The organism is Sphingomonas sp. (assembly GCF_965248875.1).
GTDB lineage: Bacteria > Pseudomonadota > Alphaproteobacteria > Sphingomonadales > Sphingomonadaceae > Sphingomonas.
Genome location: NZ_CBDFKR010000011.1, coordinates 1060101 through 1503245, shown reverse-complemented (window position 1 = coordinate 1503245; position 443145 = coordinate 1060101). Strand labels below are relative to the sequence as shown.

Genomic DNA, 443145 nt, shown 5'->3' with positions numbered 1-443145 from the left:
CGTTCTGCGCATGGTGCCCGGCGATCGGCAGCGTGATCGCGACGGGCGAATGGTTGGCGCCGCACAGCAGCATCACCGCGCCGCGCTCGGCGAGGCGGACGGCGAGGTTGGTCGTCCAGGTACAGCCGTGCGCGTGGACGATCACCGCGCCGACATCGTCGAGCGGGATGCGCCCGACCTCCTCATGCCCTTCGGCGACGATCAGGAAGCCGCGATGCGCGGACAGGTGCCGGCCGTCGGTGCTGATGTCGATGATGCGCTGCACGCGGTGCTCCCCACCCGACGAGGTAGGCGAGCTCGAGCGTCGAGTCAGGCCAGCCGATCGATCAGATTGCTCCCCGATGGAGGTATCCGGCTACTCGGTTGGCGCGCTCTTGGGGCGGGTCCGCCGCACGGCCGAGCGCATCGGAAACCCGGGATCGCGGACGCGTCCGATCTCGTCGACGTCGACCTTGCGCGCGCGCCAGTTCTTCAGCGTGCCGGGCGAGGGGTAGATGTACTTGAACGGATCGCCCTTGTCGGCATCGCGCGCCTTGAGCGACCCGGCCTCTTGAGGCGCCGCTACCGCGAACTGCTTCTCGGAGAACTTCACGATCCGCACCAGCTCGCGTTCGCCGACGGCGCGCTCGATCGCGAGCATGTCGTCGCGGAACAGGCTCATGATCCGCTTGGCGGCCGGATGAGGACGCTCCTGGCCGCCGGGCTGGTGCGCCTCGAACATGGAGACGACCTGCGCGCGCCACTTGCCGTCGGGCATCTCCCAAACATCGTAACGATAGTTGGAGTCTCCCTTGTATGCTTTGTAAGCGCGGCCCTGCCGGTCACGGATGGGGATCACCGACAGCGGTTCCGTCACACGGACGCGGCGTGTTTTTCGGAACTGCTTCGGTCCGAGCGTTGCCACGCTTGGCATCGGCTTGCCCGCCTCGATCGTTCGGTAAAAGGCGGCGCGCAGGTCCGGATCGCGCACGCAGTGGATGTCGACCGGCGTCAGCGCATCCAGCGGTTTGCGGCGGACGACGATCGGCGTGCCTTTGGCGTCGGTCAGCCCAGTCAGGCCGTATGCCGTATCGTTGTGCAGTCGCCCGGCGGTGGACCCGGTACCGTGGTCGGCAGTGCCGTGATCGGCACGATGGCTGACGGTGATCGCGCGGACGGTGGTCGCCACGTCATCGCGGAAGCGTACGCCGTCCAAATCTCCCCAGGGCGGCGGCACCTTGATCCGCTCGCGCCCCTCATCGCCTTGCTGCCCGGAAATGCGCGCGATCTGCTGCAGCATCGAACGGTCGACGATCGCGATCACGATCGCATCGATGGCATGATGGCGGTGGTCGAGGCGGTTCTTCGGCTGATTGGCGCCGCCAGCGAAATTGTGGTCGGGCAGCAGGTCGTTCAGTCCTAGCTTGCGCCGCACCATCTCGGTCAGCTTGCCCGGTGAGACCCAGACGTGGCTGCTTCCCTCGCCTTCGTCAGGGTAGAGCGCGGACAGGTATTCGCGCGCGAGCCGCGCAAGATATTGCGTGTCCACGAGCTGACGGGCGAGGAATCCGCCTTCCTCCTTCGCGCGATCCATCGCGTCGGGCTCGAACCGCCAACGCTTGTTGCGCGGGAGCCGTGACGCCCGCTCGGCGATCGCTTCCCATTCCGATGTCTCGCCCCAGCGTTGGAAGGGCGACATCTTGCGCTTGAAACGGTTCGCCTCGCGAAGGCAGACGATCTTGTTGGCGTTGCTGTCGTCCAGCGTGGCCGCGAAGGGCAGAATGTGATCCATTTCCGCCCGGCCGTCGAACAGCATGGACGGCGAAATGACTTGGCCGGTATAGACGCACTGTCGACCGATGGCGTTGCCGTCCAGCTCCTCCCAAAGCTTGAGAATCGCCCGGTTCGCACCGGTATCGTCCGCCAGCTTGTCGCCTTCGGGCTCGCCGTCACGGTTCAGCCCGAGCAGCTTGCGGGTGCGCTGCTCCGCCGCCAGCCGGTTCTCGTTGTTCTCGCGATTGCGCTTCTTCTTCTCCTCGTCCGTCAGCTTCAGTTCGCGCGCCAGCTCGATCGCGATTTCCCTAGGCGGCCCGTGCCGCGCGATCAGCATGTTCACCGTGCGGCGAAGCTGGTTGAGACCGATGTGGACGGTCGGGTTGGTCAGTCGTCCGACGCGCTTGATCTCATCTATTTCGGATGCATCTCCGCTGCCGGGCATGATGTGCCGGTCGAGGACCTCGCCGTAATAGGGAAGGGCGTCTAGGATTTCGCCCGTGCGGAAGTTGCTGTGATCCAGATCTAGCGCCCTGACGGCTTCGCTGTAAACGATGACCCGACCCGGCTCGATCGGCGCCGCGTCGGCCTTGCGGCCCGTCGGGGTGCGCTCGTGAAGCAAGGTGTCGATTAGGCCGCTAGTCACGCTTAAACCGAACCGGCCAAAGCCCGCTGGCAGCCGCGCGCGCGCAACGGCGGCCGCGCGTTCCGGCGAGAAGCCATAGCGTTCGGCCGCCCAGTCGCAGAAGATCGCCAGCTCGGCGTCGGTCTGCACCGCCTCGAGCTTCTTCACCACCGCCCACTGCTCGTCGGCGTCCATAGCCGCCCAGCGTGAGTCGAAACGGCTCTTGGCGCCCATTATCGCGGCGACCTCGTCACCCTTGAGATCGGTCCGGTTTTCGCTCTCCTTGTTGAAGCGCGCCTCCGGCTCGAGTCTGAGCGCCTTACGCATCGACGCGAAGCTCATCTTGGCGCTGCCCTTCAGCTTCGACAGCAGCAGGTCGCGCTGCTCAGGCGTCAGCCGCTCGGCGACGCGACCGGCGCGCACGACCATGAGCGCGTTCAGTTCTTCGAGTAGACGTCGGCGTTGAAACAGCGGGTGCGCCTTGGGGAGTCGCTGCTCTCCATTGCCGAAGGTGCAGGTGCCGATCTGCGGCTGCTTGAGCGGACGTTGATGAAACACGATCTCGAAGAGGCGCGCGTGTACCGCAGGCGTCAGCACGTCTGGACGGTAAGGAGCTTGAGCCTCCCAGATCGCCTCGAACTCCTCTTCCAGCAACTCACGGCCCGGATAGAAGTCGTAGCCGGTCCCCTTGGCATCGGTGCCCTGCTCGGGCCTGAGCCGCGTGCGGACGGAAAGACCGTCCGGGTGCTCGGGCGTACGATCCGTCCGCCGCTTGTGAAGCCACTCGCCAAAGGTCTCCGCGTCGGCCTCGTCCATCTTGGTCCTGAGCCGACTGACGCCGAGCTTGATCTTGCCGGTGTCGTCGTCGGGCTTGTCGGTCTTGCGGTTCGACTTGAACCCGCGCCGCTGGTTTAGGTGCCAGATCGCACGCCCGAGCTCCGGTAACGTCAGGGGTTCGTGCAGGGCGCGAGCGCGCAGCTCGTACGGGTCGAGCACTTCCAGCCTTTTCCGTTCGGCCGCATCGGCGGGGAACAGCCCGTCGGCGATGAGGTACTTCATCAGCGCGCGCTGGCGCTGCTGGAACCGGTCACGCCGACGCCGCATGGCGCGCGCCTCACGCCGGTCTACCGCGAGCGACGCGCCGGACTTAGGGTCGCGCCCGTCACTGAAGATGCGAGCGCCAGCCGCGATGATGCCGTCGGGTGCCCACCCGTCGCCGCTCCGCACCAGGTGCAGCGCCGCCCACCCGAGCGAGTTCGTTCCCAGGTCGATACCAAGCCGCCAGTCTGCCACGCGCCCTCCCGATCGTCGCAATGAAGCGGGCTAATGGGAACGGGTCAACCGTCCGTCGACCCGCTCCCACCGGATCGGCGCAGGTTGCGCCGACAGGCTCCACCAGCCGAGCATGAGATCGGCAGGCACGTGTTGGCGGCCTGCAACCGGCGAGTCAATGCCTTCTCAAGCCTTATTGTTCTGACTTGCAAATGTGGATAGGGGTGGGATAGGAGCAGCGGCATGCAAGGCTAGAGAGTTGCCGATGGGCCGTCCTCCGGTACCACTTGACCATCCTCTCTGATCAGGTATCTACGCCTTCTCAGAGATCGCGGTCTGGCGGTTAACAAGCGTCAGTACGCACCAGATAAGGGCAGCGCCACGGCGCTGCCCTTTTTCGGTTGGGGAGGGTGGCGGATGATCGCGGACGCTTCTCCGGATGCCGATCCCTCGCTTCGCCGCCGCCACCGGTCGACCCACCTCTACCTCCAGGTCCTCGTCGCGATCGCGCTCGGCGCATTGCTCGGCGCGCTCGCGCCCGGCTGGGGCGAGGCGTTGAAGCCGCTGGGGGACGCCTTCATCAAGCTCGTCCGGATGGTGATCGCGCCCGTGATCTTCCTGACGCTGACGACCGGCATCGCCGGGGTGGCGGAGCTGCGCGGACTGGGGCGGGTGGCGGCCAAGGCGCTCGCCTATTTCCTGTTCTTCTCGACGCTCGCGCTCCTGCTCGGGCTGGTCGTCGGCAACGTCGTGCGGCCCGGCGCGGGGGTGGGCGCGACGCCCGCATCGCTCGATGCCGGCGCGGTGCAGACCTATGTCCAGCAGGCGCACGAGACGGGCGTGGTGCCGTTCCTGCTCGCGATCATTCCCGACAGCCTGGTCGGCGCGTTCACGGGCCAGAACATCCTGCCCGTGCTGCTGATCGCGGGGCTGTTCGGCGTCTCGCTGAGCCTGGTCGGCGCGCCCGCGCGGCCGGTGACCGAGCTGCTCGAAAGCCTCTCGCTGGTAGTGTTCCGCCTGGTGGCGCTGGTGATGCGCGCGGCGCCGCTCGGCGCGTTCGGCGCGATCGCCTTTACCGTCGGCAAGTTCGGGCTCGGCACGCTCGTGCATCTGGGTGGGTTGGTCGCGTGCTTCTACGTCACCGCCGCGCTGTTCGTGCTGGTGGTGCTGGGCGCGGTGGCGCGGGCGGCGGGCTTCTCGATCCTGAAGCTCATCCGCTATCTGCGCACCGAACTGCTGCTGGTGCTCGGCACGTCCTCCTCAGAGGCGGCGCTGCCCGCGCTGATCGGGAAGCTGGAGGCGGCGGGATGCGCCAAGCCCGTCGTCGGGCTGGTGGTGCCGGCCGGCTATTCGTTCAACCTCGACGGCACCAACATCTATATGACGCTCAGCGTTCTGTTCATCGCGCAGGCGACGGGGACGACGCTGAGCTGGGGACAGGAACTGGCGCTGCTCGGCGTCGCGATGCTGTCGTCGAAGGGCGCGGCGGGAGTGACGGGGGCGGGGTTCATCACGCTTGCCGCGACGCTGTCGGTGCTGCCGACGGTGCCGCTTGCGGGCATGGCGCTGATCCTCGGCATCGACCGCTTCATGTCGGAATGCCGCAGCCTGACCAACTTCATCGGCAACGCCGTCGCGACGATCGTCGTGGCGCGGTGGGAGGGGGCGCTCGATCGCGAGCGGCTGGCGGCGGCGCTAGGCTAGTTGCAATCAGCAACCCGATCTGCTTTGCGCTGTGCGTCAGCAGGGTGCGGGGCAGGGGAGACGGCGATGGCGGGCACGGTGTTGGTCACGGGCGGCAGCGGCTATATCGCCGGCTTCACGATCCGCCAGCTGATCGCCGAGGGCTGGACGGTCCGGACCACGATCCGCAGCCTGTCACGCGAGGCGGAGGTGCGCGGCTGGCTGGGCGTCGACAACGACCGGCTGAGCTTCTTCGCCGCCGACCTGATCAGCGATGACGGCTGGGCGGAGGCCTCTACGGGGTGCAGTCATGTCGCGCATCTCGCCTCGCCGCTACCCGCGGGCGCGGTCAAACACGAGGATGACCTGATCGTGCCGGCGCGCGAGGGCGCGCTCCGGGCGCTCCGGTTCGCGCGCGACGCGGCGGTGCAGCGCGTCGTGATGACCTCCTCGGTGGCGGCGATCGCCTATGGCCATCCGCCGGGGCAGACGACTTTCACGGAGGCAGACTGGTCCGATCCCGCCGCCGCGAGCACCGGCGCCTATCCGCGCTCCAAGACGATCGCCGAACGCGCCGCGCGCGACTGGATCGCGGCGGAGGGCGGCGCGCTGGAGATGGTCACGGTCAATCCGTCGCTGGTGCTGGGACCGGTGCTGGCGCCCGATTTCTCGGCCTCGGTCGAGGTGATCAAGAGGCTGCTGTCGGGCAGTCTGCCCGGGCTGCCGCCACTCGGCTTCGGCGTTGTCGACGTGCGCGATGTCGCGGACCTGCACGTCCGCGCGCTGACCGCGCCCGGCATAGCGGGCGAGCGCTTCATCGCGTCCGGCCGGTTCATGACGATGGCCGCGGTCGCGCAGGTGCTACGCGACCGGCTGGGCGACCAGGCGGCGAAGGTGCCGACGCGGCGGCTGCCCGGCTGGGTGCTGCGCGTCGTCGCGCTGTTCGACCCGATGGTGCGCCAGATCACCGGCGAGATCGGCCGCACCCGCGCGACGCCCGCAACACACGCGCACGATGTTCTCGGCTGGACGCCGCGGCCGGCCGAGGAGACGATCGTCGACACCGCCGAAAGCCTGATCGAACGCGGGGTGGTCAAGGTTTGACGCGGCCGCCGTTTCGCTGAAAGGGGCGGGCGAAGGAGCCTGAATGTCCTCGACGATCGCCGAACTGGAACGCCGCCGCGCCGCTGCTCGCCTGGGCGGCGGGCAGAAGCGCATCGACGCGCAGCACGCCAAGGGCAAGCTGACCGCGCGCGAGCGGCTCGACGTGCTGCTCGACGAGGGCTCGTTCGAGGAGCTCGACATGTTCGTCGAGCACAACGCGACCGACTTCGGCATGGCGGACCAGGTTGTGCCGGGCGACGGCGTGGTCACCGGGAGCGGTACGATCAACGGGCGGCTGGTGTTCGTGTTCAGCCAGGACTTCACCGTCTTCGGCGGCTCGCTGTCGGAACGGCATGCGCAGAAGATCTGCAAGATCATGGACATGGCGATGAAGGTCGGCGCGCCGGTGATCGGGCTCAACGATTCGGGCGGCGCGCGCATCCAGGAAGGCGTCGCGTCGCTCGGCGGCTATGCCGAGGTGTTCCAGCGCAACGTGCTGGCGTCAGGCGTCGTGCCGCAGCTCTCCCTTATCATGGGGCCTTGTGCTGGCGGCGCGGTCTATTCGCCGGCGATGACCGACTTCATCTTCATGGTGAAGGACTCCTCCTACATGTTCGTCACCGGCCCCGACGTGGTCAAGACGGTGACCAACGAGGTGGTGACGCAGGAGGCACTGGGCGGCGCGGTGACGCATACGACCAAGACCTCGGTGGCGGACGTCGCGTTCGAGAACGACATCGAGGCGCTGCTTGCCGCACGCGACTTCATCGACTTCCTGCCGCTGTCGAACCGGGAAGGCGTGCCCGAGCGGCCGACCAGCGATCCGTGGGACCGGGTGGAGGACTCGCTCGACACGCTGATCCCGGCCAGCGCCAACCAGCCCTACGACATGCACGAGCTGATCCGGAAGGTGGTGGACGAGGGCGACTTCTTCGAGGTCCAGCCAGCCCACGCCGCCAACATCATCTGCGGTTTCGGGCGCGTCGAGGGCCGCACCGTCGGCATCGTCGCCAACCAGCCGTTCGTTCTGGCGGGCGTGCTCGACATCAACTCGTCGAAGAAGGCGGCGCGTTTCGTGCGCTTCTGCGACGCGTTCGAGATCCCGATCGTGACCTTCGTCGACGTCCCCGGCTTCCTGCCCGGCACCGCCCAGGAGCATAACGGCATCATCAAGCACGGCGCCAAGCTGCTGTTCGCCTATGCCGAGGCGACCGTGCCCAAGATCACGGTGATCACCCGCAAGGCCTATGGCGGCGCCTACGACGTGATGGCGTCGAAGCACCTGCGGGGCGACCTCAACTACGCTTGGCCGACCGCCGAGATCGCGGTGATGGGCGCGAAGGGGGCGGTCGAGATCATCTTCCGCGGCCGCACGCCGGAGGAGATCGCCGAACGCACGGCCGAGTACGAGGCCCGCTTCGCCAACCCGTTCGTCGCGGCCAGCAAGGGCTTCATCGACGAGGTGATCCAGCCGCACTCGACGCGGCGGCGGGTCGCGCTGGGCTTGCGCAAGCTACGAGGCAAGCAGCTTGAGAATCCATGGAAGAAGCACGACAACATCCCGCTCTAGTGGAGAGGCGAGTCGATGAGCAAGCTTCACGGAGATCAACAGGAACTGACCGATCGAGATGCAGCGATCATCAAGGGCATGGTCGGGCGTGGGGACAAGAACGAGACGATTGCTGCCTTTTTCGGTGTCAACCAGCGAGCCGTGTCTCATGTCCGATCGGGTCAGACGTTTGCCAATGTGGTGCCCGCTCGACCCGAGCAACTTCCTCCTCCTGGGCCATACGGTGTCGACCCCATCTATATCAAGTTTTACCAAACTGTGACTCGCGTCAATTGGCTGTGGGATCAGCGGAAATTGCCTCAGGCAAAAGAGCTCTTGGAAAAGGCATTGCGAAACCCGGTTTTTGTCAGCAACTTGGATGAAGGCGACGAGATGTTATGTGAGATCACGCGGGATCAATTTGGCGTATCGCAGCTCTGATTGTGGAGGAAGGGAAAATGTCGTTTGAAACGAAGCCTCTGCCACCAGATTACCCGCACGTTGCTATTTCAAGAGAGACTCTGCTTCGGTGGGCTCACATGAGCAATCCACCCGTAGAACGGATGCAAGCGGCTGCATCATGGCTCACGTCTGACACTCAGGTGCGCGCATACCTAAATGGTTACGTTGAGGGTGATCTCGCAGTCTGGAGGGCAAACTTGCCCTTTGCGGATGTTCGAACGTGACGCTCGGCCGCCTCAACCATGTCGGTGTCGCCACCCCCTCGATCGCCCGCTCGATCGAGACCTATCGCACCCTCCTCGGCGCTACCGCGATCGGTGCGCCGTTCGACCTCCCCGCGCAGGGCGTGCGCGTCTGCTTCATCGACGCGCCCAACACCCAGATCGAACTGATCGAGCCGTATGACGACGCCTCCCCGATCGCCGGCTTCCTGCGCAAGAACCCCGCCGGTGGGCAGCACCACGTCTGCTTCGAAGTGCCCGACATCCATGCCGCGGTCGCCGACCTGAAGGCGAAGGGCGCGACCGTGCTGGGCGAACCCCGGATCGGCGCGCACGGCACGCCGATCGTCTTCGTCCATCCCAAGGACATGGGCGGTGTGTTGGTGGAACTGATGGAAACGCCTAAGGGCAACCACTGACCATCGGGGGAGCGACTGTGCCCGACTACCAGACCATCCTCGCCGAGCGGCGCGACGACGTGCTGCTGCTCACCCTCAACCGGCCCGACCGGCTCAATGCCGCGTCGCTCGACATGGCCGACGAGCTCTCCGCAGCGCTCGACCGGATCGACGGCGCGCGGGCGGTGCTGATCACCGGCACGGGGCGGGCGTTCTGCTCCGGCGCGGACCTGCAGGCGCGGGGCAATGGCTCGGCCCGTGGCGGACAGGCGAGCCATCAGGCGCTGACCAGGCATTATAACCCGCTGATGATGAAGCTGGCCGAGCTGGACGTACCGACCGTCAGCGCCGTCAACGGCCCGGCGGCCGGTGTCGGTTGTTCGATAGCGCTGGCGGCGGACTTCGTGATCGCGGGCGCGTCGGGCTATTTCCTCCAGGCGTTCGTCAATATCGGGCTGGTGCCCGACGGCGGCGCGTCGTGGATGCTGCCGCGTCTCGTCGGCAAGGCGCGCGCGACCGAGATGATGATGCTCGGCGAGAAGATCGGCGCGGACAAGGCGGCCGAGTGGGGGCTGATCCACAAGGCGGTGCCGGACGATCAGCTGATGCCGGAGGCGCTCGCGCTGGCAACGCGGCTGGCGGCGGGACCGACACTGGCCTTGGGGCTGATGCGCCGGAACATCATCCTCGGCATGGATGGTTATGCCGATGCGCTCAATCGCGAGGCCGTCGCGCAGCGCATCGCGGGCGGCTCGGGCGATGCGATGGAGGGCGGCACGGCCTTCTTGCAGAAGCGAAAGCCCGCGTTCAGAGGGGCGTGATGCCGGCATCCGAGCAACCGACCATCGAACAGAATATCGGCGAGGACGCGGGCAGCGCGCCGCCTGCCCGCGAACCGTCGCCGCCAGCCGCGGCGGATCCCGGCGTCGCGGCATGGCAGGCGCTGGCGGCGAAGGAGGTCAAGGGCGCCGACCTGACCTGGCGCACGCCGGAGGGGATCGACGTCAAGCCGCTCTACACCGCCGCGGACGTGGCGGCGGACCCCGGCCTTCCTGGCTTCGCGCCCTTCACCCGCGGCGTGCGTGCATCGATGTATGCCGGCCGGCCCTGGACGATCCGGCAATATGCCGGCTTCTCGACCGCCGAGGCATCGAACGCCTTCTACCGCCGCAACCTTGCCGCGGGGCAGAAGGGGCTGTCGGTCGCCTTCGATCTCGCCACCCATCGCGGTTACGACAGCGACCACCCCCGTGTCGTCGGCGATGTCGGCAAGGCGGGCGTCGCGATCGACAGCGTTGAGGACATGAAGATCCTGTTCGACGGCATTCCGCTCGATCAGATGTCGGTCAGCATGACGATGAACGGCGCGGTGATCCCGATCCTCGCCTTCTTCATCGTCGCCGGCGAAGAGCAGGGCGTGCCGCGCGCCAAGCTGGACGGGACGATCCAGAACGACATCCTGAAGGAGTTCATGGTCCGCAACACGTACATCTATCCGCCCGAACCCTCGATGCGGATCGTGTCGGACATCATCGCCTACACCAGCGCCGAAATGCCCAAGTTCAACAGCATCTCGATCAGCGGCTACCATATCCAGGAAGCCGGGGCGACGATCGTCCAGGAACTCGCCTTCACGCTGGGGGACGGCATCGCCTATGTCCGCGCGGCGCAGGCGGCGGGGCAGGACATCGACGCCTTTGCGGGGCGGCTGTCGTTCTTCTTCAACATGGGGATGAACTTCTTCTTCGAGGTCGCGAAGCTGCGCGCCGCGCGGTTGCTCTGGCATCGCGCGATGACGATGCTCGGCGCCAAGAGCGAGCGGTCGAAGATGCTGCGCACGCATTGCCAGACCAGCGGCGTGAGCTTGCAGGAATCCGACCCCTACAACAACGTGATCCGCACGACCATCGAGGCGATGGCGGCGGCATTGGGCGGCACGCAGTCGCTCCACACCAACGCGCTCGACGAGGCGATCGCGCTGCCGACCGACTTCTCCGCCCGCATCGCCCGCAACACGCAGCTTGTGTTGCAGGAGGAGACGGGGATCACGAAGGTCGTCGATCCGCTCGGCGGCAGCTATTATGTCGAGGCGCTGACCGCCGAGCTTGCCGACAAGGCCTGGGCGCTGATTGAGCGCGCCGAGGCTGAGGGCGGCATGGCCAACGCCGTCGCCGCCGGCTGGCCCAAAGCGATGATCGAGCAGGCGTCCGCCGCCAGGCAGGCGCGCGTCGACCGCGGCGAGGACGTGATCGTCGGGGTCAACAAGTACAGGCCCGCGAACGACGACGCGCTCGACATCCTAGACGTCGACAACCACGCGGTGCGCGAGGCCCAAGTGGCGCGGATCGGCCGGGTCAAAGCGACGCGCGACGAGGCGGCGTGCCGGGCCGCGCTGGACGCGCTACGCGACGGCGCGCGGGGCGACGGCAACTTGCTCGCGCTGGCCGTCGATGCGGCGCGCACCCGCGCGACACTGGGCGAGATCAGCCTGGCGCTGGAGGATGTGTTCGGCCGCTACGGCACACAGCCGACCCCTGTCAGCGGCATCTATGGCGGCGCGTACGACGCCGACGCGCGCTGGACGGCGCTGGAGGACGGCGTTGCCGCCACCCAACGCCGGCTCGGCCGCAGGCCCCGGATGCTCGTCGCCAAGATGGGGCAGGACGGCCACGACCGCGGCGCCAATCTGGTGTCGAGCATGTTCGGCGACCTCGGCTTCGACATCGTGCCGGGTCCGTTGTTCCAGACTCCGCAGGAAGCCGCCGCGCTGGCGATCGAGCGCGCGGTCGATGTGGTCGGCGCGTCCAGCCTCGCGGCAGGGCACAAGACGCTGATCCCCGAGCTGATCGGTCACCTCCGCGATGCCGGCCGCGCCGACATCAAGGTGATCGCCGGCGGCGTCATTCCCGCGCAGGATTACCAGACGCTGCGGGACGCGGGCGTGCAGGCGATCTTCGGTCCCGGCACCAACCTGATCGCCGCCGCCGAAGAGGTGCTGCGCCTGCTCGGCCACAACATGCCGCCCGCCGACGCGGCGGAGTGACCGCGTCGTCCTCCGCCGCCGCCTTTGCGGGGATCGCCGCGCTGATGTTTGCCACCGGGATCGGCATCCCGCTGATGGCGACGCTCAACGCCGGACTCGGCCAGCATCTCGGGAGTCCGGCGGCGGCGACGGCGGCGCTGTTCGCGGGCGGGCTGTTGCTGTCGTGCCTCACGCTCGCCTTCACCGGGCTGCCCCGCGCCGGCAGCGTCGCCGCGACGCCCGCCTATCTTTATGCCGGCGCGGTCTTCGTGGTGTTCTACATCCTGTCGATCACCTGGGCAGCGCCGCGGATCGGCGTCGGCAATGCGGTGTTCTTCGTGCTGCTAGGCCAGCTGATCGCGGCGGCGGCGATCGACCATCTCGGCCTGTTCGGCGCGCTGCGGACGGCGATCACCGCACGCCGGGTGCTCGGCCTGACCGTGATGGCGGTCGGCGTGTATCTGGCGCGCAAACCGCGGTGACGCTCGGCTTCACCGTCGAGGCGCTGGTCGGCGCCGGGCGGGGCGGTGGCGCACTGGCGATGGGGCTGCGGCGGGTGCCGGAGGCCGCGTGGCTGCGGCCGCATCCCGATCGTGCCACGCGTGCTGCGGCGTTCGACGCGCATGCCGACGCCGTCCGGTTGCTGCCCGAGGCGGATGCCGCGGGGGCGGAGACGGCGGCGATGCTCGGCGTCGAAGGCGGTCTAGCCAAGGCGGCGCGGGCGCGCTGGGAGGATCTGTGCCTGCTCCAGCCCGCCGCCGACGGCCAATACCGCCTCACCGCCGGGGCGGTTGCATTCCCGACCGACTGGCGGCTCGCCGACAAGGTCGGCCTGCCGCTCACCGCCGTCCACGCCCCGATCCACGGCTATGCCGAACAGCTGGCGGACGGTGTCGACCATTTCTTCCGCACGCTCCCCGCCGGGCCGGTGTTCGGGCGCGCCAACTGGTTTGTCGTGCCGACCGATGCGTGGCGGTATTTGCCCACCGACGATCCGGCGGCGCGGTTCGCGCACGTCACTACTGCGAATGTGGGCGAAACGCTGTTCGTCCGCTGCGAGCGCCAGACGATCAGGCGGCTGCCGCAGACGGGCGCGCTGCTGTTCACGATCGGCATCGCGGTCGCACCACTCGACGCGCTGAGCAAGGCGGCAGTGCACAAGGTCGCGGCCGGCATCGCCGCGCAGTCCGCGGGCGAACACGAACGCCGCGCCGCGCCCTTTTACGCGGCCGCGCTGGCGGGCTATGCGGCGGGGCGGGGAGAGGAGCCCTCGCCGTCCTGACCAGCGAGCCGCCGAGGATTGGCAAGTCTCGGCGCCGGGTCGGCGAAGCGTAGAGCACGGCGCCGCCTAGTCCGACCCGAAATTCCGGGCCGCCTGCCGTTCGGCGGCGATGATCTGGCGTCGCTTGCGCCAGACGCGGTGCGCAAACATGAGGTGCAGCTTGCGGTAATTGCGGCGGCTGATGGCGTTGCGCTCGGCGATCTGTTGGTCCGGCCATGCCGGACGCGCGACGATGTGCGCCACCCGTTGCTCGACCTCCTGGTAGAAGGGAAACAGGTCCTGCCACGGCTGCAGCGGGCCGTGCCAGGCCTTTATCGATCCCGTGAAGTGCAGGATGGCCGGCTCCACCGCGGAGGCTAGCTTGAGGTCGGCGAAGCCGGTTTGGAAGTTCCAGCGGATCGGCAACGGCGACCGCCGCGAGCCGGCGACGATGTTCAGCGCGCTCTGATCGTAATTCACGCAGTGATCGCTTCGCGTCATATAAACGTCGAGCGCCTCTGCCGCCATCGCCCGCCACGTCGCGACGTCGGCAAGGATGATGCCGGAATTGAAATACCGCTGGTCGGCCGGAATGCCGAGATCATCCAGGTATCGGCGGGCGGCGGTGCCGAGCCGGCCATGATCGAAGCGATTGTAGCTGATGATGTCGTCGGCGGCCCAGATCGTCCCGGGCGAGGCGCGGTGTCGCAGCAGTGCGCTGGGGTCCCGCGCAAAATAGGTGTCGCCATCGACGTACAGCATCCGCCGATGCGTCTTGGCGACGGTCTCGCCGATGAGCAGTCTGCCCAGCGTGGCCACGGAGATGTGACTTTGACGCCAGCGTTCCGCCGTCAGCCGGAAGACGTCGTCGTCAAGGAGCGGCATCAATCGCACTCCCAGCCGGTCGAGATCAGCGTCGAGTTTCGCGAGGTCGCGCTGCGGCTTGCCGGTCAGGAACAGCAGGATCTCCGCCTGTTCGGCCGGAACGAAGCGGCGCAGCGACAATGCCGATGCGAGTGTCGCAAAGAGGAAGTTCTCGTCTGCGACGTAGCAGATGGCGCAGTCCGATGTGTTCGTCACCTCGTTTTCCTCCCAAGGCCTGGATTGCGCCGCGACTTGCCTGGCGGCATCGACACAAAGGCACGAAAGATGGTCCTCCGCTGGATGCGGACGATCGAACAGGGGGCATTGTCACCCGACCGCGGGCGCGACATACGGGCGCCGGCCCCAGTCGTACAGCCGAACGAACCCGAAGAGTCGCGCCCGAGATGTTCAAAAAGCTCCTGGTCGCCAACCGCGGCGAGATTGCGTGCCGGGTGATGCGCACGGCCAAGCGGATGGGGATTGCAACGGTCGCGGTCTATTCCGACGCCGACGCCCGCGCGCCGCATGTGCTGATGGCGGACGAGAGCGTGCGGCTCGGGCCGGCGCCGGCGGCGGAGTCGTACCTCAAGGCGGAGCTTATCCTCGCCGCGGCGCACGCGACGGGGGCCGACTGTATCCACCCCGGCTACGGCTTCCTGTCGGAGCGCGAGAGCTTCGCGCGTGCCTGCGCCGACGCGGGGATAGCGTTTGTCGGTCCGCCGCCCAACGCCATCGCGGCGATGGGGGACAAGATCGAATCGAAGAAGCTCGCCAAGGCGGCGGGGGTCAACGTCGTCCCCGGCTTCCTCGGCGAGATCGACAGCACCGACCATGCGGTCGAGATCGCGTCCGGGATCGGTTACCCGGTGATGATGAAGGCGTCCGCCGGCGGCGGCGGCAAGGGGATGCGGCTGGCGTACAGCGAGCAGGACGTGCGCGAGGGGTTCGAGGCGACCAAGCGTGAGGGGCTCGCCAGCTTCGGCGACGACCGCGTCTTCATCGAGAAGTTCATCGAGTCCCCGCGCCACATCGAGATCCAGGTGCTCGGCGACCAGCACGGCACCGTCCTCTATCTCGGCGAGCGCGAATGCTCGATCCAGCGCCGCCACCAGAAGGTCGTCGAGGAGGCGCCGTCGCCCTTCGTCACGCCGGCGATGCGCAAGGCGATGGGCGAGCAGGCGGTCGCGCTGGCCCAGGCGGTCGGCTACTATTCGGCGGGGACGGTCGAGCTGATTGTTAGCGGCGCGGATACGACCGGCGAAAGCTTCTACTTCCTCGAGATGAACACCCGGCTCCAGGTCGAGCACCCGGTGACGGAGGCGGTGACCGGGCTCGATCTGGTCGAGCAGATGATCCGCGTTGCGGCGGGCGAGAAGCTCGCGTTCGGGCAGGACGACGTGCGGCTGAACGGCTGGGCGATCGAGAACCGGGTGTACGCCGAAGACCCGTATCGCGGCTTTCTGCCCTCAACCGGTCGCCTCGTCCGCTACCAACCGCCGGAGAGTGAGGACACACCCTATGCTCCTCCCCGGGACGGGGAGGTGGCAGCGCAAGGCGCTGACGGAGCGGGCGGGCCGCCAGCGCACCGCGCGCCGCCCGCCCCCTCGACCACCGGCCTGCGGGCGGCGGTCCCCCTCCCCGCGAGCGGGGAGGATCGTGCAGGCTACACCCGCGTCGACGACGGGGTGCGCGAGGGTGGCGAGGTGTCGATCTTCTACGACCCGATGATCGCCAAGCTCGTCACCTGGGCGCCGACCCGCGACGCCGCGATCGACGCGCAGGTCGCCGCGCTGGACCGGTTCGTGGTCGAGGGTGTGGGCAACAACATCGACTTCCTGTCGGCGCTCATGCAGCACCCGCGTTTTCGTGAGGGCGCGCTCACTACCGGCTTCATCGCCGAGGAATATCCTGACGGCTTCCACGGCGCCCCCGCTTCGCCCGATCTGCTCCGCACGCTGGCGGCGGTGGCGGCGTTCGCGGCGACCGCGGAGGCCGACCGCGCGCGGCGCACCGACGGCCAACTGGGCAAGCGCCTGCCGCCGCCGGGCGAATGGGTCGTCCGCATCGGCAGCCAGCAGCATCAGGTGCTGCTCGCCCGCGACACGGTGGTGGTCGACGGCGATGAACTCGACCTCGCGCTCGAATACACGCCGGGCGACCGGCTGGTCCATGTCGAGACCGACGGCACGCCGCTGGCGGTCAGGCTCGCGCGCACCCGCACCGGGTTCCGTCTGACGACCCGCGGCGCGTCGCACTCCGCGCGCGTGCTCCCCGCCTTGGCCGCGGCCTACGCGCACCACCTGATCGACAAGGTCCCCCCCGACCTCAGCCGCTTCCTCCTCGCCCCCATGCCCGGCCTTCTCGTCCGCCTCGACGCAGCCGCGGGCGACAAGGTCGAGGCGGGCCAGCCGCTGGCGGTGGTGGAGGCGATGAAGATGGAGAACATCCTGCGCGCTGGAAAGACAGGCCGGGTCAAGAGCGTCGAGGCCAAGGCGGGCGACAGCCTGGCGGTCGATCAGGTGATCCTGGAGCTGGAGTGAACCGCCGCGGCTGACTGACGGCGCATCGGCGGCTGGCCGCGCTGGTGGCCATGTCGGGTATCACGAAGCGGCGCGTAAAGGCTGCGCGACACTCTGCGACATAATGATACTGGACTGAAACATCCCCGCCGCCCACATGCGCTGGCGATGCGCCGTGCCGTTCGTCCCTGGGCCGCCACCCTTGCGCTCGCCGCGGTGCTGGCTGGCTGTACCGTCGGGCCTGACTACCACCCCCGCACCGCGACGGAACTCGGCGTGCCCGAAGCCTATTCGGTCCCCGCGCTCGCGACGCCGCAGGACCTGACCGCCTGGTGGCGCCGCTTCGACGATCCGGAACTCTCCAGGCTAGTCGAGCAGGCGCGGACGAACAACACCGACCTTGCCCAGGCGGTCGGCCGCCTCCGCCAGGCGCGCGAGGCGCTGGTGCAGAGCCGCGCCACGCTGCTGCCGACGCTCAGCGGCTCGGCCGGGTACAACCGCTCGATCGACATCCGCGGCGGCAGCAGCACGATCACCAACCCGGCCACCGGCACCACGACGACCATCACCCGGTCGGCGGGCGACAGTTTCAGCCTCGGCCTCGATGCGCAGTACCAGGTCGGGCTGTTCGGTGAGGTCCGTCGCACCGTCGAGGCGGGCCGCGCGGAGAACGAGGCGTCGCGGTTCGACTATGCGACCGTGCTCGTCTCCGTCACCAGCGAAGTCGCGCGCAACTATGTGCTCGCGCGCGGCTATCAGGCGCAGATCGCCAACGCGCGTGCGTCGCTCGCCATCCAGGACGACAATCTGGAGATCGCGGGCTTTCGCGTCCAGGCGGGGCTGGTCTCCTCGCTCGACGCCGAACAGGCGCGCAGCCAGCGGGCGCAGACCGCCGCCACCGTGCCGCAGCTGGAGCAGCAATATGAGGCCGCGGTCGCGCGGCTGGGCGTGCTGACCGGCCAGGCGCCCGGCGCGCTCCGCCCCGAGCTGGCGGCGGTGCAGCCGATCCCGGCCGGCGCGCCGGTGGGGGCGGGCATCCCCGCCGACGTGCTGCGCCAGCGCCCCGACGTGCGCGCCGCCGAGCGCACGCTCGCCGCCGCGACCGCGCGGATCGGCGTCGCCAGGGCGCAGCTGTACCCGGCGTTTACCATCACGGGCAACGTCAACACGGACGCCGCCTCGCTCGGCAGCATCGCCAACGTCATCACCGGCGGACTGTTCGCGGGGCTGACCCAGGCGATCTTCAACGGCGGCCGCCTGCGCTCGCAGGTGCGCGGGCAGGAGGCGGCGGCCGACACCGCGTTCGCGGCCTACAAGGGCATTGTGCTGACCGCGCTGGAGGATGTCGAGAACGCGCTGACCGCCTATACCGCGGCGCAAACGCGTGAGCAGCAGTTCGCGATCGCGCTGGAGGCGGCGAACAATTCCGCGATCCTGGGCCGGTCGCAATATCGCACCGGGCTGACCGATTTCACGACGCTGCAGCAGCAGGAACTGTCGCTGCTGTCCGCGCGCAACGGGCTGACCGGCGCGCAGGCGGACCGCGCGACCGCGCTGGTCCAGCTCTACGCGGCACTCGGCGGCGGCTGGGACGCAGCAACCCTTCCCGACGGGCGCACCCCGATCCCCAGCACAGGCACCCGCTGATGGCCGATCAGAACCTCGACGATTTCCTGGGCGTGAAGCCCGCGCCCGCCTGGCGCCGCTGGGCGAAATGGGCGCTGGTCGCGCTCGGCGTCGTGCTCCTCCTGCTGCTGGTCCACCGGATCGTCGTCGGCAGCGGCGCGGTGCAGGATTATGCGACCGTGCCGGTGACGCGCGGCGACCTGACGGTCAGCGTCTCCGCGACGGGCAAGCTCGCGCCGACCAATCAGGTGACGGTCGGCTCGCAGCTGTCGGGGCTGGTCACGCGCGTGGTGGTGGACGTCAACGACCATGTCACCGCCGGCCAGCCGCTGGCGCTGATCGATCCGCAGCAGATCGATGACCAGATCCGCGCCGGCCAGGCGACGCTCGCCGCCAACCAGGCGCAGGTCGCGCAGGCGCAGGCGACCGTCGGCGAGGCGCAGGCGCAGCTTGCGCGGCTGCAGGAGGTGTACCGCCTGTCCAACGGCCGCGTGCCGTCCGCGACCGAGCTGCAGACCGGGCGCGCCAACGCCCAGCGCGCGGTCGCGGCGCTGCGGGTCGCGCAGGCGCAGGTCGCCGCCGCGCGCGCGCAGCTGGGCCAGTCGCAGACGCAGCGCGCCCGCTCGATCATCCGCTCGCCCGTCTCCGGCGTCGTGCTGGCGCGTCAGATCGATCCGGGCGCGACCGTCGCCGCTTCGTTCAACACGCCCACGCTGTTCGTCATCGCCGAGGATCTGACGCGGATGAAGCTGGAGGTCGCGATCGACGAGGCGGACGTCGGCTCGGTCCAGACCGGACAAAAGGCGAGCTTCACCGTCGACGCCTTTCCGGGCCGCACCTTTCCGGCCCAGATCACGCGCGTCGACGTCGGCTCCAACCTGACGGTCAGCTCGGCCAGCTCGACGGCGACCACCACCAGCACCACTGGACAGGTGGTCAGCTACGCCGCCGATCTGTCGGTCGCCAACCCCAACGGACAGCTGCGGCCGGGCATGACCGCAACCGCCGACATCGTCACGGCCGACAAGCACAATGTGCTGCTGGTGCCCAACGCGGCGCTGCGCTTCAAGCCGAGCAGCGGGCAGGCGGCGGCGGGCGGCATCGCCGGGTCGCTGACCTTTCGCGGGCCGGCCCGCGCCGCCCGCACCGCCACCGTGGGCCGTGGCGGCACGCAGACGGTGTACGTCAAGGGCGCAGACGGTACGCCGCAGGCGGTCCGCGTCGTCACCGGCGATACCGACGGCTCGCTGACCGAGGTCACAGGCGGCGACCTCAGGCCCGGGATGCAGGTCATCACCGGTGTGCTGGCGACGGCGAGCACGACCGCGACCCGCGGCAGCGGGGGCGGCGCGAGCGGATCGCGGCGGCAGGGGGCGGCGCAGTGATCTCCCTTGCTTCCGAAGTGGAGGGAGGATGAGCGAACCACTCATCGCGCTGCGCAACGTCACCAAGACCTATGGCGCCGGCGCCACCGCTTTCCAGGCGCTGAAGGGCGTCGATCTCGACATCGCGGCGGGCGATTTTGTCGCGATCATGGGCGCGTCGGGGTCGGGCAAGTCGACGACGATGAATATCCTGGGCTGCCTCGACGTGCCGACCGGGGGCTCGTTCCGGTTCCGCGGCCACCATGTCGAGAGCCTCGACCGCGACCAGCGCGCGCTGCTCCGGCGGCGCTATCTCGGCTTCGTGTTCCAGGGGTTCAACCTGCTCGCGCGCACCACCGCGCTGGAAAATGTCGAGCTGCCGCTGCTCTATCGCGGCGACGAGAAGCGGGCGCGGCGCGACCTTGCGATGGGCGCGCTCGACAAGGTCGGGCTGGCGAATTGGTGGGACCATACCCCCGCCGAGCTGTCCGGCGGGCAGCAGCAACGCGTCGCCATTGCGCGCGCGATCGTGACCCAGCCCGACGTGCTGCTCGCCGATGAGCCGACCGGCAATCTCGACAGCGAACGCTCGGTCGAGATCATGCAGCTGCTGACCTCGCTCAACCGCGACAGCGGCATCACCGTGCTGATGGTGACGCACGAACCCGACATGGCGGCGTTCGCGCGAACGGTGGTGCGTTTCAAGGACGGGCTGGTCGAGCACATCGAAGCGCAGCACCGGCAGGGAGAGAGGGTAGCATGATCCTCCCCGGCACCGGGAGGGGAACCGCGGCCGCAGGCCGTGGTGGAGGGGGCTCGCCGCGAGCAGCCTGCCCGTGGCCTGCCCCCTCCACCATGGTGCGCATGGTCCCCCTCCCCGTGCCGGGGAGGAACTAGAATGCTGGGCACCACCTTGCTCCTCGCGCTGCGTTCGATCGCGCGGCACAAGCTGCGCTCGTTCCTGACCATCCTCGGCATCATCATCGGCGTCGGTGCGGTGGTGACGATGGTGACGCTGGGCAAGGCGACCACCGCCGCGGTGCAGCAGCAGATCAGCGCGCTCGGCACCAACATCCTTCAGGTCCGCCCGGGCCAGGGCTTCGGCCGCGGCGGCGGCGGCCCGCGCCCGCCCGACTTCAAGCCCGAGGACGTGACCGCGATCGCCACCCAGCTGGCGGGCGTCACCGCCGTCGCGCCGCAGGCGTCGGCGACCGCGACCGCGATCTACGAAGGCGCGAACTGGTCGACCACGGTCAATGGCACCACCGGCGCGATCTTTCAGGTTCAGCCCTGGCCGCTGGCGAACGGCCGTTACTGGACCGGCGCGGAGGAAGCGGCGGGCAAGGCGGTCTGCATCATCGGCAACACGGTCAGGAAGAACCTGTTCGCGAATACCGATGCGGTCGGCAAACGCTTCCGCGTCGGCGCGGTGTCGTGCGACATCATCGGCGTGCTGACGACCCGAGGCCAGGCGGGATTCGGCGGCGATCAGGACGATACCGTCATCATGCCGATCAAGGCGGTGCAGCGCCGCTTCACCGGCAGCCGCGACATCCGGCTGATGCTGGTCGGCGTCGACAGCCGCTTCTCGACGGCCTCGGTGCAGGCGTCGATGACCGACCTGCTGCGCGAACGCCGTGGCATCACGCCCGGCAAGGACGACGATTTCAACATCTTCGATACCAAGCAGATCTCCGACACGCTGACCGGGACGACGACGCTGCTGACCTCCATCGTCGCGGTGGTCGCCGCGATCAGCCTGGTGGTGGGCGGCATCGGCATCATGAACATTATGCTGGTCAGCGTCACCGAGCGGACGCGCGAGATCGGCATCCGCCTCGCCATCGGCGCGGTGGCCCGCGAGGTGCTGCTCCAGTTCCTGGTCGAGGCGGTGGCGCTGTCGTGCCTGGGCGGGCTGATCGGGCTGGTCGTGGCGCAGGGCGTGATCGCGCTGATCACGCCGCTGATCCAGGTGCCGTGGCTGTTCGTGCCGTCCATCAACGTGATCGCGTTTGCGATCTCCGCGGTGATCGGGGTGGTGTTCGGCTATTTTCCGGCGCGCCGCGCGGCGGGGCTGAACCCGATCGACGCATTGCGGCACGAGTGACGCGCAGCGCGCACGCGCCCCAGCGGAGCTGGGCGCGAGACGCGCCAGCGCGGCCGGCGTAGCGCAGCTACGATCGACGACGCGGCTTTGCGGCGGCGCGCTTGCGTCACGCCGCTTTCAATCTAGCCTTCCCCCGTGCCGCTCCTCGACCGCATCCTCTTCCCCCGCCCGCGGCTGAGCGACGCCCGCCTCCGCCGCGCGGTCGGTGGCAGGACGGTGCTCCTCACCGGCGCCAGCTTCGGGATCGGCGAGGCACTGGCGCTGCTGCTCGGACGAGCGGGAGCGGCGCTGATTCTGGTCGCGCGGACAGCGGACAAGCTCGACGCGGTGTGCGACGCCGTGGTCGCGGCGGGTGGCCAGGCAATGGCAGTCGCCTGCGACCTGACCGACCCGGCCGCGGTCGAGGCGCTGATCGCCGCACTCCCGCCGGTCGACATCCTGGTCAGCAACGCGGGCAAGTCGATTCGCCGCGGCTTCTGGGCGTCGACCGGCCGGCCGCAGGACGTCGGGCGCACGATCGCACTCAACTACACGGCGCCCGCGCGGCTGGTGTCGGCGCTCGGCCCTGGCCTGCGCGACCGTGGCGGGCAGGTCGTCAGCGTCGCGGCCGCCAACCTGCTGCTGCCGCCGCCGCCCGGCTGGGCCGCGTACCAGGCGTCGAAGGCGGCATTCGACCAGTGGCTGCGCGCGGTGCGGCCCGAGCTGGTCGCGGCGGGGGTGGCGGCCGGCACGGCGTATCTGCCGCTGGTCCGCACCCGCATGATCGCGCCGACCGCCGCTTATGACCGCGTTCCCGCGATGACGCCGGACCATGCGGCGCGGGTGATCGCGCGGCTGCTGGTGACGCGGCGGGCCTATTGGCGGCCATGGTGGCTGTTCGGCGCCGCGGCGGCGTCGGCGGCGATCCGGCCGCTGTGGGAACGGGTGTCGGTCGCCTGGGCGAAGCGGCATGGCTGAATGGGCGGCGCTGTGGCGGGCGGGGCTGTTGTCGCCGCGAACCGCCGCGGCGCTCGGCTTGGGCGCAGCGAGAGAAGGGCCGAACCCCGCGGCGCTGCTCGCGGCGGGGGCATGGCGGTACGGCGATCGGACGGCGCTCGACGACGGCGTGGAGCGGGTCAGCTACATGCAGCTCGCGACGGAGGTGCGCGCGCTGGCGGCGGGGCTGCGACGTGATCACGGGCTTGGCCCCGGCCGGCGCATCGCGCTGCTCGGGAGTGACGGCGTGGCGTTTGTCCGCGCGCTGTTCGCCGCCACCCGGACCGGCGCCGACGTGGTGCTCCTCAACCCGGACTGGACCGCGGCGCAGCTGGCCGCGTTGGTGGCGCGGGTCAGGATCGACCTGCTCCTCCACGACGCGGATCTGGCGACCGGCCTGCCGGTCCCCCGCGCCACGCTGACGGCGCTCACTCCCGGTAGGGCCAGGCTCCCGCGCGCCCGCGGCGGCGGGGTCGCGGTGATGACCGGGGGCACGACCGGGCAGGCGAAGATGGCGCGGCGGCGGCCGTCGCCCGTCGCGTTCGCGCGGAGCTTCGCGGGGCTGGTCGGCGCGCTCGACCTGGGGCGGCACCGGCGCGGGCTCAACGCGACGCCGCTCCATCACGGCTTCGGGCTGGCGGCGCTGTTCGTCGGGCTGGCGCTCGGCCAGACGCTACACCTCCGCCGCCGGGCCGGCGCGGCCGAGGCCAAAGACCTGATCGCGCGCGAGGGGCTGACGATCGTGACGCTGGTGCCGACGCTGCTCGATCGGCTGCTCCGCGCCGGCGCGCTCGACAGGATCGGCTGCGTCGTCTGCGGCGGCGCGCCGTTATCGCCCGCGCTGGCGGCGGCGGTGCTGGATCGTTGCGGCCCGGTGCTCCACAACCTCTACGGGACGTCGGAAGGCGGCGTCGCGACGCTGGCCGGGCCCGCCGATCTGCACGCCGCCCCGGGCAGCGTCGGGCGCGCATTGCCTGGCGTCAGATTGCGCATCGCCGACGCCGAAGGCGCCGCGCTGCCGGTAGGCGAGACGGGCCGCGTCCTCGTCAAGAGTCCGGTCGCGGTGGCGCGCGATTGGCAGGATACCGGCGACCTCGGTCATATCGACGCGGCGGGGCGGCTCACCTTGCGCGGGCGCGCCGACGACATGATCGTGTCGGGCGGGGAGAATGTCTATCCCGACGACGTCGCGGCCGCGCTTCGCAGGCATCCGGCCGTCGCGGCGGCGGCGGCAGTTGGCGTCGGCGACGCGAGCTTCGGCCAGCGGCTGATCGCCTTCGTCGAACCTGCCGCGCCGGTCACGGCCGAGGCGCTGACCGGCTGGCTCGCCGGTGAGGTCGCACGTCACGAGCGCCCGCGCGCGCTCCTGCTGCTCGACGCGCTGCCGCTGACCCCGCTCGGCAAGGTCGACCTAAGGCGCCTCCGCACCCTGGCGGCCAGCAGCTAACCCGTCATCCGCCCCTGCGCCCGGTCGATCGCGGCGCGCGAGTGGATCAGCGCGCGCAGCTTCTCCAGATCGGCGGGGGTGTCGATGTCGACCAGCTCCGCGGTGCTGGCGACGACATGCCGCCCGCCGCGGATCAGCGCGCGTGCGCCCTCGCTGCCCTGCAGCGCGAGCAGTGCATCGAACCGCCCCCGCCCGAACAACACCGGCGGCACGGGATGGTCGCCGTCGCTGGACGCCACCACCGCGTCCGGCCCGGCACTGGCATCGAACAGGCGATAGACGTGCGCCGCCGTCACCCGCGGCATGTCGGCCAGCGCGATCAGCACCGCGTCCGCGCCCTGTGCTTTTGCGCAATCGACGCCCAGATGCAGCGATGAGGCCATGCCCTGTTTGGGATCGGCGTTGGTCATCACGCGATAGCCGTGCTGATCATAAGGCAGCGGATCGGCGTCGACGATCGCGATCCTCTCCTGGAACGGCATATCTTCCAGCGCGACGGCGACGTGCAGCCCCAGGGGGCGGCCGAGAAAATCCTCGTGCAGCTTGGCGGTGTCGCCGAACCGCTGCGACATGCCCGCCGCGAGCAGCACCAGGATGGTCTTTTCGACCGTCAACGGATCACCTGCCATGCCCACCTCCGTGCCAGCGCTCCACCATCGCCGCCGCGATCGACAGCGCGATCTCCGACGGGCCGATCGCGCCGATGTCGAGCCCGACCGGCGCATCGATGCGATCCAGTTCAGCCGCGCCAACGCCCATCGCGGCCAGACGCTCCCGCCGCGCCGCATGGCTCCGCCGCGACCCGAGCGCGCCGACATAGCCGGCCCCGCTCTGCAGCGCGGCGAACAGCGCCGGGTCGTCGATCTTGGTGTCGTGGCTCAACGTCACGACGGCGGTCGCGGGATCGGGCCGGAGCGCCGCCACCGCCTCGTCCGGCCAGCGATCGTCGAGCGTGACGTCCGGAAAGCGTTCGGCCGTCAGGAATCGCCCGCGCGGGTCGATGACGGTGGTCTCCACCCCCAGCGTCGCCGCCAGCTGCGCCAGCGCCTGCGCGATCTGCACCGCGCCGACGATCAGCAGGCGGCGCGGCGGGTCGTAGCGGTTGAGGAACGCCTCGCCCGTCGCCCCTGGCCCGACGCCGCTGCGCCCGGTCGTCAGGTCGGTGGCGACCGTCAGCGCCCGGCCCTCGTCGCGCGCCGCCGCGATGCGGTCGAACAGCGCCGGGTCGAAGCCCTCGGCGCTGACCGGCTGCACCATCACCGCGATCTCGCCGCCGCACGGCAGGCCGACCTCCCAGGCGTCGGCGTCGGCGACCCCGTAACGCCTGACCTGAAACGGCGCGCCCGCGATCACGTCAGCGGCGGTCGCCATGATGTCGTTCTCGACGCAGCCCCCGGAGACCGAGCCCTCGAACCGCCCATCGGCCGCGACCAGCATGTGCGACCCTCGCGGCCGCGGCGCCGAGCCCCAGGTCGACACCACCGTGGCGAGCGCCAGCCGTTCGCCCTGCCACGCGCGGGCGGCGGCGATCACGGAGTCGTTCTCGGCCATGCTTCTTCCTTGCGATCCTGGTGCCGAACCGGTGAACAGCTAGACGTCGGGCAACCCCGCCAGCAGCTTGTCGGGCGTGATCGGCAGGTCATACACCCGGACGCCGCACGCGTTGTAGATCGCATTCATCACCGCCGCGCCGGCGCCCGATATGCCCAGCTCGCCTACGCCTTTCGCCCCGATCGGGTTGGCGTGATCGTCGACCTCGCCGACAAAGGCGATCTCGATCGCGGGCGCGTCCGCCGATACCGCGACATGATACTCGCCGAAGTCGGGGGTGACGAAGGCGCCGGTGCGCGGATCGATCACCGCATGCTCCATCAGCGCATAGCTGATCCCCCAGATCATCCCGCCCAGAATCTGGCTGCGGGCGGTCTTCTCGTTCAGCACGCGGCCGATATCGAAGACCCCGACCATGCGGCGTACCCTGACCTCGCCGGTGACGGCATTCACCGCCACTTCGGCGAACTGCGCGCCGTGGCTCGCCTGCGACGTTGCCCGGCTTGCCTTGCCCGGCCCGGTCTTGCCGTGCGCCGTGATCGGCGCGCCCCGCGTCAATTCGCTGAGCGTCGCCTCCCGGTCGCCTGCGCGAACCCGGCCGTCCTGCAGCACCAGCTCGTCGGGCGCGGCGTTCATCCGCCGCCCCAGCTCGACCAGCAGATCCTCGCACGCCAGCGCCACGGCGCTTGCCGACGACCCCGCGCCGAACGAACCGCCCGATCCCGCGGTCGGCGGCAGGTCGGTATCGCCCAGCCGCACGTCGACCTGTGCGACCGGCAACCCCAGCATCTCGCCCGCGACCTGCGCCAGGATCGTGTAGGTGCCGGTGCCGATGTCGGTCATGTCGCACTCGACCGTTGCGGTGCCGTCGGGTTCGATCCGCACGCGCGCCTGCGCGTTGACGGTGAAATTGCCGCGCAGCGACGCCGCCAGGCCGACCCCGATCAGCCACTCGCCCTCGCGTCGCGAGCCGGGCGCGGGCCGCGCCTCCGGCCAGCCGAACCGCTTCGCGCCTTCCGCGTAGCACGCCATCAGGAACCGCGTGGAAAAGGGCTTGCCCGACAGCGGATCGACCTCGGGCTCGTTGCGGCGGCGCAGCTCCAGCGGGTCGAGCCCGAGCCGCTCCGCCAGCTCGTCCATCGCGCCCTCGACCGCGAAGCTGCCGATCGCTTCGCCGGGCGCACGCACCGCGCCGGTGGGCGGCAGATCGACGCGGACGACATCGGTGCGGAAATGACGTACCTCGCCGCGATACAGCGGCAGCGTGCCGAACGGCACGGGCTCCAGAAACGCCGAATCGTCATTCTGCGCCGCGACGCTCTCATGCGCGATCGCGGTCAGCCGCCCGTCCGCCTCCGCCGCAAGCCGGATGCGCTGCACCGTGTCGGAGCGGTGATGCGCCAGATAAGCGATCTGCGCGCGCGGCACGCTGATCTTGACCGGGCGTCCCAGCTTCTCGGCCGCGATCGCCGCCAGGATCGCCTCGGGCTGGACTCCGGTCTTGCCGCCGAAGCCGCCGCCGACGAACGGCGCCAGCATGCGCACCCGGTCGGGCTCGATGCCCAGCGCCTTGGCCACCGTCGCCCGGCCCGCGCCGATCACCTGGTTGCTGGACCGCAAGGTCAGCTTGTCGCCCTCCCACCAGGCGGTGGTGCCGTGAGGTTCCAGCGCGGCCGGGAAATGGATCGGCGTGCGATAGGTCAGGTCCAGCGTCACCGGCGCGGCGGCGAGCGCGGCGTCGAGGTCGCCCTTGGCGATCGCCGGCAGGAAGCCGATGCCATGGTCCGACACCGGCGTCTCGGCAGCCGCATCGTAGCGGCCGGGCGTCTCGTCGACCGTCACGCTGACCAGCCGCGCCGCCTCGCGCGCGATCTCGGCGGTCTCGGCGACCACCAGCGCCACCGGTTGGCCCAGGTGGAAAATGCGCGTGTCGCCCTGCGCCGACAGCTTCTGCGAGTTCGATCCCCCCGCCGGGATGCGCGGGTCGCCGTGAATGACCGCCACCACGCCCGGCAGCGCCTCCGCGGCGGCCGCGTCGATGCGCACCACCCGGCCGCTCCCCACCGGCGCGCCCACGACGCTGCCATAGACGCAGTTCGCGGGCGGCCGCTCGACTGCGTACTGGGCGTCGCCCGTCACCTTGGCGGGGCCGTCGACGCGGTCGATGCCCAGGCCGAGGACGCCCTGTCCGCCAAACCCCTTCGGCCGGTCGAGCGCCGCCGGGCGGTACGGCGCGTCCATCATCAGCTCAGCCATCGGTCAGCTCCCTCAGCGCCGCGGTCAGGATTCGTCGTGCGAGCGGGATCTTGAAGTCATTGTCGCCCGCCCCCTTCGCCTCGGCCAGCAGCACATCTGCCGCTCTGGCGAACAGCGCGTCGGTCGGCACCTCGCCGATCAGCACCGTCTCCACCGCCGCGTCGCGCCAAGGCATGGTGCCCAACCCGCCGAACGCCAGCGCCGCGTGCGTGATCCGGCCGCGGTGGGTCGCCACCACCGCCGCGACCGACACCAGCGCAAAGGCATAGGACGCGCGGTCGCGCACCTTGCGGTACAGCTGACGCGCCCCGGCTGGGGGCGGCGGTAATTCGACCGCGGTGATCAGCTCGCCCGGCCGCAACACCGTTTCGATCTGCGGCGTCTCGCCGGGCAGGCGGTACAGCGCACCCAGCGGCAGGCGCCGCTCACCGTCCGGCCCGAGCGTCGTCACCGTCGCGTCGAGCGCCCGCATCGCCACCGCCATGTCGCTGGGATGCGTGGCGAAGCAGTGCGGCGATCCGCCCAGCACCGCCAGATTGCGCGTGTAGCCGCCACGCGCCGCGCAGCCGCTGCCCGGATCGCGCCGGTTGCACGCCGTGGCGGGGTCGTAGAAATAATAGCACCGCGTCCGCTGCAGCAGGTTGCCCCCGACCGTGGCCATGTTGCGCAGCTGCCCCGAAGCGCCCGCCAGCAGCGCGCGGGCAAGCACCGGATAATGCACGATGACGGACGGATGCGCCGCCAGATCGCTGTTGGGCATCAACGCGCCGATCGTCAGCCCGCCGTCCACGCGCGCCTCGATCCCGGTCAGCGGCAGGCGGCTGATGTCGACCAGCGTCGCGGGCGCCTCGATCCCCAGCTTCATCAGGTCGAGCAGGTTGGTGCCGCCCGCGATGAAGCGCGCGCCGGCGGTTGCGCCCGCGGCAACGGCCGACGCGGCAGTGTCCATGCGGGCATAGGAGAATGTCTTCACGCCGCGGCTACCTCGGCGATCGCGTCGACGATGTTGGGATACGCCGCACACCGGCACAGATTGCCGCTCATCCGTTCGGCGATTTCCGCCCGCGCCAGTGTCGGTGCGGCCAGCTCGGCCGACGCATGGCTCGGCCACCCCTTCGCCGCCTCGTCCAGCATACCCACCGCCGAACAGATCTGCCCCGGCGTGCAGTAGCCGCACTGATAGCCGTCATGCGCGATGAAGGCGCGCTGCAGCGGGTGCAGCGCGGCCCCGTCCGCGATCCCTTCGATGGTCGTGATGCGATCGTCCTGATGCATCACCGCCAGGCACAGGCACGACAGCACCCGTCGCGCGCCTGCTTCGCTCCCCGCAGGGGCGATCAGCACCGTGCACGCCCCGCACTGACCGTGATCGCAGCCCTTCTTGGCGCCGGTCAGGTCCAGATGCTCACGCAGCAGATCGAGCAGCGTCGTGCGAATATCGGGCTCGGCCGAGCGCCGCGCACCGTTGATCGTCCACTCCATGCCGCTATCCTTGTGCGCGATGCGTTTCGCCCTGCTACCCATCGCCGCGCTTGCATGGCTGGTCAATGCCGGCGCAGGAATACCCGTTGTGGATCGGCCCCCCGCAACGCCCCCCTCGACGCCTATCGTCATCGCTCATCGCGGCGCCAGCGGCTCGCGCCCCGAACACACGCTCGCGGCCTATGAGCTCGCGATCGACCAGGGTGCCGACTTCATCGAGCCCGATCTGGTCCCGACGAAAGACGATGTCCTCGTCGCGCGCCACGAGAACGAGATCAGCGGCACGACCAACGTCGCGCAGCACCCCGAGTTCGCCGCGCGCCGGACGACCCGGACGATCGACGGGCAGCAGGTGACCGGCTGGTTCACCGAGGATTTCACGCTCGCCGAGCTGAAGACGCTCCGCGCCCGCGAACGCCTGCCGCAGCTCCGTCCGGGCAACGCCGCCTATGACGGTCAGTTCGAGATCCCGACGCTGGCCGAGATCATCGCGCTGGCGAAGCGCCGCTCGGCCGGGACGGGGCGGACGATCGGCATCTATCCCGAGACCAAGCACCCGACCTATTTCGCGAGCATCGGCCATCCCACCGACGCGCTGCTCGTCGATCAGCTCCGCGCGGCGGGGTGGGACCGCGCCGACGCACCCGTATTCATCCAGTCGTTCGAGGTCGCGAACCTGCGTCATATCCACACCATGACCCGCATCCGTCTGATCCAGCTGCTCGGCGCGACTGGTGGCCCGGCCGACGGCGCGCAGCCCAGCTACGCGGCAATGATCACGCCGGCCGGGCTCGCGGCGGTCGCGCGCTATGCCTACGGAATCGGGCCGGACAAGGCGATGCTGTGGACCGGCGAGCAGCCGAGCGCGCTCGTCGCCGACGCCCACCGCGCGGGGCTGAAGGTCCACCCCTGGACCTATCGCGCGGAGGAACAGTTCCTGCCCGCGCGCTTCCGCGGCCGGCCCGGGCATGCCGGAGTGCGGGCGGAGATCAGGTCCGCGCTCGACCAGGGCATCGACGGTTTCTTCAGCGATTTTCCCCTAGACGCCGTCCAGGTCCGCGACGGAGCACCGTGATGCACAAGCTTGCCCTTCTCCTGCTTCCGCTGGCGGCGGGCGGCTGTGTCAGCACCGTCGCGTCCGTCGTCACCGCCCCGGTCCGCGCGACCGCGCAGGTGGTCGACTGGACGACAACGAGCCAGTCGGAGGCTGACCGCAACTACGGCAAGCGGATGCGCAAGGCCGAGGAACGCGAAGGCCGCGAACGCCGCGCCTGGGCGCGCCGCTGCGACGGGCATGCCGACCGTGACGGCTGCGATGCGTATCACGGCTTCACCGCGGACAGCGTGCGGCGGCAATAACCCTGCCCGGCGCCGATTCTCCTGTCCTACAAGCGCCCCTTCGTGCCAGCCGGGCGGAGTGCTCTCGCCTCGACGCCCATCGCCTTCAACTGCCCCCCGCCGCAGCGAGGGCATCGCGTTTAGCCTCTACTTAGCCTCTACTTCCGTGCCGCCCCGGCCGGAAACCACCCCATCACGGTCACCGGAAACGGCGCCCACAATCCCACCCGCACCCCCGCCGCCCGCAGCGCCGCGCCGGTCCAGTTGTTGCACGTCCACGCCGCCGAATACCGCCCGCGCGCTTCGTAGAACACGTCGTTGCCGGCATAGCCCGCCCAGTGCCGGCGGCTCGCCAGCGATGCGCGGATGTATGCGGCCAGCCGCCGGTACTCGCCGGGGCGCAGGACAACGCGCCGCTCCTGCGGCCCGTCGGCGGGCGCCGGAATATGCTCGACATGGAGCAGCGTCTCAGTCGAGCCGATCGCCGCGCCCAGCACCACCCGCGGCCGCACGTCCGCCCAGGTCGGCGTGCCGAGGTAGAAGCCGTGCTCGCCCCAGCCGATCGCCAGGTGGTCGTAGGCGGCATAGCGGGGGTCGGCGAGGTCGCCCGCCGGCGCGAACGGCCGCCAGTCCACCCCTGCCGCCACCTTGGGCATGACCAGGCCGGTGTGGATGCCGTTCGACTCGACCCAGATCGTCACCCCCTGTTCCGGCGCCCGCCAGCCGGCGTTGACCGGTATCGAGCCGCCGACCAGCCCCGCCGCGGCATAGGCGAGCAGCAGGAGCAGCAGGAGCAGCAGCGCCTGCGCGGTGCGGGCAACCAGCGTGCGGGGGCGAACGTTTCGCAAGCGCATGGGCAGCATGCTAGGGGATTGGCATGGCAGAGGAAACGCACGTTCTGGACCGGCCGCCACCCGGCGCCGCGGCCGACTGGACGGTTCCACAGGGCTGGCATCGCTACACGGCGGCGGAACATGCGACCTGGGACACGCTCTACGCGCGCCAGTCCCGGCTGCTCCCCGGCCGCGCGTCGGCGGCCTATCTGCGCGGGCTCGACGCGCTCCGGCTGTCCGAGCGCGGCATCCCCGACTTTGAAGAACTTTCGGACCGGCTGGAGGCGCTGACCGGCTGGCGCGTCGTCGCCGTGCCGGGGCTGGTGCCGGACGCGGTGTTCTTCGATCATATGGCCAACCGCCGCTTCGTCGCGGGCAACTTCATCCGCCGCCCCGACCAGCTGGACTATCTGCAGGAGCCCGACGTTTTCCACGACGTGTTCGGCCACGTTCCCATGCTCGCCGACCCGGTATTCGCCGACTATGCCGCCGCCTATGGCCGTGGCGGCCAGCGCGCGATGGGCATGGATGCGCTCAAATATCTGACCCGGCTCTACTGGTACACGGTCGAGTTCGGGCTGATCGAGGAGGCGGGCGGCCTGCGTATCTACGGCTCGGGCATCGTGTCGAGCTTTGCCGAGACGCGGTTCGCGCTCGACGACCCGTCGCCGAACCGCCTGCGCTTCGACCTCGCCCGGGTGATGCGCACCGAGTACCGGATCAACGATTTCCAGCAGAACTACTTCGTCGTACCGGGCTATGACGAGCTGCTGCGCGTCACCGTCGAGACCGACTTCGCGCCGTTGTACGAGCGGCTCAAAGCATCGCCCGACATCCCGGTCGCCGAGATCGTCCCGGAGGACGAGGTGCTGACCCGCGGGACGCAGGCCTATGTGCGCGGCAGGGCGGCGGCCTAGAGGTCGAGCGCCCAGCCGTCGCGGCCCTTGGGATCGGGCGGCGCGCTCGGCATGTAGCGCTCGTCGCCCGCGACCAGGCGCAGGATCGTCCAGTCGCCGCGCCGGTCCGCCTCCTCCAGCCGGCAGCCGCACGCGGCATAGGCGGCGGCGACCGCGTCCGCCTGCGTGTCGAGCAGCCCCGCAAGCACGATCGTCGCCCCCGCCGCGGCGATCGCCGCCAGCTCGGGCGCCATCGATACAAGCGGCCAAGCGAGGACGTTGGCGATGATCAGGTCGTAGGGTGCGCGCCCGGTGATCCGCGCGTCCAGCGCCCCGTCCGCGACGATCAGGTCGATCGCCGGCACGTCGTTGCAGCGGGCATTGCCGGCGGAGACCTCGATCGCGGCAGGATCGATATCCGTGGCCGCAATCGTCGCCCGCGGCCAGAGGTGCCGCGCGGCAAAGGCGAGCAGGCCGGTCCCGGTGCCGACATCGATGACGTTGTCGAAGCCGCACTCGCTCAGGCGGTCCAGCATCGCCAGACATCCTGCGGTGGTCGCATGATGCCCCGTGCCGAACGCCCGCCCGGCGTCGATCAGGAAGGCACGCCCACCAGGCGGTGCCTCCGCCGGCTGGGCGGCGGTGTGGACCACGAACCGCCCCTCGCGGATCGGCTGCAGCCCGGCCTGGCTCAGCGTCACCCAATCCTCGTCGCCCAGCCGCTCGACCACGGGCGCCGACCCACCCGCGCCCGGCAACAGCGCCGTCAGCATGGCCAGCGTCGCCGCGTCGGGCTCCACCTCGAAATACGCGTCGAGCCGCCACGCCGCGCGATCGTCCTCAACCAACTCGGTCGTCATCAGCACCGCGTCGAGCGGCACCTCAGCGGCGTCGATCGCCTCCGCCTCTGCACGCGTGCAGGGCAGGGTGACCTTCCAGCTATCTGACATAGCTTGCCCCATTCACGTCGAGCACGGCGCCCGTCATGGACGCGGGCGCGTCGAGCGCCAGGAACTTGACCGCCGCCGCCACCTCCGCCGGCTCGGCGACGCGGCCCAGCGGGATGTCGGCGAGCAGCTTGTCGCCACCGCGGCTGGCCAGGTAATCCTCCGCCATCCCCGTCATCGTGAACCCCGGACATACCGCAAAGGCGAGGATGCCGTCGCGCGCATACCCCCGCGCGATCGTCTTGGTCATCGCCACCATGCCCGCCTTTGAAGCGGCATACTGCCAGTGCGCGGGCGAATCGCCGCGATAGGCGGCGCGGCTGGCGACGTTGACGATCCGCCCGGACGCGCCGCGAGCCTGCCAGTGCAGTATCGCGAGGCGGCACAGCTCGGCCGACGCGGTCAGGTTGATCCGCATCGTCCGCTCCCACGCCGCCAGCCAGGCGTCGTCCTCGCCGTCGAGCGGGTTCGCCTCGAACACGCCGGCATTGTTGACGATCACGTCGATCGCCCCGCCGGCCGCGTCGAGCGCCCGGTCCCACAGCGCACGCGCGGCGCCGGGCCGGTCGAGGTCGGCGGCGATGCCCGATGTCGTGCCGTGGCCGATCACGGTCGCACCCGCGACGGCGAGCGTCTCGGCGCACGCGGCGCCGATCCCGCGCGAGGAACCGGTGAGGAGGATGGTCGTCATGGGGCCGCTATACGCCGCCCGGCGCGCCGGCCAAGGCGGCGATCGGACCGCCGGCGTCGTCAGCCGGTCGCGGTCACGCCGCGACCAGTGCGACGAACTCGCCTGCGCTCGCCTTCAGATCGGCCAGCCGGGCGTCGAACGTGTCGATGCCGTGACCGACGCTGTCGATTTCACGCGCGACCGATTCGGTGTCGGCACGGATCGCGGCGATCGTGCCCGACATCGAATCCGCGGCGAGCGCGGTTTCGTCGACGGCGGCGGTGATGGCGGTGACGGTCTGCGCCTGTGCTTCCATGGCGAAGCGGATGCGCTCGGCCGATGCCTGGACTTCGGTGACGGTGGTCTTGATCGAGGCATTGGTGTCGACGGTCGAGCGCGTCGCCGACTGGATCGCGGCGATCTTGGCGGCGATGTCGTCGGTGGCGCGCGCCGTTTGGCTCGCGAGGCTCTTGACCTCCTGCGCCACCACCGCAAAGCCCCGGCCCGCATCGCCTGCGCGCGCCGCCTCGATGGTGGCGTTGAGCGCGAGGAGATTGGTCTGGCCGGCGATGTCGCGGATCAGCCCCAGGATGCTCTCGATCGACTTGGCGTGGTCGCTCAGCGCCTCGCTCATCCCCACCGCGGTTCCCGCCTGCGCGCTCGCCCGGGTCGCGATCTCGGCCGCCGCCTCGACCTCGGTCCGCGCATCCTCGATCGCCCGGATCAGCCCGGCCGCGGTCTGCGCCGCCTCGCGCATCGCCACCGCCGACTGCTCCGCCGCCGCCGCGACCTCCGACGCCTTGCCCAGCACGCCGCGCACGGAGGACGAACTCTGCGACGCCTGGGTGCGCAGCGCCGAACCGTCATGGCTGGTCTGCTCGACGGTGGACGCGATCTTGTCACGGAAATCCGCCACCAGCCGGTCGCGCTCGGCGCGCTCGCTGAAGCGGCAGTAGGAGTTGTACAGCGAACAATAGATGTCGCCCTCCAGGCTGCGCATGCGTAGCAGCAGGTCGCGATAGCTGCGCCGCTGGACATCGTCTGAGACGCGGCGGCTGACAATTTCGAATGTCGTGCGGCCCCCTGCGTCGATCATCGCCAGGATCGGGGTGAGCCCGATGTCGAGCGAATAGGATGACGCGACCGTCCGCTCCGCCGATTCGACCCAGGCCTTGCCCGCCAGATCGGTGAACCGGTTTTTCAGATACGCCGTCGCCAGATCGTACATCCGCTCCTGATCGTGCGGCGCCCAATTGCCGCGATCGCCCCAGACGCGCTTGCGCCGGTCCCAATGCGCGATCGCGATCGCTCGCGCCTCGGGCTCGATGGCGACCCACAGCGCGCGGGCCAGGTCGATCTGTTCATCGCCGATGTCGAACACGCGCAGCCGCTCGGCAAGGTCGATCGTCTTGCTGATGCTCTCTGGCGGGGGCATGATGGACGGCAAGGGGCGAAGCTCCGGCAATGATCCTGAGCGCCAGCGTTAGACCCGCTTGGTTAAGAGGGGGTTAGAAGCCCGCGCGGCGACCCGGGCGGCTTGCATCGCGTCCGGTCGCGGCATAGGCGCTGGCGGCACGCTATCCGCCCGTAACAGGACCACCACCCTTGGCCTCCACCACGTCCGCCCGGCCCCACCCGCGGCCACTATCGCCGCACCTGCAGATCTGGCGCTGGGGCCCGCACATGCTGGTCTCGATCGTGCATCGCGCGCTGGGGGTGGGCGTTGCGCTGGTCGGTCTGCCGCTCTTCACTTGGTGGCTGGCGGCGACCGCGGCCGGCGAGGACAGCTATCGCGGCTTCCTTGGCTGGTTCACGACGGAGGGCGGCGGCTTCAACATCGTCGGCTGGGTACTTGCGGTGGGGCTGAGCTGGGCGGTGCTCCAGCACATGATGACGGGCATCCGCCACCTCGTGCTCGACACCGGCGCGGGGTACGAACTCCGGCGCAACAAGCTTGGCGCGTTGGCGACCATGGCCGCCTCGACGCTGCTGACGGCGGCGTTCTGGGCCTTCATCCTGGCGGTGAAGTGATGGGCAGCGGCACCAGCATCGGCCGCGTTCGCGGGCTGGGCTCCGCCAAGGAGGGCGCCCACCACTGGTGGCGGCAGCGGCTGACCGCGGGCGCCAACATCCTGCTGATCGCATGGCTGCTGTTCTCGCTCGCGCGGCTGCACGGATACGGGTTCGCCGACGTGCACGGCTGGGCCGCGCAGCCCTGGGTGGCGCTGCCGCTGCTGTTGCTCGTCGCCAATCTCGTCTATCACATCCGGCTCGGGCTGCAGATCGTGATCGAGGATTACCAACATGACGAGACGCGCGTCGTGCTGATGGTGCTACTCAACCTTTATTGCGTCGCGATCGCTGCTGTTGCGCTGTTTTCGATCCTCAAGCTCGCCTTTACCGGAGCTCCGCACTGATGACGCCAACCTCTTCAGGCGCGTACAAGATCGTCGATCACACCTACGACGCCGTCGTCGTGGGTGCCGGCGGCAGCGGGCTGCGCGCGACAATGGGGATCGCCGAGACGGGACTGAAGACCGCCTGCATCACCAAGGTCTTTCCGACGCGCTCGCACACCGTCGCCGCGCAGGGCGGCATCGCCGCGAGTCTCGGCAACAACTCGCCCGACCATTGGTCGTGGCACATGTACGACACCGTCAAGGGATCGGACTGGCTCGGTGACCAGGACGCGATCGAATATATGGTGCGCGAGGCGCCCGCGGCGGTGATCGAGCTGGAGCATGCCGGCGTCCCGTTCAGCCGCAACGACGATGGCACCATCTATCAGCGCCCGTTCGGCGGCCACATGCAGAATATGGGCGAAGGCCCACCCGTGCAGCGCACCGCCGCCGCCGCCGACCGCACCGGCCACGCGATGCTCCACGCGCTGTATCAGCAGAGCCTGAAGTACGACGCCGACTTCTACGTCGAGTATTTCGCGCTCGATCTGATCATGGAGAACGGCGCGTGCCGCGGCGTGATCGCGCTGTGCATGGAGGACGGCTCGATCCACCGGTTCCGCGCGCATCAGGTGGTGCTGGCCACCGGCGGCTATGGCCGCTGCTATTTCTCGGCGACCAGCGCGCACACCTGCACCGGCGACGGCAATGCGATGGTGCTGCGCGCCGGGCTGCCGCTGCAGGACATGGAGTTCGTCCAGTTCCACCCGACCGGCATCTACGGCGCCGGCGTCCTCATCACCGAGGGCGCACGCGGCGAGGGCGGCTATCTCACCAACAGCGAGGGCGAGCGCTTCATGGAGCGCTATGCGCCCAGCGCCAAGGACCTCGCGTCACGCGACGTCGTCAGCCGGTCGATGGCGATGGAAATGCGCGAGGGGCGCGGCGTCGGGCCGCACAACGACCATATCTTCCTCCACCTCGACCATATCGACCCCAAGGTGCTCGCCGAGCGGCTGCCCGGGATCACCGAGACGGGCAAGATCTTCGCCGGCGTCGACCTGACGCGCCAGCCGCTGCCGGTGACGCCGACCGTCCACTACAACATGGGCGGCATTCCGACCAATTATCACGGTGAGGTCGTCCGCCTGAAGGACGGCGACCCCGATGCGGTGGTGCCCGGTCTGTTCGCGGTCGGCGAGGCGGCGTGCGTGTCGGTCCACGGTGCCAACCGGCTCGGCTCCAACTCGCTCATCGACCTGGTCGTGTTCGGCCGCGCCACGGGCAAGCGCATCGCCGCGATTCAGAAGCCGGGCGAGACCCACGCGCCGCTACCGGCGGGGTCGGAGGAGCTGTCACTCGGCCGCCTCGACAAATTCCGTCACGCCGCGGGCGGCTCCCCGACGGCGAAGGTCCGCGACGAGATGCAGCGGACGATGCAGGCGCATTGCGCCGTGTTCCGCGACGACGCGCTCCTGACCGAGGGGCAGGCAAAGATGCGGAGCGTCTACGCCCGCATGGCCGATGTCGGCATCGCCGACCGCTCGCTGATCTGGAACACCGACCTGGTCGAGACGCTGGAGCTCGACAATCTGCTCGCCCAGGCGGTGGTGACGATGGAAAGCGCCGCCAACCGCAAGGAAAGTCGCGGCGCGCACGTCAACGAGGATTTCCCCGACCGCAACGACGCCGAGTGGATGAAGCACACGCTGATGACGTTCGACGGCTGGGGCGGCGAGGGCGGCGAGACCACGGTCGATTACCGCCCGGTCCACGACTATACGCTGACCGACGACGCCGAGTACATCAAGCCGAAGAAGCGGGTGTATTAAAGGGCGGCACGCTTGCAAGCCGACTATGACATTGTCATGGTCGACACATGGCCACTCGTATCGCGAAGCCCGTCACCGTCACGCTCGGGGCACAGACCGAGCGGGCGCAGCGCCGCGTCGCGACGGGCCAGTATGCCTCGTTGAGTGAGGTTGTTCGTGCCGGATTGCGTGCACTGGATCGCGAAGAGGAGGCGCTCGACGCATCGCTAAAGGCGCGCGTCGAGGCCGCGCTGGCCGACCCTGCGCCTTCCATCCCGCAGGTTGAGGTGTTTGCCGCTCTTCGCGCCCATCACAACGCGCGGAAGTGACGCGCACGATCGTCTGGCGGCCGAAGGCACGCGCCGATCTACTGTATCTGTACGATTGGATCGCCGAGCAGGCGGGCGACAGGACAGCGCTTGATTATACCAGCCGGATCGAAGATCAAACCAGCTCGCTGACGCAATCGCCCGAGCGCGGATCGCCGCGCGACGACCTGGCACCTGGTGCCCGGACAACCGTCTATCGTCGCCGTACCATCATCATCTATCGAGTACTTCCCGGGATCATCGAAATTCTACGCGTCGCCCATCGCGGTCGCGATCTAGGCCGCCTGTTCGTGGAGGAAGAGTGACGGGATGTCGCCCTACCTCACCGTCAAGGCCCTCCACATCCTCTCCGCCACGATGCTGTTCGGCACTGGGCTGGGCATCGCGTTCTTCTTCTGGATGGGCGGGCGTAGCGGGGACGATCGGGCGGCGTATTTCGCAGCGCGGGCGACGGTGATCGCGGACGTCGTCTTCACCACCACCGCGGGCGTTGCGCAGCCGGTCACCGGCGCCTGGCTGATCGCAAACGGCGGGTTTTCCCCCTCCGAGCCGTGGCTGCTCGCGACCTATGCGCTCTATGCGCTGGCGGCGGCGTGCTGGTTGCCGGTGGTATGGCTGCAGCTGCAGATCAGGAACCAGCTGGCGGCCAAGCTTGCGGGCGGACCGTTTGATGCCGTGCGCCATGCCCGCTACCGGCGCGTCTGGTTCGCGCTCGGCTGGCCCGCGTTCCTCGCGTTGATCGTCGTCGTTCACCTGATGGTGGCGAAGCAGCTGTGAACGCGCCGGCTCGTGTCCTTGTCATCGGCGGCTATGGCAATTTCGGCAGCTATGTCGCGCGTGCGCTCGCGACCGATGCGTCGATCCGGCTGCTGATTGGCGGCCGGTCGCAGACGAAGGCCGACGCCTTTGTCGCGACGCTCGCCCCCGCCGTCCCCGCCGAGGCGCATGCGCTCGACATCGACGGCGATATCGCCGCGCGGCTGGCAGCGATCCGGCCGGACTTGGTGATCCACACCACCGGCCCTTTCCAGCATCAGTCCTACGTGGTTGCGGAAGCCGCGATCGCGTGCGGCGCGCACTATCTCGACCTGGCCGACGCCCGCGCGTTCGTTGCCGGCATCGGCGCGCTCGACACCGACGCACAGGCGGCCGGCGTCGCCGTCATCGCCGGCGCGAGTTCGGTACCGTGCCTGTCGTCCGCGATCGTCGATCATTACCTTCCCGACTTCACGCAGATCAAAGCGATCCGCTACGGCATCACCGCCGCGCAGCAGACCAACCGCGGGCTGGCGACGACGACTGCGATCCTGTCCTATGTCGGCAAGCCCTTCGCCGCGTGGCGCAAGGGCAAGCCGTGGCCCGTCCATGGCTGGCAGGGCACGCACGCCGTCCGCTACCCCGACCTCGGCCGCCGCCTGTTCGGCGATTGCGACATCCCCGATCTTGAGCTGTTCCCGCAGCGCTATCCCGGCGTCGAACAGGTCCGCTTTTCGGCAGGGCACGAGATCGCGCTGCTCCATCTGGGCACCTGGGGGCTGAGCTGGCTCGTCCGCCTCGGCCTTATCCGCCATCTCGACCGCCATGCCGAGGCGCTGCTGAAGCTTGCCTTCTGCTTCGATCGACTCGGCCACGCGCGGTCGGGGATGCACATGCGGCTCGACGGCACTGGCCATGACGGGGCGCCGCTCACCCGCCGCTTCTTCCTGGTCGCGCGGTCGGGGCACGGGCCGTACATCCCGTGCATGCCGGCGATCCTGCTTGCAAAGCGGCTCGCCGCGGGCGAGGCGATCGCGCCCGGCGCGCGGCCGTGCCTCGACCTGATCGACCTCGACACCTATCTTGGGGCGCTTGAGGGGCTGGACATCGAGGTTTGGCGATGACGCCCTACAGCTATCGCGACGACCCGGCGGTCCCCGCGTTCGACGACAGCGACGCGCTCTACGTCTTCGACGGCGAATGCGTGCTGTGCTCGCGCGGCGCGGCATGGCTGATGCGCCATGATCCGGCCGGGCGCATCCGGTTCACCTCGGCGCGCGGAACGCTTGGGCAGGCATTGTATGGTCATTACGGGCTGCCGCTGGACGAGACCTATCTGCTGCTCGACCGGGGGAGGCTCTATACCCGCACCGACGGCTTCCTGCAGGTCGCGCGCCTGTTCGGCGGCTGGTGGCGGGCGGGGTTGGCGGGCAGCGTCGTGCCCCGGGCCGTTCGCGACGCCGCCTATGCGGTGCTGGCGCGCAACCGGCTGCGCTGGTTCGGGCGCAGTGATCATTGCGCGCTGCTGACCCCCGATCAGCGCGCCCGGCTGGTCGAGCCGCAATGATCCGCGCCGTGCTGCTCCTGCTGGCGACCGCCATCGCGGCGCCGCCCGCGACGCTGGGCGTCGATCCGTTCTACGCGAAGTATCTCGACGCTGGCGGCATCCCGATCCTGTCCTCTGCCATGGCGCCCGACGAGGCGCTGGCCGCCGCGCATGACATCGTGGCCGACATGCTCGCCGCCCGGCCGGACCTGCACGCATGGCTGGTGCAGCAGCGCTATCGCGTCGCCGTGATGGCGGCGGACGAGACCACCACCGACCTGCCCGAGCAACGCGGCTGGACCCGCCCCGCTGCGACCGACCCCCGGCTGACGCGGTGCGAGCGCCTTCACTATGCCGAGCGGATCGGCCGGCTGACCGACCGGCAGTATTGGGACGCCCGCGCGCGTGGGATGGCGGGGCCGCTGACCAGCGCGGCGGCGGAGAACCTGCTGGCTGGGCCGCGCGACCGCTACCACGGCGAGAACATCTTCGTGCACGAGTTCGCCCATGACGTCCTCGCCGCGATCCGCGCGGCCGACGGGCGGCTCTACGCGCGCGTCGACGCCGCCTACCGCCAGACGCTGGCCGCGCAACGCTGGCAGGGCGAATACGCGTCCACGACCGTCGACGAATATTGGGCGGTGGGCACGCAGTTCTGGTTCAACTCCGGCCGGATCGCGACCTTCGATACCGTGCATGTGCTGAGCGACACCGACCTGACCCGCTACGATCCGGCGCTCGCGGTCACGCTCCGAGCGGCTTATGGCGACCGCCACCACCTCCTCGCCGACCGCTTCTGGGACTCGCCCGATCGCGTGCCGCCGGGACCGCTGCCGCGATACACCGCCGAAGTCTGCTAGACGTCACGCCGCCGCCGCGCGAACAGCAGACCCACCGCCGCCGCGATCACGCCCATGCCGACCGCCGCGGTGGTCTTGGGGTGGAGCACGGCACTGGTGTAGACGCTGTGCCGCAGCCTGCCCGGATGCTCGCCCGACCGTTCCTCGCCCGCAGGCCCCGCGTCGAACAGATTGCCCGGCCGCGGCTGTTTCCTGCTGGGCGAGTAAGCAAGCTTGCCCGCGCGCGGCGCCAGCCACTCGTACAGCGCGGGAAAGTGCTGCGAGAACAGAACCTGCAGCCGCCCGCCGCCGCCGATCGTCACCTCGCGCCGCGGGTGAACGCAGGCGTCGAGGATCGCGTTGGCTACCAGTGCTGGATCGTAGATCGGCGGCGGAATCTGCGCCTCGCCATCCGAGCCGTGGTTGGCGGCATGCTGGCCGATCGGCGTGTCGATACCCGACGGCTTGACCAGCGTGACGGAGATCGGCTCACCCGCCGCCTGCAGCTCAATCCGCATCACCTCGACAAAGGCTTTCGCGGCGTGCTTCGTTGCGGAATAGATGCCCATTGGCGGTGCCGGCATGTCGGACGCGAGGCTGCCGACCGTCACGAGTGCGCCGCCACCCGCCATCCTCAGCCGCGGCACCGCGGCGCGGCAGCCGTGGACGACGCCGAAATAATTGGTGCGGAACAGCCGTTCCTGCTCGTCGACCGGCGTGTCGAGCACCTCGCCGTAGATCGCCGATCCGGCATCGTTGACCCAGCTGTCGATCCGCCCGAACCGCGCCACCGCCTTAGCTGCCGCCGCCTCCACCGCTGCGGCGTCGCCGACGTCGGCAATCGCGAAGTCGGCACGTCCGCCCCCATTGTTGATCTCCCGCGCGACCTCGCCCAGCACCTCGCCCGAGCGCGCGATCAGGAACACTGCCGCCCCCGCCTTCGCAGCGGCCCTGGCGGTGACCAGCCCGATGCCGGAGCTCGCCCCGGTGATGACGATGACCTGCTCGGCTAGCGGCTTCAGCTTCATGGACGACCCCTCCGACGGATATCCAACCGGCGCGGGCAGGGCAGGGTTCCTGCAACTTGACAGCCGTTGTGCCTGCGCGGAACACAGGTTGCCGATGCCTCGTCTCTTTCGCGCCCTCCTCGCCACCGCCGCCTTGCTGCCGCTCGCGGCATCGGGACAGACCCCTGCGGCCCCGCCATACCAGGCGGCGCAGCATCAATATGGCGCGCCGCTGATCGACCGGGCCTCGGCGCAGGAGCTGGCGGTCCTCGCCGACCAGGGCGTGTCGATTGAACACGACCGCCCCCCGGGGCAGGCGCTGGCCGAACATCGCCGCCTCGACACGGCGCTGGCCGCGCTCCAGCCGCAGCGGCACGGCGTCGTCGACGCCTATGTCGTCGCGGTCGCGCTCGACAGCGATCCGGTGTTCGGCCGGGAGGCGCGCGAGGCGGGGCGGGTGCTCGCCCGCCGCTACGGCGCGGCCGGGCACACGATCGTGCTCGCCGGCACCGACGGCAGCCGCGACAGCACGCTGCCAATGGGCTCGCCCGCCAACATCACCGCGGCGCTCGCCCGCGTCGCCGAGCTGATCGACCCCGACGAGGACGTGCTGGTGCTCTACACCACCAGTCACGGCGCGCCGTGGGGCATCGTCTACAATGACGGCGATCAGGGCTTCGGCGCGATTTCGCCGACGCGGTTGTGGACGACGCTGTCGACGCTGGGGATCAGGAACCGGTTGCTGCTCATCTCCGCCTGTTTCTCGGGCGTGTTTGTGCCGCTGCTCCAGTCGGACACCACCGCGATCCTGACCGCCGCCAGCGCCGACCGGACCTCGTTCGGCTGTCAGGCGGACCAGGACTGGACCTTTTTCGGCGACGCGACGATCAACCACGCGCTGCGCAAGCCGCAGCCCTTCTCCGCCGCCGCGGCGGAGGCGCGGGGCCTGATCGGCGGCTGGGAACGGCAGGGGCAGCTGACGCCGTCGCAGCCGCAGCTGTCGATCGGCCCCGGCGCGGCGCGGTGGCTGGCTGCACTGGAGGCGCACCTGCCGCCGGCGACCCCCGGTGTGGGAAGGCCGGCGACGGGCGCACTCGGCGCCGCGTCGGAACACCTGCGAGAGGGCAATCGGACCCGGCAAAAATAACGGTCGTGGTCAGCCGCGATCGCAAGGGAACATCGCGCCCGCCCGTCCGTTGCCGCGCCCCATGACCGACACCGACAGCAACGCCGTCAATTACCCCCTGCTCGCTGCGCCGCAGGTCCAGCTCGCCGGGCCGGTGGACGACCGCATGTACACCAGCTTCAAGCAACAGGTGGCGGCCGCCTATGGCGACGGGCCGCTGGTGGTGGCGATCACCACCCTTGGCGGCGACCCGGAGATGGCGCGCGCGATGGCCGACGACATCCGCCTGATCCGCGATTATACGGGTCGCGAGACGCTGTTCCTCGGCAAGGTCGCGGTCTATTCCGCGGGCGCCACCTTCATGTCGGGCTTTCCGGCCGAGAAGCGCTGGCTGACCCGCGGCTCGCGGCTGATGCTGCACGAGCGGCAGATGACCTCGACGATCAACCTGTCGGGGCCGCTCAACACGCTGCGTTATGCGCTGGAGGCGAAGCTCGCCGAGATCGAGGACTCGATCAGGATCCAGGACGAGGGCTTCCGCGCGTTGGTGGCGGGGTCGAGCGTCACCTTCGACGAGTTGAAGCAGAAGGCGTCATCGGCCTGGTACATCGAGGCGGTCGAGGCACGCGATCGGGGGCTGGTGCTCGATATCATCTAGGCCGCATGCGGCGGCCGTCCGCCTCCTGCACGCCCCCTGCACGGCTTTCCCGCCAAACCAACGCTGGATCGCGCCGCGCCCCCGCGTCAAGCCACGCTCGCCACAGCAGCGAGGTCCCGGCCATGACCAATCACAATCCCGACTATCACGACCCGGCCTATCCCGGCGGACCCTTTCCGCCGCCGCCGCGATTTGCGCCCCCCTCCCGCGGCCGCAGTCCGGGCGCCAAGCTCCTGATCGCACTGGCGCTGGCGGTGCTGCTCTGCATTCCGCTGTTCTCGATCTATCTCCTCAACTGGGATCGCCAGACCCAGGCCGACACCGCACGCACCGCGATCGTCGCGGGCTGGGGCGCGCCGCAGCGGCTGGCGGGGCCGGTGCTCGTCATCCCCTATCAGGCGCAGTCGACCGAGACGGTGACGCAGAACAACCAGGCCACGACCCGCGTCGTCACCGTCCAGCGCGAGCTGACGCTGGCCCCCGACCAGGCGGACCTGCGCACCACGGTCGCGCCCGAGCGGCGGCAGAAGTCCATCTACGAGGCGGTAATCTACACCGCGCAGGCGAGCGGCGACGTGCGCTTCAGCCTGCCCGCCGATCTGGTGCGGTCCGGCGTCACGGCGCAGCAGCTCGACTTGACACGCGCCGAGCTGCGCTTTGGACTGACCGACCCGCGCGGGCTGGTCGGCGCGCCGCCGGCGGTGGTCGCGGCCGGCCGCCGCATTCCGCTACGACCCGGCCGCGGTCCGGCGGAGACCGCGGGTGCGGGCTTCGTCGCGCCGCTCGACGCGAGCGCGCTGACGAGCGGCCCGATTCCGGTCAGCTTCGGCTTCGCATTCCGCGGTAATGGCTGGCTCAGCCTGATGCCGCAGGCGGGCGATACGCAATGGCGCGTCACCTCGCCCTGGGCTAGCCCCGGCTTCACCGGCGGCTTTCTTCCCGTCCGGCGCGACATCAGGGACAGCGGCTTCGACGCGACCTGGCGGGTCGGCAACCTCGCGCTCGGCCGCGCGCTGGTATCGACCAACGAGCCGGCCGACGGCAGCGTCGATCGGGCGGCGCGAACCCCGGAAGCGGCCGCTGCGGCGCCGGGTGACTATGAAGCACGCGTCGACCTGATCTCGCCGGTGGACCTCTATGCGCAGGTCAACCGCTCGGTGAAATACGGCTTCCTGTTCATCGGCTTCACCTTCGCCGCCTTCCTGCTGTTCGACGTGATCGGCGGGGTGCGCGTTGCCGTGCCGGAGTATCTCCTCGTCGGCATTGGCCTGGTGCTGTTCTTCGTCATGCTGCTCGCGTTCGCGGAGGTGATCGGCTTCGCCTACGCATACCTCGTCGCGGCGGGCGCGATCATCGGGCTGCTGGCGAGCTATTCGGCGGCGGTGCTGGGGAGCTGGCGGCGCGGCGGCATCATTGCGGCGCTGCTCGCCGGACTCTACGCGGTGCTGTACGTGCTGCTCAGCCTTGAAGCCTTCTCGCTGCTGATCGGCTCCGTGCTGCTGTTTTTCGCGCTCGCGGGCGTGATGTATGTCACCCGGCGGCTGGACTGGAGCGGGGTACGGACAGCGTAACGCGGGGTTTATCCCGTTGAGCAAGGGGGCGCGGTTCGCTATCGCGCCCCCAAGCTCGTGAGGTTTTTCAGATGGCCGATTTCCTTCTGCCCAAGAACAGCGTCGTCAGAAAGGGCAAGGCGCACGTCCCCGCCGCACCCGCGACGCGCGCGAAGAAGTTCAAGATCTACCGCTACGATCCCGACACGGGCGAAAACCCGCGCTACGACCGTTTCGAGATCGACCTGGACCAGACCGGACCGATGGTCCTCGACGCGCTGATCAAGATCAAGGCGGAGCAGGATTCGACCCTGACCTTCCGCCGGTCCTGCCGCGAGGGCATCTGCGGCTCCTGCTCGATGAACATCGACGGCCGCAACGGGCTCGCCTGCACCACCGCGATCGAGGACGTGAAGGGTGAGGTGAAGATCACGCCGCTGCCGCACATGGACGTCATCAAGGATCTGGTTCCCGACTTCACCCATTTCTACGCGCAATACGCCTCGATCCGGCCATGGCTGCAGACCGTCAGCCCGGCGCCCGCGGGCAAGGAGCGGCTGCAGTCGCCCGAGGAGCGTGCGAAGCTCGACGGGCTGTACGAGTGCATCCTGTGCGCGTGCTGCTCCACCTCATGCCCCAGCTACTGGTGGAACAGCGACAAGTTCCTTGGCCCCGCCATCCTGCTCCAGGCCTATCGCTGGCTCGCCGACAGCCGCGACGAAATGACCGGCGAGCGGCTCGATCAGCTGGAGGACCCGTTCCGGCTCTATCGCTGCCATACGATCATGAACTGCGCCAATGTCTGTCCCAAGGGGCTCAACCCCGCCAAGGCGATCGCCGAGGTCAAGAAGCTGGAAGCCGAGCGGGTGCTGTGAAGCCGGTACGCGGACAGCGAGTTTAGCGGCGAGACCGGCGCAACGGCCACGCCGCTCGTCCCGGGTTCGCCCGTTCGCGGATCATCGCCAACCCCGTCGAGGCGGCGCTTCGCGCGCGCTGATATGGCGGTGATTGCGGCATGATTGCACCATGTCGGCGGTAACCTGCGCTCACCGGGGCGGAGGTGGCGGCGTTGATCGCCCCCCCTACGCGATCGCATCGCCGCACTGGAGGCGGAGCGGGCGGGGGTAGCGGCGGCGGCGTGACGGCGGGGTGACGATCCCGAGCGGTCGCGCTAACGCACGGCATGACCGAACCGCTCTTCACCTACGCCGACGACCCCGCCGAGCCCGGCTGGAAGCGCTGGCAGTTTCGCGATCCGACGCGGTTCAACGCCTTTATCGAGCCGCTGTTCGTCCGCATCGAAGACGAGATCGCGCGCGTCCGCATGCAGCCGCGGCGCGAGCATTCGAACATGCGTGATGCGGTGCACGGCGGCGCGCTGCTCGGCTTCATGGACGTGGCGCTGTTCGCCGCCAGCCGCGGCTTCGGGTCGCTCGGCGCGGGCGGGGCGGTGACGCTGGACCTGTCGGCGCAGTTCATCGGCGCCGGGCGATGGGGCGAGCCGCTGGAAGCGCGGATCGAGCTGCTGCGCGAGACCGGCCGCATGCTCTTCCTGCGCGGGCTGGTGGTGCAGGAAGGGCAGCCGACCATCGCCAGCTTCACAGGCACGTTGAGGAAAATGGGGTGAGGTGCGCGTTCTGTCTCCCTCCCCTTGCGGGAGAGGGAGGAAGCGGACGAAGCCGGGGGAAGGGTGAGGGGGGTCGTCGCGGAGCGGCGACGCGGCGCATAGGTCCGCACCCCTCGTCCGGCGCGGCGCGCCACCTTCTCCGGCAAGGGGAGAAGGAAAAGTGAGGGCCGTTCTCCCCGCCTACGCCGCGCTCGTCGCCGCGGGCGAACTCCGCCCCGACCCGGAGCAGGCAGCCGCCGCCGCGCGCCTCGACGCACTCGCCGCCGCGCTGGAGGCGGTCCCGACCCGCGGCAGCACGCTGTGGCGGCTGATGCGCCGCCGCCCCCCATCCCCGCGCGGCGTCTATCTCTGGGGCACCGTCGGGCGCGGCAAGTCGATGCTGATGGACCTGTTCTTCGCGAACCTGGCGATCGGCCGCAAGCGCCGCGTCCATTTCGCCGAGTTCATGCTGGAGGTCCACGACCGCCTCGCGGTCGAGCGCCGCAAGGAGGCCGGCGATCCGATCCCGCCGGTGGCGGTCGCGATCGCCGAGGAGGTGCGCCTGCTCGCCTTTGACGAGATGATGGTCACCAACAGCCCCGACGCGATGATCCTGTCGCGGCTGTTCACCGCGCTGATCGAGGCGGGGGTGACCGTCGTCGCGACCTCCAACCGCGCGCCCGGCGACCTCTACCGCAACGGCCTCAACCGCGAGCATTTCCTGCCGTTCATCGCGCTGATCGAGGAGCGGCTGGACGTGGTCGCGCTCAACGGCCCGACCGATTATCGCCGCGACCGGCTGGGCGTGCAGGACACCTGGCTGACGCCCAACGGGCCTGCCGCCACCGCGCAGCTGTCGGCCGCCTTCTTCCGCCTTACTGACTATCCGGTCGAGGATGCGGCGCACGTCCCGGCCGAAAACCTGGTCGTTCAGGGCCGGACGCTGCACGTCCCGAAGGTGCTGAAGGGCGTCGCGGTCTTCTCCTTCAAGCGGCTGTGCGCGGAAGCGCGCGGGGCAGCCGACTATCTCGCGATCGCGCGGCGCCATCATACGGTGATCGTAGTCGGCATTCCCGTCCTCGGACCCGAGAACCGCAATGAGGCAGCGCGCTTCGTGTCCCTGATCGACGCGCTCTATGAACACCGCGTCAAGCTGCTCGCCGCCGCCGACGCGCAACCCGATGCGCTCTATCCGGCGGGGGATGGCCGGTTCGAGTTTCAGCGCACCGTCAGCAGGCTGGAAGAGATGCGCTCGGACGCGTATCTGGCACTCGGACATGGGGGGATAGCATGATCGTCACGACCACGGAAAACGTACCCGGCCACCGCGTCGCCTGGGTGTTCGGCACCGCCTTCGGCATCGTCGTGCGCAGCCGCGGCATCGGCGGCAACATCGCCGCCAGCTTCCGCTCGATCGGCGGCGGCGAGATCGTCGAATACACCAAGCTGGTCGACGACACCCGGCGCCAGGCGATGGATCGGCTGATGCAGAACGCCGCGCAGATGGGCGCCAACGCGGTGGTGATGATGCGTTTCGATTCGGGCGAGATCGCGCAGGGGATGAACGAGGTGGTCGCCTATGGAACCGCCGTCGCTGTCGAGCCGCTGCAACAGTAATTGCGACTGCGAACCGTTTGCAATAGGTGGCTTTAACGGTTGCCGCAACGGCAGGATGCGCCTATGCGCGCGCCCAGGCTCTTCCATAGCCAAGGGGATGCACGGGTGGCCCGCAAGAAGATCGCGCTGATCGGTGCCGGCAATATCGGCGGGACGCTCGCGCATTTGGCGGCGCTGAAGGGACTTGGCGATATCGTCCTGTTCGATGTCGTCGAGGGCGTGCCGCAGGGCAAGGCGCTCGATCTGTCGCAGTGCGGCCCGGTCGAGGGGTTCGATGCGACGATCACCGGCTCGAACGACTATGCCGACATCGCGGGTGCCGACGTCATCATCGTTACCGCCGGCGTTGCCCGCAAGCCCGGGATGAGCCGCGACGACCTGCTCGGCATCAACCTAAAGGTGATGAAGGCCGTGGGCGAGGGGATCAAGGCCAACGCCCCCGGCGCCTTCGTGATCTGCATCACCAACCCGCTCGACGCGATGGTGTGGGCGCTGCGCGAGTTCTCCGGGCTCCCGACCCACAAGGTGGTCGGCATGGCGGGCGTGCTCGACTCCGCGCGCTTCAGCCACTTTCTGGCGGATGAGTTCAACGTCTCGGTCAAGGACGTGACGAGCTTCGTGCTCGGCGGCCATGGCGACACGATGGTGCCGGTGATCAGCTACTCGACCGTGTCGGGCATCCCCGTTCCCGACCTGATCAAGATGGGCCGGTCGACGCAGGAGCGCATCGACGCGATCGTCAAGCGCACCCGCGGCGGCGGCGGCGAGATCGTCGCGCTGCTCAAGACCGGCTCGGCTTACTACGCGCCCGCCACCAGCGGCATCGCGATGGCGGAGGCGTACCTCTACGACCAGAAACGTGTCCTGCCCGCGGCGGCCTATGTCGACGGCCAGTACGGGTTGACCGGCCTGTATGTCGGCGTGCCGGTGGTGATCGGCGCGGGCGGTGTCGAGCAGATCGTCGAGATCGCGCTCGACGACGAAGCGAAGGCCAATCTAACGGTCAGCGTCGACGCGGTGAAGGAACTACTGGTCGCCTGCAAGGGCATCGACGGGTCGCTGAACTAACCATCGAACCGGTGATCAGGCGGAAGCGCCGCGCCGGCGTCCTTTCGGGAACGGAGACCCAATGAGCATCCTCGTCGACCGGAACACCAAGGTCATCACCCAGGGCATGACCGGCGAGACCGGCTCGTTCCACACCAAGGCGGCGCTGGACTACGGCACGCAGATGGTCGGCGGCGTCACGCCGGGGAAGGGCGGGACCGAGCATCTGGGTCTGCCCGTCTATGACACCGTCGCCGAGGCGGTGAGCAGAAGCGGCGCGACCGCGTCCGTCATCTACGTGCCGCCGCCCTTCGCCGCGGACTCGATCCTGGAGGCGATCGACGCCCGGGTGCCGCTGATCGTCACGATCACCGAGGGCATTCCGGTGCTCGACATGGTCAAGGTCAAGCGCGCGCTCAGCGGCTCCAGGTCGCGGCTGATCGGTCCCAACTGCCCGGGCGTGCTGACGCCCGGCGAGTGCAAGATCGGCATCATGCCGGGGTCGATCTTCAAGGAGGGTTCGGTCGGCGTCGTGTCGCGTTCGGGCACGCTGACCTACGAGGCGGTATTCCAGACCTCGAACGCGGGGCTCGGCCAGACGACGGCGGTCGGCATCGGCGGCGACCCGGTCAACGGCACCAACTTCATCGACGTGCTGGAACTGTTCCTCGCCGACGAGGCGACCCAGTCGATCATCATGATCGGCGAGATCGGCGGATCGGCGGAAGAGGAGGCCGCGCAGTTCCTCAAGGACGAGGCGAAGCGCGGACGCAAGAAGCCGATGGCGGGGTTCATCGCCGGCCGCACCGCGCCGCCGGGGCGTCGCATGGGCCATGCCGGCGCGATCGTGTCGGGCGGCCAGGGCGGCGCGGAGGACAAGATCGCGGCGATGGAAGCGGCGGGGATCAAGGTCGCGGCGTCGCCGTCCGAACTGGGATCGACGCTGGTGGGCGTGTTGAACGGGTAATCCCTCGTCCTGGCGAGGGCCGGGATCCATCGGGCCGCATGTCCCGGTGGAGAGATGGACCCCGGCTTGCGCCGGGGTGACGGAAGGAACGCCGCATGGGCTACGAGAACAACGACTTCGGCGAGATCGCGGGACAGGTCAGCCCGGCCTTCATCGAGCAGCTCTACGCCCGCTACAAGATCGCGCCCGATGCGGTCGAGCCGGGCTGGCGCGGGATGTTCGAGGGGCTGGAGGGTAGCGAGCGCGGGCCGTCCTGGAGCAATCCCGCCTGGCCGCCGAGCACGACCGACGACCTGACCGCCGCGCTCGACCCGACCCAGATGGAGCCGCCCGCCAAGGCGGCGCGGGCCGCCAAACCCGCCGCCAACGCCGCCCCGGCCGCTGCGTCGCAGGCCGACATCATCAAGGCTGCGTCCGACGCGATCCGCGTCCAACTGCTGATCCGCACCTATCGCGTCCGCGGCCATCTCGCCGCCAATCTCGACCCGCTCGGCCTCGCTGGCATGCGCGAGCTGCCCGCCGACCTCACGACCGATTATTACGGCTTCACCGACGCCGACATCGACCGGCCGGTGTACCTGGGCGGTACGTTGGGCATGGAATGGGCGAGCGTGCGCGAGGTCGTCGACACGCTCAGGGCCAATTACTGCGGCCCGGTCGGCCTGGAGTACATGCACATCGCCGACGTGGACGAACGCCGGTTCCTCCAGGAGCGGATGGAGGGCAAGGACAAGGCGATCGACTTCACCGCGCAGGGCAAGAAGGCGATCCTCAACAAGGTCGTCGAGGCCGAGCAGTGGGAGAAGTTCTGCGGCCGCAAGTTCGTCGGCACCAAGCGGTTCGGGCTCGACGGCGGCGAGAGCATGATCCCGGCGCTGGAGAGCGTGATCAAATATGGCGGCGCGATGGGGGTGCGCGAGATCGTCTTCGGCATGGCGCATCGCGGCCGGCTCAACGTCTTGGCGAACGTGCTCGCCAAGCCGCTGCGCGTCATCTTCCACGAGTTCGCCGGCGGCTCCGCCAACCCTGACGACATCGGTGGATCGGGCGACGTGAAGTACCATCTGGGTACGTCGACCGACCGCGAGTTCGACGGGATCAAGGTCCATATGTCGCTGGTCGCCAACCCCTCGCACCTGGAAGCAGCCGACCCGGTGGTTCTCGGCAAGGTCCGCGCGATTCAGACCATTGCCGAGGACTTGGAGGACCACGCCGCCTCTCTGCCCGTACTGATCCACGGCGACGCGGCGTTCGCGGGGCAGGGCATCGTCTGGGAGTGCCTCGGCTTCTCGGGCATCCGCGGCTACAACACCGGCGGCTGCGTCCACTTCATCATCAACAACCAGATCGGTTTCACGACCAGCCCGCAGTTCGCGCGCTCGTCGCCCTATCCGTCGGACGTCGCAAAAGGCGTCCAGGCCCCCGTCTTCCACGTCAACGGCGACGATCCGGAGGCGGTCACCTTCGCGACCAAGATGGCGATGGAGTTCCGCCAGAAGTTCCACCGCGACGTGGTGATCGACATGTGGTGCTATCGCCGCTTCGGGCATAATGAGGGCGACGAGCCGGGCTTCACTCAGCCGCTGATGTACAAGGCGATCCGCGACCACGCCCCGGTCAGCGAGGTCTATGCCCGTCGCCTCGTCGAGCAGGGCACGATCGACCGCGCCTGGCTCGACGAGAATGTCAGGCAGTACACGACGCTGCTGGACGGCGAGTTCGAGGCGGGGCAGTCGTACAAGCCCAACAAGGCGGACTGGTTCGCGGGCCGCTGGTCGGGGCTGCACGCGCCCGCCGATGCGGAAACCGCTCGGCGTAACGTCGAGACGGGGATCGAGCCAAAGCTGCTGACCGCGCTCGGCCGGACGCTGACCACACCGCCCGCCGACCTGGCGATCCACAGGACGCTGGCGCGCGTCCTCGACGCCAAGCGCGCGATGTTCGACACCGGCGAAGGGGTCGACTGGGCGACGGGTGAGGCGCTCGCGTTCGGGGCGCTGCTGTCGGAGGGCTATGGTGTGCGCCTGTCCGGCCAGGACTCCGGCCGCGGCACGTTCAGCCAGCGCCATGCCGTCTGGGTCGACCAGAATGACGAGCACAAATATATCCCGCTCTGCACCATCCCGCACGGCCGGTTCGAGGTGCTCGACAGCCCCTTGAGCGAATATGGCGTGCTCGGGTTCGAATACGGCTATGCGCTCGCCGATCCCAAGACGCTGGTCCTTTGGGAGGCGCAGTTCGGCGACTTCGCCAACGGCGCGCAGATCATGATCGATCAGTTCATCGCGTCGGGCGAGTCTAAATGGCTGCGCGCCAATGGCCTCGTTCTGCTGCTGCCGCACGGCTATGAAGGGCAGGGGCCGGAGCATTCGTCGGCGCGGCCCGAGCGCTTCCTGCAGCTGTGCGCCGGCGACAACATGCAGGTCGCGAACTGCACCACGCCGGCGAACTATTTCCACCTGCTGCGCCGCCAGATGCACCGGCCGTTCCGCAAGCCGCTGGTCGTGTTCACACCCAAGTCGCTGCTCCGCCACAAGCTGGCGGTCAGCCCGATCGCGGACTTCGGCGGCGACAGCCATTTCCGCCGGCTGCTGTCCGATCCGGGCGGCGCGGCGGATGCGGAGACGCGCCGCGTGGTGCTGTGCACCGGCAAGGTCGCCTATGACCTGCTCGAAGCGCGCGACGCCGCGGGTGACAAGGACACGCAGGTGATCCGGGTCGAACAGCTCTACCCGTTCCCCGGCGAGCCGCTAACCGACCGGCTCATGCGGATGCCGAAGCTCGAAGAGGTCGTGTGGGCGCAGGAGGAGCCGAAGAACCAGGGCTATTGGTTCTTTGTCGAACCCTTCATCGAAGGTGCGCTGGCCGACGCCAAGGACGCGGTGAAGCGGCCCCGCTACGCCGGCCGCGCCGCCAGCGCATCGCCCGCGACCGGGCTGATGAAGCGGCACCAACTGGAACAGGGCGCGCTGGTCGCCGACGCGCTGGGCCATTCGGTCCGCGGCGAAGTCCGCCGCAATCGCGAAACCGATCGCAAGGCGGGCAAGGCCGCCAGCTGAGGATTAGATATGGCAACCGAAGTTCTGGTCCCCACGCTGGGCGAATCGATCACCGAAGCGACACTTGGCGAATGGCTGAAGCAGCCCGGCGACAAGGTGGCGGCGGACGAGCCGATCGCTAGCCTGGAAACCGACAAGGTCTCGGTCGAAGTGCCCTCGCCGGTGGCGGGCACGATGGGCGAGCACGCCGTCAAGGTCGGCGATACCGTATCGGTCGGCGCGATGATCGCGACGATCGACGCGGGCGCCGGGGCTCCGGCGCAGGCCGCGGCGCCGCAGCCCGCGGTTACGCGCGAACCGGACAGCGCGCCTGCCGCCCCGGCTGGCGAAGGCGTCGCCGCCACCGGCGCTGCGGCGCTCTCCCCTTCGGTCCGCCGCGCGGTGCTGGAGACAGGCGTCGACCCGGGGACCGTCACCGGCACCGGCAAGGACGGCCGCCTGACCAAGGATGACGTCCTGGCCGCGGCGCAAAAGCCCGCACCCGCACCCGCGCCCGCGCCCGCGCCCGCGCCCGCTCCGGCGCCCGCCCCTGCGCCACAGACCCCTTCCGTGGCCGCCGCCTCCGGCCGCGCCGAGGAGCGCGTGCGCATGACGCGGCTGCGCCAGACGATCGCGCGCCGGCTCAAGGAAGCGCAGAACACCGCCGCGATGCTGACGACGTTCAACGACGTCGACATGACCGCGGTGATCGAAGCGCGCACCCGCTACAAGGACCTGTTCGAGAAGAAGCACGGCGTCCGCCTCGGCTTCATGGGCTTCTTCGTGAAGGCCGCGTGCATGGCGCTGAAGGACGTGCCGAGCGTCAACGCCTCGATCGACGGCGACGACATCGTCTATCACGATTACGCCGACATCTCGGTCGCGGTGTCGTCGCCCGGCGGGCTGGTCGTCCCCGTCATCCGCGATGCCGACCGGCTGAGCGTTGCGCAGGTCGAAAAGGCGATCGGCGATTATGGCAGGCGCGCCAAGGACGGCACGCTCAAGATGGACGAGATGAAGGGCGGCACCTTCACCATCTCCAACGGCGGCGTGTTCGGCTCGCTGATGTCGACCCCGATCATCAACCCGCCGCAGTCGGCGGTGCTCGGCCTCCACCGCATCGAGGATCGCCCGGTCGTTCGCGACGGCCAGGTCGTGGTCCGCCCGATGATGTATCTTGCGCTAAGCTACGACCATCGCCTGATCGACGGCCGCGAGGCGGTGACGTGGCTGGTGGCGCTGAAGAATGCTATCGAGGATCCGACACGGCTGCTGATTGATCTGTGAGGGCGGTGATGGACTGGCGCGAGCACATCTATTCTAATCCGGGTATTCTCGGCGGCAAGCCTGTGGTGCGGGGCACGCGCATCTCCGTCGAGCTGATCCTGGAATATCTGGCGGAGGGGGGCAGCACCGCCGACATCATCGACGGTTACCCGAGCCTGACCGAGAACAGCATCCGGGCGGCTGTCGCATTCACTCACGATCTGCTCTTGAAGGAGGCGGCGTCGGCTCGTCAGGAAGCCGCCTGACGCGTGCGGATCATTGCCGACCAGAATGTGCATCGGCGCGTCGTCATGCGTCTGCGCGGAGCCGGTTATGACGTTGAGTGGATACAAGAAACAAATGCCGGGTTGGTTGGATGCACAGTTGTTGCAGCGCGCCGATATCGCCGATGCAGTTTTTGTAACCGGCGACAAAGGCTTTGGCGACTGGACCTTCAACAAGGGCCTGCCCCGGCCGCTGGCGATCTTGCTGAGTCGCTTGCCGCACGCGGAATGGGCATTCACTGCCGATCGCCTCATCGCCTGCCTTGAACGAGGCATCGAGCCGGGCCAGATGATCGCTATTACCAAAGGCGGCGAGCGCGCGAAGCCGTTCCCTCCTGGAGCAGATAATGCCTGACACCTACAACTACGACGTCCTTGTCATCGGCGCCGGGCCCGGCGGTTATGTCGCCGCGATCCGTGCGGCGCAGCTGGGGCTGAAGACCGCCTGCGTGGAAGCGCGCGAGACGCTGGGGGGGACGTGCCTCAACGTCGGCTGCATCCCATCCAAGGCGATGCTGCACGCATCCGAATATTTCGACGCCGCGGCCAACGGCGCGATGGCGAAGATGGGGGTGAAGGTCACGCCCGAACTCGATCTCGACACGATGCACGGCCAGCGCCGCGATGCGGTCAAGCAGCTGACCGGCGGCATCGAGTTCCTGTTCAAGAAGAACAAGGTGACCTGGCTCAAGGGACGCGCCAGCTTCACCGATCCGAACACGCTGCAGGTCGGCGATCAGACCGTCACCGCCAAGAACATCGTCATCGCCACCGGCTCGTCGGTGACGCCGCTGCCCGGCGTCGAGGTCGACCAGCAGGTCGTGGTCGACTCGACCGGCGCGCTCGAGCTGGCCAAGGTGCCCGAGCACCTCGTCGTGATCGGCGGCGGCGTGATCGGGCTGGAGCTGGGCAGCGTCTGGCGGCGGCTCGGCGCGAAAGTGACGGTGGTCGAATATCTGGACCAGATCCTCCCGGGCTTTGACGGCGATGTGCGCAAGGAAGCCAATCGCATCTTCAAGAAGCAGGGCATGGAGTATCGCCTCGGCACCAAGGTGACCGGCGTCACCGTGCAGGGCGGCAAGGCCAGCGTCGCTGTGGAACCGGCGAAGGGCGGGGAGGGCGAGACGCTCCAGGCCGACGCCGTGCTTGTCTCGATCGGCCGCCGGCCCAACACCGACGGACTCGGACTCGACAAGATCGGGCTCGCGCCGAACGCACGCGGCCAGATCGAGACCGATCACGACTTCCGCACCGCGGTCGAGGGCGTGTGGGCGATCGGCGACGTCATCCCCGGCCTGATGCTGGCGCACAAGGCCGAGGACGAGGGCATCGCCGTCGCCGAGAACATCGCCGGCCAGCACGGCATCGTGAACCACGATGTCATCCCAAGCGTGGTCTATACCTGGCCTGAGATCGCGGGCGTCGGTCTCACCGAGGAAGCCGCCCGCGAACGCGGCGAGATCAAGGTCGGCAAGTTCCCGATGGCCGGCAACAGTCGCGCGAAGACCAACCACGAGCCCGACGGCTTCGTGAAGATCATCGCCGACGCCACGACTGACCGCGTGCTCGGTGTCTGGGCGATCGCCAGCGTCGCCGGAACGATGATCGCCCAAGCCGCGCAGGCGATGGAGTTCGGCGCGACCAGCGAGGACATCGCCTATACCTGCCATGCGCATCCGACGCATTCGGAAGCGATCAAGGAAGCGGCGATGGCGGTGCGGGGGAAGGCCATTCACGTCTAGCCGCAGCTACCCTGCCGCTAGTATACAGATCGGCACAACTGACCGCGCGACGCTGTGGCGGCGGACCTACTCGGAGCCCCGCCCGCCGTCCAGTTCCGCGATCCGCGCCACGATCTCGGCCTCCAGCTTGTAGATGTCGGTCAGCGCGCTCACCGCGTGTCTGGTCTCCGCCTTGCCTGCGAAGGTCCCGACATAGCGCGTCGTCGGGCTGTTGAAATGAAGCCTCGCCAGGCTTTTGCGATTGTTGTCGTCGAGCAGGATCGCGCAATACGACTTGCTGTCGCGAATGACGACGCGCTTCGGATCGAGGTGGCGGGCGGCGATCGCCTGGACGATGCGAAACCCGCCGATCTCGTCCTCGGTCGTGATCACCCCATCTTCCGCGACCGACATGTCGTCGGAGCCGCCGTCGGGCAGGTCGACCGGTGCGGGGTTGGCGACGTTGAGCGCGCTGGTCAGCCGGTCGTTGACCCGGTCGCGGATCAGCCCGGCGATCGACGCGGACAGCACCGGCGCCAGCTGATCCTTCACCTGGGCCGTGAATCGCAGGCCGGGCTGGATGCGGGTCGCCATCATCCGCACGAACTCGTCTGATGGCAGGGCGAACTCCCGGTCCAGCTCGATGCGCATCTGCGACTCGAGCTTGAGCCGCCCCGCCTCCGCCAGGATGGCGTCGATGTCGAACTGATGCCGGCCGAACCGCTCCAGCGTGACCGGGTCGCTGCGGCGGATGCTGTCCATCGAAAAGACGAAGAACGGTTTTTCGTCCATCTTGTTGGGCTGTTCGATGTCCGAGTAGAATTGATAGGCGACGCCGTTGGTCAGCACGGCGACGCGCGCGTCGGTGGTCGAGAAATAGCGGAACAGCTGGCTGGCGTGCTTCAGGTCGAGGTCGACCGACGACGGCTTGCACTCGACCAGCATCGCGACCTTGCCGTCGATGCAGATCGCATAGTCGACCTTCTCGCCCTTCTTCACCCCGACATCGGCAGTGAATTCGGGGATGACCTCACCCGGATTGAACACGTCATAACCGAGCGCCTGCAGGAACGGCATCACCAGCGCCGTCTTCGCCGCTTCTTCCGTCAGCAACAGCTCGCGATGCTGCGCCGTCCGCTTCTCCAGCTCGATCAGCTTGGTTCCCAGTTCCATCGACGTCTCCCTTCGGACGACGCAGACTAGCCGGTTGCCGCGGAGCGAACAGGCCGCGAACGCAACGTTGCAAATTTGTAACGTAGGCGGCGGTCGACGATTATCTGGCCGCGCGCGCTCGCTGCCACCAGCGTACCGCCAGCCCCGCGCCGAGCACAAAGCCGCCGGGTGCAAGCAGCACGACGGCGGCCAGGCCGATGCGCTGGACGGCTTTAGGACTGAGCTTGGCGATGGCACGGGCCATGCGTCAGCAGTAACATCCGGCGATTAGCATCGGGTTAACCATGCCGGAGGGAACGGCGCGCCGCGGCGCTCGTCGCATCGATAATGGACCGTCTAGCCCTGGAGGCCCGCTGGCTCGAGTTGACCCGCACGACGCTGCCTGCCCTTGCGGCCGCGCGTCGCTGGCCGGTCAGGGCCGACCATTGCTTTCAGCGCATCCTGCTCGATCATGTCTGTGGCGGCTGCTGGTACGATCATCTCGGCGGACGGCCTGCCTATCGGTGCCTCGATGACGAGCAGCTGCGGCGCGCCGTCGCTGCGGCCGAGGCCATTGTTGCGGGCGATGCGGACGTCGACCTGCTCAACCGCCGGTCGCTGGCGTACCGGTCCGCGCGCCGCGCGCGCTAGGCGACGCCATGCCCGCGCAACCAGCGCAGCAGCCGCCCCCAGCCGTCGGCCGCATCCGCGGCGCGATAGCTGTCGCGGTAGTCGGCGTGAAAGCCATGCGGCGCGTCCGGGTAGACGACGATCTCGGCGGTCTTGCCCGCCGCCGCGACGGCCGCGCGCATGGCGGCAATGTCGGTCTGCGGAATGCCCTGATCCAGCGCGCCGTACAGCCCCAGCACCGGCGCGTGCAGCTCGCCCGCCCGCGCCGCCAGCCCGCCGAGCCGCCCATACCACGCGACCCCCGCCTTGATGTCCGGGTCAACCATCGCCGCGCGCCACACCACCGCGCCGCCCCAGCAGAAACCGGTGATGCCGATCGCGTCCGGCTTGGTGAAGGAGCGCGCCTTGAGCCACGCTGAAGTTGCGCGGACGTCGTCATCGACCTGCGCCGCACCCGCCTGCTGCACCACCGGCATGATCTGCGCGAAGTCGGTCAGCGACGGCAGGTCGACGCCCGAGCGGTAGAAGAAGTCGGGTGCGACCGCGACGAAGCCCTCGCGCGCCAGCCTGCGGCACACGTCCTTGATATAGGCGTGGATGCCGAACACCTCGTTGACGACGATCACCGCCGGATGCCGCCCCGGCGTCGCCGGTCGCGCGACATAGGCGGGCAGCGGGCGGGGCGCGCCGTTGGCGATCAGCACCTCTTCAATGGTTAGCCCCGCCGTCGGCGTCGTCACCGGCCGCGCCTCCGCCGACCACCCCGCCAGCGCGTAACCCGCCGCGAACATCGACACCGCCCCGCGCCGCGTGAGGTGAAGGTCCTGCGGCTGCGTGCCGTCGGGGCGGGTGAGGGTGGGCATGGGGGGCTCCGGTTGCTCGGTTGAATATGGTTGATCGCGGAGGCGCTCGGAACGACATCGTTGTCGGGGCCGCTAGTTGGGGATAGCCTGACCGGTTGTTGCGCTGCTGCTAGTACTCGCTGGAAAGTAAAGCGTCCAGTCGATCGCAGTGACAAACGTTCTGAGCCCAGTGAATCCACGACCCGTTGACATACCGATGCACTCTCCAACGATTGTGCGGCAGATGGATCTGGCGTTCGCGATCGACAGGATTGTGCATGCCCATCGGGGCCGATCCTCGTCACTGTTTCGGTCAGCGTCACACGGCGTCCCTCCACAGGTCGGCGCGGCACAGGGCCGTCGCCCTCGAAGCGAAAGCTGTCGATAGTCAAGCGATCCGCTCGCACGTAATTACGGCCAAAGTACTGAAGCAGTAGGTCGGGTGCCGCGTTGCATCCACGCCGTGTCGTGTCCACGATCGCACCATCGTCGTCGTAGCGGATGCAGGAGGTCGCGCGTCCGTTACGCAGCGCGATGACCAGCCGAAAGCCTGAGGGTTGTACGTCGATTGCCGGATTTCCCCACAGCACCGGCAGTAGATAAGAACCCGCAATTGGCTGGCCATGTCCGTCACGCGCCGGCTCGAACTGCGCGCGCTCGCGTACGCGACGACATACGGTCGCATCCAGCACGGGAGACCCTGACGAGCGCGTAATCTCGCAGGACGTAACCTCGCCGCGCGCATCGACGGCGAGCTCGGCCACTGTCCGTCCTTGCACCTGCCGCAGCGCGGGAGGGTCATCAGCGTCGGATATCCAGCTTGCGGGAGACGTTCGCGGCCTCGCTTCGCGCGCAGTATTCTCGATCTGCCCACCTACTGACAATAGCATCGCCAAGCCGATCATGCCGTTTTCGACCTGTCGGTGAGGACCGTACCCCACGTGCCGAAATCGTGCGCCAGCGGCAAAGCTTTGTCGAGTTTACGACTTCCGCGGAAACAGCCGCCCCAGCACCGCCTCCGCGCCGGCGCCGATCGCATCTCCCAGCGCGTCGGGCTTGGCGACGCCCGGGCCGCCCGGGGCTGCGGGCGCGGCGGCGACCGGCTCGGCGGGCTTGGCCGCGCGCTTCGCCGCGGCCGCGCGCGCGACGTTGGCGGCGATGCCGGCGACCGTCGCCGCGCCGCGAATGATGGCGGCGCGGCCGTCCTCGGTCTGCGCCTGTTCTATCAGCCTGGCACCGCCCTTGCGCAGCTCCTTGGGGATTTTCACGCCGCCGATCCGCTTGGGCAGCTTCACCTTCTTCGCCTTCGCCATCCTCACCCTTCCTTCCGGTGTATGAACTCGGCAATACACCAGCCGGGTCCGCCTGTCACGTCCGGCGCTAGTCGGCGGGCGGCTCGTTGCCGTCGGGACTGCCCGCGGCGCGCTTCTGATCGGCGGGTGTCGGCTGGCGCGGCGGGGTAGGGGCAGGCGCGGGAGGCTCGGGCGCGGGCTGCGGCGGCGCGGCGCGCTCCGGCTCCCGGGTCACCTGCTGCGGCTCCGGCGCCGCCGGGGCGGGCCGCTCGGGCGCGCGATAGACCGGCTCGGCCGCCGGCGCCGGGGAACGATCGGCCGGCGCCTCCGCCACGGGCTGCGGCGCGGACGTATAGGCCGGACGCTCGCTTCGACGCTCGTTGCGCTCCGGCGCGGCGCCGCGCGTGTCGGCGGGCGGCGTGTACGCAGCGGCGGGCATGTCGCCGCCTACCGGCGGCTCGGCCGCCTCCGTCGAGCGCCGCCCGCCATAGCCCGGGCCGGCCGGCGTCGTCGCCGCATCGCCGGCCCGCTCTAGCCGTGGCGGCGCACCGTCGTTGCGTGTCGAGCGATCGGGGCCCGGCCGCCGCTGACCGGACCGGTTGCTCGCCCCGCCGTGAAACTGACCGTCCTGCGGCGCGCTCGTCCCCCACCCGTCTTGCGGGGTCCGGCCGTAATGGCCGCTGTTCGCGCGCCGTGCGTCGCGGTCGCCGCGATAGCGATCGTGCGGATCGGGGCCACGGCCGCCATTGCGATCCTGCCGCCACCGCCGCCAGCCGTCATTGTCGCGCCAGCTCCCGAACGAGCCGTGGAAGTTGATCGACCAGCTGGGCCCGCCCCACAGCTGCGCCTGTTGCGGCCGGGACGCCGCATACCAGAGCCGACGCCCCTCGGCGTAGAGCGCGCCGGCGGCGCGGCCGCCCGGCTGCCCGTCGAGCAGCTGTCCGTCGGCGCCGAATACCGCCGCCACCACGCCGTGATCGAAGGCGTAGCTATACTGGCGGTCGCGGACCAGGAACGGCACGGCCGTGTCGGGCGCGAAGAAGAAGAAGCGGGTATCGGCACTGCTGATCGGCGCCGCGATCACCACCGCCCCATCGCTCAGCCGCCAGGCATAGCGCGGCACGCCCGCGTCGACGAAGCGCAGGTCGGGTTCCGTACCGTCAACCGCGCCCATCATCGCATCGGCATCGTCCAGCCAGCGATAGTCAGGGTCGGCCGCGCGCGCCGGTTCGCCATAGGGTGCATAGCCGGGCCGGGGCCCGGGTTGATGATCCGGCACCGCGGCCAGCTTCGGATCGGGCGGCGGGACCGGGGCGGGGACAGCCTCAACCACCGCCGCGACGTGCTTTCCCGCCGCTGCACGCACCGCCACCCGCCGCGCCGTCCGCCGCACCACCCCGCGGTGCGCGTGCTTGGCATGGGTGGTCGTATGGGCCCGCGCTCGCGTCGCTGCCTCCCCCGCGCCTGCCGTTCCCGCCGCCAGCGCCAGCATCGCCGCCGCTGCCAGCCACCGTGCTGTCCTGCTCATCCCCGTTGCTCCCGTTCAATCCGCCCCGGTCTGCCCCCGCCGACCTGAACCGGGCGTGTCGTCACCGTCGCCCGCCGTTCAGCCGCGTGCGCGCCGACTGTCTGGCCGAGCCCGCCCCGCCTCGCAACCGCCCGCTGCCGCCCCTATGTTGCGGGCTAGCCCGGCTCCCGGAACATCAGTAGAACCCGCCCTATGTCCCTCAGCACTATTCCTCAGCATAGGTGTTCCGTATGCTGAACAACATTAGCGTCCGCGGCGCGCGCGAGCACAACCTCAAGGGTGTCGACATCGACATCCCGCGTGACACGCTGACGGTGATCACCGGGCTGTCGGGCTCGGGCAAGTCCTCACTCGCCTTCGACACCATCTACGCCGAGGGTCAGCGCCGCTACGTCGAGTCGCTGTCGGCCTATGCGCGGCAGTTCCTGGAGCTGATGCAGAAGCCCGACGTCGACCATATCGAGGGGCTCTCCCCCGCCATCTCGATCGAGCAGAAGACCACCAGCCGCAATCCGCGCTCGACCGTCGCGACCGTCACCGAAATCTACGATTACATGCGCCTGCTGTGGGCGCGCGTCGGCGTTCCTTACAGCCCCGCCACCGGCCTGCCGATCGCGGCGCAGACGGTCAGCCAGATGGTCGACCGCGTCACCGCCCTGCCCGAAGGCACACGCCTCTACCTGCTCGCCCCCGCCGTCCGCGGGCGCAAGGGCGAATACCGCAAGGAGCTGCTGGAGTGGCAGAAGGCGGGCTTCACCCGCGTCCGCATCGATGGCACGGTGTACGAGATCGACGAGGCGCCCGCGCTCGACAAGAAGCTGAAGCACGATGTCGAGATCGTCGTCGACCGCCTCGTCGTCGGGCCGGACATGGCGACGCGGCTGGCCGAGAGTTTCGAGCAGGCGCTCAAGCTCGCCGACGGGCTCGCCTATGTCGATCTGGTCGACGCGACGGTGCCCGGCCGCGAGGATGAGGCCGCGTCGGGCGGGGCGATGAAGAACGCCGGCATCCCCGCCAACCGCATCGTCTTTTCCGAGAAGTTCGCCTGCCCGGTCAGCGGCTTCACCATCGCCGAGATCGAGCCGCGGCTGTTCTCCTTCAACGCGCCGCAGGGTGCCTGCCCCGCGTGCGACGGGCTGGGCGAAAAGCTGCTGTTCGACGAGGATCTGGTCGTCCCCAACCACGACCTGTCGATCAAGAAGGGCGCGGTCGTGCCCTGGGCCAAGTCGAACCCGCCTAGTCCCTATTACATGCAGGTGCTGGGCAGTCTCGCGCGCGAACTCGGCTTCGCGCTCGACACGCCATGGCGCGACCTGCCCGAGGACATCCGCGCGGCTGTCCTCCACGGCACGCAGGGCAAGCCCGTCACGCTCACCTTCGTCGACGGCAAGAAGAGCTACGACGTCCACAAGCCGTTCGAGGGCGTGATCGGCAACCTCAACCGGCGCTACCTTCAGACCGAGAGCGCGTGGATGCGCGAGGAGCTGGGCAAGTACCAGTCGCCCAAGCCGTGCGAGACCTGCCACGGCGCGCGGCTCAAGCCCGAGGCGCTGGCGGTCAAGGTCGCGCAGCAGGACATCAGCCACGCCACCCACCTGTCGGTGGTCGACGCGCTCGCCTTCTTCCAGGCGATGCCCGCGACGCTCAACGATCAGCAGCGCGCGATCGCCGAGCGCATCCTGAAGGAGATCGTCGAGCGGCTGGGCTTCCTCAACAATGTCGGCCTCGACTACCTCAACCTCGACCGCACCAGCGGCACGCTCAGCGGCGGCGAGAGCCAGCGCATCCGCCTCGCCAGCCAGATCGGCAGCGGCCTGTCGGGCGTCCTCTACGTCCTCGACGAGCCCAGCATCGGCCTCCACCAGCGCGACAACGACATGCTGCTCGCGACGCTCAGGCGGCTGCGCGACCTCGGCAACACCGTGCTCGTCGTCGAGCATGACGAGGACGCGATCCGCACCGCCGACTATGTCATCGACATGGGGCCGGGCGCGGGCGTCCATGGCGGCGAGGTCGTCGCCCACGGCACGCTCGCCGAGCTGCTGGCAAGCAAGACCAGCGTCACCGCCGATTACCTCAACGGCACCCGCGAGGTTCCCGTGCCCGCGAAGCGCCGCAAGGGCACGGGCAAGAAGCTGACGGTCCACAACGCCACCGCCAACAACCTGACCGGCGTCACCGCGTCGATCCCGCTCGGCACCTTCACCTGCGTCACCGGGGTCAGCGGTTCGGGCAAGTCCTCCTTCACCATCGACACGCTCTACGCCGCCGCCGCGCGCCAGCTCAACGGCGCCCGCATCCTCGCCGGCAAGCACGACAAGGTCACCGGCCTCCAGCATCTCGACAAGGTCATCGACATCGACCAGTCGCCGATCGGCCGCACGCCGCGCTCGAACCCCGCGACCTACACCGGCGCGTTCACCTGCATCCGCGACTGGTTCGCCGGCCTGCCCGAGAGCGCCGCGCGCGGTTACAAGCCCGGCCGCTTCTCCTTCAACGTCAAGGGCGGCCGCTGCGAGGCGTGCCAGGGCGACGGCGTCCTCAAGATCGAGATGCACTTCCTCCCCGACGTCTATGTCACCTGCGACGTCTGCCACGGCGCGCGCTACAACCGCGAGACGCTGGAGGTGAAGTTCAAGGGCCTGAGCATCGCCGACGTGCTCGACATGACCGTCGAGGACGCGGTCGCGTTCTTCAAGGCCGTCCCCCCGATCCGCGACAAGATGGCGATGCTGGCCGAGGTGGGCCTCGGCTACGTCAAGGTCGGCCAGCAGGCGACGACGCTCTCGGGCGGCGAGGCGCAGCGGGTGAAGCTGGCGAAGGAACTCGCCCGCCGCGCCACCGGCCAGACGCTGTATATATTGGACGAGCCCACCACCGGGCTCCACTTCGAGGATGTGCGCAAGCTGCTGGAGGTCCTCCACGCGCTGGTCGAACAGGGCAACACCGTGGTGGTGATCGAGCACAACCTCGACGTCATCAAGACCGCCGACTGGGTGCTGGACCTGGGGCCGGAGGGCGGCGTCAAGGGTGGCGAGATCGTCGCGGAGGGGACGCCGGAGGTCGTCGCGGCGGCGCCGGGGAGCTTCACGGGACGGTATCTGGCGCCGTTGCTGCGGGGTAGGGGTGCGGAGCGGGCGGAGGCGGCGGAGTGAGACGCTCCCACTCCGCCTGAACAGTAAGATGCCCTTCTCTAATTGATTGTTCGAAAGGTTAAGTTGAAACGGTTATCCTTCACCTTTGGTCTCTTAGGAACAGAGTGCTGCCAGTAATGTTGCATCTCACCTTGCATGATTAGAAGTGAACCATGCTTTAAGGGAATGGACAATTTCTGTGAATGATCATCATTCTTACGAATTAGGAAATCACGAGTTGCTCCAAAATTTGCCGACGCGATTACCGGATTTTCCCCCAACTCTTTCTCATCATCTGCATGCCAGCTTAGCGAGTCCTGACCATCTCTGTACCAGTTTAGCAACACGCAGTTAAATTGGTGGGCGGCGCACTCCTCAATGCGATTTTTTAGGTGCGAAAGGCCGCTCACCCACGGGTGTGGGTCAGCGTTGATACCTGAGTACTCGTAAGATTTACCAGGATCGCCATACCATGCCGTTAGCCGTGGAAGCGGGATGACTTTGCCGTACAGTTTGAGGTAATCCTGCTGCCATCGAATGTGGCTGAAAGCTAAGCTGTTTAACTCAGCTGCTGACAAGGAGCGCCAGTCTACCTTACGCCAGTCGAACCGGTCATTCTCGAGAAAATACTCTACAGAGCGATCACTCCAGCGAGCATTGAAAAACCTTTCCGAGTAAAAGAAGGTTCCGCTTGGGATTGTGACATGAAAGCCATGCCAACGATCATTCCACGCGGCCTGATAGCCGGGTCTATCGGGTAGATTGAAAGGCAGCTCATTGGACGTTAGTTGGAACAGGTTATCCATCCCTCACCTCCAGTTCGCAATGCCATACGATGGCCGGCTCGCTACGGTTGTCGCACTTGAACTGCTCTAGAGTCGATGAGGCAACGGTAATGCGAGATGCCATTTTTGGATGTTCGACAGCGGTCTTGAGCTTCTGCAGATTAGGTGATCCGCCGTCAAAGTCGCGATCGTTCCCGACCGCTATTATGACGTGTTTACCGGGCGACAATCTGTCCCCAAGTAGCTTCAGGTGATTGTAGCCGTTGATGTCGAGCACGTTTGAGAAGACATGAAGCGTACTCCGTGCCCCCTCACGCTCAAGCTCATCTTTTTCTAAATCACTGAACGACTTTCGGATACCGTCAACCGCGCTGCGTGGTGCGAGAGCTTTGTAGATAGCCTTAGCTCTGCAAAGCGCCATCGCAGAAGGTTCAACTAGGATGACATCTGAAACCTGATTGAACAGTGTGGGGCCAAGTGCCTCATAAAGGAACAGGCCGGCGAGTCCTTGGCCGCACCCATAATCGATCCATCTCGTTGCCGAGTCGATGCTCAGAAGCGACAGGAACTTACTCGCATAAGTCCACTGGCTCTGGACCATTGGTCCGTACGAATACAGGTACTGATTTAGCTGATCTTCTGTTTCAATAACAGTCTTACCGTAGTTCAGTGACTTATATACGTCAGCGCTCTTCTGAACGGCGAAAGATCCGCGCAGCCATGCGAAGCTCGGGACGCGGCCGTCCTTGCCTAGCGCCCGTATGCGTCCAATGGCCGAGTCATCCATCTTACTCATCACCACCTCTATTCTCAACTTACCGCTATGACGAGCTCAATCCAACCCCACCGCCTTCCGCAGCGCCTCGTTGATCCGCCCCTGCCACCCCGGCCCGTCTTCGCGGAACGGCTCCACCACATCCTGGTCGAGCCGCAGCGTCACCTGCCGCTTCGCCCACTTCCGCGGCTGGATTCACCTCTCCCCAAACCCTAACCTCACACCATGTGCAACGAAGCCGCCCGCCGGATCGCGCTCCATCAGCTCCGCCAGGACTGGTCGCAGCTCAAGATCCCGCTCCGCTTCCCCGAGGGGCTGCCCAACCTGGCCCCGCTCGACTCGATCCGGATCACGGACCCGACGCTCATCCTGCGCGCCGACCCCGACGGCGCCGGGGCGGAGGGCGTCATCCGGCGCTGGAGCTGGCCAGGGCCGACCGGCAAGCCCGTCTATAACTTCCGGTCGGAGGGTCGCCGACTGACCAACTTTGCCGATGGCGGCCGCTGCCTGATCCCGATCGACGCCTTTTTTGAGTTCAGCGAGCCGCCGCCCGGCGCAAAACGCAAGAGCAAGTGGCGCTTCACCGCCGCACCCGGCGCGCTCGGCTTTGACTGGTTCTGCGTCGCCGGGCTGTGGCGGCGCGACGCGACCGTCGGCGAGGCCTTCACCATGCTCACCTGCGAACCCGGCCCGGACATCGCTCCCTATCACCGCCGCCAGATCGTCTTGCCCCCGCGCGACGCCTGGGCCGGCTGGCTCGACGGCTCGCTCTCCGCCACCGACATCTGCCGCCCGACGCCGGCTGGCAGCCTGCACGTCGAACAGCTGCGCTGACGGGAGGCCCTACAACCCCACCGCCTTCCGCAGCGCCTCGTTGATCCGCCCCTGCCACCCCGGCCCGCCCGCGCGGAACCGCTCCACCACATCCGGGTCGAGCCGCAGCGTCACCTGCCGCTTCGCCGCACCGCCCAGTGGCGGCCTCCCAGTCCGCATCAACGTCCCGTTCGCCGGGCGTACGACCTTGCCCCCGACCACCAGCTCGGCGCGATCGAGCTGGTCGTCCGTCCATTCCGGCAGATCATCGTCATCCCATGCGGGGCGCGATGCGGCGACGTTCCTTGTCATGACAGTACCTCATCGAGATTACGCGTAAGCCTTCGTCGGTCGGCGTCCACGCCATCAGCACCAGCCGCTCGGCCAGCTAGCCATAGGTCTGATAGCGCGGCTCCGGATAGTCGAACCGGTCATCCTCAGCGTCGTGCCGGCGAACAACGCGCCAGCATCGGCGAAGTCCAGCGCACGCTCGCGCAGCGTCTCCTCACGCTTGGCAGGATCGAAGCTGATCTCCACCGGTTTATGTAGCTACAGAAAAAGCCGCGTCAACCAGCGGCTCCTCGACCAGCCTCCGCGCGCACCCGCACCGGTGACAGAACCCGTCGTCGAACACCGCACCCAGCACCCACGCCTGCCGCGCCACGTCCCACTCCACCAAGCGTCCCGGCTCACCCGATCGCTCCCGCACCAGGGGCACACGATCCGCGTCCGCTCGCCGCGCATGCCCCCGCCCCGACAACGGAACAAATCCGGGTCAAACCCCAAAATAGCCCTGTCCTACAAGCCCCCGCCCCGCATACCTGTCCGGTCCTCTCACCGACTCGAGCGAGGACCTCATGGCAAAGCGCCGTCACCGGCATCGCCCCGCGCCACCGCCCTGCATCCACCCCGTCGCGTCACCGGAAGACATCGACGCTGCGCTCACCGCAGGGCTGAACGGATCAGCGACGCTGACGCCGGAACAGCACCAGGCCGAGTTCCACCAGCTCGTCACCGGGCGGGTCGCGCGCGGCGAGCATGTGCCGGATGCGATGCTTGCCGCCGCGCGGGCCGGCGGCTGGGTCCCGCCCGACCCGACCTCGCTCCAGCTGCTCGCCACCGGCCGGATCGGCGGCCGCGGCTGGACGCCCGCGGTGCAGCGCGCCTTCCTCCTCCACCTGGCGGAAAACGGCGTCGTCGCCGCGGCGTGCCGCCATGTCGGGCTGAGCAAGCAGAGCGCCAATGCGCTGCGCAGCCGTCACCCGGCGTCCGTCTTCGCGATCCTGTGGGATGTCGCCGTCCGCATCGGCCGCCGCCGCCTGCTGGAGGAGGCGACCGAGCGGGCGCTCCATGGCCGTGAGGAGGCGGTGTGGCATCGCGGCGAACAGGTCGGCACGCGCCGCGTGTTCAGCGACCGGCTGCTGATGTGCGTCCTCACGCACGAGCCGCCGCCCGCGCACCCCAATCTGTCGCAGCGCGAGCTGGAGGATCTGTGGTCGACGCTCCTGAACGAGGTCGACGCGGAGTTGCCGCCGTCGGTGCCGCTGCGGCGGATCGCGGAGCTGAAGGAGCCGTCCGGGGACGAGGCGTGAATGCCGTTCTGGCGGACAACATGGACAACATCGCGCCGCCCGCCTTGCCGCCAGCCTCGCCGCCAGCCTTGCCCTTTGCCGGCCGCCGCCCCACATGGCGGTCGCTGAAGTCGCAAATCGACGGTTATCCAGCTTTGCGGCTCGATCCTTCCTTCCCTGCCCCGCAGCACCGCGCGCGCCGGTTGTCGGCCGCGCCGCATGAAAGGAACACCCTCATGGCCACCACCGGCACCGTCAAGTTCTTCAACGCCGACAAGGGCTATGGCTTCATCGCCCCCGAAAATGGCGGCAACGACGCCTTCGTCCACATCTCCGCCGTCGAGCGTGCGGGGCTGGTCACGCTGACGCAGAACCAGCGCGTCAGCTACGATCTCGAAGAGGATCGCCGCGGCAAGATGACCGCCGTGAACCTGCAGGCGGTGTAGGCCGCAGCGCGCACGTGCGTAGCGCCGCTGTGCACGTGCGCGCCTCGACCGCGGCAGGACCGGGGGTATGCCCCGGAGAAAGGAAAACGGTGACGCTGTACGGCCGATCGACACGCGTGGGGGAGCGGCCGGATCAACCGGGTGTCTCGGCAATGCCGCGCTTCGCCCGTATCGCCGCGTTCCGATCCGGGCTACACCCGGTCGCGATCGGAGACTCGCATGCGTGACAGTGACACTTACTCGGCGCACGCCACCCGCTGCCGCCAGGAAGCCGCCGACGCGATCCTCGACAACGTCCGCGACCGGGCGCTGCGTGCGGAGGCCGCCTGGAACGCGATGGCGGCGCGCAGCCTCAAGACGGAGGCGAGCCGCGATGCCCGCGCCGCCAAGGTCGAGCTGGAGGACGTCGCCGCCGCCGGCTGACGCCCGCGTCCCGCGCGCAAGGAACGGCGCGCCCGCCCGCCCGTTGGGCAGGCAAGCCATTCAAGGACGCCATTTCATGTCATCGCGCAAATCGGCGCCGTCGCGCCCCGGGCCAACGACGCTGCTCTTCGGCCTTGCTACCTTTGTCGCCGGCACCGCCGCGCTCACCATCGCCGCCGTTGCGCTTGCAACGCGACGCCGCGACGAAGCGGAGAAGGGGCAATCGGCCCCCGCGCCGCTGCCGCTCCGGCCGGAGCCCGCAGCCAACGGTCCCGCCGCGCGCGATCCCGGCGTGCCGACCGGGTTGGAAGGCCATGGCGCGCCCGACCTGGCGGCGGGCGGGGACCTCGGCCCCGATCACCGCGCACCCGCGGCGTTCCGCCCCGACATCGACGCGCCGATGACTCCCGCCGAACGCGAGGCGCTTCGCCCGGCCACGGGCCCGGCGCCCAGCCTGGTCTCGGCCGAAGGCACCGGTTTTCAGCCCGGCGGCGAGCGCTGATCCGCAGCGCCTGCGTGGCTGCGGCGGATGGCGATGGGTCAGGTCAGAGCAGCGACGACTTGCGCGGGATCGTCTCCTCGCTCTCCTGTCCCTTGTCGAGCAGGTCGCTGGGCCGCCGCGCGTCGCCCTCCTGCTGATGCTCGGTTGACAGGTTCGGGTGGTCCGTTGCCGTTGTCGGCTTGATCGGATCGTCGGTTGCTTCGCGCTCTTCAGCCATTCACCACCTGCCCGCCATTCGGATGCAGTACCTGCCCCGACATATAGCTCGCATCATCGCACGCCAGGAACAGGAAGGCGGGCGCCACCTCGTTCGGCTGCCCCGCCCGGCCCATCGGCGTCTTCTGCCCAAAGGTCGCCAGCTTCTTGGCGCTCGCCCCGCCGCTGGGGTTGAGCGGTGTCCAAATCGGGCCGGGCGCGACCGCATTGACGCGGATGCCCTTGCCGACCAGCTGCTCCGACAGCGACCGGGTAAAGGCGGTGATCGCCCCCTTGGTCGACGAATAGTCGAGCAGCTCGGGCTCACCCGCATACATGGTGACGGAGGTGCAGTTCACGATCGCGGCGCCCTCCTGCAGATGCGGGCGCGCCGCCTGGACCATGAAGAACATCCCGAAGATGTTGGTCTGGAACGTCCGGCGCAGCTGGTCCTCGGTGATGTCCGTGATGTCGCTGTCGGGATGCTGCTCCCCGGCATTGTTGACCAGCACGTGCAGCCCGCCCAGTTCACGCACCACCTGCTCGACCGCGCGGGTGCAGAACGCCTTGTCGCCGACATCGCCCGCGATCGTCAGCGCGCGACGGCCCTCGTCGCGGATCGCCTGCGCCGTCTCCGCGGCATCGTCATGCTCGTTGAGATAGACGATCGCGACGTCCGCGCCCTCGCGCGCGAACAGCACCGCGGTCGCGCGGCCGATGCCGCTGTCGCCCCCGGTGACCACCGCTACCTTGCCGCTCAGCCGCCCCGCGCCGGGAAAGCGCGGCCGCCATTCTGGTTTCGGTTCAAGGGTCGATTCATGACCCGGCAGCCCGTCTTCGTCGATTCGGCCGAACAATGCGCTCATCGCGGAAAACTCCTCTTCCCTGTCCGAACCGCCCGGCGCAGCGGCGGTTCCGACCTCACTAACCTGAGGCAATGCCCGGGAACCCTGCCGTCGCCGGCGCGCTTCTGGTCGTGATTGCAAGGAGATGGACGATGGCGGAAGCCAGAGGCGACGACGGACCCGTCGGCGCCGCCAAGAAGGGTCAGGCTGCCGAGGTCGAGGCGATGTTCGGCGACGGCGCGGGCAGCGAGGTCGTCGGCCGCGCAGTGACGATCAACCGACCGGTGGCGGAGGTCTGGGCGTTCTACCGCGACCTGTCGAACGCCCCGCGCTACATGGACGAAGTTGAGCGGGTCGACACCAGCGATCCGCAGCGCCCGCACTGGGTCGCTCACGGTGCCGGCGGTCGCACTGTCGAATGGGACGCCGCGATCACCGAGGAGGAGCCGGAGTCGCTACTCGCGTGGCAGGCGGTCGACACCAACTATGCCAATGCCGGCCGCACCACCTTCAAGGAAGTGGCCGGGCGCGGCACGGTGGTGACGCTCACGCTCAACTATGATCCGGTCGGCGGTGCAGTCGGCAAGCTGGTGGCGAAGCTGTTCCAGCGCGATCCCGCCATCCAGGCGCGCCGCAACCTCCGCCGCCTGAAGCAGCTGCTCGAAACCGGCGAGATCGCCACCGCCGCGCGCAACAAGGCGCTCGATGCCGAAGGGAAGACCCACGAATGAACGCGCATTCTTGCTTAAGGGAGCGACGCTGATGCGCGCACTGGCCTGGCACGGCAAACACGACGTCCGCGTCGACACCGTCTCCGACCCGGAGATCGTCAACGATCGCGACTGCATCATCAAGGTGACGTCGACCGCGATCTGCGGTTCCGATCTCCATCTCTACGACGGCTACATCCCGACGATGCAGGCGGGCGATGTGCTCGGCCACGAATTCATGGGCGAGGTGGTCGAGGTCGGCGCCAGATCGACGCTCAAAAAGGGGCAGCGGGTGGTGGTGCCGTTCACCATTGCGTGCGGTAGCTGTTATCATTGCGGCAAGCACCAATACTCCGCCTGCGACAACGGCCTGCCTTCGGACAATCAGGACATCGCCCAGACCCTGTACGGCCAGCCGATGAGCGGGCTGTTCGGCTATAGCCACATGACCGGCGGCTATTCGGGCGGGCAGGCGGAATATGTCCGCGTGCCGTTCAGCGATGTCGGCCCGATCGTCATCCCCGACGGTGTGCCTGACGACAAGGTGCTGTTCCTGTCCGACATCCTGCCGACCGGCTGGCAGGCGGCGGAATATGCTGGGATCGAGCCGGGCGATACGGTTGCGGTCTGGGGCTGCGGCCCGGTCGGACTGTTTGCGGTGCAATCGGCCTTCCTGATGGGAGCCGAGCGCGTGATCGCGATTGATCACTTTCCCAAGCGGCTGGAACTGGCGCGACGGTTCGGGGCGGAGGTCATCAACTTCACCGAGACCGGCGTCTACGAGGCGCTGATGGAGATGACCGGCGGGATCGGCCCCGATGCGGTGATCGACGCTGTCGGGCTGGAGGCGCACGGCTTCTTCGTCGACAACGTGGTCGATCAGATCAAGGCGTCCACCTTCCTCGGCACCGATCGCATCCACGCCATCCGTCAGGCGATCCTTGCCTGCCGAAAGGGGGGACGGGTATCGATGCCGGCCGTGTACGGCGGCTTCGTCGACAAGTTCCCGCTCGGCGCCTTCATGGAAAAGGGGCTGACGCTCAAGACCGGGCAGACCCATGTCCAGCACTACATGCCCGCTCTGTTGAACGCGATCATGGAGGGCAAGATCGAGACCGAGTTCCTGATCTCGCACCATATGCCGCTGGAGCAGGCGCCACACGGCTACAAGATGTTCAAGGATCATCAGGACGAATACACGAAGGTCGTGCTCCAGCCATGAGCGGCACGCCGGCTGCGAAGCCGGGGCCGAGACCGCGCCGCCGGCTGGCCTCGGTCGGCCGGGGACGGGCGACGCCGCTTTGCCGCAGCGCATCTGATCACAGGAGAAACAGCAATGTCCAACAAGTTTGCCATCGTCACCGGCGCATCGTCCGGCATCGGCCTTGAGCTCGCCAAACTGGCGGCCCGTGACGGCTACGCCCTGCTGGTCGCGGCCGACACCTCGTTCACCAGCGCCGAGAGCGAACTCCGCGCGGCAGGCGCGTCGGTAGAGACGCTTGAAGTCGACCTGTCGAACTTCGAGGGTGTCGACCGGTTGCTGGACGCTGCGGGCGGCCGGCAGATCGATCTGCTCTGCGCCAATGCGGGCCACGGCCTGGGCCGCGCTTTTCTCGACCAGGATCCGGCCGAGTGGCGCCACGTCGTCAACACCAACGTGACCGGCACAACCTATCTCCTGCAAAAGGTGCTGAAGCAGATGGTCGCGCGCAACGACGGCAAGGTGCTCGTCACCGGTTCGGTGGCGGGCTATATCCCCGGCTCTTTCCAGGCGGTATATAACGGCACCAAGGCGTTCGTGGACAGCTTCGTGGCCGCCATCCAGAACGAGCTGAAGGACGCCGACGGCGTCACCATCACCAACCTGATGCCCGGGCCTACCGACACCGAGTTCTTCGAACGCGGCGACATGATGGACACGCAGGTCGGCACCGATCCCAAGAAGGAAGACCCCGCCGACACCGCCAAGCACGGCTGGGACGCACTGATGGCGGGTAAGGCCGCGGTGGCCTCGGGCTGGAAGAACAAGGTCCAGACGACGATCGCCAACGTGACCCCGAACGCCGTGCTGGCCGAGCAGCACCGCAAAATGGCGGAGCCGGGCACGGCGAAGGAGTAGCCGCTACCGCCGTTACCCCAGCGCAAAGCGGGGATAACGGCGGTCATCCTGCAGCGAGTATCCGCTCCGCCTCCGCGAGGTGGAGCCTCTCCACCATCGCGCCGTCAAACCGGATCGCGCCCTTGTCGGCATTCTCCGGCTGCGCAAACGCCTTCAAGACGCCACTTGCCCACGCGATGTCCGCTGCAGTCGGCGCGAACGCCGCGTTCGCGGCGGCGATCTGGTCGGGGTGGATCAGCGTCTTGCCGTCGAAGCCCAGCATCGCGCCCTGCGCGCATTCCGCCGCAAGCCGGTCCGCATCCCCGAGCGCGTTGCAAACGCCGTCGAGTGTGGCGATCCCCGCCGCCCGCGCCGCGACGACGATCTGCGTCAGCACCGGCAGCAGCGGCGTCCGCGCCGCATCGGGACGGCTACGCATCTCCTTGGCCAGGTCGTTGGTCCCGGCGACCAGCGCGGTCAGCCCCAGCTCGCCTGCCGCCCCCACCGTCTCGCTCAGCGCGATCACGCCCGCACAGCTCTCCGTCATCGCCCAGAGCGGTACGCCCGCGAGCCGTTCGCGCGCCCAGCGCAGGTCGGCGGGGCCGTCGACCTTGGGCACCAGCACCGCTTCCGCCGCACCGCCCGCCAGCGCCGCCAAGTCGTCGTCGCCCCAGGCCGTGCCGCGGCCGTTGATCCGCACCACCACCGGTTTGCCGAACCCGCCGTCGCGCACCGCCGCCGCCGCCTGCGCCCGCGCCGCTGCCTTCGCATCCGGCGCGACGGCGTCCTCCAGATCAAGGATCACTGCATCGCATGGCAGCTCGCGCGCTTTCGCGACCGCGCGCGGGTTCGAGGCAGGCATGTACAGGACGGAGCGGAGGCGGGTCATGCGGCTCGCTTATCACCGCTCGCGGCGTCGACGAAACGGCGTGACGACAACCTATCTTGGTTTCGATCACGCGCGATTTGCCGCAGGTCATGGTGACGCACCGCACACTACGCTAGGTAGCGCGTGTGCAGCTCGCCCGCCGCCTGCCGCTTCTGCTACCTTTCGCGCTCGTCGCGTGCGCGCCGGGCGTGCTCGAACCGGCCGGGCCGGTCGCGGCGGGGGAGCGGACCATCCTGCTCAACTCGCTGGCGATCATGCTGGCGATCATCGTGCCGACGATCGTCGCGACGCTTGCCTTCGCTTGGTGGTTCCGGGCCGGCAACGCGCGCGCGCAGTATCGCCCGGACTGGGCCTATTCGGGACGGCTGGAATTGCTGGTTTGGTCGGTGCCGCTGCTCGCGGTCATATTCCTCGCCGGGATCGGCTGGGTCGGCAGTCACGCGCTGGAGCCGTCGCGCCCGCTCGCGGCGCGGCAAGCGCCGCTTACGGTTCAGGTCATTTCGCTCGATTGGAAGTGGCTGTTCATCTATCCCGATCAGGGCGTGGCGACGATCAACCACCTGGTCATCCCTGCCGGGCGGCCGATCGCGTTCCGCATCACCTCGGCGACGGTGATGAACAGCTTTTTCGTGCCGCAGCTCGGCAGCCAGATTTACGCGATGAGCGGCATGGACGCGAAGCTTAACCTTCAGGCCGATCGGCCGGGCCACTATCGTGGCCTGTCGGCCCATTATAGCGGCGCGGGCTTTGCAGACATGGGCTTTGCCGTCGACGCAGTCCCATCCGCGGCGTTCGAGGGCTGGGCGGCATCGGCGAGGGCGGCCGGGCCGATGCTCGATGCCCCAACCTTCCTCCGCCTCAACCTGGCCGAGGCCGCGTCGCCGTCGATGACGTTCCGCGCCGTCCAGCCCGGTCTTTACGATGCCGTGGTCCGCAACGGCGGCGCGCCCGTACACGAGCCCGCGCGCCATGCCGGCCGGGAGGATTGAGGCGATGTTCGGCAAGCTCGACTGGTCGGCCATCCCGCTCGACAATCCGATCCCGCTCGTCGCGTTCGGCGTCTTCGGCGGGCTGATCGCGGCGGTGCTGCTGTGGGTCTGGCGCGCCGGGCACTGGCCCTATCTTTGGCGCGAGTGGCTCACGTCTGCCGACCATAAGCGGATCGGCGTCATGTATTGCCTGTTCGCGCTGGTGATGCTGGTCCGCGGCTTTGCCGACGCGCTGATGATGCGTGCGCAGCAGGCGATGGCGATGAACGCGCCCGGCTTTCTGCCGCCGGAACATTATGATCAGGTGTTTTCCGCGCACGGTACGATCATGATCTTCTTCGTCGCCATGCCGTTCATGGTCGGGCTGATGAACTTCGCCGTCCCGCTTCAGCTCGGCATCCGCGACGTGGCATTCCCAACGCTCAACAATGTCAGCTTCTGGCTGACCGCGAGCGGCGCCTTCCTGCTCAATATCAGCCTGGTGGTGGGCGAGTTCGCGAAGACCGGGTGGATTGCCTACCCGCCATTGAGCGAGCTGCGTTTCTCTCCCGGCGTCGGTGTCGACTATTATCTTTGGGCACTGCAGATCAGCGGTGTCGGCACGCTGCTCACCGGCGTCAATCTGGTCACGACGATCCTGAAGATGCGCGCACCGGGCATGGGCTACACGCGGATGCCGATGTTCTGCTGGACGTCACTCGCCACCAACCTGCTGATCGTCGCCGCCTTTCCGCTGCTGACCGCCGTGCTCGCGATGCTGACGCTCGACCGCTATGCGGGTTTTCATTTCTTTACGAACGAACTGGGCGGCAACCAGATGATGTTCGTCAACCTCGTCTGGGCCTGGGGCCATCCCGAGGTGTATATCCTGGTCCTCCCCGCCTTCGGCATCTTCTCCGAGGTGGTGTCGACCTTCTCCGGCAAGCCGCTGTTCGGCTACCGCTCGATGATCGTCGCGACGATGGCGATCTGCCTGTTGAGCTTCATGGTGTGGCTCCATCATTTCTTCACCATGGGCGCGGGCGCCGACGTCAACGGCTTCTTCGGCGTGATGACGATGATCATCGCGGTGCCGACGGGGGTGAAGGTCTTCACCTGGCTGTTCACCATGTACGGCGGCCGGATCAGGTTCACGGTGCCGATGCTCTACGCCATCGGCTTCATGTGCAGTTTCGTGATCGGCGGCATGACCGGCGTCTTGCTGGCGGTGCCGCCCGCGGACTTCCAGCTCCACAACTCGCTGTTCCTGGTCGCGCATTTCCACAACATCGTCATTCCGGCGGTGCTGTTCGGGGCATTCGCCGGCTATACCTACTGGTTCCCCAAGGCATTTGGCTTCCGGTTGCACGAGGGGTGGGGGCGTGCTGCGTTCTGGTTGTGGCTGGTCGGCTTCTATCTCGCCTTCATGCCGCTGTATTTGCTCGGGCTGGAGGGCATGACGCGGCGGCTCCAGCATTATGATGTCCCGCAATGGCAGCCGCCTTTGCTCGTCGCCGGGCTGGGCGCGCTGGTCATTGCGGCGGCGATCGCGTGCATGATCATCCAGCTCTATGTGTCGATCCGTAATCCGGATCGCCTGCGCGACGAGAGCGGCGACCCTTGGGACGGCCGCACGCTGGAATGGTCGACCAGCTCGCCGCCGCCGCCGTTTAATTTTGCTGCGCTTCCCAATGTCGAGGGGGAAGAGGCTTATTGGGGGATGAAGGCGCGCGCGCGGGAGCAGCAGCGGCTGAGCGAGCGGCCGCAGTACGAGGCGTTTCATATGCCGCGCAACTCGCCGACCGGCATCGTCACCGCCTTCTTCACAACGCTAATGGGGTTCGCGCTCGTGTGGCACATCTGGTGGCTGGTGATCGCCGGCTGCTTGGGCGCCTGGGCGACCTTCGTAGTCTTTGCGTGGCGCGACGAAAACGAGGTGCAGGTGTCCGCCGCCGAGGCGGAGCGGCTGGACGATGCGCGGCGTGTTGGCAAGGCTGCGCTCCTGGGGCTTGATCCCGCATGAGCGCCGCAGCCGCCGATCCTCACCATCTGGGGCATGGCGATGTGCCCGTCAGCGAGCGCGGTCCCGCGCCGCAGCGGATCGTGGTCGCTTACGGATTCTGGATCTTCCTCCTTTCGGACTTCATCCTCTTCTCGGGCTTCTTCGCCAGCTATGCTGTCCTGGGTGGCGAGACCGCCGGCGGACCGTCGGGGCGCGACGTCTTCGACCTAGGCCTGGTCGCGTGGGAAACCGCGGCGCTGTTGCTTTCCTCCTTCGCCGCCGGACTGGCGAGCGTCGCAATGCTCGCCCGGCGCGCGCCGCTGTTCCAAATTGGCATGGCGGTGGCGGGGCTGCTCGGCGCGGCGTTCGTGGCGGGCGAGGTCCACGAGTTCCTGCATCTGATCGGCGAAGGTAACGGCCCAGCCCGCAGCGCCTTCCTGTCAAGCTTCTTCGCGCTGGTCGGCTGCCACGGCCTGCATGTAACGTTGGGGCTGCTGTGGTTGATGACGATGATGGCGCAGGTCGGGGCGAAGGGGTTCCGCGACGATGTCATCCGGCGCGTCAACTGCTTCATGCTATTCTGGCACGCGCTCGATATCATCTGGGTGGCGCTGTTCACCACCGTCTATTTGCTGGGGTCGGGGGCATGAGCGAAGGCGGCGATCGCGCGCCTGGCGAGGCGACGGCGGAAGGCCCCGATATCGCGGGTGCGGTGCGCGGCTATCTGATCGGCTTCGCGCTGGCGACGCTGGCGACCATCGCGTCGTTCGCGGTAGCGGCGGGTTATGGCTGGGTGTGGCCGCCGGGCATCCCGATCGCGCTGATCGCGCTGGCGGTCGGCCAGATGGGCGTTCACCTAGTCTTTTTCCTCCACATCACGACGGGACCCGACAACACCAACAACGTGCTTGCGCTCGCCTTCGGCACGTTGATCGCCGGGCTGGTGCTGATCGGCAGCCTGTGGATCATGGCCCATGTCGACCATCACGCGATGAGCCCCGCGGCGATGGCGCGGATGCAGCGCTGACACGATAAGGGCGGCCCTCCCGGCCGGGAGGGCCGCCCTCACTCTACCGCCCGGTGATCAGAAGCGGAACGACGCCCCCGCCCGGAACTGCCGCCCGATCAGCCCGGCATAATGCCACGTCGTCAGGAAGTTGGGTGCGCTGGCATAGGCCGCCGGCGCGACGGGGGCGCGGGCGTTGAGCAGGTTCAGAACGTTGAACGTGAACGTGAAGCGGTCGTTCACGCGGAAGCTCTGGTTCAGATCGACGTTGATGAAGCTGTTGACGTAGCAGAAGGCGTTGTAGTCCGGCGCCGAGGCGGCGACCTTGTACAGATTCGCGGCGCACGAGGTGGACAGGTTACCCTGGTCGGTCGCGACCTCCTTGATCTTGCCGACATAATAGGCCGTCGCGCTGATCGAGTAGCTGCCGAAATCCAGCGTGTTCTGCCAGTTGCCGCGGATGCGGGGCGTGCCGTTGCCCGACGACAGATCATAGGGCCCGAACGTTCCGGCAAAGCGCTGGATGCCCGCCGCCGTGTCGCGGTCGTAGCGAATGATATAGGTGGACTCGATCCGGCTGGTGAAATGCGCGCCCATGATCGACGGCACGCTGACCGTCGCGGAGAAATCCAGTCCCTCCGTCGTGTCGGAGTTCACGTTGACGAACGGCGCATTGACGATGAGGACGCGGGGCAGCGCGTTCGGGAACAGCGGATCGACACCATCGATCAGGTTGCACGAATAGCCAGCACCGACCGCTGCCACCGCGGCGCACCCGGCCGCCGAAGCCGCTGCCGCCGAGGGATAGGCGTTGGCGGCGACTGAATAATAGGCGTTGATCGCTGCGCCCGCGAGTGGACCGTTGGCGATCAGGTTGGTCTTCTTGACGTTGTAATAGTCGACCGTCGCGCTGAACCAGCGCACCGGCTGGAAGATCGCGCCGAGCGTGAACGAGCGCGACCGTTCCGGCTCCAGGTTCGGATTGCCCGCAAAGCCGCGGCCGACCGAATACTGGAAGTTGTACGGATTGCCGCCGTTGGTGCATGCCCCGGTCGCGTTGGCCGCGCCGCCATGCTGCGCGCAGAAGGCGCCCGGCGGCGTGATCGTCACGAAGCCCGCATATTGGCTGCGCGGGCCCGACTCGGCGAAGGTCGGTGCGCGGAAGCCCTGTGAATAGGTGCCGCGGATCGCGAACTCGCGGATCGGCGTGAACTTGACCCCGATCTTGGGCGAGAAACGTCCGAACCCTTCCGAATAATGATCGTACCGGCCCGACAGATTGACGTCGAGCGAGGTCAGGATCGGCGCGTCGAGTTCGGCATAGCCGGCGACCACGGTATGCTGGCCGAAGGCGGAAGAGGTGGTCAGACCATAGGTGTCCAGCGCGGCATTCTGATTGTTGTTCTCCAGCTTCTCGCGCCGCGCCTGGCCCCCGACCGCAAGCTGCAATGGCCCGCCCGGCAACTGGGTCAGCTCGGCGGCGACCGAGGCGTCGAGCGAATACAGTTCCGAGTGCGATGGGGTCGTCTTGTCCGGCGAGAGCTGCGTGCGCACTGCCGCGGTGTTTAGCTGCGGGTTGACGAAGTTATACGCGCCCGTGTTGATGACCGTGCGCAAGGCGGCGATGTTGATCAGCCCGTGCTGCACCAGCGTCAGATTGTCGCGGGCATAGACCCCCTCGACCCGCCAATTCACACCCGCGCCGAAATGGCCGCTGATGCCCGCCGTGCCGCGATACACCTCGTTGGTGCGTTCGCTGCCCGCCGCAATGTCGCTGAACAGATAATAGATGCGGGCAGCCCCCAGGGTCGGCGTGGCGGCATTGGCGGCGGCATACGGGTTGTTGGGATTGAGCTGGCGATCGGCCGCCGTCGCGCAGTTGAGCCCGGCCGAGCAGATATAGACCGGCAGGACGATGCCCGGATTGCTGGTCGCAACCAGCGGCGACCCGCCAAAGGGCTGTGTCTGGCGCACCGCCGATGGAAAGGCGCTGGTGATCGACACGTAGCTGCGGCTGTAGCTGCCGGTGAAATACGCCTCGGTGTCGTCATTGACCTTGATCGAGAGGCGGCCGTTGACCGAGTAACGCTCCTGGAGCGGCTGGATCTGGCGATAGAGGTCGGTCAGGTCATACGGGCAGCCGGTGCCGCGCGCTGCGCCGGTCGTGACGCTGTAGGTCGGCCGCGCACAGTTGTTCAGCCCCAGCGCGGTGTAGGTCGCATAGGTCTGACCCGGATCGTTGGTGACCGCGGTGCCACCCGACAGCGGGTTGTTGAGGTCGGTCTGCGTGGTGCGCACGACATAGGCGGTCGGCGTGTTGACGGTCAGCGACTGATCGGCCGAATTGTTGTCGTTGCCGCCAATCGGGGTCAGATCTTGCGTGTTGTAGGGGAAGCCGCGGCTGCTGTTGGAAACGCGGCCGTCACGCTGATATTCGGCATTGATGTAAGCGTTGAACCCCTGCGTCTCATAGTCGCCGATGCCCGCGGTCAGGTTCGCGCGATAGCGGCTGGCGTCGCCAAGCTCGGCGATGCCCCCTTCGACCTGCCCAGCGACGCCGATGAACCGCTTCTTCAGGATCAGATTGACGACGCCGCCGATCGCGTCCGCGCCGTAGGTCGACGAAGCGCCGTCCTTCAGAACCTCGATCCGGTCGATCAGGCTGAACGGGATGGAATTGAGGTCGACATAGGCGTTGTGACCATCATCGTTGATCGGGAAATTGGTCGAGCGCAGCCCGTCGACCAGCACCAGGGTGGACGATACCCCCAGCCCGCGCAGCGACACGGCCGATCCGCCGGCCGAGAAGCCGGTCTGGAAGCCCGTGCCGATCGAGCCGGCGCTGTCCGCTGAAATCGAGCGGATCGCGTCGGCGGCGGTGGTGATGCCGGCGCGCGCCAGGTTCTCGCTGGTCAGCACGGTGACGGGTGACGGCGTCTCGGTCGAGGTGCGACGCAGCAGCGAGCCGGTGACAACGACATCGCCGCCACCCTGATCCGCCGTAGCCTGATCGCTTTGCCCGGCGGGCGACGTGGGGTTGGCCTGCTGCTCGCGAATGTCCTGCGCTGCGGGCGTCGCGGGCGTACCCGACTGGCCGCTCGCGGCAGTCTGCGCCAGCGCGGGCGTCGCGCCCAGCACAAAGGCGAACGGCGCCGCGGACAGCAGCATGCGATTACGGAACGTTGACATCAGAGTACCCCTTGCGCCCGGCTGTGCCGGGTCGTCCCAGCACGGGTCCCGATCCCGCGCTCCAGCCGCCATTCGTTGCCGCAGCGCAACAAGATGTAAAGCCCGGGCGACGCAATTATGACGGCGCTGTTACCCGAACAACGCACGCGATGCTGACCTAAACAGCATCATATGTGGCGGCAGAGCGGGTTACTGCTTGGTCGCCTGCAGGTCAGGCCGCCTGCCGCTCGCGGTGCCCGGCGCGCAACAGGTCCGCCGCCTTTTCCGCGATCATGATCGTGGGCGCGTTGGTGTTCGAGCTGACCAGGCTCGGCATGACCGATGCATCGATCACGCGCAGTCCGGTCAGCCCGCGCACTCTCAGCGCGCCGTCGACCACCGCCAGCGTGTCGTCCTTTGTCCCCATCTTGCAGGTGCCGACCGGGTGATAGATGGTTTCGGCGGTCGCGCGGACCCAGGCGTCGATCTGCTCGTCGCTGACCACCGCCTCGCCCGGCGCGAGTTCGTCGCCCCGGTAGGGTGACAGCGCGTCCTGCGCGACGACACGGCGTCCTATCCTAACCGATTCGCGCAGCACGCGCCGGTCTTCGGGGGTGGCGAGATAGTTCGCCGCGATCGTCGGATCGGCAAATGCGTCGCCGGAGTGCAGCCCGACGCGTCCGCGGCTCTCCGGACGGAGCTGGCAGAGATGGAGCGAGAAGCCATCCTCGGTCGCTTTGACTTTGCCATGGTCGCGCATCAGCGCGAGTACGCCGTGGATCTGGATATCGGGCCGCGACAATCCTTCGCGCGAAGGTACGAACGCGCCCGATTCCAGGAACTGCTGCCGTCCCGGCCCGGTGCCCCGAAGCATGTAGCGCAGGCCGACGCCGAGCTGTTTCAGCCCGCGCGTCACCGAATAGACGCTGTCCAGGTTCTGCGACCGCCAGTTCATGATGACGTCGAGATGGTCCTGCAGATTCTCGCCGACCCCGGGCAGCGCGTGGGTGACACCCACGCCAGCCGCCTTGAGCCGCGCGGGATCGCCGATTCCCGACAGCTGCAGGATGTGCGGGCTCTGCACCGCGCCCGCGCAGAGCAGCACCTCGCCCGCCGCGTCCGCCGATCGCGGCGTGCGGCGCTTGCCTATGGCATAGTCGACGCCGGTCGCACGGCCGTTCTCCACACGAATGCGCGTGGTGCGCGCGTCGGTGGCGACGGTGAGGTTGGCGCGCGCGAGGGCGGGCTTCAGATAGCCTTCCGCGGTGCTCCAGCGCCGCCCGTTGCTGATCGTCAGGTCGTACGGGCCGAAGCCCTCAAATTGCGCGCCGTTGAAATCGCCGGTGACGGGGAAGCCCGCCTGCCGCCCCGCCTCGATCAACGCGGCATTGAACGGGCTGCTGCTCTCGCCCTTGCTGATGTGGAGCGGGCCTTCACCGCCATGCAAATTGTCCGTCTGATCCTTGGCCCGATGATGCCGCTCCAGCCGTCTGAAATAGGGCAGCACGTCGTCCCAGCCCCAGCCGGTCAGCCCCGTCTGCCGCCACTCGTCATAGTCGAGCGGGTGGCCGCGCATATAGACCATGCCGTTGATCGCCGACGATCCGCCCAGCCCCTTGCCACGCGGCCACCACAGGCGGCGGTCGTCTAGATGCGGCTCCGCCTCGGTCCAGAAGCCCCAGTTCTGCGGCCCCTTGTCCTTGATGAGGTTGCCGACGCCGGCGGGCATCCGCACTACGACGCCGTCGTTCCTGCCGCCCGCTTCGAGCAGCAGTACGCGCGTGGCCGGGTCTTCGGTCAGCCGCGCGGCGAGGGTGCAGCCGGCCGAGCCAGCGCCGATGATGATATAATCGTAGGCTTCCATGACGGCGCTCCTGCTAGGGCTCGATGACCAGTTTGCCGATGTGCTGCGAGGTGGCCATCGCGTCGATCGCCTCGCGCCAGCGGGCGAGCGGGTAGGTGGCGTGGACGCGCGGCCGGATGCGGCCCTCCGCCGCGAGGCGCCATACAGCGTCGGACGCGGCGCGGCCCGCGGCCGGGTTCCGGCGGCCATATTCGCCAGCACGCACGCCGACGACCGAGAAGCCCTTGATCAGCGGGATGTTGGCGGCGACGGTCGGGATGCGGCCGGAAGTGAAGCCGATCACGAGCAGCCGCCCGCCCCAGCCGATGCAGCGGGTCGATGCATCGAAGACGTCGCCACCGACCGGATCGAAGACCAGGTCTGCGCCGCCCCCCCGATCGTTGGCGGTCAGGTCCCTCACTGCCTCACGGAAGCCACTTGCGGGGAGTGTCGCCGCGACCGGATACCCGGCGGCCAGCGTGGCAAGCTTGTCGGGCGAGCGCGAGGTGGCGATCACCCGTGCGCCCAGCGCGAGCGCCAGATCGACCGCGGCCAGCCCAACCCCGCCGGTCGCGCCGTGGACCAGCACCCACTCGCCTGGCTGCGTCCGCCCGAGTGCGACCAGCGCCACATAGGCGGTCAGATACGCGGCCCCGACCGAAGCCGCGGTGGCGAAGTCGAGGCCATCCGGGATGCGTCGCAGCATCGCCGCGTCGACATGCACATAGTCGGCGAAGCTGCCCAGCCTCGTCCCCGCCACTACGCGGTCGCCGATCGCAAAGCCGCTGCCGGACTCGCACTCGACTACCTCACCGGCCATCTCCATGCCGAGAACGAAGGGCAGCGGCGGCTTGAGTTGATAGGCGCCGCGGGTCATCAGGAGGTCGGGAAAGTTCAGCGAGGCGGCCCGCACCCGAACCGTTACATGGTCCGGCTTGCGTTCGGTGAGCAGGCCTTCGACGAGCGTCACGCCCGACAGGTCATCGCTCAGCGTGTCGACGCGCAGCATCCTCATCGCGGCGCACACAGGAGCGCGATCAGCTCCTCCATCAGAGCAGGCGGCGACAGCTGCGCGGCGTGAACCTTGGCGAGGCCGAGCGTCATCAGCGCATAGGCGCGCGCCGCCGCCTCCCCATGGGCGACGCCGTTCGCCTCGACACACGCGGTCAGCCAGCCCAGCATGAGCGCGTCGTGGCGCTCAACGGCCGCCGCGGCGCGCACATCGCTGTCGGCCCAAGCGCGCATCGCGATCGACAGCCGCGACAGCCCGCCGCGCCGCACCACCTGCGCCAGCCGCCGGATGCGTCCGATCGGGTCGGGTTCTGCCCGCGCGATCGCGTCGAGCAGCTCATGGACCTGACCACCCGCCCAGTAATCGGCGAGCCTCCCCTGGTAGGCGTCGAAGTCGGTGAAATGATGGTAGAAGCTGCCCGTCGATACGCCGAGCTCGTCGGCCAGCGGCCGCAGCTTCAGTGCGCGGAGTCCGCCGCGGCGGAGCAGCGCCTGTCCCGCCTCCAGCCAGCTGCGCGGCGTCAGGTCCGGCGCGCGCTCGGCGGTTGCGATGCTTGACACCCGGGGAGCCATAACGAATGTTACGGTGCTTGGAAGCGGCGGTAAAGCCGGTCAGAGGAGAGCCCATGCTGCATCCCGTCCGGCACGCGGCGACGATGCCCGACAAGCCCGCCTACATCATGGCGGGATCGGGGGAGACCGTCACCTATGCGGAGCTGAACGTCCGCGCCGACCGGGGGGCTTGGTTGCTGCGGTCGCTGGGGCTGCGGCGCGGCGACGGCATCGCGGTGTTGATGGACAATTCACCGCGCTATCTCGAGGTGGTCTGGGCGGCGGAGCGGACGGGGGTGTATTGCACCTGCATCTCGTCCAAGCTGACCGCCCGCGAGGCGGAGTATATCGTCCGCGACGGGGACTGCCGGGTGCTGATCGCCAGCGCCGGGGCGGCGGCGACCGCTGCCGCGCTGCTGCCGCTGGTGCCGGGCCTGCAGGCGCTGATGGTCGACGGCGCGGTGGAGGGATTCGATAGCTACGAGGCGGCGCGCGACCGCCAGCCGGCCGGGCCGATCACCGACCCGTCGCCGGGCCAGTTCATGCTGTATTCGTCGGGCACTACCGGCGTGCCTAAGGGCGTTCGCCACCCGCTGCCAGAGGAACCGCTGGGCGAGAATACCTCCACGCTCGTGACGCTGGGCAAGGCGCTGTACGGTTTCGCGTCGGACATGATCTATCTGTCGCCCGCGCCGCTGTATCATGCCGCGCCGCTGCGCTGGTCGATGGCGGTGCAGCAGCTCGGCGGCACGGTGATCGTGATGGAGCGGTTCGACCCCCAGGCCGCGCTCGCCGCGATCGAGCGGTACAAGGTGACGCATGCGCAGTGGGTGCCGACCCATTTCGTGCGCCTGCTCAAGCTGCCGGAGGCGGTGCGCGCACGGTACGACGTGTCCTCTCTCCGCAGCGTCTGGCATGCCGCGGCGCCCTGTCCGGTTCCGGTCAAGCGGGCGATGATCGAGTGGTGGGGGCCGATCATCGGGGAATATTATGCGGGGACGGAGGGCAACGGCTTTACCGCGATCTCGTCGGCGGAGTGGCTCGCCCACCCCGGATCGGTCGGGCGCAATCTGACGGCCACGACCCGCATCTGCGACGAGGAAGGCAACGAGCTGCCGCCGCGGAGCGAGGGCACCGTCTATTTCGATGGCGGGGGGACGTTCACCTATCACAACGACCCCGACAAGACCGCCGCCGCCGCCAACCGGCATGGCTGGACTACGCTGGGCGATGTCGGGTGGCTGGACGAGGAGGGCTATCTCTACCTGACCGATCGCAAGAGCTTCACGATTATCTCGGGCGGGGTGAACATCTATCCGGCCGAGATCGAGAACCTGCTCGTCACGCATCCCGATGTCGCCGACGTGGCGGTGATCGGCGGCCCGCACGACGAAATGGGCGAGGAGGTGATCGCCATCGTCCAGCCGCGCGACATGGCAGACGCCGGCCCGGCGCTGGCGGCGGCGCTGGATGCGTTCGCGCGGGCCAACCTCAGCCACGTCAAGGTACCTCGCCGAATCGACTTCCGCGCGGAACTGCCGCGCCACGACACCGGCAAGCTCTATAAGCGGGTGTTGCGGGACGAGTATTGGGGGAAGTAAACCTCCCCGCTCGCGGGGAGGTGACGCGCGCGCTTGCTCGCGTGACGGAGGGGCTCTCCTCGAAGTCCAGCCTTTGCGGCCAGCCCCACCACCACTCGCCGCACGAACGGTCCCCTGCCCCCGTGAACGGGGAGGATTTACAGCATCCCCCACAGCAGCGTCGCGTTCAGGGCGATGATCACCGCCGCGATTGCCCAGGCGAGCGCCTGAAGCCAGCGCGGCGCGGTGAGGTCGCCCATCAGCCGCCTGCTGCCGGTGAAGACGACCAGCGGCACGACCGCAAACGGCAGCTGCAGGCTCAGCACCACCTGGCTCAGCACCAGCAGCCGGGTCGCGCCCGCATCGCCGGCCGCGCCGACCACCAGCACCGCGGGCACGATCGCGAGCAGCCGGGTGACGAGCCGCCGCAGCCAGATCGGCAGCTTGAGGTCCAGAAAGCCCTCCATCACAATTTGCCCCGCCAGCGTGCCGGTGACTGTCGAGTTCTGCCCCGATGCGAGCAGCGCGACGGCGAACACGACGCTGGCTGCGCCCACTCCCAGCATTGGCGAGAGCAGTCGATAGGCCTTGTCGATCTCCGCCACATCCGTGCGCCCGCCGAGATGGAAGGTCGCCGCCGCCAGCACCAGGATCGCGGCGTTGATGAAGAAGGCGAGCCCCAGCGCCACCGTCGAGTCGACCGTCGCCCAGGTCAGCGCCGCGCGCTTGTCGCAGAACGCACGGGTCTGGACGATCGAGGAATGAAGGTAGAGGTTGTGCGGCATCACCGTCGCGCCGAGGATACCGATCGCGAGGTAGAGCCGCGCCGGATCGGTGACGATCGACGTCGTCGGGATCAGCCCGCCGAGCATGCCCGTGACCGACGGCTGCGCATGGAACAATTCGAACGCGAAGCAGGCGGCGATTACCGCCAGCAGCGCGATGATGACCGCCTCCAGCGTCCGGAACCCGAACCGCTGCAGCGCCAGGATCAGGAACACGTCGAGCGCGGTCAGCACCACGCCCCAGGCGAGCGGCAGTCCGAACAGAAGCTTGAGCGCGATGGCGGTGCCCAGCACCTCCGCCAGATCGCAGGCGACGATGGCGATCTCCGCGAGCATCCACAGCGCCAGCGTCACGGCGCGCGGGTAGCGGGCGCGGCACGCCTGCGCCAGATCCAGCCCCGCGCCGATACCGAGCCGGACCGACAGCGCCTGCAGCATGATCGCCATCAGATTGGACAGGAGAACGACGGACAGCAGCGCGTAGCCGAACGCCGACCCGCCGGCGATGTCGGTTGCCCAGTTGCCGGGGTCCATATAGCCGACCGCGACCAGGAAACCCGGCCCGACGAACGCGCGCAGCTGCCCCAGGCCGGTGCGGCCGGTGGGGACGGCGACGGTGCGATAGCTGTCGGCCAGTGAGCGGCCGAGCGGGGTGGCGGGGGGCATCAGCAACGCCGTGGCATAGGTGCGGGGCGATAGGACAGCGAATTGTCCGGCTCAGATCACCGCCATGTCGCTGTTGTAATGATGCCAGGCGAAGATCGCTGCCGCGCCGCGATGGGGACGCCACGCCTCCGCCAGCGCGCGCACCAGCTTCTCGCTCGGCCGCCCGGCATGACCCAGCAGCCGCCCGACCTCGATCTGCACCGCGAGGTCGCCGGCGGGCCAGATGTCAGGGCGCCCTTCCGCGAAGAGAAGGTAGATTTCCGCCGACCAGCGGCCGATGCCGTTGACCCGCACCAGCGCCGCAATCGCTTCCTCATCGTCTTGCGGTAGCGCCGCGAGCGGCAGCCGCCCGCTCGTCACCTCGTCCGCCAGACTGCGCGCATAGCCCGCCTTTTGCCGCGACAGTCCGGCGGCGCGCAGCTGGTCGTCGGTCGCGGCGGCGACGCGCAGCGGATCGGTCGCGTCACCGATCTCGGCGTCGAGCTTGCGCCACACCGCGTCCGCCGCCTTTACGCTCACCTGCTGACCGACGATGGTGCGCAGCAAGGTCGCGAAGCCGCGGTCGCGGACCCGCTCCGGCGGGTAGCCGACGCGGTCGATCCCGGCGGCAAAGGCGGGCTCGATCGCGGCGAGCGCGTCCATGCCGGCGTGGAGCTGGGCCGCGTTCATGCTTGATCGCGCCCGGTGGGCACGGCAATGGCGGGGTTCGGGGCGCGCGCCCCCACAGCGGAGAAGACCATGCCCAAGCTTATCGTCGTGACGCGCGAGGGGGAAGAACGCGAACTGGACGGCGAGAGCGGACTTAGCGTCATGGAGGTGATCCGCGATGGCGGTATCGACGAAATCCTGGCGCTGTGCGGCGGCAATTGCAGCTGCGCGACCTGCCACGTCCATGTCGATCCGATCGATTTCGCCAAGCTGAAACCGATGAGCGAGGATGAGAACGATCTGCTCGACTCGACCACCGATCGCGACGCGACCTCGCGGCTGTCGTGCCAGATCCTGTTCGGGCCGGAGCTGGACGGTCTGCGTGTGACGGTAGCGGCAGAGGATTGAGCATGACCGTCACGCTGTTCAGCTTCGTCGCCATGTTCGACCAGCAGCTCGCCACGGCGGTGCACCTGCTCGATACGGGCGAGGCCCATGCCGGCGGCCCCGGCTTCCTCGACTGGCGGCTGATCGACGACATGGCGCCGTTGCGCTTCCAGCTGCGGGTGATCGTCAACTTCAGCCGCAGCTGGCCGGCCCGCGTTGCCGGGCTGGAGCCACCGGCGGATATCGCCGACGATCTCGACCTGCCCGGTTTCCGCATCGCCATCGCCGATGCGCGCGCCTATCTGGCATCGCTCACGCCCGCACAGTTCGACGGCCGCGAAGACGCGCCGCTGACGGTGGCGCTGGGCACGAGCATGGAGCCGACGCTGCCGGCGGCGAAATGGCTGACCGGGTTTGCGACCACCAACATCTATTTTCACCTGTCGATCACCTATGCGATCCTCCGCTCGAAAGGCGTGAAGATCGGCAAGACCGACCTGTTCGCGGGCGGGCTTTGACGCGCCGGAAGTAGAGGCGAAGTAGAGGCCCGGTGCGATGCGTGCGCCGCCGCGGGAGGTCACGGAGGTGGCGGCATGGGGTGGCGGGAAACGCCGCAGGAACGACTTCCGATCGACGAACGCTGGCGGGGATGAGGGCCGGACCATCGCTCGATCCGAGCACATCGGGGCCGATGTAGGACAGCGAAATCCTATCGCGCGGCCACCGCATAGAGCGCGACCGCGGCGGCGTTGGAGACGTTGAGGCTTTCGACGCGGGCGCTGATCGGCAGCTTCGCCAGCTCGTCGCAGTGCGCCTGTGTGTTCTGGCGCATCCCTTCGCCTTCCGCGCCGAGCACGATCGCGATCCGCTGCGTCCCCAAGGTCTCGCCCAGCGTGCGTGGGGCGTGGCCGGTCAGGCCGATCCGCCAGAAGCTGGCCTCGGCGATCTCATCAAGCGCGCGCGCAAGATTCACGACGCGGACCCAGGGTACCGTCTCCAGCGCCCCCGACGCGGCGCGCGCGACCGCGCCCGATTCCGGCGGCGCGTGGCGGTCCTGTGTGATGATCCCAAGCGCGTCGAAGGCGGCGGCGGAGCGCAGGATCGCACCGACATTATGCGGATCGGTGACCTGATCCAGCACGACCAGCGGCTGCTGCCCGTCCCGGCCCTGATCCAGCAGGTCGCCGAGCCAGATCTCCTCCAGCGGCTCGACCTCCGCCACCAGCCCCTGATGCGGGGCGTCGGCAGGAACCAGGCGACCGAGATCGGCGACATCAGCAAAGGTGACGGGAAGCACCGGCGGCAGCGACAGGGGCGCCAGCGCTTCACGCGTCCCCCAGACCTTGCGCACCGTCCGCTCCGGATTGGCGAGCGCCGCGGTGACAGCGTGGCGGCCCCAGAAGCGCGGCCGGTCGCGGGTGCCGGTGGAGGGGCGATGGCCGCGGCGGGACATGCTAAAATCCTCCCCGGTACGGGGAGGTGGCGCGCGCGCAGCGCGTGACGGAGGGGGCCCGCCGCATGGTCAGCGCTGGCGGTGGACCCCCTCCATCATTCGCTTCGCGAACGGTCCCCCTCCCCGTGCCGGGGAGGATTTCACCATCACTCATCCTCGCCGCCATACGCGAACGGGTCGGTCACCACCGGCCGCGTCGGCACCGGCGAGCGGGGGAGCGCCTGTGCGGCGTTCGCCGCCTGGAGCAGTACGCTCGCCAGCACGATCGACCCCTGGCGCATGTCGTCGGCTTTCAGATGGTCGAAAGTGTCGATCGACGAATGGTGGATGCGGCTGTCGTAATCGAGTGGATCCTGGATGAACTGGAACCCCGGAATGCCGACCGCCTGCATGAACACGTGGTCGGTGCCGCCCGTCGGCCGCATCACCACCGTTGACGCACCCATCGATGCGAACGGGGCGAGCCAGTCGCGGAAGATCGGCACCACCGCCGGGTTGTTCTCCGCATAAAGCCCGCGCAGGCGGCCGGAGCCGTTGTCGATGTTGAAATAGGCGGCGAGCTGTGCGTGCTCCGGCCGAACGGTGATCGGCCAGCGGTTCGACCAGCCGTAGAAGCGCTGCAAGCCGGTCGCCGTGGCCGCCCCGCCGCGCGTGGCAAGGTGGCTTTCGACATAGGCGAGGCTGCCGAGCAGGCCCTGTTCCTCGCCCGCCCACAGCGCGAAGCGGATGGTGCGGCGCGGGCGCTGGCCGGTGGCGGCGAGGATGCGCGCCGCTTCCATCACCATCGCCGACCCGGCGCCGTTGTCCGCCGCGCCGTCGCCCGCCACCCAGCTGTCGAGATGCGCTCCCGCCATGACATAGCCCGCCGACGGATCGGTACCGCGGATCTCGGCGATGATGTTGTAGGCCTGTGCGTCGCTGTCGTCGAAGCGGACCTGGGTGTCGATTTCGACCGTCGGCGCCTGGCCGATCTTGGCGAGGCGGGCGAGGCGGCGATAATCCTCGGCGGCGATCTGCACGCCTGGCACCACCTGCGTGTCGCCGGCGCCGAACAGATAGCCTTCGCCCGACACCAGCTTGCCGTCGCGGCCCGATTGCGTGGCATAGGCGAGTGCGCCCTCGGCCTTCAGAAAAGCGTCGAGCTTCTTGGCGAAGTCGAGCCGGGCGAGGCGGCGATCGGCGGCCTCGGGGTCGTAACGTGCCGGGGTGAACTGGTCGAGCCGTTGCAGGTCGTCGGCCGCGAGACGGCGGAAGGCCGGCGTACCGGGCTCGTCGCCGGTGCCGGGCAGCGACACCATCACGATCTTGCCCGTGAGCCGCCCGTGCCAGCGCGCGAAGTCGCGCTCGCGCGCGATCGGCGCGACGATCACCGAGCCTGAGACGGGACCGCTAGTGCCCGGCGTCCAGGCGATCGGGATGGCGGTGAGCTGGATCGGGCGCGGGGCGGTCATCCGGACGCTCGACCGCTCGATCGTCCAGCCGCGGCCGAAGGGAAAGCCTTCCCGGTGGACATTGACCAGCCCCCATTCGCGGAACTTGCCCTGCGTCCACTCCTCCGCGCGGCGCATCGCGGGCGAGTTGGTCAGCCGCGGCCCGATCACGTCGTCCATATATTCGGCCGTCACCATCACCTGGCTGTGGTTAGCGCCCTCGTCGATGATGCGGTTGAGCGCGGGGCCGGTGACGGACGAGCGATCCTGCGCCGCGGCGGCAGCGGTAAGGGCGATCGTGGCGGAGGCGGCGAGCAGCAGACGACGCATGGGCAGTGATCCCCTCGGATGTGTGGCCATGCTGCTATGCGGACGGGCAGGGGAGGGCAAGCCTTGCGCGGCGGCGCGCGGGCTGGGCCATCGCGGGGAACTATGGTGGACAGGGCTGGATTCGAACCAGCGTACGGGAGACCCGGGCAGATTTACAGTCTGCTGCCTTTAACCACTCGGCCACCTGTCCGGATAGCCGCTTTGCGAAAGCGAAGCGGCGCTATGGTGGAGGCGGTTAGCGCTGTCAAACCCGCGAAAATCTCCCCACCAGCTCTGGTGTTTGTCGCGGCGTTGCCACAGAGTCGTCACAACCGGGTGCGAGAGGCACCGCCGTCGCGCATGTCCGAAACGGAATGACGCGGGCACATTTTCAAAAAAGGGGACCAACTACATGAACAGCGCCACGCTGATCGCCCTGCTGCTAGCAGGCGTCGCCACGCCCGTCGTCGCGCAGGCCCAGACCGCTCCGGACGCCGTCCCGGCGCAGGCCGCGGTCGCGCCGGCGAGCGCCGACCAGGTCGACGACGCCAACACCGTCGTCGTGACCGCGCAGCGCCGCAGCGAGAACACGCTGGCGGTGCCGGTCGCGGTGTCGGTGATCCGGCCCGAGGCGCTGCACGACTACGACGCGGCGGGCGGCGACACGCTGCTGTCGCTGTCCGGCAAGGTCCCCAGCCTCTATGTCGAGACCTCGACGGGCCGCATCTTCCCGCGCTTCTACATCCGCGGGCTCGGCAACATCGACTTCTATCTCGGCGCGTCCCAGCCGGTCGAGGTGATCCAGGACGATGTCGTCGAGGAGCATGTCGTGCTCAAGTCGAACCCGGTGTTCGACGTCGGCGGGGTTGAGGTGCTGAAGGGGCCGCAGGGCTCGCTGTTCGGCCGCAACACGACCGCGGGCATCGTCAAGTTCGACAGCGCGCAGCCCAGCGAGACCTGGGCCGGGCAGGGCTCGATCAGCTATGGCCGCTTCAACAGCGTCAACGCCGATGCCGGCGTGGGCGGACCGCTGACCAGCGACGGCCGGGTCAGCTTCCGCCTGTCCGGTCTGTACCAGCGCCGCGACAACTGGATCAGCAACACCTATACCGGCCCGACCGACGACGGCACGGTCGGCGGCCGCAACGTGCTGAACGGATTCGAAGAGCGCGACGTCCGGTTGCAGGTTCTGGTCAGGCCGAGCGAGGCGTTCAGCTTGCGGCTGTCGGGGCATGCCCGCGACTATTCGGGCCACGCCTCGATCTTCTATCGCGGCTCGATCCGTCCGGGCACCAATGCGGTGCCGGCGTCGTTCGATCGCACCGTCGTCGCCTATGACGAGGCGCAGAACAACCCGCAGGCATACCGCACGCACGGCGCGTCGCTGAAGGCGGCGTATGATTTCGGCGGCGTGACGCTGACCTCGATTACCGCCTGGGAGCATGCGTCGGGCTATAGCCGCGGCGACACCGACGGTGGCGCGGCGGCCAATTTCGGCGGCGTCGCGCCCAATTACTGCGCGGTCGGCTGCGGCCAGTCGCAGGGGCGGCTGCGCGGGCTGGACCAGTGGACGCAGGAGGTTCGCCTCGCCAGTCCCGGCACCGGCCCATTCACCTGGCAGCTGGGCGGCATCTATTTCGACCAGCGCGACCGGACCGAGTTCGACCAGCGCAGCTTCTTCCTGACCAGCAACGCGCTGGGTACGACCCCCAATCCGAACAACTTCGTGCTGCTGCGCAACGTCAACACGTCATGGGCGGGATTTGCGCAGGCGAGCTATCGGCTGACCGATCAGCTGACGCTGACGGGCGGCGTTCGCGTCACCCGCGACACCAAGAACACCAGCCTGCTGCTCCACCCCAATTTCGCGACGCTGGCGGTGCCGGTGACGGCGCCCGCTTCGTCCTATGCCTGCGGGACGGCGTTCGTCTGCCGGCTGTCGGATACCAAGCCGAGTTTTGACGCCAGCCTGCTGTATCGGTTGAGCCCCGAAGCTAGCGTCTATGCCCGCGTCGCGCGCGGCTTTCGCGGCCCGACCATCCAGGGCCGCTCGGCGGTGTTCGCCACCGCCTACACGACCGCCGATTCAGAGACCAACACCAGCTATGAAGGCGGCGTGAAGACGTCGTTCTGGGACGGCCGCATCCAGTTCAACGCGGCCGGCTTTTATTACGTCGTCGACAACATCCAGCTCAACGGCAACGATGCGAACGGCAACGGCGTCCTGTTCAACGCCCGGCGCGGCAAGGGCTATGGCACCGAGGCAGAGCTGCAGGCGCGTCCCGTCGAGAACTTCCGCATCGGGGTGGGGCTGAGCCTGCTCCATACGGAGATCAACGACACCGGCGTCTATGCGCAGGCCGGGGCCGCGGGCGGCGTGTTGTCGGAGACGGTGCTCAACCCGACCGTCCGGATCGGCAACAACTACTTCGCCCAGATCAACGGCAATCCGTTCCCGAACGCGCCGGACTACAACGTCAACGTCAACGCCCGCTACGACCTGCCGCTGGGCGACAGCAACAGCCGGCTGTTCGCAGCCGCCGACTTCAACATGCAGGGCAAGACCAACTTCGTGCTGTATCGCTCGGTCGAATACTCGGCGGACGGCAATTACGAGCTGGGCGCGAAGGTCGGCTACGCCTTTGGGCGGTACGAGGCCGCCGTGTTCGCGCGCAACATCACCAACACCAAGAACCTGGTCGATGTGATCGACACCTCGAATTACCGCGCCGGTATCTACAACGATCCGCGGGTGTTCGGCTTGATGCTGAGCGGCAGCTTCCGGTAAGGGTAGGCCGCCAGCCGCAGGGGCCGCGACCGCCCTGCTTTGCTGCCGGCTCAGCGTTCGGTGCGCCGCGGCAACGCCGCGTCGTGACGTCGGACGGGAGCGCTGCGCTTCCCGCCGGCCGCGCTGGCCCGTCTTTGCTGTAGCGCCGCTACAGCAATGCGCGTTGCGGCTGGAGCGGGTGAAGGGAACACGCCACAGCCGTAAGTGGCTGGTGGCCGACGCTTAGCGTCTGCTCAGACTCAGGAGCTGACATGCAGCGCCGACCCTGTAGCTGGCAACAGCTGCCGTCCATTCAGATCGCTTATCGATCTTGCGATGCCTATTCGCACCCGCCATAGCGAACGTGCGCGTATAGAAACATGCGGAGGAGGAGCAGCGCTTCAGCTTCGAGTGCGGGAAAGAAACCGCAGAAATACATGATACGCGAGCAGCGCCCAGCCGCTTCCGATGGCCCAGCCAGAGAGAACGTCGCTCGGCCAGTGCACGCCGAGGATTACCCGCGTGGCCCCAATCGAGCAGACCAGCCCCACACAGGCGACGCACAGATAGAGGCGCACGGCCCTAGAAGACGCACGTTCGGCTGCGATCAGCGCGAGGGTGCCGTAAACGACCGCGGAGTTGGTCGCGTGCCCGCTGGGGAAGCTGGGCGGGTGTACGGCCACGAGGTGTGCGACCACGTCCGGCCTGGGTCGCGCAACGACGATCTTGATCGCTGTGGTGACCAGCCCGCCTGAGGCCGCGGTGCCGCAAAGCCGCAGCGCCGTGCCCCGATCTCTGGCCGCGGCGAGATAGCCTGCGGCCAGCGCCGTCACGATCCAGAGCGTCACGTCGTTCCCGAATGAGGTCACGCCGCTCGCCAATGCGATGCCCTGTCCCGCGTCCCCCGTCGACAACCGCAGCGCCAGCAGGATCGCCGGGTCGAACGCGTCGGCGTTGCCGGCGATCAGCAGCGATCCCGCGACGAGCATGGCTAGCAGGACCAGCGCGCCGATGCTCAGTGCGGCAAGGCCACGGCCGACGGTGGTCGTCGGTATCGAGGCCTTGCGGTCCGCCATGCGCGTCAGGAGGGGCGCACGACGAGCACGCGGAACGTGCCGGGCTTCGCCACCGGGCGCCCACCGGCGGTCGCGGGCGGTCCGTAGTCGGCAGTAGGCAGGTAGACCGCGCCGTCCGAAGGATCGAGCGCGCCCGTCCTCGCGCCGATCGCGGTCCGCACCGTCTCGATCCGGCGCACGCCGCCTGGCCCGTCGAGCGCCAGCACCTCCAGCGTCCCCTCGCGCCCGCACGGAACGAAAGCGAGGCGTCGCGCCTCGTCCAGGATCACCGCGTCCGGCCCTCGGCCGATGTCGACCAGCGCCGCCAGCCGACGCCGCCGTGCATCGACGATCGCCGTCTTGCCATTGGCGCACGCGCTGATCAGCCGCGCCGTCCGCCTGTCATACGCGAGGCCGGTCGGCCCCTCGCATCCGGTCAGCGCGATGGGCGTGCCCACCGTGCCGGTGCGCAGGTCGATCACCTCGATCTCGTTCGCGTCCTCGTCGTTGACGAACAGGGCGCCGCCGGGACCGATCGCGGCATATTCGAGCGCCGGCTTGACCGGGATCGTGCGCTCGACCCGGGCGCCGACGACGTCCACCACTGACACGCTGCCGCTCTCCGCGTTCATCACCAGCGCCCGCCGGGTCGCCGGATCCCAGATCGCCGCGTCCGGGTTCTCGCCCACCGTCAGCCTCGCGGTCTCGTGCCCGTCGCGCGTGTCGAGCAGGCGGACGGTGCCGTCGCGCCCGCTCGTCACCAGCAGCGTGCTCGTGCCGGGGATCGGCAGAGCGGCATGGGCGCGGCTGACCGCGCCGATCGAAGAGCTTGCGCCGCCATGCGCGAGGTCGATCACGGTCACCGCGTCGCCATGCGCGACATAGAGGCGACGTGTCGCCGGGTCGAACCGCGCATAGTCCCACCCGGCCCCGTCCGGGCCTGGGATGCTGCTCGCAACCGCATGGGACGGCGCGGGCGCGGCGCCCGGGAGGAATGCTGCCAGAACGATAAGGAGGAGCTGACGGCGCATGATGGGCACTCCGCTTGGGATGGTGCCGATTTCCTGCTGCTTCGTCCCGGCGGACGCCAGTTCTTCGTTCGAGATTGGGAAAAGATAACCTCCCGCCCCTCGCCCCCGCGCCTAGGGCTGGTATCCGGGCAGGGCTTCAGGAGCGTGGCGCGGTCGCATGCATGTGCTGGTTGCCGAGGATGATCACGGAACCGCCGCCTATGTGAAGCGCGGGCTGACCGAACTCGGCCACGCGATCGACGTGGTGCACGCCGGCGGCGCGGCAGTCAGCCGCGGCGTATCGGGGGGCTATGACGTGATCGTGCTCGATCGCATGCTGCCAGAACTGGACGGGATGGAGGTGCTGCGCCGGCTGCGCGCCGCTGCGGTCGCGACGCCGGTACTGATGCTCACCGCGCTGGGCGGCATCGCCGACCGGGTGGAGGGGCTCGAAGCCGGGGCCGACGACTATCTGGTGAAGCCGTTCGCCATGCCCGAGCTCTCCGCGCGACTGAACGCCCTTGCCAGGCGAGCGCCGACTGCGGAGCTGCCCACGCGCTTCGCGGTGGGTGACGTGACGCTCGACCTGCTCCGCCGCGAGGTGTTCCGCGCCGGTCGACCCGTGCTGCTCCAGCCTCGCGAGTTCGCCCTGCTCGAGCAGCTGATGCGCCATGCGGGACGGGTGGTCACGCGCACCATGTTGCTCGAGCTGGTCTGGGGCTTCCGCTTCGACCCGCAAACGAACATCGTCGAGAGCCACTTGAGCAGAGTGCGCGCCAAGCTCCGCGAGGCCGGCGCCGACGATCCGATCGAAACCGTCCGCGGTGCCGGCTATCAGATGCGGCTGCCGTGACGGCATTCACGCGCAGCGCCGCCTATCGCATCGCCTTCGCCTATTCGGCGGCGTTCGCGCTAGCGATCCTGTTGCTCGGCACCGCCGTCTATTTCGCGGCGGACCATGAGTTTCGCCGACAGCGCGATGTGGCGATCTCGGCGGAGACGGGTCGCATGGCGGGTCTCGGCGATCCTGCGGCGATGGCGCGCGATATCGAGCTGCGCAGCCGCACCCACGCACGCGAGGGGTTTCTGTACGCCTTGTTCAATCCGCACGGCCGCCGCGTTGCCGGTGGACTGGACACGCGGGTGCCCGCTCCGGGGCGCGCCGACATCGTCTTTCGTGACGGCGGTGACCCCGCCGACACGGCGCGCGCCGAAACCGTCGCGCTCGCGGCCGGATGGCGTCTAACGGTCGGCGTCGATGCCGAACCGGTCGAACGCATCAACGAGACGATCTTGTTGCTGTTCGGGATCGCGTTTGCCGCGGTGATGGCCGTGGGCGTCATCGGTGCCCTGCTGCTGGGCGGCTACCTTCGGCGACGGCTGTCCTCGATCAGCGACACGGCCGCGGCGATCGTCGGCGGCGAGCTCCACTGGCGCGTGCCGGTGAGCGAGCGCGGGGATGAGTTCGATGCGGTCGGCCTAGCGGTCAACGCAATGCTCGAGCGGATCGGACAATTGATGGACAGCCTGCGTCAGGTGTCGGCCGACGTCGCCCACGATCTGCGCACGCCGCTGGTGCGGTTGCGCGCGCAGCTGGCGCTGGTCGGCGTAGAGGAGGGGGCGGCCGAGCGCGCGCTGGAACAAGGCGATCAGCTGCTCGCAATGTTCGCCGCCGTGCTCCGCATTGCGGAGGTCGAGGGCGGCACCGCGCTCATCAAGGCCCCAGTCGATCTCGGCCGGACGGTGCTCGATGTCGCGGAGGCCTATCAGCCCGCCTTCAGCGACGTCGGCCAGACGCTTCATTGGGCAATCGCGGCCGATGCGGTGGTCAGCGGCGACGAGCAGCTGCTCGCCCAGGCGCTGGTCAACCTGCTCGACAACGCCCGCATCCACACGCCGCTCGGCACGAACGTCAGGATCGAACTCTCAACCGACGCCGAACAGGTCGTGTTGTCCGTCATAGACGACGGACCCGGCGTTCCGGCGGGCGACCAGACGCGCATCCTGGAGCGCTTCGCGCGCAGCGAGGCGAGCCGGACCACGCCGGGTCACGGCCTCGGGCTCAACTTGGTGGCGGCGATCGTGGCCGCACATGGCGGCGAGATGGCGGTGGCGGATGCCGCACCGGGGCTGCGGATCACGATTACGCTGCCGAGGATCTCGTCATGAAACGCGGCACGCTCGCCCCATCGCTCGCGCTGTCCCTAACTCTTGGGGGGTGCGCGACCTACGCTCCCCTCCCGCTGGATCGGCAGGCAGCGGACCGCCCCGTCGATCTCACGGTGGTGCTGCGCGAAGCGGCGGCGGTGCGGCGGCCGTACCTGACACCGGTCACGATTGACCTGTCGCAGCCGCTCGACGGCAACGCGATCGCGACGCTGGCCGTGGTCAACAATCCCGATCTGAAGGCGCAGCGCGCGCGGGCGGGCGTGTCGACGGCGCAGGCGTTCGCCGCGCGCTTGCTGCCCGACCCGACGCTGACGCTGGGCGTCAGCCCGGTGCTGAGCGGGCCGGACCAGTTTCTCGACCTGGTCGCCGGGTTGGGCCTCGATCTCGCCCAGCTGCGCTCGCGTGGCGTGAGGGTGGCGCAGGCGGAGGCGCAGGCGCGGCAGGTCCGGCTCGATCTCGCCTGGGCCGAGTGGCAGACGGCAGGCCAGGCGCGGATCAGGGCAACGCGCATCCAGGGGCTGGGGCGCAGCGCCGCCCTGGCCCAGGCGACGCTGGCGAGCGCTCGGTCGCTGTTCGAGCGCACGCAGCGTGCGGTCGGACGCGGCGACCTGGGCGGTGACACGGCACAGGCGGCACGCACCGCCTTCGCAGACGCCGAGGACAAGGCGCGCGTCGCGACGCGGGATCTGGGTGCTGCGCGGGGCGAGCTGGCCGCGCTGCTCGGCCTCCCGATCATAGCCGTCCAGCTCGCGCCCGCGCCGGTCACCGACTTGCCGCTAGATCCCGACCGGCTGGTCGGCCTCGCGCTCGCGAATCGAACGGACCTCCAAGCGCTGGAAGCCGGCTACGCCGCGCAGGAAGCGGCGGTGAGGAAGGCGATCCTGGACCAGTTCCCCACGCTCGCGCTGAACGTGAACGCGAATCGGGACACGGCGGGCAATCTCATAGTCGGCCCGACCGTCGACTTCACGCTGCCGCTGTGGAACCGTAATCGCGGCGGCATCGCCGTCGAGCGCGCGACGCGTGCGGCGCTGAAGGCGGAGTACGAAGCGCGGCTGGCGCAGACGCGGGCGGAGATCGCGGCGGCCGTTTCCGGTATCGCCGTCGCCCGCCGCCAGCGCGAGGCAGTATTGCGCGATCTGCCGTCGGCAAGACGGTTCGCGCTGGCGAGCAGACGCGCGGCCGACCGCGGCGACCTCGCCCGCTCGGCCGCGGAGACCGCGGGACAGGCGCTACGCGATCGGGAGACGACGCTCGCGCAGGCGGAGCAGGACATCGCCGAGCAGATGATCGCGCTTGAGCTCCTGACAGGCACGCTGAGGGAGGCGTGGACACGATGACGAAGTTCGGAACGTCCATTTGGATGGCCGCGTCGGCGATGCTGCTCGTTGGCTGTTCGGGGTCGACGGAGGAGGAGAAGCCCGCCGACCCGGTTGCGCTGGTGACGCTCGCGCGCGCCGAGGCGGGAGCGGTCGCCGGCACGGTTACCATCTACGGCGCGGCCGAGCCGTCACCCGGATCCAAGCTGGCGCTGGTCGCGCCTGCGGAAGGCGTGGTGCTGTCGATTGATGCGCCTCCGGGCACGGCGGTGCGCGCCGGCCAAGTCGTGGCGCGGCTGGCGCCGTCGCCGACGACGCGCCTCGATCTTTCCAAGGCGTCCAGCGACGCGCGTGTCGCCGACCTTGCGCTGGCACGCGCCCAACGGCTGCGCGCCGATGGCCTGGGCAGCAATGCCGAGGTGGAGAGCGCTCGAGCCGCGGCGCGCAGCGCCGACCTCACGCGGTCCAGCCTCGCCGCGCGCAGTGGGGGATTGCTGATCCGCGCATCGACCGCGGGCGTGGTTGATGCGGTGACGCCGTCGCCCGGCGACGTGGTGCAGCCCGGCGGCGATGTCGCGTCGATCACGCGAGATGGCGCCGTGCGGGCCCGGTTCGGAGCCGATCCGGAACTGGCGCGAACGCTCAGGCCCGGCATGCCGCTGCGTATCAAGGCCAACGCTGGGCGGCCGGCGCTTACCGTGCCGGTCGAATCGATTGCGCCGACCATCGACCCCCAGACGCGGCTCGTCGCGGTGTTCGCGCGCGTGCCGGCCGGGAGCGCCATTGTCGCAGGCGAGGCGCTCGCGGCTGACGCCCCGGCGTCGCGGGGATCCGGCGGCGTCTCCGTCCCTTACGCCGCGCTGCTCGACGATGCTGGTCAGCCCTACGTCTTCGTGGTCGCGAACGGCGTCGCCCACCGGCACGACGTGACGGTCCAGGCGCAGGCGGGCGGCCGGGTGTCGCTGGCAGGCATAGGCGCCGGGGACGCGGTGGTCGTCGAAGGCGGCACTGCGGTCGAGGACGGCATGAAGGTCCGCACCCGGTGACCGCCGCGATGGAACGGCACGCGCGGGCGCTCTGGCTGGCGGCGGTGCTGCTGGTCCTTGGCGGCGTGTTCGCGGCGACGCGACTGCCGGTCAGCCTCTTCCCTCATATCGACTTCCCCCGCGTCGTCGTTTCCATCGATGCGGGCGAGCGCGACCCGGCGCAGATGGCGGCGCAGATTACCCGCCCCATCGAGATCGCGCTCCGCGGCGTGCCGGGCGTCAGCCACCTGCGTTCCACCACCAGCCGGGGCTCGGCCGAGGTCGCGCTCGACTTCCCGTGGAGCCAGGACATGGTCGCGGCGACGCTGGCCACGCAGGCTGCGCTGGCGACGGCGTTGCCGGACCTGCCGCAGGGTACGCGCTTCGACGTCCGCCGGTCGGATCCGACCATCTTCCCGGTGCTCGGCATAGCGCTGACCTCGCGCAGTCTCGATCAGAACGCGCTCAGGCAGATCGCGGAGCTTCAGGTCCGGCCGGCCTTGTCGTCGGTGGACGGCGTCGCCGCGGTGGACGTGCTTGGTGGCTCACCGCGCGAGCTGGCCGTCGACGTCGATCCCGCCAGGGCGCAGGCGGTCGGCCTCTCGCTGGACGCAATCGTCACGGCGCTGGGCAAGGCCAACGACGTCCGCGGCGTCGGCCGGCTTGAGGATCGTCACCGGCTCTACCTCGTGCTCGCCGAGAGCCGGCTGACGAGCGCGGCCGACCTCGCCGCGCTGCCGGTAAAGGCAGGACAGACAGGCGGCGCAGGGCTGGTCACGCTGGGGCAGATCGCGACCGTCCACCCGGCTGTCGAGCCGCAGTTCACGCGAGTGACGTCAGGTGGGCGCGACGCCGTGCTGGTCAACATCCGGCAGGCGCTGACCGGCGACACGGTCACGGTCGTGAGCGACGTCGATGCGCGGCTCCATTCCCTCGGTCTGCCGCCGAGCGTCACCGTCACCCCCTTCTACGATCAATCCGAGCTGGTGACGGGTGCTGCCAATGCCGTCCGGGATGCCATCCTGCTCGGCGCGGTGCTCGCCGGGGTGGTGCTTCTCCTCTTCCTTCGCTCGGTCCGGCTGACGCTGATGACCGCACTGATGCTCCCGGCTGTCCTGGCCTCGACCTGCCTGGTGCTGTTCGCGCTCGGCATGGGCTTCAACATGATGACGCTGGGCGGCATGGCCGCCGCCGTCGGGCTCGTCGTCGACGACGCGGTGGTGATGCTGGAGCACGTCATGCGGCGGCTCCAGGAGGGCAGCCGCGACGTGTCCGTGGCGGCTGCCGAGATGGCGAAGCCGCTCTATGGCTCGACCGCAGCGACCATGATCGTGTTCACGCCGCTCGCCTTCGTCTCCGGCGTGACGGGCGGGTTCTTCAAGGCGTTGGCCCTGACCATGGTCGCGGCCTTGGGCCTCTCGCTCCTGTTCGCGCGCTTTCTGCTGCCGCTGATCGCTGCACGGTTCGTCCGTCCCCGCGACATCGAGGCCGCCGACCGCGCCGGGCCGATGCTGGCCCGACTTGAGCGATGGAACGGGCACGCCTCCGACCGCGCGCTGGCCCGGCCGGCCCTGTTCACCGCGCTGCTGGGCGTCGGACTGGCGCTGATCGGCTACGCGGCGTGGAACCACGTGCCCTCCGGCTTTATGCCGGCAACCGACGAGGGGGGGTTCATCCTCGACTACAAGGCGCAGTCTGGTGCCGCCCTGTCCGACACCGACCGTCTGCTCCGGCAGGTCGAACGGATCATCACCGCGACGCCGGAGGTCGCCAGCTACTCGCGGCGCACGGGCGTCCAGCTGGGCGGCGGGCTCACCGAAGCCGACGAGGGGGACTACTTCATCCGCCTGAAGGGCGGGTCGCGGCGGCCGATCGAGGAGGTGATGGCGGATGTCCGCGGGCAGGTTGAAGCGAAGATTCCCGGGCTGGAGATCGAGACTGCGCAGCTGATGGAGGACCTGATCGGCGACCTCACCGCCGTGCCGCAGCCCATCGAGGTCAAGCTGTTCGGTGACGATCCGGCGGCCCTCGCGGGAGCGGCGAAGCGGGTCGGCGAGGCGATCGGGAAAATCAACGGCGTGGTCGAGGTCGTGGACGGCCTTCGGGTCGCGGGCGACGCGCTGACGGTCAAGGTGAACCCCGCCGCGGCGGTTCAGCAGGGCTTCGACCCCGATGCGGTCGCGACGCAATTGGAGGCGCTGATCGGCGGGGCCCAGGCGACCAGTGTCAGGTTGGGCGAGCAGCTCGTGGCAGTGCGGGTGCGCGCGCCCGCCGACCTGCGTGCCCGCGCAGACGACATCGCGCGCCTGCCGCTGACCGCGCCCGATGGCCACCGGGTGAGCGTCGGCCAGATCGCCACGGTGTCGGTTACCGCGGGCCAGACGCAGCTGACGCGCGAGAACTTGGCGCCCTTCATCGGCGTCACGGCGCGACTAGAGGGTCTAGACCTCGGCTCGGGGGTCCGGGCGGTGCAGCAGACGGTGGCGGGCTTGCACCTGCCACCCTCGATCCGCGTCGACTATGGCGGTCTTTACGCGCAGCAGAAGCAGAGCTTCGCCGACTTGACGGCCGTCTTTGTCGCGGCGCTGCTGCTGCTCGCGCTATTGCTGACGCTGCTGTTCGAGCGGCTGGTCTGGACGATCGCGGCGGTCGCGACGGTGCTGCTGTCGGCGGCGGCTGTCCTGGGCGGCCTGTGGCTGACCCGGATCGAACTGAACATCTCGGCGCTGATGGGCCTGACCATGGTGGTCGGCATGGTCGGCGAGCTGGTGATCTTCTTCCTCGCCGAGCTCCCGGACGAAGGCGCGGTGGACGTGCCCACCCTGCGCGAGGCGGGCGCGAAGCGGCTGCGTCCGATCCTGATGTCGGCGCTGATCGCGATCCTGACGCTCGCACCTTTGGCGCTCGGGTTCAGCCGGGGTGCGGGCCTTCAGCAGCCGCTGGCGACCGCCATCATCTTCGGCCTGACCGCCGCAGTGCCGCTGGTGCTGCTGTTCCTGCCGGCGCTGATCGCGGTGCTCGAGCGTGGGCCGTTTAGGCGGCGTGCGGCTGCTGCTAGAAAAGAGTTTGCCTGATGTCGTTCCGTCCACGGTTATGCGTCGTTGTCCTAGTCATTGGGATCGCGGTCGCTTCATGCGCAACAAGTCGCCCTCAGGCGCGGTCGGCGGCTGCACAGTCTTCCTTGCTGGAGGTCGTGGCCCAAGGACCGCTGCGTGCGGAACTGGCAAAGCCTTTGGCCGTCCAGCGCGCCGACATGGTGGCGCGGATCCGGGCCGACGTGAGGGCGGCGGCTCCCTCGGCTGCTGGGCCTGCGCTGGAGCGCGCGCTGGCCGTCGAGGCCAGGCTGCCGCGCGAGGAGTTCGTACAGCCTGCGGGCCGCAAGCTGGCGTATGTCGACCTGCCGCAGGACATCGGCTTCGGCCAGACGATCTCCGACCCCTACATTGTCGCGATTATGACGGCGGCGCTGGACCTGCCGCCGGATGCGACGGTTCTCGATGTTGGCACTGGCTCGGGCTACCAGGCGGCCGTGCTCTCCCCGCTGGCGCGACAGGTGTGGTCGATCGAGATCGTAGAACCGCTCGCCCGGTCCGCCGCGGCGCGGCTGCGTCGCCTCGGCTACCGCAATGTCGAGGTGAGGAGCGGCGACGGCTACGCCGGCTGGCCCGAGCACGCGCCGTTCGACGCAATCGTCGTTGCTGCGGGGGCGGCCGCCATTCCGACTCCGCTGGTGGATCAGCTGAAGCCGGGCGGACGCCTCGTGATGCCGATCGGACCGTCGTTCGCCAGCGAGCAGATCCTGGTAGTGACCAAGCAGCCTGACGGCTCGACGACCCGCTGTTCGCTGGGGCCTGCCATGTTCGTCGATCTGACCGGTCGTGGGCAGGCGCCGGCAGGAACTCGCGGTCTGCTCGACCGAACGATCCCTCTCTGCCACGGCGCACCGGTCACCTAGGTGGCACGCCCAGCGCAGGTTGGGATCGACAACGAGGTCGCGGGGCTCGGCCGATATATGTGTAAGCTCCACGGGAAGGAGTATCGCCATGAAGGGACTCTTGCTTGTTATCGCGATCACGGCGTTGGCGTCTGTTGAAGCCGAAGCCGCGCTCAAGGGCGCTGCCTTGGCTGGACAGGCGAAGGTCAGTCTGGCGCTTGCCCGCTCAAAGGCCCTGAGGGCGCGACCAGGCCGGATCACCGATCAGGAGCTCGAACGCGAGCGGGGCGGCAGCGGCTTGCGCTACTCCTTCGACATTGCAAGCCGGGGCCGCACCTACGAAGTGGGTGTCGATGCCGTGACCGGGGTGGTGCTGGAGAATGCCCGCGAGGGGGCTCACCCGGACTGACCCGCGGTCGCGTCTGCTATGACATAGCAGGGAGCGCACACTTGAGGTGGCCTGAGTGGAGCTTGGTACCGATGCCCTGTCGTTTTTTGGCCGGGCGAGCCTGTCACAGCGAAGATGGGCCGCGCGCAGTAGTAATCAGCTATGAGCTGCGTAGCTGAAGCGACGGTGCAAGCAGGTTATCAGACAGCCAACTGAAGTTGCGCGGCCGGCGCAGGTCCCGACTTGATGACACCGCCTCGCATCTCGACCAGGTTCGATACCACCGTGGTAATGTGGTGAGTGGTGTTGAGCTGGCGCCACGTCGTGGCGGTGCCAGCACCGCCCACGCCGTTCGCCAGCGCCCAGATCTGGGCGTCCGCCGCCGAGAAGCTGGCGCCAGAAAAGTGGCCGCTGCCCACGATAGCTTGACACACGGCGCTCATAATCGTCTTGTCCGACCTGCCGAGCTTGCGTCCGCGCTGCACGAGCCAGTCCTCGTCACAGGTGTAGCGGAGGTGCCTGATCGCCACTCCGCCCTTGCCGGTCGTCATCTTGGCACAATCAGCCGCGTAGTCACCGAATGTCAGATGGGCGAGCATCGTCGGATCCGTCGCGACCACGTGCTTCCATGCCGCCCACTCAGATCGCCGCACAGTCTGGCAGCCGCCGTCCTCGGCCGGGTTCTTCTCGGGGAACCCAGTCCCCTGGAAGACGATCTTCCGCCACGAGCCAAGTTCCTGCACCAGCTCGACGCCATAGCGAATCACGGGTTCGGCAAATTCCGGGAGCGAGAGGTCGGCATCGCTGAAGTCGATCACAAGCACGCACTCCCCCGCCGTCGTGCCGAGACGGTCGAGGCAATGGCGGATGCGAGGGACGACGGCGATGTCGGCGAGATCCCCGGACGCGAGCAGCAGGGCGAAGGCTGCTCCCACGCTCGAGTCCACGAAGGACTTGAAGGCGTGCAGTTCGGCTTCAGATGGGTCGCTCAACCTTGCCGAAGGGATCAACATCGCGCGCTTTGCGCGCGCGTCACTGATCATGCGCCCAAGCCAGACCGGCATGCGTTCGCGGCCATGCTCGTCCAGAATGTGGGAACAGTCCAACAGGAGCGGGCGGTTACGCCAGTGCGCAGCCAGGCGCGTTCCGACGTCCGTCACGTCGAGTTTCAACGCCGTGATCCGCCCACCGCTTTCGGACGCTAAACTGTCAAGAGCGTCGATCCTTCGAGCAGCGGCGATGACACGCACCCCCTTGCCCGCCAGCGCGAGCGCGACGCCGCGCCCGATGCCCGACGATGCCCCGGTCACGAGTGCGGTTCGCGGTGCCCAGTCTGTCATGCCACAAGTAGCACAACATCGCCGCCAGCGATCAGGACGTCGTCCTTCCCGTCTTCGACCGCAAAGAGCTGCGCGGATGCGAAAAGCTGGCGCTTGCCCTGCTTGGTCACCTCGGCACGGGCAATGAAGCGTTGTCCTTTACCGGGCCGATAACAGTTCACCGAGAAGTGTGAGGCAACGACCGCGCCCACGATGCTGGCGGCGGCAAAGCCACAGGCGGTGTCAATCATCGCGCCCATGACACCGGCATGAAGAACGCCTGCGTGGTTAAGGAGATCGGGCTTGGCGTCGATGGCGAGTTCGCACTTGCCGTCGTCCGCCGCGAGCAGTTCAAAACCAGCCGCGCGATTATAAGCCGACGCGGTGTTGACCGCGCGAAGCTGCTCGATCAGCGTCACGCCGCATCGACTTTCGCACCACGCGGCCACAGCGCGAATGCGGTGACGAGCAGGTAAATCGCGATGGCCGTATGACGCAGCACCGTCCCCGTTGGAGCACCTGCAGCCGAAGTCAGCAACGCATCACCGACCGGCATCACGACCGCACAAGCGCTCAGCAATGCCAGCGCCCTACGCTGCTTTGTTACGAGCAACCCTCCGACGAGCAAGGCGATGAACAACGCGCGCAACGCATAGATGTGGATCAGCGCAGCATCGCCCGGCGCAGCGAGCGGCAGACCGAGATAGGTTGCAAACGCCGATGGATCGTTGAACGCGCGCACGGCGTTCACGGCCATGAGGAGACCGCCAAGCGCGACCATCCAGAAGCCCGGCGATTTGATCGTGAGGCTGGTGTCCTGAGTATTCATCCTGTTCCTTTCGAGGTCGTGCGAAATACGCCGCTCGCCCGCGCTATGACTGCGCCGTCTGCGGTGATGGTGGCGGAAGCGAAGCACAGCGTTCGACCGATGCGGCTGGGTGTCCCGGAAATTTCCAGCCAATGACCTTGCTGACCTGCGCCGAGATAGTCGGTAGTGAGGCTGACCGTCACCATCCCGATGCCACTGCCCGCCGCGTCCGCACAGGCAAGTCCCATCGTATTGTCGGCAAGCGTCGCGATGACCCCGCCGTGCAAATTGCCGCGCGCATTACAATGCGCGGTGGTGACCCAAACGCCGAGCCGAAGGCCGTCGTCATCGCGCTTCACCCACAGCGGCTCCCACGGATCGGTGACAGGGCTGCGGCGAAAGTGCGGCTCGAAACCGGGGGGCGGCGCTTGTTCAGTCACGCGCTGCCACCGTGCGCACAGCATCGTCCAGCCATGCTGCGGGGGCATCATCGAAAGCGTAAAGCCTCGTGTCGATCATCGCCGGGTCGAAATGACCGTGGGTGCACAACGGCAGCAGCGCGTCGGTCTGCGCCCGGACATTCGCGCGCCCAGTCCGGAAGGTAATGCCTTTGTGGTAAAGCTCGATCAACGGCAGACCAGTCAGCGGGCGCAGGTGAATGCTGACGCTCGTGAACAGCCCTTCCGGCTCGGTCGCGCGCAGCGCCTGCACCAGCGTTTCTGCTTGGCCGTCGGCATCGACGACAATTTCGTAGACTTCGGTCAGCTCACAAGGCCGTGCAATCGCATTCGCGCCGTATTTTGCTGCTTCGGCGAGCCGCCGAGGATCGTCATCGACATAATCGACGCGGCCTGCGCCAAGCGCGACCGCGATCCCGGCGGCATAGATTCCGATGACCGAGGCAAGCCCACCCACAACGAGAACCGACGCGCCCGGTCGTTCGCGCAGCTGCGGGCCGACAGCACGCCAAGCATCAAGCGCCATATCGGCGGCACCGATCATCGTAACTGGGTCCGCCCCCGTCGGGAGCGGAACAAGCATGGCATCGGCATAAGGAACGCGGACCAGATCAGCCGCAGCACAGCCGAAGTCTCCGTCGCGGTTCATTCCGTATCCCGCGCCGAACGGCACTGCCTGACAACGTCCGGTAAAGCCCCGTCGGCAGTTGCGGCACGTGCCGCAGGAGATTTGCGAGGGGACGATGACATGCTGGCCCGGAGTCATGGATCGAACGAGGTCGCCGACGTCCACCACTTCGCCGATCATCTCATGTCCAATCGGCTCACCCTCGCGCATGGGTGCAACGCCGCGCACGAAACCGACATCGAGGTCGCAGCGCCCGAGGACGAGCGGGCGCACAAGTGCGTCAAGGCCGGTCTCTATCGTCGCGTCGGCAACATCGCGCCACTCGACAAGACCTTGGCGAACGAAGGTGAGCTGTCGCATCACTTTGCCACGCTGTTATCGACCACGAGCGGCACGTCAAAATAGGTGACGGTCGGCTGAGCGCCATAGGTTGCCACCACGCGTGCGCGCCACGCATCGGTGAACCATGCCTGAGCCGAGGCGCGGTCACGGAACAGATAAAGTCCTCCGAAGTCCGCTTGACCAATTGTGAAATATTTGCGGATCAGGCCGGGAACGGCTGCGTAGGTTGGCACTGATCGTGCCATACCCACTTCGACCGTAGCACGCGGCACACCCGCAGGCGTTGGTATCGACACAGAGACAGCAACTTGGACCGATGGCGCGACTGCCGGAGGTATCTGGGCCATGGAAAGGGTGGGTAGCAGCACAGCGGCTGCGGCGGCGATGATGGCAAAGCGCATAAATGATCTCCTTCATCTTCACTGTTGCTCAGGATCGTGTTGTATGTAAGTCGCTACGGTGCAAAACAGCCTTGCGTTTTGCGGAAAGGTAACAGTGGACTCTTCTGATCTTGAATGGCTTCGTGCTGTGGCCGAACGCGGCTCGCTCAGTGCAGCGGCGAAGGCGCGCGGGGTCTCGGTATCGACCGCCAGCAGACGCCTTGATGCGCTTGAAGCTGTTCTTGGCGTTCGTTTGCTCGAGCGCAGTGCCAGAGGTGTCCGCTTGACCGGCGAGGGGCGACGCATCGCCGCGCTCGCGCAGCCCGCGCTTGACGCGATTGCGGCGATTGGCCGCGCCGCGACCGCGTTGAAGCAGGATGGCGAGCGCAAGACGGTCCGCGTAAGCGCGACCGAGTTCGTCGTATCCGAGGTGCTAGCGCCACATATCGCCGCTCTGCAAGCCACAGCACCCGCCGTTACGCTCGAACTTATTGGCGAGGCTGCCGTCGTCAGCTTGGCCGAACGCGACGCCGATATTGCCGTTCGAATGGCACGTCCACAGGGGAATAGTCTGTTCGCACGAGCTCTACCTTCGATAGAACTGCGGGCGTTTGCTGCGCCAGAGATTGTGGAACGCTTGAAGCGGGACGCGGCACATACGATACCCGTTCTCACTTACGACGACAGCTATGGTCGCCTGCCAGAACACGAATGGATCGATCATATCGGGCGAACGACCGAGATCGTCCTGCGAACGAGCAGCACCCGCGCGCTCATTCAGGCGGCAGTCGCGGGCGTCGGCGTGGCGTTACTGCCGACATCCTTTGCCCGCAGCGCCGGGTTGATCGAGCTTGCAGATATGACAAAGCCGTTCGAACGGACCCCGTGGATCACCGTGCACCAAGATCTTCGCCGATTGCCTCACATTCGTGCGATCATGAATTGGATTGCCGCGTCATTCAGAAGCAGCCTTAACTGAGCCATCTATCACGTTGCCGCAGGCTTTGGCGTGTTACATCTATTATAGGGTCGGAAAACGGCGAGTTTTTTGGCCCCCTATCGACGGCGGCTCCCTAAATTTTTCTACACGAATCCTACACAGGCAAAAAGCGCACAATTTTATCTATTTATATCAATAGATTATTCAAATCCAAAGATTTGGAGCGGGTGAAGGGAATCGAACCCTCGTCATAAGCTTGGAAGGCTTCTGCTCTACCATTGAGCTACACCCGCGCGCAGCCGCCGATATGACGGTCAGACGCGGGAGTAAATCCCGCGTCGGACGGGAGCGCTTCGCTTCCCGGCGTCCGGCTGCCGGTCTCGCGCGCAGCGTCGCGGCGCGCATGCCGACGGCGCCTACCAGATATGCACGCGCTGTTCGGGCGGCAGATACAGCCGGTCGCCGGGACGGATGTTGAACGCGGTGTACCAGGCGTCGACGTTCCTGACGACGCCGTTTACGCGGTAATAGGGCGGGGAATGCGGGTCGGTCAGCAGCTGCGCGCGCAGGCGGCCCTCGCGCAGCTTCGATCGCCACGCCTGCGCGAACGCAAGGAAGAAGCGCTGGTCGCCGGTCAGCCCGCCGATTACCGGCGCCCGGCCGTGGACGGTCTGGTATTTCTGGTAGGCTGCGTAGGCGGCCTCGATCCCGCCCAGATCGCCGATGTTCTCGCCCAGCGTCAGCGCGCCCTGGACGTGGGTGCCGGGGATCGGCTCATAGGCGTCGTACTGGCTGGACAAGGCATGGGTGCGTGCGGTGAAGGCGGCGCGGGCGGCGGGCGTCCACCACTGCTCGACCCGGCCGGTCGGGCCGAACAGGCTGCCCTGATCGTCGAAGCCATGCCCCATCTCGTGCCCGATCACCGCGCCGATCGCGCCGTAGTTGACGGCCGCGTCGGCCTGCGGATCGAACATCGGCGGCTGCAGGATTGCGGCGGGGAAGGTGATCTGATTGGCGAGCGGGTTGTAATAGGCGTTCACCGTCTGCGGCGTCATCTCCCACAGCGCGCGGTCAACCGGGCTGCCGAGCCGCGACAGATCCAACCGGTGCTGGAACTCGCCCGCGCGTACCGCATTGCCGAGTGGATCGCCGCGCACCACCTGAAACGAGCTATAGTCGATATAGCGGACCGGATGCCCGATCCGCGGGTCGAACGCGGCGAGTTTCTCCAGCGCCTTGGCGCGCGTCGGCGCGTCCATCCAGCTGCTCGCGGCGATGCGGTCGTGATAGGCGCCGCGCAGGTTTTCGATCAGCTCGGCCATCTTGGCCTCACTTTCGCGCGGGTAATGGCGCGCGACATAGATGCGGCCGATCGACTCGCCCATCGTGCCGTTGACCATCGCGACGCCGCGCTTCCAGCGCGCGCGCTGCTCCTGCTGGCCCGACATGGTCTTGCCGTAAAAGTCGAAGGTCGCATCATCGAAGGCGCGCGGCAGGACGCCGGCATTGTCGGAAACGAAGCGGAACTTCATCCAGTCCTGCCAGGTCGAGACCGGCGTCGCCGCGAACAGATGACCCAGCTCGGTCAACGCGGTCGAGGTCGACATGATCACCGAACCGCCGTTGAACTGGCCATAGCCGGCCGTGTTCAGCATCGCCGCCCAGTCGAACTCGGGCGCCAGCCGCTGACGCCCAGCGGCGTCGAAGGTCTTGAACATCTGGACCAGGTCGCGCTGCTGCGCTGGGGACCATTGCACCCGCGCCATCGCGGTCTCCAGCGCAACGATACGGTCGGCGCGCGCGCCCGCCTCGGTCACCCCGGCGAGTGTCAGCATCCGTTCGACATAGGCGCGATAGGCGGTGCGGAATGTGTCGTACTTGGCGCCGGGCAGCAGGTAATAGTCACGCCCGCCCATGCCGAGCGATCCCTGCGACGCGCCGATTGTGTAATGGGTCGGCTCGGTCGGATTGGGCAGCTGGCCGACCTCGACCGGCGAGGCGTAGCCGACCGTCGCGAACAGCGTCTGCAGCCCGGCGCGGTCCGTGGCGGCGTCGATCCGCGCGAAATAAGGCCGCAGCGGCGCGGTGCCGGCGCGCTCGATCGCGTCCTGATCGAGGTAGCTCGCATACAGGTCGCCCATCTGCCGCGCGCCCGTGCCGATCGCAGCAGGATCGCGCTGCGCTTCCTCCAGGATGGCGCGAACCTGCTGCTCGGCCTGATCGACGAGCACCACGCCGACCCCCGCCGACGATCGGTCGGCGGCGATCTCGGTGCGCCGGTCCCAGGCGCCGTTGGCGAAGGTCCAGAAATCGTCGCCGGGGCGGACGCTGGGATCTTCAGCGGTCAGGTCCACCCCGAAGCTGCCATACCGGGGGCCGGTCGACTGGGTGAAGGCGGCGGCCGACAGCGTCAGGGCGGTGCCGGTGACGAGAAGGCGGCGGAACTGGCGGAACGTCATGGTGAATCCTCTCCTGCGTCGCCGTGCTAAGCGGCGTCCGGGCGGCGCGCAAGCGAGGTGTCGCGATGCTTCACCGGATGCTTACGATCTCGGCTCTATTCCCGTCGCCGCATGTACCACGACGCAGAGCTTGGCAGGATTGCAGCCGACCCGCGCCCGGTATCCGCCGTCAGCACGGGCGCGGGCGTGGCCGGGCTGATGGGCGTGATCGCGTGGATCGCGGTCGCGCGGTCGGCGGGGATGGATGGACCCTATGCGGCGCTGCTGAACCTGGTCGCCTGCGGGCTGCCGATGATCGCGTGGTCGCTGCTGGTCGACAAGGTGCACCGGCGCGCATCGACGGGGATCGACTGGAAGCGGCGGCGGCCGTGGCGGGAGATGCTGGACGTCAGCCTGGTCAAGCTCGCCGGGCTGTTTGCGACCTTTGCCGGCATCGCGCTGATCTATGCGACCGGGCGCTTTTATTGGCAGGGCAATTTCGCGTTCGCGATGTGGTGCTTCACGCGCGCGGCACCGGTCGTGCTGGTGCTGACCGTGCCCTATGTGCTGTGGCTCGACCGCCATCTGGTCGAGCCGAAGGACGGGGCGTGGCATCTCGGCGCGTGGCTGTGCGGGCAACCGGGGTGGGAAGCCCCGGCGATCCAGGCGCACCTGCGCAGCTGGGCGGTCAAGGGTTTCTTCCTCGCTTTCATGCTGGCGATCGTGCCGCCGGGGTTCGGGGATGTCGTCCGGCGCGACGCGGCGGGCATCTGGCGTGATCCCGTGGCGCTGACCGGGTGGCTGACCACTTTCATGTTCACGGTCGATGTCGCGTTCGCGACGGTCGGGTACATCCTGACCTTCCGGCCGCTCGACAGCCATATCCGCTCCGCAAATCCGTTCGCGGCGGCATGGGCGGCGGCGCTGATCTGCTATCCGCCCTTCATCCTGATGCAGGAAGGGGGCCCGCTCGACTATCATCCGGGGACAAGCGACTGGGTGCACTGGGTGTCGGACCATCCGCTGCTGTGGTGGCCGATGGGGGCGGTGCTGGTCGCGCTGACGGGAGTCTATGCGTGGTCGACGGTGGCGTTCGGCTTGCGCTTCTCCAACCTCACCAACCGCGGGATCGTCACGCATGGGCCGTACGCTTGGTCGCGCCACCCGGCCTATCTGTCGAAGAACCTGTTCTGGTGGCTGTCGACGCTGCCCTTCCTGTCGCTCGGGTCTTGGCTCGACGCGATGCGTGCGACGCTCATCCTGGCGGTGGTCAGCGGCATTTACTACTGGCGCGCGCGGACGGAGGAGCGGCACCTGTTGCTCGATCCGGACTACGGCGCCTACTCGGCATGGATCGCCCGGCACGGCCGGGTACCCCGCCTCCTTGCCCGGCTCCGGTCGTTCGGTCGATCAGCGCCGCATCACCAGCGCTGCGACGAGACAGGCCAGCGCCGCGACCAGGGCCACCCGGGACGCTTGCTCGACATAGCCGTTGGGCGTCTGGATGATCGCCAGCCACTGCAAATAGACGAACGACATGACGCCGCCCGCAGTGAGTAGGCCCGCCGCCACGAAGAACATTCGCCGCACGGTCTAGAAGCTCAGTTCGTCGTAGACCTTCGACACATCGCCGCCCCAATCGCCGTGATAGCGGTCCAGCAGCACCTCCGCGGGCACCTTGCCCGCGCGGACGATCTCGCGCAGCGGGTCGAGGAAGCCGGTCTCGTTGTCGCCCGCGAAATTGCCACGGCCGCGCGCCGCCAGCCCGGCATGGGCGATGTCGAGCACCTCGCCCGCGATATCGCGCAGCTTGCCGCCGCCCGGCAATGGCGCGTCGAGCGCCAGCTCAGGCACGCTGTCGCGCAACAACTGCCGCTCGTCGAGCGACCAGCCCTTGACCAGGTCCCATGCCGCGTCGAGAGCACCCGGGTCATAAAGCAGCCCGACCCACAGCGCCGGCAGCGCGCAGATGCGGTTCCACGGGCCGCCGTCCGCGCCGCGCATCTCCAGGAATGTCTTGAGCCGTACCTCGGGAAAGGCGGTCGACAGATGGTCGTTCCAGTCGTCGAGCGTCGGCTTCTCGCCCGGCAGCACCGACAGCTCGCCGCGCAGGAAGTCGCGGAAGCTCAGCCCCGCCGCGTCGATGTACTGGCCGTCGCGATAGACGAAGTACATCGGCACATCGAGCGCATAGTCGGCATAGCGCTCGTACCCGAACCCCTCCTCGAACACGAAGGGAAGCATGCCGGTGCGCTGCGGATCGGTGTCCGACCAGATGTGCGACCGGAACGAGAGCATGCCGTTGGGCTTGCCTTCGGTGAAGGGCGAGTTGGCAAACAGCGCCGTCGCCAGCGGCTGCAGCGCAAGGCCGACGCGGAACTTCTTCGCCATGTCGGCTTCGGACGCATAGTCGAGGTTGACCTGGATGGTGCAGGTGCGCAGCATCATGTCGAGACCGAGCGAGCCGACGCGCGGCATGTGGCGGCGCATGATCGCGTAGCGGCCCTTGGGCATCACCGGCAGCTCCGCGCGGGTCTTGTCGGGCCACATGCCAAGCCCGAGAAAGCCGAGCCCGAGCCGCTCGCCCACGGCCTTGACCTGATCGAGGTGGCGGCCGGTCTCGGCGCAGGTCTCGTGGAGGTTCTCAAGCGGCGCGCCCGACAGCTCGAATTGGCCGGCGGGCTCCAGGCTGACCGAGCCATCGCCGCCGGACAGCGCGATGACGTTGACGCCGTCGGGGCCCTGCTCCTCGACCGGCTTCCACCCATATTCGGTCAGCGCCATCAGCAGATCGCGGATGCCGCCGGGCTCGTCATAGCTGGGCGCGTGGTGGTCACCCCGCTTGTAGACGAACTTCTCGTGTTCGGTGCCGATACGCCACCGCTCGGCCGGCTTCTCGCCGCACGCGAAGCTGTCGATCAGCTGTTGCCGCGACTCGATCAGCGGTGCGTTCGGTTTCGCAACGGTCTTGGTCGTCATGGCGCGGCGCTTACGCGGGGACGGGGGGCGGCGCTAGCCCGCCCATTGGCGCCGGGGTCAGCGCCAGTCGCCCACCGCCGCCATCCACATGCTGACCGCCGCGGCGGCCGCGGTGTCGGCGCGCAGGATGCGCGGCCCGAGGCTGACGCCGACCGCCTGCGGCAGCGCGCGGATCGCGGCGCGCTCGGCGTCGTCGAACCCGCCCTCCGGCCCGATCAGCACCGCCGCCGGTCCGGGCCGCGCGCGCATCGTCTCAAACGCGGGCGCGCCGCCCTGCTCGTCGGCGAAGAACAGCGCGCGGTCGCTCCCATTTCCCGCCACGGCCCAGTCGCGGAGCAGCGCGGTGAGCTTGACCGGCGCGGCCAGCTGGGGGAGCGCGGTGCGCCCGCATTGCTCCGCCGCCTCGATCAGGTGGGCGCGCAGCCGATCGGTATTGGGCTGGTCAACGACGGTGCGCCGCGTCACCACGGGCACCAGGCGGCCGACGCCCAGCTCGCACGCCTTTTCGGCGAGCCAGTCGCTCCGCCCCTTCTTGAGCGGCGCGGCGCATAGCCACAGGTCGGGCACCGCCTCACGCGGGGCGAGCTGCGCGCCGACGTCCAGCGTCAGCGCGCGCTTGGCCGTCTCGGCCACGGTCGCGAGCCACTCGCCGGTGCGGTCGTCGAACAGGCGCACGGGATCGCCCGGCTTCGCGCGCATCACCTGGAGCAGGTAATGCGCAGGCGGTCCGTCGAGCGCCAGCGGGCCGGGCGCTAGCGGCCGGTCGACGAACAGCCGCGGGGTCGAACGCGGCGGCCAGGCGGGGGTGGCGGCCACCCTAACGCCGTCGTTTGCGCCACCAGCGGCGCAGCAGGATCGCCGTCGTCGCCAGCACGATCGCGCCGGCGAACACCGCAGTCGCGACGGTCCCCGCGACGCGCAGGATCGCCCAGAACAACGCCTCCACGAACCGTGCGACCGCAATCGACAGGCCGATCATGAGTGGGAGATACCGAGCATTACCCTGGCCTAACGCTCGACAGCCGCTTCGTCATCCCGGTCCCCAACTGCCGCCTCTATCTAGCCTCTTGGTAGCGGGAACTGGATCAGAGGCCGGGGTGACGAAACGGGGTGCGGTCCGCTAAGCCCTGCCGGTGCCCAACGCGACCGCCACCCCCGACAGCCAGCATCCCGGCTTGGTCGGCCTGCTCCCCGGCCCCGTCCGCGGGCTGGCGCTGCTCGCGCGGTTCGACCGGCCGATCGGCTGGTGGCTGTTGTTCTGGCCCGGCGGCTGGGGCGTGGCGCTGGCCGGGGGCGTGTTCAGCCGCTGGCCGGTGCTGCTCCTGCTCCTCGTCGGTAGCATCGCGATGCGCGGTGCGGGGTGCGTTTACAACGACATCGTCGACCGCAACCTCGACGCGCAGGTCGAACGCACCCGCGCGCGGCCGATCCCGAGCGGGCTGGTGTCGGTGCGCGCGGCCTGGGTGTGGCTGGTGTGCCTGTCGCTGACCGGCTTGGCCGTGCTGCTCCAGCTCCGCCCGGCGGCGCAGGCGGTTGCGGTCGCCAGTCTGCTGCCGGTCGCCGCCTACCCCTTCATGAAGCGGATCACCTGGTGGCCGCAGGCGTGGCTGGGGCTGGTCTTTTCCTGGGCGGCGCTGGTCGGCTGGATCGAGGTCGACGGGCGGTTTTCGGCGGCGCTGGTCCTGCTCTACGCCGGGTCGATCGCCTGGGCGATCGGCTACGACACGATCTACGCGCTGCAGGATCGCGAGGACGATGCGCTGATCGGGGTGCGGTCATCGGCGCGCCGGCTCGGGCGGCACGTGCGGGGCGGCGTGGCGCTGGCGTATCTGGCGGCGGTGCTGCTGTGGTCGGGGGCGATCTGGGCGGTGCGCGCCGATCCGCTTGCGCCCGTCGCGCTGGTGCCTGCGGCGGGGCACCTCGGGTGGCAGGTGCTGACGCTCAGGCCCGACGACGGCGCAGGGGCGCTGCAGCGGTTCCGGAGCAACTGGTTTGCGGGACTGCTGGTGTTCATGGCTTGCTTGGTGGTCGGGACGGCGGCGTAGCTTCGGGGTAGCGCCGCCCCGCCCGCAGCCCTAAATCGCGGCGATGCTCACCCCAGACCAAGCCCGCGACCGCGCCGCGGACATCGTCGCCCGTGCGATGCGCGGCGGGGCCGATGCCGCCGATGCGGTGTTCGCCGCTGACGCCGCCACCGAAGTCTCCGTGCGTCTCGGCCGGCTGGAGGATGTCGGCCGATCGGAGGGCGAGGAGCTGGGGCTGCGCGTCTTCGTCGGGCGGCGCTCGGCGTCGGTCTCCACCTCCGACCTGTCGTCCGCCAGCCTGGACGGTGCAGTGGAGCGCGCGGTGGCGATGGCGCGTGAGGCGCCCGAGGATCCCTGGGCCGGGCTCGCCGCCGCCGACCGGCTGCTCACCGGCGCAGCGCCGCAGCTCGACCTCGACGACTTGGCGCGGGGGGACGGTCAGGTCGATCCCGCCGGCCTCAAGGCGATGGCGCTGGAGGCGGAGGACGCCGCGCGCGCGGTGCCGGGCGTGACCAATTCCGAAGGCGGCGGCGCGTCGGCGTCGCGCCACGTCTCGGCGCTCGCCACCTCGACGGGGTTCGCGCAGGGCTATGCCGCGACCGGCTATGGCGTGTCCGCGAGCGTGCTCGCCGGGAGCGCCGAGAGCGGCATGGAGCGTGACTATGCTCACCACGCCGCCCGGCTGCGCCGCCATCTCGACGCGCCCGTCGCGATCGGGCGCGAGGCGGGCGAGCGCGCAGTGGCGCGGGTCAATCCCGGCAAGCTGCCGAGCGGGTCGATGCCGGTCGTCTTTGACCCGCGCGTCGGCGCGTCGCTGCTCGGCCACTTCATCGGCGCGATCGGCGGGCAGGCGGTGACGCGCAAGACCAGCTTCCTGCTCGACGCGCTCGGCAAGCAGGTGTTCGCGCCCGGCATCATCATCCAGGACGATCCGCACCGCCCCCACGGGCTGCGCTCGCGGCCGTTCGACGGCGAGGGGCTGCCCGTCACGGCCACCACGATCGTCGCGGACGGGATGCTGGAAACATGGCTGCTCGACAGCGCCTCGGCGCGCCAGCTGGGGCTGGAGCCGACCGGCCATGCCGCGCGCGGGGTCAATGGCGCGCCCGGCGTGTCGACCGCCAATCTCTATATGGCCGCCGGTCTGCTACCGCCTGATACGCTGATCGGCGACGTCGCCGACGGGGTCTATGTCACCGAGCTGATGGGGCAGGGGGTCAACGGCGTCACCGGCGACTACAGCCGCGGCGCGGCGGGGTTCAGGATCGAGCGCGGCGTTTTGGCGGGGCCGGTCGCCGAATTCACGATCGCGGGCAATTTGAAGGAGATGTTTCTCCATCTGACCCCTGGCGACGATCTCCGCTTCCGCCACGGGACAAACGTCCCGACCCTGCGCGTCGACGGGATGACCGTTGCGAGCGGCTGACCTGCTTCCCCACGTCACGGCGATCGCCGCAGAGGCGGGGGCGATGGCGCTAAAGCAATGGCGCGGTGAGTTCCGGCAGTGGCAAAAGGGCGACGCCACGCCGATCTGCGAGGTCGATCTGGCGGTCGATGCCTTTCTGCGCGCGCGGCTGACGGCGCTGCTGCCCGCGGCGGGATGGCTGTCGGAGGAGACGGCCGACGCGCCCGACCGGCTGGCGCGGCACCGCGTCTGGGTGGTCGATCCGATCGACGGGACACGCGATTTCGTGCGCGGACGCGACGGCTGGTGCGTGTCGGTCGCGCTGGTCGAGGGCGGCCGCGCGGTGCTGGGCGTGCTCGACGCCGCCGCGCGCGGTGAGGTATGGCGCGCGGCGGCAGGCGAAGGCGCGTGGCTGAACGACGTGCGGCTGCACACCGGCGACCGGCGGGAGTTGGCGGGCGCGCGCATCCCCGCCGACGCGCTGCCCAAGGCGGACCGGCTCTTCACCTGCGTCGCCAAGCCCAATTCGATTGCGCTCCGGATCGCGATGGTCGCCGCCGATCAGGCGGACCTCGTCGCGACGCTGCGTTGGGGGGCGGAGTGGGACGTCGCCGCCGCCGCGCTGATCGCGGAACAAGCTGGCGCACGGGTGACCGACGCGCTGGGCTTGCCGCTCCATTTTAACAAGCCCAGCCCACGCGCCTTCGGCGTTCTCGCCAGCGCACCCGGGTTGCACCGCGCGGCGGTGGACCACCTCGCCGAGCGGGCAGAGCGGGGCGCGGCGGTGGTGTGACGCTTACGGCGCCTCCAGCGCCAGATAGCGGGCGCCGACCCCGTCCGCCGCGGCACGGTCGTCCGGATTGTAGAGCGCGCACGTCCGCAGGCTGAGGCAGCCGCAGCCGATGCAGCCGTCCAGGCGGTCGCGCACCCGCTGCATCAGCGCGATGCGCCGGTCGAGCGTCTGCGCGAAGCGGGTGCTGATCCGTCGCCAGTCCGCCTGGGTTGGCGTGCGGCCATGGGGTAGCAGCGCCAGTTCACGGCCGATCTCGTCCAGGCCGACCCCGAGCTGCTGTGCGATGCGCAGAAACGACAGCCGCCGGATATCGGAGCGCGGGAAGCGGCGCTGGCCGCCGCCTGTACGCAGCGCCTCGATCAGCCCGCGCGCCTCGTAGAAACGGATCGCCGAGACGCTGAGCCCGGTGCGTCGCGCCAGCTCGCCGATTGTCAGCAGGTCCGTCGCGCGCATCCCACACTCCCCTTGACCTCGACCTAGGTTGAGGTTGCATCAGGGGGCAAGCGCGATTCGGCGCGGAGGACGACGGGAGCTTGCGATGGCGATGTTGGAGCATGTGAACCTGACGGTGCGCGACCCCGAACGCACCGCCGCGCTGATGACCGACCTGTTCGGCTGGCGCGAACGGTGGCGCGGGCCGTCGCAGCTGGGCGGCTGGACGATCCATGTCGGCGACGCGAACGGCTATCTTGCGCTCTACACCCGCCACGGCGCCGACACTCCGGCCGATGCCTTTGCCAAGGGCCGTCCGTTCAACCATGTCGGCGTCGCCGTCGACGATCTCGGCGCGATCGAGGCGAAGGTCGCCGCGGCGGGACTGACGCCGTTCAATCACGGCGACTATGAACCGGGCCGGCGCTTCTATTTCCTCGACGCCGACGGCATCGAATTCGAGGTGGTGAGCTACGCCACGGCGGGCACTGCGCGATGAAGGTCGCGATCCTCGACGACTGGTCGAATACGCTGGCCGGGCTGCCCTGTTTAGCGCGGCTTGCAGACCACGAGGTGATGGTGTGGACCGATCATGTCGAAGAGGTCGATGTGCTCGCCAGGCGGCTGGCGGAGACCGAGGTGCTGGTGCTGATCCGCGAGCGCACGGCGGTGACGGCGGCGCTGCTCGACGGGCTGCCGCGGCTCAGGCTCATCAGTCAGCGCAGCGTCTATCCGCATGTCGACGTCGCCGCCTGCACTCGCAACGGCGTGCTGCTCTGCTCCGACATGCATGCAGAGACGCCGTCCTATGCGGCCGCCGAGCTGACGTGGGCGCTGGTGCTCGCCTCGACGCGGCAGCTGCCGCAGCAGGTCGCGTCGCTCAAGGCGGGGCGCTGGATCGACGGGGTCGGGCGGACGCTGCGCGGGCGGCGGTTCGGTGTCTATGGCTGGGGGCGGATCGGGGCAACGGTCGCCGGCTATGCCCGCGCTTTCGGCATGGAGGTGGCGGTGTGGGCGAGCGAGGCATCGCGTGCCCGTGCAGCCGCCGAGGGCTGGCCGGTCGCCCCTAGCCGTGAAGCTTTCTTCGCCGAAAACGACATCGTGTCGCTTCACCTGCGGCTGATCGCCGCGACGCGCGGGATCGTGACGGCTACCGATCTGGCAGCGATGCAGCCCGATGCGACGCTGGTGAACACCAGCCGCGCCGGGCTGATCGAACCGGACGCACTGGTCGCGGCGCTGCGGGCGGGCCGGCCGGGCTTTGCGGCAGTGGACGTATTCGACCGCGAACCGCTGACCGACCCGGCCGACCCGCTGCTGACGCTGCCAAATGTGCTCGCAACCCCGCACATCGGCTATGTCACCGCCGAGGAGTTCGACCTGCAGTTCGCCGACGTGTTCGACCAGATCAACGCCTTTGCGACGGGGGCGCCGGTCAACATGGTCAACCCGGAGGTATTGAGGCGATGATGTGGAACATGCCTCCTCGCTCGGTTCGCCGCCCCGCCAACGCTCTATTGCCACCGGCAGCCGACGCCGATAGCTTGAGCGCATCTCTGGGGGGAGACATGACAATGAAGAAGATGTGGTTCGCGGCGCTGGCTCTGGGCGGCCTGGCGTCCGCTCCGGCAATGGCGCAGTCCGTGCCGGTCGGCGTGTACGACTGTTTCGGCGATATCGGAAAGTTCTCGGTCGTCGGACCGGGTACGTACATGGCGCGGAACGGCGGCACCGGTCACTTCTCTTTCGACGGTCATACGCTGACCATGACCGACGGCACCAGCGAGGGCCTGAGCTATCGTCTGGTCGGGCCGAACTGGGATTTCGGGCTGCTGCGCGACAACGGCTCGGTATCGAACACCTGCCCGCGCAGCACGACCAAGGACCCGAGAGACCCCGCCCATTGGTAGCGGTCGGCCGCGCCTAGCGCTCGGGGTTTTCGTCCTTGTACCGCATCTCCAGATACCGTCCGCGGGTAGACAGCTGGTCGAGGTCGCCCGCCGCCAGCCGCTGCGTCATGTCGCCGATCTCCTGCTCGATCAGCGTCAGGCCGTCCACCAGCTCGGCATCGGGCGTCCGGCCGTTGCGGTCGACGCCGCGCAGTGTCGGCGGCACGCGGCCGTAATCCTGGATGAACGCAGGAAGCTGCTCGCCGACCAGCTTCTTCACCTCGCGCGCTTCTTCGCTGTCGTCGCCGACGCGGGCGAGCTGCGGGGTCAATGCGTCGAGCCGCTGGCCGATCCGGTCGACCAGGCGCACCGCGGGGGCGGGGAGAGCGGGGCGCTGGGCCTGGAGCCAGCGCCCGGTCTGCGCGGGAAGCGCCTTTACCTCCACCTGCCGCAGCCTCTCCTCGGTCGGCGGCCGCGGCGTCGTCGACGACAGCAGCAGGAACAGGTTGACCGCGCACAGCAGCAGGATGACGGCGAAGAAGCCGAAGAAGCCGATGGGCGCGATGACGAACGAGAACAGGACCACCGCGGCCAGGATCGTCGCGTCGGCAATGGCCACCCGGCGGAAGCGGCGGCCGACTTCACCCGCCGCGCGGCGGACGCGCTGCTGATGCCCGCGCGCGACGCCGGTATAGTCGCCCGCGATCCGTTCCATCGCGGCGCGGGCACGGGCGATCTGGTCGTCGACGTCGGTCATCGGCCTATACGGACTCGAGCTGGAACTGGGCGGCGCTCGGCCCCCTGATCTGCCCTCCGGACTGACCCTGCGCAGCGCCTTCGGCGCGGGCGATGTACCCCTTCGATCGCTCGACCTCCGACCCTAGCGCGGTCACGGTGACCTTCATCGAATCGAGCGCCTTGGCCTTGAACGTGTCGATCGCGTCCATCGTGTCGTAGATGTTCTGGAACGCGCGCTGCAGCGTTTCGAGCGGGATGGTCGAAGAGGCCGCCTGTTCGTGGATGCGGCTGGTGTTGTCCTTCAGCAGCTTGCCGGTCGAATCGATGATGTTCGCCGTCGTCGTGTTGAGCTGGGTGATCGATTCCAGCACCAGCCGCTGATTGGTCAGCGCGCTGGCGACGGTCACCGCGGTACGCAGCGCCGACACGGTAGTGGTCGAGGCGCGGTCGACACCCTTCACCAGCTCGACATTGTTCTTCTTGACCAGGTCGAGCGCCAGATAGCCCTGCACCGTCACCGCCATCTGGGTCAGCAGGTCCTGGGTGCGCTGGCGGGTGTAGAACAGCGCGGTCTCGCGGATCGCCTTGGCCTTGGCCGGATCGGTCGCGTCCAGCTCGTGCGCTTTGTCCTCCAGCCGCGCGTCCATCGTCTTGGACAGGTGGATCATCTGCTCCAGCTTGCCCATCGCGCCCCACAGGTTCGCGCGCTCGGTATCGATCGCGGCGTTGTCCATCAACAGCTCGTCCTTGCCGGACGCAAGGCTCTTCAGGATCGAGCTGATATGCGTCTGACTCGATTTGTAGCCGTCGAAATAGTTGCGCATCTTGTTGCCGAACGGGATGATCCCGAACAGTTTCTGCGGCGCGGTGAGGTTGCCCTTCTTGCCCGGGTCGAGGTCTTCGATGACGCGGCGCAGCTCGGCCAGGTCCTTGCCGACGCCCCCCTCCTGATCCATCGCGCGGACCGGGCGGTCGAGGAAGCGGTTCGACTGGCCGGCGGCGTCGCGGATTTCCTTCGCGCCCATCGCGGTGATCGCATCGACGCGGCGGCCGAAATCGGGCGAGTTGACGTCCTGCGCGACCAGGTCGGTGACGAAGCTGTCGACCCGCTCCTCCAGCTTCGACTTGGCGTCGTCGCCGACGGGCACCAGCCCCGCCGCCTTTTCGGCACGGACAGCGGGCACTGGCGCGGGCGGCGTAAGGATCAGCTCCTGCTCAGGTACGGCCGTCATAGTTTCGGTGCTCGTCGCCATCGCTGACCCCTTCGCGTGTTCTACCAATATAATACAGCCAAGGCGGCTGACAATGTCGGAACAGCGACAGGATAATCGCCGGGGCCGGTCGTCCGCAAGCGACGACGGTGCGACCGCCGCGGGTTGACCGCGCGCGACCGGAGTGGTCGGGTCGGAGCGGTCATAACCGGAGTCGTCGCGATGCCCCTGAGCGCTCAGCTTCGCCGATGGATCGCCGTGTTGCTGATGACGGCGCTGGCGATGGCGGGGGCGTCGGCGGCGCTGGCGCAGCCGCGGATCGCGGGCTTCAAGGCATTCCTCTTCAACAGTCGCAACGGCACGCTGTCGCGCGATGTGCTGACCGACACCGCCCAGCTCGGCAATGTAATGACCGGCGACCTGTCGTCCGTATCGACCTTCGTCGTCGTCACCGTCGCCTTCGGACCGCGCGCATCGGTCCCGGATCATGCTCGCGTCCGTCTTGTCGCCAGAACCGCCGGGCGGCGCGGCCGCGTGCTGCTAGATCGCAGCGCGCGGCTCGGCCCGGTGGATGAGGACGGCACTACCCATGTCGGCTTCTGGCTGGACGACACCGGCTGCGACACGATCGACTTCCGCGCCGTCCTGGTCGGCGGCGGCACGCCCGCGCATGGCGAGGCGACGCTGCCGTTCGCCTGTTACGAGTAGGGGGCAGCTATGCAGGCGATCGGCGGAGCAGTCGGCGAGGGCGCGGCGAACGCGGTCGGCGACGTGGCGCTGGTTCAGGCCATCCTGGTCGTGATCCAGCGCGCGGCGCAACCGCCGCAACCGGCATCGCCCGGCCATCCGGCGGTCCCCGCGCGGGCCGCGGGACCCTATCTGCCAAGCTATAGCGGCACATTCGGACCGGGCACGGCGGCGGCGATCCGCGCCTTCCAGACCGATCACGTGTTTCGCTCGCCGACCGGCGAGACGGCGCCGAACCCGCGCGCGACGGACGGCGCCGTGTCGCCGGGCGATGCGACCTGGGCGCAGCTGGTGGCGCAGGCCCCCGCCGCGTTCAAGGATCTGCGCGTGCTGGCCGGGCGCAGGACGGTCTATCTTGAGGCGACGGCGGCGGAACTGCAGGCGAAGCTGACCGCCGCGGCCGGCAAGACCTTCACCGACGCTTTTCGCGTCAAGGTCAACGCCACCATCCGCCGCATGCACGCCGATCACGGCATCGCGATCGGGGTCGATCCGCGTGGCGACCGGCGCAGCTTCCAGACGCAGTACGACATCCGGCACGATACGCCGCAGAACACCAACGCCGGGCCGGGCGAGAGCAATCATAATTTCGGCGGTGCAGCGGATCTTGGATTCGAGGGCTGGCGCTGGCTTAAGCCGGACGGCACGGTGGTGACCGACGACCCGTGGCTCGCCAAGCTGACACGGGTCAGCGCCGCGGAGGCGACCGCGTTCTGGGATGCGCTGCGTACCGCGGGCACCGCGTTGGGAGCATTTCGCGGGCCGGCCGGCGATCGCCCGCACCTGCAGAACTGGAATGACGCGACCGTGTCGATGCGGGCGCGGCTGGCGGTGCACCTGGCCCGGTCGGGCTCGATGCACTGGGCGGCGGAGCATCGCGGGTACAGTTCCGATCTCGGCTTCGGCGGGGCCAAGGTCGTGGTCGGGACCGCGATGCAGATTTGGAACTACGAGGCGACGATCGATGCGGCGACGATCGCGCGGCTGCGTGCTGCGGCGCCGCGCCGCCAAGGACAGCCCGATCCACCGCAGCCGCCTCATCCCGGTGCGCCACCGGCCCGTCCCGGGGCGCCGCCGGCGCGGCCGGGTGGTCCGCCGGGGATGCCCGGGCTCCCCGTCGACCCGCGGCGCACTGCGGCAGCGGAGGTCGATGCGATGCGCCATGCGCTGCGCCACGAGTTCGATCTCGCCGACAGCAATTGGCGGGCGTGGACCGACCAGTAGCGCCGGGCACCCCCACGCTCCCTTTCCGCAGCGCAGCAATTCGGTTATGGACGCCCGCGACCGGGGCGAACCACGCCCGCTTGTTATCCAGGAAGTATCAATGAACCTGCGCAACGTGGCGATCATCGCCCACGTCGATCACGGCAAGACGACGCTCGTCGATCAGCTCTTCCGTCAGTCCGGCACCTTTCGCGAGAACCAGCGCGTCGAAGAGCGCGCGATGGATTCGAACGACCTGGAGAAGGAGCGCGGAATCACCATCCTCGCCAAGTGCACGTCGGTCGACTGGCATGGTGCGAACGGCGACACGCGGATCAACATCGTCGACACGCCGGGCCACGCCGATTTCGGCGGCGAGGTGGAGCGCATCCTGTCGATGGTCGACGGCGTCATCCTGTTAGTCGACGCCGCTGAGGGCGCGATGCCGCAGACCAAGTTCGTCACCGGCAAGGCGCTGGCGCTGGGCCTTCGCCCGATCGTCGTGGTCAACAAGGTCGACCGGTCCGACGCGCGCATCCAGGAGGTGCTGGACGAGGTGTTCGACCTGTTCGTGACGCTGGAGGCGTCGGACGAGCAGCTCGACTTCCCGGTGCTCTTCGCGAGCGGCCGCAACGGCTATGCCAGCGAAGACCCTGATGCGCGCGAGGGTACGCTGGCGCCGCTGTTCGAGCGGATTGTCGCCCACGTTCCCGCTCCGGCGCTTGACGAGGAAGCGCCCTTCACCTTTCTGGTGACACTGCTCGACCGCGACAATTTCGTCGGCCGCATCCTCACCGGCCGGGTCAATTCGGGCGTGGTCAAGGTCAACCAGCCGATCCATGCGCTGGCCGATGACGGCACGGTGATCGAGACCGGCCGCGCGTCGAAGCTGATGGGCTTTCGCGGGCTGGAACGCGTCGCCATCGACGAGGCCCGCGCGGGCGACATCATCTCGATGGCCGGGCTGGCGGTCGCGACGGTTGCCAACACCATCGCCGACATCAGCGTGACGGAGGCGCTGCACGCGCAGCCGATCGACCCGCCGACGCTGTCGATGCGCTTCGCCGTCAACGATTCGCCGATGGCGGGGCGCGAGGGCAGCAAGGTGACGAGCCGGATGATCCGCGACCGCCTGTTCCGCGAAGCGGAATCGAACGTCGCGATCAAGGTGACCGAAGCGGCCGACAAGGACAGCTTCGAGGTCGCCGGCCGCGGCGAGCTCCAGCTTGGTGTTCTGATCGAGACCATGCGGCGCGAGGGTTTCGAGCTCGGCATCAGCCGCCCGCGCGTGCTGTTCCGCGATGCTGAAGGGTCCGGCCGCGAGGAGCCTTACGAGCAGGTGGTCATCGACGTCGACGACGAGCATTCGGGCACGGTCGTCGACAAGATGAACCAGCGCAAGGCGGAGATGACCGACATGCGCCCGTCGGGCGGCGGCAAGACCCGCATCACCTTCTCGGCCCCCAGCCGCGGCCTGATCGGCTATCATGGCGAGTTCCTGTCCGACACTCGCGGCACCGGCATCATGAACCGCGTCTTCGAACGCTACGGCCCGTACAAGGGCCAGATCGAAGGGCGAAAGAACGGCGTCCTCATCTCCAACGGCTCGGGCGAGGCGAACGCCTATGCGCTCGGCTTTCTCGAAGAGCGCGGCGTGCTGATGGTCGCGCCGGGCGACCCACTGTACGAGGGCATCATCATCGGCGAGAACGCGAAGACCGACGACCTCGAAGTCAATCCGATGAAGGCGAAGCAGCTGACGAACTTCCGCGCGAGCGGCGGCAAGGACGACGCGATCCGCCTGACCCCGCCGCGCAAGCTGACGCTGGAGCAGGCGATCGCGTATATCGACGACGACGAGATGGTCGAGGTAACGCCCAAATCGATCCGGTTGAGAAAGCGCTTCCTCGATCCGCACGAGCGCAAGCGCGCGTCGCGGCAGAAGGAAGCCGCCTGAGGCATGGATCGGCGCATAATCTGATGCGATGGCGCGTGCATCCGGAGAATGGCATAGGCACAACGGTCACGCCTGACGACGATTTGTTGGCAAAGGCGCAAGGCTATACCGGGATCACGGGAAAATCCGCGCTGATCGGTGAAGCCCTTCGCCTGCTCGTATCACGCGAGGCTGCGCGTCGACTGGCGCTGCTCGGCGGCTCCGATCCCGACGCGACGGCGGCGCCTCGTCGGCGGTTCGACTGACCGGTGCTGCTCGCGGATGTTTCGGTCTGGATCGACCATCTGCGTTCGCCGCTGCGCCGCCGGCATTGGCACTGGATGACGATCAGTTGTTGATCCATTCCTTTATTATCGGCGAGATCGCTCTTGGCAGCATCATGGATCGTGCCGCAGTGATCCGTGAGATGGACGATCTGCATCGCACGGAGATTGCCGAGCACGAAGAAGTCATGGGTTTGATCGAGCGCCATGATTTGCACGGACGTGGCATCGGCTATGTCGATGCGCATCTTCTCGCGTCCGCCCTTCTGACGCCCGGCGCTCACCTGTGGACGCGGGAACGTCGACCGCATGCGGCCGCCGAACACCTGAGCGTGGCTGCGCGGGACGAGGAAACCTAGGCTGCAAGCCGCAAGGATGTACTCAGAACGATTACGCTACCGATCAATCCCGCGCCGACGCCCAATCGCCACCGTGCGATTGTCGCTCCGCCAGCAATGTCACCTGCCACGATCACTACCGCGATCAGCGCGCCCAGCTGCGTCCACAAATGATAACGCAGCTCCGACGCGACGCTGAGCACCAGATATCCCAGCCCGTACAGCGCCGACGACGCCGCGATCGGCACGCTCAGTCGTGCGTTCGGCAGCCCCGCGCCGGCGAGCAGCGCCCCCAGCGCGAGCGCGATTGCGACGATCGGCCAGCCGAGCGGGGTGTGCGCGGTGGCCAGCGCCGCGGCGTCGAGCGAGCGCAACAGCGGGTTAGGGGCGACGCGGAAGCCCCAGGGATTGGGCGCATCCTCGTGCGGCACCGGCCGCTCAACCGCGTCCGTCAGCGGCAGGATGCGCGTGTTGATCGCGAAATGGGTCAGCCGGTGCTCGGCATAGGCGATCGGATGCGCTAGCACCGCGCGCGCCCAGAACAGGTAGGGGTGGACTTCCGCCGGATCGACATTGTCGCTCCACGCCGTGAAGCCGAGCGGGCATTCGGGATCGACCCAATCCGAATAGCTGTCCCATTTCGCGGGCCGGTAGCAGCGATGGTTGACCGCGACGGGATCGCCCACCTCGATGTCGTCGGGAAAGACATTGACGCCGGCGTGCTCGGTGATGCCGCCGAGATCGAAGATGACGAGCGACAGCTCGACCGCGCTCGGCTCCGCCCCGATCGCGCGGTTGGCAAGCGGCATTGCGGCGAGCAGGATACCGGCAACGGCGACGCTCGTCAGCGCCAGCCGCGGCACGGTGCAGCGCCACGCCGCGGGCAGCAGCGCGACCGCAAGCGGCAGGCAGGCGGCGAACGCGTTGAAGCGCAGGGTCGCGGCGAACAGCAGGAACAGCAACCCCGCGGCGCGTTGCCAGCCGCGGCCCCGCTCCCTCTGCGTTGCCAGCATCCCGGCAGCGACGAGGATCGCACCGGTCATCAGGCAGTCCTTCAGGATCGCCCCCATCAACGCCATTGCAGGGGGCCACAGCCCGCAGGCGAGCAGCGCCCAGCCGAGCCGGGGGCGGCCGTCCTGCCGCACCCCCAGCGCCAGGATCGCCAACCCCGCCCAGAACAGCCCGAGCTGGAGCACCAGCATCGGCGCGGGGCCGTGCGCGATCGGCAACAGCCGCTGCCACACCCACTGCATCACGGGCGGATGCCAATCGGTGATCGCTCCGCTCAGCGCCTCGCCATATTGCCGCACCGGGTCCCAGGTCATCAGCCCGGGCCAATAAGCGAGCCCGGTCACCGCCGCCGCCAGCGCCGCCGCGATCGGGACCGCGACGTGCGCAGCCGGTATCCGCGCCCCACGCGCGTCGAGGCGGCCGAGCGTCACCCAGCGAGCCGCATCACCGTCGCCCATTCCGCCTCGCCGACCGGCGAAACGCTCAGCCGCGACTGGCGTAGCATCGCCATCCCCGCCAGCGCGGGCTCCGCTTTCATCTGGGCCAGGGTGACGAGACGCGCAAGCGGCCGCAGCGGCTCGACCCGCACCGACACCCAGCGGCCGTCTGCGCCATCGGCTTGCATGGTGCGGGCGACGCGGACGATTCCGACCGCCGCCTTGTCCGGGCCGCTATGATAGAACAGCGCCTCGTCGCCGACCGCCATCGCGCGCAGGTGCCTCGCCGCCGCCGCGTTGCGGATGCCGTCCCATTCGGTGCCACCGTCCGCGACCAGCGCGTCCCAGCCGTAGGAGCTTGCTTCCCCCTTGATCAGCCAGCGCGCCATCCTCGCTCCCATGCTCCCCGGTTAAACAGCGGCTTAACGCCTCATTCCGTGCCCGTTCAGTGCGACTCGGGCAAGAGCGTGAGCAAGGTCGCGGTATGTTCGTTCTTACCCCGGGACCGAGTGTAACGAGTAGGAGGTCTGCCATGACTGGATTGATCGGAAAGACGGTGCTGGGTGCGGCAATGGCCGCCAGCGCCCTGGTGTCGGCGACGCCCGCGAGCGCGCAATATTATCGCGGCTATCGGCACCATGACGGGATCGGCGCGGGCGGTGCGGCCGTGCTCGGGGGCATCCTCGGGCTGGGCGTCGGTGCGGCGATCGCGTCGAGCAACAACAACCGCTATTACGACCGCGATCGTTATTACGACGCGCCCCCGCCACCGCCGCGTCGCTATTACTATGACAACTATCAGCAGCCCTATTACCACAACTATTATGATGAATACCGGCCGCGCTGTTTCGTCGAGCGGCAATGGGACGGATATGGCCGCCCCTACAATGTCCGCGTCTGCCGTTAGGCGACGTTGACCCGAAAGACGGCGCGGCGGCACCGGCTGCCGCGCCGCTTTTTTGTGGGCAGTCCCGGACGCAGCCGCTAAGCGGCCCGGCCATGACCGACACGCCCCCCGACCACCTCTCGATCGATCCCCGCTCGCCCCATTTTGATCGCGAGGTGCTGGAGCGTGGTATCGGCATCCGCTTCAAGGGCGTCGAGCGTAGCGACGTCGAGGAATATTGCCGGTCGGAAAGCTGGATACGCGTCGCGCTTGGCAAAAAGGTTGACCGCCACGGCCGGCCGCTGACGATCAAGCTGACCGGGCCAGTCGAGGCGTGGTTCAAGACGGAAACGGTCGAGGACGAAGCTCACCCCGAGGACTGATCTTCGACCAGCGCTTTCAGCCGGGCGAGCGCCCGCGGGGGCCAGCCAGCGACAGCGCTTGAAGTGTCATCAGCAGGTCGCCCGTCAATGGACGAATCGCGCTACCACATCGCGATAGGAGCGGCTGACTTTCACGCTGCCGCCGGAGTTCAACACGAGGAAGCATTCGCCGTTGGTGTGCGGCTTGACCTGCTTGACCAGGTCGAGGTTGACGATGGTCGAGCGGTGGACGCGCTGGAAGCGGCGGGGGTCGAGGCGCTTCTCCAGATCCTTCATCGTCTCGCGCAGGACCAGCGAATTGTCGCCGGTCTTGATGACCATATAGTCGCCCGCCGCCTCGATCAGCTCGATCGTGTCGACGTCGACGCGGAAGATCTGACCCTGGTCCTTGATGTTGATGAGCTTCTCGAACCGCCCAGACGCCATCTCACCGCCGCCAGCGCCACCGTCCGCGCTCAGTTCCGCCGCTGCTTCGGGCGCGTGCTCGGCGAGCGCATCCTTGAACATCGCGGCCTCGCCGACGCTCTGCTTTTCGCTGAGCCGTTGACGGACGCGCTCGATTGTATCTGCCAATCGCGCCTCGTCGACCGGCTTCATCAGGTAATCGACCGCCTGCGCCTCGAACGCGCGCAGCGCGTGATCGCCATAGGCGGTGACGAACACGAACAGCGGCGGGTCGACCTCCATCAACCCCTGCACCACGGAAAAGCCGTCGAACCCCGGCATCTGGATGTCGAGAAAGACCAGATCGGGTTTGTGGGTCTTGATCGCGCGGATCGCCTCGCGGCCATTGATGCACTTGTCGATGATCTCGACATCGTCGAACTGCTGCAGCCGCAGCTCCAGTCCTTGGGTCGCAAGCGGCTCGTCATCGACGAGGATGGTGCGGATGCTCATGCAGCCCCTTTCGTGGCGGCGTCGGGTAAACCGGCAAGGCTGGCGCCGGTACCCTTGCGGACCTGAATGGAAGATTGCGTCGGCGTCATGCGGCTTCCCTCAAATCCTCGAGCTGGAACGGGATCTCGATCGCCACCGAAAATCCGCCCTCCGCGGTCGAGCGCGTGACCAGCTGCTGGTCCGCGCCATAGGCCTGAACCAGCCGCTCGCGGATGTTGGCGAGCCCGACCCCGGTAGACAGGCTGGGCGGTTGCACGCCGTCCTGCAAGCCGGGACCGCTGTCGGACACGGTAATGTGCACCTGTTCTCCGGCGAGCCGTACCTCAATGCAGATATCGGCGCCGTCCTCCTGCGGGGTGACGGCATATTTGATCGCGTTCTCCACCAGCGGCTGGAGCAACAGGGAGGGCAGGCGGGCGCGCTCGGCGGCTGGGTCGATGTCGAACTTGGGGCGCAGCCGCTGTTCGAAACGCATCTTCTCGATCTCGAGATAGAGCTTCAGCGTCTCCACCTCCTGCGCCACCGTGACATGCGCGGTCGGCTCGTTGGCGAGCGTGTAGCGGAGGAACGACGACAGGCGGCTGAGCATCGCATTGGCGCGATCGGTCTGCTTCAACAGCACCAGCGTCGAGATCGAGTTGAGCGTGTTGAACAGGAAATGCGGGTTGAGCTGGTAGCGCAGCATCGCCAGCTGCGCCGACGACGCCTGCGCCTCCAGGTCGCGCATCTGGTCGATCTGCTCCTCGACCAGGATGTAGAAGTTGATCCCGAAATACAGCGCCGACCAGCCCGCCAACACGGTGAAGCAGATGTAAAAGGCGCTAAGAAAGGAGGCGAGGCTGACATGGGGGGACAGCGTCTTGAGGCTGATGAACGAAAACAGGAAGGCGACCAGGAACGCGTACAGCAGGGTGAAGCCGAGCAGCGTCGCGACCGTGAGGACGACGCCCGGCACGCGCGGCAGACGGCGGTAATAGCCGTATAACGTCGACAGCAGCAGCGTCAGGCAATAGCCGATGATCGCCTCGACCAGCACCGGGATGACGACGTCGATCGTCGGGCCGCCGGAAATCGACGCCGCCTCGCGCACGATCAGGTAGCCGCCCCAGCCGACCGCCTGCAGCGTCCAGAAGGCGCGGCCCTTGTCCTCGAAGAACGGACGGACGTTGAGCGCCGGCCGTCGCGGCGAAGGAGAGCGGGTGGGGGCGAGCGAGGCCACGAGGCGGCTTTATCGCGATGTGCCCCGCGGCGGAAGGGCGGCGCGCTGCCGGGCATGAACGGAAAGGCCGCCGTCCCGGGGGAACGACGGCCTTTCCTAAAGTCTCTGCATGGCCGCCGCCGCCGCGGCGAAGCGGCGTCGTCGGACGGGAGCAGTGCTCCCGCCGGCTGCGCCTTACAGCCCGACGTTCAGCGAGACGATGAACGCGCGCGGGCTGCCGATCTGAACGAACGGCTGGTTGAAGACCGTGGTGGCGCCGCCCGAGAAGCCGCCGACATAATATTGGTTGAAGGCGTTGACGACGTTCAGCTGCAGGTAGGTCTTGGTGTTGCCGATCCCGGTCCAGTCGAGCCCGACGCGCGCATCAAAATCGACCACGGTATAGCCCGACGCGACCGGCCCGTAGGTCTGATACTGGAAGCCGCGCGTGCCGGTAAAGGTTGCCGTGGTGTTGGCGGCCGTCGGGCAGAGCGTGTTCACCAGCGGCGCGGCGGTGCAGGCGAAGCTCGCCAGGTTCTGATCGTTGACATAGCGGCGGCCGGTGCGCTTGATCTGACCACCGAGCTCGATCGGCCCGAGCGTCGCCTGGACGCGGCCGCCGACCGTATAGACGGGCGCCGCCGACTCACGCATCCCCGCCGTCAGGGCATAGATCGGTTGTCCCACCGTCGCGCAGTTGACGGTGGTCGTCGTCGAACAGACGCCGATCTGGACGTTGTTCTTGATCTCCGACTTCAGATACGAGCCGTAGACGTAGAACAGCACCTCGCGGATCGGCCGGTACGCGATGCTCGCGTCGACGCCGTATTTGTTCACCCGGCCCAGATTGCGATAGATCGTCTGCTGCGTGTCATTGTCGAAGGCACCCGCCAGCCGGTTCTGGAAGCGGGTATACCATGGTCCGACCGACGCCTGGATGCGGCTGCTGGTATAACGCAGGCCCAGATCAAAGTTGTCGGTCGTTTCCGGAACGGGGTTCGCGGGGGTGGTGTTCTGGGGATAGAAGAACGCCTGGTACAGATTGTCCGTGCCGGGAACCTGAATACCCTTCGAGTAATTGCCGAAGACCGTCAGCCGGTCCGCGACGTTGAAGGTCAGGCCCGCCGCGGGCAGCAGCCGGTGATAGCGATAGACCCGGTTCTGCGGCACCGCATAGCCGGTGATCGTCGGCGCCTGCGTCGTCCCGCCGACAGTGTACGGATTGGCCGTGGCATAGGCGGCGTTGACCGTCGGATCGCGGCCGAGACAGTCGACATTGCCGTTGGCCGCCGTGACGAAGCAGTAGTTGGTCAGGTCGCGGGTGAACCACTTGCCGGTCAGCGACGCTTCGACGCGCAGCCGGTTGTCGAGGAAATTGCCGACATATTGCGCGAAACCCTGGTTCAGGATCGCCTTCGAGAAGCGGTTGCGCTTCTCGACTACCGAGCCGTTCACCGCCGTCAGCGGATTGTTGACCGGGAAGACGTCGACCGGGAAGCCGTTCGCCTGCAACGTGCCGACCTCGCCCGTCTGGCGATGGCGGCCATAATCCAGCGTGTAGCCGGCGCGCAGGCTCTGGTCCGGGGTGAAGTCCCAGCGCAGCGACGAGATCACGCCGTAGCGGCGCGTCTGCGTCTGGCTCGGCGCGAGCAGGATCACCTGATCGAGCGCATCGCCGTCGCCGTTGACGTCACGGCCGAAATAATAGGACCCGCCGATGAAGCCATATTGCGGCGTCGTGATCGGCACGCCTGTAGTCCGGGTGAAGCCGCCCTCGCGGCCCGTAACGGTGCCGCCGCCGTTCGCCTTGGTGTACTGATAGCTGCCGTCGAGGAACAGCGTCAGCCCTTCGGCCAGCGTGAAGCGTGAGTTGAGCCGGACATTGCCGGTGTTCGACGGATTGTAGCGCTCGTCGAAACTGGACCCGCAGGCGACGCCGTTGTTCGACGCGCCCGGCGCACTGACATTGGCGACGGTGTTCGCGACGCCGGTGGTCGGGGTGGCGATCAGGCAGCGTGCAACCAGGTAAGGCAGTTCATCGCGGCCGCGCGGGAAGCGATTGCCCGAGTTCGTTCCGGGCGTCCGTGCCGCGCCGGTCACAAAGGTCGGGTTCAGCGCCGACCCCGGCGCAGCCGTGCTCTGTGAGAACACATTGTTGTCGTCGCGCAGCGGCGCCGAGCCGAAGAAGTTGTTGCGGTTCTGATTGTAGTGGCCCGAGATCGCGATGAAGTCGCGGCCCGATCCGATCGGCTGATAGATCTTGGCGTTGTACTGCTGCTTTTCGATCTTGCCGAAGTTGTTGAACACCACATCGTTGCGGGCATTGCTGGCGGAGAGCCAGGCGCGGGTGCCGAACGAGGTCAGGTTTCCGGTATTGACCAGCCCGAAGACGCGGAAGAAATTATAGTCGCCGACCGAGCCGACCAGACGCGCGCCGAAATCCTCCGATGGGTTGATCGTGCGGTAGTTGACGGTCGAACCCGACGCCGAGGCGGTGGGCGAATCGGGATCGGTCGAGCCGAGGTTCACGTTGACCTGCTCGATCAGCTCGGGGTCGAGCTGCTGGTTCGAATAGATTGCATAGTTGCCGGTGTCGTTGAGCGGGATGCCGTCGAACGTCTGGCTGATGCGGCTGCCGTCGAAGCCGCGGATGGTCAGCGTGCCGCCGGCCGAGCCGAACGGGTCGTTGTTCTGGAAGCTGACGCCCGGGAGCTGGTTGATGATGTCGTCGACCGACTGGCCTGGGGTCTGGCGGGCGATGAACTCTTGGGTCAGCACCGAGCGGTTCTTGGGGGTGTCAGGCTGCTGGACGCCGCCGACCGACGCCTCGCGCGTACCGGTGACCACGACGTCGGTGGTGGAGACGTTGTCGGTTTCGGCCGAGCCGGTCGACTGCGCGAACGCGGCCGAGGGAATCGCGAGCGCGACGACAGCCGCACCCAGAAGCAGTTGATATCGCATGGATCTACACCCCTTAGGATCGATTCGGCGGCGCTTGCTTGGCTCACCGGTCTGCAGCGCCCGTGCGCCCCTTTTATTGCGCTTCCGTGACAGCGGGAAGGCGGGGGCGGGATGGTTGCCGACTCATTTATGTTGCGTTGCAAAAATGGCGCACTGCGCAGCGCGCACGCGAGCAGCATAGATGCGCGCGAGACGCGCCAGCACGGCCGGCGGGAAGCGCAGCGCTCCCGTCCGACGACGCGGCTTTGCCGCGGCGTGATAAACATCCGAGGCCGCTGCACCGCAGTATCCCGCCATCAGCTACCCCGCCGCCGCGACGATCGCCGCCCACCCCGCTTCATCCACCACCCGTACCCCTAGTTCGGCGGCCTTGTTGAGCTTCGACCCCGCGCCCGGCCCGGCCACCACCAGCCCGGTCTTCGCCGACACCGAGCCTGCCACCCGCGCGCCGAGCGCCTCCGCCTGCGCCTTGGCCTCGTCGCGCGACAGCGTTTGGAGCGAGCCGGTGAACACCACGATCTGACCGTTAACCTCCGACGCGCGCGTCTCCACCGCAAAGGGCGGCGGCGACACCTCGGCGAGCAGGTCGTCCCAGACCTGCCGGTTGTGCTGCTCGTGGAAAAAGTCGCCCAGCGCGGCGACGACGCTCGGGCCGACGCCATCGATCGCAGTCAGCTGCGCCAGCGCCTCCGGGTCGCCCGCGCGTGCGCCTTCCGCCGCCGCGCGCAACGCAGGCAACGCGCCGAACGCCTTGAGCAGGTCACGCGCGGTGACGCTACCGATATGGCGGATGCCGAGCGCGAACAGCAGCCGCGCGGCGTCGGGCGCACGCTTCGCCTCGATCGCGGCGAGCAGCGCATCGACCGACTTCGCCTGCCACCCCTCGCGCGCCAGCAGCACGTCGCGATGCGGGGCCAGCCTGAACAGATCGGCGGGCTCCGTCACCCAGCCGAGCTCGATCAACTCGACCAGCGTCTTCTCGCCCAGCCCGTCGATGTCGAGCGCGCCGCGGCTGACAAAATGTCTGAGCCGCTCCAGCCGCTGCGCCGGGCAGATCAGCCCGCCGGTGCAGCGCACGTCGACCTCGCCCGCCTCCGCCACCGCCTCGCTGCCGCACGCCGGGCAATGGTCGGGGAAGACGAATGCCGGACGCTCGTCGGCCGCGGACAGGTTCTCGACGATCTGCGGGATCACGTCGCCGGCGCGCTGCAGGACGATGCGGTCGCCCGGCCGCACGCCCAGCCGCGCGATCTCGTCCTTGTTGTGAAGGGTCGCGTTGGTGACGACGACGCCGCCGACGGTGACCGGCGCCAGCCGCGCGACGGGGGTCAGCTTGCCGGTGCGCCCGACCTGGATGTCGATCGCGCTGAGCGTGGTCTGCGCGCGCTCGGCCGGGAACTTGTGCGCGAGCGCCCAGCGCGGGGCGCGGCCGACGCTGCCGAGCCGCGCTTGCCAGTCGAGCCGGTCGACCTTGTAGACGACACCGTCGATGTCGAAAGCGAGGTCAGCGCGCCGCGCCTCGATCGCGCGATACTGCGCCAGCGCCGCGTGAAGATCGGCGCAGCGGCGGAAATTGGCGGCGATCGGGAAGCCCCAGCGGCGAAGCGCCGCGATCAGCTCCGCCTGGGTGTCACCCGGCAGCGCACTCGTTTCCCCCCAACCATGCGCGAAGAAGCGCAGCGGCCGCAACGCGGTGACGCCTGCGTCCTTCTGCCGAAGCGACCCCGCCGCGGCATTGCGCGGGTTGGCAAACTGCCGCGCTTCCTTGCCCGCCGACATCGCTTCGGCCGCGAGGCGGGCGTTGAGCGCGGTGAAGGCGGCCTTCTCCATATAGACCTCGCCGCGCACCTCGAACAGCGCGGGCGCATCGCGGGGCAAGGTCTGGGGAATGTCTTCCACCGTGGCGACATTGGCGGTCACATCCTCACCCACCGCCCCGTCGCCCCGTGTCAGCGCCTGGACCAGCCGGCCGCCCTCGTAGCGCAGCGAGCAGGACAGCCCGTCGATCTTTGGTTCGGCGGTGACCGATACCGGCTCCGCCCCGTCTGCGCCGTCGGGGTCGAGCCGCAGGAACCGCCGTACGCGGCCGAGCCATTCAGTGACGTCTGCATCCGCAAAGCCGTTGTCGAGGCTCAGCATCGGCCGCGCGTACGCGACCTTGGCCAGGTGCCCGGCGGGCGCGGCGCCGACCTGCCGGCTGGGCGAGTCGGCGCGAATGAGATGCGGGAAAGCCGTCTCCAGCACCCGGTTGCGCGCGACCAGCACGTCGTAGTCCGCGTCGCTGATCTCGGGCGCATCGTCGGTATGGTAACGCCGGTTGTGGTGCGCGATCGCCTCGGCCAAGCGCTCCAGCTCGGCGGCGCCCTCGGCGTCGGTCGGCGGCAGGTCTGTCATTGCGCTGCTCTATCAATCCGCTGTCGCTTGCGGGAGAGGTGGCGGATCACGCCGTCTCCAGCAGCCGCTCCGCCTGCGCCCGCGCCTCGTCGGTCACCTGCGCGCCGGACAGCATCCGGGCGATCTCTTCGCGGCGCTCCCCTTCGTCCAGCGCCTTGACGCCGGTGCGGGTCACCGTGCCGTCGTGGCTCTTCGCGATCAGCAGGTGCTGCGCGCCCCGCGCCGCGACCTGGGGCGAGTGGGTGACGACCAGCAGCTGCGTTCCCGCCGCCAGCCGCTGCAGCCGCTCGCCGATCGCGCTCGCGACCGCACCGCCGACGCCACGGTCGACCTCGTCGAACACCATCGTCCGCGCGCCCCCGCGCTCGGCCAGCGCGACCTTGAGCGCGAGGATGAAGCGCGACAGCTCGCCGCCGGACGCGATCTTCGCCAGCGGCGCGAACGGCGCGCCGGGGTTGGTCGCGATCTCGAATTCGACGCGATCCTGCCCTGCCGCGGACCAGCCCGCCGCGCCGAGCGGCGCGACCGCGGTGCGGAACTTCGCCGCATCGAGCTTGAGCGGCGTCAGCTCCCGCGCCACCGCCGTATCGAGCCGCGCCGCTGCCGCCGTCCGTGCCGCGGTCAGCGCATCCGCTGCCGCGCGATAGGCCGCCTGCGCGTGGGTCAGGGCGGCGTCGAGCGCGCCCAGGCCTTCCTCCCCCGCCTCCAGCCGGTCGAGCCGCCCGCGCAGCTCGCCCGCCAGCACCGCCAGCTCGTCGGGCTGCACCCGGTGCTTGCGCGCCATCGCGCGGAGGTCGAACAGCCGCGCCTCGTCCTCCTCCTGCGCGCGTGCGTCGAAGGTGAGCGCGTGCGCCGCCTCGCGCAGCCGGTCCTCCGCCGCCGCGCCCTCGATCACCGCGCGGTCGACCGCGGCCAGCGCCTCGCCCAGCGCGGGGTGGTCGCCCGCGATCCGCTCCAGCACCCGCGCCGCCTGGCGGAGCTTGGACAGGCCGCCATCGGCGCCTTCCAGCTGCGCCTCGACCGTGGCGAGGTCGGCCGCGATCTTCTCGGCGCGCTGCATGGTGCGGCGGCGGTCCGCCAGCGCTTCCTCCTCCCCCGGCTCGGGCGCGAGGCTTTCCAGCTCGGCGGCGGCGTGCGCCAGCCAGTCGCGATCGGCCTGCGCCGTCGCGATCTCGCCCTTTGCCGCTGCCAGTGCCCCCTCGGCGGCGCGAAGCCGGTCCCAGGCCGTCGCGGCGGCGGCGGTGTCGATCCGGCCGAAGTTGTCCAGCAGCGCCCGGTGCCCGGCGGGCGCGAGCAACCCGCGATCGTCATGCTGGCCGTGGATCTCGACCAGATGTTCGGCAAGCTGGCGGAGCAGCGCCGCCGATGCGGGCTGGTCGTTGACGAAGCCGCGGCTGCCGCCATCGGCCTTGACCAGCCGCCGCACGATCAGCGGTTCGCCGGGTTCGACGTCCAGCCCCTGATCGGCCAGCATCGCCAGCGCGGCGGCGGGCGGCTCGAAGCTCGCGGTCACCACCGCCTGCGCCGCGCCGTGCCGGACCAGCCCCGCCTCGCCCCGCGCGCCGAGCGCCAGCCCCAGCGCGTCGAGCAGGATCGATTTGCCCGCGCCCGTTTCGCCCGTCAGCACGCCCAGCCCCGCGTCGAAGTGCAGGTCGAGCGCCTCAATCAGCACCACGTCGCGGATCGAAAGCGCGGTCAGCATCGGCCGCATATAGAGCGGGGTAAGCTCCGCGGGGAGAGGCGACCATGCCCGTTGCCCGTCATGCGGAGCTGGTTCGAGCGTCCACGCCAGCCGCTCGCCAATCGCCCGCTGTCACGGTCGCGTTTTGATCCTGAAACAAGCTCAGGATGACGGTGTCTTGCCCGGCCGCGGTCCGCCCTATGTTCCCGGTCGCCCGCTGGTCGAGCCCGCAGGCGTACCGGCTGCGCCGCCCTCACTGCCCGTTGTTGCGGGGGTCGGCATGGTGCTGCCGCCTGCGGGCGGCGTCGGTGGAGTTCCGCCACTCCCGGGGGCGGGCGTCGGCGACCCCGGCCGTGCCGTGCCCGCGTCCCCCGGCAACGACTGCGCCCGCGCGCCCGGTGTGCCCGGCGGCACTGCCTGGACACCTCGGCCGACCGCCGGCAGATCGCTTGCCGGATGCTGCCCCATCAGCCGGAATGCCTGGCGATACCATTGCGTGCCGGGGTAATTGCGTCCGAGCACCGCCGCCGATCGCTGCGCTTCCATCGGCACGCCCAGGTTGAGGTAGCATTCGGTCAGCCGCATCAGCGCTTCGGGCGTGTGCGTCGTCGTCTGATAGGTGTCGATCACCGCGCGGAACCGCATCGACGCCGCCAGCCACTGGCCGCGCCGTTCGTAGAAGCGCCCGACCTCCATCTCCTTGCCCGCGAGGTGGTCGTTGACCAGGTCGATCTTCAGCCGCGCATCGGCGGCGTAGCGGCTGGTCGGATAGCGGCGCGTCAGCTCGCCCAGCGCGTCTAACGCCTGGCGGGTGATCTTCTGGTCGCGCGTCACGTCCTGGATCTGCTCGTAATAGCCGAGCGAGACGAGATAATAGGCATAGGGCGCGTCGCGATTGCCGGGATGGACCGACAGGAAACGCTGCGCCGACTGGATCGAGTTCGTGTAGTCGTGGTCGAGATAATAGGAAAACGCGCTCATCAGCTGCGCGCGGCGCGCCCACACCGAATAGGGATGCTGGCGCTCGACCTCGTCGAACAGCTGCGCGGCTTCCTTGTAGCGCCCCTGATCCAGCCGCGCGCGCGCCGCCGAATAGAGCGTGCCGACGTCGCGCGCCACATAAGGGAGATCCCCGCGGGTGCGGTGCCGGGCACAGGCGGTAACAGGCAGGGCGATGGCGGCCAGGAGCGCCAGGCTCAGCGCGCGGGACTGGGTGATACGCATGGACGGGCCCTGTAGCGCGGGAACAAGGCTAAACCTAGACCCGCCATCTTCCTCTCACCGCCATGCCGGGAAAGGCGGGAGCGCCCGGCGTGGTTCTGCGTTACGGAGGCGAACCGATGATGAGGACCGCCCATGCCCGCCACCCTGCTCCACACCCATCGCGTCGAGAAGCCCTGGGGCCGGCACGATCTGTGGCCCGGCTTCGACGATCAGCCGCAGGACCAGCCCGCGATCGGCGAGATTTGGTTTCAGGAGCCGGGCGACACCAGGCCCGACCTGCTGATCAAATACCTGTTCACCTCGCAGCCGCTGTCGGTTCAGGTCCATCCCAACGACGAGCAGGCGCACGAACGGGGCCTGCCGCGGGGCAAGGACGAATGCTGGAACATCCTCGCCGCCAGGCCAGACTCCACCATCGCGCTCGGCACGCACGAGCCGGTCTCCAAGGAGCGGCTGAAACAGGGCGCCGAGGACGGCTCGATCGAGCAGCTGCTCGACTGGAAGCCGGTAAAGGCGGGCGACTTCCTCTATTGTAAATCCGACACCATCCACGCAATCGGCGGTGGGCTGACGGTGATCGAGATCCAGCAGAACTCGGAGACCACCTATCGCCTCTACGATTACGGCTCGGACCGCGAGCTGCACCTGACCGACGGCATCGCGGTAGCCGACCCGGTGCCTTACGTGCCGATCACCTCGCCGGGCGACGCGGGCGACGGGCGCTATGTCCAGGTCGAGGGACCGAAGTTCGTCCTCGAGCGCTGGCGCGGCGGCACGCACCAGGTGGCGCTGCCGGCCGGTGTGACGGGCTGGCTGGTGCCGATCAAGGGTGCGGGGGAGGTCGCGGGCGTCGCGTGGTCGGCCGGGCAGTGCATCACGGTGACCGGCACCGAGACAGTCACGGCCAGCAACGACGCCGACCTGTTGTTCGCCTATCCGGGTACGGCGCGCATGGCACTCTGACCGGACTGACCGGACCCCCCTGTGTGGAGCGTGACGCTTCCGCCGCGCCACGCTAGAGGCGCTGCATGGCCCACCCCGGCGCCCCCACGCCGCGTGCCGGCTTCGCTCCCGCGACGTGGCGCGACGAACTGGCGGCGCTGGTGCGGCTTGCCGGGCCGCTGGTGGGCGCCAACCTGCTCCAGATGGCGGTGTATGCCGTCGACGTGATGTTCGTGTCGCGGCTGGGGCCGGTGCCGCTCGCCGCGTCGACCTTGGGCGTGTTCCTGCTCAGCCTGGTCATGTGGGCGCTGATCGGCTTCACCGGCGCGTGCGCGCCCGTCATTGCTGCCGAGCTCGGCCGCCGCAGCCACGCCGTGAGGGAAGTGCGGCGCTCGTTCCGGATGGCGATGTGGATGGCCGTCGGGGTCAGCCTCTTCTTCATGGTGGTGTTGAGCCACGGCGAGCGGCTCCTGCTCCTGCTCGGCCAGAACCCAGTTGTCGCCGCGCGGTCGGGGGCGTTCCTCGACATCCTGCTCTGGGTCGTTCTTCCCAATGTCTGCGCCGCGGTGATGCGGACCGTCGCGGCGGCAGTGGGGCGGCAGGGCTGGGCAGTGGCCGTCACCGTGCTGGCGCTGCTGGTCAACATTCTCGGCAACTGGCTGCTGGTCTTTGGCCATGCCGGTTTTTCGGCGCGGGGGCTGGAGGGGTCGGCGATCGCCAGCTGCGGCACGGCGGCGGCGATGCTGATCGCCTGGGTCGCGATCCTCTGCTTCGATCCGGTGCTGCGCCGCTATCGGCTGTTCGGGCGCTGGTGGCGGCCGGAATGGCGGCGGATGGGGGAGATTGCGCGGCTGGGCTTGCCGATCGCGCTCACCTTCACGCTGGAGGGCGCGCTGTTCGGCGGGGCGGCGTTCCTGATGGGCCTGATCAGCGTCGAGGCAGTCGACGCGCACGCGGTGGCGCTCAACATCGCCGCCATCGCCTTTCAGGTGCCGTTCGGCTTGGCGCAGGCGGCGACGATCCGCGTCGGCCTCGCCTATGGCGCACGCGACATTCGCTGGATCGGGCAGGCGGGGTGGGCGGCGATCGCGCTCGGCACCGGCTTCATGCTGACCACCGCCGTCGCAATCTGGCTGACGCCGCGTCTGTTCATCGCCGCCTATCTCGACACCGCGGATCCGGCGCACGCGGCGGTGGTCGCGCTGGCGACGCAGTTCCTGGCGCTGGCCGCGATGTTCCAGCTGTTCGACGGCGCACAGGCGGTGGCGGCCGGTGCGCTGCGCGGGGTGCAGGACACGCGCGTGCCGATGGTGATCGCCGGGTTCGGCTATTGGGTGGCGGGATTCGGCACCGCGATCTGGCTGGGGTTCTATGCCGGCTGGGGTGGGGTGGGCATCTGGACGGGCCTGCTGGTCGGGCTGTTCGTCGTCTCGGGGCTGCTGGTGTTGCGCTGGTCGATGCGGGCGCGGCTGGGGCTGCTGCCCATTTGATGGCCTGTCCGGAATCGGCGCGCACCGCCGTTTAGCGTCACGGTTCGTCCATCCGGGGGGAATGGGCGGGCCAATTCCGGGGGCTTCGAAGGGCGGGCGGCGGTCATGGGGATGGCGCGTCGTCCGCCTGAGCCTCGCGCCTGTCACCGTGTGTCGAAAAAAAAGGCCGGACGCGCCCGTTGACCGGCTGCGGTCGAAGGCACATATCGCGGCTGTTGGCACTCACCCTGGGTGAGTGCCAAGGATTTTTATATCAGTAAAGGGACAGTGCACATGAACTTTCGTCCGTTGCACGACCGTGTTCTCGTTCGCCGCGTCGAAGCGGAAGAGAAGACGGCCGGCGGGATCATCATCCCCGACACCGCCAAGGAGAAGCCGCAGGAGGGCGAGGTCGTCGCCGCCGGCGCCGGCATTAAGAGCGAGAAGGACGGCACGCTGACCCCGCTGGACGTCAAGGCCGGCGACAAGATCCTGTTCGGCAAATGGTCCGGCACCGAGGTCAAGCTCGACGGCGAGGATCTGCTGATCATGAAGGAAAGCGATATCCTCGGGATCGTCGGCTGACCTGACGTTCGCGCGGTCGCGAAGCATCGCGACGGTGTGACCCTAGTGTGATTTTTCAACTCATTCCGAAAGGGTAGCCATCATGGCAGCCAAGGACGTAAAATTCAGCCGCGACGCGCGTGAGCGCATCCTGCGCGGCGTTGATATCCTCGCCGATGCGGTCAAGGTCACGCTGGGGCCGAAGGGTCGCAACGTCGTGATCGACAAGAGCTTCGGCGCGCCACGCATCACCAAGGACGGCGTCACCGTCGCCAAGGAGATCGAGCTCAAGGACAAGTTCGAGAACATGGGCGCGCAGATGCTGCGCGAGGTGGCGTCGAAGACCAACGACAACGCCGGTGACGGCACCACCACCGCGACCGTGCTCGCTCAGGCGATCGTGCGCGAGGGCATGAAGTCGGTCGCGGCCGGCATGAACCCGATGGACCTGAAGCGCGGCATTGATCTGGCCGTCATCACGGTCGTCGACGACCTCAAGGCGCGCTCGAAGCCTGTCTCTGGCTCGTCCGAGATCGCGCAGGTCGGCATCATCTCGGCCAACGGCGACACCGTGGTCGGCGAGAAGATCGCCGAGGCGATGGAGAAGGTCGGCAAGGAAGGCGTGATCACCGTCGAGGAGGCCAAGGGTCTCGATTTCGAGCTCGACGTCGTCGAGGGCATGCAGTTCGACCGCGGCTATCTGTCGCCCTACTTCATCACCAACCCGGAGAAGATGACGGTCGAGCTGACCGATCCTTTCATCCTGATCCACGAGAAGAAGCTGTCGAACCTGCAGGCGATGCTGCCGATCCTGGAAGCGGTCGTTCAGTCGGGTCGTCCGCTGCTGATCATCGCCGAGGACATCGAGGGTGAGGCGCTGGCCACGCTGGTGGTCAACAAGCTGCGCGGTGGCCTGAAAGTCGCCGCCGTCAAGGCGCCGGGCTTCGGCGATCGCCGCAAGGCGATGCTGGAGGACATCGCGATCCTGACCAAGGGCGAGATGATCTCCGAGGATCTCGGCATCAAGCTGGAGAGCGTCACGACCGCGATGCTGGGTTCGGCCAAGCGCGTCACGATCGACAAGGACAACACCACCATCATCGACGGTGCGGGTGAAGCCGACGCGATCAAGGGCCGCACCGAGGCGATCCGCCAGCAGATCGAGAACACCACCAGCGACTATGACAAGGAGAAGCTCCAGGAGCGTCTCGCGAAGCTTGCCGGCGGCGTTGCGGTGATCAAGGTCGGCGGCGCGTCCGAGGTCGAGGTCAAGGAGCGCAAGGATCGCGTCGACGACGCGCTGCACGCCACGCGCGCGGCCGTCGAAGAAGGCATCGTGCCGGGCGGCGGTACCGCGCTCCTCTACGCGACCAAGGCGTTGGAGGGCACGAGCGGTGCCAATGACGACCAGACTCGCGGCATCGATATCGTCCGCAAGTCGCTGACGACGCTCGTCCGCCAGATCGCGCAGAACGCTGGTCATGACGGCGCGGTGGTCTCGGGCAAGCTGCTCGAGGGCAACGATCCGACGATGGGCTTCAACGCCCAGACCGACAAGTATGAGAACTTGGTGTCGGCCGGCGTGATCGACCCGACCAAGGTCGTCCGCACCGCGCTGCAGAACGCGGCCTCGGTCGCGGGCCTGCTGATCACCACCGAGGCGGCGGTCAGCGAGATGCCCGAGGACAAGCCGGCGATGCCGATGGGCGGCGGCGGCGGCATGGGCGGCATGGGCGGCATGGACTTCTGAGCCGAGTTGGGCCTGGGCCAGCGATGCTGGTCCAGGACTCGAACCGGTTCGGCCGACGGGTTGCGGCCCCCGGCCCCGGTCCAGTCCGACGTTGCGCCACGGCTTCGCCGGGGCGCGCCCGATGCGAGAGCCAAGGGCCGGAAGCAGCCAGCTTCCGGCCCTTCTTTTGCCGGATCGAAGGGCGTACATCGGGCGCATGGCCAGCCTGCTCGCCCTGTCTTGGCCTCGACTGCTGACGGTCGAGGAGTTCCTGCAGATCGACCTCGGTCCGGAGCTGAAGGCCGACCTGGCGGACGGATACATCCGCATGATGGCGGGCGGCAGCCCCGCGCATGCCCGCGTGCGGATGAACCTGTACCGCTTTCTTTGAAGCGTTCCGCGCGGCTCGGGATGTCGCCCCTATGGATCGGACATGGGTGCGCGTATCAGAAGCTCGCGCTCCGCTATCCGGACGTGTCGGTGGATTGTGGGCGTCCCGGCGACGCACCGTTGCATGGTGCACGGTTGCGGCCGCCGCAGCTGGGCCTAGGTGCAGTGTCGCGCGCCGCGCTGCTGGCGTGGTGCAAGTTCGGAGGACAGCGATGAAGCTTTACTATTCGCCCGGCGCCTGCAGCCTGGCCGATCACGTCGCCCTGCATGAGGCGGGGTTCGGCTTCGAGATCGAGCGGGTCGACCTGAAGACCAAGCTTACCGAGCACGGTGCTGACTATCGCGCCGTCAACTCCAAAGGCTACGTTCCCGCGCTGACGCTCGATTCCGGGGAGCACCTGTCCGAGAATGTCGCGATCCTCGACTGGATCGCCGACCAGCGCCCGGCGCTCCGCCCCACCGGTCCGCTCGGCCGGACGCGGCTGCTGGAGATGATGAGCTACATCTCAGGCGAGCTACACAAGGCTTACGGCCCGCTGTTCCGCGGTGCGTCGGACGAGGACAAGGCGGCGGCGAAGGCGCAGGTCGCGGCCAAGCTCGCCTTTGTCGCGAGCCAGCTCAAAGGCGCGTATCTGTTCGGCAGCGAGCCGGGCGTTGCAGACTTCTTCCTCTTCCCGATGATCCGCTGGGCGGCGGCGATGGGGATCGACACGCCGCCTGCCCTGACGGCGCTGCAGGCGCGGCTGGCGGCGCGGCCCGCCGTGCAGCAGGCGATGGCGGAGGAGGGGCTTTCCTGATCCGTTAACCATCACGGGCGCAAGGGCAGGGCGATGCGCCACACCGTTCCGACCTCCGCCGTCCTGCTCCTCGGCGCGCTGGTTTTCTGCGCCTGGATGCACCCGCTGGTGCTGTGGCCGACCAATTTCGGCTGGCTGCTGACCGGAGAGGATCGCGGCCAGGCGGCGATCGGGCTGCTCGCCTATCTCCGGGCTGGCGGGCCGGGGCTGCGCGAGCCGCTGCTGTCGGCGCCCGAAGGAACGGCGCTGCTGTTCACGGACAGCATCCCGCTGCTCGGCATCCTCTTCCGGCCCCTCGCGGCGTGGCTGCCGCGAGCCGTCCAGTTCATCGGAGCGTGGTATCTCGCCTGCTGTCTGCTGCAGGCCGGGTTCGCCGCGCTGCTGGTCCGCCGCGTCACGCGTGAGCCGGTCGCCTGGTGGTGCGGCGCGGCGCTGCTGACGCTATTCCCGGTGCTGCTCAACCGCTACGGCCATGCGAGCCTCTGCGCCCAGTGGCTGCTGCTCTGGGCGCTGTGGGTGTTCGTCGAGCCGCGCCGCGCGGTACGGCCGCTGTGGTGGGCGGCGGTGCTGGGCATCGCGGCGGCGGTGCACAGCTACCTGCTGCTGATGGTCGCCGCCTTCTGGGGCAGCGCGCTTCTGGAACAGCTGTGGCGTGGCGAGCGACGGGGCCGGGCATTGGCGCACGCCGTGCTGGCGCTCCTGCCCGCCGCCGTGCTGCTGTGGCTACATGGCGCCTTCGCGGGCGGCTATGCCTCGACTGGTACTTACGGCGCGTTTCCGGCAGCGCTCGACGCGTGGTGGAATCCCGCCAACCCCGGCTACACGGCGCTGCCGATCTCGTCCCGCGCGATGCCGCAGGGGCGCGGTTTCGAGGGGTTCAACTATCTCGGCGCGGGGCTGATCCTGCTGGCGGCGGTCGCGGCGTGGCGGCTAGCAACGGGCACGGTCGACGAGAACTTTCGGGATCTACGCCGGCGGCTGTGTTGGCTGCTGCCCGCGCTGGTCGTGCTTGCGATGCTGGCCATCGGCCCAGCGCCCGTGTGGCGCGGACAGGTGCTGTACGCCCTGTCACTGCCGCCGCGGATCACCGATACACTCGACGCCGTCCGCGCTTCAGGCCGGCTGCTCTGGCCCGCGAGTTACCTGCTCGCCTATGCCGCGATCGCCTGCGTCGCCCGCGGTCGCAACGCGACGCTGCTGCTCGCCGCCGCGCTGGCGTTGCAGGTGGTGGACCTCGCGCCGATGGTCGCCGCAATCCGCGCGACCAGCGTCCGGGCGGCCGACCGAACCGTGTACACGCTCACCCGCGATCCGCGCTGGGCCGCGCTGGTCGCGCAGGCGGGCGACGTCGAGTTCGAGCCCGCGCGGCCGTTCCTCGACATGGCGCTGGCGGAGGAGATCGGCTGGCGGGCGGTGCAGCACTGCCGCCCGCTGCGCTGGTCCTACGCATCGCGCGACACGCTGGCGACGCGGACCCGGGTCGCCGCCGACGCGCAGGCGTTCGCAGCGGGGCGGCTCGTATCGACGCGGCTCTATGTGCTGATCGGCCGCGACTCCACACCGCCTTCGGTCGCCGCGCGCGTGCAGGTAATCGACGGCGTCCGCATCATTCCGCCGAGCCGGCCAGCGCCGCGCGTCAGCTGTTCTTGAGCGCCTCGGTCAGCCGCTTGACCTCCTGACTGCGCCCACGCGGCAGGATCAGCACGTCGGTGCCCGACGCGACCACGATCAGGTCCTCGACGCCGAGCAGCGCGACGCGCACTCCGTCCGCCCGAACCAGACAATTGCGCGTGTCGATCGCGATGACGTCTCCCCCGTGCACGTTGCCAGCTTCATCCTGTTTGCTGATCGCGTGCAGCGCGTCCCAGCTGCCGACATCGCTCCAACCCATCGCGACGGGCACCACCGCGACCCGTTCCGCCTTTTCCATTACCGCATAGTCGATCGACTCGTCGGGCGAGGCGGCGAAGGCGGCGGCACTCGGCCGCACCCGCACGCCTTCGCGCGAGGCGGCGCACATTGCATCCTCGGCGGCGGTCAGGATCGCCGGGGCATGCTGGCCGAGCGCCTGCAGGTAAAGATCGGCGCGGAACAGGAAGATACCGCCGTTCCAGTCATGGTCGCCGGCCGCCAGCATTGCCTCCGCCCGGTCGAGCGGCGGCTTTTCGACGAAACGCTGAACGCGGAACACCCCGTCCGTCAGCGCCGCGCCGCGCTGAATCCAGCCATAGCCCGTCTCGGGCGTGTCCGGCGTGATGCCGAACGTGACCAGCCAGCCGTCGGCGACCAGCGGCAGCGCCCGCGCCACCGCGGCGTGGAAGGCCGGAACGTCGGCAATGACGTGATCCGACGGCATCACCAGCAGCGCTTCCTCGCCGCCGCCCGCCGCCAACGCCGCCAGCGCGATCGCGGGCGCGGTGTTACGCCCGACCGGCTCCAGCACCACCACCTGCGGCATGATGCCGATCGCGGCGAGCTGCGCGTCGATCATGTCGGCATGACGATCATTGGCGACGACGATGGGCGCGCCGAATGCCTCACCCGCGACGCGCTGGGCGGTCAGCTGCAGCATGGTGTCGTCACCGGTCAGCGCGAGCAGCTGTTTGGGCCGCTCCGCACGCGACATCGGCCACAGCCGCGTGCCCGAACCGCCGGAAAGGATGACGGGGATCACCAGTCGATGAGTCATGCTTTCCGCCTTAGCCGCACCCGTGCCCGGCTTCCAAGCTTCACGCTTCCTTTGCCATTGCCGCCATAAGACCGACAGGGGTGTCGGCCGGCTTGACACCGTTCGGACCTGATTTGCGATGGTAAGGCTGTTCAAGCACTACATCCCGCACACCGTGCTCATGCTCGGGATGGTCGATCTCGCCCTGTTGTTGTTCTCGGCCGAGGCGGGCTGGGTGATGCGGGCGCGGCAGATCGGGATGGCGGTGACGCCGCTCGCGACGCGCGTGCCGCAGCTCCTGTCGTTTGCTGCCGCGCTGCAGGTCTCGCTGGTCGCGGTGGGGGCATACGGAGTAGGATCGTTCCTGTCGCTGCGCTTTGCCGCCGCTCGGCTCGCAGTGGCGGTCGCGCTGGGCGTGTTGTTCCTGTCGGTGCTCTACTTCATGGTTCCAACGATCGGGTACTGGCGATCGAACCTGCTCTACTCGATGGGGATCGCCTGTGTGTTGCTGGTCGGCGTGCGGGCGCTGCTCGGCCGGACGTTGGGCGGCGAGACGTTCAAGCGGCGCATCGTGGTGCTCGGCGCGGGAAGCAGGGCGGCGCGCATCCGCGAACTGTCGGCGCAGCCCGGGGTCAACTTCACGGCCACGGCGTTCGTCGCGATGGGCGAGGCGGCGCCGGCCGTCGGCGATGCGGTGCCGCGCGACACGATCGCCAATCTGGCCGCGTTCGTCACCGACCTCGGCGCGAGCGAGGTGGTGCTGGCGCTGGAGGAGCGGCGCAACGCCCTGCCGCTCGCCGACCTGCTCCGCGTCAAGACGACCGGGGTGCAGGTCTATGAGCTGTCCGCCTTCCTCGAGCGCGAGACGGGGCGAATCGATCTCGGCAGCGTCAACCCGTCCTGGCTGATCTTCTCCGACGGCTTCGCGGCGGGGCGGATGATCTCGTCTACCGTCAAGCGCGCGTTCGACATCGTCGCCAGCCTGCTGCTGCTGATCGTCACCCTGCCCGTCATGATCATCGCCGCCGTGGCGGTAAAGCTCGAGTCGCGCGGACCTGCCTTCTATCGCCAGCGCCGGGTCGGGCTGTACAATGAGGGCTTCGACATCGTGAAGCTGCGCTCGATGCGGGTCGACGCCGAAGTGCCCGGGAAGGCGCAGTGGGCGGCGGAGAACGATCCGCGCATCACCCGGGTCGGGCGATTCATCCGCAAAGTCCGCATCGACGAGCTTCCGCAGACCTGGACGGTGTTGAAGGGCGAGATGAGCTTCGTCGGTCCGCGGCCGGAGCGCCCCCAGTTCGTGGGCGAGCTGGAGCAGCAGCTGCCCTTCTACGCCGAGCGGCATATGGTGAAGCCCGGCATCACCGGCTGGGCGCAGATCAATTATCCTTATGGCGCATCGGTCGAGGATGCGCGGCACAAGCTGGAATATGATCTCTACTACGCCAAGAATTATTCGCCGTTCCTCGACCTATTGATCCTGATCCAAACGCTGCGCGTGGTGCTGTGGCCCAGCGGCGCGCGCTGAAGGCATGATGGCCCAGCTGATCCTGTGGGCGCATGCGCTGGCGGCGCTGCTCTTCGCCGCCGGCGCGCTGGCCGCGTGGCGGCGCGCGGGGATGGCGCGGGTGCTGTTCACCGTCGCCTCGGCGCTGACGGCGCTGTGGGCCTTGGCCGTGGCGGGGATCGGGGCGGGCGACCTCGGCACACGGACGGTGGAGGCGGCGCGTGATCTCGGCTGGCTGGCCTTCGCCTTTGCCCTCGTGCGCGGCGACCGGACGGGCCGGTGGATGGTTGCGGCGGTGTATCTGGTTGTCTCCAGCGTCGCCATCGCGGGGGCAGTCCTGGCCGCCGGCGAGGCGATCGCGCGGACACCGGCCGCCGCGGCGGAGCTGAGCGCGGCGCGGCTGGTGTTTCGGATGATGGCCGCGGCGGGCGGGCTGGTGCTCGCGCGCCACCTTCATGCCATGTCGGCACAGCGCGGGCCGGTAAGGCTGATCGCGACGGCCTTGGCGCTGTTGTGGGGATCGGGGCTGGCGCTTGCGATCGTCACCTATACGCGGCCGGACTGGGAGGAGGGCGCGACCGCGCTGCGCGGTTTGGCTGCGGTGACGGTGGCGGCGCTGCTGGGGCTGGCGGCGCAGCGGCGCGACGCCTGGGTCCTGGCGTTGTCGCGGCCGGCCGCGACGCGCGCGCTGATCGCGGTGGCGCTGGCGACCTATATCGGCTTCGCGGCCGCGCTGTCGGCGATCGCCGCGCACTGGGGCGGGCGGCCGCTTCAGGCGGCGGTGGTGGTCGGCGCCGCAACCGCGTTGCTGACCCTCGCCTCGACCTCGTGGCTGGGCGCATGGGCCAAGGTCAAACTGGCGAAGCATCTGTTCCGGCACCGCTATGATTACCGCGTCGAATGGCAACGCTTCACCGACACGCTCAGCCAGGCGGGCGAACCGCTGGAGGCACGGGTGGTCGCGGCGGTCGCGCGGCTGCTCGACGCGCCTGGCGGCGTGCTGCTCGCCGCTGATGGAGACCGGCTGGTGAGTGCGACGGCGTGGCGGTGGGATGCCGCGGTGGAAGCCGACGCGGCGCTGACCGCGGTACTGGCGACCGGGCGGATCGTCGAGCTCGATCCGGCACGCAGCGGCGCGGGCGAGAAGGTTCCGGCGGCGATGCTGTCCGTGACGGACGCCTGGGCTTTGGTGCCGCTGCTGCAGGGCGAGGCGCTGATCGGGGCCGTGGTGCTGGCGCGGCCGCCGGTGCCGCGCGCGCTCGACTGGGAGGATTTCGACCTGCTCCGCGTCGCGGGACGGCAGGCGGCGAGCTACCTGGCAGAGGACCGCGCGGGGCGGGCGCTGGCGGAGGCGCGGCGGTTCGAGGAGTTCAACCGTCGCTTCGCCTTCATCCTGCACGACATCAAGAACCTCGTCAGCCAGCAGCTCCTCGTCGCGCGCAACGCCGAACGGCATGCAGCCAACCCCGCGTTCCGCGCCGACATGGTCGCGACGTTGAAGGAGTCGGCCGACCGGATGACCGCGCTGCTCGCCAAGCTGGCGCATCAGGACCGCGGCGCGGCCGAGGCTTGCGCCCCCGTCGACGCCGCCGCGCTCATCGAGCGAGTCGCACGCACATGGCGGGCGCAGCATCCGATCGAGTGTGTCGCCGTACCGCTATGCGTCGAAGCGCAGGCCGGACGGCTGGAACAGGTGCTGGCGCACCTCGTCCAGAACGCTGTCGAGGCGAGCGCCGACGACAGCCCGGTGATGCTGACCGTCGCGGTCGCGGGCGACCGGGTCGCGATCGAGGTCGCCGACCGCGGCGGCGGGATGAGCGCCGCCTTCGTGCGCGACGAGCTGTTCCGGCCGTTCGCCTCGACCAAGGCAGGCGGCTTCGGGATCGGCGCGTTCGAGGCGCGGCAGCTGGTGACGGCGATGGGCGGGACGCTGACCGTCGACAGCCGCGAGGGCAAGGGGACGTGCTTTCGCATCCTGCTCCCCGCGGCGGCGAACATGGAGAAGGCCGCGTGACAAAGCCCGTCCTGCTGGTGGTAGAGGACGATCCCGGGCTGCAGCGGCAACTGCGCTGGGCCTATGACGGCTATGAGGTGGTCGTTGCCGGCGACCGGGCCGAGGCGCTGGCTGCAGTGCGCGAACATGCACCGGCGGTGGTGACGCTCGACCTCGGCCTGCCGCCTGACCCTGACGGCGTCGTGGAAGGCTTCGCGACAATGGCGGCGATTCAGGCCCTCAGCCCCGACGCCAAGATCATCGTCGCCAGCGGCCATGGCGAGCGCGCCAGCGCGCTCCAGGCGATCGCGGACGGGGCTTGGGACTTCTACGCCAAGCCGATCGACATCGATCAGCTGGGGCTGATCGTTGCGCGCGCCTTTCATGTTCATGCGCTGGAGGCTGAGAACCGGCGGCTGCACGCGGGTGGCGCTGCACCCGGGTTCGGAGGAATGGTCTATGCCTCGCCAGAGATGGCGGGGGTGGTACGGACGCTGGAGCGGGTCGCGCCCGCCGACGTGTCGGTGATGCTGTTGGGCGCGAGCGGCACAGGCAAGGAGCTGCTCGCCCGTGGCCTGCATGCCGCCTCGCGCCGCGGCGACGGGCCGTTCGTTGCGATCAACTGCGCCGCCATTCCCGAGGCGCTGCTGGAGAGCGAGCTGTTCGGGCATGAGCGCGGCGCCTTCACCGGTGCGGTGCGGACGGTGATCGGCAAGGTCGAACAGGCAGCGGGCGGCACGCTGTTCCTCGACGAGATCGGCGACGTGCCGCAGCCGCTCCAGGTCAAGCTGCTCCGCTTCCTGCAGGAGCGGGTGATCGAGCGGGTCGGCGGACGCAAGCCGATTGCGGTCGACACCCGCGTCGTCTGCGCGACGCACCAGGACGTCGACGCGATGGTCGCCGATGGCCGCTTTCGCGAGGACCTTTATTACCGCCTTGCCGAGATCGTGGTCCGTATCCCAGCGCTGGCAGAGCGGAGCGGCGACGCGGCGCTGCTCGCCCAGGCATTCGTCACCCGCTACGCCCATACGCTCAACCCGGCGGTGACGGGCCTTGCGCCCGATGCACGCGGCGCGGTCGACGCGTGGCGCTGGCCGGGCAACGTCCGCGAGCTGGAGAACCGCGTCAAGCGCGCGGTCATCCTCGCGGAGGGCAAGCGCGTTACCGCCGCGGACCTGGACCTGGCGCCCGCCGACCGCGGCGAACCGATCGAACTGCGCACCGTCCGCGAGGCGGCGGACCGCAAGGCGATCACGCGCGCGCTGGCACGCGCCGACGGCAACATCTCGGGCGCGTCGCGGCTGCTCGGGGTGAGCCGGCCGACGCTGTACGACCTGCTCAAGAGCTACGACCTCCATGCCTGACGTCAGCGCCTATCCGATGCTCGCCCGCCGGGTGAAGCGCCGCCGGGGGTGGCGGCTGCCGTCTGCCGGTCCGCGGATGGTGCGGCTGGCGGCGGTGTTGGTGCTGGCGCTGGCGCTGCTCGCCGGGATCGCCTGGGCGGCGCGGCCCGCGCGACCGGGCGCGGCGCAGTTGCTGGCGGATGCGCAGATGACATTGCGGGCGGGGAACTATCATGCCGCCCGCCGCAACGCCGAGCGCGCGGTGATCGCCGCGCCGAGGTCTGCCGCCGCGCATCAGGTGCTGGCACGGGCGCTGTTGGAGCTGGGCGAGGGGCTGGCGGCGGAAGCGGAAGTCGGCCGCGCCGCGGCCGCGGGCGCGCCGGCGGCGCGGCTCCATGTGCTGATTGCCCAAGCGCGGCTGTTGCAGGGCGATGCGACCGGCGCGCTGGCCGAGGCCGACCGGGCCGTCCCCGCCGATGCCGCGCGGGTGCGGGCGGGTGCGCTGATTTTGCAGGGGCAGGGCCAGGCCGCGCAGCAGTTGCTGGAGCTGACCGTCGCCGCAGCGCCGCGCGATGCGCAGGCGTGGACTGCGCTGGGCCGCTTGCGGCTTGACGCAGACGAGATGGGCGGCGCGGCCGATGCTGCCGCCACCGCCGTGCGGCTCGCGCCTGGCGAACCCGCGGCGCTGACGCTGCAGGGCGAGGTAGTGCGGGCGCGGTTCGGGCTGATGGCGGCGCTGCCCTGGTTCGAGGCGGCGCTGAATCGTGATGCCTACTATGTGCCCGCGCTGGTCGAGCAAGCGGCGACGCTGGGCGATGCCGGTCGCTATGCCGAGGCGCTGGCGGCCACCCGCAAGGCGCTCGTCGCCCGCCCGGGAAGCGCGCCAGCCTTTTACCTCCAGGCAGTGATCGCCATGCGTGGCGGCAAACCGGACCTGGCGCGGCGTCTGCTCGCCGCGGGCGGTGGCGCGCTCGACGCCATGCCGGGCGCGCTGTTGCTGGGCGGCGCGGCGAATGCGGCGACCGGACGGTGGGAAGAAGCAGTGACAAACTGGCGGCGGCTGGTCGTGGCGCAACCGATGAACGTCGCGGCACGGCGGCTGCTCGCAACCGCGCTGGTTCGTGCGCACGATCCGCGTGGCGCGCTCGACGTGCTGCGGCCGGTGGCGTTGCGGGGCGACGCCGACAGCTACACGCTGATGCTGGCGGCGCGGAGCTGGACGGCGGCGAGCGATCCGCGTGCGGCGGCGGGCCTGCTCGACCGGGCCGCGGCGGAGCCTCGCGGCGGCGCCCTGCTGTTCGCCAGCGATGAGGCGCCTGCGGTGCTGACCGTGGCGGCGGCAGGCGCGCCGGGCGATCCGACCTATGCGTTGGGCGTGATCCGCGCGTTGGCGAGCGCGGACGATCGAGTGCGCGCGCTGGCGCAGGCGCGGACCCTTGCGGCGGCAATGCCGCGCGACCCGGCGGCGCAGCTCGTCTGGGGCGACCTGCTGGCGGCGGCGGGGCGCGACGGCGAGGCGGCGGTGGCTTACACCCGTGCCGCGGACCTGCGGTTCGACGAGCCGACCGCCCTCCGGCTGGTCGACGCGCTGGGGCGTGCGGGTAAACCGCAGGACGCGGCGGCGACGCTGGCGCTGTATCTGAGCCAGAACCCGCAAAGCCTGACGGCGCGACGGTTGCTTGGGCATTGGCAGGTGGCTGCGGGCGCGTGGAGCCCGGCGATCGAGGCGCTGGAGGATGTCCGCGCGCGCACCGGCGATCGCGATGCAGCGCTGCTCGCCGACCTGGCGCTGGCTTATGCGGGCGACGGCGACGGGTCGACTGCGCGCAGCTATGCGCGGGCGGCGTACCGGCTCCAGCCGATGAGCGCGGGGGTCGCCGACGCCTATGGCGTCGCGCTTGCCGCGGCGGGTGAGGCCAGCGCGGCGCGGCAGCTGTTCGACAAGGCCGTTGCGCTGGCGCCGGACGTACCCGTCTATGCGGCGCACCGGCGGCAGCTGGGGTGAGGGCCGCGCGGAAGTTGTCGAAGTCGCGGCAAAACCCATACAGTTTCGCCGGTCGCTTTGTCGGCCGCTGAGTCGATGCCGTAATTGACGCGGCTGTATTCAGTCATGCTGCACCGGCAGGCGGGGTGTAGGACAGCGGTTTCTTTGCGAGCATTTAGCGGGCGTTACTGCGAAGCCCGGCTGCGGCTCGACTTTGCGGCGGGTGGGCAGGATAGAGCGCCGGTGTCCGATCCGCTGCATCGCATCGCCGCCGCGCTGGAGCGGCTTTCCCCCGTGCCGCCGGTCGCCGCCGATCCGCTGGCGCACCCGGCCTATGCGTGGCGTGAGGGGCGGCTGGCCGCTATCGACCTTGCGGCGTTGCCGCTCGACCGGCTGTATGGTGTCGACCCTCAGCGCGACATGCTGGTCGCCAATCTCGAGCGGCTCGCGCGAGGGTATGCCGCGCACGACGTTCTGCTGTGGGGTGCACGGGGCAGCGGCAAATCGGCGCTGGCGAAGAGCGCGGTAGCGGCGGTGCAGGCGGCGACGCCGGCGCTGGGGCTGGCGGTGGCGGGCGACCTGGCGAGCCTGCCGGGGCTGTTCGGGGCGTTGCGGGCGGTCGACCGGCCGTTCGCGATCTTCCTCGACGATATCGGGGTCGAGGCGGCGGCGGACGCCCGGGCGCTGCGCTCGCTGCTGGAGGGCGGAGCGGAGCCGCGGCCGGACACGGTGCGGCTGATCGTCACCGCCAACCGCCGCCATCTGCTGCCGCGGGCGATGGAGGACAATGCGGTCAACCCGCGCGATGCGGCCGACGATCAGCTGGCGTTGGCGGACCGCTTCGGATTGAGCCTCGGCTTTCACGCGCTTGATCAGGAAGAGTATCTGGCGATCGTGGCCGGACATGCGGCGGCCTTGAAACTGGCGGTCGACCGCGCGGCGGCGCTGGCATGGGCGCAGCGGCGCGGCAGCCGGTCAGGGCGGGTGGCATGGCAGTTCGTCGTAGAGGCGGCGGGCCGCGCCGGTCGGGCGCTGGGCTAGGCATTCACCCCAGCGCCTCCACCTGTTCGGCCAGTTCCAGCCAGCGGAGTTCTGCGGCCTCCTTGTCGGCGCGGGCGCGATCGATCGCGGCGGTCAGCGTCGAAAATGCCGACGGGTCGCGCGTGTAGAGGTCGGGATCGGTCAGCCTCGCTTCGTCGCGGGCGATGGCGGCGTCGTAGCCGTCGATCTTGGCCGGCAGCAGGTCGTAGTCGCGCTGGTCATTGTAGGTCAGCTTGCGCGCAACGGTGGCCGGCGGCACCGGTGGCGCAGCGGGCTTGGCGGACGGTCGTTTCGCCACCGCGCGGGGGAGGCGCTTGCGCTCCCAATCCTCATAGCCGCCCGCGACGATGTCGACCTTGCCCGACCCGTCGAGGCCGACCGTCACCGTCACCGTGCGGTCGAGGAAGTCGCGATCGTGGCTGACGATCAGGACGGTGCCGTCATAGTCGGCGATCACCTCCTGCAGCAGGTCGAGCGTCTCCAGGTCGAGGTCGTTGGTCGGCTCGTCGAGGACGAGGAGGTTGGAGCGCCGCGCGAACTCGCGCGCGAGCAGCAGCCGCGAGCGTTCGCCCCCCGACAGCGAGCCGATCTTCGCGTCGATCAGCGCAGGTTCGAACAGGAAATCCTTGAGATAACCGTGGACGTGCTTGCGGACGCCCAGCACGTCGATCCATTCGCCGCCATCGGCGAGCACGTCGCGCACCGTCTTGTCGGGCGCCATCAGCGCGCGCTGCTGGTCGATGATCACGCCGTCGAGCGTCTTGGCCAGCTTCACCTCGCCGGCATCCGGCGTGATCTCTCCGGTCAGCAGCTTCAGCAGCGTCGTCTTGCCGGTGCCGTTGGCGCCGACGATGCCGATGCGGTCGCCCCGGGTGACGCGCAGGGTCAGGTCGCGGATGATGGTGCGGTCGCCGAATATCTTCGACACTTGTTTGGCGTCGATCACCGTCTTCGTCCGCACATCGTCGCTGCTGATCGCGAGGTTCGCCGCCCCCTGCGGTCCCAGCATCGCGGCGCGTTCGGCGCGCATCTCCCTGAGCTTGGCGAGCCGCCCCTGGTTGCGGCGGCGGCGGCCGGTGACGCCGCGCTGCAGCCAATGCTCCTCCAGTTTAAGCTTGGCGTCCAGCCGGTCGGCGTTGCGCGCCTCCTCGGCGAAGACCGCGTCGGTCCACGCCTCGAACCCGCCAAACCCGACTTCGTTGCGCCGCAGTGAGCCACGGTCGAGCCACAGCGTCTGGCGCGTGAGGCGGGTGAGGAAGGTGCGGTCGTGGCTGATGACCACGAAGGCACCGGTGAAGCGGCCCAGCCATTGCTCCAGCCACTCAATCGCGGCGAGATCAAGATGATTGGTCGGTTCGTCGAGCAGCAGCACGTCGGGGTCGAGCGCCAGGGCGCGGACGATCGCGGCGCGGCGGCGCTCTCCCCCCGACGCGGTGGCGGCATCGCGCGCGAGATCGATGCCGAGTTGACTGGCGATCGCTTCGGCCTCGTGCGGGGCGGGTGCTTCGCCGCCGTGGAGAACATAGTCGAGCAAGGTCGCATGCCCCGCGAGGCTGGGCTCCTGCTCCAGCAGCACAACGCGGGTGCCCGGCACGATCGTGCGGCGGCCCTCGTCGGCGTCGGTCTGATCGGCGATCAACCGCAGCAGCGTCGACTTGCCCGCTCCATTGCGCCCGATCAGTGCAAGCCGGTCGCGCGGCTGCAGGTGCAGGTCGAGGTGGCGGAACAGCCACCCTGAGCCTTGGATCAGGCCGAGGTCTTCGTAGGAGAGGATGGGAGCCGCCATGTCGGCCGCGCATGTACGGCGGCAGCCCGCTCCCGTCACCCCGGCCCCGGGCCGGATGGCAAAGTGCTTGCCGCCACCTTTCCGCCCTATTCACAGGCGGTTCAACGCCGGGCATGTAAGCGCCACTTATGGTCCTCCTCGTCCTGTTCCTGCTCACTCCCGGCATCGGCCTGCAGGTGGCTCATCACCGCACCGATCAGTGGCGCGTGTTCGAGCAGCGGCGCGAGGGGCGCATCCTGCCGCTGCGCGAAATCGAGGGGCGAGTGGTGCCCACGATGCGCGGCGCCGACTATCTCGGCTTCGAGTTCGACGGATCGACCGGTGTTTACACGCTGAAGTTCCTGCGCGATGGCGCGGTGATCTGGGTCGAGGTCGACGGCCGGTCCGGCCAGGTCATCGGCCGCACCGGGGGCTGAAAGGGCTTATCGCATGCGCGTACTGATCGTCGAGGACGAGCCGACGCTCGGCAACCAGCTCAAGAACACGCTGGAGGGCGCGGGCTACGCGATCGACCTCGCCACCGACGGCGAGGAGGGGCTCTTCCTCGGTCAGACCGAAAGCTACGACGCGGTGGTGCTCGATCTGGGGCTGCCGGAGATCGACGGGCTGACGGTGCTCGACCGCTGGCGGAAGGATGGCAAGGTGATGCCCGTCCTGGTGCTGACCGCGCGCGACAGCTGGTCCGACAAGGTCGCGGGACTGGACGCGGGCGCGGACGACTATGTCGCCAAGCCGTTCCAGACCGAGGAGCTGATCGCCCGCCTGCGCGCGCTGATCCGCCGTGCGTCGGGCAATGCGTCGAGCGAACTGACCGCCGGCGACGTCCGCCTCGACACCCGCTCTGGCAAGGTCACCAAGGCGGGCGAGGCGGTGAAGCTGACCGCGCAGGAATACAAGCTGCTCAGCTACCTGCTGCATCACAAGGGCAAGGTGGTCAGCCGCACCGAGTTGATCGAGCATATCTACGACCAGGATTTCGACCGCGATTCGAATACGATCGAGGTGTTCGTGACGCGGATCAGGAAGAAGTTGGGGCAGGACGTCATCACCACGATTCGCGGGTTGGGGTACAGCCTGGAAGACCCTGACGCGTGACGTCCGCTGAGGTCACGCAAGCAGCTTCCTCGCCCGTGACCGTCGCCGCGCCGATCACGACGCGGCACACCGGCTCGCTCCAGCGCCGGATGATCCTGATCGCGGCGGCATGGATCACGTTGTTGCTGACCGGCGGCGGCTTCGCGCTTGACCGGGTGCTGACCACCGCCGTCACGCGCAATTTCGACGACCAGCTCGCCTACGTCCTGACCTCGCTGATCGTGTCGGCGGAGATCGGGCCGGAGGGCGAGGTGATGAACACTCGTGAGCCCGCCGACCAGCGCTTCCTTGAACCGGGCTCGGGCCTTTACTGGCAGGTATCGAGCAAGGGGCAGGAGCCCTATCCGTCGCGGTCGCTGTGGGACCGGCGGCTCGCCTACGGCTCCGACCATAACGACCGCGAGGTCCATAGCTATGATTCCCCCCAGTTCGGCGACGAGAAGCTGCGCATCGTCGAGCGCGATGTGACGCTGCCGGGTTCGCGACTGCACTGGCGGTTCCAGGTCGCGGAGAATCGTGAGGGGCTGGACGGGCAGATCTCGGCGTTGCGGCGGACGTTGCTGCGTTCGTTCGCGCTGCTGGCGCTGGGGCTGATCCTGTTGGCGGCGCTGCAGACGGTGTACGGGCTGCGGCCGCTGCGGCGGGTGCGCGAGGAGATTGCGCGGATGCGGGCGGGCAAGACCAACCGGGTGTCGCAGGCCATGCCGGTGGAGGTCGCGCCGATGGTCGAGGAGCTGAACGCGCTGATCGCGCATAACGAGCGGCAGGCGGAGGAGGCGCGGCGGCATGCGGGCAACCTCGCCCACGCGCTCAAGACGCCGCTGACCGTGATTATGAACGCCGCGACCGCCCAGGCGGACGACCTTGCCGAGACGGTCGTGCGCGAGGCGCGGACGATGCGGCGACAGGTCGATCACCACCTCGCGCGCGCGCGCGCCGTCGGCCGGCGCGGCTCGGCGCACAGCCGGGCCGAGGTGTGGCCGTCGGTCGAGTCGGTCGAGCGCGCGGTCAGCCGCCTCTACCGCCACGTCCGGATCGACGCGGAAGGGCAGAAGACCTGCCAGGTTCATGTCGAGCGCCAGGACCTGGACGAGATGCTCGGCAACCTGGTCGAGAACGCCGCGAAATATGGTGGCGGCAGCGTCTTCGTGACGGTGGCTGCGCAGGCGGGATTTGTCGAAATCCTGGTCGAGGATGACGGCGCGGGCATCCCGGAAGAGGAACGCGTCCGCATCTTCGATCGCGGGGTGCGGCTCGACACCGGCAAACCGGGCACCGGGCTGGGGCTGGCGATCGTGCGCGACGTGGCGGAAATCTACGAAGGCACGGTGACGCTGGAGGAGAGCGAGGATCTGGGCGGGCTGCTGGTGCGGCTGCGGCTGCCCGCGGCGGGCTAGGCGGGCGGCATCCGGCTTACGCCGCGAGCTTCAGTTCCCGCACCGCGGCCGCGGTCAGCGTCAGGCTGCGCTTCCTCGCATCGTGGTCGAAGATGCTGCTCGCGACCATGACCTCGTCGACGCCGGTGCGCTCGACGAAACGCGCGATGCCTTGGGCGACCGTCGCTGGCGTGCCAACGACGGAGCATTGCAGGACGTGATCCAGGATCGCGGCGCTCTGCGGGCCGAGCTGTTCGCGATAGCCGGCGACCGGCGGGGGCAGCTGGCGCGGGTTGCCGGTACGTAGCGCCACAAAGGCCTGCATTTGCGACGAGGCCAGTAGCTCGGCCGCTTCCGCGGAATCGGCGGCGAAGATGTTGAAGCCCGCCATGCAATAGGGTCGGTCGAGCGCCGCCGACGGCCGGAATTCGCGGCGGTAGATCGCGAGCGCGCTGTCGAGCGCGTCCGGAGCGAAATGCGACGCGAAGGCGAACGGCAGGCCCAGCATGGCGGCGAGCTGCGCGCCGAACAGACTGGAGCCGAGGACCCACAGCTCGGGCCGCGCCCCCGCGCCGGGGGTGGCCGTGATGCCGGTGCGGCCGTCATCGGCGAAATAGCTCTGCAGCTCGATCACATCGCGCGGAAAATCGTTGGGGTCGCTGGTCAGCGTGCGCCGCAGCGCATGCGCCACCCGACCGTCGGACCCCGGCGCGCGGCCGAGCCCGAGATCGATGCGGCCAGGGAACAGCGCATCCAGCGTCCCGAACTGTTCGGCGATGACCAGCGGCGCATGATTGGGGAGCATGATGCCGCCGGAGCCGATGCGGATGGTGCTGGTCGCCGCTCCGACATGCGCCAGCACGACCGCCGTGGCGGCGCTGGCGATGCCGCGCATGCCGTGATGTTCGGCGGCCCAGTAGCGGCTGAACCCCTCCGCCTCGGCGTGCCGGGCGAGGTCGGCGGCGTTGGCCAGCGCCTGGGCGACGATGCCGCCTTCGACGATGGGGACGAGATCGAGCAGGGAGAGGCGCGGCATGACGGGCAGATGGGGAGCCGCGCCGCCGAGCGCTAGAACCCCCGCGACCACCGCACGGCCGCCCCGCGGTCTGCCGCCAGCGCTGCGACGTTGCCCGGATCGCGCCGCCAGTAGAGGTTCGCCTGCAGCGCTCCGCCACCGACCGGGACGAGATACGCCGCCTCCATGTCGAGCTCGCGGCCGCGCGGAGCAAGCGCCAGCTGCTGCGGTGTCCAGGCGGAGACCGCGCCGGTCGCATAGTCCCATCCGGTCGGCAGCGTCAGGTCGAGGCTGCCGCTCGCCACGCGCAGCGGCAGCGCGACGCGGAACGACAGGCGGTCGCCGCCGAACGGCCCCGCCCGGCCGACATCGGCCGACCAGGCGCCGCTGACCAGCCGACCGCCGCCGTCGATGCCGTGGAGCAGCGGCGTCGTCCGCCCGCGCCGCCAATCGGCGCCCAGCGACCAGGCGCCGCTCGTCAGCCGTGCGCCCGCGTCCGTGAACCAGCTCGTTGCGCCCGGCGTGCCCAACGCCGCGCCGAAATGCGCGCCGAGCACCGTCGCCTCCTCGTGCAGCCGGGTGACCGCCCCGGTCAGCTGGACGGGGCCGATCGTACGGTCGACACCCAGCCCGGCGCGATCGTACGGCATCCGCTCCCAATAGCGGGTGCCGGGGAGGAGGCGGTCGCGTCGGGTCAGCACTGCGCCCGACTCCGCCGATGCGATCAGCCCCCAGCTGCCCAGCATGCGCCGCACCGCCAGCGACGACGCGGGCGCGGTGTCGAAGCCGCCGTTCGACCCCGCAACGAGGAAGGCGGGCTCGCTCGATCCGGTCAGCTGCGCCGATAGGCTTTGCGCGCCCTGGTTGAAGCCGACCGCGAAGCTGGTCCGTCGCCCCAGCCGCTGCGTAATCGAGCCGGCGATCGCGCGCGCCGCCTCGGCCTGCCCCGCCGACAGGGTGGTGCGGTCGAGGATCAGCGCGGTGCGGGTCGGGGCCAGCGTCATCGCGACGCTGGTGCCGCCGGCCGTCAGGCTGGTCACATGCGTGCCGCCACGCAGCGCGTTGCCGAGCGGACGCGACCCGCCAGCGCGCTGCAGCCCGTGCGCCAGGTCGATCGCAAAGGCGCGGCTGTAGCCGTCGAGGATCACCGCGCCGACACCGGACGGTGTGGCATCGCCCATCGCGGCGCTGAGCTCGCCATTGCCGGTCAGCGACACCGTCGCGGCGTTCGCGCCGGCCAGCGTGGCGGTGCCCTGCGGCTGGAACGCCCTGGTCAGGTCGAGGATGCCGCGGCCATAGATGGGATCGGTGCCGACCGCGCCCGCGTCGCGTGCGGTCGTCAAGAGCAGGTTGACGATCTGCGCGCCGGTCAGATTGGGAAAGGCCTGCGCCAACAGGGCCACCGCGCCCGAAATCTGCGGCGCGGCGAAGGACGTGCCGGACCAATAATAGGGCACGTTGTTCTGGTCGGGTGCCCGGACACGCTCCCCGACCGCGGTCAGATAGCTGTTGGCGCTGGCGCCGGCCTTGTCGCTGAAGGTCGAGAGCGCATTGTTGGTCGACTTGATCGAGCCGGCGATGATGACGGCGTTGTTCGCATTGCCGGTGTTGGCGACTGCGGTGAAGGGGTCGGGGTCGTCGGTGCCGTCATTGCCCGCCGCGATCACGACAACAATGCCGGCCGCGGTGGCGCGCCCGACCGCCGCCTGAAGCGAGGCGGGCATCGCCGAGCCGCCCAGGCTCATGTTGATGACCCGCGCGCCCGCGACGCGGGCAGCATCGACGCCCTGTGCGATCGCATCGCTGGGAAACTTGCAACCGGCATCGGTATCGTCGGATGCGGTGGCGCAGGTGCCGGGCCGGTCGGCGCGCATCGCGATCACCGTCGCGCCGAAGGCGACGCCGTGCGTGCCCGCGCCGTTGCGCCGCCCCGCCGCGGTAAAGGCGACGGCGGTGCCGTGGCCGCCTTCGTCATCGACGCTGGTGTTGCCCGCGAACGCCTGGCTCGCCGCGGAAATGCGGTTGTCGAACTCGGCAGATTGCAGGTCGATCCCCGAATCGATGATCGCGATGCCGACACCCGCGCCGGTCGCGCCGGCGTTGTAGGCGGCCAGCGCGTTCATGTTCACTGCGCCGACCGTCGCCCTATATTCGACATTGTCGTTGCTGCTGCTGGTGGTGGGCGTCGGAGTCGGCGTTGCCACGGGAGTGGGAGTGGGGGTCGGCGTGGGCGTGGGCGTTGGTGTCGGGGTGATCGCGGCGGTGGGCGTGGGGGTGCTGTTGACCCCACCGCCGCCGCTGCCGCCGCATGCGGCAAGCGTCGCCACCACCCCCACACTGACGCCGCGCAATGCCCAAGCCCTTGTCGCCATTGCCGTTCGTCCTGCCGAGAAGACCTAAATCGCTAGGATTGAATGACTTTACCACGCCTTAATATGCATTGCACGAGGCGGTTGCCGGGTCCTTTCCGCGTCCCTACACCGCGGCGCGTGCCGCCCGCGCTTCGCCACATCGATACGTGGATCTTCGATCTCGACAACACGCTGTACCCGGCGAGCGCCGACCTGTTTGCGCAGATCGACCGGCGCATGACCGCCTTTGTCGCCGCGCGGCTCGGGCTGGCTCACGACGCGGCATTCCGGGTGCAGAAGGGCTATTTCCATGCTCATGGCACCACGCTTGCCGGGCTGATGGCGGAGCATGGCGTCGAGCCGCACGCGTTTCTGGCGGACGTGCATGCGGTGGAGATGGACGTGCTGGAGCATGACGCGCCCCTGGTCGCCGCGATCGCGCGGCTGCCGGGACGCAAGCTGGTCTTCACCAACGGCGACGCACCCTATGCGACGCGCGTGCTCGACCGGCTGGGGCTGGCGGCGAGCTTCGAGGCGATCCACGACATCCATGCGATGCAGCTGCGCCCCAAGCCTGCCGCGTCGGCCTATCAGGGGCTGTGCGACGCGCGCCGGATCGAGCCGACGCGGGCGCTGTTCGCCGACGACATGATCCGCAATCTTGCACCCGCCAAAGCGATCGGCATGACGACGCTGTGGATCGACAACGGGTCTGAACAGGGCCCCGAACCCGATCGCGGTGGCATCGATTATACCGCGACGGCGCTGACGCCGTGGCTGCACCGGCTTTTGGAGGATCAATGAGCGACGACCTTGCCGCCGAGATCGACGCCGCCTGGGAGGACCGTGCCAGCCTCGGTCTCGACACGCGCAATCCGGTGCGCGCGGCGGTCGACGCGGCGCTGGCGATGCTCGATCACGGCACGGCGCGGGTCGCGGCGCCCGACGAGGCGGGCGGCTGGCGGGTCAATCAATGGCTGAAGAAGGCGGTGCTGCTCAGCTTCCGGCTCAACGACAATGCAGTCATGCCGGGCGGACATTTCGACAAGGTGCCGCTCAAATTCGCGGGCTGGGACCAAGCGCAGTTCCGTGCCGCCGGTTTTCGCACGGTTCCGGGCGCAGTGGTGCGGCGCGGCGCCTTCATCGGCAAGGGCGCGGTACTGATGCCTAGCTTCGTCAACATCGGCGCCTATGTCGGTGAAGGGACGATGGTCGATACCTGGGCGACCGTCGGTTCGTGCGCGCAGATCGGGCGCAACGTGCACATCAGCGGTGGCGCCGGGATCGGCGGGGTGCTGGAGCCGTTGCAGGCGGACCCGGTCATCATCGGCGATGGTGCGTTCATCGGCGCGCGGTCGGAGGTCGCGGAGGGCGTGCGCGTCGGCGAGGGCGCGGTGCTGTCGATGGGCGTCTATCTCGGCGCATCGACCAAGATCATCGACCGGGCCACCGGCGAGGTCCATTGCGGCGAGGTGCCGCCCTATGCGGTCGTCGTGCCGGGGTCAACCGGCGGCAACCCCGGCCTTTACTGCGCCGTGATCGTCAAGCGCGTCGATGCGCAGACGCGGAGCAAGACCAGCATCAACGAGCTGCTGCGCGACTGAAGACGCAGGCACTGACGTCTGCGGATACGGCTTACGACCGCTTAACCATTCACCCCTAAGCCGACCCGTCGAAGTTCGTCGCGCGGCGCCCATGCGTCCTGTGATCCAGCGAACTGGGGGCAGTGATGATGGTTGATGTGGCGCGAGAGCCTTGCGGAAAGCTTAACGATCGGCGGCCGGGGCTGTTGATGTCCTGTTCCAGCCTGGCGATGTTCGCGTCGGCGACCGCGCTGTCGATCGGGATCCCGTCACCGGCCGCGGCACAGTGCGTCCAGTGCGGCGGCGGCAGCGCGGCGAGCAACAGTACCGCGACGGGCGACGGCGCTACCGCCTCGGGCGGGCAGAGCACCGCCACGGGGCAGTCCTCGCAGGCAAGCGGCAATTATGCGACGGCGACCGGCCAGAGCAGCAATGCCTCGTCGGACTACGCCACCGCGACCGGACAAGGCGCGAACGCCAACGGCTACGCGAGTACGGCGACGGGGGCGAGCTCCTACGCAAGCGGCAACAGCAGCACGGCGACGGGCTATGGCGCCAATGCGTCCGACACCGGCACCGCGACCGGCGCGAACGCCACCGCCTACTATTATGGCACGGCGACGGGTCAGGGCGCGACGACAAGCAGCTATTTCGGTACCGCGACCGGTCAGGGCGCCAACGCATATGGCTATTACGCCACCGCGAACGGATCGGGCGCGCAGGCAGGCGAGTATGCGACGGCGATTGGCGCCCAGTCAAACGCGAGCGGTTACTATTCGTTCGCCGCCGGTTACGGCACCAGTGCAAACGGCTATTTTTCTTTCGCCGCCGGCTACGGTGCCAACGCAACAGATTATGCAATGGCGAACGGTACGTACGCGAACGCCGGACAATTCGGTGCCACAGCGAGCGGCTATGGCGCCAACGCGCAAGGCTATCTCAGCACTGCCACCGGCTTCGGCGCCGGCGCTTACGGCTATTACTCAACGGCAACGGGCTCCAGCGCCAATGCATCCAGCGACGGCGGGACGGCGACCGGTTACTCCGCCAATGCAACGCAGTACGCGACGGCGACGGGCTATGGCGCCTATGCGGGGGGCTATGGCAGCACGGCCACCGGCTACGGCGCCTATGCCAGCAACAGCTATGCCACCGCGATCGGCCAAGGCGCACAGGCGTATGGCGCAAATAGCACTGCGACGGGTCAGGGCGCGCGCGCGAACGGCGACTATGCCACGGCCAACGGCACGAGCGCCGCGGCGCTCGGCACCCGCGGCATCGCGTTCGGCGCGAATGCGTCGGCGGGAGCGAACTACGCCACCGCACTCGGTTCGGGCGCGTCGGCATCGGGGGTGGGCGCGATCGCGCTGGGCGGCAACACCACCGCCTCGGCCGCCGCGAGCGGCGTCAACGCAATCGCCATCGGCGGCCAATCGGTCGCGTCCTATGATGGCGCGGTCGCAATGGGGCTGCAGGCGCAGGCGCGTCAGGGTCGCGCGGTCGCGATCGGCGCGGGGAACACGGCGAGCGGCGATGGCGCGGTCGGGCTGGGTACGGGGGCCGTCAGCACCGGCCGCGGTTCGGTCGCGCTCGGTTATGGCGCGCTCGCCAACAGCGCGGGTGCTGCGAGCGATGTCGGGGCGGTCGCGATCGGCGACGGCGCGACGGCCAGCTATCAGCGCGGCGTCGCGATTGGCGCGGGCAGCGTCACGCGGGCAACACTCACCGATCTGGTAGCGCTGACGGCGTACAATCCGGGTCCGACGGTGCTGCCGAGCGCCAACCCGGTCGGCGAAGTGTCGATCGGCGCGACCGGTGCGACCCGGCGGCTGACCAATCTTGCGGCCGGCTCCGCGCCCACCGATGCGGTCAATGTCGCACAGCTGTCGAGTCTGGCCGATCGCGCCACCAACGATGAGGCGACCTATACCAACCTCATCACCAAGACCAATCTGGAGCTGGGCGGCCTGTCGGGCAGCGTCACCACGCTGAGCACGCAGGTGGCGGCGAACACCGCCTCCAACACGGCGCTGGCGACGCAGATCGGCACGATCGATGCGCGCACCGCGGCGACCGCGGGCAGCCTGAGCGGGCTGGCCGGGCAGGTCGGGGCGCTCGACGTGCGGACCACGGCCAATGACGCGGCGACCACCGCGCTGGCGACCAGTGTCGGCACGCTCGGCTCGCAGGTCACGCATACCAGCGGCGCACTTGCCACGACCAACGCGCAGGTCACCGCCAATACCGATCTGATCGCGCGGCATGGCAGCCAGATTTCCGGGCTGACCAGCGGCATGACCGCGCTCGACGCGCGCACCACGGCGACCGAAACGACAACCGCCACGCTCGGCAGCAATCTCGGCACGCTGACGACGCAGGTCAATCAGGCCGGCGCGCAGCTCACGGCCACAACGGCGCAGGTGATGGCGAACACCGCGACGATCGCGCAGCAGGCGGGCCAGCTTACCGCAGTCTCGACACAGGCGGCACAGACCACGGCCCAGCTCGCGACGACGAACACGCAAGTCGGCGCCAACACCGCCATGATCGCGCAGCAGGGCAGCCAGATTGCGGGACTGACCAACAGCGTCACCGGGCTCGACACGCGCATCACGGCCAACGCCGCGAGCATCGCGGCGGTGTCCGGCCAGGTGGGTGCCCTCGATGCGCGCACCACGGCGACGGAAGCGGCGACGGCGGGGCTGGCGACGAGCGTCGGCACGCTGACGTCGCAGGTCAACCAGACCAGCGCGCAGCTCACCGCCACGACCGCGCAGACGACGGCGAACGCCGCCGCGATCGGCCAGCAGGCGGGTCAGATCGCGACGCTGGGCTCGCAGGCGGCGCAGACCACCGCCCAGCTCACGGCGACGACGGCGCAGGCGACCGCCAACGCCGCGGCGATCGCCCAGCATGGTGGCCAGCTGGTGACGTTGAGCAACAGCGTCGACCTGCTCGACACGCAGGTGACGGTGCACGGTCAGATGATCGCCGATACCGCCAGCCACGTCGCGCAGATCGACGCGCACGCAGCGGCGGTTGACGCCTATATGAGCGACACGACCGTGGTCGTCGCCGGGCTGTCGAGCGACGTCCGCGGCATGCAGGGCCAGGTCGGAACGCTGGGCAGCCGCGTCGACACCGCGATGACGATGGCGACGGCGGCGCAGGCCGCCGCACAGCAGGTCAGCGGCGATGCTGCTGCAGCGCGTGCCGCGGCGACCGAAGCGGTCGCCAACGGTGCCTATTTCCGCACCAACACCACCGGTGCAGCGCCGCTGGCGACCGGCACAAACGCCGTCGCGGCCGGTGCCGGCGCGATCGCCGACACCGACTCGGCCGTTGCGATCGGCGACGGCGCGCGGGCGACCGGCGGCAAGTCGGTCTCGGTCGGTTACGCCAACGTCGCGTCGGGCAATGGCGCGGTGGCGATCGGCGATCCCAACCTTGCGACCGGCACCGGGGCGGTGGCGGTCGGCGCCAACAACACCGCAACCGGTCAGGGCGCGGTGGCGATCGGCAACCAGTCGCAGGCGATCGGGCAATCGTCAGTCGCACTCGGCAACCTTGCCAGTGCGGGTCAAGCGGGCGCGGTCGCGATCGGCGACGGCGTGCAGACCGTCCGGGCCGGTCAGATCGCGCTCGGCGGCGCAGGATCGACGGTGACGCTCGCCGGCCTGGTGTCGGCGCAGAGCCGTGCCGCTCAGTCGGGCGCGCTCAGCCTGGTGACCACCGACGGCCTCGGCAATCTCTCAACATCGGCGCTCAATGTCGGCGAACTGGGCGGCTTGAGCGCCCGGACCTCGGCGCTGGAGGGCCGCGTCAGCCTGCTGGAGAACCAGTTCAACTCCTATGATGACCAGTTTCGTCAGGCCGCGGCGGGCGTGGCGGCGGCGATGGCGCTCGGCGGCACGGTGTTCCCGCCCGACTCCCGGCTGGCCGTCTCCTTCAACCTGGCCACTTATCGCAGCGAGCAGGGCTTTGCCGGCTCCGCCGTCGCGCGGGTCGTCGACCGGGTCTACCTGTCGGGCGGCATCGCCGGCTCGACCCGGCGCGGGTCTACCGGGGGCCGAGTAGGGGTGACGGTCGGATGGTAGGACGTCTCAGCACTGCGGCGCGGATCGGCGTCCGAACCGCGGGCGATGTGCTTAGTTAATTTTCTTTAACTTGCCGGCCCCGGTCGACCATGTTGTTCTATGCCTGACCGGTTGTCAGACTTGGGCAAGTGTGGAGCCGATCAGGGGGAATGATCGTGCGCGCTCCACGTTTCTGGGACTGGCTTGGTGCGGCCGCGGCTGTGCTGCCTTCCACGCCGGCGATGGCCCAGGCATCGACGTCCGTGCCGGCGGCCTCGACGGGGTGCACACCCCGACCAACGGCGGCCGGACTGTCGCCCGCCGAAATCTGCATGGCGCATCCGCCGGCGGGCGGCGACGAGAACGATGCCTATTACTTGGTCGACGCCGTGGTGGTGGCCGAGAGCGGGTTCGGGTCGAGCACGACCATCGAGGCGCGCTCGGCTGCCGGGCGGGCGCTGGACGGCATCATGAGCACCCTGCTCGGCCACCGTCGCGTGTCCACCCTCGATCTTTCGCTGGTCGTGCAGCAGGACACCACGACATATCCGGCGGTGCCGTTGATCCATTTCGAGCGCACCGATCGCGATCATTGGCAATCGTCGGTCAACGCTGGCTCTCGTACCCTGCTTCACCTCCTGCGGCCCGACGACACCTTTCACGCGACCGTGAGTTACGCGTTCAGCGTCACCGCCCATACCGATCCGGGCTCAGGCGTGCTGGGTCCGCTGGCAAGAAAACTGGTGACACCCGGGATCACGCCCATCCTGACGGCCGCCGCCGCCGCGGCGGACGTCGCGCTTCACCTGCCCAATGCAGACGTGCATGCAGGCTATAATACGCCGCTGGGGCCGTCCCGAAACGATCCGAGCCGGGTGCAGCTCGTCCTGACCAGCCCGTCCGGCATCCGGATCGCCACCATCACGCTGACGTTGCTCGGTACGCGCAGCTTGACCCGCCCGGCCGGCGATCTCGCCGCGCTAGACGACACGCGGCCCGCAGGCCGCGTCGACCTGGATACGATCGCCAGGGCCGTGCCGCTGAATGATGGCGGCAGCGGCCCCTTGCTCGGCACCGTCTTGGGATCGTCGACCACCTTATCTGCGGTGTTGGGCAGGCAGATGACGCCGGAAGCGCTGCACGACTTCTGTTTCAGCCTGAGCAAAGGAGCCACGGGCACCGTACCGTTCACGACATTCGACAGCCTGATGATCCGCGCCCGGCTGGTACAGATCGTCGCGGACGGCTTGCGGCCAAAGGTGAACCCGTATGTGCGGTGTTTCGGTCAACCCGAACGGGCGCTTATCGCCACGGGTCTGGGCATCAGCAACATCGAAGCCGCAGAGCCGGCGGCGGCCACGAGCCCTCCACCTGCGTCCGTTACGCCGCTGCCGCCTGAAAAGCAGTCACCGCCGTCGTAAGCGGCAGGACAGGTACAGTGCCGCATGCGGCCGAATGACGCACGCGCGGCCATCCGATCTGAACCTTCTGGTAGAGAGGCAGGCCATGATTTGGGGGCGTCCGGCGACAAAATGGCTTCCGCTCATCATGCTGATCCTGTTCGCACTGCCCGCAGCCGCGCGGGCCGATCAGGCGACGCATGTGCTGGCGATCAAGGCATCCGACATACCGTCGATGGGCGGCGAGGGAGCGCGATGTGCGTTGCGGGGCTGGCTGATCACCCTGCGACCGACATCGCCGGAGATCAGCATCATCTTTTCGTTGGGCAGTACTAACGACGCCGCGCAAGCGTCGCTGAGTTTCCATCGTGTCAGAGTGGGTGACCCCCCTTCGTCGGACACGGAGCTGGCAGGGCGGTGCGGCGGCGTGCCGATCCGGCGTGTCCGGATCTTCTGTCCCGAGCAAGGCTCCTTGTCCAACTCCTCCGCCTGCCGCGATTTTACCAAGGTCCGGGTGTTGGCGGTACCGCGTATCGCGCTGCGGCAGATCGACGGGCGAGGCCGGCACCGCCAACACTCCGCTGGCCGTCGTGGCGCGGCCGGTCCGCCGCCGCCCGACTGCGCGGGCGGCGCGCAGGCGCGTGCAGCGGCGCAGTCGCGCGCGGCAACACTCGACGTGGTGCCGTCGGGACTGCTCGGCGCGGCGCTGGACCGGCTGGCGGCGCTAGGCTGTCCGTTGCATGGTCACAGCACGATCGCAGTGGTCGACTTCTCGCGGCCCAGCGGTGTCCGGCGGTTGTGGCTGATCGATCTCGCCGATCCTGCGGCGATGCCGCTCGCGCTTTACGTCGCCCACGGCCGCTATAGCGACCCCGGCAACGAAGGCAGTGCCGATTATTTCAGCAACATTGACGGGTCGTACATGTCCTCGCTCGGCGCCTTCTCCGTAGAAAGCCGCGGTCACGATCCCGGGCATGACGCATTTCTGGCCATGCGCGGCTTTGACCCGAGCAACGACATCGCGCGTTCGCGCAAAATCTGGGTCCATACTACGCCGGACCTTCACGGCTATGTCAGTCCGTGGTTCCTTGCCCGGTACGGCCGGCTGGGCCGCAGCCGAGGCTGTTTCGTCGTCATGGTCAGGGATTTCGAGCGGGTAGCCCGGGCGCTGCGCGGCGGTGGTTTCCTGTTTGCGGGTCGCTCCGCTGATCTGTAGGAGACGGCGACCGGGGCTGGCCAGCTCCGCAGCAATTCCGGAGCTCGCCAGGCATGACTGTACCCACCACCGGCGCCAGCCAGGTGCTCGACCGCGTGCTCGTGCTGGAGATGGTGCGGGTGACGGAGGCGGCGGCGGTGGCGGCGTCGACCTTGGTTGGGCGGGGCGACGAAAAGGCGGCTGATGCGGCGGCGGTGGAGGCAATGCGCGCCGCGCTCAACGAGCTGGAGATCGACGGCACGGTCGTGATCGGCGAAGGCGAACGCGACGAGGCGCCGATGCTGTATATCGGTGAAAAGGTCGGCGCGGCGCAGGACGGCGGGCCGAAGATCGACATCGCGCTCGACCCGCTGGAGGGCACCACGATCTGCGCCAAAGCGGGGCCGAACAGCCTTGCGGTGCTGGCGATCGCCGAGGCGGGAGGACTGCTCAACGCACCCGACGTGTACATGGACAAGCTGGCGGTCGGACCGGGCTATCCCGAGGGCGTGATCGACCTCGACAAGTCACCGTCGGACAATGTCCGTGCCGTCGCCGCCGCCAAGGGCTGTACGCCGGGCGAGATCATCGCCTGCGTCCTGGACCGGCCGCGCCACGAGGCGCTGATCGCCGAGCTGCGCGCGCTGGGCTGCGGCATCATGCTGATCCCCGACGGCGACGTCGCCGGCGTGATCGCGACGACCAACCCCGATACCACCGTCGACATCTATATGGGGTCGGGCGGCGCGCCGGAGGGGGTGCTCGCCGCAGCGGCGCTGCGCTGCGTCGGGGGTCAGTTCAAGGGACGGCTGCTGTTCCGCAACGACGACGAGCGCGCACGCGCGGCCAAATGGGGTGTGACCGATCTCGACCGGCAATATGATCTGACCGACCTGGCGAAGGGCGACTGCATCTTCGCGGCCACCGGGGTGACCGACGGGTCGCTGCTCGACGGCGTCAAGCGCAAGGGCGGGCGGATGACCACCGAAAGCGTCGTGATGCGCGCCTCGTCGGGCACGGTGCGCTGGGTCGGGGGCGAACACCGGATTGGGTGAGCGGCTGCTCGCGGCGGGGCTTTTGCTCGTCGCGCTGGCGCCGCTCGCGTGGATGCTGTTCGGCCCCCGACGAAGCGCGCCTGCCGACCGTGGCCGCTATCCGATGGTGCTGGCGGCAAGCTGGCTGCGTTTCGGGCTGACCACGATCGTGGTGCTGGGCGTGATGGGGCGATGGTCCGCACTGGTGCTGCTGCCGCCCGAGTTCGCACCGGTGCAGGTACTGCTGGGTGTTCAGGAACTCGGCGCCGGGGAACGGCTGTACCTCGCGGGCGCGGGCGGGGTGGGGGTCGCGATCGGCGTCGCCGCCGGCCTGGTGTTGAGCGCCTGCCGTGCCTGGCGCGGGAAGCCCGAGGGCACGCTGTTCGGCGACGCGAGCGCGATACGGCCGGGCGAGCCGGGCGATCTCGGCTGGGCGGCGGCGGTGGCGGTCACGGCCGGGCTGACCGAGGAGGCGTATTTCCGCCTGCTGCTGCCGCTGCTGATGGTGCAGGTCGCGGGCGATGCTGTGGTCGCGTTCGGCGTCGCGGCGTTGCTGTTCGGTGCCGCGCATCGCTATCAGGGCTGGCGCGGGATGGCGGCGACGGCGGTGGTCGCGCTGGGCTTGACGTCCTTCTACCTGACAACGGGAAGCCTGTGGGCCGCGATGGCCGTGCATGCGGCGGGCGATCTGGGGCATCTCGTGCTGCGGCCCGCAGTGCGGATGTCGATCCAGCGGCGGTGAGGTGAGCCGGCATTGTAGCGTTCGCCGCTTCGGCTAAGCTGACGCGATCCACCGGAGCCATGTCCATGCGCCTTGTCGCCGCTCTCCTCGCCGCCATCGCGCCACTCGCGCTGGGCGCCCAGACTCTGCCCCCCCCCGCCGCCCCAGCCGCCGTCCCCGCCGCGGCCGAGTCGCCCTTCACCTTCGAGGAAGTGATGATCCCGATGCGCGACGGCGTGCGGCTGCAGACGGTGATCTTCCGGCCCAGGAACACGACCGCGCCGCTGCCGATCCTGTTCCAGCGCACGCCCTATGGCGTCCCCGCCGCCGCGCCGACGCCGGCGCAGGCGGCGCGCTACGGATCGCTGATGACCGACGGCTATATCCTCGTCTTTCAGTCGATGCGCGGGCGATTCCGGTCGGAGGGCGTTTTCACGCTGTCGACGGCAATCCATGTGGATAGCACCGGCAGGGGCGACCGTCACGCGACCGACGAGTCGACCGACGCCTATGACTCGATCGACTGGCTGGTGAAGAACGTTCGGCCGAACAATGGCCGGGTCGGGATGTGGGGCGTGTCCTATCCCGGTTTCGCCGCGGCGATCGCGCTGGTCCACCCGCATCCGGCGTTAAAGGCGGTCAGCCCGCAGGCGGCGTGGATCGATTACTGGCAGTCGGACGACCTGCACCGCAACGGCGCGCTGCGGCTGACCTATGCGACGGACTGGGTGTCGTCGCTGCAGATGGCGAAGGACAATTGGACCTTCACTTATCCGACCACCGACACCTACGACTTCTTCCTGCAGCAGGGAAACGCGGAGGCGATTGATCGCAACTACCTCCACGGCGGCTCGGCGATGTTCACCGCGCTGCTCGACCATCCCAATCACGACGCATTCTACTCCGGCCAGCGCTGGTCGGACGCCCTGGGCCGGACGACGGTGCCGACGCTCAACGTCGCCGGCTTCTGGGACCAGGAAGACCCGTGGGGATCGTGGCGCATTTACGAGCGGCAGGCGCAGAACGACCCCGATCACCTGGCGCAGATGGTTGCGGGCCCGTGGAATCATGGCGGCTGGCAGGGCAGGGGCGACACCGTCGGTGGCGGCCGCGTGCCGATCGGCGCGGCGTCGGGCGAGGAATTCAAGGAGCAGATTCAGGCCCCGTTCTTCCGCTATTGGCTGCACGGCACGGCACGGGACCGCGGCCCGACTGGCGGGTCAAGATGTTCGAGTCAGGGTCGAACCAGTGGCGGACCTATGCCGCCTGGCCGCCCGCAGGCGCTACAGCGACGGCGCTGTACTTGCGCGCCGACGGCTCGCTATCCTTCACCGCGCCTGCGGCGGGGGAGGCGTGCCGCAGCTATGTCAGCGACCCCGTCAATCCCGTGCCGTTCCGCCTGCGGCCGATGTCGGGCACCTATCTGTCCCCCGACTGGCGGACCTGGGAGTCGGACGACCAGCGCTTTGTCGATCATCGGCCGGACGTGCTGAGCTGGGTATCAACGCCGCTCGATCACGATCTGGTCGTGACCGGCAGGCTGGCGGCGACGCTGATGGCGTCGACCAGCGGCACCGACAGCGATTTTGTCGTCAAGCTGATCGACGTGCTGCCCGGTGATGCCGAGCCCTATGACGCGCAGCACGGCCGGCCGGGCGACTATGCGCGTCAGCTCAACGGCTATCAGCTGCCGGTCGCGATGGAGGTGCGGCGCGGCCGGTTCCTCGCGAGCGACACCGCACCGCAGGCGCTGACGCCGAACCGCGTCATGGCCTGGGACGTGCCGCTGCGCGACCACGACCATGTCTTCAAGGCGGGGCACCGGATCATGGTGCAGGTCCAGTCGAGCTGGTTCCCGATGATCGACCGCAACCCGCAGACCTTCGTTCCCAACATCGCCCGGGCGCAGCCGGGGGATTACCGCCCGGCGGAACAGCGCATCTGCGCGGGGTCGAAGGTGACGCTGCCGGTGATGCGCTAGTTACTCGATCAGGTCGCGATCGAGTTCGAGCAGCTTGACGATCAGCCCGTCGGGACTGCGCAGCTGGAGCATGCGTCCGAACGCCTCATCGGCGACGCCGCGCTCGATCCGCTCGGGCGCCGTAGCGCGGAGCTGCGCCTCGATCCGGTCGAGCGGCGTGCGGCTGGTGAACTGCAGCTCCACCACACCCTCGCCGTTCGGCCCGGGCGGATGCGCGAGCAGGCTCAGCGTCCCGGTCCCGAAGCGCAGCAGCGCCCAGTCGCCGTCGCGGCTGCCGAACAGCCGCCGCCCGCCCAGCGCCTCGTAGAAGTCGAGCGCCGGCCCCATCGCCTCGACATGCACCATCGGCTGCACCGCGAGGTCGAACCCGGCAAGCGGATCAGGGTCGGTCATCGGCGGCTCCTCCGGCGAGATGATCCTCCAGCACGCGCTGGACGAGATCGGACAAGGACAGCTGGTCGTCGAGCGCGCGGCGCTTGATGCGGCGCACCAGATTGGGCGGCAGGTAGACGTTGAACTGCTGCTTGCGGCCGTCAGTCATATGCTAGCTTGCTAGCATACTAGCAAAGAATGACAAGGCGGCGACAAGATTTTCCAGCTCCGCCGCGGCAAAGCCGCGTCGTCGGTCATCGCTTGCGCGCCGCCGGCCGGGCTCGCCGCCGAGGCGCAAAATAGCGGCGCTATTTCGCTGCGGCGAGCCTAGTTCTTCAACCGCCACCCCGTCTTGAAGACCCATGCGATCACCGCGAGGCACAGCAGCAGGAACGCTGCGGTCGCCGCCAGGCTGAAGACGATCGGCACGTCGCCGCGGCCGAAGAAGCTCCAGCGGAAGCCGCTGACCAGATACACGACCGGGTTGAACAGGCTCACCGTCCGCCACGGCTGCGGCAGCATGGTGATCGAGTAAAAGGCGCCGCCCAGGAAGGTCAGCGGCGTGATCAGCAGCGCGGGGACGAAGTTCAGCTGCTCGAAACCCTTCGCCCACACCCCGATGATGAAGCCGAACAGCGAGAAGGCGAGGCTGGTCAGCAGCAGAAACAGGATCGCGACGACCGGGTGCGCGACCGGCAGCGGCACGAAACAGGCGGCGGTGGCGAGGATGATCAGCCCCAGCACCACCGACTTGGTCGCCGCCGCGCCGACATAGCCGATCACCAGCTCAAACGCGGAGACCGGCGCCGACAGGATCTCGAAGATCGTGCCGGTGAACTTCGGGAAATAGATGCCGATGGACGCGTTGCTGATTGACTGCGTCAGGAGAGAGAGCATGACGAGCCCTGGCACGATGAAGCTGCCATAGCCGATGCCGTCGACGCTCGACATCCGGCTCCCGATCGCGCCGCCGAAGACGATGAAATACAGCGACGTGGTCAGCACCGGCGTGACGAGCGACTGCCACAGCGTGCGAAGCGCGCGCGCCATCTCGAAACGATAAATCGCCCAGATCGAGTGGAGATTCACGCCCGCTCCCCCACCAAATCGACGAAGATATCCTCCAGGCTGGACTTCGACGTCTCCAGGTCCCTGAACCCGATCCCCTGCTCGCGCAGCGCAGTCAGCAGCGAGGGGATGCCGGTCCGCTCCTCACGCGCGTCGAAGGTGTAGCGGAGCGTGCGGCCGTCATGCTCGATCGTCGGCGCCCAGCGTTCCAGCGCGGCGGGAACGGCGGTCAGCGGCTCGGCCAGCGTCAGGTCGAGCCGGCGTTTGCCCAGCTTCGCCATCAGCGCCGCCTTGTCATCGACGAGCAGCAGCCGTCCCTTGTCGATCACGCCCACCCGGTCGGCCATCTCCTCGGCCTCCTCGATGTAATGCGTGGTGAGGATAACGGTGGTGCCCTGCGCGCGCAGGCGGTGGACCAGCGCCCACATGTCGCGGCGCAGCGCCACGTCGACGCCCGCGGTCGGCTCGTCTAGGAACAGGATCGCCGGTTCGTGCGCCAGCGCCTTGGCGATGAGGACGCGGCGCTTCATGCCGCCCGACAGCTCCATGATCTTGGCGTCGCGTTTGTCCCACAGCGACAGGTCGCGCAGCACCTGTTCGATATGGGCATCGTGCGCGGCGAGGCCGAACAGACGCCGGCTAAACCTGACGGTCGCGAGCACCGTCTCGAACATGTCGACCGACAGCTCCTGCGGCACCAGCCCGATGGTGCGCCGCGCGGACTTGTAGTCGCGCTGCGCGTCGTGTCCGGCGACGGTGACGGTTCCCGCCGACGGCGTGACAATGCCGCAGATGATCGAGATCAGCGTCGTCTTGCCCGCGCCATTGGGCCCGAGCAGCGCGAAAATCTCGCCCTTGCGGATCGCGAGATCGGTCGCGTGCAGCGCGACGACACCGCTCGCATAGGTCTTGGCGACATCGGCGACGGCGAGGATGGTTTCGGTCACGTCACGGATGTAGGCGCGTGCGGCCCGGCCCGCCAGTGCGCCGCCGGCAGCCTAGCGGCGGCGCGCGGCGCGGATCGCGTCCTCCAGTACTTCGACCGGCTGCGCGCCCGCCAGCACCCGGTCACCGATCACCCAGCTGGGCGTGCCGTTGAGATTGAGGAGGCTCGCCAGCTGCAGGTTGCGCGCAATCTCGGCGTCGGCATCCCCCGGGACGCGCGCCGGATCGACGCCCGCGTCCTTCGCGGCGGCCTTGATGGTGGCGGCGCTGACCGGGCCGGCGGCATAGAGCGCGGCGTGGAAGCGGCGGTACTGTGCAGGGCCGGTCGCCGCCGCCGCCAGGCTGACCCGGGCGGCGGTGCGGCTTTCGTCGGACAGGATCGGCAGCTCGCGATACACCAGCCGGACGCCGGGATTGCGGGCGAGCATCTGCTGCAGCGCGGGCAGGCTGGCGCGGCAGAACCCGCAATTATAGTCGAAATACTCGACCACGGTGACATCGCCCCGCGCGTTGCCGGCCCAGCCACCGGCATAGGGGCGCACGATCGCGTCGCGATGCGCGGCGATGAGTTTGCTCGACTCGCGATCCTGCAGCGCCTGCATCGCCTCGGTAATGACCTCGGGATGCGCGAGCAGATAGGCGCGGACCTGCGGCCCGACTATGCCGCCGGGCTGCGCCTGGTCGAGCGCATAGACCGTGCCCGCCCCGGCCAGCGCGCCGACCAGCGCGACGGCGGACAGTACCCAGCTTTTCAGCGGCATTGGCGCAGGCGCCGGTTCGCCGCGCACTGCGCGTTCTGGGAAGCCATTGCGATGTCCTGCGCCCTGATCCAGTCCGGCGTGTTGGCGGGCAGGTTTGCCATCGCATAACGCGCGCTAGCCTGTGCGGTGCGCTGGTCGTTGGTCATGCTCGCGCGCTCGGCCGTCGCCAGCGCCGCCCGCGCGGTGTCACCGGTCAGCTCGTAAACCGTGCCGAGCTGCAGCCAGGCGAACGGGTTGTCGTCGTCACGCCCGACCGCGGTGCGCAGCACTCGCGTCGCCTCGGCATAGTTCGCGCGGTCTTCCGTTGCGATCAGTGCATGGCCGTAGGTGGTGGCGATCAGCGGATTATAGCGCGAATGCTCGGTCGCCAGCCGCAGCGGCGCGAGCGCGTCGCGCGGTCGCCCGGCTTCGAGCAGGATCTGGCCCTGCACTTCGAGGAAGTATGGATCGTCGGGCTGCGCGCGGACCAGGGCTGCGGCTTCGGCGTCAGCGCGGTCGGGCACGCCTTGCTTGTGATAGGCATAAGCGCGCGCGTAATGGGCATAAAGCGACTGGTCGGTGTCGGGATAGTCGCGCAGCGTGCGCTCGACCGGCATCGCATAGCCTTCCAGCTTCGCCTTGATGCGGCGGAACTGCTCGTCGAGCGCAGCGTCGGGGCGGGTGTTGTACGCGGGCGCGCGCTGCACGTCGCCGGTCAGGGTTTGGATACGGTCGCCGGACAGCGGGTGGGTTTGCATGAAGGGATCGATGTTGGCGATGCCGTAGCGATATTCCTGCTGCTGGAGCTTCTTGAAGAAGGACAGCATGCCGCGCCCGGTGATCCCCGCGGTGGTCAGGAAACGCAGGCCGGTCGCGTCGGCGGTCGCCTCCTGCACGCGGCTGAACGCGAGATAGCGACCCAGCGCCGCCTGCTGCCCCGCGGCGATGATCCCCGCCCCCGCCTCGCCGCCGCCCGCCGCCATCGTCGCAACGCCCAGCAGCATCGACAGCAGCGAGATGCCCATCGACGGCCGCGCGCCTGCATCGGCGAGGATGACGTGCCCGTCGGCGACGTGACCGAGCTCATGCGCCAGCACGCCCTGCACCTCATTGGCGTTGTCGGCGGCGAAGATCAGGCCCGAATTGACGTAGATCGTCTGGCCGCCCGCGGTGAAGGCGTTGATCTCCTCGTCCTGGATCAGCACCACCTTGACGTCACGCGGATCGAGACCGGCCGCGCGCGCGAGCGGGTCCATCATCGCCGCAAACCAGGCTTCGGTCTCCGCGTCGCGCAGGATCGATTGTTGCGCGGCGGCAGGCTGCGCCCAGAGTAGCGAGCAGGCCGTGAGCGCCGCAAGAGCGCGCTTCGCCTGTCGCAGGGGCGCACGGAGGAAGCGTCGGATCACGGACGTCGGCCTAGCAGGTTGCGCTGCGACAGGACAGCCGCGCAGTTGAACTGCAGGTGAAGGACCGCGCTGCCGGTGCGGCGCGGGACCGGTCAGCCGCCGCCGATCAGGACACCCGCGGCGACCACCAGCGCGCCGCCCAGCATCACCTTGGCGGCGGCGGACAGGGGTGGGGTGTCCATGTAGCGGAACTGGATCCAGGCAATGACGCCCAACTCGACCACCGCCACCAGCGCGGCGACGATGGTGGCGGTCCAGAAATCGCCGAGCAGGAAGGGCAGGGTATGCCCGACGCCGCCGGCGGTCGTCATCGCACCGCACACGAGACCGCGCAGCAACGGGGCCCCGCGCCCAGACAGCTTACCATCGTCGGCCAGCGCCTCGGCAAAGCCCATCGAGATGCCCGCGCCGATCGACGCCGCCATGCCGACCAGGAACGCATCATGGGGGTGGCGCGTCGCAAAGGCGGCGGCGAAGACCGGGGCAAGCGTGGAGACAGAGCCGTCCATCAGCCCGATCAGCCCCGGCTGAACGATCTGCAGCACGAAACGGCGGCGTGCCGCCTCGTCTTCGGCGACACGGCTGTCGCCCGGCAGGCGCCGGGCCTCGATCCCCGCGGCGGTCTTTAGATGGTCCTGTTCGGCAGCGGCGAGATCGCCGAGCAGCTTGCGGACCGCGGCATCGGCGGTGCGTTCGGCCGCCTGGCGATAGAACAGCCCGGCGGCGCGCTCCATCCGCTGTGCTTCGTCGCGGATCGCATCGATCCCGCGCCGGATGGTGGCGCGGGGCGATGCGGGCGCGTAGGCGCCGCGCAGGTCGCGGCGCGTGACATAGGGCATGTGTCGCCCGAACCGGCCGACATAGAGGTCGATCAGCGCACGCCGGTGCTCGTCCTCCTCGGCGGCCATGTCATCGAACAGGGCGGCGCTGTCGGGATAATGGCCGCGCAGATGTTCCGCGAAGTCGGCATAGATACGCCCGTCCTCCTCCTCGTTGGCGATGGCGACGGCCAGCACCTCGCGTTCGGAGAGTTCGTCGAAACGGCGCATGCGCAGCTACTAGCCGCGGCAGCGCCGCCGCACCAGTTTTTGGTCAAGTACCCCCCGCCAAGGCCTGGCGGGGGATTTCCTTACGCCCCGAAGGTGCGCTGCCACCAGCCGCGTCGCGGGGGGGCGGCAGCTTCGGCATCGGCTGACGCACCGTCTTCGAGCGTGCCGTCCTGGCCGGTCGCAAGTGTCGCATCGGCAGGGTCGTCAGCGTCGTTCGCCGCCTCCGGCGGCGGCGGCGCGTCGACGGCTTCGGCCATAGGCTGCTCCACCACCTCGGCCGGGGCCGCTTCGCCCGTCGCCGTGACCGCCTTGCGGCGTGAGCGGCGCTTGGGCGCCGGTGCCTCGTCTTCTGCCGGACCGGCGTCCGCCGGAACAGCTTCCGCCGCGGTTTCGGCTTCAGCCGCCACCGGCTTGCGGCGCGCGCGGCGGGGCTTCGCGGGGGCTTCCCCGACGAACTCGGCAGCCGGTGCCGCGCTCGCCTCCCTCGACACTTCAATGTCGGCGGTCGGCGCCGCGGCGTCGCTCGTCACCTCAGCCTCGGCGACAACGGTACGAGCGCGGCGACGGCGCGGCCGGGAGCGTGCTTCGTCCTCCACCGATGCAGGTGCGGTCGGCGGCAGGTCGAGCGGGCTAACGACATGGCCTGCGTCGGCCGCTTCGATCGTCTCGGGCTCGGCCTCGTCAGACGGTGCGGCGCCCTCGTCACCATGGTCGCCAGTCGCGCCGGTCTCGCGGCCCTCGCCGCGACGTCCTCCCCGGCGACCCCGACGACCGCGGCGGCGACGGCTATCCTCACCGCCCTGCTCGGCAGCGCGATCATCGCCGCGATCGCCGCCCTCCTGCGGTTCGCCGATGCCGGCCGGCTGCTCGCCGGCGAACTCGGCCTGTTCTTCCGACCCTTCGAGCTCGTCCGACGGATCGAGCGCCTCACCGGCCTCGCCCGGCTGGTCGCCGCCGTCGCGACGGCCGCCGCGTCGCCGGCGGCGGCGGCGCTTGCGTCCGCCTTCGCCGTCTCCCTCGCCAGCCCGCTCTTCACGAGGGCGTGGCTGCTCGGTGCGCTCCTCGTCCGCTTCCTCGATCTCGTCCTCTTCGACCTCGTCGAGAACGTCGTCATCTTCCTCGACGACCAGCGCCTCGATCCGGGGTGCATGAGCGGGGGGCGGGCCGGAGACCTCGACGGCCATCCGCGCGCCTTCTTCCTCGCGGTCGGGGAGGATTTCGACCTGGACGCCGTAACGGTCCTCGATCTCGGCGATGTCCGCACGCTTGCGGTTGAGGACGTAGACGGCGGCTTCCTGCGAAGCGCGCAGCGTGATGCACGAGCCGCGGCCGCGGGCGGCCTCGTCCTCGATCAGCCGCAGCGCCGACAGCCCCGCCGACGCTGCGGTACGGACCAGCCCGGTGCCTTCGCAATGCGGGCAGCCGCGGGTCGACGCCTCCAGCACCCCCGTGCGCAGCCGCTGGCGGCTCATTTCCATCAGCCCGAACGAGCTGATCCGGCCGACCTGGATACGGGCGCGGTCGTCCTTCAGCGCCTCTTTCATCGCCTTCTCGACCTTCCGGACGTTGGATCCCATGTCCATGTCGATGAAGTCGATGACGACGAGGCCCGCCATGTCGCGCAGGCGGAGCTGGCGCGCGATCTCCTGCGCGGCTTCCAGGTTAGTTGCGGTCGCGGTCTGCTCGATATTGTGCTCGCGCGTCGAGCGGCCCGAGTTGATGTCGATCGACACCAAAGCCTCGGTAGGGTTGATGACGAGATAGCCGCCCGACTTCAGCTGGACGACGGGGTTGTACATCGCGGCCAGCTGATCCTCGACACCCGCACGTTGGTAGAGCGGTACCGCGTCGGCATATTGCTTCACGCGACGCGCATGCGACGGCATCAGCAGCTTCATGAAGTCCTTGGCGTGGCGATAGCCGTCCTCGCCCTCGACGATCACCTCGTCGATGTCCTTGTTGTAGATGTCGCGGATCGCGCGCTTGACCAGGTCGCTGTCGCCATAGACCAGCGCCGGGGCGGAAGATTTGAGCGTGTTCTCGCGAATCTCGTCCCACAGCCGGGCGAGATAGTCGAAGTCGCGCTTGATCTCGACGCGGGTGCGCTGCAGCCCCGCGGTGCGCACGATGCAGCCCATCGAGGGCGGCAGCTGCAGGTCGGCCATGATCGACTTGAGCCGCTTGCGATCGCCCGCATTGCTGATCTTGCGGCTGATGCCGCCGCCGTGCGACGTGTTGGGCATCAGCACGCAGTACCGCCCGGCCAGCGACAGATAGGTCGTCAGCGCCGCTCCCTTGTTGCCGCGCTCTTCCTTGACGACCTGAACCAGCAGCACCTGGCGGCGGTGAATGACGTCCTGGATCTTGTAGCGGCGGCGCAGGTTCATGCGGCGCTGACGCAGCGCCTCGACCTGATCGTCACCATTGCGCCCGCCGGCGCGCGGACGCTCGGCGGCGTCTTCCTCCGCAGCGTCATGGTCTTCGTGATGGTCGGCATCGTCGTCGCCGGCCGAGCCTACCTCGTCGGCGGGGTCGTCCTCGTCGTCGCCGTCCGCATCGTCATCCTCGGCGTCCTGCCGCGCCCGCAGCTCCGCTTCCTCGGCGGCGTGCTCGGCCTCTTCGCGGAGCAGTGCTTCGCGATCCTCTTTGGGGATCTGGTAGTAGTCGGGATGGATTTCGCTGAAGGCAAGGAAGCCGTGGCGGTTGCCCCCATAATCAATGAACGCCGCCTGCAGCGACGGCTCGACCCGAGTTACTTTGGCGAGATAGATGTTGCCCTTGAGCTGCTTGCGCTCGGCGCTCTCGAAATCAAACTCCTCGATCCGGTTTCCCTTGACGACCGCCACGCGGGTTTCTTCCCGGTGGCGCGCGTCGATCAGCATGCGTGTGGTCATGTAAAGTTCTCCACGCACGCGCCAGCAAGGGGTGGCGCGCGCGCCAGTCAGGGGCGGCGGAAAGGCCGGCGGTGAGCCGGTTCCGCGCGCGATGGTGGGCAACTGCATCCGCTCGAGACGCATGCGCGGGTCGCAATGCCCTGCGCGCCCCGCAGCGCGAACGCCCGCCGGCCGGAGCCGGAAGGGTCGCGGGGCGGGATGGATATGTCATTCGAGCGTCAACCTGGTTGACCGCGTCAGAACGACGCGGCCGTTTTTGCGCCGACGAAAACGGTCGTTCCGCAACGGGAACGCACGGGCGCTGACCATCAGGTAGCATCGCCCTTTGCGTATCGCAACTGCGCGGCTTCGGCGATCAACACCGCGTTCCGGCGGCGCCTCATCGTGCATTAACCTTGCCTCGTTAATGATCGGTGGCGCGGTAGGACATCGTCCGGCGGGACCGTACCGGCGAGCATGCGAGGAGGGCGGTTTCAGGTCGGTGCCCTGCAACCGGCAAAGGCGACAGGGGTAAGCGTAGATGGAGTGGGGCTGGACGCAGACGGCACGATCGCGGCAGGGCCGGGCGATGCTGGCGTTGCTCGCGCTGTTGATCGGATGCTGGCCGGGCGGCGCACTCGCGGCCGCCGTCCAGAGTGTGCGCGTCGCGGACGGGCGCGTGATCGTTCGCTTCGATGCGCCGGTCGCCGATGCCGCCAGTCTGGTCGCGGCGGACACGCGACAAATCCTGATCCAGGTGACGGGCGCGACACCCGGGAGCGGCGGCCGCGCAGCGGGCGTTGTCGGCCGCATCCGTCAGCGCCGCTCGTCCGGCGGCGCACGCATCGCGCTCGACCTGCTGCGGCCGGCGGTGGTCGGTGATGCCGGGTTCGAGGCCGGCGGGCGGGAGCTGCGCCTCGAGCTGCAGCCCGCGTCGGCGGCGACCTTCACCGCGGCGGGCGAGGCGGGGTGGTCGCGCTATTTCCGCTTCTCGTTCGGGCGCCGCTCGACCTATCGCGTGGTCCAGAACGTGCCGCCGGCGAGCCCGCCGCCGCCGTTGCCGCGGGTCCGCGGTGACGGCGACCGGCCGCTGGTCGTGATCGACGCCGGGCATGGCGGGGTCGACCCGGGCGCGATCAACCCGGTGACCGGGTTGCGCGAGAAGGATGTGACCCTGCGCATCGCCAAGGCGATCCGCGACACGCTGCTCGCCAGCGGCCGGGTACGCGTGGCGCTGACCCGCGACGACGACCGCTATCTGGTGCTGCGCGAGCGGTTCGGCATTGCGCGCCGCCTTCACGCCGACCTGTTCATCTCGATCCACTGCGACAGCACCGCGGGCGAGGATGCGAGCGGCGCGTCGGTCTATACGCTGTCGGAGGTCGCGTCCGACAAGGAAGCCGCGCGGCTGGCGGCGCGGGAGAACCGGGCGGACGTGATCGGCGGTCTCGATCTCGGCGGCGAGGGCGCGGATGTCCGTTCGATCCTGATCGACCTGACGCAGCGCGACACGATGAACCAGTCCGCCGCCTTTGCCCAGCTGCTCGGCCGCGAGGCGCGCCCGCTGATCGCGACCAGACCCGTGTTTCATCGCATGGCGTCGCTGATGGTGCTGAAGGCGCCGGATCTGCCGAGCATCCTGTTCGAGACGGGCTATATCTCCAATCCGGCGGAGGCGGGGTTCCTCAACTCGGCTGAGGGGCGTAATCGTATTGCGGAAAGCGTCACCCGTGCGGTCGAGGTGCACTTCGCTCGACGGATGGCGGCACGGTAGCCGGGGTGACGCGCAGCGGGCGGGCTGCTAACGCCCGGCGCTGTCATGGCGTCCGCTGCTCCTTCTGCCGGTCTTGAGTCCGCACCCAAGCCGGCGGGAAGGCGGTGGCTGCGCCGGCTGGGGAGAGTGGCAGCGGTGGCGGCGCTGCTGTTCGGGCTTCTCATCCTCGCCGGCTGGTTCCTGTTCGCGCGCGACCTGCCGTCGGTCGACCGCCTGCGCACCTATGAGCCGCCATTGCCGACCAACATACGCGGCGCGGATGGCACGCCGATCCAGTCCTATGCGCGCGAGCGGCGGGTGGAGCTGTCGTTCGACGAATATCCCAGGCTGCTGATCGCCGCTTTCCTGTCGGCCGAGGACAAGACCTTCTTCTCGCACCACGGCGTCGACTATCCCGGCATCGCCTCGGCGCTTTGGGACAATCTCACCTCCGACCGGCGCGCGCGGGGCGCGTCGACGATCACGCAGCAGGTCGCCAAGAACCTGCTGGTCGGCAACGAGCGCAGCTACGCGCGCAAGGTGCGCGAAGCGATCCTGGCGTACCGGATCGAGGGCACCCTGACCAAGCAGCAGATCCTGGAGCTGTACCTCAACCAGATCGCGCTCGGGCGCAATGCGTTCGGGGTGGAGGCGGCGAGCCATGCTTATTTCGACAAGGAGCTGAACCAGCTCAGCCTCGCGCAGATGGCGTATCTGGCGATCTTGCCCAAGGGGCCCTCCAACTACGATCCGCTGCGCCACGCCGACCGGGCGCTCGAACGGCGGAATTACGTGCTGCGTGAGATGCTCAAGAACGGGTACATCAACGACGCCCAGTTCGCGCAGGCCAACACCGAGCCGCTCGGCACCGCGCCGCGCCAGCCGCCACGCAACGAGCGCGCAGGAAGCTATTTCACTGAGGAAGTCCGCCGCCAGCTGATCGCAAAGTTCGGCGAAACCGACCATGACGGGCCGTACAGCGTCTATGCCGGCGGGCTGTGGGTGCGCACGTCGCTTGACGGACGGTTGCAGGATCTGGCGCAGGAGGCATTGCGCGACGGACTGTTGCGCTATGCGTCGGGACGCGGCTGGTCCGGGCCGTTGGCGCACAAGGACATCACGCCCGATGACTGGCGGCAGGTGCTGCTCAACACCAATATCGCGCTCGACTACCAGAATTGGCGCGCGGCGATCGCGATCGCGCATGACGGCGACGGCTGGCGGCTGGGCTTTGCCGACGGGCAGGAGGCAGCGCTGCCCGACGCGCTCGCCGCGATGCCGCTGGTCGGGGTCGGCGGCAATGCCTGGCGCTCGATCCAGGCGGGCGACATCCTGGCGGTTGCGCCGATCGGCCAGCAGTTCGCGCTGCGCTCGGTGCCGCGCGTGTCGGGCGGGTTCGTGGTCGAGGAGCCGGGGACCGGCCGCGTCCTCGCCATGCAGGGCGGGTTCGACGCGCGGCTGCAGGCGTTCAACCGTGCGACGCAGGCGCTCCGCCAGCCCGGCTCGACGATCAAGCCGATCGTCTATTCGGCGGCGCTCGAAAACGGTATGACGCCCGCGTCGATCATCGTCGACGCGCCGTTCTGCGTCTATCAGGGCGCCCATCTGGGGCAGAAATGCTTCCGTAACTTCGGCAATCAGCCAGGCACCGGCCCGCACACGATGCGCTGGGGGATCGAGCAGAGCCGCAACCTGATGACAGTGCGCACCGCCGCCACGGTCGGCATGGGCCATGTCGTCGACACCATCAAGCGGATGGGGATCGGCAGCTATCAGCCTTATCTCGCGTTCGCGCTGGGCGCGGGCGACACCACCGTGCTGCGCATGGTCAACGCTTATGCGACGCTGGCGAACCAGGGGCGGATGCACACGCCGACGGTGATCGACTTCGTCCAGGACCGGCACGGCCGCGTGATCTGGCCCGACGCCTGGCGGCCCTGCGACGGCTGCAATGCGCCGGACTGGAACGGCAGGCCGATGCCGCGCCCCGCCGGCCGAACGCGCCAGGTGATCGATCCGCTGACCGCGTTCCAGATGGTCCACATCACCGAAGGCGTGATTCAGCGTGGCACCGCCACCGTGCTGCGCGATCTGAACCGGCCGATGTTCGGCAAGACCGGAACCACTACCGGGCCGACCAACGTCTGGTTCATCGGCGGGACGCCGCAATTCATCGGCGGGCTCTACATCGGTTACGATCAGCCCCGAAACCTGGGCGGCATCCAGGGGGGCACGTTCGCGGCGCCAATCTTCCGGCAGTTCGCCGTTCACGCCTATGACGGATTGGACAAGCTGCCGTTCCGTGCGCCCGCGGGCATCCGCATGGTGCGGATCGACCGCGCCAGCGGCCAGCCCGTCTATGGCGCATGGCCGACGCCGGACCCGCAGGCCTCGGTCATCTGGGAAGCGTTCAAGCCAGAAAGCGAACCGCGACGCGTGGCGCGGCATGGCGAGGCGATTCCAACCGCTGCGGCGACGGCGGCGCCGGTCCGACGGCGCCCGACGCCGTCCGATGGCGACTTCCTGCAGCGGCAGGGGGGTATCTACTAGCCGCGATCCCTGTATCGGCGGATGACCGGTCTTGAGCCGGGCTCCCGCTCCCTCTACCCCGCATCCTAGGAAGCGGGATCGCGGCGGTCGGGCCGCGACGTCCGCAGCAAGGAAATCACGATGCGCGCCGAAGCGCAGGCTCATGTCGACCAGATCAACGATGCGCTTCAGTTGCTGCGCCGCTTCCTGGACTGGGACCGCGCGCTGCGCCGCCTCGACGAACTCAACGCGCGGGTCGAGGACCAGGCACTGTGGAACGATCCGAAGGCGGCGCAGGAGGTGATGCGCGAGCGGCGGCGGCTGGATGAGGCGATCGCCGCCACGCTGGCGATCGAGCATGAGCAGGCCGACACGGTCGAGCTGATGGAGATGGCCGAAGCCGAGGGCGACGATGCGATGGTCGACGAGGGCGTCGCGGCACTGGCGGCACTGGCCGAGCGCGCCGAAGCGGACAAGGTCAAGGCGCTGCTGTCGGGCGAGGCGGACGCCAACGACACTTATGTCGAGATCAACTCGGGCGCGGGCGGCACGGAGTCACAGGACTGGGCCGAGATGCTGCAGCGCATGTACACGCGCTGGGCCGAGCGGCATGGCTACAAGGTCGAGATGATCGACTATCACGCGGGCGAGCAGGCGGGGATCAAGTCGGCGACGCTGCTGCTGAAGGGCGAGAACGCCTATGGCTATGCCAAGACCGAAAGCGGGGTCCATCGGCTGGTGCGGATCAGCCCCTATGACTCGTCGGCGCGACGGCACACCAGCTTTTCGAGCGTGTGGGTCTATCCGGTGATCGATGAGAATATCGAGGTCGACTATAGCGAGAGCGATCTGCGCATCGACACCTATCGCGCGAGCGGCGCGGGCGGGCAGCACATCAACACGACCGACTCCGCGGTGCGGATCACGCACATCCCGACCGGCATCGTCGTCCAGTGCCAAAACCAGCGCAGCCAGCACAAGAACAAGGCCGAGGCGTATAACCAGCTGCGCGCGCGGCTCTACGAGCGCGAACTGGCGATCCGCGAACAGGCCGCCAGCGCGGAGAACGCGTCGAAGACCGATATCGGCTGGGGCCATCAGATCCGGTCCTATGTGCTGCAGCCGTACCAGCTGGTGAAGGACCTGCGCACCGGTGTCGTATCGACCGCGCCCGGCGACGTGCTGGACGGCGCGCTCGACCCGTTCATGGCGGCGGCGCTGTCGCAGCGGGTGACGGGGGAGAAGGTCGCGGTGGAGGACGTCGAATAGTGGCGGACGGGCGTGCAATCGCGGGGGCCCTGCTCCTCCTCGCCGCTTGCGACGGGTCAAAACCGCTGGTCCCCGAGCGTCCGGCGCATGGCCCGGTCTTTCCCGCCCCCGACCGGCCGGTGGCGCACATCGTCTCGCCGCGCTGGTCGACCGAGGAGGCGCGCGACCGCGTCAACGAAGCGGGCGCGGTGATGAACCAGGCGGGGCTCGCGCCCGGCATGACGGTCGCCGACATCGGTGCGGGCGAGGGATATTACACGATTCGCGCGGCGGCGCGGGTCGGGCATAACGGGCGGGTGCTGGCGGAGGACATCATTCCTGCCACCCGCGACGCGCTCGCGGAACGGGTGACGCGCGAGCGGCTGGAGAATGTCAGCGTCCGGCTGGGCCTGCCCGCCGACCCGCGGCTGCCCGTGGCGAGCTTCGACCGGGTGTTGATGATCCACATGTATCACGAGATCGAGCAGCCTTTCGAGTTCCTGTGGCGGATGCGGCCGTCGCTTAAGCCCGGCGGGCTGGTCGTGGTGGTCGACGCCAACCGGCCGACCGGCGAGCACGGCACGCCGCCGGCGCTGCTCCAGTGCGAGTTCGCGGCGGTGGGGTATAGGCAGGTCTCGCGGCAGGAGATGCCGTCGGCGGGAGGGTATCTGGCGACCTTCCGCGCGGTGGGCTCGCGGCCGGAGCCCGGCATGATCAGGGCGTGCAGAGTTAGGTGATGATCCTCGATATCCACAGGGCTGGAAAACTGAACACGCTGCCGGTCGGTCGATGAACGCTAGCCGACCGACATGAGGCAGTATCTCGACCTGATGCAGCGCGTGCTAGACACCGGGACGCAGCAAGCAGACCGCACCGGCACGGGAACGCTGTCCGTTTTCGGCCACCAGATGCGATTCGACCTTCGCGCCGGATTTCCGGTTTTGACGACCAAGCGTCTGCACCTGAAGTCCATTTTCGTCGAACTGCTCTGGTTCCTGCGTGGCGACACCAACGTGCGTTGGCTGCAGGAGCGTGGCGTAAGCATCTGGAATGAGTGGTGTGATGCCGACGGCGAGTTGGGTCCGGTGTATGGGAAGCAGTGGCGCGATTGGATCGCCGCTGACGGGCGGCACATCGACCAGATTGAAGAACTCAGCCGGCAGATCAGGACCGAGCCGCATTCACGCCGCCAGATCGTCACCGCATGGAACCCGGGCGACCTGCACGCGATGGCCCTCGCGCCGTGCCATTGCCTGTTCCAGACCTATGTAGCCGACGGCCGGCTGTCGCTCCAGCTGTATCAGCGGTCGGCGGATGTATTCCTGGGCGTCCCGTTCAACATCGCCTCCTACGCCTTGCTGACGCACCTGCTCGCCGACCAGGCGGGGCTGGCGGTCGGCGACTTCATCTGGACGGGGGGCGATTGCCACCTCTACCTCAATCATCTGGAGCAGGCGCGGCAGCAGCTCGGGCGCGAACCGGGCGCGCTGCCGCGGCTCGAGATCAGGCGCACGCCGCCGTCGATCGGCGGGTACGAGTATGAGGACTTTGTCATCCATGACTATTCCGCCCAGCCGCACATCAAGGCGCCGGTGGCGGTCTAGCCTGCTGCTCGCGGCGCTGGCGTCCGGGATGCTCCTGTCGGTCGGGGCCTCGCCGGGGCTGGTCGAGCGCACCGTCGTGCCGTCGGCCGCTGACGCGGGCGTCCGCGAGTTCAACGACCCCAGCCTCGCGGTCAGCCGCCCCGGCCTGGCCGCGGACGCGCCGCTGGCGGTGTTCCTGCCCGGCACCGGCGGGCGGCCGGAGAACACGCGCGTGCTGCTCGGCGTGATCGCGGGCCAGGGCTATCGCGCGCTGGGCCTCGAATATGACGACATGCCCGCGGTGGTGCAGGTCTGTCCGCAGAACCCGGACCCCTCCTGCGCCGCCAGGTTTCGCGTGATGCGGATCGACGGCGCCGGCAGCGGCGCGCCGGTAAGCAACCCGGCGGCGGAGGCGATCGTGCCGCGGCTGGTCGCGGCAATCCGGGCGCTGGACCGCGACGCGCCGGGCGAGGCCTGGGGCGGCTATCTGAACGGCGGCCAGCCGCGCTGGGACCGGATCGTCGTCTCCGGCCTGTCGCAGGGTGCGGGCATGGCCGCCTTCATCGCCAAGCAGCACCCGGTGCGCCGTGTCGTGCTGTTCTCCAGCCCGTGGGACTTCACGCTGCCCGGGCGGCGACTGGCGCCGTGGATCGCCGGGCCGAGCGCGACGCCGGCGGACCGCTGGTGGGCGGAATACAACATTCGTGAGAACACCGCCGACCTGCTGCAACAGGCGTACCGCACGCTCGGCGTCCCCGCCGATCACGTGCTGGCGTTCCGCCGCGACCTGCCGCCGGGCTCTGGCGGCGGGCCCAACCCGTATCACGGCGTCACCGTGCGCGATCCCGGCTATGCGCCGCAATGGCGCACGCTGTATGGCGCACCCTGAGGAGATCGCATGGACATCACCCACCTCATCCTCGACGAACACGCGCAGCAGCGGCAGCTGTTCGCACTGATCGACGAGATCGACCCGTCCGACACCCCCGCGCTGACGGCGATCTGGGGGCGGCTGCGCGCGCTGCTCGACGCGCATGCGGAGGCCGAGGAGCGGTTCTTCTACCCGCGGCTGATGCAGGTCGGCACCGGCGGCAACGACGCGCCGTCGGCGGCGGAGGAGACCGAGGACGCGATCGAGGATCATAACGAGATCCGCGACGCGGCGACGGCCGTCGAGAAGGAGGCGGTCGGGTCGGACGCCTGGTTCGCGGCGGTGGGCAAGGCCAACAAGGCGAACGGCGACCACATGGCGGAGGAGGAGCGGCAGGGGCTGACCGACTTCCGCAAGCATGCCTCGGTCGAGGAGCGCCACGCGCTCGGCATCCGCTTTGCCGCGTTCGAGGCGCAGCACCTGATGGGGGTCGAGCCGGTCGACAAGGATCCGAAGCAGTGGGTGAAGGAACACAAACCGCGTTGATTACCCTGGTGCTGGCGCGCGCCGCGAATGGGGTTATCGGCCGCAACGGCGGGCTGCCGTGGCACATCCCCGCTGACCTGAAGCGCTTCAAGGCGCTGACGCTGGGCAAGCCGATGGTGATGGGGCGCAAGACCTTCGAAAGCTTCCCGGCGCCGTTGGCGGGGCGGCGCCATATCGTGCTGACCCGCGACCCGGCGTGGCGCGCCGCGGGGGCGGAGGTGGCGCATTCGGTCGCGGCGGCGCTGGCGCTGGCGGGGGATGACGTCAGCGTGATCGGGGGGGCGGCGGTGTTCGCGCTGTTCGTGCCGCTCGCGGACCGGGTCGAGCTGACCGAGGTCCATGCCGCGCCGGAGGGCAACGTCGTCGTGCCGCCGTTTGCGGGCTGGCGTGAGGTGGCGCGGGAGGATCATGCCGCCGAGGGGGAGCGGCCAGGATATTCCTTCGTAACGCTTGCGCGAGCTTAGCTCCTCCCCGCTTGCGGGGAGGTGGCAGCCGGTTTGCCGGCTGACGGAGGGGGCGCTCCTCCAGCACAGCCCTCGCGGGCCGCCCCCGCCACCACTCGCTTTGCGAGTGGTCCCCCTCCCCGTCCCGGGGAGGAGCGGGTAGCGCCGCTCGAACGGGCTCCGTATAGCGGCCGCCATGCAGCGGCTGGACGGCGATGCTCTGGCTCCGGCCGACCTGCGCGGCGGCGTGGTCGCGCTGGGCAATTTCGATGGATTCCACCTGGGGCATCAGGCCGTTGTTGGCCGCGCCGTCGAGCGGGCGCGGGCCGAGGGACGGCCGGCGCTGGTGGCGACGTTCGACCCGCATCCGGTACGCTACTTTCGTCCCGATGCGCCGCCGTTCCGGCTCACGACGCTCGACCAGCGCGAGCGGCTGTTCGCGGCGGGGGGGGCGGATGCGATGGTGGTGTTTCGCTTCGACGCGACGCTGGCGGCGCTGACCGCCGAGCAGTTTGTGGCGGAGCGGCTGGTCCACGGGCTCGGTGTCGCGGGCGTGGTGACGGGCGAGGACTTCACTTTCGGGCGGGCCAAGGGCGGCAACACCGCGGTGCTGGCGACGCTTGGCCACGCACAGGGCTTCAGGGCGGAGACAGTCGGGCCGGTGGCGCGCGACGGCGAGCCGGTGTCGTCGTCGCGGATCAGGGCGATGCTACAGGCGGGCGACCCGCTCGGTGCGGCGCGGCTGCTGACGCGGCCGTTCGCGATCGAGGGGGTGGTACAGCATGGCGACAAGGTGGGGCGGACGATCGGCTATCCCACAGCGAACCTGGAGTTGGGGCCGTATCTGCGCCCGGCCTATGGCATCTATGCGGTGCGGGGGCGATTGCCCGATGGCCGCGTGCTGGACGGCGCGGCCAATCTGGGGGTGCGGCCGACCTTCGATCCGCCCAAGGAGCTGTTGGAGCCGTATTTCTTCGACTTTGCCGAGGACCTGTACGGGCAGCGGATCGAGGTTGAGCTGGTTGACTATCTGCGTCCGGAGGCGAAGTTCGACAGTCTGGCGGCGCTGACGGCGCAGATGGAGCGCGACTGCGCGCGGGCGCGGGCGGTGATGACGGTCGGAAGTAGAGGCTAAGTAGAGGGTCGAACGCTTTATGCGGCGGGCGGCCGGCGCGTGGAAGTAGAGGCTAAGTAGAGGCTCGCGCGTCGCGATCGTGCGGGCCGTGGCGGGCGGAAGTTTAAGCGAATTGCGCTGCTTGCCTCGCTGCGCGATGCGGTGGTCCAGTGGTGTCAAAGAGCGCGGCCCAGGTAGCGCCAATGCCCCTTGTAGGACAGCGGTTTGTGTCGGCCGACACCTGCGGCTAAGGCCGCGCGCACCGATGACCGATGCCTCTGCACAGCCTGCGCGCGACGCTCAGCGCGACTACCGCGACACCGTCTTCCTGCCGAAGACCGATTTTCCGATGAAGGCGGGGCTGGCCGCCAAGGAGCCGGGCATCCTCGCGCGGTGGCAGGCGATCGGGTTGTACGATCGCCTCCGCCGTGAGCGCGCCGGACGCGAGCGGTTCATCCTGCACGACGGCCCGCCCTATGCGAACGGCAACATCCACATGGGCCATGCGATGATGAAGGTCCTGAAGGACTTCATCGTGCGCAGCCAGTCGCTGCTGGGCAAGGACGCGCCGTTCATTCCGGGGTGGGATTGTCACGGCCTGCCGATCGAGTGGAAGGTCGAGGAGCAGTATCGCGCGAAGAAGCTGTCGAAGGACGATGTCCCGGTGGCGCAGTTCCGCGCCGAGTGCCGGGCCTATGCGCAGAGCTGGATCGACGTGCAGCGCGCGCAGTTCCAGCGGCTGGGCGTGATCGGCGACTGGGCCGACCCGTATGTCACGATGAGCTATGACGCCGAGGCGGCGATCGCGGGGGAGCTGCTGAAGTTCGCCGAGACGGGGCAACTCTACCGCGGCGCCAAGCCGGTGATGTGGTCGCCGGTCGAGCAGACCGCGCTGGCCGAGGCCGAGGTCGAATATGAGGACGTCGTATCGACGCAGATCGACGTGGCGTTCGAGATCGTCGAGGCGCCGAACGCGCCGGAACTGGTCGGCGCGCACGCGGTGATCTGGACGACGACGCCGTGGACGATCCCGGTGAACCAGGCGCTCGCCTATGGGCCGGAGGTTGAGTACGTTCTACTCTCCGTCACTGCTGATACGATCGGCGTAGGCACGAAAGGCGACAAGCGCGTCAATGATGTGCTGGCGGCAGCCAAATTGCCATTTCACACTAACCGTATTTCTAAGTTTCTCGTGGCAAAAGACTTGGCAACTTCCTTCGCTGATCGTCTTAATAAGGTAGTCAAGGCGCTCGACTTCGGCGAAGTCGGTGCACCTTCTTTGCAAGAGTACATAGATCCATACTCAGAACGAGATGCGTCGATCAAAGGCGCCGACCTCGCCGGCGCCGTCGCCCGCCACCCGATGCACCAACTCGGCGGCTTCTTCGCCAAGCCCCGCCCGCTGCTGCCGGGCGACTTCGTCACGACCGATGCGGGCACGGGGCTGGTCCATATGGCGCCGGATCATGGCGAGGACGACTTCCTGCTGTGCAAGCAGTACGGCATCGACCCGGTGTTCGCGGTGGACGGCGCCGGGATGTACCGGGCGGACTGGGCGTGGCTGGGCGGGCAGGGGTCGGTCATCAACAAGAAGTTCGTGTCTGCCGAGGGACCGATCTGCGCGGATCTGCGCGCGGCGGGGGCGTTGCTGGCGGCTTCGGACGATTACCGGCACAGCTATCCGCATTCGTGGCGGTCGAAGGCCAAGGTGATCCAGCGGGCGACGCCGCAATGGTTCGTGGCGATGGATAAACCCCTCTCCCTCCGGGAGAGGGGGGAGCCTGCGCAGCAGGCGGGGGGCGAGGGTGACGAGAGTGCGTCGCGCTCACCCTCACCCCGCGCGGCTGCGCCGCTTGCCCCTCTCCCGGAGGGAGAGGAGACTTCCACCCTCCGCTCCACCGCGCTCGACGCGATCGCCGCGACGCGGTGGGTGCCAGCTCGGGCGGAGAACCGCATCCGTGCGATGTTGGAGGGGCGGCCGGATTGGGTCCTGAGCCGCCAGCGCGCGTGGGGGGTGCCGATCGCGCTTTATGTCCACCGGCAGTCGGGCGAGTATCTGCGCGACCCAGCCGTCAATGCGCGCATCCTGGCCGCATTCCGCGAGGGCGGAGCGGACGCCTGGTTCACCGCCGACCACGCCGCGCTGCTCGGGCCGGGGTACGACCTTGCCGATTGGCAGCCGCAGCGCGACATCCTCGACGTGTGGTTCGACAGCGGCTCGACGCACGTCTTCACGATCGAGGCGCGGTACGGCGCGGGCGTGCGTGCGGACCTGTATTGCGAAGGGTCGGACCAGCATCGCGGGTGGTTCCAGTCGTCGCTGCTGGAGAGCTGCGGGACGCGCGGCGAGGCGCCGTACAAGGCGGTGCTGACCCACGGCTTCGTGCTCGACGAGAAGGGCCGCAAGATGTCGAAATCGGTCGGCAACGTCGTCGACCCGATGAGGATCGTCGACGAGAGCGGCGCCGACATCGTCCGGCTGTGGGTGGCGCAGGCCGATTACTTCGACGACCTGAAGATCGGCCCGAAGGCGATCGCGACGGCGAGCGACACCTATCGCAAGCTCCGCAATACCTTCCGCTATCTGCTCGGTGCGCTCGACGGGTTCGAGGAGGGTGAGCGGGTCGCACCGGACGCGATGCCGGAGCTGGAGAGGTATATCCTGCATCGGCTGGCGATGCTCGACGCCGAACTGCGCGAGGCGGTCGGCGGGTTCGATTTCACCCGCTACCTCCGGCTGCTCGCCGACTTCGCACAGGACGAGCTGTCGGCCTTCTTCTTCGACGTGCGCAAGGACTCGCTCTACTGCGATGCGCCGGCTGACCCGAAGCGGCGGGCGTACCGGAGCGTGCTCGACACGCTGTTCCATGCGCTGGTGCGCTGGGCAGCGCCGATCCTGGTCTTCACCGCCGAAGAGGTGTGGCAGGAACGGTTCCCGAGCGAGGATGAGTCGGTGCATCTGCTCGAATGGCCCGAGCTGCCGGTGACCGACCCCGACCCGGCGCTCGCCGCCAAGTGGCGCGACGTGCTGGCGCTCCGGGCGCAGGTGACGGAGGCGATCGAGCCGCTGCGGCGCGAGAAGACGGTGCGCTCGTCGCTGGAAGCCGAGGTGCACGTGCCCGCGATGCCAATGACCGCGGGCGATCTGGCCGAGGCGTTCATCGTCGCGCGGGTCGAGGAGGGCGAGCTGGGGGTGATGCGGACGGAGTACGACAAGTGCGGGCGCTGCTGGCGGCATCTGCCCGAGGTCGAGGATGGCGGTTTGTGCGACCGCTGTGCGACGGTAACGGCATGAGCCGCTTTCCGCGCAACGCGCTGCTCATCGCTGCGCTGATCTTCGCGGTCGATCAGGCGCTGAAATACTGGATCACGGTCGGGCTCGACCTCGATTACCTGAGCGCGACGCGCGAGATCACGTCCTTCTTCCGCCTGACCTTCGTGGCGAACTGCGGCATCTCGCTGGGGCTGCTGCAGGCGCATACCGGCAGCCAGGCGGTGCGCTGGGGCGTGACGCTGGTGACCAGCGCAATCGCGGGCGCGGTGCTGTTCTGGCTGTGGCGGGAGAAGAACCCGGTGGATCGGCTGGCGCTGGGCTGCGTGTTCGGTGGCGCGCTGGGCAACATCGCCGATCGGCTGCTCCCGGAGGGCGTGCTGGGCAAGGTGACGGGGGACCGGGTGCATTATCCGGGCTGCGTGATCGACTTCGCCGATCTTCATTTCGGGGACTGGCGTCCGTTTTTGGTCTTCAATGTCGCGGATGCGGCGATTACGATAGGCGTGCTCGTGCTGCTCGTGCGCGCCCTGCTCGGGCGTGAGAAGCGCGCCCCGATGGAGAGTATCAATGCGTAAGATAATTCTGCTCGTCCCGGGCGCGATGTGTGTGGCGATGCTGTCCGGATGCGGCGGGCGGGCGTTGGGGCGCAGCGGACCGGACGAGTTCACCGTCGCGCGGCAGGCGCCGCTGGTGATTCCGCCCGATTATTCGCTGGTGCCGCCGCAGCCGGGCGCAGCACGGGCGGGCGACAACAACCCGTCGCAGCAGGCGCTGGACGCGCTGTTCGGCGGGACGGCGGCGCGCAGTGCGGTGGAGAGCAATGTGGTCGGCGCGGCGGGCGGGCAGACGGCGGAGGCCGGCATCCGGACCAGCGTCGATCCCGGCACGACGGTGACCGACCGTGGCTCGACCACGCGCGACATCGTCGCCGCGCCCGAGGGCGACGGCCAGGATGCGCGTGCCGCTGCGGGGGCGGCCGCTACGACGACAACGACGACTGCTCGCCATCCGTAGGCAGCCCCGCCGCCGGCGGCGGTATCGCCCGGACAGCCTGCGCCGTCCGGGGGCGCCCGCTCCCTAAAAACTCACGCCCACCGAGGCGACGACGCCCGACGAGCTGATGTTGCGCTGTCGCGTACCGGCCGGATTGTAGATGCCACCCGCGCTCACCGGGATGTAGGAGTCCTTGTCGGTATCGACATAGCTGACGCCGACGGTGATGTGGTTGAAGGTGGCCGATGCGCCCAGGTTCCAGTCGGTATAGCCGTCGCCGATCGACAGATAGCTGGGGCCGAAGGTGTGACCCAGATGGCCGCTGACGCTGAGCGGCGTGTGCGGGATGCCCGCGGACAGGTCACCGGCGAGATAGAGATTGTCCTCGGTCGGCCGCACGCCGGTGCTGAGCGCGCGCGCCTTTGGTGCATAGTTGGCGGTCAGCTTGCCCGTCACCGGACCGTATGTCGCCGAGATGTCGACATAGGGCTCGACGAAGTCGGTGTTGGCATGGCCGCCGCCCGGATAGTAATAATAGAGCACGCCGCCGTCGAGCTTCACCCCGTTGTGGAAGGTGTGCGAATAGCCGGCGATCAGGTCGAGCTCCTGGTCGCTGCCGTTGGCAATATAGTCGTCGATCGTTGAGCCCCAGAACGACGCATAGACGCCCGATCGATGGGTCACGGTGGCCGTCGCCTGCACGGCGACCTTGCGATTGGTCTGGGAAATGCCGCGGAAGCGATAGTCGGATACGATCGTCGCGCCGCCGGTGACGGTGAACGTGGATGGCGGCGCGGTCTCCTGCGCGGCGGCGGGGGTGGCGACGACGGCGAACGGCGCGAGCAGCAGGCCGGCGGCCAGCGCACGGATCGGGATTGGGGTGAAGCGCATCGAATTACCCTTTACGTGGCGTGGAGGTCGATGTCCCCGCCTGCTCGTCAAGCGCCGCCTCTGTCGAAGCTGGGCAGCGTCATATGACGGTGACGTTGCATGTCAGGGCGGGGGAGGCGGCACAAGTAACTTCTGTGCGGCGGCGAAACGCTTTGCGACCGGTTGTTGCTAAAATGCCGCAGCGCAGCATCATGGTCCGGCGGCATGCCAGGCGACGAAGGCGCGGTCGAGGTCGGCGATGAGGTCGTCGGCATCCTCCAGCCCGATCTGCAGCCGGACCATCGGCCCGGCGCGGTCGCGATGGGTGACGGTGCGGTGGCGTTCGGGATCCACCGGGATCGCCAGACTTTCGAACCCGCCCCAGCTGTAGCCGATACCGAATAGCTTGAGCGCATCGATGAACGCGACGCGTTGCGCGTCGCTGCCGCCCGCGAACACGAAGGCGAACAGCCCGCTGGCGCCCCTGAAGTCGCGGACGAACTGCGCGTGGCCGGGGCACGACGGCAGTGCGGGGTGGAGCACGTCCGCGACCTCCGGCCGTGCGGCGAGCCAGTGCGCGATCGCCAGTGCGGCGCGGCCATGCTGTGCCAGGCGCACCGCCATCGTGCGCAGACCGCGGCTGCCGAGCCAGCTGTCGTCCGGGGAGGCGACCTGGCCGAGCTGGAACGATGTGTCGCGCAGCCGCGGCCATAGCGCGGGCGTGGCGGTTACGCTGCCGAGCATCGCGTCCGAATGGCCGACGACATATTTGGTGCAGGCGAGGATCGACAGGTCGATGCCGTGCGCCAGCGCCGGAAACAGCAGCGGCGTCGCCCAAGTGTTGTCGAGCAGCGTCACGACCCCGCGCGCGCGCGCCGCCGCGGTGATTGCGGGGACGTCTTGGACCTCGAAGCTGAGCGAGCCGGGGCTTTCGAGCAGGATAGCGCGGGTCTGCTCGCCGATCAGCGCGGCGATGCCGGCGCCGACCAGCGGATCGTAGTAGCGCGTCGTGATCCCCAGCCGCGCCAGCAGCCCGTCGGCGAGGTTGCGGGTCGGGTCGTAGGCGGTGTCGACGCAGAGCAGCTCGTCGCCGGGCGACAGCACAGCCACCAGCGCGGCGGCGATCGCGGCGACGCCGGACGGGTAGAGGAAGGTTGCCGCCGCCCCTGGCTCCAGTTCGGTCAGTGCATCGGCGAGCGCCCATTGCGTCGGCAGGCCGCGGCGGCCGTAGAAGAGGTTGTGGTGCGTGTCTTTCACCCGCGCGCGCAGGTCGGCGACATTGTCGTAGAGGATGGTCGACGCGCGCCAGACCGGCGGGTTGACGATCCCCTGCGTCCATTCCGGGCGGCGACCGGCCGTGACGACCTGTGTGGCCGGACCCGGCCGTTCCTCGCCGCCGCTCACGGCTGAGTCGCGCTACCGCGGAAGTTGTCAAAGTTGTGGCAAGACGCGCCTGTTTTCGGAGTCGCCGGCTCTTCGCAATGCGGAGGAGCATCGGCGGGGGCGTCGAGCGGGCACGGCATGATTTGCCTAATGACCAACCGGCGCGAAGTAGGACAGCATTTCTTTTGGCCGTTACACCTCGCCCATTGCCTTGGCGGTGGCCGGGCTCGCGCCCCATTCGGACCAGCTGCCGTCGTACAGCGCCGAATCGCGCCCGAGCAGGTGCAGCCCGAACGACAGCACCGCGGCGGTGATGCCCGAGCCGCAGGTGGTGATGATGCGCCGGTTGAGGTCGACCCCCGCCGCGGCGAACGCCTGCGCCAGCGCGTCGCCGGTCTTCCACGTGCCGTCAGGGTTGAAGAGGTCGCCGGACGGCAGGTTCTTCGCGCCCGGCATGTGCCCGGGTGCGACGCCGGGACGGGGATCGGGCTCGTCGCCGGTGAAGCGCGCGGCGGAACGGGCGTCGAGCAGCTGCGCGTCGGCGAGGCGCAACGCCTGCTGGACCTCGTCGAGCGTGCGCACGTCCTCCGGCTCGGTCCGCCCGTCGAACTTCGCGCGGCGCGGCCGTTCGTCGCCGCCGACAAGCAGACGCCCCTCCGCCTTCCATTTGGCGAGCCCGCCGTCGAGCAGCGCGACCGAGCGCGCGCCGAACTGGCGGAGCATGAACCACGCCCGCGCCGAAGTCCGCCACGGCGAATCGTCGTAGAGGACGATGCGATCGCGGTCGCCGATCCCGAGCGCCTGCATCCGCCCTGCGAACTTCATCCGAGACGGCATCATCATCGGCCGCGGATCGGCGATGTTGCGCAGCTCGCCGAGATCGAGGAACACCGCGCCGGGAATATGCGCCGCCGCATATTCAGCGGCCGGATCGCGGCCCGTGGCGGCGTCGACATAGGTGGCGTCGACGACGCGGAGGTCGGCGGCGTGCGGTTGCGCCGCCAGCCAGTCGGTCGAGACCAGATCGTCCATGACCGCGTTCAATATCCGTCGGGACCACCGTCGTCGAGAGACGCCAGAAAGGCCGCCGCCTGCGCCCGGATCAGCACCTGATGTTCAGGCGCGAAGCGATCCCAGGTTCGATATGGTCCGCGCAGCCGCGGGTTGCTGCGCAGCTTGTCCTCGTGACGGGCGTGAAAGTCCCAGTAGAGGGCGTTGAAAGGGCAGGCATCGGGGCCGAGCCGCTGCTTGGGGTCATAGCGGCAATGCCCGCAATAGTCGGACATGCGGTCGATATAGGCGGCCGACGAGACATAGGGCTTGGTGCCGAGCAGGCCGCCGTCGCCGAACTGGCTCATGCCCAGCGTGTTTGGCAGCTCGACCCACTCATAAGCGTCGAGATACACCTCAAGATACCAGCGATGGACCTGCGCCGGGTCGGCGCCGATCAGGAGGGCGAAGCTGCCCGTCACCATCAGCCGCTGGATATGGTGCGCGTGCGCGGTCGCGAGCGTCTGGCCGATGCTCTCGCGCAGGCAGAACAGGTCGGTGACGCCCGTCCAGTACCAGCCGGGCAGGTTGCGGGTGTGGCCGAGAAAGTTGCGGGCCACGTAGTTCGGGCCCTCGCGCCAGTAGATGCCGCGCATATATTCGCGCCAGCCCAGAATCTGGCGGACATAGCCTTCGACCGAGTTGAGCGGGGCGCGGCCGGCGCGGTATTCGGCCTCGGCGCGGCGGCAGAGATCGAGCGGATCGAGCAGCCCCGAATTGATGTAGGGCGACAGGATCGAATGCCACAGGTGGCGCTCGCCGGTCAGCATCGCATCCTCGTATGCGCCGAACTGCGGCAGCGCGTGGGCAAAGAAATACGCCGCCTGCGCTTGCGCATCGGCGGCGGTGACGGCCCAGTCGAACCCGTCGAGCGAGCCCGGGTTGCCGGAGAAGCGTGCGGCGACAAGGTCGATCACCTCGCGCGTGATCGCATCGGGGGCAAAGGCGAGCGGCCGCGGCATCAGCAGGTCGGCCTGGGCGGGCTTGCGATTCTCCTTGTCGAAGTTCCACCGGTCGCCGACCGGCTTCGCGCCCGCCATCAGCAGGCCGTAGCGGACCCGCATCTCGCGGTAGAAGCCCTCCATGACGAGGCGGCCCGGCTGTCGTTCGGCCCATTCGGCGAAGTCGGCATGGCTGGCGAGAAAGCGGGTGTCGGGCCGGATGTCGACGGGGAGACCGAACAGCGTCTGCCATTGGTCGAGCATCGCGGCGACGCGCCACTCGCCGGCTTCGGTGACGACGATGCGCGTGGGGGAATGGCGCTGGACGGCGCGGGCGATCTCGCCGGTGAAGCTGCCGCTGTTGCCGTGATCGTCGAGACGGACATGGTCGACCCGCCACCCCGCCGCGCGCAGCGCGTCCGCATGGTGGCGCATCGCCGACAGGATGTAGGCAAGCTTCGCCTGGTGGTGGCGGACATAGGTCGTCTCGTCGGCGGCCTCCATCAACAGGACGATCGTCGCCGCGGGGTCCGCGCCGTCGAGCGCGCTGATCGAGAGGGAGAGCTGGTCGCCGAGGATAGGGACGAGGACGGTCATGCGTTCGCTTTTTATTCCGTGCTGCAGGCGCTAGATAGGCCGGGCATGACGGACTCCAACCAGCTCCTCCATCTCGGTCAACCGAGCCGTTTACCTGCATCACCGGACGCGGCGGTGCTCGATTACGTGGCCAACCCCCGCCCGGGCCGGACCTATCTGGTGCGCTTCGCGGTGCCGGAGTTCACGTCGCTATGTCCGGTCACCGGCCAGCCCGATTTCGCGCATCTGGTGATCGATTATGTGCCGGGCGCGACGATCGTCGAGTCGAAGTCACTCAAGCTGTTCCTGAGCAGCTTCCGCAATCATGCCGCCTTTCACGAGGATTGCACGGTCGGCATCGGCGAGCGGCTTTCCGCCGAGATGCAGCCGCAATGGCTGCGGATCGGTGGCTACTGGTATCCGCGCGGCGGCATCCCGATCGACGTCTTCTGGCAGTCGGGGCCACCGCCGGCCGATCTATGGCTGCCCGATCAGGGCGTGGCGCCGTATCGCGGCAGGGGCTGACGCGCCCCTGCGCCAGGCTGCTTCGCACGTGCGGCAGAAAGCATGTTGCAATGCAGCATCAATGCAACCATCTTAACCCTTGAAGGTTCATCCGGGAGCAAGGTGAGCACCAACGAGGCGCGAACGCATGGCGACGGGAAAGAAGCTGTCTGAGATCAAGAAGTTGGCGCTGATCGGCAACTTCCTGCCGCGCCAGTGCGGGATCGCGACCTTCACGACCGACGTCTATGAGGCGATGCGCGAACGCGTTCCCGAGGTGGCGGTCGACGTCTATGCGATGGACGATTATCCGGGCCGCTACGCCTACCCCTCTGCGGTGACGGCGACGATCCCGGAGCAGGAGCTAGCCGCCTATATCGACACCGCACGCCGGATCGAGGCGAGCGGGGCGGAAGCGATCTGGCTCCAGCATGAATATGGCATTTTCGGCGGACCTGCCGGCGAGCATATCCTGGCGCTGCTCGATCGCACGACGCTGCCGCTGGTGGTGACGCTGCACACCGTCCTGGAACAGCCCAATGCCGATCAGCGCCGGGTCATGGAAGGGCTGCTGCGCCGCGCTGCGCGCGTCGTGGTGATGGCGGAGCGGGCGCGTGAGATCCTGACGCGGGTGTACGGCGCCAGCCCGAAGCAGATCGTGATGATCCCGCACGGCGTCCCCGACCGCGCGCTGGCCGATCCCGACCAGCTGAAGCCGCGCTTCGGCTGGGAAGGGCGCGACGTCGTCCTGACTTTTGGCCTGCTGTCGCCGGGCAAGGGCATCGAGACGGTGATCGAAGGACTGCCGGCGGTGGTCGCCAACCACCCGAACCTGCTCTATGTCGTCCTGGGCGCCACCCACCCCAATCTGGTGGCGCATGAGGGCGAGGCGTATCGCGATCGCCTGAAGGCGCAGGCGGCGGCGCTGGGGGTCGGCGATCACGTCCAGTTTGTCGACGAGTTCGTGGTCTATGACCGGCTGCTCGACTATCTGCAGGCCGCGGACATCTATTGCACGCCGTACAAGAACCCGCAGCAGATCACGAGCGGGACGCTGTCCTATGCCGTTGGGGTCGGCCGGCCGGTGGTGTCGACGCCCTATGTCCACGCGACCGAGATCCTCGCCGACGGGCACGGCGTGCTGGTGCCGTTCGACGATGTGGCGGGCTTCGCGCGCGAGATCGATCGGCTGCTGGGTGATGACGCCGCGCGGCGGGCGCTGTCGGCGAGCGCTTACGCGCGCGGGCGGACGATGATCTGGCCGCGGCTGGCCGAGGCGATGCTGGCCGCTACCGTCGACAGCATCGCGGCGCGGCCGCTGCGGCTCGGCAGCAAGATGCGGGTGCCGTCGCCGCTCGCCCCCGATCTTTCGGCGGTGGTGCGGATGAGCGATGCCACCGGCATGCTCCAGCATTCGATCTATTCGGTGCCCGACCGCCGCCACGGCTATTGCATCGACGACAATGCTCGCGCGCTGATGTTGATGAGCGCGATCCCCGATCTCGATCCGGTCGAGCGCGACAGATGGACGACGATCTATGCGTCGTTCGTGCAATATGCCTGGAACCCGGAGGCGCGGCGCTACCGTAATTTCATGCGTTTCGACCGGACCTGGTGCGAGGATGTGGGGTCGGAGGACTCGAACGGCCGCGCGTTGTGGGCGCTGGGCGTGACCGCTCGTGACGCGCGTGACGCGAAGCACCGTGACTGGGCGACGGTGCTGTTCGACGAGACCGCCAGCCTGGCGCTGGAGCTGGGCTCGCTGCGGGCGCAGGCGTTCGCGATGCTGGGCGCCGCGGCGATGCTGGAGGCGCGGCCGGGGCATGAGCTGTCGCTCTCCATCCTGCGCCGTTTCCCCGACACGCATCTGGCGCTGCTCGCCGAAGCGCGGCGGCCGGAATGGCAGTGGTTCGAGATCGTGCTCGCCTATGACAATGCCCGGCTGCCGCAGGCGCTGATCGCCGCCGGGCGCGCGCTGCGGCGGCCGGACCTGATCGAGTGCGGGTTGGCGACGCTCAGCTGGATCGTCGGCAAGCAGACCTCGCCCGCGGGCCGCTTCCGTGCGGTCGGGACCGAGAGTTTCCACCGGCCCTATGCCGAGCCGATCCAGTTCGATCAGCAGCCGCTGGAGGCGCAGGCGACGGTGGATGCCTGTGTCGAAGCGTACCGGGCGACCGGCGACGCGCGGTGGGTGGCGGAGGCCGAGCGGGCCTATGGATGGTTTCTGGGCGCCAACGATCTGGACCTGCCGCTCGTCTCGCCCGACGATGGCGGCTGTTTCGATGGGCTGATGCCGACCGGATTGAACCGGAACCAGGGTGCGGAGTCGATTTTGGCACTGCAACTGGCGTCCTGCGTCATTTCCGGGCTTGGCCAGGCGCAGGCTGGCGTGCCAGAACCGGACCGCGCCGCCGCGTAGCCTCGCTCGCGTCCGGCCATTGATGGTGGTTGAGGCGGGGCTTACACACGCATGGATCTTCTGAACCACAGCCTGCGGCTGCACGCCGATCCGTCGCGCGTGGTGGTCCGGCCGTTTCATATCGCCTGGGGCGGTCCGAATGGGCGGACGGAGCGGCTGGTTGCCGAGGTGCTGGCCATGACGCCCGCCGAGGCCCGGCTTCAGCTGGAAGTGGTGCTGAAGGATTTCGAGGCGCGTCACTGGCAGACCCGGCGGGTGTTCATGACCCGCTATGACCAGATCGAGGAGCTGCTCGACCTCAAGGGTGCCGAGATCGGCGACGAGAAGCGGCAGCTGATCGGCGCCTATTTCTGCCACGAATACAGCTATGCCGCCGCGGCGCTGATGAACCCCAGCGCCGTGCCGCATTTCGACCAGTCAGGGATGCCCGCAGGTTCGATGCGCATCCTGATGTCGCTGCGCGCGGTGGGGGAGGGGCACATCTCCTCCGTCGCATTTCGCGAAGGCATCATCACCGAGGGGCAGGAGCTGAAGCTGGCGCCCGAGCCGCCCTTCGCCACCGCGGCGGACGCGAGCGAATGGGGCGAGGACGAGATGCCGGCGGGCGAGGTGACGGTGCATCGGCATCGCGATTCGACGCTGTCGGGCACCGTGATCTTCCCGATCACGCAGGCGCAATCGAAGGGGCTGGAAGACCTGCGCCTCGTCCAGTTCACGCACGACGACGGCTCGACCGAATGGATCGGCACCTACACCGCGTATAACGGTTCGGTGATCCAGTCGGAGCTGATGCGTACCCGCGATTTCCGCGCGTTCGACCTGGTGCCGATTACCGGACCGGCCGCGCGCAACAAGGGCATGGCGCTGTTCCCGCGCAAGATCGACGGACAGTATCTGATGATCGGGCGTTCAGACGGCGAGAACCTGTTCCTGCTCAAGTCCGACAGTCTGGAGCATTGGGAGGATGGCGCGAAGATCCTGACGCCCAAGTTCGGCTGGGAGCTGGTCCAGATCGGCAATTGCGGGCCGCCGATCGAGCTGGACGAGGGCTGGCTGCTCCTGACCCATGGGGTGGGGGCGATGCGGAAATATTCGATCGGCGCGGCGCTGCTCGACAAACGTGACCCTTCCAAGGTGCTGGGCCGAACCCCGGAGCCGCTGCTCGCCGCGAAGGATCAGGACCGCGAGGGCTATGTTCCCAACGTCGTCTACTCATGCGGGGCGATCAAGCATGGCGACCAGCTGTTCCTGCCCTATGGCATCGCGGACAGCTCGATCGGATTCGCGTTCGCGCCGATCTCGGAGCTGCTGAAGGCGATGCGCTAGCGATAGGTGGCTTCGTCGCCGGCGGGCGTCTCCGGTCCTGCGACGGGCGGGGTGCTGATCACGGCGGTGCGGGTCCAGCGATAGACCAGCGCGAGCAGCGCGAAGAACAGGCCGGGCGCCAGCCATAGGGCGGGCGTTGCGAAGCTGTCGCCCAACACTGCCAGCGGGGCGTCGTTGGGCGGCGTCGGGCTGTGGCGGTTGGCCCAGGCGAGCACGCCGGCAAAGGCAACGCCGAAAAGCGATTCGCCGACGATGAGACCGGTCGCGGCGAGCACGCCCATGCGTTCGGCGAATTCGGCATTGGCGCGACGCTTCGCCCACTCGTTGTAGAAGTGCCCGATCACCGCGCCGACCGGGATCAGCAGCGTCAGGTCCATCGGCAGATAAATGCCCATGCCGACCGCCAGCGGGGGCAGGCGCATCCGGCCGCTGCGGCCGAGGGCCTCATCGAGGGCGATCATCGCGACGCCGATCCCAGCCCCCAGGCCAATCAGACCCCAATCGAGATCGCCGCCAAGCACGCCCTTCGCGATCGAGGAGATCAGCGCCGCCTGTGGCGCGGACAGCGCGTTCGGGCCCGCGCCCGGCATGCCGACAAAGCCGAGCGTATCTTTGAGCAGATCGAGGACGACCGGGATGGCGAGGCTGCCGAATACGACGCCGAGCACCAGCGCCACCTGCTGCTTCCACGGCGTCGCGCCGACCAGCTGACCGGTCTTCAGGTCCTGCAGATTGTCGTTGGAGATCGTCGCCACCGAGAAGATGATCGCGGTCACGAACAGCGCATAGGCGACCAGCGCATTGACCCCGCCCGCGTCGCCGCGATGGCCGAAGATGGCGAGGAGGAGCAGCGACGCGCCCAGCGCGGCGAGGATGCCGACCCCCGACACCGGCGAGTTGGAGGCGCCGATCAGCCCGGCCATGTATCCGCAGATCGCCGCGATCAGCACGCCCGCGATCAGGATGTAGCCGAGCGAGCCCGCGATCACCGCCACCGGGTGGTCATGGACGGGCCCGCCGGTCGAGAAGCTCCACAGCAACGCGGCGATCGGCGCAAGCGTCAGCAGCACGACGCCGCCGACCACCCCGATCGGCAGATCGCGCTCGGTCAGTTCGAGCGCGGCGCCGCCGGCGCGGGCGCGCGAGGCGGCTAGCGCAGACCGCAACCCGGCGACGATCGGACCGATGATGCGCAACAGCGACCATAAGGCGGCGACCGCGATCGTGCCTGCGCCGATGAAGCGGACCTGGCCGCGGAAGGTGTGGCTGACCAGCGCGTCGACGCCGGCGCTGAGGTCGCCGCCGCTTGCAAAGGCGGGCACCAGAACACCCCAGGCGATCAGCATGCCGACGAACATCGCCGCGCCGACCGATAGCCCGACCAGATGCCCGACCCCGATCAGCAGCATCGACCAGCTGGTCGAGAAGCCGGTCGCGGTGCCGCCGATCGCCACGTTCTTCGCGGCGCCCTCTGCGACGACGCGCATCTTGCTGAGCAGCGCGAACCCGGCGGAGGCAAGCGTGCCGACAACGAGGAGCCGAAGGCCGTGGGCGTTCTCCTCTGCCCCCCCGCCATTGCCCTCTGGCGCGCCGGTGCCGACCTTGAGCACTTCCGCCGCGGCGACGCCTTCGGGATAGGGCAGGTCAGACCCGGTGACGAGCGCGCGGCGCAGCGGCACCGAGAACATGACCCCGAGCACGCCGCCGGTGACGCACACCGCGACCGTGGTCCAATAAGGGAAACCGGTCCACCAGCCGATCATGATCAGCCCCGGCAGCACGAAAACGATCGCGGCGAGCGTGCCTGCGGCGCTGGCGATCGTCTGGACGATGTTGTTTTCCAGGATGCCGCCCTTGACCGAGCGGAGCAGCGCCATCGACACCACCGCGGCGGGGATCGAGGTGGCGAAGGTGAGCCCGACCTTCAGCCCCGCATACACGTTGGCGGCGGTGAACAGCAGCGTGATGACCGCGCCGAGCAGGATGCCGCGCAGCGTAAGTTCCGGGGCAGGCCGGGCAGCGGCGGCGTTGGCGGCGGGGATCGGATCGGTACGCATGGCGTCAGCATGGCGGACTCTGCGGGTTCGGGACAGCCCAATCAGGCTTCGTCAACACGCTGCCTGGAGCGGACAGGAAGAAGCGCGACATCGCGGCTCGACTTGGGCCGGGCGGAACGGCAGGGAGCGGGGCGAAAACGGAGGGTCGCCTGTGGCGGAAACATTGCGGGTCGCGCTGGCTGGGCTGGGGACCGTGGGCGGCGGCGTCGTCAAGCTGCTCGACGCCAACCGCGACCTGATCGCGCGCCGCGCGGGACGCGCGATCGAGGTGGTGGCGGTGTCCGCGCGCGACCGGGCGAAGAATCGCGGCGTCGATCTGTCCCGCTTCCGCTGGGTCGACGACACGTGGGCGCTGGCGGCGGCGGACGACGTCGACGCGGTGGTCGAGCTGATCGGCGGCGCCGACGGACCGGCGCTGACGCTGGCGCGCGCGACCATTGGTGGCGGGCGGCATCTGGTCACCGCCAACAAGGCGATGCTGGCGCATCACGGGTTGACGCTGGCGGTGGCGGCCGAGGCGAGCGGCGTCGCGCTAAAGTTCGAGGCGGCGGTCGCGGGCGGGGTGCCGGTGATCAAGGGGCTGCGGGAAGGCGCGGCGGCCAATGTGCTGACGCGCGTCTACGGCATCCTCAACGGCACCTGCAACTTCATCCTGTCGGAAATGGAAGCGAGCGTCTCGGCAGGAACCGGGCGCGACTTCGCCGAGGTGCTGGCGGAGGCGCAGGCGCGCGGCTTTGCCGAAGCCGATCCGAGCTTTGACATCGATGGCGTCGACGCCGCGCACAAATTGTCGATCCTGGCGTCGATCGCGTTCGGGACGCAACCCGCGTTCGCGGCAGTGGAGGCGCACGGTATCCGGCAGATCCTCGCGGCCGACATCGCGGAAGCAGCGGCGCTGGGGCACCGCATCCGGCTGATCGGATTGGCGGAGGAGGGTGCGGGTGGGCTGTTCCAGCGCGTGCACCCGCATCTGGTGCCGCTCGATCATCCGCTGGCGCACGTCGCCGGTTCGCTCAACGCGGTGGTGGCGGAGGGCAATTATGTCGGGCGGCTGCTGTTCCAGGGCGCCGGCGCGGGCGCGGGACCGACCGCGAGCGCCGTCGTCGCCGACCTGATCGACATCGCGCGCGGCGAGTGGGGTCCGCCCTATGCCATGCCCGCGGCGGCGCTGACCGCGGCGGCGGCGGTCGACAGCGGCGCGCGGCGGGGACGGGCCTATCTGCGCTTCACCGTCGCCGATCGCGTCGGGGTGCTGGCCGAGATCGCGGCGGCGATGCGCGATGCCGGGGTGTCGATCGCCAGCCTGATCCAGCGCGGCACGTCGGCCGACGGAACGGTGCTGGTCGCGATCGTGACGCATGAAGGGCCGGAGCGCAGCGTCGCGGCGGCGCTGGAACGGCTGCGCGGGAGCGCCAGCCTGGCGGGGACGCCGTTGTGGATGCCGCTCCTGGCCTGATTCTCCCTTGTGAGCGGGTAGCGAGCGGCGGCGCTACGGCTCCAGATGCCCAGCCGGACCGGTCGCGTTGAGGTCGATCGGACGTCGGCGGTCGCCGTCGGCGGCGCGGGCGCGCGCCTCGCGCCGATTCGCGCTCGCGTTGCGGATGCCGTTTACGGCGGCCGCGATCATCGGGACCAGCGGCGGCCCTACGCCGACCTGGCAACCACTCATCAGCGCGGCGCACGGCGTCCCCTCCGCCGCCAACGCGCCACGGCCATTGACCAGCGGGTTCGACGGAACGGGGCCGTCGGGCACGATCTCGTCGCGGTAGGGCAGCCGCTGTGTCGTCGCGGTGCTCTCACCGCAGACGACGACGTCATGTCCGTCCTGCTGTACGGGCGCGCATCGGTCGGCGAGGATCGAGAAGCGCGACGGCGGCGCGGCGCTGACCGACGTCACCGGCGTCACCGGCGTCGTGGCAGCGGGCGTGGCCTGAAGCAGGAGCGCGAGCAGCATCTACGGTGCCGGCGGCCGTGCGCCGCGGATCGTCGGCCGGCCCGCCCCCGCGGGCCCGAAGGCAACGCCGGTGGTGACGCCGACATGGCCGCCGCCGACCAGGAAGGGGCTGAGCTGTTCGAGCGGCGTGACGCGGTGGACCAGCGACTCGCGTTCGGCACGGGCGCTGTCGAGCGCCGCCCCGCCGGCCACGCGCTCCGTCTGAAGCGGCAGCCGGTAACGGTCGGCAAGGCGGCGGCCGCAGACGGTGATGTCGGTCGCGCCGCTGTCGTACCGGCAACGCGGGCCGCCCACCTGCTCGCGGGCGACGTCGATCATGGTCCCGGCGTCGATCTGCGTGAGGACAAGGAAGAACGGCACCACGACCCGCGCCGTGGCGCGCGATTGCGGCGCTTTTCAGGCCGTCGCGGCGGCCGGGCCATTGCCGGGAGCGGAGTCGCTCAGCGGCCGAAGCCGGTGGTGTAGACGATACGCTCACGGTGCGGGCAGATGGTCGGACCCATCAGCGGGCACGGCCGGCCGGTTGCGTCGAGCGCCTGCGCCTTCAGCGTGGTGGCGTCGGTGATCTGCGGATCGAGCCGGTAGCGCGAACGCTGCGGCGCATCGCAGGCCACGCTCTCACACCGGGCGGCGACCGCCATCCGGAGCGGCAAGCCCTCCGGCATCGGAACGGCGGCGGCGGCGGCGGCGAGAAGGACAAGCGGCATGGCAACACCCCTGTTCATGGGGTCGGCCGGATGCCCCATCACCCCGCCAACACCTCGCCGCTCAAAAGGTTGCGAGATGGTTACTGCGCAACCGGGGCGAGGCGCAGACGGGAGATTTCGATCAGCGGGCAACGGTCCATCACCACCTTCAGTCCGGCCGCCTCGGCACGGGCGGCGGCGGCGTGGTTGATGACGCCGAGCTGCAGCCACACCGCCTTGGCGCCGGTCGCGATCGCCTCGTCGACCGCCTCCCCCGCGGCCTCCGGGCGGCGGAAGATGTCGACGATGTCGATCGGGTCGCCGAGCTGGTCGAGGTCGCGGAAGACGAACTCGCCATGAACGTGTTCGCCGGTGATCTGCGGGTTGACGGGGATGACGCGATAGCCGTGCGCCTGCAGCCCCGCCATGACGCGGTAGCTCGGCCGGTCGGGCCGGTCGGACGCGCCGATCATCGCGAGGGTGCGGGCGTTGGCGAGCAGGGCGGCGATGTCGGCATCGGCGGTCAGGGGCATGGCAGTCTCCGTCGATCAGAACGCTGGCACGGCTAGTTCTTTCCGCCGGCGTCCGCGATCAGAGCGAAGCCAGCCAATCGGCCACCTGCGCCGCGATGGGGGCGAACACCCCGTCGTCCGCAGCCAGCGCCGGCGGCTGACCGGCATCGCTGGCGGTGCGGATCGCGATCGTCAGCGGGACGCGGCCGAGGAACGGAATGCCGAGCGCCGCCGCCGCGGCCTCGGCCCCACCGCGGCCGAAGGGGTCGCTGACCGTGCCGCACTGCGGACAGGCATAGCCCGCCATGTTCTCGACCAGCCCGACGATCGGCACGTTTGCGGTGCGGAACAGGTCGATCGCGCGGCGCGCATCGATCAGCGCCAGATCCTGCGGCGTGGACACGATCACCGCGCCCGCCGGACGGTGCTTCTGGATCATCGTGATCTGGACGTCGCCGGTGCCGGGCGGCAGGTCGAGGATCAGCGTGTCGGCGGCGCCCCAGTCGGCGTCGACCAGCTGGCTGAGCGCTCCCGCCGCCATCGGGCCCCGCCAGGCGAGCGCCTTTCCCGCCTCGACCAGCTGCCCCATCGACAGCAGCGGCACGCCCGCGGGCGTCGGCACCGGATCGAGGCGCTTGTCCTGTGCGGTCGGACGGATGCCCTCGACGTTCATCAGCCGCGGCTGCGAGGGGCCGTAGATGTCCGCGTCGACCAGTCCGACGCGGCGGCCGCCTTTCGCGAGCGCAATCGCAAGATTGGCGGCGAGCGTCGATTTGCCGACCCCGCCCTTGCCGCTGGCGATCGCGATCAGTCGGCGCGGGCTGCGCTCCGCGGTGACGATGATCCGGGTTTCCGTGACGCCGGGCAGCGCGGCGGCGGTACGAACGCTGGCCTCAAGCGCATCGCGCGACGACGGCGTCAAGCCGGTGCCGTCGAGCACTACTCCGATGCGGCCGTTGCCGTCGCTGCGCACACTTGCCCGATCGCCCGCGACCGCGACGATCGCAGCCCTGACGTCAGCGAGTTGTGCCATGTCGGGCGCATAGGCGCGCGGGCCGCGGGCTTGCCACTGTTTTTCGCGGACGCTCGCTCTATATCGCAGGCCATGAGCTTGTTCACGCGCTGGTGGCCGCGGCCGCGCATCCTGTCGATCGAGACCCCCAAGGGGCCGTGGAACGGTGACGACCAAGGCGGCGGGGGCGGCAGCGGCCCGCGCAATCCCTGGTCGGTGCCGCCCGGCGGGCGCAAGCAGCCGCCGCGGGCGACCGCGCTCGACGACTTCCTGCGCAAGGCGCGCGGCGGCGGCGGGGGCAATCCGTTCAGCGGGCTGCCGACCGGGCCGAACGCGCGGTCGCTGTGGCTGCTCGGCGTCGGCATCCTGCTGGCGTTGTGGGTCCTCTTCACCTCCTTTCATGCCATCGGCCAGGGTCAGCGCGGCGTGGTGACGTTTTTCGGCCGCTATTCGCGGACGCTGGACCCGGGCTACAGCTTGACGCTGCCCGCGCCGATCGAACAGGTCGCGACGGTCGACGTGCAGAACAACCGGACGGAAAACTTCCCGGACGGCGGCGGCGAGAACCTGGTGCTCACCGGCGACAAGAACATCGTCGACCTGAGCTATTCGGTGCGCTGGACGATCGCCAGTCCCGAGGATTATCTGTTCCAGATCGAAGACCCGAAGGCCACGGTGCGTGCCACGGCAGAAGCGGCGATGCGCGAGGTCGTGGCGAACGTCACGCTGGATCAGGCCCTGACCAGCGGCCGCTCGCCGATCGAGATCAACGTGCAGCGGCGGATGCAGGAAATCCTGGACGGGTACCGCTCGGGTATCCGCATCCAGGGTGTCGCGCTGAGCAAGGTCGCACCCCCCAATCGCGTGATCGACGCCTTCAAGGGCGTAACCGCGGCGGCGCAGGATGCACAGGCCGCGCGCAACCAGGCGCAGAGCTACGCCCAGCAGAAGCTGGCGCGGGCACAGGGCGAGGCGACCGAGTTCGACCGCATCTATGACCAATACCGGCTCGCGCCCGACGTGACCCGGCGGCGGCTTTATTACGAGACGATGGAGCAGGTGCTGGCGCGCTCGGACAAGACGGTGGTCGAGGCGCCCGGCGTGATGCCGTACCTGCCGCTGGATCGCGCCCGGCGGGCGCCCGAGCCGCCGGCCCAGCCCGATATCCAGGCGGGAGGGGCGCAATGAGCGTGTGGTCGGGCAGCGCGCTGCTGCGTCATCCGATCGCGGCGGGTTTCGCGGCGTTGCTGCTCGCGATCCTCGCGGCATCCACCTTTGCGATCGTGCCGGAAACCGAGCAGGCGGTCATCCTGCGCTTCGAACAACCGGTCGGCCAGCCGATCAACCAGTATCGCCGCGGCGAGCAGTTCGGGCGGACGGGCGCGGGCCTGATCGCGCGCATTCCGTTCGTCGACCGGCTGGTCTGGGTGTCCAAGACGATCCAGGATGTCGAATCCGACGACCAGCAGGTGATCTCCGAGGATCAGCTGCCGCTGCAGGTCGACGCCTATGCCCGGTTCCGGATCGTCGACCCGCTGAGGGCGGTGACGGCGACCGGCAGCACGGGGTCGACCGAGTCGCGGGTGACGGAGGCGCTGCGGACGCTGCTGGGCACGTCGATCCGCAACGAACTGGGCAACCAGTCTTTCCAGACCCTGCTGACCCCCGAACGCGATCGGGTGATGGACAATATCCAGGCGCGGTTGCAGCGGCTGGCGTCGCAATATGGGGTCGAGATCGTCGATGTCCGGATCAAGCACGCCGACCTGCCGCAGGGGGCGCCGCTCGATCGGGCGCTCAACCGGATGATGACCGCGCGGCAGCAGCAGGCGGATACCCTGCGCGCGCAGGGACAGCGCGACGCGCAGATCATCCGCGCCAATGCGGATGCGCAGGCGGCGCAGATCTATGCGACCAGCTTCAGCAAGGACCCGGAGTTCTACGATTTCTATCGCGCGATGCAGTCGTACCGGACGACGTTCCTGTCGCAGGGCACGCCGCAGAACCCGGTGGGCGGGACGAGCATCATCCTGTCGCCCGGGAACAGCTATCTGCGCCAGTTCGAGGGGCGTGCGCCAAGCGGCCGGTAGGCGCACGGAGGCGACCCATTGCAAGCCCGTGCCAGGCCGCCATATTCAACCGCGGTTCAGCCGGACGACTTGATTACACCTGTGGTCCACGGACTCCATCGAGAGGACATCTCCCCAGTGCGCTACGCCTTCGCCATCACTTCCGCGCTGCTGCTCGGCGGCGCCACCGCGACCCTGGCGCTGCAGCCTGGCGCGGCCCAGAATGCGCTGGGGCAGAGCGCCCCCGGCGTCGCGCAGAACGAGCCCGGTGCAATCCAGGCGACGACGCCGCGGCCGGGCGCGCCGATGAGCTTCGCCGACATGGTGCAGCGGCTGCAGCCCGCGGTGGTCAACATCTCCACGCGCCAGACGATCGTCCGCCAGCAGCAGGCCAATCCGTTCCAGGGCACGCCGTTCGAGGGGCTGTTCGGGCAGCAGCAGGGCGGCAATGGCGGACCGCAGCGGCAGGAGGGGCAGTCGCTGGGCTCCGGCTTCATCATCTCGGCCGATGGCTATGTCGTCACCAACAACCATGTCGTGGCGCCCGGCGCGCGCGGCGCGACGGTGGACTCGATCACCGTCATCCTGCCCGACCGGCACGAATATACCGCGCGGCTGGTGGGACGCGACGCCGACTCCGACCTGGCGCTGCTCAAGATCGACGCGCCCGCGCCGCTGCCGTTCGTGCGTTTCGGCGACTCGACGCGGGCGCGGGTCGGCGATTGGGTGGTCGCGATCGGCAATCCCTTCGGGCTGGGCGGCACCGTGACCGCAGGCATCGTCTCGGCGCTGCACCGCTCGACCGGGCTCGGCGCCTATGACCAGTTCATCCAGACCGACGCCGCGATCAACCAGGGTAATTCGGGCGGCCCGATGTTCAACCTGAACGGCGATGTGATCGGGATCAATTCGCAGATCCTGGGCAGCCAGGCGGGCGGCAATATCGGCATCGGTTTCGCGATTCCGGCGGAACAGGCCAAGCCGATCATCGATCAGCTGATGCGCGGCCAGCGGGTGATGCGCGGCTATATCGGCGTGACGCTGAACGGCACGATTGATGACGAGCGGGCGGACGCGCTGGGCATTCCCAAGAACCGCGGCGAGCTGGTCAGCCATGTCGAGCCGACCGGCCCGGCGGCGCGCGCCGGCGTGCGCGTCGGCGACGTCGTGACCGCGGTCAATGGGCAAGAGGTCAATCCCGACACGTCGCTGTCACGCCTGGTCGCGGCGGTGCCGCCGGGGCAGACCGCGCGGCTTGACGTGGTCCGCGGCGGGCGCACGCAGACGCTCTCGGTGACCGTCGCGGCGCGGCCCTCGGCCGAGCAGCTGGCGGCGCTGACCGGGCAGGGCGGCGACGACGACTTCTCGACCGACGGCAGTGACGACAATGGCGGCAGCGCCGGGGCCGGGAAGGGGCCGGGCGCCGCAGCGGCGCCGGCCAACGCGCTGGGCGTCAACGTGCTGCCGCTGACGCCTACGATCGCGCGGCAGGTGAACGTCGACTCGACGGTGCAGGGCGTGGTGATCGCCTCGGTCGACCAGGCGAGCGACGCCGGGCAGAAGCTCCGTCGGGGCGACGTCGTGCAGCAGGTCAACGGCTCGCCGGTGCGGACCGCTGCCGAGTTCACCTCGGCGGTGAATGCGGCGAAGACGGCGGGACGGCCGTCGGTGCTGCTGCTGGTGACGCGGGGCCGGGCGCAGAACGTGTTCGTCGCGGTGCGGCTGGCGCGGGGCTGACGCGCCGCGCTGGCGACGACCCGCACTCGTCCGGCCGCCCGGTCGCGCATGTGAGCCCGTGCAACGCGGGCGCAGGCGGCCAGACGTTGCCCTCCACCCTGTCTCCGCGCTAATCCTGTCGCACAACGGAGGGCGACAATGGCGGGCATCTTCATCGGCGCGGACGCGGGCGGCGCAAACCGGCAGGCGCTGGAGCTGACGCGCGCCAACCGGCACGGGCTGATCGCGGGTGCGACCGGCACCGGCAAGACAGTAACGCTGCAGGGGATCGTCGAGGGCTTTTCCAAGAACGGCGTCGCCTGTTTCGTCGCCGACGTGAAGGGCGACCTGTCGGGGCTGGCGATGGCCGGGTCGCCACAGTCGAAGCTCCACGCCGCCTTCGCCGCCCGCGCGCAGGAGATCGGCGACACCGACTGGACCTATGCCGACACGCCCGTCCAGTTCTGGGACCTGTATGGCGAGCAGGGGCACCCGATCCGCACCACGATCAGCGAGATGGGGCCGCTGCTGCTGGCGCGACTGTTAGACCTGAACGAGGTGCAGGAGGGGGTGCTCTCGATCGCCTTTCATGTCGCCGACGAGGAGAAGCTGCTGCTGATCGACCTGGACGACCTGCAGGCGATGCTGGCCAATGTCGCCGAGCGCGCGGACGAGCTGACCGTCACCTATGGCAACGTTTCCAAACAGTCGGTCGGCACGATCCAGCGGTCGCTGCTGCAGCTGCGCAGCCAGGGCGCCGAGCATTTCTTCGGCGAGCCGGCGCTGGAGCTGACCGATTTCATCGGCTTCGACGACAAGGGCCGCGGCATCGTCAACGTGCTTGCGGCCGACAAGCTGATGCAGTCGCCCAAGCTCTATTCGACTTTCCTGCTGTGGCTGTTGAGCGAACTTTTCGAGCATCTTCCCGAGGTCGGCGATCCCGACAAGCCCAAGCTGTGCTTCTTCTTCGACGAAGCGCATCTGCTGTTCGACGACACGCCCAAGGCACTGATGGACAAGATCGAGCAGGTGGTGCGGCTGATCCGGTCGAAGGGGGTCGGCGTCTATTTCATCACCCAGAATCCGATCGACATTCCCGACACCGTCGCAGGTCAGCTCAATAATCGCGTGCAGCACAAGCTCAACGCCTTCACACCGCGCGACCAGAAGGCGGTGTCGGCGGCGGCGGACACGTTCCGGCCGAACCCCGCAATCGACGTCGGGGCGGCGATCACCGAGCTGAAGGTCGGCGAGGCGCTGGTGTCGCTGCTGCAGCCCGACGGCGCGCCGGAGCCGGTGCAGCGCGTGCTGATCGCGCCGCCAGGCAGCCGCGTCGGCCCGGTGACGCCCGACGAGCGCAAACAGCTGCTCCAATACGATGCGATCGGCGCGAAATACGACGTGGTGGTCGATCGCGAGTCGGCGGAGGAGATGCTGGCGGCGAAGACGCAACAGGCGGCCGCCACCGCGCAGGCGGCGCAGGCGCAGACCGCCACCGACAAGGCGGCTGCGGCGCAGGCCAAGGCGGATGCGGCCGCGGCGCGTCAGGCGGCGCAGGTCCAGGCGGCGCAGGCGCGCGCGGCGACCGCGCAGACCCGCGCCGATACGGCGGCGGCGGCGCAGGCCGCCCGCGCGCAGGCGAACAGCCCCTGGGCGAAGATGGCGACCTCTGCGATGCGCTCGGCAAGCTCGTCGGTCGGGCGTCAGGTAGCGACCCAGATCGGGCGCGAAGTGTTCGGCGGCGGCGGCCGCGGCAGATCGGGCGGCGGCATGGTCGGCGGCCTGCTGCGCGGGGTGCTGGGCGGGCTGTTGCGGGGATGACAAGGGGCGTAGAGGGCGGTGACGGAGTAGCGCCATGACCCTCGACCTCGACGACCGCACGACCGACTGGACCAGCCTGGGCAAGGGGACGCTCGACGACGTCGTCGCGCTGCGGCGCGCGATCCATGCCGATCCCGAGGTCGGGCTGCACTGCCCGCGCACCACCGAAAAGGCGAAGGCGGCGCTGGCGGGGCTGCCGTTGGAGATCATCGACTCGACCTCGACCACCGGCTTTGTCGCGGTGCTGCGCGGCGGCGGGGCGGCCAATGCTTTTGGGCGTGCCGGATCTAACGGGCGTACCGTGCTGCTGCGCGGCGACATGGACGCGCTGCCGATGGAGGAGGAGACGGGGCTCGCCTTCGCCAGCCGCAACGCGGGTGCGATGCACGCCTGTGGCCATGACGCGCACACCGCGATGCTGGTCGGGGCGGCGAAGGTGCTGTGCGCGCGGCGAGACGAGCTGCCCGGCACGATTGTCTTCATGTTCCAGCCCGGCGAGGAGGGGCATCACGGCGCCAAGTTCATGATCGAGGATGGGCTGCTGGCGCGGACCGCGCCGGAGGCCGCGTTCGCGCTCCACATCTCGCCCAACATGACCGCGGGCACGGTGGTGAGCCGCCCGGGCGCGCTGCTCGCGAGCGCCGAGACGGTCCACGCGCGGATCACGGGCAAGGGCGGCCACGCCGCGATGCCGCACGACAATATCGACCCGCTGCCGATCGCGTGCGAGATCGTGCTGGCGATCCAGAGCTTCATCGCGCGTCGCATCCCCGTGCAGGACCCGGCGGTGCTGACGATCACCACGGTGAAGGCGGGGACGGGTGCGCACAACATCATCGGCGACACCGCCGAGCTGCTCGGCACGCTGCGCACCCTGTCGGAGGCGACGCGCGCGACGATGCACGCGGCGTTCGCGCGGCTGGTGACCGGGATCGCCGCGGCGCACGGGGCGACCGCGGAGGCGTGGATCGACCCGGGCTATCCGGTGACGCAGAACGACGCGCGCGCGGTGTCGCTGTTTCAGGAGAGCGCGGCGGCGGTCGGTTCGGATTATGTGACGATGCCCGCGCCGATGATGGGCGGCGAGGACTTCGCCTATGTGCTGCGCGAGGTGCCGGGCGCGATGGCGTTCCTGGGCGTCGCGCCCGAAGGCAGCGACTGGCGAACCAATCCGCCGCTCCACAACACGCGGATGACGATCGAGGAAGCCGCGATGGCGAAGGGCGTCGCGCTGCACTGCGCGGTGGCGGAGCGGTTTTTGGCGCGGGGGTTTGGGTGAGCGGCAGACACTTACCTACGGCCAGATAGGCACGTTTCTCGATCCGTTCAGAGCTTGCCACGATATCTCAGCCACTGAGTGGACGCAGCAGAGACCGAGCAGAACAACAGCCAAGATGATGAGCGCATGGACCGACGCCGACGCTCGGTGGCCCTTCTTCAGCCCGATGTCTAAGACACTGTAACCCACAAGCGCGATGCCACCGAACACGGCTGCTGCTAACAATGCTGAGGCGATCAAGAGACCGAGCAAATCGAGCAGGTAGGCGAGGACCGGCAGCAGGCCTGCAGTTGCAAGCGTAAACGCTGCCCATAGCGGTAGCAATCGCATCGGCAGCGTCACCGGTTCACCTCTTCACCAGCCCGATCTCCACCAGCCGTTCGTGCAGGTAATCATGCGCGGTGATCGGCGTTTCGTGGCGGTTCGGGTTGTCCGCCGTGATCGTCCCCGGCAGCGTCTCGATCACGAAATCGGGTGCGGGGTGGAGGAAGAAGGGCATGGAGTAGCGCGAATGGCCGCGGCGTTCGGGGGGCGGGTTGACGACCCGGTGGGTGGTGGACGGCAGGACGTGGTTGGTCAGCCGCTGGAGCATGTCGCCGACATTGACGACCATCGCGCCCTCGGGCGGCTTGATCGCGAGCCAGCGGCCGGTGTTCTTGTCGAGTAACTCCAGCCCCGCCTCCTCCGCGCCCAGCAGCAGGGTGATGAGGTTGATGTCCTCGTGCGCGCCCGCCCGCACCCCTTCGGCATCCGCCGGGATCGGCGGGTAGTGGAGGAGGCGCAGGACCGAGTTGCCGTCCTGCACCGCCGCGTCGAACCAATGCGCGTCGAGGCCGAGGTCGAGCGCGATCGCCGACAGCAGCCTGTCACCCGCGCGATCGAAGGCGGCGAACAGCTCGACGAAGGTCTCGCGGAACCCCTCAGGCCGGGCGGGCCAGATGTTAGCGGCCATGCTGTCGGCGAAGCGGTGGCCGGACGGCAGCTCGCGGCCGACATGCCAGAACTCCTTGAGGTCGACGGCGCTCGCGCCCTTGGCGATCTCCGTCTTGAACGGCGTGTAGCCGCGAGCACCGCCGCCGCCCGGCACATGATATTGCCGCTTCTCCTCGTCGGGGAGGGCGAACAGGCTGGCGGTTTCCGCCCAGGCCCGCTCGATCAGGTCGGCGGGGATGCCGTGATCGGCGACGATCGCAAAGCCGAAGCGGCGAAATGAACCGCCCAGATCGGCGGCGAAACGGTGCGGATCGCGGGCCTGGCCGGCGAGCGACAGCGCCGGCACGGCGGCGGTGGCGGAGGGGGTATCGAGCATGGGCCAGCGTATAAGCCCCGTCCGGCCGCACTTCCACCCCGCCGGGTGGAACCCGCGGGTACGCCCCGCCGTTCGCGCCCCGGACCATTCGAACAGGAGCATCATCATGGGCGGCCAGCAGATCACGGGCGCGGGCACGGGCGACGACGGCTATGACGAGGAGGGCTATGACGAGAGCCAGCGCGCCGAGATCCTGGAGGCGACGCGCGATGGACCGAGCGACGGCAACCTCCTGACCGACATCAACCCCGACCTGGGCGGCGACGCCGAGGAAGAGCCGCTCGACGAGCTCGACATGGAGGATGGCGAGGTCGCCGACACCGATCCCAATGCGGTGATGACCGAGACGGATATGGACGAGGACGACGCGCAGGACGCCTTCGATGCGGGCGACGAGGAGGACGACGACGAGCTGGACGATGCCGATGACGCGGCGCTGAGGCCGTAGGGCGGGCGACCTGACATGGCGTAAGCTATGTCAGGTCGCGCCACGGCGGGCGGCGGGAGCGGCGCCCGCGCGTGACTGTCACGGCTTAGGTCGCGCCGTCGATCATGGATCTGTCCCTCATTCCGAACGCCGCTTGCGCCATGCCACAGTGATGTTACGATGTAACATTATTGTTGGAGAGGAAAGCAGCCATGGCCAGGACCGTCACCCGCCCCGCCGCCCTGTCGTTCGAACCCGTCGCGCAGCTCAACATCACGCCGCTGATTGACGTGCTGCTGGTGCTGATCGTCATGCTGATCCTGACGCTGCCGGTGGCGACGCACGAGGTACCGGTCGCATTGCCCGGCGCGCCGCGGGGCACGCCCGATCCGCGTGCGGCCGACCGGCTGACGATCGAGCCGTCCGGCGCGGTGTGGTGGAACGGGGCGGCGGTGGACGCGGACGGACTCGCCGCGCGGCTGCGGGGATCGGCCGCCACCGGCAAGCCGCTAATGCTCGCGCCGGCCGCTACCGCACCCTATGGTCAGGTCGACCGGACGTTGGCGACGGTGAAGCGCGCCGGGGTGACCCGGCTCGGCTTTGAGGGGAACGAGCGGTTCGCGGCGTTCTGAGCCACTATTGCACGACGCTGTTCGCCAGCGCCGCCAGGTCGGCGGCGTCGACCGCCTGCCCGGTCGCGTCGGTCGCGGCCGGCTTGCCCGCGGCTGTCGCGTGGGGCGCGGTGGCGGTGAAGTCGTAGGCGAACCAGACGATCCCCGCCGCCCAGAGCAGCGCCGCCCAGCGGCTGCGGAAGAGGCGGGGACCGGGCATAGGCGCTGTGTAGCCCGGCGACGGTTGCCGCAAGACTGACGGATCGGGTTAACGCGGCGGCGGTGCGGCGTGGCGCCGAGTGGCGGCAGGCGCAGCACGGCCGCGCCACCACTCAACCCTTCTTGGCCTTGCCGCCCTTCTTGCCCAGCTCCGCCTGCGCCGCCGAACTGGTGCGCGGGTTCTTCTTGCCCTCACCCGCCGCCTTGGCGTTGGCGCGCTGGGCGGCGGCGCTGCCGTGGCCCTTCTTCTCGCTCATACCGTTCTCCTGTCGATGGTGGGGGCAACGCCGAGGGCGCCGGGGCGTTCCCCGGTCGCGGCCGCACGGCCCCCCGATCAGTCCTCAAGATAGAGCTTGCGGCCGATCCCGAAGACGACGATCGGGCAGCCACCGCCGGAACCGCCTCGGAGCCGCGGCAACAGCTTGCCCATGTGCGTGGTCGAGTTGCCGAAGCTGGGGCCGCGGCCGAGCGCGTTGAAGACCTTCTGCAGCTCGGAAGAGCGGGTGATGATGACGCCGACGTCGATCACCTGCACGTCGAATAACAGGCGAAAGTTGTTGAGGTCACGGTCGTGGAAGGGATCCTTGTTGTTCCACTCGACCTCCAGCGCGACATGGAAAAGCTTGCCCTATTTCGCCCTGGTCACTGCCATCCACGACCCTCACTCCGCCGCAACCCCCGCCCGCGCGAACATGTCCTCGCCCTCGACATCCTCGTTCGCCGCGGGCTTGCCCAGCTTCGCCTTCTGCCGCTTGTCGAACGAGTCCCATACCTCGCCCCACTGACCGCGCGTTGCGGCCTTGGAATATTCCGTCGCGCGCGTTTCGAAGAAGTTGGCGTGCTCGACGCCGTTCAGCATCGGCGCCAGCCACGGCAGCGGGTGCTCGTCGATCATGTAGATCGGCTTCAATCCCAGCTGCCCCAACCGCCAGTCGGCGATGTAACGGATGTACTTCTTGATCTCCTTGGCGGTCATGCCGTTGACCGGTCCCATCTCGAAGGCGAGGTCGATGAAATTGTCCTCCAGCCGGATCGTCGTCTGGCAGACGTCGGCGATGTCGTCCTTCACCGCCTTGGTCAGACAGTTCCGTTCGCGCGTGAAGGCGTGGAACAGCTTGATGATGCCCTCGCAATGCAGGCTCTCGTCGCGGATCGACCAGGTGACGATCTGGCCCATGCCCTTCATCTTGTTGAAGCGCGGAAAGTTCATCAGCATCGCGAAGCTGGCGAACAGCTGCACGCCTTCGGTGAAGCCGCCGAACATGGCGAGGGTGCGGGCGATGTCCTCGTCGGTGTCGACCCCGAAGTTCTGCAGATAGTCGTGCTTGTCCTTGAGCTCGCTATATTCCAGGAACGCGCCGTATTCGCTTTCGGGCATGCCGATCGTGTCGAGCAGGTGGCTGTATGCCGCGATGTGCACGGTCTCCATGTTGCTGAACGCGGTCAGCATCATCTTGATCTCGGTCGGCTTGAACACGCGGCCGTATTTCTCGTGATAGCAGTCCTGCACCTCGACATCGGCCTGGGTGAAGAAGCGGAAGATCTGCGTCAGCAGGTTGCGCTCATGCTCGCTGAGCTTCTGCGCCCAGTCGCGGCAGTCCTCGCCCAGCGGGACCTCCTCAGGGAGCCAGTGGAGCTGCTGCTGACGCTTCCAGAAGTCGAACGCCCAAGGGTATTCGAACGGCTTGTACTGCTTGGAGGCTTGGAGAAGGGACATGGGGGTTACTCCGCGTGTCGGGTGAATATGGGGGGTCGGGGACGGACCGTCATCGGTGCGCTGCTGTGGAAGGTGGGGGCGGTTCGCTGCTCCAGCGCTGCATCGACCAGGCGCTGAAGGCGAGGACGGCGCCAGCGGCGAGCGCCATTACCCCCACCATGCGGAACACATAGATTTTGGCCGGACCGCTGGGCTGCGCGAGCGCCAGCAGCAGGCCCGCGCCGGCTAGGCAGAGCGCGGCGGCGACCGCATACATGGCGAGCACCTGCCAGGTCACGCAACCAACCCTAGACCCGCTCGTTGCGCTCCCGAACCATTCGGAGGAGTCGAACGATGCACGACCACAGCAACATCAAGGAGCATATGGCGGTGATCGGCGCCGACGGCGTCCATGTCGGCACCGTCGACCATGTCGACGGCGAGCGGATCAAGCTGACCAAGAACGACAGTCCGTCGACGCAGGACGGGCAGGGGGCGAAGCACCACTACCTCCCCGCCGGGCTGGTTGCGGAAATCGAGGGCGACACGGTGCGGCTCTCCGCCACTGCGGCGAACGCGGCCGAGATGTTCGAGGAGGCTGAATAGCCTCAAAACTCCTCTCCCCTTGGGAGAGAGGCAAGCCGCATAGCGGCGCGCGGTGAGGGTGATCGGCTCGATGGAAGGTCGCCCTCACCCTTGCGCTTGCCTGCGGCAAGCTGTTCCCTCTCCCGGAGGGAGAGGGAGATTTGCGCTAACACACCTTCCAGATTGTGCATCACGTCGGCGTTGGCGAAGCGGATCACCCGGTAGCCCTGGCGTTCGATAAAGCCGGTGCGGTGGGCGTCGAACCTCTCGGTCGTGCATGAGTGTCGCCATCCACCTCGATCACCAGCTTTCCGCTGAAGCAGAGAATATCTACGCGGTAGGGGCCAACCGGTGACCAGTGGCGCCACTTTAAATAAGGAAATGCCTCGCGCAGTCTGCGAAGCAGGCGAAGTTCGGGCGCGGGCGCTTCGTGGCGCATCCGGCGAAGGTCGTCGATCGTGCCCGAGGGCTGGTGTTCATAACTGCGCATGTCACCCTCACCCTTCCGGCGCGTTCCGCGCCTCCCTCCCTCTCCCGATGGGAGAGGGAACAGCCGCCGCAGGCGGCGAAAGGGTGAGGGTGAGACCTCGCCCCTTTTGTTGACGCCAATGCCTATTGGCAGGCCAGACACTCGTCGTAATCCCGTGTCTCGCCCAGCGAGAAGACGGGCGTCTCGATGGTGTTGTCCGCTTCGACCCCGCCCGAGCCCTCGCCGCCCGCGAAGCCGGCGCGCTGCACGCTCTTGCTGCGGAGGTAATAGAGCGACTTGATGCCCAGCTCCCAGGCGCGGAAGTGGAGCATCAGCAGGTCCCACTTCTCGACGTCCGCCGGAATGAACAGGTTCAGCGACTGCGACTGGTCGATATAGGGCGTGCGGTCGGCGGCGAGCTCCAGCAGCCAGCGCTGATCGATCTCGAAGCTGGTCTTGAAGACGTCCTTCTCCTCGGCGCTCAGGAAATCGAGATGCTGGACGCTGCCGCCCTGCTCCAGGATCGTGTTCCACACCGCGTCGGTGTTCTTCGCCTTCTCGTTGAGCAGCTTCTCCAGATACGGGTTCTTGATCGAGAAGGAGCCCGAGAGCGTCTTGTGGGTGTAGATGTTGGCCGGGATCGGCTCGATGCACGCGCTGGTGCCGCCGGTGATGATCGAGATCGACGCGGTCGGCGCGATCGCCATCTTGCAGCTGAAGCGCTCCATCACGCCCATGTCGTGGGCGTCGGGGCAGGGGCCGCGCTCGACCGCGAGCTGGATCGACGCCTCGTCCGCCTGCGCCTTGATGTGCTTGAAGATGCGCAGGTTCCACGACTTCGCCATCGCGCCCTCGAAGGGCAGGCCGCGCGCCTGGAGGAAGGAGTGGAAGCCCATCACGCCGAGCCCGACGGAGCGCTCGCGCCCGGCGCTGTACGCGGCGCGCTCCATCCCCGGCTCGTGGCGGTCGATGTAATCCTGCAGCACGTTGTCGAGGAAGCGCATCACGTCCTCGATGAAGCGGCGGTCGTCCTTCCACTGGTCCCAGGTCTCGAGGTTGAGGCTCGACAAGCAGCACACCGCGGTGCGGTCTTGCCCCAGATGGTCGCGGCCGGTCGGCAGCGTAATCTCCGAACACAGGTTCGAGGTCGACACTTTGAGGCCGAGGTCGCGATGATGCTTGGGCATCGTCGAGTTCACATGGTCGGCGAAGACGATGTAGGGCTCGCCGGTCTGGAGCCGGGTCTCGACCAGCTTCTGGAACAGCGAGCGCGCGTCAACGGTGGCGCGTGGGCTCTGGTCCTTGGGGCTGCGCAGCACCCACTCGGCGCCGTCGCGCACCGCGGCCATGAAGGCGTCGGTGACGAGCACCCCGTGATGGAGGTTGAGCGCCTTGCGGTTGAAGTCGCCCGAGGGTTTGCGGATCTCGAGGAACTCCTCGATCTCGGGGTGGCTGATGTCGAGATAGCAGGCGGCCGAGCCGCGGCGCAGCGAGCCCTGGCTGATCGCGAGCGTGAGGCTGTCCATCACCCGCACGAACGGGATGATGCCGCTGGTCTTGCCGTTCAGCCCGACCGGCTCGCCGATGCCGCGCACATTGCCCCAATAGGTGCCGATCCCGCCGCCGCGCGACGCCAGCCAGACATTCTCGTTCCAGGTGTCGACGATGCCGTTGAGGCTGTCAGGAACCGAGTTGAGGTAGCAGGAGATCGGGAGGCCGCGGCCGGTGCCGCCGTTCGACAGGACGGGGGTGGCGGGCATGAACCACAGCCGCGAGATATAGTCGTACAGCCGCTGCGCATGCGCAGCGTCATCGGCATAGGCGCTGGCGACGCGGACGAACAGGTCCTGAATGCCTTCGCCGGGCAGCAGGTAGCGGTCCTTCAGCGTCTCCTTGCCGAAATCGGTCAGCAGCGCGTCGCGGCCGTGATCGACCTCCAGGGCGAATGGCCGGGCGTCGACACGGCGGCTGTCTTCGAGGGACACCGCAACGCTGCTCGTCGGGCTCGCCTCGATGGTGGTCACGTCACTCGTCTCGACCATCACGCCCATATCCCTGAAATCCATGTCGCCGGCCCTTTGTGTTCGTCGCCTGTCGACTCGGGCAGTGGACCAGCATACACCTGTCGGCGAAGAACAAAACAGGGACGTCGCAGTTGTGATGGGACGCGACAATCCTGCGCCGACCACAGCCAACGTCACCGTTCTTTACCAGCAGTTGGGTCCACCCCCGGGCTCAACCGCAACAGATTGTGCCAACCAGCCGAGGGAAGCAAGTGGCTAACGGTGTCATAACTTCTGCAGTTCGTCGCTTGTGAGAGTCGGTTCGTCGTCCCGTCGAGAGACCGATTGTCGGCGACGCGCCGATTTCCGCCGCTTCCAGGAAGCACAAGAGAACGAAATGAAAACGAAAATAAATTGCTGTTGGCGAGCGATCAGCCCGCGGTCGCGGCGGCCTCCATCTGGGCCGCGAGATCGTCGAGGCCGGTGGCGTGCCAGTCCCACTCCTGGACGTGATGCACATCGGGGGCGGGGGCGCCACCATATTCCTGCGGACGGGCGATGAACGCGGTGAGCAGGCCACAGCCACGCGCGGCGGCGAGGTCGCTATGATGCGCGGCGACGAGGCACAGGTCGCCGGGCGCTACCCCTAGCGCGGCGGCAGTCCCCAGATAAGCCGCCGGATCAGGTTTGTAGGCGCGAGCCAGTTCGGCGCCGAGCACCGCGTCCCAGTGCAGTCCCGCACGCCGTGCCATCGCGACGATCAGCGCGACATTGCCGTTGGAGAGCGTGACCACTGGCGCCAGCGCGCGCAGGCGATCGAGGCCCGCGACGCTGTCGGGCCAGGGGTCGAGCCGGTGCCACGCGCGCGTCCAGTCCGCCAGCCGCGCCTCGCCGACCGCGGCCAGGTCGATGACGTGGGCGGCGAGCGTCGCCTCCAGCATCTCGCGATGGAGCGTGTCGAGCACAACCCAGTCGCGGCGGCCGTCCCGCACCGTGGCCATCGCCGGCTGATAGCGGGCGCGCCAGGCGTCGGCGAAGCGGTGGGGATCGACATCGGCGCGGCCGAGTGCGGCGAGGTGCGGCACGGACTCGCGCGCGACGGAGCTGCGCCAGTCAACGACGGTGCCGAATACGTCAAAGGCAAAGGCGAGCGGAAGCATCGCGCGGCTATGTGGGCGAGAGCGGGGTTCGGGCAAGCCTTCAGGGACAGGCGGGAGAGGAGGCGACACCAACCTGTCATCCAACCGTGATTCGCCCGTCACATATTGCGGGTAACGGCGGCCAAACGGGCAGGGAGACGATCATGCCGCCACTCGCCACCGCCGGCACCGGCCCCGCCGGCACACCGCGCCGCCGCTACCGCACGATCTGGATCAGCGACATCCATCTGGGGACCCGGGGATGCAACGCGGCGATGTTGGTCGACTTCCTCGACCGGGTCGACAGCGACATGCTGTACCTCGTCGGCGATATCGTCGACGGGTGGCGGCTCAAGAAGCGGTTTTTTTGGCCGGCGCCGCACAACGAAGTGATCCGGCGGCTGCTCGCCCGCGCGCGGCGGGGTACGCAGGTGACCTACATCCCCGGCAATCACGACGAGATGTTCCGCCAGTTCGCGGGGCTCGACTTCGGCGGCATCGCGATCCGGCGCAAGGCGATCCACGAGACCGCCGACGGGCGGCGGCTGCTGGTGCTCCACGGCGACGAGTTCGACGCGGTGACGCTGGCGCATCGCTGGCTCGCGCATGTCGGCGACGCCGCCTACACGTTCCTGATGGGGGTGAACCGCTGGTTCAATGTCGCCCGCCGGCTGCTCGGGCTGCCCTATTGGTCGTTGTCGAAGCACGCCAAGGCGCGGGTCAAGAACGCGGTCGCCTTTGTCTCGCATTTCGAGGAGGTGGTGGCCCACGCCGCGACAATGCGTGGGGTCGACGGGGTGGTGTGCGGGCACATCCACACCGCGGAGATCCGCGAGATCGGCGGCGTCGCCTATTACAATGACGGTGACTGGGTGGAGAGCTGCACCGCGCTGGTTGAGCATGGCGACGGGCGGATGGAGCTGATCAACTGGGCGGACGAGATGGCGGCGCGCGGCAGGCCGCTGGCGCTGGCGGCGTGACCGCGATGCGGATCGCGCCATGAAGATCGTTATCGTCAGCGACGCCTGGACGCCGCAGGTCAACGGCGTCGTCCGCACGCTGCAGGCGACGGCCCGCGAGCTGACCGCGATGGGGCATGCAATCAACGTGATCGGGCCCGACCGCTACCGCTCAGTGCCGTGCCCGACCTATCCCGACATTCGGCTGGCGCTGGCGACCTCCACCCCCGTCGGGCGCGCGATTGCGGCGTTCGAAGCGGACGCGGTGCACATCGCCACCGAAGGCCCGCTGGGGCTGGCGGCGCGGCGCTGGTGCCTGAAGCGCGGGCTGCCGTTCACCACCGCCTATCACACCCAGTTCCCCGATTATGTGGCGCTGCGGACGGGGCTCGATCCCAAGCATGTGTGGCGATTCATCCGCTGGTTCCACGCGCCCTCGACCGCGGTCCTGGCGGCGACGCCGCGGGTGGAGGCGGCGCTGGCGGCGCACGGCATCGCGCATGCGCGGCGCTGGGGGCGCGGCGTCGACCTGACGCTGTTCCGCCCCGACGGCCCGCGCGACACGGTGATGGCGGCGCTGCCGGGGCCGGTGCAGCTGTTCGTCGGCCGCGTCGCGGTTGAGAAGAACCTGCCCGCCTTCCTCGCCGCGCCGGGGCCAGGCAGCAAGGTGGTGGTCGGCAGCGGCCCGGCGGAGGCCGTGCTGCGCCGCGCCTATCCGCACGCGCATTTCCTGGGCGCGCTGACCGGCGAGGCGCTGGCGGCGGCATACCGGGCGGCGGACGTGTTCGTGTTCCCCAGTCTGACCGACACGTTCGGGCTGGTGATGGCGGAGGCGGCGGCGTGCGGCACGCCGGTCGCGGCATTCCCCGTCGCGGGCCCACTCGACGTGCTGACGCCGGAGATGGGCGCAATGGCGGCCGCCCTGCCCGCGGCGATCGCTGCGGCGGCCGCCGTGCCGCGCGACCGCTGCGCGGCGGCGGCGCAGCGGTTCAGCTGGCGGACGAGCGCCGAACAGTTCCTGGCAGCGCTGACGCCGCTGCCGGTTGCGCTCGCCGCCTGACGGCCCCGGCGCGTTCTGTCATGATCGGCGGCGATGACGCCGGCGCACGGCATCGTGGTCGGGCAGCGGGTCGGTCCAGCGGACGGGTGACCGTCAGCCCGCGATCCGTCTGATCCGCGCGCTTGCCTGGTTGAGGCGTTCCAGATTGAAGTTTTCGGCAAACTCCAGCCCCGCGCGGCCGTCACGCGCCCAGCGCACGCGGGCGGCGAACATCTGATCCTCCAGCAACTCGATCAGCACGTCGAGCCCGGCGGCTTCGCCCTGGATCTCAAGCCCGTCGATCATTGCGCCGGTCGATGAGATGTTGCGGATGCGGACGTCGCCTTCGGTGCCGCCGATCGCGACGCGGGCGGTGCGCAGCATCGAGCTGCGCGGCGAGCGGCTGACGCGATAGCCGTCGGGCACCGCCTTGCCCTCGCTGCCGCTCAGCTGGCGCATCACGTCCTCGGCGAGTGCGGGCTTGCCGTAGATATAGCCCTGAATGTGGCTGCAGCCGAGGCGGCGGACCAGTTCGATCTCGTCCTCGATCTCGACCCCCTCCGCCGTGGTCTCCATGTCGAGCGTGTCGGCGAGCGTGACGATCGCCTTGATGATCGCGGCGTTGCGATTGCCGGTCTGGGCCGCGCCCTTGACGAAGCTCTGGTCGATCTTGATCTTGTCGAACGGCGCGTTGCGAAGGTAGCCGAGCGACGAATAACCGGTGCCGAAATCGTCGAGCGCCAGGCGGACGCCGATCCGCTTCAACGCCTTGAACATCGCGTCGGACGATTGCGTCTCGTCGAGGAAGACGCCTTCCGTGATCTCCAGTTCGAGCCGCGCGGGGGCCAGTCCCGACCGCGCGAGCGCGTTGGTGACGAGCGCGGGCAGTTGGGGGTCGGCGAACTGGATCGGCGAGACGTTGACCGCGACCCGAATCGCGCCTCCTTTTCCCTCGGGCCAGCGCGCCGCTTCCAGGCAGGCGGTGCGCAGCACCCATTCGCCGATCGCGCCGATCAGCCCGCTTTCCTCCGCCACCGGGATGAAGTCGGACGGCGACACCGCGCCGCGGGTCGGGTGATTCCAGCGGATCAGCGCCTCATAGCCGACAATGAGCGCGTCTGCGGTCGACACCACCGGCTGGTAGGCAAGATGGAAGCCGCCGGTCGCGATCGCAACGCGCAGGTCATCCTCCAGCTGCTGCCGCGTCTGCGCGCCCGCCAGCATTTCGGCCGCATAGAAGCGGTGGACGCCGCGGCCGTCGCCCTTCGCGGCATAGAGCGCCAGATCGGCGTTGCGGGTCAGCGTCTCGGCATCGTCGCCGGGCTTCAGCGCCAGCGCGACGCCGATCGATCCGCCGATCGAGATCGATGCGCCGTGGATGAAATAGGGCTGCGAAATCGCCTTGATCAGGTCGCGCGCCAGGATCGCCAGGCTGTCGCGATTGTCGATCCCGGGCAGCAGCACCTGGAACTCGTCGCCCCCGAGCCGTCCTACCATGCCCGCGTCGCCGACGCCGCGCTGAAGCCGCTGCGCCACCTGCTTGAGCAGCACGTCGCCGGCCTGATGACCCAGTGTGTCGTTGACCTGCTTGAAGCGATCGAGGTCGAGCAGGAACAGCGCGACCGGGCGAAAGGCGCCCGGCGTCTGCGCCAGCGTCTTGTCCAGGCTGGATCGCATGTGCGCCCGGTTGGCGAGGCCGGTCAGCCCGTCGAACATGGCGAGGCGCGTGATCTCCGCCTCCGACCGGCGGCGCTCGGTCAGGTCCGCTCCCGAACCGATAAAGCCCGCGAACCGCTCGGTCTCGTCGAGCAGCGGCCGGCCGGAGATCGACCACCAGCGGTCGCAATTGCCCTCGCCCGCGGCGCAGACCGGATAATCACTGAAGGAGGTGCGCGACGACAGGTGAAAGGCGAGCGTGCGCTCGGTGGCCGGCGTGTCGCCGTCCATCCGGAACAGGTCGGTCAGCATGCGCCCGACCGGAGGAATGCCGGCGACGCGCTCAAGCTCGCCCGCCACCGCCGGCGACAGATAGGTGACGCGGCCGTAACGGTCGGCTTCCCAGAACCAGCCGGTGCCCTGCCCCTCGAACTCCGCGATCATCTTGGCGGCGAGGCGGCCTTCGCTGGCCTCCGCGGCGTACGCGATTGCGGCGTCGACATCGTAGCGCGCGAGCCGCCGCGCGCTGGCGCCGAGACAGCCGAGAAATGCCGCCGACACGCCGAGCGCCAGGCCTGCGCCCGACAGCGCGAACAACGCCACCACCAGCCCTGCGCCAAAGCCGAGCGAGGCGGCGCGCACCGGTTGCAGGGCGATGGCGGTGATGCCGACCGCGCCCGCGGCGGCGACGAAGCTGCCGAGCTGCGCCGGGCCGGCCGGCATGCGCGCGGCGGCCCAGAGCAGCAGGAGCAAGCCGCCGGCGATGATCGACGCCAGCGTCATCAGCACGCGATTGAGCGTGTGGACCGGCCAGACCCTGGCCCCCGGCAAGGCGAGCGACGCCCAGATCATGCCCGCCATCGCGGTGACGATGCCGATACCGATGAACGACAAGGGGGTCGGGTGCGCGAAGCCCTGTAGCCACGGCATGCCGACCAGCACCGCAGCGCCGACCCCCTGTGCCGCCATCGCGATCGGCCATACCGCCTTCACCTGCGCAAGCTTCATCGCACCCGCATCGGCGAGCGGCGCACGCTCGTCCTCGGCGAGGCCGAGCAGCACGGCGGCCGGGACGCGGTCGCGAGGTTCGAGGGCAAGGCGCAGCATCGTGACCCGGCGACCTAGGGCAACACGGTTGCCGAATTGCCGTGCGGGGATGGTTGACGTGGCGTTTACCGGCCGGGATGCAGGCGTCTGGACCTGCAGACGATTGATCCCGCGACCGGCGTCACGTCAGCACCTGAAGATCGCCGCCAGGGAGAGCTGCAGGATCGCGGCAAGCCGGTCGGCATCAGGGGGATCGCCGCCGAACAGCAGCGGCGTGTAAAGGAGGCCGTACAACAGCGCGAGCGCGGTGTCGCGGTGTCTTCCATCACCGGTAGACCGTCGCCTTGCCAACGCCGGCGCGGGCGGCGACCCCCTCCATCGACATGGCGTCGAACCCGCGCTCGCTCATCAGGCTGAATGCGGCTTCGAGGACGGCATCGCGCGCGTCCGTGCTTCGGAGCCGACCCCGCGGGACTATTGACCCGGCCAAGTCAGGGGCAACTGGCGGCCAGCGCGTGAACCCGCAGTTCGAATGCGCCGATCCGGCCGCCGTGGACGCGTTCCACGCAAAGCTGATCGCGCTCGGTGCGGGCGCCTGCAAGGCGCCGTGGGACAGTTTCTGGGGCAGCGCTTTGGTCGCGTCACCGATCCCGACGACAATGTGGTCAGTATCTTCGCCTCGCTTAAGTGAAGCCGGCCGCGCGCGGGGCGGCCGGTTTCCCTTCCGCCGCCGCCGCGCTAATTGTCGCCCATGCCGACCGTCATCCGCGAAACCGACCTGATCGAGAGCGTCGCCGACGCGCTGCAGTTCATCAGCTACTATCACCCGATGGATTATATCCGCGCGCTGGGCGACGCCTATGCCGCGGAGCAGAGCCCGGCCGCGAAGGACGCGATCGCGCAGATCCTGACCAACAGCCGGATGTGCGCGGAGGGGCACCGGCCGATCTGCCAGGATACGGGCATCGTCACGGTGTTCGTGCGCTGGGGCCAGGACTGCCGGCTGGAGCCGGGAGACCGCAGCCTGCAGGAGGTCGTGGACGAGGGCGTGCGGCGCGCCTACCTCCATCCCGAGAACAAGCTGCGCGCTTCCATCCTGGCAGACCCGGCGTTCACGCGGCGCAACACCAAGGACAACACGCCTAGCGTGCTCCATGTCGAGATGGTGCCGGGCGCGACCGTGTCGATCGATGTCGCGGCCAAAGGCGGGGGCTCGGAGAACAAGTCCAAGTTCAAGATGATGAACCCGTCGGACTCGATCGTCGACTGGGTGGTGGAAACGGTGCCGCAGATGGGCGCGGGCTGGTGTCCGCCCGGCATGCTGGGTATCGGTATCGGCGGAACGGCGGAAAAGGCGATGCTGCTCGCCAAGCAATCGCTGATGGGCGCGATCGACATGGGCCAGCTGAAGGCGCGTGGGCCGAAGAACGACATCGAGGCGCTGCGTATCGAGCTGTTCGACAAGGTGAACGCGCTCGGCATCGGCGCGCAGGGTCTGGGCGGACTGTCGACGATCCTCGACGTCAAGATCCTCGACTGGCCGACCCATGCGGCGTCGAAGCCGGTGGCGATGATCCCCAACTGCGCGGCGACGCGGCACGCGCATCTGGTGCTCGACGGCAGCGGCCCCGCCTATCTGGAGCCGCCGAAGCTGAGCGAGTGGCCCGACGTGCGGTGGACGCCGGACAAGGCGGCGAAGCGCGTCGACCTCGACCAGCTGACGCCTGCGGAGGTGCAGTCGTGGAAGCAGGGCGACCGCCTGCTCCTCAACGGCCGCATGCTGACCGGCCGCGACGCGGCGCACAAGCGGATCAAGGACATGCTCGACCGCGGCGAGAAGCTGCCGGTGAGCTTCGCGGGGCGCGTCATCTACTATGTCGGCCCGGTCGATCCCGTAGGCGAGGAGGTGGTCGGCCCCGCAGGCCCGACGACGGCGACGCGGATGGACAAATTCACCCGGATGATGCTCGACCAGGGGCTGCTGGCGATGGTCGGCAAGGCGGAGCGCGGGCCGGCCGCGACCGAGGCGATCCGCGAGGCGCGGTCGGCGTACCTGATGGCGGTCGGCGGTGCGGCGTACCTGGTCGCGCGCGCGATCAAGGGGGCGAAGGTGGTCGGGTTCGAGGACCTGGGCATGGAGGCGATCTACGAGTTCGAGGTGGCCGACTTCCCGGTAACGGTCGCTGTCGATGCCGAGGGGCAGAACGTCCACCAGCTGGCACCGCTGGGGTGGCGGGAGCGGATCGCGCGGGAACGGTTGCTGGAGCGCGTGTGAACGGCCGTTTGTGGTGGGAAGCGGCCTGGCCGCTTTCGGGGATGACCATAGCCAAAGCCGTTATTCCGCTACAGCCTTCTGCAACAGATAACGTCTCAATAAAAAGGCCGGCATCATTGCGTTGCAGACGGGGCCTTTGCCACAGCGTAGCAAAGCTGTGATTTTCTAGATTCTTCACAACGGCCTCACTACCGCCTTGACGTGCGTAACCTTGACGTTACATGTCACCTCGACGTTACATGGAGGTAGGCATGAACCGCGGCATCAAATCACCCGAGCAAGTTTCATCCCGGCGTGCAGCGCTGACGCTGATGAACGCGTCTGCTGCCGCAGCCTTCTCGACAGTAGCAATTTTGGGTGCTGGTGAGCATCGAGATCGCGACCCGTTCTACTTTTTTCTGTGGCTCGTTTGGATGGCATTGACGATCGGCTGGGTTTTCGGAGTTCCTGGTTACCTGCGATGGTCCGCAGCTGAACGTGCAATCATCAACGACGAACTTGTACAGTCGCATCAGGCAAAAGCCGCAAAAGCCGGCCTTGTTGTGGCGCTAGCTGGGCTTGGCATGCTGTCCATTTCTGGCTCTTTCCAGCGTTACGTCCCAGCCTGGTCACCGGCCGCGCTGATCAGTTTAACAGTCGTTTCCACTGCCATTGTCTTTGCCTGGCTGGAACGTCGAGATGGCTGAGCTGGTTAGCTTTCTCAAGGCTATTAGGACAGGGGCAGGCCTAACGCAGCAGGAGTTGGCGACGCTTGTCCAAGTGTCCCGGAAAACGGTCAATACGGTGGAGAACGGGGTTTTTATTCCCTCAACAATCTTGTCACTGAAGTTGGCGCGGGCCCTAAACGTCAGCGTCGAACAGCTTTTCCAGCTACCGAATGAAATATAGCGTCCTCCAACTTTGGCATGTGCTCCGTATAGACCTTTGTGGAAAAAATGCTTTTTGCAATGTCAATAATGACCGCTTTCAGGCATGATGAACCTTACAGCAAACGGCGAGAACTGGGGCGTAAGCGGACATCGACGCGCTCTCCCGTTCCGACGCTGACTGTGCGACGGGCAGGCGATGGCAGCCATCCAACTCTTCGATGCCATCGTCCTCGGCGCGGGCGGCGCGGGGTTGATGTGTGCCGCTACCGCCGGCCAGCGGGGGCGGCGGGTGGTGGTGCTGGACCATTCCCCCGAACCCGGGCGCAAGATCGTCATTTCCGGCGGCGGGCGGTGCAACTTCACCAACCTTCATACCGCGCCCGACCGCTACCTCAGCGCCAACCCGCATTTCGCGAAGTCGGCGCTAGGGCGGTACACGCCCGCCGACTTCCTGGCGCTGGTCGAGCGGCACGGGATCGCGTGGCACGAGAAGACGCTGGGGCAGCTGTTCTGCGACGGCTCGGCGCGGCAGATCGTGGCGATGCTGCTCGACGAGTGCGCGGCGGGCGGGGTGATGCAGTCGCTCGGCGCGCCGATCACCGATGTTGAGCATGGCGACGGCTTCCGGGTGACACAGGGCGGGCGGGTGTTCGCCGCACCGGCGCTGGTGGTCGCGACCGGCGGGCCGTCGATCCCCAAGCTCGGCGCGACGGGCTTCGCCTACGAGCTGGCGCGGCGGTTCGGGCTGAAGGTGGTCGAGCCGCGCCCGGCGCTGGTGCCGTTGACGCTGCCGGGCGACGAGGCGCTGTTCCGCGACCTGGCCGGGGTAGCGGCGCCGGTGGTGGCACGGGCGGGGAAAGCGAGCTTTGCAGAGGCGGCGCTGTTCACCCATCGCGGGCTGTCCGGGCCGGCGATCCTGCAGGTGTCGAGCTATTGGCGGCACGGCGAGGCGATCGGGGTCGATTTTCTGCCCGACGCGGCGCCGGGCTGGCTGCTGGCGGCCAAGCGGGCGCGGCCGCGCGCCAGTCTGCGCACGGTGCTGGGCGGGGCGCTGCCGGAGCGGCTGGCGGTGGTGCTGGCCGAGCGGCTCGCGATCGGCGAGCTGGCGGGGGCGAAGGACGCGGCGCTGACCGCGGCGGCGCAGGCGCTGGCGGACTGGCGCTTCCTGCCCAACGGGACGGAGGGCTTCGCGAAGGCGGAGGTAACGGTCGGCGGCATCGCCACCGCTGGGCTGTCGTCGCAGACGATGGCCGCGCGGCATCTGCCCGGGCTGTACGCGATCGGCGAGGCGGTGGACGTGACCGGCTGGCTCGGCGGATACAATTTCCAATGGGCCTGGGCGAGCGGTTGGGCGGCGGGCGGCGCGATCGGCCGCGGCGGCTAACGGGCGGGCAGCGTTTCGAGTTCGCCGCGATTGAGCGCGCGGGTATTTTCGGCGTCGGCGATCAGCGCCAGTCGCTGTGCCTCGCCGGTGAGGTGGCGCGCGACCTCGCCGTTGCCCGATGGGTTGGCGGGCTGCAGCAAGGCAGGCGGATCGGGCGGGAGCGCCGTCAGGTCGAGCGAGAGGTGGCCGCGACCGGGTTTGATCTGCCTGCGATCCGGTGGCGCCATAGCAACGGTGCGCGGCTCGGGCATGACGGCGACAGGTTCGCGGCGATCGGACCCTGCGGCGGGGGCGGAGGGCACCGCCGGCGTGAATTCCCGCTGCGTCTGCCCGCTTGCCGATGATGGGCCCGGAAGTGTGGGCGTCGCATGGAGGGGCATGGTGTCCAAGGAAGCGAAATGCGCCGAAGGATGGACTATCGCCAGGCCAGCCACGACCGCCATCGCCAGCGCGGCGGTGGCGCTGACGACGCCCGCCTTGCCCTTCTTGCCATCAGGCGCATGTCGATCGGGCGCGGCGGCGACGATGGTGTCGATCTGCGCCAGGAAGCGATCGATCGTTCCCTGCTCGTCGGCATCGACCGGCGCGCGCGCATCACTGACCGATGCGGTTCTGCGATCGAACATCAGCGCAATTCGTCGTCGCACCAAGTCCTCCTGCGTGCCGCACAACCGACCGTCCGGCGATGCAGATACGGTCAGATATGAGAAGAGGTTGCCGGACATCCCGAAGAATGCCCGACAACCTCCTAACATGGTCAGCGGCCGGAGAGCTCCAGCCCGGGAGACCATGCGGCCTCTTGAACCACTTCAACGCCGTTGACTGGGGGAGAATACCCCCCGGCGCGTCGGATGATCCTAGACGCCGGTCCCCCGAACGAACTGAACCGACCCCATTGCTGAACCATGAGACATCGGATCACCTCCTTTCGCTTGTTGATAACGACGCAGCGCTGTTGCGCTGCCCGCATAATGTGCGGGTTGACGCATCAACTTACAAGCCTTGAATTGTGGCGAAGACCCCGTCAGAATCAACACTTCGCCTAGGACAGACTGCGCTTCGACCGGGGTCGTCAGGCGCGGCAATCCTCCACCACCCGGCCGACTTCCGCCCAGGCGGGAAGCACCAGCGGTCCACCTCTGGCCTCGGCGAGGCTCAACACAAACCGCCCACGGCTGAACGCCATCGCGTCGAGCAGCGGATCGGCGGGCGTCAGTGTCGCGGCGAGGTAGGGCGGCATGCCGTCCGTGGCGCCGACCGGGAGCGTGCGTGTGACGCTGCTGGTCCGTACCGTCAGCGTCGCGGGCTCCGATCCGGCGACCGACAGGAACAGGCGTCCGCCACGCCGATCGCAGCGCAGGACGGCGACGGCGTCGCTGCCTACCCGGCCGAACATCGCCACCGAGCCGCGCGCATCCGCCGTGTAGCGCCAGGTGCCCGGCGTCTGCGGCCACTCGCGCCAGTCGGCTGGGAGCAGCGGCGGTGCGATGGCATGCGGCGCAGCCGGCGGTGGGGACGGCCGGACCAGGGCCGCCTGCGGCTTGGGCGCGCAGCTGATCGCGCAGAGAGCGAGCAGGAAAAGGGCGGCGACACGCATGCCGGCCCTATGCCCCAGCGCCAGCGCCGCCTCAACCATACCCATCGCGGGAACCGGGCGGCGGGGCGCAGGGTTGGGCAGGCATGGCAATCAATCCTTCCTCACCGCTGCTGGTCCAGGCCGTCGCCGCCGAGGCCCCTCGCTCGGAGACCCGCGACGGCGCGGCGGTCGGGTCCGTCTACGCTTATGTGGTCGACAAAGGCTCGGGACGCGCCGGCTACGCGGTTCTCAGCCTTGGTGGCTTCCTGGGAATGGGCAAGAGCTTTTATCCGGTGCCGTTCGACCTGCTGGCGTTCGATCCGGTGCGCGATGTCTATGTCGTGCGTGTCGAGCCGCAGGTGCTAAAGGGCGGGCCGAGCTGGGCCAATCACGCGCCGGCATTCGACGCAGCCTATACCGAACGAGTGGCGCGCTATTATGCCGGTGAGGCGGCGGTGGAGAGACAGGCATGAGCGAGAAGGAAAACGCGGTGCAGGAGATCGCCGACGACCTGTTGACCGATCCCGACAAGGACGCGGAGGGAAAGCCGCCGCCCGCGCCGCCGCAGACGATCGAAGCGGAGCCGAGCGGCGAGGGTAAGGGTGGCCGTTGAGGCGCTGATCGCGCTGCTGATCACCCAGGCTGCACCGGCCGCGGCGACGCCCGATCCGCTTGCGGCGAGTTTCGCCGGGTGGATCATCGAAGTCGAGGATGATCTTCACCACTCCAGTTCGCGCCTGCAGAGCGTGGTGACCGCGGGGTGCGTCACGACGCTAAAGGGCGCGCAGGGCCGTTGGGTAGTGAACTGGCGCACGGTGGACACGGTCGCGCTGGAGGACGTGTTCGTCTTCCTGCGGGGCACGGCGTTCCAGATCGCAGTCGTTGCCGATGTGCAGGACACGGCCGGCCGGGCGAAACTTCGCCGGATGTGGATGGCGATGCAGATGCTGGCACGACGTTGCGGCGGTGGCGCACTCGCGGTGGACGATAGTGGTGTCGTTCTGCCCTGACGTTGGGGTGAGGTTTTCCGAAAGGCGCGGGTCGCCCTGTTGTCCGCATCTGCGCCGCGCAGTCGGCGCATTTCGGGGACCGCCACTCGGACTGGTCGGCCTTTTATTGGCTGATCGGCGCTGAGGGGCTGCAATCCCTATGCCCGCCGCCGCGCCTTGAACTGCTGCTGCTTGCCGAAGCGCGTTTTGCGCGTGCCGGGTTTGCCCTCGTTACTGCGGCCCATGATCGGCGCTTTCTGCTCGTGCGCCGGCAGGCCGAGCTCATCGTTCTCCAGCTGCCTGATCTCGTCACGCAGCCGGCCGGCTTCCTCGAACTCGAGGTCGGACGCGGCCTTGCGCATCTTCTTCTCGAGGTCCTCGATATAGGCGCGCAGATTATGGCCGACCATGTGCGGGCGGTCCGCGTCGATGTCGACCGTTACCTGATCCTTCGACGCGACATGCGCGATGATGTCGCCGATATTCCGCCGGATCGTCGTCGGCGTGATGCCGTGGAGCGTGTTGTATTCCTCCTGCTTCTCGCGGCGCCGTGCGGTTTCGTTCATCGCGCGCTCCATCGAGCCGGTGATGCGGTCCGCATAGAGGATGACGCGGCCATCGACGTTGCGCGCGGCGCGCCCGATGGTCTGGATCAGCGACGTTTCGGAGCGGAGAAATCCCTCCTTGTCCGCGTCGAGGATTGCGACCAGCCCGCATTCGGGGATGTCGAGCCCCTCGCGCAGCAGGTTGATGCCGATCAGCACGTCATAGACCCCCAATCGCAGGTCGCGGATCAGCTCGATCCGTTCCAGCGTCTCGACGTCGGAATGCATGTAGCGGACCTTGATCCCCGCCTCGTGCATATATTCGGTCAGGTCCTCGGCCATCCGCTTGGTCAGCGTGGTGACCAGGGTGCGATAGCCGAGCGTGGTCGTCTTCTGACACTCGACGATCAGGTCCTGCACCTGTTCCTCGACCGGCTTGATCTCGACCGGCGGGTCGATCAGCCCGGTCGGGCGGATCACCTGTTCGGCAAATACGCCGCCGGTCTGCTCCATCTCCCAGCCACCGGGTGTCGCCGAGACGCTGATCGTCTGCGGCCGCATCGCATCCCATTCATTGAAGCGCAGCGGACGGTTGTCGATGCACGACGGCAGACGGAAGCCGTATTCGGCGAGCGTGATTTTCCGCCGGTGGTCGCCGCGCGCCATGCCGCCGACCTGCGGCACGGTGACGTGGCTCTCGTCGACGAACAGCAGTGCGTTTTCGGGCAGATATTCGAACAGCGTGGGGGGCGGCTCGCCGGGTAGGCGGCCGGTCAGGAAGCGGCTGTAATTCTCGATGCCGTTGCAGCTGCCGGTGGCGGCGATCATCTCCAGGTCGAAATTGGTACGCTGCTCCAGCCGCTGATGCTCGATCAGCTTGCCCTCCGCCTCCAGCTCCTTGAGCCGCTCGACCATCTCGTGGCGGATCGCCTCGGTCGCCTGCTTCATCGTCGGACCGGGGGTGACATAGTGGCTGTTCGCATAGATGCGGACGCTGTTGAGCGAGGCGATCTTCGCGCCAGTCAACGGATCGAACTCGGTGATGCTCTCGATGTCGTCACCGAAGAAGCTGACCCGCCACGCGGCATCTTCATAATGCGACGGGAAGATTTCGAGGTTGTCGCCCTTCACCCGGAAACTGCCGCGCGCGAAGGCGGCGTCGTTGCGCTTGTATTGCAGCGCCACGAGTTTGCGGACGATCTCGCGCTGATCGGCGGTCTGGCCCTTTTTCAGGTCAAAGATCATCGCCGAATAGGTCTCGACCGAGCCGATACCGTAGATGCAGCTGACCGAGGCGACGATGATAACGTCGTCGCGCTCCAGCAGCGATCGGGTGGCGGAGTGGCGCATCCGGTCGATGCCCTCGTTCACCGAGCTTTCCTTCTCGATGTACGTGTCGGAGCGCGGAACATAGGCTTCGGGCTGGTAATAGTCGTAGTAGCTGACGAAATACTCGACCGCGTTCTCGGGAAAGAACGACTTGAACTCTCCGTATAATTGCGCCGCCAGGATCTTGTTGGGCGCGAGGATCAGCGCGGGGCGCTGGAGAGCTTCGATCACCTTGGCCATCGTGAAGGTCTTGCCTGAGCCGGTGACGCCCAGCAGCACCTGGTCCTTGTCGCCGGCGCGCGCGGACGTGACGAGCTCCTCGATCGCGGTCGGCTGATCACCCGACGGCGTATAATCGCTGACCAGCCTGAATGCCTTGCCGCCTTCGACCTTTGGCGGGCGGGCCGGGCGGTGGGGCACGAAGCTGTCGCCCGTTTCGGGCTCGGCGAGGCTGGTGCGAATCTGGATTGCCATAGTAGGACAATATGGGACGGATGCCGCTGGCCCGCAACGAAGCGGGAACAGCCGATTGGGGGTACATGATGCTCAAGCCCACCCTGCTGCTTGCCGCACTGCTTTGCGTCGCCGCGATGGCGCCTGGCCAGCCGGGGCCGATCCAGCCCGGCCGATGGACGACCACCCTCACCATCACCGACATCCACGTGCCCGGCGCGCTGCCGCGGATAGCGGCGATGATGCGGGGACATCCGACCACGGTCAGCGCCTGTGTCACGCCGGCCCAGGCGGCGGCGGGGCCGCGCGCCGTCGCCGACCGCTCGGGTGGGCGGTGCCGCTACACCAGCTTCACGATGAGCGGCGGCCATATCGAGGGTAGCATGGTCTGTGCACAGCCAGGCAGCACGATGACCATGCACTCGACGGGCAGCTACACGCCGACGTCGATGACGATGGACGCGAGCGGTCAGGCGACCGGCAGATCGCCGATGACGATGCGCTCGCATGCGGTCAGCCGTCGCACGGGCGCGTGCTGAAGCGGCGGCGCCTGCATCCCGGCTAGCCGCCGCCGCCGCGGCGCGTTAGCAGCCCGCTCATGTCCGCTCCCCTCCGCCTGCGCCTGGACGGCGCCGCGCTTGCCGCCAATTGGCAGGCGCTCGATCGGCTGAGCGGCTCGGCGGCGTGCGGGGCGGCGGTCAAGGCCGATGCCTATGGACTGGGCGTCGCGCAGGCGGTGACGATGCTCGCCAATGCCGGCTGCCGCGAATTCTTCGTCGCGACCTGGGACGAGGCGGCGGCGTTCCCGCCGTTCGGGCTATCGCTGTCGGTGCTGCACGGTATCCGTGAGGCAGACCTTGCGGCGGCGCTAGCCGGTCCGGCGCGGCCGGTGCTCAATACGGCCGCGCAGGTCGCGCGCTGGCGCCAGGCGGGCGGTGGGATGTGCGACGTGATGGTCGACACCGGGATGAACCGGCTGGGCGTGTCGGCCGCCGAGGTGCGCGAGGGGCTGCTTGACGGATTGGGCATCGATACGCTGATGAGCCACCTTGTATCTGCCGACGAGGACAGCCCGCGCAATGCAGGGCAGCGTGACGCCCTGGCGGCTATTCGCGACGCGACCGGCGCGCGGCGGCTGAGCCTTGCCAACTCGGCGGGGATCGCACTGGGACGCGATTATGCCTTTGATCTGACCCGGCCGGGGCTGGCGCTGTACGGCGGCGTACCGCGCGGCGAGTTGGCCGACATCGTGCGGCAGGTGGTGTTTCCGGAAGCCGAGATACTGCAACGGCGGCGCGTCGCGATCGGTGACACAGTTGGATATAACGCGACCTGGACAGCGACGGCCGATACGGAGGTTGCGATCCTCAACATCGGTTATGCCGACGGCTATCTGCGCGGCTTTTCCGGTCGCGGCACGGTGAGCGTGGATGGCGTGCTGCTGCCGGTCCTGGGCCGGGTGTCGATGGACCTGATCGCGGTGGACGTCACCTTCGCCCCGCGGCTTGCCGAGGGCGACTGGGTGAGCATCGATTATGCATTGCCCGCTGCGGCGGCATCGTCCGGCCTGTCGCAATATGAGCTGCTGACAGGGTTGGGCAGCCGTTTCGACCGGCGCTGGACAGCGTAGTCACGCTGCGGCGATGCTGCGCAGCAAAACATCAGTTGTTGCGCCGCACCAAAGCGTCTAGTAAATCTGGATCAAGGTGCGAGGACGACGATGAAGAAGCTGGCGGGTGACGGTGCGCAGGGAGCGCCGGTCACGATCAAGAAATACGCCAACCGGCGGCTCTACAACACCGAAAGCTCGTCCTACATCACGCTGGAACACCTCGCCGCGATGACGCGCGACGGACGTGACTTCAAGGTCGTCGACGCCAAGACCGAGGAAGACATAACCCACAATATCCTGACGCAGATCATTATGGAGGCGGAGGGCAAGGACGGCGGCCAGCAGATGCTGCCGGTCAATTTCCTGCGCCAGCTGATCTCGCTGTACGGCGATTCGATGCAGGCGGTGGTGCCGGGCTATCTGGAGGCATCGATGGAGAGCTTCCGCCGCAACCAGGAACAGTTCCGCTCGGCGGTGGAGGGCGCCTTCGCCAACTCGCCCTTCGCGGAGATCGCCAAGCGCAACATGGCGATGTTCGACGCCGCGACCAAGGCGTTCAAGCCGGGCGGGGTCGCGCCCAAGCCGGCCGCGGCCGAGCCGAGCAAGGACGCCGAGATCGCGGCGCTGCGCGCGGAACTGGCGGCGCTGCACGAGAAGGTCGAGAAGCTGGGGCGATAGCGCCGCTGCCGTGAGCGCGACCGATCCGCGCGTGCTTCCTCTCCCGTCAGGGGAGACATGGCGATGACCATCAAGATCGCAACCGTCCTACATCGCGTCAGCGGCGCCCGCGCTCTCCCGCTCGGCGTCGCTGCGCTGGCGCTGCTGCTGTTCCTCGCCAAGCCGATCGTGTTTGTCGGCGGCGGATCCGACGACATGCGCTACCTTGCAGCGGCGCGCGCGTGGTGGGCGCATGGGCCGGTGGTGGGGACGCTGCACTGGGAACTGCGCCACCCGCTGGTGTTGCCGGTGGCGTTGGCGACGGGGCTGTTCGGCGAGGGCAGGATGGCGCTGCTGCTCGTGCCGGTCGGCTATGCGCTGGGGTTGCTGATGCTGGGCACGGCAGTGCTGCGGGCGCGGTTCGGAGTGCGGGCGGCGGCGCTCTGGGGCGTGCTGGCGGCGGCAAGTCCGCTGGTGCACGAGCTGGCGACGCGGCTTTACCCCGACCTGGCGGAGGCGATGTTCGTCTGCGTCTCGCTCGCCTGTTGCGAGGCGGCGGCGCGACGCACGCGACGGGCGATACCGCTGCTTGCCGCGGGGGTGTCCGCGTCGCTGGCGTTGCTGACGCGCGAGACGAGCTTCTTCCTCCCGCTGCTCTACGCCGCGTGCTTTGTCGCGGGACAGCCGTTGCGGCGGCGCGACTGGCTGCTGGTGGCGGCGGGTGCGGCGCCGCTGCTCCTGCTCGAGAACGGCTGGCTATGGGCGGCGACCGGGGACCCATTCTATCGGCTTCATGTGGCGCTGCACCATGTCGCGGTGCCGTCCGACCATATGGCTGGAGGCACCTTCAGCGGCCCGGTGCTGATGAACCCGGCGCTCGCGGAGCGCTGGGTTCCGGCGGGGCCGGTCGACGTCCACTGGACGGTCAACCCGATCCTTTATCTGGTGCTGGATCCCTTTTACGGCGGCGAGTTCCTGCTCGGCGGGGCGCTGTGGTGGACGGCGCGCGGGCGAGTCGCGCTCGAGCCTGCGGAACGGCGCTGGCTGGCGCGGGCGGGGGGCGTCGCCGCACTTGCCTTCGTGTTCGTCACCTATGTGCTGATGGTGTCGCAGCGGCCGCGTTATTATGTGCTGGCGCTGCTGGCGGTGCTAGCGTGGGACGCGGTTCTGGCGGCACGGTTGTGGCCGGTCAGGCCGCGGCTGACCGCGGCGCTGGTGGGGCTGGCGCTGGTCGCATCGGTGGTGATCGTTGCGGTCCGTCACGCCGCCGGGCAGGGGCAGCCCGCCGCGGCTGCGCATCGATAGGCCGTTGCAATCGGGCGCGGCCGGGCGGATGCTGACCGCAGAGCGGCGCCTACGCCGCCGGGGCGCTCGTGTAACCAGCTTGAAAAAGGCGCGCCATGACCGGTCGATATGCGCTCGCGGCGATGATGCTGAGCTGGGCGGCAATGGCGAACGCAGCCCCGGCGCGGCATGCCCGGCCGGTCCGCCCGGCAGCGGCGCAGCCACCAGGCGCGCCGCGCGCACCGCTGCTCAGCGCCGATGGCCTGCCGACCTTTGCCGAGGCGCCCGCCCCCCTGGCGCCGGCCGAACAGCGCGGGCCGCTGCGTGCGCTGGAATCGCAGGTGCAGGCGAGCCTCGCCGCCCATTGCCCGGCGCAGGCGATCGCCTCGACGGATCGGCCGCGGCTGGTCGCCTTCGACGGCGCGTTCGCCGCCGAACTCGGCCCTGCGGCGAACGCGGCGGCCCGGCGCATAGGGCTGGAGGCGTATCGCCGCTGTATCGATCGCGCCATCGCCGCGATCCAGGCGTCGCCTAACTACGTCATCCGCAACCCGCAGGACGCCGCGTGTGTACGCTGTCAGGTCTATCTTTCCGACCTGGCGCTCCAGGTGCCGCGGCTGCGCGTGCTCAAGGGGCTGACCTGGCTCGCGCCGGCGCACATGGCGGATCAGGACCCGCATCAGGCGCTCGACACGCTGCGCCAGAGCGTCATGGATTTCAGTACGGTCCAGACCGCATTCCAGCAACAGGCGCAGGCCGCCTTCGACCGCAAGCGGCAGATCGTGCAGCAGGGGCGGCAGGATGCCGAGCACCAGGCGGCGACGCGGGGCCGGGGCGCGGCGCTGACCGGGCTGCTCGGCGCCGGGCTGGGCCTGATGCGCGGGCAGGGCGCAGGTCAATCGCTGCGCGAGGCCGGCGGCCAACTGGGCCAGGTCGGCCGCGATCTCGCGAACAGCGAACGGCAGGTCGCAATGCAGCAATCGGCGATCGATTCGAACAAGCGCGGCATGTTCGGCGCGGCTGCCTACGGCAATTGGAGCGACGATGGCATCCGCGTGACGCTGCCGCGGGTGACCGCCGCGGCGGTGCAGGGCGGTGAGGCGGCGACCGCAGCCCCGTTCGGCGCGCTGGCGTCGACCTTTCACGCGGGCCGGATCGTCCGTATCCTGCTCCGGACGGGACGCGACGACCTCACCGCATGCACGGGGTCGATCGTCGGGCCGAAGCTGATCCTGACCAATCGCCATTGCGTCACGACGGAGCATGGCGAGGGTGCGGTGCTGGCCCCCGGCGCCTTCACCATCGAATATCGGGCGGCGTCGGCCAACGACACGACGATGCAGACCGCGGTTACGACCAGTCACGTCGCGCGCGTCGTCACCACCGATCTGGCGCAGCATCTCAGCGATACCAGCATCAACGATTGGGCGCTGCTGGTGACGCGCGAGAAGGTGGGGGGCGGGGGGTTGGCTGCGGATCGCCGATCCGGCGCGGGTCGCGCGGGCGGGCGAGTTCCGGATCGCGCTCGCGGGCTATTCGGCCGACCTCAACGGCGGCAGCGAGATCACGATGGACTGGGGATGCCGTGCGCGCTGGCTGAACAACTCGATCTTTCACCGCTGCCACATGTGGAGCGGCGCGTCGGGCTCGCCGATCGTCGCGGTCGACGGCGCCTTTGCCCGCGACGAGATCGTCGGCGTCAACGCGGCGGATTACGGGCACCTCAATTCGGGATCGGACGAGGGACTGCGGGTCGGCCCCGCCTCCGACGAGCTGTACCGGACCTGGCTGCGGCTGCGCGAAGAGCAGCGCGGGGACGAATAGAGCTGCGGCCAATCGCCCGCGTTACAGACAGGCCTCCAGGAACGCCTGGTCGAACCCGAACTGCCGCGCCTTGTCGAGCGTGTACGGACGCAGGCCCATCGCACGATATTCACCGACGATCTTGCCGTCCGCGCTCTCGTCCAGATACTCGAACTTGAACAGCTCCTGCGTCACGATCACCGGGCCTTCCATGCCGATGACCTCCGTGATGTTGGTCACCCGGCGGGAGCCGTCGCGCAGGCGCTTGACCTGGACGACGAGGTCGACCGAGTCGGCGATCTGGCGGCTGATCGCCTCCTTGGGCATCTTGATGTCGCCCATCATCACCATGTTCTCCATGCGCCCCAGGCACTCGCGCGGGGAGTTGGAGTGGAGGGTGCACATCGAGCCGTCATGGCCGGTGTTCATCGCGGCGAGCAGGTCGAAACATTCCGACCCGCGGATTTCGCCGAGGATGATGCGGTCGGGCCGCATACGCAGCGAGTTCTTGACGAGGTCGCGGATCGAGATTTCGCCCTGACCTTCCAGATTGGCGGGGCGCGTCTCGAGCGGCAGCCAGTGCGGCTGCTGCAGCCGGAGTTCGGCCGCGTCCTCGATCGTCAGCACACGCTCGCCGGGGTCGATCATCTTCGACAGGGCATTGAGCATCGTCGTCTTGCCCGAGCCCGTGCCGCCCGAAATGACGATGTTGAAGCGGCAGGCGCCGGCGATCTTCAGCGCCGTCGCCATCTTCGTGCTCATGCTGCCGAAGCCCGCCATCATGTCGAGCGTGATCGGCTTGGCGGAAAACTTGCGGATCGAGATGGCGGTGCCGCGCAGCGACAGTGGCGGCACGATGACGTTGACGCGGCTGCCGTCCTTGAGGCGGGCGTCGGCGAGCGGGGTGGTCTGGTCGACGCGGCGGCCGACCGAATTGACGATGCGCTGCGCGATCTGGAACAGATGCTCCTCGTCGCGGAACTGGATCTGCGCCAGCTCCAGCTTGCCCTTGCGCTCGACATAGGTCTGCTCCGGGCCGTTGACCATGATGTCGGAGATGTTCGGATCGGCAAGCAGCTCCTCCAAAGGCCCAAGCCCGAGCAGCTCGTCGACCAGCACTTTTTCCAACGCGAACTGCTCGCGGCGGTTGAGCGTCAGCTTCAGCTCGGCGAGCACTTCGCCGATGATCGGGCGGAACTCTTCGGCCAGCTCGTCCTTGCCCAGCGTCGCCGCCGCCTCGGGATCGACCCGCTCGAGCAGGCGCGGCAGCACCTGCTCCTTGATCTTGTGGATGGAGGATTCGAACCCTTCGGTGCGGCTGTTGCCCGCCTCGCCCGAGGCGTTCTGCCGCTCCGCGAGGCGCTGCATCGCGTCCATCTGCATGCCGGGCATCGTGCCGCCCAGCGTCTCGTCGGCGCCGAGCGCCTCGAGCGGCGGAAACTGGCTGCCGCCATCGGTGTCCTTCGCCGGCGAACCGCCCTGCATCGGCCGCGCGACGCCGAAGGCCGGCCGCGGCCCTGCGCTGCCACCCATGCCGTTACGCCGCCCGAACGCACTCATGCCCAACCCTCGACCTCGGTGCGGAGGGGGTAGGGGGCGGAGGTTTAGATTTAGCTAACTATCGCATCCGGCGGCTGCCTACGGCGCTCAAATCCTTCGAAAATAGAAGGAATCAGCCCGTTCGCTCCTTCGCCTGCAGCGCCGCCTTGCGGTCCAGCCCCCAGGCGTAGCCGCCCGCGCCGCCGTCGGCGCGCCGGGCGCGGTGACAGGGGACCAGCACCGCCAGCGGGTTCGCGCCACAGGCGCTGCCCGCGGCGCGCATCGCGCCGGGCCGGCCGGCGAGCGCGGCGAGGTCGGCATAGCTGCGCGTTTCGCCCGCCGGGATGCGGGCGAGCGCCCGCCACACAGCCTCCTGAAACGCGGTGCCGCGCCGGTCGAGCGGCAGTGCATGGCCGCGGGCGGGATGCTCGACGGCGGCGACGACGTCGCGCGCGAGAGCGGTCAGCGCGTCGCCGCCCGGCTCGACCCGCGCCGCCGGAAAGCGGGCGCGCAGCCCGGCCTCATCCTCGTCGAACGCGACGCGGCACAGCCCCCGCTCGGTCGCGGCGATCAGCAGCGGCCCCAGGCTGGTCTCGACGATCGTCCAGCGGATCGCCTCGCCCGCCCCGCCCTTCGCCCAGGCGGTGGGGCGCATTCCCAGCCGCGGCGCCGCACCCGCGTAGAAGCGGCTCGGCCCCGAATAGCCCGCGGCATAGATCGCCTCGGTGACGCTGCCCTCCGCGCTCAGCGCGGTTGCCGCTTGTTCGGCGCGCCGCCCCCGCGCCCAGGCCGCCGGCGTGACGCCGGTCGCGCGCCGGAACAGCCGCAGGAAATGATGCGGCGCATAGCCGACCGCCGCCGCCAGAGCGCCGAGCGGCAGATTGGGGGTTGCTTCCTGCAGCAGCAGCGCCTCGGCCACCGCTCGCGTATCGCGCGCCACGTCGTCCGGCAGGCAGCGGCGGCAGGCGCGGAACCCCGCCTGCTGCGCCGCCGCGCCGTCGGCGAAGAAGACGACGTTCTCGCGCCGCGGCCGCCGTGCCGGGCAGCTGGGCTTGCAATAGATGCCGGTCGTCGCGACGCCGGCGATGAAGCGTCCGTCGGCGGCGCGGTCTCTGGCGGCAAAGGCGGCCCAGGCCTGATCGGAGTCGATGCTGTCCATGCGCCGGATGTATGCGCCCGCGCGCACCTGCGCATCCCGCGGGTTGCGATCAAACCGGCATGGTGGCCGGTGGCGGGACTGGTTGTCGTCTAATGGGCATCTTTCGCTCTCGACGAACCGGGAACCAGCCATGAAGCCGTCGACCTTCGCCCTTCTCCTGACCACCTTCGGCGCGCCCGCGGTGGCGCAGACGCTGACCGCGCCGCGGCTGGCGGTGCCCGCCGTGACGCTGGCGCTGCCCAACCCCGTCCTCGTCCATGTCGGGCAGGAGCAGTATCAGGCGAACGGCAAGAGCTGGGTGCGCCAGACCTACCGCATTACCAATCGCGACATGTACCCAGCCGCCTTCTGGACCGCAGCGCCTACCCTGCCGGCGTGCGGCGGCAACGCGAGCGCCTCGCGTGCCTGGGTCGACATTTTCACCGCAAGCGGCCAGCGGCTGTACGGCTATTGTGCGGCCACGTCGGCGGCCGAGTTCAATCTGTTCGGCTTTCAAATCGAGCAGGGCCGGCCGTTGCCGGCGCAGGTCTATGTCGTAATCACCGACCGGCAAACGGGACGGAGATGGCAGTCGAACCTCTCCGACGGCGGCGGCGCGGGGTCCGTCGTCATTCACTAGCGGCGAGCATCACCTGCTCTGCTAGACTGCGTCCGCGAACCTTTCGGCGTCCGCATGGCGTCGCGCCACCCCGCCCGCAACGCTTGCGCAACGCGGACCCCTTTGCTAACCGCGCGCCAACTCACCGGCAGGCGCCGTTCGGCGCCGCCTTTGCCGCGTGATCTGACCAGACTGAGCGAGGACAACGATCGCGTGGAGGCATCCAGCGGTAATTTTGGCGGTGGCGCAGGCGGGGGCGGCGGGGTGCAGGCGAGCATCGGCGGCCGCTATGCGCTGGCGCTGTTCGAGCTGGCGGCGGATGCCCCGAACGGTGCCGGGTCGATCGACGCGGTCGAGGCGAGCCTCGCCGCCGTGCGGCAGGCGCTGGACGAGTCGGCCGACTTTCGCACGCTGACGACCAGCCCGGTGGTCGCGCGCGGGCAGGCTGCCAAGGCGGTGCTCGCCACCGCCGACCGGCTTGGTGTCGACCCCACCACCAGGAGCTTTCTCGGCGTGCTGGCGGAGAACCGGCGGCTGGGGCAGCTGCCCGCGATCATCCGCGCCTTTCGCCAGCTGGCGGCACGCTACCGCGGCGAGGTCACCGCCGAGGTGACGAGCGCACACCCGCTCGACGGCGATCAGGTCGATGCGCTGAAGCAGCAGCTGCGCCAGCGCGTCGGCCGCGACGTCAATGTCGACCTCGCCGTCGATCCCGACCTGCTCGGCGGGCTGGTCGTGCGGATCGGCTCGCAGATGATCGATTCCTCCATCCGTACACGGTTGAACGCGCTCTCCAGCGCCATGAAGGGTTAGCACATGGACATCCGCGCCGCGGAAATCTCCAAGGTCATCAAGGACCAGATCGCCAATTTCGGCACCGAGGCCCAGGTCAGCGAGACTGGCCAGGTGCTGAGCGTCGGCGACGGCATCGCGCGCATCTATGGCCTGGACAATGTTCAGGCCGGTGAGATGGTCGAGTTCGCCAATGGCGTGCAGGGCATGGCGCTCAACCTCGAGGCCGACAATGTCGGCGTCGTGATCTTCGGCTCGGACGCGGAGATCCGCGAGGGCGACACCGTCAAGCGCACCGGCACCATCGTCGACGTGCCGGTCGGCAAGGGCCTGCTCGGCCGCGTGGTCGACGGGCTGGGCAACCCGATCGACGGCAAGGGCCCGATCGTCGCCGAAAAGCGCAGCCGCGTCGAGGTCAAGGCGCCCGGCATCATCCCGCGCCAGGGGGTGAGCGAACCGGTGCAGACCGGGCTCAAGGCGATCGACGCGCTGGTGCCGGTCGGCCGCGGCCAGCGCGAGCTCATCATCGGCGACCGCCAGACCGGCAAGTCGGCGGTCGCGATCGACGCGTTCATCAACCAGAAGGCGGTCAACGCCGGCGACGACGAGAAGAAGAAGCTCTACTGCGTCTATGTCGCGGTCGGGCAGAAGCGCTCGACCGTCGCGCAGCTGGTGAAGACGCTCGAAGAGAATGGCGCGATGGACTATTCCATCGTCGTCGCCGCGACCGCGTCCGAGCCTGCGCCGCTCCAGTTCCTCGCGCCCTACACCGGCACCGCGATGGGCGAGTATTTCCGCGACAACGGCATGCACGCGCTGATCGTGTTCGACGATCTGTCGAAGCAGGCCGTCGCCTATCGCCAGATGTCGCTGCTGCTGCGCCGCCCGCCGGGCCGCGAGGCGTATCCGGGCGACGTGTTCTACCTTCACTCGCGCCTGCTGGAGCGTGCAGCCAAGATGTCGGACGCCAATGGCGGCGGGTCGCTGACCGCGCTGCCGATCATCGAGACCCAGGCGGGCGACGTGTCGGCCTATATTCCGACCAACGTCATCTCGATCACCGACGGCCAGATCTTCCTCGAGACCGACCTGTTCTTCGCGGGCATCCGCCCGGCGATCAACGTCGGCCTGAGCGTGTCGCGCGTGGGTTCCGCCGCGCAGACCAAGGCGATGAAGAAGGTTTCGGGCTCGATCAAGCTGGAGCTGGCGCAGTATCGCGAAATGGCGGCGTTTGCGCAGTTCGGTTCTGATCTCGATGCCTCGACCCAGCGCCTGCTCAACCGCGGCGCGCGGCTGACCGAATTGCTCAAGCAGGCGCAGTTCGCACCGATGCCGTTCGAGGAGCAGACGGTGTCGATCTTCGCGGGCACCAACGGCTTCCTCGACACCGTGCCGACGACCGACGTGGTGCGCTACGAGCAGGCGATGCTCTCGACGATGCGCAGCGACCATGCCGACCTGCTGACCGACATCCGCGACAAGCGCGACCTGTCGAAGGAGACGACCGAGGCGTTGAAGACGGCACTGGGCGCGTTCGCAAAGACGTTCGCTTAAGAGTGCAGATCAGCCGCGCCGACAATGGCTCTGTACAGCTTAGCCTGCCGGAGCGAGAAGCTTGGTTGCTTCAGCATTGCCTCGCGGAATTGTGTTCGCAGGTTGGCTGCGCGGAATGGGAGTTTCCAGTGCGGATAGGTGCGACGTATCAAGAGGTCAGCCAGATGACGTCGCTGATGCGCGAGCAAATGTCGGCACTTGGGCTCAGCGATTGATTGGTGAACGATGGCTAGCCTCAAGGCACTGAAGATCCGCATCGGCTCGGTGAAGTCGACGCAGAAGATCACCAAGGCGATGAAGATGGTCGCCGCCGCCAAGCTGCGCCGGGCGCAGGACGCGGCGCAGGCCGGGCGCGCCTATGCCACCCGGCTGGAGGGCGTGGTGTCGTCGCTCGCGTCCAAGGTGACGGTGAGCGAGTCCTCGCCGAAGCTGCTGGCCGGGACGGGGAGGGGCCAGGTCCACCTGCTCGTCGTCGCCACCTCCGAGCGCGGTCTCGCCGGCGCGTTCAACACCAACATCGTCCGCGCCGCGCGTCGGCGTGCCGAGGCGCTGGAAGCGCAGGGCAAGACCGTGCGCTTCTATCTGGCGGGCAAGAAGGGCCGCGTGCTGCGCCGCTTCTATCCGGCGTCGGCGATCCTGCACGACGCCGACCAGTCGCACATCAAGACCCCCGGCTTCGCCGACGCCCGCGTCATCGCCGAAGACCTGACCGCGCGTTACGAAGCGGGCGAGTTCGACGTCGCGCACCTGTTCTACGGCCGGTTCGTCTCCGCGCTGGTGCAGGAGCCGACCGAGCAGCAGATCATCCCGGTCGCGCCGGCCACCACGGGCGCCGCGACGGCGGGCACCGACGCGGCCGTGGAGTATGAGCCGGACGAGGAGTCGATCCTTGCCGACCTGCTGCCCCGCAATGTCGCGATCCAGATCTTCCGCGCGATGCAGGAGAATCAGGCAAGCTTCTTCGGCGCGCAGATGAACGCGATGGACAACGCCACCCGCAACGCCGGTGACATGATCAAGCGCCTGTCCATCCAATACAACCGCACCCGCCAGGCCGCGATCACGACCGAGCTGGTGGAGATCATCTCGGGTGCGGAGGCGCTCTGAGCGATCGTGCCTACCGTTTCGCTTTTCTTCAACATCAAGATCATGATGTTCTGGAACGATCATGCCGCCGCATTTTCACGCGGCGTATGTCGGACAGGAGGACGATGACACCATCATCGACATCCGAACGCTTGAGGTGATGGTGAAAGGAATCTTGAAGCGGCGTGCGCTCGGCTTGGTGCTTGACTGGGCGGAGTTGCATCGTGACGAGCTACTTGCCAACTGGGAGCTGGCGCGGAGTGAGGCTTCGCTGAACCTGATTGCGCCGTTGGAGTAGATCGTGCCGTCGCCGTGGAGTGTCGTGAAGGTCGAAGTTGTCGGGCCGCTGACCCTCTGGGTCGAGCACCGCGACGGCGTTGCTGGCCGGGTGAAGTTCAAGCGGCTGCGTGGCGTATTCGAGCGCCTGCGCGACCCTTCGTACTTTGCGCAGGTTGGCATTGCGAACGGCACGGTGAGCTGGCCCGATGAGATGCCGGATCTCGCACCGGACGCGATGCACTATGAGATCGCCCGCAACGGCGAATGGATTTTGAACTAAGGAACCGACATGGCAACCGCCGCTGAAGACATCCGCCCGACGCAAGATACGGGCCGCACGAACAACACGGGCCGCATCGCGCAGGTGATCGGCGCGGTGGTGGACGTGCATTTCGACCAGAACCTGCCGGCGATCCTGTCGGCACTGGAGACCGACAACAACGGCAACAAGCTGGTGCTGGAGGTTGCGCAGCATCTGGGCGAGAACACCGTCCGCACGATCGCGATGGACTCCTCGGAGGGGCTCACGCGCGGGCAGCTGGTGCGTGACACCGGCGCGCAGATCACGGTGCCGGTCGGGCCGATGACGCTGGGCCGCATCCTCAACGTCGTCGGCGAGCCGATCGACGAGCGCGGGCCCGTCAATGCGGCGCAGCGCAACCCGATCCACGCCGCAGCACCCCTGTTCGTCGACCAGTCGACAGAGAGCGCGATCCTGGTCACCGGCATCAAAGTGATCGACCTGCTCGCCCCCTATGCTCGCGGCGGCAAGATCGGGCTGTTCGGCGGCGCGGGCGTCGGCAAGACGGTGCTGATCCAGGAACTCATCAACAACATTGCGAAGGGCCATGGCGGCGTCAGCGTGTTCGCCGGCGTCGGCGAGCGCACGCGCGAGGGCAACGATCTGTACCACGAGTTCCTCGACGCCGGCGTCATCGCGAAGGACGCCGAGGGCAACGCGACGCCCGAGGGATCGAAGGTGGCGCTGGTGTTCGGCCAGATGAACGAGCCGCCGGGCGCGCGCGCGCGCGTCGCGTTGTCCGGCCTGACCATCGCCGAATATTTCCGCGACCAGGAAGGACAGGACGTGCTGTTCTTCGTCGACAACATCTTCCGCTTCACCCAGGCGGGCGCCGAGGTGTCGGCGCTGCTCGGCCGCATCCCGTCGGCGGTGGGCTATCAGCCGACGCTGTCGACCGACATGGGCCAGCTGCAGGAGCGGATCACCTCGACCAACAAGGGCTCGATTACCTCGGTGCAGGCGATCTACGTCCCCGCCGACGATCTGACCGACCCGGCGCCCGCGACCTCGTTCGCCCATCTCGACGCGACGACGACGCTGAGCCGCGCGATCTCTGAGCTGGGCATCTACCCGGCGGTCGATCCGCTCGACTCGACCAGCCGCGTGCTGGAACCGCGCACGGTGGGCCAGGAGCATTACGACACGGCCCGCGCGGTGCAGTCGACGCTGCAGCGTTACAAGTCGCTCCAGGACATCATCGCCATCCTCGGGATGGACGAGCTGTCCGAAGAGGACAAGCTGACCGTCAGCCGCGCGCGCAAGATCCAGCGCTTCCTGAGCCAGCCCTTCCACGTCGCCGAGGTCTTCACCGGCATTTCGGGCAAGTTCGTCCAGCTGGAGGACACGGTCCGCTCGTTCAAGGCGGTGGTGGCGGGCGAGTATGATCACCTGCCCGAGGCCGCCTTCTACATGGTCGGCGGTATCGATGAGGCGGTCGCCAAGGCTGAGAAGATGGCGCAGGAGGCTTGATGGCGGGCTTGATCGACTTGGGTGCGCCGATCGGGTAGATCGGAACCATGCACGTCGATACTCTCGCGATTGCCCGCGACCTCAAGGAGACCAAGCTGCCGCCCTTGCAGGCGGAGGCGATCCCAGCCGCGATCGGCCGTTCCGTAACGGAAGGGACCGCGACGAAGGCAGATGTCAGGGTGCTGGAAGAGCAGATGACCGCTATGGAAGCTCGCATAGGGGGGAAACTTGAAAGCGCCAAGAATCAGCTCTTCATCTGGCTGGACGGTGTAATCTTCGCATCGGTTGGCGTTGTTGTCGCTGTAAAGCTGTGATTGATCCTTCCCAAGCTCGATTCGAGTGGCTTGCCGCTCGCATGCTGGCGGCGGTCTATATCTATGGTTGTGTTCTGTTTATCTTGCTGAGAGCCACACGCTGATGCTCCACTTTGAACTCGTCACTCCCGAGCGCCTGGTTCGCTCCGAGGATGTCTACATGGTCACCGTGCCCGGTGCCGAGGGCGACTTCGGGGTGCTGGAGGGCCATGCGCCGCTGATGTCGACGGTGCGTGACGGGGCATTGTCGATCGTGCGCAGCCAGGGCGCGACGCCCGAGACGGTGGCGGTGCGCGGTGGCTTTGCCGAGGTGTCGGATCGCGGGCTGACGGTGTTGGCAGAACAGGTCGATTGACTCGCGTTCGGCCGCCCGTCACAGGCAGGCGGTCGATGGCGGGCAACCGGCATGGACGCTGCGCGGGAGAGTGCGACGGCCTTTGAGGCCCGATGCCGCCGAAGGAGCAACCGCCCCGGAATCTCTCAGGCATCAGGGACCGCGCAGGGTCGCCGACACTCTGGAAAGCGCTCGCATCCGTGCGGGCCACCGAAGGGGTAAGTCCCGGCGCAACCCGGGATCAAAGCTCTCAGGTTCGAAAGACAGAGGGGGTTCGGTCGCAGCGGTTCGCACCGCCGCGGCCCCCTTTGTGGAGTGTGGCCGTGAGCGACCTGCAAGTCACCGACCCGAGTACCGGCGCTCAAGCGACGCTTGCTGTGGAGGATGCGCCTGACGGCGAGCTGGCGATCCAGACGCTGCCGCTCGACGCCTGGCACCGGGCGCGGGGCGGGCGGATGGTGCCGTTCGCGGGCTACCATATGCCGGTACAGTATGAAGGCATCACGGCCGAGCATCTGTGGGTGCGCGCGCAGGCCGGACTGTTCGACGTCAGCCATATGGGCCAGCTCATGCTGTCCGGCGACGGGGCTGATACCGACGTGGATGGAGCGATCGAGGCGCTGATCCCGGCCGACGTGAGGAGCCTCGCGCTCGGCCAGCAACGCTATTCGCTGCTCCTCGACGAGAGTGGCGGCATTCTCGACGATCTGATGGTCAGCCGCTGGCCGGGTGGACTGTATGTCGTCGTCAACGGCGCGACCAAGTGGGACGACATCGCGCATCTGCGCGAGCACCTTCCCGACGCGGTGACGATCAACCATCTCGACGACCGCGCGCTGCTGGCGCTGCAGGGTCCGAAGGCGTTCGAGGTGCTGAAGCGGCATGTCACCGGCGAGTGGCCGCTCGACGCGCTGGTATTCATGCGCGGGGGCCGGTTCGACCTTGCGGGGGTGGACGCCTATATCAGCCGGTCGGGTTATACCGGCGAGGACGGGTTCGAGATTTCGATCCCCGCGACGGCAGCGGAGGCGGTCGCCGGCCTGCTCTGCGCCGAGCCGGAGGTGAAGCCGATCGGGCTGGGCGCGCGCGATTCGCTCAGGCTGGAGGCGGACCTGCCGCTCTATGGCCATGATCTGAGCCCCGAGACGACCCCGGTCATGGCCGCGCTCGGCTTTGCGCTCGGCAGCAAGCGGCGGCGCGAGGAGGCGAACTTCCCGGGCGCTGCGCGCATCCTCGCCGAGCGCGAGCAGGGGCCGGTCGCCAGGCGCGTCGGGTTGATCGTCGACGGCCGCCAGCCGGTGCGCGAGGGCGCGGCGGTGGTCGATGCCGAAGGCTCTGAGGTCGGCCGGGTGACGAGCGGCGGCCACGCGCCCACGCTCGGCCGGGCAATCGCCATGGCATACGTGCCGCTGGCGATGGCCGAACCCGGCACGCGCATCACGCTCACGCAACGCGGCAAAGTCCACCAGGCGACCGTGGCCGCCATGCCCTTCGTTCCCCACCGCTACGTCCGTGCAGGAGGCACAGCATGAGCCGTTACTTCACCGAAGAGCATGAATGGATCGAGGTCGACGGCGAGGTCGGCACGGTCGGCATCACCGATTACGCCCAAGGCCAGCTTGGCGACGTGGTGTTCGTCGACGTGCCTGCCGAGGGCCGCGAGCTGGGCAAAGGCGACGAGGCGGCAACCGTGGAATCGGTCAAGGCCGCTTCTGACGTCTATGCGCCCGCAAGCGGCACGGTGCTGGAGGGCAACGCGGCGCTCACCGACACGCCCGAGCTGGTCAACAGCGACCCGGAAGGCGACGGCTGGTTCTTCCGGATCACCCTGAGCGACCCGGTCGAGCTGGAGGCGCTGATGGACGAGAGCGCCTACGCGGCGTTCGTCGCGAAGTTGTAATTCAGGCAAGCCCCTCCCCTGAAGGGGAGGGGAGGAGAAACGAATGCGCTACCTGCCCCTAAGCGGCCACGATCGCGAAGCGATGCTCGCCACGATCGGCGCCCACTCGATCGACGAGCTGTTCGTCGACGTGCCCGAGGCGGCGCGGCTGCACGGGCCGATCGAGGGGCTGCCTGGCCACGCGACCGAGCTCGCGGTCGAGCGGCACATGACCGCGCTGGCCCGCAGGAACACTGTCGCGGGGGAGGTGCCGTTCTTCCTCGGCTGCGGCGCGTACCGGCATCACGTGCCCGCCAGCGTCGATCACCTGATCCAGCGCGGCGAGTTTCTGACGGCCTACACGCCCTACCAGCCCGAGATCGCGCAGGGCACGCTGCAGATGCTGTTCGAGTTCCAGACCCAGGTCGCGCGCCTGCTCGGAACCGATGTCGCCAACGCCAGCATGTACGACGGCTCGACCGCCTGCTGGGAGGCGATCGGGATGGCGCGGCGGATCACCCGGCGCGGCAAGGCGATCCTGTCGGGCGGGTTACACCCGCACTACGTCCAGGTCGCGAAGACGATGGCGAAATATACCGGCGACGTGCTCGACACCGCCGTGCCGGCGCTGACGGCGGAAACCGACGTCGACCGGCTGATCGCGGGCATCGACAACGACACCAGCTGTGTCGTCGTCCAGTATCCCGACATCCTCGGCCGCATCGCGGACCTGAAGCCGTTAGCCGACGCGTGCCACGCGAAGAAGGCGCTGCTGATCGCGGTCGTCACCGAGCCGGTGGCGATGGGCGCGCTGGTCAGCCCGGGCGAGATGGACGCCGACATCGTCGTCGGCGAGGGGCAGTCGATCGGCGTCGGGCTGCAGTTCGGAGGCCCTTATGTGGGGCTGTTCGGGTGCAAGGAGAAGTACGTCCGCCAAATGCCCGGAAGGCTGTGCGGCGAGACCGTCGACGCCGACGGCCGACGCGGCTTCGTCCTGACGCTGTCGACCCGCGAGCAGCACATCCGGCGCGAGAAGGCGACCAGCAACATCTGCACCAACAGCGGTCTGTGCGCGCTGGCGTTCTCGATCCACATGACGCTGCTGGGCGAGGCGGGGCTGCGGCGGCTGGCGGGACTGAACCATGCCGGCGCGGTCCGCGCGGCGGACCGGCTGGCGCAGGTGCCCGGTGTCCGGTTGGTCAACGATGTCTTCTTCAACGAGTTCACGCTCGATCTGGGTCGGGAGGCGCGACCGGTGGTGCGCACGCTCGCGGAGCGCGATGTGCTGGCGGGGGTGTCGCTTGGGCGGTTGTATGCGGGCGAGACGAGTCTGGCGAATGGGCTGGTCGTGGCAGTAACAGAGACGACGGCGGACGAGGACGTCGAGGCGTTGGCCACGGCGCTTGCGGAGGTGTTGGCATGAGCGCGATCAACCAGAGCGGCTGGCGCCCCGAGCGCCCGACCGAGGTGAGCGACGCTCCCGCGACGACCACCGGCAACCGCGCGCTGATGCTGGAGGAGCCGCTGATCTTCGAAATCGGCGATGCGCACACCACCGGCGTCGACTTCGCCGCCGGCGATGTCGGCCACGACCGGCTCGGCGGCCTGACCCGCAAGGCGCCGATCGGGCTGCCCGGCCTCAGCGAGCCGGAGACGGTGCGGCATTATACCCGCCTCAGCCGCCAGAACTACGCGATCGACCTGGGGCTGTTCCCGCTCGGCTCGTGCACGATGAAGCACAACCCGCGGCTGAACGAGAAGGTCGCGCGGCTGCCCGGCTTCGCCGACGTCCACCCGCTCCAGCCGGTCGACACGGTGCAGGGCGCGCTGGGCGTGATCAACGAGCTGGCGGTGTGGCTGATCCGGCTGACGGGGATGCACGGCGTCGCGATGACCCCCAAGGCAGGCGCGCATGGCGAGCTGTGCGGCATCCTGTGCATCAAGGCGGCGCTGGCCGCGCGCGGCGAGGACCGGCGCGTCATCCTGGTGCCCGAGAGCGCGCACGGCACCAACCCGGCGACCGCCGCCTTTGCGGGGTTCCAGGTCGAGGGCATCCCTGCGACCGCGGCAGGGCGCGTCGACACCGCCGCGCTGATCGCGCGGCTGGGGCCGGATGTGGCGGGGGTGATGATCACCAACCCCAACACCTGCGGCCTGTTCGAGCGCGACATGCGCGCGATCAGCGATGCCGTCCACGCGGCGGGCGGCTATGTCTATTGCGACGGCGCCAACTTCAACGCGCTCGTCGGGCGGGTGCGGCCCGGCGACCTCGGCATCGACGCGATGCACATCAACCTGCACAAGACCTTCTCGACCCCGCATGGTGGCGGCGGGCCGGGATCGGGGCCGGTCGTGCTGTCGGAGGCGCTCAGCCCGTTCGGCCCGCTGCCCTTCACCGCGCGGCAGGCCGACGGCCACATCGCGCTGATCGAGGAGGAGACCGCGGGCGAGGACCATCCGCAGAGCTTCGGCCGCATGTGCGCCTTTCATGGTCAGATGGGGATGTTCACCCGCGCGCTGACCTATATCCTGAGCCACGGCGCCGACGGGCTGAAGCAGGTCGCCGAGGATGCGGTGCTCAACGCCAACTACGTCCTGCGCAGCCTGGAGGACGTGCTCGAGGCGCCGTTCGCTGCGAGCGGGCCGTGCATGCACGAGGCGCTGTTCTCGGACGACGGGTTTCCGGAGGGCTTCTCGACGCTCGACGTTGCCAAGGGCCTGATCGATGAGGGCTTCCACCCGATGACGGTGTATTTCCCGCTCGTTGTTCACGGCGCGATGCTGGTCGAGCCGACAGAGACCGAGTCGAAGGCAGCGCTCGATCAGTTCATCGCTGCGCTGCGGAGCGTTGCCGAGCGCGCGCGGGCAGGGGACGCGAGCTTGAAGGCTGCGCCCCATTTCGCCCCGCGTCGGCGGCTCGACGAGACACTGGCGGCGCGGAAGCCGGTACTGGTATGGAAGGTTCCGGACGTTGTTCAGGCAGCGGCGGAATAGCTTCCACCCCTCGGGCGAGAGGGTTCGCTAGCCGACCGTCAGCCCGACCTCCAGATTGCCGCGCGTCGCGTTGGAATAGGGGCATACCTCGTGCGCCGCCGCCATCAGCCGCTCGGCGTCGGCCTGGTCGACGCCCGGCAGCGTCGCGGTCAGGTCGGCGGTCACGCCATAGCCGCCCTCTTCGCGCGGGCCGAAGCCGACCGCCGCCATCACTGTCGCATCGGCGGGCACGCGCACGCCGACCTTGCCGCTGACCGCCTTCATTGCGCCCAGGAAGCAGGCGGCATAGCCCGCCGCGAACAGCTTTTCCGGGTTGGCGCCGTCGCCGCCGGGGCCGCCCATCTCCTTGGGCACGACCAGCTTGACGTCGACCGAGCCATCGTCGGAGCGGGCGCTGCCGTCGCGCCCGCCGGTTGCGGTGGCGCTGGTCCTGTAGATAACGTTCACGGCCATGATCGATCCTCCTTGCCGGCGAGACAGATAGGGTGGTTGCGGCCGGACGGACAGGGTTTACGCGCCAGGATCGGTGTGCGATCCCGCTAATACAGGTCAACCGAGCACCGCCATGCACCAGCCGCCACCCAATCAGCAGCTCATCACCTACGCGATCACCGGCCTGGTCATGGCGGTCGTCATTGGCGTCCGCTGGCGGAGCATGAGCCGGGTGCGGCCGCTCAAGCTGGAGCGGTTGTGGATTGTGCCCGCTATCTATGCGGCGTTCGCGGCGTTCATGTTCGTCGAGACGCCGCCGGCGGGGCTGGGCTGGCTGTTCTGCGCGGGCGCGCTGCTGCTCGGCGCGGCGTTGGGGTGGCAGCGCGGGCGGCTGATGCGGATCACGATCGACCCGGCGACGCACTCGCTCAACCAGACTGGCTCGCCCGCCGCGATGCTGTTCCTGATCGCGCTGGTCGCGGTGCGGATGGGCGCGCGCGCGATGCTGACCGGGGACAATATGCTCCACCTCAACGCGCTGGCGGTGACCGATATGCTGGTGGCGCTGGCACTAGGACTGTTCACCGCGACGCGCGCAGAAATGTACCTGCGCGGCAAGCGGCTGCTGCAGGAAGGGCGGCCAACCTAGGCGCTACCGGCGTCACTCCTGGCTGAGCGCCCCACGCGTCGCGGCGCGACGGCGGACATGCTCGCGCCAGACGATGAACAGCCCGGAGCCGACGATCAGCGGCGCGCCCGCCCAGGTGCCCGGCCCCGGCAACGTGCCGAACGCCAGCCAGCCCAGCACCGTCGCCCAGATCAGCGCGGTATAGTCCATCGGCACGACGACCGACACCGGCCCGCGCGAAAGGCTTTCGGTCATCGACAACTGCGCCGCACCGCCGAGCAGCCCGACCGCCGCCAACGTCGCCCAGACCCGCGGCGGATGCGCGTGCGCGGCGTGGATGTAGAAGGGCAGCAGCGCCAGCGCCGCCAGCGCGGAGAACCACCACACGGTCGTCATGGCGCGTTCGGTGCGGCCGATCTGGCGGAGCAGGATGGAAATGAATGCCGTGCACAACGCCGCACCGATGCCGAGCGCGGCGCCCGCCAGCGGCACGTGGCCCCCGTGGGGCCCGGCGACGACCAGTACGCCCGCGAATCCCACCGCCACCGCCGTCCAGCGCCGCCATCCGGTAGGCTCGCCAAGGATCAGCGCGCCGAGCACCGTCGCGAAGATCGGCATCGAGAAGTTGATCGTCGTCGCCTCCGCCAGCGGCAGCATCAGGATCGCGGAAAAGGTCAGCGCCATCGCGGTCAGGCCAACCGCGGCGCGCAGCAGGTGCGCGGGCATCCGCCGCGTCCGGACGCTGGCGAATCCCGGTCCGAGCGCGATCACCGCCGCCACCAGCACGCTTGCCCCGAACTGCCGCGCGAACAGTATTTCGGGCAGCACCGCACCGCCAGCCTCCGCCAGTTTGATGCCCAGGTTCATGCAGCTGAACAGCGCGACCGAGGTCAGCCGCAGCACGATGGCGGAGAGGAGGCGATCCTGCTGCACCCCGCCGCCTTACTCTCCCGTCACTCCCGCGAAAGCGGAAAACCCGCCTTTTGTGGTCGGCCGTAGGCGGCGGGATCCCGGCTTTCGCAGGCGTGAGGATGCGGCTATCCGCCCGGCCATGACCATCAAGCACGCGCTGCCCGTCACCCGCGACCAGGATTTCGCCGCCTGGTATCAGGCCGTGATCGCCGAGGCCGATCTCGCCGAAGAAAGCGGCGTGCGCGGCTGCATGGTCATCAGGCCCTGGGGCTATGGCATCTGGGAGCGTATCCAGCGGCTGCTCGACGAGCGGATCAAGGCGACCGGCCACGAGAACTGCTATTTCCCGCTGTTCATCCCGCTTTCCTATTTCGAGAAGGAGGCGGAGCATGTCGAAGGTTTCGCCAAGGAGATGGCGGTGGTCACCCACCATCGCCTGATCGGCGACGGCAAGGGCGGTCTGGTCCCCGATCCGGCGGCGAAGCTGGAGGAGCCGCTGATCGTACGGCCGACCTCGGAGACGGTGATCGGCGCGGCGTTTGCACGGTGGGTGCAGTCGTGGCGCGATCTGCCCGTCCTTATCAACCAATGGGCCAATGTCGTGCGCTGGGAGATGCGGACGCGGATGTTTCTGCGGACGTCGGAGTTCCTCTGGCAGGAGGGGCATACCGCCCACGCCTCGGTGCAAGAGGCGCGCGACGAGACGCTGAAGATGCTGGAAGTGTACCGCGCCTTTGCGGAGGATTGCCTGGCGCTGCCCGTGGTGGCGGGCGAGAAGCCGGAGAACGAGCGCTTCCCGGGTGCGGTCGCGACCTACAGCATCGAGGCGATGATGCAGGACGGCAAGGCGCTCCAGGCGGGAACCTCGCATTTTCTGGGCACCAACTTTGCGTCGGCGCAGAACATCCGCTTCCAGAACGCGGGCGGCGAACTGGAGCTGGCGAACACGACAAGCTGGGGCGTGTCGACGCGGATGATCGGCGGCGTCATCATGGTCCATGGCGACGACGACGGCCTGCGCGTGCCACCAAGGATCGCGCCGTGGCAGGTGGTGATCGTGCCGATGCTGCGCGACGGACCGGAGGACGAGGCGCTGGTCGCCTATTGCAAGGCACTGCAGCAGGAGCTGGCGACGCTGGCCGCATTCGGCGAGCCGCTGCGGGCGCTGCTCGACCTCAAGCCCGCCAAGGCGGCGGCGAAGCGCTGGGGCTGGGTCAAGAAGGGCGCGCCGCTGGTTGTCGAGGTCGGGCCGCGCGACATGGCGGGCGGCAACGTTTCGGTGGTGCGGCGCGACCGCTTGTATCGCGCGGACGGGAAGCTCGACAGTGCGATCGTCGCGCGGGCAACCTTTGTTGCCGAAGCCTCGGGGCTGCTGGAGAGCGTACAGGCGGCGCTGTTCGCCGAGGCGGCGGCACGGCTGCGCGGCAGCATCGCTCCGGCGGCGGACTTGGCGGCGGTCGAGGCGCATTTTGCGGACACATGCGCCAACCCCGGCTGGGTCGACGTCGCCTGGGCGCGGCCGGCCGGCGCGGCGCTCGACGCCGTGGTCGAGCGGCTCAAGGCGCTCAAGCTCACCATCCGCAATGCGCCGCTTGCGCAGGGGGCGATCGACGGGCCCTGCGTCTTCACCGGCGCTCCCGCGGTCGAGCGCGTGCTGGTCGGGCGCGCCTATTGATCGAACCAGGCCTGGACGGCCGCGCGTTCTGCCGCCGTCATCCTGAGGCCGAGCTTGGAACGCCGCATCAGCGCGTCGTCGGCCGAGCGGGCCCATTCGTGGTCGCGCATCCAGCGTAGCTCGACCTCGGTCAGCCCGGCATCGAACGCCCGTCCCAGCGCTCCCTCGTCGGCAACGTCGGCGAGCATTGCGGTGATAGCCGAGCCATAGGCGTGCGCCATGCGGGCGGACCGGTCGTTACCGAGGAAGGGCCAGCGGCGGCGGACCTCGGCCACGAACGCGGCGAAGTCGCCAATGTCACCGCCCGGGAACGGCCGGTCGCGCGTGAACTGTGAAACTTTCACATCAAGCGCGGGCGCGAGCTTGCCCATCGCCTCCTCCGCCAAGTGCCGCGCGGTGGTGATCTTGCCGCCGAAGACGCTCAGCAGCGGCGGGCCGTGCTCGTCCATTTCGAGCACATAGTCGCGGCTGACCACCTGCGCCTCGCTGGCGCCGTCGTCATAGAGCGGGCGGACGCCGGACCAGGTCGCGACCACGTCGGCCGGGGCGATCTGGTGCACGAAATGGCGGTTCACGGCGTCGCAGAGATAGGCGATTTCCTCACTGTCGATCACCGCCTCCTCGGGGCGCTCGACGGGGACATCGGTGGTGCCGATCTCGGTCAGGCCGTTGTATGGAATCGCGAAGACGATCCGCCGATCGGGCTGTTGCAACATATAGGCGTGGTCGCCGTCGTACAGCCGCGGCACGACGATGTGGCTGCCCTTGACCAGCCGGACATGCGCGCGGGTGTTGACGCCCAGCCGCCCCAGCGCCTCGCCGATCCACGGACCCGCGGCGTTGACCAGTGCGCGGGCGGTGACCTCGCGCCCGTCGGACAGCGTTGCCCGCCAGCGGTCGACGTCACGCCGGGCGGCGACCAGCGCCGTGCGGGTCGCCACCTCGGCCCCGTTCGCAGCGGCGTCGAGTGCGTTGGCGAGGGTCAGCCGCGCGTCGTCGACCTGCGCATCCGAATAGACGAAGCCGCGGTTGCCGCCCTTCAGCGGATCGCTGAACGCCGTGTCGCTCCGGCGCAGACCACGCGAGCGCGGCAGCGACATCCGCCCGCCGAGCAGATCATAGAGGACCAGCCCCGCCCGCACCATCCACCAGGGACGGACGGCGTTCTCGTGCGGGAGGACGAACAGCATCGGCCGGATCAGGTGCGGCGCGGCGTGGATCAACCGCTCGCGTTCGCGCAGGGCTTCGGCGACCAGGCGGAAGTCGTATTGTTCCAGATAGCGCAGCCCGCCATGGATCAGTCCGGTCGAGGCGGACGAGGTGTGGCTCGCCAGATCGTCGCGCTCGACCAGCAGCACCGACAGCCCGTTCAGCGCCGCCTCGCGCGCGATCGCGCAGCCGTTGATGCCGCCGCCGATGACGAGGAGGTCATAGCAGGTGTCGCCGACGCCCGATGTTGTCCGTGTTGTCCCCTTTGCGTGCACCAATCGTCCCCGATCGTTTCCGTTTTCGTACCGATCGCAATCGGCGTTCCGATTCGTCTGTCGCGATGACAGCAAACGGCTTTGTAGGACAGCGCGGCGGGCGGGCGGGCGGTCGCGTCCCGTCGCGGGGACGCTCCTTCAAGGAGGGTCGCCGTGTATCGGGGTGACGGGGAGGGTGGGTCGGCCTACATCCTTCGCGTGCCCAAGCCCAAGCAACTTCCCGGCCTGCCAACCCGGCAGCAGATCCTCGACTTCATCGCCGCCGCCGCCCAGCCCGCCGGCAAGCGCGAGATCGCGCGGGCGTTCGGCCTGCATGCGCAGGACAAGATCGCGCTCAAGGCGCTGCTCAAGGACATGGCGGACGAGGGGCTGATCGACAGTGCTCCCGGCCGCGCGTTTCATCAGATGGGCGGGCTGCCCAAGGTGACGGTGCTGCGCGTCGCCGATGTCGACGAGGGCGGCATCGTCTGGGCGGTGCCCGAGCATTGGGAAGCGGAGACGCCGCCGCCGCGGCTGCGCGTGCGCGAGCGCAAGCGCGGCGCGCTGGGGGTGGGCGAGCGGCTGCTGGCGCGGACCGAGGAGGCGGGGAACGGCTGGATCGCGCACCCGATGAAGGTGCTGGCGCCCGCGTCCGAGCAGTTGCTGGGTGTGCTTCGGGCGGAGGGTGAACGCTTGTGGCTGACCGCGGTCGAGAAAAAGGAGCGGCGCGAGGTGCTCGTGTCGGACGCAGGCGGCGCGACCGCGGGCGAGCTGGTGCTGGCGGAAAAGGCCGGGCGGCCGCCGCGGATCACCGCGCGCGTCGTCCAGCGGCTGGGCGATCCCTTCGCGCCGCGGTCGTTCTCGCTGATCGCGATCCACAAGCTTGGCATTCCTGACCGGTTCTCGCAGGAGACGCTGGACGAGGCGGCGCTGGTGGCGCGGCTGCCACTGGGCGACGGTCGCGAGGATCTCACCCACCTGCCGATCGTCGCGATCGACCCGGCCGACGCGCGCGATCATGACGACGCGGTGTGGGCGGCGCCCGACGACGATCCGGGCAATGCGGGCGGCTGGCGGGCGATCGTCGCGATCGCGGACGTCAGCTTCTATGTGCGCCCGGGGTCGGAGCTGGATCGTGAGGCGCGGCGGCGCGGCAACAGCGTCTATTTTCCCGACCGCGTCGTGCCGATGCTGCCCGAGCTGCTGTCGGCGGACGTCTGTTCGCTAAAGGAGGGCGAGGATCGCGCGGCGCTGGTGTGTCACCTGCAGGTTTCGGCTCAGGGCGCGTTGACGAGCTGGCGTTTCACCCGCGCGGTGGTGCGGATCGCGGCGAACATCGCTTACGAGGACGCGCAGGCGGCGATCGATGGCAAGCCCCTCCCCTTCAGGGGAGGGGTTGGGGGTGGGGGCTATCCACGAGCGAGCGGTCCGGAGGGGAGCCCCCACCCCGACCCCTCCCCTGAAGGGGAGGGGCTTAGAACAATCCTCGCACCCCTCTGGGGCTGCTGGCGCGCTCTCCTGTCCGCCCGCGAGGCGCGGGCGCCGCTGGAGCTGGACCTTCCCGAACGCCGCGTGGTGCTCGACGAAAAGGGGCGCATCCTATCCGTCGCGCCCCGCGAGCGGCTCGATTCGATGCGGCTGATCGAGGATTACATGATCACCGCCAACGTCGCCGCGGCGAAGGCGCTGGAGGCGAAGAAGGCGCCCGTCATGTACCGCGTCCACGAGCCGCCCGCGCGCGAGAAGCTGGTCGCGCTCAAGGACTATCTCGACACGTTCGGCGTGCCGTTCGCGCTGGGGCAGGTGATCCGGCCCGCGACTTTCAACCACCTGCTCGACCGGATCGGGGACGCCGACCATCGCCCACAGGTGATGGAGCAGGTGCTGCGCACCCAGACCCAGGCCTATTACGCGCCCGCCAACCACGGCCATTTCGGGCTGGCGCTGGGCAGCTATGGCCATTTCACCTCGCCGATCCGCCGCTACGCCGACCTCCTGGTCCACCGTTCGTTGGTGAGCGCGTACCGCCTCGGCCCCGGCGGGGTGGGCGGCAACGAGGATTTCGAGGTGCTGGGCACGAGCATCTCCGCGCTCGAACGCCGGGCGATGGAGGCGGAGCGCGACACGATCGACCGCTACGTCGCCGCGTTCCTGGCGGAGCGGGTCGGCGAGGAGGTCGACGCACGGATCACGGGCGTGACCAACTTCGGCTTCTTCGCGACGGTCGAGGGGGTCGGCGGCGACGGCCTAATGGCGGTGCGCGATCTGGGCGTGTCGTCGGGCGGGGAATATTTCCGCTTCGACGAGGCGGCGCGGACGCTGACGGGGGAACATAGCGGCGCGCAGTACAGCCTGGGTCAGCGGCTGCGGCTCAAGCTCGCGGACGCCAATCCGGTATCGGGCGCGCTGCGGTTCGAGCTGCCCGGCGCGCGCGGGCACAGCGACCCGCCCGCCCACGGCCGCCCGCGCGTGTTGAAGCGGCGCGGCAGACCTGCCAACATCCGGCATCAGGGACGACGGAGATAGGGCATGGCAGGGGCGGCAGTGGCGGTGATGGTGCGGCGCGCGCGTCAGGAGATCGTGCACCATTTCACCGAGGCAGGCGCGACAGCCCCGGAACGTTCGGTGCCGTTCGATCCGGATGCGCTCGGACGGCATCAACGCATCCGGCGGCGGGTGTTCCGCCGGATGCGCGACTTCGGCGCGATCGGAGAGACAAAGCCGGGGCGCTTCTATCTTGACGAGGACCGTCTCGCCGCGTTCCAGACGGCAATGAAGCGGCGCGCGCTCGGGCTGGTGGCACTTGCCACCGGGGCGGTCGCCGCGATCGGGGCGATCGCGGCGCTGGGGTAGCGTCGATCCTGCTTGTGCGGGGCGGGGTCAGGCGACCGTGAAGGTCAGCCCCGCCTTGGCCTGCAGCCGGTCGGCGAGCGGCCTGCCGAGCAGCGCGCCCGGCGTCCAGACGCCACCCTCGCCCTCGCTCTCCGCCAGCAGCAGCGCGGTTTCCGCGATCATCTTGCTGGTCGAGCCATAGCCGGGATCGCGATCGCCCGTGACCACCGCGTCAATTCGCGTGCCGTCCTCCATCAGCCCGGCGAACAACAGGTCGTAGAAGCCGTTGTCGCGCTCTTCGCGGCTCGGTCCCTCGCCGGGTTTCGGCCCCTTGGGGTCCGCCAGCGGGTTGATCTTGGCGATCGCCTCCGCCGCCGCCTTGGCCATCTCGCCGACGCCGGGTGCGACGATCATCTCGTCATAGCGGAAGTCCTCGCCATAGGGGTGGCCGAGCAGGAAGTTGGTGCGGTGGACATTCTTGGTGTTGATCGGCGCCATCACGAAAGGAGCGACCCAGGCGCCGATCGTCCCGTCATATTCCGGGATCAGCCCGGTCGGCTGGTGCGGGCCACTGAACCCCGGCGTCAGCGCAAAGGGGCTGGCGAGGAGCTTGAGCAGGCTCGGCTCCCGGGCGGCGGCGGCCAGCGTCGCCTTGAGGCTGGCCGCGGTGCCGCCGGAAAAGCCGCCCTGCATCTTGCGAACGCGGCCCTTCACCCGCGGTGCGGGCTTGCCGAAGTGTGCCTTGGCGGCTTCCTCAAGCACCAGGACGCCGAGGTCGAACGGGATCGAGTCGAAGCCGCAGGAGAAGACGATCCGCGCGCCGGTGCGCTTCGCCTCCTCGCCATGCGCGTCGATCATGTGGCGCATCCAGGCGGGCTCACCGCACAGGTCGGCATACGCCGTCCCCGCCGCGGCGCAGGCGGCGACCAGCGGCGTGCCGTACAGCTGGTATGGGCCGACGGTGGTGAGCACGACCTCAGTGCGCGCGGCCATCGCCCTGAGCGAGCCCGGGTCGTCGGCGTCGGCGGTGACCAGCGCGAGGCCGGCGGGCGCGCCGATCAGATCGCGGATCTCGGCGAGCTTGGCCGCCGAACGGCCGGCCATCGCCCAGCGCTTGTGGTCGGGGTAGTGCTGGACGAGGTATTCGGCGACGAGCCGCCCGGTGAAGCCGGTGGCGCCGTAGACGATCAGGTCGAAGTCGCGGGTCATCTCAATCCTCTCCTCTTCGGCGCACTGTATCGCAGCGTCGCCGTACCGCTAGGCTGCCTCGCTGAACTGCAGGCTCGCCAGCCGCTGGTACAGCCCGCCGCGGCCGATCAGCTGGGCATGGCTGCCTTCCTCGACGATCCTCCCGGCGTCCATCACGACGATGCGGTCGGCGGCGCGGACGGTAGCCAGCCGATGCGCGATCACCAGCGTCGTGCGGTTCGCCATCAGCCGGTCGAGCGCCGCCTGGACCAGCCGCTCGCTCTCCGCGTCGAGCGCGCTGGTCGCCTCGTCCAGGAGCAGGATGGGCGCATCACGCAGCAGCGCGCGCGCGATGGTCAGCCGCTGGCGTTGGCCGCCCGACAGCCGCGCGCCGCCCTCGCCCATGAAGGTATCCAGTCCTTCCGGCAGCTTGCGCAGGAACTCGGCCGCGTTGGCGGCTTCGGCGGCGGTCCAGATCTCGTCGTCGCTCGCCGCCCAACGCCCGTAGCGGATATTGTCGCGTGCCGAGGCGGCGAAGATCACCGTCTCCTGGGGCACCAGCGCGATGCGGGCACGCACGGCGGCGGGATCGGCGGCGCGCAGGTCGACGCCGTCGATTGTAACGCTCCCGTCCTGCGGATCGTAGAAGCGCTCGGCGAGCTGGAACAGCGTCGACTTGCCGGCGCCCGACGGCCCGACCACCGCCACCGTCTCGCCGGGCGCGACGGTCAGGCTGAAGCCGTGCAGCGCCGCCACGTCGGGGCGCGTCGGATAGCGGAAGGTCACGTTTTGAAAGGCGAGCGCGCCGTCGCCCGGGGCCGGCAGCGGTACGGGATGCGCCGGCGCCGCAATCTCCGGCTGTTCGGCGAGCAGTTCGGAGAGCCGCTCCGCAGCGCCCGCCGAGCGCATCAAATCGCCATAAACTTCGGTCAGCGCGCCGAATGACCCCGCCGCAAAGCCGGACGCCAGCAGGAAGCCGGTCAGCGATCCCGCCGACAACCGCCCCGCGGCGACATCGGCGACGGTCGACCACAACAGCGCCGTGATCGCGCCGAACAGCAGCAGGATCACGAGCGAGGTCATCACCGCGCGGACCCGGATGCGGCGCTTGGCGGTGGCGAAGCCGTGCTCCACCGCGTCGACGAAGCGGCCGGTCTCGCGCTCCTCCTGTCCGAACGCCTGGACCACCTTCATCGCGCCCAGCACCTCGACCGCCATCGCGCCGATATCGGCGATGCGGTCCTGGCTCGATCGCGAAAAGCCGCGCACGCGCCGCCCAAGCAGGATGATCGGCGACATCACCAGCGGGATGCCGATCACCAGCGAGCCGGCGAACTTGGGCGCGAGGACGAACATGGTGACGGTCATCGCGATGCCGGTCAGCACGTTGCGCAGCGCCACCGAGACCGTGGTGCCGACCGCGATCTCGACCTGCGCGGTGTCGGCGGTCAGACGCGAGGCGATCTCCGCCGGGCGGTTCTCCTCGAAAAAGCGCGGGGCGAGGCGCAGCAGGTTGCGCTGCACCGCCTCGCGCATGTCGGCGACGGTGCGCTCGCCCAGCCACGACACGAAATAGAAGCGCAGCGCGGTGCCGATCGCCAGCACCACCACCAGCCCGAACAGCTGGTAGAAGACGCGGTTGATGTGCGCCATGTCACCCGCCCGGCCGAAGCCGCGGTCGATCATCGAGCGCACGGCGTAAGGAAAGGCGCTGGTTGTCAGCGATGTCGTCAGCAGTGCGAACAGCGCGATCGTCAGCTGAACCGGATAGCGCAGCGCATAGCGCGCGATGATGGTGAGCGACCCTAGCCGGCGGCGGGGTTCACGCCCGTCAGAGATGGGCGAAGCAGGCGGGGCGGGGTCGGCCATCGATCGCGCGCCTAGCAGGCCGCTCGGCCCCCCTCAATGCACCGGCATTTGCTGCACCTGCGAAAAGGCGTAAGCGGACGGCAATCATGGCGGGATAGACCGGGTCGATGTTGTACGATGTCTACGAGTTCCAGCGCTCCATGCTGGCCGGCGCAGGTGCGATGGCGGACTGGGGCGCGGAGATGCTCAGCAATCCGGCGAACCCCTGGGCTTATATGGGCGGGGGTGCGGTGACCGCGAGCGCGCTGGAGGTATTTGCGCATGCGGCGGCGCCGCGCGGCAAGCCGCCCTTCGGGCTGACCTCGACAATCATCGATGGCCGTGAGGTTGCCGTGGCGGAGGAGATCGTCATGTCGCGTCCGTTCGGGCGGCTGAAGCGCTTCCGGCGCGCGGGCGTGGAGGGCGGGCCGAAGCTGCTGATCGTGGCGCCAATGTCCGGCCACTATGCGACGCTGCTGCGCGGCACGGTCGAGCGGATGCTGCCGGTCGCGGATGTGCACATCACCGACTGGGCGGATGCGAAGCTGGTACCGCTGTCGGCCGGTCGTTTCGATCTCGACGATTATGTGGATTATCTGGTCGCGTTTCTGGAGGCGATGGCAGCGGCGGGGGCGGAGCGGTCGCACATGCTCGCCGTCTGCCAGCCGAGCGTGCCCTGTTATGCCGCGGTCGCGCTGATGAGCGCCGACGCACACCCGAACCGGCCGCGGACGCTCACCATGATGGGTGGGCCGGTCGATACCCGCGAAGCGCCGACCGCGGTCAACACGCTGGCGACGCAGCGCCCGCACGCCTGGTTTCAGCAGAACGCGATCGTGACGGTGCCGATGAGCTATCCGGGCGCGGGGCGGCAGGTCTATCCAGGCTTTCTGCAACTCGCCGGGTTCATGTCGATGAACCTGGGCAATCACATGATGAGCCATTGGGAGATGTTCAAACATCTCGTCCGCGGCGACGGCGAAAGCGCGGACGCGACCAAGGACTTTTACGACGAATATCGCGCCGTCTGCGACATGACGGCGGAGTTCTACCTGCAGACGATCGACGTGGTGTTCCAGAACCACGCCCTGCCGCGCGGCACGATGACGCATCGCGGACGGCGCGTGGACGCCGGCGCGATTACCGACGTGGCGCTGCTCGCGATCGAGGGCGAGCGCGACGACATTTCGGGATTGGGCCAGACCAGGGCGGCGCTGACGCTGGCGACCAGCCTGCCCGAGGCGAAGAAGCGCTACTACATGGCCGAGGGCGCGGGCCATTACGGCATCTTCAACGGATCAAAATGGCGCGATCGGATCGCGCCGGTGGTCGAGGAATGGATCGCCGCGCACGGGTAAGGCTGCGCCCTGCAGGCAAGGGAGGCGCTCGCGTGGCGAGCCTGGCGGGGACTCCCCCGGGCGGAAGTCCCCTTCGCCCACGCCTACGCCTACGCCGCGGTGCTCTCCGCAGTCGTTAGAACCTTGGCGTGGCTGCCGGATTCGCTCGGCTTGACGGTGCCGCCGAACAGCATCTTGACCCGCCCCGACAGGCTCATGTCGGTTTCCCACAGCTCCGCGGAATCAATGTCGACCTGCAACAGGCCCAGGTTCGGGTCGCTCTTGCCTTCCGGAAACCAGGCTTCGACCTGCTTGTTCCACAGCTTGTCGATCAACACCGGGTCATTGTTGATCCGCCCGCTGCCCGCAAGGCATGCGAAATAGTCGTGCCCCTTGGCCACGAACTGCAGCATCAGCTTGTCCTTGCCCGCCACCCGATTGTCGCGGCCGACGAAGAAGAACAGCGTGTCGACCTGATCGGGGTCGAGTTGCGCCGTGAGCGGCTCGCTGTGCGTGCTGCCGTCCGCAGCACCGACCATCAGAAAGGGACTGTCGGCCATCTTCTTCCACAGATCGGCCTTCAGCTTCTGCGGGTCGGCGTTGCCGGCGTCGTGCTTGGGATCGGCCATTGTCGGTTCTCCTGTGATCGGTTCGGCTGGAGAACGATATGCGGCAATGTTGGTTGCGCCCGGGTGAGAAGCCGCCTAGCGGCCCCGGGCTTAACCCCCCGCAACCACCGGGCAAAAGGGTGTTGGCAAAGCGCGGCGCCCCTGTTTAATGGGCACTAGCTTAACCGCCGTTCAGGCGGGCGTCCGGGTATCAGGCCCGTCACAGCATAGGGCACGTGAATGGCGACCGTTTCCGATCAGCTTCCTCCCGGCGAAGATCCTTCGCTGCTGACCGAAGAGGTGCATGATCCCCGCCGCCGCGATTTCTTCAACATCGCCGCCGTCTCCTTTGCGGGCGCGGGGGCGGTCGCGATCGTGCTGCCGCTGGTCAATCAGATGAGCCCGTCGGCGGACGTGCTGGCGCAGTCGTCGACCGAGATCGACCTGTCGAAAATCCGCCCGGGCCAGGCAATCAAGACCCAGTTCCGCAAGCAGCCGCTGTTCGTCCGCAACCTGACGCCCGCCGAGATCGCCGCCGCCGACCATGTCGCGCTTTCCGATCTACGCGATCCCGAGACGCTGGAGCAGCGGACGCGCGGCGGGCACAAGAACTGGCTGATCACGCTGGGTGTCTGCACCCATCTCGGCTGCATCCCGCTCGGCGCGGCCGAGGGTGAGAACCGGGGCCAATTCGGCGGCTATTTCTGCCCGTGCCACGGTTCGCAGTACGACACCGCCGCGCGCATCCGTAAGGGCCCTGCGCCGAAGAACCTGACGGTGCCGCCCTATACTTTCACTTCCCCCACGACCGTGACGGTCGGCTGAGGTATCCGCTGCCATGAGTTTCGCCTGGGCCAAGCATTACGAACCGAAACAGCCGCTGATGCGATGGCTCGACGAGAAGCTGCCGTTGCCGCGTCTGGTCTACAACGCGGTCGGCGCGGGTTATCCGGTGCCGCGCAACCTCAACTATTTCTGGAACTTCGGCGTGCTCGCGGGCGCGGCGCTGACCATTCAGATCGTGACGGGCATCGTGCTGGCGATGCATTATGCCGCCAACGGCTCGGTTGCGTTCGACAGCGTCGAAGGCATCATGCGCGACGTCAATGCCGGCTGGTTCCTGCGCTACGCCCACGCCAACGGTGCGTCGATGTTCTTCATCGTCGTCTATACGCACATCTTCCGCGGGCTGTACTACGGCTCGTACAAGGCCCCGCGCGAGATGGTGTGGCTGCTCGGCGTCGTCATCTTCCTGCTGATGATGGCGACCGCGTTCATGGGCTATGTGCTGCCCTGGGGCCAGATGAGCTTCTGGGGTGCGCAGGTCATCACCGGCTTCTTCTCGGCAATCCCGTTGGTCGGCGAGAGCATCCGCGTCTGGCTGCTGGGCGGCTATGCGCCGGACAATGCCGCGCTCAACCGCTTCTTCTCGCTCCATTACCTGCTGCCGTTCGTGACCGCCGGCGTCATCATCCTCCATATCTGGGCGCTGCACATCCCGGGGTCGAACAACCCGACCGGGCTGGACGTCAAGGGCGAGCAGGACACGGTGCCGTTCCACCCCTATTACACCGCCAAGGATGGCGTCGGCGTCGGCGTGTTCATGCTGATCTTCGCGCTGCTGCTGTTCTTCTACCCGAACTATCTGGGTCACCCGGACAATTACATCCCGGCCAACCCGCTCTCGACGCCCGCCCATATCGTGCCCGAATGGTATTTCTGGCCGTTCTACGCTATCCTGCGCGCCTTCACCGCCGACTTCATCCTGCCCGCGAAGCTGTGGGGGGTGTTGGCGATGTTCGGTTCGATCCTGCTGCTGTTCTTCCTGCCCTGGCTTGACACCTCGCCGGTCCGGTCGAACAATTTCCGGCCCAAGGCGCGGATTGCGTTCTGGATCCTGGTGCTGGACATCGCGGTGCTGGGCTGGTGCGGCGGATCGCCGGCGTCGCCGACCTACGTGATCCTGAGCCAGGTCGCTGCGTCCTATTATTTCGCGCACTTCCTGATCATCCTGCCGATCATCGCCCGCTCCGAACGGCCGCGGCCGCTGCCCAACTCGATCACCGAAGCGGTGCTGGAGAAGCATGGCGGCACCAGCCCGGCACAGACGGCGCTGGCCTGAGCATCCCATGAGCACACACCCGCTGGGACACACACGCTAATGGTTCGTTTTCTCGCATCCCTGATCGGCGCGGCGTTCGTGTTCGTGCTCGGCATCGCGCTGTGGGGCAGCGTTTCGGGCATCATCACCGATCCCGCGGCGCCGACCGCGGAGGATCATTTCTATCATCACCCGATCGAGGATGTGCATTTCCAGTCGGATGGGATGTTCGGCACCTACAACCAGCAGCAGCTGCAGCGCGGGTTCCAGGTCTACAAGGAGGTCTGTTCGGCCTGCCACTCGCTGCGGCATGTCGCCTTCCGTGATCTGGCGGGGCTCGGCTATAACGAGGCGCAGGTAAAGGCGCTGGCGCGCGACTGGGCGACCGAGCAGCCGTCGACCAATGCCGACACCGGCGAGAACGCGACGCGCAAGAACGTGCCGTCCGACCATTTCCCGTTGGTCTTCGCCAACGACACGGCCGCGCGTGCGGCCAACGGCGGTGCAGTGCCGCCCGACCTGTCGCTGATGGCCAAGGCGCGCCATGATGGCACGCACTACATCTATTCGCTGGTCGGCCACGGCTATGTGCCCCAGCCCGCGGCGCTGCTGCGCGACTTTCCGGACGCGCGCACCCCGACGGGGCGCTATTACAATCAGTATTTTCCCAACCTCAACATCGCCATGCCGCCGCCGCTGCGCAGCGAGGGCCAGGTCCAATATGCCGACGGCACGCGGCCGACGGTTGACCAGATGGCGAAGGATGTCGCCGCCTTCCTGACCTGGGCGGCCGAGCCGCGGCTGGAGACCCGGCACGCCGCCGGGTTCGGGGCGCTGATCTTCATCCTGATCTTCTGCTTCCTGGCCTGGGGCGCGTATCAGAATGTCTGGCGCGACCTGAAGCACTGAGCGGGTGACCTGCTCCAGCGCCGCTGGAGCAGGACTGGCCGCCGCGGCCGGCGGGGCGGCTTGCCACCCGTCCGGCGTCACGGGCTTTCCTCCCGTGACGCCGTGACGCCAGGCCGGAGCCGAAAGCGCCCGTCCTCATTCAGCAACGCGCAAGCTGCGCCACCGTTGAATGGCGGCCCGGCCTCGCCGTCTTGCCCGGGGAGAAACTCGATGAAGACCGCACCCATCGTTGCCGCCGTCATGGTCGTCGCGGGTCTCGCCGGCTGTACCGACAGCTACGGACCGGATCGCTATGCGGTCGGCTATGGCGTCGGCTACCACAGCTATTGGGGCTGGTACGGCGACTATTACTATCCCGGCACCGGCGTGTACGTCTACGACCGTTATCGCCGGGCACACCGCTGGGATGACGGGCAGCGACGGTATTGGGAGGGACGCCGCACAGGGGGCCGCGGGCGGAGCGATCGCGCCAATTGGGACGGGTTCGCCGGCACCAACGCCTATCGCTACGACGAACGCACCGACCGAGGGGCGCCGCCGCGCTACGTCGACCGGGGCTATCGCACGCATGCGGCGGTCGCCGTGCCGCAGGACGCGCAGCCGCCGGCCTATCGGTCGGGCGCGCCGGAAGGGCCGGTGCACGGCCACGACGACCGTCACCATTCCGATCCCCGGCGCGGTGGCCACCAGCGTGACCACCGCTGATCAGATGGGCCGCGTCCGGATCAGGCCGTTGGACAGATAGCGCATCACCGGCACGTCGTCCTGGTTAAATACGGTCAGCCGCGTCTTGAAGATACCCATCTCCGGCCGTTTCGCCGAGACGCGCTTCTCGAGCAGTTCGCTCTCGCAGCGCAGCACGTCGCCGGGATAGACCGGCTTCAGCCATTTCAGCTCGTCGATCCCCGGCGAGCCGAGCCCCGCCTGCGCATGCGCCTTCAGATTTTCGACCAGCATCGCCATCGTCATCGCGCAGGTATGCCAGCCCGACGCCGACAGCCGTCCGAAATGCGTCTGCGCCGCCTCCTCGTCCGACAGGTGAAAGGGCTGCGGGTCGAATTTCGCAGCGAAGGCGATGACCTCTTCTCGCGTCACTTCATAGCGGCCGAAGCTGGATGTCGCGCCGACGATCAGGTCCTCGTAATACTGCATGTCAGCGCCTCATTGCCGAACGGAACGGCGCATCGTCGCCGTCAAGGTTTGCGCCTGCGGGCAGGCCCAGAACATCGCGCAGTAGCGGCGCGATATCGGTATTGGGGAAAGCGCCGACCCGTACGCCCGCACGAAACGCCGGGCCGTTCGCGATGAAGAGCGCGCGCATCTCGGGCGCGCCATTGTCGTAGCCGTGATTGCCCCCGGTTTCTGCCTTGGTCGGCGTCGTCTTGGTGGTCAGCCAGCCGACCTCCGCCAGACAGAGGAACGGCGGAATGCGCGGGTTGGCACCATAGGCCAGGCGAGCGGGGATCGCCTGCTTGCGCCAGCAGCTCATGTGCGGGTGCGGCCGCAGCAGCGCCGCCGCCAAGCGGGCTTCATGGCCAGCAACGGGGTAGAAGGTGGCGTAGGGGCCGGTCTCCAGCACGCGATAGTCGGCGGGGTCGGCGATACGATCCAGCGCGATGGTGCGCGCGCTGGACGTCGCCGCCATGCCGTGGTCGGCGACAATCACCAGATTGGCGGGCTGACCCAATGTCGCCAGTTCGGTGCGCAGGTGGCCGATCCATCCGTCAACATCCGCCGCCGCCGCAGTGACCTCGGCCGCATCCGGGCCATGATCGTGCCCCGCCGTATCGACGGAGTCGAAATACAGCGTCACAAAACGGGGACGGGTCGCGGCGGGGCGGCGGAACCAATCGATCACCGCATCGACCCGTTGCGCGCCGGTCAGCGCCTGCGCGAACTGGTGCCAGTCGCTGGGCCGGACGCCGCCCTGCGCCAAGTCGTCATTCTCGCCCTTCACGACCCGCCCGCCCCACGCGACATTGCTGCCCGGCCAGAACATCGCCGCGGTGCGGATGCCCGCCTGTTCGGCGGTCACCCAGATCGGCGCGGCGGTGTTCCACCAGAACGGGTCGTCGGTGGCCATGGTGAAGGTCTCGCCGGGCCGGGCGGCGTCCTCCATCCTGTTGGCGACGACGCCGTGATGATCCGGGGTAAGTCCGGTCACCAGCGTCCAGTGATTCGGAAAGGTCTTGGACGGAAAGGAAGGCACCATCGGACCCGTGGTGCCCGCGCGCGCGAGCTCGTTCAGGACCGGGGTCACGCCGCGCTCCAGGTAATCGGGACGGAACCCGTCGATCGAAATGAGGATCGTGACCGGAGTCCGCTGCTCGGCGGCGCTCGATACGTAGGGCGCGGACGCGGTCACCGGGGGCAAGGCAGGTGGCGTGTACGGGTAAGCGCAGGCGCCCAGCAGCAGCGTGGTCGTCAGTGCGGCCCCGAGAAACGGTCGACGGCGGTTCGTGTCCGGGGCGGCACCGATCATCTCAGCATCCTTCTTCGCTCGACATCCCGCGGTGGAGAAGATTCCGCTGGCACGGCCGCGGTCAACGCCGCCGCTCCGCCGCGCGGGCAGCCCGCAGCGCCCGCACAAGCCGCAAACCCGCACCCTCGCGCTGCAACACCCCTAGAGATACCGTCACCGGCGCCGAGCATGCCTGCATGACATGAGGCAAGTCGTATTGCAGCACCAGTCCTCCCGCCTTGCCGTCGAGCCAGGCGAGCATGGCGACCGCATCGCCGCCGTCGCCAGCGATGGCGGCGCGGCATTGCGCATTGAGTTCGCGATCGTCGTACCCGGGCCGATAGCCGCGTCGATATAGCGCCGTCAGGCGGGGCGACGACAGGGTCACCATCTGCACGCCATCGCCGTCGTCGGTCAGCCCGATCGTGCCGGTGAGGCGATGCGGCAATAATCTGGTCCAGTCCACCGGCATGCCGGTGGCGAGATCGTAGACGATCGCGGCATGACCGAGATTTGGATGAGCGCCGCCGCAATCATAGTCGTCGGTGACGAGGAAGCTCACGAAGTCGGGGCCACGCATCGTCGCCGTCACCGTTCGGTTCCAGCTGCCCCGGCGTTCCTCACCGGCGGCCATGCAGTCCGCGGCGGCGGCGCGGCCACGCGCGTCGAGCCGCGCCACCGCCGCGTTGATCCGTGTGGCCGGTTCGGTCACGGGGCGAGCGATACGCGGGTAGGCTGCCAGTCCGGACCTCGCCGCCGGTGGCGTCGTCAGCACCACCTGACTGGCGAAAGCCGCCATCGCGAGCCACAGGGTCACGGGGACGACCGCCTACACATTGAACCGGAACAACAGGACATCGCCGTCATGGACGACATAGTCCTTGCCCTCGCTCCTCAGCTTGCCCGCGTCGCGGGCACCCGCTTCGCCGCCGAGCGCGACGTAATCGGCATAGGCGATCGTCTCTGCGCGGATGAACCCGCGCTCGAAGTCAGAATGGATCGCGCCCGCCGCCTGGGGCGCCTTGGCGCCGACCGGGATCGTCCAGGCGCGCGCCTCTTTCGGGCCCACCGTGAAGAAGGTGAGCAGATCAAGCAGGGCGTAGCCTGCGCGGATGACCCGCGCGAGGCCGGTTTGGGTGAGGCCGAGTTCGGTCAGGAACTCGCCGCGCTCGTCAGCGGGCATGGTCGCGATCTCCGCCTCGATCGCGGCGGACACGACGACGGCCTGCGCACCCTCCGCCGCCGCCCTGGCGAAGACGCGCTGCGACAGTGCATTCCCGTCGGCCGCGTCACCTTCGTCGACGTTGCAGACATAGAGGACGGGCTTGGCGGTCAGCAGCTGCGCCTGGGCGAGGTGGCGCGCTTCCTCCGGATCGCCGGGGCAGGTCAGCCGGGCGGGCTTGCCGTCGCGCAGCAGGTCCAGCGCGCGGCCCAGCACGGCCGCCGCGATCTTCGCTTCCTTGTCGCCCTGCGCCGCCTTCTTGGCGAGGTTTGGCACCCGCTTCTCCAGGCTGTCGAGGTCGGCGAGCATCAGTTCGGTCTCGACCGTCTCGGCATCTGCGATCGGATCGACCTTGCCCTCGACATGGGTGACATCGCCATCCTCGAAGCAGCGCAGGACATGGACGATCGCATCGACCTCACGGATATTGGCGAGGAACTGGTTACCCAATCCTTCACCCTTCGACGCGCCGCGGACGAGACCGGCGATGTCGACGAAGCCGAGCTGCGTTTCGACCGTTTTCGCCGACTGCGCCAGCGTCGACAATGTCTGCAGCCGCGCGTCCGGCACCGCGACGTTGCCGACATTCGGCTCGATCGTGCAAAATGGGTAATTCGCGGCCTGCGCCGCCGCGGTCTCGGTCAAGGCGTTGAAAAGAGTCGATTTGCCGACGTTCGGCAGGCCGACGATGCCGCAGCGGAAGCCCATGGCGGTCCTGTGATTGGGTGAGACGGAAGCGCCGCCTGTACGCAATCGAAACGGCATAAGCCAGTTGGCAGCATCGTAAACCCGATCGGCTCCGTTTCGGCACAGCTTGCCGCAGCGCGGCGTCAAACTTGGTGACGAAGACGTTATTTTGTGTCACTAATTTGGCGTCAGGGCTGCTTGCCGATGGGGAATCGCGGGCAACTCGGCGGTAGCGGGTCGGGGCAGACGATGCGGACAGCGGCGATCATGGCGGCATTGGTGGCGGCGGGCGCGGCGAGCGCCGCGTCGGCCGATGCGGGCGCACCTGCGACCACGACGACCCTGATGGTCGCGACCGTGCACGCGCCGGGCGCGCCGTCGTCGTCGAACTTCTATCGGCTGAAGCCGGTGGTCACGCCCGCCAACGCGACCTTTCGCATCAACGATCCGGCATCGATGCTGCGCAGCGGCTATGGCGGCGCACTGGTCGACCTGTTCCCGTTCGCGGGCGGCAAGTTTCATATCTCCGCGGGACCGCGCATGTTCGGCCGGCCCGGCCGCTGGCGGACGATCGAGCCCGAGACGCTACGACTGCTGCCTGCGTTCCGGCCCGGCGGGCCACGAATGAGCCGCAAGTTCACGCCATCGATGCTCGTCGGCTATGGCCGCACCGTCGATCGTGGGCTCGCATTCGGGGTGGATGCCGGCTTTACGATGGGCCGGATGGGACTTTCGTCCACCGATCGGCTGGGCCGCCTGAACCGCAGCCGCCTGACCTCGCTCGACGCGCGGGAACGGCGGTCGGGGATCAATCAGCTGATGCGGGTAACCGCGCTTTATCGGTTCTAGCGCAGCGGCCGGGCCCGTAACGTCGCTGCGGGCGTCCTAGGCGTAGTTGAAACTGACGCTGATCCGCTCGCCCCTGCCAATGCCCGCAGGCACTTCATGCCGCAACCAGCTTTCCCATAGCAGGATCGTCCCCGGGACCGGCGTCAGCTCGACAAAGGTGCGCAGCGGCTCGGGCGCGTCAGCGCGGCGTGGCGGGGCGGCCATCAGCATCGGCAGCCGCGGGTCTTCCAGCTTCAGCCCGCGGCTGCCCGGCGGCAGCGCGAGGTAGAGCGTGCCCGAAACCACGCTGTGCGGATGAAGGTGCGCCGTGTGTGCGCCGCCGCCGCGGAGCAGATTGACCCACAGGCTGTCGAGCCTGAGCTTGCGAGACAGGTCGAACGCACACGCCTGCGCGAACCGCGCGACATGGCGGTCGAGATGGCGCTTCAGCGCAGCGAAGGCGGGGTCTCGGACCGGCAGGTCGTTGAGCGTGGCGTAAGAGGTGTAGCCGCGATAGCCATGCTCGCGCGCCCAGCGCTGTCCCGCGCGATCGTCCGCAGCCAACACACGGACGGAGCGCTGGAGTTCGGCGAGCAATAGGTCGTCGTCGAGGGTGCCTTCGTAGACCTGAGTCGCGAAGAGCGGCCGGACCCTCACCGCGGCGATTGGCCGCCCACGAACGGCCCGCGGATGCGGCTGCCCGCCACTCCCCAGACACGCCGCGTCGGCTGCTCGGTCACGACAAAGACGGGACGGCGGATCGATAGCGAGGAGAAGACGTGGATTTCGGTAGGCGTCGGATCGAGGAGGTTCGACACGACAATCCCCACCGGCTGCGCATCGTCACGGGCCGGCGGATGGGTCGGGATGGGAAGGCAGCTGCGGGTGAAGGCGTGCACCGGACCGGCATGGCCCGCCGCATCGACCTCGATCCGATAGTGGCCGCCGAACGGCAGGGTGTCGTTGCTGGTCTGCGGCGACAGGAAATAGACCGCGATCGGCCCCCCGGGCGTCTCCGGCGGCAGGACAACGGTGTTGAACGGCCTGTTCGCGCAGAGGAACGCATGGCCGTCGTCGGTCAGCGCCGCCTTCGCCGCGGCGAGCGCGCCGATCAGCCGTAGGTCTTCGGGTGTCAGCGTGCGGTCGTCGCCCGGCCCCAGCACCTTGCCCTCGACCAGCCGCCCGTCCCGGAACTGCGCGACGTACAGCGCCTGCGGCGTCGCCTGTCGATCGTAGAAGATCAGCCGTGGCGCGGTCGCGGGCCCGTCGACGATGTAATGCGCGAGCCGGTTCGCATAGTCGGGCAGCCGCGCGATCATGTCGTCGGTGCCGTGCCACGCCGCCTGGTCATAGGCATAGAGCATCGCGCCGCGCGCGCTCGCCACCGCCACGGCGCTCTGCTCGGCGGCGGTGAGCGGCGCGACGGTGTCGCTCGCGCGCGCCGGCGCAGGACTGGCCAGCAGCAGCGCGAGCGCGAGCGCCTTCACGCCGCCAGCTTCGCCTTGAGCGCGTCGACCAGGTCGGTTCGCTCCCAGGTGAAATGGTCGCCGTCCGCCTGCCGCCCGAAATGGCCATAAGCGGCGGTGGCTGCGTAGATCGGCTTGTTGAGCCCCAGATGTGTGCGGATCGTGCGCGGGGTCAGCTTCGCACCCAGAATGTCGGCCAGCACGGTCTCGATCTTCGCCTCCTCGACCGTCCCGGTGCCGTGGGTGTCGACATAGAGCGACAGCGGCTCGGCGACACCGATCGCATAGGAGAGCTGGATCGTGCAGCGCCGGGCGAGCCCCGCGGCGACGACGTTCTTCGCCAGATAGCGCGCGACATAGGCCGCGGAGCGGTCGACCTTGGTCGGATCCTTGCCGCTGAACGCGCCGCCGCCGTGCGGGGCGGCGCCGCCATAGGTGTCGACGATGATCTTGCGCCCGGTCAGCCCGCAATCGCCGTCGGGGCCGCCTATCTCGAACGCGCCGGTCGGGTTGACGTAGAGCACCGTATCGTCGGTGACGAAGCCTTGCGGAAGCTCGTCCTTGAGCACGCCGACGACATAGTCGCGCAGCTCCTGATACTTGGCCGGGTCGGCATGCTCGCCCTTTTCGGCGAAACCCTGCTTGTGCTGGGTCGAGACGACCAGCGCGGTCGCGCGGACCGGCTTCTCGTTCTCGTAGTGCAGCGTCACCTGGCTCTTGGCGTCCGGCTCCAGAAAGGGTGCGGCGCCCGAATGGCGGTCGGCGGCGAGCCGCTCCAGAATACGGTGCGAGTAATACAGCGTCGCCGGCAGCAGGTCCGGCGTCTCGTCGGTGGCGTAGCCGAACATGATGCCCTGATCGCCCGCGCCCTCGTCCTTGTTGCCCGCCGCGTCGACGCCCATCGCGATCTCGCTCGACTGGGCGTGGAGGTTGTTCTCGAACGTCGCGGTCCGCCAGTGGAAGCCGTCCTGCTCATAGCCGATGCGCTTGACCGTGGCGCGCGCGGCGTCCTCGATGCGGCGCTTGCCCTCGTCGGTCAGGTTGCCGTCGGCGTCGATGATCCTGCGGTCGGCGGAGCGGACCTCGCCCGACAGGATGATGCGCTGCGTCGTCACCATCGTCTCGCACGCGACGCGTGCCTCCGGATCGGTCGTCAGGAACAGGTCGACGACGGCGTCGCTGATCTGGTCGGCGACCTTGTCCGGATGGCCTTCGGAAACCGACTCGGACGTGAACAGGTACGAAGCGCGCATGAGGGGGTCCGCTGATATAAGGAAAACTTTATATCCGCGCGTAGCGGGCGCGCCGCCGGATGGCAACGGCTCCAGCGGCCAGCAGCACGGCGGTGACGAGCGCCAGCCAATTGCCCAGCCGCGAGAACAGGGTCGGGGGCAGCGGTTGGGGCAGGGGCACCGTCAGCGCGCCGGCGCGGCCGGGCGGGATGATGGCGAGCAGCGCGCCGTCGGCGGCGATGACGGCGGAGATGCCGGTGGGCGTCGCGCGGACGATCGGCAGCCCCTCCTCGATCGCGCGCAGCCGCGCTTGGGCCAGGTGCTGCGGCGGGCCCCAGCGGCCGAACCAGGCATCGTTGGAAGGGTTGAAGAGCAGGCGCGGCCGCTGCTGTGGGTCGACGACGCGACCGGAGAAAACGATCTCGTAGCAGATCTGGACGCCGACGGGTCCGATGCCGGGCACGTCGATGTTACGCGGGCCGGGACCGGCGTCGAAGTCGATGTCGCCTGGGACGAGGCGGGATAGGCCGATCGGCTCCAGCACGCTGCGCAACGGCAGATACTCGCCATAGGGCACGAGATGCGCCTTGGCGTAGCGGCCGTGGAGGCGTGCGTCGGGCCCGATCGCAAAGACGGTATTGCCCGCGCCGGTGATCTGCTGGTCGCGACCAAAGGCGAGGCTGACGCCGCCTGCGAGCAACGTGTCGCGCGGGCCGAGCAGCCGCGCGAGGCGGCGGCGGAGCAGGGCGGGATCGAGCCCTTCATAGGCGTAATCGGGGTAGCCGTCCTCCAGATAGGGGCGGATCACACCTTCGGGCCAGAGGATGAGGCGCGGGTATGGGGCGGACGCTCCCGACAGGCGCATGAGCGGCGCGAGGACGCGCGCCGCGTCGTCATCGCCGCGCTCGTTCTGGTTGATGTTGGGCTGAACGACGACAAGGCGGGGCCCGGCGTCGGTTGGCTTATAGTAGCTGGTGCCGGTGACGCTGGCGACGCCGAGCAAGACAAGGGCGACTGCGACGCACGCGTACAGTCGCGCCCTGGACAAGCCACGCCGCCGTGCTTCGTAGAGAACAAGCAGCGTACCGGCCGCCGTCACGGTCAAGCCGGACAGCGCGTATGTTCCGACTACCGCCGACAGACGGGCGATACCAAACAACGGCACCCACACCACCGCCAGCGGATCCCACGGGTAGCCGGTGAACAGCCAGCCGCGCAGCCACTCGGTTGCGATCCACGCCGCGCCCGCGATCAGCGCGAAGGCGGCGTCCGGCCGCGCGCCGCGCCAGCGCCACGCGATCAGCGCCGCCGCGGTCGGGAACAACGCCAGGTACAGCGCCAGCGCGACCGGCGCGACGTAACCGAGCGCGTGCGGCATGGTATCCTGGAAGTCGAAGGCGTGGCCGATCCAGTTGTCGTTGACCGTGAAATGCCCCAGTCCGAACAGCCAGCCGCGCGACGCCGCCGCGCGCCAGGTCGGGGCGGCGTGGACCAGCGCGAGCCACCCCGCGAGCCCGGCGAGCGTCAGCGGCCAGAGCTGCAGCGGTGCAAACCCGAGCGCGGCGAGCGCGCCGAGGGGAAGGCAGAGGAGGGCGGGATTTCGGCGCACGCCCGGCCCTTAGCCGCTCCTCCCCGGTACGGGGAGGGGGACCGCGCCGCACGGCGGCGTGGTGGGGGGGGCCCGCCGCGCGCGATCCATTCGAGGCGAGCCTCTCGGTCACCTGGCTTCGCCGCGCGCCACCTCCCCGTGCCGGGGAGGATTTGCTACACGCCCCCGATGCTCCGCCCCTTCCACCTCGCCTTCCCCGTCCACGACCTCGCCGCAGCGCGCGCCTTCTACGGCGGCGTGCTGGGCTGCCCCGAAGGGCGATCGTCGGATCAGTGGATCGACTTCGATTTGTTCGGGCATCAGATCGTCGCGCATCTCGCGCCCGCCGCTGGCGGGGAGAGCAGTAACCCAGTCGACGGCCACGACGTGCCGGTGCCGCATTTCGGTGTGGTGCTGACAATGACCGACTGGGAGTTGCTGAGTGCGCGCGTCGCAGCGGCGGGCGTTGCGTTCGGGAACGCGCCGCATGTGCGGTTTGCGGGGCAGCCGGGCGAGCAGGCGACGATGTTCTTCCGCGACCCCAGCGGCAATGCGCTGGAGTTCAAGGCGTTTGCCGACGACGCCATGTTGTTTGCGACCTGACGCGCCGACCCTACATAGCGCACATGGCAGACCCGATCACCCTCGACATCCCCCATCAGCTCGGCAAGGCGGGCGTGCGCGCGCGGCTGGAGAGCGGCGTCGGGAAGCTCGGCGAAAAGATCCCGGGCGGGTCGGTGATCGACCATCGCTGGGACGGCGACACGCTGCACTTCACCGTGAGCGCGATGGGACAGCGCGTCGCCAGCACCGCAACCGTGTTCGACAAGCACGTCCATGCGGTCGTCGACCTGCCGGGTCTGCTCGCCATGTTCGCCGGCCCGATCAAGGCGGCAATCCAGGCGGAAGCGCCGAAGCTGCTGAAGTGATCCGCTTCTAGCGGGCCGCCGTCCGCTGGGCAGGGGCTACCCGCCAGATCGTGTTCCCGACGTCGTCGGCCACCAGCATCGCGCCGCTGCGGTCGCCGATCACCCCGACCGGCCGCCCGCGCGCCTTGCCGTCGGCGTCGAGAAAGCCGGTCAGCACATCGACGGGCCGCGCATTCGGGACGGGAAAGCCGTTGGTGGCGAAGGGGACGAAGACGACCTTGTAGCCCGACACCGGCTTGCGGTTCCAAGATCCGTGCTCGCCAATGAACGCGCCCCCGCCGAAGCGTCCGCCCAGGTGCACCTCGGTCGAGAAAGCGAGACCCAGTGCGGCGACGTGCGGGCCGAGCGCATAGTCCGGCCGCTTCGCATATTCCTGCAGCGCCGGGTTATCCTGCTCGACGCGGTTGTCCGGATAACCGCCCCAGTAATACCAGGGCCAGCCGAAATGGTCGCCCAGCTCGACCTGGGTCAGGTAATCGGGCGCGAGATCGGAGCCGAGCTGGTCGCGCTCGTTGACCACGGTCCAAAGCTCATGGGTGACGGGATTGATCGCCATCCCGTTGGGGTTGCGCAGCCCCGCGCCGTAGATGCGCGCGGTCTTGGTGTCGGGCGCGACCTCGAGGATGTTGGCGCGGAACTTCTCGGCGTCTAGTCCGCCCTCGGCGATGTTGGTCGAGGAACCGACGGTCACGTAGAGGTGCTTGCCGTCGGGCGCGGCGAGCAGGTTGCGCGCCCAGTGATTGCCGCCGGCAGGCAGGCGGACGATCAGCTCTGGCCGGGCGGTGATCCGCGTCGCACCTTCGGTATAGGGCACGCGGACCACGGCATCGGTGTTGCCGATGTAGAGCTGGCCGCTGATCAGCGCCATGCCGAAGGGCGAGTTGAGGCCGGTCATGAACACGGTGCGCGTCTCCGCCACCCCGTCGCCATCGGCGTCGCGGAGCAGCGTGATGCGGTTGGCCGACGGCACGCCCGCGCCGCCCTTGTTCATCAGCCAGCCCATCACCAGCCCGGTGACGCCGCCGACCTGGCGCGGCGGCGAGTTGGTCTCGGCGACCAGCACGTCGCCATTGGGCAGGCGGTACAGCCAGCGCGGATGATCGAGGCCGCGGGCGAACGCCTGCACGCCCAGGCCCGGGGCGGCGGTCGGCATCTGTCCCTGTGGCCAGCCCACCGCGTCGGGGACGATGATGGTCGGAATGACCTGTTGGCGTGGGTCGGTGATCCGCGGCCGCGCGCCCTGCACCTGAGCGATCGCGAGGCGGGCGGGATCAGGCCAGCCAAGATAAACCAGGACGCCGATCGTCAGGACTAGGAGGATCGCGAGGACGCGCAGGACGTGCTTGAGCATGGGGACGGTTTACGCCTGCCTGGGCGCAAACGATAGGGGGAGCGGGGACGCCGGTGCAGCGTCCCCGCCCGACATTCAGGCATCCTGCTTGTCGCCGGCCGTATATGCGCCCCAGTCAACGTCGAAGCGATCGGCGTTCATCACCTTTACCCACGCATGCACGAAGTCCGCGACGAACTTCTCCTTGGCGTCGTCGCAGGCATAGACCTCGACGATCGCGCGGAGCTGGGAGTTGGAGCCGAACACCAGGTCGGTGCGCGACGCCGTCCAGCGATGCTCGCCCGTCGCGCGGTCGGTGCCGACGAACTCCTGATCCGACTCCTCGCTGACCTGCTTCCACGCCGTGCCCATGTCGAGCAGGTGGACGAAGAAGTCGGTGGTCAGCTGCCCCGGCCGATCGGTGAAGACGCCGTGCGCCTTGGCCTTGTCGTGGTTGGCGCCGAGCACGCGCAGGCCGCCGACCAGCACCGTCATCTCGGGTGCCGACAGGCCCAGCAGCTGGGCGCGATCGACCAGCAGCTCCTCGGTCGGGACGGTGAAGCGCGTCTGCAGATAGTTGCGGAAGCCGTCGGCCTTGGGTTCCAGCACCGCAAAGCTCTCGACGTCGGTCTGTTCCGCGGTCGCGTCGGTGCGACCGGGGGTGAAGGGCACCACGACGCTGTGCCCCGCCGCCCTGGCCGCGGCCTCGACCCCGACCGAGCCGCCAAGGACGATCAGGTCGGCGATGCTGACGTTCTTGCCCGACTTCGCCTTGATGTCCGCATAGGCGGCCAGCACCCTGGCGAGTTGCGCCGGCTGGTTGACCGCCCAGTCCTTCTGCGGGGCGAGGCGGATGCGCGCGCCGTTGGCGCCACCGCGCTTGTCCGAGCCGCGATATGTCGAGGCGGACGCCCAGGCAGTGCCGACCAGCTCGGCGACCTCCAGCCCGGAGTTGGCGATCGCGACCTTCAGCTCGGCGATCTCGACGCCGTTGAGCGCCGGACCGTCATGGGCCGGGATCGGGTCCTGCCAGATCAGGTCCTCGGTCGGCGCCTCCGGGCCGAGATAACGGCTGCGCGGGCCCATGTCGCGGTGGCACAGCTTGAACCAGGCGCGGCTGAAGGCGTCGGCGAAATAGGCCGGATCGGCGCGAAACTTCTCCAGGATCTTGCGATAGTCGGGGTCGTCCTTGAACGCTTTGTCAGCGGTGGTCATCATCGTGGCGACCTTCCTGCCCGGGGTATGCGCGGCAGGGGCCTGCGTTTCTTCCGGGTTGCCGACCGGCTGCCACTGGTTGGCGCCAGCGGGGCTCTTCACCAGCTCGTACTCATGGTCCAGCAGATTGGAGAAATAGCTCATGTCCCAGGTGATCGGGGTCGGCGTCCACGCGCCTTCGATGCCCGAGGTGATGGTATGATCGCCCATCCCGGTCTCATGCGTCGACGCCCAGCCCAAGCCCATCTGCGCGATGTCGGAGCCCTCCGGCTCCTTGCCGACCAGCTTCGCGTCACCCGCGCCATGCGCCTTGCCGAAGGTGTGGCCCCCGGCGGTCAGCGCCGCGGTCTCCTCGTCGTTCATCGCCATGCGGCTGAACGTCTCGCGCAGGTCGCGGGCGGAGCCCTTGGTGTCCGGCTTGCCGCCCGGTCCTTCCGGATTGACGTAGATCAGGCCGTGCTGGATCGCCGCCAGCGGCTCCTCCAGCGCCATCCCCGCTTCCTCGTCGATGCGGGTCTGGCCGAGCCACTCCTCCTCGGTGCCCCAGTAGATGTCGCGCTCGGCCTCGAACACGTCCTCGCGGCCGCCCGAGAAGCCGAACACCGGCCCGCCCATCGATTCGATCGCGACGTTGCCCGCGAGGATGAACAGGTCGGCCCAACTGAGCGCCGCACCGTATTTCTGCTTGATCGGCCACAGCAGGCGGCGCGCCTTGTCGAGATTGCCGTTGTCCGGCCAGCTGTTGAGCGGCGCGAACCGCTGCGACCCCGAGGAAGAGCCGCCGCGGCCATCGCCGGTGCGATAGGTGCCCGCCGAATGCCACGCCATGCGGATGAAGAAGGGGCCGTAATGCCCGTAATCGGCCGGCCACCAGGGCTGGCTGTCGGTCATCAGCGCGGTCAGGTCCTTCTTGACGGCCCAATAGTCGAGTGTCTCGAACGCCTTCCGGTAATCGAAGTCGGCGCCGTAGGGGTCCGCGGAGACGCCGTTCTGGGTCAGGATCTGGAGCGACAGCGACTCTGGCCACCAGTCGCGGCTGGTCCGGCCGAGCAGCGTACGCGTCTTGGCGGCCTGCCGGCCCGGATCGTTGAGTGGGCTGCCCGAGGTGATCGCGTCCATCAAATCTCTCCTGGTTCTGCCGCGGCACGTATGGCGCTGCGCGGCGGTCGGGAACGGCTGGACGCGGCCATGCGCTCGGGGCAGAGATGAAGCCAACGAATAAAAGCTATTTCAGAGATAGAGACGCTCGATCACTCAGCCGCTGCCCTCGCTCCGTCAGCTGACCTATCTGCTGGCGCTTCATGAGCACGGCCATTTCGGCCACGCCGCCGCGGCGTGCTTCGTCACGCAGTCGACGATGTCGGTCGGGATTTCGGAACTGGAGCGGCTGCTCGGGGTGGTGCTGGTCGAACGGTCGCGGCGTGTGGTGCGGTTCACCGCGGTCGGCGAGGAGGTGGTGGCGCGGGCGCGGGGCGTCGTGCGCGCGGCCGAGGATTTGGGCGCGGTGGCGCAGGAGGCGAGCGATCCGCTGACCGGCGCACTGCGGCTGGCGGCGATCCCAACGGTCGCGCCGTTCCTGTTGCCGCGGATGCTGCCGGCGGTGGCGCGCGCCTGGCCGCGGCTGCGGTTGACCGTGCGCGAGATGCTGACGGCGGCGGCATGCGAGGCGCTGCATCGTGGCGCACTCGACTGCGCGCTGCTGGCGCTGCCGGCGGAGTGCGGAGAGGTCGAGACGGCGGCGATCGCGGTCGACCCGCTGCGGCTCGCGGCGCGCGGCGACGACCCGCTCGACCTGGCGCTGCCGCTCGACGAGGCGGCGCAGGCGCGGCTGCTGCTGCTCGACGACGGCCATTGCCTGAAGGCGCATGCGCTGGCGGCGTGCGACCCGGCGGGGGGCAATCGCGATGCGCCGGTGGTGGCGTCGACGCTACAGACGCTGGTCGGGCTGGTCGAGGCCGGGCTTGGGTTCACGCTGCTGCCGGAGATGGCGGTCGTGGCGGGGATGCTCGACGGCACGGGGGTGCGGTGTCGCGCGGTCGCGGGGCTGGAGGCGGAGCGGCGGATCGTGCTGGCGTGGCGGCGGGGGCATCCGCGGGCGGCGGACCTGCGGCTGTTGGCGGGGACGCTGGTCGACAGCCTGGCCGGCTAGGCGTCCTCGGGCTCCGGCCGGGGCGGGTGAAGGCGAAGGCGGTGGATGCGGCGTTCGTCGGCATCGGTCACCTCCAGCTTCCACCCCGACGGATGGTCGACGCACGCTCCCGTTGCGGGCACGTGCCCGGCGAGCAGCGCCGCCAGGCCGCCGAGCGTGTCGATGTCGCCCTCGCTCTCGCCGAGCCGCGAGTCGATCACCGCCGCGACATCCTCCAGCTCGGCGCGCGCGTCCGCGTCCCAGGCGCCGCCGTCGAGCGGAACGAGCAGCTGCGCCGGCGCGTCGTCATGCTCGTCCTCGATCTCGCCGACGATCTCCTCGATCAGATCCTCGATCGTGACCAGCCCCTCCGTGCCCGAATATTCGTCGAGCACGATCGCAAGGTGGACGCGGCTGGACCGCATGTCGGCGAGCAGGTCCAGCGCGCCGCGCGCCATCGGCACGTAAAGCGGCTCGCGGATCAGCCCGGCGATGGTGGCGGGATGCTCGGCTCCGGTCGCGAGGATCGCGAACACGTCCTTGATATGGACCATGCCGACAATCGTATCCAGCGCGCCGCGATAGACGGGGAGGCGGCTGTGCCCGGCCTCCGCGAACAGCCGGACCAGGTCGGCGAAGCTGGTCTGCTCCTCGACCGCGACGATGTCCGCGCGCGGCACGCCGACATCACCCGCGTCGCGCTCGCCGAAATGCAGGAGGTTGCGGACCATCAGCCGCTCGTGCGGCGACAGGTCGCCCTTCGCGTCGGGGGCGGGATCGCCCTCGTGCCGGTCGATCGCGTCTTCCAGCTGGTCGCGCAACGTGTCCTCGGCCGGCGCGCCGAAGATCAGGCTTTTGAGCCCGCGCCAGATACTGCCTTCGTCGCCAGCACCGCTGGCGCTACTTCGGTCGTCGGGCACTTCTCAGTCATCCTCCCGGATCAGATAGGGGTCGGCGATGCCCAACCCGGCCAGCACATCGCGCTCGATCGCCTCCATCGCGTCGGCCTCACCCTCCCCGATATGGTCATAGCCTAGCAGGTGGAGCATGCCGTGCACGATCAAATGCGTCAGGTGATCGGCGAGCGAGACACCCTTCGCCACGGCTTCGGCCGCGCAGACGCCGTGGGCGAGGACGATGTCGCCGAGCAGGACTTCGCCGTCGTCGCTGTTCTGCGTCACAGTGCCGAGCAGGTCGGGCTGGATCATCGGAAAGGAGAGGACGTTGGTCGGCCGGTCCTTGCCCCGATACTGCGCGTTGAGGGTGCGCACCTCGGCATCGGTGGTCAGCCGGACGCTGATCTCGACCAGCGCGGGCGAGGCGGCGAGCGCACCATGCGGCGTCGCTTCCACCGCAGCCCGCGCGGCGCGGGTGGCGAGCGCCGGCCAGTCGGCGTCGGGCCAGGGTGCCTCGCGCGACAGTTCGACCTGGATCACGCCAAGTCCGTGTGCGTGAAATCGTCGCCCTTGTAGAGCAGATGCGCCTTGTTTGTTTTGGCGCAGGCGTAAGCAAAGCAGTCGCCGAAGTTCAGCCTTGCTTGATGGCCGGAATTGCGCCCGTACAGCTCGTATGCATCCAGTGCGAGCCGCAACTCGGCTTCGCCCACGCTCACCAGACGCAAGCCGAGGTCGGTGGCGGCCTGCTCGACCTCGCGCCGCGCCGCCACGGCCGTTAGCTTGCGTGCGCGACGCAGGCCGGAAACCGACTCCCAGCAGCTCGTGGGAGACCATAGGATGTCTGGTGCTGCGCCCAGTTGATCGATGAGTTCGTCGCGTTCAGGTTCTTCCGCCATGATGGCGACGAGCGCCGAAGCGTCGACGAAGAGCGTCACGCCGGTTCTTCGCCCCACATCTCGTCGAAGAACGCCTTATCCGCCTTCAAACCGGTTGGCGGGGGAAGCGGATTGGCGGCTCGCCACGCGTCAAGCTTCGCGCGGATCGTGTCGGCGCGAGACTTGCCCGACAGTTCCTGCTTGCGGCGGAGCAGCGCTTCGTGGACCGCCTCAGTCTTCGTCGTACCGAGCAGCTCGGCCACTTCTTGCGCGAGATCGTTCGTCTCGGGCTTCTTGATGAAAAGAGAGGCCATCAATTGCTCCGTATATCCCCAATGTAGCAATAGGATATCCCAGGATCAACCCGCCCCCTCATATGCCTCGACGATCCGCCCCACGATCGGGTGCCGCACCACGTCGCCGGCGGTGAAGCGGGCCATGGCGATGCCCTCAACCCCCTCCAGCCGCCGCACCGCATCGGCCAGCCCGCTTGCCGCGACGCCGCCCGGGATGTCGACCTGGTTGGGGTCGCCGCACACCACCATGCGGCTGTTCTGGCCGAAGCGGGTCAGGAACATCTTCATCTGGGCCGGCGTCGTATTCTGCGCCTCGTCGAGGATGACAAAGGCGTCGGCGAGCGTTCGCCCGCGCATGAAGGCGATCGGCGCGACCTCGATCTCGCCCGATGCGAGGCGGCGTTCGACCTGCTCGGCCGGCAGGCAGTCGTAGAGCGCGTCGTAGAGCGGGCGGAGATAGGGATCGACCTTCTCCTTCATGTCGCCGGGCAGGAAGCCCAGCCGTTCGCCCGCCTCGACCGCGGGCCGGGACAGGATCAAGCGCTGAACCGAGCCGGTGATGAGCTGCGCCACCGCCTGCGCGACCGCGACATAGGTCTTGCCGGTTCCCGCGGGCCCGAGCGCGAAGATCATGTCGTTCGCGGTCAGCGCGCGCATGTAGTGCGCCTGGGCCGGCGTGCGCGGGACGATCGTCTTCTTGCGCGTGCGGATCATCACCGAGGGCGCGTCCCCGCCGCCAGCGTCCGCACGGATGATGCCGTCGAGATGCGGCTCGGCGGCCATCGCGATCGAGGCATCGACCAGCCCGCCGTCGACCTCCTCGCCGCGGCCGATCCGCGTATAGAGATCGTTCAGCACGTCGCGCGCCAGCGCCACTTGCTCGGCCGGCCCTTCCAGCCCGACCCGGTTGCCGCGCGCGGTGATGTAAACGCCCAGCCGGTTTTCCAGCGCGACAAGGTTACGGTCATATTGCCCGAATAGCGCACTCAGCGCCTGCGGCTTGTCGAACAGCAGTTCGGTCCGGCTGCGATCGCCGGCCTGGGCGGGAACGGGCTTGCGGCTCATGCGGTCCTTTCAGGATAGGGCAAAGGTCACACCAGGGTCACACTGTCGGTACCGCCGCTGCGGTATCGCTGCGGCCGAAGTCGCGGCGACGTAGAGGCATGATCGCCGCCATCGATGTGGAAGCGGTGCAGCGTTGGCACAAGGAGCGCGAGTCGATGGGCACGATCGCGCCAGTCTGGCATCCGCGATCTGTGTAGGACAGCGGTTATCGCAGCCACGCCGATCACGGCGCGACGCTTTCGGTTTTGCCGGATCACCCGACGATAAAGCGCAGGGTCGGACTAAACCGTATTACGGCGGCCCGGCGGCCACGTTCTGCGGCGGCTTGGGCGCGGTATCGCCGTCGCTGGGCGCCGGCGTCGCAGCATCGCCTGATGGTGCGTCCATGCCGTTCTGCACTGGCTGATCTGACTGTTGATCATCCGGGTTGTCCGGTGGGCTATCTTCGACCTGCTGAACGTTGTCCGCCTGTTGCTGTTGCGCCGCGGCATTGCCGTTGTGCTGCAACGCCGCCAGAGACGCCTGAAAGGCGATGCCTGACAGTGCCGACGCATCCTCCAGCGTCATCAGCGGCCGACCCTGATCCGCCGTCGCCTGCACCGAATAGGTGATGGCGAAGGATGCGTGGTCGGGTCCGAAGTCGTTCGGCGTGAGCCCGCGCGTGTCGCTCAGCAGCGTCGTCTGCATCGCTACACGCATCAGCGCGTTGCAGGTGACCTTACCGGTGTTCCTGTTGATGTCATCGACCGTTGGAGCGGAATAGCTGAGCACGCTTTTCATCGACGCTGGTGACGCCGCGGTCGCAGCCATCGGGTAGTTGCCGAGAAGGCTAGCCGCCGACTGAGCCTGACCCGAGAGAATGCCGTTCAGCGCATCGTATGTTTCCTGCGAGGAACAGGTCTGTTCTGCTGTCGGCGCGCTGCCGAACAGGTGAGTGAGCGAGTCGCAACCCGACAGGGTCAGGGCCACCAGGCTGGCGGCCGCCGGAACAGCCAAACGGCCGATCACCACGCGCAGATCCGCCGGTCGGGGCGGCGGACCCAGCAGGCGCGGTCGTCCCGGCTGCGAGTAAAGACTCCCTGATCGACCATGCGAGCGCCGTTGTCGAAGTCGACCTGGATCGCGTCGGGGCCAGCTCGATTGGCATAGTAGCGGCCGATGCTCGTCTGGATGGCGAAGCTGCCATCGCCGTTGCGCGGATAAAAGGTGCAGCGCTCGCGCGGCGGGGTGTCGACGAGGCAGCTGGCAGGGCGGCCGCGTCCCATCGTGCCGCCGTCGAGGTCGTGCTTTTGCGCGTCTGCGCTCGCTGCGCCCGCGCTAAGCGACACGATGCACAAGGCTGTTCCGATCCTCATCGCCGACCCCCGATTTCCTACGGCGGATAATCGACACCTGTCCGGCGGTTTACACGTTAAATCGCTGAAACGTTTGTCGACTTATCCGGCCAGCCATCCGCGCAGCAGCGCCGCCGTCGCGTCGGGCTTCTCCAGCGGCGGCAGGTGGCCGCAGTCGGGGACGAAACGCAGCATTGCGCCCGGGATCAGTGCGGCGATCTCCTGCGTCATCGCCGGCGGCGTCATCAGGTCCTGCGCGCCCGCCGCGACCAGCGTCGGCACCGTGATCGCGGGCAGGCGCGGGCGGCTGTCGGGGCGGGCGATCACCGCCTCGTTCTGGCGGACATAGGCCTCGATCCCGACCTGGCGGCCCATCCGGTCGAGCAGGTCGTCGACGACCGGGTCGTGGATGGGGTGGATGAGGTAGGCACGTCCGGCCCGCGCCAGCACCGCCGGATCGGGCGCGGCGAGCAGCGCGGCGTTGGTGGCGCGGCGCTGTGCGGTCTCTTCGGGCGTGTCCGCCCGCGCATTGGTGTCGAACAGGGCCAGCCGCTCGATCCGATCGGGCGCCTGCGCGAGCATCTCCATCGCGACCATGCCGCCCATCGACACGCCCGCGAGCGCGAAGCGCGGCGGCGCTGCGGCGAGGACGCGCGCCGCCATCGCGGGGAGCGTGTCGTCCCGCAGCGTGTCGCCGACCGTGCAACTCGCCGCGTCGCCGAGCGCGGCGATGGTGCGTTCCCAAACGATCGCGTTGCTGCCGAGGCCGGGGATCAGGACGAGCGGGGTCATGCGGCGCTCCTCCCATCAGTGGCAGGACGCTGCGGCAGGATCAGCATCAGCGACAGCATCGCGGCAGCGAGGATCAGGCTCGCCAGCGGGCGGCTGACCTCCAGGCCGCCTTTGGCAACCGGCTTGTCGAGCCAGTCGCCCAGCGTCGCACCCAGCGGGCGGGTCAGGATGAACGCCGCCCAGAACAGGACGACGCGCGACACAGCGGTGGCGTAGTAGAGCGCGGCCAGCACCAGCAGCGCCGCCCCGAACACCAGCGCTCCGCCACCATAGCCGAGCCCCGCATCGGCGATCCAGTCGCCCAGGGCGGTGCCCAGCGTCTGTGAAAAGGTGATGGTGATCCAGTAGAACAGCTCCGCGCGCGGGCCGGAGACAGTGCTGACATCGACGCTGCCGAGCGTCCGCCGCCACGCGAACAGCGACCCGAGCACGCAGGCGAGCAGCAACAGCGACCCGCCCGGATAGCCGATGCCCAGCGAGCGGTCGGCGAAGTCGGCCAGCGTCGTGCCGCAGGTGGTGGAGGCGACGATCGTCGCCCAGTAGAGCCAAGGGCGAAACGTCCGTGCGCGGATCTGCGCCCACACCAGCCCGAGCAGCAGCGCGCCGAACAGCGCGGTGCCAATCAGATAGCCGTTCGCGACGGGATGGGCCGTCGTCTCTCCCAGCCAGGTCATGGTGACGGTGTCGCCGCCGGTCTCGCCCAATGTCGTCGCGATGATCTTGATCAGCCAGAAGCCGAGCGTGATCGCGGGCACCTTGGCGGCGTGGCGGCCGGCGGTCACGCTGCGCGCCGCAGCCGTTCGACCCCTGCCAGCGAGTTGGGATCGGCGCGGACCAGCTCGACCTCGACCAGATCGCCGATCGCCGCGTCGGTCAGCAGGTGGACCGATTGCAGCCAGGGCGACTTGCCGAGCATCTGGCTCGGCAGCTTGCCCCGGCGCTCGATCAGGACGGGGCAGGTGCGACCGACCGCGGCGACGTTGAAGGCGTGCTGCTCGCGGTTGAGCACGGCCTGGAGGCGCTGGAGCCGGTCGTCCATCACCGCCGCCTCGACCTGGCCGGGCAGCGTCGCCGCGGGGGTGCCGGGACGGGGGCTGTATTTGAAGGAAAACGCCTGGGCGTAGCCGATGTCGTCGACCAGGCGCATCGTCTCCGCGAACTCCGCCTCGGTCTCTCCGGGGAAGCCGACGATGAAATCGCCCGACAGCGCGATGTCGGGACGGGCCAAGCGGACCCGGTCGATCAGGCGGCGGTAGCTGTCGCGCGTGTGGCTGCGGTTCATCGCCTTGAGGACGCGATCGGAACCGGCCTGCACGGGCAGGTGGAGGAAGGGCATCAGCGTCTCGACGTCGCGGTGCGCATCGATCAGGCCCTGCGTCATGCCGTTGGGGTGGCTGGTGGTGTAGCGCAGCCGGGCAAGGCCGGGGAGGCGGTCGAGCGCGCGGATCAGGTCGTGCAGCCCCTTGCCGTCGCTATCCCACGCGTTGACGTTCTGACCGAGCAGCGTGATCTCGCGCGCGCCCGCATCGATCAGCGCCCTGGCCTCGTCGACGACGGCGGCAAAGGAGCGGCTGACCTCCGCGCCGCGGGTATAGGGCACGACGCAATAGGTGCAGAACTTGTCGCAGCCCTCCTGCACGGTCAGAAAGGCGGACGGCCCGGTCCGCCGGCGCGCCGGTAACGTGCCGAACTTGGTCAGCGACAGCAGATCGGTGTCGAGCGCGGCCTCGCCCGCGGCGGCGCGGCGGACGAGCTGCGGCAGGTTGTGATAGGCCTGCGGGCCGACCACGATGTCGACCTGCGCACGCGCGACGATCTCCTCGCCCTGCGCCTGCGCAACGCAGCCGGCGACGGCGATCAGCGGGTCGCGTCCCTGTCGCCGGCCGTTCTTCCGCACGCGGCCGATGTCGGAATAGACCTTCTCGGTCGCCCTTTCGCGAATGTGGCAGGTGTTGAGGACGACGAGGTCGGCGGCGTCGGCATCGACGGCGGTCAGCCCTTCTTCGGCGAGCAGCTCGGCCATGCGCTCGCCGTCATAGACGTTCATCTGACAGCCGAAGGATTTGACGTGAAAGGTAGCCGGAAGCTTCTGGGGTGCGGACATGGCGCGGCGCCCCTATCAGCTAAACGATGCCGGCGGGAGAGGCGGCGTCGATCCGCCGTCGTGCTTCCGCCGCGATCGCCTTGCGACCCGGAAAGGCGGCGGGATCGAAGGCGTCGAGGAAGTGAAGATTAACGGGAAAGGCGCCGCGGCGGCGGAAGACGCGCAGCGCGTGGGACTGGCCAGGTTCGTCGCCGACCCAGGCCAGCTCCGCGGTGGCGGCGCCGTAGTCGAGGCGCACGGGCTGAACCAGCAGCCCCGGCGGCGGCGGGTCCAGCACCGCGAGCAACGCAGCCTTGAACGGGAGCAGCGTGCGGCCATCACCCGTCGTGCCCTCTGGAAACATGGTCACGGGGCGACCGCCGGCCAGCGCGCGCGCGATCGCCGCCACCTGATCGGCGACGTGCATGCGGTCGGTGCGACGGACGAACAGCGTCTGGTTGAGGGTGCAGAGCCAGCCGATCAGGGGCACGGCGGCGAGTTCGGCCTTGGCGACGAAGGCGGTGCCGGTCGCACCCGCCAGCACCGGGATATCAATCCAGCTGAGGTGGTTCGAAAGAAAGACGACGTTGCTTGCGAGCGGCGTACCGATGACGTGTGCGTGCGCGCCACTGATCCGGCCGAAGCTTGCGAGAAAGCGGCGCGGCCAGGGCGAGGGCGCGCGGATCAGCCGGGTCAGGCCGTGGAGCAGCAGGCAGGCGGCGAGCGTCGTGAGCAGCGCGGCGAGGCGGAAGATGAGGCGGAGCTGCGCCACCGCTACGCCGTCATGCCGGGCTCGACCCGGCATCCATTTCGCCGCTGGGGATTGGCTTCGCTCACCGATAGGAGGCTTGCCGCACGTTGGAGCACAGCTCAAGCCTGTCCGGAGCACTACCGCCGCCGGCGTCGACGGTGCGCGAGAGACGGGACTGACGTCGTTGCCGGATCATTCGCAGGCGACGCGGCAAAGCCTCCTCGTCGGATGGCATTCCGCCCCGCGGCAGTCCTGGCGCGTCGCGCCGACAGCGAGCGCTGCCACCGTGCGCGCCGCTCAGTCCTTGCGCGACAGCGAGACGCCGTACAGCTCCATGCGGTGGTCGACGAGGCGGAAGCCGAGCTTTTCGGCGATCGCCTTTTGCAGCTGCTCCAGCTCGGGATCGACGAACTCGATCACCTTGCCCGTCTCGACGTCGATCAGGTGATCGTGGTGCGCCGCGTCGGCGGGTTCGTAGCGCGAGCGGCCGTCGCCGAAATCGTGGCGGTCGAGGATGCCCGCCTCCTCGAACAGCCGGACGGTGCGATAGACGGTGGCGATCGAGATGCCCGGATCGACCGCGGAGGCGCGGGCGTAGACTTTCTCGACGTCCGGATGATCCTCCGCTTCCGACAGCACGCGCGCGATGACGCGGCGCTGGTCGGTGATGCGCAGCCCCTTCTGGTTGCACAGCGTCTCGAGATCGATGTTGCGCGCCATGGCGGCGATGTAGTGCGGAACGCTTGTTGCGAAAAGCGCTAGCGACTCGCAATAAGCGCAGGCGGCGTCACAGCTGCCGGGCGTAGGTATGCGCGTCGTGGAGCTGACCCTGCTTGCCGCGATAATAGCCGCGGCGCTCCCCCACCTTGGCAAAGCCGTGGGCGGTGTAGAGGCGGACGGCGTCGTTGCCCGCGCGCACTTCGAGGTGAAGCGATACCGCGCCTTCCGACGCAGCCTCGGCCATCATTGCGCGCAGCAGGGTGGCGGCGACGCCGCGTCGGCGCTGGGCGGGAACCGTGGCGAGGAGAAGCAGCTCGACCTCGTCGATCACCAGCCGGGTCATCGCAAACCCGGCGGGCTCCTCGTCCAGATAGGCCAGCAGCAGGCGCACGCCGGGCATGGCGAGCACCCCCATGCATTGCCCCCGCGTCCAAGCCTCGCCGAAGCGGGGGTCGAACGCCTGCGCCATGAGCGCCTCGACCGCGTCGATGTCGCGCGGGCTGCCCGTGCGCAGCACTAAAGTCCGGGTCGCCATCAGCGCGGCTGGGGCGGCCTGGCGTCGGGCGCGCGTCCGTAGAGCGGCCTCGGCGGTAGCTGCGCCAGCGCCGGCGGCAGCAACAGGGCATCCGCCGCGCGGGGAAGCGATCCGCGGGGTGCGGTGCGGGGATCGCCGGCGCCGAGCCAGCGCAGTCCGTCGCCGGCCGCCCGCGTGTCGCCGAGCCGTACGCGCGCCGCGGCGGGGGCGAGCGATTCTAGCGGGCCGAGCGGTTGCAGGGATTCGGCAAAAAGCTGCATGAACACCTCGCCATGCCCGCCCTCCAGCACCGCCGCAAGCGTGGCGCCGGGGGCAAGGGGGGTGTCAGCGAGCGCGCGCGCGGCGACCAGCGTCAGCGAGGAATAGCCGGCGACGCTCGCTTGCCATCCCAGCGCCAGCCCGCGGGCGGCGGCGATGCCGACGCGGATGCCGGTGAAGCTGCCCGGTCCGACATCGACCAGGATATGGGCGGCGCGGCCGCCGTCGGGCAATGCGGCGATCATCGGGATCAGCCGCTCGGCATGGCCGCGCCCGACGTCTCCATGGGCGGCGGCGATCACCGCGCCGTCCGCGATCAACGCGATCGAACAGGCGGCGGTGGCGGTGTCGATGACAAGGGTGCGCATCATCCCCTCTCCCCTGCGGGAGAGAGGGGATCAAGCAAGGCGGTTGAACGTGTCGAACGCGGGTCGCGGCAGGCGATCGAAGATGGTGGCGGGATCGCCATGCCCCAGCGTGCAGATGAAGTTGGTCTTGACCGCAGGCATGTCGGCAAAGAACGCCTTGTCGACCTCGCCGCCGTCGAAGCCCGACATCGGCCCGGTGTCGAGCCCCAGGGCACGGGCGGCGATGATCAGGTAGGCACCCTGCAGCGACGAGTTGCGGAATGCGGAGGCAGCGCGCAGCTCGGCATTACCGGTGAACCAGCTCTTCGCGTCGGTATGGGGGAACAGCCACGGGAGCTGTTCGTGGAAATCGTTGTCCATGCCGACGATCACCGTCACAGGGGCGCCCAGCACCTTGGGCTTGTTCTGGGCGGAGCAGCAGGCGGCCAGCCGTTCCTTGCCCTCGGCCGTCCGCACCCAGACCATGCGCGCGGGCAGCTGGTTGGCCGAGGTCGGCCCCCATTTCATCAGTTCCCAGATCGCGACGATTTCTGCGTCGGTGACGGGCTGATCGGTATAGCCGTTGTACGACCGCGCGGTGCGGAAGATCGCGTCGAGCGCGGCGTCGTTGATCGCGCCGCTCATACCGCGCGCACCTCGGTGACTTCGGGAACATAGTGGCGGAGCAGCTGCTCAATGCCCTGCTTCAGCGTCGCCGACGAGGAGGGGCAGCCCGAGCAGGCGCCCTGCAGCTGCAGGAACACCTTGCCCTTGTCGAAGCCGCGATAGACGATGTCGCCGCCGTCGTTCGCCACCGCGGGGCGGACGCGGGTGTCGATCAGCTCCTTGATCTGCTCGACGATGTCGGCGTCGGCGGGATCGTCCGTGAACACCGCAGCGGCCGACGGGACGCTGAACCCGGCATGGGCGCGGAACAGCGGCATGGCAGCGGCGAAATGATCGACCAGCAGCGCCAGCACGTCGGGCTTCAGGTCGCGCCACGCGACGCCCGGCGCGGCGGTGACCGACACGAAATCGCGGCCGAAAAATACGCCGGTCACGTCGCCCAGGTCGAACAGCGCCTGCGCCAGCGGGCTGGCGGCGGCCTCTTCAGGGGTCGCGAAATCGCGGGTGCCCGCGTCCATGACGGTGCGGCCCGGCAGAAACTTGAGCGTCGCGGGGTTGGGGGTCGGTTCGGTCTCGATCAGCATGCCGCGCATGTGGTCCGGCGGCGATGATCTATCAAGGCCGCGGCGATACCCTGGGCCGGCAAAGCCGCAACGCTTGACCCGGCATGGCCGCCGCTGTCTAGGTTCCCGGAAAAAGGCGCAGGGCGCAGATGACGGAAGTGCAGCAAGCGGATGCGACGGCCCGCCGGCATGAGCCCCGGGGGCGCCTCTTTTTTCTAGACAGCTTGCGCGGCGTGGCCGCGCTCTACGTCATCTTCTACCACTCATTACTGGTTCCCCAGCCGCATCCGCCATTGACGAACTATCTAATGCTGAAGTTCGCGTCGTTTGGCGGGACCGGCGTCTACCTATTTTTCGTCATCAGCGGCTTCTCGCTCCACATGACGATGCAGCGACACGAACGTACGGGGCTTATGGTCCTAAGCTACAGCGTCAGCCGCCTGTTCCGTATCGCGCCGCTATTCTACGTCATTCTGGCTTACTACATCGTTCGCGATAACTGGTATCTCTCCCAACCCTTATATCTGAGGCCGGTCGCCTACAATCTTACATTTCTATTCAACTTAATTCCTGGCAAGCAGGAGGGCATCGTCTGGGCGAGCTGGACAATTGGTGTCGAGATGATCTTCTATGCGTTATTCATCCCACTGTATCGGTCAAAGTTTCGAACACAGCTGCTGTGGTTTTCTGTATCGATCGTTACAACAATGATCATGCACCTTACCCTGCCTGCTGACTACGTATTGTTCTCCGTCGTTGGGTATATGCCGCTTTTCATCATCGGGATGTGGGCTTATCCCGCCTACCGGAGGCTGCTCGCGCGTCCCAACCACGCGCCGCTTGCTCCCGTGCTGATCGGCGCGGGCGCCGCCGTCTTGATCGTCTGCGCTCTGGCCGGGGAAGTCGGAAGCATCTGGGAGCGAGTTCCGATCGGGCTCGCCTACGCGTCGATATTGATCGGGGCTGGCTTAGGCGACGGCGACACGCTCATCGGGCGCATTTTCCGCTTCTTTGGCCTGATCAGCTATTCGGCCTATCTGCTCCATCCCGTCGTCATCTACGCGTTGCACAGGGCGATCGATTGGAGCATCGGCTCGTTGCCGGGCGACCTACGTTATTACGCCACCCTGACGATGGTCACGATCGTCACCACGGCGTTCGCTTACCTGACCTACCGCCTGGTCGAGCGGCCAGGTGTTCGGTGGGGCGACGTCGCTTTCCGGCAACTGACATCACGCGTGCGGTCGCGGACGAATGCCGCCCCGGAACACGAATAGGCGTCTCTGGAAGCTGATGTGCCGCCTGCCGCGGCGTTACAGCGAGTGATCGAGGCGGAAAGCCGGCCCGATCAGCTGCGTCCGCTCAGGCAGGGTCGTGACGACGAAGCGGAAGCGCCCGGGGGGAAAATCGATATTGGCCCGGCAGGCATAGGTGCACTGCCCGCTGCAGCTGGCGCCGCGCCACGGCACCACCGACAGGCTGACCCGCGCGCCGAGGCGGACGGGGCCGGTCGCGGCGTTGGCGGTGCAGGCGTCGATCGCCTTCATCTCGGTGGTGAGCGGCGTCCACGTGGCGCCGATCAGCTTGTCGACGCGAATTGCGCGTTCGATCAGCATCGGTCGGTCGGTCGCATTCTCGATGACGAGCCCCGACGGGCGCGCCGTCGCGCGCAGGCGCACCGCTCGCGTCGCGTCCTGCGACAGCCCGGCCGCCGCCAGCACCAGCAGCGCGCCGGTCAGCGCCGCACGTCGAACAAATGCCATCGCGGTTCCTCGCGTATGTTGGGATGGGCGGCGGCCTGACCCGCCACGATGTTGCAGTTGCTCGCCTGAGGCTGCGTGAAGATGTGGGCGAACCGGCGGTCCTGCGGTTGGCCGTCGAAGATGTCGCCGACCGCGCAATGCGTACCCTTGACGATCCGCGTGGCGACCGACGCATTGGCAGAGGTGGTGTGGAAACTGTCCTGCCAGTTGGCGTTCCAGTAGAAGCCCTTCAGGAAATGCCGCCGGCCTGACGGCTCGCGCACGACCATCACCGCACAAAAGGCGAACTCCAGCTGGACCTCGCTGAGCAGGTTGATCTGTCCGGTCTGCGTGTTGGTCCGGCTGAGATCGTAGGTGTCGCCCGGATTGTCGGCGTGAAACACGTTCAATGTCAGCGGAAAGGTGGGGCTGGGCGGCAGCGGCTGGACGAAGGGCAGCAGCGTGTGCCCTCCCGCCGGCACCTGCGGCGGCTCGGTCGAATTGGCGTAGAAAGGCTGGCCGGCCGTAGCGTTGTCGAAACATGCCTGATGCGGGCGGCTCGGCGGTCGCGCGCGCTGCAGAAACGAACTGCCGTCGTGATCGTGCGCGCCGCTGTAGAAACCCCAGTTGGTTTCGATCCACTGCGCCTGGACGAACCCCGCCGCCCATCCGGCCGTCGAGTCGCCGGCACTACCGGCGATCGTGATGCTGCCGATCGCCTCCAGCCGCCGGTTGAGCGAAAAGCGGGCGGCCAGACCGGTCGTGGTCGACGGCGCAAAGCTGGTCGGCGCATTGTGCGGCACGGAATTGATGCGCAGCGACGAAGACGTGATCCGGAGCAACTGCCGACTCCCCCAAGGATGGCGAGCGGACCTTACCCGAGGACGCACGCCGCGCCAACGCCGGTTGGTCGCATTCCCCTCTCACCGGCACGGCGTGGCGGTCAGACGTCGAGCTGCTTCACCGCCGCATTCCAGTGACCGATATTGGCTCTTGCCTCTTGAACGAACGCAGAGCGCTTGACCACGCCGAGGAAGCGGTCCGCGATCCACTTGCCCGGATTGCGCAGCGGACGTTCGAACTGGACAAGCAGGACGACGCGGATGCCGCCGGTGTCGTTCCACACCTCATGCTGATACGTGTCGTCGAACACCAGCGTCTCGCCCTCCGCCCAGCGGACGATGCGATCGTGGACGCGCATGCGAACGTCGCCGTCGCGCGGCACGATCAGACCCAGGTGGCAGGTGATCAGCCCCTTGGTCACACCGCGATGATCGGGGATGTGGGTGCCGGGCGCGAGGATCGAGAAGAAGGCCGAGTTGAGCCCGGGAACCCGTTCGACCAGCCCGGCGGTCACCGGCACGCGATCGGCATTGTCGTCGATCCGGTAGCCATAGCCCCAGATGAAGAAGGACCGCCATTTGTCGATCTCCGCGATCGCGCGGTGGTCGGGCGAGATGGTCGCCAGCGACGGCGCGGCGTCGCCGCGCAGCGCCACCGCAATCGCCTCGTCGCGGATTGCCTGCCAATGGTCGCGCAGCAGCTGCGTCCAGGCGAAGTCGCGCATGTCGAGGACGGGATCGTTGGACACCAGCGAGCTGCCGCCGATCAGCCGGTCGAAGAACCCGCGCAGATGCTTGCCGAAGCGGATGACGAAGGGCCGGCCCTTCTCCGCCTGCATCGGCGCGCCCGCGACCGGCGCCCCGGAAACGACGGTCAGCTGCGGGACCAGGGGACCGGAACCATCCTTCTCCTGCGTGCGCCACATACCCGGCACGGCGGCCTTGGTCGGTCTGGTCTCGACGCCAGCGGTCATGCACTAACCTTCATCAATAACGAAACGGAAGCGTAACGGCCCTGCGCTAACGCCGCAAAACTGCAATAAGATGCGATGTAGGACGAAAAGATGGCGACTCCGGCGCGGTTTGCGGCCGATACGCCGCTGGCGGCGCGTGCGCCCGCCCGCTAAGTGCAGGGCATGAACCTGTCCGCGCGTACCGCCGCCGCTTCGCTTGTCACCCTCCTGATCGGCCTCAGCGTCCCCGCGGCGGGGCGGCATGCCGCGGCGTGGCGCCCTGCCGCTGCCGCAACCCCGCAAAGCACCGCGGCGAAGGGGCAGCCGGCCACCGCGGCGCCCGCCGTCGTCGTCGATCACCGCGCCTGGCTGTACGCGGGCAGCGACATCACCCCCGATCCGGCGTGGCAGTTCGGCACGCTGCCCAACGGCCTGCGCTATGCCGTGCGCCGAAACGGCGTGCCGCCGGGGCAGGTGTCGATCCGCGTCCGGATCGATGCCGGGTCGTTGGAAGAGACCGACGGCGAGCGCGGCTTCGCGCACTTCATCGAGCATCTCTCGTTCCGCGGCTCGCGCTACGTGCCCGACGGAGAGGCGAAGCGGATCTGGCAGAATTTCGGCGCGACCTTTGGCTCGGACACCAACGCCGCGACCGGGCCGGTATCGACCACCTACAAGCTCGACCTGCCGTCGGCGACCACCGAGCGGCTCGACCAGAGCCTGCACATCCTGTCGGGGATGATGGCCGCGCCGGTGATCGACGATCATACGATCACCGCCGAGCGGCCGGTGGTGCTGGCCGAGCAGCGTGAGCAGCCGGGCCCGCAGGTGCGCTTCTCCGACGCGCGCAACGCGCTGTTCTTCGCCGGTCAGCCGATGGCGAACCGATCCCCGATCGGCAGCATCCGCACGCTGGAGGCGGCGACCGCCGCGACGGTGCGCGCGTTCCACGACCGCTGGTATCGGCCGGAACGAACGGTGGTGGTGATCTCGGGCGACATGGACCCGGCGGTGTTTGGCGACCTTGTTGCCAAGAACTTCGCCGACTGGCACGGGATCGGCGCGGCGCCAGCCGATCCCGATTTCGGCCGTCCGGACGCGAGCCAGCCGACCACCGCCACGCTGGTCGAGCCGGGGCTCCCGCCGGTCGTGATGCTGGGCGTGGTGCGGCCATGGACCTTCAACGCCGACACCGTGATCTTCAACCAGCGCCGGCTGGTCGACGTGCTGGCGACGCGGCTGATCAGCCGGCGGCTGGAGCAGCGCGCGCGGGGCGGCGGCAGCTTCCTGCAGGCCAGCGTCGGCCTAGATGACGTCGAACGGTCGGCCAACATCACGCAGGTGACGGTGGTGCCGGTCGGCGCCGACTGGGCGGCGGCGCTGCGCGACGTGCGGGCGGTGATCGCGGACGCACAGACGGCGCCGCCGAGCCAGGCGGAGGTCGACCGCGAATATGCCGAGTTCGACGCGGTCATGCGCCAGGCGGCGGAGACGGCGCGGGTGGAGGCGGGGGCGAAACTGGCGGACGACATGGTCGAGGCGCTCGACATCCGTGAGACGACGACGACCCCCGGCGTTTCATATCAGGTGCTCACCGACGCGCATGCGCACAACATGTTCACCCCCGCCGCCCTGCTCGACTCGACACGGCGGCTGTTCCAGGGAACCGCGACGCGCGCGATCGTGGTGACCGCGACGCCGCAGCCCGACGCGCCGGCGCAGCTGGCGACGGTGCTGGCCGCGCCCGCGGGCGGCTATACGCGCCGCGCGCAGGCGGCGGTGACCTTCGCCGATCTACCCGGCTTCGGCGCGCCCGCGACAGTGGCCAGCCGCGAACAGCTGACCGGGCTCGACATGGAGAAAGTCGTCTTTTCCAACGGCGTCCGGCTGCTGATGTTCGCCAACAATTCGGAGACGGGGCGGGTTTACGTGCGGGTGCGCTTTGGCGGCGGCTACAATGCGCTGCCGGCGCGCGGGACGCCGCCGGTGTGGACGGGCGAGCTGGCGCTGGTCCAGTCGGGTATCCAGGGGCGCACGCGGGTGCTCGATCAGGGCGATCTCGACCAGATGACGACCGGGCGCGTGGTCGGGCTCGACTTCGATATCGATGACGACGCCTTTTCGTTCAACGCGCTGACCACGCCCGCCGACATGACCGATCAGCTGCGGCTGATGGCGGCGAAGCTGGCGCATCCCGCCTGGGATGCGGCGCCGGTAGCGCGCGGCAAGGCGGTGAAGCTGGCGGGGTATTCGGGGCTCGATGCGTCGCCCACGGGCGTGCTGAACCGCGATCTGGAAGGGCTGCTCCACGACGGCGATCCACGCTGGGTGACGCCGACGCGGGCGCAGATCGCGGCAGCGACACCCGCCGCGGTGCGCGCGCTGTGGGCGCCGGCGCTGGCGAGCGGACCGATCGAGATATCGGTATTCGGCGACGTCAAGGCTGACGATGTGATCCGCTCGGTGGCGGCGACCTTCGGCAGTCTGCCGCCGCGCCGCGCGCCCGCCGCAGCCGCGCCCGCGATCCGCTTTCCGGCGCACAATGCCGTACCGGTGACCCTGACGCATAGCGGCCCGGCGAACCAGGCGGTGGCGGTGATCGCCTGGCCGACCGGCGGCGGGATCGACCAGATCGGCGACAGCCGCCGCCTCGACGTGCTGGCGCAGGTGTTCAGCGACCGGCTGTTCGAGCGGCTGCGCCAGAATGCGGGCGCCAGCTATTCGCCTTCGGTCGGCAGCCAGTGGCCGGTCGGTGCGGCGAGCGGCGGGCGGATGATGGCGGTGGGGCAGGTGACCCCGGACAAGGTCGCCTATTTCTTCCAGCTGTCGCGAGAGATCGCCGCCGACCTGGTCGCGCACCCGATCCCTGCCGACGAGCTGGCGCGGATCATGCGGCCGATGGCGCAGTATATCGTCCGCGCCTCTTCGGGGAACCAGTTCTGGATGCTCCAGCTTGGCGGCGCGGCGTATGATCCGCGGCGGGTGGAGGCGACGAAGAACCTGGCGCCGGACTTCGTCTCGATCACGCCCGGGCAGCTGCAGACGGTGGCGGCGAAGTACCTGCGGCCGGAGCGCGACTGGACGCTGGCGGTGGTGCCCCGGGCGGGGGCGGGGAGTGCGTCCGCACCTGCAGCGCCGGTAGCGGCTGCGCACTAGATCCACCCTCTCCCGCGTGCGGCAGAGGGGCAGCCGCTGAAGGCGGCAGCGTAAGGATCAAGTGCGGGCCGGTGGTGGGTCTGCAGGGCCCAATCGCGTGCTGCCCGTCACCTCCCCCCCCCCCCGCAGCGCGGGGCCCGCAGCGCGGGGCCCGCAGCGCGGGGGAGGTGACTAGTGCCGGTACAGTGCCTCCAGGCGGTCGCCATAGGCGTCGCGGATCATGTGCCTTCTGATCTTCAGGCTCGGCGTCAGCTGTTCGTTCTCGATCGTGAAGGGCATGTCGGCGACGATGAAGCGGCGGACGCGCTCGATCACCGACAGGTCCTTGTTGACCCGCTCCACCGCCTGTCCCAGCGCCTGACGGAAGGCGGGATGGTCGCCCAGCTTCGCGAAGTCGCACGCCGCACCGCTGCCCGCGCACCATTGCTGGACCCAGTCGGGGTCGGGGACGAGCAGCGCGACCATGTAGGGCTTGCGATCGCCGGAGATCATCGCCTGGACGATCTCCGGCTGGAGCGTCAGCATTCCCTCGACCTTCTGCGGCGCGACATTGTCGCCCTTGTCGTTGATGATGAGGTCCTTCTTGCGGTCGGTGATCTTGATCCGCCCCGCTGCGTCGATCAGCCCGATATCGCCCGTGTGCAGCCAACCGTCTCGCAGCACGCGCGCGGTCTCCGCGTCGTTGCGCCAATAGCCGTGCATCACCAGCTCGCCGCGGACCAGGATCTCGCCGTCGTCGGCGATCACCACCTCCGTGTCGGCGAGCGGCGGGCCGACCGTGTCCATGCGAATGCCCTCACGCGGACGGTTGCACGAGATGACCGGCGCCGCCTCGGTCTGGCCATAGCCCTGCAGCAGCATGATGCCGACCGAGTGGAAGAAGATGCCGATCTCCGGCGTCAAGGGCGCGCCGCCAGACACCAGCGCCTTGATCCGTCCGCCGAAACGCTTGCCGATCTTCGGCTTGAACAGCGTGTCGACGACCAGCTTCATCGGCCGGTCGGTCCATCTGAGCGTGCCGTTATAGTCGCGCTCGCCGATCAGCAGCGCCTGTTTGAGCAACTTTGCCGGTAGCCCGCCCTGCTTTTCGATCGCCTTGCCGATGCGCTGGTGGAGCACCTCGAACAGCCGCGGCACGACGAACATGAGGGTAGGACGGACCTCCTCCATGTTGCTCGCCAGCTTTTCCATTCCCTCGGCGTAATAGATCTGGCCGCCGACACCGATCGGGAAGAATTGGCCGCCGGTGTGCTCATAGGCATGGCTGAGCGGCAGGAACGACAGGAAGGTCTCCGGGTCGGCGATGCCGAAATCCTCGGCGATCACCGCCGCGCAGCCCGCCACATTATGCAGGATGGCGCCGTGATGCTGCATGACCCCGCGCGGCGCGCCGCCGGTGCCGCTGGTGTAGATGATGCAGGCGAGGTCGTCGCGGCCGGCGGCGAGGTTCAGCGTCTCCGGCCCGGCGGGGTGGCCGGCGATCAGCCGTTCCCAGTCGTGATGCTCGACGGTGGCCGGGAAGCGCATCTCCTCCATGCCGATGACGAGCTGGCCCTGGTTGGACTTGAGCACCGCGGGGAGCAGCGTCCTGGCGAGCTTGGCGGTGGAGACGATCACCGCACAGGCGCCGCTATTCTCCAGGATGTGCTGGTGATCGCGCTCGGTGTTGGTGGTGTAGGTCGGCACTGTAACGCAGCCCGCGGCCATGATCGCGAGGTCGGAGATGCACCATTCGGGGCGGTTCTCGCTGACCAGCATGATGCGGTCGCCGGGCTTCATGCCGAGTGCCTTGAACGCGGCGGCGAGGCTCGCGACCTGGCGCGCGGCTTCGGCCCAGCTGGTCGGATGCCAGCCGCCGTCCCGCTTGCGCCAGAGGAAGGGCGTGTCGCCGCGTTCGCGCGCTCGGGTCGCGAACATCGCGACGAGGTTGGGGAAGGGTTCCAGCTGGTACATTCTCTCTCCCGGCCGGCCGGTCGAGCGCCGGCCGTTATCGGCTTGCATCATTCGGGCGGGCGAACGGCCGAGCCCCCGAAATGCGGCGGCGTGACGACATGGCCGAGCGTGTCCATCGACACGCCCTCGCTGCGCGGGTCAGCCGCGCCGATCCAGCGCCCGCCCACGCGCTCGACGGCATTCGCCTTGAGGCCGAGCGGCGCGCTGACATAGCGCCCGCCGAGCGCGCGGAGCGCCGGCAGCATCGCATCAACCTCGGTACCCTGCTCGACCACCGCGGTGTCGCCCGGCGCGAAGATCAGCCCCATGCCGATCGCGTCCTGCGCGCTAAGGTTCCAGTCGAGCACGCCGACCAGCGCCTTGGCGATCTGTGCGATGATGGTCGGACCGCCGGCCGCGCCGATCGCCAGCCGGACGCTGCCGTCGGCGTTGTAGACGATGGTCGGGGCCATCGACGAGCGCGGGCGCTTGCCGCCCTCGACCCGGTTGGCGACGAGGAAGTCGCCGTGGACGGGGACGATATCGAAGTCGGTCAGCTCGTTGTTGAGGATGGTGCCGTCGATCGACAGGCCCGAGCCGAATACGCCCTCGACGGTGGTCGTCACCTCGACGACGTTGCCGCGGCCGTCGGCGACGGCGAGGTCCGTGGTACCGGGGACTTCCTGCGCCGGGGCGCGGGAGCGCGGCGGTGCGCCCGGCGGCGTCCCGGGCTGATAGCTGCCGAGCGCGTGATCGGGCGAGAGCAGCGCCGAACGCTCACGCAGATAGGCGGGATCGAGCAGCCCCGCGACCGGCACGCGGACGTAATCCGGGTCGCCGACATAGAGGTCGCGATCCGCATAGGCGAGGCGCGACGACTCCGCGAACAGGTGCCACGCGACCGGACTGTTGCGGCCCAGCGCGTGGAGGTCGAACCGCTCCAGCTGCTTCAGGATCATCATCACGGTGATCCCGCCCGACGACGGGGGGCCCATGCCGCAGATGCGGTAGCTGCGATACGGCACGCACACCGGCGGCCGCGCCTTGGCCTGATAGCTGGCGAGATCGCCGGTGGTCATCCGCGACGGGTTGCGTGCGGCGTTGTTGACGGTCTGGACCAGCCGTACCGCCTGCGGTCCGACATAGAAGCTGTCCGGACCGAGGCGTGCGATCCGCGCCAGCAGCGCCGCCTGGGCTGGGTTGGTGAGGCGATCGCCGGTCCGCACCGCGCGGCCGCCGACGGTGTAGAGCGCGCGTGTCCCGGCGGTGATATGGCCGCCGTTCGCCGGGATGGTGCCGGCGAACCGCGGGCTGACGATCCAGCCTTCGCGCGCCAGCCGGATCGCGGGCTGGAACAGCCGCGCCCAGGGCAGCCGCCCGCCGCTGCGATGGGCCAGCGCCATGCCGCGCAGCGCGCCGGGCACCCCGACGCTACGGCCGCCGGGGACCGCGTCGCCGTGCGACAGGGGACGGCCGTCGGGGCCGTAGAACCAGCGGCCGGTCGCCGCCGCGGGCGCGGCCTCGCGCGCGTCGATCGTCGCCAGCCGGCCGTTCGCGGCGTGCGTCACCCAGAAGCTGCCGCCGCCGATCCCGGAACTCTGTGGCTCGACGACATTGAGCGCGAGCATGGTCGCGATCGCGGCATCGGTGGCGCTGCCGCCCGCGCGCAGAATCTCGACGCCGGCGGCGGCGGCGCGCGGGTCGGCGGCGCTGACGGTGCCGGCCGGGGCGGCGGACGCTCGCGCAACGCGGCGGGCTTGGACCGGCGCAAGTGAGAGGGGAAGGGCGAGCGCGAGGAGGAGCAGCTTCTTCATCTGGGCTGCGACCCTAGGCGCGTGCAACGTAACGTCAACCGGCCCCGACCGCCTCGCCGACGCTCGTGAAGCCGTCGCGGCGGAGCAGCACGGCGAGGTCGCGGGCGATGCGGAGGGCAAGGCCGGGGCCGTGGAAGACCAGCGCGGTATAGAGCTGGACCAGGCTCGCGCCGGCGCGGATGCGGGCATAGGCCGCCGCGCCGCTGTCGAGCCCGCCCACAGCGATCAGCGGCAACGCGCCGCCGGTTGCGCGGCGAAAGTCCTGCAGGCGGACGAGCGCAAGCGGCGCGAGCGGCTTGCCCGACAGCCCGCCCGCCTCATCCGCATGCGGCGAGCGCAGCGCCGGACGCGCGACGGTGGTGTTGGCGACGATCAGCGCATCGACCCGCGCATCGACGGCGGCGCGGGCGATGTCGTCGACCTGCGCCGGATCGAGATCGGGCGCGACCTTCAGGAACAGCGGCGTCGCGCCGCGTTCGGCGACCGCGGCGGCGAGCAGGTCGCGCAGCGCCGCACCGTACTGCAGGTCGCGCAGTCCCGGCGTGTTGGGCGAGCTGATGTTGACCGTAACGTAATCCGCCACCGCCGCCGCGGCCCGCACGCCGGCGGCATAGTCGGCGATCCGGTCTGCCGACTCCTTGTTCGCGCCGACATTGGCGCCGACCAGTCCCCGGCCGTCGCGGCGGAGGCGCGGCAGCGCGGCGGCAAGACCGCCATTGTTGAATCCCATGCGGTTGATGACCGCTTCGTCTGCAGGCAGGCGGAACAGCCGCGGTCGCGGGTTGCCGGGCTGGGGCAGCGGCGTCAGCGTGCCGACCTCGACGAAACCGAAGCCGAGGCTCAGCAGCTCGCGCCACACCTGCGCATCCTTGTCGAATCCGGCCGCGAGCCCGACCGGCGTCGGAAAGCGCAACCCCGCGATCTCGGTGCTCAGGATCGGGTCGGCGGCGGGCGGCGCGCGGAGCGGCATCAGGCGCAGCGCCGCGACCGTCAGCCGGTGCGCGCGCTCGGCGTCGAGCAGCCACAGCGCGCGGCGAAGGGGAAAGGTCATGCCCGGGCCTGTCGCACCGCGCCGTCCGCACGTCAAAAAGAGTCCGGCCCGGTCGCTTCTGTCCAATACGGTTCCGCAACGATCTGCGACACGGAAGGTGCGACCCAAGGGCGGCTCACGCCGTCCTCCCTTCACGGCCCGGCCGAGCGATCGGCCGGGCCGCTTTTCGTCAGCCCCGCCTTCGCCTAAACAATGATCAAAAGGGGGTGAGTCGCGATGGGGGTCGTCGAGCTGGACTATGTACTGCCGTCGGCCGACCTGCAGCCTTATATCAGCACCTTCTACCGCTTCCACGCCGCCGTGCCGGCGCTCGACGACGTCGAGCGCGCGCAGATCGCGCAGCTGCGCTTCCGCCTGTCGCCGGGCAGGTGCTTCTACGAGTTCGCGGACGGACGGCGCGAGGATGCCGCGCCCTTTCATCTGCTGGGGCCGACCTGCGGCCCGACCCGGGTCTGCGTCGCGGGACCGCTGCTGGTGTTCGGGGTCGGGGTGACGCCGGCGGGCTGGGCGGCACTGTGCCGGAGCGACGCGTCGGCGATGGCGGACCATGTCGCTGATGCGGTGCCGCTGTTTGGCGACGCTGTGACGCAGGCGGCGGCGGCGTTGCGCGCTGACGGCGGCGCGGCGGCGATGGCGCTTGCGGCCGAGCCGTTCCTGCGCCGGTTGCTCGGCGACGGCGATGAGGGCGCGGTGCGTTTCGTGCGGGCGGTCGACCGCTGGCTGGAGGATGCAGCGTCGCCCGAGCTGGAGATGTTGATCGCGGCGACCGGCCTGTCGCGCCGGCAGATCGAGCGGCGCTGCAACGCGCTGTACGGCTGTCCGCCCAAGCTGCTCGCACGCAAATACCGGGCGTTGCGCGCGGCGGTGGCGCTGGCATCGGGCGGCGGTCCGATCGAGGGCTTCTATGACCAGAGCCACATGATCCGCGAGGTGAAGGCGTTCACCGGCCTCACCCCGCGCCGGATGCGCGAACCGGGCGAGCTGGCGCGGATTACGATCGACCACCGCCAGGCGCTGGGGGAGAGCGTCGGCAGCCTGGTGAGCGGCACTTAAACCTCTTCTCGGGAGGGGAAAGCGGTTGACGCAGCCGCCCTGTCGCACCATCTGCCAATCAGACCATTTCAGTCCGATTGCGAGTAGATGCGCCTTTCGAGCCTTGCCGACTATGCCGTTGTGATGATGGCCGCCGCTGCCCGGCGCAGCTGCGCGCCCGAGTGCCTCGGCGCACGGCTGACGGCGACGATGCTGGCGGCCGAGACGGGCGTGCCGCTGCCGACCGCGCAGAAGCTGGTCGGGCGCCTCGCCGCGGCGGGGCTGGTCGAGAGTGCGCGTGGGACGGGCGGCGGCTTTCGCCTGGCGCGGACGTCCGGCGCGATCAGCCTTGCCGACATCGTCGAGGCGGTGGAGGGGCCGATCGCGATGACGGTGTGCCTCGACGAGGAGCGCCACGACTGCGCGCTCGACGGCCATTGCGCGGTCAAGCCGCATTGGGGCGTGGTCAACGAGGCGATCCGCGGCGCGCTGGCGGGCGTGTCGCTGCAGCAGCTCGCCGGCGTGCCCGCGACCGCGGCGATGCGCGAAAAGGTGCTCGCATGAAGAACGCCGAGGCCTATGCCGCCGTCGCCAAGAAGTATGAGTGGGGCTTCGCCACCGACATCGAGCAGGACTTCGCGCCCAAGGGCCTGAGCGAGGACACCGTCCGCTACATTTCCGCCAAGAAGAATGAGCCGCAGTGGATGCTCGACTGGCGGCTCAAGGCGTTCCGGCTGTGGCTGACGATGGCGGCGCCCGACTGGGCGAAGCTCAACATCCCGCCGATCGACTATCAGGACGCCTATTATTACGCCGAGCCCAAAACCAAGGCGACGATCGCGTCGCTGGACGAGCTCGATCCGGAGATCCTGCGGACCTACCAGAAGCTCGGCATCCCGATCGAGGAGCAGAAGGTACTCGCCGGCGTCGAGGGCGCGCGCAAGGTCGCGGTGGACGCGGTGTTCGACAGCGTCTCGGTCGCGACGACCTTCCGCGCCGAGCTGGAGGCTGCGGGGGTGATCTTCCGTTCGATCAGCGAGGCGATCCGTGAGTATCCCGACCTCGTCCGCCAGTGGCTGGGCAAGGTGGTGCCGCAGCGCGACAATTACTTCGCGACGCTCAACAGCGCGGTCTTTAGCGACGGCACCTTCGTCTACATTCCCGAGGGCGTCCGCTGCCCGATGGAGCTGTCGACCTATTTCCGCATCAACGCCGAGAACACGGGGCAGTTCGAGCGGACGCTGATCGTAGCCGACAAGGGCGCGTATGTGTCGTACCTCGAAGGCTGCACCGCGCCGATGCGCGACGAGAACCAGCTCCACGCCGCTGTCGTCGAGCTGGTCGCGCTCGACGATGCCGAGATTAAATATTCGACGGTGCAGAACTGGTATCCCGGCGACGAGAACGGCGTCGGCGGCATCTACAACTTCGTCACCAAGCGTGCCTTGTGCCAGGGCAAGAACAGCAAGGTCAGCTGGACCCAGGTCGAGACCGGCAGCGCGATCACCTGGAAATACCCGAGCTGCGTCTTGGCGGGCGAGAACAGCGTCGGCGAGTTCTATTCGGTCGCGGTCACCAACAACCGCCAGCAGGCCGATACCGGCACCAAGATGATCCATTTGGGCAAGGGCTCGCGCTCGACGATCGTGTCGAAGGGGATCAGCGCGGGACGGAGCGACAACACCTATCGCGGGCTGGTGCGGGTCGCGCCGACCGCGGAGGGCGTCCGCAACTTCACCCAGTGCGACAGCCTGCTGCTCGGCGACCAATGCGGCGCGCATACCGTGCCGTACATCGAGGTGCGCAACCCCTCGGCGCAGATCGAGCACGAGGCGACGACGTCGAAGATCAGCGAGGACCAGTTGTTCTACGCGATGTCGCGCGGCCTCGACCAGGAGGCGGCGGTGGCGCTGATCGTCAACGGCTTCGCGCGCGAGGTGCTCCAGCAGCTGCCGATGGAGTTCGCGGTTGAGGCGCAGAAGCTGCTGGGGATCAGCCTTGAGGGGAGCGTGGGGTGAGCGTCAGCCCTCGCCTTTCAACCACGGCCGATTTCGCCGCGATGCTCGAGCGCTTTTTTGAGCGCACGCCCGGCCTGGCACCTCACGAATGGGATGATTTCGAAAGCCGCAACTTCGCCGATGCGCGTTTGGAGAAGTGGCGGCAGCGAATTCTCCGGGAGATTGGTCCGCACGTTGCTCCGATGATCTCGTCGGAAGATGAAGCTATCGCGAACGATCGCGCCACTCGGATCATCGCGGCGCTCAAAAGAGACGAAGATGCTCAAGATTGAAAACCTCCACGCCGAGATCGACGGCAAGCCGATCCTCAAGGGTCTCTCGCTCAGCGTCAACGCGGGCGAAATCCATGCGATCATGGGGCCGAACGGGGCGGGGAAGTCGACGTTCGGCTATGTGCTCGGGGGGCGGCCGGGGTATGAGGTGACGGGGGGGAGCGTGCGCCTGCTTTCACCCCTCCCCTTCAGGGGAGGGGCTGGGGGTGGGGCGTTGCCGCAAGCGATCGGCCCGGAGGAGAGGCCCCACCCCAACCCATCATCAGGTCGGTCAGCGCCCCGCGCTGACCTAAACCGTCCGGGCGACGGTTTACCTGATGATCCTGAAGGGGAGGGGCAGGAAGAATGGCTCGACCTCCTCGCCCTCGCTCCCCACGAGCGCGCCGCGGCGGGGCTGTTCCTCGGCTTCCAGTACCCGGTCGAAATTCCTGGCGTCTCCAACGTCCAGTTCCTGCGCGAGGCGCTCAACGCGCAGCGTGCGTCCCGTGACGAGAAGCCGCTGTCCGGCGCCGAGTTCCTCAAGCTCGCCCGCGCGCAGGCCGACGCGCTGGCGCTGCCGCAGGACATGCTCAAGCGCCCCGTCAATGTCGGCTTTTCGGGCGGCGAGAAGAAGCGCAACGAGATGGTGCAGATGGGGGTGATCGACCCGCGTCTCGCGATCCTGGACGAGACCGACAGCGGCCTCGACATCGACGCGCTGCGCGTCGTCGGCGACGGCATCAACCGCATCATGCGCGCACCGCACAAGGCGGTCATCCTCATCACCCATTACCAGCGGCTGCTCGACTATGTGAAACCCGACTTCGTCCATGTCCTTGACGGCGGGGTCATCACCCGCACCGGCGGCCCGGAGCTCGCGCATCAGCTGGAGCGCGAGGGGTACGCCGAGGTGGCGGCGTGATCGCGGTCGTGGCGGCGACCGCGCTGGCGGCGGACGACGGCGATCTCGACCGGCTGCGTGCGGCCGCGACCGCGTGCGACCGGACCGCGGTCAGCCGCGCCTGGGCCGACGAACAGCGGCGGCACGGCGACTTCGTCATCGCCTCGCTGCACGACCAGGCATCCATCGTCACCGACCGCGCGGCGCTGACCGAGCGGCGACGCCTGGCGCGAACCGCGGGCGGGATCGCCGGGCTGGCGGCGCAGACCGCGGACGCCGCCGATCTCGACGACCGGCAGCGCGCGCTCGACGACCAGCGGCGGCTCGACACGATGCGGCAGGAGGCGGTGACCTATTTCCGCCAGCTCTACATCACCCAGTGCAACGGCCGCGACCGGTGACGCTGCTCGACCTTCCCTCGACGCGAGCGGAGGCGTGGCGCTGGGCGGACCTGGGCGCGCTGTCCGCGGCGGCGGCGCTGGCGCCGGTCGCGCGGGATCAGCATGAATGGCTAGATCTGCCGGGCGACCGGCTGCTGTTCATCGACGGGGTGCTGGATCGCGACGCGAGCACCGTCGCGCGCGTGACCTTCGGTGACCTGCCGGGCGCGGATCACCCGCTCGGCAAGCATGCGCAGGGGCGCGGCTGGACCCTCCGCCTCGACGCGGATGCGGCGGCGGATCCGGTGCAGGTGGTGCACGTCGCGACCGGGAGGGAGAACCACCTGCCCGCCGCGATCGTCCTCGCCGACGACGCGGTAGCGCAGGTCGTCGAGACGTTCGTCGGCGCGGGCTGGGCCAATCGCGCGACGCGGATCACGCTCGGCCGCGCGGCGCGGCTGCAACGCTCGGTGCGGCTTGGCCAGGAGGCTGGGTTCGTCTCGCTGCGCGACGATGCGGCGCTGGGCGCGGGTGCGAGCCTGGTCAATGTAACGCTCGGCGCTGGGGCGGGCGGCAGTCGCGTCGACGCACAGGTGACGGTGGGCGCGGGCGGCTATGCCGAGGTCGGCGGCGCGCTGCTGACCGCTGGCGAGCAGCGGCAGGAATGCGCGGTGCGTATCCGCCATGCCGCGCCGAACGGCCAGTCGCATCAGCTGTGGCGCGCGGTCGCCGCCGACCGGTCGCAGGCGAGCCTGGCGGCGGCGGTCGAGGTCGCGCGTCACGCGCAGATGACCGACGGCGAACAGTCGCTGCGCGGGCTGCTGCTCCACCGCACCGCGACGGTGAACCTGAAGCCAGAGCTGGAGATCTTCGCCGACGACGTGAAGTGCGCGCACGGCGCGACGGTGGGCGAGCTCGATGCGCGCGCGCTGTTCTACATGGGCACGCGCGGTATCGCAAAGCCGCGCGCGCAGGCGTTGCTGACGCGGGCGTTCGTCGCGGACGCGGTGGCGCGGATCGGCAATGAAACGGTCCGCGCGGCGTTCGAGGCGGAAGCGGATGCGTGGCTGGAGCGGGTGTTGTGAGCGGGGGCTCTGCAATCCTCCCCGGAACGGGGAGCGGGACCAGCGAAGCTGGTGGAGGGGGCGGGCCGCAGGCGGTGCGACTCGTGGAGAGCCCCCTCCGTCAGCCGCTTCGCGGCCGCCACCTCCCCTTGAACGGGGAGGAGCTTGCTCTCGACCTTGTCGCCGACTTCCCCGCGATCCCGCCGGGCTGGTCCTATCTCGACACCGCCGCGACGGCGCAGAAGCCGCAGGCGGTAATCGACGCGATCACCCGCGGCTACGACACGACCTACGCCACCGTGCATCGCGGCGTATATGCGCGTTCGGCGGACATGACGCTGGCCTATGAGGCGGCGCGCCGGCGGGTGGCGCGGTTCGTCGGCGCCGCGTCGGCGGACGAGATCGTGTTCGTCCGCGGCGCGACCGAGGCGATCAACCTGGTCGCGCAGAGCTGGGCGGGAACGCAGCTCAAGGCGGGCGATCGCATCCTGCTCTCGACCCTGGAGCATCACAGCAATATCGTGCCGTGGCAGCTGGTCGCAGAGCGCGCCGGCGCCGCGATCGACGTCGCGCCGCTGACCGCCGACGGCCGCATCGACCTGGACGCGGCCGAGGCGATGCTGACGCCGCGGCACCGGTTGGTGGCGCTGGCGCATATCTCGAACGTGCTCGGCTCGGTGCTCGACGCGCAGCGGGCGGCGACGCTGGCGCACCGCGTCGGCGCGAAGCTGCTGCTCGACGGGTGTCAGGCGGTGCCGCGGCTGCCGGTCGACGTGCAGGCGCTGGGCTGCGACTTCTACGTCTTCTCCGGTCACAAGCTGTACGGGCCGACCGGCATCGGGTGCCTGTGGGCGCGCGCCGAGCTGCTCGACGCGATGCCGCCTTGGCAGGGCGGGGGGGCGATGATCGACCGCGTGTCGTTCGAGCGCACCACCTACGCCCCGCCGCCCGCGCGGTTCGAGGCGGGCACGCCGCACATCGTCGGCGCGCTGGGGCTGGCGGCGGCGATCGACTATGTCGAGGACATCGGGCTCGATCGCATCCATGCGCACGAGACCGCGCTTGTGCGCCAGACGCGCGACGCACTGGGCCAGCTTAACAGCGTGCGGCTGTTCGGGCCGGAGGACTCGGCCGGCATCGTCTCCTTCGCGGTCGAGGGGGTGCATCCGCACGACGTCGGCACCATCCTGGACGAGGCGAAGGTCGCGATCCGTGCCGGTCACCATTGCGCGCAGCCGCTGATGGCGGCGCTGGGCGTGGACGCGACGGCGCGGGCGAGCTTCGGCGTGTACAATGGACCGCAGGACATTGTGGCGCTGGTCGCCGGGATCGAGCGGGTCAGAAGGGTTTTCGGATGAGCTACGAGGTCGATCAGGTGGATGGCGTGCCATCCCCGCCCCGGGCGCGGGTTGAGGTCGAGAGCGCGGCGGACACGTTCGCTCGCAAGCGCGACTATCTCGAAGGGTTCCTCGCGCAGAAGCCGCAGGCCGAGCCGGCCGGCGAGCCCGGCGGCGCGCTCTACGAGCAGGTGATTGACGCGCTGAAGGAGATCTACGACCCCGAAATTCCGGTCAACATCTATGAGCTTGGCCTGATTTACGGCGTCGACGTGACCGAGGACGGCCACGCGGCGGTGACGATGACGTTGACGACGCCGCACTGCCCGGTCGCCGAGTCGATGCCCGCCGAGGTCGAACTGCGCGTGTCGGCGGTGCCGGGGATCGCGACCGCGGAGGTCAATTTGGTGTGGGACCCGCCCTGGGACCCGGCAAAGATGTCGGACGAGGCGCGGCTCGAACTGGGGATGCTGTGATGGCCACCACGCTCCGCCCCCGCCCCGCCGCGCTGACGCTGACCGCCTCCGCCGAGGCGCGCATCGCCGATCTGATGGCCAAGGCGCCCGCCGACGCGATCGGGGTCAAGCTGTCGACCCCACGGCGCGGCTGTTCGGGGCTCGCCTATTCGGTCGACTATGTCGCCGCCGCCAAACCATTCGACGAGCGGATCGAGACCGCCGGCGGCACGCTGTTCGTCGACGGCGGTTCCATCCTCTATCTGGTCGGATCGGTGATGGATTGGGTCGAGGACGACTTCACCGCCGGTTTCACCTTTCAGAACCCCAATGCCACCGGCGCGTGCGGGTGCGGCGAGAGCTTCACGGTCTGACCGGACGCGTGTAGCAGGGCCCCATCACGAGAGGGTTCCTGCTCAATGAAGCGTATCGTCATCCTGCTCGCGGCGGGCATCGCCACTGCCGCACTTGCTCAGAGGGGCGTCCTGCCGGGCGTCGACAAAAGTCTGATCGACACGACGGTGAAGCCCGGCGACGGCTTCGACGCCTACGCCAACGGCGCGTGGCGGCGGACCGCGGAGATCCCCGCCGACCGCACCGCGACCGGCGTCGCGCTTGATGTCGGGCGGGTGGCGGAAGGCCGCAACGCCGCGATCATCCAGGGCGCCGCGGCGGCCAACGCGGCGGCCGGCGCCGACCAGCGGCTGATCGCCGATTATTACGCCGCCTATACCGACACCGCCGGGATCGAGGCGCGCGGGCTGACGCCGCTGCAGCCGATGCTGGCGGAAATCGCCGCGATCGGTGACCGGCACGCGCTCGCCCGCGCGATCGGCGCGGCGGTGCGGTCCGACACCGACCCGTTCAACAACAACAACTATGCGTCGACCAGCGATCTGTTCGGACTGTTCGTCAGCCAGGATCTGAACCAGCCGACGCGCAACGTCCCGTACCTGATGCAGGGCGGACTGGGGCTGCCGAGCCGCGACTATTATCTGTCGACGCAGCCCGCGATGGTCGAGGTGCGTACCGCCTATCAGGCGTATCTGCGCCGCATCTTCGCGCTGTCGGGGCTGAGCGATCCGGCGGCACGCGCGGACCGCGTCTTCGCGCTGGAGACGAAGATCGCAACCGCGCAGACCGACATCGTCACCAGCCAGGACGCGCACCATGGCGACAATCCCTGGACCCGCGCCGACTTCCCGGCCCACGCTCCGGGGATCGACTGGGCGGCGTTCTGGACAGCGACGGGCGTGCCGGCGAGCCAGCAGAGCTTCATCGCCTGGCAACCTGATGCGACCGCCAAGCTGTCGGCGTTGGTCGCGAGTGAGCCGCTCGACAGCTGGCGCGACTGGCTGGCCTTCCACCAGATCAACCAGGTGACCGGCGTGCTGCCGCGCGCGTTCGACGAGGCGAGCTTCGACTTCTACGGCCGCACGCTGCAGGGCACGCCCGCGCAACAGCCGCGCGAGCGGCGCGGGATCGCGGCGGTCAACGGCGCACTGGGCGACAAGGTCGGCAAGATCTACGCCGCGCGCTATTTTCCGGCGTCGTCCAAGGCCGAGATCCAGCAGATGGTGCGCAATATTGTGGCCGCCTTCGATCACCGCATCGCCGGGCTCGACTGGATGGCGCCCGCGACCAAGGCGGAGGCGCGGCGCAAGCTGCAGGTGCTGCAGGTCGGCGTCGGCTATCCCGATCATTGGTGGAACTACCCCGCCTTCGCGGTGCGGCGCGACGATCCGGTCGGCAACCAGCTGCGGGCGCGGCAGTCGCTGTACCGCTATCACCTCGCCAAGCTCGGCCGGCCGGTCGATCGCGGCGAATGGTGGATGACGCCGCAGACGGTGAACGCGGTCAACCTGCCGCTTCAGAACGCGCTCAATTTCCCGGCGGCGATCCTGGAGACGCCCTATTTCGACGCGCGGTTCGATCCTGCCGCTAATTACGGCGCGATCGGCGCCGTCATCGGGCACGAGATCAGCCACAGCTTCGACAATCTGGGCGCGGATTTCGACTCGACCGGGCGGCTGCACAATTGGTGGACGCCGTCGGACCTGGCCCGGTTCGAGGCGGCGGGGCGGGCGCTCGCCGATCAGTTCAGCGCCTATGAGGCGCTGCCCGGGCTCCACCTCAACGGCGAGCAGGAGCTGGGCGAGAACATCGCCGACGTGGCCGGGCTGACCGCGTCATACGAAGCGTACAACGCCTCGCTCGGCGGGCGGCCGGCGCCCGTGATCGACGGGCTGACCGGCGATCAGCGCTTCTTTCTCGCCTTCGCGCAGAGCTGGCGGACCAAGATGCGCGAACGCGCGCTCCGCGGCCGGATCGCGACCGATGTCCATGCGCCGGCGATGTGGCGGGTGGAGACGGTGCGCAACCTCGACGGCTGGTATGGTGCGTTCAATGTCCAGCCGGGCGAGCATCAGTATCTCGCTCCCAGCGCGCGGGTGCATGTGTGGTGAGGTAAGGAAGGCCTCCCCTGAAGGGGAAGGAGCAGCATGAGTCTATTCCGCCGCAAGGTCCTGACCGCGCAGCCCGCCGGGCGGCAGCTCGCGCGGACGCTGTCGTGGCCGCACCTCATGGCGCTCGGCGTGGGGTCGATCGTCGGCACCGGTATCCTGACGCTGATCGGCGTCGGGGCCGACCGAGCGGGGCCGGCGGTGCTGGTGTCGTTCGTCGTCGCCGGGGCGATCTGTGCGTGCGCGGCGCTGGCCTATGCCGAGATGGCGACGATGATCCCCGCCTCGGGCAGCGCCTATACCTACAGCTATGTCGTGCTGGGAGAGGTGATCGCCTGGGTGATCGGCTGGTCGCTGATCCTCGAATATTCGCTGGTGGTGTCGACCGTGGCGGTCGGCTGGTCGGGCTATGCGGTGGGCGTGCTGAAGGGGATCGGGGTGACGCTGCCCGACGCGCTGACCCACGGGCCGACCTTTGCCGGGCATGCCTGCACCGGCGTCGCCAGGGCGGCGGCGTTCGGGATCAACCTGCCGGCGGTGGTCATCATCGCGTTGGTCGCCGGGCTGCTGACGCTGGGGACGCGGGAGAGCGCGCGGGTGAACACCGCGCTGGTGATCCTGAAAATCGTGACCTTGGCCCTGTTCGTAATAGTAGCGTTACCCCATTTCGATGCGGCCAACCTGCGCCCGTTCGCGCCGTTCGGGTACGGCAGCGCGGGTGTGCACTGCGACGCGCAGTCGGGGGCGATGGTCAAGAGCGGGGTGATGGCGGCGGCCGCGATCATCTTCTTCGCCTTTTACGGCTTCGACGCGATCTCGACCGCGGCGGAAGAGACCAAGCGGCCGGAGCGCGACCTGGCGATCGGCATTGTCGGGTCGATGGCGGCGTGCACCGTGATCTACCTCCTGGTCGCCGCGGCCGCGGTCGGCGCAGCGCCGTTCGCGCGGTTCGCCAACTCGTCCGAGCCGCTGGCGATGATCCTGCGCAGCCTGGGGCAGAAGCACGTCGCGACCGTGATTGCCGCCGCCGCCGCGATCGCACTGCCGACGGTGATCCTGGGCTTCCTCTACGGACAGAGCCGGATCTTTCTGGTCATGGCGCGCGACGGCTTCCTGCCGCCGCAGCTCGCCGTGCTTTCGCGTCGCGGCACGCCGGCCCGGGTGACGGCGGTGACGGCGACGCTGGTCGCTGTGATCGCCGCGCTGACGCCGCTGGACGTGATCGCCAGCCTCGCCAATGCGGGGACGCTGGCGGCGTTCGTCGCGGTCGCGGCCAGCGTGCTGGTGCAGCGCCGCCGCGCGCCCGATGCGGCGCGGCCGTTCCGCGTACCGCTGGTCTGGCTGATCGCGCCGGCGGCGATCGGGGGGTGCCTGTATCTGTTCACCAGCCTGCAGACGGTGACACAATGGGCTTTCCTGATCTGGAACACCATCGGGCTGCTGCTGTATTTCGGTTATGCGCGCCCCCGGATCGGCCGTTTGCAACAGCCAGACACACAACCGCAACACTAGGCGACCATGGAGGCGGTTGCCGCCGCAATCCCCTCGCGGCGGCTCTCCCCGAACTGCGGGGCGGTTCCATCCCGGAGCCGCCCCGATTTTTGGTCAGTGCGACAGCGCGCTCCACTGCTGAGTCCGGCAGAAGATGCCCCAGCACCCCGTGACCGCCAGCGCTTCGCCTCTGCGGCTCAGCTCCGCCCGATAGGTGCGACCACTTTGGGGATCGTAGATCCGCCCACGCCAGCGATCGGCATTCTCTCGCATGTCGAACAGGATGGCGAGCCCCTCCATCGGGCGCGTGCGCAACGCGGGGTCGGGGTTGCTGGAATCGATCGCCGGACCACCGGGCCTCGGCCGCAGCACCCGGATGATGCGGCCGCACCAGGCCCCGCCGCCTGCACACGGCGCGATCTCCACGATCGCCTGACCGCCCGTCGTCATCCACCGGCCGCCGATCGGGGCAGGCGCGGCGGCGCTGAGCACCACCGCCCCCATGGCGAGGGCCGTTTGTCTCACGCCGCCAGCTTGCGCAGCACGTACTGGAGGATACCGCCGTTGAGGAAATATTCCAGCTCGTTGACGGTGTCGATCCGGCAGCGCGTCGCGAAGGTCTCGCTCGATCCGTCGCCGCGGGTCAGCGTCACCTCGACCTGCTGGCGCGGACGCAGCCCGGCGACGCCCGTGATCGTGAAGGTCTCCGATCCGTCGAGCGCCAGCGTCTTGCGGGTGACGCCCTCGGCGAACTGGAGCGGCAGCACGCCCATCCCGACCAGGTTCGAGCGGTGGATGCGCTCAAAGCTTTCGGCGATCACCGCACGGATGCCGAGCAGGTTCGTTCCCTTCGCCGCCCAGTCGCGCGACGAGCCGGTGCCGTATTCTAGCCCCGCCACCACCACCAGCGGCACGCCATCGGCCTTGTAGCGCATCGCGGCATCGTAGATCGGCATCACCTCGCCACCATGGCGCGACATGCCCCCCTCAACGCCCGGCACCATCTCGTTCCTGATGCGGATGTTGGCAAAGGTGCCGCGGACCATCACATTGTCATTGCCGCGCCGCGCGCCATAGCTGTTGAAGTCGGCGCGGCTGACCTGCCGCTCCTGCAGCCACGTCCCTGCAGGGCTGTCCGCCTTGATCGAGCCGGCGGGCGAGATGTGGTCAGTGGTGATCGAATCGCCCAGGATCGCGAGCGGGCGCGCGTCGACGATGTCCTCGACCGGGCGCGGCGTCATCTCCATGCCGTCGAAATAAGGCGGGTTGGCGATGTAGGTCGACCCGGCGCGCCAGCTATAGGTGTCCGAGCCTTCGACGACGATCCCGCGCCAATGCCCGTCGCCCTGATAGACGTTGCCGTAGCGGTTACGGAACATGCCCGCGTCGATGTTCGACGCCATCACGGTCGCGACCTCGTCGTTCGACGGCCAGATGTCCTTCAGGAACACGTCGCCGCCGTCCGACCCCTGGCCGATCGGGGAGGTGGTCATATCCTCCGTGACGGTCCCCTTCAGCGCATAGGCGACGACCAGCGGCGGCGAGGCGAGGAAGTTGGCGCGCACGTCGGGCGACACGCGCCCCTCGAAATTGCGGTTGCCGCTGAGCACGCTGACGGCGACCAGGTCGTTCTCGTTGATCGCGGCGGAGATCGGCGCGGGCAGCGGCCCGGAATTGCCGATGCAGGTCGTGCAGCCATAGCCGACCAGGTTGAACCCCAGCGCGTCGAGGTCGGCGGTCAGCCCCGCCTTGTCGAGATAATCGGTCACCACCTGCGACCCCGGCGCCAGCGAGGTCTTGACCCAGGGCTTGGGCTTCAGCCCCTTCGCGCGCGCCTTGCGGGCGACCAGCCCGGCGGCGACCAGCACGGACGGGTTTGAGGTGTTGGTGCAGCTGGTGATCGCGGCGATCACCACGTCGCCGTCGCCGACCTGATAATCGGCGCCCTCGACGTCGCAACGCTCGGCATGATCCTTGTGATAGACCTTGGCGAGGTCGGCGTTGAACACGTCGTCGACGCTCGACAGCGCAACCTTGTCCTGCGGGCGCTTCGGCCCGGCGAGGCTGGGCACGACGCTGCCCATGTCGAGTTCCAGCGTGTCGGTAAAGACGGGATCGGGCGTGCCGGCGTGGCGCCACAGTCCCTGCGCCTTGGCATAGGCCTCGACCAGCGCGATCGTTTCGGCCGGGCGGGCCGTCAGCGTCAGATAGTCGATGGTGCGGTCGTCGATCGGGAAGAAGCCGCAGGTCGCGCCATATTCCGGCGCCATGTTGGCGATCGTTGCGCGGTCGGCCAGCGTCATGTGGTCGAGCCCGGGGCCGTAGAACTCGACGAAGCGGCCGACCACGCCCTTGGCGCGCAGCATCTGCGTGACGGTGAGCACCAGGTCGGTGGCGGTGATCCCCTCCGCCAACTGGCCGGTCAGCTTGAAGCCGACGACCTCGGGGATCAGCATCGACACAGGCTGGCCGAGCATCGCCGCCTCCGCCTCGATCCCGCCGACGCCCCAGCCGAGCACGCCCAGCCCATTGATCATCGTCGTGTGGCTGTCGGTGCCGACCAGCGTGTCGGGATAGGCGATCGTCGCGCCGTCCCCATTCTGTCCTACGGCGGCGGACGACCAGACGGCCTGGCCGATATATTCCAGGTTAACCTGATGACAGATGCCGGTGCCCGGCGGCACGACCTGGAAATTGTCGAGCGCCTTCGATCCCCATTTCAGGAACTCGTAGCGTTCGATGTTGCGGGCGTACTCGATCTCGACATTCTGCTCGAACGCCTTGGGGGTGCCGAACTCGTCGACCATGACCGAGTGGTCGATAACGAGGTGGACCGGCACCTGCGGGTTGATCTTCGCCGCGTCACCGCCGAGCTTCGTGATCGCGTCGCGCATCGCCGCCATGTCGACCACGCACGGCACGCCGGTGAAATCCTGCATCAGCACGCGCGCCGGGCGGTATTGGATCTCGCGGTCGGAGCGGCGCTCGGCCTGCCAGTCGACGATCGCCTGCACGTCCGCCGCGGTCACGGTCGTGCCGTCCTCGAAGCGGAGCATGTTTTCCAGCAGCACCTTCATCGAGAAGGGGAGCCGGTCGATGTTGCCGTACTTCGCCGCGGCGGTGGCGAGCGAGAAATAGTCGTAGGACTTGCCGCCGGCCTGTAGCGTGGCGCGGGCGCCGAGGGTGTCGTGGCCGATCGCGGTCATGGGGGTCCTTTCAAGGGCAGCCGCGACGGCAAGCCGGAAAGGCGCGCGCGCGGCGGGAAAGCGGGCTTGCGCGGGGTCTTAGCAGCGGGGTGGGGGAGGGGGAAGGGGGCCCGCCGAGCCGCCTCGCCGTCTTTCAGCGCGTCGCCATCGCGCGCTTCAGGCGCCGGCGCAGCATGCCCGGCGCGAAGCGGCTGAGGAAGCGTAGCCGCCTGGCCGCCTTGCCGACCACATAATCGCGCTCGCCGCCGCGCGCTGCCCGCCAGATCACGTCGGCGGCTTCGTCGGCGGTGTAGACTGGGGAATTGCCGATCGCGTCGCGGATCGTCTTGTTGGTGCCCGATGAGCCCGAGTCGAGGATCGGCGTGTCGACGAACCACGGCATCACGCAGGCGACCGCGACGCCATGCCGGGCAAACTCGATGTCGAGCGCCTCGCTGAGGCCGCGGACCGCGAACTTGGTGGCGCTGTAAACCGCCAGCCCGGGCGAGCCGACCAGCCCCGCGCAGGACGCGATGTTGACGAGGCGGCTGCCGCCCGTCGCCTTCAGGTGCGGTAGGGCGGCGTAGGCGCCGTTGATGACGCCCTTGACGTTGATGTCGACCTGATCGTCCGATTCCGTCGGGCTGACCTCCTCGAACAGGCCGTAGCGGCAGATGCCGGCGTTGTTGACGAGCAGGTCCAGGCGGCCGCGGGTGTGAGCGACGAAGCCGGCGAGCGCCGCGCGCCACTGATCGCGGTCGCGGACGTCGAGCGGTGCGGTCCACAGGTCCAGCTCGGCGGCGGCCCGCGCCATGCCGGACGCGTCGACATCGCCGATGCCGACGGTCCAGCCCTCCCGCCGGAAGCGGCGCGCGGCGGCGAGGCCGATGCCCGACGCGCCGCCGGAGATGAAGACGCTGCGCAGGCTGCGCTCCGCGGTCATGCGGCCGCTCTGGCCCGCATGCGGGCGCGCGCCTCCCCGCGGGCGATCTCCTTCTTCAGGCCAGCGACATAGCGGACGAAATCGACCTGGATGGTGTGGCGGGTGGAGGCGTAATAGCCGTCGAGTTCGGTGGCCTCGTCGGCCGCGGTGATGCGGCGCATCTCCTCGACCGACGGCAGGACATAGTCCCCGGCGACCGCCGCCGCGGCCAGCTTCGCTTGTTGTTCGGCGAGGTTGACCAGCGTCGGCAGCGCCTGCGCCAGCCCCATGAAGAACAGGTCGTCGATCCCGGGAATGACCATGCGCTTGAACAGCGGGAAGCGATTGTCGGCGTCCGGCTTCAGCGCGGGATCGGTAAAGAAAGGGAAGCTGATCCGGTAGCCGGTCGCGTAGATGATCGCGTCGACCTGCTCGACGCTGCCGTCGGCGAAGCGGACGTTGTACCCGTCGAGCTCGGCAATGGCCGGCTTCATCCTGACGTCGCCGCAGCTGGCGCGGGTCAGGAACTCGCCGGAGACGCTGGGGTGCCCCTCCAGCGGGCGGTGATCCGGGGCGGGGAGGCCGTAATCCTCCATCCGCCCGACCAGCTTGCGGACTGCGCGCCGGGCCAGCGCCCGGCCGAGCTTGCGCGGCATCCAGTGGGGCACCCCGGCTTTGTCGAGCGGCTTGCCGGCGACCATCTTGGGCAGCACCCACACGCCACGTCGCGCGGAGACGAATAGCGTCTTTGCGAGGTGGCGCTGCGACAGCTCACTGGCGATGTCCATCGCCGAGTTGCCCATGCCGACGACAACCACGTTCAGCCCGCGCAAATCGACCGGGTCGTAAGGCGTGCGGTAATCGTGCGCATGGAAATGCGGGCCGTCGAAGCGCCCCGGGTAATCCGGGATCTTCGGGTCCCAGTGATGGCCGTTGCACACGAACAGCGTGTCGTAATCGCGCATCTCGCCGGTTGACAATGTCACCCCCCAGCCCCCGCCCGTCAGCCGCTCCGCGCTGGTTACGGCGGTATTGAAGGTGATCGCGTCGCGCAGGCCGAAATGGTCGACATAGTCGCGGAAATAGCGGTGCAGCTGGGCGTGACTGGGGAAATCGGGCCACTCGGCCGGGACCGGATAATCCTCGAAGGCCAGCCGCCATTTTGAGGTGTCGATATGGAGCGACTGGTAGCAGGCGCTGAGGCCGTTGGGGTTGGCGAAATACCAGTTGCCGCCGACATCGTCCGACATCTCGAAACAATCGAACGAGACACCTTGATCGCGCAGCCGCTTGGCGGTGGTGAAGCCGGAGCAGCCCGCGCCGATGATGCAGGCGGTCTTGTGCGTCCGACGGGGCTCCGCTGCATGTGTGTCGAACGTCTCCCCTTTTGCCGTTGTCATGCCTGGCTCTTTCGCGGACCGCTGATGCAGCAACGATGCCCGTTGCGTGGCGGGTGGGCAAGGCGGGGACATGCAATCGTGCCAAACGCCACGATCCCGGCTTCGCTTCGTCGCTCGATGAACCGTTCGTCGCGGGGTTCGCCCAGCCCGTCTCGCATTAACTATTTGTGAGTTGTGTCGATTTCCACGCCGGGTCAGACCTTGGCCATCAAGACGCGGCGGGGGCTGCAGCTTGGAAGTGGTTGGAAACGCTGTGGTCGCTTTCAGGGCGCACGCAGCCGGATCGGGCGGGACAGCGCATGAAGCTTGTAGTGATCGGGGCGATGGTGACCGGGCTCTTCGCCACCACCGTCCAGGCGCGCGACCTCAACGACAATAGCGGTGCCGCCACCGTTGCGGGGGTCGCCGCGGCGGCGATCGAGACCCACACCGCAGGCTCGGCGAGTGACAGCCAGGTGCGCAGCGCCTTCGCGGCGTGGAAGCGGCTCGACACGCCGGGTGTCGCCGCGATCGCGATCCCCTCGACGCAACCGGTCGACCGGTTGAACTTCACCTCCAATTTCGGCATCCGCTCCGATCCGTTCCAGGGCACCGCGCGGATGCATGCCGGCGTCGACATCCCCGGCGCGATCGGCACGCCGATCTATGCGACCGCCGACGGCACGGTGGCGCATGCCGAGCGGATGGGCGGCTATGGCAATCTGGTCGAGCTCGACCATGGCAAGGGCATCGCGACGCGCTACGGCCATCTCAGCCGTATCCTGGTCGAGCCGGGTTCGCACGTCGTCCGCGGCCAGCTGATCGCGCTGATGGGCTCGACCGGGCGCTCGACGGGGTCGCACCTGCATTATGAGGTGCGGATCGATGGCCATGCCGTCAATCCCGTGCCGTTCCTGACCACGGCGGACTTCGCGACGGCGGCGACCAGCGATGCGGCGCGCGTGGTGCCGGTGGATACGACGGCCCCCGCGCCACAGGATTAGGCGCAGCGCGCACGTGAGCAGCGCAGGCGCTGTCCCGAGACCCGCAAGCCCGGCCGCGGGGCGGCGTAGCTGAACCCGGTCCGACGCACGACACGGCTTCGCCGCGGCGCCGCTACACTCAAGACTCTCACGGCCAACTCACTGCGCGGGGCCCTCCCGACTCGCAGAAGCGGAGAGGGCTGGCGAGAACGTGCCGCACCGCCTACCTTGTCCGGATGAGTAACGGCCTCGAGCTATCCCCCTCCGCCGCCGCCCGCGTCGCGGCGATCGCGTCGCGGCAGGGCAAGCCCGCGATCCTGCGGCTGTCGGTAGACGGCGGCGGCTGTTCGGGGTTCCAGTACAAGTTCGGGCTGGCCGACGCGCCCGACGCCGACGATACGCTCGCGACCTGCGACGGCGTGATGCTGGTCGTCGACAGCGTCAGCCTCAGCCTGGTCGAGGGCGCGCGCGTAGACTTCGTTGAGTCGCTGGGTGGCGCGGCGTTCCGGGTGGAAAACCCGCAGGCGGCGTCGGGTTGCGGGTGCGGGAGCAGTTTCTCGGTATAGCCAATCCTCCCCCTGCAGAGGAGGATTGTAGCCGCCCGTTCAGCCGCTAGAAGCGCGTGCGTGAAGCTGGTCACCTACAACGTCAACGGCATCAAGGCGCGGCTGCCGCGGCTGCTGGAGTATCTAGCCGAACAGCAGCCTGAAATCGTGTGCTTGCAGGAGCTGAAGTCGTCAGACGAAACCTTTCCTGAGATCGAGATACGTGACGCCGGCTATCGGGCGGTGTGGCATGGACAAAAGGGCTTCAACGGCGTCGCGGTTCTGTCGCGCGGCGACACGCCGGTCGAGCGGCAGCGCGGGCTGGCGGGCGAGCCGGAGGACGAGCATAGCCGCTATCTGGAATGCGAGGTCGGCGGGCTCACGGTCGCCTCGATTTATCTGCCCAACGGCAACCCGCAACCCGGCCCCAAATTCGACTACAAGCTGCGCTGGATGGAACGGCTGCGGCTGCGCGCGGCTCAGCTGCTGGCGGAGGAGCACCCGGTCGTGCTGGCGGGCGATTACAACGTCATCGCGCATGACGACGACACGTTCAGCGTGCGCGCGATGGCGGCGGACGCGCTGATGCAGCCGGAGTCGCGCCGGGCGTACCGCCAGCTGCTGGCGCAGGGCTGGACCGACGCGCTGCGCTGGCGGTATCCGGGCGGCGCGGTGTGGACCTTCTGGGACTATCAGGCGGGCGCGTGGCAACGCGATGCGGGGTTCCGCATCGACCATCTGCTGCTGAGTCCGCAGGCCGCCGACCGGCTGGCCGATGCCGGCGTCGACAAGGCGTATCGGGGCCGCGAGAAAGCGAGCGACCATGCGCCGACCTGGGTGCGGTTGCGGTGACAGGGGCAAGGCGATGACGAAGTGGACGATACTGGCCGCGGCGCTGATCGCCGGCCCCGCGCTGGCGCAGACGCGCGATTATTGCCCCGAGCGGCCGGGCTTGAACACGCCGCCATGCATCATCGACGTTGGGCACGTGTCGATCGAGACGAGCCTGGCCGACTGGACGCTCGCCAGGCAGGGCGGCGATCGCGAGGACACGGTGCTGCTGGGCGACACCAAGCTGCGCATCGGGCTGACGGGCGCCGTCGAGGCACAGATCGGCTGGACGCCGCTGGGCATCGATCGCACGCGGTCGGGGGGCAGCGTGGATCGGCAAACCCGCGTTGGCGACGTGACGCTGGGGATCAAGGCAAACCTAGCGCACCCTGACGGCAACGGCTTTTCGATGGCGATCCTGCCCTTTGTAACGGTGCCGGTGGGGCGGCAGCCTATCGGGGCGGGCGATTGGGGCGGCGGCGTCCTGCTGCCGATCAGCTATTCGATAGGCGACACGCTGCAGCTGGAGGCGACGCCCGAGGTCGACGCAGCGGTGGACGGCGACGGCGCCGGGCGTCACCTTGCCTACAGTGCTACCGCCGGGCTGGGATGGAAGCTGACGAATGCCCTTACCCTGACCGGCGAGGGGCAGGTGGAGCGCGACGACGACCCCGCCGGACATGAAACGCACGCGCTGGCCGCACTGTCGCTGGCGGTGCAGGCGGGCAAGAACCTGCAGTTCGACGTGTTCGGGGCTAAGGGGCTGAACAAGCAGTCACCCGATGTCGAGATATATGGCGGGGTGGCTGCGCGGTTCTAGTCTGGATACGACGCGCGGCGGTGTGAGGGATCGCGCTACAGATCCCGCCCGTACACCTGATATATCTTGTTGACCCGGCTCTCGATCGTCTGGGCGATCGAGCGCATGCCCTGATTGTCGTCAAGGATCCAGCCGATCTCGCCGCGGCTGGCGCCGTAGTTATCGACGCTCGCCTTGCGGATGTACTCGATCATCATGAAAGCGAGCTGCGACGCCATCCGGCTTGCCTGCAGCTCCTTGACCACGCCCATCAGCGGCACGCGGATCGTGCGGACGCGCGGCTTGCGCAGCCACATGAGCAGCTTGGCCCAGCCGAACGGCAGCAGCGAGCCGTTGAGCGGCTTGATCGCCTCGTTGAGGTCGGGCAGCGTGATCATGAACGCGACCGGACGGCCGTCGAGTTCGGCGATGCGGATCAGGTCGTTGAAGACGATCGGCTTCAGCTTGACGCCGACATCCTTGATCTCGGGCGGGGTCAGCGGGACGAACCCCCAATTGTTCGACCAGGCGTCGTTGAGGATGGCAAGAATGATCGCCGCCTCTTCTTCGAACTTCCTCTTGTCGACGTTGCGGATGCGGATGCGGGGGTTGGCCTCGCCCGACTTGATGATCCGCTTGACGATCTTCGGAAACTCCTGGGTGATGTCGAGGTCGTAGGTGAGCATCTGCTTCACCGGCGTATAGCCCGCGCCCTCGATCCAGCCGCGATAGGCGGGCTTGGCATGCCCCATCATGATCGTCGGCGCGTGGTCGAAGCCCTCGATCAGCAGCCCCGGCTCTTCCCAGATCGACTGCGAGATCGGCCCGAGCGCACGGGTCATGCCCTCTTCGCGCAGCCAGCCCTCGGCGGCGGCGAGCAGGGCGGCGAAGACATCCTGCCGCTCGGCCTCCATCAGCCCCCATTGGCCGACGCCGGGGCCGAAGCCGCGCTCGGGCGGCATGGTCAGCGCGAGCGTGTCGATATGGGCGGAAATGCGTCCAACAACGCGCCCTTCTTCCTCGGCGAGGAACAGCTGTGCCCGGGCGTGCGAGTACCAGCCGTTCTTCTCGGGCGTGATGAGGCCGAGCGCCTCGCCCTTTAGCGGCGGCACCCAATTGGAATCGTCCCGATAGAGGCGGAAGGGCAGGTCGACGAACGCCTTGCGGTCAGCCTTGGAGGATATCGGGCGGATGGTGACGGACATGGAAGCGGCGTTAGCGCAGTCCCCCCGTCAAGGGGAGGGGGTTCAATTGCCATACGCTCGCCACTATCTTCGGGCTATGGCGACCGCGATGAGCACGATCACCCTTGGCGCGCGTGCGCCTGCAAATCCGGCGGCCAAGCCATTGAAGTTGCAGGATGACAAGGCGATGCTGCGCGCCGCGGCCGAGCTGACGCGCGACCTCGGCGTGCCCAGGCCGGCGGTGTATTGGGCCGACCTGCTCGGCTCCGCGTCGATCGGCTATGCGGCGCTGGCCGGGGCGGTCAGCCTGCGCGGCGGCTGGGCGTGGGCCGCTGGCGTGGTCGCGGTGCTGGCGCTGTACCGTGCGATGAGCTTCATCCACGAGGTCAGCCATCTCAAGCTGTCGGGGCCCATGCGTGGCTTCGGTCAGGGGTTCGATGCGGTGGTGGGTGTGCCGATGCTGATCCCGAGCTTCATGTATGAAGGGGTCCATACCCTGCACCACGCCAGGACGCGGTACGGCACGGCCGACGATCCCGAATATCTGCCGCTGGCGCTGATGAAGCCGTGGACGCTGCCGGTGTTCATCCTGGTCAGCACGCTGGCGCCGGTCGGGCTGTTGCTCCGCTACGGCGTGCTTGCGCCGCTCTCGGTCGTGATCCCGGGGCTGCGCCGGGCGGTGGTGGAGCGCTATTCGGCGCTGGCGATCAACCCGCGATTCCGCCGCCGCGCGCCCGAGGGAGGAGCGAAGCGGTATTGGGACCGGGTGGAGCTGCTCGCCGCGCTATGGGCGGTGGCGCTGATCGCGATGGTGGCGACCGGCGTCATCCCGCTGCGGGCGTTCGGGATCGGCTTTGCGATCGCGTCGCTGGTGGCGGTGACCAATCAGGTACGGACGCTGGTCGCGCATCTGTGGGAGAATGACGGCGAACCGATGAGCGTGACCGCGCAGTATCTGGACTCGGTCAATGTGCCGCCGCCCGCGCTGCTGCCGATGCTGTGGGCGCCGGTGGGGCTGCGCTACCATGCGCTCCACCACCTGTTGCCGGGGCTGCCCTATCACGCGCTGGGCGAGGCGCACCGGCGGCTGACCGCGGCGCTGGAGGCGGAGTCGCCGTTCCACCGGGCGAGCTACACGGGGCTGCCGTTTTTGGCGGTCAAGATCGGGCGGAGCACGCTGGGGCGGCGCTGAGCGGCTATTCCTCCGTCCGGATCAGCACCGCCTCGCCGATCAGGAAGAACAGCAGGAACGGGGCCCATGCCGCCAGGAAGGGCGGGTAGGCGCCGAGATTGCCCATCGCCAGCGCGAAATTGTCGGCGACGAAATAGGTGAAGCCCAGCGCCATGCCGACCACGGCGCGGACGAACAGTTGGCCGGAGCGCGCCAGCCCGAAGGCGGCGACCGCGCCCAGGAGCGGCATCAGAATCGACGACAGCGGCCCGCTGAGCTTGTGCCACAGCGAGCCCTCCAGCGACTTGGTCGGGCGGCCGGCGTCGGACAGGTCGACGATCGCGGCGCGCAGCCCGCCGAAGCTCAGCCCGTCGGCGTCGACGCTGCCGAGCGTGAATTGATCGGGACGGACCCCCCGCGCGACTAGAATACTGCCGAGCGGCGCGACCGCGCCCGAGGCGACGTCGAAGCGCGTCGCCGGGCTGATCCGCCAGGCATCGCCATCGCGCCGGCCGGCAGGCGCGCGAACGATCGAAACGAGGCTGCCGCCGGTGCGGTCGTATAGCGTCACGCCGCGCAGCTGCGCATCCGGGCCGCGGCCGCGAATGCTCTCGACTTCGATCAGGTCGTCGCCGTCGCGCACCCAAACGTTGGTGCGGTCGCCGCGGTCGGGCGGCAGCGGCGCGTAGTCGATCTTCTGCCAGCGATCGAGCGCCGCGGTGGCGCGGCTGACGATCCGGTCGTTGAAGGCGAAGGACAGGGCGGCGACACCCAGGCTGGCGAGCAGCAACGGCGCCAGCACCTGATGCGCCGAGAGGCCCGACGCCTTGAGCGCCACGACCTCCGAGTTCTGGTTCATCTGGATCAGCGTCAGGATCGTGCCGAGCAGCACGGAAAAGGGGAGAAAGCGGGAGACGATCTGCGGCGCGCGCAGCGACATATATTGCCACACCTGGGTGTCGTGATTGCCGGGATAGGCCAGGATCTTGCCCGACTCGCTCAGCAGATCGAGCGACTGAAGCACCAGCACCAACGCGGCGAGAATGCCGAAGGTGCGGATCAGGAACATGCGCCCCATGTAGATCGACACCGTGCGCGACGGGAAAAAGCCGGTCACGCGACCGCAGCCTTGCGCGGCCGGACCAAGCCGCCGAGCAGCTTGCCCGCCTTGGAGAAGAACCGCTCCAGCCCGCCGATCGGCTGACCGCCCGGGACGTAGGCGATCTGGTAATAGAGCCACAGTACCAGCGCCGCGAACAGCGCAAAGGGTATCCACAAGGCGAAAAACGGATCGATCCGGCCCAGCTCGCCGACATCGGCGGCGTATTGATTGACCTTGTGGTAGGTGACGATCACCACGATCGACAGGAAGACGCCCAGCGCCGAGGTCGATCGCTTCGGCGGGACGCCGAGCGCCAGCGCCAGCAGCGGCAGCAGGAACATCGACGCGATCTCCGCGATCCGGAAATGGAACTCGGCGCGGCTTTGATTGCGCTCGTCGCGCGTGACGGCGTGGTGGCCGAGCCGGGCCAGCTCCGGCAGCGTCCATTCGACATTGCGGCCGCCACGGGTGCGGAAGCTCTCGTATCTCGGCAACGGGATTGGCAGGTCGTGGCTGGTGAAGGTCAGCACGCGCGGATTCCGGAAGCGCGGGTCGGCATGGACCAGCGTGCCGTTGGTGAGGCGGAAGATGATGGTGTTGGGGTCATCGGTTGCCAGGAATTCGCCGCCATGCGCGGTGACGGACACCCATTTGTTCGGCGCCGACTGCTGGTGAACGAAGATGCCGGTGAGCTGCCGCCCCTTGTCGCGGCTCTGTTCGATCCGGATCGTCATCTTGTCGCCGAAATGGGTGAACTCGCCGACCTTGATCGCAGCGCCCAGTGCGCCGGTGCGCAGCTCGAAGCGTAGCCCCTCATAGGAATAGCGCGCCTTGGGCTGGACATAGCCCACCAGGACGAGGTTCACGGCGGCAAGGATGATGGTGAAGATGTACGGCACGCGGAGCAGACGGCCATAGCTCATGCCGACGCCGCGCAGCACATCCAGTTCGGATGACGTGGCAAGCTTGCGGAAGGCGAGCAGGATGCCGAGCATCAGCCCGATCGGGATGCCCAGTCCCATATATTCGGGCAGCAGGTTGGCCAGCATCCGCCACACCACGCTGATCGGCCCACCCTCGGTCGCGACGAAGTCGATCAACCGCAGCATGCGGTCCAGCGCGAACAGCATGATGGCGACGATCAGCGTCGAAAACAGCGGCAACGCGATCAGCCGGGCCATGTAGCGATCGATGGAGTGCAAAGCGTGCGAGGTCCGGCGGAGAAGGTCGGGCGGCTGTAGAGGCCGGACAGGGGGGCGTCACGTGAAAAGCTTGACGGCCGGCCGCCCGTCCCGCCCGCCGTGTTGGCGAAGGCTACTCCGCGGCGATCTGCTCCTCCACCGCCGGTGCCGCCTCGTCGATCGCGCGCTGAAGCGCGGCTAGGGTGAAGGGCTTGCGGAGCACGGGGCGGCCGTCGAGATCGGCAGTGGCGACGTCGCCGGCAAAGCCGGTGACGTAGAGCACGGGCAGCGCAGGCCAGCGCGGGGCCAGCACGCGCACCATTTCCGGCCCGGTCTGGCGTGGCATCAGGACGTCGGAGATGAGCAGGTCGGCGCCGCCCGCCGCCTCCAGCGCCGCGGGCGCGGCGGCCGGATCGTTGCAGGCGCGGGCCTTGTGCCCGAGTTCGGCCAGCGCCGCCATCGTGGCGGCGAGCACGCGCGGATCGTCCTCGACAACCAGCACGTCGAGACTGCGGGGTACGGGGGCGCTGACGACGGTCAGTTCGGCCCCGCGGATGCGCTGCTCGGCAGCTTGATCGCGCGGCAGGTGCAACGTCACGGTCGTGCCGTCACCTGGCGCGGTCCGGATCGCGATCTCGCCGCCCAGCTGACGCACCAGCGCGAACAGCTGTGACAAGCCGAGTCCGGTCCCCTTGCCGACCGCCTTGGTGGTGAAGAAGGGCTCGAACACCCGCTCCGCCACCGCCGCAGTCATCCCGCAGCCACTGTCGGTCACGGCGATTGTCACATACTCCCCCGCCGCGCAGTCGCCGACCGCGCCCGCTGTCAGGTGCACCGCGCCGGTCGCCACGCTCAGCTCGCCGCGCCCGTCCATCGCGTCGCGCGCGTTGACCGCGAGATTGAGCAGCGCGTTCTCCAGCTGGACGCGGTCGGCGCGGACGCACCAGTCCTGCGAGCGGTCCTCGATCACAACGGTGACGCCGTCGCCGAGCGTCCGATCCAGCAGGTCGCGCATTCCCGCCACCAGCGCGGCGATACCGATCGGCTCTGGCTTGAGCGACTCCTCGCGGCTGAAGGCGAGTAGCCGCCGGGTCAGTTCGGCGGCGCGACCGGCGCCCTCGGTCGCGGAGTCGAGGTGGCGGCGTGCAGCCGCGGGATCGCGGGTCAGCTGGCGCGCGGCCAGCTCCAGTCCGCCGGTAACGACCACGAGCATATTATTGAAATCATGCGCAATACCACCGGTCAACTGACCAACTGCCTCCATCTTCTGTACCTGGCGCAGCCGCGCCTCCTGAAGGCGCAGTTCGCCGGTCGCATGGGCGACCGCATCCGCCAGCTCGTCCGCACGCTGCACGGCGGCGTCGGCTTCGGCCTCCGCCTGCGCGCGCTCGCGCAGCGTGCGGATCGTCACCCAGCCGAGCACGATCGCGCCGAGCACGAGCAGAATGCCGAATGCGGCGAGTCCCCCCGCGACATGGCTGGCGTCATCGACCCCGGTCATTGCGGCCGCCGTGCGCTGATCGAGCAGCATCCGCTCCTGGCCGATGATGCCGTCGAGCGTGGCGTCGATCGCCGTCAGCGCCGGGCCCTGCCGGGCGCGGTAAAAGCGGGCGAGCGCTTGGTTGTTCTTGCCGTAGCGCGTCGACAGCGCGATCAGATCGAGTTCGTCGCCGCGCGCGCGAAAGGCACGGCGCAGGCTGTCGACACGCTGCTGCTGGTCGTCGCCGGTGATGCGGTCGAGCTGATCGAGCTGCGTCGCGGCATCGCCCCATTCGTCGACGAAGATCTGACCGAGCCGCTGATCCTTGTCGCCCGCGATGACGTAACGGCCGAGCGACGCCTCCGCCCGGGCGATGGTACCCGACAGCGTGCGCGCCAGGATCATCACGTCGTAGCTGTGCTTTTGCAGCTCCAGGGCGCGGTCGCGCTGCCGGTTTGCGCCGGTCAGCGTCGCGATCAGCCCGACCAGCACCAGCGCACCCGCGAGCGCGATGATCGCCAGCGTCACCGCACGCCAGCTTGTCCCGCTCCAGCGCCCGTCTTCCGGGCGCGTCGCCGCGTCGGCCTCAAACCCCGTCACGCCGCCGATCATAGCGCAGCCGCGGTTAACGAGGAACCGCCGGACGACTCAGGTGATGGCGCTCACCGCCCGCCCTGCCGCGGCGAAGGTGGCGATGACGCGGTCGAGCTGCTCCGCGGTGTGCTCGGCGCAGAGCGAGCAGCGGAGCAGGAACGTGCCCGCCGGGGTAGCCGGCGGGCGCGCCATATTGACGTAGACGCCGGCGTCGAGCAGCCCCTGCCACATCGTAACCGCCTGTTGCTGGTCGTCGAGGATGACCGCGACGATGGCGCTTTCCGGCTCGGCCGTGCCGAGGCGGAAGCCCAGCGCGGTCAGGCCGCCGTGGAGTTTACGGGCATTTTCCCATAGATGCGCACGCTTGTTATGGGCGTAGCGGAGCTTGCGGATGCTCGCCGCCGCGGTCGCCACGACGCTGGGCGGCAGGCTGGCGGTGAAGATGTAGGCGCGGCAGGCGAGGCGGATCGCCTCGAACTTCGGGTGGTTCGACACGCAGAATCCGCCCACGGTGCCGACCGATTTGCTGAAGGTGCCGACGACGAAGTCGACGTCGCCCTCGCAGCCCTGCGCTTCGTACACGCCACGCCCGTTGGGGCCGTAAAAGCCCATCGAATGCGCCTCGTCGGAAAGCACCATCGCACCGTGCTTCTTCGCGACCGCGACCATTTCCTTCAGCGGCGCGACGTCGCCGAGCATCGAATAGACGCCCTCCAGCACCACCAGCTTGCCGGGCTCGGGCGGAAGGCGACCGAGGCGCTTGTCGAGATCCTCGACCGAGTTGTGGCGGAAGCGGACGATCTCCGCATTGCCCTGCGCGCAGCCGTCGTAGATCGAGGCATGGCTGTCTGCGTCCAGGATCACATATTCGCCCTTGCCGGCCAGGGTCGAAATCATTCCGAGGTTCGCCATGTAACCTGTTGAGAAGACGATAGCGCCGGTCGTACCGTAATACTCGCGCAGCGCCGCCTCGGCGTCCATGTGATCGCGGAAGGTGCCGTTGAGCATGCGGCTGCCGTTGGTGCCGCTGCCGAACCGGGTCAGCGCCTCGCGGCCCGCGTCGAGCACGTCCGGGTCGAAGGTCATGCCCATGTAGTTGTAGGTGCCGAGCAGGATCGTCTCGCGCCCGGCGATCACGGCCTGCGTCGGCGACTTCACCTGCTCCATGACGATCGCGAAGGGATCGGTGACGCCGGTATCGATCAGCGCCCGGCGCTCGGCGATCAGGCCATCGAATTTCGACATGAGGTCGCGTTCCGGCGCCACCGGCGGCGGATCAAGGTCGACGCGCTCGGCCTGCAACCCGGTTTCAGTCACGCTTGGCCCTTGAGCTTCGCGACCGCGTCGACCAGCTGGCCGACCGTTTCGATCTCGGCCTGCATGTTCATGGTGATGATGATGTCGAACTCGTCCTCGATCGCCGCGACAAAGTCCATCACGGTGAGGCTGTCCCACTCGAGGTCGCCCTGAAAGGTGGTTGCCTCCGTCAGCGCGACGCCCTTCTTGTTGAAGGGCGCGATCTGCGCGCTGACGGTATCGAGAATGGCTTGGCGGTCATGTGGGCGGTCGGTCATGCGGGTCCCTCGATGCCCGGCCTTTGCGGCGAAGGTGGGGCGCTGGCAAGACCGGGCCACGATGCCGGTTTTATCCAATACGACGCGTCCTGATGTGGCCTAAGCTCTCTCATAGCCGATCCGGCCGAAGAGGGGATGACATGACCAACATCAAACTGGCCGCGGCTGCGATCGTTCTGCTGGCGGGGTCCCCGGCGCTGGCGCTGGGCGATGAAGGGGGCGGCGGCGGCGGTGACGTGCAGGCGATGCGGGGCGTCCGGACGGCCACGGCGACCACGGCCGCATCGACGACGACCGCGCGCACCAATCAGGCGGCGGTGCGCGCTCAAGGGGCGCACGACAATCGCGGCACGGCGGCGTCCGAAGGGGCGCGCGACAGCCATGCGGCGACACAGGCGCAGTCATCGACGGGCGCTGCCGCTCACGCGCAGACCGGCGGACACTGAACCGCCGCTAGAGCAGCCCTTCGGCGCGATACCAGGCGGCGGTGTCCGCAAGACCCTTTGGCGTCGCGATCTGCGGCGTCCATAGGTCGGCGGGCGGACGCTTGGCAGGGTCGACCGTCCAGTCGGGGTGGCTCAGATAGCTGGCCCGGTCGGGGGTGAGCTTCGCCCTGCCGCCGCGGATCGCGACGTCGGCGCGGGCGGCGGCCCGTAGGATCGCCGCGGGGACCGACAGCGCCAGCGGCCGGCGGCCGACGGCGCTGCCGACCAGCGCGGCGAAATCCTTCTGGGTGTGGCCGCTCGCGACGCCGTCGTCGGGCTCGTAGGTCTCGTGCGCGCCGGGCCGTTCGACCAGCGCGACCAGCAGCCGCGCAAGGTCGGCGACGTGGATCAGCGACACGCGCCCGGCGGGCGGCAGCAGGACGAGGCCAGCCTTTGCCATGCGGAACACGTCGCGCATCTCCAGGTCGCCGGGGCCATATACTCCCGGCGGCCGGACGATCGTCCAGTCGAGATCGGCCGCTTGAACTTCGCTTTCGGCGCGGTCCTTCGAGTGGCCGTAATCGGATAGCTGCGGCTCCCGCGCGGCGAGCGACGAGACGTGGACGAAGCGGTGGACGTGCATCGCAGCAGCGGCGGCGAGCATGGTGCGCGTGCCGTCGACATTGCCGCGGATAAAATCGGTCGTGGTCCCGTTCACCACGCCAGCGACGTGGAGCACCGCGTCCGCGCCGGTCGCGAGCTGCACGAGGCTGCCTTCTTCCTCCAACCGCCCTTCGATCCAGGTCACGCCGCCGCGCGGCGGCTGCGGCCGGCGGGCGAGCGCGCGAACCACGTGCCCGCGGGCTGACGCCGCGTCCAGCACAGCACGGCCGACGAACCCGGTCGCGCCGGTGAGGGCGATGATCACAGCAGCGCCAGATGGTTGCGATGAACCAGCGCGGCGCGGGGCGCATAGCCGAGCAGTGCGGCGTGCTCGTCGGAGCGGCGGCCGAGCAGCCGGGCGGCGTCGGCCACGTCATACTCCGCCAGGCCGCGGGCGACGATGCCGTCGGGCGCTTCGATGGTGACCAGGTCGCCGCGCGCGAAACCGCCATCGACCGCGGTCGCGCCCGCGGCCAGGAGGCTGCCGCCCTGACGGAGCGCATCAGCGGCGCCTGGATCGATCCTGATCGCGCCCCTTGCGGTCAGGCCGCCCGCGAGCCACGCCTTGCGCGCGGGCGCGGCACGTTCGGCGGCGAAGAGCGTGTGGGGGGCGTCGGTGGCGAGCGGCCGGTCGATCCGCCCTGACGCGATCGCGAGCGGGATGCCCGCGGCGGTGGCGATGCGCGCCGCCTGGAGCTTCGATATCATCCCGCCCGATCCCATGCCCGACGCCGAGCCGGCATCGGCCATTGCCAAGACCGCCGCATCAAGCCGGTCGACCAGTGCCAGGTGGGTGGCGCCCGGCAGTGCCGGGTTGCGGTCGTACAGCCCATCGACGTCGGACAGCAGGATCACCCCGCTCGCCCCCGCCGCCTGCGCGACGCGCGCGGCGAGGCGATCGTTGTCGCCAAAGCGGATTTCCGCCGTGGCGACGCTGTCATTCTCGTTGATGACCGGGACCGCGCCGAGCGACAGCAGCCGGTCCAGCGTTGCGGCGGCATTGAGGTAGCGGCGGCGGTCCTCGAGATCGTCCAGCGTCAGCAGCATCTGCGCGGCGGTGAGGGGTTGCGCGGCGAGCACCTCGGTCCACGCCTGCGCCAGCGCGATCTGCCCGACCGCGGCGGCGGCCTGTGCGTCTTCCAGGGAGCCGCGCCCGCCCTTCGCGAGGTGAAGCCGCCGTGCGCCGAGCGCGATCGCGCCCGACGAGACGATCGCCACCTGCTGCCCTGCCGCCGCCCGGGCAGCGACATCGGCGGCGATGCCGGCGAGCCACGCCCGCCGCACCGCGCCGTCGGGCGCGACGAGCAGCGCGGAGCCGATCTTGACGACGAGCCGCGGGCAGGTGGCGGGTGCGAAGAGCATCGCGCGGTCAGTCGCGCGCGAACACGTCCGCGTGCGGGATGGTCAGGTCGAGCGCGGGGATGACGATGCCGCGCGTGCCGGAGAAGATGTGGTCGAGCCAGCCTTCCTCCAGCCGCTCGACGGTGCGGCAGAGCTCCGCGTCGGGATCGACGAAAGCGATGGTGCGGACCGAGGGGATGCCCTTGTATTCGGACAGCTTTTCGCCTTGATCGAACGACGCGGTGCTTGGCGAGAGTACCTCAATGATGACGGTCGGGTCGGGCAACGCTTTGGTCGTCCGAAGGTCTTCCCACGATGGCGGGTCGCAGTAGACGCTCACGTCGGGATAGCGCACCTGGGTATCGCTCACTCTCACCGCAAAGTCGGAATCATAGGGGCGGCATCGGCCCCCGCGCAGACGCTCACGTAACCAGCTATGGATGTTCCCCTTCACCCATGAATGCGGCTCCAAGCCGCCAACCATGCCGACGATCACGCCGTCCGCCAGCTCGAACTTACGGTCGGAGCCGAAGTCCATGTTCAGGAACTCGTCGGCGGTGATCTTCCGATAGGCTGGGTCGAGGCGCATGTCCGCTCCATACACCTAAACCGGCGACCACTCCACCGCGTCCTCCTCGCCGTCCTCGTCCACCGGTGCGCGCGCCGCGGGGCCGATCGCGTCGAGCAGGCGGTCGAGCACCCAGTCGACGCCGGTGCCTGCTGCCGCCGATAGCGGGATCACTTCGGCGCCGCTCGCCGCTTCCAGCTCGCCGACGAGCGTCTCGATCAGCTCGTCGTCGAGCGTGTCGATCTTGTTGAGCGCGACGACCACCGGCTTTTCGGTCAGCCCGGCGCCGTAATTCTCCAGCTCGGCGCGGACGATGCGATAGCTCTCCGCCACGTCATCGTCCTGCGCGTCGACCAGGTGGAGCAGGACACGGCAACGCTCGATATGCCCCAGGAACCGGTCGCCGATCCCGGCGCCCTCGGCCGCGCCTTCGATCAGGCCGGGGATGTCGGCGACGACGAACTCGCGTTGGTGGTGGCGGACGACGCCGAGCTGCGGGCGCGTCGTCGTGAAGGCGTAGGCGCCGACCTTCGCCTGCGCGTTGGTGACGGCGTTGATGAAGGTCGACTTGCCCGCATTGGGCAGCCCGACCAGCCCCGCGTCGGCGAGAAGCTTGAGGCGCAGCCACACCCAGGCTTCCTCATTGGGCCACCCCTCACCATGCTGGCGCGGCGCGCGGTTGGTGGAGGTCTTGTAGCTGGCGTTGCCACGCCCGCCGTCGCCGCCGCGGAAGAAGACGGTGCGCTGGCCGACTTCGGTCAGGTCGAGGAGCAACGTGCGCTCCTCGTCGTCGGCGAGCACCTGGGTGCCCAGCGGCACCTTGATGACGAGATCGTCGCCGCCCGCGCCGGTGCGGTTGCCGCCCGAGCCGCCGGAGCCGCGGGGCGCGCGGAAATGCTGGGTGTAGCGGAAGTCGATCAGCGTGTTGAGGCCGGCCACCGCCTCGAACACGATGTCCCCGCCCTTGCCGCCATTGCCGCCGTCCGGGCCGCCATATTCGATGAACTTCTCGCGGCGGAAGGACACGGCACCGGGGCCGCCGGAGCCGGAGCGAACGAAGATCTTGGCTTGGTCGAGGAAGTGCATGGCTCGCCGTATCGCTTCAGCGCCGCTGAAGCGAGGCTCGACGGCGAGCCCGGCCGGCGGGTCGCCTTAGCGAACCCGCCCGACGACGCGGCTTTGCCGCGGCGGGCCGTTTGCGCGGGTACGACGATTAAGCTTGGGTCCGGTCGCCGCGTAGCGCGCTTACCTGCTTCATTGCGGCCATGTGTTCGCCCCAGAATTTCATGTTGTCTCGAAGCGCCCACATACGACCGAGAGCAGTGCCGAATTTGATATCATGCAAATCGCCGCCGCGTCCGAGATGTGTCTCGGCAAACGCGGTGTAGAAGCGAGTGGCGGCATCGAATGGAGTACCACCGGCTTTAAGGGTGACGTTGACCGCACCACGCAGAAGCTTTCGCTCCAATTCGGGAAGTGGAAGCTTTAACGTCTGCTCGTAGTAGGTTTGGAGCACGCTCAACGAACGCGCCTCAAACCAAGGTCGCCTGAGTAGTTCGAACAATAGTGCCTCCCGCTTATCGCGTCTGAGCGTCCCCTACCCCCGCCCCGCCAACAACATCTCCCGCGCCAGCACCCTGGCCCGCTCCCGCGGCACCCCCAGCGCGCGCGCTAACGGCCCGCCCAACAGCGCGTCCCCCAAGGCCATCAGCACGAGCGTCAGCGTCTCGTCCGCCAGCGGAGCCTCGTCGCGGTGATCCGCCGCCAACTCGTCAACGAGGTCGTGGATCGCGGTCAGGATCGGGTCGAGCGCGTCCTCGTTGCCGCTGAGGATCATCCAGCTCGCCAGCGCCCCGGCGCCGCCGTCGTCGAACGCATCGAAGGCGAGGTCGACCACCTCGCCCGGGTTCGGATTTTCCGCCTTACGCTGGCGCAGCACCGCCTCGCGGATGGTCGAGGTGATGAACCCGGCCATCCGCGCGATCAGCGCCTGTTGCAGGCCATAGGCGCTGCCGAAATGGTGGAGCAGGTTGGCGTGGGTGCGGCCGATCCGCGCCGCGACGGCCTTTAGCGTCACCGCCTGCGGCCCCGCCTCGACCAGCAGCGCGCGTGCGGCATCAAGCGCGGCATCGCGCGATTCCTCAGGCGAGAGCCGCTTGCGGACGGGGAGGGGGGTGACGGCCATGCCGGGGCGGTGTCGGGGACATGGCGCGATTATGCAATCCTCCCCTGCAAGCGGAGGATCTTTGCGTCAGAGCGCTCGCTCGAACGTCAGGCATTTCACCTGTTCGCCGCGCGCCAGGCAGTCGCGCTGCTCGACCCCGGTCTGCGCAAAGCCCAGCTTGCGCAGCACGCGCCCCGAGGCGGGATTGTCCGCGAAGTGGCCGCTGACCAGCCGCTTCCGCCCGAGCGCGTACCGCGCCATGTCGACGACCGCCCCCGCCGCCTCGGTCGCATAGCCGCGGCCCCAGGCGGCCGGCGTCAGCCAATAGCCGATCTCCAGTTCTTCGCCGCGCGCGCCCGCCGCGGGATGCAAACCGGCCCCGCCGATCAGCTCGGGCGCTCCGTCAGCGCGGGTGCCGCGGTCGTGTGCGAACACCAGCAGCGCGTGAGTGCCTTCGTCGGGCGTCTGGCGCAGCCACGATGCGGCATGGTCGAGCGTGTAGGGCCACGGCAGCTTCGCGAGGCGGAACGCGACCTCCTCGTGCGCGATAGCGGCGGTCAGTGCGGGCGCGTCCTCCGGCCAGCCGGGTCGCAGCGTCAATCTCGGGGTACGGGCGAACATGCTCCCTCCTTCCGCCGCCAAGCACGCCAACGATGACGCGGCCGCGACAATTTGGATGAGGGAGCAAGAAAAAAGGGAGCCGGGGCGACCCGTCTCCCTTTGGATGGCTGGGACCTTGGTGATCCGCGGGTCGCCCTGGTGGGCAACCCGTCCGGTTACCAGATGTTATTCGGCCGCGACCGGCATCCCGGTCGCCGCCACGTCGTTCGCGACGACGGTGCAGAACTTTCGTCCGAGCTTGCCTTGCGCAAACGCGACGTGGCCGTCGACGAGCGCGAAGAGCGTATGATCCTTGCCCATGCCGACGTTGCGGCCGGCATAGAACTTCGTCCCGCGCTGACGCACGATGATGTTGCCGGCGATGCACTCCTGCCCGCCGAACAGCTTCACGCCGAGGCGGCGGCCGGCCGAATCGCGGCCGTTGCGCGACGAGCCGCCTGCTTTCTTATGTGCCATCTCGAATAGCTCCTTCGCGCCCTGCTTAGCCGACCGAAACGATCTTGAGGATCGTGTGCAGCTGGCGATGGCCGTTGCGGCGGCGGTAGTTGTGGCGGCGGCGCTTCTTGAAGACGATGACCTTCTCGCCCTTCGCCTGGGCGATGACCTCGGCCGCGACGCTGACGCCGCCGGCGTCGCGCAGCTCCGACCCCTCGCCCGCGAGCAGCACGTCGAGCGTCACCGACGCCCCGGCCTCGCCGTCGATCTTGTCGACCACGATCTTGTCTCCGGCGGCGACGCGATACTGCTTGCCGCCCGTGCGCACCACTGCGAACATGGGTCTTCTCTTCTCAAATCGATATGCCCGTCCAGGCAGCGCCTGTCGGGAGAACGGGTCAGCTAGGGGACGGGGCCCATGCTGTCAACACTGCAGCGGCTCGTTGGGCGTTGTAGCATTTTGGCAACATGATCCGGAAAATGCGGCGGTGCAGCATCCGTGGACATTGTCTATTTCGGCAAGCCGTGGCCTCTTCTAACCATTCCACGCATCCTGTCGGCGCCGATACGGTGACCGCCGGAGCGGCGGGACGAAACAGAGCTTCAAGGGGGCCACCATGACCAAGGCATTCACTTCCGCGCTCGCCATTGCGACGGCGATGCTCGCGGCATCGGCCGTGCAGGCGCAGACGGTGCCGCAGGCCGATCCCGCAACCGGCCACACGGCGGCCGAGCAGACGACGACCGATGCGCAAGACGTGCTGGTGGTCGGCACCCGACGGACCGACCGCACCTCCACCGATTCAGCGTCGCCGGTCGACGTCATCGGCGCCGAAGAGATCCAGTCGCAGCCCGCCGCGAACATGCTGGACGTGGTCCGCAACATCGTCCCCTCCTTCTTCGTTCCCCAGAACACGATCTCCGACGCCTCGACCTTCGTGCGGCCGCCCTCGCTGCGCGGTCTCGGCGCCGACCAGATCCTGGTGATGATCAACGGCAAGCGTTACAACCGGTCGGCGCTGGTCCAGGTGTATTCGGGGGCCGACACCGCGCTCTCTTACGGCTCCCAGGGGTCGGACATCGGCAATATCCCGGCGATCTCGGTTGGCAATCTGCAGGTGCTTCGCGACGGTGCGACCGCGCAATATGGCTCGGACGCCATCGCCGGGGTCATCAACTACCAACTCCGTGAGAACGCCGGGTTCGAGATGCAGGCCAGCTACGGCCAGACCTATCGCAATGACGGCGACCGTTACCAGATCGCGGCCTTCGCCGGCGTCAAGCTCGGCGAGCGGGGCTTCGCCAACGTGTCGGGCGAGTATTTCAACGAGGACGGCACCAGCCGGGGCGCGACCCGTCCGATCGCGGTCGTGCTTGCTCAGACGATGCCGTCCGTGATCGGCCGCATCCCCAACTATCCCGGCCCGGCGCAGGTGTGGGGCTCGTCACCCTCCCATGGCTACAAGCTGTTCGGCAACGCGGCCTATGAGGTCGCCGACGGCGTCAAGCTGTACGCGACGGTCAACTACGCGCACAGCACCGCGAATCAGAGCTTCAACTACCGCTCACCGATCAGTGCGCCGACGCCGCTGACCGTCGATGTCGGCACCGGCACGCCGTCGACCCGCTCGCCCGGCGCCAACGGGGCGTTCAACACCATCTATCTGACCGCCTGCCCGACCGGCAACGCGACCTGCCCGGCGGGCGGCTTCGTGCGCAACGGCGGCACGACGTTCAACTTCACCTCGATCTATCCTGGCGGTTTCACGCCGAAGTTCGTGGGCGACGTCGAGCAGCTGTACGGCACCGCGGGGATCAAGGGCGACCTCGGCGGCCTGACCTATGACCTGTCGGGAACGCTGGCGCGCAATACGCTGTCGCTGTCGATGCACAACTCGCTCAGCGCCTCGTTCGGCCCATCGAGCCAGACCAGTTTCTTTTTCGGCAAGCTAATCCAGCGCGAGCAGAACGCCAACCTCGATCTCACCTATCCGCTCAACGTCGGCTTCGCGAGCGCGGTCACGCTGTCGGGCGGCGGCGAATACCGGCGTGAGGAGTATGAGACCACCGTCGGCGATGTCCAATCCTATGCCGCCGGCCCCTATGCCCGCCAGCCGCTGTATGACCTGGTCACCCCGGGCGTCTACACGGTCGCGCTGAACAGCGGCGGTACGCAGGTCGTCGCGACGCAGTCGCCTGCCGCCAGCGGCTATGGCGGCACCAGCCCCACCTTCGCCGGCAAGCACAGCCAGAGCAGCTACGGCGCCTATGTCGGGGCGGAGGCCGACATCGTCCAGGCGCTGTCGGTCGGCATCGCCGGCCGCTACGAGCATTACCAGTCGTTCGGGAGCCGGGTAGTCGGCAAGGCGAACTTCATCTTCCACATCACCGACGCGCTGGCGCTGCGCGGGACGGCCGGCACCGGCTTCCATGCGCCGTCGCCCGGCCAGAACAATACGCAGATCCTGACCACCAACTTCCTGGGCGGCACGCAGGTGCAGACCGGCACCTATCCGGTGACGAGCTCGATCGCCCAGTTCTACGGCGCGACGCCGCTCAAGCCGGAGCGGTCGACCAACTTCGGCGCAGGCCTCGTCATCCAGCCGGTCCGCGCGCTGTCGATCACGATCGACGGTTACACGATCAAGGTCCGCGACCGGATCGGCATCTCGCAGAACTTTACAGTGACCGCCGCCAACGTCGCCGCGCTGCCGGCGCTGGCGTCGGTCGGCGTAGGCGGTGTGGTGAACTACTTCACCAACGGCTTCGATACGCGGACCAGCGGCGTCGACGTCGTGTCGACCTATCGCACGCGCCTGCTCGATAACCCGTTCAGCATCACGCTGGCGTATAACTACAACAAGAGCACGGTCACCGATTACAACCCCGCGGTGATCAGCGCGGCGCAGCGGTTCAACATCTCGAACCTGCCGCCGAAGCATCGCGCCAACCTGTCGGGCAACTGGCAGATCGGCGGCTTTACGGTGAACGCACGGGAGAATTTCTACAGCAGCTGGGCCAACCAGCTTGAATATCCCGGCCAGACCTTCGGGTCGAAGTTCCTGACCGACCTCGATTTCAGCTATACGATCGCCCAGCGCTACACGCTGACAATCGGCGCGAACAACATCTTCAATGCCTATCCGGACCGGATCGCAGCCAGCACCACCAACCCGGTCTATGCGCTGACCAACAGCCTGGCCGATGGCCAGATCTACCCGCGGTCGGGCGGGCCGTTCGGGATCAATGGCGGGTTCTATTACGCGCGGCTGCGCGTGAAGTATTGACCGGCGTATTCCGGGCTGCCGCGGCAGCCCGGAATAGCGTTCGATGCGGCTTGCGGTGATCCGCCGTAACGGCGCGGCTGGTCCGAGCGCAGCGTTGCGCCGGCCCCGCCGGCCGTGCGCCAGCCTTAGTGACGATGCTCCCGGCGCAGCTCGTACTTGCCGTCCTCAAACCCGGTGAACAGCCCCGCGATCGCCGGGTGCTCGACAGGCTCGTCGCTGTCGTCGGGAACCAGGTTCTGCTGGCTGACATAGGCGGTGTAGCTCGACTCCGCATTCTCGGCGAGCAGGTGATAGAAGGGCTGGTCCTTGGACGGGCGGATGCTTTCCGGAATCGCCTCATACCATTCGTCCGAATTGGCGAAGACGGGGTCGACGTCGAAGATCACGCCGCGAAAGTCGAACATGCGATGGCGCACCACCTCGCCGATGCCGAAACGGGCGGCGGCGATGGGCGGCGCGGCAGGGTCTGAGCGAGCCGGCTGACCGGCGGTGGGATGACGCGACATACCGCTCTTATTTAGGGGGTGGACGCGGGCGCACAAGCGCGCTTGTGTCGCCCCTGGCTTCGCGTTAGAGGCGCCCGCTCGACCGGCCGGGCAGCACTTCGGGGCTGCGCCGGAGCGTCTCGCGGAGAGGTGGCAGAGTGGTCGATTGTACCGCACTCGAAATGCGGCGTGCCCTCGCGGGTACCGTGGGTTCGAATCCCACCCTCTCCGCCACCGCGCAGGTTGGACGCACTCAGCGCAGCTAGGCGCGACGCGACCAAGCGCGGCCGGGCTCGGCTTCAGCCGAGCTTCGACGACGCGGCTTCGCCGCGGCGCCCTTTGTCACCAGCGGGCCAAGTGCGCTTCGATCAGGCGGGACGCCAGACAGGCCGCCGCCGGGCGTGGCGCCAGCGTTCCGCGTGGTTGCTGAACAAGTTCAGCATGACAAAGGCGCGGCCCTGTTCGTCAGCTACGCCGCCAGCCGCTCCATCGCCTCGCTCGCCGCCATCCACTCGCCCTCCCGCGCCCCGATACGCGCCTCCAGCTCGGCGCGGCGCTGCATCAGCTCGGTCATCGTCAGCTTCGCAAGCGCCGTATCCGCGCCGGCCGGATCGAACATCGCGCGGTCGATCGCGCTGCGCTGCGCGGTCAGGGTCGCCAGCGCCGCTTCGGCCGCGCGTGCCTGCTTGGCCAGCGCGGTCCGCGCCTCGCGCGCCTCCGCCGCCGCGCGCCGGGCCGCCTTACGGTCCTCGCCCGACGGCTTCGCTTCGCCGACGTCCTTGGCGAGCACCAGCTTGACATAATCGTCGACGGTGCCGTCGAACTCACCCGCGCCGCCGCGGTCGACCAGCACCAGCCGGTCCGCGACCGCCTCGATCATGTGGCGGTCGTGGCTGACGATCACCACCGCGCCCTCGTACCCCGCGAGCGCCTGGACCAGCGCCTCGCGCGTGTCGACGTCGAGGTGGTTGGTCGGCTCGTCCAGGATCAGCAGGTGCGGCGCGTCGCGCGTGATCAGCGCGAGCGCGAGGCGCGCGCGCTCACCGCCCGACAGCCGTCCGACCTCGGTCGTCGCCTTGGCGCCGGAGAAGCCGAACCGGCCGAGCTGTGCGCGCACCGCGCCCGGCGTGCTGCCGCGCATCAGCGACGTCATATGCGCCAGCGGGGTTTCGTCGGGGGTCAGCTCCTCGACCTGATACTGGGTGAAATAGCCGACCCGCATCTTCCCCGACGCCGCCATAGCACCGTCCATCGGCTTCAGCTGCGCTGCGAGCAGGCGGGCGAGCGTGGTCTTGCCGTTGCCGTTGCGCCCGAGCAGCGCGATGCGATCGTCGGGATCGAGGCGCAGGTTCAGCCGCTTGAGCACCGCCGTGTCGCCATAGCCCACCGATGCCTGGTCGAGCGTGATCAGCGGCGGCCGCAGCGGCTCGGGCGAGGGAAAGTCGAAGGTCAGCGACGGATCGTCGACCAGCTCCGCGATCGGCGTCATCCGCGCCAGCGCCTTGGCGCGGCTCTGCGCCTGCTTGGCGGTCGACGCGCGCGCGGAATTGCGGGCGATATAGTCCTGCAGCTTCTCGCGCTCCGCCTGCTGCTTCGTGCGCGCGGAGGCGAGCTGCGCCTGCCGCTCGGCGCGCTGGCGCTCAAAGGCGTCGTAGCCGCCGGGGTAGAGCGTCAGCTTGCCGCGCTCCAAGTGGAGGATGTGGTCGACGACGGTGTTGAGGAAGTCGCGCTCGTGGCTGACCACCACCACCGTCGCTGGATAAGCACGCAGGAAGTCCTCCAGCCACATCACCGCCTCCAGGTCGAGGTGGTTGGAGGGCTCGTCGAGGAGCAGCAGGTCGGGCTGCGAGAACAGCAGCGAGGCGAGCGCGACACGCATCCGCCAGCCGCCCGAAAAGCTGTCGAGCGGGCGGGCCTGCGCCGCCTCGTCGAAGCCCAGCCCGACCAGGATGCGCGCCGCGCGGGCGGGCGCGGCATGGGCGTCGATGGCGAGCAGGCGTTCGTGAATGGTCGCAAGGCGGTCTGGGTCGGCATGGCCGTCTTCCAGCTTCTCGCTCTCGGCGAGCAGCGCGGCGCGTTCGGTATCCGCCGCCAGCACCGTTGCGAACGGCGTCGCCGCGCCGGCGGGGGCGTCCTGCGCAATATAGCCGATGCGGGCGCCGCGCGGCATCGCCGCTTCGCCGGAGTCGGGTTCCAGCTGGCCGGCGATGACCTTGACCAGCGTCGTCTTGCCCGCGCCATTACGGCCGATCAGCCCGATCCGGCTGCGCGGCGGCAGGCGCGCGGAGGCGGCGTCGAGGATCGTGCGCCCGCCGAGGCGGACCGTGACGTCGGAAAGGTTGAGCATCGGGCGCCTCTACCGCCCGCTTGCGCTTCCGTCACCCCGCGCTTGCGGCGGGACTTGACCATCGAGCTTGCGCGTCGGAGTCCGCTGTCGAGGGAGAGGGCAATGGCAGCGACAGAATTATCCACCGCCGACCGCGCGCGGGCGATCGTTGCTGGGTCGGCGGGCAACCTGATCGAATGGTACGATTTTTACGCCTACGCCTTTACTGCCCTCTACTTCAGCCACGCCTTCTTCCCTGCCGCCGACCGCACCGCGCAGCTGCTCGGCACCTCGGGCATCTTCGCGGTTGGCTTCCTGTTCAGGCCACTCGGCGCCTGGTATTTCGGGCGCTATGCCGACCGGCATGGACGGCGGCGAGCGACGGTGGCGTCGGTGCTGATGATGGGCGCCGGATCGGCGGCCATCGCGGTGCTGCCCACCCACGCGACGCTCGGCACCGCCGCACCGATGCTGCTGCTGCTCGCGCGCATCGTGCAGGGGTTTTCCACCGGCGGGCAGTACGGGACAGCGGCGACCTATCTCAGCGAGATCGCGTTTGCGGGGCGGCGCGGCTTTTGGGCGTCGTTCCAGTATGTCACGCTGATCGGCGGCCAGCTGCTCGCGCTGCTCGTCATCCTGCTCCTCCAGCAGGTGCTGCCCGATGCGGCGCTGAAAGCTTGGGGTTGGCGCATCCCGTTTGCGATCGGCGCGCTGGCGGCGCTGGGCGTGTTGTCGCTCCGCCGCCTGATGCACGAGACCGGCGGCGACCGCGGCGGGCGGGCGGGGACCATCGCCGGGTTGCGGCCGCATTGGCGTGCGTTCGCGATCGTGCTGTGCCTGTCCGCGGGCGGGTCGCTCTTCTTCTACATCTTCACGACCTACATGCAGAAATACCTGGTCAATACGGCGCATCTGGACCCGAAGGCGGCGAATTGGGTGATGACCGCGGTGCTGGTGCCGTTCGCCTTGATGCAGCCGCTGTGGGGCGCGCTGTCCGACCGCTGGGGGCGCAAGGCCAACATCGTCGCCTCGTTCGCGCTTGCGACGCTGACGGTGGTGCCGCTGATGACGTGGCTGGGGCGGGTGCAGAGCACAGGCGCGGCGTTCGCGCTGGTGCTGGCGGCGCTGACGATCAATGCGATCTACACCTCGGTCGGCGGGCTGTTCAAGGCGGAGCTGTTCCCGATCGAAGTCCGCGCGCTCGGCGTCGGCCTGGCCTACGGGGTCGGCAATGCGCTGTTCGGCGGCACGGCGGAATACGTCGCCCTGTCGTTCAAGCAGGCGGGGCGGGAGAGCGGTTTTTTCTGGTACGCGACCACTGTTTGCGGGGTGGCGCTGATTGCCGGGCTGATGATGCGCGACGTGCGTGGCCATGATCCGCTGGCGGATGCGCCGCCGTTCGAATGAGACGTGGCAAGGGTGCAACGGGGTCGCGGCATCCCGCAGCGTCGCGCTGGACTTCCGAGCAGGGTGTCCGGTAATAACTTCCCATTCCTTGCATCCATATCGGGCCGTTGGACGTAGCTTGCCGCCAATGCCGCCCGATCACGCTCTTCAGGCCGAGGCGCTCGCCATTATCCGCGACCATGGCGACGACGCCGCGCGGTGGGTGGCGGAGCGCACCATCGCGCTCAATCTGGTGGGGCATCGCGAGGGGGTACATCGCTATCGCCGCATCGCCGCGCTGATCGAGGAGATGCGCGGGGGCGCCGCCGCCAGCGAGGCGGACGAACCGATGCGCGCATAACCGGCTTTGTCACCGGCCCCGCGGTGACGGCCGCGCAATAAGGACGACGAACGGGGCAGGGGGGCGCCGGTGCATGTGCTGCTGATCGAGGACGATGCACTGACCGCCGTCGCAATCGCCGAATGTCTGCAACACGACGGCATAACGGTGACGCGCGTCGGCGACGCCGAGACCGGTGTCCGGATCGCGGGGCAGGCGGGGGTTGATGTGGTCATAATGGACCGGATGCTGCCCGGATTGGACGGCGTGGCGGCGATCACGCGGCTGCGGCAGGCGGGTGTCGAGAAGCCCATCCTGATGCTGTCCGCGCTCGGGCGGTCGGAGGAGCGGGTCGAGGGGCTGAACGGCGGCGCCGACGACTATCTCGCCAAGCCGTTCGAGCCGAGCGAGCTGGTCGCCCGTATCCGGGCGCTGCACCGGCGGGCGGGGGCGATCGCCAACCAGCCCATCCTGATCCACGGCGACATTGAACTCAACGTCCGCGCGTACGGCGCATCGCGCCGGACGCCATCTGGGGCTCAGCCCCAAGGAGTTCGAGCTGCTCAAATATCTAATGGAAAACGCCGGCGAAGTGGTGACGCGCCAGATGCTGCTGCTCCACGTCTGGAAGCTGTCGTTCGATCCGCAGACCAACGTCATCGACGTCAACCTCGTCCGGTTGCGGCGCAAACTGGAAGACGGCGCGGCCCCGTCCTGTCTGGAGACTGTGCGCGGGACCGGCTACCGTCTGCGTGCGGTGCCGGAGGCTCTGCACAGCCCCGTGATGTGAGATGAGCTTCTTCCGCTCGATCGCGGTGCGACAGGCGGCGCTGACGGCGGCGGTGGTGCTCGCGGCGGTGCTCGCCTTTGCGGTCGCGGCGCTGATCACGGTGGCGCGCGCGATGGAGGCGGACACACTGCACACGATCGACACCGATCTGGCGGGACTGGTCGACGTCGCGGTGCAGGGCGGCGCGACCGGGCTGAAGAAGCGCATCGACGATCGGCTGGATGTGGTCAGCAAATCGGATGCGCAGGCGCACTACCTGCTGCTCGATGCGCAGGGCTATTATCTGACCGGCAATCTGCGCCCGCCGGTGGCGGTCGACCCGGCGCGCTCCGCGGCGGCGCGCGTCGTATCGGACGGCGAGCCGTTGCTGGTGCGGGCAACGCGGCTGAGGGGTGGGCTGACCCTCTATGTCGGGCGCAGCCTGGCGCCAGCCGCACGGGTCAACGCGGCGCTGCGCATCAGGCTCGCCTGGGCGGGCGCGGCGGCGCTGCTGGGCGCGTTGGCGTTCGGGCTGCTGACCGCGCGCCGGCTAGCCGAGCGGGTGGCGCGGATCAACGCGGTGTTTCGCCGGTTTCAGGGCGGCGACAGCGACGCTCGGGTCAATGCGCGTGACGGCGACGAGTTCGGGCGGTTGGCGGGGCATGTCCACGCCCATCTGGCCCAGATCGCGCAACTGCTGGCGGTGCAGCGCGAGATCAGCGCCAACATCGCGCATGAGCTGCGCACGCCGCTCGCACATCTCGATACCCGGCTGCGGCATGTGCTGGCGCTTGCGCCGGACGTGGGGATGCAGACGGAGCTGTACGCGGCGCGCGACGATATCCGCTCGATCGTTTCGCTGTTCGACGCGCTGCTCGACATCGCGCTGGGCGAAGCGCTCGATCCGACGCAGCGCGGCGTGGTCGATCTGTCGGAGGTCGCTGCCGACCTCGCCGACCTCTATGCGGCGAGTGCGGAGGAGCGCGGGCTCGACTTCGCCGCGCGGATCGCCCCAAACGTGACGATGCGCGGCGAGCGGATGCAGCTGACCCGGCTGATCGCCAACCTGCTCGATAACGCCTGCAAGTTCGTGCCGGCGGGCGAGCGGGTGCGGCTGGTGGTCGCGGCGGGGCCGGTCATCACCGTCGAGGATTCGGGCCCGGGCGTGCCGGCCGCCGACCGCGAGCTGATCTTCCGCCGCTTCGGCCGGGCGCAGTCGCGCGCGCCGGGTCACGGGCTGGGACTGGCGCTGGTGCGGGTGATCGCGACGCGGCACGGGTTGGCGACGCGGGTGGAGGACGCCGGGCCGGGGGCACGATTCGTGGTGGCGCCGCCGCAGGCGCGCCTGCGCTAGCGTCGCGCCGCCGCCTGCCGCGTCATGAAGTCGAGCGCGCCGGGGCGGTCGAGCCTGCCCAGCAGCGCATGGATCGCGGCGCCCTCGAAGCGATAGGGCGCCGCATGCCGATCGGGCAGCGAGATGAAATGCCGGTCGAGTTCCGCCGGCGGCAGATCGTTCGCCAGCTCGACGACGCGGTGCAGCGGCCCTTCGGCGACGATCGCACGACCGCCGTCATGGATGCTCGCATCGGTAGTGCGGATCAGCGCGGCGTGGTCGCGCCAGGGAATGGGGGACACAGCAATCCGCCTCTCGGTGGGGAGAGTTGAGGAAACGGTCGAAGCGGGGGAGCCGTCACGGCTCCCCCGTCCGGACATTCAGGGCATCAACACCGTGTCGACGACGTGGATGACGCCATTCGACTGCATGACGTCCTTGGTCGTCACCATCGATGTGCCGCCATGTGCGTCGGTCAGCACCAGCCGCCCGCCCGCCATCATCGCCGTCAGCGGCTCACCCTGCACCGTGGTCAGCGTCGCATGGCCATGCCCGGCGCGAATCGCGCGCGCGATATCGGCCGAAGTCATGCGACCCGCCACGACGTGATAGGTCAGGATACCGGTCAGCTGCGCCTTGTTCTCGGGCCGGACCAGCGTGTCGACGGTGCCGGCCGGCAGCTTCGCGAAGGCGGCGTTGGTCGGCGCGAAGACGGTGAACGGCCCGGCGCTGTTGAGCGTGTCGACCAGTCCGGCGGCTTGCACCGCGGCGACCAGCGTGGTGTGGTCATGCGAGTTGACGGCGTTCTGGACGATCGTCTTGTTGGCGTACATCGCCGCGCCGCCGACCATCGGGTTGCCCCGGGCGTAGACGGCGGCGCCGGTGCCGGCGAGCAAGAGGGCGGCGGCAAGAGCGGGACGGAAAGTCGGCATCGCAAAGATCTCCTTTGGCGGCGCCGCTTGATCGGGCGCTGCGGGAGATACGGGACGGATGCGCCCGCGGATGCACCTAGGCGGTGGCGAGCGCGCCTTTCGCCACCACCGGCCCGGTCGGGAGCCCGGTCGGCGACCCGCCGAGCGGCTCGATCGACACCGCCAGGACCGCCGCAGGGCCCAGCCGGGCGCGGTCGGCAGGCGCGACGGTGAGCGCGGTCTGGGCGCCATCGCGGAGCAGCCCGAGCGAATGAGGCACGCCGTCGCCGCCGATCACCCACAGCTCGGCGGCGTGACGGGTATCGGCCAGCGCCGCCGCGGTCAGCCGCAGCGTTCCCGCGCGGGCGTCGTAGATCGCGCTGAGCGGCTCGCCCGCCCCGGTCGGCACGATCGCGGCTGCTAGCTGGGATGCAGGCTGGACCGGCGGCGCCAATGCCGCGGGCCGCAGCAGCAGCACGAGCAGGATCGCGGCGGCGAGACTGGTCAGCGCCGCAACCGCCGGCCACAGCCGCCCGCGTGACGCCGCAACGGGGAAGCGCCCGTCAAGGCTGGCCTCGATCCGCGGCAGCAGCGTCTCGCCCGGTTCCGTCTCGGGAAATTGCGCAAACAGGGCGGCGAAGTGCCGGCGCCAGCCTTCGACCTCTGCGGCAAAGCCAGCTTCGGCCAGCACGCGGCGCAGCGCCGCCGCGCGCTCGGCGCCGTCCAGCAGCCCCAGCGCCAGCTCGGCCGCTGCCGCCTCATCGGCAGCCGGGGACAGATCGGGTGCGTCGTCGCTCATTCGGCCAAGCACCGTTTCAGCGCGATCAACCCGCGACGCACCCAGCTTTTCATCGTTCCCAGCGGTACATCCTCCCGCTCGGCCAGCTCTGCATAGGTGACGCCGTCGAAAAAGGCGACGCGGATCGCCGCTTGCTGACGCGCCTCCAGCCCGCGAAGGCAGCCGTGCAGCCGCGCCGCCTCACCCGCTTCCTCCAGCATGTCGCTCGCCAACGGCGCCGGATCGGCGATGTCGGGCAGGTCGTCGACTGCCGTGAACCGCCTTCCACCCTGAGCCCCGATCTGCGCCCGGCGCCAGTCGATCGCCCGGTTGCGCGCGATCGTCGCCAGCCAGGTGATCGGGCTGGCGCGCCCGGGCTCGAATGCCCCCGCCCGCCGCCACACCGTCAGATAGACCTCGTGCAACACGTCCTCCGCCGCCTCGCGTTCCCCGCAGATACGTAGGCAGATGCCGAAAAGCTTCGCGGCGGAAAGACTATACAGGCGGCGGAACGCCTCGCGGTCCTCGGCCCCGGTGGCGACCAGCGCCTCGGTAAGCCGCACACGGGCGAGATCGGCGGATGCTGTCACGGAGGCCGGGCTAGCAAAGCATTGTGATTGCGACAATGCTGTGCAGCATGGCGGAGGAGAGGATATGGCCGGGCGGCTGATCGACCTGCCGGTGACGATCGAGAATGACGTGCCCGCCGATCCGCCCGGCGCCGGACCGCAGATCGCCTATCATGCGCACCGCGATACGGTTGCCGAGCTGGCGGCGTCTTTTGCCGGGCTGACCGCGGCGGACCTGCCCGACGGGGAAGGCTGGGCGGTGGAGCGGGCCCAGCTGTCGACCCACAACGGCACGCACATCGATGCGCCGTATCACTACGCGTCGACACAGGACGGCGCCTTGCCCGGCGGGACGCGCCCTTTATCCATACCGCGCGGCGCTGGGCGGCCACGCGCGACGCATCGCTGATCTGGGAAGGGCACAAGGCAGGGCGGGCGATCGGCTACTGCCAGCTGGGAAAGCTCGCCAAACTCGACCAGCTGCCGCCGGCCGGATTCGATGTGCTGTGCTTCCCGGTCAAGCTGCGCGCGGCATCGGCCGGATGGAGCCGCGTCATGGGCGGCGGTGAAGGACTGACTTGGCGTCAAACACTTAACCTAGGTGAACAGCATACCCGATCGGCGGAACGCTTGCGGCGCTGCACGGTTCAGTCGTCGTCCGTACTGTTCATCCGAGGTTTATCTATGAAGCGTCGCCTGCTCTCAATTGCATTGCTGCTTGGCGTCGCCGCCCCGGTTCTCGCCCAATCGACCAATTCGCTGAACGCGCCGCCGCCGCCGCATCCCGCGATGCGCGCACCGTTGCCGCCGCGCCCCGCAACGGACATGCAGGCGGTGCTCGATCAGCAGGCGGCGTTGGGCGCGCGGCCGATCGAGACGCTGACCCCGGTGCAGGCGCGCCTGCAGCCGAGCCCCGCCGACGCCGTCAAGGCGGTGATGCGCCGGCGCGGTATGTCGACCGCACCCGATCTCGCGGTCGTCACCCGGGACCTGCCCTATGGCAGCGACCCGATGCAGTATGCCCGCATCTACAAGCCTGACGCACCGGCCGGCGCCGGGCCGATGCCGGTGGTCGTCTATTTCCACGGCGGCGGCTGGGTGATTGCCGACGTCAACACCTATGATGCGACGCCGCGGCTGATGGCGAAGCAGCTCGGCGCAATCGTGGTGTCGGTCGAATATCGCCACGCGCCCGAGTTCAAGTTTCCCGCCCAGCACGACGATGCTGCCGCCGCCTATCGCTGGGTGCTGGACAATGCGGCCAGTTGGGGCGGCGACCCGGCCAGGCTGGCGCTGGCAGGCGAAAGTGCGGGCGGCAACCTGGCGGTCGCGACCGCGATCTATGCGCGTGACAACCGGCTTACGGCGCCGCTGCACGTGCTCGCCGTCTATCCTATCGCCAACAGCACGCCGACGCTGCCGTCGCGGACCGACGCGGCGCTGGCCAAGCCGCTCAACACGCCGATGCTGCGCTGGTTCGCCTACTACTATCAGACCACCGGCACGGAGGGCAGCGATCCGCGGCTCAACCTGGTCGCCGCCGACCTGCGCGATCTGCCGCCGACGACGATCGTCAATGCGCGGATCGATCCGTTGCGGTCGGACGGCGAGACGCTGGCGGCGGCGATGCGCAGCGCCGGCGACCGCGTCGAACAGCGCACCTTTCCGGGCGTGACGCACGAGTTCTTCGGCATGGGGCCGGTCGTGCGCGGCGCGTCCGATGCCGAGAATTACGCGATCGCGCGCCTGCGCACCGCCTTTACCCGCTGACCCTCAGGAGTGATGACCATGAAGCTTTCCTTCCTCGCCGCACCCGCCGTCCTGCTCGCCGCGGCGCCGCTTATGGCGCAGGCGATGAGCCCCGCCGATTACGTCAAGACCGCGGGCGCGAGCGACCTGTACGAGCGCACCTCTTCGCAGGTCGTCCTCCAGACCACCCGCGATCCGCGCATCCGCGCCTTTGCGCAGATGATGCTGACCGATCACGCCAAGAGCACCAACGACGTGAAGCACGCGGCGATGGCGTCGCATGTCCGGCCGATGCCGCCGGTGCTGACGCCCGCGCAGGCCGAGATGGTGGCACAGCTGCGTGCCGAGCAGGGCGCCGCGCGCGATGCCGCCTATGTCGCGCAGCAACGGGCTTCGCATGATCAGGCGCTGGCGGTGCAGCAGGCCTATGCCGCCGACGGCACGGCGCCCGCGCTGCGCCGCGTCGCCGGCACAATCGTTCCGGTGGTGCAGCACCACATCCAGATGCTGATGCAGATGTAACGCTCGGCGCGGACGCCACGGCGGGTGGAGCCAGGGGGGTACCCGGAACCGCCTCTGCCCGCGACCCGTTCGCTACCCATCATAACGACCGGGCTCCTCGCCCGGGTAGAGGAGAGTCTCATGGTGGATACCAGCAGCATTCAGCCGCACATGCCGGTGATCGGCTCGGACGGAGCGCATGTCGGCACCGTCGACGCGGTCGAAGGCGATCGCATCAAGCTGACCAAGACCGATTCGCGCGACGGCTCGCATCATTTCATCCCGCTGACCTCGGTCGCGCGCGTCGACGAGCAGGTTCACCTGTCGATCCCGGCGATCTCCGCGATCCCGGGCGGCGCAGGACCGGCCGCGGGCGCCGCCGCGGCGACGGGAGCGGGGCTGGGCGCAATCCCCGATCCGCTCCCCGCAACGCTCAACCGCGCGGTCGACGGGGCGACACCGCGTCGCAATTTCTATCTGCCCTGGATCGTCGGCCTGATCGGCCTGCTGCTGCTTCTGCTCCTGCTTACCAAGGCCTGCGGGCATCATGACGAGGCGACGACGACCACGACGACCGCCACCAACAGCGAGGTCGTCGCGCAGACGCCGAACGCGCCGAACGCAGCGGCGCTCGGGGTATCGGGACTGGGCACGTATCTGGGCGGAGCGGAGGCGACGCCGCGGACCTTCACCTTCGAACAGGTCAATTTCGACACCGCCAGAAGCGACATACGCGCCGCCGATCAGGCGGAGGTGCAGCAGGTCGCCGATGTGCTGAAGCAATATGGCAACGCCAAGATCAGGATCGCGGGCTATGCCGACAGCCGCGGCTCCGATCCCGCCAACCAGCGGCTGGGCCAGGCGCGGGCGGACGCGGTCAAGGCGGCGCTGGTCGCCAAGGGCATCGCCGCAGACCGGATCGCGACCGCGAGCGGCGGTGAGACCGCGCCTGTCGACACCAACGCTACGGCGGGCGGCCGTTTCCAGAACCGCCGTACCGAGCTGGTGGTCGTCTCTCGCTAGATCGCGTGACTGCATCGAGCGCCGCGTCCGGGCTACCGGGCGCGGCGTTCGCCTTTGAAGGGCACACCCATGACCACCGCCGACCTGGCCGGATGGATCGCGCTGGTCGCGACTACCATCGCCGCGGTGATGACCGCGGCCAATCTGGGGGCGCGGATCACCGGCTTCGGCTTCATCGTCTTCACCGTCGGATCGCTGAGCTGGGTCACGGTGGCGCTCGGCAAGGGCGACCAGCCGCAGCTGCTTTATTCAAACATCTTCCTCACCGGCGTGAACCTGATCGGCATCTGGCGCTGGCTGGGGCGGCAGGCGCGCTATGACGAGGGTGGCGCGGTCGCTGCGCGGCGCAGTGCGGCCGCGCAGGCGCCGACGCTGTTCGCAGGCGGCGCGCTGATCGGCGCGCCGCTGACCGGGCAGGGCGATGCAAAGCTGGGGCAGGTGGTCGAAGCGATGATGCGCTGCGACGGCGCGGCGCTCGCCTATCTGGTGGTCAGTGAGGGCGGCGTCGGCGGTGTTGGCGAACGCCTCCACGCACTCGCGCCCGAGGGGCTGCGGTTCGGGCATGACGGCGTGACGTGCGGTCTCACCGCCGCGGCGCTGGCGGCCCTGCCGGTGCTGGAGAAGGAAGGCTGGCCGGCATCGGCGTGAGACGCCTTTGCGCTACTTCACTGCGCGCGCCAGCTCCGCCTTGCTCATCTTCGACCGGCCAGCGACCTGCTGCAGCTTCGCCTTCCCGTACAGCGCCGCCCGTGTTGGTCCGTCGCCGCGCTCCTGCCGCCGGGTGTGCGCCACGCGCCTGCGGTTCTCGGCCGGCGAGACCCGGTTCGATTCGCCCGCTTCGCTCAGCGCGATCGCGATCGCCTGGCCGCGGCTCGTCACCTTGTCGCCGCTGCCGGACCTCAGCGTCCCGTCCTTGAACTCGTGCATCACGCGCTCGACGGTCGCGTCCTGGCCCTTCGTCGTCTTCGCCATCGGTTCGTCTCCGGTCGGCACAACCGCCGGACGGGCGCCGCGTTCCCGCGTCATCAACTTGTAACACTCCGGGGCGATGCCTCGTCACGCGGCAATGAAGAATCGCCGCTGCCCGGCGATGCGCCGTCGCGCGCGTCCGCTTGCCGTCACGAAGGAGTTCCCCGCCGATGCTGGGCTGGTTCCAGTCGCTCTTGCCCAAGCAGGGCCGCTTCTTCGACCAGTTCGAGGCGCATGCTCAGACGCTCGTCGCGGGCGCCGACGCGCTGGCGAAGCTGTTGTCGGGCGATGGCGACGGGGCGGCGCATGTCGCGCGGATCGTCGAGGAGGAACACCGCGCCGACGATCTGACCCGCGAGGTGCTGCAGGATGTCCGCCGCATCTTCGTGACGCCGTTCGACCGCAGCGCCATCTCCGAGCTGATCGGGGTGATGGATGACGCGATCGACCAGATCAACACCTTCGCCACCTCCGCCACGCTCTACGAGGTGACCCAGTTCGCCCCGCAGATGCGCGACATGGGCGGCGTCATCGTCGAGTCCGCGCGGGTCACCGCCGACGCGGTCCAGCTCCTGCGCAACATCGGCGCGAACGGCGGCAGGATTTCCGAGCTGACCGAACGCATGATCAAGCTGGAGGGGCAGGCGGACGACATCCATGTCGACGGGCTGAAGACGCTGTTCAAGACGGTCGGTCCAACCGATCCGATGCGCTTCGTGATCGAGCGGGAGCTCTACAACAGCCTGGAGCGCGTGGTCGACCGGTTCGAGGATGTCGCCAATGAGATCCAGGGCATCGTGATCGACCATGCCTGACGGTGGCGGCCTGGCCAACGGGCCTCGGCGATGATCGCCTTTCCCCTCCTGTGCGCGCTGGTCGGCGTGGCGCTGTTCTTCGACTTCCTGAACGGCCTGCACGACGCCGCGAACTCGATCGCCACCGTGGTGTCGACGCGGGTGCTGAAGCCGCAGCATGCGGTGCTGTGGGCGGCGTTCTTCAACTTCGCCGCCTATTGGCTGTTCGGGCTCAAGGTCGCCGACACGATCGGCAAGGGCATCATCGACGCCCACATCATCGATGCGACGGTGATCTTCGCCGCGCTGATCGGCGCGATCGTGTGGAACATCGCGACCTGGGTCCTCGGCATCCCCTCATCGAGCAGCCATGCGCTGATCGGCGGGCTGCTCGGCGCGGGTATCGCCAAGGTCGGGATCAGCGCGGTCGTCTGGACGGGCGTTTTCAAGACTGTCGGCGGTATCTTCTTCTCGCCGCCGGTCGGGTTCTTCATCGCACTGGCGCTGGTGCTGCTGGTCAGCTGGCTGGTGCGAAAACGCACGCCGCTGGCGGTCGATCGCCGCTTCCGTCATCTGCAGCTGATCTCGGCCGCGCTCTACTCGCTCGGACACGGCAGCAACGACGCGCAGAAGACGATGGGGATCATCGCGGTGCTGCTCTATTCGCAGGGACAGCTGGGCGGCGCGTTTCACGTGCCGACTTGGGTGGTGATCGCCTGCTACACGTCGATCGCGCTGGGCACGCTGTCGGGCGGATGGCGGATCGTCCACACGATGGGGTCGAAGATCACGCGGCTGACCCCGTTTCAGGGTTTCTGCGCGGAGACGGGCGGCGCGATCACGTTGTTCATGGCGACGTGGGGAGGGGTGCCGGTGTCGTCGACGCATACCATCACGGGCGCGATCATCGGCGTCGGCGCGGCGCGGCGCGCGTCGGCGGTACGCTGGAACATCGCCAGCAATCTGGTCGTCGCCTGGTTCCTGACGCTGCCCGCGGCGGGGCTGACGGCGGCGCTGACCTATTTCTTGACGAAGCTGGTCACTGGCTGACCACGGTCTGACCGCAGGCGTCTGTCGACGGGACCGGGGTGCAGCCGCTACGGTAGCCGGGTGAAGACGCTTCTCGACTCCCCCGCCGCGCTCGGCCCCGGTCTGGCGCAGCTGCGCGCCGAGTTTCAGGTTCCCGCCGCATTTCCTCCCGCGGTGATCGCGGCCGCCGACGCGGCGGTGCAGCGGGTGCCGGATGAGCATGTCGACCGCACCGACCTGCCGTTCGTCACGCTCGATCCCGCGGCCTCGACCGACCTCGATCAGGCATTCACGATCGAGGCGCTGGGGGCAAGTGGCGGCGCGGACCTGCTGCTCCGCTACGCGATCGCCGACGTCGCCTGGTTCGTGCGCGACGGCGACCCGCTCGACGTCGAAGCATGGGCGCGTGGCGAGACGCTGTACCTGCCCGACGGCAAGGCCCCGCTCTATCCGCCGCAGCTGAGCGAGGCGGCGGCCAGCCTGCTTCCCGGCGGCCCGCGCCCGGCGGTGGTGTTCGCGGTCCGCGTCGCCCCCGACGGAACCGCGACACTGGACGGCGTCGAACGCGCGCTGATCCGCAGCCGCGCCAAGCTGGCCTATGAAACGGTCGCGGACGCCGATCTGCCCGCCGGTTTCGTCGATTTCGCCGCGCGCGTCACCGCCGCCGAGGACCGGCGCGGCGCGGCGCGGGTCGACCCACCGGAACAGGAGGTCGCGCGGACGGCGGACGGCGGCTACACGCTGGCCTTCCGCCCGCTGCTGCCGGCGGAGGACCGTAACGCGGCGCTGTCGCTCGCGACCAACCTCGCCGTCGCCCAGGCTTTGCAGGCGCACGGCACCGGGCTGTTCCGCGTCATGGCCGCGCCCGACAACCGCGCGGTGGCGCGGCTCCGGCACAGCGCCGCGGCGCTGGGGCTCGACTGGTCACCGGCGCAGTCGCTCGCCGACTTCCAGCGTGGGCTGCGCGGCGACGTGCCGCGGGAAGCGGCGTTCATGGTCGCGATCCGGCGGGCGGGGCAGGGAGCCGGCTATGCCCCGTACCGCCCCGGCGTGATCCCGTGGCACGCCGCGGTGGCGGCGACCTATTGCCACGCCACCGCGCCGCTGCGGCGGCTCGCCGACCGCTACGTCGTGCAGGCGGCGCTGGCGGTCGCGAGCGGACGGGCCGTGCCCGACGGCGTCACGGCGGCGTTCGAGCGGCTGCCCGCCGTTATGGCGCGCGCCGACGCGCTGGCATCACGGGTGACCCGCGCGGTCGTCGACCTGGCGGAAGCGGTGGTGCTCGCGCCCGCAGCCGGGCAGACTTTCGCGGCGACGGTGACCGACGTGGACGACCACGGCGCGCGAATCCAGCTCGCCGACCCGGCAGTGGTGGCGCGGGTGCCGGACAAGGGGGTGGTGCCGGGGGCGTCGGTGACGGTGCGGCTGACCGACGCGGACCCGATCAGGCGGCAGGTCACGTTCGCGCTGATATAGGCACGCTCTCGCCCCGGTGAAGGTCGCGACCCGGCTACAGCGAGCCTGGCGTCGGCAACCCGGCCTTGGCCGGGGGGCCTGGTGTTTTTCCTGTCCTACAAGCGCCCGATCATGCTTCATGCAGATATGCACCGACGCCCCGCCATGCTGCCCGATCAAATCGGCGTGCACAGACCACAAGGCGTAGCCCCGACGGCGCTGCAGACCACATCCCGTGGGGACAACATGGACAACATGCAACACGCGACGCAGCCATGACCCGCAACGACGCCACCGCCGCCACCTGCGCGGCGCAGGCCCGTGCCGCCGCGGCGCTGCCGCGCGAGGACGACGCCTTCGCGCTCGCCGATCGCGGCTTCGTCGCAACGATCGAGCATGCGGAGATCCCCGGCATCTGGAGCCAGCGGCCCTACGCTTTTGTCGAAGGCGACGCGCCCGCCACGGTTCATCCCGGCCTGTGGCGGCAGGCGAAGCTGAACGGGCGGCACGGGCTGTACGAGGTGGTGCCCGGCATCTGGCAGGTCCGCGGCTTCGACCTGTCGACCGTCACCTTCGTCCGCGGCGAGAGCGGGTGGATCGTCATCGACCCGCTGACCAGCGCCGAGCCCGCGGCCGCGGCGCTCGCGCTCGCCAACGCGCAGCTTGGCGAGCGGCCGGTGACGGCAGTAATCTACACCCACTGTCACGTCGATCATTATGGCGGCATCCGCGGTGTGCTGCCGCCAGGATCCAATGGTGCGGGCTGCCCGATCTACGCGCCCGAAGGCTTCCTGAAGCACGCGGTCAGCGAGAACGTACTGTGCGGCAACGTGATGGGCCGCCGGGCGACCTATATGTATGGCGCGACGCTGCCGATCGACGCGCAGGGGCATGTTGATTGCGGGCTGGGCAAGGCGGTGTCGCGCGGCACGGTCGGGCTGGTGCCGCCCACCGTCAGCATCACCCGTACCGGCGAGCGCCACGTCGTCGACGGCGTGGAGATCGTGTTCCAGCTGACGCCCGACACCGAAGCGCCGGCGGAGATGAACTTCTACTTCCCGGCTAGCCGAGCGCTGTGCATCGCGGAGAACTGCACCTGCCACCTCCACAACCTCTACACCCCGCGCGGCGCGCCGGTGCGCGATGCGCGCAACTGGAGCCGCTACATCGACGAGGCGCTGCGGCTTTGGGGTGGTGAGGCGGAAGCACTGTTCGCCAGCCATCACTGGCCGCGCTGGGGCGGCGACGCGATCCGGCGCTTCCTGCTGCAGCAGCGCGACCTCTACAAGCTGATCCACGACCAGACGCTCAGGCTCGCCAACCACGGACTCGGTCCGGCGGAGATCGCCGAGCAGCTGGCGCTGCCGCCCGGGCTCGCCGCCGAATGGCATACGCGGGGCTTCTACGGCACGCTCAACCACAATGCTAAGGCGGTCTATCAGCGCTATCTGGGCGCGTTCGACGGCAATCCGGCGACACTCCACCCGCTGCCGCGGGTCGAGGCGGGGCGGCGCTATGTCGCGGCGTGCGGCGGGGCGGCGGCGCTGCTCGCGACGGCGCGGGCGGCGTATGACGCGGGGGACTACCGCTGGGTCGCGGAGCTGGTGAACCATCTCGTCTTCGCCGACCCGGCCGATGCCGATGCGCGGGCGCTGCAGGCCGATGCGCTGGAGCAGCTCGGCTATCAGGCGGAGTCGGGGCCGTGGCGCGACTTCTACCTGAGCGGCGCGAAGGAGCTGCGGGCGCCGCTGCCAAAGAGCGGCACGCCGCGGCAGGGCTCGCTCAACCAGCTCCGCGCGCTGCCCGCCGGCCAGTTGCTGGAGGCGCTGGCGGTGCGCGTTGACGCCGCCAGGGCCGAGGACAATCGCTTCGTGCTCGGCTTCACCGATACGGGCGAGGCATTCGAGGTCGAGCTGTCGAATGGTGTCCTGCATCACCGTCCCGCTAAACAGCCGATCGTCAGCCTCGCGCGCCCAACGCTGATCGCGCTGGTCGGCGGCGAGCAGCAGCTGGGCGATGCCGCGGTCGAGGGCGACAGTGCCCCGCTTGCCCGCCTTCTCGCCTGCCTCGACCGGTTCGATTTCTGGTTCCCGCTGGTCGAGCCGTTAACCTGACGCAACGCCGCGCCGCTTTGTAGCGTGCAGAACGGAACGCGGCGGCCGCCTCCCCGTTGGCGCGCGACCGGGGGAGGCGGGCAGCAATTGAAGATCGTGGTGTTCGGGCTGACCGTCAGCTCGTCCTGGGGTAACGGCCATGCGACGCTGTGGCGCGGGCTGATCCGCGCGCTGACGGCGGCGGGACATCATGTCACCTTCGTCGAGAAGGACGTGCCCTGGTATCGGCACAAGCGCGACGTGCACGACCTGCCCGGCGGGCGGCTGCTGCTCTACACCGACTGGGCGGAGGCGCTCGCCGCCAGACGCGACCTGCTGGACGCCGATGCGCTGATCGTCACATCCTATTGTCCCGACGCCGTGGCGGCGACCGCGTTGATCGAGGCGGAGGGACAGGGCGTGCGTCTGTTCTACGACCTCGACACGCCCGTGACGCTGGCGCGGCTCGCGGCGGGGGAGACGGTCGATTACCTGCCGCCGCATGGGCTGGGTGGTTTCGACCTGGTGCTGAGCTACACCGGTGGCCCCGCCCTCGACGCCTTGCGCGACCGGCTTGGCGCGCGGGCGGCGGCGCCGCTTTACGGCCATGTCGATCCCGGCACCCACCATCCCGCCCCGCCGCGAGCGATGTTCAGGGGCGACCTGTCCTATCTCGGCACCTACGCCGCCGACCGCCAGCCGACGGTCGAGCGGCTGTTCGTCGCGCCCGCCGGGCGCGCGCCGGAGCAGCGGTTCGTGCTCGGCGGGTCGAGCTACCCCGCCGATTTTCCCTGGCAGCCGAACATCCACTTTATGGACCATGTCGGCCCCGCCGATCACCCGGCCTTCTTCTGCTCCTCGCGCCTGACGCTCAATGTCACCCGCGCGGACATGGCGGCGATGGGCTGGTGCCCGTCCGGGCGGCTCTTTGAGGCCGCGGCGTGCGGCGCGCCGATCGTGTCGGACAGCTGGCCGGGGCTGGAGCGGTTCTTCACCCCGGGCGAGGAAATCCTCCTGGCGGCAGAAGCGGATGACGTGCTCGCCGCGCTGGCGTTGGGCGACGGCGAGCTGCGCCGCATCGCCGACGCCGCACGCGCACGGGTGCTGGCCGAGCATAGCAGCGCCGCCCGCGCGGCCGAGCTGGTGCGGCTGATCGAAGCGGCGCGTGCGCCCGCGCAGGCTGCCGCCTGATGTGGGGCATCATCCCCGCCGCGGGCAACGGCACGCGTATCCAGCCGCTCGCCTTTTCCAAAGAGCTGCTCCCGGTCGGCAGCCGCACCGATGCCGACGGCGCCGAGCGGCCAAAGGCGGTCAGCGAATATCTGGTCGAGCGGATGATCGCGGGCGGCGCCAGCAAGATCTGCTTCGTCATCAGCCCGGCCAAGTCCGACATCGTCCGTTACTATGGCGGCGGCATCCCCGGCGAGGCGGCGACCGCGTTCGTCGTCCAGCCGCAGGCGGCGGGACTGTGCGATGCGATCTTCCGTGCCCTGCCGCTGATCAGCGCGGACGAGCCGGTGCTGGTCGGCCTGCCCGACACGATCTGGTTCCCCGCCGACGCGCTGGCGCGGCTGCCCGACGATCGGCTCAGCTTCCTGCTGTTTCCGGTCGAACGTCCCGACCTGTTCGATGCGGTGGTGCTGGGAGAGGGCGATCGCGTCGTGGAGATCCAGGTGAAGCAGCCTGACGCGCACTCCCATTGGGTATGGGGCGCGTTCAAGATACCGGGGCGCGTCCTTCACGATCTGCATCACCTCTGGCGGCAACCCGGCCGCGGCGACGAGTATATCGGCACGCTGGTCAACGCCTGGCTGGCGCTCGGCAACGAGGCGATCGGGGTAAGGGCGGGCGAATCATACGTCGATGTCGGCACGCTCGACGGTTATCGGCAGGCGGTCGCGCTGCTCGCCAAAGGTCATGCACCGTAACGGGCGCGCGGCCGACAGTTCCGTACCGGACGTTTCTGCGCCCAACGTCCCCGCCGGTGCGATGGATGGCGCGTCCTTAACCTTACCCGGCAAGGGTTTAGCGGGTAATAGGGCCGCACAAGAACTGGAGGCGGCTCGACCTGATCGGCCGCGGGTGGGGACGATATGCTGGACGGGACGGGCTCTCCTTTGGTGGATGAGGCGGCCGCCGATGCCGCTCTGCTGGGCGCGGGCCCGGTGGCAGGCGCCGGCCTGTCGCTGCCGACGCTGGCGGTCGGCGCATCCGCCCTGGCGCTCGCGGCGTGCGGCGACGGCGGCTCGACCGGTTCTACCAGCAGCGGCGGCGGGGGCGGCACGACCACCCCGCCGGTCGTCGTCACTGTCGCCGCGCCGACCCAGGTCGAGGCGAGCCGTTACCTCGCGCAGACGACGATGGGCGCTACCACCGACAGCATCGCCGCCGTTTCCGCCAAGGGGTACAGCGCCTGGTTGGACGACCAGTTCGCGATGACGCGGGCGACGTCGCATTGGGACTGGCTGCAAAACAACGGCTTCAACGTCGCGGCCAACATCAACGCGGAGACGGGCTTCGACGTCACCATGTGGCGTCAGCTGATCGCCGAGCCCGACCAGCTGCGCCAGCGCGTCGGCATGGCGCTGCTCGACATGCTGGTGGTCGGGATCAGCGGCGTCAATCTGAACTGGAAGCAGTTCGCGATGGCGGCCTATGTCGACGTGCTGCTCGACAATGCTTTTAGCAATTACCGCCAGATCATGGACGCGATCACGTTCAACGCCGCGATGGGCTCGTTCCTGACCTTCCTCGGCAACAAAAAGGCGAACGCGACGACGGGCGCGCAGCCTGACGAGAACTACGCCCGCGAGCTGATGCAGCTGTTCACGCTGGGCCTCTATCAGCTCAACGCCGACGGTTCGATCAAGACGAGCGGCGGCGTGCCGCTGGAGACCTACACGCCCGCCGACGTGTCGGGGCTGGCGCGCGTGTTCACCGGGCTGAACCTGGCCACGTCGGACTCCACCACGCCCGCACGCTACAAGCTGCCGCTGGTGATGACGGCCTCGACCAATGAGACCGGCACCGCCAGCTTTCTCGGCGCGTCGACCAGCGGTGGCGGCACCGCGGCGATCAAGGTCGCGCTCGACACCATCTTCGCGCACGCCAACATCGCGCCGTTCGTGTCGAAGCAGCTGATCCAGCGCCTCGTCACCTCGAATCCGTCCGCCGCCTATGTCGGCCGCGTCTCGGCCGCCTTTGCCGACAACGGCGCGGGTGTGCGCGGCGACATGAAGGCCGTGCTAAAGGCGATCCTGCTCGACACCGAAGCGCGCTCGGCTGCGGCGTTGACCTCGACCACCGCCGGGCGGCTGCGCGAGCCCTTCACCCGGCTGACCGGCTGGGCGCGTGCGTACAACGTCACCTCGCCCTCCAATGGCTGGGCGATCGGCGACACCTCGTCGACGACGACGCGGCTTGCCCAGTCGCCGGGGCGCAGCGGCTCGGTGTTCAACTTCTTCCGCCCCGGCTACACGCCGCCCAACACGCCGATCAGCAGCGCCGGGCTGGTGGCGCCGGAGTTCCAGATCACCAACGAACAGACGGTGATCGCCTATGTCAACTACATGTATGCGCTGATCGTCAACGGCACCGGCGACGTGAAGGCGGACTATACCGCCATCCTCGCCAAGGCGGCGGACAGCCAGGCGCTGATCGACGACGTCAATCTGGTGCTCGCCGCCGGGCAGCTGTCGACCGCCACCGTCGCCTCGATCAAGGCGGCGATCGACACGATCTCGGCCACCGCGACGACCGGGCCTCAGAACCGGGTCAACACCGCCATCCTCCTGACGCTCGCGTCGCCCGACTACCTTACGGTGAAGTGATGAGCTGCTTCGAGCACGACCAGAGCCGCCGCGCCTTCCTCGCCCGTGCCGGCGCGCTGGGCATCGCCGGCGTCGCCACCCCCTTCGTCACCAGCCTCGGCGCGATCGGCGAGGCGGCGGCGGCGACCGCGACCGACTACAAGGCGCTGGTCTGCGTCTTCCTTTATGGCGGCAACGACTATGCCAATACGCTGCCGCCCTATGACACCGCCGGTTACGCGCAATACGCCGCGGCGCGGCAAAACATCGCGCTCAACCGCTCCGCGCTCGACGCGACGGCGCTGACGCCGCTCAACGCGCTGGGCGGGCGGCAATATGCGCTGGCGCCCAACCTCGCGCCGCTGCTGCCGATCTTCAACGCGGGCAAGCTGGCGACTGTGCTCAACCTTGGCACGCTGGTACAGCCCACCACCAAGGCGCAATATACGGCGCAGTCGGTCAAGCTGCCGCCAAAGCTGTTCAGCCACAACGATCAGCAGAGCTATTTCCAGGCGTCGAGCCCCGAGGGCGCGACATCGGGCTGGGGCGGGCGCATCGGTGATGTGTTCCAGTCGGGCAACGGCACCGCCACGCTGACCTGCATCAACGCCAGTGGCAATGCGGTCTACCTGACCGGCAAGTCGGCGCTGCAATATACGGTCGGCACCGGCGGTCCGATCGCGCTGCTCTCCAACGCAACGACGCTGTTCGGGTCGACCACGGTGCCGTCGACGCTACGCTCGCTGATGACCGGCACGCCGACGCATCTGTTCGCGAGCGAGCACGCCAAGGTATCGAAGCGCGCGCTCGACACCTATAGCCAGGTTACGACCGCGCTGGCGGGGGCGCCCGCCGCCAACTTCACGCAGTTTCCGACCGGCAACAATCTCGCCGACCAGCTCAAGATGGTGGCGCGGCTGATCTCGGTATCGAGCGAGCTCGGCGCCAAGCGCCAGGTCTTCTTCGTCAGCGCCGGCGGCTACGATCTGCATGACAACCTCGTCGCCCAGCATCCGGGTCTGATGACGACGCTGGGCTCGGCAATGCGCGGGTTCTACGACACGACCGTCCAGCTCGGCGTGGCGGACCGGGTGACGACTTTCACCGGCTCTGATTTCGGCCGCACGCTGCAATCGAACGACGACGGCTCGGATCATGGCTGGGGCTCGATGCACTTCGTCATGGGTGGCGCGGTCAAGGGCCAGCGCATGTACGGAACCCCGCCCGCGATCGGCAACGGCACGGCAGACGATGTGGGCCAGGGGCGGCTGCTACCGACCACCTCGGTCGATCAGTACGCGTCGACCCTGGCGAGCTGGTTCGGCGTGTCGAACACCGACATGGCCACGGTGCTGCCGAACATCGGCAACTACAATCAGTCGACCTGGAACCAGGGCTTCCTGTAATTTCCCCCTCGCGAACGTGACTGGAACGAGAGGGAACGCCCCGCATTTCCGACAGTTAGGCAGGTACCTTCGTCAAAGGAACCGCCATGAACCCGCCCGTCCGTTTCTCGCCCGCCATTGAAGACATTTAACTCGACGAGGCGGAGACGATCGGCAAGCCGGACGAGCAGTTCCGCAGCGTTCAGGAGACGACTGCCAAGGATTATCAGCACGGCGTTCGGGCGGTTCATGCCAAGGCGCATGGGATTGTGCGCGGCACGTTCACCGTTCCCGACGGACTGCCCGCCGATATGGCGCAGGGTCTGTTCGCCCGCCCCGGCCGCTACGAGGCGATCCTGCGCATCTCACCCAGCCGGGAGACATTCTCGACGACAGCGTCAACTCGCCACGCGGGCGGCCGGCTGCCAGGTTCCGAGGGCGACACGACGCAGGATTTCATCGGCGTCAATGGGCCGACGTTCGGCGCCAAGACCACGGCCAAGTTCCTCGCCAACCTGAAGATGCTCGCCAAGACCACCGACAAGATGGAGGGCGTCAAGAAGGCGCTGTCCGCCGTCCTGCAGCCGATCGAGGCGGGGCTGGAAGCGGTGGGGCTCGGCTCGGCCAACCTCCAGCAGCTCGGTGGCGCCGCCCCCGTCCATCCGCTGGGCGAGACCTATTTCAGCCAGACCGCCTATCGCTACGGTGACCATGTCGCCAAATGGGCGCTGTTTCCGGTGTCGAAGGGGCTGACGGACCTTACGGGCACGGCCGTTCACACCAGCGGCCGCCCCGATGCGATCCGCGAGGCGGTCAACGAAGAGCTGATCGAAGGCGGCGGCACCTGGGAACTGCGCATCCAGCTTGCCCGCGACCTCGACAAGCAGCCGGTGGAGGACGCGACCATCGAGTGGAAGGAGGCCGATGCCCCATTCGTGACCGTCGCGACGCTGGAGGTGGCGCCGCAGGTGGGGTGGACGCCGATGGAAAGCACGCGGACCGAGGACAGCCTCGCCTTCAATATCTGGCACGGCCTGGCCGCGCATCAGCCGCTCGGCAACATCAACCGCGCGCGCCGGGACACCTACACCGCGTCGGCCGAGCGCCGCGGCGCGGTCAATGGCTGTCCGATGCACGAGGCGCGGACGCTGGCGGAGGTGGGCTGAGTAACCCTGCCGTCATGCTGAGACGAGCTCAGCATGACGGAGTAGAGGGACTGCGCATGGTCGGCTACACCTCTTCATGATGGCTAAGCTCTTCCACCTCAGCGACGTCCATTTCGGCGCCGAGGATCCCAACGCGCTCGCCTGGTTCGCGGCTTGCGTCCGTGACGAGTCGCCCGACGCGGTGATCATGACCGGCGACCTGACGATGCGGGCGACACGCGGCGAGTTCGACGCGGGCGCGCGATGGCTGGGCGGCCTGGGCGTGCCGGTGACGGTGGAAATCGGCAATCACGATGTTCCTTATTATTCGGACCCGCTCCGCCGCCTGTTCCGGCCCTATCACCGCTACGCCGCGGTCGAACGGATGCTGGAGCGCCCGCTTGCGGTACCCGGGGTCACGGTCGTCCCGCTCAAGACGGTGGCGCGACTGCAATGGCGCGTCGACCAGTCGAAGGGGCGGGTGAGCGAACATTCGCTTGCCGCCGCGCTGCAGCTGATCGCGGCGGCCCCCAAGGACGACCTGATCCTGGTTGCCGCGCACCATCCGCTGCTCGATGCGGGTCTGACCGAAGCGACCCGCACCCGCGGCGGCGGCGCTGCGTTGGAGCGGCTGGCTGCGGCGGGCGCCGATGCGGTGCTGTCGGGGCACGTTCACTATCCCTTCGATCTGCCGGTCGAGCGGGCGGGCCGCACCATCCGCCTCATCGGCTGCGGCACCTTGTCGAAGCGTCTGCGCCATACGCCGCCCGGCTTCAACGAGATCCGTGCCGAAGGGCGGCGCTTCGAGACGATCGCGCGCGCCATGACGCCCGCGCCGGACGCCGTGCTCGGCGAGGGCAAGGCCGACCCGGACGCCTGACCGGCGAGCGCTGTCCGGAGGTTGCACCGTCGCCCCGACCGCGTAGGAGGCGGGCATGAGTGCACAGATCGGGACGGGCGCGACCCATGAGCCGGACAGCCGCCTCAAGCGCATCGAGGATGGCGACTGGGCGGGCTGGTATCAGTGGCAGAGCGACGCCTTCGAGACCCGCGCCGGGCCGTTCTATGAGCGGGTCGACGAGACGGGCGCGGGCATCACCGCCTTTCGGGCCGGACCCGAGCACATGAACGGCGGCGGCTTCATGCATGGCGGCTGCCTGATGACCTTTGCCGACAGCGCGCTGTTCACGATTGCGCGGCCCGCAATGGAGGGTAGCTTCGGCGTGACGGTGAACCTGTCCGGTGACTTTCTGGACAGTGCGCGGACCGGCGAATGGGTGGAGGCGCGGGGCGAGATTACCCGCGCGGCGCGCTCGCTCCTGTTCGTGCGCGGGCTGGTGACGGCGGCCGAGCGGCCGATCCTGAGCTTCACCGGCATCATCAAAAAGGTGGGACGCCGCTGAGGGCCGCGCCTCGTTGTGCCTCGCTTTGGCACAGCAGTTCCAAACAGGCGTGCTTAATAATGCGACATGGCAACGACTTATCGCTCGCGTCGTCGCTGAGCCGTTAACCAAGCTGGAACGTTGTAGCGCAAACGTGCAGCGGCATAGCTCATCCTTGAACACGAGGATGACATGAACAAAGCGATCATTGCAGCCGCGCTGGCGACCGCGACCCTTGCCGCACCCGCGCTGGCCACGCCGGTCAAGGCGCCGACGCCGACGATCATCTACACGCCCAACGTGTATTCGCTCCCGGGCTGGACCACCGCGACGGTGTTCGAAAGCTTCACGGGCGCGGCCAACACCGGGCCCGGCGGCACCTATAAGCCGGTCAGCGGCGAGACCGTGGCGGGCGGGGTCTACGCCCGCAGCCTTGGCGGCAACACCTATTTGGAGGTCGATCCCGGCGGCAGCTACAAGGTCAGCTTCAGCTCGATGGTGCAGTATCTGTCGTTCAACGTATGGTCGTGGGCAGCGTCCGACACGGCGACCTTGACCTTCAGGAACGGCACCACGCTGGCGCTGGCGGGCGGCGCGATCTTCGGCGTCAACGGCGCGAGCAAGCTCGGCACCAATGGCACCGTCATCGTCGACATGACCGGCCAATCCGGCATCGCCTCGATCCAGTTCGCCAATGGCGACGACTGTAACGCCTTCTTCCTCGACAACCTCGCGTCGGCGGCGCCCGAGCCGGGCAGTTGGGCGCTGATGATCCTGGGCTTCGGCTTAGCCGGCGCTACACTCCGCAGCAGGCGCAGGGCCGGGTTGGCCTTCGCCTGATCGCAGGCCCCCTCAATCGCGGCGCGCGAACCAGATCACGTGCTGCGGCCCCTTGCCGTTCTGCCGCGCCCGTACCCTGACCTCGTCGACGGCGAGCCCCGCTGCCGTCAGCCGCCTTGCGAAGGCCTCGTCGGGTGCCGCCGACCACACCGCCAATACTCCCCCGGGGATCAGCGCCGCCCGCGCCGCCATCAGCCCGGCGCGGGTGTACAGCCCGTCATTACCCGCGCGCGTCAGCCCGTCGGGGCCGTTGTCGACGTCCAGCAGGATCGCGTTCCACCCGCCGCGCGCGATCGCGTCGCGTACATCCTCGATCCGTGTCGCGACCCGCGGATCGTCCAGACATCCGGCGGTCAACGCCGCCATCGGCCCGCGCGCCCAGTCGATGATGTCGGGCACCAATTCCGCTACCGTCACCTGCGCATCCGCCCCCAGGGCGCGCAGCACCGCACGCAGCGTGAACCCCATGCCATAGCCGCCGATCAGCACCCGCGGCGCAACTACCCTGGCAAGCCGCGCGCAGGTCAGCATGCCCAGCGCATCTTCCGACCCGCTCATCCGCGTGCTCATCAGCTCGTTGCGGTCGAGCAGGATCATGAAGTCGCCGCCGCGCCGCATCAGCCGCAGCGGCGCCCCGCCCGGCACCGGCGCCTTCGCCACGAGGGTCAACGGTATCACGCGCGAGGCCGGGTGGCCGCGGCGAACAACGCAAAGGCGGCGATCGTCGCGGCGGGCAGGACAAGCTCACCATACAGCATCGCCGCCGTACCATAGCGGTCGTGCATCCAGCCGTCGAAGCTGGTCATCCCGGCGATCGGGACGTTGGAGATCGCGGCCATCACGTTGAAGTTCGTCGCCGCTGACCGGCGTCCGATCGCGTCGAGCACCACCGTTGAATAGGCTGCGTAACCGCCACCGACGAACAAACCATAGGTCAGCGTTCCCGCCACGAACGCCGCCGGGCTGCGCGGCGCCCCGACCATCATCGCTGCGGTCGCGCCGGCCAACAATCCGAACAGACAGTAAGCCCGCTTCACGTCCATCCGATCGCACAGATAGCCGCCCGCCAGCGCGCCTGCCGCGGTCACCGCACCGCCGACCACCCCGCTGACCAGTGCGACCAGATCGCCGCCCGCATGCCACTCGCCAGCAATCGCAGCCCAGGGCACGCCGGCCGACGCGATCGGCAGCAGCATGATGGCGAGGGCAAGGTAACCGCGACGCGATCGCGCGACCGCCAGGACGTCGCCCACCACTGCCCTGAGCTGCGCCCAATAAGGCATTGCTGGCCGGAGGCGGGGCAGGGGAGGCAACATCAAGACAAAGCCCCAGCAGGCGACGCAGATCGCTGCCAGTACCGCGCCCGATACCCAGGGCCGTGCGATATGCTGCGCGAGTATCAGCCCGATGCCCCCGCCGATCCCCGATCCGCCGAGATTACCCGCCTGGCCCCAGCCGCTTGCCCGGCCGCGCATCGTCTCCACGACACCGTGCGTCAGGAAAATCTCGGTCGACATACTGACAAAAGTCGATGCGACCGAAGAGGCGACGGCCAGTGCGGTCAGCACCGGCAACGCCCCGGCGGCCGCGGGCAGCGTACTCATCACGAGCAACGTCGCGCCGACACCGAGCGCGCCCGCGCCGTACCATAGTTTCGGATTACCGCCCGTATCGACCAGCGGCGCCCACAACAGCTTCCACGTCTGCGGCCAGATCGACGCCGCAATGATCGTCGCGATCGCGAAGGTGCTCACCCCCGCGCGCCCGAGCAGAAATGCCAGCGTGACGGCGACATAGCCGTTCGCGATGCCAAACGGTGCAAACAAGGGCAGGAAGATTGCCGTGCGGCGGATCGGCGCTACCGTGACGTCTGGCTGCGCCACTACACTCGTTGCCGCCTCCGCCTGAACGGTCACAGCGGGGCGGACGATGGATGAACAAACGTCATCCCTTGTCATGCGATCGCGGATCGTCCGGCGCAACCCACCCCCGGTGCGCAGGTCGATCCTGTCGCGTCACCTAATCGGAGCTGGCGGATGAGGATGGCCAGCGCAGCACGGGTCTGTACCGCTCAAACAAAAACCGCCGCCCGGCATGGTCCGGGCGGCGGCTTGTCGCTGTCGGCGTTGGCCTTACTAGCTGTTCAGATACTCACCGGCATCCTCGTCGCGACCTTGACCGCTGACCACGACTTCGGCGAGCGGATCGTCGCCCGTGCCGCCCGCGTCGCGAGCGTTGCGGGCCAGCTCGGCCGCATGTTCCTCCGCCGCCGTAGCCGGTGCGACCAGTGCCGCCGACATCGCCCGCTGCTGCGCGCGGAGCGCCACGTCGCGGCTGGTCGCCGCCACGCGCAGGCGGTTCATGCCCGCGCCCGTGCCCGCCGGGATCAGGCGGCCGACGATGACGTTCTCCTTCAGGCCCTGCAACGTGTCCTGCTTGCCCTGGACCGCCGCCTCGGTGAGGACGCGGGTGGTCTCCTGGAACGACGCGGCCGAAATGAAGCTGCGGGTCTGCAACGACGCCTTGGTGATGCCAAGCAGGATCGGCTTGCCCTGTGCCGGCTGCTGCCCCGCCTCAAGCTTGGCGTTGGTCGCGTCCATTTCATCGCGGTCGAGCTGTTCGCCCTTCAGCAACGTGGTGTCGCCGCCGTCGGTGATCTCGACCTTCTGCAGCATCTGACGAACGATCACCTCGATGTGCTTGTCGTTGATCTTCACGCCCTGAAGGCGATAGACCTCCTGGATCTCGCTGACAAGATATTCGGCCAGCGGCTCGATCCCCATTGTCTCCAGGATGTCGTGCGGATCGGGCGATCCGCCGATCAGATTATCGCCGCGCTTGACGTAGTCACCTTCCTGGACGTCGATGACCTTCGACTTCGGGATCAGATACTCCACGACCTCGCCGTCATCGGGCTGGATGCCGATCTTGCGTTTGGCCTTGTAGTCCTTGCCGAAGATGACACGCCCCGAGACCTTGGCGATGATCGCGGAGTCCTTGGGAATGCGCGCCTCGAACAGCTCTGCCACCCGCGGCAGACCGCCGGTGATGTCGCGGGTCTTGGCCGACTCGCGGCTGACGCGGGCGAGCACGTCGCCAGCCTGTACCTGCGCGCCGTCCTCGACCGACAGTGTCGCACCCGACGCGAGCATGTAGCGCGCCGCCTCGCCCTCATCGGACCCGGTCAGGGTCAGGCGGGGACGAAGGTCCTCCTTCGACTTGGCAGTGGTGCGGTATTCGGTGACGACGCGCTGGGCGATGCCCGTCGCCTCATCGGTCTGCTCGGTCAGCGTCTTGCCCTCGAGCAGGTCCTGATACTTCACGATGCCCGCGGTCTCCGTAATCACCGGCATGGTGAAGGGATCCCACTCCGCCATCCGGTCACCCTTCTCCAGGATGTGGCCGTCATCGAACATCACGTACGCGCCGTAAGGGATGCGGTGCGACGATAGCTCGCGGCCGTCCATGTCGTTGATCACGATCTCACCCGACCGACTGAGCACGACGCGGCGGCCACGCTGATCGACGATCAGGCGCAGATCCTTGAACGTGGCGGTGCCGTCGACCGGTGCCTCCAGATTGGACTGCTCGTTGAGCTGTGCCGCGCCGCCGATGTGGAAGGTCCGCATCGTCAGCTGGGTGCCGGGCTCGCCGATCGACTGAGCGGCGATGACACCCACCGCCTCGCCGATATTGACGGGCGTGCCGCGCGCGAGGTCGCGGCCATAGCATTTGCCGCAGACGCCGATCTTGCTTTCGCAGACCAGCGGCGAGCGGATCTTCATCCCCTGAATGCCGATCCCTTCGATCTGCGCGATCATCGGCTCGTCGAGCAGCGTGCCCGACGGGATGACAACCTTGCCGGTCTTGGCGTCAACCACGTCCTCGGCCGTGGTGCGGCCCAGGATGCGCTCGCCCAGCGACGCGATGGTCGATCCGCCCTGGACGATCGCCTTCATCTCCAGCGCGCGCTCGGTACCGCAATCCTCCTCGATGATGACGCAATCCTGCGACACGTCGACCAGGCGGCGGGTGAGGTAGCCCGAGTTCGCGGTCTTCAACGCCGTGTCCGCAAGGCCCTTGCGGGCGCCATGAGTGGAGTTGAAGTACTCAAGGACGGTCAGGCCCTCCTTGAAGTTCGAGATGATCGGCGTCTCGATGATTTCCCCCGACGGTTTCGCCATGAGGCCACGCATCCCGGCGAGCTGCTTGATCTGGGCCTGCGAGCCACGCGCGCCCGAGTGCGCCATCATGTAGATCGAGTTGATCGGCTTCTCACGGCCGGCCATCACGCCGTCGTCGTCGCTATAGCGGCGGACGGCCTTGATCTCGTTCATCATCGAGTTCGCGACCTGGTCGCCGCAGCGGCTCCAGGCGTCGATCACCTTGTTGTACTTCTCCTGCTGCGTGATCAGGCCGTCCTGATACTGCTGCTCGAAGTCCTTCACCTGATCGCGCGTCTCGTTGACCAGCACGTCCTTGTCGGGCGCGATGATCATGTCGTCCTTGCCGAACGAGATGCCCGCCTTGAACGCGTGGCGGAAGCCCAGCGCCATGATCGCGTCGGCGAACAGCACCGTGTCCTTCTGGCCGGTGTGGCGATAGACCTCGTCGATCACGTCGCCGACGTCCTTCTTGGTCAGCAGGCGGTTGACGGTGTCGAACGGCACCTTGTGCGACTTGGGCAGTGTCTCGCCGAGCAGCATGCGCCCCGGGGTCGTCTCGTACCGCTTGAGGTACTGCTTACCCTTCTCGTCGGTCTGCGGCACCCGGCTGATCACCTTGGTGTGGAGCGTCACCGCACCCGCCTCCAGCGCCTGATGCACCTCGGCCATGTCGGTCAGCATCATGCCTTCGCCCGGCTCGCCGGTCTTCTCCATCGACAGGTAATAGAGGCCCAGCACCATGTCCTGCGACGGCACGATTATCGGCTTGCCATTGGCGGGCGAGAGAATGTTGTTGGTCGACATCATCAGCACGCGCGCTTCCAACTGGGCTTCAAGGCTCAGCGGAACGTGGACGGCCATCTGATCGCCGTCGAAGTCGGCGTTGAACGCCGAGCAGACGAGCGGGTGGAGCTGGATCGCCTTGCCCTCGATCAGGACGGGCTCGAACGCCTGGATGCCGAGACGGTGGAGCGTCGGCGCGCGGTTGAGCATCACCGGATGCTCGCGGATCACCTCGTCGAGGATGTCCCAGACTTCCTTACGCTCCTTCTCGACCCACTTCTTGGCCTGCTTGAGCGTCATCGACAGCCCCTTGGCGTCGAGCCGCGCGTAGATGAACGGCTTGAACAGCTCGAGCGCCATCTTCTTCGGCAGGCCGCACTGGTGCAGCTTCAGCTCAGGCCCGGTGACGATGACCGAGCGGCCCGAATAGTCGACGCGCTTGCCGAGCAGGTTCTGGCGGAAGCGGCCCTGCTTGCCCTTGAGCATGTCGGACAGCGACTTGAGCGGCCGCTTGTTGGCGCCGGTGATCGTCCGGCCACGGCGGCCATTGTCGAACAGCGCGTCGACCGCCTCCTGCAGCATCCGCTTCTCGTTGCGCACGATGATGTCCGGCGCGCGCAGCTCCATCAGCCGCTTGAGGCGGTTGTTGCGGTTGATGACGCGGCGATACAGGTCGTTGAGGTCCGACGTCGCGAAGCGGCCGCCGTCGAGCGGCACCAGCGGGCGCAGCTCGGGCGGGATGACCGGCACGACCTCAAGAATCATCCACTCCGGGCGGTTGCCCGAGTCGATGAAGCTCTCAACGACCTTCAGCCGCTTGATGATCTTCTTGGGCTTCAGCTCGGACTTGGTGACCGCCAATTCTTCCAGCAGCTCCTTGCGCTCGCCCTCAAGGTCCAGGTCCTCCAGCATCTTGCGCACGGCCTCGGCGCCGATGCCGGCCGAGAAGGCGTCCTCGCCATACTCGTCCTGCGCCTCGAGGAGCTCGTCCTCGGTCATCAGCTGGAACTTTTCCAGCGGAGTGAGGCCCGGCTCGGTGACGATGTACGCCTCGAAATAGAGGACGCGCTCCAGCTGCTTGAGCTGCATGTCGAGCAGCAGGCCGATGCGGCTCGGCAGCGACTTCAGGAACCAGATGTGAGCGACCGGCGCGGCCAGCTCGATATGGCCCATCCGCTCCCGGCGCACCTTCGACACGGTGACCTCGACGCCGCACTTCTCGCAGACGATGCCCTTGTACTTCATCCGCTTGTACTTGCCGCACAGGCACTCGTAATCCTTGATCGGACCGAAGATGCGCGCGCAGAACAGGCCGTCACGCTCGGGCTTGAACGTGCGGTAGTTGATCGTCTCGGGCTTCTTGATCTCGCCGAACGACCACGAGCGGATCTTGTCCGGGGACGCGATGCCAATTTGGATCTGGTCGAAGGTCTCGGGCTTCGCGATCGGATTTGCGAAGGGTGTCATGTCGTTCATCTTGAACCTCTTTCTCCTCTCCCATTGGGAGAGGAAGGGGCCCACCGCGTCAGCGATGGGAAGGTGAGGGTGAGTGAGGGAGTGCTGGCGTCACCCTCACCCTTCCGCCGCCCTTGCGGGCGGCTCCCTCCCTCTCCCGAGGGGAGAGGGAGTGTGTTTCCTACTCCGCCGCGATCGCGAGGCCGTCCTCGTCACGCTCGGGCTCGTTCGTCTTCAGATCGACGTTGAGGCCCAGCGAGCGCATTTCCTTGACGAGCACGTTGAAGCTTTCGGGGATGCCGGCCTCGAACGTGTCGTCGCCCTTGACGATCGCCTCGTAGACCTTGGTGCGGCCGACCACGTCGTCGGACTTCACCGTCAGCATTTCCTGCAGCGTGTAGGCGGCGCCGTATGCCTGGAGCGCCCACACCTCCATCTCGCCGAAGCGCTGCCCGCCGAACTGCGCCTTGCCGCCCAGCGGCTGCTGGGTGACGAGCGAGTAAGGACCGATGGAGCGCGCGTGGATTTTGTCGTCGACCAGATGGTGGAGCTTGAGCATGTAGATGATGCCCACCGTCACCTTGCGGTCGAACATCTCGCCGGTGCGCCCGTCGAACAGGTCCGACTGGCCGCTCTCGTCGAGCCCGGCCAGCGTCAGCATGTCGGTCACGTCCTTCTCGACCGCACCGTCGAACACCGGCGTCCCCATCGGCACGCCAGCGCGCAGGTTCTGGGCCAGCTCGACGATCTCGTCACCGTCGCGGCCGTTGATGTCGTCGAGGTAATGCTCGCCATAGACGCTCTGGAGCCGCTCCTTGACCGCGTCAGGCATCGCGCCCGCCTTGGCGTCTGGATTGGCTTCCCGCCACTCGTCGAGCGCACCCGCGATCTGCTGACCTAGACCGCGCGCGGCCCAGCCCAGATGCGTCTCGAAGATCTGGCCCACGTTCATCCGCGAAGGCACACCCAGCGGATTCAGCACGAGGTCGACCGGCGTCCCGTCGGCGAGGAACGGCATGTCCTCCTGCGGCAGGATGCGGCTGATGACGCCCTTGTTGCCGTGACGCCCGGCCATCTTGTCGCCGGGCTGCAGCTTGCGCTTCACCGCAACGAACACCTTGACCATCTTGAGCACGCCCGGCGGCAGCTCGTCGCCACGCTCCAGCTTCTCGCGCCGGTCCTCGAACTTCTCACGGATCAGCTTGGCGGCGTCGTCATACTGGACCTTCACCGCTTCCAGATTGGCCTGTACAGCATCGTCCTGAACGGCGAACTTCCACCATTCGTGGCGATCGACGCTGTCGAGCACGTCCATGTCGATGGCCGCGCCCTTCTTGACGCCCTTGGGCGCGGCGGTCGCGACCTGGTCGAGCAGCATCTCGCGCAGCCGCGACCAGGTGGCGCGGTTCAGGATCGTGCGCTCATCGTCCGAGTCCTTCTTCAGCCGCTCGATCTCCTCGCGCTCGATCGCCATCGCGCGCTCGTCCTTGTCGATGCCGTGGCGGTTGAAGACGCGCACGTCGACCACCGTCCCCGACACGCCGGGCGGCAGCCGCAGTGAGGTGTCGCGCACGTCCGACGCCTTTTCGCCGAAGATCGCGCGGAGCAACTTCTCCTCCGGCGTCATCGGACTCTCGCCCTTGGGCGTGATCTTGCCGGCGAGGATGTCGCCCGGCTCGACCTCGGCACCGATATAGACGATGCCCGCCTCGTCGAGGTTGCGCAGCGCTTCCTCGCCAACGTTCGGGATGTCGCGGGTGATGTCCTCCGGCCCCAGCTTGGTGTCGCGGGCCATTACCTCGAACTCGTCGATATGGATCGACGTGAACACGTCGTCCTTGACGATCCGCTCGGAGATCAGGATCGAGTCCTCGTAATTATACCCGTTCCACGGCATGAACGCGACCAGCGCGTTGCGGCCGAGCGCCAGCTCGCCGAACTCGGTCGAGGGACCATCGGCGATGACGTCGCCCGACTCGACCACGTCGCCCACCTTCACCAGCGGCCGCTGGTTGATGCAGGTCGACTGGTTGGAGCGCTGGAACTTCATCAGCGTGTAGATGTCGACGCCCGACTTGCCGGCGTCGACCTCGCCGGTCGCGCGGACGACGATGCGGCTGGCGTCGACCTGATCGACAATGCCCGCACGCTTGGCCGCGATCGCCGCACCGGAGTCACGCGCCACCGTCTCTTCCATCCCGGTGCCGACGAACGGCGCCTCGGCGCGGACCAGGGGCACCGCCTGGCGCTGCATGTTTGATCCCATCAACGCCCGGTTGGCGTCGTCATTCTCCAGGAACGGGATCAGCGACGCGGCGACCGACACCAGCTGCTTGGGACTGACGTCCATCAGCGTGATCGTCTCAGGCAGCGCGTTGAGGAACTCGCCTGCCTGCCGCGCGGACACCAGCTCTTCGGTGAACGCGCCTGCGCTGTCGAGCGTCGCCGAGGCCTGCGCGATCGTGTGCTTGGCCTCCTCCATCGCCGACAGATAGACGACGTCGCCCGTCACCTTGTGGTCGATCACCTTGCGGTACGGCGTCTCGATGAAGCCATATTTGTTGACCCGGCTGAACGACGCGAGGCTGTTGATGAGGCCGATGTTCGGTCCTTCCGGCGTCTCGATCGGGCAGATGCGGCCATAATGCGTCGGGTGGACGTCGCGGACCTCGAAGCCCGCGCGCTCGCGGGTCAGACCGCCCGGCCCGAGCGCCGAGACGCGGCGCTTGTGCGTCACCTCGGACAGCGGGTTGGTCTGGTCCATGAACTGCGACAGCTGCGACGAGCCGAAGAACTCGCGCACCGCGGCGACCGCGGGCTTCGCGTTGATCAGGTCGTTCGGCATCACCGTCGACACGTCGACCGACGACATCCGCTCCTTGACCGCGCGCTCCATACGCAGAAGGCCGACGCGGTACTGGTTCTCCAGCAGCTCGCCGACCGACCGAACGCGACGATTGCCGAGGTTGTCGATGTCGTCGATCTCGCCCTTGCCGTCCTTCAGTCCGACCAGCGTCTTGACGACCTCCAGAATGTCTTCGGTGCGCAGCGTCGTCACCGTGTCCTCGACGTCGAGGCCCAGCCGCATGTTGAGCTTGACGCGGCCGACCGCCGACAGGTCGTAGCGGTCGGGATCGAAGAACAGGCCGCCGAACAGCGACTCCGCGGTCTCCAGCGTCGGCGGCTCGCCGGGGCGCATGACGCGGTAGATGTCGGACAGCGCCTGCTCGCGCTCCTCGGCCTTGTCGACCTTGAGCGTGTTGCGGATCCACGGACCGGTGGTGACATGGTCGATGTCGAGCAGCTCGATCCGGTCGATCCCAGCCTTGTCGAGCTTTTCGAGATTCTCCGGCGACAGCTCGTCACCAGCCTCAACATAGATCTCGCCCGTCGCTTCGTTGATGAGGTCATAGGCCGAATAGCGGCCGAAGATTTCCTCGGTCGGGATCAACAGGTCGGTCAGTCCGTCCTTGCCCGCCTTGTTGGCGGCACGCGGGCTGATCTTCTGCGCGGCGGCGAACACGACCTCGCCCGACTTCGCGTCGACGATGTCGTAGGTCGGCTTGACCCCGCGCCAGCTCTCGACGGCAAAGGGAATGACCCAGCCGCCCTGACCACGGACGAAGGTGACGCGGTTGTAGAAATAGTTGAGGATCTGCTCGCCCGTCATGCCGAGCGCATAGAACAGCGCCGTCACCGGCAGCTTGCGCTTGCGGTCGATGCGGACGTTGACGATGTCCTTGGCGTCGAACTCGAAATCGAGCCACGAGCCGCGATAGGGTATCACCCGCGCCGCGAACAGATACTTGCCGCTGGCGTGCGTCTTGCCGCGGTCATGGTCGAACAACACGCCCGGGCTGCGGTGCATCTGGCTGACGATGACGCGCTCGGTGCCGTTGATGAAGAAGGTGCCGTTGCCCGTCATCAGGGGCATGTCGCCCATATAGACGTCCTGCTCCTTGATATCGATGACCGACTTTGCCTCCGTATCCGGATCGACCTCGAATGCGGTCAGCCGCAGCGTCACGCGCATCGGCGCGGCATAGGTGATGCCGCGCTGGCGGCATTCCTCGACGTCGAACTTCGGGTCCTCGAGGACATAGTCGTCGAAATCGAGATAGGCGGTGCCAGCGAAATCCTGGATCGGAAACACCGAACGCAGCGTCTTTTCCAGCCCCGAGACATGGCCGGTCGTCTTGTCGGAGCGGAGGAACTGCTCATAGCTCTCGCGCTGCACCTCGATCAGGTTCGGCATCTGCACCACTTCGTGGATGTTGCCGAACACCTTGCGGATGCGCCGTTTCGCGGTGCCGCTCTTCACGGAGGAGCGCGCGCTACCCGCGTCGATCGCCTTGGTCGCCATGTTTCTGAAAGCCCCGATCAGCTAAATGGTGGGCGCAGGAGAACAGTCACGCAAAAAGGCCGAGCGCAATACTGCGTCGGCTCCCAAGCGTCTGATGATCACTGCCCCCTATTCGTCCGGGCCGCTGCGCAACGGCGGCCCATGTCCCGAAAGCGGTGATGGCTCAGGAGATAGGGGCGGGGCGGGGGGCTGTCAACGGCGCCGCCTGCAAGCTGGGCAAAGGCTGGATGCCAGCCCTGCATGGACGCCCGCACTGCCAGGCGTGTAGAGACGCGGCAATGACCCGTCTGCCCCGTCGCGCCATTCCCTCCATGCTCCTGGCGTCCGCTGTTGCCGGGCCGGCCGCGGGTCAAGGCCTGCAGATCCCGCTCGGCAACAGCAGCATCGTGCCCCAGTCAGCGCCGACGCCGGCGCAGACCCCCGCACCCTTTCCAAGCCCGGTCTTCACCCCCGCGCCGGCAGCGCCTCAGCCGGTGGCGACACCACGCCCGACGCCGACCGCAACGCCCCGTACAAGCCCCAGCGCCGCCGCAACGCCGCAACCCGCTCCATCGCCACGCGCCGCACCCACCCCTGCCGCGCGACCGGGCACTAGGCCGATCGTCGCAGCAGCCCCGGTCGCTGCGTCGGGGCCCCGCCCGACGCAGGTCCCCACGGCCGCCCCAACGCCCGTTGCCGCGACCACGCCGCGTCCGGCGATCGAGACGGTCGTCCTGCCTCGGCCGCAGCGGGGGCCGCTCTGGCCTTGGTTCGCAGGCGCGGCGGCGCTGCTTCTGTCGCTCGCTGCGCTGCTGTTCCGCCGACGTGGGCGTGAGCCCGATGCCGTGCAGACCGATGATGAAGGCGACGCCGCTGCGCTTGAGAGCGTGTCCACACCGCCGCTAGCGATGTCGTCGGCGCAGCTGACGGTCACGCTTAATCCTACCCGCGCCGGGCTCAACCTGCTCACCGCCACCGTCGAGGCGGACGTCATCGTCGCCAATACCGGCGACACCGCCGCAGTCGACATCCGCGCCGGGGTCGACCTCGACAGCGCGGGTGCGGGCGGCAGCAACAAACAGGCGCCGGTGGGTGTATTTCCCCCTGCGCGTCCGGTCGTGCCGCCCTTTGCCCTCGCCCCCGGCGAGGAGCGCCGCTTCCGCGCCGTCGCCGCCCTGCCGCACGACGCGATCCGTCCGCTCAGCGCGGCGGGCCGCCCGATGTTCGTGCCGCTGATCACCGTCCAGCTCGGCTGGACAGACGCCGCCGGTGCGCAGGGCGCAGCACAGGCCTGGGCGATCGGAATCGAACGCCCCGGCTCCGCCAAGCTCGCCCCGTTCTGGCTCGACGTAGCGCCGCGCAGCTACGACAACGTCGCAGCGCGCCTGACGCCGTAGCAAAGCGAACGCGCAGGATCATCCGGCGGGTGGCGATGCCGATGCCGGCAGCGCGGCGCTTCAGTCCGCGTCAGCCAGCCCTATTGCCGTGGCGGATGTTCCTGCAGACATTCCTGCGTCACCGTCGCCTGCGCCGCGCTGGACGGGCCCGCCGCCAGCTGTTCCTGTGTCTGCGACGCCAGCAGCTTATCCGCCGCGCAGGCGCAGATCGTCGGCATGTCCAGGCCCGCCGCATCGCTCTGCGACTGCGGCACCGCGGCCGTGCAGCGCTGGACGAACTGCGTGCGGTACGTCGCCTGAAAGCCGCTGCCGCCCTCACCGGCGGTGGTGTCGCTGGTCGTCGTGGTCGTGGCGCTGCCGTCACCCTTTTCCCCGGGGCCTTCCGGCTCGGCTGCACTGCTGTTGCCGCTCGCGGTTGTGGCCCCGGCGGCGGCGGGCGTTTCGGCGGCCGTCACGTTGCTCGCGGTGTCCGTCACGTTAGATGAGGTGGCGACCGCGGGCGTGTGACGTTTGATCGCATAGACCACCGCGCCCACCGCGATGACGCCCAGCAGCAGGATGCCGGCGAGGACACCGAAGATGACCTTCCCTGCGCCCCCGCCCGAGGGCGGCGGCCCGGCATAGCTCCCCTGGTACGGCGGCGGTTGCCGGCCCGCCATCGCGGCACCGGCCGCGCCGCCCGGCCCGCCCTGCCATCCGCCCGGCCCGGGCCCCGAACTCGCGCCCGGCCCGGCGCGCTCGGCGAACAGCGGCTGCAGCTCGGGGACCGCGCCCGCCGGCATCGTCTGCGGCGGCATGCCCGGCCGGTACACCGTCACCGGCCGCGGCGGCACCAGAAAGCCCGACCCGATCGCCTGCCGCCACGCCTGCCAATCGGGCAGCTCGCGGACATAGCCATTGTCGTCAACCGTGATGCGCGTGCCGTCGGTCATTGCCTGCTTCCCCCTAAACCCCGCGCCAAGTGTACGGCGCAGGCAAGGGGATGCAAGCCCGCGGGCGCTAAACGGATGGCCGGCCTAACTTGCCGCGCGGGGCGGATGCTCGCGCACGCACTGCTGCATCACCGCAGTCTGATCCGCCGCCGAGGGCCCCCGCATCAACTCGGCGACCGACTTGGTCGCGAGCAGCTTGTCGGCGACGCAGCCGCAGATCGCCGGAAAGTCCATTGCCGCCGCTGCGGCCCCACCCTGCCGCGCCGCCGCTGCCTGCGCACTGGTGGTGCAGGAGTCGGCAAATTTCGTCCGGTATTGCGTGCGAAAGCCCTGATCGAACCCACCGGCGAAGCTGTTGCCGTCGGCCGCGTTGCCGTTGGTGCCGGTCGTATGGCTGCCGCAGCCTGCGAGCAGGGCGGCGAGGGTGATAGTGCAGACCAGGCGCATGCGATTTCTCCCCGGTTGTTGACGCGCAGGTCCAAAGCGTCGTGCGCGGACAAAAACGGCTGACCGCCGTTTTCGATCCGCCTTGATCGACGAGCGGGCGCGCCGCACGGGCCAATCCGACAAGATCGTGCCGGAGATGGCGAACGGCGGCGGGGTTACCGCCGTGACCATGCGGGTGCGAAGGAGCGGTGGACGTCGCCCGGACCGGGAACCGGGGAGAGACCGCCGCGTAGGTGGTGGGGAGGGGCTGCCTCGCCATGAAGAAAGGGCGGTCCCGCGCGTGCAGGACCGCCCTTTCACGTTGGCATGGCCGTCACGGGATTGGATCCCGTGACATCGAAGCTCGGCTGACGCCGAGCCCGGCCGGCCTGGTGACGTGCGGATCAGCGGTAGCTAATCCGCCTCGTCACTCGCGGCTTACTTGATTTCCACCGTCGCCCCGGCCGCCTCGAGCTGTGCCTTGATCTTGGCGGCCTCGTCCTTGTTCACGCCTTCCTTGACGGCCTTGGGCGCGCTCTCGACCAGCGACTTCGCCTCGGTCAGGCCCAGCGCGGTGATCGCGCGGACCTCCTTGATGACGTTGATCTTCTTGCCGCCGTCGCCGGTCAGGATCACGTCGAACTCGGTCTGCTCCTCGACCGCAGGCGCAGCCGCGCCGCCGCCGGCGGCCGGTGCAGCCGCAACCGCGGCGGCGGCGGACACGCCCCACTTCTCTTCGAGCAGCTTGGAGAGCTCTGCGGCCTCCATCACGGTCAGCGCGCTCAGGCTCTCCACGAGCGAATTCAGGTCAGCCATTTTCTAGTCCTTCGGTTCGATTGAGATAAATTGAATAGAGTTGGAAGCTTACGCCGCTTCCTTCTCCGCATAGGCGCTGAGCACCCGCGCAATCTGCGCAGCCGGAGCCTGAGTGATGGTCGCCAGCTTGGTCGCCGGAGCCACGATCAGCCCGACGATCTTCGCCCGCAGCTCGTCCAGCGACGGCAGCGTCGCCAGCGCCTGCACGCCCGCAAGGTCGAGCGCGGTGGCGCCCCCCGCTTGTTCCTTCAGGGCGCCGCCCACGATCTCGAACTTGTCGTTGCCCTTGGCGAAGTCCACGACCACCTTCGCGGCCGCGACCGGATCGATCGACGTCGCAAGCCCGACCGGTCCGGTCAGCAGGTCGCCGAGCGAGAGATAATCGGTGCCGTCGAGGGCGATCTTCGCCAGCTTGTTCTTGGAGACCTTATAGGTCGCCCCCGCCTCTCGCATCGCGTTGCGCAGCCGGGTCGACTGCGCCACCGTCATGCCGTTGTTGCGGGTGACCACCACCACGCCGACCGACGAGAACGTCTGCTTGAGCTCGGCGACGGCCGCGGCCTTTTGAGCACGATCCATACGCTTCTCCCTACCTGCACGGGCAAGGCCGCGCAGGAACAACTTGACCGGGCAGGGCGATGCGCCGCGTCCGGTGACGTACAGTCCAGCGATGGGGAAGGGGGCCGCAAGACGCGCGACCGACGGCGCGGGCAAGCCCGGCCGGAAACCGTTTCCCCGTCTCGGCAGGACATTAAGCCGGGGAGCCCGGCGCCTGCTGTCTAGGACGGATGCCCGCGGCGGACCGGGGGCAGCGGCGCTGCTAATAGCTGGCGGCGGGGGGAAGTCAAGCCCGCCCCCGATCTAGAACGCCGCCGACAGCGTCACGAAGAACTGCCGCGGCGGGATGGGATAAGCCGAATAGCTGTTGGTCGCCGAGCCGATCGAGAGCGTCGACTCGCCCTGCCTGTCCGTGACGTTGGTGACATTGAGCGCGATCTCCGCGCGGCGCAGCGGCAGCACGTCATTGGGCACCCGCGCCGCAATCCGGATCGACGCCAGGAAATAGGAATTGACCCGGACATCGTTGCTGAAAGTTGCGAACCGGCCGCCGACGAAATCACCGATCCCCTGCACCTCGAACGGGCCCGCCGACACCGTCGCGACCGTCTTGTTCAGCCAGGCCGGGATGCCGGGCAGGTGCTTGCCGCAGGTCGGCACGACGCCGCCGACGACCAGGAACCCGCCGATGCAGCTGTTCGTCGCCGCGCCGATGCCGGTCGCGGTTGAGGTATAGTCGTTCTGATATTTCGACAGGTTGTACGACGCCGCATTGTAGAGCGAGAAGCTGCGCCCGAGCCGCAGCGTCACCGCCGCATCGACGCCGTCGGTCTTCACGTCGCCGACATTGACCAGGATCGAGGTGCCGCCGGTGATGCCGCTGCCCGCGATGCCGCCTGGATTGGTCGAGATGGCGAGCAGGCGGTCGTTGAAATCGACATGATAATAGTTGATCTGCGCGGACAGCCCGATGCCGTCGCCGAACCGGCGGTTGGTGCGCAGCCCCGCTTCATAGGTCCAGCTGCTCTCCGGCCGCCCCTGCTGCGCGAAGGCGTCGAACGCCGCCTGGCTGCCCGTGAACCACGGCCCGCCGCCGCCTGCGAGATACGCCTGGTATTGGCGCAGGTTCTTCTGGACGTTGGCATAAAGCTGCTCATGCCCGTTCAGGTCGAAGGTCGCGCCGGCTGCGGGCAGGAACCAGCGCCGCGTATTGATCCGGCCCTGCGGCAGCCCGCCGGTCAGCCCCGACAGCGATCCCGCGCGCGGCTGCACCGGAAAGCGCCCGTCGGCCCATTGCGCGCTGGTCTTGAAGCCCGCCTGGATCAGCAGCCGATCGAGCGCCTGCCAGCGATCCTGTATGTGGAGTTGCAGCTCCTCGATCCGCGCCTCGCCCTGATATTGCGTGAACAGTGGCTGCGCGACCTCCAGCGGCCGGATATATGGGGTGCTCGCGCCCGGGTTGTTGACGTCGACCGCGTACCAGCGGCGATACTGCGTCGTGCGATTGTGCTCGTACCAGCCGCCCAGCTCGATCTGGTGTGCGCCCAGCTCGATGTCGAGCGCGGAGATGATGCCGTAGCGGTTGATCCGGTATTCGGTCGTCCGCGTGATCAGCCCCGACCCGCCCGTCACCGCGACCAGCGCGGCGCCCGCCGCCTGCGCCTGTGCATCGGTCAACGCGGTGCATGCCGCCGGACGGATGCCATTGGCGTTGCCCGCGAACCGGCAGTTGGCCGGCAGCGTCCCGTAGGCTGGATCAAGATAGGGCTGCGCGGTCGTGATCGACTGGCCCAGCGGCCCCGCCACCACGCCCGCGCCGTCGTTATGGTGGAAATAGCCGGTTGTCGACCAGGTCACATGGCCGCCCAGGTGCGCGTCGTAGCGCGCATAGCCGAGATAGTCGGTGCGCTGCGCATCCGAATAATAGTTGCGGTAATTGCTGCCCTGCGCCGCCGGGGTGTTGCCGAACGCGCTCAGATAGCCGGTCCGATAACCACTGAAATCGGGGTAGAAGAACGGTTTTGTATAAGGAGTGTAGAGCTGCGCCGCGGTCGCCGTGCCGCCCGCCGACGGCCGGAAGAAGACGGTCGCGTCCTCGTTGGGCTGGGTGAAGTCGTTATAATCGGCATAGAGCGTTAGCTTGCCGCGGCCGTCGTCATGGACGAACTTCGCATTCGCCTGATAGCCGCCCTGGATGCCGTTGAAATCCCACGCCCGCGCCCGCTGCCGCGTCCCTGCGACATAGGCGGCATTGTTGCCGCCGAAGGTGCCGGTATCGACGCGCAGGAAGGTACGCGAGGTGCCGTAGCTCCCCACTGTCTGCCCCGCCTGGATGCCGTAATGGTCGAGCGGCGCGGACGAATAGGTTTCCACCGTCCCGCCCAGATTGCTGTTCGATGCCGTCGCCAGATCGCCCGCGCCCGTCGCCACGACGACGCGCCCGACATTCTCGGAGATCACCGCGCGCTGTGGCGACAGGCCGTTGTAATTGCCATAGCTCTGGTCGCCGAGCGGGATTCCGTCCATCGTATAGCCGAGCTGGTTGGCGGCGAAGCCATGAATGAAAAGCTGGGCGTTCTGCTCGTTATAACCCCACGGATCGGCGGTGATGTACAGCACGCCGGGCAGCGTCTCGATCGCCTTCAGCGGACTGACGCCGGGCAGGATCTTCTGCATTTCGACCCCGGGCAACGCCACGGCGGTCCGCACCTGATTGCCGGTCACGATCACGGTCGGGGTGTTGCCGTCGGCATCCACCAAAGGCGCATCGGCGCTGCGGGTAGGATCGGGCGCGCTGGTCTGCTGCGCGGCGACGGCCGCGGGCGAGAGGAGGGCGATGGCAAGCGCCAGCGACGAGACGGAGCGGCGAATCATGGACGGTCCCCTTGCTGCTGCATCGCGCTCGTGCAGTTGGGGCGGGGCCTAGATCGGCTTCGCGCCAGTTCGGTGACTCTCCCGTTGCAGTTGCATGACGCCGGCAGCGCTGGGCCGGCCCGCCCGCTCAACCACCGGCTTGCGCCGCCGCTCCGCCGCCGCTATCTCACCCCCATCCGACAGCGAGGATGTGTCTCTCGCCCGGCCTTCATCCGGAAGGCGCGGGCGGCGGACCCATGCTCGAAAGCCGAGAGAAGGTTCATGGCGAAGACGACCCCAGTCGAGTTCATCAATCAGGTCCGCGCCGAGACCAAGAAGGTCGTCTGGCCTACCTGGAAGGAGACGTGGCTGACCGCCCTGATGGTCGCGATCATGACCACGGTGCTGGCGCTGTTCTTCCTCGGCATCGACACGGTGTTCGAGGCGCTGGTCGCCGCTCTTCTCAAGCTCGCCCGCTGACAGGCGCAAAAGGGACAATGACGATGTCGCGCTGGTACATCATCCATGCTTATTCCGGTTTCGAGGGCAAGGTCCGCGACGCGATCATGGCGGAGGCGACCCGCCTCGGTCTCGATCGCCTCGTCGAGCAGATCGAGGTGCCGACCGAGACGATCACCGAGGCGCGCCGCGGCAAGAAGATCGCGGTCGAGCGCAAGTTCATGCCCGGCTATGTCCTCGCCAAGCTCGACATGAACGACCAGGTCTATCACCTGGTCAAGAATACGCCCAAGGTGACGGGCTTTCTCGGCAGCATGGGCAAGCCGCAGGCGATCAGCGAGGCCGAAGCCGCGCGGATGCTTAACACCAAGGAGGAGGCCGCCGCCAACGCACCCAAGCAGAAGATCAAGGTCGATTACGAGATCGGCGACGCAGTCAAGGTGCTGGAAGGGCCCTTCGCCAGCTTCAACGGCACGGTCGAAGAGCTCGACTTCGACAAGGCGAAGGTCAAGGTCAGCGTCTCGATCTTCGGCCGCGCGACCCCGGTGGAACTGGACTTCGAGCAGGTCGAGCGCAGCAAGTAGGGCGCGTCCGGCGCGCCTTACGGCCGCACGCGCTTGGCAGAGTTAGAAGTGAGACGGGCAAGCTCGGCCGGCGGGTAGCGAAGCGCTCCCGTCCGACGAGTCACGCGATTTATCCGTGTGACCGCCTCCCGCCATCCGCTCTCGCCCTTCGGTTCTGCCCTCGCTGTCCGCGCCTGCGCCGCAACGGCGTTTACCTCTGGCCAACGAGCACCCGGGGGGAAGCATGCAGCGGATCATCGTCGACTTCAGCCAGCTGGATAGCATCGACCTCCTGGCGCTGCCGCACGCGCCGATGGGTCAGATGAAGGCGCCGCATCCGCTCGGCGGCACGGAAGCCGAGGCGCTCGTCCTGGCATTGAAGGCCGCCGCTGCGGTCAGCAACGTCGGCAAGCAGTTCAACAATTTCCTCGCGCAACGGCACGCGCCGCCGACGCTGGAGATCATCGCCCCCGCCAAGACGCCGATCGCGGGGGCCGCACCCTCCATGCGAACGACCGTCGCCGATCACACCGAGGCGCTCGGCATCAATCTGGGCTGGAACATGATCGGCGGCGCCAGCTTTGGCTCGGGCCTCTACAATGGCCGCAACCCGCTGGAATGGGGCGTCTACGGCTCCGCGTCGATGAGCGTGACGACCGGGATCGGCATGAGCGGCATGGTCGAGTTCACGATCATCTTCGACAAGCCGTCCGCAATGGCCGGGCTCGGCGGCAGCATCACGGCGACAGTGGGCAAGATGACGCCGATGGGCGTCAATGCCGCGATCGGCGGCGGCATCGTCTATTCGGCCTCGCCGGCCAAGGTGATCGGGCTCGTCTTCACCTTCGGCATCAGCGCCGATTTCGTTTCGCTGCCGGTGCTCACCATCACCGCCAGCCTCGGCAGCACGGCTATGCTGCGGTTGGGGTAGGGCGTTCGTCACCCCTTGTCTGATCCCGGTCCCTGCGCCAGCATGATGCGCGATGACCCCCGGCCCAATCGCCAGCCCGCCGCGACTGCCGCCGATCTGGCTCCTCGGCCTCACCAACCTGCTGTTCGGTTTTGTCGGCGGCGTGGCGTTGATGACGACGCCGCAGCTGCTCGCCGCACAGCACGTGCCGGAGCCGCAGATCGCGCGCATCACGTCGCTGGCGATGATCCCCTATTTCGCCGGCTTTCTGCTCGCCCCGCTCCTCGACGTGCGGTTCAGCCGGCGGACCTATGCCGGCGTGTTCGGCGTGCTGGCGAGCCTGCTCTCGATCGCGGCGACGCTGAACATCGGCGAAACGGACAGCCTGCGCTGGCTGTTGCTGGCCACCGTCGCGGCGGCCGCGCTCTACAACATCGCGATCGGCGGCTGGCTCGGCGACCTGATCGGCGAGACGGGCGGCAGCAGGCTCGGTGCGTGGTTCACGGTCGGTAACATCGGCGGCTTCGGCATCGGTGCGATCGCCAACATCGCGCTGTTCCGCGGGGTGGCGGCGCCGTTCGGCGCGATCGGCATCGGCGCGCTGGTCGCCGCACCGCTGCTGTTGCTGCCGTTCGTGCCCGCGCCCGACGCGGACGGGCGGCGCGGTGCGAAGGAGAGCTTCACGACGCTGTTCCGCGACATCCGCCTGTTGATCCGGGGGCGCGACGTGCTGCGCCTGCTGCTCGTCTTCTGCCTGCCGTGCGCCTCGTTTGCGCTGACCAACACGCTCGGCGGGCTCGGCCATGTCTATCGCGCGTCGGAGGCGTTCGTCGCGACGCTGGCGGGGATCGGCGGCACGATCGCGGGCGTGGCCGGCAGCCTGCTGGTGCCGCCGCTCGCCCGCCGGATCGCGCCCTTGCTGCTGTACCTGCTGATCGGCGGGGTCGGCGCGGCGTTCACCGCGACGCTGATCGTGCTGCCGCACACGCCTGCAGTCTTCGCGGTTGCGATGATCGGCGAGAACGTCGCGCAGGCGGCGGCGTTCAGTGCGGCAACGGCGATCATCTTCGCGGGCATCGGTCGCGACAATCCGCTTGCGGCGACGCAGTTCGGCCTGCTCGGCGCCGCCTATGCGCTGCCGGTGACGTACATGCAGGTGATCGACGGTGATGCCTATGGCCGCGGCGGGATGACCGGCATGCTCGCGACCGACGCCGGGATCACGCTGTTCGCCGCGCTGCTGCTGGTCGTACCGGTGCTGCGTTGGGCGCGGGGCGGCGCGGCCGCCTGACGCAGGGTCACCGCCGTCCCTGCCCCCTGCGCAGCGCCGCGTCGCGCACCACCGGCGTCTTATGCTCGGTCCGCCTGGCGCTGAACAGCGCCTTGTCGTTGTGCGCCGCCCCGGCCGGATCGGCCTTGGACCAGTTGGTCACCTGATCGAGCTCGGGCAGCGCAATCGCCTCTTCGTGCAGTGACGGCGGCAGCGCGACGGGCAGCCGGTCGAGCGCGGCGTCGACCTCGTTCTCCGCCGTCAACAGCGTCTGCCATTGATCTTTAGCCGCAATGCGTGCGTTCCCCAGCCGCGCGCTCCGCGCCTTCTCCTGGCGAAGATACAGGAGCTGCAGCGCCTACGCGGCAGTTATGCTGGGCAGCTCCGGGCGGTCGGTGTAGTGCCAGCTGTCGCCGTCATGGCTGTCGCGTTGAAACTCGGCGATCAGCGCCAGCTCCAGCCGCTCGCAGCCCTCGTCCAGCGCGATCCGCATCTCCCGCGCGAAGCCCGGGTCGCGCTGCCGCCGTCCCCCGAACGATGCCGTCGATGCGCCCGCCGTCTGGTTGCGCGTGAGGGGTCGGCTGGCGATCGCCAGTCCAGGCGCACCGACGATCCAAGATCGCAAGGCCGAACTGCGCTCCACCGCCGCGCGCCGGCCACGCATGCGGCCGGCCGGGCCTCGACCCGGCTTCGCTGTCACGGGCAGAGCCGCCCAAGGATTATGCGTTGCGCAGCATCGTTGGAAAGCCGGCGTCGGGTTTACTCCCGTGACGGCCTCTGCTAGGCGCGCCGACCTTCCAATTCATTGGAACGCCACCGCGGGAGAGTACGCTTGCGTGCTCGTCGGCACCGCTCATTCTGAAACAGGAAGACTAATGGCCAAGAAAATCACCGGCTATATCAAGCTGCAGGTGCCCGCCGGCGCCGCCAACCCGTCGCCGCCGATCGGACCGGCGCTGGGTCAGCGCGGCGTCAACATCATGGAGTTCTGCAAGGCGTTCAACGCGCAGACCGGCGATCAGGAGAAGGGGACGCCGCTCCCCACCGTCATCACCGTCTATGCCGACCGCTCGTTCAGCTTCGAGACCAAGACCCCGCCCGCGACCTATCTGCTGAAGAAGGCGGCGAACCTGAAGTCGGGCTCCAAGGAGCCGGGCAAGGCGTCCGCGGGCAAGATCAAGCGCTCGCAGCTGGCCGAGGTGGCGCAGGCCAAGATGAAGGACCTGAACGCCAACGACCTCGCCGCGGCGACCAAGATCATCGAAGGTTCCGCCCGCGCGATGGGTCTCGAAGTGGTGGAGGGCTGAGCCGTGGCGACCAAGAAGCAGAAGAGCTGGACCGTCAGCCCCGAGCAGCTCCACGGCGTCGACGAGGCGATCGGCCTCGCCAAGTCGCTCGCGACATCAAAATTCGACGAGACGATCGAGGTCGCGCTCAACCTCGGCGTCGATCCGCGCCACGCCGACCAGATGGTCCGCGGCGTCGTCACACTCCCCAAGGGTACCGGCAAGACCGTCCGCGTCGGCGTGTTCGCGCGCGGCGCGAAGGCGGACGAGGCGCGTGAGGCGGGAGCCGACGTGGTCGGCGCCGAGGACCTGATGGAGGAGATCCAGGGCGGCAAGATCGACTTCGACCGCTGCATCGCGACGCCGGACTTGATGGGCGTCGTCGGCCGGCTGGGCAAGGTGTTGGGGCCGAAGGGCCTGATGCCCAACCCGAAGCTCGGCACCGTGACGATGAACGTCGCGCAGGCGGTGAAGGACGCCAAGGGCGGCCAGGTCGAGTATCGCGTCGAAAAGGCGGGGATCATCCACTCCGGCATCGGCAAGGCGAGCTTCCCGGCCGAGGACCTGCGCGCGAACTTTGACGCGCTGGTCGACGCCGTGATCCGCGCCAAGCCCTCGGGCGCCAAGGGCAAGTATGTCCGCAAGATCGCGGTTTCCAGCACGATGGGCCCGGGCATCCGGGTCGACGTCGCGGAGGTTGCGGGGGCCTGACCCTCTCTCGTCCCTCGCTCTGTGGGGGAGGGGGACCGCCCGGCGCAGCCGGGTGGTGGAGGGGGCCCACGCCGAGTGAACGGTAGGGGCGAGCCGCGAGGCGCCCGCCCCTACCGCGGCCGGGATGCTGCAGCTCCTTCATCTTCATCAGAAAAGGCGCGGCTGAGCGTCACGCCGGACGCCATCCGGCAGCGCCGCGGCGCTTCGCCCATCGCGCGCGGCTCGATGCGATGGGGCGGGGGGAGCAGGCGGCGGAGTACGAACGCTGCCGGCTGGTCGAGGCCGAGTTCCGCGCGGGCGTCATCTCGCCCCACGAACCGCCGCCGCCGTTCTTCCCCAAAAAATACTGGCAGCTGGCGCGCTCCGCGCCTCCCAACCGATGTCGCCAATAGCTGGTCAGAGCGGCGATAGCGGCGTCTGTTGTTCCGGCATGTGTGCGGGAGGCGTGCGAAAAAGCAAAGCGGCTAGGTTGGGTGCGCCCCGCATGATGGCGGTCGTTGCCAGCGCTGGTCTCCCTGCCCACGCGGCGAAGGCCGCCCGTCTCATCTCGGCTGCGCCGCCGGTCCACCGACCTTGCCGTCTGGGCCGGAGCTCGCGCTATGGACGTGCAGGCTGCGGCCGCTCCGTGAAATCGAAATGTATCCGCACCCACGCCCCCACCAGCGCGCGGCCCCCCAGCCGCGGCGGGCGCACCAGGAACTGCCACGCCGCCTGCCTCAACGCCCGCGCCAGCCCGGTGCCGCGCGGGCTTTCGTCCAGCTCGCGGCAGTTCTCGACGTGATAAGCGGGGGCGGTCTTGCACGCGATCTCGGCCCAGCCCGGCTGCGGCCCGCCCGGGAGGTATAGTGCCAGTGCGCCCGGCGGCGGCTCGCGATACCACTCCGCCCGGTACAGCCGCGCGCCGCCGGGGCCCTCGCCCGGCCCTGCGACCTGTGCCGTATCGACCGCGGTGTCGGCGCTGTCGTCATTACCCGGCGCACGAGCGATATGGCCGATGTCGCTGGCGGCGAAATCGTCATGGTTCATGGCCAGCGCCGGCGCGGGGGTCTGCGTTCGCGTCTGAACCGGCGGCGGCGGGACGGGGGGCGGCGGCACGGTGCTGCGCGGCGGCGGTGGCGCGGCGGAGGCATGCGCGACCGCCCGGCGGGCGGCGGCCGGATGCGCCGGGGCGGCCGTGCTGCGGTCACCTTCGGGCAGCATGCTGAACACCGGCCGCGGCTCGTGCGGCGCACGCGGCGGGATCACCCCCAGCCGCAGCAGCAGGAGCAGCAGGATCGCGACAAAGCCGACGGCCAGCGCCGCCGACGCCACCCGCGACCGCGTGCTGCCGGTGCGCCGGTACGTCGAGGGCTGCAGCGACGACGGCATACTCAATCGGCACCAACAAGGGCCGACACGGAAGTGAATACCGTGTCGTCGGACGGGTTCGGCACTGCCGACCCGCCGGCCGGCCTTGCCTGCACGCAGCCAGCCACGCTGCCTGCTTGCAGGCGGCGGCGCTGGCAGGGGAGCTCGGATTCGAACCGAGGGCCTTCGGTTTTGGAGACCGACGCTCTAACCAGCTGAGCTACACCCCTCCAGTGCTCGTCCCTCTATCCCCGTAATCCGGGAGCGGCAAGCGGGACGTGGCATGGCCTGCCCACCACCCCGTTGACCCGAACGGCCTTGCGGGCTAAGGGGGCCGCCGTTCGTTCCGACGAACAAGCTTGAACATTGCTGGGTGCGCTTGCCGGGGTCTCGTATGGCCCCTTTTCGCATTCATTTGTCCAGCTCCAGCAAAGTAACCCGAAAGGTGAAGGGCTTCATGCCGACGATCAACCAGCTGGTCCGCAAGGGCCGCGACCCGCAGATTGCCAAGAGCAAGACACCGGCCATGGAAGCGAACCCGCAAAAGCGCGGCGTCTGCACCCGTGTCTATACAACTACGCCGAAGAAGCCGAACTCGGCGCTGCGCAAGGTGGCCAAGGTACGCCTGACCAACCAGCGCGAGGTCATCAGCTACATACCGGGGGAGGGTCACAACCTCCAGGAGCATTCGGTGGTCCTGATCCGCGGCGGCCGCGTGCGCGACCTGCCGGGCGTCCGCTACCACGTCCTGCGCGGCGTACTCGACACGCAGGGCGTCAAGGACCGCCGACAGTCCCGCTCCAAGTACGGGGCCAAGCGCCCCAAGTAAGCGCCGGCATCTTGCCGGACACATCGCTGAAATCTCAAGGAATTACACATGGCTCGTCGTCGTCGTCCCGAGAAGCGCATCATCCTGCCCGATCCCAAATACGGCGATGAGGTGCTGTCCAAGTTCATGAACTCCGTCATGTATGACGGCAAGAAGTCGGTTGCGGAGCTGATCGTCTATGGCGCGATGGAGACCGTGGAGACGCGGGCGAAGCGTGATCCGATCGGCGTCTTCCATGATGCGCTGAACAACATCAAGCCGGGTATCGAGGTCCGCAGCCGCCGCGTCGGCGGTGCAACCTATCAGGTGCCGGTCGAGGTGCGGCCGGAGCGCGCGCAGGCGCTGGCGATCCGCTGGCTGATCACGGCGGCGCGCTCGCGCTCGGAGAACACGATGGCCGCGCGGCTGTCGGGCGAGCTGCTTGATGCATCGAACAACCGCGGCAACGCCGTGAAGAAGCGCGAAGACACCCACCGCATGGCCGAAGCCAACCGCGCCTTCTCGCATTACCGCTGGTAGGGCTTCAAACCACCCGATCTTGACCTACATAGTGGGGAGCCGGCGACACGCTGCGCTCCCCACATTTCCAAGGAAGCAACGACCATGGCCCGCAGCCATCCGCTCGACCGCTATCGCAATATCGGCATCATGGCGCATATCGACGCCGGCAAGACGACGACGACCGAGCGCATCCTCTATTACACCGGCAAGTCCTACAAGATCGGCGAGGTCCATGAGGGCACCGCGACGATGGACTGGATGGAGCAGGAGCAGGAGCGCGGGATCACGATCACGTCGGCTGCGACCACGTGTTTCTGGAAAGCGGAGGAGGGCGAGGGTCCCGAGCACCGGATCAATATCATCGACACGCCCGGCCACGTCGACTTCACCATCGAGGTGGAGCGCAGCCTGCGCGTGCTCGACGGCGCGGTCGCGTGCTTCGACGGTGTCGCGGGCGTGGAACCACAGTCGGAGACGGTGTGGCGGCAGGCGGAGAAGTACAAGGTTCCCCGCATGTGCTTCGTCAACAAGCTTGACCGCACCGGGGCGAATTTCGAGCGCTGCGTGGAGATGATCAAGGATCGTCTCGGTGCGCGCCCGCTGGTGCTGTACCTGCCGATCGGCATCGAGGGCGGGTTCAAGGGCCTGGTCGACCTGGTCGAGAACCGCGCGATCATCTGGCTGGAAGAGTCGCTGGGCGCGAAGTTCGAATATCAGGACATCCCCGCCGAGCTGAAGGATGCCGCGGCCGCCGCGCGCGCCGAGCTGATCGAGGCCGCCGTCGAGCAGGACGACGCCGCGATGGAGAAGTTCTTTGAGGGCGAGGAGCCGACTGCGGCCGAGCTGAAGAAGCTGATCCGCAAGGGCACGCTCAACTTCTCGTTCGTCCCCGTGCTGTGCGGTTCGGCGTTCAAGAACAAGGGCGTTCAGCCGCTGCTCGACGCTGTGGTGGACTATCTGCCGAGCCCGCTCGACGTCCCCGCGATCAAGGGCGTCAAGCTGGACGGTGAGACCGAGGATTCGCGCCCGGCCGATGACGGCGCGCCCTTCTCCGCATTGGCGTTCAAGATCATGAACGACCCGTTCGTCGGCACGCTGACCTTTGCCCGTATCTATTCGGGCAAGCTGGAGACCGCGTCGCAGGTCACCAACTCGGTCAAGGACAAGAAGGAGAAGGTCGGACGTATGCTGCTGATGCACGCCAACGACCGCGAGGACATCCAGATTGCGTATGCGGGCGACATCGTCGCGCTGGCGGGGTTGAAGGACACCACCACTGGCGACACGCTGTGCGCGATCAATGCGCCGATCATCCTGGAACGGATGGAGTTTCCCGAGCCCGTCATCGAGCTGTCGGTCGAGCCCAAGACCAAGGCCGATCAGGAGAAGATGGGCGTCGCCCTCAATCGCCTGTCGCGCGAGGATCCGTCGTTCCGCGTCTCTACCGACCATGAATCGGGGCAGACGATCATCAAGGGGATGGGCGAGCTCCACCTGGAAATCCTGGTCGACCGTATGAAGCGCGAGTTTAAGGTCGAGGCCAATGTCGGCGCGCCGCAGGTCGCGTATCGCGAATATCTCGCGAAGAAGGTCGACATCGACTATACGCATAAGAAGCAGTCGGGCGGCTCCGGTCAGTTCGGCCGCGTCAAGGCGACAGTCGTGCCAGGCGAGCGCGGCTCGGGCTTCCAGTTCATCGACGAGATCAAGGGCGGCAACATCCCGCGCGAATACATCCCGTCGGTGGAGAAGGGCTTCCGCGAGACCGCTGAGACCGGCTCGCTGATCGGCTTTCCGATCATCGACTTTGAGGTACACCTGACCGACGGCGCGTATCACGACGTCGACTCGTCGGCGCTGGCGTTCGAGATCTGTGCCCGCGGCGCGATGCGCGAAGTGGCGCAGAAGGCGGGCATCAAGCTGCTGGAGCCGATCATGAAGGTCGAGGTCGTCACCCCGGAAGATTATCTGGGCGACGTCATCGGCGACATGAACTCGCGGCGCGGGCAGATCCAGGGCACCGACAGCCGCGGCAACGCGCAGACCGTCGAGGCGATGGTGCCGCTGGCGAACATGTTCGGCTATGTGAACCAGCTGCGCTCGTTCACGCAGGGCCGCGCGAGCTATTCGATGCAGTTCTCCCACTATGACGAAGTGCCCGCGAACGTGGCGGACGAGGTGAAGGCGAAGCTGGCGTAGGATAATGGGCTGGGCGGGGGTGAAGATCAATCTTCGCCCGCGCTGCGTCTCCCGGCCTTCGCCGTCGCCGTATAGCTGGCGTCCGCGCGATCGTGATCGCCTTCGCCGCAAACGGAGGCAGGCGCGATGACGGTGAACCGGAGAACGGCGCTGGCTGGCATGACCGCCGCCGGAGCCGTCCTCTCGGTCCGCGAGACGGCTGCACGAGTTGGTGGCGGTTCCGGGTCGGGGTCGCCCCTGGGCGGTTGGGACACCGACGCGCACGGCTTGCCCGTGTACGGCTTTACCGGCGATCTGCCGGTGGAGACGCTTACCCCGTCGGGCCATCCTTACCCGCTCGATCCGGACCCGGTGTTCCTGCTCGGTAATGACTACTTGACGCTGTTCGCCTTCGCCAGCGGGCGATTGCTGTTCATGTCGGGCGAGCATGGATGGGTGCGGTTGAACGAGCCCGCACGTACGGCGCCAGGTCACGCGGCGACGCTGACGGTGACGGAGAACGGCGCAACCCGCACTTTTGACATGATCGGCATGCGCGGCGTCTGCGCTTCGGGCCGGCAGGCGACGCGCAGCTTCGGGTGCGGCACCGCGCACTATCGGCTTACTCCGCAGCCCGGTCTGGTTGTCGAGCGCATTCTAAGCTTAGCACCGACCGTGGCAGCGCGGCGGGACGGGGCGGCCGTCATCGTGACCATTCGAATGACCAACGTAGGATTGACGCCGCTCGGTATCGACCATGTCGAAACGGTGCTCAGCAACCCGGCTATCGGTTCGAGGCACGCCGGCCGCTAGCGCGCCACAGGTGAGGTTCGTCAATCGGGCGAGGTTGTTGCCCGGCGGAGATGGCGTCCTCTGCGAGGCGACCGCGGTCGGTGACGACCCGCGCCTCCTCACCCCGATCGACACGCCGAACCGGTACAATCTTTATCCGCCGTCGCTGGTGCTCATGACCGCGGCATCGGCGGGCAGCGCGCCCGTTACCTTCGAGCAGCGCGGCACCGAGAGCGGCGCGGTGGCACTCTCCGCACGATCGCGCATGCAACTGCAACCCGGCGAAACCCGCGACATCGTGCTGGTGATCGCGCTCGTATCGCCGGGCGCGGCATTGGCACCGGTCGCGCAATTTGCGGCCGCGCTCGCGCCCTCGGCCACGGGAACATGGTTCCGGGAGGATTGGGCCGGCGTGCTGGCGCCGCTGGGAACGGTGCCGGACCCGACACTGCGCGCCGAACTGCTGTGGGACGGGCATGCCCTGCTCGCGATGTCGACCTATGCCGCCTATTATGGTCAGACATTCATTCCGCAGGGAATGACATACGATTACCACTTGGATCTGAACGCGGGGCCGCGCGACCATCTACAGCATGCGATGGCGGCTGCCTATTTTGCGCCCGGACTCGCCAGGTCGGCGCTGCTCTACACGCTGTGCACGATGACCGAGGAGGGCGGGATCAAGTTCACCGTCTCCGGCAACGGGCAGACGGCCGACAGCAGCTGGACCACATCGGACCAGCAGCTCTTCCTCCTCTACGCACTGGGCGAGTATCTACGGATCACGCGCGACTGGAGCCTGCTGGACGTCGAGACACCTTACCTGCCTAGAGAGCGGCAGGTGTCGGGAACGGTGCTGCAGAAGCTTGAGCGAGCATTCATTTACCTGCGCGATCATGTTGGTACAGGTCCGCACGGCCTTGTGCGGTTACTGAATGCGGATTGGAACGATCAGATATATGCCGGCGTGGCGACCGGTAAAGACCGGAACGCCGCGGAGTCGCAGATGAACTCCGCGATGGTGATGGCGGTCATGCCGCCGCTGATCGAGCAGCTGAACCGCTATGTCGGCACGCGGCCGAGCGATCACGCCGCTGCCGTCCGGCGCCTGACCCGCGACATGCAGCTTTATGTCGACGCCGTCACGGGGGCGATGATGCGCGATATGGCGGGGCGGACGTTCGCGCGACGCGCCTGGCTGGGATCGGGCCGGGCGCTTGGCGACGATGACATGTATCTGGAGCCGCAATCGTTTCTGCTGATGGCCCCTGGCTTTCCGGTAGAGCGCAAACGGATGTTGCTGCGCGAGATGCAGCGCCGCCTCATCGACGGTGAGACGCTGGGCCCACGCCAGCGCGAACGGCCGGCGGCCGACGGCCGGATGCAGCCCGGCACGAGCGAGAATGGCGGCTTCTGGTATTCGCTGGCCGGGCAGGCGGTCGCGGGCGTGGCGACGTTTGATCGTGCGGCGGCGCTGACACTGCTCGACCGCATGACCTTCCGCACCTTCAGCCGCCGCCACCCGCACTATTGGGTCGGTCAGTGGACCGCCCCCGATACCCTGAACGCGGACGCCGTGGGCGACATCGCGGGATTGCCGCGGCCGATGGATGATGGACTGTGGTGTAGGATGGCGAGCTATTGCGCGCACGCACACGCCTGGCCGATCTACAGCTATTTCCGCATCCGCGACGCGGGCGCCGCCGGCTCTTAGCCCAGCAGCGCCGGCGCTCCCGTGCCGCGATGCAGACACCCGGCCGCCGGCCGGAGGTAGCCTTGTCCGCGGGCTGCCGTGTCCAAATACCCCCTAGCGTCACGACGAATCTTTCGTTACTGGCGCCCGGCACGCAGGCGGCCGGGCTCTCGCCCGGTTGTTGGTGTTCGGGGTCATCCCCGTTTTTGAACACATCATGATGATCACGCGGCCCGCCAGCTTGAAGGGCGGTGCGCTGTTTGAGGGAAGAACATGGCGAAGGCAAAGTTTGAGCGGAACAAGCCGCATCTCAACATCGGCACCATCGGTCACGTTGACCACGGCAAGACCTCGCTGACCGCGGCGATCACCAAGGTGCTGGCCGAGACGACCGGCGGCACCGCAGTCGACTTCGCCAACATCGACAAGGCGCCCGAAGAGCGTGAGCGTGGCATCACCATCTCGACCGCCCATGTCGAGTACGAGACGGTGAACCGCCATTACGCGCACGTCGATTGCCCCGGCCACGCCGATTATGTGAAGAACATGATCACCGGCGCCGCGCAGATGGACGGCGCGATCCTGGTCGTGTCGGCCACCGACGGCCCGATGCCGCAGACCCGCGAGCACATCCTGCTCGCCCGCCAGGTCGGCGTGCCGGCGATGGTGGTGTTCATGAACAAGGTCGATCTGGTCGACGACGCCGAGATCCTCGAGCTGGTCGAGCTTGAGATCCGCGAGCTGCTGTCGTCCTATGAGTTCCCGGGCGATGATATCCCAATCGTCCAGGGGTCGGCGACGGCGGCGCTCAGCGGCTCGAACGAGAAGCTCGGCAAGGAAGCCGTGCTTGAGCTGATGAAGCAGGTCGACGAGTATATCCCGCAGCCCGAGCGCCCGCTGGACAAGCCGTTCATGATGCCGATCGAGGACGTGTTCTCGATCTCCGGCCGCGGCACGGTCGTCACCGGCCGCGTCGAGACCGGCATTGTCAAGGTCGGCGAAGAGGTCGAGATCGTCGGCATCCACCCGACCGTCCGCAAGACTACGGTCACCGGCGTCGAGATGTTCCGCAAGCTGCTCGATCAGGGCCAGGCCGGCGACAATGTCGGCGCGCTGATCCGCGGCGTGGCGCGTGACGAGGTGGAGCGCGGCCAGGTGCTGTGCAAGCCTGGCTCGATCAAGCCGCACACCGACTTCTCGTCTGAAGTGTATGTGCTGTCGAAGGAAGAAGGCGGCCGTCACACGCCGTTCTTCGCCAACTATCGCCCGCAGTTCTACTTCCGCACCACCGACGTGACCGGCACCGTCGAGCTGCCCGAGGGCACGGAGATGGTGATGCCGGGCGACAACGTCGCGCTGGGGATCAAGCTGATCGCGCCAATCGCGATGGACGTCGGCCAGCGCTTCACGATCCGCGAAGGCGGCCGTACCGTCGGTGCCGGCGTTGTCAGCGGCATCGACAAGTAGGCCGCATATAGGCTTTGCTCCCGCCCGGCGCTCTTCCCGAGCGTCGGGCGGTTGCTTTTTGTGAAGGCGCTCGGTAGTGGCGCGCCCTTCGCTTCGCACGATTACAGGCCAGAGCCCGGCTACGGGCCCCGCTCTTTCACATCGGTAGGAACCATGGACAACAACATCCGCATCCGCCTGAAGGCGTTCGACCACCGCGTGCTGGACCAGGCCGCCGGTGACATCGCCGACACGGCGCGACGTACCGGCGCGCTGATCCGTGGCCCTATCCCGCTGCCCACGCACATCGACAAGTTCACCGTCAACCGCGGGCCGCATATCGACAAGAAGAGCCGCGAGCAGTTCGAGACGCGCACCTACAAGCGCCTGCTCGACATCGTGCAGCCGACCCCGCAGACGGTCGACGCGCTAATGAAGCTTGATCTAGCGGCTGGCGTTGACGTCGAGATCAAACTGGCCTAACGGCCTCCCTCCCGCGGTCGACGCGCCTTGGTTTCCTTGGCAGGTCCTGTGGGAGCAACGACATAGAGATACCGCTGGTCTTCGGATCAGGACAGCGTCTCCCGTCATGCCCTGGTCCGCCGGGGTAACCAGCCCGGGACGGGGGCCACGCTTCGCTTGAACCGGGCTGACACGCACCTGGCATCCCGCCTTGTGCCTCTGTGAGGGAGTTTGGTCATGCGCACCGGCGTGATCGCGAAGAAGATGGGCATGACCCGCCTGTTCCAGGACGACGGCCGCCACGTGCCCGTCACCGTCCTGCAGCTCGACGGGCTTCAGGTCGTCGCCCGCAAGGAAGCCGTCCGCGACGGCTACACCGCCGTCCAGCTGGGCGCGGGCACCGCCAAGTCGAAGAACGTCGCCAAGCCGCAGCGCGGCCATTTCGGCAAGGCCGAGGTCGAGCCCAAGGCGTATCTGGCCGAGTTCCGCGTGACCGAGGACAACCTTCTTGACGTCGGCGCTGAGCTGTCGGCCGAGCATTTCGTCGCTGGCCAGCTGGTCGACATCCAGGGCCGCACGCAGGGCAAGGGCTTCGCCGGCGGGATGAAGCGCTGGAACTTCGGCGGTCTGCGCGCGACCCACGGCGTGTCCGTGTCGCACCGCTCGCTGGGCTCCACCGGCCAGCGGCAGGATCCGGGCAAGGTCTTCAAGAACAAGAAGATGGCCGGCCACATGGGTGACAAGAACCGCACCCAGCAGAATCTGGAGATCGTGTCGACCGACGCTGCGCGCGGGCTGATCTTCGTCAAGGGTTCGGTGCCCGGCTCGAAGGGCGGGTGGCTGCTGATCAAGGATGCGGTCAAGGTGCCGGCGCATGCCGGGGTACCGACGCCCGCCGGCCTGAAGGCCGTGGCCGACGGCAACACCCAATCCGCCGCCGACACGCCCGCCGCAGACGCGGCCGATGTTTCCGCGACCGACGGCCAGGAGGGCTGAGCGTGCAGATCAAACTTTCTTCCCTCGCCGGCGAGAGCAGCGGTGAGGTCGAGCTCAACGATGCGGTGTTCGGCTTGGAGCCGCGCGCCGACATCCTCCATCGCGTCGTCACCTGGCAGCTGGAAAAGCGCCGGGCAACCGCACGCGGCACGCGCGAGCGCGCCGATGTCGCACGCACGGGCAAGAAGTTCGGCCGTCAGAAGGGCGGCGGCACCGCGCGTCACGGCGATCGCCGCGCGCCGGTGTTCATCGGTGGCGGCAAGGCGCACGGCGCGCGCGTCCGCGACTTCAACCCCGGTCTCAACAAGAAGGTGCGCGCGCTGGGGCTGAAGATGGCGCTCAGCAGCCATGCCAAGGCGGGCTCGCTGATCATCCTTGACGGCTTTGCGGTCAGCAAGACCAAGGAACTGCAGGGCCATTTCGCGACCCTGAGCATCGGCAAGCGCACGCTGGTGATCGACGGCATCGCCGGCGAGAGCTTCCTTGCGGCGCGCAACCTTCGGGGCGTGGAAATGCTCCCGGCCGTTGGCGCCAACGTCTACGACATCATCAAGGCCGATACGCTGGTGCTGACCCGCGCCGCGGTCGAGCAGCTGGAGGCGCGCTTCGCCCTCCCGGGAGGGTCGACCAATGGCTAAGGCGCCGAAAACGGCGGTCGAGAACCGCCACTATGACGTGATCGTGGCCCCCCACATCACCGAGAAGTCGACCATGCTGTCCGATCACAACGCAGTCGTGTTCAAGGTCGTCTCCGGTGCGTCCAAGCCCGAGATCAAGGCGGCGGTCGAGGCGATCTTCGGCGTGTCGGTGACGGGCGTCAACACGATCGTCCAGAAGGGCAAGACCAAGAAGTGGAAGGGCACGCCCTACACGCGGTCGGATGTGAAGAAGGCGATCGTGACGCTGGCCGACGGCCAGTCGATCGACGTCACCGAGGGAGCCCGCTGAGATGGCGCTCAAGCAATACAACCCGACCTCGCCCGCCCAGCGCGGCCTGGTGCTGGTCGACAAGTCGAGCCTGTGGAAGGGCAAGCCCGTCAAGGCGCTGACCGAGGGCAAGCTCAAGACCGGCGGCCGCAACAACAAGGGTCATGTGACCAGCCGCGGCATCGCCGGCGGGCACAAGCAGAAGTACCGCTATATCGACTTCAAGCGTCGCAAGTGGGACGTCGAGGGCACCGTCGAGCGGCTGGAATACGATCCCAACCGCACCGCATTTATCGCGCTGGTGAAGTATGCCGACGACGAGCTGGCCTATATCATTGCGCCGCAGCGGCTGGCCATCGGCGACAAGGTAGTCGCGGGCAAGAAGACCGACGTGAAGCCGGGTAACGCGATGGAGCTGGGCCAGATGCCGGTTGGCACCATCGTCCACAATGTCGAGATGAAGCCCATGAAGGGCGGCCAGATCGCCCGTTCCGCCGGCACCTATGTGCAGGTGGTGGGGCGCGACCGCGGCATGGTGATCGTGCGGCTGGGATCGGGCGAGCAGCGCTATATCCAGTCGGCCTGCATGGCGACGGTTGGCGCGGTGTCGAACCCCGACAACCAGAACCAGAACCTGGGCAAGGCCGGGCGCAGCCGCTGGATGGGCAAGCGCCCGCTGACCCGCGGCGTCGCCAAGAACCCGGTCGACCACCCGCATGGCGGCGGCGAAGGCCGCACGTCGGGCGGCCGTCACCCGGTCACGCCCTGGGGCAAGCCGACCAAGGGTGCGCGCACCCGTCACAACAAATCGACCGACAAGATGATCATCCGGTCGCGTCATTCGACCAAGAGGAAGGGCTAAGATGGCTCGTTCAGTCTGGAAGGGCCCGTTCGTCGAGCTGTCGCTGCTGAAAAAGGCGGAGACGGCGCAAGACACCAACGCCCGCGCGCCGATCAAGACCTGGTCGCGCCGGTCGACGATCCTGCCGCAGTTCGTCGGCCTTACCTTCAGCGTCTATAACGGGCGCAAGTTCGTTCCCGTGTCGGTCAACGAGGACATGGTCGGCATGAAGCTGGGCGAGTTCGCGCCCACGCGCTACTTCCCGGGCCACGCCGCCGACAAGAAGGGCAAGCGCTGATGAGCAAGCAGGCCAATCCCCGTCGCGTCGGCGACAAGGAGGCGCTGTCGGTCGGCACGCAGATTCGCGGCTCCGCGCAGAAGTTGGGCCTCGTCGCGGCGCTGATCCGCGGCAAGAAGGTCGGCGATGCGATGAACATCCTCGCCTTTTCGACCAAGGGCATGGCGGTCGACGCGCGCAAGGTGCTGGCGTCGGCCATCGCCAATGCCGAGAACAATCACAATCTCGACGTGGACGCGCTGGTCGTGGCCGAAGCGAGCGTGGGCAAGTCGATCGTGATGAAGCGCTTCGCGACCCGCGGCCGTGGCAAGTCCACCCGCATCCTGAAGCCGTTCAGCCGTCTGCGCATCGTCGTGCGCGAGCAGGAAGAAGCGTAATGGGTCAGAAATCGAACCCGATCGGTCTGCGCCTGCAGATCAACCGTACCTGGGACAGCCGCTGGTTCGCCGAGGGTGCGGACTATGGCCGGCTGCTGCTGGAGGATCTGCGCATTCGCCAGTATATCATGAAGACGCATCCGCAGGCGGCGATCAGCAAGGTGGTGATCGAGCGGCCGGCAAAGCTGTGCCGCATCTCCATCTATGCCGCGCGCCCCGGCGTCATCATCGGCAAGAAGGGCACGGACATCGAGAAGCTGCGCAAGACAATCGGCGGCATGACCAAGTCCGACGTCTCGCTCAACATCGTCGAGATCAGGAAGCCTGAGGTTGATGCGCGGCTGGTCGCGCAGTCGATCGCCGACCAGCTGGAGCGCCGCATCGCGTTCCGCCGCGCCATGAAGCGCGCCGTGCAGTCGGCGCTGCGGCTCGGTGCCGAGGGCATCCGCGTGCAGTGCGGCGGACGGCTTGGCGGCGCGGAGATCGCGCGATCGGAGCAGTATCGCGAAGGCCGCGTTCCGCTGCACACGCTGCGCGCGAACATCGATTATGCCGAGGCCGAGGCGCACACCAGCTATGGCGTGTGCGGCGTCAAGGTCTGGGTGTTCAAGGGCGAGATCCTGGGTCACGATCCGATGTCGACCGACCGGCTGATGATGGAGGCCCAGACCTCCGGCGTGCGCCCGGCGCGCGACGACGACCGCCGCCGGTAAAGGATAGGTCATGCTGCAACCGAAAAAGACCAAGTTCCGCAAGGCGTTCAAGGGCCGCATTCACGGCGATGCGAAGGGGGGCGCGACGCTCAACTTCGGGTCGTACGGCCTCAAGGCAATGGAGCCGGACCGTATCACCGCGCGCCAGATCGAGGCCGCTCGCCGTGCGATCACGCGCCACATGAAGCGTCAGGGGCGGTTGTGGATCCGCATCTTCCCGGACGTGCCGGTGTCGAGCAAGCCCGCCGAGGTCCGCATGGGATCGGGCAAGGGCTCGCCCGAGTTCTGGGCGGCGCGAGTGAAGCCGGGCCGCATCCTGTTCGAGCTGGACGGCGTCGACGGCAAGATCGCCGCCGAGGCGTTCGAGCGGGCGGCGATGAAGCTGCCGATCAAGACCAAGGTCGTGGCGCGCCTCGGCGACACTTCGCACCTGGGAGGCGAGTGATGGCCAAGGCGAAGATCGATTTTACGGGCTCGTCGGACGACCAGCTCTCCGAGCAGCTGGGTCAGCTGAAGCGCGAGGCGTTCAACCTGCGCTTCCAGGCGGCGACCAACCAGCTGGAAAAGCCCTCGCGCGTCCGCGAGGTCCGCAAGGACATCGCGCGCATCAAGACCATGCAGGCGCAGCGCACCGCTGCTGCTGCGAAGTAAGGAAGAGCACATGCCAAAGCGCGTGCTGACCGGGCTGATCGTCTCCGACAAGGGCGACAAGACGGTGGTGGTGAATGTCGAGCGCAAGGTGAAGCACCCGCTCTACGGCAAGATCATCCGCCGTTCGAAGAAGTACCACGCCCACGACGAGGCGAACGAGTTCAAGGCGGGCGAGACGGTGCGCATCGAGGAGATCGCGCCGATCAGCAAGCTGAAGACCTGGAAGGTGATCGAGCGGGTCAACACCCACGCGACGCCGCAGCGGGTCGAGATCGACGAGCCGGTGACGGCTTGAACCACAAGGCGGCGCCCGGTCGGGATCGGGCGCTTATGAGCAGAAGGACTGGTTCACTATGATCCAGATGCAGTCCAATCTCGACGTCGCCGACAATAGCGGCGCGAAGCGGGTGCAGTGCATCAAGGTGCTGGGCGGCTCCAAGCGCCGCACGGCATCGGTCGGCGACATCATCGTCGTGTCGATCAAGGAGGCGCAGCCGCGTGGCAAGGTGAAGAAGGGCGACGTCCATCGCGCCGTCATCGTCCGCACGGCCAAGGACATCCATCGCGCCGACGGCTCGACGATCCGCTTCGACAGCAACGCGGCCGTCCTGGTCAACAAGAACGAGGAGCCGATCGGCACCCGTATCTTCGGCCCCGTCGTGCGCGAGCTCCGCGGGCGTGGCCACATGAAGGTCATCAGCCTCGCGCCGGAGGTGCTGTGATGAGCACCGCGGCCAAGACCAAGATGCGGATCAAGAAGGGCGATCAGGTCATCGTCCTGTCCGGCAAGGACAAGGGCAAGACCGGCACCGTCACCGCCGCCATGCCCAAGGACGGCAAGGTGATCGTCGGCGGCATTAACGTCGCGACGCGCCACCGCAAGCCGAGCCAGGCCGAGCCGCAGGGCGGGTTGCAGCGCATCGAGGCGCCGCTGCACGTCAGCAAGGTCGCGCACGTCACCGCCGACGGCAAGGCGACGCGCGTCCGTTACGAAACCCGCGACGGCAAGAAGGTCCGTGTCGCCGTCAAGACCGGGGAGGCGATCAATGGCTGATTACAAGCCGCGCATGCGGACGATGTACGACGACTCGATCGTCAAGGCGATGACCGAGAAGTTCGGCTATGCCAACGCGCTCCAGGTGCCGCGGATCGAGAAGATCGTGCTCAACATGGGTGTTGGCGAGGCGACGCAGGACAAGAAGAAGGTCGAGCAGGCCGCGTCCGAGATGGAGCTGATCGCCGGGCAGAAGCCGGTCGTCACCAAGGCGAAGAAGTCGATCGCGCAGTTCAAGCTGCGCGAGGGCATGCCGATCGGCGTCAAGGTGACACTGCGCCGTGAGCGTATGTACGAGTTCCTGGACCGCTTCATCACCATCGCTCTGCCGCGCGTGCGTGACTTTCGCGGGCTGAACCAGAAGAGCTTCGACGGCCGCGGCAACTATGCCTGCGGCATCAAGGAGCAGATCATCTTCCCCGAGATCAACTATGACCGCATCGACAAGGTGCGCGGCATGGACGTGATCGTCACCACCACGGCGAAGACCGACGACGAAGCGCGCGAGCTGCTGCGCCTGTTCGGCTTCCCCTTCCCGCGCGAGGACGATGCTGCCGAGCCGCAGCGTCAGGCCGCGTAAGGTTTATCGAAAGAGAGCTTAAGTCCAATGGCGAAACTGAGTTCGATCAACAAGAACGAGCGGCGCAAGAAGCTCGTGAAGCAATATGCGGGCAAGTACGCCGCGCTCAAGGCGACGGCGAACGACAAGTCCGCCGACGAGGGGGAGCGGCTGATCGCGCGGCTGAAGATGGCCGAGCTGCCGCGCAATGCGAACCCGACGCGCATCCGCAACCGCTGCGAGCTGACCGGCCGTCCGCGCGCCTATTACCGCAAGTTCCGTCTCGCCCGCGTCATGCTGCGCGATCTGGCCAACAAGGGCCTGATCCCCGGCGTCGTCAAGTCGAGCTGGTAAGGAAGTCCGATGGCAGTGACCGATCCCCTGGGTGACCTGCTCACCCGAATCCGCAACGGCCAGCGCGCGCGCAAGGACTCGGTCCTGTCGCCCGCCAGCAAGCTGCGCACCCGCGTGCTCGACGTACTCCAGCGCGAAGGCTATATCCGCGGCTATTCCAGCGAGCAGATGGGCCCTGCCGCCGGCGTGCGCATCGAGCTGAAGTATTTCGAGGGGCAGCCCGCGATCAAGCATGTCGCGCGCGTGTCCAAGCCGGGCCGCCGCGTCTACAGCGGCAGCGAGGCGCTGCCGCGCATCATGAACGGGCTGGGCATCACCATCGTCTCGACGCCGCGCGGCGTGCTCTCGGATGCCGAGGCGCGCGAGCAGAACGTCGGCGGCGAAGTGCTGGCGGAGGTGTTCTGATGAGCCGTATCGGAAAAAAGGCGGTGCCGGTCCCGGCTGGCGTCTCCGCTTCGGTCGCCGGCAAGGTGTTGAGCGTCAAGGGTCCCAAGGGCACCCTGACGCTGCCGATGGCTGACGACATCGCCTATGATGTCGGCGCGGACGCGATCGGCGTGACGCCGGCGAACGACACCAAGCGGGCGCGCGCCTTCTGGGGGATGCAGCGGACGCTGGTGCAAAACTTGGTCACGGGCGTGACGACGGGTTTTGCCAAGAAGCTGGTCATCACCGGCGTCGGCTATCGCGCCGCGGCGCAGGGCCGGACGCTGAAGCTGCAGCTCGGCTACAGCCATGACGTCAACATCGACGTGCCCGAAGGCCTGGAGGTGAAGACGCCCGATCCGACGACGGTCGAGATCAGCGGCACCGACAAGCAGAAGGTCGGCCAGCTGGCCGCCGAGATCCGTCGCTGGCGCAAGCCGGAGCCCTACAAGGGCAAGGGCATCAAGTACGACGGCGAGTTCATCTTCCGCAAGGAAGGGAAGAAGAAGTGAGCAAGGGTCTTTCGCTTTTCGAGAAGCGGCGTCGCCGCAACCGCACGGCGCTGCGCGCCCGATCGGGTCTGCGGCCGCGGCTGCATGTCCATCGTTCGGGTAAGCACATCTATGCGCAGGTGATCGACGACGAGGCGGGCCGCACGGTCGCCGCCGCGTCGACGCTGGCCGCGCATGATGGCGCGACCGCCAATGTCGCGGCGGCGTCCGAGGTCGGCAAGCGGGTCGCCGAGGCTGCCAGGGCCGCGGGCGTGACGCAGGTCGTGTTCGACCGCGGCGGTTTCCTGTTCCACGGGCGCGTCAAGGCGCTCGCAGAGGCGGCGCGCGAAGCCGGCCTGGAGTTCTGATACATGGCTGATACCAACGATATCCAGTCACAGCCCGGCGCCCCCGCCGCGGTTGAGGCTTCCGCCGGTGACGCCGGCGCTAACACCGGCATTCCCAGCAGCGGCGGTCCCGGTGGTGGTTATCAGGGCCAAGGCGGGCCCGGCGGTGGCGGCGGCGGGCGTGGTCCCGGCCGCGGCGGTCCCGGCGGCGGCAATCGTGGGCGTGGCGGCGGCCCGGGCGGCAATCGCGGCGGGCGCAACGACAACCGCGCCCGGCGCGACGGCGGCGGCCCGCGCGATGACGGCGGCGAGGAGCTGATCGAGAAGCTGGTCCACATCAACCGCGTGTCGAAAACGGTAAAGGGCGGCAAGCGGTTCGGCTTCGCGGCGCTGGTCATCGTCGGCGACGGCAAGGGCCGGGTCGGGTTCGGCCATGGCAAGGCGCGCGAAGTGCCGGAGGCGATCTCCAAGGGCACCGCGGCCGCCAAGCGCGCGATGATCCGCGTCCCGCTGAAGGAAGGCCGCACGCTGCACCATGACGCGAACGGCCATTTCGGCGCCGGGCGCGTGACGCTGCGCGCGGCGCCGCAGGGCACCGGCATCATCGCCGGCGGTCCGATGCGCGCCATCTTCGAGAGCCTGGGCGTGGCGGATGTGGTGACCAAGTCGGTCGGCACGTCGAACCCCTACAACATGATTCGCGCGACCTTCGAGGCGCTGGGCGACCAGACAAGCCCGAAGAGCGTGGCGCAGCGGCGCGGCAAGAAGATCGCCGATCTGCTGGGCCGCGGCCACGGCGCGGACGCGGCGGTGGCCGAAGCCGACGCCGCGGCGCTGGTGGAGTGACGGGCATGGCAACGATCAAGATCAAGCAGACCGGCTCCCCCATCCGCCGCACCGGCGACCAGCGCGCGACGCTGATCGGGCTGGGGCTGAACAAGATGCACCGGGTGAGTGAATTGCAGGACAGCCCCGAGGTGCGGGGGATGATCCGTAAGGTGCAGCATATGGTTGAGGTGATGGACGGGGCGTAGCTGCGATTAGCGACATGGTGCGCATGTCGCAGCAGCGGAGCCGGCTTGCGGAGCGAGCCGGGGTCATCAAATTGACAAGGTGGTGACAGGCGCTGCGGGTAACCGCGGCGCCTTTTTTTTCGCTAAAGCGAGCTCGTCAGCGCGTTGCCCGACCTGCGCACCCAGACCATTATAACGGGGCTGTCCTTGGCAATCTTTGTTGCTTGAATTTGGGGATTGGCAGTCCGCCGCTTCTGGTTGTTGCGCTACCGCGGTCTGGCTGCTCGACCGTCTCGCTACCTTGCGCGAAATTGATGTCGTCACCTTATACTTTGGGCCTCTGAAGACGGACGTTGCCCGACAAGACGGAAACGGCTGAGCAGGCTTACGTTGCATCGTCAGACGAAATCGGATTGCCAATCGGAGCTGGCGATCCGTTCATCTGTTCTCACTGCCAAGCGTCGCACAGCACCGCTAGAGCATGACCGCATCTGACGGATTCAGGATTTCGTTTGAGCGCCAGATGTGATTCAAGCTGCTGTCTGGTCAGGAGCGGGCAGCGATGGCGCGACCATATTCTCAAGATCTTCGTGAGCGTGTTGTTTTGTGCGTGGCGTCGGGAGCAACGTGCCGCGAGGCGGCGGCGCGGTTTGATATTGGTCTGGCGACAGCGGTGCGCTGGTCGCATCGGTATCGCACGACCGGCGATGCATCGGCGCGTCCGATGGGCGGCAGCCGGCGTGCGGTCCTGGGTGGCGAGCGTGACTGGTTGCTGGCGCGGATCGCCGAGAAGCCGGACCTGACGCTGCGGGCGATCGTGGCCGAGCTGGCGGCACGCGATGTCCGTGTCAGCTATGATGCGGTTTGGCGCTTCTATCGTCAGGCGGGAATGACGTTCAAAAAAAAGCCTGCATGCGGCCGAACAGGACCGACCGGACGTGGCGCGCAAGCGGGAACGCTGGCGACGTCATCAGCATAGGCTCGATCCACGCCGTCTGGTCTTCATAGACGAGACCTGGGCCAAGACGAACATGACGCGGACCCACGGTCGATCGCTGCGCGGCGAGCGGCTGGTGGCCAAGGTCCCGCATGGTCGCTGGCGCACGCTGACCTTCATCGCCGCGCTGCGCCACGACCGGATCACCGCGCCCATCGTGTTCGACCAGCCGATCAATGGCGAGACGTTCACGGCCTATGTCGAACAGGCGCTGCTGCCCACGCTCACACCTGGCGATGTCGTCATCCTCGACAACCTGGGCAGCCACAAAGGCAAGGCTGTCCGTCAGGCGATCCGCAAGGCAGGCGCGCATCTCCTGTTCCTGCCGCCATACAGCCCCGACCTGAACCCCATCGAGCAGATGTTCTCCAAGCTCAAAACACTGCTGCGAAAGGCCGACGAGCGATCTGTCGAGGCAACATGGAAACGGATCGGCTCCCTCCTCGAATGCTTCTCATCACACGAATGCGGCAACTACCTCGCCAACTCAGGATACACCACAACGTGATCCGGTCACGCTCTCTAGCGCGTCTCACCGCACTTACATGTTCACGTTGGCGATGCCCGGATGATCCGAAGAGGCCATGCCGGCCTGAGGCAGGCGTTGCCCATTGCCTCTACCAGATCGGCCTTGGTGGTGATTGCCGGATTTTGCGCGATGAATGATTACGCGTCGCCGAGCAGCTGATAGGCGGCCAGCATCCCCGCGACCTTCCCGGTGCTCGCAGCACGAAAGTTGGTTGCGTCGCTGCAAGATCCTGCGACGAACATGTGCTGTTGGTATCGTAGGCCCCCTTGGGCGTGCCGCCATATTCGAGCTTAATGCCGTTGGATTGCCAGGCTAGCCCGCCTGGCTGTCGGCTTCGAGAAGACTCCGGTATGCGGCTTCCTGGGCGGGTGTGCACGCGCCAACCAGCGACAATTGGACGAAGCGGTTGAGCGCCTGCCCACTTATGCCTTGATCGGCGCTGGCGGTTTTCCAGACGAGCGTTTTCGATCTCACCTGCGATAGAAGGCTCATGCACGCTAATGTGGCGCATGGGATGAGTGCAAGGCGCACCCAGACGTTTTCGAAGAGCGGCGGCAACGCTCAGGTCCACGGGATCGGGCCGCGCGTCCCGACCTCTTGCCGGCGTGAATTGAAGGTGTGGCAACCTGTTTACGCTACTCCGCGTCTGTGCTCCGCGTTCTCACCCTTTCGACCCTTTACCCCGACGCGACGCGATCCAATTTCGGCGTCTTCGTCGAGCGTCAGACCCTCGGGCTCGCCGCGCTGCCCGACACGCTGGTCACCGTCGTCGCGCCGATCGGCCTGCCGCCGCGCGCGCTGCGACGGGCATCCCATCGAGCGCTTGCGCGGCTGCCCCAGGAAGAGACATGGCGCGGCCTGAACGTTCATCGACCGCGCTTCCTTTCCCTTCCCGCCGCCAACGGCCGGTTCGCACCGGCGCTCCTGGCCCGCGCCGTGCGCCCGATCCTCGACCGGATGGCAGGCCGTTTCGATGTGATCGACGCGAGCTTCTTCTTCCCCGACGGCCCGGCTGCGGTTGCGCTTGGCCGGCGCTATGGAGTGCCGGTGTCGATCAAGGCGCGGGGTGCGGACATCCATCACTGGGGCGTCGTTCGGCGCGCGCAGGTGGTCGCGGCCGGGCAGGGGGCGGATGGCCTGCTCGCCGTCTCAGCGGCGCTCAAGGCCGATATGGTCGCGCTCGGCCTGGCCGGCGACAAGGTCGGCGTGCACTTCACCGGCGTCGACCGTGAGCAGTTCCACCCAGCAGATCGCGCAGCGGCGAAGGCGGCGCTCGGCCTGACCGGGCCGGTCGTCCTGTCACTGGGCGCGCTGATCGGGCGCAAGGGGCATGGCATCGTGCTCGACGCCGTCGCGACGCTTCCCGACGTCACCCTGTTGATCGCGGGCGATGGACCCGATCGCGCGGCGTTGGCTGCGCAGGCGACGGCGCGTGGCGTTGCCGCTCGCGTTCACCTGCTCGGCAGCGTGCCGCACGCAGAGCTGCCGCGTCTGCTCCAAGCGGCTGACGTGATGGCGCTGGCTTCATCCTCGGAGGGGCTCGCCAATGCCTGGGTCGAGGCGCTCGCATGCGGAACGCCGATCGTCATTCCCGATGCCGGCGGCGCGCGCGAAGTGGTCACCATTCCCGCCGCCGGCCGCATCGTCGCGCGCGATCCGCAGGCGTTTGCGGCAGCGATCGCCGGGCTGCTCGCCGCCCCGCCGGCTCAGGACGAGACGGCGAAGGCGGCCGCATCTTTCAGCTGGGCGCGCAATGCCCGGGCGCTGCGCGAACACCTTGTTCGGCTGGTGCTCGGCGCTACTGACCCAGCCAGCCCGCGCGGTGTGACTGCCGTCCGGTAGGCAGCCCAACGCCGCGCCACGCCATCGCCTGCCGGTCCGCCAACTCGACCAGATTGCCCATTTCGACCGGCATGTCGATCAAGTGCAGCCCCCATTCACGCAGCGTGGCACCGCCGACCACCACATCGCCCGTGATCGAGTCGGTGCGTGGGTCGGCCGGATCGCCGTTCACCGTGACCGCCAGATAGCTGAACCCACCGGTGCGGACGCACTCGGCGGCGATCAGCCCCGGCACCTTGACAAACGGCGTCGCAGGTGCGGGACCGGCGTTAGTCCAGGCAGGCTGGGCGAGCCCGCCGGTACCGGGTCCGCCGGTGGTGAAGATCGCGTCGGTCACCGCCCTGCCGCCCGCCAGCGCCGCGGGGTTGACGCAGGCAGCGACCATGCCCGGCTGCGGCACCTTGCCGAAACGGCTATTTTCCGGTGGCGGCGCGTCGGCGCGGAAGGTGACGTAGGTGACGACACACCCGAACTGCGCCTCGCGCGTGCACAGCGGCAGGCGGTGGAGATCGCCGCCCACGGCCTGACCGTCGGGGACCGCCAGATTGGTGCCGAGCAGATAGGCCGCGATGATGTTGCGCTGGATCGGTTGTCCCTCAATGTAGCGTGCGATCAGCTCCTTAAGCACGCCTGATCCCTGGCTGTGTCCGATCAGCACCACGCCGCGGCCGCCATTGTCACGGCGGAGGTAATCGTTCCAGGCGCTGTAGACGTCGGCCAGCGCCAGTCCGCGATCGACGCCGACCGCCTGGCCGCTCATGATCTGCTGCAGCGCGGTCAGCGTCACCTGACGGTAGAGCGGCGCGAAGACGCGGCATTTCGCCGCAAACCGCCCCGCCTGCGCGGCGGCGACCTGCTGCTCTTCCGGGCCCGAGGTCATGTCGCTGTTGGGCGTGGGATCGCGCGAGACCGTGGGGTAAACGTAGAAGCAGTCAAAGGCGGGCGTGGCGGCGCGGTGGAAGCGCTCGACATGCGTGCGGCCGGCGGCGGGGACGACCGTCACGTCCTGATTGGCCGCGCACGCATCCTGGCGGCCGGGACGGCAAAGCCAGGCGGCATCCTGCGCATAGTCTGGGTTGGGCGAGGGGCTTGCCGCGATCGTTGCCGGCGCGGGGGCGGCAGGCGGCGTAGCCGGCGGCATCTGCGCCGCAGGGGGCGCGACTGGTGCGACGGCGGACGGCGGCGCCGGAGGTGTTGGCGCGGGCAGCGTGGATGGCGCGGTCTGCGCCATCAGCGGCGCGGCGATCAGAGCGGCGAAGGCGGCGGCGGCTTTCATCGGCTGTCTCTTCCCAGGTTCGTGACCGGCGATGCGGGTCACTCGCGCGAAGAGTAGCAAGCGTAGCGATCTAGTCGAGAGGGTAGAGCGCCGCGGCGATCCGGCGCCCTTCGCCGCGCAACACGCCCCAGGCGCGGGCGGCGGCGCGGCTGTCCATCGGTTCGAGTCCGATGTTTTGCGCCGCCAGGATAGCAGTCAGCGCGACGGACGGTCGCTGCAGCGTCGCGCCGGTGCCGAGCAGGATGAACTCGGGGTCCGTGTTGATCAGCGCCTGCAGATCGGCGGGCGTCAGCGCCGCCAGCGGCGGCGGCGTCCAGGCCAGCGCCGTGGCGACAGTCAGCAAAACCGCGCGATGCCGCGTCTCCCCGATCCGAAAGCCGCCCGGTCCGAAGCCGGTGACGATCGGCCCCGGTCCGCGCTGGTCCCGCTCGAGCTGCATCAGGAGCGGGGCGTAATGCGCTCCGCGCCTTCGATTCCGGTGGTGGTCCGCTCGGCCTTTTCGAGCGTGCCCGGCTTCTCGCGGTTCGGCTCGGCCCGCAGCCCCAGCGTGATCAGCAGCGATGACGACACATAGATCGATGAATAGGTGCCGACCACGATGCCCAGGATCATTGCCGCGGTGAAGCCGCGCAGCACGTGCCCGCCGAGCAGCAGCAGCGCGATCAACGCGAGCAGTATGGTGAGCGAGGTCATCACGGTCCGCGGCAGCGTCTCATTGACCGACAGGTTGATGATCTCGCGCATATCCATCTTGCGATAGCGGCGCATGTTCTCGCGAATGCGGTCGTCGATGACGATCTTGTCGTTGATCGAATAGCCGATGATGGTCAGCACTGCGGCGACGATGGTGAGGTCGAATTCGAAGCGCGTGACCGCGAAGAAACCGACGGTCATCAATAGATCGTGGATGATCGCGACCACTGTCGATACGCCGAACTGCCATTCAAAGCGGATGATCGCGAACAGGCCGATCAGCAGGATCGCGAGCCCGACCGCCAGCACGCCGTTCTGGATCAGCTCGCTCGAAACCTTGCCCGAAACCGTGGAATAGCGGCTGAAGCTCGCGCCCTGGAACCGTGCCGCCAGCGTCGCCTCGACCTTCTTGACGACGGCGTTGGTGGCCCCTTCGTCCGCGCCCTGCTGCACGGGGAGGCGGATGTTGAGCGTGGTGCCGTCGCCCACGGGCTGCAGGAAGGCTTCGCCGACGCCGAGCCGATCGACCGCGGAGCGGACCTGATCGAGCGGCGGCGTCACGACGAACTTCTCCTCGATCATCAGCCCGCCGACGAAATCGACGCCAAAATTGAGACCGCGCGCAAAGGTGAGGCCGATAGCGAGCAGCGACAGCAGCAGCGTCAGCCCGAACGCCCATCCGCGCAGGCGGACGAAGTCGATGTTAGTGTGATCGGGGACGACCTTCAGGAGGCGCATGTCTCTCTCCGCCTCAGATGTTGATGGTGGTCGGCCGCGTCCGGCGGAGCCATTGCGCGGTCAGCATGCGGGTAAAGGTCACGGCGGTGAAGACCGAGGTGACGATGCCGATCAGCAGCACGACCGCAAATCCCTTTACTGGGCCCGAACCGAAGATCAGCATCACCAGCCCTGAAATCGAGTGGGTCGCGTTCGCCTCCAGGATGGTACGCGACGCCTCCTTGTAGCCCAGCTCGACCGACTGGACGATGCTGCGGCCGCGACGATGTTCCTCGCGGATGCGTTCGTTAATAAGCACGTTTGCGTCGACCGCGGTCCCGATCGTCAGCACGAAGCCAGCAATGCCGGGGAGGGTCAGCGTCCCGCCGATGAGCGCCATGACGCCGAGGATGACGAGCACATTGATCGTGACGGCGAGGTTCGCGTACAGACCGAACCGGCCATAGGTCACGAACATGAACGCGACCACCAGCACCACCGCGACGATCGAGGCGAGGATGCCGGCATGGATGGAGTCGGCACCCAGATCGGGGCCGACGGTCGACTCTTCGATCACCCTGAGCGTCACGGGCAGCTTGCCCGAGCGCAGCGCGATCGCGAGCTGATTGGCGCTTTCAATCGTGAAGCCGCCGTTGATCGACGCGCGCCCGCCCAGGATCGGCTCATTGATGTTGGGCGCAGAGATCACCTGATTGTCGACGATGATCGCGAACGGCTTGTTCACGTTCTCCTGCGTGACCCGCGCGAAGCGCCGGCCGCCGGCGGCGTTAAAGGTGATCTCGACCATCGGCGCGTTGGTCTGCGGCTCGAACGCCTGGCGGGCGTCGACCAGATCGTCGCCCTTGATGATCGCCGCACGCCGCACCGCGATCCGCGCGCCGCCCTGTGCGAAGGCGAGCACCTGGCTGCCGATCGGTGCGCGGTTCTGCGCCAGCGCGGCGGCATCCGCGGACCCCGCCTGATCCACCAGCTTGAACTCCAGCTTCGCTGTCTTGCCAAGCAGGTCCTTCAGCGCCTGCGGGTTCTGCAGACCCGGCACCTGCACGACGATGCGATTGGTGCCCTGGCGGATAATCGTCGGCTCCTTGGTGCCGAGCTCGTCGATCCGGCGGCGCACGACCTCGGTCGCATCCTTCATCGCGATGTCGATCGCCTGTTTCAGCCCCGCCTCGGTGGGCCGCAGGATGAAGCGTGAGGTGTCGACGACCTGGATGTCCCACTCGCGCTGGCCGGTCATGCCGGCGCCGGTGCCCGTAATCTGGAGCAGCTTCTCACGCGCGGCGTCGACCTGGGTCGGGTCACGCAGCATGAAGGAGAGCTGGCCGTCGCGGATCGAGACATCGCCGATGTCGATCTGTGGGCTACCGCGGCGGAACTCGGCCTGTACCTCGTCGCGCTTGGTCTCCAGCCGGCTGTTGGCGAGGTCGGCGGTGTCGGCCTCGAGCAGCAGGTAGCTGCCGCCTGCGAGGTCGAGCCCCAGATTGATGCGCGGATGCGGGATCGCGCCCCAGCGGTTCGTCACCGTCTCGGGCAGGAAGGACGGGATCGCCAGCGCGCACAGCACCAGCAGCACCCCCCAGACCCACACCACCTTCCAGCGCGGAAAATCCAGCATCGCCAAGGACCTCAGTCGTTGGCCGGCTTGGCGAGGGAATTGGTCACCTCCGCCAGCGTCGCCTTGACGACGCGGATGCGCGTGTTGGGGGCAATCTCAAGCTCGACGAAGCGGTCCTCGACCTTGGTCACGCGCCCGACGACGCCGCCCGCAGTAACGACCTGATCGCCCTTCTTGACCGCCGCGACGGCGGCGGCAAGCTGGCGCCCGCGCACCTGCTGCGGTCGGATGAGGAGGAACCAGGCGGCCGCGAACAGCAGCAGCAGCGGACCGACATTGACCAACAATGCGGCGAACCCCCCCGGAGCGGCTGCGGCGCCGGCGGTCTGGGCATAGGCAGGCGAGAAGAACATCGGGTCCGTTTCGAAACAGGATGGCGGCAGCGCGCGGTCGGCCCGCCGCGCTTGAGGCCGTAATGGGATGCGCCGCTAGCATCGCGGCGGCGTCCGTGCAATCGGCAGCGGTCGACGTGACGCCTGCTCGAGAGGAAGAGGGCATGATCCTGGTGATGGGGTACATGAAGTTTGCAGCGGGCGAGGGCAGCAAGGTCGCGCCGCTACTGGCCGATCACGCCAAGGTGGTGGCGGCGGAAGACGGGTGCGAGTTCTACAGCTTCGCCTTCGACGCCGCCGACCCGGACCTGGTGCGTATCGCGGAACGCTGGTCGGATGCGAAGGCGCTGGCCGCGCACGGCCAGGCGCCGCACCAGAAAGCGTTCGGCCGCACGCTGCGCGATTTCAAGATGGAAGGCATCAAGGTCGATGCGTGGGAGGGCGACTATTCCCGCAACCTGATCGGCGGGTAGCGCTCAACTCGATCCTCAGGCGGGCGTGGTCAGGGCGCTTGCATCGCTCGCCCCCCCGGCCTAAACGCCCGCCTCCGCTCCCCCTTGGGGAACGGCCGGTCGGGGCGTAGCGCAGCCTGGTAGCGCATCACACTGGGGGTGTGGGGGTCGCAGGTTCGAATCCTGTCGCCCCGACCAACGCGCCGCTTGGGCATGATCAGTAACATTAGTCGCACCTCGCGCAAGCGCGGCCGACGGGAAGCGCAGCGCGCCCGTTTGACGTCACGACGCAGCTTTACGCCAGTCCCAAATCCCGCGGCCCGAACGCATCCGGCAGCAGCTGCGACAGCCTGTGTTCTTCGACGGCATCGCCGATCAGGCCCGCGCACCACACCTGCAGGTCCCTCCCGCCCAGCTGCGCCGCCTCGTTGAGCACCTGCCGGCACCGGCCGCAGGGGCGGACCGGCGTATCGCCGACGCCGTCCATCGAACCGCCGACCACCCCGATCGCGACCACATCGCGCAGCCGTCCCTGCGCGCTCGCCGTCGCAATCGCCACCGTCTCGGCGCACAACGACAGTCCGTAGCTCGCATTCTCGACGTTCGCGCCGCTCACCAAGCTGCCGTCGGCCAGCAGCACCGCCGCGCCGACCGCGAAGCGCGAGTAAGGCGCGTAGGCATGCCGCGCCGCCGCGCGCGCCGCCGCGATCAATCCATTCCCCGTCATCGTATCGTTCATCAGGGTGCTACCACGTCCCAGTTCACCGGCCCCTCCACCCCGTCGACCCGCCGCATGTCGCTCGCCCGCCACAATCGCCATGCCCGATCGGCATATCCCGGGCGAAGGAAGTTGCCGGTCAGCCATAGCGGCCGGTCGAACGCCGATGACAGGGCGTAGCGGCGCTCGGCCCAGCGCGACAGCCGCAGGATGACGGGTTTGCCGGTGTGCGTCTCGACCCGGCCAAGGAAGGCACGGAGACTCTCGATCACCGCGGCTCCCGCTGGAGGTGCGTCGCAGCCGTCGCGCCGGTCCACGTCGACCGCGGCGGGCAGCGCATCCGCGGTGCGCGGCACGGTGGCATTGAACGCATCGGCCTGGGCGGCGCCGTCCTCGCAAAGCGAATAAAGGTGGACCGCGCCCCGGCGCAGCCCGGCATCGGGCAGCGCCGACCAGTTCGCCTCGAAGCCCGGGTCGCGCGCGCCGGTACCTTCCGTCGCGACAACGTAGGCGAAATCGGCGCCGGCCGCGCGGATGCTTGCCCATTCGATCCGGCGTGGCTGCTCGCCCAGATCGACGCCCTGCAGCGGGTAGCGGGCGGGTGCCGGATGCCAGCGCACCGCGAGCGTATGGCCGCCTATGGCCAGTGCTACACCCGCGGCGGCGATCACCGCCAGCCGCAGCACGCTAGCCACGGATGTGGAGCACGCAGATCAGGGTGAACAGGCGCCGCGCCGTGTCGAAATCGACCTCGATCTTGCCGGCGAGCCGCTCGATCAACAGCTCGGCCGCCTCGTTGTGGACGGCGCGCCGGGCCATGTCGACGGTTTCGATCTGTTGGGGGGTGGAGGCGCGGATCGCCTGGAAGTAGCTGTCGCAGATCGCGAAATAGTCGCGGATCGGGCGGCGGAAGCGGCCCATAGCGAGGATCAGCGTTTCCAGCGGACTGTCGTCTTCGCGCTTGATCTGGATCGCGAGGCGACCTTCCTCCACCGACAGGGCGATCCGGTATGGGCCGGCATAGCCGTCGGCGTGCGCGCGCTGCGGGGCGAAGTGATTCCCCTCGATCAGGTCGAATATCGCAATCCGCCGCTCCTGCTCGACATCGGCGGAGCGCCACAGGATCGTGCCTTCGTCGAGCTGCACGTCGATGATGCGCGGGTCTGGCACGGACGGGGGATAGCCGCGGCGCGGCGGGCTGTCACTTATCCCCGGCATATCGCCTCGCACTGCTTGAGCCGGCGGAGCGGCAGGGTAAGAGCACCGCCATGGCCACCCTCGCATTCCCCGTTCCTGCGCCCGCGCCAGAAATCGTCGGCTCACCACAGCAACTGCCGCGCAATGTGGAGGCGGAGGCTGCGATGCTGGGCGCGATGATGATCGACAACCGGCTCGCCGACGACCTGCTCGACCGGCTGGAACCGGCGCACTTCTACGAGCCGCTGCACGGGCGCATCTTCGCCGCGATCCGAACCCTGCGATCGAATGACATGCTGGCGACGCCCGTGACGCTGCGGCCGATGTTCGACGCGGACGAGGGTATGAAGGAGCTGGGCGGTCCCGCCTATCTGGCCGGTCTGACGGGGTCGGGCGCAGGCCTGATCGGCGCGCGGCAGTTCGCGCAGCAGATCTACGATCTGGCGCTGCTGCGCGCGCTGGTATCGGTCGGCCGGACGCTGGTCGACCGCGCGATGGACACCAGCGAAGAGGTCAATCCGCGCGCGCAGATCGAGGCGGCGGAAGAGGAACTGTTCAAGGTCGCAGCCGACGGCGGTGCCGAGAACAGCGTCAAGAGCTTCGCGCAGGCGACAACGATGGCGGTCAAGATGGCCGAGCGCGCGCTGAACAGCGGCGGCAATCTGTCGGGCGTGACGACCGGGCTGGAGTCGATCAACGCGAAGATCGGCGGCATGCATCATTCCGATCTGATGATCCTCGCGGGCCGACCGGGCATGGGCAAGACCTCGCTCGCCACCAACATCGCCTTCAACGCCGCCAGCCGGTGGATGCGCGACATGCGCGACGGGCTGGCGCCCAAGGACTCGGTTGGGGCCAAGGTCGCCTTCTTCAGCCTGGAAATGAGCGCCGACCAGCTGGCGACGCGCATCCTGTCCGAGCAATCGGGGATCAGCTCGGAAGCGCTGCGCATGGGCAAGATCAGCCGTGCGGATTTCGCACGGCTGGCGTCGGCTGCGGCGGAGCTGGAGAACCTGCCGCTGTTCATCGATGACACCGGCGGCCTGTCGATCAGCGCGCTCCACACACGCGTCCGGCGGCTGCAGCGCAAACACAATAACGAGATCGGGCTGGTGGTGGTCGACTATCTCCAGCTGATGACCGCGGGCGGCAAGGGGCAGGACAACCGCGTCCAGGAGATCAGCGAGATCAGCCGCGGGCTGAAGACGCTGGCCAAGGATCTGAACGTGCCCGTGCTGGCGCTGTCGCAGCTGTCGCGCGCCGTGGAACAGCGCGAGGACAAACGGCCGCAGCTCAGCGACCTGCGCGAATCGGGGTCGATCGAGCAGGATGCCGACATGGTCTGGTTCGTCTATCGCGAAGACTATTACGTCGCCGCGAAGGAGCCCAAGCGGCCAAGCGAAGGTGACGACACCCGGACCTTCGACGACCATGCGAAATGGGCGGCGGACATGGAGCGGGTGTACGGTCTCGCCGAGCTGATTGTCGCCAAGCAGCGCCACGGCGCTACCGGCAAGGTGACGATGAAGTTCGACCCGACGGTGACGAAGTTCAGCGACTATGCCGGGTATTGAGCCTCACTGCGGCCGGTAGCTGATCGTCGCGGTGCCTGCCGCACGGACGGGCAGGAACAGACCGCGACCGGTGACGCCCAGCGTGCCGGTCTCGACGCGGCTGACGTCGGCGGTCAGTACGAAGTCGCCCTCACGGCGTACGGCGATGGCGGTACGCGCCTTGCCGAGCAGGCGCTGGTAATCGGGCGCGAAATCATGGCGGAGACCTTGCGCCACCGTGGCGCGGAGCGACTCGTCACCGAACAGCTGGATCAGCAGGTTGGCGACGTTGCTGTCGGTCGATGCGGCGAGTTGCACGTCTCGCGCCTCCACTGCCTGCGAGTTTGGCGCGTTGAACGGTAGCGCGGTCAGCCAGATGCGGCCCGAGGCGTTGAGCGACGGGTGCTCGCGCGCGGTCGCCCGCGCGTCGACCCCGACCGCGAGCCGGCCGTTGGCCGTCGCATAAACGGTGACCGTGCCGATGTGCGCCTGCACGGGCCCAATCCCGCGCAGCGCGAAGCCCTTGGCTGCGCGCTTGACCAGCGCGCGCTGCACCACCGGCTCCAGCTGCGCATAGTCGGCGATCACCGGGATGAAGAAGCGCAGCCCTCGCGCGGGCGGGATGGGCGAAGGCGGCGGCAGCGGCGCGGGTTGCGGATCGGCCGGGCGCGGGCCGACGAAGCTCTCGGTCAGCGCCTCGGCCGCGAGCGTCAGCTGCAGTGTCCGTCCGGAGATGCGATAGCCGCCGAAGCCCAGCCGGCGCGGCGTCACCCGCATCCAGGCAGGCGGATTGTCACGGTTGAGCTGGACGACGGCAAAGCCCTGCGGCCAGATGTGGGCGAGTTTCTCGCGCAGGTGCAGGTCGGCGAGGTGTCGCGGAAGCGTGCGTTCGAGCTGCGCGACGATCGGGCGCAGCCGCTGATCGGCCTTGTCGGCAAAGACAATGCGGCGGCCCAGGAAATCGACGCCCGGCGGGGTCGTCCAATCATAATCGATGGCCACCCGCGCGGTCGGCTGCCAGTTCCCGGTGATACCGAGCCGCGCCGTGGCGTGGACGATCGCGGCCCCTGTCGCGGTCTTCGAGGCGATACCCCCGACATGATTGGCGCTGATGGTCGCGCGGATCGGCATTGTCACGAGCAGGCGGTCGCCCCGGCCCGTGACGGTCAGGCGGCCGCGGACAACCTGACCGACGATCTGACAGCCCAGGTTCGGCAATATGCGAACACGCGCGATCCCGAGGTTGACGCGCTTAGCGGGCACGCAGGCGTCCAGATGCTGGTCGATGCGCCATAGCCGGTGCGGCACTTCGCGGTCGAGCGCCGCCTCCAGCTCGGCGAGCGGCGCTGATAGGGGAATGACCAGCGTCGAGCTTTCGGCCGGTAAGTTCGCCGTCGTCGTGACCCGCGGCGGCGGGGGCAGCTCCTGCGCGGCGCGATGGCAGCCGGCCAGCAGCAGGACGAGGAGGAGAGCGTGGCGCACGAGGGTGGCTTTAGCGCGGGGCGCGTCGATGCCAAGGCGCGCCGTGCGCCGTCTATGTGGCGGGGCGCCGCTTACGCCAGACCGGGACCGCACCGTCGGCCGCGGGCTGATAGTGATCGGCGTAGCGGGCGAGCGCCCGGTCGCGCGCGGCGGGGTCGATCGGCGCTTCGGGAGCGAAGCTGTCGAACCCGCAGCGGCGCATGAAGGCGAGCTGGTCGACCAGCACGTCGCCCGCGGCGCGCAGCTCGCCGGCATAGCCGCCTTCGCGCAGGATGCGCGCCGCGGAATAACCGCGGCCGTCGCGATAGGCGGGAAAGCTTATCTCGATCAGCGCGAGCTGGCCCAGATGCGGCAGCAGCGCCCGCGCGTCGTCGCCCGCCTCCAGCCGCACGGCATTGGCATTGCTCTGCCCCGCCAGGAAGGCATCGAGCGTGACCGCGGGCTCCTGATGCTCGGTGTCGTCGCGAAAGCGCAGCAGCGCGCCCGTTTCGCCCGCCAGGTCAGCCATAGATCGCCTCCTTGAACGGCTCCATGCCGAGGCGGCGATAGGTGTCGAGGAAGCGTTCGCCGTCGGCGCGTTCGGCGAGGTAGCGGTCCGTCACCCGCTCGACCGCGTCGACGATGCCGTCCTCGTCGAACCCCGGGCCGGTGATCTTGCCCAGTGACACGTCCTCCGCGCCCGAGCCGCCGAGCAGCAGCTGGTAATTCTCCGTTCCCTTCCGGTCGACCCCCAGGATGCCGATATGACCGGCATGGTGGTGCCCGCAGGCGTTAATGCAGCCGCTGATCTTCAGCTTCAGCTCGCCCAGCTCGCGCTGTTTCGGCGCGAGGCGGGTGGCGAGCTTCTGTGCGACCGGGATCGAACGGGCATTGGCCAGGCTGCAATAGTCTAGGCCGGGGCAAGCGATGATGTCGGTCGCGAGATCGAGATTGGCTTCGGCCAGTCCCGCGCCGGCCAGCGCCCGGTAGACCACCGGCAGGTCGGCGTGAGCGACATGCGGCAGGACGATGTTCTGCGCATGGGTGACGCGCAGCTCGTCGAAGCTGTAGCGTTCGGCGAGGTCGGCCATCAGGTCGATCTGGTCAGCCGAGGCGTCGCCGGGAATGCCGCCGAGGGGTTTCAGGCTGATGTTGACGATCGCATAACCGGGCTGTTTGTGCGGCGCGACGTTTTGGTCGAGCCAGACGGCGAAGTCGGGATCGGCGCTGTCGACCGTGCCTGTCGCCGCCGCGAACGGCGGCGGCGCGAACATGGCGGTGATCCGCGCCAGCTCGGCGGCGGGCGGGTCGATGCCGAGCGCCTTGACCTCGGCCCACTCGGCCTCGACCTGACGACGGTATTCGTCGGCGCCGATCTCATGAACCAGGATCTTGATCCGCGCCTTGTAGATATTGTCGCGCCGGCCATAGCGATTGTAGACGCGCAGGCACGCTTCGAGATAGCTCAGGATATCAGCGGCTTCGACGAACTCGTTGATCTCGGGTGCGATCATCGGAGTGCGTCCCATGCCGCCGCCGACGAATACCCGCGCGCCGAGCTTGCCCCTTCCGTTTTCATCGGCGCGCTCGACCAGCTGGAGGCCGATGTCGTGCAGCCGCATCGCCGCGCGGTCCTCGTCGCTGGCGATCACCGCGATCTTGAACTTGCGCGGCAGGTAGCTGAACTCCGGGTGAAAGGTGCTCCACTGACGGATCAGCTCGGCCCAGGGACGCGGATCGGCGGCCTCATCAGCGGCGGCGCCGGCATATTGGTCTGAGCTGATGTTGCGGATGCAGTTGCCGCTGGTCTGGATCGCATGCATCTCGACCGTCGCGAGATCGGCGAGGATATCGGGCGCGTCCTCCAGCTTGATCCAGTTGTACTGGATGTTCTGCCGCGTCGTGAAATGCCCATATCCGCGATCATATCTGCGCGCGACATGGCCCAGCATCCGCATTTGACGCCCGTCGAGCGTACCATAGGGGATCGCGACGCGCAGCATATACGCGTGCAGCTGGAGGTAGAGCCCGTTCATCAGCCGCAGCGGCTTGAACTGATCCTCGGTCAGCTGGCCGGCGAGGCGGCGCGCGACCTGGTCGCGGAACTCGTCGACGCGGGCGTCGACGATGGCTTGGTCGTAATGGTCGTATTTGTACATCAGATCACCCAGGAGCCGGCGGCGGGGTCGGCAGGCTTCAGCGTCAGGTCGGGGCGGACGGTGGGACCGAGCGCACGGATACGGTCCTTGATGTGGGCGGGGCGGGGGCCCGCCGCCGTCTGCGTCGCATCGATGACATAGGCGCCGGTGACGCGCCGCGCGCCTTCTTCGGCGCGGGCCAGCGGATCGCCGTCGCCACCGACATCGCCTGCATCCTCGACATGGCGCGACCAGCCGCTGCCGGTCCACCAGATCACGTCGCCGGTGGGAAGGTCGTTGCCGGTCAACAGCTTCATGC

Annotated in this window: 434 protein-coding genes, 5 tRNA genes, 5 pseudogenes and 1 riboswitch (2 of these 445 running past the window's edge); of the genes and pseudogenes, 254 read left to right on the top strand and 190 right to left on the bottom strand. The window is 68.6% G+C overall.

The genetic code is table 11. The features are described 5' to 3' along the window. Both cas1 and cas9 read right to left on the bottom strand, forming a co-directional pair. Positions 1 to 265 carry the 5' portion of a type II CRISPR-associated endonuclease Cas1 gene (gene cas1 / locus ACP2AD_RS14515; protein ID WP_425230756.1) on the bottom strand. Its footprint begins 686 nt before the window's first position, so only the first 265 of its 951 coding nucleotides appear in the window; it begins with the start codon at positions 263 to 265; the stop codon falls past the left edge of the window. 90 nt (positions 266 to 355) lie between these two features. Continuing rightward, positions 356 to 3670 carry a type II CRISPR RNA-guided endonuclease Cas9 gene (gene cas9 / locus ACP2AD_RS14510; RefSeq protein WP_425230755.1) on the bottom strand — a complete coding sequence of 1105 codons (3315 nt, stop codon included), beginning with the start codon at positions 3668 to 3670 and terminating at the stop codon, positions 356 to 358. Between the two features lie 396 nt (positions 3671 to 4066). Here cas9 and dctA point away from each other — a divergent pair, with 396 nt between their 5' ends. From dctA to ACP2AD_RS14465, 9 genes are all read left to right on the top strand, one after another. Further along, positions 4067 to 5353 carry a C4-dicarboxylate transporter DctA gene (dctA, locus tag ACP2AD_RS14505; RefSeq protein ID WP_425230754.1) on the top strand — a complete coding sequence of 429 codons (1287 nt, stop codon included), beginning with the start codon at positions 4067 to 4069 and terminating at the stop codon, positions 5351 to 5353. 66 nt (positions 5354 to 5419) lie between these two features. Further along, on the top strand, positions 5420 to 6436 hold the full coding sequence (locus tag ACP2AD_RS14500) for an SDR family oxidoreductase (protein ID WP_425230753.1): 1017 nt from the start codon (positions 5420 to 5422) through the stop codon (positions 6434 to 6436). Positions 6437 to 6479: 43 nt separating this feature from the next. Next, positions 6480 to 8006 carry an acyl-CoA carboxylase subunit beta gene (locus ACP2AD_RS14495; protein WP_425230752.1) on the top strand — a complete coding sequence of 509 codons (1527 nt, stop codon included), beginning with the start codon at positions 6480 to 6482 and terminating at the stop codon, positions 8004 to 8006. A gap of 15 nt (positions 8007 to 8021) precedes the next feature. After that, positions 8022 to 8426, top strand: coding sequence for a hypothetical protein (locus tag ACP2AD_RS14490; protein WP_425230751.1), 405 nt, complete (start codon positions 8022 to 8024; stop codon positions 8424 to 8426). A 241-nt stretch (positions 8427 to 8667) separates the two neighbouring features. After that, the gene (gene mce, locus ACP2AD_RS14485) at positions 8668 to 9087 is read left to right on the top strand and encodes a methylmalonyl-CoA epimerase (RefSeq protein ID WP_425230750.1); all 420 of its coding nucleotides are present in this window, start codon (positions 8668 to 8670) and stop codon (positions 9085 to 9087) included. 17 nt (positions 9088 to 9104) lie between these two features. Then, complete coding sequence (locus ACP2AD_RS14480) at positions 9105 to 9887, top strand: enoyl-CoA hydratase-related protein (protein ID WP_425230749.1); 783 nt, start codon at positions 9105 to 9107, stop codon at positions 9885 to 9887. Next, positions 9887 to 12109, top strand: a complete 2223-nt coding sequence (gene scpA, locus ACP2AD_RS14475) for a methylmalonyl-CoA mutase (RefSeq protein WP_425230748.1) — start codon at positions 9887 to 9889, stop codon at positions 12107 to 12109. The genes ACP2AD_RS14480 and scpA overlap by 1 nt, the downstream gene beginning before the upstream one ends. Further along, positions 12106 to 12570: a DMT family transporter gene (locus ACP2AD_RS14470; RefSeq protein WP_425230747.1), complete on the top strand. Its 465-nt coding sequence runs from the start codon at positions 12106 to 12108 to the stop codon at positions 12568 to 12570. The genes scpA and ACP2AD_RS14470 overlap by 4 nt, the downstream gene beginning before the upstream one ends. Next, positions 12567 to 13370 (top strand): heme-dependent oxidative N-demethylase family protein, encoded by an 804-nt coding sequence (locus ACP2AD_RS14465; protein ID WP_425230746.1) that lies wholly within the window; start codon positions 12567 to 12569, stop codon positions 13368 to 13370. Before ACP2AD_RS14470 ends, ACP2AD_RS14465 begins: the two co-directional genes overlap by 4 nt. A 66-nt stretch (positions 13371 to 13436) precedes the next feature. On the opposite strand, the gene ACP2AD_RS14460 is transcribed toward ACP2AD_RS14465, so the two are convergent. Further along, on the bottom strand, positions 13437 to 14429 hold the full coding sequence (locus ACP2AD_RS14460; protein WP_425230745.1) for a glycosyltransferase family 8 protein: 993 nt from the start codon (positions 14427 to 14429) through the stop codon (positions 13437 to 13439). A 188-nt stretch (positions 14430 to 14617) separates the two neighbouring features. Between ACP2AD_RS14460 and ACP2AD_RS14455 the strand changes: the two genes are divergently transcribed. From ACP2AD_RS14455 to ACP2AD_RS14425, 7 genes are all read left to right on the top strand, one after another. Next, positions 14618 to 16753, top strand: coding sequence for a biotin carboxylase N-terminal domain-containing protein (locus tag ACP2AD_RS14455; RefSeq protein WP_425230744.1), 2136 nt, complete (start codon positions 14618 to 14620; stop codon positions 16751 to 16753). A gap of 147 nt (positions 16754 to 16900) precedes the next feature. Then, complete coding sequence (locus ACP2AD_RS14450) at positions 16901 to 18379, top strand: efflux transporter outer membrane subunit (RefSeq protein ID WP_425230743.1); 1479 nt, start codon at positions 16901 to 16903, stop codon at positions 18377 to 18379. Further along, positions 18379 to 19743: an efflux RND transporter periplasmic adaptor subunit gene (locus tag ACP2AD_RS14445; RefSeq protein ID WP_425230742.1), complete on the top strand. Its 1365-nt coding sequence runs from the start codon at positions 18379 to 18381 to the stop codon at positions 19741 to 19743. Before ACP2AD_RS14450 ends, ACP2AD_RS14445 begins: the two co-directional genes overlap by 1 nt. Positions 19744 to 19771: 28 nt before the next feature. After that, positions 19772 to 20485 carry an ABC transporter ATP-binding protein gene (locus ACP2AD_RS14440; RefSeq protein ID WP_425230741.1) on the top strand — a complete coding sequence of 238 codons (714 nt, stop codon included), beginning with the start codon at positions 19772 to 19774 and terminating at the stop codon, positions 20483 to 20485. A gap of 135 nt (positions 20486 to 20620) precedes the next feature. Continuing rightward, on the top strand, positions 20621 to 21829 hold the full coding sequence (locus tag ACP2AD_RS14435) for an ABC transporter permease (RefSeq protein ID WP_425230740.1): 1209 nt from the start codon (positions 20621 to 20623) through the stop codon (positions 21827 to 21829). Between the two features lie 135 nt (positions 21830 to 21964). Then, positions 21965 to 22786, top strand: coding sequence for an SDR family NAD(P)-dependent oxidoreductase (locus tag ACP2AD_RS14430; RefSeq protein WP_425230739.1), 822 nt, complete (start codon positions 21965 to 21967; stop codon positions 22784 to 22786). Next, positions 22779 to 24251 (top strand): class I adenylate-forming enzyme family protein, encoded by a 1473-nt coding sequence (locus tag ACP2AD_RS14425; RefSeq protein ID WP_425230738.1) that lies wholly within the window; start codon positions 22779 to 22781, stop codon positions 24249 to 24251. Before ACP2AD_RS14430 ends, ACP2AD_RS14425 begins: the two co-directional genes overlap by 8 nt. Here ACP2AD_RS14425 and ACP2AD_RS14420 read toward each other — a convergent pair. Genes ACP2AD_RS14420 through ACP2AD_RS14400 form a run of 5 tightly spaced genes read right to left on the bottom strand, consistent with a single transcriptional unit; the run spans position 24248 to position 29540 of the window. Beyond that, on the bottom strand, positions 24248 to 24880 hold the full coding sequence (locus ACP2AD_RS14420) for a nucleotidyltransferase family protein (RefSeq protein WP_425230737.1): 633 nt from the start codon (positions 24878 to 24880) through the stop codon (positions 24248 to 24250). The genes ACP2AD_RS14425 and ACP2AD_RS14420 overlap by 4 nt on opposite strands. Continuing rightward, on the bottom strand, positions 24870 to 25802 hold the full coding sequence (locus ACP2AD_RS14415) for an XdhC family protein (RefSeq protein ID WP_425230736.1): 933 nt from the start codon (positions 25800 to 25802) through the stop codon (positions 24870 to 24872). The genes ACP2AD_RS14420 and ACP2AD_RS14415 overlap by 11 nt, the downstream gene beginning before the upstream one ends. A 39-nt stretch (positions 25803 to 25841) precedes the next feature. Next, entirely contained in the window at positions 25842 to 28058 is a 2217-nt protein-coding gene (locus ACP2AD_RS14410) for a xanthine dehydrogenase family protein molybdopterin-binding subunit (RefSeq protein ID WP_425230735.1), read from the bottom strand. Further along, positions 28051 to 29031, bottom strand: coding sequence for an FAD binding domain-containing protein (locus ACP2AD_RS14405; protein ID WP_425230734.1), 981 nt, complete (start codon positions 29029 to 29031; stop codon positions 28051 to 28053). Before ACP2AD_RS14405 ends, ACP2AD_RS14410 begins: the two co-directional genes overlap by 8 nt. Next, complete coding sequence (locus ACP2AD_RS14400; RefSeq protein WP_425230733.1) at positions 29028 to 29540, bottom strand: 2Fe-2S iron-sulfur cluster-binding protein; 513 nt, start codon at positions 29538 to 29540, stop codon at positions 29028 to 29030. Before ACP2AD_RS14400 ends, ACP2AD_RS14405 begins: the two co-directional genes overlap by 4 nt. A 19-nt stretch (positions 29541 to 29559) precedes the next feature. On the opposite strand from ACP2AD_RS14400, the gene ACP2AD_RS14395 reads away from it, so the two are divergent. Then, complete coding sequence (locus tag ACP2AD_RS14395; RefSeq protein ID WP_425230732.1) at positions 29560 to 30615, top strand: glycerophosphodiester phosphodiesterase; 1056 nt, start codon at positions 29560 to 29562, stop codon at positions 30613 to 30615. Beyond that, positions 30615 to 30899 (top strand): hypothetical protein, encoded by a 285-nt coding sequence (locus ACP2AD_RS14390; RefSeq protein WP_425230731.1) that lies wholly within the window; start codon positions 30615 to 30617, stop codon positions 30897 to 30899. The genes ACP2AD_RS14395 and ACP2AD_RS14390 overlap by 1 nt, the downstream gene beginning before the upstream one ends. Before the next feature lie 137 nt (positions 30900 to 31036). On the opposite strand, the gene ACP2AD_RS14385 is transcribed toward ACP2AD_RS14390, so the two are convergent. After that, positions 31037 to 31732, bottom strand: coding sequence for a TIGR02117 family protein (locus tag ACP2AD_RS14385; RefSeq protein WP_425230730.1), 696 nt, complete (start codon positions 31730 to 31732; stop codon positions 31037 to 31039). A gap of 23 nt (positions 31733 to 31755) precedes the next feature. Here ACP2AD_RS14385 and phhA point away from each other — a divergent pair, with 23 nt between their 5' ends. Continuing rightward, positions 31756 to 32628, top strand: a complete 873-nt coding sequence (gene phhA / locus ACP2AD_RS14380) for a phenylalanine 4-monooxygenase (protein WP_425230729.1) — start codon at positions 31756 to 31758, stop codon at positions 32626 to 32628. On the opposite strand, the gene ACP2AD_RS14375 is transcribed toward phhA, so the two are convergent. The 3 genes from ACP2AD_RS14375 to ACP2AD_RS14365 all read right to left on the bottom strand — a co-directional run bounded on the left by ACP2AD_RS14375 (position 32625) and on the right by ACP2AD_RS14365 (position 35659). Further along, positions 32625 to 33557, bottom strand: a complete 933-nt coding sequence (locus ACP2AD_RS14375) for a 50S ribosomal protein L11 methyltransferase (RefSeq protein WP_425230728.1) — start codon at positions 33555 to 33557, stop codon at positions 32625 to 32627. The genes phhA and ACP2AD_RS14375 overlap by 4 nt on opposite strands. Continuing rightward, on the bottom strand, positions 33547 to 34245 hold the full coding sequence (locus ACP2AD_RS14370) for an SDR family NAD(P)-dependent oxidoreductase (protein WP_425230727.1): 699 nt from the start codon (positions 34243 to 34245) through the stop codon (positions 33547 to 33549). The genes ACP2AD_RS14375 and ACP2AD_RS14370 overlap by 11 nt, the downstream gene beginning before the upstream one ends. A 73-nt stretch (positions 34246 to 34318) precedes the next feature. Continuing rightward, positions 34319 to 35659 (bottom strand): methyl-accepting chemotaxis protein, encoded by a 1341-nt coding sequence (locus ACP2AD_RS14365; RefSeq protein ID WP_425230726.1) that lies wholly within the window; start codon positions 35657 to 35659, stop codon positions 34319 to 34321. A gap of 170 nt (positions 35660 to 35829) precedes the next feature. Here ACP2AD_RS14365 and sdhC point away from each other — a divergent pair, with 170 nt between their 5' ends. Genes sdhC through ACP2AD_RS14320 form a run of 9 tightly spaced genes read left to right on the top strand, consistent with a single transcriptional unit; the run spans position 35830 to position 41925 of the window. After that, positions 35830 to 36255: a succinate dehydrogenase, cytochrome b556 subunit gene (sdhC, locus tag ACP2AD_RS14360; protein WP_425230725.1), complete on the top strand. Its 426-nt coding sequence runs from the start codon at positions 35830 to 35832 to the stop codon at positions 36253 to 36255. Further along, the gene (sdhD, locus tag ACP2AD_RS14355) at positions 36255 to 36641 is read left to right on the top strand and encodes a succinate dehydrogenase, hydrophobic membrane anchor protein (RefSeq protein WP_425230724.1); all 387 of its coding nucleotides are present in this window, start codon (positions 36255 to 36257) and stop codon (positions 36639 to 36641) included. The genes sdhC and sdhD overlap by 1 nt, the downstream gene beginning before the upstream one ends. Beyond that, positions 36641 to 38455, top strand: a complete 1815-nt coding sequence (gene sdhA, locus ACP2AD_RS14350) for a succinate dehydrogenase flavoprotein subunit (RefSeq protein ID WP_425230723.1) — start codon at positions 36641 to 36643, stop codon at positions 38453 to 38455. The genes sdhD and sdhA overlap by 1 nt, the downstream gene beginning before the upstream one ends. A gap of 47 nt (positions 38456 to 38502) precedes the next feature. Continuing rightward, positions 38503 to 38763, top strand: a complete 261-nt coding sequence (locus tag ACP2AD_RS14345; protein ID WP_425230722.1) for a ribbon-helix-helix domain-containing protein — start codon at positions 38503 to 38505, stop codon at positions 38761 to 38763. Beyond that, positions 38760 to 39068, top strand: a complete 309-nt coding sequence (locus tag ACP2AD_RS14340; RefSeq protein WP_425230721.1) for a type II toxin-antitoxin system RelE/ParE family toxin — start codon at positions 38760 to 38762, stop codon at positions 39066 to 39068. The genes ACP2AD_RS14345 and ACP2AD_RS14340 overlap by 4 nt, the downstream gene beginning before the upstream one ends. Before the next feature lie 4 nt (positions 39069 to 39072). Beyond that, complete coding sequence (locus tag ACP2AD_RS14335) at positions 39073 to 39540, top strand: DUF2269 family protein (RefSeq protein ID WP_425230720.1); 468 nt, start codon at positions 39073 to 39075, stop codon at positions 39538 to 39540. Then, positions 39537 to 40643, top strand: coding sequence for a saccharopine dehydrogenase family protein (locus ACP2AD_RS14330; protein WP_425230719.1), 1107 nt, complete (start codon positions 39537 to 39539; stop codon positions 40641 to 40643). The genes ACP2AD_RS14335 and ACP2AD_RS14330 overlap by 4 nt, the downstream gene beginning before the upstream one ends. Beyond that, complete coding sequence (locus ACP2AD_RS14325; RefSeq protein ID WP_425230718.1) at positions 40640 to 41086, top strand: thiol-disulfide oxidoreductase DCC family protein; 447 nt, start codon at positions 40640 to 40642, stop codon at positions 41084 to 41086. The genes ACP2AD_RS14330 and ACP2AD_RS14325 overlap by 4 nt, the downstream gene beginning before the upstream one ends. Continuing rightward, positions 41083 to 41925, top strand: a complete 843-nt coding sequence (locus tag ACP2AD_RS14320) for a glycoside hydrolase (RefSeq protein WP_425230717.1) — start codon at positions 41083 to 41085, stop codon at positions 41923 to 41925. Before ACP2AD_RS14325 ends, ACP2AD_RS14320 begins: the two co-directional genes overlap by 4 nt. Here ACP2AD_RS14320 and ACP2AD_RS14315 read toward each other — a convergent pair. Beyond that, positions 41922 to 42932 (bottom strand): SDR family oxidoreductase, encoded by a 1011-nt coding sequence (locus ACP2AD_RS14315; RefSeq protein WP_425230716.1) that lies wholly within the window; start codon positions 42930 to 42932, stop codon positions 41922 to 41924. The two genes, ACP2AD_RS14320 and ACP2AD_RS14315, sit on opposite strands and share 4 nt — an antisense overlap. A 94-nt stretch (positions 42933 to 43026) precedes the next feature. On the opposite strand from ACP2AD_RS14315, the gene ACP2AD_RS14310 reads away from it, so the two are divergent. The 14 genes from ACP2AD_RS14310 to lpdA all read left to right on the top strand — a co-directional run bounded on the left by ACP2AD_RS14310 (position 43027) and on the right by lpdA (position 57812). Beyond that, a complete protein-coding gene (locus ACP2AD_RS14310) occupies positions 43027 to 44058 on the top strand; it encodes a C13 family peptidase (RefSeq protein ID WP_425230715.1) in 1032 nt (343 codons plus the stop codon). Positions 44059 to 44119: 61 nt separating this feature from the next. Further along, on the top strand, positions 44120 to 44695 hold the full coding sequence (locus ACP2AD_RS14305; RefSeq protein WP_425230714.1) for an ATP-dependent Clp protease proteolytic subunit: 576 nt from the start codon (positions 44120 to 44122) through the stop codon (positions 44693 to 44695). 122 nt (positions 44696 to 44817) lie between these two features. Beyond that, positions 44818 to 46266, top strand: coding sequence for a cell envelope integrity protein CreD (creD, locus tag ACP2AD_RS14300; RefSeq protein ID WP_425230713.1), 1449 nt, complete (start codon positions 44818 to 44820; stop codon positions 46264 to 46266). 71 nt (positions 46267 to 46337) lie between these two features. Then, positions 46338 to 47120 carry a succinate dehydrogenase iron-sulfur subunit gene (locus ACP2AD_RS14295; protein WP_425230712.1) on the top strand — a complete coding sequence of 261 codons (783 nt, stop codon included), beginning with the start codon at positions 46338 to 46340 and terminating at the stop codon, positions 47118 to 47120. A gap of 308 nt (positions 47121 to 47428) precedes the next feature. After that, complete coding sequence (locus tag ACP2AD_RS14290) at positions 47429 to 47872, top strand: PaaI family thioesterase (protein ID WP_425230711.1); 444 nt, start codon at positions 47429 to 47431, stop codon at positions 47870 to 47872. 160 nt (positions 47873 to 48032) lie between these two features. Beyond that, positions 48033 to 49145: a cell division protein ZapE gene (gene zapE, locus ACP2AD_RS14285; RefSeq protein ID WP_425230710.1), complete on the top strand. Its 1113-nt coding sequence runs from the start codon at positions 48033 to 48035 to the stop codon at positions 49143 to 49145. Beyond that, positions 49142 to 49468, top strand: a complete 327-nt coding sequence (locus ACP2AD_RS14280) for a heavy metal-binding domain-containing protein (RefSeq protein WP_425230709.1) — start codon at positions 49142 to 49144, stop codon at positions 49466 to 49468. The genes zapE and ACP2AD_RS14280 overlap by 4 nt, the downstream gene beginning before the upstream one ends. Before the next feature lie 105 nt (positions 49469 to 49573). Beyond that, positions 49574 to 50536, top strand: a complete 963-nt coding sequence (gene mdh / locus ACP2AD_RS14275; protein ID WP_425230708.1) for a malate dehydrogenase — start codon at positions 49574 to 49576, stop codon at positions 50534 to 50536. A 61-nt stretch (positions 50537 to 50597) separates the two neighbouring features. Beyond that, the gene (gene sucD, locus ACP2AD_RS14270) at positions 50598 to 51482 is read left to right on the top strand and encodes a succinate--CoA ligase subunit alpha (protein WP_425230707.1); all 885 of its coding nucleotides are present in this window, start codon (positions 50598 to 50600) and stop codon (positions 51480 to 51482) included. Between the two features lie 95 nt (positions 51483 to 51577). Further along, complete coding sequence (locus ACP2AD_RS14265; RefSeq protein WP_425230706.1) at positions 51578 to 54541, top strand: 2-oxoglutarate dehydrogenase E1 component; 2964 nt, start codon at positions 51578 to 51580, stop codon at positions 54539 to 54541. Between the two features lie 9 nt (positions 54542 to 54550). Beyond that, positions 54551 to 55807 (top strand): 2-oxoglutarate dehydrogenase complex dihydrolipoyllysine-residue succinyltransferase, encoded by a 1257-nt coding sequence (gene odhB / locus ACP2AD_RS14260; RefSeq protein WP_425230705.1) that lies wholly within the window; start codon positions 54551 to 54553, stop codon positions 55805 to 55807. 8 nt (positions 55808 to 55815) lie between these two features. Beyond that, a complete protein-coding gene (locus ACP2AD_RS14255; RefSeq protein WP_425230704.1) occupies positions 55816 to 56052 on the top strand; it encodes a DUF433 domain-containing protein in 237 nt (78 codons plus the stop codon). Between the two features lie 25 nt (positions 56053 to 56077). Further along, entirely contained in the window at positions 56078 to 56425 is a 348-nt protein-coding gene (locus tag ACP2AD_RS14250; RefSeq protein WP_425230703.1) for a hypothetical protein, read from the top strand. Beyond that, positions 56418 to 57812, top strand: a complete 1395-nt coding sequence (gene lpdA / locus ACP2AD_RS14245; protein WP_425230702.1) for a dihydrolipoyl dehydrogenase — start codon at positions 56418 to 56420, stop codon at positions 57810 to 57812. Before ACP2AD_RS14250 ends, lpdA begins: the two co-directional genes overlap by 8 nt. A 66-nt stretch (positions 57813 to 57878) precedes the next feature. Here lpdA and ACP2AD_RS14240 read toward each other — a convergent pair whose 3' ends face one another. Both ACP2AD_RS14240 and ACP2AD_RS14235 read right to left on the bottom strand, forming a co-directional pair. After that, on the bottom strand, positions 57879 to 58964 hold the full coding sequence (locus ACP2AD_RS14240; protein ID WP_425230701.1) for a type I restriction endonuclease: 1086 nt from the start codon (positions 58962 to 58964) through the stop codon (positions 57879 to 57881). Between the two features lie 100 nt (positions 58965 to 59064). Continuing rightward, entirely contained in the window at positions 59065 to 59208 is a 144-nt protein-coding gene (locus tag ACP2AD_RS14235; RefSeq protein WP_425230700.1) for a hypothetical protein, read from the bottom strand. An 83-nt stretch (positions 59209 to 59291) separates the two neighbouring features. Here ACP2AD_RS14235 and ACP2AD_RS14230 point away from each other — a divergent pair, with 83 nt between their 5' ends. After that, positions 59292 to 59594, top strand: a complete 303-nt coding sequence (locus ACP2AD_RS14230) for a GCN5-related N-acetyltransferase (protein ID WP_425230699.1) — start codon at positions 59292 to 59294, stop codon at positions 59592 to 59594. Here ACP2AD_RS14230 and ACP2AD_RS14225 read toward each other — a convergent pair. The 4 genes and pseudogenes from ACP2AD_RS14225 to ACP2AD_RS14210 all read right to left on the bottom strand — a co-directional run bounded on the left by ACP2AD_RS14225 (position 59591) and on the right by ACP2AD_RS14210 (position 63235). Beyond that, complete coding sequence (locus tag ACP2AD_RS14225) at positions 59591 to 60436, bottom strand: dienelactone hydrolase family protein (RefSeq protein WP_425230698.1); 846 nt, start codon at positions 60434 to 60436, stop codon at positions 59591 to 59593. The two genes, ACP2AD_RS14230 and ACP2AD_RS14225, sit on opposite strands and share 4 nt — an antisense overlap. Positions 60437 to 61008: 572 nt before the next feature. Next, positions 61009 to 61305 (bottom strand): annotated as a pseudogene (locus tag ACP2AD_RS14220) (TonB family protein); the annotation flags it as partial. A 90-nt stretch (positions 61306 to 61395) separates the two neighbouring features. Next, complete coding sequence (locus tag ACP2AD_RS14215) at positions 61396 to 61728, bottom strand: hypothetical protein (protein ID WP_425230697.1); 333 nt, start codon at positions 61726 to 61728, stop codon at positions 61396 to 61398. A 67-nt stretch (positions 61729 to 61795) separates the two neighbouring features. Then, positions 61796 to 63235: a hypothetical protein gene (locus ACP2AD_RS14210; RefSeq protein ID WP_425230696.1), complete on the bottom strand. Its 1440-nt coding sequence runs from the start codon at positions 63233 to 63235 to the stop codon at positions 61796 to 61798. Positions 63236 to 63465: 230 nt separating this feature from the next. On the opposite strand from ACP2AD_RS14210, the gene uvrA reads away from it, so the two are divergent. After that, entirely contained in the window at positions 63466 to 66390 is a 2925-nt protein-coding gene (uvrA, locus tag ACP2AD_RS14205; protein ID WP_425230695.1) for an excinuclease ABC subunit UvrA, read from the top strand. A gap of 38 nt (positions 66391 to 66428) precedes the next feature. On the opposite strand, the gene ACP2AD_RS14200 is transcribed toward uvrA, so the two are convergent. The 3 genes from ACP2AD_RS14200 to ACP2AD_RS14190 are packed head-to-tail and all read right to left on the bottom strand — an operon-like array spanning position 66429 to position 68094. Then, a complete protein-coding gene (locus tag ACP2AD_RS14200) occupies positions 66429 to 67175 on the bottom strand; it encodes an alpha-ketoglutarate-dependent dioxygenase AlkB family protein (protein ID WP_425230694.1) in 747 nt (248 codons plus the stop codon). Then, positions 67168 to 67950 (bottom strand): hypothetical protein, encoded by a 783-nt coding sequence (locus ACP2AD_RS14195; RefSeq protein WP_425230693.1) that lies wholly within the window; start codon positions 67948 to 67950, stop codon positions 67168 to 67170. Before ACP2AD_RS14195 ends, ACP2AD_RS14200 begins: the two co-directional genes overlap by 8 nt. Before the next feature lie 36 nt (positions 67951 to 67986). Then, positions 67987 to 68094 carry a BrnA antitoxin family protein gene (locus ACP2AD_RS14190; protein ID WP_425230692.1) on the bottom strand — a complete coding sequence of 36 codons (108 nt, stop codon included), beginning with the start codon at positions 68092 to 68094 and terminating at the stop codon, positions 67987 to 67989. Positions 68095 to 68154: 60 nt separating this feature from the next. Between ACP2AD_RS14190 and ACP2AD_RS14185 the strand changes: the two genes are divergently transcribed. Then, positions 68155 to 68763 (top strand): SOS response-associated peptidase family protein, encoded by a 609-nt coding sequence (locus tag ACP2AD_RS14185; RefSeq protein ID WP_425230691.1) that lies wholly within the window; start codon positions 68155 to 68157, stop codon positions 68761 to 68763. Between the two features lie 9 nt (positions 68764 to 68772). On the opposite strand, the gene ACP2AD_RS14180 is transcribed toward ACP2AD_RS14185, so the two are convergent. Both ACP2AD_RS14180 and ACP2AD_RS14175 read right to left on the bottom strand, forming a co-directional pair. After that, on the bottom strand, positions 68773 to 69054 hold the full coding sequence (locus tag ACP2AD_RS14180) for a BrnA antitoxin family protein (protein WP_425230690.1): 282 nt from the start codon (positions 69052 to 69054) through the stop codon (positions 68773 to 68775). Positions 69055 to 69108: 54 nt separating this feature from the next. Continuing rightward, positions 69109 to 69279, bottom strand: coding sequence for a hypothetical protein (locus tag ACP2AD_RS14175; protein WP_425230689.1), 171 nt, complete (start codon positions 69277 to 69279; stop codon positions 69109 to 69111). Between the two features lie 320 nt (positions 69280 to 69599). On the opposite strand from ACP2AD_RS14175, the gene ACP2AD_RS14170 reads away from it, so the two are divergent. The 4 genes from ACP2AD_RS14170 to ACP2AD_RS14155 all read left to right on the top strand — a co-directional run bounded on the left by ACP2AD_RS14170 (position 69600) and on the right by ACP2AD_RS14155 (position 71684). Beyond that, positions 69600 to 70334 (top strand): hypothetical protein, encoded by a 735-nt coding sequence (locus ACP2AD_RS14170; RefSeq protein ID WP_425230688.1) that lies wholly within the window; start codon positions 69600 to 69602, stop codon positions 70332 to 70334. A 215-nt stretch (positions 70335 to 70549) separates the two neighbouring features. Beyond that, positions 70550 to 70759 carry a cold-shock protein gene (locus ACP2AD_RS14165; protein ID WP_425230687.1) on the top strand — a complete coding sequence of 70 codons (210 nt, stop codon included), beginning with the start codon at positions 70550 to 70552 and terminating at the stop codon, positions 70757 to 70759. A 219-nt stretch (positions 70760 to 70978) separates the two neighbouring features. Beyond that, positions 70979 to 71182, top strand: coding sequence for a hypothetical protein (locus ACP2AD_RS14160; protein WP_425230686.1), 204 nt, complete (start codon positions 70979 to 70981; stop codon positions 71180 to 71182). 76 nt (positions 71183 to 71258) lie between these two features. Next, positions 71259 to 71684 (top strand): hypothetical protein, encoded by a 426-nt coding sequence (locus tag ACP2AD_RS14155; RefSeq protein ID WP_425230685.1) that lies wholly within the window; start codon positions 71259 to 71261, stop codon positions 71682 to 71684. Between the two features lie 43 nt (positions 71685 to 71727). Here the strand turns inward: ACP2AD_RS14155 and ACP2AD_RS14150 are convergent, their stop codons facing one another. Continuing rightward, positions 71728 to 71901, bottom strand: coding sequence for a hypothetical protein (locus ACP2AD_RS14150; protein WP_425230684.1), 174 nt, complete (start codon positions 71899 to 71901; stop codon positions 71728 to 71730). Then, positions 71894 to 72745 carry an SDR family oxidoreductase gene (locus ACP2AD_RS14145; protein WP_425230683.1) on the bottom strand — a complete coding sequence of 284 codons (852 nt, stop codon included), beginning with the start codon at positions 72743 to 72745 and terminating at the stop codon, positions 71894 to 71896. The genes ACP2AD_RS14150 and ACP2AD_RS14145 overlap by 8 nt, the downstream gene beginning before the upstream one ends. Positions 72746 to 72876: 131 nt before the next feature. On the opposite strand from ACP2AD_RS14145, the gene ACP2AD_RS14140 reads away from it, so the two are divergent. The 3 genes from ACP2AD_RS14140 (at position 72877) to ACP2AD_RS14130 (ending at position 75553) form a co-directional block, all read left to right on the top strand. Next, positions 72877 to 73455 carry an SRPBCC family protein gene (locus ACP2AD_RS14140; protein WP_425230682.1) on the top strand — a complete coding sequence of 193 codons (579 nt, stop codon included), beginning with the start codon at positions 72877 to 72879 and terminating at the stop codon, positions 73453 to 73455. 31 nt (positions 73456 to 73486) lie between these two features. Continuing rightward, a complete protein-coding gene (locus ACP2AD_RS14135; protein ID WP_425230681.1) occupies positions 73487 to 74656 on the top strand; it encodes a zinc-dependent alcohol dehydrogenase in 1170 nt (389 codons plus the stop codon). A 114-nt stretch (positions 74657 to 74770) separates the two neighbouring features. After that, positions 74771 to 75553: an SDR family NAD(P)-dependent oxidoreductase gene (locus ACP2AD_RS14130; RefSeq protein ID WP_425230680.1), complete on the top strand. Its 783-nt coding sequence runs from the start codon at positions 74771 to 74773 to the stop codon at positions 75551 to 75553. Positions 75554 to 75596: 43 nt separating this feature from the next. Here the strand turns inward: ACP2AD_RS14130 and ACP2AD_RS14125 are convergent, their stop codons facing one another. Continuing rightward, positions 75597 to 76421, bottom strand: coding sequence for an HpcH/HpaI aldolase/citrate lyase family protein (locus ACP2AD_RS14125; RefSeq protein ID WP_425230679.1), 825 nt, complete (start codon positions 76419 to 76421; stop codon positions 75597 to 75599). A gap of 125 nt (positions 76422 to 76546) precedes the next feature. Between ACP2AD_RS14125 and cyoA the strand changes: the two genes are divergently transcribed. The 4 genes from cyoA to cyoD are packed head-to-tail and all read left to right on the top strand — an operon-like array spanning position 76547 to position 80418. After that, the gene (cyoA, locus tag ACP2AD_RS14120) at positions 76547 to 77410 is read left to right on the top strand and encodes a ubiquinol oxidase subunit II (RefSeq protein WP_425230678.1); all 864 of its coding nucleotides are present in this window, start codon (positions 76547 to 76549) and stop codon (positions 77408 to 77410) included. A 4-nt stretch (positions 77411 to 77414) separates the two neighbouring features. Beyond that, a complete protein-coding gene (gene cyoB, locus ACP2AD_RS14115) occupies positions 77415 to 79412 on the top strand; it encodes a cytochrome o ubiquinol oxidase subunit I (protein ID WP_425230677.1) in 1998 nt (665 codons plus the stop codon). Next, positions 79409 to 80041: a cytochrome (ubi)quinol oxidase subunit III gene (locus tag ACP2AD_RS14110; RefSeq protein ID WP_425230676.1), complete on the top strand. Its 633-nt coding sequence runs from the start codon at positions 79409 to 79411 to the stop codon at positions 80039 to 80041. The genes cyoB and ACP2AD_RS14110 overlap by 4 nt, the downstream gene beginning before the upstream one ends. Next, complete coding sequence (cyoD, locus tag ACP2AD_RS14105) at positions 80038 to 80418, top strand: cytochrome o ubiquinol oxidase subunit IV (RefSeq protein WP_425230675.1); 381 nt, start codon at positions 80038 to 80040, stop codon at positions 80416 to 80418. Before ACP2AD_RS14110 ends, cyoD begins: the two co-directional genes overlap by 4 nt. A gap of 57 nt (positions 80419 to 80475) precedes the next feature. Here the strand turns inward: cyoD and ACP2AD_RS14100 are convergent, their stop codons facing one another. The 4 genes from ACP2AD_RS14100 to ACP2AD_RS14085 all read right to left on the bottom strand — a co-directional run bounded on the left by ACP2AD_RS14100 (position 80476) and on the right by ACP2AD_RS14085 (position 86980). Continuing rightward, positions 80476 to 83586, bottom strand: coding sequence for a TonB-dependent receptor domain-containing protein (locus tag ACP2AD_RS14100; RefSeq protein WP_425230674.1), 3111 nt, complete (start codon positions 83584 to 83586; stop codon positions 80476 to 80478). 211 nt (positions 83587 to 83797) lie between these two features. Continuing rightward, positions 83798 to 85429, bottom strand: a complete 1632-nt coding sequence (locus tag ACP2AD_RS14095; RefSeq protein WP_425230673.1) for a choline dehydrogenase — start codon at positions 85427 to 85429, stop codon at positions 83798 to 83800. A gap of 13 nt (positions 85430 to 85442) precedes the next feature. Continuing rightward, positions 85443 to 86423, bottom strand: coding sequence for an NADPH:quinone oxidoreductase family protein (locus ACP2AD_RS14090; protein WP_425230672.1), 981 nt, complete (start codon positions 86421 to 86423; stop codon positions 85443 to 85445). Further along, the gene (locus ACP2AD_RS14085) at positions 86420 to 86980 is read right to left on the bottom strand and encodes a TetR/AcrR family transcriptional regulator (protein WP_425230671.1); all 561 of its coding nucleotides are present in this window, start codon (positions 86978 to 86980) and stop codon (positions 86420 to 86422) included. Before ACP2AD_RS14085 ends, ACP2AD_RS14090 begins: the two co-directional genes overlap by 4 nt. 65 nt (positions 86981 to 87045) lie before the next feature. Between ACP2AD_RS14085 and ACP2AD_RS14080 the strand changes: the two genes are divergently transcribed. Then, positions 87046 to 88572: an acyl-CoA synthetase gene (locus tag ACP2AD_RS14080; RefSeq protein ID WP_425230670.1), complete on the top strand. Its 1527-nt coding sequence runs from the start codon at positions 87046 to 87048 to the stop codon at positions 88570 to 88572. 137 nt (positions 88573 to 88709) lie between these two features. On the opposite strand, the gene ACP2AD_RS14075 is transcribed toward ACP2AD_RS14080, so the two are convergent. Both ACP2AD_RS14075 and ACP2AD_RS14070 read right to left on the bottom strand, forming a co-directional pair. Further along, a complete protein-coding gene (locus ACP2AD_RS14075; protein WP_425230669.1) occupies positions 88710 to 90002 on the bottom strand; it encodes an Nramp family divalent metal transporter in 1293 nt (430 codons plus the stop codon). 51 nt (positions 90003 to 90053) lie between these two features. Beyond that, positions 90054 to 90671, bottom strand: a complete 618-nt coding sequence (locus ACP2AD_RS14070; RefSeq protein ID WP_425230668.1) for a DNA-3-methyladenine glycosylase family protein — start codon at positions 90669 to 90671, stop codon at positions 90054 to 90056. Positions 90672 to 90740: 69 nt separating this feature from the next. On the opposite strand from ACP2AD_RS14070, the gene ACP2AD_RS14065 reads away from it, so the two are divergent. Both ACP2AD_RS14065 and ACP2AD_RS14060 read left to right on the top strand, forming a co-directional pair. Beyond that, positions 90741 to 91058, top strand: a complete 318-nt coding sequence (locus tag ACP2AD_RS14065) for a 2Fe-2S iron-sulfur cluster-binding protein (RefSeq protein WP_425230667.1) — start codon at positions 90741 to 90743, stop codon at positions 91056 to 91058. Positions 91059 to 91060: 2 nt separating this feature from the next. Next, complete coding sequence (locus ACP2AD_RS14060; RefSeq protein WP_425230666.1) at positions 91061 to 91555, top strand: DUF1993 domain-containing protein; 495 nt, start codon at positions 91061 to 91063, stop codon at positions 91553 to 91555. A gap of 191 nt (positions 91556 to 91746) precedes the next feature. Here ACP2AD_RS14060 and rlmB read toward each other — a convergent pair whose 3' ends face one another. The 3 genes from rlmB to ACP2AD_RS14045 form a co-directional block, all read right to left on the bottom strand. Further along, positions 91747 to 92490 carry a 23S rRNA (guanosine(2251)-2'-O)-methyltransferase RlmB gene (rlmB, locus tag ACP2AD_RS14055; RefSeq protein WP_425230665.1) on the bottom strand — a complete coding sequence of 248 codons (744 nt, stop codon included), beginning with the start codon at positions 92488 to 92490 and terminating at the stop codon, positions 91747 to 91749. Positions 92491 to 92636: 146 nt separating this feature from the next. After that, complete coding sequence (locus ACP2AD_RS14050; protein WP_425230664.1) at positions 92637 to 94250, bottom strand: M20/M25/M40 family metallo-hydrolase; 1614 nt, start codon at positions 94248 to 94250, stop codon at positions 92637 to 92639. A 103-nt stretch (positions 94251 to 94353) separates the two neighbouring features. Beyond that, a tRNA-Tyr gene (locus ACP2AD_RS14045) sits at positions 94354 to 94440 on the bottom strand. A 201-nt stretch (positions 94441 to 94641) separates the two neighbouring features. On the opposite strand from ACP2AD_RS14045, the gene ACP2AD_RS14040 reads away from it, so the two are divergent. Further along, positions 94642 to 97017, top strand: coding sequence for a TonB-dependent receptor (locus ACP2AD_RS14040; protein WP_425230663.1), 2376 nt, complete (start codon positions 94642 to 94644; stop codon positions 97015 to 97017). Positions 97018 to 97397: 380 nt separating this feature from the next. On the opposite strand, the gene ACP2AD_RS14035 is transcribed toward ACP2AD_RS14040, so the two are convergent. Next, positions 97398 to 98072 (bottom strand): phosphatase PAP2 family protein, encoded by a 675-nt coding sequence (locus tag ACP2AD_RS14035; protein ID WP_425230662.1) that lies wholly within the window; start codon positions 98070 to 98072, stop codon positions 97398 to 97400. A gap of 5 nt (positions 98073 to 98077) precedes the next feature. Continuing rightward, complete coding sequence (locus tag ACP2AD_RS14030) at positions 98078 to 99082, bottom strand: YncE family protein (RefSeq protein ID WP_425230661.1); 1005 nt, start codon at positions 99080 to 99082, stop codon at positions 98078 to 98080. Positions 99083 to 99239: 157 nt separating this feature from the next. Here ACP2AD_RS14030 and ACP2AD_RS14025 point away from each other — a divergent pair, with 157 nt between their 5' ends. From ACP2AD_RS14025 to ACP2AD_RS13995, 7 genes are all read left to right on the top strand, one after another. Then, positions 99240 to 99914, top strand: coding sequence for a response regulator transcription factor (locus ACP2AD_RS14025; protein WP_425230660.1), 675 nt, complete (start codon positions 99240 to 99242; stop codon positions 99912 to 99914). Further along, positions 99911 to 101230: an ATP-binding protein gene (locus ACP2AD_RS14020; protein WP_425230659.1), complete on the top strand. Its 1320-nt coding sequence runs from the start codon at positions 99911 to 99913 to the stop codon at positions 101228 to 101230. The genes ACP2AD_RS14025 and ACP2AD_RS14020 overlap by 4 nt, the downstream gene beginning before the upstream one ends. Further along, the gene (locus tag ACP2AD_RS14015) at positions 101227 to 102570 is read left to right on the top strand and encodes a TolC family protein (protein ID WP_425230658.1); all 1344 of its coding nucleotides are present in this window, start codon (positions 101227 to 101229) and stop codon (positions 102568 to 102570) included. The genes ACP2AD_RS14020 and ACP2AD_RS14015 overlap by 4 nt, the downstream gene beginning before the upstream one ends. Beyond that, positions 102567 to 103595 (top strand): efflux RND transporter periplasmic adaptor subunit, encoded by a 1029-nt coding sequence (locus ACP2AD_RS14010; protein WP_425230657.1) that lies wholly within the window; start codon positions 102567 to 102569, stop codon positions 103593 to 103595. Before ACP2AD_RS14015 ends, ACP2AD_RS14010 begins: the two co-directional genes overlap by 4 nt. Next, positions 103592 to 106648: an efflux RND transporter permease subunit gene (locus ACP2AD_RS14005; protein ID WP_425230656.1), complete on the top strand. Its 3057-nt coding sequence runs from the start codon at positions 103592 to 103594 to the stop codon at positions 106646 to 106648. The genes ACP2AD_RS14010 and ACP2AD_RS14005 overlap by 4 nt, the downstream gene beginning before the upstream one ends. 107 nt (positions 106649 to 106755) lie before the next feature. Further along, on the top strand, positions 106756 to 107529 hold the full coding sequence (locus ACP2AD_RS14000) for a protein-L-isoaspartate(D-aspartate) O-methyltransferase (RefSeq protein WP_425230655.1): 774 nt from the start codon (positions 106756 to 106758) through the stop codon (positions 107527 to 107529). A gap of 88 nt (positions 107530 to 107617) precedes the next feature. Continuing rightward, positions 107618 to 107917 carry a PepSY domain-containing protein gene (locus tag ACP2AD_RS13995; protein ID WP_425230654.1) on the top strand — a complete coding sequence of 100 codons (300 nt, stop codon included), beginning with the start codon at positions 107618 to 107620 and terminating at the stop codon, positions 107915 to 107917. 179 nt (positions 107918 to 108096) lie between these two features. Here ACP2AD_RS13995 and ACP2AD_RS13990 read toward each other — a convergent pair whose 3' ends face one another. The 6 genes from ACP2AD_RS13990 to ACP2AD_RS13965 are packed head-to-tail and all read right to left on the bottom strand — an operon-like array spanning position 108097 to position 111852. Beyond that, complete coding sequence (locus ACP2AD_RS13990; RefSeq protein WP_425230653.1) at positions 108097 to 109206, bottom strand: beta family protein; 1110 nt, start codon at positions 109204 to 109206, stop codon at positions 108097 to 108099. 26 nt (positions 109207 to 109232) lie between these two features. Further along, positions 109233 to 109634, bottom strand: a complete 402-nt coding sequence (locus ACP2AD_RS13985) for a PaaI family thioesterase (protein WP_425230652.1) — start codon at positions 109632 to 109634, stop codon at positions 109233 to 109235. Then, the gene (locus tag ACP2AD_RS13980) at positions 109631 to 110044 is read right to left on the bottom strand and encodes a DUF4267 domain-containing protein (RefSeq protein WP_425230651.1); all 414 of its coding nucleotides are present in this window, start codon (positions 110042 to 110044) and stop codon (positions 109631 to 109633) included. Before ACP2AD_RS13980 ends, ACP2AD_RS13985 begins: the two co-directional genes overlap by 4 nt. After that, on the bottom strand, positions 110041 to 110487 hold the full coding sequence (locus ACP2AD_RS13975; protein ID WP_425230650.1) for a PaaI family thioesterase: 447 nt from the start codon (positions 110485 to 110487) through the stop codon (positions 110041 to 110043). The genes ACP2AD_RS13980 and ACP2AD_RS13975 overlap by 4 nt, the downstream gene beginning before the upstream one ends. Continuing rightward, on the bottom strand, positions 110456 to 111469 hold the full coding sequence (locus ACP2AD_RS13970; RefSeq protein WP_425230649.1) for an alcohol dehydrogenase catalytic domain-containing protein: 1014 nt from the start codon (positions 111467 to 111469) through the stop codon (positions 110456 to 110458). The genes ACP2AD_RS13975 and ACP2AD_RS13970 overlap by 32 nt, the downstream gene beginning before the upstream one ends. Further along, entirely contained in the window at positions 111469 to 111852 is a 384-nt protein-coding gene (locus tag ACP2AD_RS13965; protein ID WP_425230648.1) for a YdhR family protein, read from the bottom strand. Before ACP2AD_RS13965 ends, ACP2AD_RS13970 begins: the two co-directional genes overlap by 1 nt. Before the next feature lie 58 nt (positions 111853 to 111910). Between ACP2AD_RS13965 and ACP2AD_RS13960 the strand changes: the two genes are divergently transcribed. After that, positions 111911 to 112810: a LysR family transcriptional regulator gene (locus tag ACP2AD_RS13960; protein ID WP_425230647.1), complete on the top strand. Its 900-nt coding sequence runs from the start codon at positions 111911 to 111913 to the stop codon at positions 112808 to 112810. 180 nt (positions 112811 to 112990) lie between these two features. Here ACP2AD_RS13960 and ACP2AD_RS13955 read toward each other — a convergent pair. Both ACP2AD_RS13955 and ACP2AD_RS13950 read right to left on the bottom strand, forming a co-directional pair. Next, a tRNA-Gly gene (locus ACP2AD_RS13955) sits at positions 112991 to 113064 on the bottom strand. A 123-nt stretch (positions 113065 to 113187) separates the two neighbouring features. Beyond that, positions 113188 to 115230, bottom strand: a complete 2043-nt coding sequence (locus ACP2AD_RS13950; RefSeq protein ID WP_425230646.1) for a M13 family metallopeptidase — start codon at positions 115228 to 115230, stop codon at positions 113188 to 113190. A gap of 111 nt (positions 115231 to 115341) precedes the next feature. On the opposite strand from ACP2AD_RS13950, the gene ACP2AD_RS13945 reads away from it, so the two are divergent. After that, positions 115342 to 116769: a methyltransferase family protein gene (locus ACP2AD_RS13945; RefSeq protein WP_425230645.1), complete on the top strand. Its 1428-nt coding sequence runs from the start codon at positions 115342 to 115344 to the stop codon at positions 116767 to 116769. Between the two features lie 33 nt (positions 116770 to 116802). Here ACP2AD_RS13945 and ACP2AD_RS13940 read toward each other — a convergent pair whose 3' ends face one another. The 3 genes from ACP2AD_RS13940 to ACP2AD_RS13930 are packed head-to-tail and all read right to left on the bottom strand — an operon-like array spanning position 116803 to position 119167. Further along, positions 116803 to 118188 (bottom strand): glutamate--cysteine ligase, encoded by a 1386-nt coding sequence (locus ACP2AD_RS13940; RefSeq protein ID WP_425230644.1) that lies wholly within the window; start codon positions 118186 to 118188, stop codon positions 116803 to 116805. Between the two features lie 57 nt (positions 118189 to 118245). Next, on the bottom strand, positions 118246 to 119004 hold the full coding sequence (locus ACP2AD_RS13935; RefSeq protein ID WP_425230643.1) for a 16S rRNA (uracil(1498)-N(3))-methyltransferase: 759 nt from the start codon (positions 119002 to 119004) through the stop codon (positions 118246 to 118248). Position 119005: 1 nt separating this feature from the next. Beyond that, complete coding sequence (locus tag ACP2AD_RS13930) at positions 119006 to 119167, bottom strand: hypothetical protein (protein WP_425230642.1); 162 nt, start codon at positions 119165 to 119167, stop codon at positions 119006 to 119008. Between the two features lie 154 nt (positions 119168 to 119321). Between ACP2AD_RS13930 and ubiA the strand changes: the two genes are divergently transcribed. Genes ubiA through ACP2AD_RS13915 form a run of 3 tightly spaced genes read left to right on the top strand, consistent with a single transcriptional unit; the run spans position 119322 to position 122410 of the window. Continuing rightward, entirely contained in the window at positions 119322 to 120233 is a 912-nt protein-coding gene (ubiA, locus tag ACP2AD_RS13925; RefSeq protein ID WP_425230641.1) for a 4-hydroxybenzoate octaprenyltransferase, read from the top strand. A gap of 43 nt (positions 120234 to 120276) precedes the next feature. Beyond that, on the top strand, positions 120277 to 121638 hold the full coding sequence (locus ACP2AD_RS13920) for a TldD/PmbA family protein (protein WP_425230640.1): 1362 nt from the start codon (positions 120277 to 120279) through the stop codon (positions 121636 to 121638). Further along, positions 121625 to 122410 (top strand): 3'(2'),5'-bisphosphate nucleotidase CysQ, encoded by a 786-nt coding sequence (locus ACP2AD_RS13915; RefSeq protein ID WP_425230639.1) that lies wholly within the window; start codon positions 121625 to 121627, stop codon positions 122408 to 122410. The genes ACP2AD_RS13920 and ACP2AD_RS13915 overlap by 14 nt, the downstream gene beginning before the upstream one ends. Positions 122411 to 122413: 3 nt before the next feature. Here the strand turns inward: ACP2AD_RS13915 and soxR are convergent, their stop codons facing one another. Continuing rightward, positions 122414 to 122863: a redox-sensitive transcriptional activator SoxR gene (gene soxR, locus ACP2AD_RS13910; RefSeq protein WP_425230638.1), complete on the bottom strand. Its 450-nt coding sequence runs from the start codon at positions 122861 to 122863 to the stop codon at positions 122414 to 122416. 85 nt (positions 122864 to 122948) lie between these two features. On the opposite strand from soxR, the gene ACP2AD_RS13905 reads away from it, so the two are divergent. The 3 genes from ACP2AD_RS13905 (at position 122949) to ACP2AD_RS13895 (ending at position 124752) form a co-directional block, all read left to right on the top strand. Beyond that, on the top strand, positions 122949 to 123341 hold the full coding sequence (locus tag ACP2AD_RS13905; RefSeq protein ID WP_425230637.1) for a VOC family protein: 393 nt from the start codon (positions 122949 to 122951) through the stop codon (positions 123339 to 123341). Further along, entirely contained in the window at positions 123338 to 124312 is a 975-nt protein-coding gene (locus tag ACP2AD_RS13900; protein ID WP_425230636.1) for a D-2-hydroxyacid dehydrogenase family protein, read from the top strand. The genes ACP2AD_RS13905 and ACP2AD_RS13900 overlap by 4 nt, the downstream gene beginning before the upstream one ends. Before the next feature lie 104 nt (positions 124313 to 124416). Next, positions 124417 to 124752: a hypothetical protein gene (locus ACP2AD_RS13895; RefSeq protein WP_425230635.1), complete on the top strand. Its 336-nt coding sequence runs from the start codon at positions 124417 to 124419 to the stop codon at positions 124750 to 124752. A gap of 13 nt (positions 124753 to 124765) precedes the next feature. Here ACP2AD_RS13895 and ACP2AD_RS13890 read toward each other — a convergent pair whose 3' ends face one another. Together ACP2AD_RS13890 and ACP2AD_RS13885 are read right to left on the bottom strand one after the other, a co-directional pair. Further along, on the bottom strand, positions 124766 to 125488 hold the full coding sequence (locus ACP2AD_RS13890; RefSeq protein WP_425230634.1) for a hypothetical protein: 723 nt from the start codon (positions 125486 to 125488) through the stop codon (positions 124766 to 124768). A gap of 4 nt (positions 125489 to 125492) precedes the next feature. Continuing rightward, positions 125493 to 126722, bottom strand: a complete 1230-nt coding sequence (locus ACP2AD_RS13885; protein ID WP_425230633.1) for a toxic anion resistance protein — start codon at positions 126720 to 126722, stop codon at positions 125493 to 125495. Between the two features lie 180 nt (positions 126723 to 126902). Between ACP2AD_RS13885 and ACP2AD_RS13880 the strand changes: the two genes are divergently transcribed. From ACP2AD_RS13880 to ACP2AD_RS13860, 5 genes are all read left to right on the top strand, one after another. Continuing rightward, positions 126903 to 127388: a hypothetical protein gene (locus ACP2AD_RS13880; RefSeq protein WP_425230632.1), complete on the top strand. Its 486-nt coding sequence runs from the start codon at positions 126903 to 126905 to the stop codon at positions 127386 to 127388. 9 nt (positions 127389 to 127397) lie between these two features. Beyond that, positions 127398 to 128651: a hypothetical protein gene (locus ACP2AD_RS13875; RefSeq protein WP_425230631.1), complete on the top strand. Its 1254-nt coding sequence runs from the start codon at positions 127398 to 127400 to the stop codon at positions 128649 to 128651. A gap of 100 nt (positions 128652 to 128751) precedes the next feature. Continuing rightward, positions 128752 to 130587, top strand: coding sequence for a translational GTPase TypA (gene typA, locus ACP2AD_RS13870; protein ID WP_425230630.1), 1836 nt, complete (start codon positions 128752 to 128754; stop codon positions 130585 to 130587). Between the two features lie 23 nt (positions 130588 to 130610). Continuing rightward, positions 130611 to 130832 carry a type II toxin-antitoxin system VapB family antitoxin gene (locus tag ACP2AD_RS13865; RefSeq protein ID WP_425230629.1) on the top strand — a complete coding sequence of 74 codons (222 nt, stop codon included), beginning with the start codon at positions 130611 to 130613 and terminating at the stop codon, positions 130830 to 130832. A gap of 65 nt (positions 130833 to 130897) precedes the next feature. Beyond that, positions 130898 to 131209 carry a VapC toxin family PIN domain ribonuclease gene (locus ACP2AD_RS13860; protein ID WP_425230628.1) on the top strand — a complete coding sequence of 104 codons (312 nt, stop codon included), beginning with the start codon at positions 130898 to 130900 and terminating at the stop codon, positions 131207 to 131209. On the opposite strand, the gene ACP2AD_RS13855 is transcribed toward ACP2AD_RS13860, so the two are convergent. Beyond that, complete coding sequence (locus tag ACP2AD_RS13855; protein WP_425230627.1) at positions 131206 to 132657, bottom strand: hypothetical protein; 1452 nt, start codon at positions 132655 to 132657, stop codon at positions 131206 to 131208. The two genes, ACP2AD_RS13860 and ACP2AD_RS13855, sit on opposite strands and share 4 nt — an antisense overlap. Continuing rightward, positions 132627 to 133025 (bottom strand): EVE domain-containing protein, encoded by a 399-nt coding sequence (locus ACP2AD_RS13850; protein ID WP_425230626.1) that lies wholly within the window; start codon positions 133023 to 133025, stop codon positions 132627 to 132629. Before ACP2AD_RS13850 ends, ACP2AD_RS13855 begins: the two co-directional genes overlap by 31 nt. A gap of 143 nt (positions 133026 to 133168) precedes the next feature. On the opposite strand from ACP2AD_RS13850, the gene ACP2AD_RS13845 reads away from it, so the two are divergent. Together ACP2AD_RS13845 and ACP2AD_RS13840 are read left to right on the top strand one after the other, a co-directional pair. After that, positions 133169 to 133543, top strand: a complete 375-nt coding sequence (locus ACP2AD_RS13845) for a hypothetical protein (RefSeq protein ID WP_425230625.1) — start codon at positions 133169 to 133171, stop codon at positions 133541 to 133543. A 92-nt stretch (positions 133544 to 133635) separates the two neighbouring features. Further along, positions 133636 to 133905 (top strand): DUF3297 family protein, encoded by a 270-nt coding sequence (locus tag ACP2AD_RS13840; protein WP_425230624.1) that lies wholly within the window; start codon positions 133636 to 133638, stop codon positions 133903 to 133905. 84 nt (positions 133906 to 133989) lie between these two features. On the opposite strand, the gene ACP2AD_RS13835 is transcribed toward ACP2AD_RS13840, so the two are convergent. The 6 genes from ACP2AD_RS13835 to bamD form a co-directional block, all read right to left on the bottom strand. Then, the gene (locus ACP2AD_RS13835; RefSeq protein ID WP_425230623.1) at positions 133990 to 134802 is read right to left on the bottom strand and encodes a LytR/AlgR family response regulator transcription factor; all 813 of its coding nucleotides are present in this window, start codon (positions 134800 to 134802) and stop codon (positions 133990 to 133992) included. Positions 134803 to 134887: 85 nt separating this feature from the next. Further along, complete coding sequence (locus ACP2AD_RS13830; protein ID WP_425230622.1) at positions 134888 to 136021, bottom strand: sensor histidine kinase; 1134 nt, start codon at positions 136019 to 136021, stop codon at positions 134888 to 134890. A gap of 174 nt (positions 136022 to 136195) precedes the next feature. After that, a complete protein-coding gene (locus ACP2AD_RS13825) occupies positions 136196 to 138961 on the bottom strand; it encodes a TonB-dependent receptor (protein WP_425230621.1) in 2766 nt (921 codons plus the stop codon). A gap of 300 nt (positions 138962 to 139261) precedes the next feature. Beyond that, positions 139262 to 141355, bottom strand: coding sequence for an NAD-dependent DNA ligase LigA (gene ligA / locus ACP2AD_RS13820; protein ID WP_425230620.1), 2094 nt, complete (start codon positions 141353 to 141355; stop codon positions 139262 to 139264). Positions 141356 to 141401: 46 nt separating this feature from the next. Next, positions 141402 to 143057, bottom strand: a complete 1656-nt coding sequence (gene recN, locus ACP2AD_RS13815) for a DNA repair protein RecN (RefSeq protein ID WP_425230619.1) — start codon at positions 143055 to 143057, stop codon at positions 141402 to 141404. Positions 143058 to 143234: 177 nt separating this feature from the next. Further along, a complete protein-coding gene (gene bamD / locus ACP2AD_RS13810) occupies positions 143235 to 144260 on the bottom strand; it encodes an outer membrane protein assembly factor BamD (protein WP_425230618.1) in 1026 nt (341 codons plus the stop codon). 132 nt (positions 144261 to 144392) lie between these two features. Between bamD and ACP2AD_RS13805 the strand changes: the two genes are divergently transcribed. From ACP2AD_RS13805 to ACP2AD_RS13775, 7 genes are all read left to right on the top strand, one after another. After that, positions 144393 to 145223, top strand: coding sequence for a class I mannose-6-phosphate isomerase (locus ACP2AD_RS13805; protein ID WP_425230617.1), 831 nt, complete (start codon positions 144393 to 144395; stop codon positions 145221 to 145223). A gap of 65 nt (positions 145224 to 145288) precedes the next feature. Then, positions 145289 to 146692 carry an MATE family efflux transporter gene (locus tag ACP2AD_RS13800; protein ID WP_425230616.1) on the top strand — a complete coding sequence of 468 codons (1404 nt, stop codon included), beginning with the start codon at positions 145289 to 145291 and terminating at the stop codon, positions 146690 to 146692. Positions 146693 to 146965: 273 nt separating this feature from the next. Next, positions 146966 to 147256, top strand: a complete 291-nt coding sequence (groES, locus tag ACP2AD_RS13795; protein ID WP_425231180.1) for a co-chaperone GroES — start codon at positions 146966 to 146968, stop codon at positions 147254 to 147256. A gap of 82 nt (positions 147257 to 147338) precedes the next feature. Further along, entirely contained in the window at positions 147339 to 148985 is a 1647-nt protein-coding gene (gene groL / locus ACP2AD_RS13790) for a chaperonin GroEL (RefSeq protein WP_425230615.1), read from the top strand. A 196-nt stretch (positions 148986 to 149181) separates the two neighbouring features. Continuing rightward, on the top strand, positions 149182 to 149355 hold the full coding sequence (locus tag ACP2AD_RS13785; protein ID WP_425230614.1) for a hypothetical protein: 174 nt from the start codon (positions 149182 to 149184) through the stop codon (positions 149353 to 149355). Positions 149356 to 149566: 211 nt separating this feature from the next. Further along, positions 149567 to 150151, top strand: a complete 585-nt coding sequence (locus ACP2AD_RS13780) for a glutathione S-transferase C-terminal domain-containing protein (protein ID WP_425230613.1) — start codon at positions 149567 to 149569, stop codon at positions 150149 to 150151. A gap of 33 nt (positions 150152 to 150184) precedes the next feature. Beyond that, positions 150185 to 151801, top strand: coding sequence for a DUF6311 domain-containing protein (locus ACP2AD_RS13775; RefSeq protein WP_425230612.1), 1617 nt, complete (start codon positions 150185 to 150187; stop codon positions 151799 to 151801). On the opposite strand, the gene ACP2AD_RS13770 is transcribed toward ACP2AD_RS13775, so the two are convergent. Next, the gene (locus tag ACP2AD_RS13770; protein ID WP_425230611.1) at positions 151788 to 152840 is read right to left on the bottom strand and encodes a mannose-1-phosphate guanylyltransferase/mannose-6-phosphate isomerase; all 1053 of its coding nucleotides are present in this window, start codon (positions 152838 to 152840) and stop codon (positions 151788 to 151790) included. The two genes, ACP2AD_RS13775 and ACP2AD_RS13770, sit on opposite strands and share 14 nt — an antisense overlap. A 118-nt stretch (positions 152841 to 152958) precedes the next feature. On the opposite strand from ACP2AD_RS13770, the gene ACP2AD_RS13765 reads away from it, so the two are divergent. The 5 genes from ACP2AD_RS13765 to ACP2AD_RS13745 all read left to right on the top strand — a co-directional run bounded on the left by ACP2AD_RS13765 (position 152959) and on the right by ACP2AD_RS13745 (position 160687). After that, positions 152959 to 154347, top strand: a complete 1389-nt coding sequence (locus ACP2AD_RS13765) for a TIGR03013 family XrtA/PEP-CTERM system glycosyltransferase (RefSeq protein ID WP_425230610.1) — start codon at positions 152959 to 152961, stop codon at positions 154345 to 154347. 7 nt (positions 154348 to 154354) lie between these two features. Continuing rightward, positions 154355 to 156340 (top strand): XrtA/PEP-CTERM system histidine kinase PrsK, encoded by a 1986-nt coding sequence (gene prsK / locus ACP2AD_RS13760; protein ID WP_425230609.1) that lies wholly within the window; start codon positions 154355 to 154357, stop codon positions 156338 to 156340. Continuing rightward, positions 156337 to 157683 carry a PEP-CTERM-box response regulator transcription factor gene (prsR, locus tag ACP2AD_RS13755; RefSeq protein WP_425230608.1) on the top strand — a complete coding sequence of 449 codons (1347 nt, stop codon included), beginning with the start codon at positions 156337 to 156339 and terminating at the stop codon, positions 157681 to 157683. The genes prsK and prsR overlap by 4 nt, the downstream gene beginning before the upstream one ends. Continuing rightward, positions 157676 to 159667: a tetratricopeptide repeat protein gene (locus ACP2AD_RS13750; protein ID WP_425230607.1), complete on the top strand. Its 1992-nt coding sequence runs from the start codon at positions 157676 to 157678 to the stop codon at positions 159665 to 159667. Before prsR ends, ACP2AD_RS13750 begins: the two co-directional genes overlap by 8 nt. A gap of 222 nt (positions 159668 to 159889) precedes the next feature. Next, entirely contained in the window at positions 159890 to 160687 is a 798-nt protein-coding gene (locus ACP2AD_RS13745) for a DUF815 domain-containing protein (RefSeq protein ID WP_425230606.1), read from the top strand. A 4-nt stretch (positions 160688 to 160691) separates the two neighbouring features. On the opposite strand, the gene ACP2AD_RS13740 is transcribed toward ACP2AD_RS13745, so the two are convergent. Beyond that, complete coding sequence (locus tag ACP2AD_RS13740) at positions 160692 to 162473, bottom strand: ABC-F family ATP-binding cassette domain-containing protein (RefSeq protein ID WP_425230605.1); 1782 nt, start codon at positions 162471 to 162473, stop codon at positions 160692 to 160694. 128 nt (positions 162474 to 162601) lie between these two features. Here ACP2AD_RS13740 and ACP2AD_RS13735 point away from each other — a divergent pair, with 128 nt between their 5' ends. The 3 genes from ACP2AD_RS13735 to ACP2AD_RS13725 all read left to right on the top strand — a co-directional run bounded on the left by ACP2AD_RS13735 (position 162602) and on the right by ACP2AD_RS13725 (position 164965). Next, the gene (locus ACP2AD_RS13735; RefSeq protein WP_425230604.1) at positions 162602 to 162889 is read left to right on the top strand and encodes a PepSY domain-containing protein; all 288 of its coding nucleotides are present in this window, start codon (positions 162602 to 162604) and stop codon (positions 162887 to 162889) included. Between the two features lie 13 nt (positions 162890 to 162902). Then, positions 162903 to 163568, top strand: a complete 666-nt coding sequence (locus ACP2AD_RS13730; protein WP_425230603.1) for a response regulator transcription factor — start codon at positions 162903 to 162905, stop codon at positions 163566 to 163568. A gap of 89 nt (positions 163569 to 163657) precedes the next feature. Then, entirely contained in the window at positions 163658 to 164965 is a 1308-nt protein-coding gene (locus ACP2AD_RS13725) for a sensor histidine kinase (RefSeq protein WP_425231179.1), read from the top strand. Positions 164966 to 164981: 16 nt separating this feature from the next. Here ACP2AD_RS13725 and ACP2AD_RS13720 read toward each other — a convergent pair whose 3' ends face one another. After that, on the bottom strand, positions 164982 to 165980 hold the full coding sequence (locus tag ACP2AD_RS13720; RefSeq protein ID WP_425230602.1) for an LLM class flavin-dependent oxidoreductase: 999 nt from the start codon (positions 165978 to 165980) through the stop codon (positions 164982 to 164984). A 32-nt stretch (positions 165981 to 166012) separates the two neighbouring features. Then, positions 166013 to 168082: a S8 family serine peptidase gene (locus ACP2AD_RS13715; RefSeq protein WP_425230601.1), complete on the bottom strand. Its 2070-nt coding sequence runs from the start codon at positions 168080 to 168082 to the stop codon at positions 166013 to 166015. Between ACP2AD_RS13715 and ACP2AD_RS13710 the strand changes: the two genes are divergently transcribed. From ACP2AD_RS13710 to ACP2AD_RS13665, 10 genes and pseudogenes are all read left to right on the top strand, one after another. After that, positions 168081 to 168359 carry a hypothetical protein gene (locus ACP2AD_RS13710; RefSeq protein ID WP_425230600.1) on the top strand — a complete coding sequence of 93 codons (279 nt, stop codon included), beginning with the start codon at positions 168081 to 168083 and terminating at the stop codon, positions 168357 to 168359. The genes ACP2AD_RS13715 and ACP2AD_RS13710 overlap by 2 nt on opposite strands. An 89-nt stretch (positions 168360 to 168448) precedes the next feature. Continuing rightward, positions 168449 to 169114, top strand: a complete 666-nt coding sequence (locus ACP2AD_RS13705) for a pyrimidine 5'-nucleotidase (RefSeq protein ID WP_425230599.1) — start codon at positions 168449 to 168451, stop codon at positions 169112 to 169114. Further along, a complete protein-coding gene (gene dapD, locus ACP2AD_RS13700; protein WP_425230598.1) occupies positions 169111 to 169914 on the top strand; it encodes a 2,3,4,5-tetrahydropyridine-2,6-dicarboxylate N-succinyltransferase in 804 nt (267 codons plus the stop codon). The genes ACP2AD_RS13705 and dapD overlap by 4 nt, the downstream gene beginning before the upstream one ends. Positions 169915 to 170102: 188 nt before the next feature. Beyond that, complete coding sequence (locus ACP2AD_RS13695; RefSeq protein ID WP_425230597.1) at positions 170103 to 173990, top strand: beta strand repeat-containing protein; 3888 nt, start codon at positions 170103 to 170105, stop codon at positions 173988 to 173990. 149 nt (positions 173991 to 174139) lie between these two features. Continuing rightward, positions 174140 to 175390, top strand: a complete 1251-nt coding sequence (locus tag ACP2AD_RS13690) for a hypothetical protein (RefSeq protein ID WP_425230596.1) — start codon at positions 174140 to 174142, stop codon at positions 175388 to 175390. A gap of 34 nt (positions 175391 to 175424) precedes the next feature. Next, positions 175425 to 176585, top strand: coding sequence for a murein L,D-transpeptidase catalytic domain-containing protein (locus ACP2AD_RS13685; RefSeq protein WP_425230595.1), 1161 nt, complete (start codon positions 175425 to 175427; stop codon positions 176583 to 176585). A 53-nt stretch (positions 176586 to 176638) separates the two neighbouring features. Next, a complete protein-coding gene (gene glpX / locus ACP2AD_RS13680; RefSeq protein WP_425230594.1) occupies positions 176639 to 177619 on the top strand; it encodes a class II fructose-bisphosphatase in 981 nt (326 codons plus the stop codon). After that, the gene (locus ACP2AD_RS13675) at positions 177612 to 178340 is read left to right on the top strand and encodes a CPBP family intramembrane glutamic endopeptidase (protein WP_425230593.1); all 729 of its coding nucleotides are present in this window, start codon (positions 177612 to 177614) and stop codon (positions 178338 to 178340) included. The genes glpX and ACP2AD_RS13675 overlap by 8 nt, the downstream gene beginning before the upstream one ends. A 59-nt stretch (positions 178341 to 178399) precedes the next feature. Continuing rightward, positions 178400 to 179461: pseudogene (locus ACP2AD_RS13670) on the top strand (CocE/NonD family hydrolase); the annotation flags it as partial. An 83-nt stretch (positions 179462 to 179544) separates the two neighbouring features. Next, the gene (locus ACP2AD_RS13665; protein WP_425230592.1) at positions 179545 to 180300 is read left to right on the top strand and encodes a CocE/NonD family hydrolase; all 756 of its coding nucleotides are present in this window, start codon (positions 179545 to 179547) and stop codon (positions 180298 to 180300) included. Here ACP2AD_RS13665 and ACP2AD_RS13660 read toward each other — a convergent pair whose 3' ends face one another. From ACP2AD_RS13660 to ACP2AD_RS13625, 8 genes are all read right to left on the bottom strand, one after another. Beyond that, complete coding sequence (locus tag ACP2AD_RS13660; protein WP_425230591.1) at positions 180301 to 180693, bottom strand: VOC family protein; 393 nt, start codon at positions 180691 to 180693, stop codon at positions 180301 to 180303. It abuts the gene before it with no gap. Then, the gene (locus tag ACP2AD_RS13655; protein ID WP_425230590.1) at positions 180680 to 180841 is read right to left on the bottom strand and encodes a hypothetical protein; all 162 of its coding nucleotides are present in this window, start codon (positions 180839 to 180841) and stop codon (positions 180680 to 180682) included. Before ACP2AD_RS13655 ends, ACP2AD_RS13660 begins: the two co-directional genes overlap by 14 nt. Positions 180842 to 180999: 158 nt before the next feature. Next, the gene (locus ACP2AD_RS13650) at positions 181000 to 181761 is read right to left on the bottom strand and encodes an ABC transporter permease (protein ID WP_425230589.1); all 762 of its coding nucleotides are present in this window, start codon (positions 181759 to 181761) and stop codon (positions 181000 to 181002) included. Beyond that, positions 181758 to 182687 carry an ABC transporter ATP-binding protein gene (locus ACP2AD_RS13645; protein WP_425230588.1) on the bottom strand — a complete coding sequence of 310 codons (930 nt, stop codon included), beginning with the start codon at positions 182685 to 182687 and terminating at the stop codon, positions 181758 to 181760. Before ACP2AD_RS13645 ends, ACP2AD_RS13650 begins: the two co-directional genes overlap by 4 nt. A 51-nt stretch (positions 182688 to 182738) precedes the next feature. Continuing rightward, positions 182739 to 183446 carry a DsbA family protein gene (locus ACP2AD_RS13640; protein ID WP_425230587.1) on the bottom strand — a complete coding sequence of 236 codons (708 nt, stop codon included), beginning with the start codon at positions 183444 to 183446 and terminating at the stop codon, positions 182739 to 182741. Beyond that, positions 183437 to 184828, bottom strand: coding sequence for a M48 family metalloprotease (locus ACP2AD_RS13635; protein ID WP_425231178.1), 1392 nt, complete (start codon positions 184826 to 184828; stop codon positions 183437 to 183439). The genes ACP2AD_RS13640 and ACP2AD_RS13635 overlap by 10 nt, the downstream gene beginning before the upstream one ends. 95 nt (positions 184829 to 184923) lie before the next feature. After that, on the bottom strand, positions 184924 to 185880 hold the full coding sequence (gene mbfA, locus ACP2AD_RS13630; RefSeq protein ID WP_425230586.1) for an iron exporter MbfA: 957 nt from the start codon (positions 185878 to 185880) through the stop codon (positions 184924 to 184926). Positions 185881 to 185960: 80 nt separating this feature from the next. Beyond that, on the bottom strand, positions 185961 to 188762 hold the full coding sequence (locus tag ACP2AD_RS13625) for an Rne/Rng family ribonuclease (protein WP_425231177.1): 2802 nt from the start codon (positions 188760 to 188762) through the stop codon (positions 185961 to 185963). Positions 188763 to 189294: 532 nt separating this feature from the next. Between ACP2AD_RS13625 and ACP2AD_RS13620 the strand changes: the two genes are divergently transcribed. The 12 genes from ACP2AD_RS13620 (at position 189295) to ACP2AD_RS13565 (ending at position 203128) form a co-directional block, all read left to right on the top strand. Next, positions 189295 to 190527: an N-acetylmuramoyl-L-alanine amidase family protein gene (locus tag ACP2AD_RS13620; RefSeq protein WP_425230585.1), complete on the top strand. Its 1233-nt coding sequence runs from the start codon at positions 189295 to 189297 to the stop codon at positions 190525 to 190527. A gap of 45 nt (positions 190528 to 190572) precedes the next feature. Then, positions 190573 to 193056, top strand: a complete 2484-nt coding sequence (locus tag ACP2AD_RS13615; protein WP_425230584.1) for a penicillin-binding protein 1A — start codon at positions 190573 to 190575, stop codon at positions 193054 to 193056. A 120-nt stretch (positions 193057 to 193176) separates the two neighbouring features. Next, on the top strand, positions 193177 to 194304 hold the full coding sequence (gene prfB, locus ACP2AD_RS13610; protein ID WP_425230583.1) for a peptide chain release factor 2: 1128 nt from the start codon (positions 193177 to 193179) through the stop codon (positions 194302 to 194304). Then, positions 194304 to 195020 carry a class I SAM-dependent methyltransferase gene (locus ACP2AD_RS13605; protein ID WP_425230582.1) on the top strand — a complete coding sequence of 239 codons (717 nt, stop codon included), beginning with the start codon at positions 194304 to 194306 and terminating at the stop codon, positions 195018 to 195020. Before prfB ends, ACP2AD_RS13605 begins: the two co-directional genes overlap by 1 nt. 72 nt (positions 195021 to 195092) lie before the next feature. After that, a complete protein-coding gene (locus ACP2AD_RS13600) occupies positions 195093 to 195887 on the top strand; it encodes a thymidylate synthase (RefSeq protein WP_425230581.1) in 795 nt (264 codons plus the stop codon). Positions 195888 to 195915: 28 nt separating this feature from the next. Then, a complete protein-coding gene (locus ACP2AD_RS13595) occupies positions 195916 to 196755 on the top strand; it encodes a BPSS1187 family protein (protein WP_425230580.1) in 840 nt (279 codons plus the stop codon). Positions 196756 to 196764: 9 nt separating this feature from the next. Continuing rightward, positions 196765 to 197283, top strand: a complete 519-nt coding sequence (locus ACP2AD_RS13590; RefSeq protein WP_425230579.1) for a hemerythrin domain-containing protein — start codon at positions 196765 to 196767, stop codon at positions 197281 to 197283. Next, positions 197280 to 197747 carry a dihydrofolate reductase gene (locus ACP2AD_RS13585; RefSeq protein ID WP_425230578.1) on the top strand — a complete coding sequence of 156 codons (468 nt, stop codon included), beginning with the start codon at positions 197280 to 197282 and terminating at the stop codon, positions 197745 to 197747. Before ACP2AD_RS13590 ends, ACP2AD_RS13585 begins: the two co-directional genes overlap by 4 nt. A gap of 175 nt (positions 197748 to 197922) precedes the next feature. Further along, the gene (locus ACP2AD_RS13580) at positions 197923 to 198861 is read left to right on the top strand and encodes a bifunctional riboflavin kinase/FAD synthetase (protein ID WP_425230577.1); all 939 of its coding nucleotides are present in this window, start codon (positions 197923 to 197925) and stop codon (positions 198859 to 198861) included. A gap of 244 nt (positions 198862 to 199105) precedes the next feature. Continuing rightward, the gene (ileS, locus tag ACP2AD_RS13575; protein ID WP_425230576.1) at positions 199106 to 202135 is read left to right on the top strand and encodes an isoleucine--tRNA ligase; all 3030 of its coding nucleotides are present in this window, start codon (positions 199106 to 199108) and stop codon (positions 202133 to 202135) included. Further along, on the top strand, positions 202132 to 202689 hold the full coding sequence (gene lspA / locus ACP2AD_RS13570; protein WP_425230575.1) for a signal peptidase II: 558 nt from the start codon (positions 202132 to 202134) through the stop codon (positions 202687 to 202689). Before ileS ends, lspA begins: the two co-directional genes overlap by 4 nt. Further along, positions 202682 to 203128, top strand: coding sequence for a DUF3035 domain-containing protein (locus ACP2AD_RS13565; protein WP_425230574.1), 447 nt, complete (start codon positions 202682 to 202684; stop codon positions 203126 to 203128). The genes lspA and ACP2AD_RS13565 overlap by 8 nt, the downstream gene beginning before the upstream one ends. A gap of 63 nt (positions 203129 to 203191) precedes the next feature. Here the strand turns inward: ACP2AD_RS13565 and ACP2AD_RS13560 are convergent, their stop codons facing one another. The 4 genes from ACP2AD_RS13560 to ACP2AD_RS13545 all read right to left on the bottom strand — a co-directional run bounded on the left by ACP2AD_RS13560 (position 203192) and on the right by ACP2AD_RS13545 (position 207948). Then, positions 203192 to 203977 (bottom strand): TorF family putative porin, encoded by a 786-nt coding sequence (locus tag ACP2AD_RS13560; RefSeq protein ID WP_425231176.1) that lies wholly within the window; start codon positions 203975 to 203977, stop codon positions 203192 to 203194. Positions 203978 to 204187: 210 nt separating this feature from the next. After that, positions 204188 to 205381: a cystathionine beta-lyase gene (metC, locus tag ACP2AD_RS13555; RefSeq protein ID WP_425230573.1), complete on the bottom strand. Its 1194-nt coding sequence runs from the start codon at positions 205379 to 205381 to the stop codon at positions 204188 to 204190. A gap of 171 nt (positions 205382 to 205552) precedes the next feature. Beyond that, entirely contained in the window at positions 205553 to 206392 is an 840-nt protein-coding gene (locus ACP2AD_RS13550; RefSeq protein WP_425230572.1) for a sulfurtransferase, read from the bottom strand. A gap of 8 nt (positions 206393 to 206400) precedes the next feature. Continuing rightward, positions 206401 to 207948, bottom strand: a complete 1548-nt coding sequence (locus tag ACP2AD_RS13545) for a cryptochrome/photolyase family protein (protein ID WP_425230571.1) — start codon at positions 207946 to 207948, stop codon at positions 206401 to 206403. A 45-nt stretch (positions 207949 to 207993) separates the two neighbouring features. Here ACP2AD_RS13545 and queF point away from each other — a divergent pair, with 45 nt between their 5' ends. The 3 genes from queF (at position 207994) to ACP2AD_RS13530 (ending at position 212176) form a co-directional block, all read left to right on the top strand. Next, entirely contained in the window at positions 207994 to 208452 is a 459-nt protein-coding gene (queF, locus tag ACP2AD_RS13540; RefSeq protein ID WP_425230570.1) for a preQ(1) synthase, read from the top strand. Positions 208453 to 208579: 127 nt separating this feature from the next. Continuing rightward, complete coding sequence (locus ACP2AD_RS13535) at positions 208580 to 210850, top strand: glycosyltransferase (RefSeq protein WP_425230569.1); 2271 nt, start codon at positions 208580 to 208582, stop codon at positions 210848 to 210850. A gap of 51 nt (positions 210851 to 210901) precedes the next feature. Continuing rightward, a complete protein-coding gene (locus tag ACP2AD_RS13530) occupies positions 210902 to 212176 on the top strand; it encodes a glycoside hydrolase family 130 protein (protein WP_425230568.1) in 1275 nt (424 codons plus the stop codon). Here ACP2AD_RS13530 and ACP2AD_RS13525 read toward each other — a convergent pair. Further along, entirely contained in the window at positions 212173 to 214233 is a 2061-nt protein-coding gene (locus ACP2AD_RS13525) for an OPT family oligopeptide transporter (RefSeq protein ID WP_425230567.1), read from the bottom strand. The genes ACP2AD_RS13530 and ACP2AD_RS13525 overlap by 4 nt on opposite strands. Positions 214234 to 214384: 151 nt before the next feature. On the opposite strand from ACP2AD_RS13525, the gene ACP2AD_RS13520 reads away from it, so the two are divergent. Further along, on the top strand, positions 214385 to 215689 hold the full coding sequence (locus ACP2AD_RS13520) for a homoserine dehydrogenase (protein WP_425230566.1): 1305 nt from the start codon (positions 214385 to 214387) through the stop codon (positions 215687 to 215689). A 33-nt stretch (positions 215690 to 215722) separates the two neighbouring features. Here the strand turns inward: ACP2AD_RS13520 and ACP2AD_RS13515 are convergent, their stop codons facing one another. The 5 genes from ACP2AD_RS13515 to ACP2AD_RS13495 all read right to left on the bottom strand — a co-directional run bounded on the left by ACP2AD_RS13515 (position 215723) and on the right by ACP2AD_RS13495 (position 218418). After that, a complete protein-coding gene (locus tag ACP2AD_RS13515; RefSeq protein ID WP_425230565.1) occupies positions 215723 to 216187 on the bottom strand; it encodes a hypothetical protein in 465 nt (154 codons plus the stop codon). After that, positions 216188 to 216550 (bottom strand): hypothetical protein, encoded by a 363-nt coding sequence (locus tag ACP2AD_RS13510; RefSeq protein WP_425230564.1) that lies wholly within the window; start codon positions 216548 to 216550, stop codon positions 216188 to 216190. It abuts the gene before it with no gap. Positions 216551 to 216627: 77 nt separating this feature from the next. Then, a complete protein-coding gene (locus ACP2AD_RS13505) occupies positions 216628 to 216894 on the bottom strand; it encodes a hypothetical protein (RefSeq protein WP_425230563.1) in 267 nt (88 codons plus the stop codon). Positions 216895 to 216974: 80 nt separating this feature from the next. After that, the gene (locus tag ACP2AD_RS13500) at positions 216975 to 217406 is read right to left on the bottom strand and encodes a CoA-binding protein (RefSeq protein WP_425230562.1); all 432 of its coding nucleotides are present in this window, start codon (positions 217404 to 217406) and stop codon (positions 216975 to 216977) included. A 58-nt stretch (positions 217407 to 217464) separates the two neighbouring features. Further along, positions 217465 to 218418 (bottom strand): Mrp/NBP35 family ATP-binding protein, encoded by a 954-nt coding sequence (locus ACP2AD_RS13495; RefSeq protein WP_425230561.1) that lies wholly within the window; start codon positions 218416 to 218418, stop codon positions 217465 to 217467. A 72-nt stretch (positions 218419 to 218490) separates the two neighbouring features. Here ACP2AD_RS13495 and hflK point away from each other — a divergent pair, with 72 nt between their 5' ends. The 5 genes from hflK to ACP2AD_RS13470 all read left to right on the top strand — a co-directional run bounded on the left by hflK (position 218491) and on the right by ACP2AD_RS13470 (position 225282). Continuing rightward, the gene (gene hflK, locus ACP2AD_RS13490) at positions 218491 to 219585 is read left to right on the top strand and encodes a protease modulator HflK (protein ID WP_425230560.1); all 1095 of its coding nucleotides are present in this window, start codon (positions 218491 to 218493) and stop codon (positions 219583 to 219585) included. After that, positions 219582 to 220487 carry a protease modulator HflC gene (gene hflC / locus ACP2AD_RS13485; protein ID WP_425230559.1) on the top strand — a complete coding sequence of 302 codons (906 nt, stop codon included), beginning with the start codon at positions 219582 to 219584 and terminating at the stop codon, positions 220485 to 220487. Before hflK ends, hflC begins: the two co-directional genes overlap by 4 nt. 117 nt (positions 220488 to 220604) lie before the next feature. Then, positions 220605 to 222203 carry a Do family serine endopeptidase gene (locus ACP2AD_RS13480; RefSeq protein WP_425230558.1) on the top strand — a complete coding sequence of 533 codons (1599 nt, stop codon included), beginning with the start codon at positions 220605 to 220607 and terminating at the stop codon, positions 222201 to 222203. Positions 222204 to 222341: 138 nt separating this feature from the next. Next, entirely contained in the window at positions 222342 to 224003 is a 1662-nt protein-coding gene (locus ACP2AD_RS13475; protein ID WP_425230557.1) for a helicase HerA-like domain-containing protein, read from the top strand. Positions 224004 to 224037: 34 nt separating this feature from the next. Further along, on the top strand, positions 224038 to 225282 hold the full coding sequence (locus tag ACP2AD_RS13470; RefSeq protein WP_425230556.1) for a M20 metallopeptidase family protein: 1245 nt from the start codon (positions 224038 to 224040) through the stop codon (positions 225280 to 225282). 15 nt (positions 225283 to 225297) lie between these two features. Here ACP2AD_RS13470 and ACP2AD_RS13465 read toward each other — a convergent pair whose 3' ends face one another. Both ACP2AD_RS13465 and ACP2AD_RS13460 read right to left on the bottom strand, forming a co-directional pair. Next, on the bottom strand, positions 225298 to 225624 hold the full coding sequence (locus ACP2AD_RS13465; RefSeq protein ID WP_425230555.1) for a hypothetical protein: 327 nt from the start codon (positions 225622 to 225624) through the stop codon (positions 225298 to 225300). A 4-nt stretch (positions 225625 to 225628) separates the two neighbouring features. Next, the gene (locus ACP2AD_RS13460) at positions 225629 to 226591 is read right to left on the bottom strand and encodes an isopenicillin N synthase family dioxygenase (RefSeq protein ID WP_425230554.1); all 963 of its coding nucleotides are present in this window, start codon (positions 226589 to 226591) and stop codon (positions 225629 to 225631) included. On the opposite strand from ACP2AD_RS13460, the gene ACP2AD_RS13455 reads away from it, so the two are divergent. Next, on the top strand, positions 226590 to 227039 hold the full coding sequence (locus ACP2AD_RS13455; protein ID WP_425230553.1) for a DNA primase: 450 nt from the start codon (positions 226590 to 226592) through the stop codon (positions 227037 to 227039). The two genes, ACP2AD_RS13460 and ACP2AD_RS13455, sit on opposite strands and share 2 nt — an antisense overlap. A gap of 191 nt (positions 227040 to 227230) precedes the next feature. Then, complete coding sequence (locus ACP2AD_RS13450; protein ID WP_425230552.1) at positions 227231 to 227650, top strand: ExbD/TolR family protein; 420 nt, start codon at positions 227231 to 227233, stop codon at positions 227648 to 227650. A gap of 4 nt (positions 227651 to 227654) precedes the next feature. Here the strand turns inward: ACP2AD_RS13450 and ACP2AD_RS13445 are convergent, their stop codons facing one another. From ACP2AD_RS13445 to ACP2AD_RS13425, 5 genes are all read right to left on the bottom strand, one after another. Further along, the gene (locus ACP2AD_RS13445) at positions 227655 to 227849 is read right to left on the bottom strand and encodes a hypothetical protein (protein WP_425230551.1); all 195 of its coding nucleotides are present in this window, start codon (positions 227847 to 227849) and stop codon (positions 227655 to 227657) included. 112 nt (positions 227850 to 227961) lie between these two features. After that, positions 227962 to 228105 carry a hypothetical protein gene (locus ACP2AD_RS13440; protein ID WP_425230550.1) on the bottom strand — a complete coding sequence of 48 codons (144 nt, stop codon included), beginning with the start codon at positions 228103 to 228105 and terminating at the stop codon, positions 227962 to 227964. A 77-nt stretch (positions 228106 to 228182) separates the two neighbouring features. Then, positions 228183 to 228455, bottom strand: a complete 273-nt coding sequence (locus ACP2AD_RS13435; RefSeq protein ID WP_425231175.1) for a BglII/BstYI family type II restriction endonuclease — start codon at positions 228453 to 228455, stop codon at positions 228183 to 228185. A gap of 54 nt (positions 228456 to 228509) precedes the next feature. Beyond that, entirely contained in the window at positions 228510 to 229565 is a 1056-nt protein-coding gene (locus ACP2AD_RS13430) for a ribonucleotide-diphosphate reductase subunit beta (RefSeq protein WP_425230549.1), read from the bottom strand. Positions 229566 to 229614: 49 nt separating this feature from the next. Continuing rightward, positions 229615 to 229842: a hypothetical protein gene (locus tag ACP2AD_RS13425; RefSeq protein ID WP_425230548.1), complete on the bottom strand. Its 228-nt coding sequence runs from the start codon at positions 229840 to 229842 to the stop codon at positions 229615 to 229617. A gap of 56 nt (positions 229843 to 229898) precedes the next feature. On the opposite strand from ACP2AD_RS13425, the gene ACP2AD_RS13420 reads away from it, so the two are divergent. Beyond that, positions 229899 to 230150, top strand: a complete 252-nt coding sequence (locus ACP2AD_RS13420; RefSeq protein WP_425230547.1) for a DUF2171 domain-containing protein — start codon at positions 229899 to 229901, stop codon at positions 230148 to 230150. A 2-nt stretch (positions 230151 to 230152) separates the two neighbouring features. On the opposite strand, the pseudogene ACP2AD_RS13415 reads toward ACP2AD_RS13420, so the two are convergent. The 3 genes and pseudogenes from ACP2AD_RS13415 to ACP2AD_RS13405 form a co-directional block, all read right to left on the bottom strand. Next, positions 230153 to 230568: pseudogene (locus ACP2AD_RS13415) on the bottom strand (endonuclease domain-containing protein). 173 nt (positions 230569 to 230741) lie between these two features. Next, complete coding sequence (locus tag ACP2AD_RS13410; protein WP_425230546.1) at positions 230742 to 232664, bottom strand: ribonucleoside-diphosphate reductase subunit alpha; 1923 nt, start codon at positions 232662 to 232664, stop codon at positions 230742 to 230744. A gap of 368 nt (positions 232665 to 233032) precedes the next feature. Continuing rightward, positions 233033 to 233761 carry a haloacid dehalogenase type II gene (locus tag ACP2AD_RS13405; protein WP_425230545.1) on the bottom strand — a complete coding sequence of 243 codons (729 nt, stop codon included), beginning with the start codon at positions 233759 to 233761 and terminating at the stop codon, positions 233033 to 233035. A gap of 143 nt (positions 233762 to 233904) precedes the next feature. Here ACP2AD_RS13405 and ACP2AD_RS13400 point away from each other — a divergent pair, with 143 nt between their 5' ends. Together ACP2AD_RS13400 and ACP2AD_RS13395 are read left to right on the top strand one after the other, a co-directional pair. Then, positions 233905 to 234720 (top strand): UDP-2,3-diacylglucosamine diphosphatase, encoded by an 816-nt coding sequence (locus tag ACP2AD_RS13400; protein WP_425230544.1) that lies wholly within the window; start codon positions 233905 to 233907, stop codon positions 234718 to 234720. A 19-nt stretch (positions 234721 to 234739) separates the two neighbouring features. Then, positions 234740 to 235759 carry a glycosyltransferase family 4 protein gene (locus tag ACP2AD_RS13395; RefSeq protein ID WP_425230543.1) on the top strand — a complete coding sequence of 340 codons (1020 nt, stop codon included), beginning with the start codon at positions 234740 to 234742 and terminating at the stop codon, positions 235757 to 235759. 93 nt (positions 235760 to 235852) lie between these two features. Here ACP2AD_RS13395 and ACP2AD_RS13390 read toward each other — a convergent pair whose 3' ends face one another. Together ACP2AD_RS13390 and ACP2AD_RS13385 are read right to left on the bottom strand one after the other, a co-directional pair. After that, the gene (locus ACP2AD_RS13390; RefSeq protein ID WP_425230542.1) at positions 235853 to 238501 is read right to left on the bottom strand and encodes an EAL domain-containing protein; all 2649 of its coding nucleotides are present in this window, start codon (positions 238499 to 238501) and stop codon (positions 235853 to 235855) included. Positions 238502 to 238766: 265 nt separating this feature from the next. Next, positions 238767 to 239267 carry a helix-turn-helix domain-containing protein gene (locus ACP2AD_RS13385; RefSeq protein ID WP_425230541.1) on the bottom strand — a complete coding sequence of 167 codons (501 nt, stop codon included), beginning with the start codon at positions 239265 to 239267 and terminating at the stop codon, positions 238767 to 238769. Between ACP2AD_RS13385 and ACP2AD_RS13380 the strand changes: the two genes are divergently transcribed. From ACP2AD_RS13380 to ACP2AD_RS13365, 4 genes are all read left to right on the top strand, one after another. Continuing rightward, a complete protein-coding gene (locus ACP2AD_RS13380) occupies positions 239193 to 240716 on the top strand; it encodes a fumarate hydratase (protein WP_425230540.1) in 1524 nt (507 codons plus the stop codon). The genes ACP2AD_RS13385 and ACP2AD_RS13380 overlap by 75 nt on opposite strands. Before the next feature lie 251 nt (positions 240717 to 240967). Then, on the top strand, positions 240968 to 241402 hold the full coding sequence (locus ACP2AD_RS13375) for a hypothetical protein (RefSeq protein ID WP_425230539.1): 435 nt from the start codon (positions 240968 to 240970) through the stop codon (positions 241400 to 241402). Next, positions 241395 to 241604: a helix-turn-helix transcriptional regulator gene (locus ACP2AD_RS13370; protein ID WP_425230538.1), complete on the top strand. Its 210-nt coding sequence runs from the start codon at positions 241395 to 241397 to the stop codon at positions 241602 to 241604. Before ACP2AD_RS13375 ends, ACP2AD_RS13370 begins: the two co-directional genes overlap by 8 nt. Before the next feature lie 177 nt (positions 241605 to 241781). After that, positions 241782 to 242969, top strand: coding sequence for an NAD(P)/FAD-dependent oxidoreductase (locus ACP2AD_RS13365; RefSeq protein WP_425230537.1), 1188 nt, complete (start codon positions 241782 to 241784; stop codon positions 242967 to 242969). Here ACP2AD_RS13365 and ACP2AD_RS13360 read toward each other — a convergent pair. Together ACP2AD_RS13360 and ACP2AD_RS13355 are read right to left on the bottom strand one after the other, a co-directional pair. Then, positions 242966 to 243595: a hypothetical protein gene (locus ACP2AD_RS13360; protein ID WP_425230536.1), complete on the bottom strand. Its 630-nt coding sequence runs from the start codon at positions 243593 to 243595 to the stop codon at positions 242966 to 242968. The genes ACP2AD_RS13365 and ACP2AD_RS13360 overlap by 4 nt on opposite strands. A gap of 446 nt (positions 243596 to 244041) precedes the next feature. Further along, positions 244042 to 244566, bottom strand: coding sequence for a hypothetical protein (locus ACP2AD_RS13355; protein WP_425230535.1), 525 nt, complete (start codon positions 244564 to 244566; stop codon positions 244042 to 244044). Between the two features lie 83 nt (positions 244567 to 244649). Between ACP2AD_RS13355 and ACP2AD_RS13350 the strand changes: the two genes are divergently transcribed. The 3 genes from ACP2AD_RS13350 to ACP2AD_RS13340 are packed head-to-tail and all read left to right on the top strand — an operon-like array spanning position 244650 to position 245555. Next, positions 244650 to 245018, top strand: a complete 369-nt coding sequence (locus ACP2AD_RS13350; RefSeq protein ID WP_425230534.1) for a PRC-barrel domain-containing protein — start codon at positions 244650 to 244652, stop codon at positions 245016 to 245018. Beyond that, positions 245015 to 245158, top strand: coding sequence for a hypothetical protein (locus ACP2AD_RS13345; protein ID WP_425230533.1), 144 nt, complete (start codon positions 245015 to 245017; stop codon positions 245156 to 245158). The genes ACP2AD_RS13350 and ACP2AD_RS13345 overlap by 4 nt, the downstream gene beginning before the upstream one ends. Then, on the top strand, positions 245148 to 245555 hold the full coding sequence (locus ACP2AD_RS13340; protein ID WP_425230532.1) for a hypothetical protein: 408 nt from the start codon (positions 245148 to 245150) through the stop codon (positions 245553 to 245555). The genes ACP2AD_RS13345 and ACP2AD_RS13340 overlap by 11 nt, the downstream gene beginning before the upstream one ends. Before the next feature lie 137 nt (positions 245556 to 245692). On the opposite strand, the gene uvrB is transcribed toward ACP2AD_RS13340, so the two are convergent. Further along, positions 245693 to 247882, bottom strand: a complete 2190-nt coding sequence (gene uvrB, locus ACP2AD_RS13335) for an excinuclease ABC subunit UvrB (RefSeq protein WP_425230531.1) — start codon at positions 247880 to 247882, stop codon at positions 245693 to 245695. A gap of 68 nt (positions 247883 to 247950) precedes the next feature. Between uvrB and ACP2AD_RS13330 the strand changes: the two genes are divergently transcribed. From ACP2AD_RS13330 to ACP2AD_RS13305, 6 genes and pseudogenes are all read left to right on the top strand, one after another. Continuing rightward, entirely contained in the window at positions 247951 to 248400 is a 450-nt protein-coding gene (locus ACP2AD_RS13330; protein WP_425230530.1) for a DUF3617 domain-containing protein, read from the top strand. 59 nt (positions 248401 to 248459) lie between these two features. After that, on the top strand, positions 248460 to 249491 hold the full coding sequence (locus ACP2AD_RS13325) for an alanine racemase (protein WP_425230529.1): 1032 nt from the start codon (positions 248460 to 248462) through the stop codon (positions 249489 to 249491). 90 nt (positions 249492 to 249581) lie between these two features. Beyond that, entirely contained in the window at positions 249582 to 250151 is a 570-nt protein-coding gene (phaR, locus tag ACP2AD_RS13320) for a polyhydroxyalkanoate synthesis repressor PhaR (protein WP_425230528.1), read from the top strand. A 63-nt stretch (positions 250152 to 250214) separates the two neighbouring features. Further along, the gene (locus ACP2AD_RS13315) at positions 250215 to 251435 is read left to right on the top strand and encodes a glycosyltransferase family 39 protein (RefSeq protein WP_425230527.1); all 1221 of its coding nucleotides are present in this window, start codon (positions 250215 to 250217) and stop codon (positions 251433 to 251435) included. A 95-nt stretch (positions 251436 to 251530) separates the two neighbouring features. Beyond that, a pseudogene (locus tag ACP2AD_RS13310) lies at positions 251531 to 252721 on the top strand (hypothetical protein); the annotation flags it as partial. Between the two features lie 262 nt (positions 252722 to 252983). Continuing rightward, positions 252984 to 253238 (top strand): hypothetical protein, encoded by a 255-nt coding sequence (locus ACP2AD_RS13305; protein ID WP_425231198.1) that lies wholly within the window; start codon positions 252984 to 252986, stop codon positions 253236 to 253238. A 21-nt stretch (positions 253239 to 253259) separates the two neighbouring features. Here the strand turns inward: ACP2AD_RS13305 and ACP2AD_RS13300 are convergent, their stop codons facing one another. Together ACP2AD_RS13300 and ACP2AD_RS13295 are read right to left on the bottom strand one after the other, a co-directional pair. Continuing rightward, the gene (locus ACP2AD_RS13300) at positions 253260 to 254777 is read right to left on the bottom strand and encodes a CpaF family protein (protein ID WP_425230526.1); all 1518 of its coding nucleotides are present in this window, start codon (positions 254775 to 254777) and stop codon (positions 253260 to 253262) included. 112 nt (positions 254778 to 254889) lie between these two features. Then, a complete protein-coding gene (locus ACP2AD_RS13295) occupies positions 254890 to 255915 on the bottom strand; it encodes a methylated-DNA--[protein]-cysteine S-methyltransferase (RefSeq protein ID WP_425230525.1) in 1026 nt (341 codons plus the stop codon). Between the two features lie 130 nt (positions 255916 to 256045). Here ACP2AD_RS13295 and ACP2AD_RS13290 point away from each other — a divergent pair, with 130 nt between their 5' ends. The 13 genes from ACP2AD_RS13290 to gcvPB all read left to right on the top strand — a co-directional run bounded on the left by ACP2AD_RS13290 (position 256046) and on the right by gcvPB (position 267516). Continuing rightward, the gene (locus ACP2AD_RS13290) at positions 256046 to 256534 is read left to right on the top strand and encodes a hypothetical protein (RefSeq protein WP_425230524.1); all 489 of its coding nucleotides are present in this window, start codon (positions 256046 to 256048) and stop codon (positions 256532 to 256534) included. A gap of 192 nt (positions 256535 to 256726) precedes the next feature. Continuing rightward, on the top strand, positions 256727 to 257326 hold the full coding sequence (locus ACP2AD_RS13285) for a F0F1 ATP synthase subunit delta (RefSeq protein ID WP_425230523.1): 600 nt from the start codon (positions 256727 to 256729) through the stop codon (positions 257324 to 257326). Positions 257327 to 257329: 3 nt separating this feature from the next. After that, the gene (gene atpA / locus ACP2AD_RS13280; RefSeq protein ID WP_425230522.1) at positions 257330 to 258859 is read left to right on the top strand and encodes a F0F1 ATP synthase subunit alpha; all 1530 of its coding nucleotides are present in this window, start codon (positions 257330 to 257332) and stop codon (positions 258857 to 258859) included. Positions 258860 to 259084: 225 nt separating this feature from the next. Next, positions 259085 to 259966 carry a F0F1 ATP synthase subunit gamma gene (locus ACP2AD_RS13275; protein WP_425230521.1) on the top strand — a complete coding sequence of 294 codons (882 nt, stop codon included), beginning with the start codon at positions 259085 to 259087 and terminating at the stop codon, positions 259964 to 259966. Between the two features lie 61 nt (positions 259967 to 260027). Further along, positions 260028 to 260243 carry a DUF4160 domain-containing protein gene (locus tag ACP2AD_RS13270; protein WP_425230520.1) on the top strand — a complete coding sequence of 72 codons (216 nt, stop codon included), beginning with the start codon at positions 260028 to 260030 and terminating at the stop codon, positions 260241 to 260243. Between the two features lie 3 nt (positions 260244 to 260246). Further along, positions 260247 to 260504: a DUF2442 domain-containing protein gene (locus tag ACP2AD_RS13265; RefSeq protein ID WP_425230519.1), complete on the top strand. Its 258-nt coding sequence runs from the start codon at positions 260247 to 260249 to the stop codon at positions 260502 to 260504. 9 nt (positions 260505 to 260513) lie between these two features. Next, on the top strand, positions 260514 to 261995 hold the full coding sequence (gene atpD, locus ACP2AD_RS13260; protein WP_425230518.1) for a F0F1 ATP synthase subunit beta: 1482 nt from the start codon (positions 260514 to 260516) through the stop codon (positions 261993 to 261995). Positions 261996 to 262042: 47 nt separating this feature from the next. Then, complete coding sequence (locus ACP2AD_RS13255; RefSeq protein WP_425230517.1) at positions 262043 to 262309, top strand: hypothetical protein; 267 nt, start codon at positions 262043 to 262045, stop codon at positions 262307 to 262309. A gap of 103 nt (positions 262310 to 262412) precedes the next feature. After that, the gene (locus tag ACP2AD_RS13250) at positions 262413 to 262664 is read left to right on the top strand and encodes an ATP synthase F1 subunit epsilon (protein WP_425230516.1); all 252 of its coding nucleotides are present in this window, start codon (positions 262413 to 262415) and stop codon (positions 262662 to 262664) included. A gap of 53 nt (positions 262665 to 262717) precedes the next feature. Continuing rightward, a riboswitch (glycine riboswitch) is annotated at positions 262718 to 262816 on the top strand. Between the two features lie 150 nt (positions 262817 to 262966). Continuing rightward, positions 262967 to 264175 carry a glycine cleavage system aminomethyltransferase GcvT gene (gcvT, locus tag ACP2AD_RS13245; protein ID WP_425230515.1) on the top strand — a complete coding sequence of 403 codons (1209 nt, stop codon included), beginning with the start codon at positions 262967 to 262969 and terminating at the stop codon, positions 264173 to 264175. Next, complete coding sequence (gcvH, locus tag ACP2AD_RS13240) at positions 264172 to 264543, top strand: glycine cleavage system protein GcvH (protein ID WP_425230514.1); 372 nt, start codon at positions 264172 to 264174, stop codon at positions 264541 to 264543. The genes gcvT and gcvH overlap by 4 nt, the downstream gene beginning before the upstream one ends. A 43-nt stretch (positions 264544 to 264586) precedes the next feature. Beyond that, positions 264587 to 265945, top strand: coding sequence for an aminomethyl-transferring glycine dehydrogenase subunit GcvPA (gene gcvPA, locus ACP2AD_RS13235; RefSeq protein ID WP_425230513.1), 1359 nt, complete (start codon positions 264587 to 264589; stop codon positions 265943 to 265945). After that, positions 265942 to 267516, top strand: a complete 1575-nt coding sequence (gene gcvPB / locus ACP2AD_RS13230; RefSeq protein ID WP_425230512.1) for an aminomethyl-transferring glycine dehydrogenase subunit GcvPB — start codon at positions 265942 to 265944, stop codon at positions 267514 to 267516. The genes gcvPA and gcvPB overlap by 4 nt, the downstream gene beginning before the upstream one ends. Positions 267517 to 267543: 27 nt before the next feature. On the opposite strand, the gene ACP2AD_RS13225 is transcribed toward gcvPB, so the two are convergent. After that, the gene (locus ACP2AD_RS13225; RefSeq protein WP_425230511.1) at positions 267544 to 267969 is read right to left on the bottom strand and encodes an organic hydroperoxide resistance protein; all 426 of its coding nucleotides are present in this window, start codon (positions 267967 to 267969) and stop codon (positions 267544 to 267546) included. Between the two features lie 112 nt (positions 267970 to 268081). Here ACP2AD_RS13225 and ACP2AD_RS13220 point away from each other — a divergent pair, with 112 nt between their 5' ends. Beyond that, on the top strand, positions 268082 to 268597 hold the full coding sequence (locus ACP2AD_RS13220) for a CcdC protein domain-containing protein (protein WP_425230510.1): 516 nt from the start codon (positions 268082 to 268084) through the stop codon (positions 268595 to 268597). A gap of 12 nt (positions 268598 to 268609) precedes the next feature. Here ACP2AD_RS13220 and ACP2AD_RS13215 read toward each other — a convergent pair whose 3' ends face one another. Further along, the gene (locus tag ACP2AD_RS13215; protein ID WP_425230509.1) at positions 268610 to 269509 is read right to left on the bottom strand and encodes a DMT family transporter; all 900 of its coding nucleotides are present in this window, start codon (positions 269507 to 269509) and stop codon (positions 268610 to 268612) included. A gap of 118 nt (positions 269510 to 269627) precedes the next feature. On the opposite strand from ACP2AD_RS13215, the gene ACP2AD_RS13210 reads away from it, so the two are divergent. Further along, positions 269628 to 271163, top strand: coding sequence for an aminoacyl--tRNA ligase-related protein (locus tag ACP2AD_RS13210; RefSeq protein WP_425230508.1), 1536 nt, complete (start codon positions 269628 to 269630; stop codon positions 271161 to 271163). On the opposite strand, the gene glpD is transcribed toward ACP2AD_RS13210, so the two are convergent. After that, a complete protein-coding gene (gene glpD, locus ACP2AD_RS13205) occupies positions 271157 to 272647 on the bottom strand; it encodes a glycerol-3-phosphate dehydrogenase (RefSeq protein WP_425230507.1) in 1491 nt (496 codons plus the stop codon). The two genes, ACP2AD_RS13210 and glpD, sit on opposite strands and share 7 nt — an antisense overlap. Before the next feature lie 198 nt (positions 272648 to 272845). On the opposite strand from glpD, the gene ACP2AD_RS13200 reads away from it, so the two are divergent. Both ACP2AD_RS13200 and ACP2AD_RS13195 read left to right on the top strand, forming a co-directional pair. Next, a complete protein-coding gene (locus ACP2AD_RS13200; protein WP_425230506.1) occupies positions 272846 to 275152 on the top strand; it encodes a ribonuclease R family protein in 2307 nt (768 codons plus the stop codon). A gap of 3 nt (positions 275153 to 275155) precedes the next feature. Continuing rightward, positions 275156 to 275479 carry a hypothetical protein gene (locus ACP2AD_RS13195; protein WP_425230505.1) on the top strand — a complete coding sequence of 108 codons (324 nt, stop codon included), beginning with the start codon at positions 275156 to 275158 and terminating at the stop codon, positions 275477 to 275479. Between the two features lie 27 nt (positions 275480 to 275506). Here the strand turns inward: ACP2AD_RS13195 and ACP2AD_RS13190 are convergent, their stop codons facing one another. Further along, positions 275507 to 276667, bottom strand: coding sequence for a saccharopine dehydrogenase family protein (locus tag ACP2AD_RS13190; RefSeq protein ID WP_425230504.1), 1161 nt, complete (start codon positions 276665 to 276667; stop codon positions 275507 to 275509). A 48-nt stretch (positions 276668 to 276715) separates the two neighbouring features. Then, positions 276716 to 278515 (bottom strand): ABC transporter transmembrane domain-containing protein, encoded by a 1800-nt coding sequence (locus ACP2AD_RS13185; RefSeq protein ID WP_425230503.1) that lies wholly within the window; start codon positions 278513 to 278515, stop codon positions 276716 to 276718. 107 nt (positions 278516 to 278622) lie between these two features. Here ACP2AD_RS13185 and ACP2AD_RS13180 point away from each other — a divergent pair, with 107 nt between their 5' ends. Then, entirely contained in the window at positions 278623 to 279852 is a 1230-nt protein-coding gene (locus ACP2AD_RS13180) for a polyhydroxyalkanoate depolymerase (RefSeq protein WP_425230502.1), read from the top strand. An 89-nt stretch (positions 279853 to 279941) separates the two neighbouring features. On the opposite strand, the gene ACP2AD_RS13175 is transcribed toward ACP2AD_RS13180, so the two are convergent. Continuing rightward, positions 279942 to 280460, bottom strand: coding sequence for a pyridoxamine 5'-phosphate oxidase family protein (locus tag ACP2AD_RS13175; RefSeq protein WP_425230501.1), 519 nt, complete (start codon positions 280458 to 280460; stop codon positions 279942 to 279944). Positions 280461 to 280679: 219 nt separating this feature from the next. On the opposite strand from ACP2AD_RS13175, the gene petA reads away from it, so the two are divergent. The 4 genes from petA to ACP2AD_RS13155 all read left to right on the top strand — a co-directional run bounded on the left by petA (position 280680) and on the right by ACP2AD_RS13155 (position 284154). Beyond that, positions 280680 to 281264, top strand: coding sequence for a ubiquinol-cytochrome c reductase iron-sulfur subunit (gene petA, locus ACP2AD_RS13170; protein ID WP_425230500.1), 585 nt, complete (start codon positions 280680 to 280682; stop codon positions 281262 to 281264). A 13-nt stretch (positions 281265 to 281277) separates the two neighbouring features. After that, positions 281278 to 282561 (top strand): cytochrome b, encoded by a 1284-nt coding sequence (locus ACP2AD_RS13165; protein ID WP_425230499.1) that lies wholly within the window; start codon positions 281278 to 281280, stop codon positions 282559 to 282561. A gap of 39 nt (positions 282562 to 282600) precedes the next feature. After that, complete coding sequence (locus ACP2AD_RS13160; RefSeq protein WP_425230498.1) at positions 282601 to 283449, top strand: cytochrome c1; 849 nt, start codon at positions 282601 to 282603, stop codon at positions 283447 to 283449. A gap of 210 nt (positions 283450 to 283659) precedes the next feature. After that, complete coding sequence (locus ACP2AD_RS13155) at positions 283660 to 284154, top strand: hypothetical protein (protein ID WP_425230497.1); 495 nt, start codon at positions 283660 to 283662, stop codon at positions 284152 to 284154. Here the strand turns inward: ACP2AD_RS13155 and ACP2AD_RS13150 are convergent, their stop codons facing one another. The 4 genes from ACP2AD_RS13150 to ychF all read right to left on the bottom strand — a co-directional run bounded on the left by ACP2AD_RS13150 (position 284155) and on the right by ychF (position 287840). Further along, complete coding sequence (locus ACP2AD_RS13150; RefSeq protein ID WP_425230496.1) at positions 284155 to 284601, bottom strand: MaoC family dehydratase; 447 nt, start codon at positions 284599 to 284601, stop codon at positions 284155 to 284157. Between the two features lies 1 nt (position 284602). Further along, positions 284603 to 285931 carry an ectonucleotide pyrophosphatase/phosphodiesterase gene (locus ACP2AD_RS13145; RefSeq protein WP_425230495.1) on the bottom strand — a complete coding sequence of 443 codons (1329 nt, stop codon included), beginning with the start codon at positions 285929 to 285931 and terminating at the stop codon, positions 284603 to 284605. Between the two features lie 61 nt (positions 285932 to 285992). After that, positions 285993 to 286727, bottom strand: coding sequence for a hypothetical protein (locus tag ACP2AD_RS13140; RefSeq protein WP_425230494.1), 735 nt, complete (start codon positions 286725 to 286727; stop codon positions 285993 to 285995). Positions 286728 to 286739: 12 nt separating this feature from the next. Continuing rightward, on the bottom strand, positions 286740 to 287840 hold the full coding sequence (ychF, locus tag ACP2AD_RS13135) for a redox-regulated ATPase YchF (protein ID WP_425230493.1): 1101 nt from the start codon (positions 287838 to 287840) through the stop codon (positions 286740 to 286742). Positions 287841 to 288086: 246 nt separating this feature from the next. Between ychF and ACP2AD_RS13130 the strand changes: the two genes are divergently transcribed. Then, entirely contained in the window at positions 288087 to 288668 is a 582-nt protein-coding gene (locus tag ACP2AD_RS13130) for a hypothetical protein (RefSeq protein WP_425230492.1), read from the top strand. A 36-nt stretch (positions 288669 to 288704) separates the two neighbouring features. Here the strand turns inward: ACP2AD_RS13130 and ACP2AD_RS13125 are convergent, their stop codons facing one another. Genes ACP2AD_RS13125 through lnt form a run of 4 tightly spaced genes read right to left on the bottom strand, consistent with a single transcriptional unit; the run spans position 288705 to position 292954 of the window. Then, the gene (locus ACP2AD_RS13125) at positions 288705 to 289304 is read right to left on the bottom strand and encodes a TIGR02466 family protein (protein ID WP_425230491.1); all 600 of its coding nucleotides are present in this window, start codon (positions 289302 to 289304) and stop codon (positions 288705 to 288707) included. After that, a complete protein-coding gene (locus ACP2AD_RS13120) occupies positions 289301 to 290134 on the bottom strand; it encodes a hypothetical protein (RefSeq protein ID WP_425230490.1) in 834 nt (277 codons plus the stop codon). The genes ACP2AD_RS13125 and ACP2AD_RS13120 overlap by 4 nt, the downstream gene beginning before the upstream one ends. Continuing rightward, positions 290131 to 291366 (bottom strand): methionine adenosyltransferase, encoded by a 1236-nt coding sequence (gene metK, locus ACP2AD_RS13115; protein WP_425230489.1) that lies wholly within the window; start codon positions 291364 to 291366, stop codon positions 290131 to 290133. The genes ACP2AD_RS13120 and metK overlap by 4 nt, the downstream gene beginning before the upstream one ends. Before the next feature lie 28 nt (positions 291367 to 291394). After that, positions 291395 to 292954 carry an apolipoprotein N-acyltransferase gene (gene lnt, locus ACP2AD_RS13110; protein WP_425230488.1) on the bottom strand — a complete coding sequence of 520 codons (1560 nt, stop codon included), beginning with the start codon at positions 292952 to 292954 and terminating at the stop codon, positions 291395 to 291397. A 168-nt stretch (positions 292955 to 293122) separates the two neighbouring features. Between lnt and ACP2AD_RS13105 the strand changes: the two genes are divergently transcribed. Both ACP2AD_RS13105 and ACP2AD_RS13100 read left to right on the top strand, forming a co-directional pair. Continuing rightward, positions 293123 to 293536, top strand: a complete 414-nt coding sequence (locus ACP2AD_RS13105; protein ID WP_425230487.1) for a VOC family protein — start codon at positions 293123 to 293125, stop codon at positions 293534 to 293536. 23 nt (positions 293537 to 293559) lie between these two features. Next, positions 293560 to 293862: a polyhydroxyalkanoic acid system family protein gene (locus ACP2AD_RS13100; RefSeq protein WP_425230486.1), complete on the top strand. Its 303-nt coding sequence runs from the start codon at positions 293560 to 293562 to the stop codon at positions 293860 to 293862. Positions 293863 to 293869: 7 nt separating this feature from the next. On the opposite strand, the gene ACP2AD_RS13095 is transcribed toward ACP2AD_RS13100, so the two are convergent. Further along, entirely contained in the window at positions 293870 to 295213 is a 1344-nt protein-coding gene (locus ACP2AD_RS13095; RefSeq protein WP_425230485.1) for a PQQ-dependent sugar dehydrogenase, read from the bottom strand. Between the two features lie 75 nt (positions 295214 to 295288). Beyond that, complete coding sequence (gene katG, locus ACP2AD_RS13090; RefSeq protein WP_425230484.1) at positions 295289 to 297526, bottom strand: catalase/peroxidase HPI; 2238 nt, start codon at positions 297524 to 297526, stop codon at positions 295289 to 295291. Positions 297527 to 297656: 130 nt separating this feature from the next. Between katG and ACP2AD_RS13085 the strand changes: the two genes are divergently transcribed. Further along, the gene (locus ACP2AD_RS13085; protein WP_425231174.1) at positions 297657 to 298556 is read left to right on the top strand and encodes a hydrogen peroxide-inducible genes activator; all 900 of its coding nucleotides are present in this window, start codon (positions 297657 to 297659) and stop codon (positions 298554 to 298556) included. On the opposite strand, the gene ACP2AD_RS13080 is transcribed toward ACP2AD_RS13085, so the two are convergent. The 16 genes from ACP2AD_RS13080 to ACP2AD_RS13005 form a co-directional block, all read right to left on the bottom strand. Beyond that, on the bottom strand, positions 298553 to 299455 hold the full coding sequence (locus tag ACP2AD_RS13080) for a hemolysin family protein (protein WP_425230483.1): 903 nt from the start codon (positions 299453 to 299455) through the stop codon (positions 298553 to 298555). The genes ACP2AD_RS13085 and ACP2AD_RS13080 overlap by 4 nt on opposite strands. A gap of 3 nt (positions 299456 to 299458) precedes the next feature. Continuing rightward, positions 299459 to 299971, bottom strand: coding sequence for an rRNA maturation RNase YbeY (gene ybeY / locus ACP2AD_RS13075; RefSeq protein ID WP_425230482.1), 513 nt, complete (start codon positions 299969 to 299971; stop codon positions 299459 to 299461). After that, positions 299968 to 300366 carry a type II toxin-antitoxin system VapC family toxin gene (locus ACP2AD_RS13070; RefSeq protein ID WP_425230481.1) on the bottom strand — a complete coding sequence of 133 codons (399 nt, stop codon included), beginning with the start codon at positions 300364 to 300366 and terminating at the stop codon, positions 299968 to 299970. Before ACP2AD_RS13070 ends, ybeY begins: the two co-directional genes overlap by 4 nt. Further along, complete coding sequence (locus tag ACP2AD_RS13065; RefSeq protein WP_425230480.1) at positions 300363 to 300620, bottom strand: type II toxin-antitoxin system VapB family antitoxin; 258 nt, start codon at positions 300618 to 300620, stop codon at positions 300363 to 300365. The genes ACP2AD_RS13070 and ACP2AD_RS13065 overlap by 4 nt, the downstream gene beginning before the upstream one ends. Positions 300621 to 300665: 45 nt before the next feature. Continuing rightward, entirely contained in the window at positions 300666 to 301667 is a 1002-nt protein-coding gene (locus ACP2AD_RS13060) for a PhoH family protein (RefSeq protein WP_425230479.1), read from the bottom strand. 291 nt (positions 301668 to 301958) lie between these two features. Continuing rightward, complete coding sequence (locus tag ACP2AD_RS13055; RefSeq protein ID WP_425230478.1) at positions 301959 to 302678, bottom strand: hypothetical protein; 720 nt, start codon at positions 302676 to 302678, stop codon at positions 301959 to 301961. After that, positions 302672 to 303022, bottom strand: coding sequence for a hypothetical protein (locus ACP2AD_RS13050; protein WP_425230477.1), 351 nt, complete (start codon positions 303020 to 303022; stop codon positions 302672 to 302674). The genes ACP2AD_RS13055 and ACP2AD_RS13050 overlap by 7 nt, the downstream gene beginning before the upstream one ends. Before the next feature lie 81 nt (positions 303023 to 303103). Beyond that, the gene (locus ACP2AD_RS13045; protein ID WP_425230476.1) at positions 303104 to 303793 is read right to left on the bottom strand and encodes an alpha/beta fold hydrolase; all 690 of its coding nucleotides are present in this window, start codon (positions 303791 to 303793) and stop codon (positions 303104 to 303106) included. Further along, entirely contained in the window at positions 303790 to 304575 is a 786-nt protein-coding gene (locus ACP2AD_RS13040) for a hypothetical protein (RefSeq protein ID WP_425230475.1), read from the bottom strand. Before ACP2AD_RS13040 ends, ACP2AD_RS13045 begins: the two co-directional genes overlap by 4 nt. Next, entirely contained in the window at positions 304572 to 305897 is a 1326-nt protein-coding gene (miaB, locus tag ACP2AD_RS13035; RefSeq protein ID WP_425230474.1) for a tRNA (N6-isopentenyl adenosine(37)-C2)-methylthiotransferase MiaB, read from the bottom strand. Before miaB ends, ACP2AD_RS13040 begins: the two co-directional genes overlap by 4 nt. Before the next feature lie 19 nt (positions 305898 to 305916). Continuing rightward, complete coding sequence (locus ACP2AD_RS13030; RefSeq protein ID WP_425230473.1) at positions 305917 to 306681, bottom strand: lysophospholipid acyltransferase family protein; 765 nt, start codon at positions 306679 to 306681, stop codon at positions 305917 to 305919. A gap of 243 nt (positions 306682 to 306924) precedes the next feature. Further along, on the bottom strand, positions 306925 to 307347 hold the full coding sequence (locus ACP2AD_RS13025; protein WP_425230472.1) for a Fur family transcriptional regulator: 423 nt from the start codon (positions 307345 to 307347) through the stop codon (positions 306925 to 306927). A 67-nt stretch (positions 307348 to 307414) separates the two neighbouring features. Further along, the gene (locus ACP2AD_RS13020) at positions 307415 to 307882 is read right to left on the bottom strand and encodes a GNAT family N-acetyltransferase (protein WP_425230471.1); all 468 of its coding nucleotides are present in this window, start codon (positions 307880 to 307882) and stop codon (positions 307415 to 307417) included. Continuing rightward, a complete protein-coding gene (tsaB, locus tag ACP2AD_RS13015) occupies positions 307882 to 308508 on the bottom strand; it encodes a tRNA (adenosine(37)-N6)-threonylcarbamoyltransferase complex dimerization subunit type 1 TsaB (RefSeq protein ID WP_425230470.1) in 627 nt (208 codons plus the stop codon). The genes ACP2AD_RS13020 and tsaB overlap by 1 nt, the downstream gene beginning before the upstream one ends. A 30-nt stretch (positions 308509 to 308538) precedes the next feature. Beyond that, the gene (locus tag ACP2AD_RS13010) at positions 308539 to 309132 is read right to left on the bottom strand and encodes a malonic semialdehyde reductase (RefSeq protein ID WP_425230469.1); all 594 of its coding nucleotides are present in this window, start codon (positions 309130 to 309132) and stop codon (positions 308539 to 308541) included. Next, the gene (locus ACP2AD_RS13005; protein ID WP_425230468.1) at positions 309129 to 309698 is read right to left on the bottom strand and encodes a NifU family protein; all 570 of its coding nucleotides are present in this window, start codon (positions 309696 to 309698) and stop codon (positions 309129 to 309131) included. Before ACP2AD_RS13005 ends, ACP2AD_RS13010 begins: the two co-directional genes overlap by 4 nt. 128 nt (positions 309699 to 309826) lie before the next feature. Between ACP2AD_RS13005 and ACP2AD_RS13000 the strand changes: the two genes are divergently transcribed. Then, positions 309827 to 310954, top strand: coding sequence for an acyltransferase family protein (locus ACP2AD_RS13000; protein WP_425230467.1), 1128 nt, complete (start codon positions 309827 to 309829; stop codon positions 310952 to 310954). A gap of 36 nt (positions 310955 to 310990) precedes the next feature. Here ACP2AD_RS13000 and ACP2AD_RS12995 read toward each other — a convergent pair whose 3' ends face one another. The 3 genes from ACP2AD_RS12995 to ACP2AD_RS12985 all read right to left on the bottom strand — a co-directional run bounded on the left by ACP2AD_RS12995 (position 310991) and on the right by ACP2AD_RS12985 (position 313235). Further along, entirely contained in the window at positions 310991 to 311440 is a 450-nt protein-coding gene (locus tag ACP2AD_RS12995; RefSeq protein ID WP_425230466.1) for a hypothetical protein, read from the bottom strand. Further along, complete coding sequence (locus ACP2AD_RS12990; RefSeq protein ID WP_425230465.1) at positions 311413 to 312261, bottom strand: hypothetical protein; 849 nt, start codon at positions 312259 to 312261, stop codon at positions 311413 to 311415. The genes ACP2AD_RS12995 and ACP2AD_RS12990 overlap by 28 nt, the downstream gene beginning before the upstream one ends. Positions 312262 to 312362: 101 nt before the next feature. Beyond that, positions 312363 to 313235: an aspartyl/asparaginyl beta-hydroxylase domain-containing protein gene (locus tag ACP2AD_RS12985; protein WP_425230464.1), complete on the bottom strand. Its 873-nt coding sequence runs from the start codon at positions 313233 to 313235 to the stop codon at positions 312363 to 312365. Between the two features lie 162 nt (positions 313236 to 313397). Here ACP2AD_RS12985 and ACP2AD_RS12980 point away from each other — a divergent pair, with 162 nt between their 5' ends. Further along, positions 313398 to 316370 (top strand): M16 family metallopeptidase, encoded by a 2973-nt coding sequence (locus ACP2AD_RS12980; protein WP_425230463.1) that lies wholly within the window; start codon positions 313398 to 313400, stop codon positions 316368 to 316370. Between the two features lie 171 nt (positions 316371 to 316541). Here ACP2AD_RS12980 and ACP2AD_RS12975 read toward each other — a convergent pair whose 3' ends face one another. Genes ACP2AD_RS12975 through ACP2AD_RS12965 form a run of 3 tightly spaced genes read right to left on the bottom strand, consistent with a single transcriptional unit; the run spans position 316542 to position 321167 of the window. Further along, complete coding sequence (locus tag ACP2AD_RS12975; protein WP_425230462.1) at positions 316542 to 318323, bottom strand: AMP-dependent synthetase/ligase; 1782 nt, start codon at positions 318321 to 318323, stop codon at positions 316542 to 316544. Positions 318324 to 318370: 47 nt separating this feature from the next. Beyond that, the gene (ggt, locus tag ACP2AD_RS12970) at positions 318371 to 320116 is read right to left on the bottom strand and encodes a gamma-glutamyltransferase (protein WP_425230461.1); all 1746 of its coding nucleotides are present in this window, start codon (positions 320114 to 320116) and stop codon (positions 318371 to 318373) included. Positions 320117 to 320150: 34 nt separating this feature from the next. Continuing rightward, complete coding sequence (locus tag ACP2AD_RS12965; RefSeq protein WP_425230460.1) at positions 320151 to 321167, bottom strand: quinone-dependent dihydroorotate dehydrogenase; 1017 nt, start codon at positions 321165 to 321167, stop codon at positions 320151 to 320153. Positions 321168 to 321383: 216 nt separating this feature from the next. On the opposite strand from ACP2AD_RS12965, the gene ACP2AD_RS12960 reads away from it, so the two are divergent. The 12 genes from ACP2AD_RS12960 (at position 321384) to ACP2AD_RS12905 (ending at position 332579) form a co-directional block, all read left to right on the top strand. Continuing rightward, positions 321384 to 322220 (top strand): helix-turn-helix domain-containing protein, encoded by an 837-nt coding sequence (locus ACP2AD_RS12960; protein ID WP_425230459.1) that lies wholly within the window; start codon positions 321384 to 321386, stop codon positions 322218 to 322220. A gap of 87 nt (positions 322221 to 322307) precedes the next feature. Then, positions 322308 to 322763 carry an SUF system Fe-S cluster assembly regulator gene (locus tag ACP2AD_RS12955; protein ID WP_425230458.1) on the top strand — a complete coding sequence of 152 codons (456 nt, stop codon included), beginning with the start codon at positions 322308 to 322310 and terminating at the stop codon, positions 322761 to 322763. Beyond that, positions 322760 to 324217, top strand: a complete 1458-nt coding sequence (sufB, locus tag ACP2AD_RS12950; protein ID WP_425230457.1) for a Fe-S cluster assembly protein SufB — start codon at positions 322760 to 322762, stop codon at positions 324215 to 324217. The genes ACP2AD_RS12955 and sufB overlap by 4 nt, the downstream gene beginning before the upstream one ends. Further along, a complete protein-coding gene (locus ACP2AD_RS12945; protein WP_425230456.1) occupies positions 324214 to 324489 on the top strand; it encodes a hypothetical protein in 276 nt (91 codons plus the stop codon). The genes sufB and ACP2AD_RS12945 overlap by 4 nt, the downstream gene beginning before the upstream one ends. Further along, a complete protein-coding gene (gene sufC, locus ACP2AD_RS12940) occupies positions 324476 to 325390 on the top strand; it encodes a Fe-S cluster assembly ATPase SufC (RefSeq protein ID WP_425230455.1) in 915 nt (304 codons plus the stop codon). Before ACP2AD_RS12945 ends, sufC begins: the two co-directional genes overlap by 14 nt. After that, positions 325387 to 325770 carry a hypothetical protein gene (locus ACP2AD_RS12935; RefSeq protein WP_425230454.1) on the top strand — a complete coding sequence of 128 codons (384 nt, stop codon included), beginning with the start codon at positions 325387 to 325389 and terminating at the stop codon, positions 325768 to 325770. The genes sufC and ACP2AD_RS12935 overlap by 4 nt, the downstream gene beginning before the upstream one ends. Next, the gene (locus ACP2AD_RS12930; RefSeq protein ID WP_425230453.1) at positions 325767 to 326834 is read left to right on the top strand and encodes a SufD family Fe-S cluster assembly protein; all 1068 of its coding nucleotides are present in this window, start codon (positions 325767 to 325769) and stop codon (positions 326832 to 326834) included. The genes ACP2AD_RS12935 and ACP2AD_RS12930 overlap by 4 nt, the downstream gene beginning before the upstream one ends. Before the next feature lie 128 nt (positions 326835 to 326962). Next, on the top strand, positions 326963 to 328171 hold the full coding sequence (locus tag ACP2AD_RS12925) for a cysteine desulfurase (RefSeq protein WP_425231173.1): 1209 nt from the start codon (positions 326963 to 326965) through the stop codon (positions 328169 to 328171). After that, positions 328168 to 328626 (top strand): SUF system Fe-S cluster assembly protein, encoded by a 459-nt coding sequence (locus tag ACP2AD_RS12920; RefSeq protein ID WP_425230452.1) that lies wholly within the window; start codon positions 328168 to 328170, stop codon positions 328624 to 328626. Before ACP2AD_RS12925 ends, ACP2AD_RS12920 begins: the two co-directional genes overlap by 4 nt. Next, positions 328626 to 328979, top strand: coding sequence for a HesB/IscA family protein (locus ACP2AD_RS12915; RefSeq protein WP_425230451.1), 354 nt, complete (start codon positions 328626 to 328628; stop codon positions 328977 to 328979). The genes ACP2AD_RS12920 and ACP2AD_RS12915 overlap by 1 nt, the downstream gene beginning before the upstream one ends. A 45-nt stretch (positions 328980 to 329024) precedes the next feature. Continuing rightward, positions 329025 to 331070, top strand: coding sequence for a M13 family metallopeptidase (locus tag ACP2AD_RS12910; RefSeq protein WP_425230450.1), 2046 nt, complete (start codon positions 329025 to 329027; stop codon positions 331068 to 331070). Positions 331071 to 331106: 36 nt separating this feature from the next. Next, positions 331107 to 332579 carry an amino acid permease gene (locus tag ACP2AD_RS12905; protein WP_425230449.1) on the top strand — a complete coding sequence of 491 codons (1473 nt, stop codon included), beginning with the start codon at positions 331107 to 331109 and terminating at the stop codon, positions 332577 to 332579. Between the two features lie 93 nt (positions 332580 to 332672). Here ACP2AD_RS12905 and ACP2AD_RS12900 read toward each other — a convergent pair whose 3' ends face one another. From ACP2AD_RS12900 to ACP2AD_RS12885, 4 genes are all read right to left on the bottom strand, one after another. Beyond that, complete coding sequence (locus ACP2AD_RS12900) at positions 332673 to 333083, bottom strand: DUF2147 domain-containing protein (RefSeq protein WP_425230448.1); 411 nt, start codon at positions 333081 to 333083, stop codon at positions 332673 to 332675. Further along, complete coding sequence (gene acnA / locus ACP2AD_RS12895; RefSeq protein ID WP_425230447.1) at positions 333080 to 335764, bottom strand: aconitate hydratase AcnA; 2685 nt, start codon at positions 335762 to 335764, stop codon at positions 333080 to 333082. Before acnA ends, ACP2AD_RS12900 begins: the two co-directional genes overlap by 4 nt. Before the next feature lie 133 nt (positions 335765 to 335897). Further along, entirely contained in the window at positions 335898 to 336686 is a 789-nt protein-coding gene (locus tag ACP2AD_RS12890) for an SDR family oxidoreductase (RefSeq protein WP_425230446.1), read from the bottom strand. Then, positions 336683 to 338065, bottom strand: coding sequence for a flavin-containing monooxygenase (locus ACP2AD_RS12885; protein ID WP_425230445.1), 1383 nt, complete (start codon positions 338063 to 338065; stop codon positions 336683 to 336685). Before ACP2AD_RS12885 ends, ACP2AD_RS12890 begins: the two co-directional genes overlap by 4 nt. 299 nt (positions 338066 to 338364) lie before the next feature. Here ACP2AD_RS12885 and ACP2AD_RS12880 point away from each other — a divergent pair, with 299 nt between their 5' ends. The 4 genes from ACP2AD_RS12880 to ACP2AD_RS12865 all read left to right on the top strand — a co-directional run bounded on the left by ACP2AD_RS12880 (position 338365) and on the right by ACP2AD_RS12865 (position 341223). Further along, on the top strand, positions 338365 to 339048 hold the full coding sequence (locus ACP2AD_RS12880) for a M23 family metallopeptidase (RefSeq protein WP_425230444.1): 684 nt from the start codon (positions 338365 to 338367) through the stop codon (positions 339046 to 339048). Between the two features lie 215 nt (positions 339049 to 339263). Further along, complete coding sequence (locus ACP2AD_RS12875) at positions 339264 to 339593, top strand: HesB/IscA family protein (RefSeq protein WP_425230443.1); 330 nt, start codon at positions 339264 to 339266, stop codon at positions 339591 to 339593. Between the two features lie 60 nt (positions 339594 to 339653). Further along, positions 339654 to 340424 (top strand): exodeoxyribonuclease III, encoded by a 771-nt coding sequence (gene xth, locus ACP2AD_RS12870; protein ID WP_425230442.1) that lies wholly within the window; start codon positions 339654 to 339656, stop codon positions 340422 to 340424. A gap of 13 nt (positions 340425 to 340437) precedes the next feature. Beyond that, positions 340438 to 341223, top strand: a complete 786-nt coding sequence (locus ACP2AD_RS12865; protein ID WP_425230441.1) for a transporter — start codon at positions 340438 to 340440, stop codon at positions 341221 to 341223. 35 nt (positions 341224 to 341258) lie between these two features. On the opposite strand, the gene ACP2AD_RS12860 is transcribed toward ACP2AD_RS12865, so the two are convergent. Beyond that, on the bottom strand, positions 341259 to 342407 hold the full coding sequence (locus ACP2AD_RS12860; RefSeq protein WP_425230440.1) for an N-acetyltransferase: 1149 nt from the start codon (positions 342405 to 342407) through the stop codon (positions 341259 to 341261). Between the two features lie 88 nt (positions 342408 to 342495). Between ACP2AD_RS12860 and ACP2AD_RS12855 the strand changes: the two genes are divergently transcribed. Further along, complete coding sequence (locus tag ACP2AD_RS12855; protein ID WP_425230439.1) at positions 342496 to 343578, top strand: fatty acid desaturase family protein; 1083 nt, start codon at positions 342496 to 342498, stop codon at positions 343576 to 343578. A gap of 4 nt (positions 343579 to 343582) precedes the next feature. On the opposite strand, the gene lptG is transcribed toward ACP2AD_RS12855, so the two are convergent. From lptG to ACP2AD_RS12830, 5 genes are all read right to left on the bottom strand, one after another. Further along, positions 343583 to 344635, bottom strand: coding sequence for an LPS export ABC transporter permease LptG (gene lptG / locus ACP2AD_RS12850; protein ID WP_425231172.1), 1053 nt, complete (start codon positions 344633 to 344635; stop codon positions 343583 to 343585). Positions 344636 to 344670: 35 nt separating this feature from the next. Continuing rightward, positions 344671 to 345840, bottom strand: a complete 1170-nt coding sequence (gene lptF, locus ACP2AD_RS12845; RefSeq protein ID WP_425230438.1) for an LPS export ABC transporter permease LptF — start codon at positions 345838 to 345840, stop codon at positions 344671 to 344673. A gap of 133 nt (positions 345841 to 345973) precedes the next feature. Then, the gene (locus ACP2AD_RS12840) at positions 345974 to 347920 is read right to left on the bottom strand and encodes an ATP-binding protein (protein WP_425230437.1); all 1947 of its coding nucleotides are present in this window, start codon (positions 347918 to 347920) and stop codon (positions 345974 to 345976) included. Between the two features lie 48 nt (positions 347921 to 347968). Beyond that, positions 347969 to 349231, bottom strand: coding sequence for a serine palmitoyltransferase (gene spt / locus ACP2AD_RS12835; protein WP_425230436.1), 1263 nt, complete (start codon positions 349229 to 349231; stop codon positions 347969 to 347971). After that, positions 349228 to 349488 carry an acyl carrier protein gene (locus tag ACP2AD_RS12830; RefSeq protein ID WP_425230435.1) on the bottom strand — a complete coding sequence of 87 codons (261 nt, stop codon included), beginning with the start codon at positions 349486 to 349488 and terminating at the stop codon, positions 349228 to 349230. Before ACP2AD_RS12830 ends, spt begins: the two co-directional genes overlap by 4 nt. 140 nt (positions 349489 to 349628) lie before the next feature. Here ACP2AD_RS12830 and ACP2AD_RS12825 point away from each other — a divergent pair, with 140 nt between their 5' ends. Next, on the top strand, positions 349629 to 349934 hold the full coding sequence (locus ACP2AD_RS12825; protein WP_425230434.1) for a hypothetical protein: 306 nt from the start codon (positions 349629 to 349631) through the stop codon (positions 349932 to 349934). A 7-nt stretch (positions 349935 to 349941) separates the two neighbouring features. Here ACP2AD_RS12825 and ACP2AD_RS12820 read toward each other — a convergent pair whose 3' ends face one another. The 9 genes from ACP2AD_RS12820 to rplU form a co-directional block, all read right to left on the bottom strand. Beyond that, positions 349942 to 350841, bottom strand: coding sequence for an NAD-dependent epimerase/dehydratase family protein (locus ACP2AD_RS12820; protein WP_425230433.1), 900 nt, complete (start codon positions 350839 to 350841; stop codon positions 349942 to 349944). Beyond that, positions 350838 to 351938: a glutamate 5-kinase gene (gene proB, locus ACP2AD_RS12815; RefSeq protein ID WP_425230432.1), complete on the bottom strand. Its 1101-nt coding sequence runs from the start codon at positions 351936 to 351938 to the stop codon at positions 350838 to 350840. The genes ACP2AD_RS12820 and proB overlap by 4 nt, the downstream gene beginning before the upstream one ends. Positions 351939 to 351945: 7 nt before the next feature. Continuing rightward, positions 351946 to 352506, bottom strand: coding sequence for a Uma2 family endonuclease (locus tag ACP2AD_RS12810; RefSeq protein WP_425230431.1), 561 nt, complete (start codon positions 352504 to 352506; stop codon positions 351946 to 351948). A 15-nt stretch (positions 352507 to 352521) separates the two neighbouring features. Beyond that, entirely contained in the window at positions 352522 to 353571 is a 1050-nt protein-coding gene (gene obgE / locus ACP2AD_RS12805) for a GTPase ObgE (RefSeq protein ID WP_425230430.1), read from the bottom strand. A gap of 127 nt (positions 353572 to 353698) precedes the next feature. After that, positions 353699 to 354049: a hypothetical protein gene (locus tag ACP2AD_RS12800; protein WP_425230429.1), complete on the bottom strand. Its 351-nt coding sequence runs from the start codon at positions 354047 to 354049 to the stop codon at positions 353699 to 353701. A gap of 33 nt (positions 354050 to 354082) precedes the next feature. Next, complete coding sequence (locus ACP2AD_RS12795; RefSeq protein ID WP_425230428.1) at positions 354083 to 354670, bottom strand: TetR/AcrR family transcriptional regulator; 588 nt, start codon at positions 354668 to 354670, stop codon at positions 354083 to 354085. A gap of 66 nt (positions 354671 to 354736) precedes the next feature. Next, the gene (locus ACP2AD_RS12790) at positions 354737 to 355270 is read right to left on the bottom strand and encodes a GNAT family N-acetyltransferase (protein WP_425230427.1); all 534 of its coding nucleotides are present in this window, start codon (positions 355268 to 355270) and stop codon (positions 354737 to 354739) included. Between the two features lie 165 nt (positions 355271 to 355435). Further along, entirely contained in the window at positions 355436 to 355726 is a 291-nt protein-coding gene (rpmA, locus tag ACP2AD_RS12785; RefSeq protein ID WP_425230426.1) for a 50S ribosomal protein L27, read from the bottom strand. Positions 355727 to 355751: 25 nt separating this feature from the next. Next, positions 355752 to 356045 (bottom strand): 50S ribosomal protein L21, encoded by a 294-nt coding sequence (gene rplU / locus ACP2AD_RS12780; protein ID WP_425230425.1) that lies wholly within the window; start codon positions 356043 to 356045, stop codon positions 355752 to 355754. A 277-nt stretch (positions 356046 to 356322) separates the two neighbouring features. On the opposite strand from rplU, the gene ACP2AD_RS12775 reads away from it, so the two are divergent. After that, entirely contained in the window at positions 356323 to 358992 is a 2670-nt protein-coding gene (locus ACP2AD_RS12775) for a TonB-dependent receptor plug domain-containing protein (protein ID WP_425230424.1), read from the top strand. 125 nt (positions 358993 to 359117) lie between these two features. Here ACP2AD_RS12775 and hspQ read toward each other — a convergent pair whose 3' ends face one another. Further along, positions 359118 to 359498: a heat shock protein HspQ gene (gene hspQ, locus ACP2AD_RS12770; protein ID WP_425230423.1), complete on the bottom strand. Its 381-nt coding sequence runs from the start codon at positions 359496 to 359498 to the stop codon at positions 359118 to 359120. A 123-nt stretch (positions 359499 to 359621) separates the two neighbouring features. Between hspQ and ACP2AD_RS12765 the strand changes: the two genes are divergently transcribed. Continuing rightward, a tRNA-Ser gene (locus tag ACP2AD_RS12765) sits at positions 359622 to 359711 on the top strand. A 235-nt stretch (positions 359712 to 359946) separates the two neighbouring features. Here ACP2AD_RS12765 and ACP2AD_RS12760 read toward each other — a convergent pair. Beyond that, positions 359947 to 361824 carry an ABC-F family ATP-binding cassette domain-containing protein gene (locus tag ACP2AD_RS12760; RefSeq protein WP_425230422.1) on the bottom strand — a complete coding sequence of 626 codons (1878 nt, stop codon included), beginning with the start codon at positions 361822 to 361824 and terminating at the stop codon, positions 359947 to 359949. Positions 361825 to 361926: 102 nt separating this feature from the next. Between ACP2AD_RS12760 and ACP2AD_RS12755 the strand changes: the two genes are divergently transcribed. The 5 genes and pseudogenes from ACP2AD_RS12755 (at position 361927) to ACP2AD_RS12735 (ending at position 365652) form a co-directional block, all read left to right on the top strand. Next, complete coding sequence (locus ACP2AD_RS12755; protein ID WP_425230421.1) at positions 361927 to 363210, top strand: MFS transporter; 1284 nt, start codon at positions 361927 to 361929, stop codon at positions 363208 to 363210. A gap of 127 nt (positions 363211 to 363337) precedes the next feature. Beyond that, the gene (locus tag ACP2AD_RS12750; protein WP_425230420.1) at positions 363338 to 363550 is read left to right on the top strand and encodes a hypothetical protein; all 213 of its coding nucleotides are present in this window, start codon (positions 363338 to 363340) and stop codon (positions 363548 to 363550) included. A gap of 69 nt (positions 363551 to 363619) precedes the next feature. Then, positions 363620 to 363898 (top strand): annotated as a pseudogene (locus ACP2AD_RS12745) (response regulator); the annotation flags it as partial. A 118-nt stretch (positions 363899 to 364016) separates the two neighbouring features. Beyond that, positions 364017 to 364319 carry a winged helix-turn-helix domain-containing protein gene (locus ACP2AD_RS12740; RefSeq protein WP_425230419.1) on the top strand — a complete coding sequence of 101 codons (303 nt, stop codon included), beginning with the start codon at positions 364017 to 364019 and terminating at the stop codon, positions 364317 to 364319. Position 364320: 1 nt separating this feature from the next. Then, on the top strand, positions 364321 to 365652 hold the full coding sequence (locus ACP2AD_RS12735; RefSeq protein ID WP_425230418.1) for a sensor histidine kinase: 1332 nt from the start codon (positions 364321 to 364323) through the stop codon (positions 365650 to 365652). On the opposite strand, the gene ACP2AD_RS12730 is transcribed toward ACP2AD_RS12735, so the two are convergent. From ACP2AD_RS12730 to ACP2AD_RS12715, 4 genes are all read right to left on the bottom strand, one after another. After that, positions 365649 to 365933 carry a hypothetical protein gene (locus ACP2AD_RS12730; RefSeq protein WP_425230417.1) on the bottom strand — a complete coding sequence of 95 codons (285 nt, stop codon included), beginning with the start codon at positions 365931 to 365933 and terminating at the stop codon, positions 365649 to 365651. The genes ACP2AD_RS12735 and ACP2AD_RS12730 overlap by 4 nt on opposite strands. 78 nt (positions 365934 to 366011) lie before the next feature. Continuing rightward, the gene (locus ACP2AD_RS12725) at positions 366012 to 366563 is read right to left on the bottom strand and encodes a fasciclin domain-containing protein (RefSeq protein WP_425230416.1); all 552 of its coding nucleotides are present in this window, start codon (positions 366561 to 366563) and stop codon (positions 366012 to 366014) included. A gap of 76 nt (positions 366564 to 366639) precedes the next feature. Beyond that, positions 366640 to 367341 carry an anti-sigma factor gene (locus ACP2AD_RS12720; RefSeq protein WP_425230415.1) on the bottom strand — a complete coding sequence of 234 codons (702 nt, stop codon included), beginning with the start codon at positions 367339 to 367341 and terminating at the stop codon, positions 366640 to 366642. Further along, positions 367338 to 367910 (bottom strand): sigma-70 family RNA polymerase sigma factor, encoded by a 573-nt coding sequence (locus tag ACP2AD_RS12715; protein ID WP_425230414.1) that lies wholly within the window; start codon positions 367908 to 367910, stop codon positions 367338 to 367340. The genes ACP2AD_RS12720 and ACP2AD_RS12715 overlap by 4 nt, the downstream gene beginning before the upstream one ends. 64 nt (positions 367911 to 367974) lie before the next feature. Here ACP2AD_RS12715 and ACP2AD_RS12710 point away from each other — a divergent pair, with 64 nt between their 5' ends. The 5 genes from ACP2AD_RS12710 (at position 367975) to ACP2AD_RS12690 (ending at position 371810) form a co-directional block, all read left to right on the top strand. Then, positions 367975 to 368298: a cyclase family protein gene (locus ACP2AD_RS12710; RefSeq protein ID WP_425230413.1), complete on the top strand. Its 324-nt coding sequence runs from the start codon at positions 367975 to 367977 to the stop codon at positions 368296 to 368298. Positions 368299 to 368573: 275 nt separating this feature from the next. Beyond that, on the top strand, positions 368574 to 369659 hold the full coding sequence (locus tag ACP2AD_RS12705) for an alpha/beta hydrolase (RefSeq protein WP_425230412.1): 1086 nt from the start codon (positions 368574 to 368576) through the stop codon (positions 369657 to 369659). A gap of 18 nt (positions 369660 to 369677) precedes the next feature. Further along, positions 369678 to 370160, top strand: coding sequence for a DUF4142 domain-containing protein (locus ACP2AD_RS12700; RefSeq protein WP_425230411.1), 483 nt, complete (start codon positions 369678 to 369680; stop codon positions 370158 to 370160). 120 nt (positions 370161 to 370280) lie between these two features. Further along, positions 370281 to 371162 (top strand): DUF2171 domain-containing protein, encoded by an 882-nt coding sequence (locus ACP2AD_RS12695; RefSeq protein ID WP_425230410.1) that lies wholly within the window; start codon positions 370281 to 370283, stop codon positions 371160 to 371162. 69 nt (positions 371163 to 371231) lie between these two features. Beyond that, complete coding sequence (locus ACP2AD_RS12690) at positions 371232 to 371810, top strand: PRC-barrel domain containing protein (RefSeq protein ID WP_425230409.1); 579 nt, start codon at positions 371232 to 371234, stop codon at positions 371808 to 371810. A gap of 12 nt (positions 371811 to 371822) precedes the next feature. Here the strand turns inward: ACP2AD_RS12690 and ACP2AD_RS12685 are convergent, their stop codons facing one another. Continuing rightward, positions 371823 to 372134, bottom strand: a complete 312-nt coding sequence (locus ACP2AD_RS12685) for a DUF6496 domain-containing protein (protein ID WP_425230408.1) — start codon at positions 372132 to 372134, stop codon at positions 371823 to 371825. A 167-nt stretch (positions 372135 to 372301) separates the two neighbouring features. On the opposite strand from ACP2AD_RS12685, the gene ACP2AD_RS12680 reads away from it, so the two are divergent. From ACP2AD_RS12680 to ACP2AD_RS12625, 12 genes are all read left to right on the top strand, one after another. Further along, positions 372302 to 372946: a DUF47 domain-containing protein gene (locus ACP2AD_RS12680; RefSeq protein WP_425230407.1), complete on the top strand. Its 645-nt coding sequence runs from the start codon at positions 372302 to 372304 to the stop codon at positions 372944 to 372946. Positions 372947 to 372976: 30 nt separating this feature from the next. After that, positions 372977 to 373975 (top strand): anion permease, encoded by a 999-nt coding sequence (locus ACP2AD_RS12675; protein ID WP_425230406.1) that lies wholly within the window; start codon positions 372977 to 372979, stop codon positions 373973 to 373975. A gap of 60 nt (positions 373976 to 374035) precedes the next feature. Next, positions 374036 to 375430, top strand: coding sequence for an RNB domain-containing ribonuclease (locus tag ACP2AD_RS12670; protein WP_425230405.1), 1395 nt, complete (start codon positions 374036 to 374038; stop codon positions 375428 to 375430). 254 nt (positions 375431 to 375684) lie between these two features. Continuing rightward, the gene (locus tag ACP2AD_RS12665; RefSeq protein ID WP_425230404.1) at positions 375685 to 377523 is read left to right on the top strand and encodes an alkyl/aryl-sulfatase; all 1839 of its coding nucleotides are present in this window, start codon (positions 375685 to 375687) and stop codon (positions 377521 to 377523) included. 96 nt (positions 377524 to 377619) lie between these two features. Next, a complete protein-coding gene (locus ACP2AD_RS12660) occupies positions 377620 to 378693 on the top strand; it encodes a CgeB family protein (protein WP_425231171.1) in 1074 nt (357 codons plus the stop codon). Beyond that, on the top strand, positions 378693 to 379430 hold the full coding sequence (locus tag ACP2AD_RS12655) for a sugar phosphate nucleotidyltransferase (RefSeq protein WP_425230403.1): 738 nt from the start codon (positions 378693 to 378695) through the stop codon (positions 379428 to 379430). Before ACP2AD_RS12660 ends, ACP2AD_RS12655 begins: the two co-directional genes overlap by 1 nt. Positions 379431 to 379595: 165 nt before the next feature. Beyond that, on the top strand, positions 379596 to 381332 hold the full coding sequence (locus ACP2AD_RS12650) for a DUF1800 domain-containing protein (protein ID WP_425230402.1): 1737 nt from the start codon (positions 379596 to 379598) through the stop codon (positions 381330 to 381332). Further along, on the top strand, positions 381332 to 382717 hold the full coding sequence (locus ACP2AD_RS12645) for a DUF1501 domain-containing protein (protein ID WP_425230401.1): 1386 nt from the start codon (positions 381332 to 381334) through the stop codon (positions 382715 to 382717). The genes ACP2AD_RS12650 and ACP2AD_RS12645 overlap by 1 nt, the downstream gene beginning before the upstream one ends. Before the next feature lie 248 nt (positions 382718 to 382965). Then, positions 382966 to 383862 carry a catalase family protein gene (locus tag ACP2AD_RS12640; protein ID WP_425230400.1) on the top strand — a complete coding sequence of 299 codons (897 nt, stop codon included), beginning with the start codon at positions 382966 to 382968 and terminating at the stop codon, positions 383860 to 383862. 79 nt (positions 383863 to 383941) lie between these two features. Beyond that, a complete protein-coding gene (locus ACP2AD_RS12635; RefSeq protein WP_425230399.1) occupies positions 383942 to 384721 on the top strand; it encodes a metallophosphoesterase family protein in 780 nt (259 codons plus the stop codon). A gap of 55 nt (positions 384722 to 384776) precedes the next feature. Then, entirely contained in the window at positions 384777 to 385244 is a 468-nt protein-coding gene (locus ACP2AD_RS12630; RefSeq protein ID WP_425230398.1) for a PaaI family thioesterase, read from the top strand. A 171-nt stretch (positions 385245 to 385415) separates the two neighbouring features. Continuing rightward, positions 385416 to 386063 carry a PEPxxWA-CTERM sorting domain-containing protein gene (locus tag ACP2AD_RS12625; protein WP_425230397.1) on the top strand — a complete coding sequence of 216 codons (648 nt, stop codon included), beginning with the start codon at positions 385416 to 385418 and terminating at the stop codon, positions 386061 to 386063. 12 nt (positions 386064 to 386075) lie between these two features. Here ACP2AD_RS12625 and ACP2AD_RS12620 read toward each other — a convergent pair whose 3' ends face one another. The 4 genes from ACP2AD_RS12620 to rpoB form a co-directional block, all read right to left on the bottom strand. After that, on the bottom strand, positions 386076 to 386681 hold the full coding sequence (locus ACP2AD_RS12620) for a spermidine synthase (protein WP_425231170.1): 606 nt from the start codon (positions 386679 to 386681) through the stop codon (positions 386076 to 386078). Positions 386682 to 386737: 56 nt separating this feature from the next. Beyond that, positions 386738 to 387979 (bottom strand): MFS transporter, encoded by a 1242-nt coding sequence (locus ACP2AD_RS12615; protein ID WP_425230396.1) that lies wholly within the window; start codon positions 387977 to 387979, stop codon positions 386738 to 386740. Positions 387980 to 388198: 219 nt separating this feature from the next. Then, positions 388199 to 392488: a DNA-directed RNA polymerase subunit beta' gene (rpoC, locus tag ACP2AD_RS12610; RefSeq protein WP_425230395.1), complete on the bottom strand. Its 4290-nt coding sequence runs from the start codon at positions 392486 to 392488 to the stop codon at positions 388199 to 388201. Positions 392489 to 392648: 160 nt separating this feature from the next. Then, complete coding sequence (gene rpoB / locus ACP2AD_RS12605; RefSeq protein ID WP_425230394.1) at positions 392649 to 396830, bottom strand: DNA-directed RNA polymerase subunit beta; 4182 nt, start codon at positions 396828 to 396830, stop codon at positions 392649 to 392651. A gap of 824 nt (positions 396831 to 397654) precedes the next feature. On the opposite strand from rpoB, the gene ACP2AD_RS12600 reads away from it, so the two are divergent. Continuing rightward, positions 397655 to 398206: a hypothetical protein gene (locus ACP2AD_RS12600; RefSeq protein WP_425230393.1), complete on the top strand. Its 552-nt coding sequence runs from the start codon at positions 397655 to 397657 to the stop codon at positions 398204 to 398206. Positions 398207 to 398286: 80 nt separating this feature from the next. On the opposite strand, the gene ACP2AD_RS12595 is transcribed toward ACP2AD_RS12600, so the two are convergent. The 5 genes from ACP2AD_RS12595 to ACP2AD_RS12575 all read right to left on the bottom strand — a co-directional run bounded on the left by ACP2AD_RS12595 (position 398287) and on the right by ACP2AD_RS12575 (position 403812). Continuing rightward, positions 398287 to 399138 carry a hypothetical protein gene (locus ACP2AD_RS12595; RefSeq protein ID WP_425230392.1) on the bottom strand — a complete coding sequence of 284 codons (852 nt, stop codon included), beginning with the start codon at positions 399136 to 399138 and terminating at the stop codon, positions 398287 to 398289. Between the two features lie 84 nt (positions 399139 to 399222). After that, on the bottom strand, positions 399223 to 399585 hold the full coding sequence (locus ACP2AD_RS12590; RefSeq protein WP_425230391.1) for a hypothetical protein: 363 nt from the start codon (positions 399583 to 399585) through the stop codon (positions 399223 to 399225). 417 nt (positions 399586 to 400002) lie between these two features. Further along, positions 400003 to 400380, bottom strand: a complete 378-nt coding sequence (gene rplL, locus ACP2AD_RS12585; RefSeq protein WP_425230390.1) for a 50S ribosomal protein L7/L12 — start codon at positions 400378 to 400380, stop codon at positions 400003 to 400005. Between the two features lie 48 nt (positions 400381 to 400428). Further along, the gene (gene rplJ, locus ACP2AD_RS12580) at positions 400429 to 400959 is read right to left on the bottom strand and encodes a 50S ribosomal protein L10 (protein WP_425230389.1); all 531 of its coding nucleotides are present in this window, start codon (positions 400957 to 400959) and stop codon (positions 400429 to 400431) included. 282 nt (positions 400960 to 401241) lie between these two features. Further along, positions 401242 to 403812, bottom strand: coding sequence for a TonB-dependent receptor (locus ACP2AD_RS12575; protein ID WP_425230388.1), 2571 nt, complete (start codon positions 403810 to 403812; stop codon positions 401242 to 401244). Positions 403813 to 404073: 261 nt separating this feature from the next. Between ACP2AD_RS12575 and secE the strand changes: the two genes are divergently transcribed. From secE to ACP2AD_RS12555, 4 genes are all read left to right on the top strand, one after another. Further along, positions 404074 to 404271: a preprotein translocase subunit SecE gene (gene secE, locus ACP2AD_RS12570; protein WP_425230387.1), complete on the top strand. Its 198-nt coding sequence runs from the start codon at positions 404074 to 404076 to the stop codon at positions 404269 to 404271. A 23-nt stretch (positions 404272 to 404294) separates the two neighbouring features. After that, positions 404295 to 404834, top strand: a complete 540-nt coding sequence (gene nusG / locus ACP2AD_RS12565) for a transcription termination/antitermination protein NusG (protein ID WP_425230386.1) — start codon at positions 404295 to 404297, stop codon at positions 404832 to 404834. 223 nt (positions 404835 to 405057) lie between these two features. Continuing rightward, positions 405058 to 405744, top strand: a complete 687-nt coding sequence (locus tag ACP2AD_RS12560) for a hypothetical protein (RefSeq protein WP_425230385.1) — start codon at positions 405058 to 405060, stop codon at positions 405742 to 405744. 52 nt (positions 405745 to 405796) lie between these two features. After that, positions 405797 to 407014, top strand: coding sequence for an MFS transporter (locus tag ACP2AD_RS12555; RefSeq protein WP_425230384.1), 1218 nt, complete (start codon positions 405797 to 405799; stop codon positions 407012 to 407014). Between the two features lie 7 nt (positions 407015 to 407021). Here ACP2AD_RS12555 and ACP2AD_RS12550 read toward each other — a convergent pair whose 3' ends face one another. Both ACP2AD_RS12550 and ACP2AD_RS12545 read right to left on the bottom strand, forming a co-directional pair. Then, positions 407022 to 407258, bottom strand: coding sequence for a hypothetical protein (locus ACP2AD_RS12550; RefSeq protein ID WP_425230383.1), 237 nt, complete (start codon positions 407256 to 407258; stop codon positions 407022 to 407024). Positions 407259 to 407351: 93 nt separating this feature from the next. Beyond that, positions 407352 to 407657 (bottom strand): hypothetical protein, encoded by a 306-nt coding sequence (locus tag ACP2AD_RS12545; RefSeq protein ID WP_425230382.1) that lies wholly within the window; start codon positions 407655 to 407657, stop codon positions 407352 to 407354. Positions 407658 to 407868: 211 nt separating this feature from the next. On the opposite strand from ACP2AD_RS12545, the gene rplK reads away from it, so the two are divergent. Continuing rightward, a complete protein-coding gene (rplK, locus tag ACP2AD_RS12540; protein WP_425230381.1) occupies positions 407869 to 408300 on the top strand; it encodes a 50S ribosomal protein L11 in 432 nt (143 codons plus the stop codon). A 3-nt stretch (positions 408301 to 408303) separates the two neighbouring features. Further along, positions 408304 to 408990: a 50S ribosomal protein L1 gene (gene rplA, locus ACP2AD_RS12535; RefSeq protein ID WP_425230380.1), complete on the top strand. Its 687-nt coding sequence runs from the start codon at positions 408304 to 408306 to the stop codon at positions 408988 to 408990. 597 nt (positions 408991 to 409587) lie between these two features. Here the strand turns inward: rplA and ACP2AD_RS12530 are convergent. Both ACP2AD_RS12530 and ACP2AD_RS12525 read right to left on the bottom strand, forming a co-directional pair. Then, positions 409588 to 410358 (bottom strand): hypothetical protein, encoded by a 771-nt coding sequence (locus ACP2AD_RS12530; RefSeq protein ID WP_425230379.1) that lies wholly within the window; start codon positions 410356 to 410358, stop codon positions 409588 to 409590. A gap of 132 nt (positions 410359 to 410490) precedes the next feature. Beyond that, positions 410491 to 410567 (bottom strand) — tRNA-Trp (locus tag ACP2AD_RS12525). Between the two features lie 227 nt (positions 410568 to 410794). Between ACP2AD_RS12525 and rpsL the strand changes: the two genes are divergently transcribed. The 27 genes from rpsL to ACP2AD_RS12390 all read left to right on the top strand — a co-directional run bounded on the left by rpsL (position 410795) and on the right by ACP2AD_RS12390 (position 428790). Further along, positions 410795 to 411166, top strand: a complete 372-nt coding sequence (gene rpsL / locus ACP2AD_RS12520; protein WP_425231169.1) for a 30S ribosomal protein S12 — start codon at positions 410795 to 410797, stop codon at positions 411164 to 411166. Positions 411167 to 411214: 48 nt separating this feature from the next. Beyond that, positions 411215 to 411685, top strand: coding sequence for a 30S ribosomal protein S7 (gene rpsG / locus ACP2AD_RS12515; protein WP_425230378.1), 471 nt, complete (start codon positions 411215 to 411217; stop codon positions 411683 to 411685). 84 nt (positions 411686 to 411769) lie between these two features. Continuing rightward, positions 411770 to 413866 carry an elongation factor G gene (gene fusA, locus ACP2AD_RS12510; RefSeq protein WP_425230377.1) on the top strand — a complete coding sequence of 699 codons (2097 nt, stop codon included), beginning with the start codon at positions 411770 to 411772 and terminating at the stop codon, positions 413864 to 413866. A gap of 126 nt (positions 413867 to 413992) precedes the next feature. Next, complete coding sequence (locus ACP2AD_RS12505; protein ID WP_425230376.1) at positions 413993 to 414658, top strand: hypothetical protein; 666 nt, start codon at positions 413993 to 413995, stop codon at positions 414656 to 414658. A gap of 10 nt (positions 414659 to 414668) precedes the next feature. Further along, entirely contained in the window at positions 414669 to 416351 is a 1683-nt protein-coding gene (locus ACP2AD_RS12500; protein WP_425230375.1) for a GH36-type glycosyl hydrolase domain-containing protein, read from the top strand. 252 nt (positions 416352 to 416603) lie between these two features. After that, positions 416604 to 417797 carry an elongation factor Tu gene (gene tuf / locus ACP2AD_RS12495; RefSeq protein WP_425230374.1) on the top strand — a complete coding sequence of 398 codons (1194 nt, stop codon included), beginning with the start codon at positions 416604 to 416606 and terminating at the stop codon, positions 417795 to 417797. A 153-nt stretch (positions 417798 to 417950) separates the two neighbouring features. Then, on the top strand, positions 417951 to 418259 hold the full coding sequence (gene rpsJ, locus ACP2AD_RS12490) for a 30S ribosomal protein S10 (protein WP_033921125.1): 309 nt from the start codon (positions 417951 to 417953) through the stop codon (positions 418257 to 418259). Between the two features lie 216 nt (positions 418260 to 418475). After that, on the top strand, positions 418476 to 419234 hold the full coding sequence (gene rplC / locus ACP2AD_RS12485; RefSeq protein ID WP_425230373.1) for a 50S ribosomal protein L3: 759 nt from the start codon (positions 418476 to 418478) through the stop codon (positions 419232 to 419234). Between the two features lie 2 nt (positions 419235 to 419236). Next, the gene (gene rplD, locus ACP2AD_RS12480) at positions 419237 to 419872 is read left to right on the top strand and encodes a 50S ribosomal protein L4 (protein WP_425230372.1); all 636 of its coding nucleotides are present in this window, start codon (positions 419237 to 419239) and stop codon (positions 419870 to 419872) included. Next, on the top strand, positions 419865 to 420182 hold the full coding sequence (locus tag ACP2AD_RS12475) for a 50S ribosomal protein L23 (RefSeq protein WP_425230371.1): 318 nt from the start codon (positions 419865 to 419867) through the stop codon (positions 420180 to 420182). The genes rplD and ACP2AD_RS12475 overlap by 8 nt, the downstream gene beginning before the upstream one ends. 1 nt (position 420183) lies before the next feature. Beyond that, on the top strand, positions 420184 to 421023 hold the full coding sequence (rplB, locus tag ACP2AD_RS12470; protein ID WP_425230370.1) for a 50S ribosomal protein L2: 840 nt from the start codon (positions 420184 to 420186) through the stop codon (positions 421021 to 421023). Position 421024: 1 nt separating this feature from the next. Then, a complete protein-coding gene (rpsS, locus tag ACP2AD_RS12465) occupies positions 421025 to 421300 on the top strand; it encodes a 30S ribosomal protein S19 (RefSeq protein ID WP_425230369.1) in 276 nt (91 codons plus the stop codon). After that, on the top strand, positions 421300 to 421677 hold the full coding sequence (rplV, locus tag ACP2AD_RS12460) for a 50S ribosomal protein L22 (RefSeq protein WP_425230368.1): 378 nt from the start codon (positions 421300 to 421302) through the stop codon (positions 421675 to 421677). Before rpsS ends, rplV begins: the two co-directional genes overlap by 1 nt. Continuing rightward, positions 421677 to 422390, top strand: coding sequence for a 30S ribosomal protein S3 (gene rpsC / locus ACP2AD_RS12455; protein WP_425230367.1), 714 nt, complete (start codon positions 421677 to 421679; stop codon positions 422388 to 422390). Before rplV ends, rpsC begins: the two co-directional genes overlap by 1 nt. Before the next feature lie 10 nt (positions 422391 to 422400). Next, on the top strand, positions 422401 to 422835 hold the full coding sequence (gene rplP / locus ACP2AD_RS12450; protein ID WP_425230366.1) for a 50S ribosomal protein L16: 435 nt from the start codon (positions 422401 to 422403) through the stop codon (positions 422833 to 422835). Further along, positions 422835 to 423041: a 50S ribosomal protein L29 gene (gene rpmC / locus ACP2AD_RS12445; RefSeq protein WP_425230365.1), complete on the top strand. Its 207-nt coding sequence runs from the start codon at positions 422835 to 422837 to the stop codon at positions 423039 to 423041. The genes rplP and rpmC overlap by 1 nt, the downstream gene beginning before the upstream one ends. A gap of 10 nt (positions 423042 to 423051) precedes the next feature. Continuing rightward, entirely contained in the window at positions 423052 to 423336 is a 285-nt protein-coding gene (rpsQ, locus tag ACP2AD_RS12440; protein WP_425230364.1) for a 30S ribosomal protein S17, read from the top strand. Between the two features lie 58 nt (positions 423337 to 423394). Then, the gene (rplN, locus tag ACP2AD_RS12435) at positions 423395 to 423763 is read left to right on the top strand and encodes a 50S ribosomal protein L14 (protein ID WP_425230363.1); all 369 of its coding nucleotides are present in this window, start codon (positions 423395 to 423397) and stop codon (positions 423761 to 423763) included. A 23-nt stretch (positions 423764 to 423786) separates the two neighbouring features. Continuing rightward, positions 423787 to 424095, top strand: coding sequence for a 50S ribosomal protein L24 (gene rplX / locus ACP2AD_RS12430; protein WP_425231168.1), 309 nt, complete (start codon positions 423787 to 423789; stop codon positions 424093 to 424095). After that, positions 424088 to 424675, top strand: coding sequence for a 50S ribosomal protein L5 (gene rplE / locus ACP2AD_RS12425; protein ID WP_425230362.1), 588 nt, complete (start codon positions 424088 to 424090; stop codon positions 424673 to 424675). Before rplX ends, rplE begins: the two co-directional genes overlap by 8 nt. Positions 424676 to 424702: 27 nt before the next feature. Next, positions 424703 to 425008, top strand: a complete 306-nt coding sequence (gene rpsN, locus ACP2AD_RS12420) for a 30S ribosomal protein S14 (protein WP_425230361.1) — start codon at positions 424703 to 424705, stop codon at positions 425006 to 425008. 9 nt (positions 425009 to 425017) lie between these two features. Beyond that, positions 425018 to 425413 carry a 30S ribosomal protein S8 gene (gene rpsH / locus ACP2AD_RS12415; RefSeq protein ID WP_425230360.1) on the top strand — a complete coding sequence of 132 codons (396 nt, stop codon included), beginning with the start codon at positions 425018 to 425020 and terminating at the stop codon, positions 425411 to 425413. Then, positions 425413 to 425946: a 50S ribosomal protein L6 gene (gene rplF / locus ACP2AD_RS12410; RefSeq protein WP_425230359.1), complete on the top strand. Its 534-nt coding sequence runs from the start codon at positions 425413 to 425415 to the stop codon at positions 425944 to 425946. The genes rpsH and rplF overlap by 1 nt, the downstream gene beginning before the upstream one ends. After that, on the top strand, positions 425943 to 426293 hold the full coding sequence (gene rplR / locus ACP2AD_RS12405) for a 50S ribosomal protein L18 (protein WP_425230358.1): 351 nt from the start codon (positions 425943 to 425945) through the stop codon (positions 426291 to 426293). The genes rplF and rplR overlap by 4 nt, the downstream gene beginning before the upstream one ends. Before the next feature lie 3 nt (positions 426294 to 426296). Next, a complete protein-coding gene (gene rpsE, locus ACP2AD_RS12400; protein WP_425230357.1) occupies positions 426297 to 427118 on the top strand; it encodes a 30S ribosomal protein S5 in 822 nt (273 codons plus the stop codon). Positions 427119 to 427123: 5 nt separating this feature from the next. Then, positions 427124 to 427306 carry a 50S ribosomal protein L30 gene (gene rpmD / locus ACP2AD_RS12395; protein ID WP_425230356.1) on the top strand — a complete coding sequence of 61 codons (183 nt, stop codon included), beginning with the start codon at positions 427124 to 427126 and terminating at the stop codon, positions 427304 to 427306. Positions 427307 to 427847: 541 nt separating this feature from the next. Continuing rightward, a protein-coding gene (locus tag ACP2AD_RS12390; protein WP_425228077.1) for an IS630 family transposase occupies positions 427848 to 428790 on the top strand; the annotation gives its coding sequence in 2 pieces (ribosomal slippage) (positions 427848 to 428183 and positions 428185 to 428790; 942 coding nt in all). Positions 428791 to 429123: 333 nt separating this feature from the next. Here the strand turns inward: ACP2AD_RS12390 and ACP2AD_RS12385 are convergent. Then, the gene (locus tag ACP2AD_RS12385; protein WP_425230355.1) at positions 429124 to 429369 is read right to left on the bottom strand and encodes a hypothetical protein; all 246 of its coding nucleotides are present in this window, start codon (positions 429367 to 429369) and stop codon (positions 429124 to 429126) included. Positions 429370 to 429459: 90 nt separating this feature from the next. On the opposite strand from ACP2AD_RS12385, the gene ACP2AD_RS12380 reads away from it, so the two are divergent. Further along, a complete protein-coding gene (locus tag ACP2AD_RS12380; protein WP_425230354.1) occupies positions 429460 to 430653 on the top strand; it encodes a glycosyltransferase in 1194 nt (397 codons plus the stop codon). On the opposite strand, the gene ACP2AD_RS12375 is transcribed toward ACP2AD_RS12380, so the two are convergent. The 5 genes from ACP2AD_RS12375 to yajC all read right to left on the bottom strand — a co-directional run bounded on the left by ACP2AD_RS12375 (position 430610) and on the right by yajC (position 435328). After that, positions 430610 to 431929 (bottom strand): DUF3089 domain-containing protein, encoded by a 1320-nt coding sequence (locus ACP2AD_RS12375; RefSeq protein WP_425230353.1) that lies wholly within the window; start codon positions 431927 to 431929, stop codon positions 430610 to 430612. The two genes, ACP2AD_RS12380 and ACP2AD_RS12375, sit on opposite strands and share 44 nt — an antisense overlap. A 70-nt stretch (positions 431930 to 431999) precedes the next feature. After that, positions 432000 to 432368 carry an Mth938-like domain-containing protein gene (locus tag ACP2AD_RS12370; protein ID WP_425230352.1) on the bottom strand — a complete coding sequence of 123 codons (369 nt, stop codon included), beginning with the start codon at positions 432366 to 432368 and terminating at the stop codon, positions 432000 to 432002. Beyond that, positions 432368 to 433360 carry a protein translocase subunit SecF gene (secF, locus tag ACP2AD_RS12365; RefSeq protein WP_425230351.1) on the bottom strand — a complete coding sequence of 331 codons (993 nt, stop codon included), beginning with the start codon at positions 433358 to 433360 and terminating at the stop codon, positions 432368 to 432370. Before secF ends, ACP2AD_RS12370 begins: the two co-directional genes overlap by 1 nt. A 13-nt stretch (positions 433361 to 433373) precedes the next feature. Beyond that, on the bottom strand, positions 433374 to 434975 hold the full coding sequence (gene secD / locus ACP2AD_RS12360) for a protein translocase subunit SecD (RefSeq protein ID WP_425230350.1): 1602 nt from the start codon (positions 434973 to 434975) through the stop codon (positions 433374 to 433376). Between the two features lie 11 nt (positions 434976 to 434986). Then, complete coding sequence (gene yajC / locus ACP2AD_RS12355) at positions 434987 to 435328, bottom strand: preprotein translocase subunit YajC (RefSeq protein ID WP_425230349.1); 342 nt, start codon at positions 435326 to 435328, stop codon at positions 434987 to 434989. Positions 435329 to 435423: 95 nt separating this feature from the next. Between yajC and ACP2AD_RS12350 the strand changes: the two genes are divergently transcribed. Next, positions 435424 to 435780 carry a putative quinol monooxygenase gene (locus tag ACP2AD_RS12350; protein ID WP_425230348.1) on the top strand — a complete coding sequence of 119 codons (357 nt, stop codon included), beginning with the start codon at positions 435424 to 435426 and terminating at the stop codon, positions 435778 to 435780. Between the two features lie 100 nt (positions 435781 to 435880). Next, positions 435881 to 435957: transfer RNA gene (locus tag ACP2AD_RS12345), tRNA-Pro, on the top strand. 97 nt (positions 435958 to 436054) lie between these two features. On the opposite strand, the gene ACP2AD_RS12340 is transcribed toward ACP2AD_RS12345, so the two are convergent. From ACP2AD_RS12340 to ACP2AD_RS12330, 3 genes are read right to left on the bottom strand one after another with little or no spacing between them, the layout of a single operon-like run. After that, positions 436055 to 436498, bottom strand: coding sequence for a cytidine deaminase (locus tag ACP2AD_RS12340; RefSeq protein WP_425230347.1), 444 nt, complete (start codon positions 436496 to 436498; stop codon positions 436055 to 436057). Continuing rightward, a complete protein-coding gene (locus tag ACP2AD_RS12335; RefSeq protein WP_425230346.1) occupies positions 436498 to 437172 on the bottom strand; it encodes a glycoside hydrolase family 25 protein in 675 nt (224 codons plus the stop codon). The genes ACP2AD_RS12340 and ACP2AD_RS12335 overlap by 1 nt, the downstream gene beginning before the upstream one ends. After that, positions 437165 to 437647 (bottom strand): UPF0262 family protein, encoded by a 483-nt coding sequence (locus tag ACP2AD_RS12330; protein WP_425230345.1) that lies wholly within the window; start codon positions 437645 to 437647, stop codon positions 437165 to 437167. The genes ACP2AD_RS12335 and ACP2AD_RS12330 overlap by 8 nt, the downstream gene beginning before the upstream one ends. Positions 437648 to 437745: 98 nt before the next feature. Between ACP2AD_RS12330 and ACP2AD_RS12325 the strand changes: the two genes are divergently transcribed. Beyond that, positions 437746 to 439248 (top strand): replicative DNA helicase, encoded by a 1503-nt coding sequence (locus ACP2AD_RS12325; protein WP_425230344.1) that lies wholly within the window; start codon positions 437746 to 437748, stop codon positions 439246 to 439248. Between the two features lie 3 nt (positions 439249 to 439251). On the opposite strand, the gene ACP2AD_RS12320 is transcribed toward ACP2AD_RS12325, so the two are convergent. The 5 genes in view from ACP2AD_RS12320 to cobA are tightly spaced (at most 52 nt apart) and all read right to left on the bottom strand, a layout consistent with a single transcriptional unit that may run on beyond the window. Continuing rightward, on the bottom strand, positions 439252 to 440709 hold the full coding sequence (locus ACP2AD_RS12320) for a DUF4403 family protein (protein WP_425230343.1): 1458 nt from the start codon (positions 440707 to 440709) through the stop codon (positions 439252 to 439254). 52 nt (positions 440710 to 440761) lie between these two features. Then, complete coding sequence (locus tag ACP2AD_RS12315) at positions 440762 to 441217, bottom strand: DUF934 domain-containing protein (protein ID WP_425230342.1); 456 nt, start codon at positions 441215 to 441217, stop codon at positions 440762 to 440764. Further along, on the bottom strand, positions 441210 to 442847 hold the full coding sequence (locus ACP2AD_RS12310; RefSeq protein ID WP_425230341.1) for a nitrite/sulfite reductase: 1638 nt from the start codon (positions 442845 to 442847) through the stop codon (positions 441210 to 441212). Before ACP2AD_RS12310 ends, ACP2AD_RS12315 begins: the two co-directional genes overlap by 8 nt. Next, the gene (locus ACP2AD_RS12305) at positions 442847 to 443143 is read right to left on the bottom strand and encodes a DUF2849 domain-containing protein (protein ID WP_425230340.1); all 297 of its coding nucleotides are present in this window, start codon (positions 443141 to 443143) and stop codon (positions 442847 to 442849) included. Before ACP2AD_RS12305 ends, ACP2AD_RS12310 begins: the two co-directional genes overlap by 1 nt. After that, positions 443140 to 443145, bottom strand: the 3' end of a protein-coding gene (gene cobA, locus ACP2AD_RS12300) for a uroporphyrinogen-III C-methyltransferase (protein WP_425230339.1). 786 nt of this gene lie beyond the right edge of the window; 6 of the gene's 792 nt are visible here — the last part of the coding sequence; its start codon lies beyond the right edge, outside the window — the gene reads right to left on this strand; its stop codon occupies positions 443140 to 443142. The genes ACP2AD_RS12305 and cobA overlap by 4 nt, the downstream gene beginning before the upstream one ends.

What these genes read in the sequence shown, in the direction of transcription:
- ACP2AD_RS14490 (WP_425230751.1), top strand. Translation starts at nt 8,022, where the DNA reads ATGAGCAAGCTTCACGGAGATCAACAGGAACTGACCGATCGAGATGCA.
- ACP2AD_RS13850 (WP_425230626.1), bottom strand. Translation starts at nt 133,025, where the DNA reads ATGGCGCGCTGGCTGATCAAGGGGGAAGCAAGCTCCTACGGCTGGGAC.
- ACP2AD_RS13740 (WP_425230605.1), bottom strand. Translation starts at nt 162,473, where the DNA reads ATGGCGGCTCCCATCCTCTCCTACGAAGACCTCGGCCTGATCCAAGGC.
- ACP2AD_RS14080 (WP_425230670.1), top strand. Translation starts at nt 87,046, where the DNA reads ATGCTGCATCCCGTCCGGCACGCGGCGACGATGCCCGACAAGCCCGCC.
- ACP2AD_RS13050 (WP_425230477.1), bottom strand. Translation starts at nt 303,022, where the DNA reads ATGAGGATCGGAACAGCCTTGTGCATCGTGTCGCTTAGCGCGGGCGCA.
- ACP2AD_RS13295 (WP_425230525.1), bottom strand. Translation starts at nt 255,915, where the DNA reads ATGGACAGCATCGACTCCGATCAGGCCTGGGCCGCCTTTGCCGCCAGA.
- ACP2AD_RS13405 (WP_425230545.1), bottom strand. Translation starts at nt 233,761, where the DNA reads ATGCTTCCGCTCGCCTTTGCCTTTGACGTATTCGGCACCGTCGTTGAC.
- ACP2AD_RS13450 (WP_425230552.1), top strand. Translation starts at nt 227,231, where the DNA reads ATGGCCAGGACCGTCACCCGCCCCGCCGCCCTGTCGTTCGAACCCGTC.
- ACP2AD_RS13535 (WP_425230569.1), top strand. Translation starts at nt 208,580, where the DNA reads ATGGCGACGGGAAAGAAGCTGTCTGAGATCAAGAAGTTGGCGCTGATC.
- ACP2AD_RS12545 (WP_425230382.1), bottom strand. Translation starts at nt 407,657, where the DNA reads ATGCGTGGCCGGCGCGCGGCGGTGGAGCGCAGTTCGGCCTTGCGATCT.
- ACP2AD_RS12790 (WP_425230427.1), bottom strand. Translation starts at nt 355,270, where the DNA reads ATGTTCGCCCGTACCCCGAGATTGACGCTGCGACCCGGCTGGCCGGAG.
- ggt (WP_425230461.1), bottom strand. Translation starts at nt 320,116, where the DNA reads ATGAAGAAGCTGCTCCTCCTCGCGCTCGCCCTTCCCCTCTCACTTGCG.
- hflK (WP_425230560.1), top strand. Translation starts at nt 218,491, where the DNA reads ATGAGCTTGTTCACGCGCTGGTGGCCGCGGCCGCGCATCCTGTCGATC.
- ACP2AD_RS13180 (WP_425230502.1), top strand. Translation starts at nt 278,623, where the DNA reads ATGTTGTACGATGTCTACGAGTTCCAGCGCTCCATGCTGGCCGGCGCA.
- rpoB (WP_425230394.1), bottom strand. Translation starts at nt 396,830, where the DNA reads ATGGCGACCAAGGCGATCGACGCGGGTAGCGCGCGCTCCTCCGTGAAG.
- ACP2AD_RS14400 (WP_425230733.1), bottom strand. Translation starts at nt 29,540, where the DNA reads ATGGAGTGGACGATCAACGGTGCGCGGCGCTCGGCCGAGCCCGATATT.
- ACP2AD_RS14050 (WP_425230664.1), bottom strand. Translation starts at nt 94,250, where the DNA reads ATGCGTCGTCTGCTGCTCGCCGCCTCCGCCACGATCGCCCTTACCGCT.
- ACP2AD_RS12910 (WP_425230450.1), top strand. Translation starts at nt 329,025, where the DNA reads ATGAAGCGTATCGTCATCCTGCTCGCGGCGGGCATCGCCACTGCCGCA.
- ACP2AD_RS13845 (WP_425230625.1), top strand. Translation starts at nt 133,169, where the DNA reads ATGACTGGATTGATCGGAAAGACGGTGCTGGGTGCGGCAATGGCCGCC.
- ACP2AD_RS13840 (WP_425230624.1), top strand. Translation starts at nt 133,636, where the DNA reads ATGACCGACACGCCCCCCGACCACCTCTCGATCGATCCCCGCTCGCCC.
- ACP2AD_RS13440 (WP_425230550.1), bottom strand. Translation starts at nt 228,105, where the DNA reads ATGAGCGAGAAGAAGGGCCACGGCAGCGCCGCCGCCCAGCGCGCCAAC.
- groES (WP_425231180.1), top strand. Translation starts at nt 146,966, where the DNA reads ATGAACTTTCGTCCGTTGCACGACCGTGTTCTCGTTCGCCGCGTCGAA.
- ACP2AD_RS13065 (WP_425230480.1), bottom strand. Translation starts at nt 300,620, where the DNA reads ATGGCCTCTCTTTTCATCAAGAAGCCCGAGACGAACGATCTCGCGCAA.
- ACP2AD_RS14160 (WP_425230686.1), top strand. Translation starts at nt 70,979, where the DNA reads ATGCGTGACAGTGACACTTACTCGGCGCACGCCACCCGCTGCCGCCAG.
- ACP2AD_RS12980 (WP_425230463.1), top strand. Translation starts at nt 313,398, where the DNA reads ATGAACCTGTCCGCGCGTACCGCCGCCGCTTCGCTTGTCACCCTCCTG.
- ACP2AD_RS13045 (WP_425230476.1), bottom strand. Translation starts at nt 303,793, where the DNA reads ATGACCCCGCTCGTCCTGATCCCCGGCCTCGGCAGCAACGCGATCGTT.
- ACP2AD_RS13595 (WP_425230580.1), top strand. Translation starts at nt 195,916, where the DNA reads ATGCTCCTGTCGGTCGGGGCCTCGCCGGGGCTGGTCGAGCGCACCGTC.
- ACP2AD_RS14110 (WP_425230676.1), top strand. Translation starts at nt 79,409, where the DNA reads ATGAGCGCCGCAGCCGCCGATCCTCACCATCTGGGGCATGGCGATGTG.
- ACP2AD_RS13395 (WP_425230543.1), top strand. Translation starts at nt 234,740, where the DNA reads ATGAAGATCGTTATCGTCAGCGACGCCTGGACGCCGCAGGTCAACGGC.
- rplV (WP_425230368.1), top strand. Translation starts at nt 421,300, where the DNA reads ATGAGCAAGCAGGCCAATCCCCGTCGCGTCGGCGACAAGGAGGCGCTG.
- rpsQ (WP_425230364.1), top strand. Translation starts at nt 423,052, where the DNA reads ATGCCAAAGCGCGTGCTGACCGGGCTGATCGTCTCCGACAAGGGCGAC.
- ACP2AD_RS14130 (WP_425230680.1), top strand. Translation starts at nt 74,771, where the DNA reads ATGTCCAACAAGTTTGCCATCGTCACCGGCGCATCGTCCGGCATCGGC.
- ACP2AD_RS14250 (WP_425230703.1), top strand. Translation starts at nt 56,078, where the DNA reads ATGTGCATCGGCGCGTCGTCATGCGTCTGCGCGGAGCCGGTTATGACG.
- ACP2AD_RS14015 (WP_425230658.1), top strand. Translation starts at nt 101,227, where the DNA reads ATGAAACGCGGCACGCTCGCCCCATCGCTCGCGCTGTCCCTAACTCTT.
- ACP2AD_RS13950 (WP_425230646.1), bottom strand. Translation starts at nt 115,230, where the DNA reads ATGACGTTCCGCCAGTTCCGCCGCCTTCTCGTCACCGGCACCGCCCTG.
- ACP2AD_RS13370 (WP_425230538.1), top strand. Translation starts at nt 241,395, where the DNA reads ATGGCTGAGCTGGTTAGCTTTCTCAAGGCTATTAGGACAGGGGCAGGC.
- ACP2AD_RS13685 (WP_425230595.1), top strand. Translation starts at nt 175,425, where the DNA reads ATGACGCACGCGCGGCCATCCGATCTGAACCTTCTGGTAGAGAGGCAG.
- ACP2AD_RS14375 (WP_425230728.1), bottom strand. Translation starts at nt 33,557, where the DNA reads ATGTCAGATAGCTGGAAGGTCACCCTGCCCTGCACGCGTGCAGAGGCG.
- ACP2AD_RS13980 (WP_425230651.1), bottom strand. Translation starts at nt 110,044, where the DNA reads ATGAATACTCAGGACACCAGCCTCACGATCAAATCGCCGGGCTTCTGG.
- ligA (WP_425230620.1), bottom strand. Translation starts at nt 141,355, where the DNA reads ATGACAGACCTGCCGCCGACCGACGCCGAGGGCGCCGCCGAGCTGGAG.
- ACP2AD_RS14075 (WP_425230669.1), bottom strand. Translation starts at nt 90,002, where the DNA reads ATGCCCCCCGCCACCCCGCTCGGCCGCTCACTGGCCGACAGCTATCGC.
- ACP2AD_RS13220 (WP_425230510.1), top strand. Translation starts at nt 268,082, where the DNA reads ATGCACCAGCCGCCACCCAATCAGCAGCTCATCACCTACGCGATCACC.
- ACP2AD_RS13720 (WP_425230602.1), bottom strand. Translation starts at nt 165,980, where the DNA reads ATGCCGCGCCTCTCCCTGCTCGATCTCGTCCCCATCGTCGAAGGCGGC.
- tuf (WP_425230374.1), top strand. Translation starts at nt 416,604, where the DNA reads ATGGCGAAGGCAAAGTTTGAGCGGAACAAGCCGCATCTCAACATCGGC.
- ACP2AD_RS12750 (WP_425230420.1), top strand. Translation starts at nt 363,338, where the DNA reads ATGCCGCCCGATCACGCTCTTCAGGCCGAGGCGCTCGCCATTATCCGC.
- ACP2AD_RS14230 (WP_425230699.1), top strand. Translation starts at nt 59,292, where the DNA reads ATGGACCGTCTAGCCCTGGAGGCCCGCTGGCTCGAGTTGACCCGCACG.
- ACP2AD_RS12995 (WP_425230466.1), bottom strand. Translation starts at nt 311,440, where the DNA reads ATGGCATTTGTTCGACGTGCGGCGCTGACCGGCGCGCTGCTGGTGCTG.
- rplE (WP_425230362.1), top strand. Translation starts at nt 424,088, where the DNA reads ATGGCTGATTACAAGCCGCGCATGCGGACGATGTACGACGACTCGATC.
- ACP2AD_RS14180 (WP_425230690.1), bottom strand. Translation starts at nt 69,054, where the DNA reads ATGACAAGGAACGTCGCCGCATCGCGCCCCGCATGGGATGACGATGAT.
- ACP2AD_RS12705 (WP_425230412.1), top strand. Translation starts at nt 368,574, where the DNA reads ATGAAGCGTCGCCTGCTCTCAATTGCATTGCTGCTTGGCGTCGCCGCC.
- ACP2AD_RS12920 (WP_425230452.1), top strand. Translation starts at nt 328,168, where the DNA reads ATGAGCTACGAGGTCGATCAGGTGGATGGCGTGCCATCCCCGCCCCGG.
- ACP2AD_RS14010 (WP_425230657.1), top strand. Translation starts at nt 102,567, where the DNA reads ATGACGAAGTTCGGAACGTCCATTTGGATGGCCGCGTCGGCGATGCTG.
- ACP2AD_RS13105 (WP_425230487.1), top strand. Translation starts at nt 293,123, where the DNA reads ATGCTCCGCCCCTTCCACCTCGCCTTCCCCGTCCACGACCTCGCCGCA.
- ACP2AD_RS13825 (WP_425230621.1), bottom strand. Translation starts at nt 138,961, where the DNA reads ATGCGATATCAACTGCTTCTGGGTGCGGCTGTCGTCGCGCTCGCGATT.
- ACP2AD_RS14415 (WP_425230736.1), bottom strand. Translation starts at nt 25,802, where the DNA reads ATGGCCGAGAACGACTCCGTGATCGCCGCCGCCCGCGCGTGGCAGGGC.
- ACP2AD_RS14150 (WP_425230684.1), bottom strand. Translation starts at nt 71,901, where the DNA reads ATGGCTGAAGAGCGCGAAGCAACCGACGATCCGATCAAGCCGACAACG.
- ACP2AD_RS12755 (WP_425230421.1), top strand. Translation starts at nt 361,927, where the DNA reads ATGGCAGCGACAGAATTATCCACCGCCGACCGCGCGCGGGCGATCGTT.
- ACP2AD_RS14290 (WP_425230711.1), top strand. Translation starts at nt 47,429, where the DNA reads ATGACCGAACCGCTCTTCACCTACGCCGACGACCCCGCCGAGCCCGGC.
- ACP2AD_RS14070 (WP_425230668.1), bottom strand. Translation starts at nt 90,671, where the DNA reads ATGAACGCGGCCCAGCTCCACGCCGGCATGGACGCGCTCGCCGCGATC.
- rplX (WP_425231168.1), top strand. Translation starts at nt 423,787, where the DNA reads ATGCGGATCAAGAAGGGCGATCAGGTCATCGTCCTGTCCGGCAAGGAC.
- rpsG (WP_425230378.1), top strand. Translation starts at nt 411,215, where the DNA reads ATGGCTCGTCGTCGTCGTCCCGAGAAGCGCATCATCCTGCCCGATCCC.
- ACP2AD_RS12795 (WP_425230428.1), bottom strand. Translation starts at nt 354,670, where the DNA reads ATGGCCGTCACCCCCCTCCCCGTCCGCAAGCGGCTCTCGCCTGAGGAA.
- sdhD (WP_425230724.1), top strand. Translation starts at nt 36,255, where the DNA reads ATGGGCAGCGGCACCAGCATCGGCCGCGTTCGCGGGCTGGGCTCCGCC.
- ACP2AD_RS14030 (WP_425230661.1), bottom strand. Translation starts at nt 99,082, where the DNA reads ATGCGCCGTCAGCTCCTCCTTATCGTTCTGGCAGCATTCCTCCCGGGC.
- lptF (WP_425230438.1), bottom strand. Translation starts at nt 345,840, where the DNA reads ATGGCCCGGCTGATCGCGTTGCCGCTGTTTTCGACGCTGATCGTCGCC.
- ACP2AD_RS13550 (WP_425230572.1), bottom strand. Translation starts at nt 206,392, where the DNA reads ATGGACGATCTGGTCTCGACCGACTGGCTGGCGGCGCAACCGCACGCC.
- ACP2AD_RS13565 (WP_425230574.1), top strand. Translation starts at nt 202,682, where the DNA reads ATGCGTAAGATAATTCTGCTCGTCCCGGGCGCGATGTGTGTGGCGATG.
- ACP2AD_RS13210 (WP_425230508.1), top strand. Translation starts at nt 269,628, where the DNA reads ATGACCATCAAGCACGCGCTGCCCGTCACCCGCGACCAGGATTTCGCC.
- ACP2AD_RS14225 (WP_425230698.1), bottom strand. Translation starts at nt 60,436, where the DNA reads ATGCCCACCCTCACCCGCCCCGACGGCACGCAGCCGCAGGACCTTCAC.
- ACP2AD_RS14145 (WP_425230683.1), bottom strand. Translation starts at nt 72,745, where the DNA reads ATGAGCGCATTGTTCGGCCGAATCGACGAAGACGGGCTGCCGGGTCAT.
- yajC (WP_425230349.1), bottom strand. Translation starts at nt 435,328, where the DNA reads ATGTTCTTCTCGCCTGCCTATGCCCAGACCGCCGGCGCCGCAGCCGCT.
- ACP2AD_RS13665 (WP_425230592.1), top strand. Translation starts at nt 179,545, where the DNA reads ATGTTCGAGTCAGGGTCGAACCAGTGGCGGACCTATGCCGCCTGGCCG.
- ACP2AD_RS13010 (WP_425230469.1), bottom strand. Translation starts at nt 309,132, where the DNA reads ATGAGCGGCGCGATCAACGACGCCGCGCTCGACGCGATCTTCCGCACC.
- petA (WP_425230500.1), top strand. Translation starts at nt 280,680, where the DNA reads ATGGCGACCGTTTCCGATCAGCTTCCTCCCGGCGAAGATCCTTCGCTG.
- ACP2AD_RS13770 (WP_425230611.1), bottom strand. Translation starts at nt 152,840, where the DNA reads ATGACTCATCGACTGGTGATCCCCGTCATCCTTTCCGGCGGTTCGGGC.
- nusG (WP_425230386.1), top strand. Translation starts at nt 404,295, where the DNA reads ATGTCGCGCTGGTACATCATCCATGCTTATTCCGGTTTCGAGGGCAAG.
- ACP2AD_RS13660 (WP_425230591.1), bottom strand. Translation starts at nt 180,693, where the DNA reads ATGACCGACCCTGATCCGCTTGCCGGGTTCGACCTCGCGGTGCAGCCG.
- atpA (WP_425230522.1), top strand. Translation starts at nt 257,330, where the DNA reads ATGGACATCCGCGCCGCGGAAATCTCCAAGGTCATCAAGGACCAGATC.
- atpD (WP_425230518.1), top strand. Translation starts at nt 260,514, where the DNA reads ATGGCAACCGCCGCTGAAGACATCCGCCCGACGCAAGATACGGGCCGC.
- ACP2AD_RS13290 (WP_425230524.1), top strand. Translation starts at nt 256,046, where the DNA reads ATGAAGCCGTCGACCTTCGCCCTTCTCCTGACCACCTTCGGCGCGCCC.
- ACP2AD_RS13515 (WP_425230565.1), bottom strand. Translation starts at nt 216,187, where the DNA reads ATGCTGCTCGCGCTCCTGCTTCAGGCCACGCCCGCTGCCACGACGCCG.
- ACP2AD_RS12905 (WP_425230449.1), top strand. Translation starts at nt 331,107, where the DNA reads ATGAGTCTATTCCGCCGCAAGGTCCTGACCGCGCAGCCCGCCGGGCGG.
- ACP2AD_RS12735 (WP_425230418.1), top strand. Translation starts at nt 364,321, where the DNA reads ATGAGCTTCTTCCGCTCGATCGCGGTGCGACAGGCGGCGCTGACGGCG.
- ACP2AD_RS13390 (WP_425230542.1), bottom strand. Translation starts at nt 238,501, where the DNA reads ATGCTGCGCCTTGCCCTCGAACCTCGCGACCGCGTCCCGGCCGCCGTG.
- hflC (WP_425230559.1), top strand. Translation starts at nt 219,582, where the DNA reads ATGAGCGTGTGGTCGGGCAGCGCGCTGCTGCGTCATCCGATCGCGGCG.
- ACP2AD_RS12725 (WP_425230416.1), bottom strand. Translation starts at nt 366,563, where the DNA reads ATGCCGACTTTCCGTCCCGCTCTTGCCGCCGCCCTCTTGCTCGCCGGC.
- ACP2AD_RS14165 (WP_425230687.1), top strand. Translation starts at nt 70,550, where the DNA reads ATGGCCACCACCGGCACCGTCAAGTTCTTCAACGCCGACAAGGGCTAT.
- ACP2AD_RS13150 (WP_425230496.1), bottom strand. Translation starts at nt 284,601, where the DNA reads ATGCAGTATTACGAGGACCTGATCGTCGGCGCGACATCCAGCTTCGGC.
- ACP2AD_RS12315 (WP_425230342.1), bottom strand. Translation starts at nt 441,217, where the DNA reads ATGGCTGACCTGGCGGGCGAAACGGGCGCGCTGCTGCGCTTTCGCGAC.
- ACP2AD_RS14100 (WP_425230674.1), bottom strand. Translation starts at nt 83,586, where the DNA reads ATGTCAACGTTCCGTAATCGCATGCTGCTGTCCGCGGCGCCGTTCGCC.
- ACP2AD_RS13640 (WP_425230587.1), bottom strand. Translation starts at nt 183,446, where the DNA reads ATGCCGCTGAAAAGCTGGGTACTGTCCGCCGTCGCGCTGGTCGGCGCG.
- ACP2AD_RS13300 (WP_425230526.1), bottom strand. Translation starts at nt 254,777, where the DNA reads ATGAGTGCGTTCGGGCGGCGTAACGGCATGGGTGGCAGCGCAGGGCCG.
- ACP2AD_RS13250 (WP_425230516.1), top strand. Translation starts at nt 262,413, where the DNA reads ATGCTCCACTTTGAACTCGTCACTCCCGAGCGCCTGGTTCGCTCCGAG.
- ACP2AD_RS13750 (WP_425230607.1), top strand. Translation starts at nt 157,676, where the DNA reads ATGCCTGACGTCAGCGCCTATCCGATGCTCGCCCGCCGGGTGAAGCGC.
- rpmD (WP_425230356.1), top strand. Translation starts at nt 427,124, where the DNA reads ATGGCAACGATCAAGATCAAGCAGACCGGCTCCCCCATCCGCCGCACC.
- ACP2AD_RS13695 (WP_425230597.1), top strand. Translation starts at nt 170,103, where the DNA reads ATGTCCTGTTCCAGCCTGGCGATGTTCGCGTCGGCGACCGCGCTGTCG.
- ACP2AD_RS13325 (WP_425230529.1), top strand. Translation starts at nt 248,460, where the DNA reads ATGTCCGCTCCCCTCCGCCTGCGCCTGGACGGCGCCGCGCTTGCCGCC.
- ACP2AD_RS12325 (WP_425230344.1), top strand. Translation starts at nt 437,746, where the DNA reads ATGGCCACCCTCGCATTCCCCGTTCCTGCGCCCGCGCCAGAAATCGTC.
- lspA (WP_425230575.1), top strand. Translation starts at nt 202,132, where the DNA reads ATGAGCCGCTTTCCGCGCAACGCGCTGCTCATCGCTGCGCTGATCTTC.
- ACP2AD_RS13195 (WP_425230505.1), top strand. Translation starts at nt 275,156, where the DNA reads ATGGCAGGGGCGGCAGTGGCGGTGATGGTGCGGCGCGCGCGTCAGGAG.
- ACP2AD_RS12965 (WP_425230460.1), bottom strand. Translation starts at nt 321,167, where the DNA reads ATGACCTTTCCCCTTCGCCGCGCGCTGTGGCTGCTCGACGCCGAGCGC.
- ACP2AD_RS13060 (WP_425230479.1), bottom strand. Translation starts at nt 301,667, where the DNA reads ATGAGCCGCAAGCCCGTTCCCGCCCAGGCCGGCGATCGCAGCCGGACC.
- ACP2AD_RS12760 (WP_425230422.1), bottom strand. Translation starts at nt 361,824, where the DNA reads ATGCTCAACCTTTCCGACGTCACGGTCCGCCTCGGCGGGCGCACGATC.
- ACP2AD_RS14495 (WP_425230752.1), top strand. Translation starts at nt 6,480, where the DNA reads ATGTCCTCGACGATCGCCGAACTGGAACGCCGCCGCGCCGCTGCTCGC.
- ACP2AD_RS13495 (WP_425230561.1), bottom strand. Translation starts at nt 218,418, where the DNA reads ATGGCACAACTCGCTGACGTCAGGGCTGCGATCGTCGCGGTCGCGGGC.
- sdhA (WP_425230723.1), top strand. Translation starts at nt 36,641, where the DNA reads ATGACGCCAACCTCTTCAGGCGCGTACAAGATCGTCGATCACACCTAC.
- rpsC (WP_425230367.1), top strand. Translation starts at nt 421,677, where the DNA reads ATGGGTCAGAAATCGAACCCGATCGGTCTGCGCCTGCAGATCAACCGT.
- ACP2AD_RS12655 (WP_425230403.1), top strand. Translation starts at nt 378,693, where the DNA reads ATGTGGGGCATCATCCCCGCCGCGGGCAACGGCACGCGTATCCAGCCG.
- soxR (WP_425230638.1), bottom strand. Translation starts at nt 122,863, where the DNA reads ATGCGCGCGACGGACCTGCTGACAATCGGCGAGCTGGCGCGACGCACC.
- ACP2AD_RS14320 (WP_425230717.1), top strand. Translation starts at nt 41,083, where the DNA reads ATGATCCGCGCCGTGCTGCTCCTGCTGGCGACCGCCATCGCGGCGCCG.
- ACP2AD_RS14395 (WP_425230732.1), top strand. Translation starts at nt 29,560, where the DNA reads ATGCGTTTCGCCCTGCTACCCATCGCCGCGCTTGCATGGCTGGTCAAT.
- ACP2AD_RS13730 (WP_425230603.1), top strand. Translation starts at nt 162,903, where the DNA reads ATGCGCGTACTGATCGTCGAGGACGAGCCGACGCTCGGCAACCAGCTC.
- ACP2AD_RS13100 (WP_425230486.1), top strand. Translation starts at nt 293,560, where the DNA reads ATGGCAGACCCGATCACCCTCGACATCCCCCATCAGCTCGGCAAGGCG.
- ACP2AD_RS13930 (WP_425230642.1), bottom strand. Translation starts at nt 119,167, where the DNA reads ATGATCGGCCTGTCGATTGCGGTCGCACGGTTCGTGGAGGCGTTGTTC.
- ACP2AD_RS14140 (WP_425230682.1), top strand. Translation starts at nt 72,877, where the DNA reads ATGGCGGAAGCCAGAGGCGACGACGGACCCGTCGGCGCCGCCAAGAAG.
- ACP2AD_RS12635 (WP_425230399.1), top strand. Translation starts at nt 383,942, where the DNA reads ATGGCTAAGCTCTTCCACCTCAGCGACGTCCATTTCGGCGCCGAGGAT.
- ACP2AD_RS12530 (WP_425230379.1), bottom strand. Translation starts at nt 410,358, where the DNA reads ATGCCGTCGTCGCTGCAGCCCTCGACGTACCGGCGCACCGGCAGCACG.
- ACP2AD_RS14295 (WP_425230712.1), top strand. Translation starts at nt 46,338, where the DNA reads ATGGCCGATTTCCTTCTGCCCAAGAACAGCGTCGTCAGAAAGGGCAAG.
- ACP2AD_RS12955 (WP_425230458.1), top strand. Translation starts at nt 322,308, where the DNA reads ATGCGCCTTTCGAGCCTTGCCGACTATGCCGTTGTGATGATGGCCGCC.
- ACP2AD_RS12475 (WP_425230371.1), top strand. Translation starts at nt 419,865, where the DNA reads ATGGCTAAGGCGCCGAAAACGGCGGTCGAGAACCGCCACTATGACGTG.
- ACP2AD_RS12720 (WP_425230415.1), bottom strand. Translation starts at nt 367,341, where the DNA reads ATGAGCGACGACGCACCCGATCTGTCCCCGGCTGCCGATGAGGCGGCA.
- ACP2AD_RS13780 (WP_425230613.1), top strand. Translation starts at nt 149,567, where the DNA reads ATGAAGCTTTACTATTCGCCCGGCGCCTGCAGCCTGGCCGATCACGTC.
- ACP2AD_RS13545 (WP_425230571.1), bottom strand. Translation starts at nt 207,948, where the DNA reads ATGACCGTCCTCGTCCCTATCCTCGGCGACCAGCTCTCCCTCTCGATC.
- ACP2AD_RS13380 (WP_425230540.1), top strand. Translation starts at nt 239,193, where the DNA reads ATGCCGACCGTCATCCGCGAAACCGACCTGATCGAGAGCGTCGCCGAC.
- ACP2AD_RS13800 (WP_425230616.1), top strand. Translation starts at nt 145,289, where the DNA reads ATGGCCCACCCCGGCGCCCCCACGCCGCGTGCCGGCTTCGCTCCCGCG.
- ACP2AD_RS12575 (WP_425230388.1), bottom strand. Translation starts at nt 403,812, where the DNA reads ATGATTCGCCGCTCCGTCTCGTCGCTGGCGCTTGCCATCGCCCTCCTC.
- ACP2AD_RS12590 (WP_425230391.1), bottom strand. Translation starts at nt 399,585, where the DNA reads ATGCGCCTGGTCTGCACTATCACCCTCGCCGCCCTGCTCGCAGGCTGC.
- ACP2AD_RS13475 (WP_425230557.1), top strand. Translation starts at nt 222,342, where the DNA reads ATGGCGGGCATCTTCATCGGCGCGGACGCGGGCGGCGCAAACCGGCAG.
- ACP2AD_RS13350 (WP_425230534.1), top strand. Translation starts at nt 244,650, where the DNA reads ATGGCAATCAATCCTTCCTCACCGCTGCTGGTCCAGGCCGTCGCCGCC.
- ACP2AD_RS12650 (WP_425230402.1), top strand. Translation starts at nt 379,596, where the DNA reads ATGCTGGACGGGACGGGCTCTCCTTTGGTGGATGAGGCGGCCGCCGAT.
- ACP2AD_RS13275 (WP_425230521.1), top strand. Translation starts at nt 259,085, where the DNA reads ATGGCTAGCCTCAAGGCACTGAAGATCCGCATCGGCTCGGTGAAGTCG.
- ACP2AD_RS12310 (WP_425230341.1), bottom strand. Translation starts at nt 442,847, where the DNA reads ATGTACAAATACGACCATTACGACCAAGCCATCGTCGACGCCCGCGTC.
- ACP2AD_RS14200 (WP_425230694.1), bottom strand. Translation starts at nt 67,175, where the DNA reads ATGGATAACCTGTTCCAACTAACGTCCAATGAGCTGCCTTTCAATCTA.
- ACP2AD_RS12915 (WP_425230451.1), top strand. Translation starts at nt 328,626, where the DNA reads ATGGCCACCACGCTCCGCCCCCGCCCCGCCGCGCTGACGCTGACCGCC.
- ileS (WP_425230576.1), top strand. Translation starts at nt 199,106, where the DNA reads ATGACCGATGCCTCTGCACAGCCTGCGCGCGACGCTCAGCGCGACTAC.
- ACP2AD_RS14210 (WP_425230696.1), bottom strand. Translation starts at nt 63,235, where the DNA reads ATGAGCAGGACAGCACGGTGGCTGGCAGCGGCGGCGATGCTGGCGCTG.
- ACP2AD_RS13900 (WP_425230636.1), top strand. Translation starts at nt 123,338, where the DNA reads ATGAAGGTCGCGATCCTCGACGACTGGTCGAATACGCTGGCCGGGCTG.
- ACP2AD_RS13255 (WP_425230517.1), top strand. Translation starts at nt 262,043, where the DNA reads ATGCACGTCGATACTCTCGCGATTGCCCGCGACCTCAAGGAGACCAAG.
- ACP2AD_RS13970 (WP_425230649.1), bottom strand. Translation starts at nt 111,469, where the DNA reads ATGCGACAGCTCACCTTCGTTCGCCAAGGTCTTGTCGAGTGGCGCGAT.
- ACP2AD_RS13890 (WP_425230634.1), bottom strand. Translation starts at nt 125,488, where the DNA reads ATGACCGACGTCGACGACCAGATCGCCCGTGCCCGCGCCGCGATGGAA.
- ACP2AD_RS13975 (WP_425230650.1), bottom strand. Translation starts at nt 110,487, where the DNA reads ATGCTGTGCGCACGGTGGCAGCGCGTGACTGAACAAGCGCCGCCCCCC.
- ACP2AD_RS12690 (WP_425230409.1), top strand. Translation starts at nt 371,232, where the DNA reads ATGACCACCGCCGACCTGGCCGGATGGATCGCGCTGGTCGCGACTACC.
- ACP2AD_RS13190 (WP_425230504.1), bottom strand. Translation starts at nt 276,667, where the DNA reads ATGACCCGCGACTTCGACCTGATCGTCTACGGCGCCACCGGCTTCACC.
- uvrB (WP_425230531.1), bottom strand. Translation starts at nt 247,882, where the DNA reads ATGGCAATCCAGATTCGCACCAGCCTCGCCGAGCCCGAAACGGGCGAC.
- ACP2AD_RS13375 (WP_425230539.1), top strand. Translation starts at nt 240,968, where the DNA reads ATGAACCGCGGCATCAAATCACCCGAGCAAGTTTCATCCCGGCGTGCA.
- ACP2AD_RS14345 (WP_425230722.1), top strand. Translation starts at nt 38,503, where the DNA reads ATGGCCACTCGTATCGCGAAGCCCGTCACCGTCACGCTCGGGGCACAG.
- ACP2AD_RS13855 (WP_425230627.1), bottom strand. Translation starts at nt 132,657, where the DNA reads ATGGGCGACGGTGATGCGGCTCGCTGGGTGACGCTCGGCCGCCTCGAC.
- ACP2AD_RS12620 (WP_425231170.1), bottom strand. Translation starts at nt 386,681, where the DNA reads ATGCGGCGCGGCGGCGACTTCATGATCCTGCTCGACCGCAACGAGCTG.
- ACP2AD_RS13785 (WP_425230614.1), top strand. Translation starts at nt 149,182, where the DNA reads ATGGCCAGCCTGCTCGCCCTGTCTTGGCCTCGACTGCTGACGGTCGAG.
- ACP2AD_RS12665 (WP_425230404.1), top strand. Translation starts at nt 375,685, where the DNA reads ATGACCCGCAACGACGCCACCGCCGCCACCTGCGCGGCGCAGGCCCGT.
- ACP2AD_RS13895 (WP_425230635.1), top strand. Translation starts at nt 124,417, where the DNA reads ATGAAGAAGATGTGGTTCGCGGCGCTGGCTCTGGGCGGCCTGGCGTCC.
- ACP2AD_RS13155 (WP_425230497.1), top strand. Translation starts at nt 283,660, where the DNA reads ATGAAGACCGCACCCATCGTTGCCGCCGTCATGGTCGTCGCGGGTCTC.
- ACP2AD_RS13360 (WP_425230536.1), bottom strand. Translation starts at nt 243,595, where the DNA reads ATGTTCGATCGCAGAACCGCATCGGTCAGTGATGCGCGCGCGCCGGTC.
- gcvH (WP_425230514.1), top strand. Translation starts at nt 264,172, where the DNA reads ATGAGCCGTTACTTCACCGAAGAGCATGAATGGATCGAGGTCGACGGC.
- cyoB (WP_425230677.1), top strand. Translation starts at nt 77,415, where the DNA reads ATGTTCGGCAAGCTCGACTGGTCGGCCATCCCGCTCGACAATCCGATC.
- ACP2AD_RS13305 (WP_425231198.1), top strand. Translation starts at nt 252,984, where the DNA reads ATGGACTGGGGATGCCGTGCGCGCTGGCTGAACAACTCGATCTTTCAC.
- typA (WP_425230630.1), top strand. Translation starts at nt 128,752, where the DNA reads ATGAACCTGCGCAACGTGGCGATCATCGCCCACGTCGATCACGGCAAG.
- ACP2AD_RS12865 (WP_425230441.1), top strand. Translation starts at nt 340,438, where the DNA reads ATGACGAAGTGGACGATACTGGCCGCGGCGCTGATCGCCGGCCCCGCG.
- ACP2AD_RS13025 (WP_425230472.1), bottom strand. Translation starts at nt 307,347, where the DNA reads ATGGCGCGCAACATCGATCTCGAGACGCTGTGCAACCAGAAGGGGCTG.
- ACP2AD_RS13690 (WP_425230596.1), top strand. Translation starts at nt 174,140, where the DNA reads ATGATCGTGCGCGCTCCACGTTTCTGGGACTGGCTTGGTGCGGCCGCG.
- ACP2AD_RS12880 (WP_425230444.1), top strand. Translation starts at nt 338,365, where the DNA reads ATGAAGCTTGTAGTGATCGGGGCGATGGTGACCGGGCTCTTCGCCACC.
- hspQ (WP_425230423.1), bottom strand. Translation starts at nt 359,498, where the DNA reads ATGTCGCGTCATCCCACCGCCGGTCAGCCGGCTCGCTCAGACCCTGCC.
- ACP2AD_RS13590 (WP_425230579.1), top strand. Translation starts at nt 196,765, where the DNA reads ATGGACATCACCCACCTCATCCTCGACGAACACGCGCAGCAGCGGCAG.
- ACP2AD_RS13355 (WP_425230535.1), bottom strand. Translation starts at nt 244,566, where the DNA reads ATGCGTGTCGCCGCCCTTTTCCTGCTCGCTCTCTGCGCGATCAGCTGC.
- prsK (WP_425230609.1), top strand. Translation starts at nt 154,355, where the DNA reads ATGGCCCAGCTGATCCTGTGGGCGCATGCGCTGGCGGCGCTGCTCTTC.
- tsaB (WP_425230470.1), bottom strand. Translation starts at nt 308,508, where the DNA reads ATGCGCACCCTTGTCATCGACACCGCCACCGCCGCCTGTTCGATCGCG.
- cyoD (WP_425230675.1), top strand. Translation starts at nt 80,038, where the DNA reads ATGAGCGAAGGCGGCGATCGCGCGCCTGGCGAGGCGACGGCGGAAGGC.
- ACP2AD_RS14315 (WP_425230716.1), bottom strand. Translation starts at nt 42,932, where the DNA reads ATGAAGCTGAAGCCGCTAGCCGAGCAGGTCATCGTCATCACCGGGGCG.
- ACP2AD_RS13165 (WP_425230499.1), top strand. Translation starts at nt 281,278, where the DNA reads ATGAGTTTCGCCTGGGCCAAGCATTACGAACCGAAACAGCCGCTGATG.
- ACP2AD_RS14040 (WP_425230663.1), top strand. Translation starts at nt 94,642, where the DNA reads ATGAACAGCGCCACGCTGATCGCCCTGCTGCTAGCAGGCGTCGCCACG.
- ACP2AD_RS13460 (WP_425230554.1), bottom strand. Translation starts at nt 226,591, where the DNA reads ATGCTCGATACCCCCTCCGCCACCGCCGCCGTGCCGGCGCTGTCGCTC.
- katG (WP_425230484.1), bottom strand. Translation starts at nt 297,526, where the DNA reads ATGGACGCGATCACCTCGGGCAGCCCACTCAACGATCCGGGCCGGCAG.
- odhB (WP_425230705.1), top strand. Translation starts at nt 54,551, where the DNA reads ATGGCAACCGAAGTTCTGGTCCCCACGCTGGGCGAATCGATCACCGAA.
- ACP2AD_RS12680 (WP_425230407.1), top strand. Translation starts at nt 372,302, where the DNA reads ATGCTGGGCTGGTTCCAGTCGCTCTTGCCCAAGCAGGGCCGCTTCTTC.
- ACP2AD_RS12555 (WP_425230384.1), top strand. Translation starts at nt 405,797, where the DNA reads ATGACCCCCGGCCCAATCGCCAGCCCGCCGCGACTGCCGCCGATCTGG.
- ACP2AD_RS13330 (WP_425230530.1), top strand. Translation starts at nt 247,951, where the DNA reads ATGCTCAAGCCCACCCTGCTGCTTGCCGCACTGCTTTGCGTCGCCGCG.
- rpsH (WP_425230360.1), top strand. Translation starts at nt 425,018, where the DNA reads ATGGCAGTGACCGATCCCCTGGGTGACCTGCTCACCCGAATCCGCAAC.
- rplL (WP_425230390.1), bottom strand. Translation starts at nt 400,380, where the DNA reads ATGGCTGACCTGAATTCGCTCGTGGAGAGCCTGAGCGCGCTGACCGTG.
- ACP2AD_RS13775 (WP_425230612.1), top strand. Translation starts at nt 150,185, where the DNA reads ATGCGCCACACCGTTCCGACCTCCGCCGTCCTGCTCCTCGGCGCGCTG.
- ACP2AD_RS13455 (WP_425230553.1), top strand. Translation starts at nt 226,590, where the DNA reads ATGGGCCAGCGTATAAGCCCCGTCCGGCCGCACTTCCACCCCGCCGGG.
- ACP2AD_RS12885 (WP_425230445.1), bottom strand. Translation starts at nt 338,065, where the DNA reads ATGACAACGGCAAAAGGGGAGACGTTCGACACACATGCAGCGGAGCCC.
- ACP2AD_RS14385 (WP_425230730.1), bottom strand. Translation starts at nt 31,732, where the DNA reads ATGCGCTTGCGAAACGTTCGCCCCCGCACGCTGGTTGCCCGCACCGCG.
- ACP2AD_RS13525 (WP_425230567.1), bottom strand. Translation starts at nt 214,233, where the DNA reads ATGCGTACCGATCCGATCCCCGCCGCCAACGCCGCCGCTGCCCGGCCT.
- dapD (WP_425230598.1), top strand. Translation starts at nt 169,111, where the DNA reads ATGAGCGACGACCTTGCCGCCGAGATCGACGCCGCCTGGGAGGACCGT.
- ACP2AD_RS14090 (WP_425230672.1), bottom strand. Translation starts at nt 86,423, where the DNA reads ATGAGGATGCTGCGCGTCGACACGCTGAGCGATGACCTGTCGGGCGTG.
- ACP2AD_RS12305 (WP_425230340.1), bottom strand. Translation starts at nt 443,143, where the DNA reads ATGAAGCTGTTGACCGGCAACGACCTTCCCACCGGCGACGTGATCTGG.
- ACP2AD_RS13615 (WP_425230584.1), top strand. Translation starts at nt 190,573, where the DNA reads ATGGCGTCCGCTGCTCCTTCTGCCGGTCTTGAGTCCGCACCCAAGCCG.
- ACP2AD_RS13175 (WP_425230501.1), bottom strand. Translation starts at nt 280,460, where the DNA reads ATGGCCGATCCCAAGCACGACGCCGGCAACGCCGACCCGCAGAAGCTG.
- ACP2AD_RS13445 (WP_425230551.1), bottom strand. Translation starts at nt 227,849, where the DNA reads ATGCCCGGTCCCCGCCTCTTCCGCAGCCGCTGGGCGGCGCTGCTCTGG.
- ACP2AD_RS12505 (WP_425230376.1), top strand. Translation starts at nt 413,993, where the DNA reads ATGACGGTGAACCGGAGAACGGCGCTGGCTGGCATGACCGCCGCCGGA.
- lptG (WP_425231172.1), bottom strand. Translation starts at nt 344,635, where the DNA reads ATGGGGCGCATGTTCCTGATCCGCACCTTCGGCATTCTCGCCGCGTTG.
- ACP2AD_RS14240 (WP_425230701.1), bottom strand. Translation starts at nt 58,964, where the DNA reads ATGGAACTGGGAACCAAGCTGATCGAGCTGGAGAAGCGGACGGCGCAG.
- rplN (WP_425230363.1), top strand. Translation starts at nt 423,395, where the DNA reads ATGATCCAGATGCAGTCCAATCTCGACGTCGCCGACAATAGCGGCGCG.
- ACP2AD_RS12560 (WP_425230385.1), top strand. Translation starts at nt 405,058, where the DNA reads ATGCAGCGGATCATCGTCGACTTCAGCCAGCTGGATAGCATCGACCTC.
- rpsN (WP_425230361.1), top strand. Translation starts at nt 424,703, where the DNA reads ATGGCGAAACTGAGTTCGATCAACAAGAACGAGCGGCGCAAGAAGCTC.
- ACP2AD_RS13430 (WP_425230549.1), bottom strand. Translation starts at nt 229,565, where the DNA reads ATGTCCCTTCTCCAAGCCTCCAAGCAGTACAAGCCGTTCGAATACCCT.
- ACP2AD_RS12340 (WP_425230347.1), bottom strand. Translation starts at nt 436,498, where the DNA reads ATGAACGATACGATGACGGGGAATGGATTGATCGCGGCGGCGCGCGCG.
- ACP2AD_RS14390 (WP_425230731.1), top strand. Translation starts at nt 30,615, where the DNA reads ATGCACAAGCTTGCCCTTCTCCTGCTTCCGCTGGCGGCGGGCGGCTGT.
- ACP2AD_RS13400 (WP_425230544.1), top strand. Translation starts at nt 233,905, where the DNA reads ATGCCGCCACTCGCCACCGCCGGCACCGGCCCCGCCGGCACACCGCGC.
- ACP2AD_RS14420 (WP_425230737.1), bottom strand. Translation starts at nt 24,880, where the DNA reads ATGGCAGGTGATCCGTTGACGGTCGAAAAGACCATCCTGGTGCTGCTC.
- ACP2AD_RS14185 (WP_425230691.1), top strand. Translation starts at nt 68,155, where the DNA reads ATGTGCAACGAAGCCGCCCGCCGGATCGCGCTCCATCAGCTCCGCCAG.
- ACP2AD_RS13470 (WP_425230556.1), top strand. Translation starts at nt 224,038, where the DNA reads ATGACCCTCGACCTCGACGACCGCACGACCGACTGGACCAGCCTGGGC.
- ACP2AD_RS13005 (WP_425230468.1), bottom strand. Translation starts at nt 309,698, where the DNA reads ATGCTGATCGAGACCGAACCGACCCCCAACCCCGCGACGCTCAAGTTT.
- ACP2AD_RS13410 (WP_425230546.1), bottom strand. Translation starts at nt 232,664, where the DNA reads ATGGATTTCAGGGATATGGGCGTGATGGTCGAGACGAGTGACGTGACC.
- ACP2AD_RS12960 (WP_425230459.1), top strand. Translation starts at nt 321,384, where the DNA reads ATGGGGGTCGTCGAGCTGGACTATGTACTGCCGTCGGCCGACCTGCAG.
- ACP2AD_RS13505 (WP_425230563.1), bottom strand. Translation starts at nt 216,894, where the DNA reads ATGCCGCTTGTCCTTCTCGCCGCCGCCGCCGCCGCCGTTCCGATGCCG.
- rpsE (WP_425230357.1), top strand. Translation starts at nt 426,297, where the DNA reads ATGGCTGATACCAACGATATCCAGTCACAGCCCGGCGCCCCCGCCGCG.
- ACP2AD_RS12875 (WP_425230443.1), top strand. Translation starts at nt 339,264, where the DNA reads ATGAGTAACGGCCTCGAGCTATCCCCCTCCGCCGCCGCCCGCGTCGCG.
- ACP2AD_RS13865 (WP_425230629.1), top strand. Translation starts at nt 130,611, where the DNA reads ATGCGATGGCGCGTGCATCCGGAGAATGGCATAGGCACAACGGTCACG.
- ACP2AD_RS13500 (WP_425230562.1), bottom strand. Translation starts at nt 217,406, where the DNA reads ATGCCCCTGACCGCCGATGCCGACATCGCCGCCCTGCTCGCCAACGCC.
- glpX (WP_425230594.1), top strand. Translation starts at nt 176,639, where the DNA reads ATGACTGTACCCACCACCGGCGCCAGCCAGGTGCTCGACCGCGTGCTC.
- gcvPB (WP_425230512.1), top strand. Translation starts at nt 265,942, where the DNA reads ATGAGCGCGATCAACCAGAGCGGCTGGCGCCCCGAGCGCCCGACCGAG.
- ACP2AD_RS12630 (WP_425230398.1), top strand. Translation starts at nt 384,777, where the DNA reads ATGAGTGCACAGATCGGGACGGGCGCGACCCATGAGCCGGACAGCCGC.
- ACP2AD_RS12675 (WP_425230406.1), top strand. Translation starts at nt 372,977, where the DNA reads ATGATCGCCTTTCCCCTCCTGTGCGCGCTGGTCGGCGTGGCGCTGTTC.
- sufB (WP_425230457.1), top strand. Translation starts at nt 322,760, where the DNA reads ATGAAGAACGCCGAGGCCTATGCCGCCGTCGCCAAGAAGTATGAGTGG.
- ACP2AD_RS12375 (WP_425230353.1), bottom strand. Translation starts at nt 431,929, where the DNA reads ATGAAAGCCGCCGCCGCCTTCGCCGCTCTGATCGCCGCGCCGCTGATG.
- ACP2AD_RS14445 (WP_425230742.1), top strand. Translation starts at nt 18,379, where the DNA reads ATGGCCGATCAGAACCTCGACGATTTCCTGGGCGTGAAGCCCGCGCCC.
- uvrA (WP_425230695.1), top strand. Translation starts at nt 63,466, where the DNA reads ATGCTGAACAACATTAGCGTCCGCGGCGCGCGCGAGCACAACCTCAAG.
- ACP2AD_RS12985 (WP_425230464.1), bottom strand. Translation starts at nt 313,235, where the DNA reads ATGACCGCTGGCGTCGAGACCAGACCGACCAAGGCCGCCGTGCCGGGT.
- rpmC (WP_425230365.1), top strand. Translation starts at nt 422,835, where the DNA reads ATGGCCAAGGCGAAGATCGATTTTACGGGCTCGTCGGACGACCAGCTC.
- ACP2AD_RS14455 (WP_425230744.1), top strand. Translation starts at nt 14,618, where the DNA reads ATGTTCAAAAAGCTCCTGGTCGCCAACCGCGGCGAGATTGCGTGCCGG.
- rplK (WP_425230381.1), top strand. Translation starts at nt 407,869, where the DNA reads ATGGCCAAGAAAATCACCGGCTATATCAAGCTGCAGGTGCCCGCCGGC.
- miaB (WP_425230474.1), bottom strand. Translation starts at nt 305,897, where the DNA reads ATGTCCGCACCCCAGAAGCTTCCGGCTACCTTTCACGTCAAATCCTTC.
- ACP2AD_RS13365 (WP_425230537.1), top strand. Translation starts at nt 241,782, where the DNA reads ATGGCAGCCATCCAACTCTTCGATGCCATCGTCCTCGGCGCGGGCGGC.
- sucD (WP_425230707.1), top strand. Translation starts at nt 50,598, where the DNA reads ATGAGCATCCTCGTCGACCGGAACACCAAGGTCATCACCCAGGGCATG.
- ACP2AD_RS12975 (WP_425230462.1), bottom strand. Translation starts at nt 318,323, where the DNA reads ATGTACCAGCTGGAACCCTTCCCCAACCTCGTCGCGATGTTCGCGACC.
- phhA (WP_425230729.1), top strand. Translation starts at nt 31,756, where the DNA reads ATGGCAGAGGAAACGCACGTTCTGGACCGGCCGCCACCCGGCGCCGCG.
- ACP2AD_RS14410 (WP_425230735.1), bottom strand. Translation starts at nt 28,058, where the DNA reads ATGGCTGAGCTGATGATGGACGCGCCGTACCGCCCGGCGGCGCTCGAC.
- ACP2AD_RS13875 (WP_425230631.1), top strand. Translation starts at nt 127,398, where the DNA reads ATGCAGGCGATCGGCGGAGCAGTCGGCGAGGGCGCGGCGAACGCGGTC.
- ACP2AD_RS12695 (WP_425230410.1), top strand. Translation starts at nt 370,281, where the DNA reads ATGGTGGATACCAGCAGCATTCAGCCGCACATGCCGGTGATCGGCTCG.
- ACP2AD_RS13225 (WP_425230511.1), bottom strand. Translation starts at nt 267,969, where the DNA reads ATGGCCGTGAACGTTATCTACAGGACCAGCGCCACCGCAACCGGCGGG.
- ACP2AD_RS12890 (WP_425230446.1), bottom strand. Translation starts at nt 336,686, where the DNA reads ATGACCGCGGAGCGCAGCCTGCGCAGCGTCTTCATCTCCGGCGGCGCG.
- fusA (WP_425230377.1), top strand. Translation starts at nt 411,770, where the DNA reads ATGGCCCGCAGCCATCCGCTCGACCGCTATCGCAATATCGGCATCATG.
- ACP2AD_RS14125 (WP_425230679.1), bottom strand. Translation starts at nt 76,421, where the DNA reads ATGACCCGCCTCCGCTCCGTCCTGTACATGCCTGCCTCGAACCCGCGC.
- ACP2AD_RS14425 (WP_425230738.1), top strand. Translation starts at nt 22,779, where the DNA reads ATGGCTGAATGGGCGGCGCTGTGGCGGGCGGGGCTGTTGTCGCCGCGA.
- ACP2AD_RS12685 (WP_425230408.1), bottom strand. Translation starts at nt 372,134, where the DNA reads ATGGCGAAGACGACGAAGGGCCAGGACGCGACCGTCGAGCGCGTGATG.
- rpoC (WP_425230395.1), bottom strand. Translation starts at nt 392,488, where the DNA reads ATGAACGACATGACACCCTTCGCAAATCCGATCGCGAAGCCCGAGACC.
- ACP2AD_RS14370 (WP_425230727.1), bottom strand. Translation starts at nt 34,245, where the DNA reads ATGACGACCATCCTCCTCACCGGTTCCTCGCGCGGGATCGGCGCCGCG.
- ACP2AD_RS13020 (WP_425230471.1), bottom strand. Translation starts at nt 307,882, where the DNA reads ATGGCGACCCGGACTTTAGTGCTGCGCACGGGCAGCCCGCGCGACATC.
- ACP2AD_RS14325 (WP_425230718.1), top strand. Translation starts at nt 40,640, where the DNA reads ATGACGCCCTACAGCTATCGCGACGACCCGGCGGTCCCCGCGTTCGAC.
- dctA (WP_425230754.1), top strand. Translation starts at nt 4,067, where the DNA reads ATGATCGCGGACGCTTCTCCGGATGCCGATCCCTCGCTTCGCCGCCGC.
- ACP2AD_RS12855 (WP_425230439.1), top strand. Translation starts at nt 342,496, where the DNA reads ATGAGCACGATCACCCTTGGCGCGCGTGCGCCTGCAAATCCGGCGGCC.
- ACP2AD_RS14365 (WP_425230726.1), bottom strand. Translation starts at nt 35,659, where the DNA reads ATGCCCCCGCCAGAGAGCATCAGCAAGACGATCGACCTTGCCGAGCGG.
- ACP2AD_RS13030 (WP_425230473.1), bottom strand. Translation starts at nt 306,681, where the DNA reads ATGCCGGGTCGAGCCCGGCATGACGGCGTAGCGGTGGCGCAGCTCCGC.
- ACP2AD_RS14155 (WP_425230685.1), top strand. Translation starts at nt 71,259, where the DNA reads ATGTCATCGCGCAAATCGGCGCCGTCGCGCCCCGGGCCAACGACGCTG.
- ACP2AD_RS12595 (WP_425230392.1), bottom strand. Translation starts at nt 399,138, where the DNA reads ATGACCGACGGCACGCGCATCACGGTTGACGACAATGGCTATGTCCGC.
- gcvPA (WP_425230513.1), top strand. Translation starts at nt 264,587, where the DNA reads ATGCGCTACCTGCCCCTAAGCGGCCACGATCGCGAAGCGATGCTCGCC.
- mbfA (WP_425230586.1), bottom strand. Translation starts at nt 185,880, where the DNA reads ATGCGCCGTTTCGACGAACTCTCCGAACGCGAGGTGCTGGCCGTCGCC.
- ACP2AD_RS13580 (WP_425230577.1), top strand. Translation starts at nt 197,923, where the DNA reads ATGCAGCGGCTGGACGGCGATGCTCTGGCTCCGGCCGACCTGCGCGGC.
- ACP2AD_RS13735 (WP_425230604.1), top strand. Translation starts at nt 162,602, where the DNA reads ATGGTCCTCCTCGTCCTGTTCCTGCTCACTCCCGGCATCGGCCTGCAG.
- phaR (WP_425230528.1), top strand. Translation starts at nt 249,582, where the DNA reads ATGAAGAAGCTGGCGGGTGACGGTGCGCAGGGAGCGCCGGTCACGATC.
- queF (WP_425230570.1), top strand. Translation starts at nt 207,994, where the DNA reads ATGACGGACTCCAACCAGCTCCTCCATCTCGGTCAACCGAGCCGTTTA.
- ACP2AD_RS13995 (WP_425230654.1), top strand. Translation starts at nt 107,618, where the DNA reads ATGAAGGGACTCTTGCTTGTTATCGCGATCACGGCGTTGGCGTCTGTT.
- ACP2AD_RS14060 (WP_425230666.1), top strand. Translation starts at nt 91,061, where the DNA reads ATGACCGTCACGCTGTTCAGCTTCGTCGCCATGTTCGACCAGCAGCTC.
- ACP2AD_RS12645 (WP_425230401.1), top strand. Translation starts at nt 381,332, where the DNA reads ATGAGCTGCTTCGAGCACGACCAGAGCCGCCGCGCCTTCCTCGCCCGT.
- rplP (WP_425230366.1), top strand. Translation starts at nt 422,401, where the DNA reads ATGCTGCAACCGAAAAAGACCAAGTTCCGCAAGGCGTTCAAGGGCCGC.
- secF (WP_425230351.1), bottom strand. Translation starts at nt 433,360, where the DNA reads ATGCGCCTCCTGAAGGTCGTCCCCGATCACACTAACATCGACTTCGTC.
- ACP2AD_RS14025 (WP_425230660.1), top strand. Translation starts at nt 99,240, where the DNA reads ATGCATGTGCTGGTTGCCGAGGATGATCACGGAACCGCCGCCTATGTG.
- ACP2AD_RS14235 (WP_425230700.1), bottom strand. Translation starts at nt 59,208, where the DNA reads ATGGCCCGTGCCATCGCCAAGCTCAGTCCTAAAGCCGTCCAGCGCATC.
- ACP2AD_RS13710 (WP_425230600.1), top strand. Translation starts at nt 168,081, where the DNA reads ATGTTCACTGCGCCGACCGTCGCCCTATATTCGACATTGTCGTTGCTG.
- ACP2AD_RS13160 (WP_425230498.1), top strand. Translation starts at nt 282,601, where the DNA reads ATGGTTCGTTTTCTCGCATCCCTGATCGGCGCGGCGTTCGTGTTCGTG.
- scpA (WP_425230748.1), top strand. Translation starts at nt 9,887, where the DNA reads ATGCCGGCATCCGAGCAACCGACCATCGAACAGAATATCGGCGAGGAC.
- ACP2AD_RS13765 (WP_425230610.1), top strand. Translation starts at nt 152,959, where the DNA reads ATGGTAAGGCTGTTCAAGCACTACATCCCGCACACCGTGCTCATGCTC.
- ACP2AD_RS12810 (WP_425230431.1), bottom strand. Translation starts at nt 352,506, where the DNA reads ATGCGCCTCGACCCAGCCTATCGGAAGATCACCGCCGACGAGTTCCTG.
- ACP2AD_RS13315 (WP_425230527.1), top strand. Translation starts at nt 250,215, where the DNA reads ATGACCATCAAGATCGCAACCGTCCTACATCGCGTCAGCGGCGCCCGC.
- ACP2AD_RS14135 (WP_425230681.1), top strand. Translation starts at nt 73,487, where the DNA reads ATGCGCGCACTGGCCTGGCACGGCAAACACGACGTCCGCGTCGACACC.
- ACP2AD_RS12370 (WP_425230352.1), bottom strand. Translation starts at nt 432,368, where the DNA reads ATGCAGCTCGAGCGGGACCAGCGCGGACCGGGGCCGATCGTCACCGGC.
- ACP2AD_RS12700 (WP_425230411.1), top strand. Translation starts at nt 369,678, where the DNA reads ATGAAGCTTTCCTTCCTCGCCGCACCCGCCGTCCTGCTCGCCGCGGCG.
- ACP2AD_RS14500 (WP_425230753.1), top strand. Translation starts at nt 5,420, where the DNA reads ATGGCGGGCACGGTGTTGGTCACGGGCGGCAGCGGCTATATCGCCGGC.
- ACP2AD_RS14255 (WP_425230704.1), top strand. Translation starts at nt 55,816, where the DNA reads ATGGACTGGCGCGAGCACATCTATTCTAATCCGGGTATTCTCGGCGGC.
- ACP2AD_RS12775 (WP_425230424.1), top strand. Translation starts at nt 356,323, where the DNA reads ATGACCAAGGCATTCACTTCCGCGCTCGCCATTGCGACGGCGATGCTC.
- ACP2AD_RS14335 (WP_425230720.1), top strand. Translation starts at nt 39,073, where the DNA reads ATGTCGCCCTACCTCACCGTCAAGGCCCTCCACATCCTCTCCGCCACG.
- rplF (WP_425230359.1), top strand. Translation starts at nt 425,413, where the DNA reads ATGAGCCGTATCGGAAAAAAGGCGGTGCCGGTCCCGGCTGGCGTCTCC.
- ACP2AD_RS13805 (WP_425230617.1), top strand. Translation starts at nt 144,393, where the DNA reads ATGCCCGCCACCCTGCTCCACACCCATCGCGTCGAGAAGCCCTGGGGC.
- rplB (WP_425230370.1), top strand. Translation starts at nt 420,184, where the DNA reads ATGGCGCTCAAGCAATACAACCCGACCTCGCCCGCCCAGCGCGGCCTG.
- acnA (WP_425230447.1), bottom strand. Translation starts at nt 335,764, where the DNA reads ATGACCGCGATCGGCCACGACACCCTCGGCGCCCGCGCCACGCTACAG.
- sufC (WP_425230455.1), top strand. Translation starts at nt 324,476, where the DNA reads ATGCTCAAGATTGAAAACCTCCACGCCGAGATCGACGGCAAGCCGATC.
- ACP2AD_RS14065 (WP_425230667.1), top strand. Translation starts at nt 90,741, where the DNA reads ATGCCCAAGCTTATCGTCGTGACGCGCGAGGGGGAAGAACGCGAACTG.
- rlmB (WP_425230665.1), bottom strand. Translation starts at nt 92,490, where the DNA reads ATGTCCCGCCGCGGCCATCGCCCCTCCACCGGCACCCGCGACCGGCCG.
- rpsJ (WP_033921125.1), top strand. Translation starts at nt 417,951, where the DNA reads ATGGACAACAACATCCGCATCCGCCTGAAGGCGTTCGACCACCGCGTG.
- obgE (WP_425230430.1), bottom strand. Translation starts at nt 353,571, where the DNA reads ATGCACTTCCTCGACCAAGCCAAGATCTTCGTTCGCTCCGGCTCCGGC.
- ACP2AD_RS13530 (WP_425230568.1), top strand. Translation starts at nt 210,902, where the DNA reads ATGGATCTTCTGAACCACAGCCTGCGGCTGCACGCCGATCCGTCGCGC.
- ACP2AD_RS13715 (WP_425230601.1), bottom strand. Translation starts at nt 168,082, where the DNA reads ATGAACGCGCTGGCCGCCTACAACGCCGGCGCGACCGGCGCGGGTGTC.
- ACP2AD_RS13270 (WP_425230520.1), top strand. Translation starts at nt 260,028, where the DNA reads ATGCCGCCGCATTTTCACGCGGCGTATGTCGGACAGGAGGACGATGAC.
- ACP2AD_RS12825 (WP_425230434.1), top strand. Translation starts at nt 349,629, where the DNA reads ATGACCAACATCAAACTGGCCGCGGCTGCGATCGTTCTGCTGGCGGGG.
- ACP2AD_RS14215 (WP_425230697.1), bottom strand. Translation starts at nt 61,728, where the DNA reads ATGGCGAAGGCGAAGAAGGTGAAGCTGCCCAAGCGGATCGGCGGCGTG.
- rpsS (WP_425230369.1), top strand. Translation starts at nt 421,025, where the DNA reads ATGGCTCGTTCAGTCTGGAAGGGCCCGTTCGTCGAGCTGTCGCTGCTG.
- prfB (WP_425230583.1), top strand. Translation starts at nt 193,177, where the DNA reads ATGCGCGCCGAAGCGCAGGCTCATGTCGACCAGATCAACGATGCGCTT.
- ACP2AD_RS13420 (WP_425230547.1), top strand. Translation starts at nt 229,899, where the DNA reads ATGCACGACCACAGCAACATCAAGGAGCATATGGCGGTGATCGGCGCC.
- recN (WP_425230619.1), bottom strand. Translation starts at nt 143,057, where the DNA reads ATGCTGACCGCGCTTTCGATCCGCGACGTGGTGCTGATTGAGGCGCTC.
- ACP2AD_RS13130 (WP_425230492.1), top strand. Translation starts at nt 288,087, where the DNA reads ATGGCGGCATTGGTGGCGGCGGGCGCGGCGAGCGCCGCGTCGGCCGAT.
- ACP2AD_RS12625 (WP_425230397.1), top strand. Translation starts at nt 385,416, where the DNA reads ATGAACAAAGCGATCATTGCAGCCGCGCTGGCGACCGCGACCCTTGCC.
- rpmA (WP_425230426.1), bottom strand. Translation starts at nt 355,726, where the DNA reads ATGGCACATAAGAAAGCAGGCGGCTCGTCGCGCAACGGCCGCGATTCG.
- ACP2AD_RS13655 (WP_425230590.1), bottom strand. Translation starts at nt 180,841, where the DNA reads ATGACTGACGGCCGCAAGCAGCAGTTCAACGTCTACCTGCCGCCCAAT.
- bamD (WP_425230618.1), bottom strand. Translation starts at nt 144,260, where the DNA reads ATGCGTATCACCCAGTCCCGCGCGCTGAGCCTGGCGCTCCTGGCCGCC.
- metK (WP_425230489.1), bottom strand. Translation starts at nt 291,366, where the DNA reads ATGCGCGCTTCGTACCTGTTCACGTCCGAGTCGGTTTCCGAAGGCCAT.
- ACP2AD_RS13095 (WP_425230485.1), bottom strand. Translation starts at nt 295,213, where the DNA reads ATGCTCAAGCACGTCCTGCGCGTCCTCGCGATCCTCCTAGTCCTGACG.
- ACP2AD_RS14435 (WP_425230740.1), top strand. Translation starts at nt 20,621, where the DNA reads ATGCTGGGCACCACCTTGCTCCTCGCGCTGCGTTCGATCGCGCGGCAC.
- ACP2AD_RS13725 (WP_425231179.1), top strand. Translation starts at nt 163,658, where the DNA reads ATGATCCTGATCGCGGCGGCATGGATCACGTTGTTGCTGACCGGCGGC.
- ACP2AD_RS14265 (WP_425230706.1), top strand. Translation starts at nt 51,578, where the DNA reads ATGGGCTACGAGAACAACGACTTCGGCGAGATCGCGGGACAGGTCAGC.
- ACP2AD_RS13185 (WP_425230503.1), bottom strand. Translation starts at nt 278,515, where the DNA reads ATGGCCGACCCCGCCCCGCCTGCTTCGCCCATCTCTGACGGGCGTGAA.
- ACP2AD_RS13965 (WP_425230648.1), bottom strand. Translation starts at nt 111,852, where the DNA reads ATGCGCTTTGCCATCATCGCCGCCGCAGCCGCTGTGCTGCTACCCACC.
- ACP2AD_RS12860 (WP_425230440.1), bottom strand. Translation starts at nt 342,407, where the DNA reads ATGTCCGTCACCATCCGCCCGATATCCTCCAAGGCTGACCGCAAGGCG.
- ACP2AD_RS13620 (WP_425230585.1), top strand. Translation starts at nt 189,295, where the DNA reads ATGGAGTGGGGCTGGACGCAGACGGCACGATCGCGGCAGGGCCGGGCG.
- ACP2AD_RS14035 (WP_425230662.1), bottom strand. Translation starts at nt 98,072, where the DNA reads ATGGCGGACCGCAAGGCCTCGATACCGACGACCACCGTCGGCCGTGGC.
- ACP2AD_RS13345 (WP_425230533.1), top strand. Translation starts at nt 245,015, where the DNA reads ATGAGCGAGAAGGAAAACGCGGTGCAGGAGATCGCCGACGACCTGTTG.
- rplU (WP_425230425.1), bottom strand. Translation starts at nt 356,045, where the DNA reads ATGTTCGCAGTGGTGCGCACGGGCGGCAAGCAGTATCGCGTCGCCGCC.
- ACP2AD_RS13945 (WP_425230645.1), top strand. Translation starts at nt 115,342, where the DNA reads ATGTACCACGACGCAGAGCTTGGCAGGATTGCAGCCGACCCGCGCCCG.
- ACP2AD_RS14195 (WP_425230693.1), bottom strand. Translation starts at nt 67,950, where the DNA reads ATGAGTAAGATGGATGACTCGGCCATTGGACGCATACGGGCGCTAGGC.
- ACP2AD_RS12830 (WP_425230435.1), bottom strand. Translation starts at nt 349,488, where the DNA reads ATGACCGACCGCCCACATGACCGCCAAGCCATTCTCGATACCGTCAGC.
- ACP2AD_RS13145 (WP_425230495.1), bottom strand. Translation starts at nt 285,931, where the DNA reads ATGATCGGTGCCGCCCCGGACACGAACCGCCGTCGACCGTTTCTCGGG.
- ychF (WP_425230493.1), bottom strand. Translation starts at nt 287,840, where the DNA reads ATGGGCTTCCGCTGCGGCATCGTCGGCCTGCCGAACGTCGGCAAATCG.
- ACP2AD_RS14310 (WP_425230715.1), top strand. Translation starts at nt 43,027, where the DNA reads ATGCCTCGTCTCTTTCGCGCCCTCCTCGCCACCGCCGCCTTGCTGCCG.
- rpsL (WP_425231169.1), top strand. Translation starts at nt 410,795, where the DNA reads ATGCCGACGATCAACCAGCTGGTCCGCAAGGGCCGCGACCCGCAGATT.
- groL (WP_425230615.1), top strand. Translation starts at nt 147,339, where the DNA reads ATGGCAGCCAAGGACGTAAAATTCAGCCGCGACGCGCGTGAGCGCATC.
- ACP2AD_RS13885 (WP_425230633.1), bottom strand. Translation starts at nt 126,722, where the DNA reads ATGGCGACGAGCACCGAAACTATGACGGCCGTACCTGAGCAGGAGCTG.
- ACP2AD_RS14280 (WP_425230709.1), top strand. Translation starts at nt 49,142, where the DNA reads ATGATCGTCACGACCACGGAAAACGTACCCGGCCACCGCGTCGCCTGG.
- creD (WP_425230713.1), top strand. Translation starts at nt 44,818, where the DNA reads ATGACCAATCACAATCCCGACTATCACGACCCGGCCTATCCCGGCGGA.
- ACP2AD_RS13920 (WP_425230640.1), top strand. Translation starts at nt 120,277, where the DNA reads ATGCTCACCCCAGACCAAGCCCGCGACCGCGCCGCGGACATCGTCGCC.
- rplC (WP_425230373.1), top strand. Translation starts at nt 418,476, where the DNA reads ATGCGCACCGGCGTGATCGCGAAGAAGATGGGCATGACCCGCCTGTTC.
- rplJ (WP_425230389.1), bottom strand. Translation starts at nt 400,959, where the DNA reads ATGGATCGTGCTCAAAAGGCCGCGGCCGTCGCCGAGCTCAAGCAGACG.
- ACP2AD_RS13000 (WP_425230467.1), top strand. Translation starts at nt 309,827, where the DNA reads ATGACGGAAGTGCAGCAAGCGGATGCGACGGCCCGCCGGCATGAGCCC.
- ACP2AD_RS13835 (WP_425230623.1), bottom strand. Translation starts at nt 134,802, where the DNA reads ATGAGCATCCGCACCATCCTCGTCGATGACGAGCCGCTTGCGACCCAA.
- proB (WP_425230432.1), bottom strand. Translation starts at nt 351,938, where the DNA reads ATGCTCTTCGCACCCGCCACCTGCCCGCGGCTCGTCGTCAAGATCGGC.
- ACP2AD_RS14095 (WP_425230673.1), bottom strand. Translation starts at nt 85,429, where the DNA reads ATGGAAGCCTACGATTATATCATCATCGGCGCTGGCTCGGCCGGCTGC.
- ACP2AD_RS14170 (WP_425230688.1), top strand. Translation starts at nt 69,600, where the DNA reads ATGGCAAAGCGCCGTCACCGGCATCGCCCCGCGCCACCGCCCTGCATC.
- ACP2AD_RS13600 (WP_425230581.1), top strand. Translation starts at nt 195,093, where the DNA reads ATGAGGCAGTATCTCGACCTGATGCAGCGCGTGCTAGACACCGGGACG.
- ACP2AD_RS13905 (WP_425230637.1), top strand. Translation starts at nt 122,949, where the DNA reads ATGGCGATGTTGGAGCATGTGAACCTGACGGTGCGCGACCCCGAACGC.
- lpdA (WP_425230702.1), top strand. Translation starts at nt 56,418, where the DNA reads ATGCCTGACACCTACAACTACGACGTCCTTGTCATCGGCGCCGGGCCC.
- secD (WP_425230350.1), bottom strand. Translation starts at nt 434,975, where the DNA reads ATGCTGGATTTTCCGCGCTGGAAGGTGGTGTGGGTCTGGGGGGTGCTG.
- secE (WP_425230387.1), top strand. Translation starts at nt 404,074, where the DNA reads ATGGCGAAGACGACCCCAGTCGAGTTCATCAATCAGGTCCGCGCCGAG.
- ACP2AD_RS14305 (WP_425230714.1), top strand. Translation starts at nt 44,120, where the DNA reads ATGACCGACACCGACAGCAACGCCGTCAATTACCCCCTGCTCGCTGCG.
- ACP2AD_RS13625 (WP_425231177.1), bottom strand. Translation starts at nt 188,762, where the DNA reads ATGCTGATCGACGCGCGCCACCGGGAAGAAACCCGCGTGGCGGTCGTC.
- ACP2AD_RS14440 (WP_425230741.1), top strand. Translation starts at nt 19,772, where the DNA reads ATGAGCGAACCACTCATCGCGCTGCGCAACGTCACCAAGACCTATGGC.
- ACP2AD_RS13880 (WP_425230632.1), top strand. Translation starts at nt 126,903, where the DNA reads ATGCCCCTGAGCGCTCAGCTTCGCCGATGGATCGCCGTGTTGCTGATG.
- ACP2AD_RS12710 (WP_425230413.1), top strand. Translation starts at nt 367,975, where the DNA reads ATGGCCGGGCGGCTGATCGACCTGCCGGTGACGATCGAGAATGACGTG.
- ACP2AD_RS13940 (WP_425230644.1), bottom strand. Translation starts at nt 118,188, where the DNA reads ATGACGACCAAGACCGTTGCGAAACCGAACGCACCGCTGATCGAGTCG.
- ACP2AD_RS14450 (WP_425230743.1), top strand. Translation starts at nt 16,901, where the DNA reads ATGCGCCGTGCCGTTCGTCCCTGGGCCGCCACCCTTGCGCTCGCCGCG.